At 66.4% G+C, this 461,373-nt stretch carries 395 protein-coding genes, 4 tRNA genes, 1 other RNA gene and 1 riboswitch (2 of these 401 cut by a window edge); of the genes, 167 read left to right on the top strand and 233 right to left on the bottom strand.

The window, feature by feature from the left end; all coding sequences use genetic code 11:
- A protein-coding gene (locus FHW81_RS10525; RefSeq protein WP_003095515.1) for a heavy metal response regulator transcription factor crosses the window boundary here: on the top strand, positions 1–655 show its 3' portion. 35 nt of this gene lie to the left of the window's left edge; 655 of the gene's 690 nt are visible here — the last part of the coding sequence; its start codon lies off the left edge, out of view; the stop codon is at positions 653–655.
- Positions 634–2,025, top strand: coding sequence for a heavy metal sensor histidine kinase (locus FHW81_RS10520; RefSeq protein WP_003095517.1), 1,392 nt, complete (start codon positions 634–636; stop codon positions 2,023–2,025). Before FHW81_RS10525 ends, FHW81_RS10520 begins: the two co-directional genes overlap by 22 nt.
- Here the strand turns inward: FHW81_RS10520 and FHW81_RS10515 are convergent.
- The 3 genes from FHW81_RS10515 to FHW81_RS10505 all read right to left on the bottom strand — a co-directional run bounded on the left by FHW81_RS10515 (position 2,016) and on the right by FHW81_RS10505 (position 5,761).
- Positions 2,016–3,332, bottom strand: a complete 1,317-nt coding sequence (locus FHW81_RS10515; RefSeq protein WP_023117901.1) for an MFS transporter — start codon at positions 3,330–3,332, stop codon at positions 2,016–2,018. The genes FHW81_RS10520 and FHW81_RS10515 overlap by 10 nt on opposite strands.
- Before the next feature lie 219 nt (positions 3,333–3,551).
- Entirely contained in the window at positions 3,552–4,664 is a 1,113-nt protein-coding gene (gene desB / locus FHW81_RS10510; RefSeq protein WP_003121132.1) for a fatty acid desaturase DesB, read from the bottom strand.
- Positions 4,661–5,761 carry a ferredoxin reductase gene (locus tag FHW81_RS10505; RefSeq protein WP_003123551.1) on the bottom strand — a complete coding sequence of 367 codons (1,101 nt, stop codon included), beginning with the start codon at positions 5,759–5,761 and terminating at the stop codon, positions 4,661–4,663. Before FHW81_RS10505 ends, desB begins: the two co-directional genes overlap by 4 nt.
- Before the next feature lie 158 nt (positions 5,762–5,919).
- Here FHW81_RS10505 and desT point away from each other — a divergent pair, with 158 nt between their 5' ends.
- The 5 genes from desT (at position 5,920) to FHW81_RS10480 (ending at position 9,177) form a co-directional block, all read left to right on the top strand.
- Positions 5,920–6,549, top strand: a complete 630-nt coding sequence (gene desT, locus FHW81_RS10500; RefSeq protein ID WP_003107570.1) for a TetR family transcriptional regulator DesT — start codon at positions 5,920–5,922, stop codon at positions 6,547–6,549.
- Between the two features lie 229 nt (positions 6,550–6,778).
- Complete coding sequence (gene ureE / locus FHW81_RS10495) at positions 6,779–7,282, top strand: urease accessory protein UreE (RefSeq protein WP_003095526.1); 504 nt, start codon at positions 6,779–6,781, stop codon at positions 7,280–7,282.
- Positions 7,279–7,950 (top strand): urease accessory protein UreF, encoded by a 672-nt coding sequence (locus FHW81_RS10490; protein ID WP_003095528.1) that lies wholly within the window; start codon positions 7,279–7,281, stop codon positions 7,948–7,950. The genes ureE and FHW81_RS10490 overlap by 4 nt, the downstream gene beginning before the upstream one ends.
- A gap of 10 nt (positions 7,951–7,960) precedes the next feature.
- Positions 7,961–8,575, top strand: coding sequence for an urease accessory protein UreG (ureG, locus tag FHW81_RS10485; RefSeq protein ID WP_003095530.1), 615 nt, complete (start codon positions 7,961–7,963; stop codon positions 8,573–8,575).
- A 29-nt stretch (positions 8,576–8,604) separates the two neighbouring features.
- The gene (locus FHW81_RS10480; RefSeq protein ID WP_003116120.1) at positions 8,605–9,177 is read left to right on the top strand and encodes a HupE/UreJ family protein; all 573 of its coding nucleotides are present in this window, start codon (positions 8,605–8,607) and stop codon (positions 9,175–9,177) included.
- A gap of 16 nt (positions 9,178–9,193) precedes the next feature.
- On the opposite strand, the gene FHW81_RS10475 is transcribed toward FHW81_RS10480, so the two are convergent.
- Together FHW81_RS10475 and FHW81_RS10470 are read right to left on the bottom strand one after the other, a co-directional pair.
- Positions 9,194–10,216 carry a FecR family protein gene (locus FHW81_RS10475; RefSeq protein WP_003112303.1) on the bottom strand — a complete coding sequence of 341 codons (1,023 nt, stop codon included), beginning with the start codon at positions 10,214–10,216 and terminating at the stop codon, positions 9,194–9,196.
- Positions 10,209–10,745 carry a sigma-70 family RNA polymerase sigma factor gene (locus tag FHW81_RS10470; protein WP_003112302.1) on the bottom strand — a complete coding sequence of 179 codons (537 nt, stop codon included), beginning with the start codon at positions 10,743–10,745 and terminating at the stop codon, positions 10,209–10,211. The genes FHW81_RS10475 and FHW81_RS10470 overlap by 8 nt, the downstream gene beginning before the upstream one ends.
- 197 nt (positions 10,746–10,942) lie before the next feature.
- Between FHW81_RS10470 and FHW81_RS10465 the strand changes: the two genes are divergently transcribed.
- Positions 10,943–13,879, top strand: coding sequence for a TonB-dependent receptor (locus FHW81_RS10465; RefSeq protein WP_277608245.1), 2,937 nt, complete (start codon positions 10,943–10,945; stop codon positions 13,877–13,879).
- Positions 13,880–14,023: 144 nt separating this feature from the next.
- Here the strand turns inward: FHW81_RS10465 and FHW81_RS10460 are convergent, their stop codons facing one another.
- The 4 genes from FHW81_RS10460 to mdlC all read right to left on the bottom strand — a co-directional run bounded on the left by FHW81_RS10460 (position 14,024) and on the right by mdlC (position 19,890).
- Positions 14,024–15,277 (bottom strand): OprD family porin, encoded by a 1,254-nt coding sequence (locus tag FHW81_RS10460; protein WP_003162666.1) that lies wholly within the window; start codon positions 15,275–15,277, stop codon positions 14,024–14,026.
- A 107-nt stretch (positions 15,278–15,384) separates the two neighbouring features.
- Positions 15,385–16,854 (bottom strand): aldehyde dehydrogenase family protein, encoded by a 1,470-nt coding sequence (locus tag FHW81_RS10455; protein WP_171893912.1) that lies wholly within the window; start codon positions 16,852–16,854, stop codon positions 15,385–15,387.
- Positions 16,855–16,876: 22 nt separating this feature from the next.
- Positions 16,877–18,217, bottom strand: a complete 1,341-nt coding sequence (locus FHW81_RS10450) for an MFS transporter (protein WP_003112299.1) — start codon at positions 18,215–18,217, stop codon at positions 16,877–16,879.
- Positions 18,218–18,303: 86 nt separating this feature from the next.
- The gene (mdlC, locus tag FHW81_RS10445) at positions 18,304–19,890 is read right to left on the bottom strand and encodes a benzoylformate decarboxylase (RefSeq protein ID WP_034016892.1); all 1,587 of its coding nucleotides are present in this window, start codon (positions 19,888–19,890) and stop codon (positions 18,304–18,306) included.
- 100 nt (positions 19,891–19,990) lie between these two features.
- Between mdlC and FHW81_RS10440 the strand changes: the two genes are divergently transcribed.
- The gene (locus FHW81_RS10440; RefSeq protein WP_003095545.1) at positions 19,991–20,887 is read left to right on the top strand and encodes a LysR family transcriptional regulator; all 897 of its coding nucleotides are present in this window, start codon (positions 19,991–19,993) and stop codon (positions 20,885–20,887) included.
- Between the two features lie 14 nt (positions 20,888–20,901).
- Here the strand turns inward: FHW81_RS10440 and FHW81_RS10435 are convergent, their stop codons facing one another.
- A complete protein-coding gene (locus FHW81_RS10435) occupies positions 20,902–22,236 on the bottom strand; it encodes an MFS transporter (protein WP_016264112.1) in 1,335 nt (444 codons plus the stop codon).
- Positions 22,237–22,614: 378 nt separating this feature from the next.
- Here FHW81_RS10435 and FHW81_RS10430 point away from each other — a divergent pair, with 378 nt between their 5' ends.
- Together FHW81_RS10430 and FHW81_RS10425 are read left to right on the top strand one after the other, a co-directional pair.
- Complete coding sequence (locus FHW81_RS10430; protein WP_034054484.1) at positions 22,615–23,670, top strand: aromatic ring-hydroxylating oxygenase subunit alpha; 1,056 nt, start codon at positions 22,615–22,617, stop codon at positions 23,668–23,670.
- A 14-nt stretch (positions 23,671–23,684) separates the two neighbouring features.
- Positions 23,685–24,638 (top strand): PDR/VanB family oxidoreductase, encoded by a 954-nt coding sequence (locus FHW81_RS10425; protein ID WP_004347710.1) that lies wholly within the window; start codon positions 23,685–23,687, stop codon positions 24,636–24,638.
- Here FHW81_RS10425 and FHW81_RS10420 read toward each other — a convergent pair.
- The 8 genes from FHW81_RS10420 to FHW81_RS10385 form a co-directional block, all read right to left on the bottom strand.
- On the bottom strand, positions 24,635–25,348 hold the full coding sequence (locus tag FHW81_RS10420) for a GntR family transcriptional regulator (RefSeq protein ID WP_003109450.1): 714 nt from the start codon (positions 25,346–25,348) through the stop codon (positions 24,635–24,637). The genes FHW81_RS10425 and FHW81_RS10420 overlap by 4 nt on opposite strands.
- A gap of 63 nt (positions 25,349–25,411) precedes the next feature.
- Entirely contained in the window at positions 25,412–26,173 is a 762-nt protein-coding gene (locus FHW81_RS10415; RefSeq protein ID WP_003095557.1) for an SDR family oxidoreductase, read from the bottom strand.
- A gap of 256 nt (positions 26,174–26,429) precedes the next feature.
- Entirely contained in the window at positions 26,430–27,332 is a 903-nt protein-coding gene (locus tag FHW81_RS10410; RefSeq protein ID WP_060774299.1) for an ornithine cyclodeaminase family protein, read from the bottom strand.
- A 70-nt stretch (positions 27,333–27,402) separates the two neighbouring features.
- Positions 27,403–28,119 (bottom strand): ABC transporter ATP-binding protein, encoded by a 717-nt coding sequence (locus tag FHW81_RS10405; RefSeq protein WP_060774300.1) that lies wholly within the window; start codon positions 28,117–28,119, stop codon positions 27,403–27,405.
- The gene (locus tag FHW81_RS10400) at positions 28,116–28,988 is read right to left on the bottom strand and encodes an ATP-binding cassette domain-containing protein (protein WP_003095566.1); all 873 of its coding nucleotides are present in this window, start codon (positions 28,986–28,988) and stop codon (positions 28,116–28,118) included. Before FHW81_RS10400 ends, FHW81_RS10405 begins: the two co-directional genes overlap by 4 nt.
- Complete coding sequence (gene livM / locus FHW81_RS10395; protein ID WP_003123558.1) at positions 28,985–30,262, bottom strand: high-affinity branched-chain amino acid ABC transporter permease LivM; 1,278 nt, start codon at positions 30,260–30,262, stop codon at positions 28,985–28,987. The genes FHW81_RS10400 and livM overlap by 4 nt, the downstream gene beginning before the upstream one ends.
- A 10-nt stretch (positions 30,263–30,272) precedes the next feature.
- Positions 30,273–31,187: an ABC transporter permease subunit gene (locus FHW81_RS10390; protein WP_034054482.1), complete on the bottom strand. Its 915-nt coding sequence runs from the start codon at positions 31,185–31,187 to the stop codon at positions 30,273–30,275.
- A gap of 234 nt (positions 31,188–31,421) precedes the next feature.
- Positions 31,422–32,546, bottom strand: coding sequence for a branched-chain amino acid ABC transporter substrate-binding protein (locus FHW81_RS10385; protein WP_003099985.1), 1,125 nt, complete (start codon positions 32,544–32,546; stop codon positions 31,422–31,424).
- 619 nt (positions 32,547–33,165) lie between these two features.
- Here FHW81_RS10385 and FHW81_RS10380 point away from each other — a divergent pair.
- Entirely contained in the window at positions 33,166–34,104 is a 939-nt protein-coding gene (locus FHW81_RS10380; protein ID WP_012614609.1) for a LysR substrate-binding domain-containing protein, read from the top strand.
- A 56-nt stretch (positions 34,105–34,160) separates the two neighbouring features.
- On the top strand, positions 34,161–35,786 hold the full coding sequence (locus FHW81_RS10375; RefSeq protein WP_017148625.1) for a methyl-accepting chemotaxis protein: 1,626 nt from the start codon (positions 34,161–34,163) through the stop codon (positions 35,784–35,786).
- Between the two features lie 46 nt (positions 35,787–35,832).
- On the opposite strand, the gene FHW81_RS10370 is transcribed toward FHW81_RS10375, so the two are convergent.
- Together FHW81_RS10370 and FHW81_RS10365 are read right to left on the bottom strand one after the other, a co-directional pair.
- Entirely contained in the window at positions 35,833–36,528 is a 696-nt protein-coding gene (locus FHW81_RS10370; protein WP_003095579.1) for an NUDIX domain-containing protein, read from the bottom strand.
- Between the two features lie 14 nt (positions 36,529–36,542).
- On the bottom strand, positions 36,543–37,145 hold the full coding sequence (locus FHW81_RS10365; protein WP_003125444.1) for an adenylyltransferase/cytidyltransferase family protein: 603 nt from the start codon (positions 37,143–37,145) through the stop codon (positions 36,543–36,545).
- A gap of 109 nt (positions 37,146–37,254) precedes the next feature.
- Here FHW81_RS10365 and FHW81_RS10360 point away from each other — a divergent pair, with 109 nt between their 5' ends.
- The 4 genes from FHW81_RS10360 (at position 37,255) to choE (ending at position 41,029) form a co-directional block, all read left to right on the top strand.
- Positions 37,255–37,914: a nicotinamidase gene (locus FHW81_RS10360; RefSeq protein ID WP_003095584.1), complete on the top strand. Its 660-nt coding sequence runs from the start codon at positions 37,255–37,257 to the stop codon at positions 37,912–37,914.
- A gap of 2 nt (positions 37,915–37,916) precedes the next feature.
- Entirely contained in the window at positions 37,917–39,116 is a 1,200-nt protein-coding gene (gene pncB / locus FHW81_RS10355) for a nicotinate phosphoribosyltransferase (protein ID WP_003099996.1), read from the top strand.
- Between the two features lie 28 nt (positions 39,117–39,144).
- A complete protein-coding gene (nadE, locus tag FHW81_RS10350; protein ID WP_003099998.1) occupies positions 39,145–39,972 on the top strand; it encodes an ammonia-dependent NAD(+) synthetase in 828 nt (275 codons plus the stop codon).
- A gap of 133 nt (positions 39,973–40,105) precedes the next feature.
- Positions 40,106–41,029: a cholinesterase ChoE gene (gene choE, locus FHW81_RS10345; RefSeq protein ID WP_003116174.1), complete on the top strand. Its 924-nt coding sequence runs from the start codon at positions 40,106–40,108 to the stop codon at positions 41,027–41,029.
- Positions 41,030–41,097: 68 nt separating this feature from the next.
- On the opposite strand, the gene azu is transcribed toward choE, so the two are convergent.
- A complete protein-coding gene (azu, locus tag FHW81_RS10340; RefSeq protein ID WP_003095591.1) occupies positions 41,098–41,544 on the bottom strand; it encodes an azurin in 447 nt (148 codons plus the stop codon).
- A 275-nt stretch (positions 41,545–41,819) separates the two neighbouring features.
- Here azu and FHW81_RS10335 point away from each other — a divergent pair, with 275 nt between their 5' ends.
- Positions 41,820–42,407, top strand: a complete 588-nt coding sequence (locus FHW81_RS10335; RefSeq protein ID WP_003109460.1) for a TIGR00730 family Rossman fold protein — start codon at positions 41,820–41,822, stop codon at positions 42,405–42,407.
- Between the two features lie 12 nt (positions 42,408–42,419).
- Here FHW81_RS10335 and FHW81_RS10330 read toward each other — a convergent pair whose 3' ends face one another.
- From FHW81_RS10330 to FHW81_RS10310, 5 genes are all read right to left on the bottom strand, one after another.
- Positions 42,420–43,115 (bottom strand): peptidoglycan DD-metalloendopeptidase family protein, encoded by a 696-nt coding sequence (locus tag FHW81_RS10330; RefSeq protein WP_003095596.1) that lies wholly within the window; start codon positions 43,113–43,115, stop codon positions 42,420–42,422.
- A gap of 186 nt (positions 43,116–43,301) precedes the next feature.
- Positions 43,302–44,153 carry a mechanosensitive ion channel family protein gene (locus FHW81_RS10325; RefSeq protein ID WP_003095599.1) on the bottom strand — a complete coding sequence of 284 codons (852 nt, stop codon included), beginning with the start codon at positions 44,151–44,153 and terminating at the stop codon, positions 43,302–43,304.
- A gap of 250 nt (positions 44,154–44,403) precedes the next feature.
- Positions 44,404–45,339, bottom strand: coding sequence for a transglutaminase family protein (locus FHW81_RS10320; protein ID WP_023129158.1), 936 nt, complete (start codon positions 45,337–45,339; stop codon positions 44,404–44,406).
- A complete protein-coding gene (locus FHW81_RS10315; protein WP_034054479.1) occupies positions 45,339–47,837 on the bottom strand; it encodes a circularly permuted type 2 ATP-grasp protein in 2,499 nt (832 codons plus the stop codon). The genes FHW81_RS10320 and FHW81_RS10315 overlap by 1 nt, the downstream gene beginning before the upstream one ends.
- A gap of 261 nt (positions 47,838–48,098) precedes the next feature.
- Positions 48,099–50,342: a YgiQ family radical SAM protein gene (locus FHW81_RS10310; protein ID WP_003100007.1), complete on the bottom strand. Its 2,244-nt coding sequence runs from the start codon at positions 50,340–50,342 to the stop codon at positions 48,099–48,101.
- A 213-nt stretch (positions 50,343–50,555) separates the two neighbouring features.
- Between FHW81_RS10310 and FHW81_RS10305 the strand changes: the two genes are divergently transcribed.
- Positions 50,556–52,457: a diguanylate cyclase gene (locus tag FHW81_RS10305; protein WP_003112285.1), complete on the top strand. Its 1,902-nt coding sequence runs from the start codon at positions 50,556–50,558 to the stop codon at positions 52,455–52,457.
- Between the two features lies 1 nt (position 52,458).
- Here the strand turns inward: FHW81_RS10305 and alr are convergent, their stop codons facing one another.
- The 8 genes from alr to rnr form a co-directional block, all read right to left on the bottom strand.
- On the bottom strand, positions 52,459–53,535 hold the full coding sequence (gene alr / locus FHW81_RS10300) for an alanine racemase (RefSeq protein ID WP_003100010.1): 1,077 nt from the start codon (positions 53,533–53,535) through the stop codon (positions 52,459–52,461).
- Positions 53,536–53,603: 68 nt separating this feature from the next.
- On the bottom strand, positions 53,604–54,998 hold the full coding sequence (gene dnaB, locus FHW81_RS10295; RefSeq protein ID WP_003100012.1) for a replicative DNA helicase: 1,395 nt from the start codon (positions 54,996–54,998) through the stop codon (positions 53,604–53,606).
- 128 nt (positions 54,999–55,126) lie between these two features.
- The gene (gene rplI, locus FHW81_RS10290) at positions 55,127–55,573 is read right to left on the bottom strand and encodes a 50S ribosomal protein L9 (protein ID WP_003095627.1); all 447 of its coding nucleotides are present in this window, start codon (positions 55,571–55,573) and stop codon (positions 55,127–55,129) included.
- 21 nt (positions 55,574–55,594) lie between these two features.
- Positions 55,595–56,464 (bottom strand): hypothetical protein, encoded by an 870-nt coding sequence (locus FHW81_RS10285; protein WP_003095630.1) that lies wholly within the window; start codon positions 56,462–56,464, stop codon positions 55,595–55,597.
- Positions 56,465–56,500: 36 nt separating this feature from the next.
- A complete protein-coding gene (gene rpsR / locus FHW81_RS10280; protein WP_003095634.1) occupies positions 56,501–56,731 on the bottom strand; it encodes a 30S ribosomal protein S18 in 231 nt (76 codons plus the stop codon).
- 29 nt (positions 56,732–56,760) lie between these two features.
- Entirely contained in the window at positions 56,761–57,180 is a 420-nt protein-coding gene (rpsF, locus tag FHW81_RS10275; protein ID WP_003095636.1) for a 30S ribosomal protein S6, read from the bottom strand.
- Between the two features lie 214 nt (positions 57,181–57,394).
- Positions 57,395–58,141, bottom strand: a complete 747-nt coding sequence (gene rlmB, locus FHW81_RS10270) for a 23S rRNA (guanosine(2251)-2'-O)-methyltransferase RlmB (RefSeq protein WP_003095638.1) — start codon at positions 58,139–58,141, stop codon at positions 57,395–57,397.
- Complete coding sequence (rnr, locus tag FHW81_RS10265) at positions 58,138–60,852, bottom strand: ribonuclease R (RefSeq protein WP_012614611.1); 2,715 nt, start codon at positions 60,850–60,852, stop codon at positions 58,138–58,140. Before rnr ends, rlmB begins: the two co-directional genes overlap by 4 nt.
- Positions 60,853–61,056: 204 nt before the next feature.
- Here rnr and FHW81_RS10260 point away from each other — a divergent pair.
- Positions 61,057–61,143 (top strand) — tRNA-Leu (locus tag FHW81_RS10260).
- Between the two features lie 129 nt (positions 61,144–61,272).
- Positions 61,273–61,359 (top strand) — tRNA-Leu (locus FHW81_RS10255).
- A 155-nt stretch (positions 61,360–61,514) separates the two neighbouring features.
- On the opposite strand, the gene FHW81_RS10250 is transcribed toward FHW81_RS10255, so the two are convergent.
- The 12 genes from FHW81_RS10250 to FHW81_RS10195 form a co-directional block, all read right to left on the bottom strand.
- A complete protein-coding gene (locus FHW81_RS10250) occupies positions 61,515–62,807 on the bottom strand; it encodes an adenylosuccinate synthase (RefSeq protein WP_003095642.1) in 1,293 nt (430 codons plus the stop codon).
- A 51-nt stretch (positions 62,808–62,858) separates the two neighbouring features.
- Positions 62,859–64,043 carry an ATP phosphoribosyltransferase regulatory subunit gene (locus FHW81_RS10245; RefSeq protein ID WP_003095644.1) on the bottom strand — a complete coding sequence of 395 codons (1,185 nt, stop codon included), beginning with the start codon at positions 64,041–64,043 and terminating at the stop codon, positions 62,859–62,861.
- A gap of 34 nt (positions 64,044–64,077) precedes the next feature.
- Entirely contained in the window at positions 64,078–64,263 is a 186-nt protein-coding gene (locus FHW81_RS10240; RefSeq protein ID WP_019396782.1) for a DUF2065 domain-containing protein, read from the bottom strand.
- A gap of 95 nt (positions 64,264–64,358) precedes the next feature.
- Positions 64,359–65,228, bottom strand: a complete 870-nt coding sequence (gene hflC, locus FHW81_RS10235) for a protease modulator HflC (RefSeq protein ID WP_003106429.1) — start codon at positions 65,226–65,228, stop codon at positions 64,359–64,361.
- On the bottom strand, positions 65,228–66,430 hold the full coding sequence (hflK, locus tag FHW81_RS10230) for an FtsH protease activity modulator HflK (protein WP_003106427.1): 1,203 nt from the start codon (positions 66,428–66,430) through the stop codon (positions 65,228–65,230). Before hflK ends, hflC begins: the two co-directional genes overlap by 1 nt.
- A gap of 94 nt (positions 66,431–66,524) precedes the next feature.
- A complete protein-coding gene (gene hflX, locus FHW81_RS10225; RefSeq protein WP_003113930.1) occupies positions 66,525–67,826 on the bottom strand; it encodes a ribosome rescue GTPase HflX in 1,302 nt (433 codons plus the stop codon).
- A 12-nt stretch (positions 67,827–67,838) separates the two neighbouring features.
- On the bottom strand, positions 67,839–68,087 hold the full coding sequence (gene hfq, locus FHW81_RS10220; RefSeq protein WP_003095657.1) for an RNA chaperone Hfq: 249 nt from the start codon (positions 68,085–68,087) through the stop codon (positions 67,839–67,841).
- 105 nt (positions 68,088–68,192) lie between these two features.
- Entirely contained in the window at positions 68,193–69,164 is a 972-nt protein-coding gene (miaA, locus tag FHW81_RS10215; RefSeq protein ID WP_060774301.1) for a tRNA (adenosine(37)-N6)-dimethylallyltransferase MiaA, read from the bottom strand.
- A gap of 57 nt (positions 69,165–69,221) precedes the next feature.
- Positions 69,222–71,123 carry a DNA mismatch repair endonuclease MutL gene (gene mutL / locus FHW81_RS10210; RefSeq protein WP_003106411.1) on the bottom strand — a complete coding sequence of 634 codons (1,902 nt, stop codon included), beginning with the start codon at positions 71,121–71,123 and terminating at the stop codon, positions 69,222–69,224.
- Positions 71,123–72,550, bottom strand: coding sequence for an N-acetylmuramoyl-L-alanine amidase AmiB (gene amiB / locus FHW81_RS10205; RefSeq protein ID WP_003123571.1), 1,428 nt, complete (start codon positions 72,548–72,550; stop codon positions 71,123–71,125). Before amiB ends, mutL begins: the two co-directional genes overlap by 1 nt.
- 8 nt (positions 72,551–72,558) lie before the next feature.
- Entirely contained in the window at positions 72,559–73,026 is a 468-nt protein-coding gene (gene tsaE / locus FHW81_RS10200; RefSeq protein WP_003106408.1) for a tRNA (adenosine(37)-N6)-threonylcarbamoyltransferase complex ATPase subunit type 1 TsaE, read from the bottom strand.
- The gene (locus FHW81_RS10195) at positions 73,014–74,522 is read right to left on the bottom strand and encodes an NAD(P)H-hydrate dehydratase (protein ID WP_106120545.1); all 1,509 of its coding nucleotides are present in this window, start codon (positions 74,520–74,522) and stop codon (positions 73,014–73,016) included. The genes tsaE and FHW81_RS10195 overlap by 13 nt, the downstream gene beginning before the upstream one ends.
- An 81-nt stretch (positions 74,523–74,603) precedes the next feature.
- Here FHW81_RS10195 and queG point away from each other — a divergent pair, with 81 nt between their 5' ends.
- Positions 74,604–75,689, top strand: coding sequence for a tRNA epoxyqueuosine(34) reductase QueG (gene queG, locus FHW81_RS10190; RefSeq protein WP_023090911.1), 1,086 nt, complete (start codon positions 74,604–74,606; stop codon positions 75,687–75,689).
- A 33-nt stretch (positions 75,690–75,722) separates the two neighbouring features.
- Here queG and orn read toward each other — a convergent pair whose 3' ends face one another.
- On the bottom strand, positions 75,723–76,265 hold the full coding sequence (gene orn, locus FHW81_RS10185) for an oligoribonuclease (RefSeq protein WP_003095671.1): 543 nt from the start codon (positions 76,263–76,265) through the stop codon (positions 75,723–75,725).
- 111 nt (positions 76,266–76,376) lie between these two features.
- Here orn and rsgA point away from each other — a divergent pair, with 111 nt between their 5' ends.
- Positions 76,377–77,396, top strand: coding sequence for a small ribosomal subunit biogenesis GTPase RsgA (gene rsgA, locus FHW81_RS10180; protein ID WP_003102042.1), 1,020 nt, complete (start codon positions 76,377–76,379; stop codon positions 77,394–77,396).
- A 3-nt stretch (positions 77,397–77,399) separates the two neighbouring features.
- On the opposite strand, the gene motB is transcribed toward rsgA, so the two are convergent.
- Both motB and motA read right to left on the bottom strand, forming a co-directional pair.
- Positions 77,400–78,443 (bottom strand): flagellar motor protein MotB, encoded by a 1,044-nt coding sequence (gene motB / locus FHW81_RS10175; RefSeq protein WP_003095673.1) that lies wholly within the window; start codon positions 78,441–78,443, stop codon positions 77,400–77,402.
- A 19-nt stretch (positions 78,444–78,462) separates the two neighbouring features.
- The gene (motA, locus tag FHW81_RS10170) at positions 78,463–79,314 is read right to left on the bottom strand and encodes a flagellar motor stator protein MotA (protein WP_003102044.1); all 852 of its coding nucleotides are present in this window, start codon (positions 79,312–79,314) and stop codon (positions 78,463–78,465) included.
- A gap of 140 nt (positions 79,315–79,454) precedes the next feature.
- On the opposite strand from motA, the gene FHW81_RS10165 reads away from it, so the two are divergent.
- The 5 genes from FHW81_RS10165 to fimX all read left to right on the top strand — a co-directional run bounded on the left by FHW81_RS10165 (position 79,455) and on the right by fimX (position 87,011).
- The gene (locus tag FHW81_RS10165) at positions 79,455–80,966 is read left to right on the top strand and encodes an HDOD domain-containing protein (protein WP_003102046.1); all 1,512 of its coding nucleotides are present in this window, start codon (positions 79,455–79,457) and stop codon (positions 80,964–80,966) included.
- A 74-nt stretch (positions 80,967–81,040) separates the two neighbouring features.
- Positions 81,041–81,856 (top strand): thiosulfate sulfurtransferase, encoded by an 816-nt coding sequence (gene rhdA, locus FHW81_RS10160; RefSeq protein WP_003102047.1) that lies wholly within the window; start codon positions 81,041–81,043, stop codon positions 81,854–81,856.
- Positions 81,857–81,859: 3 nt separating this feature from the next.
- Complete coding sequence (gene asd, locus FHW81_RS10155; RefSeq protein ID WP_003095677.1) at positions 81,860–82,729, top strand: archaetidylserine decarboxylase; 870 nt, start codon at positions 81,860–81,862, stop codon at positions 82,727–82,729.
- A 318-nt stretch (positions 82,730–83,047) separates the two neighbouring features.
- Positions 83,048–84,871 (top strand): cyclic-di-GMP receptor FimW, encoded by a 1,824-nt coding sequence (gene fimW / locus FHW81_RS10150; RefSeq protein ID WP_023090912.1) that lies wholly within the window; start codon positions 83,048–83,050, stop codon positions 84,869–84,871.
- A 64-nt stretch (positions 84,872–84,935) separates the two neighbouring features.
- Positions 84,936–87,011 (top strand): cyclic di-GMP-binding protein FimX, encoded by a 2,076-nt coding sequence (gene fimX / locus FHW81_RS10145; protein WP_003095680.1) that lies wholly within the window; start codon positions 84,936–84,938, stop codon positions 87,009–87,011.
- An 86-nt stretch (positions 87,012–87,097) separates the two neighbouring features.
- Here the strand turns inward: fimX and serB are convergent, their stop codons facing one another.
- Complete coding sequence (gene serB, locus FHW81_RS10140; protein WP_003095681.1) at positions 87,098–88,312, bottom strand: phosphoserine phosphatase SerB; 1,215 nt, start codon at positions 88,310–88,312, stop codon at positions 87,098–87,100.
- Between the two features lie 220 nt (positions 88,313–88,532).
- Between serB and FHW81_RS10135 the strand changes: the two genes are divergently transcribed.
- Both FHW81_RS10135 and FHW81_RS10130 read left to right on the top strand, forming a co-directional pair.
- Complete coding sequence (locus tag FHW81_RS10135) at positions 88,533–90,071, top strand: AhpA/YtjB family protein (RefSeq protein ID WP_003102052.1); 1,539 nt, start codon at positions 88,533–88,535, stop codon at positions 90,069–90,071.
- A complete protein-coding gene (locus FHW81_RS10130) occupies positions 90,068–90,604 on the top strand; it encodes a metal-dependent hydrolase (protein WP_003095684.1) in 537 nt (178 codons plus the stop codon). The genes FHW81_RS10135 and FHW81_RS10130 overlap by 4 nt, the downstream gene beginning before the upstream one ends.
- A gap of 57 nt (positions 90,605–90,661) precedes the next feature.
- Here FHW81_RS10130 and FHW81_RS10125 read toward each other — a convergent pair whose 3' ends face one another.
- From FHW81_RS10125 to FHW81_RS10085, 9 genes are all read right to left on the bottom strand, one after another.
- On the bottom strand, positions 90,662–91,372 hold the full coding sequence (locus FHW81_RS10125; RefSeq protein WP_003113920.1) for a PqiC family protein: 711 nt from the start codon (positions 91,370–91,372) through the stop codon (positions 90,662–90,664).
- A 292-nt stretch (positions 91,373–91,664) separates the two neighbouring features.
- Positions 91,665–93,929, bottom strand: a complete 2,265-nt coding sequence (gene parC, locus FHW81_RS10120; protein ID WP_003095687.1) for a DNA topoisomerase IV subunit A — start codon at positions 93,927–93,929, stop codon at positions 91,665–91,667.
- 7 nt (positions 93,930–93,936) lie between these two features.
- Entirely contained in the window at positions 93,937–94,461 is a 525-nt protein-coding gene (locus tag FHW81_RS10115) for a retropepsin-like aspartic protease family protein (protein WP_003141732.1), read from the bottom strand.
- The gene (locus FHW81_RS10110; protein WP_017002003.1) at positions 94,458–95,471 is read right to left on the bottom strand and encodes an esterase-like activity of phytase family protein; all 1,014 of its coding nucleotides are present in this window, start codon (positions 95,469–95,471) and stop codon (positions 94,458–94,460) included. Before FHW81_RS10110 ends, FHW81_RS10115 begins: the two co-directional genes overlap by 4 nt.
- Positions 95,471–97,360 (bottom strand): DNA topoisomerase IV subunit B, encoded by a 1,890-nt coding sequence (gene parE / locus FHW81_RS10105; RefSeq protein ID WP_003102062.1) that lies wholly within the window; start codon positions 97,358–97,360, stop codon positions 95,471–95,473. Before parE ends, FHW81_RS10110 begins: the two co-directional genes overlap by 1 nt.
- Positions 97,361–97,371: 11 nt before the next feature.
- Complete coding sequence (locus FHW81_RS10100; RefSeq protein ID WP_003102064.1) at positions 97,372–97,992, bottom strand: YqiA/YcfP family alpha/beta fold hydrolase; 621 nt, start codon at positions 97,990–97,992, stop codon at positions 97,372–97,374.
- 131 nt (positions 97,993–98,123) lie between these two features.
- Complete coding sequence (cpdA, locus tag FHW81_RS10095; RefSeq protein ID WP_003102066.1) at positions 98,124–98,942, bottom strand: 3',5'-cyclic-AMP phosphodiesterase; 819 nt, start codon at positions 98,940–98,942, stop codon at positions 98,124–98,126.
- A 153-nt stretch (positions 98,943–99,095) separates the two neighbouring features.
- Positions 99,096–99,554 (bottom strand): DUF1249 domain-containing protein, encoded by a 459-nt coding sequence (locus tag FHW81_RS10090; protein WP_003102067.1) that lies wholly within the window; start codon positions 99,552–99,554, stop codon positions 99,096–99,098.
- Complete coding sequence (locus FHW81_RS10085; RefSeq protein ID WP_003095694.1) at positions 99,545–100,162, bottom strand: NUDIX domain-containing protein; 618 nt, start codon at positions 100,160–100,162, stop codon at positions 99,545–99,547. The genes FHW81_RS10090 and FHW81_RS10085 overlap by 10 nt, the downstream gene beginning before the upstream one ends.
- Before the next feature lie 242 nt (positions 100,163–100,404).
- Here FHW81_RS10085 and FHW81_RS10080 point away from each other — a divergent pair, with 242 nt between their 5' ends.
- Positions 100,405–101,151, top strand: a complete 747-nt coding sequence (locus tag FHW81_RS10080; protein ID WP_003102069.1) for an RsiV family protein — start codon at positions 100,405–100,407, stop codon at positions 101,149–101,151.
- Between the two features lie 53 nt (positions 101,152–101,204).
- Here FHW81_RS10080 and thiC read toward each other — a convergent pair whose 3' ends face one another.
- The gene (gene thiC, locus FHW81_RS10075) at positions 101,205–103,088 is read right to left on the bottom strand and encodes a phosphomethylpyrimidine synthase ThiC (RefSeq protein ID WP_003095696.1); all 1,884 of its coding nucleotides are present in this window, start codon (positions 103,086–103,088) and stop codon (positions 101,205–101,207) included.
- A gap of 89 nt (positions 103,089–103,177) precedes the next feature.
- A riboswitch (TPP riboswitch) is annotated at positions 103,178–103,314 on the bottom strand.
- Positions 103,315–103,543: 229 nt separating this feature from the next.
- On the opposite strand from thiC, the gene opmH reads away from it, so the two are divergent.
- Positions 103,544–104,992 (top strand): efflux transporter outer membrane subunit OpmH, encoded by a 1,449-nt coding sequence (opmH, locus tag FHW81_RS10070; RefSeq protein ID WP_003095699.1) that lies wholly within the window; start codon positions 103,544–103,546, stop codon positions 104,990–104,992.
- 65 nt (positions 104,993–105,057) lie between these two features.
- On the opposite strand, the gene FHW81_RS10065 is transcribed toward opmH, so the two are convergent.
- The 12 genes from FHW81_RS10065 to FHW81_RS10010 form a co-directional block, all read right to left on the bottom strand.
- A complete protein-coding gene (locus FHW81_RS10065) occupies positions 105,058–105,762 on the bottom strand; it encodes an NAD(P)H-dependent oxidoreductase (protein ID WP_060774302.1) in 705 nt (234 codons plus the stop codon).
- 50 nt (positions 105,763–105,812) lie between these two features.
- Entirely contained in the window at positions 105,813–106,994 is a 1,182-nt protein-coding gene (gene aruH, locus FHW81_RS10060) for an arginine--pyruvate transaminase AruH (protein WP_003102073.1), read from the bottom strand.
- A gap of 22 nt (positions 106,995–107,016) precedes the next feature.
- Positions 107,017–108,696: a 5-guanidino-2-oxopentanoate decarboxylase gene (locus FHW81_RS10055; RefSeq protein WP_079760261.1), complete on the bottom strand. Its 1,680-nt coding sequence runs from the start codon at positions 108,694–108,696 to the stop codon at positions 107,017–107,019.
- Positions 108,697–108,738: 42 nt separating this feature from the next.
- Positions 108,739–110,829 (bottom strand): acetate--CoA ligase family protein, encoded by a 2,091-nt coding sequence (locus tag FHW81_RS10050; RefSeq protein ID WP_060774304.1) that lies wholly within the window; start codon positions 110,827–110,829, stop codon positions 108,739–108,741.
- 66 nt (positions 110,830–110,895) lie between these two features.
- Positions 110,896–112,056 (bottom strand): acyl-CoA dehydrogenase family protein, encoded by a 1,161-nt coding sequence (locus tag FHW81_RS10045; RefSeq protein ID WP_003095708.1) that lies wholly within the window; start codon positions 112,054–112,056, stop codon positions 110,896–110,898.
- Positions 112,057–112,076: 20 nt separating this feature from the next.
- Positions 112,077–112,868, bottom strand: coding sequence for an enoyl-CoA hydratase/isomerase family protein (locus FHW81_RS10040; protein WP_003116159.1), 792 nt, complete (start codon positions 112,866–112,868; stop codon positions 112,077–112,079).
- Between the two features lie 258 nt (positions 112,869–113,126).
- Positions 113,127–114,539, bottom strand: a complete 1,413-nt coding sequence (locus FHW81_RS10035; RefSeq protein WP_003116157.1) for an amino acid permease — start codon at positions 114,537–114,539, stop codon at positions 113,127–113,129.
- A 183-nt stretch (positions 114,540–114,722) separates the two neighbouring features.
- Positions 114,723–116,975, bottom strand: coding sequence for an ATP-binding protein (locus tag FHW81_RS10030; protein WP_034054475.1), 2,253 nt, complete (start codon positions 116,973–116,975; stop codon positions 114,723–114,725).
- Entirely contained in the window at positions 116,972–117,748 is a 777-nt protein-coding gene (locus FHW81_RS10025; RefSeq protein WP_106120544.1) for a substrate-binding periplasmic protein, read from the bottom strand. The genes FHW81_RS10030 and FHW81_RS10025 overlap by 4 nt, the downstream gene beginning before the upstream one ends.
- Positions 117,749–117,751: 3 nt before the next feature.
- Positions 117,752–118,486, bottom strand: coding sequence for a two-component system response regulator AruR (aruR, locus tag FHW81_RS10020; RefSeq protein ID WP_016264096.1), 735 nt, complete (start codon positions 118,484–118,486; stop codon positions 117,752–117,754).
- Between the two features lie 117 nt (positions 118,487–118,603).
- Positions 118,604–119,251: a TetR family transcriptional regulator C-terminal domain-containing protein gene (locus FHW81_RS10015; RefSeq protein WP_016264095.1), complete on the bottom strand. Its 648-nt coding sequence runs from the start codon at positions 119,249–119,251 to the stop codon at positions 118,604–118,606.
- Between the two features lie 76 nt (positions 119,252–119,327).
- Complete coding sequence (locus FHW81_RS10010; RefSeq protein WP_003095722.1) at positions 119,328–120,419, bottom strand: ABC transporter substrate-binding protein; 1,092 nt, start codon at positions 120,417–120,419, stop codon at positions 119,328–119,330.
- 173 nt (positions 120,420–120,592) lie between these two features.
- Between FHW81_RS10010 and FHW81_RS10005 the strand changes: the two genes are divergently transcribed.
- Together FHW81_RS10005 and FHW81_RS10000 are read left to right on the top strand one after the other, a co-directional pair.
- Positions 120,593–122,539, top strand: coding sequence for an FAD-dependent oxidoreductase (locus FHW81_RS10005; RefSeq protein ID WP_003146337.1), 1,947 nt, complete (start codon positions 120,593–120,595; stop codon positions 122,537–122,539).
- 77 nt (positions 122,540–122,616) lie between these two features.
- Positions 122,617–123,216 (top strand): helix-turn-helix domain-containing protein, encoded by a 600-nt coding sequence (locus FHW81_RS10000; protein WP_003095727.1) that lies wholly within the window; start codon positions 122,617–122,619, stop codon positions 123,214–123,216.
- Positions 123,217–123,264: 48 nt separating this feature from the next.
- On the opposite strand, the gene waaA is transcribed toward FHW81_RS10000, so the two are convergent.
- Complete coding sequence (gene waaA, locus FHW81_RS09995) at positions 123,265–124,542, bottom strand: lipid IV(A) 3-deoxy-D-manno-octulosonic acid transferase (RefSeq protein WP_003114538.1); 1,278 nt, start codon at positions 124,540–124,542, stop codon at positions 123,265–123,267.
- A 35-nt stretch (positions 124,543–124,577) separates the two neighbouring features.
- Entirely contained in the window at positions 124,578–125,462 is an 885-nt protein-coding gene (locus FHW81_RS09990; protein ID WP_003114539.1) for a LysR family transcriptional regulator, read from the bottom strand.
- Positions 125,463–125,546: 84 nt separating this feature from the next.
- Here FHW81_RS09990 and FHW81_RS09985 point away from each other — a divergent pair, with 84 nt between their 5' ends.
- The 4 genes from FHW81_RS09985 (at position 125,547) to FHW81_RS09970 (ending at position 129,013) form a co-directional block, all read left to right on the top strand.
- Positions 125,547–125,879, top strand: coding sequence for a DMT family transporter (locus tag FHW81_RS09985; protein ID WP_003095735.1), 333 nt, complete (start codon positions 125,547–125,549; stop codon positions 125,877–125,879).
- Between the two features lie 60 nt (positions 125,880–125,939).
- Entirely contained in the window at positions 125,940–127,115 is a 1,176-nt protein-coding gene (locus FHW81_RS09980; RefSeq protein ID WP_023090918.1) for an NAD(P)/FAD-dependent oxidoreductase, read from the top strand.
- Positions 127,112–127,924, top strand: a complete 813-nt coding sequence (locus tag FHW81_RS09975) for an aldo/keto reductase (protein WP_003114541.1) — start codon at positions 127,112–127,114, stop codon at positions 127,922–127,924. The genes FHW81_RS09980 and FHW81_RS09975 overlap by 4 nt, the downstream gene beginning before the upstream one ends.
- A gap of 168 nt (positions 127,925–128,092) precedes the next feature.
- Complete coding sequence (locus FHW81_RS09970; RefSeq protein ID WP_003114542.1) at positions 128,093–129,013, top strand: hypothetical protein; 921 nt, start codon at positions 128,093–128,095, stop codon at positions 129,011–129,013.
- A gap of 24 nt (positions 129,014–129,037) precedes the next feature.
- On the opposite strand, the gene FHW81_RS09965 is transcribed toward FHW81_RS09970, so the two are convergent.
- Positions 129,038–130,246, bottom strand: coding sequence for an acyl-CoA dehydrogenase family protein (locus FHW81_RS09965; RefSeq protein WP_003095742.1), 1,209 nt, complete (start codon positions 130,244–130,246; stop codon positions 129,038–129,040).
- 48 nt (positions 130,247–130,294) lie between these two features.
- Positions 130,295–131,584 carry an acyl-CoA dehydrogenase family protein gene (locus tag FHW81_RS09960; protein WP_073663768.1) on the bottom strand — a complete coding sequence of 430 codons (1,290 nt, stop codon included), beginning with the start codon at positions 131,582–131,584 and terminating at the stop codon, positions 130,295–130,297.
- A gap of 469 nt (positions 131,585–132,053) precedes the next feature.
- Between FHW81_RS09960 and asnB the strand changes: the two genes are divergently transcribed.
- Positions 132,054–134,000: an asparagine synthase (glutamine-hydrolyzing) gene (asnB, locus tag FHW81_RS09955; protein ID WP_016253977.1), complete on the top strand. Its 1,947-nt coding sequence runs from the start codon at positions 132,054–132,056 to the stop codon at positions 133,998–134,000.
- Between the two features lie 54 nt (positions 134,001–134,054).
- Here asnB and hldE read toward each other — a convergent pair whose 3' ends face one another.
- Entirely contained in the window at positions 134,055–135,476 is a 1,422-nt protein-coding gene (hldE, locus tag FHW81_RS09950) for a bifunctional D-glycero-beta-D-manno-heptose-7-phosphate kinase/D-glycero-beta-D-manno-heptose 1-phosphate adenylyltransferase HldE (protein WP_003123589.1), read from the bottom strand.
- Positions 135,477–135,516: 40 nt separating this feature from the next.
- Complete coding sequence (gene msbA, locus FHW81_RS09945) at positions 135,517–137,328, bottom strand: lipid A export permease/ATP-binding protein MsbA (protein WP_023090920.1); 1,812 nt, start codon at positions 137,326–137,328, stop codon at positions 135,517–135,519.
- 107 nt (positions 137,329–137,435) lie between these two features.
- On the opposite strand from msbA, the gene FHW81_RS09940 reads away from it, so the two are divergent.
- On the top strand, positions 137,436–138,086 hold the full coding sequence (locus tag FHW81_RS09940; protein ID WP_003123591.1) for a hypothetical protein: 651 nt from the start codon (positions 137,436–137,438) through the stop codon (positions 138,084–138,086).
- Positions 138,087–138,093: 7 nt separating this feature from the next.
- Positions 138,094–139,299, top strand: coding sequence for an O-antigen ligase WaaL (gene waaL, locus FHW81_RS09935; RefSeq protein ID WP_003457495.1), 1,206 nt, complete (start codon positions 138,094–138,096; stop codon positions 139,297–139,299).
- A gap of 18 nt (positions 139,300–139,317) precedes the next feature.
- On the opposite strand, the gene wapR is transcribed toward waaL, so the two are convergent.
- The 15 genes from wapR to glnE form a co-directional block, all read right to left on the bottom strand.
- Entirely contained in the window at positions 139,318–140,202 is an 885-nt protein-coding gene (gene wapR / locus FHW81_RS09930; RefSeq protein ID WP_003095756.1) for an alpha-1,3-rhamnosyltransferase, read from the bottom strand.
- A gap of 160 nt (positions 140,203–140,362) precedes the next feature.
- Complete coding sequence (locus tag FHW81_RS09925; protein WP_003114548.1) at positions 140,363–141,319, bottom strand: glycosyltransferase; 957 nt, start codon at positions 141,317–141,319, stop codon at positions 140,363–140,365.
- A 72-nt stretch (positions 141,320–141,391) separates the two neighbouring features.
- Positions 141,392–142,810, bottom strand: coding sequence for a PIG-L deacetylase family protein (locus FHW81_RS09920; RefSeq protein WP_003121179.1), 1,419 nt, complete (start codon positions 142,808–142,810; stop codon positions 141,392–141,394).
- Positions 142,811–142,813: 3 nt separating this feature from the next.
- Positions 142,814–143,710, bottom strand: a complete 897-nt coding sequence (locus FHW81_RS09915) for an antimicrobial resistance protein Mig-14 (protein WP_003146348.1) — start codon at positions 143,708–143,710, stop codon at positions 142,814–142,816.
- Positions 143,704–144,840, bottom strand: a complete 1,137-nt coding sequence (locus FHW81_RS09910) for a glycosyltransferase (RefSeq protein ID WP_003123596.1) — start codon at positions 144,838–144,840, stop codon at positions 143,704–143,706. Before FHW81_RS09910 ends, FHW81_RS09915 begins: the two co-directional genes overlap by 7 nt.
- Positions 144,824–146,581, bottom strand: a complete 1,758-nt coding sequence (locus tag FHW81_RS09905; protein WP_003095766.1) for a carbamoyltransferase family protein — start codon at positions 146,579–146,581, stop codon at positions 144,824–144,826. Before FHW81_RS09905 ends, FHW81_RS09910 begins: the two co-directional genes overlap by 17 nt.
- Positions 146,582–146,684: 103 nt before the next feature.
- Positions 146,685–148,163 (bottom strand): lipopolysaccharide kinase InaA family protein, encoded by a 1,479-nt coding sequence (locus FHW81_RS09900; protein ID WP_034019626.1) that lies wholly within the window; start codon positions 148,161–148,163, stop codon positions 146,685–146,687.
- The gene (locus FHW81_RS09895; protein WP_003095770.1) at positions 148,160–148,918 is read right to left on the bottom strand and encodes a lipopolysaccharide kinase InaA family protein; all 759 of its coding nucleotides are present in this window, start codon (positions 148,916–148,918) and stop codon (positions 148,160–148,162) included. Before FHW81_RS09895 ends, FHW81_RS09900 begins: the two co-directional genes overlap by 4 nt.
- Positions 148,915–149,649: a lipopolysaccharide kinase InaA family protein gene (locus FHW81_RS09890; RefSeq protein WP_003095773.1), complete on the bottom strand. Its 735-nt coding sequence runs from the start codon at positions 149,647–149,649 to the stop codon at positions 148,915–148,917. The genes FHW81_RS09895 and FHW81_RS09890 overlap by 4 nt, the downstream gene beginning before the upstream one ends.
- Positions 149,649–150,455, bottom strand: a complete 807-nt coding sequence (rfaP, locus tag FHW81_RS09885) for a lipopolysaccharide core heptose(I) kinase RfaP (protein WP_003114553.1) — start codon at positions 150,453–150,455, stop codon at positions 149,649–149,651. Before rfaP ends, FHW81_RS09890 begins: the two co-directional genes overlap by 1 nt.
- Positions 150,452–151,573, bottom strand: a complete 1,122-nt coding sequence (locus tag FHW81_RS09880; RefSeq protein ID WP_003116148.1) for a glycosyltransferase family 4 protein — start codon at positions 151,571–151,573, stop codon at positions 150,452–150,454. The genes rfaP and FHW81_RS09880 overlap by 4 nt, the downstream gene beginning before the upstream one ends.
- Positions 151,570–152,637, bottom strand: a complete 1,068-nt coding sequence (gene waaC / locus FHW81_RS09875) for a lipopolysaccharide heptosyltransferase I (protein ID WP_003116147.1) — start codon at positions 152,635–152,637, stop codon at positions 151,570–151,572. The genes FHW81_RS09880 and waaC overlap by 4 nt, the downstream gene beginning before the upstream one ends.
- On the bottom strand, positions 152,634–153,671 hold the full coding sequence (gene waaF / locus FHW81_RS09870; protein WP_003109905.1) for a lipopolysaccharide heptosyltransferase II: 1,038 nt from the start codon (positions 153,669–153,671) through the stop codon (positions 152,634–152,636). Before waaF ends, waaC begins: the two co-directional genes overlap by 4 nt.
- 59 nt (positions 153,672–153,730) lie before the next feature.
- Entirely contained in the window at positions 153,731–154,654 is a 924-nt protein-coding gene (ilvE, locus tag FHW81_RS09865) for a branched-chain-amino-acid transaminase (RefSeq protein WP_003095783.1), read from the bottom strand.
- Between the two features lie 55 nt (positions 154,655–154,709).
- On the bottom strand, positions 154,710–157,658 hold the full coding sequence (glnE, locus tag FHW81_RS09860) for a bifunctional [glutamate--ammonia ligase]-adenylyl-L-tyrosine phosphorylase/[glutamate--ammonia-ligase] adenylyltransferase (RefSeq protein WP_171893911.1): 2,949 nt from the start codon (positions 157,656–157,658) through the stop codon (positions 154,710–154,712).
- 278 nt (positions 157,659–157,936) lie between these two features.
- Between glnE and aceE the strand changes: the two genes are divergently transcribed.
- The 4 genes from aceE to msrA all read left to right on the top strand — a co-directional run bounded on the left by aceE (position 157,937) and on the right by msrA (position 166,231).
- The gene (gene aceE / locus FHW81_RS09855) at positions 157,937–160,585 is read left to right on the top strand and encodes a pyruvate dehydrogenase (acetyl-transferring), homodimeric type (protein ID WP_003114556.1); all 2,649 of its coding nucleotides are present in this window, start codon (positions 157,937–157,939) and stop codon (positions 160,583–160,585) included.
- Between the two features lie 144 nt (positions 160,586–160,729).
- Entirely contained in the window at positions 160,730–162,373 is a 1,644-nt protein-coding gene (gene aceF, locus FHW81_RS09850; protein ID WP_003115359.1) for a dihydrolipoyllysine-residue acetyltransferase, read from the top strand.
- Between the two features lie 417 nt (positions 162,374–162,790).
- A complete protein-coding gene (gene dipA / locus FHW81_RS09845; protein ID WP_003106476.1) occupies positions 162,791–165,490 on the top strand; it encodes a phosphodiesterase DipA in 2,700 nt (899 codons plus the stop codon).
- Between the two features lie 93 nt (positions 165,491–165,583).
- Entirely contained in the window at positions 165,584–166,231 is a 648-nt protein-coding gene (gene msrA, locus FHW81_RS09840; protein ID WP_019726979.1) for a peptide-methionine (S)-S-oxide reductase MsrA, read from the top strand.
- 3 nt (positions 166,232–166,234) lie between these two features.
- Here the strand turns inward: msrA and FHW81_RS09835 are convergent, their stop codons facing one another.
- Positions 166,235–167,071, bottom strand: coding sequence for a 23S rRNA (adenine(2030)-N(6))-methyltransferase RlmJ (locus FHW81_RS09835; RefSeq protein WP_003095790.1), 837 nt, complete (start codon positions 167,069–167,071; stop codon positions 166,235–166,237).
- A 301-nt stretch (positions 167,072–167,372) separates the two neighbouring features.
- On the opposite strand from FHW81_RS09835, the gene FHW81_RS09830 reads away from it, so the two are divergent.
- From FHW81_RS09830 to FHW81_RS09795, 8 genes are all read left to right on the top strand, one after another.
- Positions 167,373–169,175: an acyl-CoA dehydrogenase gene (locus FHW81_RS09830; protein ID WP_003114561.1), complete on the top strand. Its 1,803-nt coding sequence runs from the start codon at positions 167,373–167,375 to the stop codon at positions 169,173–169,175.
- A gap of 292 nt (positions 169,176–169,467) precedes the next feature.
- Positions 169,468–171,210, top strand: a complete 1,743-nt coding sequence (locus FHW81_RS09825) for a potassium/proton antiporter (RefSeq protein ID WP_003114562.1) — start codon at positions 169,468–169,470, stop codon at positions 171,208–171,210.
- Positions 171,211–171,301: 91 nt separating this feature from the next.
- Positions 171,302–174,658, top strand: coding sequence for a mechanosensitive channel MscK (gene mscK, locus FHW81_RS09820; protein ID WP_023089697.1), 3,357 nt, complete (start codon positions 171,302–171,304; stop codon positions 174,656–174,658).
- A gap of 66 nt (positions 174,659–174,724) precedes the next feature.
- Positions 174,725–176,185, top strand: coding sequence for a protein adenylyltransferase SelO (selO, locus tag FHW81_RS09815; protein ID WP_003116144.1), 1,461 nt, complete (start codon positions 174,725–174,727; stop codon positions 176,183–176,185).
- Between the two features lie 150 nt (positions 176,186–176,335).
- Positions 176,336–177,310: a sulfite exporter TauE/SafE family protein gene (locus FHW81_RS09810; RefSeq protein ID WP_003095804.1), complete on the top strand. Its 975-nt coding sequence runs from the start codon at positions 176,336–176,338 to the stop codon at positions 177,308–177,310.
- A 120-nt stretch (positions 177,311–177,430) separates the two neighbouring features.
- Positions 177,431–178,708, top strand: coding sequence for a bifunctional O-acetylhomoserine aminocarboxypropyltransferase/cysteine synthase (locus tag FHW81_RS09805; protein WP_003457518.1), 1,278 nt, complete (start codon positions 177,431–177,433; stop codon positions 178,706–178,708).
- A gap of 90 nt (positions 178,709–178,798) precedes the next feature.
- A complete protein-coding gene (locus tag FHW81_RS09800) occupies positions 178,799–179,251 on the top strand; it encodes a YiiD C-terminal domain-containing protein (protein WP_003116142.1) in 453 nt (150 codons plus the stop codon).
- Between the two features lie 112 nt (positions 179,252–179,363).
- The gene (locus FHW81_RS09795) at positions 179,364–180,179 is read left to right on the top strand and encodes a universal stress protein (protein WP_003095811.1); all 816 of its coding nucleotides are present in this window, start codon (positions 179,364–179,366) and stop codon (positions 180,177–180,179) included.
- A gap of 21 nt (positions 180,180–180,200) precedes the next feature.
- Here the strand turns inward: FHW81_RS09795 and FHW81_RS09790 are convergent, their stop codons facing one another.
- Both FHW81_RS09790 and FHW81_RS09785 read right to left on the bottom strand, forming a co-directional pair.
- Positions 180,201–180,968 carry a ParA family protein gene (locus tag FHW81_RS09790; RefSeq protein ID WP_003103688.1) on the bottom strand — a complete coding sequence of 256 codons (768 nt, stop codon included), beginning with the start codon at positions 180,966–180,968 and terminating at the stop codon, positions 180,201–180,203.
- Between the two features lie 90 nt (positions 180,969–181,058).
- Positions 181,059–181,964 carry a LysR family transcriptional regulator gene (locus FHW81_RS09785; RefSeq protein WP_003095817.1) on the bottom strand — a complete coding sequence of 302 codons (906 nt, stop codon included), beginning with the start codon at positions 181,962–181,964 and terminating at the stop codon, positions 181,059–181,061.
- A 175-nt stretch (positions 181,965–182,139) separates the two neighbouring features.
- On the opposite strand from FHW81_RS09785, the gene FHW81_RS09780 reads away from it, so the two are divergent.
- On the top strand, positions 182,140–183,456 hold the full coding sequence (locus tag FHW81_RS09780) for an MFS transporter (protein ID WP_003103690.1): 1,317 nt from the start codon (positions 182,140–182,142) through the stop codon (positions 183,454–183,456).
- A gap of 27 nt (positions 183,457–183,483) precedes the next feature.
- On the opposite strand, the gene FHW81_RS09775 is transcribed toward FHW81_RS09780, so the two are convergent.
- Complete coding sequence (locus FHW81_RS09775) at positions 183,484–184,413, bottom strand: oxidoreductase (RefSeq protein ID WP_023090923.1); 930 nt, start codon at positions 184,411–184,413, stop codon at positions 183,484–183,486.
- 111 nt (positions 184,414–184,524) lie between these two features.
- Between FHW81_RS09775 and FHW81_RS09770 the strand changes: the two genes are divergently transcribed.
- Complete coding sequence (locus FHW81_RS09770; protein ID WP_003103694.1) at positions 184,525–185,598, top strand: AraC family transcriptional regulator; 1,074 nt, start codon at positions 184,525–184,527, stop codon at positions 185,596–185,598.
- Positions 185,599–185,671: 73 nt separating this feature from the next.
- Positions 185,672–186,652: a hypothetical protein gene (locus tag FHW81_RS09765; RefSeq protein WP_003103696.1), complete on the top strand. Its 981-nt coding sequence runs from the start codon at positions 185,672–185,674 to the stop codon at positions 186,650–186,652.
- Between the two features lie 120 nt (positions 186,653–186,772).
- On the opposite strand, the gene hemE is transcribed toward FHW81_RS09765, so the two are convergent.
- The 11 genes from hemE to pilM all read right to left on the bottom strand — a co-directional run bounded on the left by hemE (position 186,773) and on the right by pilM (position 202,430).
- Positions 186,773–187,840: a uroporphyrinogen decarboxylase gene (gene hemE / locus FHW81_RS09760; RefSeq protein ID WP_003103698.1), complete on the bottom strand. Its 1,068-nt coding sequence runs from the start codon at positions 187,838–187,840 to the stop codon at positions 186,773–186,775.
- 176 nt (positions 187,841–188,016) lie between these two features.
- Complete coding sequence (locus tag FHW81_RS09755) at positions 188,017–189,450, bottom strand: FAD-dependent oxidoreductase (protein WP_003095829.1); 1,434 nt, start codon at positions 189,448–189,450, stop codon at positions 188,017–188,019.
- 28 nt (positions 189,451–189,478) lie between these two features.
- Positions 189,479–193,924: a glutamate synthase large subunit gene (gene gltB / locus FHW81_RS09750; RefSeq protein ID WP_003103700.1), complete on the bottom strand. Its 4,446-nt coding sequence runs from the start codon at positions 193,922–193,924 to the stop codon at positions 189,479–189,481.
- Positions 193,925–194,148: 224 nt separating this feature from the next.
- Complete coding sequence (locus FHW81_RS09745) at positions 194,149–195,738, bottom strand: AAA family ATPase (protein WP_126676566.1); 1,590 nt, start codon at positions 195,736–195,738, stop codon at positions 194,149–194,151.
- 6 nt (positions 195,739–195,744) lie between these two features.
- Positions 195,745–196,851 carry a 3-dehydroquinate synthase gene (gene aroB, locus FHW81_RS09740; RefSeq protein WP_003107839.1) on the bottom strand — a complete coding sequence of 369 codons (1,107 nt, stop codon included), beginning with the start codon at positions 196,849–196,851 and terminating at the stop codon, positions 195,745–195,747.
- Between the two features lie 49 nt (positions 196,852–196,900).
- Positions 196,901–197,419 carry a shikimate kinase AroK gene (aroK, locus tag FHW81_RS09735; RefSeq protein WP_003095833.1) on the bottom strand — a complete coding sequence of 173 codons (519 nt, stop codon included), beginning with the start codon at positions 197,417–197,419 and terminating at the stop codon, positions 196,901–196,903.
- 11 nt (positions 197,420–197,430) lie between these two features.
- Positions 197,431–199,575 carry a type 4a pilus secretin PilQ gene (gene pilQ, locus FHW81_RS09730; protein ID WP_003146401.1) on the bottom strand — a complete coding sequence of 715 codons (2,145 nt, stop codon included), beginning with the start codon at positions 199,573–199,575 and terminating at the stop codon, positions 197,431–197,433.
- A 53-nt stretch (positions 199,576–199,628) separates the two neighbouring features.
- Positions 199,629–200,153, bottom strand: coding sequence for a type 4a pilus biogenesis lipoprotein PilP (pilP, locus tag FHW81_RS09725; RefSeq protein WP_003095836.1), 525 nt, complete (start codon positions 200,151–200,153; stop codon positions 199,629–199,631).
- Complete coding sequence (gene pilO / locus FHW81_RS09720) at positions 200,150–200,773, bottom strand: type 4a pilus biogenesis protein PilO (protein ID WP_003103268.1); 624 nt, start codon at positions 200,771–200,773, stop codon at positions 200,150–200,152. Before pilO ends, pilP begins: the two co-directional genes overlap by 4 nt.
- Entirely contained in the window at positions 200,770–201,366 is a 597-nt protein-coding gene (pilN, locus tag FHW81_RS09715; RefSeq protein ID WP_003095839.1) for a type 4a pilus biogenesis protein PilN, read from the bottom strand. Before pilN ends, pilO begins: the two co-directional genes overlap by 4 nt.
- Entirely contained in the window at positions 201,366–202,430 is a 1,065-nt protein-coding gene (gene pilM, locus FHW81_RS09710; protein ID WP_003110888.1) for a type IV pilus assembly protein PilM, read from the bottom strand. The genes pilN and pilM overlap by 1 nt, the downstream gene beginning before the upstream one ends.
- A 184-nt stretch (positions 202,431–202,614) precedes the next feature.
- Between pilM and FHW81_RS09705 the strand changes: the two genes are divergently transcribed.
- A complete protein-coding gene (locus FHW81_RS09705) occupies positions 202,615–205,086 on the top strand; it encodes a penicillin-binding protein 1A (protein WP_003095841.1) in 2,472 nt (823 codons plus the stop codon).
- A 104-nt stretch (positions 205,087–205,190) separates the two neighbouring features.
- On the opposite strand, the gene FHW81_RS09700 is transcribed toward FHW81_RS09705, so the two are convergent.
- The 4 genes from FHW81_RS09700 to rpmE form a co-directional block, all read right to left on the bottom strand.
- The gene (locus FHW81_RS09700; protein ID WP_003103278.1) at positions 205,191–206,459 is read right to left on the bottom strand and encodes a malic enzyme; all 1,269 of its coding nucleotides are present in this window, start codon (positions 206,457–206,459) and stop codon (positions 205,191–205,193) included.
- A 102-nt stretch (positions 206,460–206,561) separates the two neighbouring features.
- Positions 206,562–208,001, bottom strand: a complete 1,440-nt coding sequence (locus FHW81_RS09695; protein WP_003095844.1) for a M48 family metalloprotease — start codon at positions 207,999–208,001, stop codon at positions 206,562–206,564.
- Positions 207,998–208,765, bottom strand: coding sequence for a thermonuclease family protein (locus FHW81_RS09690; RefSeq protein ID WP_003103280.1), 768 nt, complete (start codon positions 208,763–208,765; stop codon positions 207,998–208,000). Before FHW81_RS09690 ends, FHW81_RS09695 begins: the two co-directional genes overlap by 4 nt.
- A 59-nt stretch (positions 208,766–208,824) precedes the next feature.
- Positions 208,825–209,040 (bottom strand): 50S ribosomal protein L31, encoded by a 216-nt coding sequence (gene rpmE / locus FHW81_RS09685; protein WP_003095846.1) that lies wholly within the window; start codon positions 209,038–209,040, stop codon positions 208,825–208,827.
- 175 nt (positions 209,041–209,215) lie between these two features.
- Between rpmE and FHW81_RS09680 the strand changes: the two genes are divergently transcribed.
- From FHW81_RS09680 to FHW81_RS09635, 10 genes are all read left to right on the top strand, one after another.
- The gene (locus FHW81_RS09680; protein ID WP_003103282.1) at positions 209,216–211,435 is read left to right on the top strand and encodes a primosomal protein N'; all 2,220 of its coding nucleotides are present in this window, start codon (positions 209,216–209,218) and stop codon (positions 211,433–211,435) included.
- A 249-nt stretch (positions 211,436–211,684) separates the two neighbouring features.
- Positions 211,685–213,448 (top strand): arginine--tRNA ligase, encoded by a 1,764-nt coding sequence (argS, locus tag FHW81_RS09675; protein ID WP_003135774.1) that lies wholly within the window; start codon positions 211,685–211,687, stop codon positions 213,446–213,448.
- Between the two features lie 34 nt (positions 213,449–213,482).
- A complete protein-coding gene (locus FHW81_RS09670) occupies positions 213,483–214,178 on the top strand; it encodes an SPOR domain-containing protein (protein WP_003095850.1) in 696 nt (231 codons plus the stop codon).
- Positions 214,179–214,296: 118 nt separating this feature from the next.
- On the top strand, positions 214,297–214,830 hold the full coding sequence (gene hslV, locus FHW81_RS09665) for an ATP-dependent protease subunit HslV (RefSeq protein ID WP_003095852.1): 534 nt from the start codon (positions 214,297–214,299) through the stop codon (positions 214,828–214,830).
- A 28-nt stretch (positions 214,831–214,858) separates the two neighbouring features.
- Positions 214,859–216,202, top strand: a complete 1,344-nt coding sequence (hslU, locus tag FHW81_RS09660) for an ATP-dependent protease ATPase subunit HslU (protein WP_003095854.1) — start codon at positions 214,859–214,861, stop codon at positions 216,200–216,202.
- Positions 216,203–216,296: 94 nt separating this feature from the next.
- A complete protein-coding gene (locus tag FHW81_RS09655; RefSeq protein WP_003095857.1) occupies positions 216,297–216,668 on the top strand; it encodes a gamma-butyrobetaine hydroxylase-like domain-containing protein in 372 nt (123 codons plus the stop codon).
- 418 nt (positions 216,669–217,086) lie between these two features.
- A complete protein-coding gene (gene phaC / locus FHW81_RS09650) occupies positions 217,087–218,766 on the top strand; it encodes a class II poly(R)-hydroxyalkanoic acid synthase (RefSeq protein WP_003161244.1) in 1,680 nt (559 codons plus the stop codon).
- Positions 218,767–218,918: 152 nt separating this feature from the next.
- Positions 218,919–219,776, top strand: coding sequence for a poly(3-hydroxyalkanoate) depolymerase (phaZ, locus tag FHW81_RS09645; protein WP_009877202.1), 858 nt, complete (start codon positions 218,919–218,921; stop codon positions 219,774–219,776).
- Positions 219,777–220,079: 303 nt separating this feature from the next.
- Complete coding sequence (phaC, locus tag FHW81_RS09640) at positions 220,080–221,762, top strand: class II poly(R)-hydroxyalkanoic acid synthase (protein ID WP_003103289.1); 1,683 nt, start codon at positions 220,080–220,082, stop codon at positions 221,760–221,762.
- Between the two features lie 55 nt (positions 221,763–221,817).
- Complete coding sequence (locus FHW81_RS09635; RefSeq protein ID WP_003103292.1) at positions 221,818–222,435, top strand: TetR/AcrR family transcriptional regulator; 618 nt, start codon at positions 221,818–221,820, stop codon at positions 222,433–222,435.
- Between the two features lie 43 nt (positions 222,436–222,478).
- On the opposite strand, the gene FHW81_RS09630 is transcribed toward FHW81_RS09635, so the two are convergent.
- The 3 genes from FHW81_RS09630 to FHW81_RS09620 all read right to left on the bottom strand — a co-directional run bounded on the left by FHW81_RS09630 (position 222,479) and on the right by FHW81_RS09620 (position 224,254).
- A complete protein-coding gene (locus FHW81_RS09630) occupies positions 222,479–223,408 on the bottom strand; it encodes a phasin family protein (RefSeq protein WP_003146415.1) in 930 nt (309 codons plus the stop codon).
- Between the two features lie 10 nt (positions 223,409–223,418).
- Positions 223,419–223,835, bottom strand: coding sequence for a phasin family protein (locus tag FHW81_RS09625; RefSeq protein WP_003103463.1), 417 nt, complete (start codon positions 223,833–223,835; stop codon positions 223,419–223,421).
- Between the two features lie 143 nt (positions 223,836–223,978).
- Positions 223,979–224,254 (bottom strand): polyhydroxyalkanoic acid system family protein, encoded by a 276-nt coding sequence (locus tag FHW81_RS09620; protein ID WP_003095874.1) that lies wholly within the window; start codon positions 224,252–224,254, stop codon positions 223,979–223,981.
- 135 nt (positions 224,255–224,389) lie between these two features.
- On the opposite strand from FHW81_RS09620, the gene ubiE reads away from it, so the two are divergent.
- The 11 genes from ubiE (at position 224,390) to FHW81_RS09565 (ending at position 233,190) form a co-directional block, all read left to right on the top strand.
- Positions 224,390–225,160 carry a bifunctional demethylmenaquinone methyltransferase/2-methoxy-6-polyprenyl-1,4-benzoquinol methylase UbiE gene (ubiE, locus tag FHW81_RS09615; protein WP_003103462.1) on the top strand — a complete coding sequence of 257 codons (771 nt, stop codon included), beginning with the start codon at positions 224,390–224,392 and terminating at the stop codon, positions 225,158–225,160.
- A 14-nt stretch (positions 225,161–225,174) separates the two neighbouring features.
- On the top strand, positions 225,175–225,801 hold the full coding sequence (locus FHW81_RS09610; RefSeq protein ID WP_003103460.1) for a ubiquinone biosynthesis accessory factor UbiJ: 627 nt from the start codon (positions 225,175–225,177) through the stop codon (positions 225,799–225,801).
- On the top strand, positions 225,798–227,399 hold the full coding sequence (gene ubiB, locus FHW81_RS09605; RefSeq protein ID WP_003095885.1) for a ubiquinone biosynthesis regulatory protein kinase UbiB: 1,602 nt from the start codon (positions 225,798–225,800) through the stop codon (positions 227,397–227,399). The genes FHW81_RS09610 and ubiB overlap by 4 nt, the downstream gene beginning before the upstream one ends.
- A 115-nt stretch (positions 227,400–227,514) precedes the next feature.
- A complete protein-coding gene (gene hisI, locus FHW81_RS09600; protein ID WP_003095888.1) occupies positions 227,515–227,919 on the top strand; it encodes a phosphoribosyl-AMP cyclohydrolase in 405 nt (134 codons plus the stop codon).
- Positions 227,912–228,247, top strand: coding sequence for a phosphoribosyl-ATP diphosphatase (locus tag FHW81_RS09595; RefSeq protein WP_003103458.1), 336 nt, complete (start codon positions 227,912–227,914; stop codon positions 228,245–228,247). Before hisI ends, FHW81_RS09595 begins: the two co-directional genes overlap by 8 nt.
- Before the next feature lie 25 nt (positions 228,248–228,272).
- The gene (locus FHW81_RS09590) at positions 228,273–228,521 is read left to right on the top strand and encodes a twin-arginine translocase TatA/TatE family subunit (RefSeq protein WP_003095893.1); all 249 of its coding nucleotides are present in this window, start codon (positions 228,273–228,275) and stop codon (positions 228,519–228,521) included.
- Positions 228,522–228,534: 13 nt separating this feature from the next.
- On the top strand, positions 228,535–228,960 hold the full coding sequence (gene tatB / locus FHW81_RS09585; RefSeq protein ID WP_003115042.1) for a Sec-independent protein translocase protein TatB: 426 nt from the start codon (positions 228,535–228,537) through the stop codon (positions 228,958–228,960).
- Complete coding sequence (gene tatC / locus FHW81_RS09580; protein WP_106120543.1) at positions 228,957–229,760, top strand: twin-arginine translocase subunit TatC; 804 nt, start codon at positions 228,957–228,959, stop codon at positions 229,758–229,760. The genes tatB and tatC overlap by 4 nt, the downstream gene beginning before the upstream one ends.
- A complete protein-coding gene (locus FHW81_RS09575; RefSeq protein WP_003095898.1) occupies positions 229,757–230,464 on the top strand; it encodes a 16S rRNA (uracil(1498)-N(3))-methyltransferase in 708 nt (235 codons plus the stop codon). Before tatC ends, FHW81_RS09575 begins: the two co-directional genes overlap by 4 nt.
- 211 nt (positions 230,465–230,675) lie before the next feature.
- Positions 230,676–232,619: a methyl-accepting chemotaxis protein gene (locus FHW81_RS09570; protein WP_023119870.1), complete on the top strand. Its 1,944-nt coding sequence runs from the start codon at positions 230,676–230,678 to the stop codon at positions 232,617–232,619.
- Between the two features lie 109 nt (positions 232,620–232,728).
- A complete protein-coding gene (locus tag FHW81_RS09565) occupies positions 232,729–233,190 on the top strand; it encodes a UPF0158 family protein (RefSeq protein WP_003095904.1) in 462 nt (153 codons plus the stop codon).
- Positions 233,191–233,197: 7 nt separating this feature from the next.
- On the opposite strand, the gene FHW81_RS09560 is transcribed toward FHW81_RS09565, so the two are convergent.
- The 7 genes from FHW81_RS09560 to pip form a co-directional block, all read right to left on the bottom strand.
- On the bottom strand, positions 233,198–233,932 hold the full coding sequence (locus tag FHW81_RS09560; protein WP_003095906.1) for an amino acid ABC transporter ATP-binding protein: 735 nt from the start codon (positions 233,930–233,932) through the stop codon (positions 233,198–233,200).
- The gene (locus FHW81_RS09555) at positions 233,925–234,887 is read right to left on the bottom strand and encodes an amino acid ABC transporter permease (protein ID WP_003103450.1); all 963 of its coding nucleotides are present in this window, start codon (positions 234,885–234,887) and stop codon (positions 233,925–233,927) included. Before FHW81_RS09555 ends, FHW81_RS09560 begins: the two co-directional genes overlap by 8 nt.
- Positions 234,888–234,952: 65 nt before the next feature.
- The gene (locus tag FHW81_RS09550) at positions 234,953–235,753 is read right to left on the bottom strand and encodes a transporter substrate-binding domain-containing protein (RefSeq protein WP_003095910.1); all 801 of its coding nucleotides are present in this window, start codon (positions 235,751–235,753) and stop codon (positions 234,953–234,955) included.
- 237 nt (positions 235,754–235,990) lie between these two features.
- Positions 235,991–238,576 (bottom strand): glucans biosynthesis glucosyltransferase MdoH, encoded by a 2,586-nt coding sequence (gene mdoH / locus FHW81_RS09545; protein ID WP_023089706.1) that lies wholly within the window; start codon positions 238,574–238,576, stop codon positions 235,991–235,993.
- Entirely contained in the window at positions 238,569–240,146 is a 1,578-nt protein-coding gene (locus FHW81_RS09540) for a glucan biosynthesis protein G (RefSeq protein WP_003095915.1), read from the bottom strand. The genes mdoH and FHW81_RS09540 overlap by 8 nt, the downstream gene beginning before the upstream one ends.
- Before the next feature lie 456 nt (positions 240,147–240,602).
- Positions 240,603–241,040 (bottom strand): D-aminoacyl-tRNA deacylase, encoded by a 438-nt coding sequence (dtd, locus tag FHW81_RS09535; protein WP_003103447.1) that lies wholly within the window; start codon positions 241,038–241,040, stop codon positions 240,603–240,605.
- Positions 241,037–242,008: a prolyl aminopeptidase gene (pip, locus tag FHW81_RS09530; protein WP_003095918.1), complete on the bottom strand. Its 972-nt coding sequence runs from the start codon at positions 242,006–242,008 to the stop codon at positions 241,037–241,039. Before pip ends, dtd begins: the two co-directional genes overlap by 4 nt.
- 181 nt (positions 242,009–242,189) lie before the next feature.
- Here pip and FHW81_RS09525 point away from each other — a divergent pair, with 181 nt between their 5' ends.
- Positions 242,190–242,666, top strand: coding sequence for an NUDIX domain-containing protein (locus tag FHW81_RS09525; RefSeq protein ID WP_003095920.1), 477 nt, complete (start codon positions 242,190–242,192; stop codon positions 242,664–242,666).
- Between the two features lie 4 nt (positions 242,667–242,670).
- Here the strand turns inward: FHW81_RS09525 and FHW81_RS09520 are convergent, their stop codons facing one another.
- The 3 genes from FHW81_RS09520 to FHW81_RS09510 are packed head-to-tail and all read right to left on the bottom strand — an operon-like array spanning position 242,671 to position 245,239.
- Complete coding sequence (locus FHW81_RS09520; protein ID WP_003103446.1) at positions 242,671–243,570, bottom strand: transporter substrate-binding domain-containing protein; 900 nt, start codon at positions 243,568–243,570, stop codon at positions 242,671–242,673.
- 42 nt (positions 243,571–243,612) lie between these two features.
- Positions 243,613–243,963 (bottom strand): RidA family protein, encoded by a 351-nt coding sequence (locus tag FHW81_RS09515; RefSeq protein WP_003095925.1) that lies wholly within the window; start codon positions 243,961–243,963, stop codon positions 243,613–243,615.
- A gap of 25 nt (positions 243,964–243,988) precedes the next feature.
- A complete protein-coding gene (locus FHW81_RS09510) occupies positions 243,989–245,239 on the bottom strand; it encodes a D-amino acid dehydrogenase (protein WP_003103445.1) in 1,251 nt (416 codons plus the stop codon).
- Between the two features lie 64 nt (positions 245,240–245,303).
- Between FHW81_RS09510 and FHW81_RS09505 the strand changes: the two genes are divergently transcribed.
- Positions 245,304–246,260 (top strand): LysR family transcriptional regulator, encoded by a 957-nt coding sequence (locus FHW81_RS09505; RefSeq protein ID WP_003121218.1) that lies wholly within the window; start codon positions 245,304–245,306, stop codon positions 246,258–246,260.
- 62 nt (positions 246,261–246,322) lie between these two features.
- Here the strand turns inward: FHW81_RS09505 and FHW81_RS09500 are convergent, their stop codons facing one another.
- The 19 genes from FHW81_RS09500 to hutC form a co-directional block, all read right to left on the bottom strand.
- On the bottom strand, positions 246,323–247,192 hold the full coding sequence (locus tag FHW81_RS09500; protein ID WP_073658739.1) for a tetratricopeptide repeat protein: 870 nt from the start codon (positions 247,190–247,192) through the stop codon (positions 246,323–246,325).
- Positions 247,193–247,200: 8 nt separating this feature from the next.
- Complete coding sequence (locus FHW81_RS09495) at positions 247,201–248,076, bottom strand: tetratricopeptide repeat protein (RefSeq protein ID WP_106120542.1); 876 nt, start codon at positions 248,074–248,076, stop codon at positions 247,201–247,203.
- Between the two features lie 3 nt (positions 248,077–248,079).
- Positions 248,080–250,317, bottom strand: coding sequence for a type VI secrection system-dependent phospholipase D effector PldB (gene pldB, locus FHW81_RS09490; protein WP_057392909.1), 2,238 nt, complete (start codon positions 250,315–250,317; stop codon positions 248,080–248,082).
- Positions 250,314–252,686 carry a type VI secretion system tip protein VgrG gene (locus FHW81_RS09485; RefSeq protein ID WP_106120541.1) on the bottom strand — a complete coding sequence of 791 codons (2,373 nt, stop codon included), beginning with the start codon at positions 252,684–252,686 and terminating at the stop codon, positions 250,314–250,316. Before FHW81_RS09485 ends, pldB begins: the two co-directional genes overlap by 4 nt.
- Positions 252,687–252,956: 270 nt before the next feature.
- A complete protein-coding gene (hutG, locus tag FHW81_RS09480) occupies positions 252,957–253,757 on the bottom strand; it encodes an N-formylglutamate deformylase (protein ID WP_003095940.1) in 801 nt (266 codons plus the stop codon).
- Positions 253,750–254,958 (bottom strand): imidazolonepropionase, encoded by a 1,209-nt coding sequence (gene hutI, locus FHW81_RS09475; protein ID WP_003114456.1) that lies wholly within the window; start codon positions 254,956–254,958, stop codon positions 253,750–253,752. Before hutI ends, hutG begins: the two co-directional genes overlap by 8 nt.
- Positions 254,955–256,487: an HAL/PAL/TAL family ammonia-lyase gene (locus FHW81_RS09470; RefSeq protein WP_003101754.1), complete on the bottom strand. Its 1,533-nt coding sequence runs from the start codon at positions 256,485–256,487 to the stop codon at positions 254,955–254,957. Before FHW81_RS09470 ends, hutI begins: the two co-directional genes overlap by 4 nt.
- A complete protein-coding gene (locus tag FHW81_RS09465) occupies positions 256,484–257,314 on the bottom strand; it encodes a quaternary amine ABC transporter ATP-binding protein (RefSeq protein WP_016264079.1) in 831 nt (276 codons plus the stop codon). Before FHW81_RS09465 ends, FHW81_RS09470 begins: the two co-directional genes overlap by 4 nt.
- Positions 257,311–258,162 carry an ABC transporter permease gene (locus tag FHW81_RS09460; protein ID WP_003095946.1) on the bottom strand — a complete coding sequence of 284 codons (852 nt, stop codon included), beginning with the start codon at positions 258,160–258,162 and terminating at the stop codon, positions 257,311–257,313. Before FHW81_RS09460 ends, FHW81_RS09465 begins: the two co-directional genes overlap by 4 nt.
- A gap of 24 nt (positions 258,163–258,186) precedes the next feature.
- Positions 258,187–259,155, bottom strand: coding sequence for an ABC transporter substrate-binding protein (locus FHW81_RS09455; RefSeq protein ID WP_096067540.1), 969 nt, complete (start codon positions 259,153–259,155; stop codon positions 258,187–258,189).
- A 117-nt stretch (positions 259,156–259,272) separates the two neighbouring features.
- Complete coding sequence (locus tag FHW81_RS09450) at positions 259,273–260,676, bottom strand: amino acid permease (RefSeq protein WP_003114460.1); 1,404 nt, start codon at positions 260,674–260,676, stop codon at positions 259,273–259,275.
- Positions 260,677–260,738: 62 nt separating this feature from the next.
- The gene (gene hutH, locus FHW81_RS09445; protein ID WP_003114461.1) at positions 260,739–262,268 is read right to left on the bottom strand and encodes a histidine ammonia-lyase; all 1,530 of its coding nucleotides are present in this window, start codon (positions 262,266–262,268) and stop codon (positions 260,739–260,741) included.
- A 96-nt stretch (positions 262,269–262,364) separates the two neighbouring features.
- Entirely contained in the window at positions 262,365–263,807 is a 1,443-nt protein-coding gene (locus FHW81_RS09440) for a purine-cytosine permease family protein (RefSeq protein WP_023089713.1), read from the bottom strand.
- Between the two features lie 107 nt (positions 263,808–263,914).
- Positions 263,915–265,594 (bottom strand): urocanate hydratase, encoded by a 1,680-nt coding sequence (hutU, locus tag FHW81_RS09435; RefSeq protein WP_023089714.1) that lies wholly within the window; start codon positions 265,592–265,594, stop codon positions 263,915–263,917.
- A 325-nt stretch (positions 265,595–265,919) separates the two neighbouring features.
- A complete protein-coding gene (locus FHW81_RS09430) occupies positions 265,920–266,717 on the bottom strand; it encodes a phosphate/phosphite/phosphonate ABC transporter substrate-binding protein (protein WP_003114463.1) in 798 nt (265 codons plus the stop codon).
- Between the two features lie 18 nt (positions 266,718–266,735).
- Positions 266,736–267,674 (bottom strand): fatty acid desaturase, encoded by a 939-nt coding sequence (locus FHW81_RS09425; RefSeq protein WP_003101765.1) that lies wholly within the window; start codon positions 267,672–267,674, stop codon positions 266,736–266,738.
- A gap of 15 nt (positions 267,675–267,689) precedes the next feature.
- Positions 267,690–268,712: an ABC transporter substrate-binding protein gene (locus tag FHW81_RS09420; RefSeq protein ID WP_003101766.1), complete on the bottom strand. Its 1,023-nt coding sequence runs from the start codon at positions 268,710–268,712 to the stop codon at positions 267,690–267,692.
- A 141-nt stretch (positions 268,713–268,853) separates the two neighbouring features.
- Positions 268,854–269,444: a HutD/Ves family protein gene (locus FHW81_RS09415; protein ID WP_106120540.1), complete on the bottom strand. Its 591-nt coding sequence runs from the start codon at positions 269,442–269,444 to the stop codon at positions 268,854–268,856.
- A complete protein-coding gene (hutC, locus tag FHW81_RS09410) occupies positions 269,441–270,193 on the bottom strand; it encodes a histidine utilization repressor (protein WP_003095970.1) in 753 nt (250 codons plus the stop codon). Before hutC ends, FHW81_RS09415 begins: the two co-directional genes overlap by 4 nt.
- Before the next feature lie 100 nt (positions 270,194–270,293).
- Here hutC and FHW81_RS09405 point away from each other — a divergent pair, with 100 nt between their 5' ends.
- Positions 270,294–271,655: a formimidoylglutamate deiminase gene (locus FHW81_RS09405; RefSeq protein WP_014603386.1), complete on the top strand. Its 1,362-nt coding sequence runs from the start codon at positions 270,294–270,296 to the stop codon at positions 271,653–271,655.
- A 142-nt stretch (positions 271,656–271,797) separates the two neighbouring features.
- On the opposite strand, the gene FHW81_RS09400 is transcribed toward FHW81_RS09405, so the two are convergent.
- The 9 genes from FHW81_RS09400 to FHW81_RS09360 all read right to left on the bottom strand — a co-directional run bounded on the left by FHW81_RS09400 (position 271,798) and on the right by FHW81_RS09360 (position 282,906).
- Positions 271,798–272,367, bottom strand: a complete 570-nt coding sequence (locus FHW81_RS09400; RefSeq protein ID WP_003095980.1) for a lipocalin family protein — start codon at positions 272,365–272,367, stop codon at positions 271,798–271,800.
- Positions 272,364–272,621: an outer membrane protein assembly factor BamE domain-containing protein gene (gene bamE, locus FHW81_RS09395; RefSeq protein WP_003095983.1), complete on the bottom strand. Its 258-nt coding sequence runs from the start codon at positions 272,619–272,621 to the stop codon at positions 272,364–272,366. The genes FHW81_RS09400 and bamE overlap by 4 nt, the downstream gene beginning before the upstream one ends.
- A gap of 72 nt (positions 272,622–272,693) precedes the next feature.
- A complete protein-coding gene (locus FHW81_RS09390; RefSeq protein ID WP_003101790.1) occupies positions 272,694–273,296 on the bottom strand; it encodes a DUF924 family protein in 603 nt (200 codons plus the stop codon).
- A 4-nt stretch (positions 273,297–273,300) separates the two neighbouring features.
- Positions 273,301–274,311, bottom strand: a complete 1,011-nt coding sequence (locus tag FHW81_RS09385) for a class 1 fructose-bisphosphatase (protein ID WP_003095990.1) — start codon at positions 274,309–274,311, stop codon at positions 273,301–273,303.
- Between the two features lie 139 nt (positions 274,312–274,450).
- The gene (gene gloA / locus FHW81_RS09380; protein ID WP_003101793.1) at positions 274,451–274,981 is read right to left on the bottom strand and encodes a lactoylglutathione lyase; all 531 of its coding nucleotides are present in this window, start codon (positions 274,979–274,981) and stop codon (positions 274,451–274,453) included.
- 156 nt (positions 274,982–275,137) lie between these two features.
- Complete coding sequence (estA, locus tag FHW81_RS09375) at positions 275,138–277,078, bottom strand: esterase EstA (protein ID WP_004347504.1); 1,941 nt, start codon at positions 277,076–277,078, stop codon at positions 275,138–275,140.
- A 108-nt stretch (positions 277,079–277,186) separates the two neighbouring features.
- Positions 277,187–278,581 carry a DUF3999 domain-containing protein gene (locus tag FHW81_RS09370; protein ID WP_023089716.1) on the bottom strand — a complete coding sequence of 465 codons (1,395 nt, stop codon included), beginning with the start codon at positions 278,579–278,581 and terminating at the stop codon, positions 277,187–277,189.
- A complete protein-coding gene (locus tag FHW81_RS09365) occupies positions 278,578–282,183 on the bottom strand; it encodes a DUF2339 domain-containing protein (protein WP_096067541.1) in 3,606 nt (1,201 codons plus the stop codon). The genes FHW81_RS09370 and FHW81_RS09365 overlap by 4 nt, the downstream gene beginning before the upstream one ends.
- A gap of 138 nt (positions 282,184–282,321) precedes the next feature.
- On the bottom strand, positions 282,322–282,906 hold the full coding sequence (locus tag FHW81_RS09360; protein ID WP_014603390.1) for an SAM-dependent methyltransferase: 585 nt from the start codon (positions 282,904–282,906) through the stop codon (positions 282,322–282,324).
- 83 nt (positions 282,907–282,989) lie between these two features.
- Between FHW81_RS09360 and FHW81_RS09355 the strand changes: the two genes are divergently transcribed.
- The gene (locus FHW81_RS09355; RefSeq protein WP_003114472.1) at positions 282,990–283,415 is read left to right on the top strand and encodes a helix-turn-helix domain-containing protein; all 426 of its coding nucleotides are present in this window, start codon (positions 282,990–282,992) and stop codon (positions 283,413–283,415) included.
- An 83-nt stretch (positions 283,416–283,498) separates the two neighbouring features.
- On the opposite strand, the gene typA is transcribed toward FHW81_RS09355, so the two are convergent.
- The gene (gene typA / locus FHW81_RS09350) at positions 283,499–285,316 is read right to left on the bottom strand and encodes a translational GTPase TypA (protein ID WP_003096009.1); all 1,818 of its coding nucleotides are present in this window, start codon (positions 285,314–285,316) and stop codon (positions 283,499–283,501) included.
- Between the two features lie 216 nt (positions 285,317–285,532).
- A complete protein-coding gene (gene thiI / locus FHW81_RS09345; RefSeq protein WP_003096011.1) occupies positions 285,533–286,987 on the bottom strand; it encodes a tRNA uracil 4-sulfurtransferase ThiI in 1,455 nt (484 codons plus the stop codon).
- Between the two features lie 336 nt (positions 286,988–287,323).
- Between thiI and glnA the strand changes: the two genes are divergently transcribed.
- Both glnA and FHW81_RS09335 read left to right on the top strand, forming a co-directional pair.
- Positions 287,324–288,733, top strand: coding sequence for a glutamate--ammonia ligase (gene glnA / locus FHW81_RS09340; RefSeq protein WP_003096016.1), 1,410 nt, complete (start codon positions 287,324–287,326; stop codon positions 288,731–288,733).
- A gap of 147 nt (positions 288,734–288,880) precedes the next feature.
- On the top strand, positions 288,881–289,285 hold the full coding sequence (locus FHW81_RS09335) for a hypothetical protein (RefSeq protein ID WP_003104642.1): 405 nt from the start codon (positions 288,881–288,883) through the stop codon (positions 289,283–289,285).
- Here the strand turns inward: FHW81_RS09335 and FHW81_RS09330 are convergent.
- Positions 289,282–291,489, bottom strand: a complete 2,208-nt coding sequence (locus FHW81_RS09330) for a mechanosensitive ion channel family protein (RefSeq protein ID WP_003104646.1) — start codon at positions 291,487–291,489, stop codon at positions 289,282–289,284. The genes FHW81_RS09335 and FHW81_RS09330 overlap by 4 nt on opposite strands.
- A 287-nt stretch (positions 291,490–291,776) precedes the next feature.
- Here FHW81_RS09330 and FHW81_RS09325 point away from each other — a divergent pair, with 287 nt between their 5' ends.
- The 4 genes from FHW81_RS09325 (at position 291,777) to ntrC (ending at position 295,647) form a co-directional block, all read left to right on the top strand.
- Positions 291,777–292,298, top strand: a complete 522-nt coding sequence (locus tag FHW81_RS09325) for a DUF4124 domain-containing protein (protein WP_003104660.1) — start codon at positions 291,777–291,779, stop codon at positions 292,296–292,298.
- Entirely contained in the window at positions 292,295–292,867 is a 573-nt protein-coding gene (locus FHW81_RS09320) for a DUF4124 domain-containing protein (RefSeq protein WP_003114474.1), read from the top strand. Before FHW81_RS09325 ends, FHW81_RS09320 begins: the two co-directional genes overlap by 4 nt.
- Positions 292,868–293,137: 270 nt before the next feature.
- Positions 293,138–294,214 (top strand): two-component system sensor histidine kinase NtrB, encoded by a 1,077-nt coding sequence (gene ntrB / locus FHW81_RS09315; protein ID WP_003146467.1) that lies wholly within the window; start codon positions 293,138–293,140, stop codon positions 294,212–294,214.
- A gap of 2 nt (positions 294,215–294,216) precedes the next feature.
- Positions 294,217–295,647, top strand: coding sequence for a two-component system response regulator NtrC (ntrC, locus tag FHW81_RS09310; RefSeq protein ID WP_003104661.1), 1,431 nt, complete (start codon positions 294,217–294,219; stop codon positions 295,645–295,647).
- Positions 295,648–296,459: 812 nt separating this feature from the next.
- Here ntrC and FHW81_RS09305 read toward each other — a convergent pair.
- Positions 296,460–296,927, bottom strand: a complete 468-nt coding sequence (locus tag FHW81_RS09305) for a hypothetical protein (protein WP_019396203.1) — start codon at positions 296,925–296,927, stop codon at positions 296,460–296,462.
- On the opposite strand from FHW81_RS09305, the gene trmL reads away from it, so the two are divergent.
- On the top strand, positions 296,926–297,387 hold the full coding sequence (gene trmL, locus FHW81_RS09300) for a tRNA (uridine(34)/cytosine(34)/5-carboxymethylaminomethyluridine(34)-2'-O)-methyltransferase TrmL (protein ID WP_003162967.1): 462 nt from the start codon (positions 296,926–296,928) through the stop codon (positions 297,385–297,387). The genes FHW81_RS09305 and trmL overlap by 2 nt on opposite strands.
- A gap of 58 nt (positions 297,388–297,445) precedes the next feature.
- On the opposite strand, the gene secB is transcribed toward trmL, so the two are convergent.
- The 3 genes from secB to FHW81_RS09285 are packed head-to-tail and all read right to left on the bottom strand — an operon-like array spanning position 297,446 to position 298,649.
- Positions 297,446–297,937 (bottom strand): protein-export chaperone SecB, encoded by a 492-nt coding sequence (gene secB / locus FHW81_RS09295; RefSeq protein WP_003096050.1) that lies wholly within the window; start codon positions 297,935–297,937, stop codon positions 297,446–297,448.
- Between the two features lie 36 nt (positions 297,938–297,973).
- The gene (gene grxC, locus FHW81_RS09290; RefSeq protein ID WP_003096057.1) at positions 297,974–298,228 is read right to left on the bottom strand and encodes a glutaredoxin 3; all 255 of its coding nucleotides are present in this window, start codon (positions 298,226–298,228) and stop codon (positions 297,974–297,976) included.
- Position 298,229: 1 nt separating this feature from the next.
- Positions 298,230–298,649, bottom strand: a complete 420-nt coding sequence (locus FHW81_RS09285; RefSeq protein WP_003096058.1) for a rhodanese-like domain-containing protein — start codon at positions 298,647–298,649, stop codon at positions 298,230–298,232.
- Positions 298,650–298,973: 324 nt separating this feature from the next.
- Between FHW81_RS09285 and gpmM the strand changes: the two genes are divergently transcribed.
- From gpmM to FHW81_RS09255, 6 genes are all read left to right on the top strand, one after another.
- A complete protein-coding gene (gene gpmM / locus FHW81_RS09280) occupies positions 298,974–300,521 on the top strand; it encodes a 2,3-bisphosphoglycerate-independent phosphoglycerate mutase (RefSeq protein ID WP_010793679.1) in 1,548 nt (515 codons plus the stop codon).
- Positions 300,522–300,834: 313 nt separating this feature from the next.
- Positions 300,835–301,653, top strand: coding sequence for a CPBP family intramembrane glutamic endopeptidase (locus FHW81_RS09275; RefSeq protein WP_016254004.1), 819 nt, complete (start codon positions 300,835–300,837; stop codon positions 301,651–301,653).
- A 149-nt stretch (positions 301,654–301,802) separates the two neighbouring features.
- The gene (locus FHW81_RS09270; RefSeq protein ID WP_003123645.1) at positions 301,803–303,089 is read left to right on the top strand and encodes a murein hydrolase activator EnvC family protein; all 1,287 of its coding nucleotides are present in this window, start codon (positions 301,803–301,805) and stop codon (positions 303,087–303,089) included.
- 28 nt (positions 303,090–303,117) lie between these two features.
- Complete coding sequence (gene cptA / locus FHW81_RS09265; protein ID WP_003096067.1) at positions 303,118–304,428, top strand: proteolytic complex protein CptA; 1,311 nt, start codon at positions 303,118–303,120, stop codon at positions 304,426–304,428.
- Complete coding sequence (locus FHW81_RS09260) at positions 304,428–305,201, top strand: divergent polysaccharide deacetylase family protein (RefSeq protein WP_003096069.1); 774 nt, start codon at positions 304,428–304,430, stop codon at positions 305,199–305,201. The genes cptA and FHW81_RS09260 overlap by 1 nt, the downstream gene beginning before the upstream one ends.
- A 68-nt stretch (positions 305,202–305,269) precedes the next feature.
- A complete protein-coding gene (locus FHW81_RS09255; RefSeq protein WP_034082160.1) occupies positions 305,270–306,751 on the top strand; it encodes a hypothetical protein in 1,482 nt (493 codons plus the stop codon).
- Between the two features lie 36 nt (positions 306,752–306,787).
- On the opposite strand, the gene FHW81_RS09250 is transcribed toward FHW81_RS09255, so the two are convergent.
- The 8 genes from FHW81_RS09250 to hisB all read right to left on the bottom strand — a co-directional run bounded on the left by FHW81_RS09250 (position 306,788) and on the right by hisB (position 312,516).
- Positions 306,788–307,543: a substrate-binding periplasmic protein gene (locus FHW81_RS09250; protein ID WP_003096075.1), complete on the bottom strand. Its 756-nt coding sequence runs from the start codon at positions 307,541–307,543 to the stop codon at positions 306,788–306,790.
- 149 nt (positions 307,544–307,692) lie between these two features.
- Complete coding sequence (locus tag FHW81_RS09245; RefSeq protein ID WP_033867839.1) at positions 307,693–308,445, bottom strand: substrate-binding periplasmic protein; 753 nt, start codon at positions 308,443–308,445, stop codon at positions 307,693–307,695.
- Between the two features lie 90 nt (positions 308,446–308,535).
- A complete protein-coding gene (locus tag FHW81_RS09240; protein WP_003106332.1) occupies positions 308,536–309,282 on the bottom strand; it encodes a substrate-binding periplasmic protein in 747 nt (248 codons plus the stop codon).
- Positions 309,283–309,453: 171 nt separating this feature from the next.
- A complete protein-coding gene (gene hisF / locus FHW81_RS09235; RefSeq protein WP_003106334.1) occupies positions 309,454–310,224 on the bottom strand; it encodes an imidazole glycerol phosphate synthase subunit HisF in 771 nt (256 codons plus the stop codon).
- A 10-nt stretch (positions 310,225–310,234) separates the two neighbouring features.
- The gene (gene hisA, locus FHW81_RS09230; RefSeq protein WP_003106336.1) at positions 310,235–310,972 is read right to left on the bottom strand and encodes a 1-(5-phosphoribosyl)-5-[(5-phosphoribosylamino)methylideneamino]imidazole-4-carboxamide isomerase; all 738 of its coding nucleotides are present in this window, start codon (positions 310,970–310,972) and stop codon (positions 310,235–310,237) included.
- Between the two features lie 48 nt (positions 310,973–311,020).
- Entirely contained in the window at positions 311,021–311,281 is a 261-nt protein-coding gene (locus FHW81_RS09225; RefSeq protein ID WP_003112624.1) for a DUF2164 domain-containing protein, read from the bottom strand.
- 3 nt (positions 311,282–311,284) lie between these two features.
- Positions 311,285–311,923, bottom strand: a complete 639-nt coding sequence (gene hisH, locus FHW81_RS09220; RefSeq protein WP_003096087.1) for an imidazole glycerol phosphate synthase subunit HisH — start codon at positions 311,921–311,923, stop codon at positions 311,285–311,287.
- Positions 311,923–312,516, bottom strand: coding sequence for an imidazoleglycerol-phosphate dehydratase HisB (gene hisB, locus FHW81_RS09215; RefSeq protein WP_003096088.1), 594 nt, complete (start codon positions 312,514–312,516; stop codon positions 311,923–311,925). Before hisB ends, hisH begins: the two co-directional genes overlap by 1 nt.
- Positions 312,517–312,676: 160 nt before the next feature.
- Here hisB and FHW81_RS09210 point away from each other — a divergent pair, with 160 nt between their 5' ends.
- From FHW81_RS09210 to FHW81_RS09175, 8 genes are all read left to right on the top strand, one after another.
- Positions 312,677–313,075, top strand: coding sequence for an acetyl-CoA sensor PanZ family protein (locus FHW81_RS09210; RefSeq protein WP_003112623.1), 399 nt, complete (start codon positions 312,677–312,679; stop codon positions 313,073–313,075).
- Positions 313,076–313,111: 36 nt separating this feature from the next.
- Positions 313,112–313,348 (top strand): hypothetical protein, encoded by a 237-nt coding sequence (locus FHW81_RS09205; protein WP_003121252.1) that lies wholly within the window; start codon positions 313,112–313,114, stop codon positions 313,346–313,348.
- Entirely contained in the window at positions 313,345–314,451 is a 1,107-nt protein-coding gene (locus tag FHW81_RS09200; RefSeq protein WP_106120539.1) for an NAD(P)/FAD-dependent oxidoreductase, read from the top strand. The genes FHW81_RS09205 and FHW81_RS09200 overlap by 4 nt, the downstream gene beginning before the upstream one ends.
- A gap of 93 nt (positions 314,452–314,544) precedes the next feature.
- Positions 314,545–316,797 carry an AsmA family protein gene (locus tag FHW81_RS09195; protein WP_003105535.1) on the top strand — a complete coding sequence of 751 codons (2,253 nt, stop codon included), beginning with the start codon at positions 314,545–314,547 and terminating at the stop codon, positions 316,795–316,797.
- Positions 316,794–317,861, top strand: coding sequence for an A/G-specific adenine glycosylase (mutY, locus tag FHW81_RS09190; RefSeq protein ID WP_004352428.1), 1,068 nt, complete (start codon positions 316,794–316,796; stop codon positions 317,859–317,861). Before FHW81_RS09195 ends, mutY begins: the two co-directional genes overlap by 4 nt.
- Before the next feature lie 43 nt (positions 317,862–317,904).
- Positions 317,905–318,177 (top strand): oxidative damage protection protein, encoded by a 273-nt coding sequence (locus FHW81_RS09185; RefSeq protein ID WP_003096100.1) that lies wholly within the window; start codon positions 317,905–317,907, stop codon positions 318,175–318,177.
- 27 nt (positions 318,178–318,204) lie between these two features.
- Positions 318,205–319,287 carry an oxidoreductase gene (locus FHW81_RS09180; RefSeq protein ID WP_003112619.1) on the top strand — a complete coding sequence of 361 codons (1,083 nt, stop codon included), beginning with the start codon at positions 318,205–318,207 and terminating at the stop codon, positions 319,285–319,287.
- Positions 319,288–319,400: 113 nt separating this feature from the next.
- A tRNA-Phe gene (locus tag FHW81_RS09175) sits at positions 319,401–319,476 on the top strand.
- Positions 319,477–319,532: 56 nt separating this feature from the next.
- Here FHW81_RS09175 and FHW81_RS09170 read toward each other — a convergent pair.
- The gene (locus FHW81_RS09170) at positions 319,533–320,270 is read right to left on the bottom strand and encodes an SDR family NAD(P)-dependent oxidoreductase (protein WP_003096148.1); all 738 of its coding nucleotides are present in this window, start codon (positions 320,268–320,270) and stop codon (positions 319,533–319,535) included.
- A 158-nt stretch (positions 320,271–320,428) separates the two neighbouring features.
- On the opposite strand from FHW81_RS09170, the gene FHW81_RS09165 reads away from it, so the two are divergent.
- The 11 genes from FHW81_RS09165 (at position 320,429) to FHW81_RS09115 (ending at position 330,886) form a co-directional block, all read left to right on the top strand.
- On the top strand, positions 320,429–321,118 hold the full coding sequence (locus FHW81_RS09165) for a DUF502 domain-containing protein (RefSeq protein WP_429478423.1): 690 nt from the start codon (positions 320,429–320,431) through the stop codon (positions 321,116–321,118).
- A gap of 248 nt (positions 321,119–321,366) precedes the next feature.
- Entirely contained in the window at positions 321,367–322,140 is a 774-nt protein-coding gene (locus FHW81_RS09160) for an ABC transporter ATP-binding protein (RefSeq protein ID WP_003096153.1), read from the top strand.
- Positions 322,141–322,154: 14 nt separating this feature from the next.
- A complete protein-coding gene (locus FHW81_RS09155) occupies positions 322,155–322,907 on the top strand; it encodes an ABC transporter substrate-binding protein (RefSeq protein WP_003096156.1) in 753 nt (250 codons plus the stop codon).
- A 61-nt stretch (positions 322,908–322,968) separates the two neighbouring features.
- Positions 322,969–323,664, top strand: a complete 696-nt coding sequence (locus FHW81_RS09150; protein ID WP_003105543.1) for an ABC transporter permease — start codon at positions 322,969–322,971, stop codon at positions 323,662–323,664.
- The gene (locus FHW81_RS09145) at positions 323,661–324,353 is read left to right on the top strand and encodes an ABC transporter permease (protein WP_003096163.1); all 693 of its coding nucleotides are present in this window, start codon (positions 323,661–323,663) and stop codon (positions 324,351–324,353) included. The genes FHW81_RS09150 and FHW81_RS09145 overlap by 4 nt, the downstream gene beginning before the upstream one ends.
- A gap of 68 nt (positions 324,354–324,421) precedes the next feature.
- The gene (locus FHW81_RS09140; RefSeq protein ID WP_106120538.1) at positions 324,422–325,642 is read left to right on the top strand and encodes a methyltransferase; all 1,221 of its coding nucleotides are present in this window, start codon (positions 324,422–324,424) and stop codon (positions 325,640–325,642) included.
- Positions 325,643–326,045: 403 nt separating this feature from the next.
- Positions 326,046–326,516, top strand: a complete 471-nt coding sequence (locus FHW81_RS09135) for a MarR family winged helix-turn-helix transcriptional regulator (protein WP_003105547.1) — start codon at positions 326,046–326,048, stop codon at positions 326,514–326,516.
- 3 nt (positions 326,517–326,519) lie between these two features.
- A complete protein-coding gene (locus FHW81_RS09130; RefSeq protein ID WP_003158393.1) occupies positions 326,520–327,998 on the top strand; it encodes an efflux transporter outer membrane subunit in 1,479 nt (492 codons plus the stop codon).
- Between the two features lie 14 nt (positions 327,999–328,012).
- Positions 328,013–329,197, top strand: a complete 1,185-nt coding sequence (locus tag FHW81_RS09125; RefSeq protein WP_003105511.1) for an efflux RND transporter periplasmic adaptor subunit — start codon at positions 328,013–328,015, stop codon at positions 329,195–329,197.
- Positions 329,198–329,207: 10 nt separating this feature from the next.
- Complete coding sequence (locus tag FHW81_RS09120; protein WP_003096173.1) at positions 329,208–330,737, top strand: DHA2 family efflux MFS transporter permease subunit; 1,530 nt, start codon at positions 329,208–329,210, stop codon at positions 330,735–330,737.
- Positions 330,738–330,810: 73 nt separating this feature from the next.
- Positions 330,811–330,886 (top strand) — tRNA-Thr (locus tag FHW81_RS09115).
- Positions 330,887–331,030: 144 nt separating this feature from the next.
- On the opposite strand, the gene FHW81_RS09110 is transcribed toward FHW81_RS09115, so the two are convergent.
- The 3 genes from FHW81_RS09110 to FHW81_RS09100 all read right to left on the bottom strand — a co-directional run bounded on the left by FHW81_RS09110 (position 331,031) and on the right by FHW81_RS09100 (position 334,527).
- Positions 331,031–331,294 (bottom strand): hypothetical protein, encoded by a 264-nt coding sequence (locus FHW81_RS09110; protein ID WP_023090942.1) that lies wholly within the window; start codon positions 331,292–331,294, stop codon positions 331,031–331,033.
- A gap of 153 nt (positions 331,295–331,447) precedes the next feature.
- On the bottom strand, positions 331,448–332,335 hold the full coding sequence (locus FHW81_RS09105) for a hypothetical protein (RefSeq protein ID WP_023090943.1): 888 nt from the start codon (positions 332,333–332,335) through the stop codon (positions 331,448–331,450).
- Positions 332,335–334,527, bottom strand: a complete 2,193-nt coding sequence (locus FHW81_RS09100; protein ID WP_079388091.1) for an AAA family ATPase — start codon at positions 334,525–334,527, stop codon at positions 332,335–332,337. The genes FHW81_RS09105 and FHW81_RS09100 overlap by 1 nt, the downstream gene beginning before the upstream one ends.
- Positions 334,528–335,091: 564 nt before the next feature.
- On the opposite strand from FHW81_RS09100, the gene FHW81_RS09095 reads away from it, so the two are divergent.
- Together FHW81_RS09095 and FHW81_RS09090 are read left to right on the top strand one after the other, a co-directional pair.
- Positions 335,092–336,519: a DUF3987 domain-containing protein gene (locus FHW81_RS09095; RefSeq protein ID WP_160289263.1), complete on the top strand. Its 1,428-nt coding sequence runs from the start codon at positions 335,092–335,094 to the stop codon at positions 336,517–336,519.
- 473 nt (positions 336,520–336,992) lie between these two features.
- Positions 336,993–337,991 carry an Abi family protein gene (locus FHW81_RS09090; RefSeq protein WP_023090947.1) on the top strand — a complete coding sequence of 333 codons (999 nt, stop codon included), beginning with the start codon at positions 336,993–336,995 and terminating at the stop codon, positions 337,989–337,991.
- Between the two features lie 713 nt (positions 337,992–338,704).
- On the opposite strand, the gene FHW81_RS09085 is transcribed toward FHW81_RS09090, so the two are convergent.
- A complete protein-coding gene (locus tag FHW81_RS09085) occupies positions 338,705–339,928 on the bottom strand; it encodes a tyrosine-type recombinase/integrase (protein ID WP_160289262.1) in 1,224 nt (407 codons plus the stop codon).
- 640 nt (positions 339,929–340,568) lie between these two features.
- On the opposite strand from FHW81_RS09085, the gene rfbB reads away from it, so the two are divergent.
- The 14 genes from rfbB (at position 340,569) to fabY (ending at position 358,330) form a co-directional block, all read left to right on the top strand.
- Positions 340,569–341,627, top strand: a complete 1,059-nt coding sequence (gene rfbB, locus FHW81_RS09080; protein WP_003096179.1) for a dTDP-glucose 4,6-dehydratase — start codon at positions 340,569–340,571, stop codon at positions 341,625–341,627.
- Positions 341,624–342,532, top strand: a complete 909-nt coding sequence (rfbD, locus tag FHW81_RS09075; protein ID WP_023087898.1) for a dTDP-4-dehydrorhamnose reductase — start codon at positions 341,624–341,626, stop codon at positions 342,530–342,532. The genes rfbB and rfbD overlap by 4 nt, the downstream gene beginning before the upstream one ends.
- Positions 342,529–343,410, top strand: coding sequence for a glucose-1-phosphate thymidylyltransferase RfbA (rfbA, locus tag FHW81_RS09070; RefSeq protein WP_003105518.1), 882 nt, complete (start codon positions 342,529–342,531; stop codon positions 343,408–343,410). The genes rfbD and rfbA overlap by 4 nt, the downstream gene beginning before the upstream one ends.
- Positions 343,410–343,955 (top strand): dTDP-4-dehydrorhamnose 3,5-epimerase, encoded by a 546-nt coding sequence (gene rfbC, locus FHW81_RS09065; RefSeq protein WP_003096184.1) that lies wholly within the window; start codon positions 343,410–343,412, stop codon positions 343,953–343,955. Before rfbA ends, rfbC begins: the two co-directional genes overlap by 1 nt.
- A 59-nt stretch (positions 343,956–344,014) precedes the next feature.
- The gene (dctB, locus tag FHW81_RS09060) at positions 344,015–345,853 is read left to right on the top strand and encodes a two-component system sensor histidine kinase DctB (RefSeq protein WP_003123664.1); all 1,839 of its coding nucleotides are present in this window, start codon (positions 344,015–344,017) and stop codon (positions 345,851–345,853) included.
- Positions 345,850–347,238 (top strand): two-component system response regulator DctD, encoded by a 1,389-nt coding sequence (gene dctD, locus FHW81_RS09055; RefSeq protein WP_003096187.1) that lies wholly within the window; start codon positions 345,850–345,852, stop codon positions 347,236–347,238. Before dctB ends, dctD begins: the two co-directional genes overlap by 4 nt.
- Positions 347,239–347,478: 240 nt before the next feature.
- A complete protein-coding gene (gene dctP, locus FHW81_RS09050; RefSeq protein ID WP_003105525.1) occupies positions 347,479–348,474 on the top strand; it encodes a C4-dicarboxylate TRAP substrate-binding protein DctP in 996 nt (331 codons plus the stop codon).
- Positions 348,475–348,492: 18 nt separating this feature from the next.
- A complete protein-coding gene (gene dctQ, locus FHW81_RS09045; RefSeq protein WP_003105527.1) occupies positions 348,493–349,125 on the top strand; it encodes a C4-dicarboxylate TRAP transporter small permease protein DctQ in 633 nt (210 codons plus the stop codon).
- Positions 349,122–350,405 carry a C4-dicarboxylate TRAP transporter large permease protein DctM gene (dctM, locus tag FHW81_RS09040; protein ID WP_003105529.1) on the top strand — a complete coding sequence of 428 codons (1,284 nt, stop codon included), beginning with the start codon at positions 349,122–349,124 and terminating at the stop codon, positions 350,403–350,405. The genes dctQ and dctM overlap by 4 nt, the downstream gene beginning before the upstream one ends.
- Positions 350,406–351,200: 795 nt before the next feature.
- Positions 351,201–352,649 (top strand): arginine-ornithine antiporter, encoded by a 1,449-nt coding sequence (arcD, locus tag FHW81_RS09035; RefSeq protein WP_003123669.1) that lies wholly within the window; start codon positions 351,201–351,203, stop codon positions 352,647–352,649.
- Between the two features lie 21 nt (positions 352,650–352,670).
- Positions 352,671–353,927, top strand: coding sequence for an arginine deiminase (gene arcA / locus FHW81_RS09030; RefSeq protein WP_003100029.1), 1,257 nt, complete (start codon positions 352,671–352,673; stop codon positions 353,925–353,927).
- Between the two features lie 79 nt (positions 353,928–354,006).
- Positions 354,007–355,017: an ornithine carbamoyltransferase gene (locus FHW81_RS09025; protein WP_003100031.1), complete on the top strand. Its 1,011-nt coding sequence runs from the start codon at positions 354,007–354,009 to the stop codon at positions 355,015–355,017.
- A 60-nt stretch (positions 355,018–355,077) separates the two neighbouring features.
- Positions 355,078–356,010, top strand: a complete 933-nt coding sequence (arcC, locus tag FHW81_RS09020) for a carbamate kinase (RefSeq protein ID WP_003100033.1) — start codon at positions 355,078–355,080, stop codon at positions 356,008–356,010.
- 415 nt (positions 356,011–356,425) lie between these two features.
- Positions 356,426–358,330 (top strand): beta-ketoacyl-ACP synthase FabY, encoded by a 1,905-nt coding sequence (gene fabY, locus FHW81_RS09015; RefSeq protein ID WP_003114068.1) that lies wholly within the window; start codon positions 356,426–356,428, stop codon positions 358,328–358,330.
- A 46-nt stretch (positions 358,331–358,376) separates the two neighbouring features.
- Here the strand turns inward: fabY and FHW81_RS09010 are convergent, their stop codons facing one another.
- The 4 genes from FHW81_RS09010 to nudE all read right to left on the bottom strand — a co-directional run bounded on the left by FHW81_RS09010 (position 358,377) and on the right by nudE (position 361,158).
- Positions 358,377–358,607: a hypothetical protein gene (locus tag FHW81_RS09010; protein ID WP_124122796.1), complete on the bottom strand. Its 231-nt coding sequence runs from the start codon at positions 358,605–358,607 to the stop codon at positions 358,377–358,379.
- 61 nt (positions 358,608–358,668) lie between these two features.
- Positions 358,669–359,370 carry a hypothetical protein gene (locus FHW81_RS09005; protein ID WP_010793670.1) on the bottom strand — a complete coding sequence of 234 codons (702 nt, stop codon included), beginning with the start codon at positions 359,368–359,370 and terminating at the stop codon, positions 358,669–358,671.
- Between the two features lie 403 nt (positions 359,371–359,773).
- Complete coding sequence (cysQ, locus tag FHW81_RS09000; protein WP_023090950.1) at positions 359,774–360,595, bottom strand: 3'(2'),5'-bisphosphate nucleotidase CysQ; 822 nt, start codon at positions 360,593–360,595, stop codon at positions 359,774–359,776.
- On the bottom strand, positions 360,592–361,158 hold the full coding sequence (gene nudE / locus FHW81_RS08995) for an ADP compounds hydrolase NudE (RefSeq protein WP_003096206.1): 567 nt from the start codon (positions 361,156–361,158) through the stop codon (positions 360,592–360,594). Before nudE ends, cysQ begins: the two co-directional genes overlap by 4 nt.
- A gap of 125 nt (positions 361,159–361,283) precedes the next feature.
- Between nudE and yrfG the strand changes: the two genes are divergently transcribed.
- A complete protein-coding gene (yrfG, locus tag FHW81_RS08990) occupies positions 361,284–361,949 on the top strand; it encodes a GMP/IMP nucleotidase (RefSeq protein ID WP_003114065.1) in 666 nt (221 codons plus the stop codon).
- Between the two features lie 51 nt (positions 361,950–362,000).
- Here yrfG and lysM read toward each other — a convergent pair whose 3' ends face one another.
- Positions 362,001–362,438 (bottom strand): peptidoglycan-binding protein LysM, encoded by a 438-nt coding sequence (lysM, locus tag FHW81_RS08985; protein ID WP_003096210.1) that lies wholly within the window; start codon positions 362,436–362,438, stop codon positions 362,001–362,003.
- A 173-nt stretch (positions 362,439–362,611) separates the two neighbouring features.
- On the opposite strand from lysM, the gene FHW81_RS08980 reads away from it, so the two are divergent.
- From FHW81_RS08980 to FHW81_RS08960, 5 genes are all read left to right on the top strand, one after another.
- A complete protein-coding gene (locus tag FHW81_RS08980) occupies positions 362,612–363,493 on the top strand; it encodes a LysR family transcriptional regulator (RefSeq protein WP_003100042.1) in 882 nt (293 codons plus the stop codon).
- Between the two features lie 96 nt (positions 363,494–363,589).
- Positions 363,590–364,429 (top strand): formate dehydrogenase accessory sulfurtransferase FdhD, encoded by an 840-nt coding sequence (fdhD, locus tag FHW81_RS08975; RefSeq protein WP_003100044.1) that lies wholly within the window; start codon positions 363,590–363,592, stop codon positions 364,427–364,429.
- A 7-nt stretch (positions 364,430–364,436) separates the two neighbouring features.
- Positions 364,437–366,758: an FdhF/YdeP family oxidoreductase gene (locus FHW81_RS08970; RefSeq protein WP_003114064.1), complete on the top strand. Its 2,322-nt coding sequence runs from the start codon at positions 364,437–364,439 to the stop codon at positions 366,756–366,758.
- 309 nt (positions 366,759–367,067) lie between these two features.
- Complete coding sequence (locus FHW81_RS08965) at positions 367,068–367,583, top strand: hypothetical protein (protein ID WP_003100049.1); 516 nt, start codon at positions 367,068–367,070, stop codon at positions 367,581–367,583.
- Positions 367,584–367,681: 98 nt separating this feature from the next.
- Positions 367,682–368,089, top strand: a complete 408-nt coding sequence (locus FHW81_RS08960) for a glycine zipper domain-containing protein (RefSeq protein ID WP_003100051.1) — start codon at positions 367,682–367,684, stop codon at positions 368,087–368,089.
- A gap of 68 nt (positions 368,090–368,157) precedes the next feature.
- On the opposite strand, the gene FHW81_RS08955 is transcribed toward FHW81_RS08960, so the two are convergent.
- Positions 368,158–368,373 (bottom strand): carbon storage regulator, encoded by a 216-nt coding sequence (locus FHW81_RS08955; RefSeq protein WP_003096222.1) that lies wholly within the window; start codon positions 368,371–368,373, stop codon positions 368,158–368,160.
- A 224-nt stretch (positions 368,374–368,597) separates the two neighbouring features.
- On the opposite strand from FHW81_RS08955, the gene FHW81_RS08950 reads away from it, so the two are divergent.
- Complete coding sequence (locus FHW81_RS08950; protein WP_003100053.1) at positions 368,598–369,155, top strand: chorismate mutase; 558 nt, start codon at positions 368,598–368,600, stop codon at positions 369,153–369,155.
- Here the strand turns inward: FHW81_RS08950 and FHW81_RS08945 are convergent.
- Genes FHW81_RS08945 through FHW81_RS08930 form a run of 4 tightly spaced genes read right to left on the bottom strand, consistent with a single transcriptional unit; the run spans position 369,137 to position 373,820 of the window.
- Positions 369,137–369,580, bottom strand: coding sequence for an acyl-CoA thioesterase (locus tag FHW81_RS08945; RefSeq protein WP_003457751.1), 444 nt, complete (start codon positions 369,578–369,580; stop codon positions 369,137–369,139). The two genes, FHW81_RS08950 and FHW81_RS08945, sit on opposite strands and share 19 nt — an antisense overlap.
- 22 nt (positions 369,581–369,602) lie before the next feature.
- Positions 369,603–370,766, bottom strand: a complete 1,164-nt coding sequence (locus FHW81_RS08940) for an iron-containing alcohol dehydrogenase (RefSeq protein WP_003114061.1) — start codon at positions 370,764–370,766, stop codon at positions 369,603–369,605.
- Between the two features lie 26 nt (positions 370,767–370,792).
- Positions 370,793–372,583: an acyl-CoA dehydrogenase C-terminal domain-containing protein gene (locus FHW81_RS08935; protein ID WP_003118026.1), complete on the bottom strand. Its 1,791-nt coding sequence runs from the start codon at positions 372,581–372,583 to the stop codon at positions 370,793–370,795.
- Between the two features lies 1 nt (position 372,584).
- Positions 372,585–373,820, bottom strand: coding sequence for a 3-hydroxyacyl-CoA dehydrogenase (locus FHW81_RS08930; protein ID WP_023090951.1), 1,236 nt, complete (start codon positions 373,818–373,820; stop codon positions 372,585–372,587).
- A gap of 142 nt (positions 373,821–373,962) precedes the next feature.
- Between FHW81_RS08930 and FHW81_RS08925 the strand changes: the two genes are divergently transcribed.
- On the top strand, positions 373,963–374,871 hold the full coding sequence (locus FHW81_RS08925; protein ID WP_003096239.1) for a LysR family transcriptional regulator: 909 nt from the start codon (positions 373,963–373,965) through the stop codon (positions 374,869–374,871).
- Between the two features lie 14 nt (positions 374,872–374,885).
- Here the strand turns inward: FHW81_RS08925 and FHW81_RS08920 are convergent, their stop codons facing one another.
- Positions 374,886–375,488 (bottom strand): nitroreductase family protein, encoded by a 603-nt coding sequence (locus FHW81_RS08920; RefSeq protein WP_003100063.1) that lies wholly within the window; start codon positions 375,486–375,488, stop codon positions 374,886–374,888.
- 253 nt (positions 375,489–375,741) lie between these two features.
- Here FHW81_RS08920 and FHW81_RS08915 point away from each other — a divergent pair, with 253 nt between their 5' ends.
- Positions 375,742–376,098, top strand: coding sequence for a hypothetical protein (locus FHW81_RS08915; protein ID WP_003118029.1), 357 nt, complete (start codon positions 375,742–375,744; stop codon positions 376,096–376,098).
- A gap of 57 nt (positions 376,099–376,155) precedes the next feature.
- On the opposite strand, the gene FHW81_RS08910 is transcribed toward FHW81_RS08915, so the two are convergent.
- A complete protein-coding gene (locus FHW81_RS08910; RefSeq protein WP_003109982.1) occupies positions 376,156–377,697 on the bottom strand; it encodes a phosphoenolpyruvate carboxykinase in 1,542 nt (513 codons plus the stop codon).
- Between the two features lie 115 nt (positions 377,698–377,812).
- Positions 377,813–378,706 (bottom strand): Hsp33 family molecular chaperone HslO, encoded by an 894-nt coding sequence (gene hslO, locus FHW81_RS08905; RefSeq protein ID WP_003096245.1) that lies wholly within the window; start codon positions 378,704–378,706, stop codon positions 377,813–377,815.
- 112 nt (positions 378,707–378,818) lie between these two features.
- Here hslO and FHW81_RS08900 point away from each other — a divergent pair, with 112 nt between their 5' ends.
- Positions 378,819–379,622 (top strand): phosphatase PAP2 family protein, encoded by an 804-nt coding sequence (locus tag FHW81_RS08900; protein WP_003100069.1) that lies wholly within the window; start codon positions 378,819–378,821, stop codon positions 379,620–379,622.
- A 37-nt stretch (positions 379,623–379,659) separates the two neighbouring features.
- On the opposite strand, the gene FHW81_RS08895 is transcribed toward FHW81_RS08900, so the two are convergent.
- The gene (locus FHW81_RS08895) at positions 379,660–380,055 is read right to left on the bottom strand and encodes an RNA-binding S4 domain-containing protein (RefSeq protein WP_003120401.1); all 396 of its coding nucleotides are present in this window, start codon (positions 380,053–380,055) and stop codon (positions 379,660–379,662) included.
- A gap of 209 nt (positions 380,056–380,264) precedes the next feature.
- On the opposite strand from FHW81_RS08895, the gene FHW81_RS08890 reads away from it, so the two are divergent.
- From FHW81_RS08890 to FHW81_RS08880, 3 genes are all read left to right on the top strand, one after another.
- Complete coding sequence (locus FHW81_RS08890) at positions 380,265–380,699, top strand: ATP-dependent zinc protease family protein (RefSeq protein WP_003146534.1); 435 nt, start codon at positions 380,265–380,267, stop codon at positions 380,697–380,699.
- 131 nt (positions 380,700–380,830) lie between these two features.
- The gene (gene rimK, locus FHW81_RS08885; RefSeq protein ID WP_003096254.1) at positions 380,831–381,736 is read left to right on the top strand and encodes a 30S ribosomal protein S6--L-glutamate ligase; all 906 of its coding nucleotides are present in this window, start codon (positions 380,831–380,833) and stop codon (positions 381,734–381,736) included.
- A 190-nt stretch (positions 381,737–381,926) separates the two neighbouring features.
- Entirely contained in the window at positions 381,927–382,850 is a 924-nt protein-coding gene (locus tag FHW81_RS08880) for an LD-carboxypeptidase (protein ID WP_003100070.1), read from the top strand.
- A 76-nt stretch (positions 382,851–382,926) separates the two neighbouring features.
- Here the strand turns inward: FHW81_RS08880 and amgS are convergent, their stop codons facing one another.
- Together amgS and amgR are read right to left on the bottom strand one after the other, a co-directional pair.
- Positions 382,927–384,246 (bottom strand): two-component system sensor histidine kinase AmgS, encoded by a 1,320-nt coding sequence (amgS, locus tag FHW81_RS08875; protein ID WP_003096258.1) that lies wholly within the window; start codon positions 384,244–384,246, stop codon positions 382,927–382,929.
- Between the two features lie 94 nt (positions 384,247–384,340).
- On the bottom strand, positions 384,341–385,084 hold the full coding sequence (amgR, locus tag FHW81_RS08870) for a two-component system response regulator AmgR (protein WP_003096259.1): 744 nt from the start codon (positions 385,082–385,084) through the stop codon (positions 384,341–384,343).
- Positions 385,085–385,272: 188 nt separating this feature from the next.
- Between amgR and FHW81_RS08865 the strand changes: the two genes are divergently transcribed.
- From FHW81_RS08865 to gshA, 3 genes are all read left to right on the top strand, one after another.
- On the top strand, positions 385,273–387,612 hold the full coding sequence (locus FHW81_RS08865) for a Tex family protein (protein ID WP_003163050.1): 2,340 nt from the start codon (positions 385,273–385,275) through the stop codon (positions 387,610–387,612).
- A 38-nt stretch (positions 387,613–387,650) separates the two neighbouring features.
- Entirely contained in the window at positions 387,651–388,013 is a 363-nt protein-coding gene (locus FHW81_RS08860) for a PaaI family thioesterase (RefSeq protein ID WP_042115369.1), read from the top strand.
- 206 nt (positions 388,014–388,219) lie between these two features.
- Entirely contained in the window at positions 388,220–389,803 is a 1,584-nt protein-coding gene (gene gshA, locus FHW81_RS08855) for a glutamate--cysteine ligase (protein WP_003120398.1), read from the top strand.
- Positions 389,804–389,845: 42 nt separating this feature from the next.
- On the opposite strand, the gene argA is transcribed toward gshA, so the two are convergent.
- Positions 389,846–391,144, bottom strand: coding sequence for an amino-acid N-acetyltransferase (gene argA, locus FHW81_RS08850; protein WP_003096265.1), 1,299 nt, complete (start codon positions 391,142–391,144; stop codon positions 389,846–389,848).
- Positions 391,145–391,480: 336 nt separating this feature from the next.
- Between argA and FHW81_RS08845 the strand changes: the two genes are divergently transcribed.
- Positions 391,481–392,182: a MarC family NAAT transporter gene (locus FHW81_RS08845; RefSeq protein WP_003114055.1), complete on the top strand. Its 702-nt coding sequence runs from the start codon at positions 391,481–391,483 to the stop codon at positions 392,180–392,182.
- On the opposite strand, the gene argE is transcribed toward FHW81_RS08845, so the two are convergent.
- The 3 genes from argE to FHW81_RS08830 form a co-directional block, all read right to left on the bottom strand.
- Positions 392,155–393,309, bottom strand: coding sequence for an acetylornithine deacetylase (gene argE, locus FHW81_RS08840; protein WP_003100077.1), 1,155 nt, complete (start codon positions 393,307–393,309; stop codon positions 392,155–392,157). The two genes, FHW81_RS08845 and argE, sit on opposite strands and share 28 nt — an antisense overlap.
- Positions 393,310–393,408: 99 nt before the next feature.
- Complete coding sequence (locus tag FHW81_RS08835) at positions 393,409–394,677, bottom strand: inorganic phosphate transporter (RefSeq protein WP_023117945.1); 1,269 nt, start codon at positions 394,675–394,677, stop codon at positions 393,409–393,411.
- Between the two features lie 46 nt (positions 394,678–394,723).
- Complete coding sequence (locus FHW81_RS08830) at positions 394,724–395,401, bottom strand: TIGR00153 family protein (protein WP_003096272.1); 678 nt, start codon at positions 395,399–395,401, stop codon at positions 394,724–394,726.
- Positions 395,402–395,514: 113 nt separating this feature from the next.
- Between FHW81_RS08830 and FHW81_RS08825 the strand changes: the two genes are divergently transcribed.
- The 4 genes from FHW81_RS08825 (at position 395,515) to FHW81_RS08810 (ending at position 399,836) form a co-directional block, all read left to right on the top strand.
- On the top strand, positions 395,515–396,879 hold the full coding sequence (locus FHW81_RS08825) for an inorganic triphosphatase (protein WP_003120394.1): 1,365 nt from the start codon (positions 395,515–395,517) through the stop codon (positions 396,877–396,879).
- 37 nt (positions 396,880–396,916) lie between these two features.
- Positions 396,917–398,701 carry a GspE/PulE family protein gene (locus tag FHW81_RS08820; RefSeq protein WP_003096276.1) on the top strand — a complete coding sequence of 595 codons (1,785 nt, stop codon included), beginning with the start codon at positions 396,917–396,919 and terminating at the stop codon, positions 398,699–398,701.
- A gap of 221 nt (positions 398,702–398,922) precedes the next feature.
- Positions 398,923–399,375 carry an NfeD family protein gene (locus FHW81_RS08815; RefSeq protein WP_003107402.1) on the top strand — a complete coding sequence of 151 codons (453 nt, stop codon included), beginning with the start codon at positions 398,923–398,925 and terminating at the stop codon, positions 399,373–399,375.
- Positions 399,376–399,506: 131 nt separating this feature from the next.
- Positions 399,507–399,836 carry a DUF2388 domain-containing protein gene (locus FHW81_RS08810; RefSeq protein ID WP_003096280.1) on the top strand — a complete coding sequence of 110 codons (330 nt, stop codon included), beginning with the start codon at positions 399,507–399,509 and terminating at the stop codon, positions 399,834–399,836.
- A 34-nt stretch (positions 399,837–399,870) separates the two neighbouring features.
- On the opposite strand, the gene gcvP is transcribed toward FHW81_RS08810, so the two are convergent.
- The 6 genes from gcvP to FHW81_RS08780 all read right to left on the bottom strand — a co-directional run bounded on the left by gcvP (position 399,871) and on the right by FHW81_RS08780 (position 408,257).
- Positions 399,871–402,747 (bottom strand): aminomethyl-transferring glycine dehydrogenase, encoded by a 2,877-nt coding sequence (gene gcvP, locus FHW81_RS08805; RefSeq protein WP_017148668.1) that lies wholly within the window; start codon positions 402,745–402,747, stop codon positions 399,871–399,873.
- A gap of 173 nt (positions 402,748–402,920) precedes the next feature.
- Complete coding sequence (gene gcvH / locus FHW81_RS08800; RefSeq protein WP_003107397.1) at positions 402,921–403,310, bottom strand: glycine cleavage system protein GcvH; 390 nt, start codon at positions 403,308–403,310, stop codon at positions 402,921–402,923.
- A gap of 46 nt (positions 403,311–403,356) precedes the next feature.
- A complete protein-coding gene (gene gcvT / locus FHW81_RS08795) occupies positions 403,357–404,439 on the bottom strand; it encodes a glycine cleavage system aminomethyltransferase GcvT (protein WP_003114049.1) in 1,083 nt (360 codons plus the stop codon).
- Between the two features lie 150 nt (positions 404,440–404,589).
- The gene (locus FHW81_RS08790; protein WP_023085853.1) at positions 404,590–406,209 is read right to left on the bottom strand and encodes an ABC transporter permease; all 1,620 of its coding nucleotides are present in this window, start codon (positions 406,207–406,209) and stop codon (positions 404,590–404,592) included.
- A 67-nt stretch (positions 406,210–406,276) separates the two neighbouring features.
- Positions 406,277–407,275, bottom strand: coding sequence for an extracellular solute-binding protein (locus tag FHW81_RS08785; RefSeq protein WP_003096289.1), 999 nt, complete (start codon positions 407,273–407,275; stop codon positions 406,277–406,279).
- 67 nt (positions 407,276–407,342) lie between these two features.
- Positions 407,343–408,257: a LysR family transcriptional regulator gene (locus FHW81_RS08780; RefSeq protein ID WP_003099180.1), complete on the bottom strand. Its 915-nt coding sequence runs from the start codon at positions 408,255–408,257 to the stop codon at positions 407,343–407,345.
- Positions 408,258–408,353: 96 nt separating this feature from the next.
- On the opposite strand from FHW81_RS08780, the gene FHW81_RS08775 reads away from it, so the two are divergent.
- Together FHW81_RS08775 and FHW81_RS08770 are read left to right on the top strand one after the other, a co-directional pair.
- The gene (locus FHW81_RS08775; RefSeq protein ID WP_058142616.1) at positions 408,354–409,547 is read left to right on the top strand and encodes an MFS transporter; all 1,194 of its coding nucleotides are present in this window, start codon (positions 408,354–408,356) and stop codon (positions 409,545–409,547) included.
- A gap of 38 nt (positions 409,548–409,585) precedes the next feature.
- Complete coding sequence (locus tag FHW81_RS08770; protein WP_003118038.1) at positions 409,586–410,407, top strand: hypothetical protein; 822 nt, start codon at positions 409,586–409,588, stop codon at positions 410,405–410,407.
- Positions 410,408–410,443: 36 nt separating this feature from the next.
- On the opposite strand, the gene FHW81_RS08765 is transcribed toward FHW81_RS08770, so the two are convergent.
- Genes FHW81_RS08765 through FHW81_RS08745 form a run of 5 tightly spaced genes read right to left on the bottom strand, consistent with a single transcriptional unit; the run spans position 410,444 to position 415,267 of the window.
- On the bottom strand, positions 410,444–411,661 hold the full coding sequence (locus FHW81_RS08765; protein ID WP_003120388.1) for a 2-octaprenyl-3-methyl-6-methoxy-1,4-benzoquinol hydroxylase: 1,218 nt from the start codon (positions 411,659–411,661) through the stop codon (positions 410,444–410,446).
- Positions 411,662–411,689: 28 nt separating this feature from the next.
- Positions 411,690–412,172 carry a hotdog fold domain-containing protein gene (locus FHW81_RS08760; RefSeq protein WP_003099189.1) on the bottom strand — a complete coding sequence of 161 codons (483 nt, stop codon included), beginning with the start codon at positions 412,170–412,172 and terminating at the stop codon, positions 411,690–411,692.
- A gap of 4 nt (positions 412,173–412,176) precedes the next feature.
- Positions 412,177–413,361, bottom strand: a complete 1,185-nt coding sequence (ubiH, locus tag FHW81_RS08755) for a 2-octaprenyl-6-methoxyphenyl hydroxylase (protein WP_012614666.1) — start codon at positions 413,359–413,361, stop codon at positions 412,177–412,179.
- Between the two features lie 7 nt (positions 413,362–413,368).
- Positions 413,369–414,703: a Xaa-Pro aminopeptidase gene (gene pepP, locus FHW81_RS08750; protein WP_003096308.1), complete on the bottom strand. Its 1,335-nt coding sequence runs from the start codon at positions 414,701–414,703 to the stop codon at positions 413,369–413,371.
- 9 nt (positions 414,704–414,712) lie between these two features.
- A complete protein-coding gene (locus FHW81_RS08745) occupies positions 414,713–415,267 on the bottom strand; it encodes a YecA family protein (RefSeq protein ID WP_003099193.1) in 555 nt (184 codons plus the stop codon).
- 188 nt (positions 415,268–415,455) lie between these two features.
- On the opposite strand from FHW81_RS08745, the gene FHW81_RS08740 reads away from it, so the two are divergent.
- The 4 genes from FHW81_RS08740 (at position 415,456) to FHW81_RS08725 (ending at position 416,809) form a co-directional block, all read left to right on the top strand.
- Positions 415,456–415,665, top strand: a complete 210-nt coding sequence (locus FHW81_RS08740; RefSeq protein ID WP_003096314.1) for a TIGR02449 family protein — start codon at positions 415,456–415,458, stop codon at positions 415,663–415,665.
- Positions 415,662–415,976 carry a cell division protein ZapA gene (locus tag FHW81_RS08735; RefSeq protein WP_003096316.1) on the top strand — a complete coding sequence of 105 codons (315 nt, stop codon included), beginning with the start codon at positions 415,662–415,664 and terminating at the stop codon, positions 415,974–415,976. The genes FHW81_RS08740 and FHW81_RS08735 overlap by 4 nt, the downstream gene beginning before the upstream one ends.
- A gap of 33 nt (positions 415,977–416,009) precedes the next feature.
- Positions 416,010–416,188: non-coding RNA, 6S RNA (gene ssrS, locus FHW81_RS08730), on the top strand.
- Positions 416,189–416,197: 9 nt separating this feature from the next.
- Positions 416,198–416,809 (top strand): 5-formyltetrahydrofolate cyclo-ligase, encoded by a 612-nt coding sequence (locus FHW81_RS08725; protein ID WP_003096321.1) that lies wholly within the window; start codon positions 416,198–416,200, stop codon positions 416,807–416,809.
- 50 nt (positions 416,810–416,859) lie between these two features.
- Here the strand turns inward: FHW81_RS08725 and FHW81_RS08720 are convergent, their stop codons facing one another.
- Entirely contained in the window at positions 416,860–416,991 is a 132-nt protein-coding gene (locus tag FHW81_RS08720; RefSeq protein WP_003096323.1) for a hypothetical protein, read from the bottom strand.
- A 184-nt stretch (positions 416,992–417,175) separates the two neighbouring features.
- Between FHW81_RS08720 and FHW81_RS08715 the strand changes: the two genes are divergently transcribed.
- Positions 417,176–417,634 (top strand): EVE domain-containing protein, encoded by a 459-nt coding sequence (locus FHW81_RS08715; protein WP_023130406.1) that lies wholly within the window; start codon positions 417,176–417,178, stop codon positions 417,632–417,634.
- A gap of 9 nt (positions 417,635–417,643) precedes the next feature.
- On the opposite strand, the gene FHW81_RS08710 is transcribed toward FHW81_RS08715, so the two are convergent.
- From FHW81_RS08710 to FHW81_RS08695, 4 genes are all read right to left on the bottom strand, one after another.
- On the bottom strand, positions 417,644–418,768 hold the full coding sequence (locus tag FHW81_RS08710) for an ABC transporter permease (protein ID WP_003099197.1): 1,125 nt from the start codon (positions 418,766–418,768) through the stop codon (positions 417,644–417,646).
- Between the two features lie 3 nt (positions 418,769–418,771).
- Positions 418,772–421,522 (bottom strand): ribosome-associated ATPase/putative transporter RbbA, encoded by a 2,751-nt coding sequence (gene rbbA / locus FHW81_RS08705; RefSeq protein WP_003114043.1) that lies wholly within the window; start codon positions 421,520–421,522, stop codon positions 418,772–418,774.
- Positions 421,519–422,592, bottom strand: coding sequence for an HlyD family secretion protein (locus FHW81_RS08700; protein WP_003099200.1), 1,074 nt, complete (start codon positions 422,590–422,592; stop codon positions 421,519–421,521). The genes rbbA and FHW81_RS08700 overlap by 4 nt, the downstream gene beginning before the upstream one ends.
- A gap of 206 nt (positions 422,593–422,798) precedes the next feature.
- Complete coding sequence (locus FHW81_RS08695) at positions 422,799–423,218, bottom strand: flagellar basal body-associated protein FliL (RefSeq protein ID WP_003096328.1); 420 nt, start codon at positions 423,216–423,218, stop codon at positions 422,799–422,801.
- Positions 423,219–423,372: 154 nt separating this feature from the next.
- Between FHW81_RS08695 and FHW81_RS08690 the strand changes: the two genes are divergently transcribed.
- Together FHW81_RS08690 and glpT are read left to right on the top strand one after the other, a co-directional pair.
- Positions 423,373–424,350: an NADPH:quinone oxidoreductase family protein gene (locus FHW81_RS08690; protein ID WP_003114042.1), complete on the top strand. Its 978-nt coding sequence runs from the start codon at positions 423,373–423,375 to the stop codon at positions 424,348–424,350.
- A 249-nt stretch (positions 424,351–424,599) separates the two neighbouring features.
- Complete coding sequence (gene glpT / locus FHW81_RS08685; protein WP_003096330.1) at positions 424,600–425,946, top strand: glycerol-3-phosphate transporter; 1,347 nt, start codon at positions 424,600–424,602, stop codon at positions 425,944–425,946.
- A 36-nt stretch (positions 425,947–425,982) separates the two neighbouring features.
- Here the strand turns inward: glpT and FHW81_RS08680 are convergent, their stop codons facing one another.
- The 5 genes from FHW81_RS08680 to trxA form a co-directional block, all read right to left on the bottom strand.
- Positions 425,983–426,951, bottom strand: a complete 969-nt coding sequence (locus FHW81_RS08680; protein ID WP_003096331.1) for a CDP-6-deoxy-delta-3,4-glucoseen reductase — start codon at positions 426,949–426,951, stop codon at positions 425,983–425,985.
- On the bottom strand, positions 426,951–428,417 hold the full coding sequence (gene ubiD / locus FHW81_RS08675) for a 4-hydroxy-3-polyprenylbenzoate decarboxylase (protein ID WP_003096332.1): 1,467 nt from the start codon (positions 428,415–428,417) through the stop codon (positions 426,951–426,953). The genes FHW81_RS08680 and ubiD overlap by 1 nt, the downstream gene beginning before the upstream one ends.
- 78 nt (positions 428,418–428,495) lie before the next feature.
- Positions 428,496–430,484, bottom strand: coding sequence for an acyltransferase family protein (locus FHW81_RS08670; protein WP_060774311.1), 1,989 nt, complete (start codon positions 430,482–430,484; stop codon positions 428,496–428,498).
- 70 nt (positions 430,485–430,554) lie between these two features.
- The gene (rho, locus tag FHW81_RS08665) at positions 430,555–431,814 is read right to left on the bottom strand and encodes a transcription termination factor Rho (protein ID WP_003096334.1); all 1,260 of its coding nucleotides are present in this window, start codon (positions 431,812–431,814) and stop codon (positions 430,555–430,557) included.
- Positions 431,815–432,058: 244 nt separating this feature from the next.
- Positions 432,059–432,385, bottom strand: coding sequence for a thioredoxin TrxA (gene trxA, locus FHW81_RS08660; RefSeq protein WP_003096336.1), 327 nt, complete (start codon positions 432,383–432,385; stop codon positions 432,059–432,061).
- Between the two features lie 198 nt (positions 432,386–432,583).
- On the opposite strand from trxA, the gene ppx reads away from it, so the two are divergent.
- Complete coding sequence (gene ppx, locus FHW81_RS08655; protein ID WP_003114040.1) at positions 432,584–434,089, top strand: exopolyphosphatase; 1,506 nt, start codon at positions 432,584–432,586, stop codon at positions 434,087–434,089.
- Here ppx and ppk1 read toward each other — a convergent pair.
- Both ppk1 and hemB read right to left on the bottom strand, forming a co-directional pair.
- Positions 434,076–436,286 carry a polyphosphate kinase 1 gene (gene ppk1 / locus FHW81_RS08650; RefSeq protein ID WP_070698189.1) on the bottom strand — a complete coding sequence of 737 codons (2,211 nt, stop codon included), beginning with the start codon at positions 436,284–436,286 and terminating at the stop codon, positions 434,076–434,078. The two genes, ppx and ppk1, sit on opposite strands and share 14 nt — an antisense overlap.
- A gap of 17 nt (positions 436,287–436,303) precedes the next feature.
- Positions 436,304–437,317, bottom strand: coding sequence for a porphobilinogen synthase (hemB, locus tag FHW81_RS08645; RefSeq protein WP_003096352.1), 1,014 nt, complete (start codon positions 437,315–437,317; stop codon positions 436,304–436,306).
- Between the two features lie 244 nt (positions 437,318–437,561).
- On the opposite strand from hemB, the gene FHW81_RS08640 reads away from it, so the two are divergent.
- From FHW81_RS08640 to FHW81_RS08630, 3 genes are all read left to right on the top strand, one after another.
- Entirely contained in the window at positions 437,562–438,152 is a 591-nt protein-coding gene (locus FHW81_RS08640) for a DedA family protein (protein ID WP_003096354.1), read from the top strand.
- Between the two features lie 164 nt (positions 438,153–438,316).
- Positions 438,317–438,985, top strand: coding sequence for an isoprenoid biosynthesis glyoxalase ElbB (gene elbB, locus FHW81_RS08635; protein WP_003099212.1), 669 nt, complete (start codon positions 438,317–438,319; stop codon positions 438,983–438,985).
- 95 nt (positions 438,986–439,080) lie between these two features.
- Positions 439,081–439,554: a thioesterase family protein gene (locus tag FHW81_RS08630; RefSeq protein WP_070698190.1), complete on the top strand. Its 474-nt coding sequence runs from the start codon at positions 439,081–439,083 to the stop codon at positions 439,552–439,554.
- On the opposite strand, the gene FHW81_RS08625 is transcribed toward FHW81_RS08630, so the two are convergent.
- From FHW81_RS08625 to FHW81_RS08600, 6 genes are all read right to left on the bottom strand, one after another.
- On the bottom strand, positions 439,539–440,021 hold the full coding sequence (locus FHW81_RS08625) for a YaiI/YqxD family protein (RefSeq protein WP_003099218.1): 483 nt from the start codon (positions 440,019–440,021) through the stop codon (positions 439,539–439,541). The genes FHW81_RS08630 and FHW81_RS08625 overlap by 16 nt on opposite strands.
- Before the next feature lie 66 nt (positions 440,022–440,087).
- Positions 440,088–441,989 carry a cytochrome c/FTR1 family iron permease gene (locus FHW81_RS08620; RefSeq protein ID WP_171893906.1) on the bottom strand — a complete coding sequence of 634 codons (1,902 nt, stop codon included), beginning with the start codon at positions 441,987–441,989 and terminating at the stop codon, positions 440,088–440,090.
- A 104-nt stretch (positions 441,990–442,093) separates the two neighbouring features.
- Positions 442,094–442,723, bottom strand: coding sequence for a LysE family transporter (locus FHW81_RS08615; RefSeq protein WP_003096365.1), 630 nt, complete (start codon positions 442,721–442,723; stop codon positions 442,094–442,096).
- A 229-nt stretch (positions 442,724–442,952) separates the two neighbouring features.
- Positions 442,953–443,711 carry a TerC family protein gene (locus FHW81_RS08610; protein WP_003099222.1) on the bottom strand — a complete coding sequence of 253 codons (759 nt, stop codon included), beginning with the start codon at positions 443,709–443,711 and terminating at the stop codon, positions 442,953–442,955.
- A 6-nt stretch (positions 443,712–443,717) separates the two neighbouring features.
- Positions 443,718–444,296 carry a mechanosensitive ion channel family protein gene (locus tag FHW81_RS08605; RefSeq protein WP_003111256.1) on the bottom strand — a complete coding sequence of 193 codons (579 nt, stop codon included), beginning with the start codon at positions 444,294–444,296 and terminating at the stop codon, positions 443,718–443,720.
- Positions 444,296–446,212: an ATP-binding cassette domain-containing protein gene (locus FHW81_RS08600; protein WP_003161181.1), complete on the bottom strand. Its 1,917-nt coding sequence runs from the start codon at positions 446,210–446,212 to the stop codon at positions 444,296–444,298. Before FHW81_RS08600 ends, FHW81_RS08605 begins: the two co-directional genes overlap by 1 nt.
- Before the next feature lie 45 nt (positions 446,213–446,257).
- Here FHW81_RS08600 and FHW81_RS08595 point away from each other — a divergent pair, with 45 nt between their 5' ends.
- The gene (locus FHW81_RS08595) at positions 446,258–446,737 is read left to right on the top strand and encodes a TIGR02444 family protein (RefSeq protein ID WP_003099227.1); all 480 of its coding nucleotides are present in this window, start codon (positions 446,258–446,260) and stop codon (positions 446,735–446,737) included.
- Here FHW81_RS08595 and algP read toward each other — a convergent pair.
- Positions 446,734–447,816 (bottom strand): alginate regulator AlgP, encoded by a 1,083-nt coding sequence (algP, locus tag FHW81_RS08590; protein ID WP_171893905.1) that lies wholly within the window; start codon positions 447,814–447,816, stop codon positions 446,734–446,736. The two genes, FHW81_RS08595 and algP, sit on opposite strands and share 4 nt — an antisense overlap.
- Positions 447,817–447,941: 125 nt before the next feature.
- Here algP and FHW81_RS08585 point away from each other — a divergent pair, with 125 nt between their 5' ends.
- The gene (locus FHW81_RS08585) at positions 447,942–448,571 is read left to right on the top strand and encodes an FKBP-type peptidyl-prolyl cis-trans isomerase (RefSeq protein ID WP_003099229.1); all 630 of its coding nucleotides are present in this window, start codon (positions 447,942–447,944) and stop codon (positions 448,569–448,571) included.
- A 61-nt stretch (positions 448,572–448,632) separates the two neighbouring features.
- On the opposite strand, the gene rsd is transcribed toward FHW81_RS08585, so the two are convergent.
- The 8 genes from rsd to algZ form a co-directional block, all read right to left on the bottom strand.
- On the bottom strand, positions 448,633–449,115 hold the full coding sequence (rsd, locus tag FHW81_RS08580) for a sigma D regulator (protein ID WP_003120370.1): 483 nt from the start codon (positions 449,113–449,115) through the stop codon (positions 448,633–448,635).
- Between the two features lie 279 nt (positions 449,116–449,394).
- A complete protein-coding gene (locus FHW81_RS08575) occupies positions 449,395–449,886 on the bottom strand; it encodes a disulfide bond formation protein B (RefSeq protein WP_003099230.1) in 492 nt (163 codons plus the stop codon).
- Between the two features lie 179 nt (positions 449,887–450,065).
- Positions 450,066–451,304 carry a heme biosynthesis protein HemY gene (locus FHW81_RS08570; protein WP_003096390.1) on the bottom strand — a complete coding sequence of 413 codons (1,239 nt, stop codon included), beginning with the start codon at positions 451,302–451,304 and terminating at the stop codon, positions 450,066–450,068.
- Positions 451,301–452,431, bottom strand: a complete 1,131-nt coding sequence (locus tag FHW81_RS08565) for a uroporphyrinogen-III C-methyltransferase (protein ID WP_003123705.1) — start codon at positions 452,429–452,431, stop codon at positions 451,301–451,303. Before FHW81_RS08565 ends, FHW81_RS08570 begins: the two co-directional genes overlap by 4 nt.
- A gap of 26 nt (positions 452,432–452,457) precedes the next feature.
- Positions 452,458–453,213, bottom strand: coding sequence for a uroporphyrinogen-III synthase (locus FHW81_RS08560; RefSeq protein ID WP_003114032.1), 756 nt, complete (start codon positions 453,211–453,213; stop codon positions 452,458–452,460).
- Positions 453,210–454,151: a hydroxymethylbilane synthase gene (gene hemC, locus FHW81_RS08555; protein ID WP_003114031.1), complete on the bottom strand. Its 942-nt coding sequence runs from the start codon at positions 454,149–454,151 to the stop codon at positions 453,210–453,212. The genes FHW81_RS08560 and hemC overlap by 4 nt, the downstream gene beginning before the upstream one ends.
- 108 nt (positions 454,152–454,259) lie before the next feature.
- Complete coding sequence (algR, locus tag FHW81_RS08550) at positions 454,260–455,006, bottom strand: alginate biosynthesis regulator AlgR (RefSeq protein WP_003096397.1); 747 nt, start codon at positions 455,004–455,006, stop codon at positions 454,260–454,262.
- Between the two features lie 4 nt (positions 455,007–455,010).
- Complete coding sequence (gene algZ / locus FHW81_RS08545) at positions 455,011–456,087, bottom strand: alginate biosynthesis two-component system sensor histidine kinase AlgZ (RefSeq protein WP_003096404.1); 1,077 nt, start codon at positions 456,085–456,087, stop codon at positions 455,011–455,013.
- Between the two features lie 224 nt (positions 456,088–456,311).
- Between algZ and argH the strand changes: the two genes are divergently transcribed.
- Entirely contained in the window at positions 456,312–457,706 is a 1,395-nt protein-coding gene (gene argH / locus FHW81_RS08540) for an argininosuccinate lyase (RefSeq protein WP_003161177.1), read from the top strand.
- A gap of 143 nt (positions 457,707–457,849) precedes the next feature.
- Here the strand turns inward: argH and FHW81_RS08535 are convergent, their stop codons facing one another.
- Both FHW81_RS08535 and FHW81_RS08530 read right to left on the bottom strand, forming a co-directional pair.
- Complete coding sequence (locus tag FHW81_RS08535; RefSeq protein ID WP_070698193.1) at positions 457,850–458,473, bottom strand: hypothetical protein; 624 nt, start codon at positions 458,471–458,473, stop codon at positions 457,850–457,852.
- A 578-nt stretch (positions 458,474–459,051) separates the two neighbouring features.
- Positions 459,052–461,373, bottom strand: partial view of a hypothetical protein gene (locus FHW81_RS08530; protein WP_070698194.1) — the 3' portion only. 948 nt of this gene lie beyond the right edge of the window; 2,322 of the gene's 3,270 nt are visible here — the last part of the coding sequence; the start codon falls outside the window, past its right edge; the stop codon is at positions 459,052–459,054.

The following is a 461,373-nucleotide window of genomic DNA, read 5'->3' as shown; positions in this document are numbered from 1 at the left end:
CGGCGAGTACCTGAAGAAGGGCCTCGGCGAGTCGGGCTATGCGGTCGACTGGTCGCAGCACGGCGCCGACGGTCTCTACCTGGCGCTGGAGAACCGCTACGACCTGGTGGTCCTCGACGTGATGCTGCCCGGCCTGGACGGTTGGCAGATCATGGAAGTGCTGCGCAAGAAGCACGATGTGCCGGTGCTCTTCCTCACCGCCCGCGACCAGCTGCAAGACCGTATCCGCGGCCTCGAACTGGGTGCCGACGACTACCTGGTGAAACCCTTCTCCTTCACCGAGTTGCTGCTGCGCATCCGTACCCTGCTGCGCCGCGGCGTGGTCCGCGAGGCAGAGCAGGTGCAACTGGCCGACCTGCAGCTGGACGTGCTGCGGCGCAAGGTCAGCCGCCAGGGGCAGGTGATCGCCCTGACCAACAAGGAGTTCGCCCTCCTGCACCTGCTGATGCGCCGCGAGGGCGAGGTGCTGTCGCGCACCCTGATCGCCTCGGAGGTCTGGGACATGAACTTCGACAGCGACACCAACGTCGTCGACGTGGCGATCAAGCGCCTGCGCGCCAAGGTCGACAATCCCTTCCCGAACAAGCTGATCCATACCGTGCGCGGCATCGGTTACGTCTGCGAGGAGCGCCCGTGCCCGCCCGCCGCTCCCTGACCCTCTACGCGGCGCTGCTGTTCGCCGCGGTGGCGGCGCTGGTGGTCAGCGCGGTCGGCTTCTACCTGTACCGCTCGGTGGAAGAGGCGATGCTGCGGCGCAGCGACGTGATGGTCGCCGGCCGGGTCGAGCACTTCCGCAACCTGCTGCGCGACAACCTCACCCTGGCCGAGCTGAAGGCGCGCCCGCGTCTGTTCGAGAACATGCTCGGCAACGAGCAGGACATCCTGCTCCTCGGTCAGCCCGGCGAGGCGCCGATCGTCGCGGTCAACCCGCGCCACGAACGCCTGCCGTCGCTACGGGTGGTCGCCGCCGGCCAGGCGTTGAATCCGTCCGTCGTGCACGCCGCGCTGACCCACGACGGCATCCCGATGCGCGTGCTCGCCGCCGAGGTCCTGGTCGGCGGCCGCGAGCCGTTGCAGATCACCGCCGCACACCTGCTGCTGGGCGAGACGCGGATGCTCGCCCAGTACCGCGACCGGGTCATCGCCGCCGTGCTGCTGGCGTTCCTTGGCACCGCCCTGCTCGGCTGGCTGGTCCTGCGCCACGGCCTGCGCCCGCTGCGCACGCTGGCGGCGAAGGCGGCGGAGATCCATCCGACCAGCCTGGATACCCGCCTCGACGTCGCCGCCGCGCCTGCCGAGTTGCAGCAGGTGGCACAGTCGTTCAACGCCATGCTCGAACGCCTAGACGACGGCTACCAGCGTCTGCAGCAGTTCTCCGCCGACCTCGCCCATGAGATCCGCACGCCCATCGGTTCGCTGATGGGCCACGGCCAGGTGGCCCTGCGCCAGCCGCGCAGCAACGAGGAGTACCAGGCGCTGATCGCCTCCAACCAGGAAGAGCTGGAGCGCATCGCGCGGATGGTCGAGAGCATCCTGTTCCTCGCTCGCGCCGACGACGTACGGGCAGCGGTGGAGCGCAGCCGCCTGGACCTGGGCGAAGAACTGCGGCGCCAGGCGGAGTATTTCGAAGGGCTGGCCGAGGAACGTGGGCTGAGCCTCGACATCCAGGTCAGCGGCCAGCTACGCGCCGATCCGCAACTGTTCCGCCGGGCGCTGAGCAACCTGCTGGCCAACGCCATCCGCTACGCCAGCGCCGACAGCCTGATCGAAGTGCGCGGCCTGCGCCGATCGGGGGAATTCCTGCTGAGCGTGGAGAACGCCTGCGACAGGCTGCCGGCCGAACCGCTGTCGCGCCTGTTCGACCGTTTCTACCGTGGCGACGCCGCGCGCAGCGACGCCCAGTCCAGCGGTCTCGGCCTGGCCATCGTCCAGGCGATCATGCGCCTGCACGGCGGCCGCGCCGAAGCGAGTGCACCGGCTCCGGGACGCATCCGCTTCGACCTGGCGTTCCCGGCTCAGGACTGAGCGGGTTTCTCGCCGGCGTCCAGCTCGCCGTCGGAGCGGCCGATATTCGCCGGCGCCTCCACCACCAGCTCCTCCGGCACTTCCTCGACGCGCGGGTCGAGGGTGGCGGCCATCGGGCTGACCGTGTCCGGCATCGCCACGTGTTGCAGCGGCGCCTCGTCGACCCGGTGTTCGCCGGTGACGCGCTTGGGCTGCACCCAGAACACCAGCAGCACCGCGTAGCCGGACACCAGCATGTAGAACAGTCCCGGACCGAAGTGGCGCATCAGCGCGCCGGCCACCAGCGGACCGATACAGGCGCCGACCCCGTAGGTGGTCAGGAGCATCGCCGACAACGCGACCCGGCGCGGCTGCTCGACGTGGTCGTTGGCCAGCGCCACCGCCAGCGGATAAAGGGTGAACAGCAGCATGCCGGTAACGAACCCGTTGGCCAGCAGCAACCAGTACGGCAGCGTCACCAGCCCCCACATCGGGATCGAGGCCAGGCACAGCAGCACCGCATTGCCGCGGATCAGCCAACTGCGGTCGAGGCGGTCGGACAGCCAGCCCAGCGGCCACTGCGCACAGAAGCCGGCGACGATGCACATGCCGACGAAGAAACTCGATTGCGAGGCATCCAGGCCGTTGCGGTTGGCGTAGACCGGCGCCAGGCCGTAGAAGGCGCCGACCATCAGGCCGGCGATGAAGATGGTGCCCAGCGCCTGCGGCACGCGCTGCCAGAAGAAACGCACTTCCAGCGGCGCGGCGACCAGCTTGGCCGGGTGCACGCGCCGGGTCATGGCCAGCGGGATCAGGCACGAGGCGAAGCAGATGGCGACCAGCAGCAGCGGCTTGTAGTCGAGGGTCGGGCTCAGCGCCAGCAGGCCCTGGCCGAGCACCAGGCCAAGGTCGACGGCGACCATGTAGCCGGCGAACACCTTGCCGCGCTGGTGGCTCTCGGCCTGCTCGTTGAGCCAGCTCTCGATCACCATGTACTGGTTCATCATCACCGCGCCGGTGATGAAGCGCAGCAGCAGCCAGACTTCCAGCTGATCGACCAGGGCATGCAGCAGCACGGTCACGGTGGCAATCCCGGCGCAAGCCACGTAGGAGCGGATATGGCCGAAGCTGGCGATCAGCTTGTGTCCGAATTTTCCACCGCAGACCAGGCCGAAATAGTAGGACGCCATCAGCCCGCCGACCCACAGGTCGCCTGCGCCTTCCTGGGTCAGGCGCAGGCCGATGTAGGTGGTGAACAGGCCGGAGCCGGCCAGCATGAGCAGGGTGGCGGTGTAGAGCGCGGGAAAGGTGACGAGCGGGCTGAACATGACGGTTCCTGGACGGACGGGCCCCACGGCCGGCATCCGCCGAGCATTGTTAGATTCGGGAAGGATCGACGCTGCTGGCCGATCGCGGGCGCAGGCCGTCCTGCGTTCGGCGAGACTCCGACGCCACGCGGCGGCCGGAAGCCACGTCGCGGTGCACAGGGCGGCATTATCCCCGCTCCGGAGCGGCCCCGCCACGGGCGCCGCGAGCGTTCCGTCGGCTCAGCCGCGCCCCGCCGGGAGGGGCTCGCGCGGCGGCAGCCGATATACCCAGATGCGCCGCAAGACAGTGAGGAATTGCCGTCCCAGGCGTCCGCTGTTGTAGGTCTGCCCGTAGCGCCGGGCGATTTCGCGGACCTCGCGGGACAACGCGGCGTAGCGACGCGCCGGCAGGTCCGGGTAGAGGTGGTGCTCGATCTGGTGGCTGAGGTTGCCGGTCAGGATGTGGAACAGCGGCCCGCCCTCCAGGTTGCTGGAGCCGCGCAACTGGCGCAGGTACCAGTGGCCACGGGTCTCTCCCTCCAGCACCGAGGGCGGGAAGACCACCGCCTTCTCGGTGAAGTGGCCGCAGAAGATCACCGTGAAGGTCCACAGGTTGCGCAGCACGTTGGCCAGCAGGTTACCGACGAACACCGCGCCGAAGCCGCCGGCGAACAGGCCGAGAAGCGGGAACAGCAGGTAGTCCTTGGTCCACTGGCGACCCAGCTTGGCACGCAGGCGGCGTAGCAGCGGCATGAGTTCGGCTTTGTCCAGGCGCCCCTTGGCGTACTTGTCCAGGCGCAGATGCTGGATCGCCACCGCGTACTGGAACAGCAGCGCCTGCAGCGTCACCCACAGCGGTTGCCAGCGGTAGAACGGCTTCCAGCGCTGCTCCGGGAACAGGCGCACGACCCCGTAGCCGACGTCGTCGTCCTTGCCCAGCACGTTGGTGTAGGTGTGGTGGATATGGTTGTGGGTGTGCCGCCAGAAGTCGGACGGCCCGGCGATGTCCCACTCGTAGGCGCGGCCGGCGAATTCCGGATCGTTCATCCAGTCGTACTGGCCGTGCATGACGTTGTGGCCCAGCTCCATGTTCTCGAGGATCTTGCCCAGGCCGAGAAGCAGGCTGCCGAGCAGCCAGGTCGGCGGCAGCCAGCCGAACATCAGCAGCGCCCTGCCGCTCCAGCAGCAGACGCGCACCGCCGCGCGGACCCGGCGGATGTAGCGCGCGTCGTCCGCGCCGAGATCGGCCAGGGTACGCAGGCGCAGGGCATCGAGTTCGGCGCCGAAGGCCGCCAGTTGTTCCGGGGTCAGTTCGCGGTCGTCGCGCATCGCAGGGCTCGCAGGTCGGTTCACAGGTCCAGCGCCAGGTCGCCGTGGGCGGCGCTGACGCAGAGGCGGATAGGCTGGCCGGGCTCGCTGCACAGCGCGCCGCTGCGCAGGTCGCGCACGCAGCCGCTGAGCAGGACGCAGGTGCAACTGGCGCAGATGCCCTGGCGGCAACCGTGGGCCGGGCGCAGGCCGTGGGCCTCGGCCTGTTCCAGCAGGCTGGCGGCGCTGTCGCCGGAGACTTCCCGCTGCGACCGGGCGAAGCGCAGGCGCACTTCGCGCGGCGCCTCCCCGCTGCGCCAGCGCGGGACGCTGAAGGATTCCGTCTGCAAGCCGGCGAAGCGTGCCCCCAGTTGCTCGCCCACCGCCTCGACGAAAGCCGCCGGCCCGCAGGCCAGGGCCTGGCTGCGTGCCAGGTCGGCTGCCCAGCCGTCCAGGTGGCGCGGCTGGAAATGCCCCTCCAGGCAGCCATCGGCCCGCGCCCCGCGGGTCAGGCTCCAGCGCAACTCCAGGTTCGGGTGGCGCGCCGCCAGCGCCTCCAGCTCGCCGAGCCAGGCGCGCTGGCCGGGATGACGGACGTAGTGCAGCCACAGCACGGGACCGCGATAGCCGTTCTCCAGCGCCTCGCGGAGCAGGCCGAGCAAGGGCGTCAGGCCGCTGCCGGCGGCCAGCAGGCAGACCGCCTCGGCCTGCATCGGCCAGCGCAGATCGCCTTGCGCGGGTTGCAACTCGACACGCTGGCCGACCGCCAGGTGTTCGCACAACCAGGGCGAGAGCAGCCCGTCCGGGTGACGCTTGACGGCGATTTCCAGGCGCTCGCCGACCACCCGGGTCAGGCTGTAGCTGCGCCCGACCCGCACCCCGTCGCGCTCCGCCAGCAGCTGGATGTGCTGGCCCGGCCGCGCCGGCGGCCAGCCGGGGGCGGTACGCAGGGCCAGGGCGAGCATATCGTCGGCCACCCAGTAGCGTGCCTCGACCCGCGCATAGTGGCGGTTCAACGACGCCAGCGGATGGGCGTGGCGCAGCAGGCCGTCGACATCGGCCTCACGCAGCCAGCCACGGGCGGCGAGACGGCGCAGGGGTGCGAGCAAAGGGGTCAGGAGCGCGAGGGGAAGCAAGGCCATGGAAAATATTTCAGTGAACGATCGTTCACAAAACTTTGCCCGTTCCGCGCAATCGAGTCAACAAGCGTTCACTGATGTATCCTTCGACCGCTGCCGTCCCCGGTTCGACCGGGTCGCAGGGCTTTTGCTACAGTCGCCGGTCCGCCAAAGGAAGCCGTATGTCCTCACCCCGCGCCGAACAGAAACAGCAGACCCGCCACGCGCTGATGAGCGCCGCGCGCCACCTGATGGAAAGCGGGCGCGGCTTCGGCAGCCTCAGCCTGCGCGAAGTGACGCGCGCCGCCGGCATCGTCCCGGCCGGCTTCTACCGGCACTTCAGCGACATGGACCAGCTCGGCCTGGCGCTGGTCGCCGAAGTCGACGAGACCTTCCGCGCCACCCTGCGCGCGGTGCGCCGCAACGAGTTCGAACTGGGCGGGCTGATCGACGCCTCGGTGCGCATCTTCCTCGACGCGGTCGGCGCCAACCGCTCGCAGTTCCTCTTCCTCGCCCGCGAGCAATACGGCGGCTCGTTGCCGATCCGCCAGGCCATCGCCAGCCTGCGCCAGCGCATCACCGACGATCTGGCCGCCGACCTGGCGCTGCTGAACAAGATGCCGCACCTCGACGGCGCGGCCCTCGACGTGTTCGCCGACCTGGTGGTGAAGACCGTCTTCGCCACCCTTCCGGAGCTGATCGACCCACCCGCCGCCGATCTGCCGCCGCACCTGATGCCGGCCGCGAAGATCACCCACCAGCTGCGTTTCATCATGATCGGCGGCAAGCACTGGCACGGCCTGCCCGGCTGACCCCGCACCTCCCCTGCGGACCTCCGGCTCGGCGTTCGTCCGCGGACTAGACGCGCGCGCACCTTTCCGGTGCGGCAAAAAAGTCGTTGCGCACCAACCTGGCGCGCTGCAATATTTTGTTACATCCCTATGGCCCCGTTTTCCCGGTACAGGCGTCCCGCATCGACCTGGCAAGGCCCTTGCTGGTGCTTGTTGTGATCCCTTTCCTGTCGCATTGCGGAAACTGCCCATGCTGGTCATCCACCAACGCCTGCCCGCCCGCTCGCCCCGCTGGGACGAAGAACTCCACCTGACCTACGAGGCGCGCAGCAAGAGCCGCCTGCGCTGCTTCGCGGCGAGCGGCGAGGAGGTCGGCCTGTTCCTCGAGCGCGGCCAGCCGCCGCTGGCCGACGGCGACTGCCTGGAGGCCCGCGACGGTCGCCTGGTGCGGGTCGTCGCCCGCTCCGAACGTCTGCTCCACGTCACCTGCGCCAGCCCGCTGGAACTGACCCGAGCCGCCTACCACCTGGGCAACCGTCACGTCGCCCTGCAGGTCGGCGACGGCTGGCTGCGCCTGCTCGACGACTACGTGCTGAAAGCCATGCTCGAACAGCTCGGCGCAACGGTGGAGGCCATCGAGGCGCCGTTCCAGCCGGAGCACGGTGCCTACGGCGGAGGCCACCACCACTCGCACCATGGCGAGGCGGAGTTCAACTACGCGCCGCGCCTGCACCAGTTCGGCGTGCGCCGGTGAACAGCATCTGGGCGCGCCTGCGCCTGGCCAGCTCGCAGTTGCCGATCGGCGGATACAGCTATTCCCAGGGCCTGGAGGCGGCCCTCGACAATGGCTGGGTGCGCGACGCCGAGAGCGCGCGGACCTGGCTGGTCGACCAGCTGCAACTGAACCTGGCGCGCTTCGAGGCGCCGCTGCTGGCCGGCCTGCTGCGCGCCGCGCTGATCGGCGACTGGGCCGCCTGCGATGCGGCCAGCGAACGCCATAGGGCCAGCCGCGAGACCCGCGAGCTGGCCCAGGAGAGCCGGCAGATGGGCTTTTCCCTGCACCAATTGCTGGAAGCCCTGCCCGAGCTCGACGCTCCCGGCCGCGCCTGGCTGGCGCGCCAGGACCCGCCCAATCTCGCCGCCGCCTGGGCGATGGCCGCGCGCGCCTGGCGCCTGGACGCCGAGGAGGCGCTGAGTGCCTGGTTCTGGAGCTGGCTGGAAAACCAGTTGGCGGTGCTGATGAAAACCCTGCCGCTCGGCCAACTGGCCGCGCAGAAACTTGCTTCCAGCCTGCTGCCGGAACTCGACCGCGCCTGCGCCGAGGCGCTGCGGCGGCCCGCCGTCGAGGGCAGCGCCGCGTTCGGTCTGGCGCTGGCCAGCATGACCCACGAAACCCAGTACAGCCGTCTGTTCCGTTCCTAGGAGAAACCCCATGACATCCCAACCCCTGCGTGTCGGCATCGGCGGTCCGGTGGGCTCCGGCAAGACCGCCCTGACCCTGGCCCTGTGTCGCGAACTGCGCGAGCGCTACAACCTCGCGGTGGTCACCAACGACATCTATACCCAGGAAGACGCGGAGTTCCTGGTGCGCAACGAGGCCCTCGCCCCCGAGCGGATCATCGGCGTGGAAACCGGCGGCTGCCCGCACACGGCGATCCGCGAGGACGCCTCGATCAACCTGGAGGCGGTGGACCAGCTCAACCGGCGCTTCCCCGGCCTCGAACTGATCCTGGTGGAATCCGGCGGCGACAACCTGTCGGCCACCTTCAGCCCCGAGCTGTCCGACCTGACCCTCTACGTGATCGACGTTTCCGCCGGCGACAAGATCCCGCGCAAGGGCGGCCCCGGCATCTGCAAGTCGGACCTGCTGGTGATCAACAAGATCGACCTGGCGCCGCTGGTCGGCGCCTCCCTCGATGTGATGGACCGGGACGCCCGGCGCATGCGCGGCGACAAGCCGTTCGTGTTCAGCAACCAGAAGACCGGCCAGGGGCTGGACGAAATCATCGCCTTCATCGAGCGCCAGGGCCTGCTGACCGCCGCCTGACGCCACTTCGCAACGACAAGGAACCGCCAATGAAACTGCCCAAGCTGCTCGCCGCCCTCGCCCTGCTCGCCGCTCCGGCGCTGGCCTTCGCCCACCCCGGCCACGGCGAACACGGCCTGGTCGCCGGCCTCGCCCATCCGCTCACCGGCCTCGACCACCTGCTGGCGATGTTCGCCGTCGGCCTCTGGGCCGCCCAGCAACAGGGAGCCGCGCGCCTCGCCCTGCCCTGCACCTTCGTCGGCACCATGCTGGTCGGCGGGCTGCTCGGCTTCGAGGGCCTGCAACTGCCATTCATGGAAACCGGCATCGCCGCCTCGGTACTCGCCCTCGGCCTCTGCGTGGCCCTCGCCGTGCGCCCGCCGCTGCCGCTGGCGATGGCCGCCACCGCGCTGTTCGCCCTGGCCCACGGGGTCGCCCACGGCCTGGAGCTGCCGGCCCTCTCCAGCCCCTGGCTGTACGCGCTCGGTTTCGTCGCCGCCACCGCCGCGCTGCACGCCGCCGGCTACGCGCTGGTGCGCTTCCTGCCGCAGGCGGCCGCGCCCCTGGTACGTCTCGCCGGGCTGGCCTCGGCGGGCGCCGGGGTCTGGTTGCTGGCCGGCTGAGCCGCCGCGCCTCCCCTCAGCGCCTGATCAGCACCCGTCGGCCTTGGTGCACGAGGCGCAGGCCATGGGTCTGTGCCAGCATCGCCAGGGCCAGCGGCAGGTCGTCGACGGGAAAGGTGCCGGAGACACGAAGCGGGTCCAGCGACGGCTCGCACTCGATGCTCTCGCCGCCGTAGCGCATCAGTTCTCCCGCCCACTGCCGCAGCGGCATGTCGTCGGCCACCAGCAGGCCCTGGCGCCAGGCCAGCGCGGCCTCGCTGGCGGACTCGACGGGGCCGATCCGCTGGCGATCGAAGCGCACCCGCTGGCCAGCCTCGATCACCCGGCCATCCGCCGCGCTCGCGGCGCCCTCCGGACGCACCTGGACCGCGCCTTCGTACACCGCCAGCACTGTCTCTGCGCCCTCGCGTCGGACGCTGAAGGCGGTACCCAGCGCGCGCATCAGGCCCTGTTCGGTGCGCACCAGGAACGGCCGCGGCGGCTCGCGCCGATCCGCCGCGGTGCGGAGGTAGATCTCTCCGCGATACAGGCGCAGCAGGCGCTGGCCGGCGTCGTAGCGCACGTCCAGCGCGCTGTCGGTGTTCATCTCGACCTGGCTGCCGTCCTCCAGCACCAGGTCGCGCCGCTCGCCGACGGCAGTGAGGTAGTCGGCGCCGAAGCCGTCGCGCCAGACCTGCGCGCGCCATCCCCACCAGACCAGCGGTGCGCCGCCGAGCAGCAGGGCGAGGCCGCGCAGGACAGCGCGCCGGCCGCTGCCGGACGGACGCTCGAGCGCACGCCGGGCCAGCGCCGGCGGCAGCGAACCGATATTCGCCAGCAGACGCTCGGCGCGCCGCCAGGCGCGCTGGTGCTCGGGGCTGCGCGAGCGCCAGGACTCCAGCTCGGCCTGCTGCGCCGGAGCCAGCGGCCCCTCCTGCATCAGCAGCAGCCAGGAGGCGGTCTCCCTGAGCACCTGCGGGGCGATCGCCTCGGCGGCCGGCGGCCCGGAAAGCTCCGTATCGCCCGCCTGCGGCGCCCGGCGGGAAGCGCGGTCATTCATCGGGCATCAGGCTCAGGCAGGTCACGTAGGCCTGGTGGATGAACTTCTTCACCGTCGGCAGCGCGACGCCCAGCGCCTGGGCGATGTCCTTCTGCTTCATGCCGTCCAGCGTCGCCATCAGGAATGCCTGTTTCACCCGCGGGCGCAGGGTATCGAGCAGCGCGTCGATCTCGTGCAGGGTCTCGACGATCACGCTCTGTTGTTCCGGCGACGGCTGCAACGGCTCGGGCAGCGTGGCCAGGGCCTCCAGCCAGGCAAGTTCCAGCGATTGGCGACGGCGCCAACTGACCAGCACGCAGTTGGCGATACGGGTGAGATAGGCGCGCGGCTGACGGATCGCTTCACGCTGGCCGCCGTCGCGGCTGGCGAGAATGCGCAGGAAGGTGTCATGGGCCAGGTCGTCGGCCACGCCGCGTCCCCAGGAGCGGAGTCGGTAGGCCAGCCAGTTGCGCAGCCAGGCATGGTTTTCACGGTAGAGCGTGGCGACGCCGTCGCGGTCCGCGGACAGGCAGGAACTCGGCGCATTCATCGGAGGCGCATTCATCGGAATAGTCAGCTGGATTCAATCGCAAATGAAAACTATTATCACTAATTTTGCGTTGACCACAATGCCGGCGACCCTTTCCGTCCGGCCCGCCGAACCCGAAATATCCCTTTTCCGATCTCGTGCGACAGAGGGAATGAGAGCCCGCAATGCCGGGCGCCAACCCTGCGAGCGAAGAAGTCATGTCCCTACAACGCCCTATCCCCAGCCTGGCGCGCCCCTTGTCGCGCCTCTCCCCGCTCACCCTTGCCCTGCGCTGGGCCCTGCTCGGCCTGTCGGCGGCCGGCGCCGGCCTGCTCGGCGGCGGCCTGGCCCACGCGCAGAGCGTCGGCCAGCACAGCGCGGCTACCCGCCTGGACGACGCCACGCCGCGCAGCTACGACATCCCGGCGGGTTCGCTGGGCGCCTCCCTGGGCGCCTTCGCCAGCCAGTCGGGCCTGCTGCTGTCCTTCGACCCCGAGCTGACCCGCGGCCGCACGGCGCCGGCGCTCAAGGGTCGCTACAGCGTACTGGAAGGCTTGCAGCGAGTCCTGTCGAACACCGGCCTGCAGGTCGCGGCGGGAACCTCCGGCGCCTACCTGCTGGTCGAGCCGCGCATGCCCGGAGAAACCCCGGCCGACCTGTCGCCGGTGGTGGTCTCGGCCGCCGAGCTGGCCGATCCGCAGAAGGAAACCTATACCGCGCCACGCTCGTCGGTGTACCTCTCCAGCGAAGACATCGACCGCTTCGGCCGGGTTTCCGTGGGTGACCTGCTCCAGGGCATCCCGGGCGTACAGGTCGGCGACAGCCGCAACGGTGGCGCGCTGGACGTCAACATCCGCGGCATCCAGGGGCAGAGCCGGGTGGCGGTGCGGGTCGACGGCGCGGAGCAGGCGCTGGACGTCTACCGCGGCTACGCCGGCACCCAGCAGCGCAGCTACATCGATCCCGACCTGGTCAGCAGCGTGACCGTCGACAAGGGTCCCTCGACCCGCTCGGGCGCGATCGGCGGCAGCGTGGAAATGCGCACCATCGGCGTCAAGGACATCCTGGTCGACGGCAAGGACCTCGGCGTGCGCTTCACCGGCGACGTCTGGAACAACGGCGTCGCCCCGCAGCACCGCAGCGCCAGTTCGAAGACCGAGAATCTCAGCAGCGTGCCGCACGATGACCGCGGCAGCCTGTTCGGCTCCCAGGCCAAGTCCGGCAGCGCCGCCTTCGCCTACCGCAACGAGCATCTGGACCTGGTCGCCGCCTATGCGCAGCGCAACCAGGGCAACTACTTTTCCGGCAAGAAAGGCCAGGACCGCTATCGCGTCTACAACCGCTACGGTCGCGAGGAAAGCAGCGTAGCCAAGGTCTACAACGCGGGAGAGGAAGTGCTCAACTCGTCGTCGGAGACCGAGTCCTACCTGCTCAAGGCGACCTGGCGCATCGCCGACGAGCACACCCTGGACCTCGGCTATCGTCGCTACGACGGGCGCACCGGGGAGATCATGCCGTCGGACATCTTCCGTTTCGGCACCGCCGGCATCTACCAGTACCCATTGAGCGAAGTGAAGATCGACACCTACACCGCACGCTACCGTTACCTGCCCGAGAACAATCCGCTGGTGGACCTCAGCACCGGACTGTGGATGACCGAGGCGAAGAGCGACATGCTGACCTCGGTGCTGGCGCCGCGCTCCCAGGCCTATCGCTCCGATCGCAACTGGACGCGCCAGGACAACCGGCGCATCGGCGGCGACCTGAACAACGTGGCGCGCTTCGAAACCGACTTCGGCGATTTCAAGCTCGACCTCGGCGGCTCGTTCCAGGTCGAAGACATCCAGCCGCAGAAAAGCGTGGTCACCACCCTCCACGACATCAACGCCAACCGCACCCTGAGGGACGCCACCCGCCAGGAATACGGCCTCAACGGCAAGCTCGAGTTCAAGCCGGTCGAGCGCCTGACGCTATGGGGCGGCGGCCGCTACAGCCACTTCAACAGCAAGGACAACGGCATCTCCGCCTCGCCGCGGCGCGAGGATCGCGACATGCGCTTCATCACGGTGAGCAGGCCCGGCTACTACGGCTCGATGATGTGGTTCCCCGACCAGAACGGCCAGTACACCGACGCCACCGATCCGCGCCTCAACAACGGCATCGTCACCAACAACACCAACAATCCGTTCGAAGGCATTCCCTTCGACGAGTTCGGCCCGGCCAACGTGACGGTCCATCCCTCGCGGGTCACCAACGTGGTCACCGGCTACAACTACAGCAAGAAAGGCAGCAGCCGCGGCGGCGGTTTCTCGCCGGCATTCGGGATCAATTTCGAGCTGGCCCCGGATACCTTCGTCTACGCCTCCTACACCGAAGGCCTGCGTCTGCCGTCGCTGTTCGAGACCAGCCAGGGCACCCTCCAGGTCGAGCCGGGCAAGGACCTCAAGCCCGAGCGTTCGCGCAGCTGGGAGATCGGTGCCAGCGCGCTGCGCGACAGCCTGTTGGCCGACGGCGACTCGGCGGCGATCAAGCTGGCCTACTTCAACAACACCATCAAGAACTACATCACCCGCTATTACGATCCGGGCCAGATGGGCCTGATGACCTTCAGCAACACCGACAGCTACCGCACCAGCGGTCTCGAACTGCAATCGCACTACGACGCAGGGCGGGTGTTCGCCGACCTGTCGGCGACCTACTACCTGAAGACCGAGACCTGCGACGCCGCCTTCGCCGCCAGGCTGCGCGCCGGCGCCAACCGCTACCAGCGCACCGAGAACACGCCGAACTGCACGCCGGGCAGCTTCATGGGCTCCTATACCAACACGCAGAACCCGCCGCGGCTGGCGACCAACCTGACCGCCGGCCTGCGCTTCTTCGACCAGGCCCTGACCCTGGGCGGACGCATGACCTATACCTCCGGCCCCACCGCCACGGCGGACAAGCCCTGGCAGGTCGGCGCCACCACACCGCAGATCGAGTACCGCTCGGTGCAGCTGTTCGACCTGTTCCTCAAGTACAAGCTGTTCGAGCACACCGAACTGAATGCCTCGCTGCAGAACCTCACCGACCGCTATTACCTCGACCCGCTGGCACAGAGTTTCATGCCCGCGCCCGGGCGTACCCTGCGGGTGGGGATGCAGGCGAAGTTCTGAGCCGCCCTCTCCCCCTCCAGGCGTTGTCGGCGGAGCGCCGCTCCGGTAGGGCGAATAACCGCCCAGCGGCTATCCGCCGAAGCACCGGGCCTCCCGCTCCCCGTCCCTCCGGAACTGTCCGGAGGAGCGGCGAGACAGCGTCCGTCACCACGACAACGGGTAACTCACCACCACCCGCGTCTGGTCAAAGTCGCTGTTGAAGCTGCGTCGGTTGCTGGCGTGGTTGAGGCGCACGTTGAGCCGCGCCAGCGGACCGCTCTGCACGGTGTAGCCGAGTTCGACATCGCGCTCCCATTCCTTGCCGCCGCTACCGGCCTTGGTGGTGGCGTTCGAGCCATGGCCGTAGCGGACCATGCCGATCAGGCCGGGCCAGCCGAGACCGACGAAATCGTAGTCGTAGCGCACCTGCCAGGAGCGTTCGTCGGCGTTGGTGAAGTTGCCGTTGAACATGTCGTTGCCCATGCTCCGCCCACTGCTGCCGTAGACCGATTGCCAGCCGCTGTCGCCGCCGACCTTCTGCAGGCCAAGGTAGAAGGTATGCAGGCCGATGCCGGCGGAAAACAGGCCGTAGAGGGTATGGCTGTCGATCTCTCCGGCGCGCGCGGCGCCGTCGTCGCGGTCGACGAACAGGCCGAGGTTGGCGCCCAGGGTCCAGTCGCCGACACGCTGCTTGTGCAGCAGGTTGGCGTAGCTCTGCCGGTAGACGTCCTCCAGTTGCCCGTGCCACAGGCCCAGTTGGGTGCGCTCGCGGTTGAAGCGGTACTCGGCGCCGGCATAGTTGAAACCGTCCGATTTCTGCGTCGGCGCGCTCCAGGCCGATAGGTCCTGCATGTCCGCCGAATTGCGCAGGCTCACCGCGTCGAAGCGTCCGGCCTGCAGAGCCAGGCCCGGCAGCTCGCGGGAAACCACGGCGAAACCGCGGAACGTCTGCGGCAGCAGGCGTCCGTCGTCGTAGCGCAACAGCGGAATGTCCGGGAGCATCTCGCCGATCTTCAGTTCGCTGGCCGAAACGCGCAGCTTGGCGGCCACGCCGACGCGCCCATAGTTGTCCGCCGCGCGACCGTCATCGTGCAACGGAAGAAGCTCGGAATTGCTGGTGCCACGTCCGCTGTTCAGCTTCACGCCGAACAGGCCGATGGCGTCGAGGCCGACGCCGACCGTGCCCGGGGTATAGCCGGAACTGAACTTGAGGATGAAGCCCTGCGCCCACTCGTCCACCAGGCTCTTGCCGGCATCGTGGTCGCGGAAATCGCGGTTGAAGTAATAGTTGCGCAAGACCAGGTCGGTCTTCGCATCCTCCAGGAAGCCGCCCTCGGCAGCTTGCGCGGCAAGACAGGCGAGCATCGGCAGAACCGCCCCTGCATTGCGCGGGACTGCGGTTTTACGACGGATTTTCATTGTTATTGTGCTCCGTTTTTCAGGGACGACCGAGCCCCGGCAGCCTCTGCGGGCCACCTGGCGACGACGGTCGGGTCAGCAGCGGGGCGCGGGCCCCGCCGCCAGGGTCAGAACGGGTACTGGCGCGGCGCGTGCTGCACGCTGATCCAGTGGTCGGTGGTGAATTCCTCGATGGCCCAGTCGCCGTTGAAGCGGCCAAGTCCGGAGTTCTTCTCGCCGCCGAAGGGCGCGTTGGCCTCGTCGTTCACCGGAATGTCGTTGACGTGGGTCATCCCCGCGCGAAGCTGGCGGGCAAAGCGCACCGCGCGTTCCAGGTCGCGGCTGAACACCGCGCTGGACAGCCCGTATTCGCTGGCGTTGGCCAACTCCAGCGCATGCGCCTCGTCGCGCGCGCGGAGCAGGCCGACCAGCGGGCCGAAGATTTCATCGCGGGCGATCTCCATCGTCGCGGTGACCTCGCCGAATACGTGCGGAGCCAGCAACTGCCCATCGACGCCGCCCTCGTACAGCGGCTTGGCGCCTTCCTGGCGGGCCAGGCGGATCTTTTCCAGCAGGCCTTCGAGCTGGCGCGCGTTGACGATCGGCCCGACCGCGGTATCGGCGCGCTGCGGATCGCCGACCCGGAGGCCCTTGACCCGCTCGACGAAGCGCGCGGCGAAAGCGTCGTAGAGGCTGTCCTCGACGATGATGCGGTTGATCGCCATGCAGATCTGCCCCTGGTGGAGGAACTTGCCGAACACCGCGGCATTCACCGCCTGCTCCAGGTCGGCGTCGCCGAGCACCACGAACGGACTGTTGCCGCCAAGCTCCAGCGCCACGTGCTTGAGATGCGCGCCGCCGCTGGCGATGCGGCCGATGTTGCGGCCCACCGGGGTCGATCCGGTGAAGGTCACCAGGCCCGGCACCGGGTGCTCGACGAAGGCGTCGCCGATCTCGCTGCCGGGGCCGACCACCACGCTGAACAGCCCGGCCGGCAGCCCGGCCTCTTCGAAGATCCGCGCCAGCAGCAGTCCGCCGCAGACCGGCGTGTCGCTGGCCGGCTTGACCACCACCGCGTTGCCCAGCGCCAGGGCCGGGGCGATGGAACGCTGGGTCAGGTGCAGCGGGAAGTTCCACGGGCTGATCACCCCGACCACGCCGATGGCGCTGCGGTAGACCCGGCTTTCCTTGCCCGGCACGTCGGACTCGACGATGCGCCCGTGCACCCGTGCCGGGAACGACGCCGACTCCAGGGTGATCGCGCGCGCCGCGCCCCATTCGATCTCGGCCTTCAGGCGGGTGCTGCCGGACTCGCGGATGATCCAGTCGACGATCTCCTCGTGGCGGCGGTCGAACACCTCCACCGCCTTGTACAGTACCACCGCGCGTGCCGAGGGCCCGAGCGCGGCCCATGCCGGCTGGACCTCGGCGGCCTTGGCGTAGGCGGCATCGAGGTCGTCGCGGTCGGCCTGCTCGATCTCCAGCAGCAGGCTGCCGTCGAACGGGTTGCTCACCTTCAGCCGGCGGCCGGCCCGGCCGTGGCGCCACTCGCCGGCCAGGGGCTGGAGACCGAGGTCGGTATAACGGGAATCGCTCATCGCTCTTCTCCTCTTTCGAAAATCACAGGGGTTTCTTCGCCGTCGCGTCGACGGACGCTTCCGCCGGCACGCGCGGCCGCAGGTGGATGCAGGCGATCGCCAGCGCGCCGATCACGCCGGGCGCGGCGAAGGCCAGGAAGTTCTGCTGGAACGGCAGCTCCAGGGCCAGCAGGCTGCCGCCGAGCATCGGCCCGGCGATGGCGCCGAGGCGGCCGACGCCGGCGGCCCAGCCGACCCCGGTGGAGCGCACCCAGGCCGGATAGAACTGCGCGGCGTAGGCATGGATCACCGCCAGGGTGCCGATGGTGGTGGCGCCGGCCACCACCAGCAGGCCGTTGAGCAGCCAGGGGCCTGGCCCCAGGCCGAGGGCCGCCAGGGAGGCCGCGGCCAGGGCGAAGAACAGCACCAGGGTGCGGCCGGCGCCGAGGCGGTCGGCCAGCCAGCCGCCGAACAACGCACCGAGGGTCGCCCCGACATTCAGGGTGACGAGGAACGCCAGGCTCGAACCGAGGGCGTAGCCGCCGCCGGCCATCAGTTTCGGCAACCAGGTGTTGAGCCCGTAGCTCATCAGCATGCACATGGCGAAGGCCACCCACAGCAGCAGGGTGCCCACTGCCTGGCGCCCCTCGAACAACTGGGCGACCCGTCCGCTCGGCGCTTCGGCCGCGACAGCGTTCGCCCGCTCGGCGCCGGGCCGGTAGTCGGGATCGACCTTGCGCAGCAGCGCGTCCAGTTCGGCGCGGCGGCCCTTGAGTTCGAGGAACGCCGCCGACTCCGGCAACCAGCGCAACATCAGCGGCACCGCCAGCACCGGCAGCACCGCCACGTAGAACACCGATTGCCAGCCCCAGGCGGGGATCATGGCGATCGCCAGTAGCGCCGAGAGCACCGCGCCCACCGAGTAGAAGGCCGACATCACCGTGACCAGGGTGCTGCGCCGCCCGGCCGGGGCGAATTCGCTGATCAGGTTGATCGCGCTGGGCACCAGCGCGCCCAGTGCCAGGCCGGTGAAGAAGCGTCCGGCGCCCAGTTCCAGCGGGTCGCGGGCGTGCCCGGTGAGGAAGGCGGCGAGGCTCGCCAGCAGGGTGGTGGCGATCACCAGGCGGCGCCGGCCGAAACGGTCCGCCAGCGGCGCCAGCAGGGTGCCGCCGAAGAGCATGCCGAACAGCGCGCAACTGCCGAGGGTGCCGGCCTGCACCGGGCTCAGCTGCCACTCCTGCATCAGGCGTGGCACCACCGAGCCGTAGATGACCATGTCGTAGCCGTCGAACAGCATGATGAAACACCCCCAGCCGAGGATCAGCCAGTGAGTACGGTTAAAGCGGGCAGCGTCGATCACCGCCGCAGCGGATTGCCTGTTCATACCAACCTCTCTCTTGTTCTTGTTATGGGCGCACGCGGGCGTCGGTCGGCACCGCCCACTCTGGCATGGGGCGGCGCCGTGGAACATCAGGGTTCGATGGTTTGCGTCGGCACCTCGATCAAAACCGGGCGATCAGCGGCCAGGGCATGCTTCAAGGCACCTTCCAGCTCTTCGCGGGTGGCTGCGTGGAGCGCCTCGACGCCATAGCCGCGGGCGATCGCGCAGAAGTCCAGGCCGGGCACGTCGAGCCCCGGCGCATCGGGCACCTCGAGCACCCCGGCGAACCAGCGCAGGGCGCCGTAGGTACCGTTCTTGAGGATGATGAACACCGCCGGCACGCGGTATTGCGCGGCGCTCCAGAGCGCGGTGATGCCGTAGTTGGCCGAGCCGTCGCCGATGATCCCGATCACCTGCCGCCGCGGCAGCGCCAGTTGCGCGCCGACCGCCGCCGGCAGGCCGAAGCCGAGGCCGCCGGCGGCCGGGAAGAAGTAGCTGCCCGGCTCGCGCATCTCCACGCGCTGCCAGAAGGCGGTCACGGTGGAAGTCGACTCCTTGACGAAGATGGCGTCGCGCGGCGCCAGCGCATCGATCACGTCGAACACGGTTTCCGGACGCAGCGGTCCGCCCTCCTCGGCCAGCGCCGGCGGTCGCGGCAGCGCCTCGGGCAACGGCCGCGCACTGGGGCGGACCTGTTCGAGCAGTGCCTCGAGGGTCAGCGCGATGTCGCCGACCAACGCGTCGCCCATCGGCGCCCGTGCCGCTTCGCCGGGATCGCAGGTGACCTGCACCAGCTCGGCGCCGGCCGGCAGGTAATCGCCGGGGGCGAACTGGTGATAGCGGAACACCGGCGCGCCGACCACCAGGATCAGGTCGTGGCCGTCCAGCAGCCGGCTGATCCCGGCGATGGCCGCCGGCAGCACGCCGCGGAAGCAGGCATGGCGGGTGGGGAACGGACAACGCGAGGCCGACGGCGCGACCCAGGCCGGCATCCGCAGCTTCTCCGCCAGTTCCACGGCCAGGCCGTTGGCATTCGCCCCGTCGACGTCCGGACCGAGCACCAGCACCGGGTTGCGCGAGCGCGACAGGCGCTCGCCGAGTTCGGCCAGCAATGCCGGCGCGGGCAGCGCGGCGCCGCTGACCTGGCGCGCGGCCAAGTGTTCGACGCCGGCCGGCGCCGGTTGCGCCCAGTCGTCGTAGGGAATCGACAGGTACACCGGCGCCCGCGGCGGCAGGCTGGCGGTCTGGATCGCCTGGCTCAGCGCGCGCGGTACATCCTGGGCGCAGGCCGGCTCGTGGCTCCATTTCACCAGCGGCTTGGGCAGTTGTCCGGCATCGACGTTGGCGAGCATCGCCTCGACCCCGATCATCGAGCGCACCTGCTGCCCGGCGGTGATGACCAGGGGGCTATGGGAGTACCAGGCGTTGGTCAGGGCACCCATACCGTTGCCGGTGCCAGCCGCCGCATGCAGGTTGACGAAGGCCGGGCGGCCGCTGGCCAGGGCGAAGCCATCGGCCATGCCGACCACCGCGCCCTCGTGCAGGCCGAGGATGTAGCGGAAATCCTCGGGGAAGTCCTTGAGGAACGGCAGCTCGTTGGAGCCGGGGTTGCCGAAGACGGTGGTCAGGCCGTGGCGACGGAGGATCTCGTAAGACGCGGAATGGACGGTTTTCATGCAGGCCTTCAAGCTCGTTTCCTGGATTTGCGCTACTGTTGCAGCCGCTCGATAATCAATCAAATCGATACTCTTTCTATAAAAAATAGAACCGGTCTATATGAGTCCGATCGATCTCAACCTGATCCGCACTTTCGTCACCCTCTACGAAGCCGGCAGCGTGACCCTCGCCGCGGAGCGCCTGTTCGTCACCCAGCCATCGGTGAGCTACGCCCTGGCGCGCCTGCGCGAACTGTTCGACGACGCGTTGTTCACCCGCACCCGCGACGGCATCCAGCCGACCTTCGTCGCCGAGCAGCTCTACGGCACCTTCCGCGAGTCGCTGACGCGCATCGAGGGCGCGGTACAGAGCGTTCGCCACTTCGATCCGGCGACCACCGAGCGACGTTTCCGCATCGCCCTCACCGATCTCGGCGAAGTGGGTTTCCTCTCGCTGATCCTCGAACGCCTGACCCGCGACGCGCCGTTCGCCGAAGTGGAAGTGCTGCCGCTGCAGGTGGACGAGGTCGGCGCCTGGCTGAGCAGCGCCAAGGTCGACGCGGCGATCTGCCGCCAGCCGGTGCCCGGCGCGCGCAGCCAGCGGGTCCTGCACGAGCGCTACGTGTGCCTGCTCAGCGACCGCCACCCGCGGATCGGCGACAGCCTGAGCCTGGAGCAGTACCTGGCCGAGCGGCACATCGTGGTGACCCGTACCTCCGGCCACGGCATCGCCGAGGACGTGCTCGAGGCCATGCAGGTGCAGCGCCGCATCAGCCTGCGGGTGCCGCACTTCTCGGTGCTGCCGAAGATCATTCCCGGTACCGAGCTGCTGACCATCCTGCCGGCGCAGATCGCCTATCGCTTCGTCGCCGAAGGCGGCATGCGCATGCTCGAACTGCCCTTCACCCTGCCGCCGTTCGACGTCTCCCTGCACTGGCACGAGAGCAGCGAACGCTCGGCGGCGCTGAACTGGTTCCGCACCACCATCGCCGAGGCGATCATCGCCGCCCAACGCTGAAACGCCGGCGGCCCTCACGCAGCGTCTCCCAGCGTCGGCGAGCGCTCGCGACGCCGCGCACCGAGCAGCGGCAACACGGCGGCCGCGACGACGAACACCGCCGCGAACGCCCCATAGAGGGACAGCGGCTGCCAGCCGTCGTCGAGCAGGAGCCCGGCCACCAGCGGCGAGAGGATCGCCCCGCCGCGACCGACGCCGATCCCCCAGCCGACCCCGGTGGCACGCACCGAAGCGTCGTAGAGGCTCGGCGCCAGGGCATACAGGCCGGCCACGCAGGCGTTGGCGCAAAGCCCGATCAGCAGTCCCAGCGGCAAGGCCGCGCCGGGCAGCCCGGCGCTCAGCGAGAACAGCGCGAGCAGAGCGGCGGTAAGCAGCATGAACAGCGCCAGCACCCGTTCCAGGCGAAAGCGCGCGGCAAGCCCGCCGAGCAAGGCGGCACCGAAGATCCCGCCGATGCTCAGCAGGGTGCCGCCGGTGATGCCCTGGGCGGTGGACAGGCCGGCGGCGACCAGCAGCTTCGGCGTCCAGCTCATGATGAAGTAGAAGCCGAACATCACCAGGAAAAACAGCGCCCAGAGCAGCAGCGTGGTACGTCGCTGGGCAACGCAAAGCAACCGGGCGAGGCGGCTACCGTGCTCCGCTCCGCCACCGGGCGGGCTCGGCAGTTCCGCGAGCGCCGCGCGGCCCAGGCGCCGGGCCAGCGCGTTGACCCGTTGCAACGCCCGCGGCGGCCGGCGCGCCAGGAGGAAGTCCAGCGACTCCGGCAGGCACAGGCAGACCAGCGGGATCACCGCCAGGGTCAGGCCAGCGCCGAAGACGAACACCGAGCGCCAGCCCCAGGCGCCGATCAGCCATACCGCGAGCAGTCCGCCAAGGGTCGCGCCGAGCGCGTAGCCGGTGGACTGCAGGCTTACCGCCAGGCCGCGCCAGCGGCGCGAGGCGTACTCGCTGGCGATCACGTTGCTGCTGGCGAGGATGCCGCCGATACCCAGTCCGGTCAGCCCGCGCAGCAACGCCAGTTGCCAGGCCGCCTGGCTCAGCGCCGAGGCGAGCATGCCCAGGCCCGACAGCGCCAGGCAGGCGAGGATCAGCGGGCGGCGCCCCCAGCGGTCGGCCCAGGGCGCGATGAACAGCGAGCCGGCGGCCATGCCGAAGAGGCCGGCGCTGAGCAGCAGGCCGATCTCGGCGCCGCCAAGGTTCCATTCGGCGGCCACCGAGGCTGCGGTGAAGGCCATCACCAGCACGTCGAAGCCATCGATCAGGTTGAGCACGATGCACACAGCCACCGCCAGCCACTGGAACGGACGCATCGGTTCGTCGTCGAGAGCGCGGCGCAAGTCCCGGTTCATGGGCGGCCCTCCCCGAGCGGACAGGAAAGAAGCGACGGCAGGCGGGAGCGAGGCGCGGGAATGCAGGAATCCATCATCGGGAAGACCCTTCTTCTTGTTGTTGTAGGCACGGCAAGCGCAGGCACCCTGGCACCGTTGCGTCGATGCCGCAATCCTATTGGATCCATTTGTGCGACAAGAAAACGGAAGGCCAGCGGATATCCCACTGTCAGCGAAATCCGAGAAAGGCTCTGGAACGAGATAATTGAGCGATTTATTCCTGAAGTTTTTTATGTGCGACTATCGAACGGATTATTTTTTGTACAGAAGCGGTTGACTTGGAAAAGTTGTCTCGCGAATCATTGGATCCAATTACAAAAACAACGAGAGGATCCGACGATGTTTCCGAAGAACGCCTGGTACGTGGCCTGCACCCCCGACGAACTGGCCGGCAAGCCGCTCGGCCGACGCATCTGCGACGAGCCGATGGTTTTCTACCGAGGCGAGGACGGCCGCGTGGCGGCCCTCGAGGATTTCTGCCCGCACCGTGGCGCGCCGCTGTCGCTGGGCTTCGTCAAGGACGGCGTGCTGGTCTGCGGCTACCACGGCCTGGCGATGGGCGAGGACGGTCGCACCCGCGCGATGCCCGGCCAGCGGGTCCGCGGCTTCCCCTGCATCCGTCGCTTCCCGGTGCAGGAGCGGCACGGCTTCGTCTGGGTCTGGCCGGGCGCGGAAGAACAGGCCGACGCCGCGCTGATACCCCGCCTGGAATGGGCGGAAAGCCCCGATTGGGCCTATGGCGGCGGGCTGTACCACATCCACTGCGACTATCGCCTGATGATCGATAACCTGATGGACCTGACCCACGAGACCTATGTCCATGCGTCCAGCATCGGCCAGAAGGAAATCGACGAGGCCGCGCCGACCACGCGGGTGGAAGGCGACGAGGTGATCACCAGCCGCCACATGCAGAATGTCATGGCCCCGCCGTTCTGGCGCATGGCCCTGCGCGGCAACGGCCTGGCCGACGACGTGGCGGTGGACCGCTGGCAGATCTGCCGCTTCACGCCGCCCAGCCACGTGCTGATCGAGGTCGGCGTGGCCCACGCCGGCCACGGCGGCTACCAGGCGCCGGCGGAGCGCAAGGCGGCGAGCATCGTGGTCGACTTCATCACCCCGGAGAGCGCCACTTCCATCTGGTACTTCTGGGGCATGGCGCGCAACTTCCAGGCCCACGACCAGGCGCTTACCGAGAGCATTCGCGAAGGCCAGGGAAAGATCTTCGGCGAAGACCTGGAAATGCTCGAAAGCCAACAGCGCAACCTGCTGCGCCATCCACGGCGCGACCTGCTGAAACTGAACATCGACGCCGGCGGCGTGCAGGCCCGGCGCATCATCGAGCGCCTGCTGGCGGACGAGCGCCAGGCCGCCGCCCCCAACCGCGCCCAGGCCTGACGGGAGCCTTCGCCATGATCGAGGTCATCGTCGGCGCCATCCGCCTGGAGGCGCAGGATATCCACAGCTTCGAACTGTTCCGGGCCGACGGGGCGGCACTGCCGTCCTTCGAGCCGGGCGCGCACATCGACCTGCACCTGCCCAACGGCCTGGTCCGCCAGTACTCCCTCTGCGGCCCCGCCGAACGGCCGCGCCACTACCGTATCGCCGTACTCCGCTGCCGCGACTCGCGCGGCGGCTCGGCCACGCTGCACGCCGAACTGCGGGTCGGCCAGCGGCTGCGCATCGGCGAGCCGCGCAATCTCTTCCCGCTGTCGCCGGAGCCCGGTCCGCGCCTGCTGTTCGCCGGCGGCATCGGCATTACGCCGCTGCTGGCGATGGCCGAACGCCTGGCCCGCGATGGCGCCGACTTCCAGTTGCACTACTGCGCGCATTCCGCCGAGCGCGCGGCCTTCGTCGACTACCTTGGCCGGTGCGCCTTCGCCGACCGCGTGTACTGCCACTTCGACCACGGCGACAGCAGCCGCCGCGCGGACCTTCGCGCCCTGCTGGCGGCCAGTCCACGCGACGCCCAGCTATACCTTTGCGGGCCGGCGGGCTTCATGCAGTGGATCGAAGAAAGCGCCCGCGAACTGGGCTGGGAAGCAAGCCGCTTGCATCGCGAGCACTTCGCCGCCGCGCCACGGGACGCCAATGCGGACGGCACCTTCGAAGTGCAGTTGGCGAGCAACGGGGCGCTGATCCGGGTCGCCGCCGGGCAGACCGTGCTGGCGGCCCTGCGCGAAGCCGGGGTGGACCTGCCGGCCTCCTGCGAGCAGGGCATCTGCGGCACCTGTCTGACCCGCGTGCTGGACGGCGAGCCGGAGCATCGCGACCTCTACCTCAGCGAAGAGGAGCAGGCCGCCAACGATTGCTTCACGCCCTGCTGTTCGCGTTCGCGCAGCCCACGGCTGGTGCTGGATCTCTAGTCGGCGGCGACGTCGCCGTGAAGCACGGTGACGCCCTTCCGCGCCGGATCGAAGTAGTCGGCGTAGCGCAAGGTCGCGTTGGCGTGCTCGCGCATGATCGCCTCGGCGCGCGCGCCCTGGCCGTTGACCAGCGCGTCGACCACCGCGTGGTGCTGCATGTGGGCGAAGTTGAAACGGCGGAATTCCTGCTCGAGATTGTCGCGATCCACCGCCAGGGCGCTCACCGAGGCGAACGGCAGGTGGTCGTTGCGCGCCAGCGCCACGGCGATCGCCGGGTTGCCGCTGGCCTCGATGATGGTGCGGTGGAAACGCATGTTCATGCGCTGGTAGCGCTCCAGCTCCTCCAGCAGGACCTGGCCGTTGGCGAACAATCGGTCGCCCTCGGCCAGGCATTCCTCCAGGGTCGCCCGTGCCTCGGCGGACAGCCCGCGCTCGGCCGCCTGGCGTGCCGCCAGGCCTTCCAGAACGCCGCGCACCTCGACCGCGCCGGCGATATCCTCGCGGGTCACCGCGCGCACCCTGTAGCCGCGCCCGGTCTTGCACAGCAGGCCTTCCTGCTCGAGGGTACGCAGGGCGATGCGCACCGGCATGCGCGAGACCTGCAGGCGTTCGGCGGTGGGAATCTCGACGATGCGCTCGCCGGCGGCGAGTTCGCCGGAAGCGATCAGCTTGCGTAGCTCGGCCAGCACGCGTTGGCCCGGTTTGCTCATGGAATTCGCTTATTCGATCGGGACGTCCGGGGCATCATAGCGTGCCCCGGACGCCTCCGCCGGTCAGCTTTCGCGGTGGATGGCGAAGCCGGCCCAGGACTGGCTCACCGGCATGATCTCGAGGCTGTTGATGTTCAGGTGGGCGGGCTGGTTCATGATCCAGAAGATGGTCTCGGCGATGTCTTCCGGCTGGATCGGATGGGCTCCGGCGTAGGTCTTGTCGTAGCGCGCCTGGTCGCCGCCGAAGCGGACCAGGGAGAACTCGCTCTCGCACAACCCCGGCTCGAGGTTGGTCACGCGCACCCCGGTGCCCTGCAGGTCGCAACGCAGGTTCAGGGAGAATTGCTCGACGAAAGCCTTGGTGCCGCCGTAGACATGGCTACCCGGATAGGGCCACTTGCCGGCCACCGAACCCAGGTTGACGATGCTCGCCCCGGCGCCGTGGGCGATCAGCCGCGGCAGCAGCAGGCGCGTGCTGTAGAGCAGGCCCTTGATGTTGGTGTCGACCATGGTGTCCCAGTCGTCCAGGTCGCAGGACTGCGCCGGGTCGGTGCCCAGCGCCAGGCCGGCGTTGTTGATCAGGCCGCGCAGGGTGGCGAACTCTTCCGGCAGGTTGTCCACGGCCGCGCTCATCGCCGCGCGGTCGCGCACGTCCAGGGTCAGCGGCAACACCCGGGTCTTCGCCGAAAGCTCACCGGCCAGGGCTTGCAGACGCTCCTCGCGACGGCCGGTGAGCACCAGCGACCAGCCGGCCTCGGCGAAACGACGGGCGCAGGCTTCGCCGAAGCCTGAGGTGGCGCCGGTGATGAACAGGGTGGACGACATGGGCATCTCCTCGTACGGGGCGGAAAAACGATGTCCGGGGATTCTAGAGCCTCGCCGTGCCCGGTTGGCCATACAGTTGCGCACGAGTTTGCCGAGGCGTCTGCTCAAAAAACGACCAACCTCGCGGAACCCGCACCGTGCCTGGGCCGCAGCGAACAGCCACCAACTTGTCCACAGGGCGTCGCACAGTTTTCCTGAACAACTGTGGCAGCGGGATGACCACGCGTTGGGGATAAGTACCTGGCGCGAGCGCTGTTCATTTTCTGAACAGCCACGCATAACCCACCGACTTGAACAGGGTGATTTCCCCGGGATCGCCGCGCCGCCCTGCCCCGCTCAGCAAGTCGCGCAGTTCGGTGGATATCGCCTCGCGCCCGATGGCGCCTTCGGCGATCGCCTGCAACAGGTCGCCGGCCTCTTCCAGCGCGCCTGCGCGGGTATCCACCACGACCCGCGCGCGCGCCACCGCCAGGGCGTCGGTCTCGCGCATGGACGGCAGGAAGGCGCCGACCAGGTCGAGATGGACGCCCGGCTTCAGCCATGCGCCGCGCACCAGCGCTTCGCGGGAGGTGGTAACGCAACTGACGCAGTCGGCCGCCTCCACCGCCGCGCGCAACCCGTCGGCCGCTCGCGCCGGGTAGCCCTCCTCGCGCAGCCGGGCGGCCAGCGCGGCGGCCTTGGCCGGATCGCGGCCCCAGATGTCGATGTGGCGATAGTCGCGCACGCAGGCGTGGGCCCGCACCATGTGCGCAGCCAGGGTTCCGCAGCCGACCACCAGCAGGCGCCGCGCATCGTCCCGCGCCAGGTAGTCGGCGGCCAGCGCCGAGCTGCAGGCGGTACGCCGGGCGGTCAGCTCCGAAGCCTCCAGCAACGCCAGTGGGCGACCGTCTTCGCCGTCGAACAGAGCGAACACCGCGGCCACCGCCGGCAGGCCACGCGCCCCATTGCCAGGGAACACCGTCACCAGTTTCACGCCGATCCCCGCGCCGGCTTGCCACACCGGCATCTGTAGCAGCGAGGCCTGCGCCGGCAAGGCATGGCAGTTGCGCAGCGGCGCGCTGCAAGGCTTGGCCAGGCCGATGCGCAACGCCTCGATCAGTTGTGGATAAGCCAGGCGCTCGGCGACCTCGGCGTTGCTGAAAAAGCGCAGACTGTGCATAAGTCGAGTTTCCTCCGTGGCTCCAGGGCAGCGCCCGCCCCGGCGGCCAGGCAGCCGGGGCGGGGCGCGCTCAATGTCCGCCGAGATAGGCGTCGCGCACCTCCTGGTTGCCGAGCAGTTCTTCGCCGCTGCCGCTCATGCGGATTTCCCCGGTGACCATCACGTAGGCGCGGTCGGAGAGCTTCAGCGCATGGTTGGCGTTCTGCTCGACGAGGAAGATGGTCATGCCGCTCCTGGCCAGCTCGCGCAGGGTCTGGAAGATCTGCTTGACCACGATCGGCGCCAGGCCCAGGGAGGGCTCGTCGAGCAACAGCAACTTCGGCCGGCTCATCAGCGCGCGGGCGATGGCGAGCATCTGCTGCTCGCCGCCGGACATGGTCATGGCGCGCTGGTTGCGCCGCTCCTTCAGGCGCGGGAACAGCTCGAACATGCGCTGCATGTCCTCCTCGGCGTGGTCCATGCCGATGGGAATGGTACCCATCAGCAGGTTTTCCTCGACGCTCATGTCGGGGAACACCCGGCGTCCTTCCGGCGACTGCGCGATGCCGTTGGACGCCACGTAGTGCGCCGACTTCTGGCGGATGTCCTGGCCGCGATAGAGGATCTGCCCGGCCGCCGCACGCGGCTGGCCGAAGATCGACATCAACAGCGTCGACTTGCCCGCGCCGTTGGCGCCGATCAGGCTCACCGTCTCGCCCTCGTTGACCTGCAGCGAGACCTTCTTCAGCGCCTGGATCGGCCCGTAGAACACGTCCACCTCACGGAATTCCAGCAACGCCGCGCTCATGACAGCTCCTCTTCGTCGGCACCGAGATAGGCGGCGATCACCTTCTCGTCATGGCGGATCTGTTCGGGGTTGCCACGGGCGATCACGTCGCCGTGGTCGAGCACGATGATGTGGTCGGAGATGTTCATCACCATGCCCATGTCATGCTCGATCAGCAGTACGGTGATCCCGTGGTGGTCGCGCAGGTAGCGGACGATGTTGCTCAGGGCGTGGGTCTCGGCCGGGTTGAGGCCGGCGGCCGGTTCGTCCAGGCAGATGAGTTCCGGCCGCGTGCACATGGCCCGGGCGATCTCCAGGCGCCGCTGCTGGCCGTAGGACATCTCGCCGGCCAGGCGGTTGGCGCAGTCCACCAGGTCGACCACCTCCAGCCAGTAGAACGCGTGGTCCAGCGCCTCGCTCTCGGCGCGGCGATAGCCGGGAGTGTTGAGGATGCCGGCGAGCAGGTTGCGGTTGACGAACATGTGCTGCGCCACCAGCAGGTTCTCCACCACCGACATGTCCTTGAACAGGCGGATGTTCTGGAAGGTCCGCGCCAGCCCGGCGCGGTTCACCAGGTGGGTGCCGCCGAACATCTTGTAGTAGAGGCGACTGCCCAGTTGCGGCGGCTTGACGAAGTCGTCCAGCTGGAACGGCTCGCCGAGCACCTGGATGACGTCCGTGGTGCGCCCCTGGGTGTTGAGCAGGATGTTGCCGCCGGTGGCCTTGTAGAAGCCGGTGAGACAGTTGAACACGGTGGTCTTGCCGGCGCCGTTGGGGCCGATCAGCGCGGTGATCGAACCGCGCTCGACGTCGAGGTTGACGTCGTTGAGCGCCTTGATGCCGCCGAAGTGCATCATCAGGTGCTCGACGCTGAGGATCTTGTCGCTCATGGCGCCACCCCCTTGCGCGGGGCGAAGCCCACCCGGCTGATGCGGATCAGCCCGCGCGGCCGCCAGATCATCATCACCACCATGAGTATCCCGAGCAGCAGCACGCGGATGTCGGCGAAGCTGCGCAGCAGCTCCGGCGCCACGGTGAGGACGAAGGCGGCGATCACCACCCCGACCGTCGAGCCCATGCCGCCGAGCACGACGATGGCGAGGATCAGCGCCGACTCGAAGAAGTTGAACGAGGACGGGTTGACGAAGCCCTGGTAGCTGGCGAAGAACACCCCGGCCAGTCCCGCGGTGGAGGCGCCGAGCATGAACGCCGAGAGTTTCACCAGCACATGGTTGAGGCCCATCGCGCGACAGGCGATCTCGTCCTCGCGCAGCGCCTCCCAGGCGCGCCCGACCGGCATCCGGGTCAGCCGGTGCTTGATGTAGAGCACCAGCAGCACGACCAGGAACAGCACCACGTAGATGAACAGGAACTTCATGTTGGGGTTGTAGGCGATGCCGAGGAACTCGTGGATCGGCACCCCGCCATCCTTGGCCCGGCGGCCGAACTCCAGGCCGAGGAAGGTCGGCGCCGGCGCCGGCATGCCGTTCGGCCCGCCGGTGAAGGACAGCCAGTTGTTCAGTACCAGGCGGATGATCTCGCCGAAGCCCAGGGTGACGATCGCCAGGTAGTCGCCATGCATGCGCAACACCGGGAAGCCGAGGATCGCCCCGGCCACCGCGGCGGTCAGCGCGGCCAGCGGCAGGACGGTCCAGAAGCCCAGGCCGAGGTACTGGTAGCCCAGCGCCAGGCCATAGGCGCCAATGGCGTAGAAGGCCACGTAGCCGAGGTCAAGCAGCCCGGCGAGGCCGACCACGATGTTCAGGCCCAGGCCCAGCAGCACGTAGATCAGGCCGAGGATGACCACCGCCAGCAGGTACTTGCTGGCGAAGAAAGGGAAGATCACCGCGGCCATCAGGATCAGCGGCACGATCCAGCGCAAGCGGGTCTTGTAGCCCGGCGGCAGGACGTGGACGCCGCTGCCAGCCCCCTCGAAGCGCTCCAGCACGGCCCGCCCGCCGCGGGTCTGCAGGTAGAGGCTGAGCAGGAAGCGCCCGGCCATCACGATCGCGATGATCCAGCCGACCCGCTCGTAATGCAGGTTGAAGCCGTAGCCGTCGAGGACCACGCCGACGATGGGGCCGAACACCACCAGGGCGATCAACCCGGAGAGCACGGCATCGAGGACGCACTGCTTGAGATCGATGGAAGTCTCGTTGCTCATCGTCGTCCCCTTACACCTTGGCGATCTGCGGGCGGCCGAGCAGGCCCTGGGGACGGAAGATCAGGATCAGTACCAGCAACGAGAAGGCGAACACGTCCTTGTAGTCGGTGTTGACCATCCCCGAGAACTGCGCCTCGGCCACTCCCAGCACCAGGCCGCCGAGCATCGCCCCGGGCAGCGAGCCGATGCCGCCGAGCACCGCCGCGGTGAACGCCTTGATGCCGATGATGAAGCCGGCGTAAAAGTCGAAGGTGCCGTAGTTCATGGTGATCAGCACCCCGGCCAGGGCGGCCATCGCCGCGCCGATGACGAACACGTAGGAGATCACCCGGTCGGTGTTGATCCCCAGGATCGAAGCCATCTTGCGGTCCTGCTGGGTCGCCCGGCACATGCGCCCGAGCTTGGTGTAGCGGATCACGTAGGTCAGCACCGCCATGCCGATCAGCGAAGCGATCAGGATGAACAGCTTGGTGTAGGTGAGCTGGACGAAACCGTCGCCGACGTGGAATTTCAGGGCGCCGTCGAGCAGGGTCGGGATCCCCTGCTGGCGCGGTCCCTGCACCACCTGCACGTAGTTCTGCAGGATCAGCGACATGCCGATCGCCGAGATCAGCGGCGCCAGGCGCGTGGAGTTGCGCAGCGGCTTGTAGGCGATGCGCTCGATCACCCAGCCGTAGGTGCAGGTCACCAGCACGGTGAACAGCAAGGTGCCGAGGATCAGCAGCGGGAAGTTCTGCAGGCCGAAGAAGGCCAGCAGGGCAAGGGCGATGGCCGACAGGTAGGCGGAGATCATGTACACCTCGCCGTGGGCGAAGTTGATCATGCCGATGATGCCGTAGACCATGGTGTAGCCGATGGCGATGAGGCCGTAGACCGAGCCGAGAGTCAGCCCGTTGATCATTTGCTGGAGGAAGATGCCGTCCATTTTTCAGTCTCTTCAGGGCGAATCGCGACGGCCTTTGTAAGGCGCGCCGGCGCTCGCCGGTGAAAGCGGACGGGTGCTACTGAAACGGCCCCGGATCGCGGGACTCCAGACCGACCACACGCAGACGTCTTCGGTGAATCCGCACTACGGCGGCAAGCACGGGCGAGCACTTCAGCAGCTCCCGGACTTACCCATGCGCCGGACCTGTGCCCGGCGCATGGCGGTCGAGCGCGATCAGGGCAACTGGTGGTACTTGCCCTTGTCGTCCCACTCGTAGACCACGTAGTCGGAGACTTTCAGGTCGCCCTTCTTGTCCCATTCCTTCTTGCCCATCACGGTCTGCACCGGATGCGACTTCAGCCACTCGGCGGCCTTGGCCGGATCGTTGGCGCCGGCGCCGTTGAAGGCCGCCGCCAGGGACTGGATCGAGGCGTAGGAGTAGAGGGTGTAGCCTTCCGGCTCGAAACCGCCGGCACGGAACTTCTCCACCACCGCCTTGCCGTCGGGGATCAGCCGCGGGTCGGCGCCGAAGGTCATCAGCACGCCCTTGACGTACTGCGGACCGCCGGCGGTGGTCGCCAGTTCGTCGGTGACCACGCCGTCGTCGGACATGAACCTGGCGGTCAGTCCCTGTTCGCGCATCTGCCGTACCAGCGGACCGGCTTCCGGGTGCAGGCCGCCGAAGTAGACGACCTCGGCACCGGAGGCGCGGATCTTGGTGACCAGCGCGTTGAAGTCCTTCTCGCCGCGAGTCAGGCCCTCGTAGAGAACCTCTTTCACGCCGAGCTTGTTCAGTTGCGCCCTGGTGGCGTCCGCCAGGCCCTGGCCGTAGGTGTCCTTGTCATGGATCACCGCGACCTTCTTGGCCTTGAGCACGTTGACGATATAGTCGCCGGCGACCACGCCCTGCTGGTCGTCGCGGCCGCACATGCGGAACATCCCGGAGAGTCCGCGCTCGGTGACCTGCGGGTTGGTGGAACCGGGGGTGATGGCGATGATCCCGGCCTCGTCGTAGACCTCGGATGCGGGGATGGTCGAAGAAGAGCAGAAATGGCCGACCACGGCGATGGCCTTGTCCTGGTCCACCAGGCGGTTGGCCACGGCCACGGCCTGCTTCGGTTCGCAGGCGTCGTCGGCCTTGACCAGCTTGATCTTCTCGCCGTTGATCCCACCCGCCGCGTTGATGTCTTCCGCCGCCTGGGACGCGCCGCGCCAGTATTGCTCGCCGAAGGAGGCGTTGGCGCCGGTATGCGGTCCGGCCACGCCGATCACGACGTCGGCCAGCGCATGCGTGGAAAGACCCATCACGGATGAAACCGCGAGAGCCAGGATGCCTTTTCTGAACAGCTTCTTGGACATGGGGTGTTGCTCCTGAGGATGATGTTGGCGCTCGTAACTACGATGTTGTTGTTGTGTTTCGCTCAACAGGCAGAGCAAGCGGCGTGCCATTCGTTTTTTTCCTGAGTGGCCGGCCACAAGAACTTTAGCCCTCCTTTCCGTTTTTATCTTTGTTATTGGAAATCAGTCATTTAGGCATTTCTCCGAATCCCCTTCGGAGAGCTACAGCCCAGGCTTCACAAGGCCTGAACCGTTCCTAGGAATAACTCTACAACGATATTGAAGCGGTTAGAAACTGCACGTCACTGGTGCGTTCCACGCACTAATTGAGGTCCTCTTTTTCAATGAAAGTGCAGGACAGAGCGGTTTTTAAAATTAATATGAACATGAACTTCCCGGAATTCGGTACTTGGCGGAAAAAGTCGATTCGAATACGACATGAACATATCCGTTAGCGACGCCACGTTCGGCGCAAAACCCTGTGACGGATTCGTCATAAGCCAGCGAATGCTCTATCGCGAGACTTGCCGGCAGTAATAAGCGTCGCCCGGCACTCCGGCAAGCGAGCTTTCCTCCCTACGTCATTCCGTTTATTCATATAACGCGTTCCGCCCGCTCCACCCGCGCCAGGAAACCCGCCATGCTGAACAAACGCCGCCTGCCGTCGATGACCGCCCTGCAATGCTTCGAAGCGGTAGCCCGGCACCTGAGCTTCACCCGCGCCGCCGAAGAGTTGAGCCTGACCCAGAGCGCCATGAGCAAGCAGGTCGCGCAACTCGAGGAGCAACTGCAGCACGCCCTGTTCCGCCGGGTGCGCAAGCGCTTGCAACTGACCCCGGCCGGCGAGCTGTACCTGGCCGAGGTACGACGCATCCTGCAACAGGTAGAGCTGTCCACCCGCTTCCTGCTTTCCTACGGCGGCGAGACCGAAGTGCTGCGAGTGGCGACCCCGCCGACCTTCGGCGCGCGCTGGCTGATCCCGCAACTGAACGGCTGGCGCCACCGCCACCCGAACATCCACCTCGACCTGCGCCAGGAACTGGAACCGGACGACCTGCGCCAGGGCCATTGCGACCTGGCGTTCTTCTTCGGCCCCGGCACCCTGCCGGGCGCCGAGTGCATCCGCCTGTTCGGCGAACAACTGGTGGCGGTCTGCGCGCCATCCCTGTTGCCGGCCGGCGGACTGGACGAACCGACCCAACTGGCGGAGCTGGTGCTGCTGCAGAACGCCAGCCGCGCGGAGGCCTGGCACGACTGGTTCGCCAGCCTGGAGCGAAATTGCCAGGGTTGCTACCACGGTCCACGCTTCGACACCTTCTACATGTGCATCCGCGCCGCCCAGGCCGGTTGCGGGGTAGCCCTGCTACCGCGCTTCCTGGTCGAGGAGGAACTCGCCGAAGGCAAGCTGGCGATCGCCTGGCCGCACGCCCTGCCCAGCCAGGAGGCCTACTACCTGGCCTATCCCGAGCATGCCGCGGAAGTCCCCAAGGTGCGCCATTTCATCGAGTGGATGGTAGAGCGCCTGGAGCAGGAGCAACCCTCAGCGGGCCCCCGCCAGACGCGCCACGGCCCGGTTTGACGTTTCCGCTGCGCGGAACCATCTTTACTCTCACTCGGTTCACCTCGGAACGTCCCATGCTCACTGGCGTCACGGTTCGAATCCGCCTGCTGGTCCTGGCGCTGCTACCGCTGACGATGCTCGTCACGGTCATCGCGATGGCGCTGGCCAACGCCAGTCGACTCGATGCCAGCTTCCAGGACCTTTTCAACAACCGGATGAAGCCCATCAGCCAGCTCAAGATCGTCGCCGACGCCGTTGCGGTCAGCGTGGTCGACGCCCTGCACAAGTACCGTGCGGGGGTCTTCGATGAAGAGCGCCTGCAGCAGGAGTTGAGTGGGGCGCTGTCGCGCATCGAGAAGTCGTGGGCCGACTATTCCGCAGACCACCGGACTGCCGCCGAGAAGGAAATCATCGAGTCGCTGGTCCCCACCCTGGAACGGGTCAAGCGGATGACCCTGGCATACGGCGAGCAGGCCAGGGCCGGAAGCCTGCGAAACGTCGAGGCCGGCACGTTCAATCGCGAGATGTATGGTGCGTTCGATCCGCTGGGAACCGCGCTGTCGACGCTGATCGACCTGCAGCTCAGTGAAGGCGCCAAGCTCAACGAGCAGATGGAGAAACGCTACGACTCCATGCGCACCACCTTCCTGCTCATCGGCGCCGCAGCCCTGGTCCTCATCGTCGCCGCGGCCTGGTTCATCAGCCTGTCGATCATGCGCCCGCTTTCCGATCTGCGCGGGGTGATCCGCCGCGTGCAGGACTCCTCGAATCTCACGCTCCGCGCCGATGCGCGCGGGCGCGACGAAGTGTCCGATACGGCGCGCGCCTTCAATATGATGCTGGAAAGCCAGCAGGCGCTGCTTCGGCATCTCGCCGAGACAGCCAGGAAGCTCACCATCACCTCGGACGAGATGAGTGCCATCAGCAACCAGGTCAGCCATGTCGCCACGTCCCAGGGCGACCAGACCGACATGGTCGCCACGGCGGTACACCAGATGAGCATGGCGGTCCAGGACGTGGCGCGGAACGCCCAGGCCGCCGCAGCCAGCGCGGAATCGGCGAACAGCGAGGCGCACACCGGAACCGGACTCGTGCATGCGAACCTCGACGCCATCCAGGGCCTGTCGGTCATGGTCGGAGAGGCGGGAGCCGTCATCGACACGCTACGCAACAAGACCGAGGAAATCAGCACCGTTCTGGAAGTCATCCAGAACATCGCCCAGCAAACCAACCTGCTCGCCCTCAATGCCGCGATAGAAGCCGCACGGGCGGGCGAGGCCGGACGCGGGTTCGCGGTGGTCGCCGATGAAGTGCGCAGCCTGGCCACCAATACGCACAAGGCCACCGAAACCATCCGCGAGATGATCGAAGCCCTGCAGGCAGACGCCAGCAGCGCGGTCAGCGTGATGCAGCAGTCACGCGAGCAGGCCCAGGTCAGCGTCCAGCGCGCCCACGAGGCGGGAAAGGCGCTCGGTCTCATCGCCCAGGCGGTCGAAGGTATCGCCCAGAGCAACGCGCAGATATCCACGGCGACGGAAGAACAGACCGCCACCGCGAGCGAGGTCAGCCAGAACATCGACTCGCTCAATGCCAGCATCGGCGAAGTCGCCGAGGGCGCGGTGAAGACCTCCACCTCCAGTGTCGAGCTGGCGAAGCTGGCAAACGGACTGGAGCAGCAGATCCAGCGCTTCACCGTCTAGCAAGCGCGGCAGGGAGCGGCCTCACCGGCCCTGCCGCACCCGTTTGTCAGGACGCCAGCAGGCTGCGGTCGAAAACGAAGGCGCCGCCCGGCTTCGGGGTGAAATGCAGGACGTGTTGCGGGCGCCCCATGGGCGGACGCTGGCGTTCGCCGGTGTCCTCGACCCAGCCAGCTTCCTTCATCCGCTCCAGGCGCCCGCGCAGGCTGGAATGCTGGACTTCCTGGCCGATGGCGCACTCGAAGGCCTTCAGCGCCTCGGCCACGGTGAAGCGCGGCGCCAGCAGGAACAGCGGCAGGGCGCTGTACACCGACTTGCTCGCCAGGCGCTCGCAGGCCTGCTGTACCAGTTGGGCGTGGTCGAACGGCAGGGCGAAGCGCTCGCTGCGAACGTCGCGCAGCGGCACGAAGTCGAGGTCGTCGTCCTCCACCCGGGTGTCCGGACCGACCAGCACCAGGTAGAACACGCTCAGCGACCAGCCGCGCGGGTCGCGTACCGCGTTGCCGACCGTGGCCACCTGCTCGATGTAGGCCGGCTCCAGCCGCGCCTTGTCGCGCAGGGCGCGCACCGCCGCGTCGTCGAGGCTGTGGTCGGCGCTGCGGCCGTTGACCAGCACGCCGGGCAAGGCCCACTGGCCGGCGAAAGGCGCCTGGGCGCGGCGGATCAGCAACAGCTCCAGTCCGTGCCCGGGGTTCAGGCGCAACGCCACGATATCCACGCTGGCCAATACTTCCGCTGAACTCATCGTCACTCCTCTCTTCAGCCCGCCTGGCGTTCGCCGCCATAGCAGTGCAGTTCGTCCTTCACTTCCGGCAGGCACCAGGCCTCCGGTACCGCCAGCCCTTCACGCAGGCGCTGGCGGATCATCGAGCTGTGCAGCGGCAGCCGCTCCTCCGCCACCAGCCGGCCGAAGCGCCAGCACAATTCGGCGGCGCGTTCGAAGCGCGGCAGCTCCGCCTCGTTGTCGGCGCCGATCAGCAGGGCGATCCGCGGTGACGCCAGGCCGCTACGCGCGGCCAGCGCTTCCAGCAGGTCGATGCTGTAGACCGCCGGACAATCAGGCATCAATCCTGCTTCGATCGGTTCGCAATACACCCGCCGCGGATCGATCCGCCGGGCCAGCCGCGCCAGCCAGCGGCAGCGCAGCTCGAAATCGCCCATGCGCTTGCCGAAGGCGTGGCGGTGGCTCGGCACCAGGGCGACCCGTTCGGCGCAAAGCAGCGCCCGGCGGATCACCGACTCATGGCCGGGGTGCGGCGGGTCGAACGCCCCACCGTAGACCGCGAGGGCGAAGTCGGGGGCGCGTCCGCCGCTCATCCCGGCAGGCAGTCGGCGAATCCGGTAACTTATTTCATCACGCATAGAAAATACCTTCCACTGCGAAATTTTGTAGTACAAGTGCTTGACGACTTATTTCACGTGATGAATTATGTACCCACATTCAGCCCCAACCCGTCAAGCGGAGGCTTCCATGAATCGTCCCAGCAAGATCGCCAGCTTCGATGTCGACGCCCAGAAAGGCTTCACCCCGCTGTGCCCGGACGAACTGCCGGTGCCCGGCGGCGACGCCATCGGCGCCGCCCTCAACCAACTGGCCAGCCGCGCCGCGCTGCGCCTGGGCAGCAAGGACGCGCACAGCCCGAAGGCTGCCTGGGTAGTGGAAAGCGCCGAGCAGATGCTGCGGCCGCTGGCCTATCCGGATGCCGACCTGACCTGGGTGAGCCACTGCGTACCGGGTACGCCGGGTTTCGAGCTGCTCGACGAACTGCCGCGGCCGATCGACTACGACTTCTTCGTCTGGAAGGGCGTGGAGCCGGACCTGCATCCCTACGGCGCCTGCTACCACGATCTGGCGGAACGCCGCAGCACCGGGGTCATCGAATACCTGAGGCAGAATGGCGTGAGCCATGTGCTGGTGGGTGGCCTGGCGCTGGACTACTGCGTGAAGAACACCGCCCTGCAACTGCGCCGCGCCGGTTTCGAGGTGCTGCTCTACCTGCCCGCCTGCCGGGCCATCGCCGAGGACACCGCGCAGCGGGCCTGCGACGAGATGCGCGACGCCGGGGTGATCCTCTGCGCCGACCTGGAACGACTGGATAGCGCCCTCGCCGGCGCCGACAAGGAGAAGTGAACATGGCCGAAAGCGTCTTTGCCGAGCGCATCGTGCAGAACCTGCTCGATACCGATTTCTACAAGCTGACCATGATGCAGGCGGTGCTGCACAACTACCCCAACGCCGAAGTGGAGTGGGAATTCCGCTGCCGCAACGCCGAGGACCTGCGTCCGTACCTGGCGGAGATCCGCTACCAGATCGAGCGCCTCGCCGAAGTCGAGGTAACCGCCGACCAGCTCGCCTTCCTCGAACGCATCCCGTTCATGAAGCCGGACTTCATCCGCTTCCTCAGCCTGTTCCGCTTCAACCTGCGCTACGTGCACACCGGCATCGAGGATGGCCAACTGGCAATCCGCCTGCGCGGCCCATGGCTGCACGTGATCCTCTTCGAGGTGCCGCTGCTGGCCATCGTCAGCGAGGTGCGCAACCGTTATCGCTACCGCGAGGTGGTCCTGGAACAGGTCGGCGAGCAGCTCTATCGCAAGCTCGACTGGCTCTCCGCCCAGGCCAGCAGCGAGGAACTCGCGGAATTCCAGGTCGCCGACTTCGGCACCCGCCGGCGCTTCTCCTACCGCACCCAGGAGGAAGTGGTGCATATCCTCAAGCGCGACTTCCCCGGGCGCTTCGTCGGCACCAGCAACGTGCACCTGGCCCGCGAGTACGACCTCAAGCCGATCGGCACCATGGCCCACGAATGGCTGATGGCCCACCAGCAACTCGGCCCGCGGCTGGTCGACAGCCAGCAAGCGGCGCTGGACTGCTGGGTCCGCGAGTACCGCGGACAGCTCGGCATAGCCCTGACCGACTGCATTACCATGGATGCCTTCCTCGACGACTTCGACCTGTACTTCGCCAAGCTCTTCGACGGCCTGCGCCACGATTCGGGCGACCCGCTGGCCTGGGCGGAGAAAGCCATCGCCCACTACCGCCGCCTGGGTATCGACCCGCTGAGCAAGACCCTGGTGTTCTCCGACGGGCTGGACATGCCCAAGGCGTTGCAGCTGTTCCGCGCGCTACGTGGCAAGATCAACGTCAGCTTCGGCATCGGCACCAACCTGACCTGCGACATTCCGGGGGTCGAGCCGATGAACATCGTCCTGAAGATGACGGCCTGCAACGGCCATCCGGTGGCGAAGATATCCGACGCCCCGGGCAAGACCCAATGCCGCGACGAGAACTTCGTCGCCTACCTCCGCCACGTCTTCAACGTGCCGGCCTAATCCTTTCGCACCTAACGGGAGCCCGAACATGCAACAGATCCAACGCGACATCGCCCAAGCCCTGCAGGTCCAGCCGCCGTTCCAGTCGGAGGCCGACGTGCAGGCGCAGATCGCCCGGCGCATCGCCTTCATCCAGCAGTGCCTGAAGGATTCCGGGCTGAAGACCCTGGTGCTGGGGATCAGCGGCGGCGTCGACTCGCTCACCGCCGGCCTGCTGGCCCAGCGCGCCGTCGAGCAACTGCGCGAGCAGACCGGCGACCAGGCCTACCGCTTCATCGCCGTGCGCCTGCCCTACCAGGTGCAGCAGGACGAGGCCGATGCCCAGGCCTCGCTGGCGACCATCCGCGCCGACGAAGAGCAGACCGTCAACATCGGTCCGTCGGTGAAAGCCCTGGCGGAACAGCTGGAAGCCCTGGAAGGACTCGAGCCGGCGAAGAGCGACTTCGTCATCGGCAATATCAAGGCGCGCATCCGCATGGTCGCCCAGTACGCCATCGCCGGCGCCCGCGGCGGCCTGGTGATCGGCACCGACCATGCCGCCGAGGCGGTCATGGGGTTCTTCACCAAGTTCGGCGATGGCGCCTGCGACCTGGCTCCGCTCAGCGGCCTGGCCAAGCATCAGGTACGCGCCCTCGCCCGCGCCCTCGGCGCTCCGGAGAACCTGGTGGAGAAGATCCCCACCGCCGACCTCGAGGACCTGCGCCCCGGCCATCCGGACGAGGCTTCCCACGGCGTCACCTATGCCGAGATCGACGCCTTCCTGCACGGCCAGCCGCTGCGCGAGGAAGCTGCGCGGGTGATCGTCGACACCTACCACAAGACCCAGCACAAGCGCGAACTGCCGAAGGCGCCCTGAGCCTCCCGGTCCGTGCGGCAGGCCCGTCGTCGACGGGCCTTTGTCGCGGGCGGGAATGTGCCTGTCGCAACCAGGTCTTCAAGTCCGCGCGGCGGCGCGCTAGAAGGAAGCTGTATCCCTGCGAAGGCCAGCCATGCGCACCCGTCTCCCCGCCCTGCTCCTCGGTGTCCTGCTGGCCGGCCAGGCCTGCGGACACACATCCCCGCTGCTCGCGCCGGTACGGCAGATCCACGCCTTCGGCGACAGCTATTCGGACAACGGCGAAAGCCAGCGACTGACCCGCGAGATGCTCGCCAAGGGCATCGCCGGCGCCCAGGCATTGCCCGGCGAAGTCTACTGGCAGGGCCGCTGGAGCAACGGCCCGACCGCCGTCGAGGTGCTCGCCCGCCAGCTTGGTGCGCAACTGGCCGACCATGCGGTGGGCGGCGCCAAGAGCGGAGCGGACAACTACTACGGCTGGATGAGCGCCTACCGCCATACCGGCCTCGCCGGCCAGGTCGACGCCTACCTCGCCACGCTGGACGGCAAGCCGGTCGATGGCCAGGCGCTGCACTTCATCTTCGTCTCCGCCAACGATTTCTTCGAGCACGAGGATTTCGCCGGCGAGCAGCCCCTGGAACAACTGGCCGGCAGCAGCGTGGCGAACATCCGCGCCGCAGTGCAGCGTCTCGGAGAGGCCGGCGCACGACGCTTCCTGGTGGTCAGTTCGACCGACCTGAGCGTGGTCCCGGCGGTGGTCGTCGGTAACCGGGTCGAGCGGGCGCAGCGCTACCTGCAGGCAGTCAACGCCAGCCTGCCGATCCAGCTCGCCGCCCTGCGCAAGACCCGCGGCCTGGAGCTGAGCTGGTTCGACCATCTCACCTTCAGCCGCCACTTGCGGCGCAACCCGGCACGCTACGGCCTGGTGGAGCTGGACGCGCCCTGCCAGCCGACCCAGCCCAGCGTCCGCCCGGCCTGCGCCAACCCGGACCAGTACTACTTCTGGGACGAGTGGCATCCGACCCGGCGCGTGCACCAACTGGCCGGCGAGGCGATGGCGGCACGCTACGCGCGCTGAGCCCGGCGCGCGCCCATGAAAAAGCCCGGCAGCGGCCGGGCTTTTTCATGCAGCGGATCGCTCGCGCATCACTTCAGGGTCAGGGTGCCCTTCATCAGCGCGGAGTGGCCCGGGAAGGTGCAGAAGAACATGTACTGCTCGCCTTCCTTCAGCTTGGAGACGTCGAAGGTCACCGAGTCCTTCTCGCCCGAGCCGATCAGCTTGGTGTGGGCGATGACGCGGCTGTCGTCGGGCTTCAGGTAATCCTTGTCCAGGCCGGAAGCCATGCCGTCGGTGACCACGCCCTGCATGTCGGCGGCGGTGCTCAGTACCCAGTTGTGGCCCATGACGTTCTTCGGCAGGTTGCCGGGGTGGGACAGGTTGACGGTGAACTGCTTGCAGCTCTTGTCGACGGTGATGGCATTGGTGTTGAACTGCATCTGGTCGTTACCCTGGATGTCCACCGAGCACTCGGCAGCCAGCAGCGGCGCACTGAGCAGGGACAGCAGGGATACCGCAGCGAGTTTACGTAGCATGGAGCAGCCTCCTAGGCAGGTTGGGCGATGAATCCTGAAAGAGCAGACTGCCCGATCGGGCACCGAGTTCCACTGATTCAGGTCAAACCCGAACCGGACGTGGCGGGGCATCGAGCGGGATCTGCCCGGCGTTTACTACGGGGAACTCCTGTTTTAGCACAGATGTGCCGCTTCGCGCCTGCGACGCAACGTCCGGCAATGCTTCGCACGGCTTGGTCGAAGCGCTCCCAGCCGCTACCCTGTGCGCCTTTTTCCACCCCCGACAGGAGTCGATCATGACCTTGCGTTCCGTCTGCGTATTCTGTGGCGCCAGCCCCGGCGCTTCCCCGGTCTACCAGGAAGCCGCCGTGGCCCTCGGCCGGCACCTGGCCGAGCGCGGCCTGACCCTGGTCTACGGTGGCGGCGCGGTCGGTCTGATGGGCACCGTGGCGGACGCCGCATTGGCCGCCGGCGGCGAAGTGATCGGGATCATCCCGCAGAGCCTGCAGGAGGCCGAGATCGGCCACAAGGGCCTGACCCGCCTGGAAGTGGTAGACGGCATGCACGCGCGCAAGGCGCGCATGGCCGAGCTGGCCGACGCCTTCATCGCCCTGCCCGGCGGGCTCGGCACCCTGGAAGAGCTGTTCGAGGTCTGGACCTGGGGCCAACTGGGCTACCACGCCAAGCCGCTGGGCCTGCTCGAAGTGAACGGTTTCTACGATCCGCTGCTGACCTTCCTCGACCACCTGGTCGACGAACGCTTCGTCCGCGCCGAACACCGCGGCATGCTGCAGCGCGGTGCCAGCCCGGAGGCGCTGCTCGATGCCCTCGCCGCCTGGACGCCAAGCGTGGCGCCGAAGTGGGTCGACCGCACCCCGCAGTGATCCGCTCCTCTCTCAGGACGGCGGCAGCAGGCTCAGCGGGTCGAGCGGCCGGCCGTTCTGGCGGATCTCGAAGTACAGTTGCACCCGGTCGGCATCCGAGGAACCGGCCTCGGCGATCTTCTGGCCCTTGCTGACCATCTGCCCCTCCTTCACCAGCAAGCGGCTGTTGTGCGCGTAGGTGCTGGTGTACGAGGTACCGTGCTGGATGATCACCAGGTTGCCGTAGCCACGCATGTTGTTCACCGCGAACACCACCTTGCCGGCCAGCGAGGCCTGTACCGGCTGGCCCAGGGTGCCGGCGATGCGGATGCCCTTGTTGAGCTTGTCGGAACTGGAGAAGCGGCGGATCACCGGCCCCTTCATCGGCCACTGCCAGCCGCGCAGGGTCACCGACGGCGGCGGAGGCGGCGGCTTGCGCGCACGGCTGCTCGACGAGGAGCGGCTGCTGGCGACGTAGGTCGACTTGCGCCCGTCGAAGCGCACTACCTGGCCGACCTTGACCGCGTAGGGCGGGCGGATGCCGTTTGCGCGCGCCAGGTCCTTGTAGTTCCAGCCGTGCCGGGTGGCGATCGAATAGAGGGTGTCGCCGCGCTTGACGCGATACTCGCCGCGCACGACCTTCGGCACCGACGCCCCCGGGCCGGGAGCCTTGGAGCTGCACGCGGATACCGCCAGCAGGACGGCGATCAAGAGCAATCTGAAGAACACACGGAATCCTTTTCCCGATGAAACCCGGCCGGCTGCGGCGACGGTTGCAGGCCCGCACTATACCTTGTTCGCCGGGGTGCCCGTTGGACTCGCCGATGGCCCGTTTTCTCCGCGCGGCCCGCCACCCGGTCCGCGCACAAACGCCAACGCCCCGCAGGACGGGGCGTCGGTGCCGAGCGGGAAACGTCAGGCGCCGGCGGACTGCTGCACGATCACCGTCTGCGCCGGCATCGGTGCCGGGAAGTCGGCGCCGAGGGCGTCCTTGATCACCTTGTTGGTATCGAAATAGACCTGCCAGTAATGGTCGTTGTGGCAATACGGGCGCACCGCCAGCACCGGCCCGACCAGGTTGAACTCGAGGATCTCCACGTCCACCGGCGGCTCGCCGAGCACGTTGGGAATCGCCGCGACGCGCTGCTTGAGCAGGGCGATGGCCGCCTGGTAGTCGGCGGCACCGGAAAGCTGCGCCTTCAACTCGACCCGGCGGAACGGGTTGTGGGTGAAGTTCTGGATGTTGTCGCCGAATATCTTGTTGTTGCCGACCATGGTCAGCACGTTGTCCGGAGTGTTGATCGCCGTGGTGAACAGGCCGATCTCCTTGACCGTGCCGGTCACTCCGCCGGCGCAGATGAAGTCGCCGACCTTGAACGGCCGCAGGACGATGATGAAACCGCCGGCCGCCAGGTTCGCCAGCAATCCCGACCAGGCCATGCCGATGGCCAGGCCGACCGCCGCGATCAGCGCCGCCAGGCTGGTGGTCTGGATGCCGAAGAAACCGAGGATGCCCACCACCAGCAGCACGTTCAGGGTCACCGTGATGAACGAACCCACGTAGCGCAGCACGGTGGGATCGACCTTTTGCCGCTCGAGGGATTTCTGCACCATGCCGACGGCGAAGCCGATCAGCCAGCGGCCGATCACCCAGAAGGCGATGGCCGCGAGAATCTTGATGCCGAAGGCGAAGGCGTACTGGGACACCGTCGCCCAGAGCGCGTTGATCTTCTCGGTACCTACGTTGACGATCGTCGTGTCATCCATATCGCTCACCGTGCGCAAGGAAGGAGTCTGGCTCCGTACGAGAACCGCCCCTGGCACCGGAAAGGCAGGCTCCGGCCCTTGGCCCGACAACGTCCGTAGCGGATTCTGGAAAAGCTAGCACGGCGCCGCGAATTTGCCGGAGCAGCGCTTCGTTGTCCCCAAACGGCGTGGGCGAGGCTGTGGACAACCTGGGTGAAAAGGTCCGGGAGTCCCAGGCGGCAGGGCCTCCGCGGGACCGATCACTTTTTGATCAGCCGGCTGTTTCCCGTAGCGGCAGCACCGTCACCCGCACCTCCGGGTCATGGCTACCGCCACCGAGGATCACCCCGCGCAACGGCGACACATCGGAAAAATCCCGCCCCCAGGCCAGGGTGATGTGCTCCAGGTCGGGCAACAGGTCGTTGGTCGGGTCGAAATCCACCCAGCCGTTCTCCGGGCAATACAGCGAGACCCAGGCATGCGAGGCGTCGGCACCGATCAGTCGCGCCTGTCCGGGCGGCGGGCGGGTCAGCAGGTAGCCGCTGACGTAGCGCGCCGCCAGTCCGCGCGCGCGCAGGCAGGCGAGCATCAGGTGGGCGAAGTCCTGGCAGACCCCGCGACGGCGCTCCAGCACTTCGTCCAGCGGCGTCGCCACCTGGGTGGCCTGCGCATCGAAGGCGAACTCGCGGAAGATCTTCTCCATCAGTGCCGCCGCCGCCACCAGCAACGGCCGTCCGGGCGGGAAGCAGTCGGCGGCGAACTCGGCGAATCGCCGCTGGATGCGCACATAGGGCGACTCGACGCGATAGCGGCAGGCTTCCAGCTCGGCGGCGGACAGCGCCCGCCCGGAAAATGCCAGCCCGGCGGCGACGGTTTCCCATGCCGGCGACGCGGTCAGTTGCGCCGGCGCATGGGCGAACACTTCGACCTGCAGTCGCGCGCTGACCCGCAGCGCCTCGTGGGGACGCTCGAAGGCCAGCCGGCTCAGCGGATTGCCGAATGCGTCGTGGCCATCCTCGCGCCGGCTCGGCCCCGGCTCGATCAGCAGTGCCCGCTCATGACAGGCCTGCCAGGCGCATTCGCGTGGCCAGAGATGCGCCAGTTGCCGCGACAGCGAGACCGGCGTCGCATAGCGGTAATGGGTGTCGTGCAGCACCTGGTAGCGGGCGCCCGGGAGCGGAACGGAGCGAAGCGCGGGTGCGGACATCAGGTGGATACCGTTCTCTGGCTGACATCGTCGACATGGGCGAAATAGCGCAAGCCTAGCCGATCGGAGACCTGTCCGGCGCAGGCGGCGATGTCGCGCAGCAGTCGCGCCAGCCCGACGAGCACCTCGTCGAGTCCTGCCGCGCCGAACAGCGGGCTTTCCAGGGCCGCCAGATCGAAGCTGCGCAGGCGTTCGCCCAGGGTCCTGAGTTCCCGCTCGCGTGGCGCGCCGAACTCCTCGTGCAGGCGCTCCAGCGAACGCTCCAGGGCCTGCAACTGGAAGCGCAGCGAGTGCGGGTTCTGCTCGTGCAACAGGAGCAGGTCGAGCACCGGGACCAGCTGCGGCGACGCCAGGTAGCGCGAGCGGTAGGTGATGCCGCTGTTACCCAGCTCCAGCAGCCACTCCAGCGCGCCGGCGTCCCAGGCGCTACCGCCGTCGAGGAAGGCGGCGATGCTCTCGGCGAAGAAGCGCACGCGCTCGATGCGCCGGCCGATCATCAGGAAACGCCAGCCGTCGTCGCGGGTCATGTCGTCGAGGGCGAAACCGGACAACGCGGCCAGGGACATCACTAGCCGGTTGAGGAAGTCCAGCGCTTCGCCGAGGTCGGTGCGTGCCGGATCGAGCGCCTGCATGTCGCGTTGCAGCTCCAGCAAGGCCAGCCAGTTCTCCCCGGACAAGCGCCCGCGCACCTGCGCCGCCGCCCAGTGCAGGCGCCGCAGGTTGGCGCACAGGCTCGCCGGCCAGTGCTCGTCGAGCAACGCCCGCAACAGGCACCTTTCCAACGGCTCGCCATCCCCGGGCAGCAGGCCGATGCCGCCGGCCAGGGCCAGGGCGCTGCGCAGCGCCTCTTCGTCGCCATCGGCATCCACGTAGCGCGACAGCACCACCCGCAGCAGGCGCGCGTGGTCGTCGCAACGCTCGGCATAGCGGCCGTACCAGAACAGGTTTTCCACCACCCGCGACGGCAGGTAGGGATCCTCGCGGACCAGGTCGCGCACGCCGAGCCGGCGCGGCCGCCACGGCTCGCCGCCGACCGCACGCTCGGCCAGTACCCAGGTGTCCTTGCTCGCGCCGCCGCGTTGCATCGACACCACCTCGGCATCCGCCGCCGAGGCTACGCGGGTCAGGCCGCCGGGCATCACCCAGTAGCGTCCGTCGGCGGCGGCGACGGCGAACACGCGCATGCCGATGGCCCGCGACTGCAGGCCGACGCCGGCCTCGCCGTCGCGCCAGACCGGCGCCTGGGACAACTGCGCCAGGCGTTGCGCCACGTAGGCCTGCGGGCGCTCGCGCAAGCGCTCGCCGAGGGATGCCAGGCCGGCACCGTCGAGGGCGTGGCCGAACAGCGGTTCGCAGCGCTGGCCGGGAAAGGCCGGCTTGATCACCAGGTCGGGCAGTGCCGCGAGTATCGCCTCGAGGGCCTGCGGCTCGCCGCACCAGCGGGTGTCGAGCGAGGGCAGCGCCAACTCCTCGCCCAGCAGGCGGCGACAGGCCTGCGGCAGGAAGCCGAGCAGGCCGGGCGATTCCAGCACCCCGCTGCCCAACGCGTTGGCCACCAGTACGCGCCCCTGGCGTACCGCCTCGAGCAGGCCGGGAATGCCCAGCGCCGAGTCGGTACGCAATTCCAGCGGGTCGCAGAAGTCGTCATCGAGGCGCCGCAATACCGCGTGCACCCGTTTCAGGCCGCCGAGGGTCTTGAGATAGAGGGTGGCGTCGCGCACCGTCAGGTCGTGCCCCTCGACCAGCGGGAAACCGAGCTGGCGCGCCAGGTAGAGATGCTCGAAGTAGGTTTCGTTGAAACGTCCGGGAGTCAGCAGCACCACCAGCGGCGTCTCGCCGTCGCCGGCGGCCTGGCTGGCGAGGGTCTCCTGCAGGGTGCGGAAATACCCGGCGAGATGCTGCACGCGCAGGTCGCGATAGAGTTCCGGCAAGGCCCGCGAGACGATCTGCCGGTTCTCCAGCGCATAGCCCGCGCCGGACGGCGCCTGGGTGCGGTCGGCGAGGACCTGCCAGCGTCCGTCGGCATCGCGCGCCAGGTCGACGGCATAGCTGTGCAGGAAGATCCCGCCGGGCGGCCGGATGCCGAGCGCCGGCCAGAGGAAGTTCTGATGGCCGAAGACCAGTTCGCTGGGCAGCAGCCCTTCGGCGAGCAGACGCTGCTCGCCGTACAGGTCGGCCAGCAGCGCGTTGAGCAGCCGAGCACGCTGTGCCACGCCGGCGGCGATCGGCTGCCACTCGGCGGCGGACAGCAGGTTCGGCAGAAGGTCCAGCGCCCAGGGGCGGTCGGTGCCCTTGGGATCGGCGTAGACGTTGTAGGTGACGCCGTTCTCCTGGATCTGCCGTTCCACCAGGGCCTGGCGCTGGCGCAGTTGCTCAGGGCTGCTGCGCTCCAGTTGGCGGAACAGCCGCTGCCAATGGGGACGCACGCCACCCTGGCGATCGAGCAGCTCATGGTAGGCCGTATCGGTGAACGGATAGTGGGCAAGCAGCTCGGGCATCGAAGGCTCGCGGGGCTGGGGTTGCGGTCACTGTAGCGGAGTCGGCGACGCGCCGCCGGAGCGAAGCGACGAGGCGTTGCCGGGTCCGCCAGCGCGGTTCTCCGCGAAGACCGGGTTGCCCCGGAAGCGCAAGACTTGTGCCAGCGCCGCCAGCCCCGGGCGGCCAGGAGGTCGCGCCACGGCGATGCACCGCGACGGTGCGCGACCGCTGGCAGGGTTGCAGCCACGCACCCTTTGCGGGCGGCAGGGCCGCCCCGGCGATCAGCGCGGGATGTTCGGCTGGCGCGACTTCTTCTTGCCCTTGGCGAAGGCCGTCGCCTTGTTCTGCTGGCCCTTGCTCCACGGCTTGCCGCCGTCGCTGGCGCGTGGCGGCAGGCCGGTATGCTGGGTCAGCAGCTTGCCGGCCTTCTTGCTGCCGGCCGGCGTCGAGTTCTTCCGCCGGGCGCTCTGGTATTCGCCGGTATCCGGCTGGTAGGTCGGGACCAGGTGGTGCTTGCCATTGCCGATCAGGTCGGCGCGCCCCATCCGCTCCAGCGCCTCGCGCAGCAGCGGCCAGCCTTTCGGGTCGTGGTAGCGCAGGAAGGCCTTGTGCAGGCGCCGCTGCTGGTCGCTCTTGACGATGGTCACGCCATCGCTCTTGTAGGTGACCTTGCGCAGCGGGTTCTTGCCCGAGTGATACATAGCGGTGGCAGTGGCCATCGGCGAAGGATAGAACGCCTGGACCTGGTCGGCGCGGAAGCCGTTGCGCTTGAGCCACAGGGCCAGGTTCATCATGTCTTCGTCGGTGGTCCCGGGATGGGCGGCGATGAAGTACGGGATCAGGTACTGCTCCTTGCCGGCTTCCTTCGAGAACTTCTCGAACATCTGCTTGAAGCGGTCGTAGGTGCCGATCCCCGGCTTCATCATCTTGTCCAGCGGACCGCGCTCGGTGTGCTCCGGGGCGATCTTCAGGTAGCCGCCGACGTGGTGGGTCACCAGTTCCTTGACGTACTCGGGCGACTCGACGGCGAGGTCGTAGCGCAGGCCGGAGGCGATCAGGATCTTCTTCACCCCCGGCAGCGCCCGGGCCTTGCGGTACAGCTCGATCAGCGAGCTGTGGTCGGTATCGAGGTTCTCGCAGATGCCGGGGAACACGCAGGATGGCTTGCGGCAGTGCCGCTCGATGTCCGGGCTCTTGCAGGCGATGCGGTACATGTTCGCCGTCGGTCCACCAAGGTCGGAGACCACGCCGGTGAAGCCGGGCACCTTGTCGCGCATCTCCTCGATCTCGCGGATGATCGAGTCGTGCGAGCGGTTCTGGATGATCCGTCCCTCATGCTCGGTGATCGAGCAGAAGGTGCAGCCGCCGAAGCAGCCACGCATGATGTTCACCGAGAAGCGGATCATCTCGTAGGCGGGAATCTTCGCCTTGCCGTAGGCCGGGTGCGGCACGCGGGCATAGGGCATGCCGAACACGTAGTCCATTTCCTCGGTGCTCATCGGAATGGGCGGCGGGTTGAACCAGACATCCACTTCGCCGTGCTTCTGCACCAGGGCACGGGCGTTGCCCGGGTTGGTCTCCAGGTGCAGCACGCGGTTGGCGTGGGCATAGAGCACCGGGTCGTTGCGCACCTTCTCGAAAGACGGCAGGCGGATCACGGTCTTCTCCCGGGTCAGCCTGGGGTTCGCCAGCAACTGCACGACCTTGGCTTCCTGCGGGTCCTCCTGCGCGCCCTTTTCCTGCTCGATGGCGCAGGCGGCGGTGTCCTGGGTGTTCACGTAGGGATTGATGATCTTGTCGATCTTGCCCGGCCGGTCGATCCGCGTGGAATCGATCTCGAACCAGCCCTCCGGGGTGTCGCGACGGACGAAGGCGGTGCCGCGCACGTCGGTGATCGCGCTCACCAGTTCGCCCTGGGCCAGGCGCTGGGCGATTTCCACCACCGCACGCTCGGCGTTGCCGTAGAGCAGGATGTCGGCCGTGGCGTCCATCAGGATCGAGCGGCGGACCTTGTCCTGCCAGTAGTCGTAATGGGCGATGCGCCGCAACGAGGCCTCGATCCCGCCGAGGATCACCGGCACATGGCTGTAGGCCTCCTTGCAGCGCTGGCTATAGACCAGGCTGGCGCGGTCCGGGCGCTTGCCGGCCAGGCCGCCGGGGGTGTAAGCGTCGTCGGAACGGACCTTCTTGTCCGCGGTGTAGCGGTTGATCATCGAGTCCATGTTGCCGGCCGCCACGCCGAAGAACAGGTTCGGCTCGCCGAGCTTCATGAAGTCGTCCTTCGACTGCCAGTCCGGCTGGGCGATGATGCCGACGCGGAACCCCTGGGCCTCCAGCAGGCGGCCGATGATGGCCATGCCGAAGGACGGGTGGTCGACGTAGGCATCGCCGGTGACGATGATGATGTCGCAGGAGTCCCAGCCGAGCTGATCCATCTCTTCCCTACTCATAGGCAGGAAGGGCGCCGGACCGAAACACTCGGCCCAGTACTTGGGATAGTCGAACAGCGGCTTGGCGGCTTGCATCACGGGCACCAGGGGGTATCTCTAGGAATGGGGGGTCGCGAAAACGCGGGGCGCGGAATATAGCACAAAAAATGAGCAATTCCGACGTTTTCACTGGGTATTGCCTGTCGTCGGCCGGCTTCGAAAAAATGCCATCATTTAGCCATCTTGTTTCTATACTCCATTCATCGTCATCTCACCCGGCCTCTAAGGCAGGCCCCCGGGAGAGTCATCGTGCGCCATCCTCTTGCCCTGCTCGCGGTCATCTTCCTGCTACTGGCCAGCGCCGTTTCGCGCGCCGCGCCGGAGTTTCCGGCGCCTCCGGCCAGCGGCGCCTGGTTGAACGGCTCGCTGGACCTGCTCGAAGACCCCGATGGCAACCTGGCGGTGGAGGACCTCGAACAAGCGGAGCAGGCCGGCCGCTTCGTCGCCGCCGCCGGCCGCACCAGCGTCGGCCTCAGCCGCAGCGCCTGGTGGCTGCGCCTCGACCTGCCGAGACGCGAGGCGGTATCCGGCGGCTGGTGGCTGGAAGTCGCCAGCGCCAGCCTGCACGACCTGCGCCTGTACCTCCCCGACGAGCGCGGCGGGTTCCGTGAACATCGCAGCGGCGAAGCGGTGCCCTTCGCCGAGGGCCGCGACCACGCCTATCGTCATCCGCTGTTCCGGATCCCTCCCGGCGATGGGCCGTTGCGCGTCTACCTGCGCAGCTACGATCCCGGCGGCAACGCCTTTCCGCTGAGGCTCTGGAGCCACGACGAACTGCTGGAATACCGCAGCCAGGGCAACCTGCTGTTCGGCATGGCCTACGGGCTGATCCTCGCCCTGCTGCTGTACAACCTGTTCCTCTTCACCAGCCTGCGCGATCGCGCCTATTTCTGGTACGTGCTGACCGCTGCCAGCGCGCTGGTGCTGACCCTGAGCATCAGCGGCCATGGTTTCGAGTATTTCTGGCCCGAGCGGGCGGTGCCCTGGTGGCTTGACCGCCTGGCGCTGCTGGCGATCTGGGGCATCTGCGTGATCCGCTTCAGCCAGAACCTGCTGCAAAGCCGGCAGCACGCACGCTGGGCCCATCACCTGCTGAACGCCTGTTGCCTGCTGTTCCTTGCCTGCCTGGCGTTCAACGCCGCCGGCTGGCGCTGGCAGGCGGCCGGCGTGCTGGCGCTGACCCTGCTGGCCAACCTGCCGATCGCCATCGGCCTGGCAGTGCAGCGCTGGCGCCAGGGTTCGGCCACGGCGCGCCTGTACCTGGTCGGCTTCGGCCTGGTGCTCGGCAGCGTCAGCCTTGGCGTGATGCGCGCCACCGCGCTGGTCCAGCCGACCTCGGCCAACGCCATGGTCTTCCCGCTGGCGCTGACCCTGGAGGCCCTGCTGTTCTCCCTGGCGCTCGCCTCGCGCATCCAGGATCTGAAGCAGGAAAGGGCCCTGGCCCTGGACCAGGCCGACCAGGAAAAGAACGCGCGCCTGGCCCTGCTGCACAGCGCCCAGCGCGACCTGGCACGCGCCGTGGAAGTCCGTACCAACGAGTTGAGCGAGGCCAATCGCCAGTTGCAGATGCGCGAAGCGCAACTGCAGTACGCCGCCCATCACGACCCGCTGACCGGGCTTGGCAACCGCAGGCACCTGATGGAGTTCGCCGAAAGCGCCCTGGACGACGCGCGCCGCCACGGCAACAGCATGGCGCTGCTGCTGATCGACCTGGATCACTTCAAGCCGATCAACGATACCCATGGCCACGATGCCGGCGACTTCGTCCTGCAGAACGTGGCCCAGCGGCTGCGCCATTGCGTGCGCACCGAGGATTGCGTGGCGCGCCTCGGCGGCGACGAATTCGCCGTGCTGGTCGGCGGGTCGAATGCCGAGCAGCATGCCCGCGACATCGCCGAACGCCTGCTGCGAGAACTGGCGAAACCGGTGGAGTTCGCCAAGCAGTGGCTGGTGATCACACCGAGCATCGGCGTCGCCCTGTTTCCCGGCGACGCCCTGCAGTTCGGCAAACTCTACAAGGCCGCCGACCAGGCGCTGTACCGGGTCAAGGGCGCCGGGCGCGCCGGCTATGCGATGGCTGCCGACGATGAACGCGAGACCGCGCCGGCGCTCCCCTGGCCGACCGCCCTGGCACCGGAGCGTATCTCCTGAATCAGTGGCTGTAGCGTCGCGGAACCCGAGCCGTGACCTTGCTCAGAAGCTCGTAGCCAAGGGTGCCGCAGGCACGGGCGACCTCGTCCACCGACAACCCGGCGCCCCACAACTCCACCGGGTCGCCAACGCGAGCCTCCGGCAGGTCGGAGAGGTCGACCGCCAGCATGTCCATCGAGACCCGCCCGGCCAGGGTCGCGCGGCGTCCCCCGACCAGTACCGGAGTCCCGGCTGGCGCGGTACGCGGATAGCCGTCGGCGTAGCCGCAACTGACCGTGCCGATCCGCGCCGGCCGCTCGGCGATCCAGGTGGCGCCGTAGCCGACGCTCTCGCCCACGGCCACCTCGCGCAGTGAAATCAACTGCGCGCCCAGGCTCATGGCCGGCCTCAGGCCCAGTTCGGCGGCGCTCAGGTCGGCCAGCGGGGTCGACCCGTAGAGCATGATTCCCGGCCGCAGCCAGTCCATGTGGGCGGCCGGGATAGTCAGCACCGCCGCCGAATTGGCCAGGCTGCGCTGGTCGAAATCCAGGTCGAGCAGGCCGAGGAAACTCTCCAGCTGCTGCTCGGTGAGCGGATGGTTGCGTTCGTCGGCGCAGGCGAAATGGCTGATCAGGTTCAGCTCGCGCACACCAGGATGGTTGCGCAGGCGCGCATGCCAGGCGCGCAGCGCGGCAGGATCGAAGCCCAGGCGGTGCATGCCGGAGTCGAGCTTGAGCCAGACGTTGAGTGGAATATCCAGGCCAGCGGCGAGGAACGCCTCGCCCTGTTCCGCGCCCTGGATCACCAGGTCCAGGCGCAATTGCCCGGCGAGGGCGTATTCGCTCGCCTCGAAGCAGCCTTCCAGCAACAGGATGCGCGCGCTGGCGTGCAAGGCGCGGACTTCCGCGGCCTCCTCCAGGCAGGCCACGGCGAAGCCATCGGCATCGTCGTGCAACGCGGTAACCACTTCGCGCGCACCGTGGCCATAGGCGTTCGCCTTGACCACCGCGAACGCCTGGCGCTGCGGCGCGCAGCGCTTGGCCAGGGCATAGTTGTGGCGAATGGCGGAAAGGTCGACGGTGGCAACGAGGGGACGCATGGCATCGGGTCCTGCAACTGAAACGGGTGCCTATGGTAAGGCGCCCGCCGGGCAAGACCCAAGCCGGGTCATTCGTCCTCGAAGTTGTACATGCCGGCGGCAAGGTTCTCGAAGCGCGTGTATTTGCCGATGAAGGCCAGGCGCACCGTACCGATCGGACCGTTACGCTGCTTGCCGATGATGATTTCGGCGACGCCCTTGAACTCGGTCTCCGGGTGGTACACCTCGTCGCGGTAGACGAACATGATCACGTCGGCGTCCTGCTCGATCGCCCCGGATTCGCGCAAGTCGGAGTTCACCGGGCGCTTGTTGGGTCGCTGCTCCAGGGAGCGGTTGAGCTGCGACAGGGCAATCACCGGGCAGTTGAATTCCTTCGCCAGGGCCTTCAGCGAGCGGGAAATCTCGGAAATCTCGTTGGTCCGGTTGTCGCCGCTGGAGCCGGGTATCTGCATCAGTTGCAGGTAGTCGATCATGATCAGCGCCAGGTCGCCGTGCTCGCGCACCAGGCGACGGGTCCGCGCGCGCATTTCCGAGGGACTGATGCCAGCGGTATCGTCGATGAACAGCTTCTTGTCGTTGAGCAGGTTGATCGCCGAAGTCAGGCGCGGCCAGTCCTCGTCGTCGAGCTTGCCGGAACGCACCTTGGTCTGGTCGATACGCCCGAGCGACGAGAGCATACGCATCACGATCGAGTCGGAGGGCATCTCCAGGGAGTACACCAACACGGCCTTGTCGGTGCGCATCACCGCGTTCTCGACCAGGTTCATGGCGAAGGTGGTCTTACCCATCGACGGACGCCCGGCGACGATGATCAGGTCGGCCGGCTGCAGGCCGCTGGTCTTCTCGTCGAGGTCGGTGAAACCGGTGGACACCCCGGTCAGCGCCTCGGTGGTGTTGAACAGGTAGTCGATGCGGTCGATGGTCTTGACCAGGATATCGCTGATCCCTACCGGCCCGCCGGTCTTCGGTCGCGCTTCGGCGATCTCGAAGATCTTCCGCTCGGCCTCGTCGAGGATCTCGTTGGCGCCGCGCCCTTCCGGGTGGAAGGCGCTGTCGGCGATCTCGTTGCTGATGCCGATCAGTTGGCGCAGGGTGGCGCGCTCGCGGATGATCTGCGCGTAGGCCTTGATGTTGGCGACCGAGGGAATGTTCTTCGCCAGTTCGCCGAGATAGGCCAAGCCGCCGACCTGGGCCAGTTGTCCTTCCTTCTCCAACTGCTCGGAGAGGGTCACCACGTCGATCGGCTGGTTGGCCTCGGCCAGCTTGTAGATGGCGCGGAAGATCAGGCGATGGTCATGGCGGTAGAAATCGCCGTCGGACACCGAATCCGACACACGCTCCCAGGCGTTGTTGTCCAGCATCAGGCCACCCAGCACGGCCTGCTCGGCCTCGATCGAGTGCGGCGGCACCTTCAGGGCTGTGGTTTCCAGGTCGTATTGCTCGGGGCTGGTGATCTCGTTCATAGACTCGACGCAAGAAAAAGGAACAGCGGAAAAAACAACGGGCACGGTGCCGTTGCCGGTACCGTGCCCGATGTTAGCGGACTGCCGCGGACACGCATATGCCCGCCCAGCCCTACCGATCGGATCGCTTACTCAGCGACGATGATCAGCTTCAGAGTGGTTTCCACGTCGGTGTGCAGGTGCACGGCGACGTCGAACTCACCGGTGTTGCGCAGCGCGCCGTTGGGCAGGCGAACTTCGGCTTTTTCCAGCGGGTAACCGGCAGCGGAAACGGCTTCGGCGATGTCGCGGGTGCCGATCGAACCGAACAGCTTGCCTTCGTCGCCAGCGTGGGCGCCGAGGGTTACCACCAGCTCGGAGAGCTGGGCAGCACGGGCTTCGGCAGCGGCCTTCTTCTCGGCGGCAGCCTTTTCCAGCTCGGCGCGGCGTGCTTCGAACGCAGCGACGTTCTCGGCGGTGGCGACGGTGGCCTTGCCCTGCGGCAGCAGGAAGTTACGGGCGTAACCGCCCTTGATGTTCACCTTGTCGCCCAGGTTGCCCAGGTTGGCGACTTTTTCCAGCAGGATGACTTCCATTTGAGTCTTACCTCTTAACTTTTAACCTTCACCGTTCGTGGAACCCTGGCGCCGGGCCAGGCGTCCACGAAAATCAAACAGACTGTCGACAACCGCCAAAAGACAGATCAGGTTCCCCAGCAGCAATACAGCCAGGTACAGGCCCACCAGCCAACCACCCGCGAGGCGCTTCAGGGCGATCAGGCCATGCCCGAGCGCCACGCCGGCGATGATCAGCGGCACGCTGCACAACGGACCGAGCACCGCGGCCTGCACTTCCAGCGCCGGGACCACGACGGCCCCCAGCAGCAGGATCACGGCAACCGCCGGCGCCAGCCGCAAACTCCGGAATTCGCGGCCGAAGCCGCCCGGGTTGTACAGCGAAGCCTGCCAGTACCGCGCGAGCATCAGGCAGAGCAGGCAGGTCACCTGCAGCGAGGAAGCCATGACCCCGGTCAGGGTCGGCACCAGCGCCACCTGCAACTTGTCCAGCTCTTCGCCCGACAGCTGGGACTCCCCGCGAAGCTGGGTCAGGACCTTGGTGACTTCCGTCGCCAGGGCGCCGATCAGCTCGCTGGAGGTATGCCCCAGCACCAGCGCGAATACCACGCCAACTGCAACACTGCCCAGCAGCACATGGCTCCAGGACGTGCTGGCGCGCAGGATCTGCGCCAGCGTCAGGGTACCGAGCAGGACCAGAAGGATGCTCGGATCGCCCAGGTACCACCAGAACATCGCCGGTAGCACCGCCCAGGCCAGGACGCCGAAGGCGTCGCCGAATCCGCGCCGCAGCAGCACCAGGCTACCGGCGGCGGCACTCAGCCAGAACAACAGTGGAACAACCGCGGAGCCTGCCACGGCGAGCGTGGCCTGCATGCGGCCGCGCATGGTGAACTCAGCCAGTGCGCGCATGCGATCTATCCCTTACCAGCGTTCGACTGCCCGATCTCAACGGCCGTGGCTGTCGGTGTAAGGAAGCAGGGCCAGGTAGCGGGCGCGCTTGATAGCGGTCGCCAGCTGACGCTGGTACTTGGCCTTGGTGCCGGTGATACGGCTCGGAACGATCTTGCCGGTTTCGGAAACGTAGGCCTTCAGGGTGTTGAGATCCTTGTAATCGATCTCTTTCACGCCTTCGGCGGTGAAGCGGCAGAACTTACGACGACGGAAGAAACGTGCCATGTGATTGGCTCCTCAATACTGGTCCGGAATTACTCGTCAGCGTTATCGCTATCGCTGTTGTCGTCGCCATCGGCGCCTTCAGCGTTATCGTTCGGACGCTCACGACGCTCGCGACGCTCGTTGCGGCTTTCTTCAGCCTTGAGCATCTCGGACTGCTCGGTGACAGCTTCGTCGCGACGCATGACCAGGTTACGGATCACGGCATCGTTGTAACGGAAGTTGTCTTCCAGCTCAGCCAGGGCCTTGGCGCTGCACTCGACGTTCATCAGAACGTAGTGGGCCTTGTGCACGTTGTTGATGGCGTAGGCCAGCTGACGACGGCCCCAGTCTTCCAGACGGTGGATCTTGCCGCCGTCTTCTTCGATGGCCTTGGTGTAACGCTCGACCATGCCACCGACTTGTTCGCTCTGGTCCGGGTGAACCAGGAACACGATTTCGTAATGACGCATAAATGCTCCTTACGGGTTGCAGCCTGCCGCAGAACGGTCAGGCAAGGAGTGAATGTTTTCTTGGCTTGCCTGGTGGAGAGGCGAACGAACGCCTGCCCGCGCGGCAAGGGGCGACATTCTAGAGAAGGGCAACCGGCGAAGCAAGGAAGATTGGCGAATATTTGTACAGCGGATGGAATGGCGCGGGGCCGCGCCGCGGCGGCCCCGCACGCGCTCACTCCAGCGGGGTGCGCTGGCGGAGGATCTCGAACAGGCAGACACCGGTGGCGACCGAGACGTTCAGGCTGCTGACGCTGCCGGCCATCGGCAACCTGGCGAGGAAGTCGCAGTGCTCGCGGGTCAGCCGGCGCATGCCCTTGCCTTCCGCGCCCATCACCAGCACGGTCGGCCCCTTGAGGTCGAGCTGGTAGAGGGTCTTGTCCGCCTCGCCAGCGGTGCCGACCACCCACAGGCCGCGCTGCTGGAGCTTTTCCAGGGTGCGCGCGAGGTTGGTCACCGCCACCAGCGGGATCACCTCGGCGGCGCCGCAAGCGACCTTGCGCACGGTGGCGTTGAGGGTCGCGGACTTGTCCTTGGGCACGATCACCGCCTGCACCCCCGCCGCATCGGCGGTACGCAGGCAGGCGCCGAGGTTGTGCGGATCGGTGACGCCATCCAGGGCCAGCAGCAGCGGCACGCCCTCGCTCCGCTCGAGCAGTTCCTCGAGCATGTTTTCGCCCCAGACCTGGCTGGGGCTGACTTCCGCGACCACGCCCTGGTGGACGCCTTCCGCCCACTCGTCGAGTTCGCGCCGATCGCGCTGCCCTACCGGAATACGGAACCCGGCGGCCAGCTCGGTGAGCACCTGGACCCGCGGATCATGCCGCCCCTCGGCCAGCCACAACTGCTTGACCCGCTTCGGGTGATGACGCAACAACGCTTCCACGGCATGCACGCCGTAGACCTTTTCCCACTGACTCATGACTTGGCCTTACGTTTGCGCGCCCCGGTGGCGGCCGGAGCGTTGTCGGCCTTCGGCTTGGAAGGCCCCTTGCGATGCTTGGTCGGCTTGCCCGGCTTGGCGACAGCGGCGGGCTTGCCGTCCTTGGCCTTGCCCTTCGCGCTCTTGCCCGCAGGAACGACCTTGCCCTTCTTCCCGCCCTTGTCCTTGCCGCCGACACGCGCCTCGGCGAGCAGCGCCTGCTTCACCTCGCGACTCTTGCGCACGTCGGTGTTGCCGAGCATCTCCGCGGCCTGCGCCAGCAGCTCCGGCGCGACCGGCGGCAGCGCCTGCACCTTGCCGGCCTTGCGCCGCGGCACCACCGCGGCGTCGGGACTGGCCAGCGCCGGCTCCAGGTCGACCTCGGGCACGGATGCGCCCTTGCGCCCCTTCGGCGCCTTGCCGGCGTTCGTCGACTTGTCGCCGTTGCGCTTCTTGCGTCCGATCGGCGCGCTCAGCACGTTTCCGGCCAGCTCGAAATCGATCTTCCGCTCGTCCAGGTCGACCCGCGCCACTACCACTTCCGTGGTGTCGCCGAGACGGAAGCTGCGCCCGGTGCGTTCGCCGCTGAGGCGATGGTGCACGGCGTCGAAATGATAGTAGTCGCCGGGCAGCGCGGTCACATGGACCAGGCCTTCGACGAAGATGTCGGTCAGCTCGACGAACAGACCGAAACCGGTGACCGCAGTGATTACGCCAGGGAAGGTCTCGCCGACCCGCTCGCGCATGTATTCGCACTTCAGCCAGTTGGTCACGTCGCGGGTGGCCTCGTCGGCACGCCGCTCGGTCATCGAGCACTGCTCGCCCAACTGGTCCAGGCGCAATTCGTCGTACGGATAGATACGCGCCTTGGGCATGCTCGCCGCGCCGGCCCGCTGCACGTGCGGAGTCTCCGCCTTGGAGCGGATCACACTGCGGATCGCACGATGCACCAGCAGGTCCGGGTAGCGCCGGATCGGCGAGGTGAAGTGGGTGTAGGCGTCGTAGTTGAGGCCGAAGTGGCCATTGTTGTCCGGGCTGTACACCGCCTGGCTGAGCGAACGCAGCATGACCGTCTGGATCAGGCGGAAGTCGGCGCGGTCGTGGATCTTCTCCAGCAACTCCTGGTAGTCGCCCGGGGTCGGCGCGGCCTTGCCGCGGCCGAGGCTCAACCCCAGCTCGCCGAGGAACTGGCGCAGGTTGTTGAGTTTCTCCTGCGGCGGGCCGTCATGCACCCGGTACAACGCCGGGATGGCGTGCTTCTGCAGGAAGCGTGCGGTCGCCACGTTGGCGCAGAGCATGCATTCTTCGATCAGGCGGTGCGCATCGTTGCGCTGGGTCGGGCGGATTTCCGAGATCTTCCGGTCGGCGCCGAAGACGATGCGGGTTTCCTGGGTCTCGAAATCGATCGCGCCGCGGACATGGCGGCCGGCCAGCAGCGCTTTATACAACGCATACAGCTGCTGCAGGTGCGGCACCACGCCGGGCAACTGCTGGCGCAGGTTCTCGGCCTCGACGCTGTCGGGGTGCTCGAGCAACTGGCTGACCTTGGTGTAGGTCAGGCGGGCATGGGAGTGGATCACCGCTTCGTAGAACTGGTAGCCGGTCAGCTTGCCAGCCTTGGACAGGGTCATCTCGCAGACCATGGCCAGCCGGTCGACCAGCGGATTCAGCGAGCAGAGACCATTGGACAGCACCTCCGGCAGCATCGGGATCACCCGCTCGGGGAAATACACCGAGTTGCCGCGCCTGGCCGCCTCTTCGTCCAGCGCCGAACCGACCTTCACGTAGTGCGAGACATCGGCGATCGCCACGAACAGGCGCCAGCCGCCGCCGCGCTTGGCCTCGGCGTACACCGCGTCGTCGAAGTCGCGGGCATCCTCGCCGTCGATGGTGACGAAGGGCACCTGGCGCAGGTCGATACGCTTTTCCTTGTCCTTCTCCGCCACTTCCGGCTTGAGCTTGGCCGCTTCCTTCTCCACCGCGGCCGGCCAGACGTGGGGGATATCGTAGCTGCGCAGGGCGACTTCGATCTCCATCCCCGGCGCCATGTAGTCGCCGAGCACCTCGACGATCTCGCCCTGGGCCTGGCGGTGGATGCTCGGCCATTGCTCGATGCGCACCTGGACGAACTGGTTGTGCCTGGCCTTGCCGGCCTTGCCCGGCGGGATCAGGACTTCCTGCTGGATCTTCGGGTTGTCCGCGACCACCACGCCGATGCCGCTTTCCTCGAAGTAGCGGCCGACCACGATCTCGTGGGCCCGCTCGATCACCTCGACCAGCTGGCCTTCGCGGCGTCCGCGCCGGTCATGGCCGGACACCCGGGCCAGGGCGCGGTCGCCGTCGAACACCAGGCGCATCTGGGTGGGACTGAGGAACAGGTCGTCGCTGCCATCGTCGGGGATCAGGAAGCCGAAGCCGTCGCGGTGCCCGCTGATGCGGCCGCGGATCAGGTCCAGCTTGTCCACCGGCGCATAGGCGCCACGACGCGTATAGATAAGCTGCCCGTCGCGCTCCATGGCGCGCAGGCGACGACGCAAGGCCTCTTCCGGCTCCTCGCCGGCGAGCCCGAACTCGTCGAGCAACTGGGAGCGAGTCGCCGGAGCGCCCCGCTCGGATAGGTGAGCCAGGATCAGTTCCCGGCTGGGGATGGGGTTTTCGTACTTTTCCGCTTCGCGAGCGGCCTCGGGATCGAGGTTTTGCCAATCGGCCATTAGAGGTAGGTCACCTTTTCTTCTTTAGCGTTTGCTGCCATTGCTCTATTGAAGCGCGAAAACGCTTCGTCGGTCAGCTTCGGCAACAGAATAATTTTTATCGCATCAGGGGTTTACAAGCAGAATACGTACTCGTATAGTTCGCGCCCACAACGTTGCTGAGACGTTGTAACACGGAAACGATGAGCGATCATCGACTCCAGTGCCCAGGTGGCGGAATTGGTAGACGCACTAGGTTCAGGTCCTAGCGGTGGCAACACCGTGGAAGTTCGAGTCTTCTCCTGGGCACCATATTTCAGACAAAGCCGGTCATTAGACCGTTTTTGTTTCAGCAGTTCAGCCACTACCAGGCATTGAAACTGCGACAAGGTTTGCAACACCCAAGTCGATGAGCGATCATCGCACAATGCTGAAAAGCATGCCCAGGTGGCGGAATTGGTAGACGCACTAGGTTCAGGTCCTAGCGGTGGCAACACCGTGGAAGTTCGAGTCTTCTCCTGGGCACCATCTTCAAGACAAACAGCCGAGCATCGCTCGGCTTTTTGTTGTCCGCGATTTTCCCTTCGAGCCACGCCACCCTCCCCCGCTCACCGCGGCGCCGACCCCGGAAATGAAAACGGGCCGCATGCGCAGCCCGTTCCGTCATCGCCCCGCTATCCGCCTCAGGCGAATGGATGGCGCAGGATGATGGTTTCGTTGCGGTCCGGACCGGTGGAGATGATATCGATCGGCGCACCCACCAGCTCTTCCACGCGCTTGATGTAGGCGCGGGCGTTGGCCGGCAACTCTTCCAGGGTCTTCGCACCCACGGTCGACTCGCTCCAGCCGGGCATTTCCTCGTAGACCGGCTGCAGGCCGATGTAGCTGTCGGCATCGGTCGGCGCTTCCAGCACATCGCCATCGGCATTCTTGTAGCCGACGCACAGGCGCACCACATCCAGGCCATCGAGCACGTCGAGCTTGGTCAGGCACAGGCCGGAGATGCTGTTGATCTCGATGGCGCGGCGCAGGATCACGGCATCGAACCAGCCGCAGCGACGAGCGCGACCGGTGGTGGCGCCGAACTCGTGGCCGCGCTTGGCCAGGTAGGCGCCGACGTCGTCGAACAGCTCGGTCGGGAACGGACCGGAGCCGACGCGAGTGGTATAGGCCTTGGTGATACCCAGTACGTAGTCCAGGTACAGCGGGCCGAAGCCGGAACCGGTGGCGGTACCGCCAGCGGTGGTGTTGGAACTGGTCACGTAGGGATAGGTGCCATGGTCGATGTCCAGCAGCGATCCCTGGGCGCCTTCGAACATGATGTCCTTGCCGTGCTTGCGCAGGTCGTGCAGGGTCGCAGCGACATCGGCCATCATCGGCTTGAGCAGCTCGGCATACTCCATCGCCTCGTCCAGGGTCTTCTGGAAGTCGATGGCCGGCTCCTTGTAGTAGTGCTGCAGGACGAAGTTATGGTAGTCCAGCAGCTCGCCCAGCTTGGCGGCGAAGCGCTCGCGGTGGAACAGGTCGCCGACGCGCAGGCCGCGACGTGCCACCTTGTCCTCGTATGCCGGGCCGATACCGCGACCGGTGGTGCCGATCTTGGCTTCGCCGCGGGCCTTCTCGCGCGCCTGGTCGAGGGCGACGTGATAGGACAGGATCAGCGGACAGGAAGGACTGATGCGCAGGCGCTCGCGCACCGGCACGCCCTTCTCTTCCAGCTTGGTGATTTCGCGCAGCAGCGCATCCGGCGCCAGCACCACGCCATTGCCGATCAGGCACTGCACGCCTTCGCGCAGGATGCCCGATGGAATCAGGTGCAGGACGGTTTTCTCGCCATCGATCACCAGGGTGTGGCCAGCGTTGTGACCACCCTGGTAGCGAACTACGGCAGCCGCCTGCTCGGTGAGCAGGTCGACGATCTTGCCCTTGCCCTCATCACCCCATTGGGTGCCCAGGACTACGACATTCTTACCCATAACACTTGTCCCCATCGTGGAAGTTCGATGCCGGCCGCGGCCGGCGGAATCTCAGGACGCCAGCGGCGCCACCTGCCAATTGCCATCGCGCAGCGCCAGCTGCCGGTCGCAGCCCGCCTCGCGCGCAGAAGCCGCATCCTGCCCGGGCAGAGCCTGGACGACACGCTGCCCGTCGCGGCGCAGTCGTTGCACCGCCTGCCAGAGCCCGGCCCCTTCGGCCGGCGCCCAGATACCCGATACAGCCTGGTCCAACCGGGCCTGGCCGAGAGTGACCAGGCTTTTCAGATCGGTGGAGAAACCGGTGGCCGGGCGGGCGCGCCCGAAATCGGCACCGATATCATCATAGCGACCGCCCTGGGCGATGGACTGGCCAACGCCGGGCACGAAGGCCGCAAACACCACGCCGGTGTGATAGTGATAGCCACGCAGCTCGCCGAGGTCGAAATACAGCGGCAAGCCGGGGAAGCGCCCGGCCAGCGAATCGGCGATCTCGATCAGCTCGTTCAGCGCCACCTGGACATCGGCCGGCGCCGCCGCCAGACGGGCACGGCCCTGCTCCAGCGCATCGCGGCCGCCACATAGCTCGGCCAGCGCACGCAACATGCCGCGCAGCTCGGCAGGCAGGTCTGCAGTCAGCGCCTCGACCTCGTCCACCGCCTTGCGCTGCAAGGCATCGAACAACTGCTGCTCGACTTCGCCGGACAGCCCTGCCGCGCGCGCCAGGCCGCGGTAGATACCGACATGGCCGAGGTCCATGTGCACGTCCGGCACTTCCGCCATCTCGAGCATTTCCAGCATCAGGCTGATCACCTCGACATCGCTGGCAGGGCTCGGATCGCCGTACAGCTCGGCGCCCAGCTGGATCGGACTACGCGAAGTGGACAGCGCGCGCGGCTGCGCATGCAGCACACTGCCGGCATAGCACAGGCGGCTCGGTCCCTCGCGGCGCAGGCTGTGCGCATCCATCCGCGCCACTTGCGGCGTAATGTCGGCACGGAAACCCATGAGCCGGCCGGACGCCGGGTCGGTCACCTTGAAGGTGCGCAGGTCAAGATCCTGTCCCGCGCCGGTGAGCAGCGACTCCAGGTATTCGATATGCGGGGTCACGACGAACTCGTAACCCCAGCGGTGGAACAGATCCAGCACCTGACGGCGGGCTGCTTCGATGCGCGCCGCCTCCGGGGGCAGCACCTCTTCGATCCCATCTGGCAGCAGCCAGCGGTCTACCGTTGCCATTTCGCCTCTCCCCTTTCAGCCGGGCGGCACATCATCAGTGAATCCAGTAAAGAAGCAGGGTGCCGAGCAGCACGCTGCCCAGCCCCACGAGACGCAGGTGACGGTCGCTCAGCCGGCCGATGCCGGTGACCGCCTCGCGCCATTGTCGCGGACACAGGAACGGCAGGATGCCTTCCAGCACCAGCACGAGACAAAAAGCGATGCCGAATTCCTGCCACATGATTCTCGCGGACGCAAAAAAGCCGGGATTTCCCGGCTGGCTCATCATAACACGATTTCTCCGGCGGGCGCTGCCGCCCGCCGGAGAACCGAGTATTACTTGTTGGCCTTGTTCAGATAGCGGAAGAACTCGCTGCTCGGATCGAGCACCAGTACGTCGCGCTTCTCGGCGAAGCTTTCGCGATACGCCTTCAGGCTACGGTAGAAGGAATAGAACTCCGGATCCTGGTTGTAGGCCTTGGCATAGATCGCGGCAGCCTTGGAGTCGCCGTCACCGCGGGTCTCTTCCGACTCGCGGTAGGCTTCGGCAACGATTACCCGGCGCTGGCGATCGGCGTCGGCACGAATGCCTTCGGCCAGTTCGCGACCCTTGGCGCGGTGCTCGCGGGCCTCGCGCTCACGCTCGGTGCTCATCCGCTCGAAGACGCTGCGGTTGACTTCCTTCGGCAGGTCGATGGCCTTGACCCGCACGTCGATCACCTCGATACCCAGTTCCTTCTGCGCCATGCGGTTCAGCGAAGCGGTGATGTCGCCCATCAGCGCGTCGCGCTCGCCCGATACCACTTCATGCAGGGTACGCTTGCCGAACTGGTCGCGCAGACCCGCTTCGAGACGCCGCGACAGGCGTTCGTCGGCGATCTGCTTGAGGCCCGAGGTAGCGGTGTAGAAGCGCTCGGCATCCGCCACCCGCCACTTGGCATAGGCATCCACCATCACCGCTTTCTTTTCCAGGGTCAGGAAGCGCTGGGTCGGGGCATCCAGGGTCAGCAGGCGAGCGTCGAACTTGCGCACCTGGTTGACGTACGGGATCTTGAAGTGCAGGCCCGGCTTGACGTCGGACTCGACCACCCGGCCGAAGCGCAACATGACCGCGCGCTCGGTCTGCTGGACTACGTAGACGCTGTTCCACAGGACGATGGCGGCGACGACACCGACGATCAGAGCGATCAAAGACTTGTTGCCCATCAGCGGCTCTCCCTCGTACGCGCGTCTTGCTGGCGCAGATCGTTGACGATCCGCGACCCCAGGTCGGAAGCGCTGGCGCTGCCACCACCGGCGGAAGCACCGGCCCCCGTAGCGGGCGCGGCGTTACGACCATCGATCATCTTGTCCAGCGGCAGGTAGAGCAGGTTGTTCTGCCCCTGCTGACCGGTCACCAGCACCTTGCTGGTCTGGCTGAAGACTTCCTGCATGGTGTCCAGGTACAGACGCTCGCGCGTCACTTCCGGAGCCTTGCGATATTCCACCAGCAGCTTGGAGAAGCGATCCGCCTCGCCCTGGGCGCGCGAAATCACCTCGTCGCGGTAACCGTTGGCTTCTTCGATGATGCGCTGGGCCTGGCCACGTGCCTCCGGCACCACGCCGTTGGCATAGGCTTCGGCCTGGTTCTTCTCGCGCTGCTCGTCCTCGCGGGCCCGGATCACATCGTCGAACGCTTCCTGCACCTCACGCGGTGCCTGGGCGCTCTGGATGTTCACCTGGGTCACGGTGATACCGGTCCTGTAGGTATCCAGGAAGCGTTGCAGGCGCTCGCGCACCTCGGTCGCCATCTGCTCGCGGCCTTCGGTGAGGATCCGGTCCATGGTGGTGGAGCCGGCGACATGCCGCAGCGCGCTCTCGGTCGCCTGCTGCAGGCTGACCTCGGGCTGGTCGACGTTGAGCACGAAGTCCTGCAGGTTGCTGATCTTGTACTGCACGGTCAGCGGCACTTCGACGATGTTCTCGTCCTCGGTGAGCATCTGCCCCTGCTTGCTGTACGCACGCTCGCGGGTGACGTTCTCCTGGAAGCGCTTGTCGATCGGCGGGAAGTAGAAGTTCAGGCCGGGACCGACCGTCTCGTAATACTTGCCGAAGCGCAGGATGACCGCCTGCTCCTGCTCGTCCACCACATAGATGGCGTTGTACAGCCAGAGCACGGCGAGGATCGCCAGGCCGATGCCGAACAGGCCCAGGCCACCGCCCTTGCCGCCGGAACCGGAGCCGGAACCGTTGCCACTGCGTTTTTTTCCACCGAACAGCCCGTTCAGGCTGTCCTGAAGCTTGCGGAAAGCCTCATCCAGGTCGGGCGGCCCCTTGCGGTCACCACCGCCGCCACCACCACCGCGGCGGCCTCCCCACGGGTCTCGATCGTTGTTGTTCGAGTTGTCACCCGGCTCGTTCCAAGCCATAGCGCTCTCCATCTAGTAACGCGAAACGCGCCTGCGGCGCGGCCACCCATGCTACCGAATGCCCTGCCCGCTGCCAAAAGCAGCGATACGGGCTTTATTGCAAAGTGTGTTGCGCAACGAACTCCGCCGGCTGCCAGCCAGCGCGGCTCGCCAGGCGGTTCAACTCGGCCCGCGGCAGGCGCACCTGCAGCAGGGTACAACCCTCCTCATCGTGCGCCTCGGACTGCACCGCGCCCAGTTCGAACAACTGGGCGCGCAGGCGCCCGAGCCGCTGGGGCAGGCGCAAGGTTCCGACGAACAGGTCCTCGCCGAGCAGCTCGGCGATGGCCTGGCGCAACAGGTCGAGGCCTTCGCCGGTCTGCGCCGACAGCCAGACGCGCACCGGCTTGCCGGAATCGTCGCGCTGGATGTGCGGCTCGACCGAGGGTAGCAGGTCGACCTTGTTATAGACCTCGAGCATCGGCAATTCGTTGGCGCCGATCTCGCCGAGCACCGCCAGCACCTGCTCGACCTGCGCATCCCGTTCGGGCTCGTAGGCGTCGATCACGTGCAGCAGGAGGTCGGCGTTGCTCGACTCTTCCAGCGTAGCGCGGAAGGCCTCCACCAGCTTGTGCGGCAGGTGACGGATGAAGCCCACCGTGTCGGCCAGCACCACCGGCCCGAGATCGTCCAGTTGCAGGCGACGCAGGGTGGGGTCGAGGGTGGCGAACAACTGGTTGGCGGCATACACCTCGGAGGCGGTGAGCGAATTGAACAGGGTCGATTTGCCGGCGTTGGTATAGCCGACCAGGGAGACCGCCGGGATATCCGCGCGCTTGCGCCCGCGTCGAGCCTGCTCGCGCTGGCTGCGGACCTTCTCCAGGCGCTGCTTGATCTGGCGGATGCGCACGCGCAGCAGGCGTCGGTCGGTTTCCAGCTGGGTCTCGCCCGGACCGCGCAGACCGATACCGCCTTTCTGCCGTTCGAGGTGGGTCCAGCCGCGTACCAGCCGCGTGCTCATGTGCTCCAGTTGCGCCAGTTCCACCTGCAACTTGCCTTCGTGGGTACGTGCGCGCTGGGCGAAGATGTCGAGGATCAGCCCGGTCCGGTCGAGTACGCGGCACTCGAACGCACGCTCGAGGTTGCGCTCCTGGCTGGGCGTCAAGGTGTGGTTGAAAATCACCAGCTCGACGTTTTCGGCCTTGACCAGGTCGTGCAACTCCTCGACCTTGCCACTGCCGATAAGATATTTGGCGCTCGGCTGGTGGCGGGAGACGCTGACGAATGCCACCGTTTCCGCGCCGGCCGAACGCACCAGCTCCTGGAACTCCTGCGGGTCTTCACGCGCCTCGGGGTTCTGCCCTTCCAGATGCACCAGAACAGCCTGTTCCCCACCACCTGGGCGCTCAAAGAACAAAGCGGACTCCCGTCAAGCGTTGCCCGGCTCGGCCGGCTGGTCACCGCTCGGCAGACGCACCGGACGGCTCGGTACCACGGTGGAGATCGCGTGCTTGTAAACCATCTGGCTGACGGTGTTCTTCAGCAGGATGACAAACTGGTCGAAGGACTCGATCTGGCCTTGCAGCTTGATGCCGTTGACCAGATAGATGGAAACCGGGACGCGTTCTTTCCGCAGGGTATTGAGGTAAGGGTCTTGTAGCGAATGCCCTTTTGACATGTGCCGCACTCCTTTAAGGATCGTAGTTTGAAGTAGTCGAATAGGGTGACTTGGCGCCGTCCAAACTCCGGTCTCGCTCCGGAAACAGACGGACAAATTAAGGTCTCAGGCCAATATGGAGACCGTTTTCAGGTATTTCAAGGCACGCGGCAGATTGTCACCTGCTAGGCTGTCCATCCAGTGTAGATGGCTCCAGCTTCGCAGCCAGGTGAACTGGCGCTTGGCCAACTGGCGGGTAGCGATGATGCCGCGTTCGGTCATTTCAGCGTAGGACAGCTTGCCATCCAGGTAATCCCACACCTGACGGTAACCCACGGCTCTAATAGACGGTAATCCTGCATGCAAGTCACTTCTGGCATGCAGTGCTTCGACCTCGGCGATGAAACCCTGTTCCAGCATCTGGCGAAAACGCTGCGCAATCCGCGCGTGCAACACCTGGCGCTGCTCGGGAGCAATCGCCAGCTGAGCGACAGTATACGGCAATTGATTCCTGCCTGACGCGTCAAAATCCGCCTTTTCAGCGCTTTGCCGGCGACGCAGGTCGCTCATCGACACCCCGCCGAGGCGATACACCTCGAGCGCCCGCATCAGTCGCTGCGGGTCGTTGGGGTGGATGCGCGCAGCCGACTCCGGGTCGACCTCGGCGAGTTGCCGGTGCAGCGCCTCCCAACCTTCGGACAGGGCCTCGGCCTCGATCGCCGCGCGCACCTCGGGATCGGCGCCGGGCATGTCGGCCAGGCCCTCGAGCAACGCCTTGTAATAGAGCATGGTGCCCCCCACCAGCAGGGGAATCCTGCCGCGCGCGGTGGCCTTGGCCATCGCCGCCAGGGCGTCGGCGCGGAATTCCGCGGCCGAATAGCTCTCCGCCGGATCGCGGATATCGATCAGGCGGTGCGGATAGCGCGCCAGCAGCTCCCGGGAAGGCTTGGCCGTACCGATATCCATGCCGCGGTAGATCAGCGCCGAGTCGACGCTGATCAGCTCGCAGGGCAGCGCATCGGCCAGCGCCATCGCCAGGTCGGTCTTGCCGGCGGCGGTCGGCCCCATGAGAAAGATGGCGGGAGGCAGGGAAGACATCGGAACGCTCTTGGACAAAGCGCATAGCTTCGGGCTTTGCGCCCGAAGCTGCAAGGCTCAGCGTCCGCGCAGGAAGAGCTTGTCCAGCTCGTCCAGGCCCAACTGGGTCCAGGTCGGACGCCCATGGTTGCACTGGCCGCTGCGTTCGGTGATTTCCATGTCGCGCAACAGGGCGTTCATTTCCGGCAGGGTCAGGCGCCGGTTGGCGCGCACCGCGCCATGGCAGGCCATGGTGCCGAGCAACTCGTTCAGGTGTGCCTGGATACGGTCGCTGGTGCCGTACTCCAGCAGGTCGGCGATGACATCGCGCACCAACTGGGTCGCCTCCGCCTGCTTGAGCAGCGCAGGGATCTGCCGGATCGCCAGGCTTTCCGGCCCCAGGCGCTGCAGCTCGAAGCCCAGGCGCTGGAACCAGCTGGAATGCTCTTCCGCGCAATCCGCCTCGCGCTCGCTGACCGCGATCGACTCCGGCACCAGCAACGGCTGCCCACGCAAGCCTTCGCTGGCCATCGCCACCTTGAGGCGCTCGTAGGTGATCCGTTCGTGGGCCGCGTGCATGTCCACCAGCACCAGGCCGTGGGCGTTCTCGGCGAGAATGTAGATGCCCTTGAGCTGCGCCAGGGCGTAACCCAGCGGCGGGATGTCCTGGGCGCTCTCGGGCAACGCGGCTGGCGCCTCGCCCGCGGGTAACGGCGCGAAGTAGGCCTTGTAGGCGCCACCGGCCTCGGCCAGAGAGGGCGGCGCCTCCGGCCGGGTATAGGCGGAATAGCCGGAGGAGCCGCCGGAGGCCGATGAGCCGCCACTCCAGCCCACCCGTGCCGCCGGACTCTCCAGCACGCTCTCGGCCAGGCGCATCTCGCCCTGCGGGCCGAACTCGCCGGCGGCAGCGCCGGTCGGACGCGGCTCGGTCAGGCTGGTCGCCCCGGGCGGCGCGAGCTGGTCGTCGGGACGGACCTCGCCCAGCGCACGATGCAAGGTGCCATAGAGGAAGTCATGGACCATCCGGCTGTCACGGAAGCGAACTTCGTGCTTGGTCGGGTGCACGTTGACGTCCACCACCGCCGGATCGACTTCGAAGAACAGCACGAAGGTCGGATGCCGGCCGTTGTACAGCACGTCGCGATAAGCCTGGCGCACCGCGTGGGCGACCAGCTTGTCGCGCACCATGCGCCCGTTCACATAGAAGTACTGCAGGTCCGGCTGGCTGCGGGAGAAGGTCGGCAAGCCGACCCAACCCCACAGGTGCAGGCCGTTGCGCTCGACCTCGATCGGCAGCGCCTGCTCGAGGAATGCCTGGCCGCACACCGCGCCGACCCGGCGCGCGCGGGCCAGCTCGTCTCGCGCCTCGTGCAGGGCGAAGATGGTCTTGCCGTTGTGGCGCAGGTGGAAAGCCACGTCGAAACGGGCCAGCGCCAGGCGCTTGATGACTTCCTGCAGATGGTCGAACTCGGTCTTCTCGGCGCGCAGGAACTTGCGCCGCGCCGGGGTGTTGAAGAACAGGTCGCGAACCTCGACGCTGGTCCCCACCGGGTGCGCCGCCGGCTGTACCCGCGGCTGCATGTCGCGGCCCTCGGTTTCCACCTGCCAGGCTTCGCCGGCGTCGGCGGTACGCGAGGTCATGGTCAGGCGCGCTACCGAACTGATCGAGGCCAGCGCCTCGCCACGGAAGCCGAGGCTCATCACCCGCTCCAGGTCTTCCAGCTCGCGGATCTTGCTGGTGGCGTGGCGAGCCAGGGCCAGCGGCAGGTCGTCGGCGGGGATGCCGCGACCGTCGTCGCGCACTCGCAGCAACTTGATGCCGCCCTGCTCGACCTCCACATCAATGCGCCGGGAACCGGCGTCAAGGCTGTTTTCCAGGAGTTCCTTGGCCACCGAGGCGGGACGCTCGACCACCTCACCGGCGGCGATCTGGTTCGCCAGCCGCGGACTCAGCAGCTGGATACGCGGTGCTTCACTCATCACTGGGCCGCCAGGGCGGTGCTCGGGATGGACAGTGCCTGGCCGACTTTCAGGTTGTCGCTGGACAGGCTGTTGCTGCTACGCAGCGCGGCCATGCTCACTTCATAGCGCTGGGCGATCATCGCCAGGGTCTCTCCGGGCCGCACCACGTGCTCGCGCGGCCCCATGGAGAGCTTGCCCTGGGCGCGCAAAGAGGCGATGTAGGTACCGGGCGGCGGGCTCTGCTGGAAATACTGGCGGATGCCGCTGGTGATCGAACGCGCCAAGGCCTGCTGATGGCTGGCGCTGGCCAGCTTGCGCGACTCGTTGACGTTCGAGATGAAGCCGGTTTCCACCAGGATCGACGGGATATCGGGCGACTTCAGCACCATGAACCCGGCCTGCTCGACACGACGCTTGTGCAGCGAAGTGATGCGGCCGACATTGGTCAGTACCTTGTGGCCGACATCCAGGCTCGACGAGAGGGTGGCGGTCATCGACAGGTCGAGCAGCACGCCGGCGAGCATCTGGTCCTTGTCGCCGAGGCTGACGCTGCCATCGCCGCCGATCAGGTCGGAACGGTTCTCGCTGTCGGCCAGCCAGCGCGCGGTTTCCGAAGTGGCGCCGCGGTCGGACAGGGCGAACACCGAGGCACCGAAGGCGCTGCGGCTCGGCGCGGCGTCGGCATGGATCGAGACGAACAGGTCGGCGCCCTTCTTGCGGGCGATCTCGGTGCGCTTGCGCAGCGGGATGAAATAGTCGCCGGTACGGGTCAGCTCGGCCCGGTAACCGCGCACCTGGTTGATCTGGCGTTGCAGCTCGCGAGCGATCGACAGGGTGATGTTCTTCTCGTGCAACCCGCCCGGGCCAAGGGCGCCAGGGTCTTCACCGCCGTGGCCGGCGTCGATGGCGATGACGATATCGCGGGTGCCGCCCTTGGTTGGCAGCGGCAGCTTGGCCACCGGCTGGGTCGGCGTCACCGGGGTGACCGGCACGCTCGGGGTCGGCGTCGCGGGTACGTCCGGGGTCAGGTCAGCGCCCTGGTCGTAGAGATCGACCACCAGGCGGTTGCCGTATTGCTGGTTGGGCGGCAGGACGAAGCTTTTCGGGGTGACCTGCGCCGACAGGTCGAGGACCATGCGCAGGTCGTTGGGCGTGCGCTGGGCGGAGCGCACCGCGGTGATCGGGGTGTTGCCGAGCTTGAGACCGTTGAGCTGGGTCGCCAGTTGGGCGCCGCTGACGTCGATGACGATACGGTTGGGCGCGGCCAGGGTGAACAGGCTGTGCTGCACCGGACCGGAGAGATCGAAGACCAGACGGGTGTTGTCCGGAGCGCGCCAGATCCGCACGCTCTTGATTTGCGCGGCGGCCAGAACCTCGCCGACCTGGCAGGCCAGCAGAATCATCACCCCAGTCAACAACGTCCGCAGACGCAAGCCCCAACCCATCGTTTTTCTCATGCTCCCATGGTCAGGGTGGCACACCAGGCTTCGCCCCGCGCACCGTGCGGTACCAGGCGCAGTGTCCGTCCACCCGCTTGGGCAGTAATGGTAATGTCCAGATCGGCGGTTGGCAAAACGCCCGCACCGCGCTCGGGCCACTCGATCAGACAGAGTGCGCTGCCGTCGAAATAGTCGCGGATGCCGAAGAACTCCAATTCCTCCGCATCGGCGAGCCGGTACAGGTCGAAATGGTAGGCGCGCAGCTCGCCGATTTCGTAAGGCTCGACCAGGGTAAAGGTCGGGCTTTTCACCGAGCCGGCATGGCCGAGGCCGCGCAGGATGCCGCGCGAGAGGGTGGTCTTGCCGGCGCCGAGGTCGCCATGCAGGTAGATCACCCCCTGCCCCCCGCTGGCCCGGGCGATGCGCCCGCCCAGTTCGAGCATCGCGTCTTCCCCTTCGGCGGACAGGATCACTTCAGACACGGACTGCACTCCTCGAGCAACTGACGAACGGTAGGTATGAGATCGGTCGCCGCCAGCCCACGACCCTGGGCGCCGAGCCGCTCACCGGCGGCGGCATGCAGCCAGACCGCCAGGCAGGCCGCCTCGAACGCCTCCACGCGCTGGGCCAGCAAGGCACCGGTGATGCCCGACAGCACGTCACCCAGGCCGGCACCAGCCATCGCCGAATGCCCCTGGGAACAGACGGCAAGTCGTCCGTCGGGCGCGGCGACCAGGCTGCCGGCGCCCTTCAGCACCGCCACCGCCTGGTAGCGACGCGCCAGTTCCAGCGCCGCCGCCGGGCGGTCCGCCTGCACCTCGGTGGTCGAGCGACCCAACAGGCGCGCGGCCTCGCCGGGATGCGGCGTCAGAATCCATGTCCGCGGCCCTGCTCCGACCGGTTCCAGGGCCAGCAGGTTCAACGCGTCGGCATCCCAGACCTGCGGCAACGGTCGCGACCGGACAGCGCTCAGCAGGCTACGCCCCCAGGCGCGCTGGCCAAGACCGGGACCGAGCACCAGCACGCTGGCGCGTTCGGCAAGGGCCAGCAGTTGGTTCGCCGACGCCACGCCATGGGCCATGACCTCGGGACAACGGCTCAGCAACGCCGGCACATGTTCGACGCGGGTCGCCGCCGAGACCAGCCCGGCGCCGCAGCGCAGGGCGCTTTCCGCGGCCAGTAGCACTGCCCCGCCCATGCCGGTGTCGCCGCCGACCACCAGAAGGTGGCCGAACAGCCCCTTGTGCGCGGTCCGCGGCCGCGCTGCCAGACTCGGCAGGGCATTTCGTGCCAGACGGTGGGCCCGGGGCTGGAGCCCTTGCAACACGACGGCGTCGCTGCCGAGTTCGTCGAACACCAGCTCGCCGACCCGTGCCGGCGCCTCGCCAGTGAACAGCCCGATCTTCAGGCCGATGAAAGTCACTGTCAGATCCGCCCTGATCGCTTCCCCCAATACCGCACCGGTGTCGGCGCTCAAGCCGGAAGGAATATCCACCGCCAGCACCGGCAGGTCGGCGGCGTTGGCCAGGCGGATGGCCTGCGCAAAGGGCTCGCGCACGACACCTGCCAGGCCGGTGCCGAGCAATGCATCCACTACTACGCCCTCGAGCACGGCGCACTCGCTCCAGGGCTCCACCACGACCCCGGTCGCCAGCGCGGCGGCATGCGCCTGCGCCGCGTCGCCGGCAAGCCGCTGCGGCGCCGCGACCGCCAGCACCCGCACTCGCCAACCCGCACGTTGCGCCAGCGCCGCGATCAGGTAGCCGTCGCCGGCATTGTTGCCGTGCCCGGCGAGCACCGTCAGCGCCGCGGCCTCCGGCCAACGGCGGCGCAAGGCACGCCAGGCGGCGTGGGCGGCGCGCTGCATGAGTTCGAAGCCCGGCGTGCCGGCGGCGATCAGGCGCGCATCGAGGTCGCGCACCTGGGCGGCGGAATAGAGGGCGAGTGGCAGGTCGTCGTGCTGGAAGGTCATGGTCATCGGATCGATTCGGCGTCAGGCGCGCAGTCTGGCAGAATTATACCTATCCCATTTCGCTTTCCCTCGTCTTCGTTGCCTCCCATGACTCCCCAACCTCTGGCCGACAACCTTTCCCCGCCGGACCCCGCCCGCCTCGCCCAGTCCATCAAGGACTGGAGCCGCGAGCTGGGGTTCCAGCAGGTCGGTATCAGCGACGTCGAGCTGGGCGAGCACGAAGCGCACCTGCAGCGCTGGCTGGAGGCCGGCTACCACGGCGAGATGGACTACATGGCGGCGCACGGCAGCAAGCGCTCGCGACCTGCCGAGCTGGTTCCCGGCACGCTGCGGGTGATCTCCCTGCGCATGGATTACCTGCCCGGCGACACGCGCATGGCGCAGGTCCTCGCGACGCCGGAAAAAGCCTACGTCTCGCGCTACGCCCTCGGCCGCGACTACCACAAGCTGATCCGCAAGCGTCTGCAACAACTGGCCGAGCGCATCCAGGCCGAAGTCGGCCCGTTCGGTTTCCGCGCCTTCGTCGACAGCGCGCCGGTGCTGGAAAAGGCCATCGCCGAACAGGCCGGCCTCGGCTGGATCGGCAAGAACACGCTGGTGCTCAACCGCAAGGCCGGCAGTTACTTCTTCCTCGGCGAGCTGTTCGTCGACATGCCGCTACCCGTCGACCCGGCGATGGACAGCGAGCATTGCGGACGCTGCTCGGCCTGCCTGGACATCTGCCCGACCGCGGCCTTCGTCGGCCCCTACCGGCTGGACGCGCGACGCTGCATCTCCTACCTGACCATCGAGTACAAGGGCGCGATTCCGCTGGAGCTGCGACCACTGATCGGCAACCGGGTATTCGGCTGCGACGACTGCCAGATCGTCTGCCCATGGAATCGCTTCGCCCGCCCCACCGGGCAGGGCGACTTCCAGCCGCGCCACAGCCTGGACAACGCCGAACTCGCCGAACTGTTCCTCTGGAGCGAGGAGGAGTTCCTCGGCCGCACCGAGGGTTCGCCGCTGCGCCGCGCCGGCTACGAGCGCTGGTTGCGCAACCTGGCGGTGGGGCTGGGCAACGCGCCCTCGACCATCCCGGTGCTGGAGGCGCTGAAGGCGCGCCGCGGGTTCCCTTCGGAGCTGGTCCGCGAGCACGTGGAATGGGCCCTGCGGCGCCACGGGGAAACCTAGCCCGGCCGGCGCCTGCCGCCCGGTCCGGACGGATCAGAGCTTGATGAAGTGGTCGCGGTAGTGGCGCAGCTCGGCGATCGACTCGCGGATATCGTCCAGCGCCAGGTGGGTGTTGCCCTTCTTGAAGCTCTCGCGGACCTGCGGCGCCCAGCGCGCGGCCAGCTCCTTGAGGGTGGAGACGTCGAGGTTGCGGTAGTGGAAGTAGCCTTCCAGCCTGGGCATGTGCCTATAGAGGAAGCGGCGGTCCTGGCAGATGCTGTTGCCGCAGATCGGCGAGCTGCGCTTGGGCACCCACTGCTCGAGGAAGGCCAGGGTCTGCGCCTCGGCCTCGGCCATGCTCACGGTACTTTCCCGAACCCTCTGGGTCAGGCCGGACTGGCCGTGCTGGCGGGTATTCCACTCGTCCATGCCGGCGAGGATTTCCTCTGGCTGGTGGATGGCGATCACCGGTCCTTCGGCCAGGGTGTTGAGGTCACTGTCGGTGACGATGGTGGCCATCTCGATGATGACGTCCCGGTCCGGATCGAGGCCGGTCATCTCCAGGTCGATCCAGATAAGGTTCTGCGGGTTCTGCATGGGGAGTCGCTCCAGTCGCTATGCCGTGCATTCTAGCGTGGAACGCCGCCGCGCGAATGATGGCGGCGCGCCCATGTTAAACTCGCCGCCGATTTTTCATGCGGACGCATCATGGCCAAACGCCACTTGACCCGCCGGCAGAGCTGGCGCATCGAAAAGATCCAGGAAGAACGCGCGGCCCGGGCGGCCCGTCGCGAGTCGCGTGCCGTGGAAGAGCTGGAGGGCGGCGACCTGGGACCGGAGCAGACCGGCCAGGTGATCGCTCATTTCGGGGTTCAGGTAGAGGTCGAGTCCGCCGACGGCCAGGTTTCCCGCTGTCACCTGCGCGCCAACCTGCCGGCACTGGTGACTGGCGACCAGGTGGTCTGGCGCGCCGGCAACCAGGGCATCGGCGTGATCGTCGCGCAATTGCCGCGCCGCTCCGAGCTGTGCCGCCCGGACATGCGCGGGCTGCTCAAGCCGGTGGCGGCCAACGTCGACCGCATCGTCATCGTCTTCGCCCCGCGTCCCGAACCGCACGCCAACCTGATCGACCGCTACCTGATCGCCGCCGAACATGCCGGCATCCAGCCGCTGCTGCTGCTGAACAAGGCCGATCTGGTCGACGAGAGCAATGCCGAAGGCATCGATGCGCTGCTGAATGTCTACCGCACCCTGGGTTACCCGCTGATCGAGGTGTCGGCCTTCAATGGCCTGGCGATGGACGAACTGCGCGGCGCGCTGGACGCTCACGTGAGCGTCTTCGTCGGGCAGTCCGGGGTAGGCAAGTCGTCGCTGGTGAATGCCTTGTTGCCGGGTGTCGACACCCGTGTCGGCGACCTCTCCACGGTGACCGGCAAGGGCACCCATACCACCACCACCGCGCGACTGTTCCATTTTCCCGGCGGCGGCGACCTGATCGACTCGCCCGGCATCCGTGAGTTCGGCCTGGGGCACGTGTCGCGAGACGATGTCGAGGCCGGTTTCATCGAGTTCCGCGACCTGCTCGGACATTGCCGCTTCCGCGACTGCAAGCACGACCGTGAACCAGGTTGCGCCCTGCTCCAGGCCTTGGAGGACGGGCGCATCATGCCGCAACGCATGGCCAGCTACCGGCACATTCTGGCAAGCATGCCGGAAACGGACTACTGAACCTCAGTCGCCCTTGATCTGCTCCAGCTTCAGGCTGCCGCCGTCGTCGAACAGGTTGAGCTTCTTCTGCACCTCGTCCGCCGGTAGCGAAGGTTGCGCGCCCGCCGCCGGTGCCTCGGCAGCCGGCTTCGGCTGCTCGCCCGGGGCAGCCGCGGGGGCGCTGGCTTCGGGAGCGCCGGTCTCGCCTTCGATGGCCTTCTGCGCCTTGCGGGTCAGGACCACGATGTCGATCCGCCGGTTCACCGGGTTCAGCGGGTCCTTGTCGTCGAACAGGCGTGCCGAGGCATAGCCGACAACCTGGGCGATCTGCCCTTCCGGATAGCCGCCGGCGACCAGCGCACGGCGCGCGGCGTTGGCGCGATTGGCCGATAGCTCCCAGTTGCCGAAGTCGCCGTTGCCGGCATAGGGCTTGGCGTCGGTGTGGCCGCTGATGCTGATCTTGTTCGGCACCTGGCGGATGGTCTCGGCCATGGCCAGCAGGATGTCCTCGAAATACGGCTGCAGGCGCGCGCTGCCGAGGTCGAACATCGGCCGGTTGGCGGCGTCGACGATCTGGATGCGCAGGCCGTCGCGGGTGATCTCGAAGTGGATCTGGTCCTTGAAGTCCTTGAGCATCGGATTTTCGTCGACCTTGTTCTGCAACTCCTGCAGCAGCAGCGCCAGACGCTCTCGCTCAACCTGCTCGGCGAGGTTCTCGGCCTGATCGGCGTTGACCTGGTGGTCCTGCTCGGGGCTGATCCGGCTTTCGTTGGAGTCCGGCTGGGCCTGAACCTGCGGATTGAGGGTCTTGTCCGGCGCCGGCGTCGGCGTGCCGCCGAGGTCGATGACGTAGGGACTGGCGCTTTCGCTGAAACCGATGGGGTCCTGGAAGTATCCGGAAATCGCCTTCTTCTGCTCCGGGGTGGCCGAAGACAGCAGCCAGAGCACCAGGAAGAACGCCATCATCGCCGTGGCGAAGTCGGCGAAGGCGATCTTCCACGAGCCGCCGTGGTGGCCGGCGGCATAGCGCTTGACGCGCTTGACGATGATCGGCTGGTTATTGTCCATCTATCGACAGTGCCTCCACTCAGCGGCCGCGCACGGCCTGCTCGAGCTCGGCGAAGGTCGGCCGATGGGCGGGCAGCAGCACCTTGCGGCCGAACTCGACGGCCAGCGAAGGCGGCATGCCGGAAGCGGAAGCGACCAGGCAGGCCTTGATCGCCTCGAACAGGTTCAACTCTTCCTTGGCATCGTGCTCCAGGGCGCCCGCCAGCGGGCCGACGAAGCCGTAGGCGGCGAGAATCCCGAGGAAGGTGCCCACCAGGGCGGCGGCGACGTGGTGGCCGATCTCCGCCTGGCTGCCTTCGCCAAGCAACGCCATGGTGATGACGATGCCGAGTACCGCGGCGACGATACCGAAGCCCGGCAGGGCGTCGGCGACCTTGGTCACCGCGTGGGACGGATGCTCCAGGTCCTCCTTGAGACTGGACAGCTCCATGTCGAACAGGCCTTCCAGCTCGTGCGGCGCCATGTTGCCGGAGGACATGATGCGCAGGTAGTCGCAGACATAGGCGGTCATCCGCTCATCCTTCAGCACACCGGGGTACTTGCTGAAGATGGGGCTGGCCGCGGGGTCTTCGATGTCCGCCTCGATCGCCATCATCCCTTCGCGCCGGCTCTTGTTGAGGATCTCGTAGAGCATGCCCAGCACCTCGAGGTAGTAGGTCTGGGTGAAGCGGTTGCTGAACATCTTCGGCGCTTTCTTCAGCACCACCATGAACGTGCTGCCCGGGTTGGACTGGAGGAACGCCCCCAGTGCCGCGCCACCGATGATCAGGACCTCGAAGGGCTGGATGATGGCGCCGATCTTGCCGCCGGAGAGCAGGAAGCCCCCGAGGACACTGGCGAAAACGACGATGATGCCGATGATTTTTGACATGAGGACCGGACGTGCGAAATGAACAGGATAAGGAGGGGGACTGCTAGGCTCCCTCTTGTTATCGGTTGCTAGCCGCAAGACTATAGTCCGAATACTCGAAAAGCCAGTTCGCCGCCTCGCCGACACCGAGCCCGACACCCATGACAGACCGCCTCGCCGCCTGGCTCGAAGAGCTCGACCGGCAACCCCTGCCGATCCCCGCCAGCCACTATGCCGGCCTGCACGCCGCGCTGAGCGACAGCCGTCGCTCGCTGCGCGAGATCGCCGACCAGTTGCAGGGCAGCCCGACGCTGGCGTTGTCCATCCTGCGCGAGGCCAATCGCGCCGAGAGCGCCCGCGACAACCCCGCGGAAAGCCTGGAGGTGGCCCTCAGCCGCCTCGGCCTGGCACGCGCGAGCCAACTTCTGAAGACCCTGCCGAGCATCCAGGATGCGGAGATGCCCAGGGTCCTCGGGCAGATGTTGCTGATCAGCCAGCACGCCATGCAGCAGGCCAGCGGCCTGTTCGGCGCGCGCCTGGCCAGGCTCTGGCAGGAAATCCACTGGGGCAGCCTGCTGACCATGGCTCCGGTCTGGGCGCTGGCCAACGCCCGCCCGCAGCTACTGGAGCAATGGCAGCAACGCGTGCTGGTACAGGGCGAACCGACCCTGCGAGTGGAGCGCGAACTGCTCGGCATGCGCCTGCTGCCGATCTGCCTGGCGCTGGCCGAACGCTGGCGGCTACCGCAGTGGGTCATCCAGGGCTATCGCCTGCTCGCCTGCGACCGTCGCTTGCTGGTTCGAGCCCTGCGTATCGCCCGCGACCATCAGTCGCCCCTGCTCCAGCAACAGCAACTCGATGCCCAGCCCGATCTCGCCCGCTGGCTGACCCAGCCGGCCAACTGCACTCTCCTCGCCAATGGCCTGGCCATCGCCGCGCACCAGAGCTGGGACGGGCCGCACATGCTGCGCTGGCAGCGCCTGACCGGCCTGTACCTGGGCCAGCCGCTGACCGAAGTCCAGCAGCAGGTGCACATGCTCGCCGCGCAAAGCGCGCGCCTGCACGCCCGGCCGCCGCTGTGGCATCCGGCGGTGGCCTTGATCTGGCCCTGGCAGGCCAGCCGCTGGCGTGCCGAAGCGGCACCCCCGCCGCCGCCCTCGGCGGAAGCCCTGGCCGAGTGGCGGCAGCATTGCGCCGAGTTGCTCCGCGAGCCCAGCCCGTTCAGCAACGTGGTGCAGCTCACCGCCTGTGCCCGCGATGCGCTGCGCGCCTGCGGCCTGCAAAGGATGCTGCTGCTGGTGGCCGATCGCACCCAGGTACACGTGCTGGCGCAGCAGAGCGCCGGACTCGAACCGGGCCAGGAGAAATTGCAACTGGAGATTGCCAGCAGCCCGCTGCTGAAGAAACTGTTCCAGCAACCCGCCCTGCTGCGCATCGGCCCGAACAACCAGGACCAGTTGCTGCCGGCCCTCGGCGAACCCTTGCGCCAACTGTTCCCCGGGCCTCACCTGCTGCTGCGCTCGCTGGGCAACGGCTCGCGGGTGGTGATGCTGGTCCTGGCCGACCTCGGCGGCCAGCCGTTCAGCGACCTGCATGCCCAGGCCTTCGCCAAGACCGCCCAGTGCACCGAGCGCGCGATCCAGCAGTTCGGCCGCCAGCGCCGCACGGAATGAGGGACATGCCCGGCACACTGGTCGGGCGCGCTTTCCGTTAAACTGCTGCCCTTCTTCAACCCGGGGGTACTCGCATGTCCGTTTTCTCCGACCTGCCATTGGTGATCGAGCCCAGCGACCTCGCGCCGCGCCTGGGCGCGCCCGAGCTGATCCTGGTCGACCTGACCAGTGCCGCCCGCTACGCCGAAGGGCATATCCCCGGCGCGCGTTTCGTCGACCCCAAACGCACCCAGTGGGGACAACCCCCGGCACCCGGCCTGCTACCGGCGAAGGCCGACCTGGAAGCCCTGTTCGGCGAGCTGGGCCACCGCCCGGAGGCGACCTACGTGGTCTACGACGACGAAGGCGGCGGCTGGGCGGGCCGCTTCATCTGGCTGCTGGACGTGATCGGCCACCACCGCTACCACTATCTCAACGGCGGCCTGCCGGCCTGGATCGCCGACGCCCAGGCGCTCGACCGCGAGGTCCCGGCGCCTGTCGGCGGCCCGCTGCCGCTGACGTTGCACGACGAGCCCAGCGCGACCCGCGAATACCTGCAAAGCCGCCTCGGCGCCGCCGACCTGGCGGTATGGGATGCGCGCAACCCCAGCGAATACGCCGGTACCAAGGTGCTCGCCGCGAAGGCCGGGCATGTGCCCGGCGCGATCAATTTCGAATGGACCGCCGGCATGGACCCGGCTCGCGCCCTGCGCATCCGCGCGGATATCGCCGAAGTCCTGGAGGACCTCGGCATCACGCCGGACAAGGAAGTGATCACCCACTGCCAGACCCACCATCGCTCCGGCTTCACCTACCTGGTGGCCAAGGCGCTGGGCTACCCGCGGGTCAAAGGCTACGCCGGCTCCTGGTCGGAATGGGGCAACCACCCCGATACCCCTGTAGAGGTTTGAGGAATGTCGTTCAAAGATCGTCTGTTCATCTGCAGCCAGTACCTGCTGCCGCACCACCTGCTGTCCCGGCTGATCGGCTTCGCCGCCGACTGCCGGGCGACCTGGTTCAAGGACCGCCTGATCGCCTGGTTCGCCCGGCGCTACCAGGTCGATATGCGCGAAGCGCAGGTCGAGGACCTGCAGGCCTATGAACATTTCAATGCCTTCTTCACCCGCGCCCTGAAGGATGGCGCCCGCCCGCTGGCCCAGGAGCCCGGCGCGGTGCTCTGCCCGGCCGATGGCGCGATCAGCCAGCTCGGCCCGATCGAGCACGGGCGGATCTTCCAGGCCAAAGGCCACAGCTACAGCCTGGCCGAACTGCTCGGCGGCGACGCCGAACTGGCCGCGCCCTTCATGGGCGGCGACTTCGCCACCGTCTACCTGTCCCCCCGGGACTACCACCGCGTGCACATGCCGCTGGCCGGCACCCTGCGCGAGATGGTCTACGTTCCCGGCCGGCTGTTCTCGGTGAACCAGACCACCGCGGAAAACGTTCCCGAGCTGTTCGCCCGCAACGAGCGGGTGGTCTGCCTGTTCGACACCGAGCGCGGTCCGATGGCCGTGGTGCTGGTAGGCGCGATGATCGTAGCCTCCATCGAAACCGTCTGGGCCGGCCTGGTTACGCCGCCGAAGCGCGAACTGAAGACCTTCCGCTACGACGAAGCCGCCCGTGCGCCGATCCGCCTGGAAAAAGGCGCCGAGCTCGGTCGCTTCAAGCTGGGCTCCACCGCCATCGTCCTGTTCGGCCCGCAGCAGGTCGCGTTCAACGACGGCCTCGGGGCAGCGAGCCCGGTGCGCATGGGCGAATGCCTGGCCCTGCCGAAACAGTCCTGACCTCGCCGGGACGGAGCGCCCCGAGCGTCTCCGTCCCATCTCTCCCCGCCGCCGGGACCTCCCGGCGGGATCGTGGCGTCCGAAGGCTGCGGGTCCATTTCGATGCTGCTAGAGTTCGGAAAGGTCCTATCGAGCCTGTGCCGACCCCTCGGTCAGGAAAGCGGACTGCCGCACAGTTCCTGTCCTGGCCACGACGATGAACCCGCCTCCCGTGTTAAGAAAGAGGAGGCGCAGCCGCGGCGATCGGAAGTCCGGCACCTCTCCGGGGCTTCATCCCCCCCGTAGAGCCTTTTCAGTAGCGGAGCCGTCTAACCCCCCATGGAAAACCAGAGCCCCCACCTCTCGTTGCGCGTCCCCACTCCGACGCAGCAGAACCTGAGCTTCTGCGACGCCACCCCGAAGGACATCAAGTACTGGCTGGCGCACCTGCCCAAGGCCAACCTCGGGGAAACCGCGCGCCAGCTCTACCAGGGCCTGATCGAACTCAACCAGTTGGTGCTGCCCGTCGAGGCCCGCCTGCAACTGCTCGAACTGTTCCGTCCAGAGGTGCATTTCGTCTGCGCCCACCTGGAACGGCACTTCCTCAACCAGGCCATCGTCCTCGACGAACGGCCGCGCAAGATCGCCAACCTCTGCCAGGCCCTGCAGAACCACCTGGCCATCGGCTACAAGCTGATCGTGGTCCAGGAAGCGCCGCGCAACAGCCGCGACCGCGCGCAGCTGTTCGCGGTCGGCATCCAGCGGGCGATCCGCAGCCTGTGCGGGCCGCTGATCCGCGCCAGCCAGTTGTACTGCCCGGTCCCCGAGGGGCTTTGGCTGGAACTCCACCAGCTCTACCAGTTGGCCAGCCAGCGCGGCGTGCATCGTCTCGCGGTGCGCGACGAACTGGCCAAGCACACCCCCGGCCTGAGCGTCGAGCAGGCCTACCTGATTCCGCTGCTGCTCGGCTGCGCGCGCTGCAACCAGATGCGCCAGAACAACATTGCACGGCTCGCCGAGGTGCTCGAACCCTGGAGCCAGCTGCTGTCGATACAGAGCGCGACGCTGCCCGGCTCGCTGTTCATCGCCGTGCCGCAGATCGACGGCCCGCCGCGCTACCGTTCGCTGTACCCGGAGATCCAACTGGCCAGTGCCCTGGGCATCGACACCCAGCAGCTGGTCGAGCTGATCCGCGAATACCTGCTGCAGCCCGAGGCCGAACGCGCGAAAGCACGCCTGCCGCTGATCGAAGGGGTGACCCTGGACCTGCTGCAACATCTCTCCTCGGCCTGGGGTGACATCGCCGAACGTACCTTCCAGCGCACCCAGGGCCAGGGCCAGTTGACCCTGTGCATCGGCATGAGCGCCCTGCACTACTTCCTCGCCGGGCGCCGCCCGTTCAACGAGGTCCTGCAGATCCAGGAAGCGCCCGAGGCGCCTCGCTTCAAGGCCGACGTCCAGGACGCCTGGGCCGGCGCCTTCGATGCACAGAAGGTCACCGACTGGCAGCCCGGCATGCCGCTGGAGGAAATCGAGTACCGCCCGCACCAGTCGCCCCGCAGTGTGCAACCCGGGCACCCGCAGGCCCACGCACAGGCTGACGCCACCGAGGACTACCCGACCTACGCCCTGCCCATCGTCAACCACAGCCCCGGCGGCTATTGCCTGAGCTGGCCGAAGGAGGTGCCCGCCCAACTGCAGGCGGGCGAACTGGTCGGCCTGCAGGACCTTCCAGGCCAGGCGTGGAGCATCGCGGTGGTGCGCTGGATCCGCCAGGTACGCAATGGCGGCACGCAGATGGGCATCGAGATGATCGCCCCGGCGGCACAGCCCTGCGGCCTGCAACTGCTGCGCAAGACCGAGCAGAGCAGCCACTACCTGCGCGCCCTGCTGCTGCCGGCGATCGCCGCGATCTCGCGGCCGGCGACGGTGATCACCCCGCGCCTGCCGTTCCAGGAGGGCAGCCGGGTGCAGATCAACCTGCACGGCGAGGAGCGGCGCGCGGTGCTGAATCGCCGGCAGGCCTCGACCGGCAGCTTCAGCCAGTTCGAATACCGCTCGGCGGAACCGGTGAACACCCCGAGCGATAAGCCGGTCACAGCGCCAGTGGCCCGGCCGCCTGCGGGGGAGGAAGATTTTGACTCGCTCTGGAAGTCTCTGTAGATTGCCCCGACACCTCCATTCGCCGTCTTTTCGCGCCTGCCCGGACGCGGACTGAGCCCTTTCCATGGCCATCGAAAAGAAAACCATCCGCCTGCTGATTCTGGAAGACTCGCAGAACGAAGCCGAACGCCTGGTCAGTCTGTTCCGCAATGCCGGCCACGCGACCCGCGTACATCGACTGACCTCTCCCGAGGACCTCGCCGAAACCCTCCAGCAAAGCTGGGACCTGCTGATCGCCGCGCCGACCAGCGAGTGTCTCGAGCCCGGCGAGGCGCTCGCCACCTTGCGCCGCCAGTCGCGCGACATCCCGTTCATCCAGCTGGTGGCCGACAACAGCTCCGACGCCATCACCGACGCCTTGATGCTCGGCGCCCAGGACGCCCTGCCGCAAGGCGAGGACGAGCGCCTGGTGCTGGTCGCCAACCGCGAGCTGGCCGGCCTCGCCGAACGCCGCGCGCGCCGCGCCGCCGAACTCGCCCTGCGCGAGGCGGAAAAACGCTGCCAGTTGCTGCTCGACAGCTCGGTCGACGCCATCACCTACGTCCACGACGGCATGCACATCTACGCCAACCGCTCCTACATGGCGCTGTTCGGCTACGAGGACGCCGAGGAACTGGAAGGCCTGCCGGTCATCGACCTGATCGCCTCCTGCGACCAGGGCGCCTTCAAGGATTTCCTCAAGGGCTACCAGAACGACCAGCGCCAGACCGAACTGGTTTGCACCGGGGTCAAGCTCGACGGCCAGGAATTCAAGGCGCGCATCAGCCTCTCCGCCGCCACGTACGACGGCGAACCCTGCATCCAGGTGGTGATCCGCGGCGAGGTCGACAACGCCGAGCTGGAAGAAAAGCTCCGCGAAGTCAGCAGCCAGGACCCGGTCACCGGTCTCTACAACCGCAGCCACTTCCTCGACCTGATGGATGCCGCCGTGCAGCAGGCGGTGACCGCCCGCAAGCCGTCGACCCTGGCCTATATCCATCTCAACGGCTACCCCTCGCTCCAGGCCGACCACGGGCTTTCCGGGATCGACCTGCTGCTCGGCCAGTTGGCCGGACTGATGCGCGAACAGTTCGGCGAGGAAGCCGACCTGGCGCGTTTCGGCGATTCGATCTTCGCCGCCCTGTTCAAGGGCAAGACTCCCGAGCAGGCGCAAGCGGCGCTGCAACGACTGCTGAAGAAAGTCGAGAACCACCTTTTCGAGCTGAACGGCCGCAGCGCCCAGGCCACCCTCAGCATCGGCGTCGCCGGTCTCGACGAGAAGACCGCCAAGGCCCAGGACGTGATGAACCGTGCGCATCGCTGCGCCGATGACGCGGCACGCAAGGGCGGGTCGCAGATCAAGCAGTACAACCCGGCGGAAGAGCTTGCCGCCGCCGCCCAGCGCGGCGACGTCATCGCGATCCTCCAGCAGGCGCTGGAGACCAACAGCTTCCGCCTGCTGTTCCAGCCAGTCATCAGCCTGCGCGGCGACAGCCACGAGAACTACGAGGTGCTCCTGCGCCTGCTCAATCCGCAGGGCCAGGAAGTGCCGCCGGCGGAGTTCCTGCATGCCGCCAAGGAAGCCGGGCTGGCGGAGAAGATCGACCGCTGGGTGATCCTCAATTCGATCAAGCTGCTCGCCGAGCATCGCGCCAAGGGGCACCAGACCAAGCTGTTCGTCCACCTGTCCAGCGCGAGCCTGCAAGACCCCGGCCTGCTGCCCTGGCTCGGGGTGGCGCTGAAGGCCGCGCGCCTGCCGCCGGAGTCGCTGGTGTTCCAGATCAGCGAAGCCGACGCCACCAGCTATCTGAAGCAGGCCAAGCAACTGACCCAGGGCCTGGCCACCCTGCATTGCCAGGCGGCGATCAGCCAGTTCGGCTGCTCGCTGAACCCGTTCAACGCGCTGAAGCACCTGACCGTGCAGTTCATCAAGATCGATGGCTCCTTCGTCCAGGACCTCAACCAGGTGGAAAACCAGGAGATCCTCAAGGGCCTGATCGCCGAACTGCACGAACAGCAGAAGCTCAGCATCGTCCCCTTCGTCGAGAGCGCCAGCGTCCTCGCCACCCTGTGGCAAGCCGGCGCCACCTACATCCAGGGCTACTACCTGCAGGGGCCGAGCCAGGCGATGGACTACGACTTCTCCTCGGGAGACGAATGAAGAACGGGCGCCCTGGGCGCCCGTTGCTTTTCCGCTCTACCGACCTGGTTCGTGGCTGCCGGGCCGGCAAGAGACGCCCGCCGGCCTCAGGCTCGTCCTTCGCGGTCGCGGTAGCCGAGCAGGTAGAGGATGCCGTCCAGGCCCAGGGTCGAGATCGCCTGCTTGGCCGACTGCTTGACCAGCGGCTTGGCGCGGAACGCCACGCCCAGGCCGGCCAGGCCGAGCATCGGCAGGTCGTTGGCGCCGTCGCCGACGGCGATGGTCTGCTCCAGGCTCAGGCCTTCCTTCGCCGCCAGTTCGCGCAGCAGGTCGGCCTTGCGCTGGGCATCGACGATCGGCTCGACCGCCACCCCGGTGACCTTGCCGTCGACGATCTGCAACTCGTTGGCGAACACGTAGTCGATCCCCAGCTTCGCCTGCAATTGACGGGCGAAATAGGTGAAGCCGCCGGACAGGATGGCGGTCTTGTAACCCAGGCGCTTGAGTTCGGCGAACAGGGTTTCCGCACCCTCGGTCAGACGCAGCGAGGCGCCGATCTCCTCCAGCACGTCTTCCGACAGCCCCTGCAGCAGCGCCAGGCGCTCCTTGAAGCTGGCGCGGAAGTCCAGTTCACCGCGCATCGCCCGCTCGGTGATCGCGGCGACCTTCTCGCCGACGCCGGCGGCCTTGGCCAGTTCGTCGATGACTTCCGCCTCGATCAGCGTCGAATCCATGTCGAACACCGCCAGCCGGCGGTTGCGGCGGAACACGCTGTCCTGCTGGAAAGCGATGTCGACGTTCAATTCCTGGGCGACGCTGAGGAATTCCGCACGCAGCGCCGCCGGATCGGCCGGTTCGCCGCGTACCGAGAACTCGATGCAGCCCTTGCCCTGGTCGGCGGGCATGTCCAGCGGCATACGCCCGGAGAGACGGTCGATGTGGTCGATGTTCAGCGCGTACTTGGCGGTGATCGAGCTGACCCTCTGCAGTTGCTCGGCAGTCACCCGGCGGGTGAGCAGGGTCACGATGTGCCGCGCCTTGCCCTGGCCGTCGACCCATTGCCGGTAGTCCTCTTCCGAGACCGGGGTGAAGCGCACCTGCTGGTCCAGCTTGTAGGCGGTGAACAGCACGTCCTTGAGGACCGAGGAACCGGCCTCGGTATCCGGGATTTCCACCAGGATGCCGAACGACAGGGTGTCGTGGATCACCGCCTGGCCGATGTCGAGGATGTTCACCCCGCCCTGGGCCAGTACGCCGGTGATGGCAGCGGTGAGACCGGGGCGGTCTTCCCCGGTGATGTTGATCAGGACAATTTCGCGCAAGGCGTAAGCTCCGCCAGGTAAAAGACGCCATTCTACCCGCTTTCCCGCACACCCGAGAGACGCAGAGCCGGGCATTTGCCATCACCACCGGTCGGAACCGACCGGGAAAACCCGCGAAACCGCCGCGCGGCGGCCTGGAAAGCGCGTCAACGGCCCTTTGCCCCTCGGGGGGCGCTGGTTATACTGCGCGATACCTCTATTTCAGAAGACCGAGCCCCCTGTGACCCGGCCCACGTCCGTCAAGCCCGACAATTTCTTCCTCCTGCTGTTTCGTGCCTTGCGCCAGCGCCGCGTCCCGATCGCCCTGCGGCTCGCCAGCCATAGCCTGATCCTGGTGGCCCTGGCCCTGCTGATCTACGCCTGGGTCATGGGCATGCAGTTTCGCCAGGCCATGCAACAGCAGGCCGATGCCCTGGGCCAGAGCCTGATCACCCAGACCGCCGCGTCCGCCACCGAGTTGCTGGTGTCCAACGACATCCTCAGCCTCAACGTGCTGCTGAACAACCTGGTGAAGAACCCGCTGGTGGCCCATGCGGCGATCTACAGCGTTGACCAGCGCATCCTCGCCGAGGCCGGCAGCCGTCCGAAGCAGAGCCTGCTCGGCGCCACCGAAGGCCTGTACTCGACGCCGATCACCTTCCAGGAAGTGATCGCCGGGCACCTGCGCATCAGCCTGGACATGCAGCAGTTCCAGCAGCCGATGATGATCAGCCTGCAGAGCATGGGCCTGATCAGCCTGATCCTGCTGATCCTCGCCCTGTATTTCAGCCTGCGCCTGGGGCGGCAGATTTCCACACCCTTGTTGCAATTGCGTGTCTGGTTGCGCGATCCGGACAATCCGGCCCCCGGCGCCGAACTGCAGAACGAGCTGGGCGACCTGGCACGCGACCTGGAAGAGCGCCTGGTGCCGGAGAAGCCGCCGGCGCCGGAGCCGGAAGAAGCACCGCTGCCGCAGAACTTCGACGACATCCTGCTGGAAGACGACGAAGCCGACCTGCGCAGCCGCAAGGTCGAGGCCTCGGCCTTCGAGGAAGACGACATTCCGCTGGGCGACGCCCTGCTGGACGAGACCAAGCCGGTGGAATTCACCTCCATCGACGAAGACCCGCTGGACCAGGACGCCTTCGACGAGAACGGAGCCGAAGCCGGGGAACAGCCCGCAGCGCCCGCCGCTGCGCGCGAACCGCAACACAGTGCGGTGCTGGCGATCCAGCTCGGCGCCCAGGAACAGTTGCGCCGGTTGCCGCGCAGCCGCCTGGTGGATCTCCTGCAACGCTATCGCGACTGCCTGGAACAGGCCGCCCGCCAGTACAAGGGCAGCCTGCACACGCTCAGCGACGGCGGCAGCCTGATTCTCTTCCACAGCCGCGACAACCGCGCCGACTACCTGACCAACGCGCTCTGCTGCGGTGAACTGATGCGTGCGCTCGGCCATGCCCTGCAGATCGAGGTCGCCGACAGCGGCATCACCTTGCAACTGCAACTGGGCCTGAGCCTCGGCGAAGACCTCAGCGAACAGACCCAGGCCGACCTGCTGCTCAACGAAACCGTGCAGAACGCCCTCGCCCTCAACCAGCACAGCCGCAACCTGCTGCTGGTCGAACGCAGCATCGCCGACGACGCGGTGGTCCGCGAGCGCGCCCGTATCCGCGCCATCGCCAGTCCGGAAGGAGCCTGCTGCGTCGAGCGTCTGCTGGAGCCGTATCCGTCGATGCTCGAGCGCCAACTGGCGCGCATGCACGACCGCGCCCGCCCGTGACCACCCTGATCACCCACCCGCTGCCGGTCCTGGCGGTGGGACTGGCCCTTGGCAGCCGGGTGATCCCGCCACGCCTGCTGCTGGCAGGCATGCTCGCCGCCTGCCTGCCGGACTTCGACGTAGTCGCCTTCAAGCTCGGCATCGCCTATCACGATGCCTTCGGCCATCGCGGCTTCAGCCATTCGCTATTGTTCGCCGCGATCCTCGGCGCGCTCGCCGCCCTCGCCTGCCGGCCGCTGCATAGCGGACCGCTGAAAGCCGGGCTGTGGGTGGCGCTGGCCACCGCCTCGCACAGCCTGCTGGACGCGATGACCAATGGCGGGCTGGGCGTCGCCTGGTTCTGGCCCTGGAGCGACGCCCGCTACTTCATGCCGTTCCATCCGATCGCCGTGTCGCCGATCGGTCTGTCGCGCTTCCTCAGCGAACGCGGATTGCTGGTGCTGCAATCGGAGGCGCGCTGGGTCTGGCTGCCCTGCCTGCTGCTGGCGCTCGCCGGCATGGCCCTGCGCTTCCTGTTGCGCCGCTCACGCTGACGCCGAAACGAAAAAGCCCCGCTTCGGCGGGGCTTTCTCCTAGTCGGCTATCGACAATCAGAACCGATAGACCTCGGCGTCGGTGCGAATCGGCACCACCAGTGGCATTTTCGGACCTTCCTCTTCCTTGACCTTCGGCTTGGCCACCGGCTTGCGCGCGGTCGCCGGCGGCGGCGCCTCGGCCGCCACGGCGATCGGCTTGACGTCCTTGGCCAACTGCGCCGCCAGGCGCTTGAGCAGGTCGCTCTGGGCACGGATCTGGTCGCCGATGCTGCCCTGATGCTGTTCTTCCTCGTGGAACACCCGGCTGTCCTTCAGGTCGCCCTTCTGGTCCAACAGGCGCCAGCGCGCCTCGATCACTGCCGGCTGCTTGGGGCCGGAGTCGAGGCGACTGATGGTCAGCATCACCTGGACCTGGGGGGTGAAACCGGGTTTTTCCGGGAACAGCGCCAGGCGGCTGCTGCCCAGCTCGCTGGACATCTGCCGCAGCAGTTGCTGGCTGACATTGGTCTCCAGGTTGCCGGCCCAGCGCGCGTCGGTGGACAGGCTGAGAATACCGTCGGCCTGCCGCTGCACCATCACATCGCGCTTGAGATAGTCGGCCAGTTGTACCGGGCCGAGCAGGACGGCCGCACCGCCATCCTTTTTCGGTACTGCGGCGGCACCGACGTCCAACTGGTAGAGCTGGGCCGGCGGATGGACCGCACAACCCGTCAGCCCGAGCAGGCTGACGAGGGAAAGACATGCGAAGACGCGCCACGCGCTCATCGAGAACCACCGTATTTCGCCGAAGATCGGCACTACTGATGCAAGACTTGAATTCTACTGGCCACCCGCCATCGGAAACGGCGGCCGAAGGGGCGTATCATCCCCTAACCAGCGCCATAGCTCCAGAGGCAGAGCGTATTCCGAAACCGGTTTCGGACCACCTGCGTCAGGGGAAAACCCGGCGGAACCCGCCAGGGAGACGACATTCCCCCGGAAAGCCGGCCTCGGAAGAGGCCGCTTTCGCCATTCCCTTGCGGATATGCGAGAGATCGGAGACCGGTAACGGCTCATTTCAATCCTGTGGCGGAATATCCACCAGCAGGCTGTCGACGCGCTGGAAACCGCGCGGCAGCTTGTTGCCTCGCCGGCCCCGCTCCCCCTTGTAGTGTTCCAGGTCGTCGCCCTTGAGCGACAGGGTACGCTTTCCAGCCTGCAGGACCAACGTCGCCCCGGCTGGCAGAACAGCCAGGTCGGTGAGGTACTCCTCGCGGCTGGCCACGCGTTCGCCGGGGATGCCGATGATCTTGTTGCCCTTGCCCTTGCCCAGTTGAGGCAGGTCGGAGACCTTGAACAATAACAGACGGCCCTCGGTCGTCACGGCCGCCAACCAATCCTGCTCCACGTCGCGCACCGGACGCGGCGCCACCACGGCGGAGCCGTTGGGCAGGCTGAGCAGGGCCTTGCCGGCCTTGTTCTTGGCCTGCAGGTCCTCGCCCTTGACCACGAAACCATAGCCGGCGTCGGAGGCGATCACGAACAGCGCATCGTCGTCCGGCAGCAGCACGCATTCGAAGCTGGCCCCCGGCGGCGGCGTCAGCCGGCCGCTGAGTGGCTCGCCCTGGCCTCGCGCGGACGGCAGGCTGTGGGCCGGCAGCGAGTAGCTGCGCCCGGTGGAGTCGATGAACACCGCATACTGGTTCGAGCGTCCCGGCGCGGCGGCCTTGAAACCGTCGCCGGCCTTGTAGGAGAGACCGGCAGCGTCGATGTCGTGGCCCTTGGCGCAACGCACCCAGCCTTTTTCCGAGAGCACCACGGTCACCGGTTCGGTGGGCATCAGCTCGGTTTCCGACAGCGCGCGGGCCTCGGCGCGGGCGACGATCGGCGAACGGCGGTCGTCGCCGTAGGTCTCGGCGTCCTTGATCAGCTCCTCGCGCACCAGCTTCTTCAGCTTGGCCTCGCTGCCGAGCAGGGTCTGCAGGCGCTTCTGCTCCTTCAGCAACTCTTCCTGCTCGCCGCGGATCTTCATCTCTTCCAGGCGTGCCAACTGGCGCAGGCGGGTGTCGAGGATGTAGTCGGCCTGCACCTCGCTGAGTTCGAAGCGCTCCATCAGCACCGCCTTGGGCTGGTCCTCGGTGCGGATGATGTGGATCACCTCGTCGAGGTTGAGGAAGGCGATCAGCAAGCCATCCAGCAGATGCAGGCGGCGCTCGACCTTGTCCAGGCGGAACTGCAGGCGTCGACGCACGGTGCCGATGCGGAACTGCAGCCACTCCGAGAGCAACTGGCGCAGGTCCTTGACCTGCGGCTTGCCGTCGAGGCCGATGATGTTCAGGTTGACCCGGTAGCTGGTCTCCAGGTCGGTGGTGGCGAACAGATGGGTCATCAGCTCTTCGACATCGACCCGGTTCGAACGCGGGATGATGACGATGCGGGTCGGGTTCTCGTGGTCCGACTCGTCGCGCAGGTCGGCCACCATCGGCAGCTTCTTGGCCTGCATCTGCCCGGCGATCTGTTCCAGCACCTTGGAACCGGACACCTGGTGCGGCAGGGCGTGGATGACGATATCGCCGTCCTCGACGCGGTACACCGCGCGCATGCGCACCGAACCGCGGCCGGTCTCGTAGACCTTCTGCAGGTCGGCGCGCGGGGTGATGATCTCGGCTTCGGTGGGGAAGTCCGGGCCCGGCACGTGTTCGCACAATTCGGCGACCGTCGCGCCCGGCTGGTCGAGCAGGCGCACGCAGGCCGACGCGACTTCCCGCAGGTTGTGCGGCGGCACGTCGGTGGCCATGCCCACCGCGATGCCGGTGGTGCCGTTGAGCAGCAGGTTGGGCAGGCGGGCCGGCAGCACGGCCGGCTCGTCGAGGGTGCCGTCGAAGTTCGGTACCCAGTCCACGGTACCCTGGCCCAGTTCGCTGAGCAGCACCTCGGAATAGCGCGACAGGCGCGCCTCGGTATAACGCATGGCGGCGAAGGACTTGGGATCGTCCGGCGCCCCCCAGTTGCCCTGGCCGTCCACCAGCGGATAGCGATAGGAGAACGGCTGCGCCATCAGCACCATGGCCTCGTAGCAGGCCGAGTCGCCGTGCGGGTGGAACTTGCCGAGCACGTCGCCGACGGTGCGCGCCGACTTCTTGTGCTTGGAATCGGCATCCAGCCCCAGTTCGCTCATGGCGTAGACGATGCGTCGCTGCACCGGCTTCAGGCCGTCGCCGATATGCGGCAGGGCGCGGTCCATGATCACGTACATGGAATAATTCAGATAGGCCTGCTCGGTGAACTCGGCCAACGACCGGCGTTCGACCCCTTCCAGGCTCAGATCGAGGGATTCGCTCATGCGTACCTCACGGAGAAGTGTTTTGGCGCAGCACCAGGGTGCCGTCGCGCTGGGTGAATTCGAGTTGTTTCAGGGCGCTCATGCCGAGTAGCACCTCATCGCCGTCCATGCCCGGCGCAATCAGCGCCGCGACCCCGGACAGGCGGATATCGCCGAGTTGCAGCTGGTCCAGCCGCGTGCGCCAGCCCGTGGCGCGGCCGTTGGCCGTGCTCAGGGTGATCGGCGCGCCGCGCTCCAGCGCGAGTCTTGCCGCCAGGGCTTCCGGCACCGCCACCTGGGTCGCCCCGGTATCGAGCAGGAAGGTCACGCCCTGGCCGTTGATCTGCCCGTTCAGCAGGTAATGGCCCTGCCGGCTGCTGGCCAGGCGCAACTCGACGTAGCCGTCGCCATGGATCGATTGCGGCGCCTGGTTCGGGTTGCGCTGTCGATCTTCCCAGACGCCGAAATAGCGCGTCGCCAGCGCCAGCCCGGCGATCCAGGCCAGCACCAGCATGATCCGTCCCAGCCGCTGACCGGGCGCCTGTTGCGTCACTTGTCCCCCAACCAGCCGCCGGCGGGCGCGGCGAAGCGCAGGACGAAGGGCCGCACATCGCCATCGGCGCGCGCATGGTCGCCATTGTCGATGCCCAGCCAGGCGCCCTTGTCGTCCAGCGACAGGGCTTCCGCGACGCCATAAGGCAGCTCGTAGCGACGCTCCGGCGCCAGGACCGCCGAGGCGAACGACCAGCAGCGCTCGACCTTGGCCTGGGCCAGGTCGCGGCGGCAGATCTGATGCGCCAGGCGCTCCAGGGTGAACAGCTTGCCGCGGTAGAAGGCGAGGTCGGAGAAATCCTTCGGCAGCTTGCGCGCGCTGCCCAGTTCCGGCGGCGGCTCGATCTTGCCGCCCTCGGCGAGCAGTACGCAGCTGCCCTCGCAGCGCCAGGCACTGTTGTCGCGGTGGGCCACCAGCAGGCCGCGGCGCTCGCGCTCGGCAGCCAGCCAGAGGCGCTTGCCCTCGGGGTCGACGGCGATCCCTTCGAACAACGCGTTGAAATTCATCAGCATGCCGCTGGCCCGCGCTTGCGGCAGCAGGCCGGGCGGCAGGCGCAGCCAGTTCGGCTTGCCGCTCACCGGCAGTTGCAGGACCGCCGCGTGCGCCTCGCTGACCAGGTAGCGATTGCCGGCGGCATCGCAGGCGATGCCTTCGAAGTCGAGGTTGCCGCCGCGCACCAGGCCACTGAGCCAGACCCGCGTGCTCATGCCCCAGGGCAACCCGCTGTCCGGCGGGGTCGGAGCGATGAAACTCTCGGCCTCGGCCTGCCAGGGCTGGTCGGAGCCTTCGGCCGAGGGTTGCAGGCGATACAGGCGGTCATCGTCGCGGTCGGAAACCGTCCACAGCGCGCCACCACACCAGGCCAGCCCGGAGAGGTTGCCGCCGCGCATGCCCTCCACCGCATGTTCGGAGATGAAGCTCAAGGCTGCCGGAACCGGTGGCTCTGGCGGCGCCTCGGCCGCCTGGACCAGGCCCCCGAACAGGCCGAGGATGGCCAGCAGGCGGCGCATCAGACCAGCACCTCGGCCAGGTTGCCCTTGCTTTCCAGCCAGGACTTGCGGTCACCGGCGCGCTTCTTGGCCAGCAGCATGTCCATGATCTCCAGGGTACCGGTGGCGTCCTCCAGGGTGAGCTGGACCAGCCGCCGGGTATTCGGATCCATGGTGGTCTCGCGCAGTTGCAACGGATTCATTTCGCCAAGGCCCTTGAAGCGGGTGACCTGCGGCTTGCCGCGCTTCTTCTCTGCGGCCAGGCGCTCGAGGATGCCGTCGCGCTCGGCTTCGTCGAGGGCGTAGTAGATGTCCTTGCCGAGGTCGATGCGGTACAGCGGCGGCATCGCCACGTAGACGTGGCCGGCTTCCACCAGCGGGCGGAAATGGCGGACGAACAGCGCGCAGAGCAGCGTGGCGATGTGCAGCCCGTCGGAGTCGGCATCCGCGAGGATACAGATCTTGCCGTAGCGCAGCTGAGCCAGGTCGCTGGCGCCCGGATCGACGCCGATGGCTACCGCGATGTCGTGGACCTCCTGGCTGGCGAGCACCTCGCCGCCGTCCACTTCCCAGGTGTTCAGGATCTTTCCGCGCAGCGGCATGATCGCCTGGAATTCCTTGTCCCGCGCCTGCTTCGCCGAGCCGCCGGCGGAGTCGCCCTCGACCAGGAACAGTTCCGCGCGCATCGGTTCCTGTCCGGCGCAGTCGGCCAGTTTGCCGGGCAGCGCCGGCCCCTGGGTGATCTTCTTGCGCTCGACCTTCTTGCCCGCCTTGAGGCGACGCCCGGCGTTGCTGATCGCCAGTTCCGCCAGTTGCAGGCCGATCTCGGCGTGCTCGTTGAGCCACAGGCTGAAGGCGTCCTTCACCACGCCCGAGACGAACGCCGCCGCCTCGCGGGACGACAGGCGCTCCTTGGTCTGCCCGGAGAACTGCGGCTCCTGCATCTTCATCGAGAGGACGAAGGCGATCCGCTCCCAGACGTCCTCGGGCGCCAGCTTGACGCCGCGCGGCAACAGGTTGCGGAACTCGCAGAACTCGCGCATGGCGTCGAGCAGGCCCTGGCGCAGGCCGTTCACATGGGTGCCGCCCTGGGCCGTGGGAATCAGGTTGACGTAGCTTTCCTGCACCGACTCACCGCCCTCGGGCAGCCACAGCAGGGCCCAGCTCACCGCTTCCTTGGAACCTTCGAGGTTGCCGCAGAAGGGTTCATCGGGCAGGCGCGGCAGCTCGGCGACCGCGTCGGTCAGGTAGGAGCGCAGGCCGTCCTCGAAGTGCCACTCGACGCGCTCGCCGGTGTTCTTGTCCTCGAACACCACGCTCAGGCCCGGGCACAGCACCGCCTTGGCCTTGAGCACATGCTTGAGGCGGCTGACCGAGAACTTCGCCGAATCGAAATACTTCGGATCCGGCCAGAAATGCACGCTGGTACCGGTATTGCGCTTGCCGACCGTGCCGATGACTTCCAGATCGCTGTCCTTGAAGCCGTCGGCGAAGGTCATCCGGTACTCGTTGGCGTCACGCTTGACGCGTACCTCGACCCGGGTCGAGAGCGCGTTCACCACCGAGATGCCGACCCCGTGCAAGCCGCCGGAGAACTGGTAGTTCTTGTTCGAGAACTTGCCGCCGGCATGCAGCTTGGTAAGGATCAGCTCGACGCCCGGCACGCCCTCTTCCGGGTGGATGTCCACCGGCATGCCGCGGCCATCGTCTATGACTTCCAGCGAGTTGTCCTGGTGCAGGATCACCTGCACGCTCTTCGCGTGGCCGGCCAGGGCTTCGTCGACGCTGTTGTCGATGACTTCCTGGGCCAGGTGGTTGGGGCGGGTGGTGTCGGTGTACATCCCCGGGCGCTTGCGCACCGGGTCGAGGCCGGAAAGGACTTCGATGGCGTCTGCGTTGTAAGTAGCCATGGGGTCTCTATTCAGTCAAAAGTCGAAAAGTCGGTGTCGCGCCACAGCGCCGACGGGTAGCCGGCGAACGCCAGCAGCGCCGGCAGGTGCCGGGCGAAGCCCTGGAAACCGTGGTCGCCGCCGGCCTGGATACGTAGCGCGCAGGCTCGGTAGAAGGCCTGCGCGACGCGATAATCGAGGGTTTCGTCGGCGGTCTGCAGCCATACCTGGTAGCGTTCGGGACGTTGCAGGTGCGTGACTTCCAGTTCGGCCAACGCCGCCACGTGGTCCTCGGTGAGTTCCCAGGTCTCGCCGCTGTAGTGGTTGGTCTGCGCGCCCAGGTAGCCGTCGAAGGAGCGATGCGGGGCGACCGCCGGATTGACCAGGATCGCCGCCAGGCCATGGCGCTCCGCCAAATGGGTCGCATAGTAGCCACCCAGGGAGCTGCCGACCAGCACCGGTCGCCCGAGCTCGGCAATGGCCCGCTCCAACTGGGCGATAGCCTGCCGTGGGTGATGGTGCAGGGCCGGGACGCGCAGGCCTTCGGCCAGGCCCAAGTGGCCGAAGGCCGCCTGCAGCTGACGCGCCTTGTGCGATTCGGGCGAACTGTTGAAGCCGTGGATATACAGCAGGGATGGGCTGGTCGCGGTCATCGGGAACGGGCTAATGGGCTTCAACTCGGTAGGGAAAGCCGAACGGTAACAGCTTCCAGGCTTCATCTTCCAGCCTGCGCGCCGATCGGCAACGACGCACGTGGCCGCGGTATCCCGCGACCGGGGGCATGTCAGTATCCGGCGGTGTCGTAGTCCACTTCGAAGACGACGTCGTCGACCCGCGAGATCCCCGTTTCCAGGCGCCCGTCGTCGTGCAGGCGCAACCAGCGGTAGCCCGGCGCCAGGCGGTCGAGGGTGAAGTCGCTGCTACCGGGGGCGAACTGTACGCAGGTGGACGGCGAAGCCAGCAGGCGCAGCGGGCCGCGCTGGCGGTCGAACTCCTGGTGAATGTGCCCCCACAGCAGGCAGCGTACCTGCGGATAGGGCGCCAGCAGGTCGAACAGCGCCTGCGGGTTGCGCAGGCCGATGGGATCCATCCAGTCGCTGCCGATCGGCACCGGGTGGTGATGGAAGGAAACCAGCAGGAAGCGTTCGCCGGCGCTGTCGATGGCGCGCCGCAGCAGCTCCAGCTGATCCTCCTCGAGATAGCCCGGCACCGCGCCGGGAATGCTCGAGTCGAGCAACACCACGCGCCAGTTGCCGACGTCGACGACCTGCTCCAGCAGGTCGCTGCCCTCGGTCGCCCTTTGCATCGGCTCGCGTTCGTCGTGGTTACCGGCGAACCAGCGCAACGGCGCGTCCAGGGGGGCGCTCAACCTGCGGAAGCGTGTGTAGGAATCGAGGCTGCCGTCCTGGGAGACGTCGCCGGTGGCGAGAATCAGGTCGATCCGCGGCTGCTCCCGGGCGACCCGCTCGACCACCTTCTCCAGGCTATGGGCGGTATCCATGCCAAGCAGGCGCGCGCCATCCTCGGCGAACAGGTGGCTGTCCGAGAGCTGCACCAGCAGTACGGAGGCGTCGGTGGCGGGAGTGTTCGAATGGCGTGACAAGGGGCCGTCTCCTGAAGGCGAGGCGTCCGCGGTGAAAGGGATGATTATGGTGACCGACGAAAGTGGCGGCAAACCCGGAAAGCGGAACAGATCACAGTTGCGAGGACTACTTTTGGCTTGATGTCATTCAACTGGCCTTTTGCCTGCAACCGCTCAGCGCTGGGCCACCGGCTCCATTTCGTGGCCGCAGGCCAGGCAATGGGCGAGCCACTCGCCGAGGAACAGGTTGAGCTGGTTCTTCTCGTCGGGCTGGTGCATCGCCTGGTTCGGGTAGGGATAGATCGCCATCAGCCGCCGCGCCTGTTCGGCGCCGATCACCTCGGCCATCCGTGCATCGTGGTAGACCCGCACTTCCAGCCGCGGCGCCGGCAACCAGGGCAGGCCCAGTTCCTGGCGCACCTGAAGGGTGGTGGTGTAGGGGCAGGCCTCGGTCACTTCCAGCGCAAGTACGCCGAGCAGCCGCTCCCCTTCGCTCAGCGCGACCCGGCGCGAGGCCTGCGCCTCGCGCATGTCCGGGAGCAGGCGCATGAGCCGCGCGTAGTTCGCTTCGCAGGTCGCCTGCAGGCTGGCCAGGTCGACCCGGTAGCGCTCGCGCAGCAGGTTCAGGCCCATAGCCCACGCACCTCGGCCCGGTTCAGGGCCAGCCACTGCAGGGCGATGATGCTCGCCGCGTTGTTGATCCGCCCGTCGCGCACGGCCTGCAGCGCATCTTCCAACGGCCAGACGTGGACGCGGATGTCCTCGCCCTCCTCCGGCAAGCCATGCACGCCGCCGACGCCTTCGCTGTCGCAACGGCCGACGAACAGGTGCACCACTTCGTCGGTGCCGCCCGGCGACGGCAGGTACTGGGTTATCGGCCAGAGCGCACCGAGAGTCAGCCCGGCCTCCTCCATCGCCTCGCGATGGGCCACTTCCTCCGGTTGCTCGTCCTTGTCGATCAGGCCGGCGACCAGCTCCAGCAGCCAGGGGTTGGCGAGCTTCTGCATCGCCCCGACGCGGAATTGCTCGATGAGCACCACGCAATCGCGCTGCGGGTCGTAGGGCAGCACGCAGACCGCGTCATGGCGGACGAACAGTTCCCGACTGATTTCCCGGCCCATGCTGCCGTCGAACTGGCGATGCCGCAGGCGCAGGCGATCGAGACGATAGAAGCCGCGGAAGCATTCCTCGCGCTGCACGAGCTCGACGTCACCGGGGGCGGGTTTGAAGGTTTCGGACATCCTCGACTCACTTCACTCGGGTATGTGGGTTTCGCGCCATCCTATCGCGGCCCGGCGCAGGGCGCAGCCACTTTCAGGACAGCTCGGGAAAACTTCGTGGCGCTCGCCGCACGGGCGTGTTTCCCGGCCACGGCTAGGCCATACTTGGGGTTTGCGCGGGCCGAACTCAAGCGCGACGCCAGGGTCGAAACGGACTGGTCGACGCTTCGAGCCCGCCCATCCACCGTCGCAAAAGGAATCCCATGCGCCTTCTGAAATTCGCCGCCCTCGGCAGCCTGGTCGTTCTGCTGAGCGCCTGCCAGAGCCTCTTCAAGCCCGGCCTCGACGACCCGCTGCCCACCGAGCGCCTCGCCAGCGAGCACCTGAAGCCCGGCTGTCAGGGCGAACAGTGTCCCTTGGTAAACATCGACACCTTGAAGTTCCCCGACGAACCGCAGTTGGACCCGATCGTCGAGCGTGCCCTGCTGGAAATGACCCGGGAAAACAACGAAACGCCCCTGCCGGCATCGCTGGCGGCCTACGAGCGGCAGTTCCTGGACAGCGCCGAGCCGGGCTGGAGCAGCTACCTGCAAGCCAAGGTGCGCGAACAACATGACGGTCTGGTGATCATCGAGCTTTCCAGCTACCTGTTCACCGGCGGCGCCCACGGCATGCCCGGTCGCGGCTTCATCAACTACGACCGCAGGCAGCACAAGGTGCTGAGCCTGCAGGACATGCTGGTTCCCGGCCAGGAAGAAGCCTTCTGGAAACAGGCCGAGCTGGCGCACAAGGCCTGGCTGCTGGCCAACAAGCTCGACCAGGACGCCGATTTCCAGAAGACCTGGCCGTTCCAGCGCACCCCGCACGTGGCATTGACCTTCGGCGCGGTGACGCTGAAGTACGACGCCTACTCCATCGCGCCGTATTCCTATGCCCACCCCGAACTGAAGATCCCGTATCCGCGCCTGAACGGCATCGTCAAGCCGAACCTGTTCCCCGGCCGCGGCTGACGCTTCCGACGCTCCGCAGCCCCTCGTCACGGCGAGGGGCCCCGTGGCGCGGCCTAGACCTGCCTGTAGATCACCGATCCTTCGTCCTTGAAGCGCGCCGCCTGCTCCTGGAAGCCGGCCTCGATGGCCTTGCTCTCGTCGGACAGGCCGTTCTCCTTGGCGTAGTCGCGGACTTCCTGGGTGATCTTCATCGAGCAGAACTTCGGTCCGCACATGGAGCAGAAGTGCGCGACCTTGGCCGAGTCCTTCGGCAGGGTCTCGTCATGGAACGCCCGCGCGGTGTCCGGGTCCAGGCCAAGGTTGAACTGGTCCTCCCAACGGAACTCGAAGCGCGCCTTGGACAGCGCGTTGTCGCGGATCTGCGCGCCCGGGTGGCCCTTGGCGAGGTCGGCGGCATGGGCGGCGATCTTGTAGGTGATGATCCCGGTCTTCACATCATCCTTGTTCGGCAGACCCAGGTGCTCCTTGGGCGTGACGTAGCAGAGCATGGCGCAGCCGAACCAGCCGATCATCGCCGCGCCGATGCCGGAGGTGATGTGGTCGTAGCCGGGGGCGATGTCGGTGGTCAGCGGGCCGAGGGTGTAGAACGGCGCCTCGTCACAGCACTCCAGCTGCTTGTCCATGTTTTCCTTGATCAATTGCATCGGCACGTGGCCGGGACCTTCGATCATCACCTGCACGTCGTGCTTCCAGGCGATCTTGGTCAGCTCGCCGAGGGTTTCCAGCTCGCCGAACTGGGCGGCGTCGTTGGCGTCGGCCACCGAGCCCGGACGCAGGCCATCGCCCAGCGAGAAGCTGACGTCGTAGGCCTTCATGATTTCGCAGATCTCTTCGAAATGCGTGTAGAGGAAGTTCTCCTGGTGGTGCGCCAGGCACCACTTGGCCATGATCGAGCCGCCGCGGGAAACGATGCCGGTGACCCGCTTGGCGGTCAGCGGCACATAGCGCAGCAGCACGCCGGCGTGGATGGTGAAGTAGTCGACGCCCTGCTCGGCCTGTTCGATCAGGGTGTCGCGGAAGATTTCCCAGGTCAGGTCCTCGGCGACGCCGTTGACCTTCTCCAGCGCCTGGTAGATCGGTACGGTGCCGATCGGTACCGGGCTGTTGCGCAGGATCCACTCGCGGGTTTCATGGATGTGCTTGCCGGTGGACAGGTCCATCACCGTGTCGGCGCCCCAGCGGATGCCCCAGGTGAGCTTCTCCACCTCTTCCTCGATCGACGAGCCCAGCGCGCTGTTGCCGATGTTGCCGTTGATCTTCACCAGGAAATTGCGGCCGATGATCATCGGCTCAAGCTCGGTGTGGTTGATGTTCGCCGGAATGATCGCGCGGCCGCGGGCGACTTCCTCGCGGACGAACTCGGGGGTGATTTCCTTCGGGATGTTGGCGCCGAAGCTGTGCCCCGGGTGCTGCTGGTCGAGCAGGCCGGCGGCCCGGGCTTCCTGCAGCTTCATGTTCTCGCGGATGGCGATGTATTCCATCTCCGGGGTGATGATGCCTTTCTTCGCGTAGTGCATCTGCGAGACGTTGGCGCCCGGCTTGGCCCGGCGCGGCGTGCGCACGTGGGCGAAGCGCAGGGCGTCGAGGCTGGCGTCGGCCAGGCGGGCCTGGCCGAACTCGGAGGTCAGGCCGGGGAGGATCTCGGTGTCGCCGCGCTCGTCGATCCAGCGCGAACGCACGTCAGGCAGGCCCTTGCGCAGATCGATGCGGACCTCGGGGTCGGTATACGGGCCGGAGGTGTCGTAGACGAACACCGGCGGGTTCTTTTCGCCGCCGAAGGCGGTGGGGGTGTCGGCGAGGGAGATTTCCCGCACCGGGACGCGGATGTCCGGGCGCGAGCCGGTCAGGTAGACCTTGCGCGAGTTCGGGAAAGGCTGCGTCGACTGGCGGTCGAGCTGCTCAAGGCGGGTGATGTTGTTCTTCTGCGTTGCGCTCATCGATGGCTCTCCTGGGTGATTGTCGGGAGAACCTGGCACGCGGGGCCACCGGGACTGGTGGCGAGAAGGACGCGCCGGCAAGGCAGGCATGGCGCGGACATCTTGTTCCCTACGCGGGTTGCTGCGGTCCGCGCGAGGCGGAACCGGACGCTAGCCCGATCAGGTTCAACGGGATCCGGAACTATCCGATCTCAGCCCCTCGTATAGGGCACCCCGACAAGAACCCCGGCAGTCTAATCAACACCGGCGGGATACGCCAACGGGAAAACGCCCCGCCCGACCGGCAGTCATGGTCCGGTCCGGCGCCCTCTCGCCAGGGAAGACGCAGATCCCCGCACGTTCGCCGGCACATCGATCCGGACTGGCTCTTCGATCAGTTGCCGCGCAGGTGCCTTGACCGCCACCGGTAGCGACCTTAGCCTTGCCCCACCTCGCATCTTTTCCAGGACGAACGAATGCTGCGCAGACTCTCCCTGGCGGCCGCCGTGGCCGCTGCTACCGGTGTCGCCTGGGCCGCCCAGCCGACCCCGCTGCCGACCAAGACCGACCTGATCAGCGTCTACAAGGAAGCCGTCGACAACAACGCCGACCTCGCCGCCGCCCAGGCCGACTACCTGGCGCGCAAGGAAGTGGTGCCCCAGGCCCGCGCCGGCCTGCTGCCGCAACTCGGCGCCGGCGCCCGCGTCGGAGACACCCGGATCGCATTCGACGAGCGTCCGGCGACCGTCAAGCGCAACAGCCAGGTCGTCCAGGCCACCCTCAGCCAGCCGTTGTTCCGCGCCGACCGCTGGTTCCAGTGGCAGGCCGCCAAGGAAACCAGCGACCAGGCCCGGCTGGAATTCTCCGCGACCCAGCAGGACCTGATCCTGCGCAGCGCCGAGACCTACTTCACGGTGCTCCGCGCCCAGGACAACCTGGCCACCAGCAAGGCCGAGGAAGCCGCCTTCAAGCGCCAGCTGGACCAGGCCAACGAGCGCTTCGACGTGGGCCTTTCCGACAAGACCGACGTGCTCGAGGCCCAGGCCAGCTACGACACCGCCCGCGCCAACCGGTTGATCGCCGAACAGCGCGTGGACGATGCCTTCCAGGCCCTGGTGACCCTGACCAACCGCGACTACAGCGCCATCGAGGGCATGCGCCACACCCTGCCGGTGGTGCCGCCGGCGCCGAACGACGCCAAGGCCTGGGTCGACACCGCGGTGCAGCAGAACCTGCGCCTGCTGGCCAGCAACTACGCGGTCAACGCCGCCGAGGAAACCCTCCGCCAGCGCAAGGCCGGGCACCTGCCGACCCTCGATGCCGTGGCCCAGTACCAGAAGGGCGACAACGACGCCCTCGGCTTCGCCAACAGCGCCGCCAATCCGCTGGTGCACTATGGCAAGTATGTCGACGAGCGCAGCATTGGCCTGGAACTGAACATCCCGATCTACAGCGGCGGCCTGACCTCCTCCCAGGTCCGCGAGTCCTACCAGCGCCTCAACCAGAGCGAGCAATCCCGCGAAGGCCAGCGCCGCCAGGTGGTGCAGGACACCCGCAACCTGCACCGCGCGGTGAATACCGACGTCGAGCAGGTCCAGGCGCGGCGCCAGGCGATCATCTCCAACCAGAGTTCGCTGGAAGCCACCGAGATCGGCTACCAGGTCGGCACCCGCAACATCGTCGACGTGCTCAACGCCCAGCGCCAGCTGTACGCCGCCGTGCGCGACTACAACAACAGCCGCTACGACTACATCCTCGATACCCTGCGCCTGAAGCAGGCGGCCGGCACCCTCAGCCCGGCCGACCTGGAGGCGCTCAGCGCCTACCTGAAGCAGGATTACGATCCGGACAAGGACTTCCTCCCGCCGGACCTGGCCAAGGCCGCCGCCGAGCAGTTACAGAGCAAGCCGCGCCAGCAGTACTAGCACGAGCGAAGACGCCCCCGGTCGGGGGCGTCTTCGCTTGACTGGCCTGGCGCGCGTCGCCCGGGTCAGCGCGCCAGCGGCTGGAGCAGCGCGTCGAACTGCTCCAGCCGCGGGAACCGCAGGGGTACATCCTGCTCGAGATTTTCCAGCCGCGTCCGGTAGGCGCGCAGGAAGTTGCCGCGCGCTTCCTCGCTGATGTATGGCACGTGCCAGGCGACGAAGGGCTCCAGCACCTGCATGCCGACATAGGCCAGGGTGCCGCGCAGGATCGGCCGCAGCATGTCCTCCAGCGGTCCGTGGATGGCACCCTCGCCGAACATGTGCTGGCGCCCGCCCAGGGTCAGGCTGACCAGCGCCTTCTTGCCGGCCAGGCCACCCTGGTCGTAGAAGCGCTTGCCGCCATAGCAGACCCCGGACACCAGTACCCGGTCGAACCACCCCTTGAGGATCGCCGGCACCGAGAACCAGTAGATCGGAAAGTTGAGGATCAGCAGGTCGGCCCACAGCAGCTTGTCCAGCTCGGCCTGGATGTCGGCGGCCAGGCTCTGGCGCTTGACGCTCTCGCGCTGCTCCAGGGCGTACACCAGGTAGTCGGGATCGGCGCGCTCGGCGAAGTCGGCGGCACTGGCCACCGGATTCCAGTTCATCGCGTAGAGATCCGAGACCTGCACCGCGTGGCCCTGGCCTGCCAGGGTCTCGCATGCCTGGTCACAGAGCGCGCGGGTGAAGGATTGCGGTTCGTTGTGGGCGTGGACGATCAGTACGTTCATCGTGGTTTCCGAATCGTGGTGACCGGCCGCATCGCTCGCGGCCGAGGGGTTCAGGCCTGGCCGAGCAACTCGGCGGCGCACAGCGCAATGCGCCGACAGGCTTCGCGCAGCGGTTCGGCGCCCAACACCAGGCCGAGGCGGATGTGACCGGCGGCGCTCGGGCCGAAGGCTTCGCCGGCGAGCACCGATACGCCATGGCGGTCCAGCAGGCGGTCGGCGAAGGCCTGGGCGGAAAGTCCGGTGGGACGGATGTCGACCATCACGAACATGCCGCCGTCCGGGCGCAGTGGACGCAGGCCGGGGCTGTCGGCCAGGCACTCGATTACCAGGTCGCGGCGGCGGCGGTAGGCCTCGCGCATCGCCTCCAACTCCGGCAGCGGCGCTTCCAGCGCGGTGCAGGCGGCATCCTGGATGAATTCCGGCGAGCCATAGAGCATGCACAGGGCGAGGTTCTCCAGGTGCGCGCAGAGTGCTGCGGGACCGACCACCCAGCCGACCCGCCAGCCGGTCATGGCGTGGGATTTCGACAGGCTGTTGAGGGTCGCGGTACGGTCGGCCATCCCCGGCAGGCTGGCCGGGCTGACATGCTCGCCGTCGAACAGCAGTTCGCTGTAGACCTCGTCGGAGATCATCCACAGGTCATGGGCCATGCACAGCTCGGCCAGGGCTTCCCAGGTGGCCCGCGGCAGGCTGGCGCCGGACGGGTTGTGCGGGCTGTTCAGCGCCATCGCGCGCGTGCGCGGGGTGATCAGTGCGGCGACCTCCTCGGCCTGCACGCGGAAGCCATTCTCGGAGCGCACCGGCACCGGCACCACCCGCGCGCCACAGGCGCCGAACACCGCTTCGTAGGTGACGTACATCGGCTCGGCGACTATCACCTCGTCGCCCGGATTCAGCAGGCACTGCACCACCGCGTACAGCGCGCATTGGGCACCTGCCAGCACCACCACCTGCTCCGCGTCCACCGCCTGGCCGCTGCGCCGCCGGTGGCGCTCGGCGATGCGCTGGCGCAGGGCGCGCTTGCCGCGCACGTCGGCGTAGTGGGTGTTGCCGGCCAGCAGGCTGTCGATGGCCGCCTGGACGATGGGCGCCGGGGTATCGAAGTCGGGGTCGCCGACCGACAGCAGGAGGATTTCCTCGCCCTGCTCGACCCGCGCCAGCGCGCGATAGTGGATGTCCCAGGCAGCGGCGCCGTCGCCGGCGATACGTTGAGTGAAGTCGGAATAGCGCATGGATGCTCTCCTTGTCCGGCGGTCAGCGCGCACAGGCGTGCCGCAGTTCGATCAGGGTCACGCCGGGCTGCCCGAAGCCGGCGCGCAGGTCGCGCTCCAGTTCGTTCAGGTCCTGCGGCTGGCGCACCGCGCAACCGTAGGCGCGGCCCAGCAGGGCGAAGTCGGGGTTGCGCGGCAGCACGCCGACCGGCTCGATGTCCAGGCCGAGCATGTCGTCGCGGATCTGGCCGAGCGCGTCGTTGTTCCACAGTAGCACCACCAGCGGACTGTCCAGTTCCTCGCTGGCGGTGGCCAGTTCCTGCGCGGTGTAGAGGAAGCCGCCATCGCCGACCAGCACCAGGCCCGGGCGCTGCGGGGCGCCGAGCTTGGCGCCGATGCCGGCCGGCAGGCCGTAGCCGAGGGTGCCGTAGCCGGTGGGATGCAGCCAGCTGCGCGGCGCTCGGCTGGCGAACGCGTAGTTGCCGGTATAGGCCAGTTGGGTCATGTCGGTGCTGACGAAAGCATCGGCCGGCAGCGCGGCGGCGATCCGGTCGAGGATCGCCTGGTGCAGCGCCTGCAGCGGCGCGTGTGCCGCGCGGATCTCCGCGCGCAGGCGCGCCACCCTCGCGGCGGCCGGCGCGGCGTCGCGGGCCTCCTGCGGCAGGCGCGCCAGCAGCGCCTCAAGGGTCTGCCGGGCATCGCCCCTGAGCGCTACGGCAGAGGGATAGAAGTCGTTGAACTTGCGCGGGTCGATATCGACGCGGATCAGTTCGCCGGACAGCGGCAGGCGTTCGCGCCAGAAGTCGGTGTCGGCCATCTCGGTGCCCACCGCCAGCACCAGATCGGCCTCGGCGATCATCTCCCAGCCCGGCGCTACGCACAGGCTGGCCCCGGCGTTGAGCCGCGCGTCCGGCGGCAGCAGGCCCTTGCCGGCGACGCTGGTGAACAGCGGCGCGGCCAGGCGCTCGCTCAGCGCGGCAAGCGCATCGCCGGCCGCCAGCGCGCCGCCGCCGGCGATGAGCATTGGTCGCCGGGCCGCAGCCAGGCGCTCCGCCGCCGCCCGCAATGCCTCGGTGCACGGCACGCCACGACCAGGGCGGCGCGCCACGGCAGCGCTCCAGTCATGGGCCACCGGCGCGGCGAGCACGTCGAGCGGGATCGAGATATGCACCGGGCGCGGACGCTCGCTGTCGAACACCGCGTAGGCCCGGGCGATCAGTTCGGGCAGCTGTTCCGGGCTCAAGGCCAGGGCGGAGAAGGCAGTGATCGGCGCGGTCATGGCACGCTGGTCCTGGGTCTCGTGCAGGCAGCCCCAGCCCTTGCCCAGGCTGGCGCTGTGGTTGACGCTGGAAATCACCAGCAGCGGCACCGAGTCGGCGTAGGCCTGGCCGATGGCGGTGGCGACGTTGGTCACGCCCGGCCCGGTGATGACGAAGCACACTCCCGGCTTGCCGCTGACCCGCGCATAACCGTCGGCCATGAAGCCGGCGCCCTGCTCGTGGCGGGTCAGCACGTGGCGGATGCCGCTGCCCGGAAGTCCGCGGTACAGCTCCAGGGTATGCACGCCGGGGATGCCGAAAACGGTATCCACGCCGTAGTTGGCCAGCAAGCGGACCAGGGCCTGGCCGGCGGTGAGGGTCTTCTGTGGTTGCATGGGCAATATCCTCGTCCAGTTCGGCGACCATCGGAGTCGCCGTTCGCGCCGCAGCGCTCTTGCTCCCATTCCCACAAGCGGGAGGGGGAGCCGTCGTGTCCCCCCCGGCCTTCAGCCATTGGCCAGCCGGATCAACGCATCCACCGCCAGCGCTCCCTCGGCATCCGCCAGCAACGGATTGACGTCCAGCTCCAGCAAGCGCTCGGCATGTTCGCAGGCGAATTCGGCGACCGCGCGGATCGCCGCCACCAGGGCCTCCATGCACACTGCCGGGCGACCGCGGAAGCCGCTGAGCAACGGCGCGCTGCGCAGGCTCAGCAGGGCATCGCGGATCGCCGCGTCGGTGGTTGGCAGGAGCAGGCTGCGACTGTCACGCAGCAGCTCCACGAGTATCCCGCCGGCACCGATCACCAATGCCAGGCCGAAGCCCTCCTCGCGCTTGACCCCGACGATCAGCTCGGCCAGCGGCGCGCCAGCCATGCGCTCCAATAACACACGCTCGAAGACCAGTTGCGGCGCGTGCCGGGCCAGGCTTTCGCGCATGTCGAACAATGCCGCCTCCAACGCCGCCTCGTTGCGTAGGCCGAGCGCCACGCCACCGGCCTCGGTCTTGTGCGGCAGTGCGGCGCTGACCGCCTTGAGCACCAGCGGGAAGCCGAGGTCGAGGGCCGCTTCGCGGGCCTGGCCGGGGGTGCTCAGCACCCCCTGGGGCAGTGGCAGGCCGAAGGGTTTCAGCGCCTGCTTGGATTGCCACTCGTCGAGCAGGTAGCCGTCGCCCGCCAGCGGCCCTGGGCAGATCGGCACCAACGCCGCCTCACCGCGCTCCAGCAGCGCCGCGCGGCGCTGGCGGTAGCGGGCGATCCGTCCCCAGGCGGCGAGACCATCCTCGACGCCCTGCAGCGCGGCGACGCCCTCGCCGTGCAACAGCTCGCGGGCCCGGGCCGGCAGCAATTCCGGGAACGCCGAGGCGATGAAGCCGACTTTTCCGTGGCGCTTCAGCGCGGCGCAGTAGCGTTGCAGAAGCAGGTCGCACTGCGGCCGCTCGCCGGTTTCCTCGCCCGGATAGTCGAGCACCAGCAGGGCGGCGTCGGCAGGGCTGCGCAAAGCGCTGTCGAGCATTTCCTCCAGGGCCGCGGCATCGCCCCAGATGGCGGTGGTGAAGTCCAGCGGGTTGGCGATGTTGGCGTAGTCGGGCAGCACCCCGGCCAGTTCGTCGCGCTGTTCGGCGTCGAAAGACGGCAACCCCAGGCCGTTGCGCTCGGCGTAATCGGCGATCAACCCGGCGTCGCCGCCGGAACAGGCCAGCGCGACCAGGCTCGGCCCGCCAGGCAGGTGGCCGCAGGCGGCGGCCTTGAGGGTTTCGACGAAGCTCACCGGGCCGCTCACGCGGATCACCCCGAGGCGCTCGAACAGGCTGTCGTAGAGCGCGTCGGAACCGGCCAGGGAACTGGTGTGGCTGAGCGCGAGGGCCGCGCCGATCTCCGACACCCCGGTCTTCAGGGCGATCACCGGCACGCCTTTCTGCAACGCCTTGTAGGCTGCGCGGGCGAACCCCGGGACGTTCTTCAGCCCTTCCAGATGCAGGCCGATGGCAGTCACCCGCGGCTCGTCGAGCAGCACGTCCATCAGCTCGGCGATGCCCAGCTGCGCCTGGTTGCCCACCGATGCCATATAGGCCACCGGCAGCGAACGGTCGCTCATCGACAGGTTGTAGGCGAAGTTGCCACTCTGCGTCAGCACCGCGACGCCCCGCTCCACCTGCCGACCGCCATGTGCCACCGGCCATAGCGTGGCGCCGTGCAGGTAGTCGAGCAAGCCGTAGCAGTTCGGGCCGAGCAGCGCCATTTCGCCGGCGGCGGCCAGCAGCCGGCGTTGCACGGCCAGGCCCTGTTCGCCGGTTTCGGCGAAGCCGGAGGCATAGCAGATCGCCCCGCCGGCGCCTTTGGCGGCGAGCGCGGCGACCGCGTCGAGGGTCAGTTCGCGGTTGGTGGCGACGAACGCCGCGTCCGGGCCGCACGGCAGGTCGGCGACGCTGGCCACGCAGGGTACGCCTTCGAGTTCGGCGTGCTGCGGATTGACCAGCCACAACTGGCCGGCGAAACCGCCTTCGGCACAGCGTTTCAGGGCACGCGCCATGCCACGGCCGCCAATGAAGGCGAGATGCCTGGGTGCCAGCAGGCGCTTGAGGTTTTCACGATTCATGTCGGTTCTCGATTCGGAACATGGCAGCCTTCCCCTCTCCCCTGGAGGAAGAGGGGAGCCAGGACTTCAACGCAGCAACGGCCGCAGCAGTTCGCGGGAAACGATGTGCCGCTGGATTTCCGAAGTGCCCTCCCAGATCCGTTCGATCCGCGCGTTGCGCCAGATGCGCTCGACCGGTCCTTCATCCATCAGGCCCATGCCGCCGAAGATCTGCACCGCTTCGTCGGCGACCTTGCCGAGGGTCTCGCTGGCGAACAGCTTGGCCATGCCGGCCTCGCCGTCGGTCATGGTGCCCTGGTCCATCTTCCAGGCGGTGTGCAGGGTCATCAGCTCGGCGGCACGGATCTGCGTGGCCATGTCGGCGAGCTTGAAGGAAACGCCCTGGTAGCTGCCGATCGGCTGGCCGAACTGCTTGCGATCGGCCGCCCAGCGCAGCGACAGGTCGAGGGCGCGCTGGGCCTGGCCGACGCAGTTGGCGGCGACCATCACCCGTCCGGCGGTGAGCCAGGCGTTGGCCACTTCCCAGCCCTTGCCGACCTCGCCGAGCACCTTGGAGGCCGGCACCCGGCAATCGTCGAAGAAGATCTCGTAGGTGTGGTAGCCACGGTTGCTCACGCATTTCGGCCCGCGGCGCACGGTCATCCCGGGCGTGCCCTTGTCCACCAGGAAGGCGGTCACCGCGTTGCGCTTGCGGCCGTTGTGCTCGTAGCTGTCGGTGACGGCGAAGACGATGGCGAAGTCGGCGTGCCCGGCGTGGCTGATGAAGTGCTTGCTACCGTTGATCACGAAGGCGTCGCCGTCGCGCACCGCGCGGGTCTTGATCGAATTGGCGTCGGAGCCGGCGCCCGGCTCGGTGAGGGCGAAGCAATCGGTCTTTTCGCCCTGCACGCAGGGCAACAGGTAGTCGCCGAGCTGTTCTCCGGTGCAGGCCATGAGGATCTTCGAGGGCCGCGCGACGAATACGTGGAGGGCCCAGGAGACCTTCGACAGCTCGCGTTCGACCAGCGCCTGGGACAGGTAGTCGAGGCCGCCGCCGCCCACTTCCTCGGGCATGTTGAAGGCATAGAAACCGGCGGCGAGGGCCTTGCCGCGAATCTGTGCGGCCAGCTCCGGCGACACCGCGTCGGCGCGGTCGACATCGTCCTCGTGGGGCAGCAGTTCCTTCTCGACGAAGCTGCGCACCGCCTCGACCAGCATGTCCTGTTCCTGGGTCAGCCTGAAATCCATGGGAATCACCTGCTCGGCGCCTAGCGCCCGCTGAATTGAGGGGAACGTTTCTCGGCCACGGCGCGCAGCGCCTCGGCGGCATCCTCGCTGCGCCCGCAGAGCAGCCCGGCGGCCTGCTCGGCACGCAACTGCTCGGCCAGCGAGCGCCCGGCGCCGTCGCGCAGCAGGCGCTTGGTCTGGGCGAAGGCGAAGGTCGGGCCGCTGGCGAGACGCGCAGCGAAGGCGCCGACCGTCTCAACCAGGCGCTCGTCGGCGACCACCTCGCCGACCAGTCCGGCGCCCAGGGCGCGCTCCGCGCTCCAGGCTTCGTCGAGGAACAGCAGGCGCTTGGCCGCCTCGCTGCCAAGCAGCCGTGGCAGATGCCAACTGGCGCCGGCGTCCGGGCAGTAGGCCATGCCGGTATAGCCGGCCTTGAAGCGCGCCGAGGCGGCGGCGATGCGGAAATCGCAGCACAGCGCCAGGTCCATGCCAGCGCCCACGGCGCTGCCGTTGACGGCGGCGACTGTGGGTTTGTCGAGGGCGTGCAGGCGCCCCATCAGGGCGTGGGCGGCCTCGGTCCAGCCATAGCTTTCCAGCTCGCCACGGGCTTCAGCCGCCGCCCATTCGGCGAGATCGGCCCCGGCGCAGAAGCTGCGTCCGCTGCCGCCGAGGACCACGGCGCGCACTGCCGGGTCGCGCTCGCAGGCATCGAGTCGGACGTGCAGGGCCTCCAGGGTGGGGATATCCAGTGCATTGCGCTGTTGCGGACGATTCAGGACGAGCCAGGCGATCCCGGCTTCGACCCGCGTCTGCAATGGGGAAAGGTCAGTCATGCGGCCCTCGTTCTTATTGTTGGTTGATGGCGATCGCGGCTTTCAGGCAATACTAAACACTCGTTCAACAAGACCACAATCCACCCATTCGGGTGTATGTAACGGCCCTGCGGCAGGCGCAAAGCCACACGCCATGCGATCCGCCGAAAAGCGGCGAAGGCCCGCGCGAGCCGGCTGTTACAACTTCGAACAAACCAACCAGGCGAAAACGAAAACGCCCGCCGGATGCGGCGGGCGTCGGGTCCTGCGAATGGCCGTTCAGCCGGCCCGTCCCAGGGCGGGGTCGCCCAGTCCCTGCGGCTGCCGGCGACGAACCACGTAATAGGCCAGGTAGCAGGCGGCGATGAAGCCGAAGCCCCAGTACAAGGACGGCCGCTGGGTGGGATCGAGGGCGAGGAAGACGAACAGCGAGCAGCACACGGCGATGCAGGCCAGCGGCACCAGCGGGAACAGCGGCGCGGCATATTTCAGCTCGGCGACCGTGCCGCCGCTGGCCATGTACTCGCGGCGGAAGCGGTATTGGGCGTAGGCGATGACGATCCAGGTGACGGTGCCGGACATCCCGCTCACCGCCATCAGCACCATGAACAGGGTGTCGGCGGCGACCACGCTGGTCAGCAACGAGAGCAGGGCGAAGCACAGGGTGATCAGCAACGCGTAGAGCGGCACGCCGCGCGCGCTGAGCTTCGACAGGCCGCGCGGGGCCATGCCGGTCCTGGACATCGCCCAGAGGATCCGCGTCGAGGCGTACAGGCCCGAGTTGCCTACCGAGAGGATGGCGGTGAGGATGACGAAGTTCATCAGGTCCGCCGCGTAGGGAATCCCGACCATGTCGAACACCTGCACGAACGGGCTTTCCATCAGCCCGGCCTGTTGCCAGGGAATGATGGCGGAAAGCACGACGATGGCCAGCACGTAGAAGATCAGTACGCGGAACACCACGTTGCGCACCGCCCGCGGGATGCTCTTCTCCGGTCGCTCGGTCTCGCCGGCGGCGACGCCCATGATCTCGCAACCCTGGAAGGCATAGACCACCGTCATCATCACCGCGAACACCGCCGACAGGCCGTTGGGGAACAGCCGCTCGCCGACCAGGTTGGAGAACATCGGCGCCGGCGCACCGCTCTTCAGTTCGATACCGCCGAAGATCACCAGCCCCCCGACCACGATGAACACCAGGATCGCCGCCACCTTGATCCCGGCGAACCAGTACTCGGCCTCGCCGAAGGCGCGGGTCGCCAGGGCATTGAGGGAGAACAGCACGACCACGAAGAAACCCGACCATAGCCACACGGGCACCTCCGGGAACCAGCGGGTCATGAGCATCCCGGCCGCGGTGAATTCCAGGCCTACCGTGGAGGCCCAGCTCATCCAGTAGACCCAGCCGATCATGAAGCCAGTCGCCGGGCCGATGAAACGCGTCGCGTGGGCCTGGAACGAACCGGAGACCGGCATCTGCACCGACAGCTCGCCGAGGCAGACCATCACCAGGTACATCAGCACCCCGGCCACCAGGTAGGCCAGCACCGCGCCGGCCGGGCCGCCCTGGTTGATGGTCACGCCGGAGCCCATGAACAGCCCGGTGCCGATCACCCCGCCGAGGGACAGCATGAAGATGTGGCGGCTCGCCAGGGCCCGGGTGAGTTGCAGCCTTTCCTTGCCGTCAGCCATGGCGCACCTCCGGATGAGGGTACGCACAGGGGTCTTCGAGATGGCTCATTATTCTTGTCTCCACTCTGTCAGAGGCCGTGTCTTGCGCACGGATGAGCGGATTATTGGCGGCGGATGTAAGACGCCGTTGAACGCGCGGATCGAAGATGTAAAAAGCTGTAAGGAAGTTGTTCGCCGCGCCGCTCAACCGGCCGCTGAGTCGGCTTCGCCGAGGAAGCCGGCGCGGCGCAGGGCTTCGGCGCCGTCGCGGCGCAGGCTACCCAGGCGTGCGCCCCAGGCTCGCGGGTCGACCCCGGCCGCGCCCAGGGCCTCGCGCTCCAGCTCGCCCAGGCCGGCGCCGAGCGCCACCAGGCCCATGGAGTGGCAGCTTCCGGACAGGCGATGGGCGATGTTCGCCGCCTCGGCCAGGTCCGCCTGGTCCAGGGCTTCGGCCAGCAGCGGCAACTGCTCGTCCAGGCTTCCCAGCAGGTTGCCCAGCAGTCCGGCGAGCTTGTGCCGCCCCAGCAGGCGGCGGTGGGTCTCGAGCATTTGCCGGTCCAGCGCGGCGTCCACCGCAAGCGCAGGCACGCTGGTGCCGACCTCGCCCAGCGCGCGGCGCAGCTCGTCCATCCGCAGGGGCTTGCCGAGCACGCCCTGCATACCCGCGGCGAAGTACCGGCGCACCATGTCCGGCTGGATGCTGGCGGTGAAGGCGAAGATCGGCGTGGCGCGGTTCAGGCCGTCGAGCTGCCGGCGAATCCCGGCGCAAAGCTCGAGGCCAGCCATCCCCGGCAGGTGCATGTCCAGCAGGATCAGGTCGAAGCGCCGCTGCCGGCACAACGCCAGGGCCGGCCCCGCGTCCTCGGCCAGCATCACCCAGTGGCCGTCCCGCTCGAGCAGGCCCTGGGCCACCTCGCGGTTGAGCGCCACGTCCTCCACCAGCAGCACCTCCAGCGCAGACACCGATGCCGCCGGCGGCGTCGCGCCGGACAAGCTCGCCAGCGCCAGCTCGATCTCGAACCAGAACGTGCTGCCCTGGCCGACCCGGCTTTCCACGCCGATCCGCCCGCCCAGCGCTTCCACCAGCCGCTTGCTGATCGCCAGGCCCAGGCCGGTTCCGCCGTAACGGCGGGTCACGGCGTCGCCGCCCTGGGTGAAGCGTTCGAAGATGCGTTCGCGCATTTCCTCGGGAATGCCGATTCCATCGTCCGCGACGCTCAGCCGCAGTCGCTCGCTTCCTGCGCTGCGCACCAGCCGCTCGACGCGAACGCGCACCTCCCCGGCCTCGGTGAACTTCACCGCGTTGCCCAACAGGTTGGTCAACACCTGGCGCAGGAACTGCTCGGCGCCGCGATGGCCGTCATGAACCTGCGGGTCCAGCCACAGGTCCAGCCGCGTGGCGTTCTCCCGCGCCCGCGGTTCGAGCAGGGTGAGGACGTCCTCGAGCAGGCTTCGCAAGGAAAAGTCCACCGCTTCCGGCACATCCGGCGCTTCCTCCAGCCGGGCGAAGTGGAGGACCTCGTTGAGGATCGCCAGCAGTCCCTCCCCCGCTGTCGCCAGTGCCCGCAGGCGCTGGCGGTCACGCTCGCCGAGCGATGCCTCGCGCAGCAGCTCGGCCATGCCCAGGATGCCGTTCAACGGGGTACGGATCTCATGGCTCATGGTCGCGAGGAAACGGCTCTTCGCCCGGTCGGCGGCTTCCGCCTGGTCCTTCGCCCGGCGCAGGCTGGCGGTGCGTCGCTCGACCTGTCGGCGCAACTCGTCGCGATCGGCATCGCGCCGGCGGCGGTCGGTGCGCAGGGCCTGGCGCATGTCTTCCAGGGCGGCGGCGACGGCGTCGATCTCATCGCGCTCACGGTCCACCTTGTCCAGTCGCAGCGGCTGTTGCAGGTCGCCTTCGGCGATATGCCCGGCGAACTCGGACATGCGCCACAGATGGCGAGTGACCAGGCTGTGGAACAGCCAACTGAGGGCCACCGCCAGGCCGCAAAGGAAACTGCCCATCCACAAGAGGCTGGCCAGGCCGCCGGAAACCAGCCGGCGATAGACCGCCGCCAGGTCGATGGCGATCTCCAGCTCGCCCAGTTGCCGACGCTCGCCCCCCGGCGGCTGGTAGCTCAAGGGAAAGCGCTCGACCCGCAGCATGCCGCGTGGACGCTGGTCGCCCTGCAACAGGTTGAAGTCGGCGCTTTGCAGGCTGACACGGGCGATGTCGGGGAAATCCCCGAGGCCGCGCAACTGCACGTTCAACTGCTCCTGGTTGAGATCCCACAGGCTGCGCTCGAAGCTGGCCAGGTAGCCGCTGCGGATCAGTTCCAGGCGCGCCTCGATCTCGCGCATTTCGCGGCGGTATTCGAAGAACAGCTGCACGGCGCCGGCGAGGACGGTGAAACACAGGCTGAACAGCAACACCCGCCACAGCAGGCGCCGCGCCAACACTCCGCCGTGGCCGCTCACCAGGCGTCCGCGCGGTTGCCGGCAAGGCGCCGATAGTCGCGCACGCTGTCGTCCAGCCAACGCTGGATGCTGCCGTCGTCGCGATAGCCACGCAGGGCCCGGTCGATCTCGTCCATCTTCGCCGCCAGCGGCGAGTGCCGCGAGACCGCCACCCGCAGGTAGTCCACCGTCAGCGGTTCGGGCAGCGCACGGATGTTCTCGCCGCCGGCCAGGCGCTCGGCGAACAGCGTGCCGGTGCGCCGTTCGTGGGCGATGTAGTCGATGCGCTGGCGCACCAGCTTGCCGAAGTTCTGTCGGCTGTCGGAAACCCATTCGACGTTGCCGTGGCGGCCGACGAAGCGGTCGAAGTCCGCCCCGTAGCTTTCGCCGAACAACAGCCCGCCGCGATAGCCGGCGAGGTCGCCGAGGGATTGGATGCGCACCGGCCGCTGGCGGTTGTAGAAGATCGCCACGTCCTCGCGCAGCACCGGCTCGGCGGAAAACGCCAGGTCGCGATCGCGCGCGGGCGTGCGGTAGGCCAGTATCAGGTCGACCCGTCCGGCGGCGGCGTCGAGCAGGCAGCGCCGCCAGTTGCCCAGCAGCACCACCTCGACCCGGTAGCCCAGCGCGCCGAACAGCCGCTTCACCAGCTCCGGCGCCAGCCCCCGGACCTGCTGGCCGTCGCTCCAGGAGATCGGCGGGTATACCGGATAGTCGCAATAGCGGATGGTCTCCGCAGCCTGTGCCAGGCCGCCCAGCAGCCATCCGCAGAGCGCCAGCCAGCAGGCCTGCATGGCTCAGGCGTCGCTGGCCGCGGCGGTGAACAGGTAGCCGGCGCCGTGGATGGTGATGATCAGTTGCGGTTCGGCCGGGTCGTCGCGCAGCTTGCGACGCAGGCGGCCGACCAGCACGTCGATGGAGCGATCGCTGGGCAGCCACTCGCGGTTGCGGATCTGGTCCATCAACTGGTCGCGGCTCAGGGTATGCCTGCTGTTGCGCAGGAAAGCGCCGAGCAGTTGGAATTCGCCATGGGTGAGCAGGGTTTCGTTGCCCGCGTGGTCGATCAGGCGGCGCCGGTCGGCGTCCAGCAGCCAGTCGCCGAACTGCCTGAGGGCCTGCCGGGCGGGGCCGGCGCTGGCCTGGGCATGGCGCACCCGGCGGATCAGGTTCTTCGCCCGCGACACCAGTTCGCGCGGGTTCAGCGGCTTGATCACGTAATCGTCGGCGCCGCACTCCAGGCCGACGATGCGATCGATCTCGTCGTTGCGCCCGGTGATCAGGATGATCCCCACTTCGGAGCGCACCCGCAGCTCGCGGGTCAGGGTCAGGCCGTCCTTGCCGGGCAGGCGGATGTCCAGCAGCACCAGCTCGACCGGCTGGCCGAGATGGGCGCACTCGGCAAGGCAGGCTTCCGCCTGCTCGGCGTTGCCGGCGCAGAGGACGTCATAGCCCTCCTCGCCGAGATAGGCCTGGAGAAGCTCACGAATCACCGGGTCGTCGTCGACCACCAATACGCGCGGAACCATCGCCATCACCTTGCGCCTCCGGCGGGCCGGGGCGTTTCTTGTTCTGGGTTGTCGGACGGTGGGCGGAAGGCGCCGGGGCGCCTTCCGCTGCCAGCAGCAGCCTATCCACTACTGAACGGACGATCAACAAGCTTCCATCGTACGCCGGAAGCGGCGATGGGCGCCCGCCTCCAGGCCATCCACCCAGGCCTCGCAAATCTGCACGCCCTGCCGCGGCGTGAAGGTCGCGGGATTCAGCCCAGACTCCAGCCACAGCCCGTCGAGCAGGGCGCTGAGGCTGATGGCCGCCAGTTCCGCGTCGAAGTCCGCCCAGCCGCCCTCCTCCGCCAGTTGCCGCAGCACGCCGACCAGCAGCGCCCGGTACTCGCCATAGGAATGGTCGTGGACCCGCCCGATCGCTTCGATGCTGCCCACCGCACCCCAGAACGCCAGCCAGGCGTCGAGCAATTGCGGATCGAGCAGCTCGGCGGAGAAGGATGCCTCGAAGAACGCCGAGAGCCGCGGGCGGGCGCCGCCCGGCGCGGTGTCGATGGCACCGCGGAGCAGGCGCATGACGCGTCCGGTGACCGCCAGGTAGGCCTCGGCCACCAGCGCGTCCTTGCCATCGTAGTGGTGATTGATCAGGCCCACCGATACCCCGGCCTCGGCGCAGATCTTGCGCACCGAGGCGCCCTGGAAGCCATGCCGCTTCAGGCAGGCCAGGGTCGCCTCGATCAGCAGCGCCTTGCGCTGCTCTGGCTCCAGACGGGAAAAGCGCACTTCCTGGTTCATCCTTTCGCGGCTCCTGCTCGTCGCCCGCGACCACCGGCGGGCAGCCCCGATGATCGCAGGTTACGTAGCGCCCGTCTCACTGGCTGGCCCAGGCGTTGAAGCGCTCCTCCAGCTCCTCGCCGTGCTCGACCCAGAATTCGTCGTCCATCGCCAGGCCCTGCTCCAGGTTCGCCGGCGCGGTCGGCACCCAGCTCGCCAGTTGCGCGGGCAGGCGCTGGGCGGCCTGGCGGTTGGTCGGCCCGTAGGGAATGTTCTCGACGTAGCGCACCTGGGCATCCGGGGCATTGGCGAAGGCGATGAAGCGACGCGCCTCGGCGCCGCGCTTCGAACCCTTGACCACCGCCCAGTAGTCCATGCCGTACAGGCTGCCCGGCCATACCAGGGCCAGGTTGCGCCCCGCGCGGTGGGCGTCGGCGATGCGCCCGGTGTAGGTGGACGTCATCACCACGTCGCCGGCGGCCAGCCACTGCGCCGGCTGCGCTCCCGCCTCCCACCACTGGATGTAGGGCTTGAGCTGGCCCAGCTTGGCGAAGGCACGGTCGGCACCGGCGCGGGTCGCCAGCAGCGGATAGACCTGCTCGCGTGGCACGCCGTCGGCGAGCAGGGCGAACTCCAGGTTGTAGATCGCCCGCTTGCGCAGGCCGCGCTTACCGGGGAAGCGCTGGACGTCCCAGAAGTCGGCCCAGGACGCCGGCGGCTGTTGCAGCCGGTCGGCGTCGTAGCCGATCGCCACGCCCCAGACCAGCGCGGCGGAACCGCATTCCTGGGCGGCATTGGCGATCAACTGCTGCTTGCCGCCGATGGCCTGCCAGTCCAGACGCTCGAACAGGCCGTCGTCGCAACCGCGCGCCAGGTCCGGCCCCTCGACCTGGACCAGGTCCCAGTCGGCGTGACCGGTGTCGGCCATCACCTTGATCCGGGCCATCTCGCCGTTGTACTCGCTCTGCACCACGGGAATCCCGGTCTGCTGCGTGAAGGGCTGGAAGAACGCCACCTCCTGGGCCTTCTGTCCGGCGCCGCCGTAGCCGACCACCACCAGGCCATCATCGGCCTGGACCGGCGCGAGGCCGCCGAACGCCAGCAGGACGGCGCCGAGCAGGACGCGGCAAGGAAAAACCGGGTGCGGACGGGCGCTGGCCGCGCGGCGCAACGGAAAGGAACGGTTCATGTGCGTCTCCTCTTGTTCTTGTTGTGGAGTGGATCGCAGCGAGCCGCCGGGAAGCGGCCACGGGACAGAAACTATCCAGTCGATTTTAAAAAAACAAGTTGATTTTTTACTGATGGTAAATTCATATCCTGTTTCTGAAGCGCGCCGCGAGAACAACAAGAAGGACGCCAACCGTGAATTTCCCGCACCTGTTCAGCCCCCTGGAAATCCGGGGCAAACGCCTGAAAAACCGCATCATGTCGAGCGGCCACGACACGTCGATGCCTACCGACAACCTGGTCAACGAGCCACTCGTCGCCTATCACCGCGCCCGGGCCCGCGGCGGCGCCGGACTGATCGTCATGCAGGTGGCGGGGGTCCACGACAGCGCGCGCTACACCTCGCACGTGCTGATGGCCACCGACGATGCCTGCATCCCCGGCTACCGGCGGGTCGCCGAGGCCTGCCACGCCGAAGGCTGCGTGGTGCTGTCGCAGATCTTCCATCCCGGGCGCGAGATCATGGAGTCCGCCGACGGCCTGCTGGCGGTGGCCTATTCCGCCTCGGCCTCGCCCAACGAACGGTTCCGGGTGATGCCACGCGAACTCGACCAGCCGCTGATCGACGAGATCGTCGCCGGCTACGCCGCCGCCGCGCGCCGCCTGCACGAGGCAGGACTGGACGGGGTGGAGGTGGTCGCCAGCCACGGCTACCTGCCGGCGCAATTCCTCAACCCGCGGGTGAACCGCCGCAAGGATGGCTACAACGGCGACCTCGATGCCCGCCTGCGTTTCCTCCGCGAAGTGCTGGCAGCGGTGCGCGCGGCCACCTCCGAGGACTTCATCGTCGGCCTGCGCCTGTCCGCCGACGAGCGCGACCCCGAGGGTCTCAGCGAAAGCGAGTCGCTGCAGGCGGCCGAGGCGGTCCAGGGCGAGCTGGACTACCTGCACATCGTCGCCGGCACTTCGGCCTCCCTCGGCGGCGCCATCCATATCGTCCCGCCGATGGCCATCGAGCCGGCCTACCTGGCCCGCGAAGCCGGTACCTTCAAGGCGCGCCTGGCGATCCCGCTGTTCGTCACCGGGCGCATCAACCAGCCCCAGGAGGCCGAGGCCATCCTCGCCCGAGGCCAGGCCGACGTCTGCGGCATGACCCGCGCGCTGATCTGCGACCCGCAGATGCCGAATAAGGCCGAGGCCGGGCGCAGCGACGACGTGCGCGCCTGCATCGCCTGCAACCAGGCCTGCATCGGACATTTCCACCGAGGCTATCCGATCTCCTGCATCCAGCACCCGGAAACCGGCCGCGAGCTGACCTACGCAACGCCCAATCCGGCCTCGCGGCGCAAGCGCGTGCTGGTCGCCGGCGGCGGCCCGGCGGGGATGAAGGCGGCGGCGGTGGCGGCACAGCGCGGACACGAGGTAGTGCTCTGCGAGGCCGGCGCCCAGCTCGGCGGCCAGGTCAACCTGGCGCAACTGCTGCCGCGCCGCGCGGAATTCGGCGGCGCCTCCACCAACCTGCAACGGGAGATGCAACTGGCCGGCGTCGAGGTACGCCGCAACACGCCGGTCGACCGCGCGCTGGTGGAGCGCGAACGGCCGGACCTGGTGATCGTCGCTACCGGCGCCGAACCCTATTGGCCGCCTTTCGAGCGCGGCGGCGAGCTGCAGGTGGTGGATGCCTGGCAGGTGCTGCGCGGCGAGGTGCGGGTCGGTCGTTCGGTGCTGGTCACCGACTGGCGGGGCGACTGGATCGGCCCCGGTATCGCGGAAAAGCTTGTACGCGAGGGCCACCAGGTGCGCCTGGCGGTGAACGGCACCCACTGCGGCGAGAGCCTGCCGCTGTATGTGCGCGACCAGTTGGCCGGCGAGCTGCACCGCCTGGGTATCCCGGTCACGCCCTACGCCCGCCTGTACGGCTGCGACGATACCACGGTGTACATGCAGCACAGCGCCAGCGGCGAGGCGATGCTGTTCGAGGAGGTCGATACCCTGGTGCTATGCCAGGGCCACCAGCCGGTGGACCGCCTGGCCGACAGCCTGCACGGCCTGGCGGAGGTGTTGCGGATCGGCGACTGCCTGGCCCCCCGCACCGCCGAGGAGGCGATCTACGAAGGGCTCAAGGCCGCCTGGAGCATCTGAGCGGCGCGGCCGCGGCTCCCTCGACGGGTCCCGGCCCAGCCCCTAGAATGCCGCAAACGCAGCCAGGACCCCGCCGCATGCCCCGCCCGTCACCGCCGGACGCCACCGACACGCCGCGCAGCGAAACGCACTTCCTCGGCACCCGCATCCGCGGCCTGCGCAAGCGCCGCGGCCTGACCCTGGCCGAGCTGGCCGCACAGAGCGAACTCACCGCCGGCTACATCAGCCAGTTGGAACGCAACCTGGCGTATCCGTCGATTCCGGCGCTGTTCAACATCGCCCGCAGCCTCGGCGTGACCATCCAGTGGTTCTTCGCCAGCGAGGCCGCGGTGGACCCGGCGGACGCCGGCTACGTGGTGCGGCGCAACACGCGCATGAGCGTGCATTACGAAGACGGCATCATCGACGAACTGCTCACCCCGCAGCCCAGCCGCCAGTTGGAGATCCTCCACTCGCGTTTCCCGCCGGGCACCTACAGCCAGCAGAGCTACAGCCATGAGGGCGAGGAAGCCGGCTACATCCTCAGCGGAATCTTCGAACTCTGGGTCGGCGACCGCCATTTCCAGCTCCGCGAGGGCGACAGCTTCAGCTACTCCAGCCAGGAACCGCATCGCTACGGCAACCCGGGCGACAGCGATACCCTGGTGCTCTGGGTGATCACCCCGCCGACGTTCTGAAACGCCCTGTCGCGATGCAGGGCCAGGGGAGGGCCGACGGGGCGAGCGCTACCCGCCGCGCCCGAGCAACCGCGCCAACCCCGCCAGCAGCCGCTCCAGGGCGCCCTGGTTGTTGCGCAGCACCTTCTCTCCGGCAGTGGCCATGGCCGTCGCGACCTCCGGCTGCGCCCACAGGCGCGCGAGGCCGTCGCACAGCTCGCCGGCATCCGTCACCTCGAGCAGCGCCCCGGCGTCGCGCAATTGCGCGGCGATGTCGAGGAAGTTGAACAGGTGCGGACCGGCGAACACCGGCTTGCCCAGGGCCGCCGGCTCCAGCAGGTTGTGCCCGCCGTTGGGCACCAGGCTGCCGCCGACGAAAGCGATGTCGGCCAGGGCATAGAGGAACAGCAGCTCGCCCATGGTATCGCCGAGCAGCACCTGGGTCGCGCGTGCCACCGGCTCGCCGCCGGAGCGCCGGACCGTGGCGAAGCCTTCGCGGCGGCATAGCTCGTGGACGCCGGCGAAGCGTTCCGGATGGCGCGGCACCAGGATCAGCAACGCGTCGGGACGCGTTTCCAGCAGGCGCCGGTGGGCTGCCAGGACGATCTCGTCCTCGCCGGCATGGGTGCTGGCGGCGATCCACAGCGGTCGCGCCGTCGCGTCCCATTCCTCGCGCAGGGCAGCAGCGGCCAGCGGCAGCTGCGGGTCGATGCGCAGGTCGAACTTGATCGAGCCGGTCACGCTGACGCACTCAGGACGCGCGCCGAGACGACGGAAGCGCTCGGCCTCGGCCTCGGTCTGCACGGCGATCCAGGACAGCTCGGCGAGCATCGGCCGGGTCAGCCCGGCGAAGCGCGCGTAGCCACGCGCCGAGCGCTCGGACAGGCGCGCATTGGCCAGCGCCACCGGGATCCCGCGCACGGCGCAGGCATGGATATGGTTGGGCCACAGCTCGGTTTCCATGATCACCGCCAGGCGCGGCCGCACCCGGTCGAGGAAGCGCGCCGCCGCCCAGGGCAGGTCGTAGGGCAGGTAGCAGTGCCGGACCTGCTCGCCGAACAATGCGCGGATGCGCTCCGAGCCGGTCGGGGTCATGCAGGTGACGGTGACCGGCAGCTGCGGATGGCGCTCCAGCAGCGCCCGCACCATCGGCGCGGCGGCGATGCTCTCGCCCACCGAGACAGCGTGCACCCAGATGCCGCCGGGCGGCACCTCGGGCAAGGACAGGGAAAAACGCTCGCCGATGCGCTTGGCATAGGCCGGTGCCTGGCGCGCGCGCCACCACAGGCGCAACGCCACCAGCGGCAAGCCGAGGTGGAACAGCAGGGTATAGAGGGTACGGTTCATGGGCGCGCAGCTTAGCAAAACTCCCGCCGACCGGCTCAGCCGATGGCGCGCAGGTGGCGGGTGAAGGTTTCGCCGAGCCAGGCCGCCGCCGGGCCGAGCACCTCGTTGCGCCGCCAGACCAGTTCGACCACCAGCGCCGGCGGCGTCCAGTCGCTGGTCAGCTCCACCATCAGCCGGTCGTAGGTGGGGTACTGCACCACGTGCCGCGGTAGCCAGGCCCAGCCGAGGTTGCGCATCAGCAGCTCGGCCATGGAATAGAAGCTGTCCAGCCGCCAGACCTGCGGGCTGATCTGCTCGCCGCCCGGATAGCCGCTCTGCTGGGGCACGATCAAAAGTTGCCGGTGCTGTGCCAGCTCGCGGCGACTGACCCGTTGCAGCCCGGCCAGCGGGTGGCCGGCACCGCACACCGTGACCATCTCGACGCTGCCGAGGCGCCGCCGCTCCAGCGACTCAGGCATGCGCTCATGGTGGAACAGCAGGCCGAGGTCAGCCTGCTCCTCGAGCAAACGACGGGTGACGTCACCCTGGCCGCCGCTGGACACCTGCACCTCCAGACTGGGAAAGCGCTGCGCCAGCGCTTCCAGGCTGTCCAGCACCGGCTGGTAGGGCATCGCCTCGTCCTGGGCCAGGCGCAGCCGCGGCTCCTCGCCGCGCGCCAGCCCCAGCGCGCGCCCCTGCAGGCGCTCGCACTGGCGCAGCACCTCGCGCGCCTCCGCCAGCAGCACCCGGCCCTCGTCGGTCAGGCGCGGCTGGCGTCCGCTGCTGCGTTCGAACAGGGTGACGCCGAGGTCCGCCTCCAGCAGCGCGATGCCGTTGCTCACCGCCGATTGCACCCGCTTCAGTTCGCGGGCGGCGGCAGAGAACGACTGGCGCTCGGCGACGCTGACGAACAGGCGGATCTGCTCCAGGTTCCACTGCATAACCTATCTCCAATAAAGATAGGTAACGACTTTATCCCATCCGCCGGCTCCCTAGAATGGCCGCAGTTTCCGGAGGACCCCGCCATGACCAACTATCTCTACCTCGCCATCGCCATCGCCGCCGAAGTGGTCGCCACCACCTCGCTGAAAGCCGTCGCCGGATTCAGCAAGCCACTGCCGCTGCTGCTGGTGGTGGGCGGCTACGTGCTCGCCTTCAGCATGCTCGTGCTGGTCATGCGCACCCTGCCGGTCGGCGTGGTCTACGCCATCTGGTCCGGACTGGGCATCGTCCTGGTCAGCCTGGTGGCGATGTTCGTCTACGGCCAGCGCCTGGACCCCGCCGCCCTCCTCGGCATCGGCCTGATCATCGCCGGCGTGCTGGTGATCCAGTTGTTCTCCCGCGCTTCGGGGCACTGAACGACCGTCGCGGGCGCAGGTTGTATACTGCGCCCTTTCCGTTCCCGATAAGGCAGCCCCATGCCCCAAGCCCTTTCCACCGACATCCTCATCGTTGGCGGCGGTATCGCCGGCCTCTGGCTGAACGCCCGCTTGCGCCGGGCCGGCTACGCCACCGTGCTGGTGGAAAGCGCCAGCCTCGGCGGCGGACAGAGCGTGAAGTCGCAGGGGATCATCCACGGCGGCGCCAAGTACGCCCTGCATGGTGCCCTGACCGGCGCCTCCGAAGCCATCGCCGACATGCCGCGGCGCTGGCGCGCCTGTCTCGGCAGCGACGGCGAACTCGACCTGCGGGGCGTGCGCCTGCTTTCCGAGGCGCACTACCTGTGGTCGCCGGGCGGCCTGGCCGGCAGCCTTACCAGCTTCTTCGCCAGCAAGGCGGTGCGCAGCCGGGTCGAGCAGGCCAAGGGCGAGGATTTGCCTCCGGCGCTGCGCGACAAGGGGTTCAAGGGCAAGGCCTACCGCCTCACGGAAATCGTCTTCGACGTCCCCGACCTGATTCGCCGCCTGGCGGAACTGGCCGGCGACAGCCTGCTCGCCGGCGAACGCATCGAACCGCTGCGCGAAGGCCGGGAACTGGCCGGCCTGTGCGTCGACGGCCGGGAGATCCGTGCCCAGCGCGTGGTGCTCAGTGCCGGTGCCGGCAACGAGGCGCTGCTCCGCGAACTGGGCCTGGAACAACCGGCCATGCAGCGGCGGCCGCTGCACATGGTGATGGTCAAGGCGGCGACCCTGAAACCGCTGTACGCCCACTGCCTGGGGGCAGGGCCGAAGCCACGGATCACCGTGACCACCCATCCGACCCGCGACGGCCAGTCGGTCTGGTACCTCGGCGGCGACATCGCCGAAGCCGATGGCGTGGCCCGCGACGAAGCCGCGCAGATCGCCGAAGCGCGTCGCGAACTGGCAAAGCTGCTGCCCTGGATCGACCTCGGCCAGGCGCAGTGGGCCACCTTGCGGGTGGATCGCGCCGAGCCGGCACAGTCCAACCTGTTGCGCCCGGACAACGCCTTCCTCGCCGAACAGGGACGCCTGCTGGTCGGCTGGCCGACCAAGCTGGCGCTGGCCCCTGACTTCGCCGACCGGGTCTGCGCCCGCCTGGAAGAAGACGGCATCCGCCCCAGCGAACATGCCGCGCTGCCGCGACTGCCGCGTCCGCCGCTCGCCGAACCGGCCTGGGAGGTGGCCTTCGCATGATCAGGGATACCCTCCACGACCTGCACCGCCCGCTGGGCGACACCGGCCTGGCCGTTTCGCCGCTGGGCCTGGGCACCGTCAAGTTCGGCCGCGACCAGGGAGTGAAGTACCCTTCCGGCTTCACCATCCCCGACGACCGCGAAGCCGCCGACCTGCTGGCCCTGGCCCGCGACCTCGGCATCAACCTGATCGACACCGCCCCGGCCTACGGCCGCAGCGAGGAACGCCTCGGCCCGCTGCTGCGCGGCCAACGCGAACATTGGGTGATCGTCAGCAAGGTCGGCGAAGAGTTCGTCGACGGCCAGTCAGTCTTCGACTTCTCCGCCGCGCATACCCGGCGCTCCGTCGAGCGCAGCCTGAAGCGCCTGGAGACTGACCGGATCGAGCTGGTGCTGGTGCATTCCGATGGCAACGACCTGGATATCCTCGAGAACAGCGAGGTCTACCCGACTCTCGCCGCGCTCAAGCGCGAGGGCCTGATCGGCGCCTACGGACTCTCCGGCAAGACCGTCGAAGGTGGCCTGCGCGCCCTGCGCGAGGGCGATTGCGCGATGGTCACCTACAACCTGAACGAGCGCGCCGAGCGCCCGGTCATCGAGTACGCCGCGGCCCATGCCAAGGGCATCCTGGTGAAGAAGGCGCTGGCCAGCGGGCATGCCTGCCTGGGCGCCGGACAGGACCCGGTGCGTGCCAGCTTCGAACTGGTCTTCGACCAGCCGGGCGTCGCCGCCGCCATCGTCGGCACCATCAATCCGCTGCACCTGGCCCATAATGTCGCGATGGCCGCGCAAGCCCTGAAAAAGGCCTGAACCATACATCGGCTGCAACATCCGCGGGTTGACACCCGCGGTGCATTCCGCTGCCATGTTCCTCCCGAACGAGCCGTATCCTGCCTGCCGCCCTCGCCTCCGGTGGCCGGTGCATCGAACGTGAGCCTCCGTCCCGCCCCGGCGCGATGACCCGACAAGGAGCCCCGTATGCCCCGTATGCTCGCCCGCAAGGATCCGTCCGCCTTCAAGACCCTGCCGCTGCTGGTAGAGGCCTCCCCGGACGGGCTGGTCTACCAGGCCCTCGGCCTGCCGCTGAACTTCCAGCAGATGCTCGTACGCCGCCGCCGCATGGAGGTAGCCGACCCGCAGCGCTTCGTCGCCGAGCTGGCCAACCTGGGGGTCTCGGTGCGCTTGACCCTGAACTGGCAGGGCCGCGACTACTGGGTGCTGGTCCGTCAGCGCCGGCTGGACCGCGGCGATACCGTGCTCAAGCTGATCTCCGGCTACGTACCGGCCCACGAACTGAACCTGCCGTTGCTCACGGCGATCCAGGAAGTCGCCGAGGAATGCCTGGTGGAGACCGCCGGCGGCTGGCTCGGCGGGCGCTTCGGCGACACCTGGCTGCCGACGCCCTACCAGGGTTCGCTGCGCTACCGGGAGAACAGCCACTTCGTCCTCACCCCGCTGTCCGGCGCCGCCCGTCCGGTGCAAGCCGGCAGCCTGCGCTTGCTGGAGCGCCCGCGCGCCTACGTACACCTGCCCACGGCCTCGCTGCAACTGGTCTACGACATGCGCCTGGAGCTGCCGCGCGATGCGCGCGAGCCGAGCCTCTACCATGTCGACGAGCGGCTCGAGAGCGGTCCGCTGGTGGCGCGCCTGGACCGTCGGCGCCCCGATCTCTACCTGCTGCCGCTGGACCAGGGGCGCCCCACCGGCGACCTGTTCACCCTGCGCAAGGGCCAGTTACGCCCTGCGGCCACCCGCGGCCTGTGGTTGGCCGAGAGCTTTGCCGTACAGGACGGCTGGCTGGTGCATGAGGAACGCATCCGTTTCCGCGACTGGCTGGCACTGTGGCCATCCAGCAACGGCGACCAGGCCGGCGGTGGACGCGACCGCGCCAGCGCCTGAACCGGGCGGGCTTTGCCGCCCTTTCTACTTCAACTGGCTGGAAGACTTGCCGAGCAGGCGGCGGGCGACGATGAGCAGCTGGATCTGCTGGGTGCCCTCGAAGATGTCGAGGATCTTCGAGTCCCGCGCCCACTTCTCCAACAGCTCATCCTCGGCGTAGCCGAGGGCGCCGGCCAGCTCCACGCACTTCAGGGTGATCTCGTTGGCCACCCGTCCAGCCTTGGCCTTGGCGATGGACGCTTCCTTCGAGTTGGGCAGCTTGTTGTCGGCCATCCATGCCGCCTTCAGGGTCAACAGGCGCGCTGCCTCCCACTCCGCCTCCAGGCGATAGAGAGTGGCCTCGGCGTGGCTGACGGTCAGCAGCGGCTTCCTGTAGTCGAACTTGCAGCCAGCCTTCTTCAGCAATTCGCGGGTCCGGTCCAGCGCCGCCTTGGCCACCCCGACAGCCATGCCGGCCACCAGCGGGCGGGTATTGTCGAAGGTCTCCATGACCCCGGCGAAACCCTTCTGCACGTCGACCTCGGCGTTGCCCAGCAGGTTCGCGGCCGGCACCCGGCAATCATTGAAACTGATCGAAGCGGTATCCGAAGCCTTGATCCCGAGCTTCTTCTCCAGGCGCGTCACGGTCATCCCCGGCGTGCCCTTCTCGACCACGAAGGACTTGATCGCCGCCCGCCCCAGGTTGCGGTTCAGGGTGGCCCAGACCACCACGGCATCGGCCCGCTCGCCGGAAGTGACGAAAATCTTCTCGCCGTTCAGTACATAGTGGTCGCCATCCTGGGTCGCGGTGGTGCGGATCGCCGCCGAGTCCGAGCCGCAGCCCGGCTCGGTGATCGCCATTGCCGCCCAGGTGCCGCCGAAGCGCTGCAACTGCTCCTCGTTGGCCACCGCGGCGATCGCCGCATTGCCCAGCCCCTGGCGCGGCATGGCCAGGAGCAGGCCGACGTCGCCCCAGCACAGTTCCATCACGCCGAGCAACGCCGACAGGTTGCCGCCGTTCTTGATGCCCTCCTCTACCTGCTTGCCGGCGCGCTTGCTCGCCGAGGTCGCACCGACAGCCTCGGGCGAGCCGCTGTTCATGCCGTCCAGCAAGGCCGCGAGCAGGTCCAGCTCCTTCGGATAGGCGTGTTCGGCCTTGTCGTACTTGCGCGAGATCGGCCGGAAATAGTTTTCCGCGACCTGATGCGCCTGGTTGGCCAGGCTGCGGAATTTCTTCGGGGTTTCCAGGTACATGTCGATTCCTCGTTCACTCGTCGCGGCGGACCGCGCACTCGCTCGGGTTCACAGGTGCAGGCCGCCGGCCATCAGCGCTACCGCGCGCAGGTCGCGGTACCAGCGCTCGGCTGGATGCTCCTTGGTGAAGCCGTGGCCACCGAGCAGCTGCACCGCGTCGGTGCCGATCTTCATCGCCTTCTCGGCGCACAGCAGCCGCGCCAGGTAAGCCTCGCGCTGGAACGGCTGGCCGCGCTCGGCCAGGGCGCAGGCGCGCCAGACCATCAGGCGCATGGCGTCCAGTTCGATGGCGATGTCGGCGACCATGAAGGCGACCCCCTGGCGATGGCTGATCGGCTCGCCGAAGGCCTCACGCTCGTTGCAGTAGGCGATCACGTAGTCCAGCGCCGCCTGTCCGGTGCCCAGCGCCAGGGCACACCAGGCCAGGGACGCGTGATCGAGGAAGGCCCGGTAGTCGAAATGCTTGGCGGCCAGGCGGTTGTCCGCCGGCACCTTGACGCTCTTCAGGCGCAACCGGGCGGTGCCGCCGGCCTTCAGTCCCATCGCCGGCTCGGCACGTCGCTCGACGCCCTTGGCGGAGGCTTCCACCAGGAACAGCGCAGGCCCCTCGTCGGTCTTCGCCGCGACGATCAGGCGGCTGGCCTCCAGGCCGCGCAGGACCAGGCATTTCTCTCCGGAAAGCAGGTAGTGACTGCCCTTGCGCCGGGCGCGGGTCGCCAGTTTCTGCGGGTCGAACAGCAGACTCGGCTCGTTGACCGCGATGGCGGTGAGCGGCGCCCCCTCTTCGCTGACGAACGCCGGCAGCCACTGCGCCTGCTGCGAGGGGCTGCCCCAGCGGCGGATGCAGTTGGCCGCCGACAACGGCACCAGCAGGGCCGCCGCCAGCGTCAGGTCGCCCTTGGCCAGGGCCTCGGCGATAAGGGCAGTGGTCACCGTGGTGCGCTCACCGGCCATGCCGCCGTGCACCTCGCCGACCCCATAGTGGGTCAGGCCCAGCTCCAGCGCCTGGTTGAGCAGTTCCGCCGGCAGGCTGGCCTCGGCATCCGCGTCATGAGCCAGCGGACGCAACACCTCCAGGGCGAAGCCTTCGAGCATGTCCACCAGCATCTGCTGGTCGTCGGAGAACGACAGGTCGAACAACCCGTCCGGATCGGCCTTGCGCGGTCCCTTCGCCTGCTTCGCCGAACGCTCGCTGGCCAGGCGGAAGCCGGTACGGCTGCCGCTGTAGAGCAGTTTCTCGAAGGGTTTGCGAAGATTGAAGCGATCCGGCCAGTCGGCCTGGGCGACACGGTTCAGTACAGCCAGGGCACGGCCCTGTACATCGGTGCTCATGGGCATCTTGCTCCACGCAGGATGGGATGCCCGGATCATGCGCCGCCGCATGGGCAGCGCCTATGACCGTCTCGCCGGGAAAACTTGTCAGACCAGCCAGTCACCTGCCCGGATAGGTCGGCATTCTGCCGGAAGCCATCCCTCAGAACAGCGGATTCTAGCCGTGGAAACTCAGGGAAAGCAGAAAGGCGCGCGCTGACTTTACACTTCTTAACACTCTTTAAAGCTTTGAAGATGACTTGCCCGACGACCACGGCATTTAATTCTCAGATTGGGCAAGGATAATCACGAATATCGGTCACCTGAGGTATCCCACCCGCCGAAACCAAAACCAATCGGTAGGAATTTTCTTTAAAAGCATGAAATTACTGCAGGCTTATCCTCTTCCCTAAGTAAAACCTTTAAATACAATCCCACTTCTTGCCATCCCCCTCCCGCGTCATCCCCAAGCCATTCCCGTCGACGAGTAAAGAAAATGTGCGGTATCAGTGGATTTATCCAAAGACACACTGAAAAGACCCAAATGGTACAGATCATTGGCCAGATGACGGACAAGATCATTCATCGTGGCCCCGATGACAAAGGATATTGGTTGGATCATTCCATCGGCCTGGCGCTCGGCCACCGCCGCCTGGCCATACAGGACCTGTCGACGGCCGGACATCAGCCCATGCCGTCTGCATGCGGACGGTACGTCATAGTCTTCAATGGGGAGATCTACAATCATCTGGCACTCCGTGCCCTGCTCGGACCACATCCCTGGAGGGGGCATTCCGACACCGAGACGCTGCTTGCCTGCTTCTCCGTCTGGGGTATGGAGAAAACCCTATCCAATATCACTGGCATGTTTTCCCTCGCACTTTTCGATAAAGAAACGAGTAAAATCTTCCTCATTCGTGACCGGCTAGGAGAAAAACCTTTATATTATGGGTGGCAGGGAAACTGCTTCCTGTTTTCCTCCGAGTTAAAGTCCCTGACCGTACACCCAGAGTTCCAAAAAGAGATCGACAGAGACAGCCTTGCAGCATTTCTACGTTTTGGATATTGCCCCACTCCCAACAGCATCTACAAAGGTATAAAAAAACTTCCGCCCGGGCATTACATTCAATTGAACCTGGCTAATGCTACGCCAGGTGAACTCATGGATCCGCTCCCCTACTGGTCTCTGAGCAAGGTCATCGCACAAGGGATCCATCAGCCATTCCAGGGAAGTGACTCAGAGGCCGTGGATGCCCTGCACCGGCAACTGTCCGCCAGCGTTACTTCGCAAATGCTCAGTGACGTACCTCTTGGCGCCTTCCTTAGCGGTGGCGTCGACAGCAGCACAATCGTGGCCCTTATGCAGGCTCGGCATTCCCGGCCCGTACAGACGTTCACCATTGGCTTCGACGAGCCCGGCTACAACGAAGCGGAACACGCCAAGGCTGTCGCCCAGCATCTCGGCACCCAGCACACCGAGCTTTACGTCAGGGCCGAAGACGCACTCGCGGTGGTGCCGTGTCTTCCCGGCATCTACTGCGAGCCCTTCGCCGATAGCTCACAGATACCGACCTACCTGATCAGTCGCCTGGCCAAGCAATCCGTAACGGTCGCTCTCACCGGCGATGGTGGCGATGAACTGTTTGCCGGCTACAATCGCTATCTCACGGCATGCCAGGCATGGAACAGGTTGCAACAGCTTCCACTGGTTGCCAGGATGACGCTCGCAAAACTGCTGAGCGCTCTGCCACCGGCGATGTGGGACAGCCTGTTCTCTCTCGCAAGCCCCTTGCTACCCTCGAAGTACCGTTTGCGCACACCAGGAGACAAGCTTCAGAAGCTCGCCGGTCTCATGGCGTTTTCCAGTGAAGAGGACTTCTACAAGGATCTGGTCAGCCACTGGAAGAAGCCTACGAACCTCGTCATCGGCAGCGAGGAATCGGCTTCCGTCTTTTGGAATCTTGACAGCCTCCCCGAGATGGAAAGCTTCGAACAATGGATGATGGCCATGGATACCCGGACCTACCTGGCCGATGACATACTGGCGAAGGTCGACCGCGCCGCAATGGCCACTAGCCTGGAAACCCGCGTCCCGCTCCTCGATCATCGCGTGGTCGAACTCGCCTGGAAAATGCCACTGAACCTGAAGATCAGAAATAACGACGGCAAGTGGTTGCTGCGCCAGGTTCTTTACCAGCACGTTCCCCGGGAACTGATCGAGCGTCCCAAGATGGGATTCGCCATCCCTCTGGACACCTGGCTGCGGGGACCGTTGCGGGAGTGGGCCGAAAGCCTCCTGGCTGAGGAACGCTTGAGACGCGAGGGCTACCTGCGCCCGGAGCCGATTCGGCGAGCCTGGCAGGAGCATCTCAGCGGAAAAAGAAACTGGCAAGGCCCGCTCTGGAATGTATTGATGTTCCAGGCTTGGCTGGAACATCAATAATCCAGCCACAGGGCCAGGGGTCGGCGTGAAGCGGGAAGAACCTGCTAACGGGAATCAGCGCTGGCGGATCTTCTCGACGATGGCGGTGGTGGAGCTGTTCTCCACCAGGCCGAGCACCCGTACCTCGCCGCCGTAGGCCTTGACGATCTGCGCGCCGACCACCTGCTCGACGCCGTAATCGCCGCCCTTGACCAGCACGTCCGGACGCACCTGCTCGAGCAGGCGCTCGGGAGTGTCTTCGGCGAAGCTCACCACCCAGTCCACCGCGCCGAGCCCGGCGAGTACCGCCATGCGCCGGTCCACCGAGTTGATCGGCCGGCCAACGCCCTTCAGGCGAGTGACCGAGGCGTCGTCGTTGACCCCGACGATCAGGCGGTCGCCCTGGGCGCGCGCCTGTTCGAGGTAGGTCACGTGGCCGGCGTGAAGGATGTCGAAGCAGCCATTGGTGAAGACGATCTTCTCGCCGTGGGCGCGGGCGTCTTCGATTGCCAGCAGCAATTGCTCCAGGCCCAGCACGCCACGCTCGGAACCCTGCTCGCGCTGCACCGCGCGACGCAGTTCGGGCGCGCTGATCGCCGCGGTACCCAGCTTGCCGACCACGATGCCGGCGGCCAGGTTGGCCAGGCCCACCGCGGACGGCAGCTCCTCGCCGGCGGCAAGCGCCGCGGCCAGGGTGGAGATGACCGTATCGCCGGCACCGGTGACGTCGAACACTTCCCGCGCCCGCGCCGGCAGGTGCAGGGCCGGCTGGCCATGGCGGAGCAGGGTCATGCCATGCTCGCCGCGGGTCACCAGCAAGGCACCGAGGTCGAGTTCGCTCATCAGCGCCTGGCCCTTGGCGACCAGTTCGGCTTCGTCGGCGCAACGGCCGACGATGGTCTCGAATTCGGACAGGTTCGGGGTGATCAGGCTGGCGCCGCGATAGATGGCGAAGTCCTTGCCCTTGGGATCGGCCAGTACCGGAATGTTGCGCGCCCGCGCCGCCTGGATCAGCACCTGGTGGTTCTGTAGCGCGCCCTTGCCGTAGTCGGACAGCACCAGCACCTTGACCTTGGCCAGCAGCGACTCGACGTCCACGGCCAGGGCCGCCGCGTCGGTGCGGAACGGTTCCTCGAAGTCGACCCGCAGCAGTTGCTGGTGGCGACTCATGACCCGCAGCTTGACGATGGTCGGCTGGCTATCGATGCGCTGGAAGCGCGCGTCCACTCCAGCGGCCTTGAGGCTGTTGGCCAGGCTGTCGGCGGCCTCGTCGCGGCCGGTGACGCCGACCAGCAAGGCCTGCGCGCCCAGCGCGGCGATGTTCAGCGCGACGTTGGCGGCGCCGCCGGGGCGGTCCTCGTGCTGTTCGACGCGGACCACCGGCACCGGGGCCTCCGGCGAAATGCGCGAAGTCGCGCCATGCCAGTAGCGGTCGAGCATCACATCACCGACCACCAACACCGGGGCCTGGTCGAAACGGGGCATGGACAACTTCATGGGAACTCCAAACAACCTCTCGGGGCAGACGCCCAGTTTATCAGCCGACAGGCGCCGGCGCCTGCTCATCCAGTCCCATCGCGTGCAGCCGCGCATAATGGCCGTTCTGCGCCAGCAGCTCGGCGTGGCTGCCGCGCTCGACGATCTGCCCCTGGTCCATCACCAGGATCAGGTCGGCCTTCTCGATGGTCGACAGGCGGTGGGCGATCACCAGGGTGGTGCGCCCCTTCATCACTTCGTCCAGCGCCGCCTGGATATGCCGCTCCGACTCGGTGTCCAGCGCCGAGGTCGCCTCGTCGAGGATCAGCAGGGGCGCGTCCTTGAGCAGCGCCCGGGCGATCGCCAGACGCTGGCGCTGGCCGCCGGAAAGCAGCACGCCATTCTCGCCGACCTCGGTGTCGAAGCCTTGCGGCAGGTTGTCGATGAACTCCTTGGCGTTGGCAGCCTTCGCCGCCCGCTCGATTTCCTCGCGCGGCGCGCCAGCCAGGTCGCCGTAGGCGATGTTGTTGGCCACGCTGTCGTTGAACAGCGTGACCTGCTGGGTCACCAGGGCGATGTGGCGGCGCAGGTTGCGCAGGCGATAATCCTCGACTTCAACGCCATCAAGGAGGATCTTGCCGTCATTGTGCTGGTAAAAGCGCGGAACCAGGTTGGCCAGGGTCGATTTGCCGCTACCGGAACGGCCGACCAGGGCGATCATCTGCCCGGGCTCGGCGATGAAACTGATGTCATCCAGCACCTGCTTGTCGGTTCCGGGATAACGGAAGCTCAGGTTGCGCACTTCCAGGCGCCCGCTGACCCGCTCCTTCTCGACGGTGCCATGATCTTCCTCCGCCGCTTCGTCGAGCTGCTCGAAGATGCTCTCGGCGCCGGCGACGCCGCGCTGGACCGTGGAACTGACCTCGGAAAGCTGGCGGATCGGCTTGGGCAACAGGCCCGCCGCGGTGATATAGGCCACCAGGTCGCCGGCCGAGGCGTCCCCGCGCAGCCACAGCACGAGGAACATCAGTATCGCCATGGCGACGTAGATCACCAATTGCAGCATCGGCGTGTAGACCGCGCCGGTCTTGGTCATCCGCAACTGCTTGTCGGTATTGCTCTGGCTGGCGTCGAGGAAGCGCTTCTCTTCATAGGCTTCGCCGCCGAAGCTGCGCACCACCCGGTAGCCCTGGATGGTTTCCGAGGCGACGTGGGTGACGTCGCCCATGGCCACCTGGATCTTCTTGCTCTGCTTGCGGAACTTGCGGCTGGCGGTAGTCACCATCACCGCGATGACCGGCAGGATCGCCAGCATCACCAGGGTCAGCTTCCAGTTCATCCACAGCAGGTAGAGGAACAGGAAGACCACGGTCAGGCCCTCACGGATCACCACCTTGATGGCATCCGTGGCCGCTCCGGTGACCATGGTCACGTTGAAGGTGATGCGCGAGATCAGGTGGCCGGAGCTGTGCGTGTCGAAATAGCGGTTCGGCAGCACCAGCAGCTTGTTGAACAGGGCGACCCGCAGGTCATGCACCAGCCCCAGGGAAACCTTGGCGAGGAAGAAGTTGCCGAGGAACGAGCCCAGCCCCTGCCAGGCAGCGATCAGGATGATCAGCAACGGCACCGCGTAGACCAGGTGCAGGTCGCGCAACCAGGGCCACTGCACATTCGGAAACAATGCCGCGTCAGGATTGGAGAGGCCGTCGACGAAATACTTGAGGATGCCCGCCAGCATCGGCTGGGTCGAGGCGAAGATCAGGAAACCGACGATGCTGAGTAGGAACATTCCGATGTAGGGCTTCACGTAACCCAACAGGCGGAAATAGATCTTGAGACTGGAAGGTCCGGGATTCTGAGGACTATCGCTCATGGTTTCTTACATGCTGAAAAGGTCCCGGAGTGTAGCACAGGACCTCCATCACTCTGCCTGGAAGGCGTGTTGGGGTAAGATGGCGGGCCGTTCGTTCAGGAGCTCGCATGCGAGTCATAGACTACCCCTCCTACTTGCAGTTGCGTGACAACGCAGAAGTGCTGGAAGCCGATGGTCATGGGGACAAGGTACTGCGTCTGCGCGACGGGTCCTTCCTCAAGCTGTTTCGCCGCAAGCGCCTGATTTCCTCCGCAGCCCTGTTCCCCTATGCGGAGCGCTTCGCCCGCAATGCCAGCGAACTGGCGCGGCGCGGCATCGTCTGCCCGAAGGTGCTGGACGTACTGCGGATCCCACATATCCAGCGCGACGCGGTGCACTACGAGCCGCTACCGGGGCAGACCCTCCGCCAACTCGACCGCAACGACCCGGAGTGCGGCGACGCAGTCCGGACGCAACTGGGCGAGCTGATCGCAGCGCTGCACGCCAAGGGGGTGTACTTCCGCTCGCTGCACCTGGGCAACGTGGTGCGCACGCCGGAAGGCCGGATGGGCCTGATCGACATCGCCGACCTGCGGGTCCAGCGCTCGGCGCTCAGCGCCGCCCAGCGCATTCGCAATTTCAAGCACCTGCTGCGCTACGAACAGGATCGAACCTGGTTCCTCGACGACAGCGAGCACCTGGTGCTCAAGTCCTATCTCCGCAGCAGCCAGGTCCACTGGACACTCGAGCAGCTCCTCAAGCAACTGCAACTGGATTGAGCAAGGAATGTTCGCAGCTACCCGACTGACCCGTCTTCGCCACGATACCAGCCGCATCCTCAGCCACTGGATCCTGCCGCTGGGCTGGCTGGCCCTGCTCACCGGAATGTTCTGGGTCGGCGACCGCTCCGACTACCATCGCCTCTTCTACATCCTGCTTGCAGCCCCGACGCTGCTGTACGTGATACTGCAACCGCGTCTGCTTCGCCCGCTAACGGGCTCGCCGCTGTTCATCGCCTTCCTCGCCTTCAGCAGCTACATGATGCTGAGCCTGTCCTGGTCGGCCCCCGAGAACTCCACCGGCTCGCTGCTCAAGCGCCCCCTGTACATCGCCCTCCTGTTCTTCTGCGCCGCCATCCTGGCGCTCGAAGCTCCCCTCCGCCTCAAGACCGCGACCTGGCTGGCTGCCCTTGGCGCGGTGATCTCCGCGGCAGCCACCTTGCTGCAATACTACTGGGACGCCAACCCGCTGCGCCTTACCGGTTATGGCGCTCTCTATAACCCATTACTGAGCGCCCATGTCTATGGCGCCTTCACGGCACTCTGGCTGGCCTATTGGATGCAATCCCGCCCCATCCTGGCCCCCTTGCCACTGATATCTCTGGCGCTGCTCGGTGGCCTTCTCATCGCGACCGGTTCACGTACTCCCCTGGTAGGGCTCACAGCGGCCCTTATGTGGCTGGTCCTGGCCGGAGACAGGAAAAAAGCCCTCATCGCCCTGGCACTCGCCCTGGCTGGAGCGCTACTGGGCTACATCCTGTACCCGGAAGTGATCACCCAGAGAGGGGCATCGTTCCGCCCGGAAATCTGGGCCGACGCCCTACGCCAGATCAGCGAGCATCCATGGCTCGGACACGGCTACGATCATCCGATGCGAATCGTCCTGAGCAACGGCATGCTGCTCGCCGACCCGCACAACATCGAACTGGGTGTGCTTTTCGCTGGAGGGATCATCGGGCTCCTGCTGTGGGTGGCGATCTACGCACTGGCCTTCGGCTTCTCCTGGAAAAACCGGAAGTCTCCAGCCGTTCTGCTAGCCTCGACCTGGCTGGTGTTCGGCCTGGCAGCCGGACTCACGGAGGGCAACGCCTTCCTGCCCCGTCCCAAGGAACACTGGTTCCTGATCTGGATTCCCATGGCGCTGCTGTATGCGCTGTGGATCCAGCAAAGGTTCGCCGCCAGCAGGCGCGGTGAGGATATCGCCGCGCCTTGAGTGCGGCGATATCAGCGATCAGGAGAAAAACAGCCGCGCAATGCCGCGGAAGGTCTTCTCGTTCCAGTACTTCAGCGGCAAGCCGGAGAGCAGCTCCCGGGCCAGTACCTTGTCCCGGTTCGAGCACTTGAGGAACATCGAATTGCGGAAGCGCATGATCACCTGCTCGTAATCGGGGTGATCGCTGAACTGGCTGTACGTCTTGAATACGTTGTCCACCATGAAACGGGCGTTCTTGTACGTATTGGTGGGATGCTTGCGGTACTGGGCGAGGACCTCGCCAAGAATGTCGATGACGTAGCCAGCCTTGGTCACCGCCAGTTCGATATAGACATCTTCCAGGCGTATGTCCGGATCGAAACCGCCGACCTTCTCCAGGGCTTCCCGCCGGAACATCAGGGTGGGCGCCATCGGGCCCGGCTTGCGGTCCAGGAACAGGTCATCGAAGTCGAGACGGCGGAAAGGCAGGTCGCGTTTGCGCTGCTCCTTTCCCGGCATGACCCGGCCATTGGAGTCGATGATCTCGATATTGCCCGCGCAGATACCTACCTCGGGCTTGTCCCACATGTGTGCCACCTGTTTCTCCAGGCGTTGCGGCAACATGATGTCGTCCGAACCGAAAGGCACGATGAGATTTCCCCGGGCCCTGGCGATCGCCTCGTTGAGCGTTTTCGACAGTCCCTGGTTCTGCTGGACCCTGAGGTCGAAGCCGTACTTCGCCTGGAGCCCGCGCAAAAGCTCGACGCTGCCATCGCTGGAACCATCGTCCACCACCAGCAGTTCCACGTTGCGGTATGTCTGCGCAGCCACGCTGGCGATGCTCGCTTCTATGTACTTTTCGTGGTTATAGGAAGCGATGATCACGGAAACCAATGGCTGCGAACCATCATCGACGAGCGCCATAACTACAACCTTACCTGTCCTTCACGTCCCCATTCAAAGCGCCAGACATGCATGAGCGATCCTGCGATCTTCATCGGTCCTACACCTCCCCCCAGCCCGGAAAAACAAGCTGAACAATAGCAAACACGCCTGAAGCCCCAGCTCTTTTCGGCTGCTACTCTCAGGTAAAAATACGTCGCCAGGTCTTCTCCAGCCATCCGGGACGCTCCGGCTCGCGCAACGCGGGCCGCATGGCCTCGACGATACTCTGACCGACAGCGGCGAAGCTGAATCGTTCGATGGCCAGCGCCTGGCCGCTTCGCGCGATCCGCTCGGCGAGAGCCGTATCGAGGCGCAGGATCGCGAGCTTTTCCTGGATGTCCGCCACCGAGCGATACAGCACGATATTCTCCATGTCCCGGAAACCCAAGGCCTCGTTTTCCCGCTCGCCCTGGTCGTAGGCCAGCAGCACGCAACCGCAGGCCATCGCCTCGAAATTCTTGATCATGTATTCGCCCATGCCGACATCCGCGCTGACGAAGAAACGGATGCGGTTGAGCGTGCGCAGGTACTCCTCGCCGGACTTGGTCTTGGTCACCAGCAGGTTCTCCACTCCGCCCAACTCGTCGAGCAACGCCTTGCGTCCACTGTAGGCCACGCTGCCGGTACTGCCGACGAAGCCCAGCTCGATATCGCGCGCCAGGCCCAGGTCATGCAACAGGGTCTGGTCGTAGCCCTTGGGCACGAATACCGCGTCGAATCCCTCCTGGCGCAGGCGTTCGCTGACCGTATGGCCCGAACTGATCACCCGTGCCCAGGGCAGGCGCCGGTAATGGGCGCTGAACTTGCCGGTGTACTTGCAGGGAATGTAGTTCTGGTAGGCATCGTGCTCGAGGATCACCAGGTTGGGCACGCTGCGGATGAAGCGGACCTGGCGCATTTCCTTCTTGAAACGGAGGAAGAACAGGATGCGGTCGTAGCGCGAGACATCCACGTGCTTGCGGAAGTAGCCGCGCAGGTCGGCCTGCTCCTCGCTGCTCAGCCAGCGGGTATCGCACTCGCAATGGGCGGCGATGCCGTCGTACAGGCGATCCAGGATCGCGCGCTGCTCTTTCTGGACCAGAAACAGAACTTTCATCAGACCTTCATCCTCGCGGCTTCTCCGAAGCAGCATGGCGGCTCGAACCTTGCCGAACGCTCGACCCAAGCATCACGCCTCCCCATCCAGCGACTCCACCCAGAACAACTCGTGCCGACGCACCGCCTTGCGCATGAACTCGTCCTCGCCGTATGCCGGCCAGCGACGCCCGGCGAGCCAGCCCTGCAGACGGCGGCGCAGACGGCGCTTGAACGGCGGCCTGGGTTGCAGGTCGTGCATCATGCCCAAGGCCATGGCCTTGTCCACCTGGCGCGTGCGCTCCAGCGCCAGCGTCCATGGCAGCAGCGGCGAGCATTCTTCGGTCAGCGGTGGCAGGCTGACCCCCATGTGCGCATCGCCCATCGGCCAGCGATCGTTGTCGTGCAGGTGATTGGCATAGTGCAACAATGCCTGCGGCTGCCAGTCCAGGCCCTGGAGCGCCTCGCGCACAGCCTCCTGGGCGCGGACATGGTCCGGGTGCGGATCGAAATGCGGATGAGGCAGGACGATGACCTCGGGACGTGCCAGCAGGATCAGCTCGCGGAGATCGGACAGCAGATTGTTCCAGGTCGACAGGCCGTCGGCATCGCTGGCCAGGCGCAGGCGGTTGAACTGGCGGAACGGACGGATATCGGCGAGATCGGCCTCACGGGACGGCACCACCTCGCCCGGGTTCGCCTGCATGGCAGGCAATTGCAGGCAGAAATAACCCAGTTGCACGCAGCGCTCGGCCGGCACCCCACCCCACGTCGGCACGGCCTGGCTATCCCAGGCGCGCAGGCGGCCCTTCAGGCGCGCCGCAGCTATTCCGTCGAGGCCCATGCGGCGGTAATGCTCGGTTTCGATCTCGCCGGCGGTCAGGGTCACGATCCAGGCCTCGCGAGCCTGGCTGTAGAGGCCGAAGGCGGCCAGCTCGGCGTCGTCGGCATGCGGAGCGATGACCATCACCCGCCGATCACGGTAGTCGGGATGGCGCGCACGCCACAGGGTCGGTTCGCCGACCAGCCGGCAATGCCGGCCGCGCAGGCGAATCCGGCCCTCGCCCAGCGGCCCGGCCAGTCCCGTCAGGTTCAGGTAGCGCAAGCCGTTCACCCCACGTTCGAAAGCCTGGGCATCGGCCTCCGCGCCACCTTCCAGCAGCACCGAGGGTTCGAGGAAGCGCCCCAGCCAGCCAGCGCGCACGCCGATGCCAAGCACCAGCGTATCGCCTTCGCGCAGCTCACCGTCGACTCGCAGACGGCCATCCGCCAGGCGTACCGGCAGCGACTCGACCCCTTCCGCGAAACGGTAGCGGTAGTCCTCGCCCGGCGAATAGAACAGGTGATCAGCGAACCAGGCTTCGTGGGCGACCCACAGGGCCACGAGGAGGATCGGCAACAACCAGGGGCTGACCAGCAGACCGACGGCCAGCAATGCCAGCAGCGCAACCAGTAGGCCGATCCGCTTGTTGCGTCGATGACGCTTGAGCAACTGCTGCTTGCGTGCGCTCATGCTTCAGACCTGGAAGACCGGAGAAGGATGGCACCAGCGATCCTTGTATTCGCGGTCGGCGCGACCGAACGAATAGCGCAGGGGTTTGCCCAGCGCTCGCGCATCCTCCCAGGCGGCCTGGGTGTTCAGGTAACTGAGCACGCTGCCAGGGCTGAACTCGCGGGTCTGCGGATCGACGCCGCCGTTGATGTACTCGACGCTGAGCCAGCCCGGCGCTTCGGCGCGATACAGTACCTGGACCGCGATGGGCTGGTCGTTGAGCAGCAGGACCGAGCCGCGCAGCAATTCGCGCAGCCGTTCGAAGACCTCGGCCATGCGCTCCGCGCCGGTGGCCGGGAAACCCCAGCGACGCTGGAACAGTTCAAGATAGATGGCAGCGAACTCGGCCGGGGCGAAGCTGTCTGCCTGGCGCACCTGGCCACCAGCCTCCTCCACCAGGCGCACTTCGCGCCGCTGGTTATAGCGGAACTTCTTGGAGAAATCCTCGGGAGCACGAGCGAAAGCCAGTTGCTCGGTCTGAGGGCGCAGCGTGACGATGTTCCGCTCATGCAGCGCCGACAGGTAGCGTCCCGCATGGCGGAGGGCGATGCGGGCATCGTCGGCCACCGGCAGGATCAGTTCGGCGTTGCCCAGGTCGTACAGGCCCTTCTTGCCGCGCCGCTTGAGCACGTCCTTGGACAACGCCAGGTGGCGGCCCCAGGTCGGGATCGCCGCAACCAGTTCGCCAGCGCTCTCCCAACCCAGGTAACGCACCGGGATTCCAGCCATTTCGGCGAGTTGCTCGACCACCAGCGGGTGGGTCGCGACGCTGCCGCCGAAACGCTGCCAGGCCTGGGCGTAGGTCGGCGCGTCCACTTCGCGCCAACCGCGTTCGCGGAAGGCGCGCAACCTGTTCAGCATGCAGACTCCGAAGCGAAGCCGGCAATCGTCGGCAGGCGCCAGAATTCGCGGCGCACCGCAGCGTCGGAGAAGCGTGTCTCCAGGCGCTCGAGCATGAGCCGCGCACAGGCCTCGCGCTGGCGGCGGTCAAGCGCCGCCAGGTGGGTCAGGCCCTCGGCCAGGGCCGCCTCGTCGCCCAGCGGGAAGAGGATGCCGACCCCTTCCACCACTTCGCGGGCGCCGCCACAGGCGGTGGCGATCAGAGGTACACCGGCGACCATGGCCTCCAGCAGGACCATGCCGAACGGCTCGTGGTCGGAACTCAGGGCGAAGGCGTCGAACGCCTTGAAGTAGCGCCGTGCCTCTTCGACCTGGCCGAGGAACAGCACGCGCTCGCCGATACCCAGTTCGCAGGCCAGGTCCTTGAGCTGCTCTTCCAGGCGGCCGCTGCCGAGGATCGCCAGCAGGCTGTTCTGCGGCAGGCGCGGCAGCGCGGCGGCAAAGCCGCGCAGCAGGGTAGCCTGGTCCTTGTCCGGATGCAGGCGGCCGACGTTGCCGACCACCCAGGCCTCGTCGGGCAGGCGCAGTTGCCGGCGCGCACTCAGGCGCTCGACCTGCTCGGCCTGCAGCGCAGCGACGTCGATGCGGTTGTAGAGCGTCTCGATCCGCTCCGCCGGCCACTTCGGCAGGCAACGGCGGATATCGTCGCGCACCGCGTCGGACACCGCCAGCAGGCTCAGGCGCTTGCTCATCAGGCCGGCGAAGACCTTGCGCGACAACCGCTGGTAATCGCCGAAGGCGTGGTGCACGCCAACGATCGGCAGACGAGTGGCCAGGCTGGCGATCCAGATCGGCTTGAAGCGGTGCGCGATGCAGAAGCGGAAGTCGCGCGAACGGGCGATCTCGCGCAAGTCGCGGATCGCCTTCAGCTTGAGGCCACGGATGTCCCTGGAGCCGTACTCGAGGAACAGTACCTCGTCGGAGGCGCAACGCGCCGCCACCTCAGGATCGGAACGCCCGGTGAGGAACACCGTGGTGACCTTGTACGGGGTTCCGGCGAACAGGCTGGCGTACTGACGGGCACAGTCGAGGAAAGGCCCGTCGTAGCCGTGACAGAACTGCAGGACGCGAGGTTCAGCCGACCGAGTCATACCAGTCCACGCCCTCCTTCACGACCAGGATGTCCTCCATGATCAGGTACTGCAGATCGGAGCCGAAGAACATGTTCAGGGCGTCGGTCGGCGAGCAGATCATCGGTTCGCCACGGCGATTGAGCGAAGTGTTCAGGGCCACGCCGTTGCCGGTGAGGTTCTCCAGTTCCTTCATCAGGTCGTAGTAGCGCGGGTTGTACTCGCGCTTCAGCACCTGGGCGCGGGAGGTGCCGTCTTCGTGCACCACTTCCGGCACTCGCTCCTTCCACTCTTCGTTGACTTCGAAGGTGAAGGTCATGAACGGGGCCGGGTGGTCGATCTTGAACATCTGCGGGCCGACGGTATCCAGCATCGACGGGCAGAAGGGCCGCCAGCGCTCGCGGAACTTGATCTGCGCATTGATCCGGTCGGCCACGCCCGGCACGCTCGGGCAGCCGAGAATGGAGCGGCCACCGAGGGCACGCGGACCGAACTCCATGCGTCCCTGGAACCAGGCCACCGGGTTGCCGTCGGCAAGGATCCTGCCGATACGCCGGCTGCGGTTGTCGATCTTCTGCCACTGCGGCCTGGCCTCGTGACGGGCGCAGGCGGCGATGACGTCCTCGTTGGAATACTCCGGGCCGAGGTAGACGTGCTCCATCTTCTCCACCGGCACGCCGCGCTGGTGCGACACGTAGGCCGCCGCGCCGACCGCGGTGCCGGCGTCGCTGGCCGCCGGCTGGACGAACAGCTCCTTCACTTCGGGGCGCGAGATGATCTTCTGGTTGAGCTTGACGTTCAGCGCGCAGCCGCCGGCGAAAGCGACCTTGCCGGTCTCGCGGATGATATCGCCGAGGTAGTAGTCCATCATCTCCAGCGCGAGCTTCTCGAACAACGCCTGGATGCTCGCGGCGTAATGGATGTAGGGATCGTCGGCGATGTCGCCTTCGCGCTTGGGCCCCAGCCACTCGATCAGCTTGGGCGAGAAGTAGTAGCCCTTGCCTTTCTCCTTGTAGCGGCGGAAGCCGATGACGTTGGCATAGTCGGTGTTGATCACCAGTTCGCCGTTCTCGAACTTGGCGAGACGGGAGAAATCGTACTTGCTGGCGTCACCGTAGGGCGCCATGCCCATGACCTTGAACTCGCCGTCGAGCATGTCGAAGCCGAGGTACTCGGTGATCGCGCCGTACAGGCCGCCCAGCGAATCCGGATCGTAGAACTCCTTGATCTTGTGGATCCGACCGTTCTCGCCCCAGCCGAAGAAAGTGGTGGCGTACTCACCCTTGCCGTCGATGCCGAGGATCGCGGTCTTTTCCTTGAACCCCGAGCAATGGTAGGCGCTGGAGGCGTGGGCAAGGTGGTGCTCGACCGGCTGGATCTTGATTTTCTTCAGGTCGAAGCCGAGTTGCTGCAGGCACCACTCGATGCGCTTGTAGTAACGCTTGTAGCGGCGGTTGCCGAGCAGGATCGCATCCAGCGCGCGATCCGGCGCGTAGGCGTAGCGCTTGGCGTAGTGCCAGCGGGCCTTTTCCATGATGCTGATGGGAGCGAAGGGAATCGCCACCACGTCGACATCGGCCGGCTCGATCCCTGCCTGCTCCAGGCAGAACTTCGCCGATTCGTAGGGCATGCGGTTCTTCGCGTGCTTGTCGCGCACGAAGCGCTCTTCCTCGACGGCCGCGACCAGCTTGCCGTCGATGTACAGGGCGGCGGACGGGTCATGGCTTACGGCGCCAGACAGGCCTAGGACGGTCAATGCCACGGTAGAACCTCTTCAAAGCAGCTCGCGGTTGCGGAGTGGGACCGACAACCGCGGCTTTCGTTTAACTCGTCGACCGCCGCAGGCGGTGGTCGTCGCTTGTCGTTCAAGCCCCGGCGGCGTCGCCGAGGCGGGGAATCCGTTGCTCCAGCAGCCGGTAGAGGCCGCTGTCCTGCGGCCAGTTGCGCAGGAAGCGCGCGCGGTCGCGGGCGTAGGCGCGGGCAAAGGACACCTGGCTGTGATGCTTGCGCATCGCGTCCAGGTCGATCAGCGCCCATTCGCCGCCTTGTTCATGGGCCTGCCAGAACAGGTTGTGTCCCTTCAGGTCGCCGTGGCTGATGCGTTCGCGGATCAGCGTCGAAAACAGCCGATCCAGTGCCGCCAACTCGGCTTCCGGTGGCGAAACGGCGCCATCGGGCATGTCCAGGCAAGGCTTAAAACGAGCGATTATATCCTGACCGCCGAGATAATCGGTAATCAGGTAGGCGCGCCCGCGCAGCCAGCACCAGCGCCGCTCCAGCATCGCCAGCGGACGGGCGGTGGCGATGCCGAGGAATTCCAGGCGGTTGCCTTCGCGCCAGGAGGCCCAGGCCCGGCTCGGCCGCCAGAAGCGCTTCAGCCAATGGACCCAGCCCTTGATGTTGTAGCGCTTGATGATCAGCGTGCGGCCGTTCGCTTCGACCCGGGCGACGGTGGCCGCGCCGCCGTCCTTGTAGACGTGGCCGGCGGCGATCAGGCGGTCCGCGTCCGCCAGCAGGGGCGCCATCGTCTCGGCCTCGCTGCGGCGGGCGGCGAACAGGCGGAACGGACCGCGCACGACGCTGAACAGGCTACAGTCGCGACCGACCTTCCTCAGCAGGTCGCGCACCCGCCAGCGGCGAACCTTGGCGATTTCCTTCTGCAAGGCTTCGAGCGGCAGCGCATGCTCGCCGTTGGCCAGCAGGTAATGCACCAGCAACTCCTCCAGGAAAGGATCGAGGAGCGCCGGCAACTGGGCGAAGAACACCCCGAGGTTTTCCAGCACTTTCTGTCGCGACAGCGGCTGGCCGGGAGTTTCCGCACGCACGCCGCCACCGTCGATGAGATACAGGCGGCCGGCGTGGCGCAACAGGTTGTCCAGGTGCAGGTCGTCCTGCCAGAGGCCCTTTGCATGCAGCTCGCCAATGGCTGCCAGGGCTTCGCCGAGCACCGCTTGCTGGGCATCGCCCAGCGGCGCCTGTGCCTCCACCGCACGCCAGGCGTCACCGAGGCTCTGCGCCGCGTCGAGGTAGTCGAACAGCAACCAGCCGCCCTCGCCCTGCTGCAGCCCGTCGGCCAGCAGCGCCGGGGTGGTCAGCCCCTGGGCCGCGAGCAGACGCGCCCCTTCCAGTTCGCGCTGGAAATGCCGTGCGGCCTTGCCGCCCACCAGCAGCTTGGCCAGCACCTTGCGCCCACGCCATTCGCCGGCACCGACGTAGCGCTGCCCGGGCAGCACCCGCAGCAGACTGTCCAGGCGCAGTTCGGCAGCGCCAGCGCCATCCGCCAGAGTCACCCGCAATGGCAGTTGCGGGTGGCGCCCGGCGGCTTGCAGTTCGGCCAGTCTCATCGGCGCGACTCCTTGCGCCGGCGGCGCTGGTCGAGAAGGCGATACCACTGCTCGACCTCGGCCGAGTCGAGGGGTTCGTCGACATAGGCGGAGATGAATTCGTGCACGTCCGCTTCGCTCCAGTCCGGGGCACGGCGCAGCATCGGCTCCAGGTCCTTGACCTGGTCGCGGCGGCCGAACCAGATCGGGCGGGTCTTCTCCAGGTCGATCAGGCAGGCCTCGAAGACACCATCGGCCCCCTCGCGGAGGAATACATGCTTGGGATAGAAGCAACCATGCATCTGTCCGGCCGCGTGCAGCTGGCGCGCCAGCCTGCCAACCGCCCGGAGAATCGCCCGGCGCCGCTCTTCGGCCAGGTCGTGCCAGGACGCCAGCCAGGTGTCCAGGTCCTGCCAACCGTCCAGGGCACGGGTCAGGAGGATTGCCTGGCGCTCTCCGCCGACCGCCTGCTGGGCGAAGAACGCCGCCTGCAGGGCGGGAATGCCCAGCGCCCGGTAGCGCTCGATGTTGCGGAACTCGCGGGCGAAGGTCGGCTCGCCCAGCGGATGGCGCAGGCTGCGGGTCAGGTGGTTGCTCTGGCGCTTCAGGTAGTAGGCGGAGTCGCCCAGGTCGAGGCGATAGACGCTGCTCCAGCCACCCCGCTCGGTATTCGGTTCGTCCACGGCGTCCAGCTGCAAGGCCCACAGGGCGTCGAAGCTGTCCAGACGGTTGCGCTGGAGCAGGTCGTGGTCCTGCGCGGCGATGAAAACGCTCATTCGCGCCCCTCGAAGAAAGCCACCACCTGGCGAATACGCTTCTTGTCGGATTCGTTCAGGTGCCGGCGACGGCGATATTGCAGGTAGAAGCGCAGGCGCTGGGTGCGCGACAGGTGGTACTTGGCCACCTTGTCCAGGCAGGCCAGGTCCTTGGTGATCCGATAGCGCAGCATGAAGCTCCACCAGAACGCGCCGTTCGGGCAGTCGATGAAATACACCAGCGGCTGGTCGTCCACCAGCAGGTTGCGCCACTTCAGGTCGTTATGGGTGAAATGCTGGTCATGCATCAGGCGCGTAGCCTTGGCGATCTGCCGGCTGACGCCGTCCACCCAGCGCGGGTCCTTCAGGCGCGGATCCCGGTTGCAGGCGAGCACCGACAAGTCCTCGGTGCCCGGCAGCTCGCGGGTGATCATGGCGCCGCGCTGGAAGGCGCCGGCCTTGCGCTCCAGCCCCCAGGCGACCACTTCGGCGGTGGGAATGCCCCACTTCTCGAAGCGCTTGAGGTTCTGCCACTCGGCCTTGATCCGCGGTCGCGCCAGGTAGCGGCGCAGGCCCTTGCCGGCGCTGCGGTAGCGCTTGACGTAGTAACGCACGCCGTCGCGCTCGATGCGGATGACTTCGGACAACGGGTCGCGGGTCAGGCGCTCGCCCTCCAGGGCGAACACGCTATCGAGGCTACCGAAGTCGGCGGCCAGGTGACGGTAATCGGGTTCGAGGGTCCACCCCGCCATCAGAGCAGGTCTCCGTAACGCTGCTTGCGTTCGTAGAGTTTTTCCGCCTTGCGTTCCATCCAGGCCAGCAGGCCGGCCTCGTCGCGCAGTATCTCGCGCAACGGCCGGCGGAAATAGGTGCGCAGGAAGCGTAGCTTGTCGCGACGCGTCAGTCCGATGTCCAGCGCAGAGAAATACAATGCCGCCAGATCCTTGTTACGCCAGCGTTTCGGCGTGGCGTCGCGGGTCTGGGCACGGTGCAGATCGATCACCGAGAGGCGGAAATCGTCCGCGCTCACCGGCTTGTCGGTGTGCAACAGGAAATGACAGATGTAGCAGTCGCGATGGTTGACTCCGGCACGGTGCATGTCGCCGACCATCCGCGCCACCGCCTCGACCAGCGCGCGCTTGAGCCGCGGCGGTGGAGGACGTTCGCGCCAGTCCTGGGAGAACACCTCGAGGTCCACGGTCGGCGCCAGTTCCTCGGTGACGATGAAGGAATGCTGCCGCGCCGGATCGCTGCCGCGCTCGCCGTAGGCGACCGCGGTCATGGTCGCTACGCCGGCCTCGTGCAGGCGCCGGATGGCCTGCCACTCCTGGCGCGCGCCGAGCACCGGGAGCTTGGCGGTGAGCAGGTTCTTGGCGATCTCGCCCCAGCCGATGCCACGGTGGATCTTGACGAAGTAGCCACGCCCGTCGACCTCGGTGCGCAGGGTGCGGCGCCCTTCCAGTTCGCGGTAGACCTTGCCTTGCAGCGCCTCCACCGCCTCGAACGGGTCGCGCCCGTTCCACAGGCGCTTGAACGGCTCTTCCAGCACCAGCCTCATGAGGCCTCCCCGAGGATCAGGTCGGCGGCGCGCTGCGGCATGCTGTAGAGGTCGGCGTGATCGGCGTAGGCCAGGCCATTGCGCGACCAGGCGGCGCGCGCCGGAGCGTCCTCCAGCATTTCCGCGAGCAGGCGGTTGAGACTGTCCTGCTCGAAGGGACTCGGCAGCACCCGCCCGGCGTCGGCCTCGGCGATGTAGTGGGCATAGCCGCAGACATCGGTCACCAACACCGGCAGGCCGGAGACCAGCGCCTCCAGCAGCACCGTACCGGTGTTCTCGTTGTAGGCCGGGTGGATCAGCAGGTCGGCGCCGAGCAGGAAGCGCGGGATATCGCTGCGCCCCTTGAGGATCTGTACCTGGTCGTTGAGACCGAGGGCGGCGATCTGTAGCAGGAACGGCTTGGGATCGTCCTGGCCGATGGCGATCAGCCGGGTACGCCTGCGCAACGCCTTGGGCAGCGCGGCCAGCGCCTTCAGGCTGCGATCCAGGCCCTTGGTCTTGAAGCCGGAACCGATCTGCACCAGCAGCAGGTCGTCCTCCTCCAGGCCGAACTCGCGGCGGAATTCCGCACGCACGTCCGCGGCGTTGGCCGGCGCCCGGCGATCCTGGCTGATCCCCGGCGGCAGCAGATGGAAACGCTCGGCCTGGGTGCCGTAGTGCTTGACGAAGAGCGGCTGCTGCACCTCGGAGATCATCAGGATCTCGGTCTTCGAGGCCGGGTCGAACACTGCCCGTTCGTAGCCGGCGAAGTGGCGGTAGCGGCCCCACTGGCGGTACAGCGGGTTGCGCAAGGTCTGGGCCTTTTCCTCGAAACAGGCGTCGGCGGCGTAGTAGACATCCAGTCCGGGCATCTTGTTGAAGCCGATCACCCGCTGCACCGGGCGCCTGTCCAGGTCGGCGCGGACCCACGCGGTGAACTTCTCGTTGCGCCGGTGGTTGAAGATCGAGCGCACCGGGGCCACCAGCACTTCGAAGCCGTCCGGCACGTCGCCCTCCCAGATCAGCGTATAGACGCGGATGTCGTGCCCGCGCCGCTGGCATTCCAGGGCGATGCGCATGAAGTCACGCTGCAGGCCGCCGAAGGGGAAGTATTTGTAGAGGATGAACGCCAGGGTCATCGGAGGGTCTCCGGGGCCAGCAGCATGGCCTCCAGCTGGGTGGCCACGCGCTGGGGATTCAGCCGGGTGAAGCACAGCGGCTGCTCACGCTTGAGATCGAACAGTTTGCGATCCTCTTCGGTCGGCTGGTAGGTACAGGTCTTCTTCAGGCACGGCGCACAGGGGAAGTCGCTGCCCAGGTGGACCTGGGAACGCCCGTAGGCGCCGGTGAAGCCAGGATTGGTCGGGCCGAACAGCGACAGCGTCGGCACGTCCAGCGCCGCCGCCAGGTGACCGAGGCCGGTATCCACCGCCACGCAGGCGCGCGCGCCGGCAAGCACCTTGGCCATGCCGGCCAGGGATAATCTGGGGAGTACCGCGGCATTTTCCAACCCCGCCGCCAGGCGCCCGGCCCGCTCCCGCTCGGCGGCGCTGCCCCAGGGCAGGCGCACCGACCAGCCGCGCTCGCACATGCGCTCGGCCAGTTCGCGCCAGTAGGCTTCCGGCCAATGCTTGGTGTCCCAGGTAGTACCGTGCAGGAACACCAGATACGGCGCGCCAGGGTCGGCGTCGGCCAACTGCTCGCGGTCCAGGCCATAGTCACCGACCGACTCGGGCAACGGGTAGTCCAGCGCCTGGGCGAACAACTGGCGCGTGCGCTCCACCGCATGCTGTCCCCAGGCGACCGGATAGGCACGGCGATAGAAGCGGCTGGCGAGCGGCTCGCGCGCCGAGTCGCGATCGAGACCGGCGACCGGCGTCTTGCCCACGTAGCGGGTCAGCCAGGCACTCTTCAGCAGCCCCTGGGCGTCGATCACCAGGTCATAGTCGACTTCCTTCAGGCGCTGCTTGAAGCGCCGCCATTCGCCGTTGCGCAGGGTCTGCCAGAGGTTCTTGCGCCAGCGCCGGATCGCCACCGGGATCACCCGCGCCACCGCCGGATGCCAGGCGGGAATCTCGGCGAAACCTTCCTCCACCACCCAGTCGAACTGGATGCCGGGAATCGCCCGGGCGGCGTCGGTAAGCGCCGGCAGGGTGTGGATCACGTCGCCGAGGGACGAGGTCTTGACCAGCAGTACCCTCATCCGGCGACCTCGGCAGGGTCGCCGACCAGCCGCTCCAGGGCTTGCAATACCAGGCCAGGCGGCAGCTCGCGGAGGCAATTGTAGTGGCCGAAGCGACAGGTGCGCTCGAAGCACGGGCTGCACTCGAGACCGAGGCGGACGATCTCCACCCGGTCCGCCAGCGGCGGGGTGAACTGCGGCGAGGTGGAGCCATAGACGCCCACCAGCGGGCGATCCAGCGCGGCCGCCACGTGCATCAGGCCGGAATCGTTGGACACCACCGCGCCAGCGCAGGACATCAGGTCGATGGCCTCGGCCAGCGAAGTCTCCCCGGCAAGATTGAAGGACTCCTCGCGCAACCCCGGAATCAGGCGCTGGCGAATCTCCTCTCCACCGGGATGGTCGTTCTTCGAGCCGAACAGCCAGACCTGCCAGCCGGCACGGATCTTCGCCTCGGCGACCGCGGCGTAGTGTTCCGCCGGCCAGCGCTTGGCCTCGCCGAACTCGGCGCCGGGACAGAGCGCCAGCACCGGGCGGTCCAGGCTCAGGGCGAACTTGTCGAGCGCCGCCTGGCGGCTGCCGTCGTCGATCCGCAGGCGCGGCTGCGGATAGGGCTTCGGCAACTCCACGCCCGGCTCGAAGGCCAGGGCCATGAAGCGTTCGATCATCAGCGGATAGCGCTGCTTGTCGAGCTTGCGGATGTCATTGAGCAGCCCGTAGCGCATCTCGCCGCGCCAGCCGGTGCGCTTCGGTATTCCGGCGAACCAGGGCACCAGCGCCGACTTCAGCGAGTTGGGCAGCAGGATCGCCTGCTCGTACTGACCGCGCAGGCCGCGTCCGATCCGGCGCCGTGTGGCGACGTCCATCACCCCGTGGCCGAGCGGGAAGCTCAGGGCCTGGCGCACCTCGGGCATGCGCTCGAGGATCGGTCGGCTCCACTCGGGCGCCAGCACGTCGATCACGCACTCGGGATGCCGCTGGCGCAGACACTGGAACAGGGTCTGCGCCATCACCATGTCCCCCACCCAGGAGGGACCTACGATCAGAATTCTCATTCAGGCTCCGGAAATGATCAGGGAGGCTTTCGCCTCCCTGTCACACCCTTCTTCGGTGCTTACTTGACCAGGGTACGCCACTCGGCGTGGGCCTCGGTCTTGCCGCTGACCAGGTCGAAATAGGCTTTCTGCAGCTTTTCGGTGACCGGGCCACGGCGGCCGGCGCCGATCTTGCGACCGTCCACTTCGCGGATCGGCGTGACTTCCGCGGCAGTGCCAGTGAAGAAGGCCTCGTCGGCGATGTACACCTCGTCGCGGGTGATGCGCTTCTCGACCAGTTTAAAACCGTGTTCGGCGGCCAGGGTCAGGATAGTGTTACGAGTGATGCCGTTCAGGCAGGCGGTGACTTCCGGGGTGTAGATCACGCCATCCTTGATGATGAAGATGTTCTCGCCGGAGCCTTCGGCCACGTAGCCTTCCGGATCGAGCATCATGGCCTCGTCGGCGCCGCCGGAGATCGCTTCCTGGAGGGCCAGCATCGAGTTGATGTAGGCGCCGTTGGACTTGGCGCGGGTCATCGAGATGTTGACGTGGTGGCGGGTGAAGGAACTGGTGCGCACCTTGATGCCTTGCTGCAGGGCTTCCTCGCCCATGTAGGCGCCCCAGCTCCAGGCGGCGATGATCACATGGACCTTCAGGCCGCTGGCGCGCAGGCCCATGCCTTCGCTTCCGTAGAACACCATCGGGCGGATATAGGCGCTTTCCAGGTTGTTCTCGCGCACGGCGGCGCGGGTCGCCTCGTTGATCTCGTCGCGGCTGTACGGGATCTGCATGTTCATGATGTGCGCGGAGTCGAACAGCCGGTCGGTATGCGCCTGCAGGCGGAAGATCGCCGTGCCCTGCGGGGTGTCGTAGGCGCGCACGCCCTCGAACACGCCCATTCCATAGTGCAGGGTATGGGTCAGCACGTGCGTGGTCGCGTCGCGCCACTGCACCAGTTCACCGTCATACCAGATCACGCCATCACGATCGGCCATCGACATAGTTGCCAGCTCCTTCAGATATTCGTTACGTACTTGCGTTACGTGCCTGAGTGGATCAGCCGAGCCGCAGCTCGCGCCAGATCCTGATCACTTCTCGCCGCTCCGTCTGGAAGTGCTCGCCGCTCACGACCCCGGCCTCCTTCTGTAGTGCCAGGCGGTGTGCGGCTGCGCGATAGGCCTTGTAGGCCTCCTGCAGGAGACGGACGTCCTCGCTGGCGATCAGGCCAGCCCGTTCCAGTCCTTCCAGAATGCGGATGTTATCGGTGAATTCGAGCAGCGCCGGGTGTTCTCCGGACCAAGCTAGAACCGCATATTGCACCATAAATTCGATATCGACGATACCACCGGCATCGTGCTTGAGATCGAAGGCTGCCGTGGCCTCGAAGGCATTCGAGGCGGTACCGGCGGCGGTCGCGCGGGTTCCCAGGTTGTCGCGCATCTTGGCGCGCATTTCGCTGACTTCGGTGCGCAACGCGTCGAGATCGCGCGGCCTCGCCAGCACCTCGGCACGTACCGCCTCGAAGCTCGCCTGCACCCGCCGGCAACCGGCCAGCACCCGGGCGCGGACCAACGCCTGGTGCTCCCAGGTCCAGGCCTCCTGCTCCTGGTAGCGCTGGAAGGCGCCCAGCGAACTCACCAGCAGGCCGGCCGCGCCGCTCGGACGCAGGCGCATGTCGACCTCGTAGAGGGTGCCGGATGGCGTCTGCGCGGTGAGGAAATGGATGATCTTCTGCCCCAGGCGGGTAAAGAACTGCGCGCCATCGATGGATTTGCCGCCATCGGTCTCGCACTGGGGGTCGCCGTCATGGATGAACACCAGGTCGAGGTCCGAGCCATGGCCGAACTCCAGCCCGCCGACCTTGCCGTAGCCGACGATGACGAAGTCCGGATCGCACGGCGTGCCGTCGGCGCGCAACGGCCGGCCATGACGCTGCACCAACTGCCGCCAGGCCAGTTCGAGGACCTCGACGAGGATCGCCTCGGCCAGCCAGGTCAGGTAGTCGCTGACCTTCATCAACGGCAGCGTGCCGGCGATCTCCGAGGCCGCCACCCGCAGCCCGTGGGCCAGCTTGAAGTGACGAAGGGTCTCCATTTGCTGCTCGAGGTCGTCCTCGGGAATCCGCATCAGCCGTTCGCGCAGCTCGGCGGCCAGCTCGGCGGCCTGTGGAGGACGGAACAGGCGCCCCTCGTTGAGCAGCTCGTCGAGCAGGATCGGGAACCGCGCGATCTGCTCGGCAACCATCGGGCTGGCCGCGCAGAGGGTCAGCAGGCGCTCCAGCGCGCCGGGGTTCTCGGTCAGCAACACCAGGTAGGCGGAACGCCGCGCCACCGCTTCCACCAGCGGCAGGACCCGCTCCAGCACCAGGTCCGGTTGGGGGTTTTCCACGGTCATCGCCAGCAGGCGCGGAACGAAGGCATCCAGGCGCTCCCGGCCGAGACGCTGCATCGCTCGTACCTGGGGGCCGTGGCGCAGATCGCTGAGATGCTTCCAGGCCGCCTCGGCATCGACGAAACCAGCGTCGGCCAGTTGCCGGCTGGCCGACTCCTCGTCCAGCGCCTCCTCCCACAGCGGGATCCACTCGGCGCCGACGCTGCCGCAGGCCGCCTCGCCGCTTTCGTCCTCGTCCGGGTCGGCGATCACCTGGCGGAAGTGCCAGTCGATGCGCGCCCGCCAGTGGCTCAGGCGCTCGTGGAATGCGGCCCAACTGGCGAAACCCATGATGAAGGCCACGCGGATGCGGTCGTATTCGTCGCTGGGCAGCATTTGCGTCTGCCGGTCGGCCAGCGCCTGGATGGCATGCTCGGCGTAGCGCAGGAACTCGTAGCCGCCGCGCAGCTCCTCGACCACCGCCGGCGGCAGGTAGCCCTGCCCCTCCAGGGTCGCCAGCACCTTCAGCAGCGGCCGTTGCTGCAAGCTCAGGTCGCGCCCGCCATGGATCAACTGGAAGGCCTGGGCGATGAACTCCACCTCGCGGATACCGCCTTCGCCCAGCTTGATGTTTTCCGACATCCCCTTGCGCCGGACCTCCTGCTGGATCAGCTGCTTCATGGTGCGCAGCGCCTCGATGGCGGAAAAGTCCAGGTAGCGCCGATAGACGAACGGCCGCAGCATGCCGAGCAGTTGCTCGCCTGCCTGCTGGTCGCCGCCGACCACCCGCGCCTTGATCATCGCGTAGCGCTCCCAGTCGCGCCCCTGGTCCTGGTAGTACTGCTCCAGCGCGGCGAAGCTGTAGACCAGCGGTCCGCTGGAGCCGTAGGGACGCAGGCGCATGTCGACGCGGAAGACGAAGCCGTCGACGGTGATCGCATCCAGCGCCTTGATCAGCTTCTGCCCCAGGCGGGTGAAGAACTCCTGGTTGTCCAGCGAACGCTTCGCCCCCTCGGTCTCGCCGCCCTCCGGGTAACCGAAGATCAGGTCGATGTCCGACGACAGGTTGAGTTCCACCGCGCCCAGCTTGCCCATGCCGAGGACCACCATCCGCTGCGGTTCGCCGGAGCGCCGGCCGATCGGCGTGCCGAACTGCTCGCACTGGCGCCGATGGAGCCACTCGCAAGCCAGGTCGATGCAGGCGTCGGCCAGGGCCGACAGGTCGCGACAGGTTTCCGCCAGCGCGGCGCGGCGGGTCAGGTCGCGCCAGATGATGCGCAGTTGCTGGCGTGTGCGGAAACGTCGCAGGCGCCGACCGAGTTCGTCCTCGTCGGCGCAATCCTCCAGCCGCGCCTGCAACTGACTGCGCAGTTCGCCGGGCGCCTGGGGGTTCTCCAGCTCGCCGCGTTCGGCCAGTTCCAGCAGCATCGCCGGGTCGCGCACTGCCTGCTCGGCGACGAAATCGCTGGCCGCGGCGACCCGTCGGAAATCCTCCAGGCGCTCCTCGGGCCAGGCCTCCAGGCGGGCCAGGGCGGCGGCATCGAGGGCGGCGACAGCGGAGCGGAGGGCAGTCCCGGCGCGTTCGGCGGCGGGCAGCAGGGTGGCCGGCAGATTCGCCAGCGAAGGCAGGCTCATGGTCTATCCTGTTTGGGCTTCCGACCGAAGACAGGCTCGACGCACAACGTCGAAAAGGCTCTACATCGGGCCTTATAGCCTGACAGCGACAATCGAAATGTAGTTTTACTACTAAAAATTGTATCCAGAGGGCTGTTTCTCAGACTGATCTGTAGTAAAACTACAAGTCGCCGGGTACACCCCCGGAGAACATCCAAGAATTAGCTGCGGTCGCCCACGAGGCCGGCCGCTCACCTATGGCATCCGATTCTGGAAGCCTTTCCGCCCTGGAGCAAGCCATGCAAGACCTCGATCCCGTCGAAACCCAGGAATGGCTGGACGCCCTGGAGTCCGTACTCGACCGCGAAGGTGAAGACCGCGCTCATTACCTGATGACCCGCATGGGCGAGCTGGCCAGCCGTAGCGGCACCCAACTGCCCTACGCGATCACCACGCCCTATCGCAACACCATTCCGGTAACCCACGAAGCACGCATGCCCGGCGACCTGTTCATGGAGCGCCGGATCCGCTCCCTGGTGCGCTGGAACGCCCTGGCGATGGTGATGCGGGCGAACAAGCACGACCCGGACCTGGGCGGCCACATCTCCACCTTCGCCTCCTCGGCGACCCTCTACGACATCGGCTTCAACTATTTCTTCCAGGCTCCCACCGACGAACACGGCGGCGACCTGGTGTTCTTCCAGGGCCACGCGTCCCCCGGCGTCTACGCCCGGGCCTTCCTCGAAGGCCGCATCAGCGAGGAACAACTGGAGAACTTCCGCCAGGAAGTGGACGGCAACGGCCTGTCCTCCTATCCGCACCCCTGGCTGATGCCAGACTTCTGGCAGTTCCCCACCGTATCCATGGGCCTTGGCCCGATCCAGGCGATCTACCAGGCACGCTTCATGAAGTACCTGGAAAGCCGCGGCTTCATCCCCGCCGGCAAGCAGAAGGTCTGGTGCTTCATGGGCGACGGCGAGTGCGACGAGCCGGAATCCCTCGGCGCGATCTCCCTGGCCGGCCGCGAGAAACTCGACAACCTGATCTTCGTCATCAACTGCAACCTGCAGCGCCTCGACGGCCCGGTCCGCGGCAACGCCAAGATCATCCAGGAACTGGAAGGCGTGTTCCGCGGCGCCGAGTGGAACGTCAACAAGGTCATCTGGGGTCGCTTCTGGGACCCGCTGTTCGCCAAGGACACCGCCGGCCTGCTGCAGCAGCGCATGGACGAGGTCATCGACGGCGAATACCAGAACTACAAGGCGAAAGACGGCGCCTACGTGCGCGAGCACTTCTTCGGCGCGCGTCCGGAACTGCTGGAAATGGTCAAGGACCTTTCCGACGAGGAAATCTGGAAGCTCAACCGCGGCGGCCACGACCCCTACAAGGTCTATGCGGCCTACCACCAGGCGGTCAACCACAAGGGCCAGCCGACCGTCATCCTGGCCAAGACCATCAAGGGCTACGGCACCGGCAGCGGCGAAGCGAAGAACATCGCGCACAACGTGAAGAAGGTCGACGTCGACAGCCTGCGCGCGTTCCGCGACAAGTTCGACATCCCGGTCAAGGACGCCGACCTGGAGAAGCTGCCGTTCTACAAGCCTGAAGAAGGCAGCGCCGAGGCCAAGTACCTGGCCGAGCGCCGCGCCGCGCTGGGCGGCTTCATGCCGGTGCGCCGGCAGAAGAGCATGAGCGTGCCGGTTCCGCCGCTGGAAACCCTGAAGGCCATGCTCGACGGCTCCGGCGATCGCGAGATCTCCACCACCATGGCCTTCGTGCGGATCATCTCGCAGCTGGTCAAGGACAAGGAACTCGGCCCGCGCATCGTCCCGATCGTCCCGGACGAGGCCCGTACCTTCGGCATGGAAGGCATGTTCCGCCAGCTCGGCATCTACTCCTCGGTCGGCCAGCTCTACGAGCCGGTGGACAAGGACCAGGTGATGTTCTACCGCGAGGACAAGAAGGGCCAGATCCTCGAGGAAGGCATCAACGAGGCCGGCGCCATGTCCAGCTGGATTGCCGCCGGTACCTCCTACAGCACCCACAACCAGCCGATGCTGCCGTTCTACATCTTCTATTCGATGTTCGGCTTCCAGCGCATCGGCGACCTGGCCTGGGCCGCCGGCGACAGCCGCGCGCACGGCTTCCTGATCGGCGGCACCGCCGGTCGCACCACGCTGAACGGCGAAGGCCTGCAGCACGAGGACGGCCACAGCCACCTGCTGGCCTCGACCATCCCGAACTGCCGCACCTACGATCCGACCTACGCCTACGAACTGGCGGTGATCATCCGCGAAGGCTCGCGGCAGATGATCGAAGAGCAGCAGGACATCTTCTACTACATCACCGTGATGAACGAGAACTACGTCCAGCCGGCCATGCCGAAGGGCGCAGAGGAAGGCATCATCAAGGGCATGTACCTCCTCGAGGAGGACAAGAAGGAAGCCGCTCACCACGTGCAACTGCTGGGCTCCGGCACCATCCTGCGCGAAGTCGAGGAAGCGGCCAAGCTGCTGCGCAACGACTTCGGCATCGGCGCCGACGTCTGGAGCGTGCCGAGCTTCAACGAGCTGCGTCGCGACGGCCTTGCCGTCGAGCGCTGGAACCGCCTGCATCCGGGCCAGAAGCCGAAGCAGAGCTACGTCGAGGAGTGCCTGGGCGGCCGTCGCGGCCCGGTGATCGCCTCCACCGACTACATGAAGCTCTACGCCGAGCAGATCCGCCAGTGGGTTCCCTCCAAGGAGTACAAGGTGCTCGGCACCGACGGCTTCGGCCGCAGCGACAGCCGCAAGAAGCTGCGCAACTTCTTCGAAGTGGATCGTCACTGGGTGGTGCTGGCCGCGCTCGAAGCGCTGGCCGATCGCGGCGATATCGAGCCGAAAGTGGTGGCCGAGGCCATCGCCAAGTACGGTATCGATCCGGAGAAGCGCAACCCGCTGGATTGCTAATTCGCTCCATACTCCCCTCGGCAGCGAGGGGTTTCGAGCACGCCGGCGCCGCCAACGGGCGGCGCCGGCTCACAACGAACCAAGGACCAAAAGTCTTTGTTTTGCGCGCCGCACAGCGGTGGTGGCACGTAAAAGGAGAGGAATGTGAGCGAACTCATTCGCGTACCCGACATCGGCAACGGTGAGGGTGAAGTCATCGAGCTGCTGGTCAAGCCCGGCGACAAGGTCGAGGCCGATCAGAGCCTGCTGACCCTGGAATCCGACAAGGCCAGCATGGAAATCCCCAGTCCCAAGGCCGGGGTAGTGAAAAGCATCAAGGCGAAGGTCGGCGACACCTTGAAAGAAGGTGACGAAATCCTCGAGCTGGAAGTGGAAGGCGGCGAACAGCCTGCCGAAGCCAAGGCCGAGGCAGCGCCCGCCCAACCGGAAGCGCCGAAAGCCGAAGCGCCTGCTCCCGCCCCGAGCGAGAGCAAGCCGGCCGCCCCCGCCGCGGCCAGCGTCCAGGACATCAAGGTCCCGGACATCGGCTCGGCCGGCAAGGCCAACGTCATCGAAGTGATGGTCAAGGCCGGCGACACGGTCGAGGCCGACCAGTCGCTGATCACCCTGGAATCCGACAAGGCCAGCATGGAGATTCCCTCGCCGGCCTCCGGGGTGGTGGAAAGCGTCTCGATCAAGGTCGGTGACGAAGTCGGCACCGGCGACCTGATCCTCAAGCTGAAGGTGGAAGGCGCCGCTCCGGCAGCCGAAGAGCAACCGGCAGCCGCTCCGGCCCAGGCCGCGGCGCCCGCCGCCGAGCAGAAGCCCGCCGCGGCGGCCCCTGCGCCAGCCAAGGCCGATACCCCGGCTCCGGTCGGCGCACCCAGCCGCGACGGCGCCAAGGTCCACGCCGGCCCGGCGGTGCGCATGCTGGCGCGCGAGTTCGGCGTCGAGCTGAGCGAAGTGAAAGCCAGCGGTCCCAAGGGTCGCATCCTCAAGGAAGACGTCCAGGTCTTCGTCAAGGAGCAACTGCAGCGCGCCAAGTCCGGCGGTGCCGGCGCCACCGGCGGAGCCGGCATCCCGCCGATCCCGGAAGTCGACTTCAGCAAGTTCGGCGAAGTGGAAGAAGTGGCGATGACCCGCCTGATGCAGGTCGGCGCCGCCAACCTGCATCGCAGCTGGCTGAACGTGCCGCACGTGACCCAGTTCGACCAGTCGGACATCACCGACATGGAAGCCTTCCGCGTTGCCCAGAAGGCCGCGGCGGAGAAGGCCGGGGTCAAGCTGACCGTACTGCCGATCCTGCTCAAGGCCTGCGCCCACCTGCTCAAGGAACTGCCGGACTTCAACAGTTCGCTGGCCCCCAGCGGCAAGGCGCTGATCCGCAAGAAGTACGTACACATCGGCTTCGCCGTGGACACTCCGGACGGCCTGCTGGTCCCGGTGATCCGCGATGTCGACCGGAAGAGCCTCCTGCAACTGGCCGCCGAGGCCGCCGACCTGGCCGACAAGGCCCGCAACAAGAAGCTCTCGGCCGATGCCATGCAGGGCGCCTGCTTCACCATCTCCAGTCTCGGCCACATCGGCGGCACCGGCTTCACGCCGATCGTCAACGCGCCGGAAGTGGCGATCCTCGGTGTGTCCAAGGCGACCATGCAGCCGGTATGGGACGGCAAGGCCTTCCAGCCGCGCCTGATGCTGCCGCTGTCGCTGTCCTACGACCATCGCGTGATCAACGGTGCCGCCGCGGCGCGCTTCACCAAGCGCCTGGGCGAGCTGCTGGCGGACATCCGCACCCTGCTCCTGTAATACCTGCGCCGCTCCCCACGGAGCGGCCAGCCCCTCTCGCGAGCATGCCACGCTCGTCTCTCGGCCCCACCGGATGGTGGGGCTTTTTTTGCCCGCCTGACGGCTCGGCGAAACTGCGTCCCGTCGTACCGCCAGCGAATGCCACAGGACCCGCAGGCGCGAGTTCGGCGCGCACGATGACAGGCGCTCGACGCCAACCCTCCCGGCGAAGCCAACCCTACGAAAAACAGGGCTTTTCCAGCGGCACCGCAGACCTCCGACCGTCCAGCGGTTTTTTCCCGGATACGCTTAACTTGGGCCCTGCCGGGCCGATACAGAGTTACTTGTCAGACCAATCGGCATAATGCACCCTTTGCCTGCACCCCATCGAAACGGGTCGAGGCCTCCCCCTCGCTCAGTACCTGGAATCAGCCTCGCATGAAAAGTCATCCCGATGCCGCCAGCCGTTCGGCGGCCGAGGTTGTCACGCAGCTACCCGTGCCGTCGCGGCTCGGGCTGCTGCGTTTCGAGCGGCTGAACGAGCCGAGCTGGGCACTGCTGTTCCTCGATCCTGCCTGCGAGCGCCAGCTCGGGCTGCCGGCGACTACCCTCTGCGCACTGCTCGATGCGCCTTACGCCAGCCTGATGGAACCCGAGGCCCGCCACCGCCTGCACGAGCAGATCCAGCAGCAACTGGTGAAGCGCCCGCACTACCAGGTGAGCTACAAGCTGCACACACCCAACGGCGTGCTGACCATGCTGGAGTTCGGCGAAGCCTTCCAGCAGCATGGCCGCCAGTTGCTGCACGGCTACCTGATGGTCGAGGAGCGAGCGGAGAGCGCCGAGCGCAGCGAACAGTTGCTCGACCTGGAATCGCAGAACCTGCGCCTGAAGGCGTCCCTGGACCTCTACCAGCGCTCCCAGGACGACCACCTGCAACACCTGCTGCGCTCGCGCACCCAGCAGAACCTGATCGTCCGCCTGGCCCGCCATCGCTACCTGTCCAGCGACCCGCTGCTGGAGGCTGCGCAACTGATCACCCAGGCCGCCTGCGAAGCCTACGGCACCGCGCGAGCCGGCATCTGGCGGCTGCTCGACGACCAGCGCCTGGAAGCGGTGACCGTCTACCGCCGCGACCTCGACCAGTACGAGAAGCCCCAGAGCATCGACGCCAGCCGCTACCCCGCCTACCTCGAGGCGGTACACAGCGGGCGCGCCATCGACGCCCACAACGCCCAGCGCGACCCACGCACCCAGGAACTCTACAAGGACTACCTGAAGCCGCTGGGCGTCAACGCCCTGCTCGACGCCACCATCCGCATCGGCGGCGAGGTGGTCGGCGTGCTGTGCCTGGAACACGCCGGCGAGAACCGCATGTGGCAGAGCGACGAGATCGCCTTCGCCGGGGAACTCGCCGACCAGTACGCGCAGGTCCTGATGAACCACGAGCGACGCAATGTCTCCAGCGCCCTGCACCTGTTCCAGCGCGCGGTGGAACAGAGCGCCAGCGCCTTCCTGCTGATCGACCGCGACGGCGTGGTGGAATACGTCAATCCGAGCTTCACCTCGATCACCCAGTACAGCGCCGACGAAGTGCGTAACCGACGCCTGTCCGAGCTACCGGCGCTGGAGAACCTCAGCGAGCTGCTGTTCGACGCGCGTTCCGCGCTGACCCAGCAGAACAGCTGGCAGGGCGAGTTCCGCAGCCGCCGCAAGAACCACGAGCCTTACTGGGGCCAGTTGTCGCTGTCGAAGGTCTACGACGATCTCGGCGAGCTGACCCACTACATCGGCATCTACGAAGACATCACGCAGAACAAGCTGGCCCAGCAGCACATCGAGAAACTCGCCTACCGCGACAACCTCACCGGCCTGGCCAACCGGCACTATTTCATCGGCGCCCTCGAGGAACGCCTGGAAAGCAGCGGCGACCGCCCGCTCAGCCTGCTGCTGGTGGACATCGACAACTTCAAGCGGATCAATGACAGCCTCGGCCACCAGACCGGCGACAAGCTGCTGGTCAGCCTGGCCCGGCGCTTGCGCAGTTGCCTCGGCGACGGCGCCACCCTGGCGCGCTTCGCCAGCAACGAGTTCGCCGTGCTGCTCGACGACACCGCGGTGGAAAAGGGCGAAAGCATTGCCGCGCAGGTCCTGCACATGCTCGACAAGCCGCTGTTCGTCGACAACCAGTTGATCAACATCACCGGCTCCATCGGCCTGGCCAGCGCCCCGCAGCACGGCTGCGACCCGCAGACCCTGATGAAGTACGCCGGCCTGGCGCTGCACAAGGCCAAGGCCAACGGCAAGCACCAGGTCCAGGTGTTCACCGAGGCGCTGACCGCCGAGGCCAGCTACAAGCTGTTCGTCGAGAGCAACCTGCGCCGCGCCCTGGCGCAGAACGAACTGGCGGTGCACTACCAGCCCAAGCTGTGCCTGCGCAGCGGCCAGTTGCTCGGCCTGGAAGCCCTGCTGCGCTGGCAGCATCCGGAAAAAGGCATGATCCGCCCGGACCGCTTCATCAGCGTGGCCGAGGAAACCGGGCTGATCGTGCCGATCGGCAAGTGGGTGATCCGCGAAGCCTGTCGCCAGGCCCGCGAGCTGGCCGAGGCCGGGCTGGGCGAGCTGCAGATCGCCATCAACCTGTCGCCCAAGCAGTTCACCGACCCGGACCTGGTCGGCTCGATCGCGGCGATCCTCCACGAAGAGAACATTCCGGCCAGCCAACTGGAACTGGAGCTCACCGAAAGCCTGCTGCTGGACGCCACCGACGATACCCGCCAGCAACTCGAACGCCTGAAGAGCCTCGGCCTGACCCTGGCGATGGACGACTTCGGCACCGGCTACTCGTCACTGAGCTACCTGAAGAAATTCCCCATCGACGTGATCAAGATCGACCGCAGCTTCATCAAGGACATTCCGGACAGCCAGGACGACATGGAAATCACCTCGGCGGTGATCGCCATGGCCCACAACCTCAAGCTCAAGGTAGTCGCCGAAGGCGTGGAGAGCGCCGAGCAACTGGCCTTCCTCCGGCGCAACCGCTGCGACATCGGCCAGGGCTACCTGTTCGACCGGCCGATCCCCAGCGACCTGCTCAATACCAGTCTGCTGCGCTATCCCTGCCGCACCCTGCACTGATCGCCCAGGCCTCCCCCGCCGGCGCGGAAAGGCTGTACTCTCTGTGCTCATCCGCGAGTCATTCGCCTACCCCCTGAGCAGGAGACGAGAGCCATGGTTCTGCGTTCTGAAATCCTCACCAAGAAAAGCGAGCTGCCCACGCCGGACCAGGCCCTGCCGGGTCGCGAAAGCGCCATGCCGGTGCCCGAAGCGCACTTCGTCAACGGCCGCCCGCTGACCGCGCCGTTCCCCGCCGGCCTGCAACAGGTGCTGTTCGGCATGGGCTGCTTCTGGGGCGCCGAGCGTCGCCTCTGGCAGCAACCGGGTGTCTGGGTGACCGCGGTGGGTTATGCCGGCGGCTACACGCCGAACCCGACCTACGACGAAGTCTGCTCCGGCCTGACCGGCCACAGCGAGGTCGTGCTGGTGGTCTACAACCCGCAGGAGACCAGCTTCGAACAGCTGCTCAAGGTATTCTGGGAAGCCCACGACCCGACCCAGGGCATGCGCCAGGGCGGCGACATCGGCACCCAGTACCGCTCGGTGATCTACACCTTCGACGCGGCCCAGAAGGCCGCGGCCTTGGCCAGCCGGGAGAACTTCCAGGCCGAACTGGCGAAAGCCGGCTACGACCGCATCACCACCGAGATCGCCGACGTCCCGCCCTTCTACTACGCCGAGGCCTACCACCAGCAGTACCTGGCGAAGAACCCCAACGGCTACTGCGGCCTGGGCGGCACCGGGGTGTGCCTGCCGGCCTGACGACTATTCCGCCACCAGCCAGTCGAGACGCCAGCCGCCCTGGCTCTGGGCCATGACCTCGGCCAGCCAGGGCAGCAGGTCGCGCAGTTCGTCTTCCAGCGGCCACGGCGGATTGACGATGGCCAGCCCGGAGCCGTTGAAACGCTCGGCGTCGTCGATCGGATGCACGTGCAGCTCGGCACGCAGCAGCTTCGGCGCGACGCTACGTTCCAGGGCCTGGTAGAAACGCTTGAGCTGGCGCTCGTCCTTGATCGGATACCAGATCACCACCACCGTCTGGCGCATCCGCCCGATCGCCTCGTCGAGCGCAGCGACACAACGCTGCAATTCGTCGGCCTGCTCGAACGGGGGATCGATCAGCAGCACCGCGCGCTTTTCCGGCGCCGGCAGGAACGCCCGCGGCAGCAGCCAACCGTCGCCCTGGTGCACGGCGACCCGCCGTTCGCCAGCCATGTTGGCCTTGAGCAGGCGGCCGTCCTCGGGATGCAATTCGTTGAGCAGCACGCGGTCCTGGGCGCGGGTCAGGCGCCGCGCCAGTTCCGGCGAGCCCGGGTAGTAGCGCAGGGAGCCGTCCGGATTCAGGTGACGGATCACGTCCAGGTAATCGTCCAGTTGCTCGGGCAGGCCTTCGCGCTCCCACAGGCGGGCGATGCCCTGCTCCCACTCGCCGGTGCGGCTGGCCTCGTCACCCTGCAGGTCGTAGAGGCCGACCCCGGAATGGCTGTCCAGGTAGGCGTACGGCGTGTCCTTGCGCCCCAGCAGGGCGAAGATCCGCGCCAGCACCAGGTGCTTGAAGACATCGGCATGGTTGCCGGCGTGGTAAGCGTGACGATAGTTCATGATGACTGCTCCTTGGACAGCGCCAGGCAGCGCTGCTAGCCGGACCGCCCGGCCCCGGCGGATTCGCGCCGACCCCGCGTCGGCACAGGCCCTCGCCCATGGGCGAGGGGCGCGGATTCTACCAGCCTCCCGAGGCTTCGGCAGCGGTCTCGCCGTCGCAGGTTTGGCCCTTGTATCACGCATATCGATGTTGGTTGGCGACCTTCATTCACCAGCCTAGACTCGCTGGCACCCTGGCACCGCCTGCGACGGTCGATGCCTTCGCCGCGCCGCCCCACGATCCCCTTTCGCCGAGGTCGTCATGTCCGAAACCCTGCTCAGTTCCCGCAACCTGGCGTTCGAGCTGTACGAAGTCCTCGATGCCGAAGCCCTGACCCAGCGCCCGCGCTTCGCCGAACATAGCCGCGAAACCTTCGATGCCGCCCTCGGCACCGCGCGGAGCCTGGCGGAAAAGCTGTTCGCCCCGCACAACCGCAAGGGCGACGAACACGAGCCGCTCTATGAGAATGGCTCAGCCACGCTGATTCCGGAAGTGAAGCCGGCAGTGGATGCCTTCCTCGACGCCGGCTTCCTCAACGCCACCCGCAGCTTCGAGCAAGGCGGCATGCAGTTGCCGACCCTGCTGTCGCAGGCCTGCTTCGCCCACTTCCAGGCGGCCAACGTCGGTAGCTCGGCCTATCCGTTCCTGACCATGGGTGCCGCCAACCTGATCGAGAGCTTCGGCAGCGAGGAGCAGAAGCAGCGCTTCCTGCAACCGATGATCGAGGGCCGCTTCTTCGGCACCATGGCCCTCACCGAACCGCACGCCGGCTCCTCCCTCTCCGACATCCGCACCCGCGCCGAACCGGCCGCCGACGGCAGCTATCGGATCAAGGGCAACAAGATCTTCATCTCCGGCGGCGACCACCCGCTCTCCGAGAACATCGTGCATATGGTCCTGGCCAAGCTGCCGGATGCACCGCCGGGGGTGAAAGGCATCTCGCTGTTCATCGTGCCGAAGTTCCTGGTCAACGCCGACGGCAGCCTCGGGCCGCGCAACGACGTGATCCTCGCCGGCCTGTTCCACAAGATGGGTTATCGCGGCACCACCTCCACCGCGCTGAACTTCGGCGACAACGGCGCCTGCGTCGGCTACCTGGTGGGCAAGCCGCACCACGGCCTGGCCTACATGTTCCAGATGATGAACGAGGCGCGCATCGGCGTCGGCATGGGCGCGGTGATGCTTGGCTATGCCGGTTACCTCTATTCGCTGGAGTACGCCCGCGAACGCCCGCAGGGCCGCCTGCCGGACGGCAAGGACCCGAGCGCGCCACAGGTGGCGATCATCCGCCACGCCGACGTGCGGCGCATGCTGCTGACCCAGAAGGCCTATGTCGAAGGCGCCTTCGACCTGGGCCTGTACGCCGCGCGCCTGTTCGACGACAGCCAGACCCTGGAAGACGACGAACAGCGCCGCCAGGCCCACGACCTGCTCGACCTGCTGACCCCGATCGTCAAGTCCTGGCCCTCGGAGTTCTGCCTGAAGGCCAACGAGCTGGCGATCCAGATCCTCGGCGGCCACGGCTACACCCGCGAATACCCGGTGGAACAGTACTACCGCGACAATCGCCTGAACCCGATCCACGAAGGCACCCACGGCATCCAGTCCCTCGACCTGCTGGGACGCAAGGTCGGGCAGAACAATGGCGCCGGCCTGCGCCAGCTGACCCGCCTGATCCAGGACGCCTGCCGGCGCGCCGAAGCCCACCCATCCCTGGTCGCCCTGCGCCAGCCGCTGGAACGGCTGGTGGCGCGGCTGTCCGAGGTGACCCTGGCACTGCTCGGCGACCTGATGCAGGGCCAGGTCAACCAGGGCCTGGCCAACTCGGCGCTGTACCTGAAAGTGTTCGGCCATGCGGTGATCGGCTGGCGCTGGCTGGAGCAGGCGATCCGCGCCGAGGAAGGGCTGGCTCGCGGCGACTGCGCCGACGCCGACTTCTATCGCGGCAAGTTGCAGGCCGCACGCTACTTCCTGACCTGGGAAGTGCCTGGCTGCCACCACGAACTGGCGCTGCTGGAGGCCCGCGACGACGTGTGTTCGAGCATGCAGGAAGAATGGTTCTGATCCTGCCTGCCCTTTCCCGCCCCGGTCACGTCCGGGGCTTTTTTATGTCCGGGCATGGACGCCGGGTTGCCGTTGCCTGGCGGCCACGCCGGCGAGTCCGCGCGCACTCGCCCGGACAACGCGAAAGCCTTGGAATTCCTTCGAAAAAAACCGCAGCCGCCCCTTTACAGTCCGCCAAATCCGCAGGTTAGAATCACTTGGCATGCGGCCTGCATCCTGTCTACGTAATTCCCCTACGTAAAACCGACCCGTAGCGTCGCCTTCCCCCTGTCCCGCCGCGAGGAGGCCGACCTTGGACGCCGTCACCGTCAATAATTTCTTCCTGATCGGGGCGGTGCTGGTCGGCATGAGCATCCTCGTCAGCTCGCTGTCCTCCCGCCTGGGCATCCCGATCCTGGTGATCTTCCTCGCCGTCGGCATGATCGCCGGCAACGACGGGGTCGGCGGCATCGTCTTCGACAACTATCCGATGGCCTACCTGGTGGGCAACCTGGCGCTCGCCGTGATCCTCCTCGACGGCGGCCTGCGCACCCGCGTCTCCAGCTTCCGCGTGGCGCTCTGGCCGGCATTGTCGCTGGCCACCCTGGGCGTGCTGGTGACCACCGGCCTGACCGGCATCGCGGCAGCCTGGCTGTTCGACCTGCACTGGATGGAAGGCCTGCTGATCGGCGCCATCGTCGGCTCCACCGATGCCGCCGCGGTGTTCTCCCTGCTCGGCGGCAAAGGTCTCAACGAGCGGGTCACCGCGACCCTGGAAATCGAATCGGGCAGCAACGACCCAATGGCGGTGTTCCTCACCGTGACCCTGATCGAGATGCTCGCCAGCGGCCAGACCGGCCTCAGCTGGGGCTTCGCCCTGCACCTGGTGCAGCAGTTCGGTCTCGGCGCCCTGCTCGGTCTTGGCGGCGGCTGGTTGCTGCTGCAACTGATCAACCGCATGCACCTGGCCGGCGGCCTCTACCCGTTGCTGGTGATCAGCGGTGGCCTGCTGGTGTTCGCCCTGGCCAACGCCGTCGGCGGCAGCGGCATCCTCGCCATCTACCTGTGCGGCCTGCTCCTCGGCAACCGCCCGATCCGCAGCCGCCACGGCATCCTGCACATGCTCGACGGCATGGCCTGGCTGGCGCAGATCGGCATGTTCCTGGTCCTCGGCCTGCTGGTCACACCCCACGACCTGTGGCCGATCGCCCTGCCGGCACTGGCCCTGGCGCTGTGGATGATCCTGGTGGCACGACCGCTGTCGGTACTGATCGGACTGATCCCGTTCCGCGCCTTCCACGACCGCGAGAAAGCCTTCATCGCCTGGGTCGGCCTGCGCGGCGCGGTGCCGATCATCCTCGCGGTGTTCCCGCTGATGGCCGGCCTGCCGAACGCCCAGCTGTTCTTCAACGTGGCCTTCTTCATCGTCCTGGTCTCACTGCTGGTGCAGGGCACCAGCCTGCCCTGGGCGGCCAGGCTGCTGCGGGTGGTGGTGCCGCCGGACCCGGCACCGATATCCCGCGCCGGCCTGGAGATCCACCCGACCAGCGAGTGGGAGCTGTTCGTCTACCACCTGAACAAGGAAAAGTGGTGCATCGGCGCCGCCCTGCGCGAGCTGAAGATGCCCGGCGGGACCCGGATCGCCGCGCTGTTCCGCGGCACCGAACTGCTCCACCCGTCGGGCAGCACCATCCTCGAGGCCGACGACATTCTCTGCGTGATCGGCCACGAACACGACCTGCCGGCCCTCGGCAAGCTGTTCAGCCAGGCGCCCGACCGGGGCCTCGGCGCGCGCTTCTTCGGCGACTTCGTGCTGGAAGGCGATGCCCAGCTGTCGGCGGTGGCCTCGCTCTACGGCCTGAAGCTCGACGGCATCGACGGCGAGCAAGCGCTGGGCCGCTTCATCGCCCACGAGATCGGCGGCGAAGCGGTGATCGGCGACCAGGTGGAGTGGAACGGCCTGACCTGGACCGTGGCCGCCCTGGAAGGCAACCGTATCCGCAAGGTCGGCGTGAAGTTTCCGGAAGGCCGCCCAGGGCCCGGACTTTTCCTCTGATTTCCTGTCGAATTCCCGTTCCGAGGCGCCTTGCGGCGCCTCGGAGCCACCACTAACCTGCATTCACCCTTCTTCGAGTCTCTTCTCGACCATGCCTGCCCTCCGCTCCCTGATCGCTATTCTTTTCCTCGGCCTCTGCCTTGCCAGTCCGCCGCTCCTCGCCCAGTCCGAGCCGCCCTCGGCCGAGACCGTCCAGCAAAGCCTCGACAAGCTGGCCGAGCGCAAGCTCGCCGAAGCCGACCAGAAGGTCGCCAAGGCCAGCCTCGAACAGACCCTCAAGTTCCTCGCCGCGCGCGACGAAGCGCTGCAGAGCCTGGAGGACCTGAAAAAGCGCCTGAGCGACGCGCCCCGGCAGATCGAGGAAAACCAGCGCGAACTGGAGCGCCTGAAGAAGACCAAAGAACGTCCGGTCAGCGAACGCTACAGCGGCGAGAGCGCGGCCCGCCTGGAAATGCTGCTCAACGACCGCACCACCCAGCAGGCCGAGTGGCAGAAGGCCCTGGGCGAGGCCAACAGCCTGTCGATCACCGCCGAGACCCGTCCGGAACGAGCCCAGGCCGGCATCAGCAGCATGCAGGCACGGATCCTGGAAATCGGCTCGCTGCTCAAGGCCGGCAAGGAAAGCAGCAAGACGATCAACGCCGACCGTCGCGGTGAGCTGCTCGCCGAGCAGGCCGCATTGACCGTGCAGAGCCAGCTGTTGCGCCAGGAGCTGGCCGGCAACAACCTGCTGCAGGACCTCGGCAAGAGCCAGCACGATCTGCTCACCGAGAAGATCTCGCGCCTGGAAAAGGAAACCCTCGACCTGCAGGCGCTGATCAGCGAGAAGCGCCGCGAGCAGTCGGAAAAGACCGTCGCCGAGCTGTCCAAGGAAGGCGCCCAGGGGGCCGGCACCGACAGCCTGCTGAGCCAGGAGAACGCCAAGAACCTGCGTCTCTCCGACTACCTCCTGCGTGCCACCGACCGCCTCAACGTGCTCACCCGGCGCAACCTCGAGACCAAGCAGCAACTGGACAACCTGACCCAGTCCAACCAGGCCCTCGAGGAACAGATCAACGTCCTGCGCGGCAGCCTGCTGCTGTCGCGCATCCTCTACAAGCAGAAACAGGCGCTGCCCAAGATCAAGGCCGACCAGAGCCTGGCCGACGAGATCGCCGACCTGCGCCTCGGCCAGTTCGAACTGAACCAGGAACGCGACAAGCTGGCGACCCCGCAGCAATACCTGGACGACCTGCTCGCCCAGCAGCCCAGCGAGCAGGTCACGCCGGAACTGCGCAAGGATCTCGACACCCTGTTGGCAACCCGTTCCGAGTTGCTCGAACGGCTCAACCACGAACTCAACGCGCTGCTCAACGAAGCGATCACCTTGCAGTTGAACCAGAAACAGTTGCTTTCCACCAGCGAGAGCCTGCGCACCACCCTCGACGAGCAGATGTTCTGGATTCCCAGCAACCAGCCGCTCGACCTGTCCTGGTTCAAGATGACCCCGACCCTGCTGAAGAACCAGCTCACCGAGATCCCCTGGGGCTCCGGGGTGCGTGAACTGGGCGAAGGCCTGGTCGATCGGCCGCTGCTGTTCCTGCCGCTGTTCCTGCTGATCGCCGCGCTGCTGTGGAAACGCCGCTACCTGTACGACAAGCTGGCGGAGCTGAACGACGACATCGGCCACTTCAAGCGCGACAGCCAGCTGCATACCCCGCTGGCGATCCTGATCACCATCCTCCTCGCCCTGCCCGGCACCCTGACCTTCGCCGTCGCCGGGCTGGCCCTGCTGCTGGACGCCCGCGGCCAGAACGCCACCCTTGGCAGCGCCCTGCTGGAAATGGCCCAGGTCTGGCTGCTGTTCTACACCGCCCATCGCATCCTCACCCCGGGCGGCATCGCCGAGCGGCATTTCCACTGGAGCCGCGAACAGGTCGGCTTCCTCGACCGGCACCTGGTCCGCCTCGGCGTTGTGGTCCTGGCGCTGGTCGGCGTGGTGACGGTGGCCGAGCACCAGCCGGCGAGTCTGGCCGACGACGTGATCGGCATCGCCGTGGTCCTGCTCGGCTACGCGGCCATGGCCTGGCTGCTCAGCCGCCTGCTGTTCAGCAGCCCCGGCGACGAACGTCCGTCGCTGATCAAGATGATCGTCGGCATCCTCTTCACCGCGCTGCCGCTGGTGCTCTTCGTCGCGGTCTGCTTCGGCTACTACTACACCTCGCTGAAGCTCACCGACCGTCTCATCGATACCCTTTACCTGCTGCTGCTCTGGTTCGTCATCGAAGCCGCCTTCGTCCGCGGCCTGGGCGTGGCGGCCCGGCGCCTGGCCTACGCCCGGGCCCTGGCGAAACGGCAGAACGCGGCGAAGGAAGGCGTCGACGGCGAGACCAACGTCGAGGAGCCGACCCTCGGCATCGAGCAGATCAACCAGCAATCGCTGCGGCTGATCCGCCTGGCCCTGCTGATCGGCTTCATCGTCTGCCTGTACTGGGTCTGGGCCGACCTGATCAGCGTGATCTCCTACCTCGACAACGTCACCCTGTACCAGTACACCGCCGGCACCGGCGAAGCGGCCACCAGCGTGCCGATCAGCCTGCGCGACTTCCTCGCGGCGCTGGCCATCGCGGTGGTCACCGTGGCCTTGGCGCGCAACCTGCCCGGCCTGCTGGAAGTCCTGGTACTGCAGCGCCTGACCCTGGCCCAGGGCAGCGCCTACGCCACCACCACCCTGCTTTCCTACGCCATCAGCGGCATCGGCATCGTCAGCGCCCTGTCTACCCTCGGGGTCAGCTGGGACAAGCTGCAATGGCTGGTGGCGGCGCTCTCGGTAGGCCTCGGTTTCGGCCTGCAGGCGATCTTCTCCAACTTCGTCTCCGGCCTGATCATCCTCTTCGAGCGTCCGGTACGAATCGGCGACGTGGTGACCATCGGCAACCTGTCCGGCACGGTCAGCCGGATCCGCATCCGCGCCACCACCATCACCGATTTCGACCGCAAGGAGATCATCGTCCCGAACCAGACCTTCATCACCGGGCAACTGGTGAACTGGTCGCTGAGCGATACCGTGACCCGGGTCACCATCAAGATCGGCCTGGCCTACGAGACCGACCTGCCGCTGGCGCGCAAGCTGATGATGCAGGCGGTCAAGGAAAACCCGCGGGTACTGCGCGACCCGGAGCCGCTGCTGTACTTCCTGACCATCAGCGCCAGTACCTTCGACTACGAGCTGCGCTTCCACGTCCGCGAACTGGGCGACCGCAATCCCTCTACCGACGAGATCCTGACGAAGATCGCCACCAGCTTCCGCGAACACAAGATCGACATGGCTTTCAACCAGGTCGATGTGTTCGTCAAGAACCTCCAGGGCCAGCAGGTCCAGCTGTTCGTCGGCGAGCCGCAGCACAGCGGCGTCGGCAATCCGCCCGCGCTCAAGGGCCAGGACGGTCCCGCCGAACCGACCCGCTGAACCTCCGGGCCTGGACGCCCTCCGGCAATTCCCAGCACAATGCTCGGGAATTGCCGGAGGCCTCTCTTGAAATCACTCGACGACCTCGACTTCGACAACCGCTTCGCCCGCCTGGGCGACGCCTTCTCCACCGAAGTCCTGCCCGACCCCATCGCCGAGCCGCGCCTGGTGGTAGCCAGCCCCGCCGCCCTGGCGCTGCTCGACCTGCCAGCGGAAACCAGCGACGAAGCGCTGTTCGCCGAACTGTTCGGCGGGCACAAGCTGTGGTCGGAAGCCGAGCCGCGGGCGATGGTGTATTCCGGCCACCAATTCGGCTCCTATAACCCGCGCCTGGGCGACGGCCGCGGCCTGCTGCTCGGCGAGGTGATCAACCAGGCCGGCGAGCACTGGGACCTGCACCTCAAGGGCGCCGGCCAGACCCCCTACTCGCGGATGGGCGACGGGCGCGCCGTGCTGCGCTCGTCGATCCGCGAGTTCCTCGCCTCCGAAGCCCTTCCGGCACTGGGCATTCCCAGCAGCCGGGCGCTCTGCGTGATCGGTTCGAGCACGCCGGTCTGGCGCGAGAAGAAGGAAAGCGCGGCGACGCTGCTGCGCCTGGCGCCCAGCCACGTGCGCTTCGGTCACTTCGAATACTTCTACTACACCCGCCAGCACGACCAGTTGAAACAGTTGGCGGCGTTCGTTCTGGAACACCACTTCGCCGACTGCAACGCAGCCGAGCGGCCATACGCGGCGATGTTCCGCCAGGTCGTCGAGCGCAACGCCGAACTCATCGCCCGCTGGCAGGCCTATGGCTTCTGCCACGGGGTGATGAACACCGACAACATGTCGATCCTCGGCATTACCTTCGACTACGGGCCCTACGCCTTCCTCGACGATTTCGACGCCAATCACATCTGCAACCACTCCGACGACGCCGGCCGCTACTCCTTCAGCAACCAGGTACCGATCGCCCATTGGAACCTGGCCGCCCTGGCCCAGGCGCTGACGCCACTGGTGGAAGTGGACGAACTGCGCGCCAGCCTCGACCTGTTCCTGCCCCTCTACCAGGCCCACTACCTCGACCTGATGCGCCGGCGCCTGGGCCTGGGCGTCGCCGCGGAGAACGACCAGGCCCTGGTCCAGGAACTGTTGCAGCGCATGCAGGGCAGCGCGGTGGATTACTCGCTGTTCTTCCGCCGACTCGGCGAAGAAACTCCGGAGCGGGCGCTGGCCAGCCTGCGCGACGACTTCGTCGACCGCGAGGCCTTCGACCGCTGGGCCGAGGCCTACCGCCGGCGCGTCGAGGAAGAAGGCGGAGACCAGGAGTCGCGGCGCCGGCGCATGCACGCGGTCAATCCGCTCTATGTGCTGCGCAACTACCTGGCACAGCAGGCCATCGAAGCGGCCGAGCAGGGCGACTACACGGAAGTCCGCTTGCTGCACCAGGTGCTGAGTCGCCCGTTCGAGGAACAGCCGGGCATGGAGCGCTTCACCCGGCGCCCGCCGGACTGGGGGCGGCACCTGGAAATCAGTTGCTCCTCCTGACGGGATGCCCTGACAGAACGGCGGCCGATAATGCCGAAATGGAATAAATACCTTCGGAAAACTTCTTAGACGCACTAAGAAAAGCCGATTATCTTCGCCGCCACACTTATTCCAGCCTGTTCTACCACCTCCTGTCAGGCGCCTTGCCGCATGAAGATACGCGACCTCGATCTCAGCCAGAGTTCGATCAACACCGAACACCAGGCGCTAGGTCTGCCTCCTGTCGAAGATTTCGTCACCCATCCGGACGACCACCCGGTACTGCGCGCCGCCATGTGGGCGGCGGTGCTGATCCTGGTCGGCCTGCTCGCCTTCCTGGCCTGGCGCCTGTTCTTCGACAACGGCGGCAGCAACGGCTTCGAGATCATCGAGCAGGCCCTGACCAGCCGGGGTTTCTGGAGCGCGGTGGCGGTGGGCTTCTTCGCCCAGGTGATCGACGGTGCGCTGGGCATGGCCTATGGCATCACCGCGACTACCTTCCTGCTCAGCGCTGGTGCCACGCCGGCCGCTGCCAGCGCCAGCGTGCACATCGCCGAAGTGTTCACCACCGGCTTTTCCGGGATTTCCCACGTCAAGCTCGGCAACGTCAACAAGTCACTCTTCCTCCGCCTGCTGCTGCCGGGAATGATCGGCGCGGTGCTCGGCGCCGTGCTGATCACCCGCTTCGACGGCCACCAGCTCAAGCCCTTCATCTCCGCCTACCTGCTGCTGATGGGCCTGTACATCCTGAGCAAGGCCTACCGCCACGTGATCAAGCGCCGGGCACCGCGCCACGTGGCCAAGCTGGCACTCTTCGGCGGCTTCGTCGATGCTGCCGGCGGCGGCGGCTGGGGCCCGGTGGTCACCAGCAGCCTGATCGGCTCGGGTAGCGACCCGCGCACCACCATCGGCTCGGTGAACTTCGCCGAGTTCTTCCTGACCATCGCCAGCGCCACCTCCTTCATCCTCCTCGCTGGCCAGCCGGACACCTGGAAGATGGTCGCCGGGCTGGTCTTCGGCGGCCTGTTCGCCGCACCGTTCGCCGCCCTGCTGTGCAAGAAGCTTTCGCCGCGCACCCTGCTGGTCATCGTCGGCACCCTGATCACCCTGATCAGCGCCTACAACATCTACATCGGCCTGCGCTGACAGGCATAAGCGGCGAACACAACAGTCTAACCAGGCACGCTTTTCCTTGCCCGGGCGCATTGACCCGCCCGGCGCGCTTTCCCATGCTGCGTCCTTCCAATCTGCCCGAAGGAACGCTGCATGAAACTGGAAACCCTGGCCGTCCACGCCGGCTACAGCCCTGACCCGACCACCCGCGCGGTGGCGGTGCCGATCTACCAGACCACCTCCTACGCTTTCGACGACACCCAGCATGGCGCCGACCTGTTCGACCTGAAGGTACCGGGCAACATCTACACACGGATCATGAACCCCACCAACGACGTACTGGAACAGCGCGTCGCGGCGCTGGAAGGCGGGGTCGGGGCGCTGGCGGTGGCCTCGGGGATGGCGGCCATCACCTACGCGATCCAGACCGTCGCCGAGGCCGGCGACAACATCGTCTCGGTGGCCAAGCTCTACGGCGGCACCTACAACCTGCTGGCCCACACCCTGCCACGCATCGGCATCCAGGCGCGCTTCGCCGCCCACGACGACATCGCCGCCCTGGAAGCGCTGATCGACAAGCGGACCAAGGCCGTGTTCTGCGAAACCATCGGCAACCCGGCGGGCAACATCATCGACCTGCAGGCACTGGCCGACGCCGCTCACCGCCACGGCGTGCCGCTGATCGTCGACAACACGGTAGCCACCCCGGTGCTCTGCCGGCCGTTCGAGCACGGCGCCGACATCGTCGTGCACTCGCTGACCAAGTACATGGGCGGCCACGGCACCAGCATCGGCGGGATCGTGGTCGACTCCGGCAGATTCGACTGGGCGGCGAACAAGTCGCGCTTCCCGCTGCTGAACACGCCCGATCCGTCCTACCACGGCGTCACCTACACCGAGGCCTTCGGACCCGCCGCCTTCATCGGCCGCTGCCGGGTAGTACCGCTGCGCAACATGGGCGCGGCGCTCTCGCCGTTCAACGCCTTCCTCATCCTCCAAGGCCTGGAGACCCTGGCGCTGCGCATGGAGCGCCACTGCGACAACGCCCTCGCCGTAGCCCGCTACCTGCAACAACATCCGCAGGTGGCCTGGGTGAAATACGCCGGCCTCGCCGACAACCCCGAGCACGCCCTGGCCCGGCGCTACCTGGGGGGCCGCCCGGCGGCGATCCTGTCCTTCGGCATCCAGGGCGGCAGCGCCGCCGGCGCGCGCTTCATCGACGCCTTGAAGCTGGTGGTGCGGCTGGTCAACATCGGCGACGCCAAGTCCCTGGCCTGCCACCCGGCGAGCACCACCCACCGCCAGTTGAACGCGGAGGAACTGGCCCGCGCCGGAGTCTCCGACGACATGGTGCGGCTGTCGATCGGCATCGAGCACATCGACGACATCCTCGCCGACCTCGACCAGGCCCTGGCCGCCGCCGCACGCTGAGCGGATCGGTCAGTCCGGGCGAGCGTTTCGGTCCTTGCCCGGCCTGGCCGGCCGGCTAGTCTGGCTGGGATCCCCGACATGGAGAGCGCCATGCCACTGCCCACCGAACTCGCCAGGCACCTGACCGAAGAAAAGATCGCCTTCGTCCAGCGCAGCGGACTCAGGGCGGAAGTCCTCGAACCCGGCTACGTGCGCCTGCGCATGCCGGGCGCCGGCAACGAGAACCACATCGGCAGCATGTACGCCGGGGCGCTCTTCACCCTCGCCGAAATTCCCGGTGGCGCGCTGTTCCTGACCAGCTTCGACAGCGCCCGCTTCTATCCCATCGTCAAGGAGATGACCTTGCGCTTCCGCCGCCCGGCCAAGGGCGACATACGCGTCGAGGCACGCCTGGATGCCGAGCGCATCCGCCAACTGGAAACCGAGGCTGGAGAGCGCGGCAAGGCCGAATACAGCCTCGAACTGCAACTCACCGACGAGCAGGGGGAGGTGGTGGCGGAAAGCACCGCGTTGTACCAGCTACGCAGCCACGCGCGGCCCTGACTGGCAGATTTCGCAGGGCACGGCGAAGGTTTTTTCTGCCATGGATCAAGGTCCGTAGCGAGCTGCGGCGCGACAGTGGAGAAGCCAGCGTAGCCATCCCACGGAGTCCGCCATGATCCGCCACCTCCTGGTCGCCCACGACCTCACCCCGGAAGCCGACGTCGCCCTCGCCCGCGCCGCCCAACTGGCCCGCCAGCACGATGCGCGGGTCAGCCTGCTGCACGTGTACGACCCGGGGCTATCGGCGTCGGCGGTGAAGACCGTCAGCGCCATGCTGCAGCTCAAGCGCAAGGAGGCCGGCCTCGACGAGGACAGCGCCATCCACCTGTTCAGGGGCCAGCCGATCGACGGCATCCTGCAGCAGACCCGGGCGCTCGAACCGGACCTGCTGCTGATGGGCGCACACCACCAGAAGACCTTCGAACGCTTCGGCAACACCACCCTCGACCAGGTGGTGCGGCGCAGCCGGGTGCCGGTGCTGCTCGCCGTGCGCGAGGCGGACGAACCCTACCGCCAGGCGCTCAGCGCCCTGGACTTTTCCCAGTGCGCCTGTACCGCGCTGCGCCAGGCCTACCGCCTGCTGCCGGTGGAAGCCGACCTGCACGCCCTGCACGTGTTCGAGTCCCCCGACGACGGCGTGCTCGGCCTGCCCAGGCAGAATGCCGCGCACCTGGCCACCCAGGCCGGGCTGATCGAACAATTGCTGAGCGACGAGCAGGAGCGCCTGCCGGGCGTCGGGCCGCAGCTGAGCCACGAAGTGGTTCCCGGCGTGCTGCCGTACAGCCTGGACGCCGCGTTGAAGCAGCGCCAGCCGGAGCTGCTCGCCCTCGGCCGGCACAGCCGCAACGCGCTGATGCAGGCGCTGCTCGGCAACCTGGCGCAACGTTACCTGCGCCAGCCGAGCTGCGACGTCCTGGTTACCTCGTAGAAGCGCTGCCGCAGAGGCTGCTCAGCTTTCGAGCAGCCCGTGCAACTCGACGAACTGCTGGGTCAACTTGTGCCGCGGTTCGAGGAAGATCAGCGGGGTACAAGCCTGGTGCGACTCGCGCATCTTCACCGAACTCATCAGGTACACCGGCAGCACCGGCAGTTCCTCCGCCACCAGCTCGTCGAGCAGTTGCTGCGGCAGGCTGGCGCGCGGCTGGAACTGGTTGACCACGATGCCCTCGACCTGCAGGTCTTCGTTGTGGTCGTCACGCAGTTCCTCGATCTCCTGGAGAAGGCCATACAGCGCCTGGCGGGAGAAGCTGTCGCAATCGAAGGGAATCAGGCAGCGATCGGCAGCGATCAGCGCAGATACCGTGTAGAAATTCAGTGCCGGCGGGGTATCCAGGTAGATCCGGTCGTAGTCTTCGTCCAGTTCGTCCAGCAGTTTGCGCAGCTTGTTGATCTTGTGCTTCGACTCCAGCTTCGGCTGCAGGTCGGCCAGTTCGGGGCTGGAGGTGACGATGTGCAGGTTGTCGAACGGCGTCTCGTAGATCTCGACCCTGCCCTTCTTGCTGAAGGGCCCGGAAGACAAGGTCTGCTTGAAGAAGTCGGCGATCCCCACCGGCAGGTCCTCGCCGGTCAGTCCGGTCAGGTAGTGCGTGGAGTTGGCCTGGGCGTCCAGGTCCACCAGCAGGGTGCGATAGCCCTCCGCCGCGCTGACCGCCGCCAGGTTGCAGGCGATGCTGGACTTGCCTACCCCGCCTTTCTGATTGAACACCACGCGCCGCATGGGAAATCTCCGTGAGCCGAGCCTGATCCCGGATGATAGGCAAAGCCGCGGGCAAGCGCGAGCGCCGTCTCGGTCCTGACGTAGAGCGGTTCAGCGTCGGCGCAGGCTGGCCGCCTCACGGGTCACCAGGTCGATGAAGGACAGCGCCAGCGGCGAGCCCTCGTTCTGCCGACGGACCAGCCATACCGCAGTCGTCGCCTCGGGATCGCTCAGGGTGCGGTAGACCACGCCGTCGACCCGGGTGCGGCGGAACGACGCCGGCAGGATCGACACCCCCAGTCCAGCCGAGACCAGGCCGATGATGGTCATCGCCTCGCTGGCCTCCTGGGCGATGCGCGGGCTGAAGCCGGCCTGTCGGGTCAGGGCGATGACCTGGTCGTAGAGCCCGGTGCCGTAGCTGCGCGGGAAGAACACGAAGGGCTCCTCGGCCAGGGCGGCGATGGCCAGGCCATCCTCGCTGCCGGCCGCCAGCGGATGGTCGGCCCGCAGCACCGCCACCAGCGGTTCGCGGAACAACTCCACCCAATGCACCGCATCCGGCAGCGCCAGCGGGCGGATCACGCCCACCTGCAGGCTTTCCTCGAGCAGCGCCTTGAGTACCTGGCGGCTGCTCATTTCCTGCAGGTCGAGGTGTACGTCCGGATAGGCCTTGCGGAAGGCATGGATGCTGCTGGGTATGGTCGAGGTGAAGGGTGCCGAGGAAGTGAAACCGATCTTCAGCTCGCCCAGTTCCCCCAGGTGGGCCCGACGCGCCAGCAGCACCGCCTTGTCTACCTGGGCCAGCACCTGGCGGGACTCGTCGAGGAACAGCCGGCCGGCGTCGGTGAGTTCGACGCGGCGGTTGGTGCGCTCGAACAGGCGCGCACCGATTTCCTCCTCCAGCGCCTGGATCTGCTGGCTCAACGGCGGCTGGGAGATCCCCAGACGCTCGGCGGCGCGGCCGAAGTGCAGCTCCTCGGCGACGGCGATGAAATAGCGCAGGTGCCTGAGTTCCAAGCGGCCCCTCCTATTAGGTCTTTTTACATATCAATCGTGTCGATCAATATATTGGAAATCATATAAACCTATCTATATCCTTTGCCACATAACCTCCAACAACGACCCCTTGTCCCTGAAATCCAGGTGGCGCGGCCTCGTTGTGCCTGCTCGCCACCGTCCCCAGAGGTGCCCCGTGAGCAATCCGCAAGTCCGGCCACAGGCCGAAGAAGAACCCGCGTTAATCGAGGCGGCCCGCGAAGCAGCCAACGAGGTGCTGGAAGCCGCCACCGAAGTCGAACGCTATATCGAGAAAGGCACCCCGCAGTTCATGCGCACCTCCCTAGCGCTGTTCTCCGGCGGTTTCGCCACCTTTGCCCTGCTCTACTGCATCCAGCCGATGATGCCGGTGCTGTCCAAGGCGTTTTCCATCAGCGCCGCGGAAAGCAGCCTGGCATTGTCCGTCGCCACCGCCATGCTCGCCCTTGGCCTGCTGGTCACCGGCCCGATCTCCGACGCGATCGGTCGCAAGCCGGTGATGGTCGTCTCGCTGCTGGCCGCCGCGCTGTTCACCCTCGGCAGCGCGGTGATGCCCACCTGGCATGGCGTGCTGCTGATGCGCGCGCTGGTCGGGCTGTCCTTGAGCGGCCTGGCCGCGGTGGCGATGACCTATCTCAGCGAAGAGATCCATCCGCAGCACATCGGCCTGTCGATGGGCCTGTACATCGGCGGCAACGCCATCGGCGGGATGAGCGGACGCCTGATCAGCGGCGTCCTGGTCGATTTCATCTCCTGGCATGCCGCACTGGCGGTCCTCGGCGGCCTGGCCCTGGTCGCCGCGCTGGTGTTCTGGCGCGTGCTGCCCGAATCGAAACACTTCCGGCCGGCACCGCTGAAGCCGGCGACCCTGCTCAACGGCTACCGCCTGCACTTCCGCGACGCCGGACTGCCCTGGCTGTTCCTGATCGGCTTCCTGCTGATGGGCAGCTTCGTCACCCTGTTCAACTACATCGGCTACCGCCTGCTGGCCGAGCCCTACCACATGAGCCAGGCGGTGGTCGGAGTGCTCTCGGTGGTTTACCTCTCGGGCATCTACAGCTCGGCCTGGGTCGGTTCGCTGGCCGACAAGCTGGGGCGACGCAAGGTGCTCTGGGCGGTCATCCTGCTGATGCTCGGCGGCCTGCTGCTGACCCTGTTCGAGCCGATCCCGCTGATGCTCGCCGGCCTGCTGCTATTCACCTTCGGCTTCTTCGGCGCGCACTCGGTGGCGAGCAGCTGGATCGGGCGCCGCGCCCTGCGCGCCAAGGGCCAGGCCTCGTCGCTCTACCTGTTCAGCTACTACGTCGGCTCAAGCCTGGCCGGCACCCTCGGCGGGGTGTTCTGGCATTACTACGGCTGGAATGGCATCGGACTGTTCATCGGCTCGCTGCTGGTGGTCGCGGTATTGGTCTCGCTGCACCTGGCGCGCCTGCCGGCCCTGCCTGGCAACACCCTGGCGCAGGCCGCCCACTGAGTTCGAGGCGCCGGTCTCCCGGCGCCTTCACTCCGACCAGAAGCGTACTCCGGTCAGTTCTTCCGATAGCGCCCACAGCCGCGCGGCCAGCCCCAGGTCGCGCGCATTCCGCGGAATCCGCGCCGCCGCCGGATAACCGCGGGTTTCCAGCCAGCGATCCGGGCCGACATAGGCGCCGCCATACCAGCGCTGTTCGGTCAGCGCGGAAAGTGCCGGCAACGCCCCCATCTCCGGCGATTGCGCGAACGCTCCGTTGGCCACCTTCATCGCCCAGCGTCCCAGGCGCGAACCGGACATCGCCGGTGCCGCGTACTGCAGGTTGGTCGCCGCGTAGCCCGGATGCGCCGCCAGGCTCTGCAGAAGCACGCCCCGCTGGCCGGCGCGGCGCTGCAACTCCAGGCTGAACAGCAGATTGGCCTGCTTGCTGTGGCAATAGGCAAGATAGCGGTTGTAGCCGCGCTCGGCGTTGAGGTCGTCGAGCGGCAGCCGGCCGAACTGGTTGAAACCGCTGGTCATGCCCACCACCCTGGGCCGTGGAGCGGCCAGCAACGAGTCCAGCAGCAGTCCCGTAAGGGCGAAGTGGCCGAGGTGATTGGTGCCCATCTGCATCTCGAAACCGTCGCGGGTACGCCGCAGGGGCAGGAACATCACTCCGGCGTTGTTGAACAAGAGATCGAGGCGTTCGTGGCGCTGACGGAAACCGGCGGCGCAGGCGCGGATCGAGGCGAGGTCGGCCAGGTCGAGATCGGCCAGCTCCAGGCGTGCCTGGGGATACTCGTCGAGGATCGCCCGCCGCGCCCGCTCCGCCTGTTCGCGATTGCGGCAGGCCATCACCACGGTCGCCCCTTTGCCGGCCAGCGTGCGCGCCGCCTGCCAACCCAGGCCGCTGTTGGCGCCGGTGACCAGCGCCAGGCGCCCGGCCAGTTGTGGAATGTTGCGTCGTGCCCAGGGATGCATCGCTCGTTCTCCGCTTGACTGCGTTGCCGGGCAGTATCGCGGCACCAGCCAATGCAGCGGCAGACGCGCTCGCGCCAGACTGCCGATCATTTCGGGCCAGGACACGCCAGCATGAGCCGCCGCACGGACTCCGACGCACCGACCATCACCGCTGCCTATCCGCGCCTGCTGCTCGGCCTGCTGGAGGAACGCGGCCTGGACGGACGCGCGCTGCTGCGGGAAATCGGTCTGTCGACGCTGCGACTGGAAGAGCCGGAAGCACGCGTCACATCGCAGCAGTACCAGGCGATCGCCGCCACGGCGCTCGCGCTGAGCGGCGACCCCGGCCTCGGCGCACAGCTCGCCTTGCGCACGCCTCCCACCGCCCATGGCAGCCTGGGCTACGCGATGATGGCCTCGGCGACGCTCGGCGATGCCTTGTGCCTGGCGCTGCGCTACATGCCGCTGCTGCAGGGCAACGTCGAAATCAGCCTGCTGCGCGAGGACGAGCAGGTGATCCTGCGCCTGCTGCCAGGCCCTGCGCTCCCGCCGGCGCTGCACCGGTACTTCAGCGAAGCCCTGCTGATCGGCCTGTATCGCTCCGGCGCCTGGCTGCTCGGCGAACCGGCCCTGGTCGGCAGGCTCGACTTCGACTACCCCGAACCTGCCGTGCCTGTGCCGCTGCCGCAGTGCCGCTACGACCAGGCCCACGTCCAGCTGGTGTTCCCCGCCATCCTGCTCGCCCGCTCGCTACCGATGGCCGATCCGGCTGCGTTGCGCCGCGCCCGCGAACACTGCGAGCGCGAACTGGCGCTGCTCGATGCCGGCCGCCGGGACATCTGCGCCCGCGTGCGGCTGGAGCTGGAACGCCAGGAACAGCGCTTCCCCAACCTGGAGGAAGTAGCCGCGCGCCTGCACCTGTCCAGCCGCAGCCTCAAGCGGCATCTGCATGACGCCGGCACCAGCTTTCGCCAGTTGCTCGGTCAGGCTCGCCAGCGCCAGGCCTTGCGATTGCTGCGGCGTCCCGAGGTGTCGTTGCAGCGTATCGCCCTGTACCTGGGTTACAGCGATCCAACCAACTTCACCCGCGCCTTCAAGCGCTGGACCGGCGAGCCGCCGAGCGACACCCGCGCCCGCCTGCTGGGCGGGCAACCAGTTTCACGAACAAATGCCAAGCGCTCGACAAATCCCTCGCGTTTCCCTTGAGCGCAGCAAGCGCTGTTCTATGCTGCTGCGGCCGGCATCCGGCCGGCCTCGACAGCGATATGAAAGGGACTTTATGAAACCAGCGATCAAGCGCGCCTGCCTGCTCGGCACGGCACTGTTCTCCCTCTGCGCCAGCGCAGCCCAGGCGGCCGGCGTTCTGGTAGGAACCTGGGACCTGCGGGGCAACGGCCAGCTCGCCGCGGTCTACCGCGACGGCGCCAACCTGCAGGTGGTGGAAGGCGGCAGCACCCGCAACTACAGCTTCGGCAACGTGGTCTGGTCGGTCTTCGGCGCCACCGATACCGACGGCCAGCCCGGCGCGGAAATCCTGGTCAAGGCCGGTCCCGACCTGGTGATCGTTTCCCACGCCAGCACCACCCAGCGCAAGTACCCGGTAGGCAACGTCTCCTGGGCGATCATGCGCGCCACCGACGTCGACAACGTCGCCGGCGACGAAGTCATCCTCAGCATCGGCAACGGCGTGCGCACCGTATTCGATCGCACCCGTACGCAACGCGACGCCACCTTCAGCTACAACGGCACCTGGGGCCTGTTCGACGTCGCCGACGTGGACGGCGCGCCGGGCAAGGAACTGGTGCTGAACATGGGCAACGGCGTCAAGGTCATCGACCCGCGCACCAGTGGCGCCAAGGACTTCACCTTCAGCGGCTACCACGCGCTCGCACAGATCGCCGACCTCGACGGCCAGCCCGGCGCGGAGATCATCGGCCGCACCAGCACCGGCATCTACGTGATCAGCAACGCCAGTTCCCGCAAGGAATACAACATCGGCGCCAGCGCCTGGGCACTCTATGGCGGCACCGCGGACACCGACGGCAAGCCGGGCAACGAGCTGATCGTGGTGATGCAGGGCAAGGTGCGGGTCATCCACCACGCCAGCGGCGCCAGCAGCGACTACCGCATCGGCGACGTCAACTACAGCATCGATTCGGTGGCCGATATGGATGGCCAGCCGGGCGCGGAAATCCTCGTGCGCGACGCCAACGGCAAGCTGTTCGTGATCAACGACCGCACCGGCAAGGTAAGCAGTTGAGCCGGGCGGGTTGCGTAGGGCGGGTACGCCACCGGCGCGTCCCCGCCAGCCAACGCGCCGGAGGGCCGTCGGCCCGCGCATGAAAAAGGGGAGCCTCGGCTCCCCTTCTTTCGTTCCGGCTCAGCCGTGGTACTGCGCCGACAGCTCGTGCACCGCCTCGAAGAAGGCGCCGGCATGGGCCGGGTCGACTTCCGGGGTGATGCCGTGGCCAAGATTGAACACATGCCCCGTACCCTTGCCGTAGGCCGCCAGGATCCGCGCGACTTCGGCGCGGATCGCCGCCGGATTGGCGTAGAGCACCGAGGGATCCATGTTGCCTTGCAGGGCTACGCGCTCACCGACACGGGCCCGGGCGCTGCCGATGTCGCAGGTCCAGTCCAGGCCCAGCGCCTCGGCGCCGACCTCGGCCATCGACTCCAGCCACAGGCCGCCTCCCTTGGTGAAGAGGATCACCGGCACCCGGCGTCCGTCGTGCTCGCGGATCAATCCATCGACGATCTTGCGCATGTAGGTCAGGGAGAACTCCTGGTAGGCCGCCGCCGACAGGCTGCCGCCCCATGAGTCGAAGATCTGCACCGCCTGGGCGCCGGCGTGGATCTGCCCGTTGAGGTAGCTGGTCACCGATTGCGCCAGCTTGTCCAGCAGAGCGTGCATGGCCTGAGGGTTGTCGTAGAGCATCGCCTTGGACTTGCGGAAGTCCTTGCTCGAGCCGCCCTCGACCATGTAGGTGGCGAGGGTCCAGGGGCTGCCGGAGAAGCCGATCAGCGGTACGCGGCCGTTCAGCTCGCGGCGGATGGTGCGCACGGCGTCCATCACATAGCCCAGGTCCTGTTCCGGATCGGGAACCGGCAGCGCCTCGATGTCGGCCAGCGACGAGACCACCTTGCGGAAGCGCGGGCCTTCGCCGGTCTCGAAGTACAGGCCCTGGCCCATGGCATCGGGAATGGTCAGGATATCGGAGAAGAGGATCGCGGCGTCCAGCTGCGGGTAACGGTCCAGCGGCTGCAGGGTCACTTCGCAGGCCAGCTCCGGGTTCATGCACAGGCTCATGAAATCGCCGGCCTTGGCACGGGTGGCACGGTATTCCGGCAGGTAACGACCGGCCTGGCGCATCATCCAGACGGGGGTGACATCGACGGGCTGCTTGAGCAGGGCGCGGAGGAAGCGGTCGTTCTTCAGGGCAGTCATAACGGCATCCGATCAAAGGCTGCTGGCTTCACGCGGGCGCGTGCGGAAGGGGGTTATCCACAGGCCGGCGGGCGAAAAGGGCCGCTATTGTCGCAAAGCACAAAACAAAAGGCACGGCGGGGGCCGTGCCTTTTGTCTATCGCGGTGATTTGTCGCAGCGCCGGTGGCGCCGCGGGTCAGACGCCAAGGTAGTCGAGGATGCCTTCGGCCGCGGTACGTCCTTCGAAGATCGCCGTCACCACCAGGTCGGAACCACGGACCATGTCGCCACCGGCGAAGATCTTCGGGTTGCTGGTCTGGTGCTTGAACTGCGCCTGCGCCGGAGCCACCACGCGGCCCTGGCTGTCGGTGGCGATCTCGAAGCGCTCGAACCACGGCGCCGGACTCGGCCGGAAGCCGAAGGCGATCAGCACGGCTTCCGCCGGGATGATCTCCTCGGAACCGGGGATCGGTTCGGGGCTGCGGCGGCCGCGGGCGTCCGGCTCGCCGAGACGGGTCTCGACCACCTTCACGCCTTCCACCCGGTCCTCGCCGACGATGGCGATGGGCTGGCGGTTGAAGAGGAACTTCACGCCCTCTTCCTTGGCGTTCTTCACTTCCTTGCGCGAGCCCGGCATGTTTTCTTCGTCACGGCGATAGGCACAGGTCACCGACTTGGCGCCCTGGCGGATCGAAGTGCGGTTGCAGTCCATCGCGGTGTCGCCGCCGCCCAGGACCACCACGCGCTTGCCCTTCATGTCGACGAAGTCCTCGGCCGACTTCTCGAAGCCGAGGTTGCGGTTCACGTTGGCGATCAGGAAGTCCAGGGCGTCGTGTACGCCCGGCAGGTCCTCGCCGGGGAAACCGCCCTTCATGTAGGTGTAGGTGCCCATCCCCATGAACACGGCATCGTACTCATCGAGCAACTGCTCCATGGTCACGTCCTTGCCGATCTCGGTGTTCAGGCGGAACTCGATGCCCATGCCGGTGAACACCTCGCGGCGACGGCTGAGGACGTGCTTCTCCAGCTTGAACTCGGGAATGCCGAAGGTCAGCAGGCCGCCGATCTCCGGGTTGCGGTCGAACACCACCGGGGTCACGCCGTTGCGCACCAGCACGTCGGCGCAGCCGAGGCCGGCCGGGCCGGCGCCGATCACCGCGACGCGCCTACCGGTCGGCTTGACCTTGGACAGGTCCGGACGCCAGCCCATGGCGAAGGCCGTATCGGTGATGTACTTCTCCACCGAGCCGATGGTCACCGCGCCAAAACCGTCGTTGAGGGTGCAGGCGCCCTCGCAGAGGCGATCCTGCGGGCAGACCCGGCCGCAGACTTCCGGCAGGGTGTTGGTCTGGTGCGACAGTTCGGCGGCGGCCAGGATGTTGCCTTCGGAAACCAGCTTCAGCCAGTTAGGGATGAAGTTGTGCACCGGGCATTTCCACTCGCAGTACGGGTTGCCGCAGCCCAGGCAGCGGTGGGCCTGGTCGGCGGCCTGCTGCGGCTTGAACAGGTCGTGGATCTCCACGAACTCGCGCTTGCGCTGGCGCAGCAGCTTCTTCTTCGGGTCCTTGCGCCCGACTTCGATGAACTGGAAGTCGTTGTTCAGGCGGTCGGAATTCAGACGTTCAGACATATCGAAACCTCATCACAACTTCGGGCGCTTATTGCGGGTTGGCACGGGTGCTGGTCAGCAGCGAACCGAGGCTGGCCGCCTTCGGTTTCACCAGCCAGAACCGACGCAGGTAGTCATCCAGGTTTTCCAGGATGTTCGCGCCCCACTCGCTTGCCGTTTCGTTCACGTACTCGACCAGGACCTTGCGCAGGTGGCTGCGATAGGCCTCCATCGCCTCGCCGCTGATCCGCTGGATTTCCACCAGCTCGTGGTTCACGCGGTCGACGAAAGTGTTGTCCATGTCGAGGACGTAGGCGAAGCCCCCGGTCATGCCGGAGCCGAAGTTGTAGCCGGTCTTGCCCAGCACGCAGACGAAACCGCCGGTCATGTATTCGCAGCAGTGGTCGCCGGTACCTTCCACCACCGCATGGGAACCGGAGTTGCGCACGGCGAAGCGCTCGCCGGCGGTTCCGGCGGCGAACAGCTTGCCGCCGGTGGCGCCGTACAGGCAGGTGTTGCCGACGATGGCAGATTCCTGGGTCTTGAACGGACTGCCCTTGGGCGGGGTGATCACCAGCTTGCCGCCGGTCATGCCCTTGCCTACGTAGTCGTTGGCGTCGCCTTCCAGGTACAGGTGCAGGCCACCGGCGTTCCACACGCCGAAGCTCTGTCCCGCGGTGCCCTTGAAACGGAACACCACCGGTGCCTTGGCCATGCCCTGGTTGCCGTGCAGGCGGGCGATCTCGCCGGATACCCGCGCGCCGATGGATCGGTCGCAGTTGCAGATGTCCAGCTCGTACTCGCCGCCGCTCAGGCCTTCGATGGCGGCCTTCGACAGCTCGACCATCTTCTCGGCCAGCAGGCCCTGGTCGAACGGCGGGTTTTTCTCCACCTCGCAGAACTGCGGCTTGTCGGCCGGGATCAGCTCACTGCCCAGCAACGGAGCGAGATCCAGATTCTGCTGCTTGGCGGTCTCGCCGGGGAGGATCTCCAGCAGGTCGGTGCGGCCGATCAGCTCGCCCAGGCTGCGCACGCCGAGGCGCGCCAGCCACTCGCGGGTTTCCGTGGCGATGAAGGTGAAGAAGTTGATCACCATCGCGGTGGTGCCGATGAAGTGGTCCTTGCGCAACTTGTCGTTCTGCGTCGCCACGCCGGTGGCGCAGTTGTTCAGGTGGCAGATGCGCAGGTACTTGCAGCCCAGGGCGATCATCGGCGCGGTGCCGAAGCCGAAGCTCTCGGCGCCGAGAATGGCCGCCTTGATCACGTCCAGGCCGGTCTTCAGGCCGCCATCGGTCTGCACCCGGACCTTGCCGCGCAGGTCGTTGCCGCGCAGGGTCTGGTGGGTTTCCGCCAGGCCCAGTTCCCAGGGCGAGCCGGCGTACTTGATCGAGGTGATCGGCGAGGCACCGGTACCGCCGTCGTAGCCGGAGATGGTGATCAGGTCCGCATAGGCCTTGGCCACGCCGGCGGCGATGGTGCCGACGCCCGGCTCGGATACCAGCTTCACCGATACCAGCGCCTGCGGGTTGACCTGCTTGAGGTCGAAGATCAGCTGCGCCAGGTCTTCGATGGAGTAGATGTCGTGGTGCGGCGGCGGCGAGATCAGGGTCACGCCGGGCACCGCATAGCGCAGGCGGGCGATCAGGCCGTTGACCTTGCCGCCCGGCAACTGGCCGCCCTCGCCGGGCTTGGCGCCCTGGGCCACCTTGATCTGCAGGACCTCGGCGTTGACCAGGTATTCCGGGGTCACGCCGAAGCGGCCGGTAGCCACCTGCTTGATCTTCGAACTCTTCAGCGTGCCGTAGCGCGCCGGGTCCTCGCCGCCCTCGCCGGAGTTGGAGCGACCGCCCAGGGTGTTCATCGCCTCGGCCAGCGCCTCGTGGGCCTCCGGCGACAGCGCGCCGAGGGAAATCCCGGCGGCATCGAAGCGCTTGAAGATGGCTTCCAGCGGCTCCACCTCGTCGAGCGCCAGCGGCTGCGCGGCGGTCTTCACCTGCAACAGGTCGCGGATCATCGACACTGGGCGCTGGTCCACCAGCGCGGTGTATTCCTTGAACTTCTCGTAGTCGCCCTGCTGCACGGCAGCCTGCAGGGTATTCACCACATCCGGGTTGTAGGCGTGGTATTCGCCGCCATAGACGAACTTCAGCAAGCCGCCCTGCTGGATCGGCTTGCGGTTGCTCCAGGCCTCGGCGGCCAGGAGCTTCTGCTCGTTCTCGATATCGACGAAGCGCGCGCCCTGGATGCGGCTGGCGACTCCGGTGAAGCACAGGTCGGTGACCTCGTCGGACAGGCCCACCGCCTCGAACAGCTGCGCGCCACGGTAGGACGCGACGGTGGAGATGCCCATCTTCGAGAGAATCTTCATCAGGCCCTTGGAGATCCCCTTGCGGTAGTACTTGAACACCTCGTAGAGGTCGCCCAGCACTTCACCGGTGCGGATCAGGTCGGCCAGCACCTCGTAGGCGAGGAACGGATAGACCGCCGAGGCGCCGAAGCCGATCAGCACCGCGAAATGGTGCGGATCGCGGGCGGTGGCGGTCTCCACCAGGATGTTGGAGTCGCAGCGCAGCCCGGTCTGCACCAGGCGGTGATGCACCGCACCGACGGCCAGGGCAGCATGCACCGGCAGTTTGCCGGGAGCGATATGGCGGTCGCTGAGGATCAGCAGCACCTTGCCGCCGCGCACGGCTTCCTCGGCCTGGTCGGCGATGTTGCGCACCGCGGCCTCCAGGCCCATCGACTCGTCGTAGTTGAGGTCGATGAAGTGGCGGTCGAAGCCCGGGCGGTCCAGGGTCATGATGGTCCGCCACTTCGCCGGCGAGATCACCGGAGTGGTGAGGATCGCCTGGTTGGCATGGTGCGGGGCTTCCTCGAAGATGTTCTGCTCGACGCCCAGGCAGGTTTCCAGGGACATCACGATGGCTTCGCGCAGCGGGTCGATCGGCGGGTTGGTGACCTGGGCGAATTGCTGGCGGAAGTAATCGTACGGAGAGCGGATGCGCCGGGAGAGGATCGCCATCGGCGTATCGTCGCCCATGGAGCCCACCGCTTCCTGGCCCTGCTCGCCGAGCGGACGCAGCACCTGGTCACGCTCCTCGAAGGTGACCTGGAACATCTTCATGAATTGCTTGAGCTGGTCGGCGTCGTAGCTGGCCACGCCATGGTCGTCGTCCAGGGTCGCCTGGATGCGCAGGGCATTCTGCCGCAGCCACTGCTTGTAGGGATGGCGCGACTTCAGGCGGTTGTCGATGTCGTCGCTGTGCAGGACCTGGCCGGTCTCGGTGTCCACCGCGAGGATCTGCCCCGGGCCGACGCGACCCTTGGCGATGACGTCCTCGGGCTTGTAGTCCCAGACGCCGATTTCCGAAGCCAGGGTGATGTAGCCGTTCTTCGTGGTGACCCAGCGCGACGGGCGCAGGCCATTGCGGTCGAGCAGGCAGACGGCATAGCGACCGTCGGTCAGCACGACGCCGGCGGGGCCATCCCAGGGCTCCATGTGCAGCGAGTTGTACTCGTAGAACGCGCGCAGGTCGGCGTCCATGGTTTCGACGTTCTGCCAGGCCGGCGGGATGATCATGCGCAGGCCGCGGAACAGGTCCATGCCGCCGGTGACCATCAGTTCGAGCATGTTGTCCATGCTCGACGAGTCGGAGCCGACGCGGTTCACCAGCGGGCCGAGCTCTTCCAGGTCGGGGATCAGTTCGTTGGTGAACTTGGTCCGCCGCGCCTGGGCCCAGTTGCGGTTGCCGGTGATGGTGTTGATCTCGCCGTTGTGGGCGAGGAAGCGGAACGGCTGCGCCAGCGGCCATTTCGGCAGGGTGTTGGTGGAGAAGCGCTGGTGGAATACGCAGATCGCGGTCTGCAGGCGCTCGTCGCCAAGGTCCGGATAGAAGGCGGCCAGGTCGGCCGGCATCATCAGGCCCTTGTAGATGATGGTCTTGTGCGAAAAGCTGCAGATGTAGTGGTCGCTGTCGGCGGCGTTGGCCACCGACGAGCGGCGCCGTGCGCTGAACAGCTTGATGGCGAAGTCCTGGTCGCTCAGGCCGGCGCCGCCGATGAACACCTGTTCGATCTGCGGCAGGCGCTCCAGCGCCAGGCGGCCGAGAACGCTGGTATCGATCGGCACCTTGCGCCAGCCGACCAGCTCCAGTCCGGCGGCGACGATCTCGCGATTCATGTTCTCGCGTGCCGCCTCGGCTTTCACCGGGTCCTGGTTGAAGAACACCATGCCCACCGCGTATTGCTCGGGCAGGTCGACAGAAAAGGCTTCCCTGGCGACGGCACGCAGGAACAGGTCGGGCTTCTGGATCAGCAGCCCGCAGCCGTCCCCGGTCTTGCCATCGGCATTGATCCCACCGCGGTGGGTCATGCAGGTCAGTGCTTCGATTGCGGTTTGCAGAAGTTGATGGCTCGGCTCGCCCTGCATATGGGCGATCAGGCCAAATCCGCAGTTATCCTTGAACGTTTCAGGATGGTACAGACCTGCTTTCATAAGGAACTCTCACCGGCAAAACTTTTTTAGTCATCTACTTCGCCTGTCACCCGCTCATGCGGCGAGTTTTCGACAGGCAAAGGGAGGCCATTGTACATAGGTGCACAAGGCCTCACAAATTTTGCGGCGAGAAAATGAAATTCAATGTCGCCAAAATGAAAGACGAAACCCGCCGGTCATGCTAACGACTAGCGAGTTTCGTCAAGAGGCGACGGCAGGTCGGATCAATGCGCCTGGCCGATCTCCTGCTGGATGCTGGCGAAGGTACGCGGCCACGGCTTGCCGGCCTGCACCTTGGACGGCAGTTTTTTCACTGCGGCCAGGGCGGCGGCACGGTTCGGGAAGCTGCCATAGGTGACGACGTAGAACGGCTTGCCTTGCAGGGTTTTCTTGAAGTAGCGGAAATCGCCGCCGCCCTGCTGGCGAATGAACGCCTGGGCATTGGCTTCGGAGCCGGTACCGAGGATCTGCAGGGCGAAGTTACCACCAGACTGGTTGCGATACCACTGACTTCCCGCACCGCCACCGCTGGCCGGCTTGGCGGCCGGAGCCGGGGCCGGCTTGCTGGCCGGGGCGCTGGCGACCGGCGCGGCCGGTGCCGGGGTCTGCGCCGGAGTCGGGGTCGCCGCAGGCGCGGTCGGTTCGGTCGGCGCCGGCGGCACCGGATGCATCGGCGTGACGCCGTTGTTGGCCAGCGGCGTCACCGGAGGAGCCGAGCTGGAAACGGTAGGCGGCACCGCGGCGGACGGCAGGCCGCCTTCGTCGTCGCCACCTTGCCCGGCGGCCTGGGCCAGCGGCTCGCGAATGACCGGCTGCGACTCGCCGACCAACGGTAGCGGCAACGGCTGGCTGGAGCCGTTGAACTCCACGGCCGGGCCGCTGCCCGGCTGCTGGGCCTGGGCCGGCGTACCACCATTCATGGACAATTCGGTAGAGGCGGTCTGCGGCGCCTCCGGCTTGCTCTTGCCTTGCATGAACCAGGCGGCGATCACGCCGATGGCCACGACCGCAAGAATCACCAGATGCTTCTTGGGCAAGTTGAAAGACCCTCCGGTTGCCTTGCGCGCTGCGCCACGATTGGCCAGCATCGCTTCGATCAGGGCATCGCGGGCGACCTGGTTGATCGCTCCCGGCCAGCCTTCCGACTGCTCGTGGATGTCCACCAGCAGGTCGTTGGAAATCAGCTCGATGCCCTGCCCGGCGCCCTCGAGACGCTGGGCCAGGTAGTCGCGGGTTTCCTCTTCGCTGTATGGCTGCAATTCGATGGCATGGAAGCGCTCCTCACCCTCGGAAAACACCTCCAGGCGCGGCAGCAACGACGGCTCACCGAACAGGAATACATGCAGGCGTCCCTCGTTGGTGCCGGAAGCCAGCAGCAACAGCACTTCCAGCGCGCTGTCCTGGAGCTGTTCGGCATCGTCCACCATCAGGTAGACGTCCTGCCCGGTGATCGCCAGCTGCGCCACCTTGGTCAGGATCGCCTCCAGGCTCGCCTGGTTGATGCTCAGGCCCTGCGCCACCTGGCGCAGCAACGAAGTCTCGTCGGCGGCGGTGCGCGCCGAGATCACCACGCTGAGGACCGCATCCTTGTTGGTGCTGGCCACCAGCGCCTGGCGCAGCAGGGTCTTGCCGCTGCCCAGGGGCCCGGTGACCAGCAGCAGGAGCTGGCTGTAGCGGGCCAGATGGTGCAACTGGCCGAGCACCGGCTTGCGCTGCGCCGGGAAGAACTTGAAACCCGGAACGCGCGGCGCGAACGGGTCGTGACTGAATTGGTAGTGGCCCAGGAAGGCCTCATCGGCATGCAAGCTGGTCATGGGACCTCATTCATCTCCAAGCTGGTCGGCCAAGGCCCGATAGTCGGTGCGCAGGGTCGCGTCCAAGATCTCACGGGGAAAATCGCCGGTGACCACGGCATTCCCCAGTCCTTGCAGCAAAACCAGACGCAGGCGGCCATCGAGCACTTTCTTGTCGACGGCCATGTGTTCCATAAAATCTTCCGCCGTCATCTCGGCCGGCGGTACCACGGGCAGGCCAGCCCGGCGCAGCAGGCGGATACCGCGATCGCGCTCGGCGGCGCTCAGCCAACCCAACCGATGCGACATCTCGAGTGCCATCACGGTTCCCGCCCCTACCGCTTCGCCGTGCAACCAGACGCCGTAACCCTGCTGGGTCTCGATCGCGTGACCGAAGGTATGGCCGAGGTTCAGCGTGGCGCGCACGCCCGACTCGCGCTCGTCGGCGCCCACCACGCGGGCCTTCGCCGCGCAAGAGCGCTCGATGGCCTCGGTGACAACGGTCGGCTCCAGTGCCAGCAAGGCATCCATGTGCTCTTCCAGCCAGGTGATGAACGGTTCGTCGCAAATGAAACCGTACTTGATCACCTCCGCCAGCCCGGCGGACAGCTCGCGGGACGGCAGCGTCTTCAGCGACGCGGTGTCGATGACCACCGCCTGGGGCTGGTAGAACGCACCGATCATATTCTTGCCCAACGGATGGTTGATCCCGGTCTTGCCGCCCACCGAGGAGTCGACCTGGGACAACAGGGTGGTCGGCACCTGGATGAAGTTGACCCCACGCTGGTAGCAGGCCGCGGCGAAACCGGCCATGTCACCGATGACGCCGCCGCCCAGGGCGATCAGGGTAGTCTTGCGGTCATGCCGCTCCTTCAGCAGGGCATCGAAGATCAGTTGCAGGGTTTCCCACTGCTTGTAGGCCTCGCCGTCGGGCAGCACCACAGGGGTGACCTCATGGCCTTGCAGTGCCTTGAGCAGGGTTTCCAGATAGAGAGGAGCGACCGTTTCGTTGCTGATCACCGCGACCCGGCGACCGACGATATGCGGCGCGAACCAGCGGGCGTCGCCCAGCAGGTTTTCACCGATGTAAATGGGATAGCTACGCTCGCCTAGATCGACGTGAAGTGTGCGCATGAGGCCCCCAGACAGGAAAGGGCAATAGGATAACGCAATTCGCCGCGCCTCAGCGGGGCGGCAACTTGCGCAGGCGTTCGAGAATTTCCTGGACGACCAGGCGCGGCGGCCTTTCGTCGGTCTCCACCACCACATCGGCGATTTCGCGGTAGAGCGGATCGCGCAGCGCCATCAGGTCGCGGAGGATCTGTCCCGGGTTGGGCTTCTGCAACAAGGGGCGGTTGCGGTCCCGCGCCGTGCGCGCGATCTGGTGCTCGACCGAGGCATGCAGGTACACAACCCGGCCACCGGCGCGCAGCACCTGGCGGTTACCGTCGCGCATCACCGCCCCGCCGCCGGTGGCGATCACCATGCCGTCGGCGGCGCAGAGTTCGGTGAGCATGGCCTGCTCGCGCTCGCGGAAACCGACCTCGCCCTCGACATCGAAGATCCATGGGATATTCGCGCCGCACCGCTGTTCGATCTCCTTGTCGGAGTCCTTGAACGCGAGATGCAGCTCCTTGGCGAGCAGGCGCCCGATGGTGCTCTTTCCAGCACCCATCGGGCCGACGAGGATCAGGTTGACCACGTTGTTCGATATCAGCGACCGATTGCGATGGCCTGATTATTCATGATCCGCGGTGTCAGGAAAACCAGAAGTTCGTTTTTCACGTCCGAGACCGTATCGCGCCGGAACAGCCGCCCCAGGTAAGGCAGGTCGCCGAGGAACGGCACCTTGTCCACCGACTTGCTCTGGGTGTTGCTGAACACGCCGCCGATGACGATGGTCTCGCCGTCGTTGACCAGGATCTTGGCGTTGACCTCGTTCTTGTTGATCGGCGGTACGCCGTTCAGTGCGCGATCGAAGTCCGGCGCATCCTTGGTCACCTTCACTTCGACGATGATCCGGTTGTCCGGGGTGATCTGCGGGGTCACCTCGAGGGACAGCGCGGCTTCCTTGAACGAGGTGCTGGTAGCGCCACTGGAGCTGGCCTCCTGGTAGGGTACTTCCTGGCCCTTGAGGATCTTCGCGGTTTCCTTGTCCGAGGTCACGACCTTGGGCTGGGAGACGATCTCGCCGTTGCCGGTCTTTTCCATCGCCGACAGTTGCAGGTCGAGGATGATGTTGTCGGTGATGAAGCCGATGCCGATCCCGGAGGTGGCATCCTTGGCACCGATGTCGACGAACGGCGACGGCGACTTGCTGGTTCCCGTGGTGGGGAAAGTACAGTTGCCGGCGATCGGGCCGCAGTTCATGCCGTCCTCGTCCTTGATCCCGATATTGCCGTCCTTGCCGTAGCCGTTCCAGTTACCCTTGTGATAAGCGCCGCCCCAGCGCACACCGAGGCTCTTGTCGTAACCGACGTTGGCCTCGACGATGCGTGCCTCGATCATCACCTGGCGCACCGGAATATCCAGCTGCGAAACGATCCGCCGCAGTTCGTCCAGTCGCTCCTGGGGCTGATAGGCGATGATGCTGTTGGTGCGGTCGTCGACGGTGATCGAGCCGCGCCCGCCTTCCTTGCCTTCCTGGCCACCATCGCTGGTCACCGACTGGAACAGCTTGGCGATGTCCGCGGCCTTGGCGTAGTTCACCTGGATCAGTTCCCGACGCAGTGGCGCCAACTCGGCGATCTGCTTCTGCGCTTCCAGCTCCTGGCGCTCACGGGCGGCGATCTCGTCGGCCGGGGCCACCAGGAGCACGTTGCCGAGCTTGCGCTTGTCCAGGCCCTTGGTCTTCAGCACCAGGTCCAGCGCCTGGTCCCACGGCACGTTCTGCAGGCGCAGGGTGATATTGCCCTGCACGGTATCCGAGGCCACCAGGTTCAGGTCGGTGAAGTCGGCGATCAGCTGCAGTACCGAACGCACGTCGATGTCCTGGAAGTTCAGCGACAGTTTCTCACCGGTATAGGCGAAATTGTCCTTCTTGCGCCGCTCGGCGTCTTCCGTGGTCATCGGCTTGATGCTGACGGTCAGGCGATTGTCGGTCTGGTAGACCAGGTAGTCGTAGAGCCCGCTCGGCTCGATGGTGATGCTGGTACGGTCGGATTGCGCGCTGGCGTTGACGAACTGCACCGGCGTGGCGAAGTCCTTGACGTCCAGGCGAACCCGCAGCGCATCCGGCAGTTGGGTCTTGGCGAAGTCCAGGCGGATCTTGCCACCCTGCTCCTGGATATCCGGGCTCAAGGTCGGGTCGGACAGGTCGATGACCACGTTGCCCTCGCCCTTTTCGCCACGCTGGAAATCGATGTTGCGAATGGCACGACCCGCCGGCACGTACGGCTTGGGCTTGATCGGCTGGGCATAGCTGGCCGGAGCCGGGCTAGCCTTGACCGGAGCGGTGGAAGCGACGCTGGCGCCGGCCGGCGAATTGCCGACCACCACGAAGAGGTTGTTGCCTTCCACCCGGGTGGTGTAGGACGACAACGTGGTCAGGTTGATGATCAACCGTGTGCGATCCTTCGCCTCGACCACCGTGACGCTGCGCGTATTGCCCACGCTCAGCTCGCGGTTCTTGGTGCCGAGCTTGTTCTGTACCCCCGGCAGATCGAGGGCGATTCGCGCCGGCTGCTCGATGGTATAGCCACGCGGCGCGGCGACGGGCTCGTCGAACTGCAGCTTTAGCTCGACCCGGTCGCCAGGCAATGCCGCCACGTCGAGTTTCTCCAGGTCCGCGGCGAGCAATGCCGGCGCGAACATGGCGGCCAGCAAAGCGATCCCGAGGCGCGAGAGGCCACTGTTCATCGTCCGACTCCGTTGTACAGACTGCTGTTGGTTATGCATGTTTTTCCCCGCCCTCAGGAGCGTTCCTTGAGAGTCAGGCTGCGCGGACGCTCCAGCCAGTTCCCCTCTCCGTCAGGAACGATTTCGATCACGTCTATTTTTCCTTCGCTGATGCCGACGACCTTGCCGTCGTTGCGCCCCAGGTAGTCCCCGACCCTCACCCGGTGCACGCCACCCGCGCCCTTCACCAGGGCGAAGGTGCCCTGGGCGTTGGACAGGGTGCCGACCATCTCGAAGGTCTCGATGTTGAAGCCTTCCAGGAACTGCTTGACCCGCGTCTCGTCGGGCTTGATCACCTTGTTGCCCTTCTGCCGCACGGTCAGGTCGATCTTCACCGGCGGCTGGAACGGGCTGCGTAGCGACGCGGCGCTATAGGTGAAGGCCTCGTACGGCTGGAACTTCGGCAACGGCTCGATGGTGCCCTTGGGTCGGGCCCGAACCTCGTCCATGTAGGACTGCAGATCGGCGAAATCGGAACCGCCGCCGCATCCGGCCAGGCTGGCGAGCAGCAGGCTGCTCAGAATCAGGCGGGCTCTCATTTCTTCAGCCCCTTGTCGTTGTAGCGATAGGTCTTGGCCAGGATGCTCATGCGCAGCTTGGACGTGCTGCCGGGCGCGACCGGCTTGATCTCGAAGTCATGCAGGGTGACGATCCGCGGCAGGCTGGACACGCCGCTGACGAAGGTCGCCAGGTCGTGGTAGCCGCCGACCACGCTGATCTGGATCGGCAGCTCGATGTAGAACTGCTGGGCAACCTCGGGAAGCAGCTTGATTTCCTCGAACTCCAGGCCGCTGCCCAGGCCGGTACGAGTGATGTCCTCGAGCAGCCCGGGTACCTCGGTGTCGCTGGGCAACTGCCGCAGCAAGGCGCCAAAGGACTCTTCCATCTCCTTCATCTGTGCCTTGTAGGCTTCCAGGTTCGCGGCCTGGAAGGCCTTGGTGGAGAACTGCTGCTTGAGCGTCTCCTCTTCCGCGGCCTGCTGTTCGAGCTGAGCCTGCATGTCACTCAGATGGAAGTTGTAGCCCAGCGCCAGGACCGCCGCGGTCAGCAGCACGCAGACGATGACCTTGACCGCCGCCGGCCAGGAACCGATGTTGTTCAGGTCGAGATCGTTGATATCGATCTTGCGCAGACTTTCCAGGGAACTGGCCAGACTCATTTCTTGGCTCCTTGCGCAACCCCATGCTTCGCCTTGGCGTCTTCTTCGCCGGGCTGCGTCTGCTGCACGGTCAGTTGGAACACGTTGGCCTGGTCCACCGCGCCCTGGGTCACCGCCTTGACCTCGTTCAGGGTCGGGGCGGTCAGCCACTCGGACGCGTCCATGTTGCGCATGAGATTGGAAACGCGGTTGTTGGACTCGGCCGCGCCGGCGATGGCGATGTTCTTGCCGGTCATCTTCAGGTCGGTGAAATACACGCCGTCGGGCAAGGTCCGCACGAGCTGGTCGAACACCCGTCCGATGATGGGACGGTTGCCCTGCAGGTCCTGGATGATCTTCATCCGCTCGAGCAATTGCTGGCGCCGCGACTTCAGTTCGCTGATTTCCTTGATCCGGGCGTCGAGTACGACGATTTCCTTGCGCAGGAAGTCGTTGCGGGCGTTCTGGTTCTCGATGGCCGCGGTGAAGTACTGGTCGCCAAGGAATACCAGCGCAGCCGATGCCACCAGGACGCCGCCAAGAATCACCAGGAACTGCTGCTTGCGCTGCTCGCGCAGCTCTTCGCGCCAGGGTAGAAGGTTGATCCGTGCCATCAGTCGAAACTCCTCAACGCCAGGCCGCAGGCGATCATCAACGCCGGAGCGTCGCTGGCCAGGGCGCCGGCATTCACCTTGCCGTTCAGCGCCATGTCGGCGAACGGGTTGGCGACCAGGGTCGGGGTGCCGATCTTCTGCTGGATCAACCGATCGAGATCCTGGATAGACGCCGTACCGCCCGCCAGGACGATGTAGTCGACGTCGTTGAACTGTCCGGCGGCGAAGAAGAACTGCAGCGAGCGGGAAACCTGCTGCACCACGGCGTCCTTGAACGGACGCAGAACTTCGCTGTCGTAGTCATCCGGAAGACCGCCCTGCTTCTTGGCGAGACCGGCTTCCTCCACCGAGAGTCCGTAACGCCGCTGGATCTCCTCGGTGAGCTGGCGACCGCCGAACAGCTGTTCGCGGGTATAGATGGTGCGTCCGTTGTGCAGGACGCTCAGGGTGGTCATGGTCGCGCCGATGTCCACTACCGCCACGGTCAACTGGTCGGTGTCGGCACCCAGCTGGCTGCTCAGCAGCGCATAGGAGCGCTCCAGCGCGTAGGCCTCGACGTCGACCACCTTGGCGGTCAGGCCGGCCAGCGCCAGGGCCGCTTCGCGAACCTCGACGTTTTCTTTCCGACAGGCGGCCAGGAGTACGTCCACGCGCTCGGGATTGCGCGCGGAGAGCCCCTGGACCTCGAAGTCGATGGCGACTTCCTCCAGCGGATAGGGGATGTACTGGTCGGCCTCGATCTTCAGCTGGTTTTCCAGTTCATCCTCGGAAAGCCCGGCCTCCATCTCGATGGTCTTGGTGATCACCGCCGAACCGGCGACGGCGACCACGGCCGACTTCAGGTTGGTTTTCGCCTTGACCAGCACCCGTGACAACGCCTGGCCGACCCCTTCCAGCTCGACGATGTTCTTTTCCACGACTGCATTCGGCGGAAGCGGCTCGACGGCATAGGCCTCCACTTTGTAGCGGCCTCCGGAGCGGCTCAACTCAAGGAGCTTTACCGAGGTCGAGCTGATGTCGATCCCCAGCAAGGTGTTCGCTTTCTTCTTTATGAGCCCTAGCACGACCAATTCCCTATTAGCGTTCAATACTTACGAACGATTCTTCTTTTTTCACATTAGATACCAGAGCCGAAGGCCAGGCAAATGGCTAGGTCACAGAAAAATTGCTTATAATGTGAACAGCTTTTGCCTTTTTCCTGTCCTATTCGCTTAACTCTTTCTTTTTCCTGGAAATCCGAATCTACCCATGCGCCTGCTGAAGTTCCTGTGGTGGACTTGCGTCACCCTGATTTGTGGAGTGCTGCTCAGTTTCAGCGGCGCCTATCTCTATCTGAGTCCCAGCCTGCCCTCGGTGGAAGCTCTGCGTAACGTCCAGCTGCAGATCCCCCTCAAGGTCTACAGCGAGGACGGCAAGCTGATCTCCGAGTTCGGCGAGATGCGCCGGACGCCGATCCGCTTCGCCGACATCCCGCAGGACTTCATCCATGCCCTGCTGTCCGCCGAGGACGACAATTTCGCCAACCATTATGGCGTCGATGTGAAAAGCCTAATGCGCGCCGCCGCGCAATTATTGAAAAGCGGTCACATCCAGACTGGCGGCAGCACCATCACCATGCAGGTAGCGAAGAACTACTTCCTTACCAATGAAAGAAGCTTCTCGCGAAAGATCAATGAAATCCTCCTGGCCCTGCAGATCGAGCGACAGCTGACCAAGGACGAGATCCTCGAGCTCTACGTCAACAAGATCTACCTGGGCAACCGTGCCTATGGCATCGAGGCTGCCGCACAGGTCTATTACGGCAAGCCGATCAAAGACTTGAGCCTGGCCGAGATGGCGATGATCGCCGGCCTGCCGAAAGCGCCCTCGCGCTACAACCCGCTGGTCAACCCGACCCGCAGTACGGAGCGGCGCAACTGGATCCTCGAGCGCATGCTCAAGCTCGGCTTCATCGACCAGCAACGCTACCAGGCCGCCGTCGAGGAGCCGATCAACGCCTCCTACCACGTGCAGACCCCCGAACTGAATGCGCCCTACATCGCCGAGATGGCCCGTGCCGAGATGGTCGGCCGCTACGGCAGCGAGGCCTATACCGAGGGCTACAAGGTCATCACCACGGTCCGCAGCGACCTGCAGAACGCCGCCAGCCAATCGGTCCGCGACGGCCTCATCGACTATGACCAGCGCCACGGCTACCGCGGCCCGGAGACCCGCCTGCCGGGCCAGACCCGCGACGCCTGGCTCAAGCACCTGGGCCAGCAGCGCAGCATCGGCGGCCTGGAGCCGGCGATCGTCACCCAGGTGGAAAAGAGCGGGATCATGGTGATGACCCGCGACGGCAAGGAAGAAGCCGTGACCTGGGACAGCATGAAATGGGCACGCCCCTTCCTCAGCAACAACAGCATGGGCCCGATGCCGCGCCAGCCCGCCGACGTGGCCCAGGCCGGCGACCAGATCCGCGTGCAGCGCCAGGAAGACGGCACCCTGCGCTTCGTACAGATTCCCGCCGCACAGAGCGCGCTGATCTCCCTCGACCCGAAGGACGGGGCGATCCGCTCGCTGGTCGGCGGCTTCTCCTTCGAGCAGAGCAACTACAACCGCGCGATCCAGGCCAAGCGCCAGCCGGGCTCCAGTTTCAAGCCGTTCATCTACAGCGCGGCCCTGGACAACGGCTTCACCGCCGCCAGCCTGGTCAACGATGCGCCGATCGTGTTCGTCGACGAGTACCTGGACAAGGTCTGGCGACCGAAGAACGACACCAATACCTTCCTCGGCCCGATCCCGCTGCGCGAAGCCCTGTACAAGTCCCGCAACATGGTCTCGATCCGCGTCCTGCAGGGCCTGGGCATCGAGCGGGCGATCAGCTACATCACCAAGTTCGGCTTCCAGCGCGACGAACTGCCGCGCAACTTCTCCCTGGCCCTGGGTACCGCGACAGTCACACCGATGGAAATCGCCGGCGCCTGGAGCGTATTCGCCAACGGCGGCTACAAGGTCAATCCGTACGTCATCGAACGCATCGAGAGCCGCGACGGACAGGTGCTGTACCAGGCCAATCCGCCCCGCGTGCCGGTGGAAGAACAGGTCGCTGCGCCGGATGCGGAAGACGCCGGGAATCCTGGTGACCCCGAGCATCCGGAGAGCGCCGAAGGCGAAGGTTCGATCGAAGCCCAGCAAGTCGCCGCCAAGGCCCAGACCACCTTCGAGCCGACCCCGGCCGAGCGGATCATCGATGCCCGTACCGCCTATATCATGACCAGCATGCTGCAGGACGTGATCAAGCGCGGTACCGGGCGTCGCGCCCTGGCGCTGAAGCGCACCGACCTGGCCGGCAAGACCGGCACCACCAACGATTCCAAGGATGGCTGGTTCTCCGGCTACAACTCCGACTACGTGACCAGCGTCTGGGTCGGCTTCGACCAGCCGGAGACCCTGGGTCGCCGCGAGTACGGCGGTACCGTCGCGCTGCCGATCTGGATCAGGTACATGGGCTTCGCCCTCAAGGACAAGCCGATGCACACCATGGCCGAGCCGCCAGGCATCGTCAGCCTGCGCATCGACCCGGTGACCGGCCGTTCGGCCGCGCCGGGCACTCCCGGCGCCTATTTCGAGATGTTCAAGAACGAGGATACCCCGCCCTCGGTCAATGAACTGCCGCCAGGCAGCTTCCCTGGCAGCCCGCTGCCGGATGACGAAGGCGCGCCGATCGACCTGTTCTGAACCGGCCGGCGCCTGCGCTTCGTTGGCGACGACGGGAGTGCGAGGCGCAGGCAAAAAGAAACCCCGCCAAGGCGGGGTTTCTTTTTATCCGGCGGATCGATCGATCAGCCGTTGAAGACGTCGTCCACCGATTTCAGCGGATAGTTCTTCGGATACGGCAGGGTAGCCACGCCGGTCTCGATGGCAGCCTTGGCCACGGCATCGGAGACCACGGTGATCAGGCGCTTGTCCATCGGCTTCGGAATGATGTACTCGCGGCCGAATTCCAGCTTGTCCACGCCATAGGCGGCGCAGACGTCCTCCGGGACCGGCTGCTTGGCCAGGTCGCGCAGGGCCAGGGCGGCGGCGATCTTCATCTCTTCGTTGATGCGCGTGGCACGTACGTCCAGGGCACCGCGGAAGATGAAGGGGAAACCGAGCACGTTGTTGACCTGGTTCGGATAGTCGGAACGTCCGGTAGCCATGATCACGTCGTTGCGGGTGGCATGGGCCAGTTCCGGCTTGATCTCCGGGTCCGGGTTCGAGCAGGCGAACACGATCGGGTTCGGCGCCATGCGCTTGAGGTCTTCCGGCTCCAGCAGGTTGGCGCCGGACAGGCCGACGAACACGTCGGCGCCCTCCAGGGCGTCGGCCAGGGTACGCTTGTCGGTCTCGGTGGCGAACACCGACTTGTACTGGTTCAGATCGTCGCGACCGGCGTGGATCACGCCCTTGCGGTCGATCATGTAGATGTTCTCGACCTTGGCGCCCATGCTCACCAGCAGCTTCATGCAGGAGATGGCGGCAGCGCCGGCGCCGAGGCAGACGATCTTCGCTTCTTCCAGCTTCTTCCCGGCCAGTTCCAGCGCGTTGAGCATGCCCGCCGCGGTAACGATGGCGGTGCCGTGCTGGTCATCGTGGAACACCGGGATGTCGCACTGTTCGATCAGCGCGCGCTCGATCTCGAAACACTCGGGAGCCTTGATGTCCTCGAGGTTGATACCGCCGAAGGTGATGGAAATACGCTTGACGGTATCGATGAAAGCCTGCGGGCTCTCGGCGTCGACCTCGATGTCGAACACGTCGATGCCGGCGAAGCGCTTGAACAGCACACCCTTGCCTTCCATCACCGGCTTGGAGGCCAGCGGGCCGAGGTTACCCAGGCCGAGAATCGCGGTGCCGTCGGAAATCACTGCCACCAGGTTGCCCTTGCCGGTGTACTGATAGGCCAGTTCGGCATCGCGGGCGATTTCACGCACCGGCTCGGCGACACCCGGGCTGTAGGCCAGGGACAGGTCCCGGGCGGTAGCGGTGGGTTTGGTCAGCTCGACACTCAGTTTTCCCGGACGGGGTTGTGCGTGATATTCGAGGGCAGCGGTTTTAAGATCGGACATTTGGGCACTTCCGCTTTATTGCTTGTTGGACAGACGGGGCGACCGAGCATACGCAAGAAGACGACGCCCCACAAGATCGTCAGGACCCGGCTGTCAAGACCTCTAGCGTACGACTTTAAGCCAATCGCCCGGACGGGGTTCACCGCTCGGATAAAGGTCATTCAGCAGACGCAGACGAGCCACGGAGTCACTCAATGACCCCTCGCCGCCAGCCGCCAATTGCTCCAGCGTCTGCCCCGCCTTGACCTGCACCAGATGCAGGCGTCGCGGCTGCGCCAGGGCCCGCTCCTTGTCGCGCAGCGGACGGAAGCTGCGGATCACGCTGAGGAAGCGGTCGTCCTGGGTCTCCAGGGAACCGACCTTGACCACGCCGACGAACAGGTAGGCGCGGTCGCCCTGGTAGATCACAGCAACCCGTCGCGCCGGGTTGCCTGGCACCACCGCCGTGTAGCCGTTCAGCCCGGCCTGCTTCAGCGACTCTTCCTGGGCCAGCCGTTGCCCGGCGTTCTTGCGCAGGAACTCCGCGGGCGTCAGGCGGGAATCATGGGGCACCAGCTTCATGCCGATGAACGACTGCTCGTCCGCCGGATAGCCAAGCAGGGCACTGGGCTGGTTGAGGATCTTCCAGCCCGCCGGATAGCTCAGGGTGAAGTCCAGCTCGGCATGGTAGAAGTTCTGCCCGCGACGCACCCCGGCCGATGCCGAGTCGCCGAACGGCATGCCTTCCAGATGGCGAAGAAAGACCTCGCGCCCCACTTCCTGCTGTCCGTTGGCCAGTTGCCGGGCCGGGCCGACCACTTCCTGCAGACGCCGGTCGTTGTCCGGATGGGTATCGAACAACCCGTGGTAGCCGCCGGCCTGTACCGCCTGGCCATTGCGCGCAGCCTCTTCGCGAGCGAAGTCCTCCTGGTTCTTCAGCACCCGCACCACCTGGATCATCGCCGTCGGATCGTAGCCGGCGCGGGCCAGGTACTGAGCGCCGAGACCATCGGCTTCCAGTTCCATGTCACGCCCGTAGCCGCGGACGAAGGCCGTGCCGAGCACGTTGGCCAGGTCGCCGGCGGCACCGACCCCGGTGCCGATCGCCACCGCCTGGCCAAGGATGTTCCAGGCGCTGGCCTGGCTCTGCTGGCGCACGCTGTGGCGCGCCGTGACGTGGCCGACCTCATGACCGAGCACCGCGGCCAGTTCGGCCTCGGAGCCAAGGTAGGCGATCAGTCCGCGATGGATATAGATGTAGCCGCCCGGCAGGGCGAAGGCGTTGATGTCCGGCGAATCGATGACGGTGAAATGATATTGCAGATTGCTGCGGTGGCTGCTGCGGGCGACCCGCTCGCCTACCCGTTGCACGTAGGCCTGGAGCTTTTCATCGTTGTAGCGGGGGAACTGCTTGAGGATTTCCTGGTTGTAGCGAGCGCCCATGCCTAGTTCCTGCTGCTCGCTCATCATCACGAAATCGCTCTTGCCGGTGGCCGGGTTCACCGCGCAGCCGCCCAGCGCGCCGACTCCCAGCAACAGCAGCAGGAGCCAGGCGGTCTTCATGGCAACCATTCCAGCATCGCCGGATCGGTCACCGACATCTGCCAGCGCGCCTTGCCGGCCGGCACAGCGCCACGGCGGGAACGATCGACCACCCAGCCACGCACTTCCAGCGAACGTCCCGCCATCTGCATCACCCGTTTCGCATCGAACGCCTTGAGCACCTTCGGCTCGATCCGCAGGACCAGCGGACCGTCCATCTCCAGCCAGATACCGCCCCGGTTGCGTTCGACCTCGAGCACCCGCCCGCGGACCACGGCGAAGCCGCTCTGCGCCAGTCGATCGAGCGAAAGCACCGGCGAACGCTTCCATACACCCAGATTAGCCGAACGCGCTGCACGTTCCGCCGCTTGCTGACAGGCCGTCAGCTCGGTGTTCGGCGCGACCGCCACCAGGTAGCCCAGGCCCTCGCCGAGCAGGCGCGCCTCGAGGTTGGCGCCGCTGGCATCGAACAGGTGCGCCAGGGTCCGCCCGTAGTGATCGCGGGCCTGGCGGCCCGGCTGCAGGGCGAGACGCCCGTCGCTGGCCGATACCAGCGCCTGCAGTCGCTGCTTCGCGGCTTCGGCGAAGGGCTCGGTGGTGCGACCGTTGTGCGCCAGCTCAGGCGCGTTGATACCGATCAGCCGCACGCTGCGGCCATCGCGCAGGCGCACGGTATCGCCGTCCACCACCCGCGCCACCTCGACGTTCTGCAAGGCGCCGGTAGGCCGGCAGGCCTCCGCCGCACCGGCGAAGGCGGAAACCACGGACATGAAAAAGGCGCCCACCAGGGACGCCTTTCTCGGTACAGCGACAAGTAGCATTGCGCGCGTTCGCGGCAAGCGGCTTACTTGGTGGCGCCGAATACGCCGAAACGCTGCTTGAAGCGGTCGATACGGCCGCCGGTGTCCAGCACCTTCTGCTTGCCGGTGTAGAACGGGTGGCATTCGGAGCACACGTCCAGGTGGATCGGCTTGCACAGGGTGGAACGGGTCTTGATGACGTTACCGCAGCTGCAGGTAGCTTCGATAGCTTCGTAAGTCGGATGGATGTCCGCTTTCATGATTCAATCCTCGAGGCGTTGTGTGCCGCCACCCAGCGCGTTTACCAGGCACCGCACGTAATTAAGGGCGTGGATCATACCAGACCGATTCATCTATGCAAGCGACCCCGCCCGCCGGTCGTCTGCTAACATCGCCGGCCCAGTCCTCGTTTCCTTCATCCCCGGAAGCCGCTGAGTGTCAGACCTGATCCTACGCCTAGCCCTGCCTTCGCCACTCCGCCGCCTGTTCGACTACCGCGCGCCCCGCGGCATTCCGCGCAGCGCCCTACAGCCGGGGATTCGCCTGCTGCTGCCGTTCGGGCGCCGGGAGCTGGTTGGCGTTCTGATAGAGGTGACGGACCGTTCCGAAGTACCCGAAGACAAGCTCAAGCCTGCCCTCAGGGTACTCGACGCCAAGCCGCCGATGCCGGCGCACCTGCTCGAACTCTGTCGCTGGACCGCCCAGTACTACCAGCACAGCCTCGGCGACACCCTGTCCTGGGCGCTGCCCAACCTGTTGCGCCAGGGCGAGCCGGCCGAGGCGCGCCAGCAGCGCTTCTGGCATGCCACCGCGCAATCCAGCCTCGACGATCCGCGCCTGGCCCGGGCGCCGCGCCAGCGCCAGGCCCTGGCGATTCTCAAGCAGCATCCGCACGGGGTGTCCCATGAGTTGCTGAACCAGTTGCAGATAAACAAGGACAGCCTCGACCTGCTCAAGGAAAAAGGCTTGGTCGAACTGGAGGTGCGGCGCCACAGCACCCCGCCGCGCGAAGGCGGCTGGCTGGCCCAGGCGGAGTTGCCGCTGAACCCCGAGCAGCGCGCCGCCTTCGAGGCGGTTCGCGCCAGCCACGGCGGTTTCCATTGCTTCCTGCTGGCCGGGGTCACCGGCAGCGGCAAGACCGAGGTCTACCTGCAACTGATCCGCGAAACCCTGGCCGCAGGCCGCCAGGCCCTGGTGCTGATTCCCGAGATCAACCTGGGGCCGCAGACCCTGGCGCGTTTCGAACGCCGCTTCAACGCGCGCATCGCCCTGCTGCATTCGGCCCTGACCGACCGCGAGCGCCTCGACGCCTGGCTCGCCGCCCGGGATGGCGAGGCCGACATCGTCATCGGCACCCGCTCGGCACTGTTCACGCCGCTGAAGCGGCCGGGACTGATCATCGTCGACGAGGAACACGACGCCTCCTATAAACAGCAGGACGGACTGCGCTACCACGCCCGCGACCTGGCACTGGTACGCGCACGCCTGGAGAACGTGCCGATCCTGCTCGGTTCGGCCACGCCCGCCCTGGAAAGCCTGCACAACGCCCAGGCCGGCCGCTACGGCCTGCTGCGCCTGACCCAGCGCGCCGGTGGCGCGCACCCGCCGAAGTTCATCCGCCTCGACGTGAAGAGCATGCCGCTCGACGCCGGCCTTTCCCGCCCGCTGCAACAGGCCATCGGCGATACCCTGGCGGCCGGCCAGCAGGTCCTGGTGTTCCTCAACCGCCGCGGCTTCGCTCCGACCCTGCTTTGCCACGACTGCGGCTGGATCAGCCAATGCCCGCGCTGCGACGCGCGGATGACCGTGCACCAGGGCAGCGGCGAGTTGCGCTGCCACCACTGCGACCACCGCCAGCGGCCGCCGATGAACTGCCCGCAGTGCGGCAAGCTCGACCTGCGTCCGGTAGGCGCCGGCACCGAGCGCGCCGAGGAACGCCTGCGGATTCTCTTCCCGAACCATCCGGTGCTGCGCATCGACCGCGACAGCACCTCGCGCAAGCACGCCATGCGCGACCTCTTCGCCACCATCAACAGCGGTGAGCCATGCATCCTGGTCGGCACCCAGATGCTCGCCAAGGGGCACCACTTCCCACGGGTCACCCTGGTGGCGATCCTCGATGCCGATGGCGGCCTGTTTTCCGCCGACTTCCGCGCCAGCGAACGCATGGCCCAGCAGATCGTCCAGGTCGCCGGCCGCGCAGGACGCGCCGAGGAGCCCGGACGGGTACTGATCCAGACCCACCTGGCCGATCACCCGCTGCTGGTCCAGCTCACCGAGGACGGCTACTTCGCCTTTGCCGAACAGGCCCTCAGCGAACGCCGCGCCGCCGGCCTGCCGCCCTTCGCCCACCTCGCCCTGCTGCGCGCCGAAGCGCACAAGCCGGGCCAGGCGGAAGCCTTCCTCGACAGCGCCTGCAGTGCCGCCGAGCAATTGCTCGAGCAGATGGGCGGACCGGAGGTGGAACTGCTCGGGCCGGTGCCCGCGCCCATGGAGCGGCGTGCCGGCAAGCACCGCGCGCAACTGCTGCTGCAGTGCATGAGCCGGGCGCCGCTGCATCGCCTGCTGACGCCCTGGCTGCAGAGCCTCGAACAGTTGCCCGGCGGGCGCCAGGTGCGCTGGTCGCTCGATATCGATCCGATCGACCTGTTCTGAGCGCCTTCCAGGAAGACGCCCCGCTTGACTGGGGTCAGCCGGAATCCGCGATGTCCGGCGCAAACTGTCGGCTAATCGCCGCAACGGTTGGCAACGCCTGTCCGCCCACGGATAATGCGCGGTTCTGAGCCTCGACCGGCCACCCCGCGCACATCGCGGGGAGTGAACTTCGGAGCGCCGCATCCGCCGGCCCTTCCCCTGCCCGACCGTCGCGCGCCGCCCCTCTGCCCGCGAGCACGGAGAAAAACGATGAAAGACACGATTCGCCAGCTGATCCAGCAAGCCCTCGACCAACTGACCGCGGACGGCACCCTGCCCGCCGGCCTGACCCCGGACATCCAGGTGGAGAACACCAAGGACCGTAGCCACGGCGATTTCGCCAGCAACATCGCCATGATGCTGGCCAAGCCGGCCGGGATGAAGCCGCGCGACCTGGCCGCCAGGCTGGTCGAGGCAATCCCCGCCCACGAGCAACTGGCCAAGGTGGAGATCGCCGGCCCCGGCTTCCTCAACTTCTTCCAGGATCACGTCTGGCTCGCCGCCAGCCTCGACCGCGCACTCGCCGACGAACGTCTCGGCGTGCGCAAGGCAGGCCCGGCGCAGCGCGTGGTGATCGACCTGTCCTCGCCGAACCTGGCCAAGGAGATGCACGTCGGCCACCTGCGTTCGACCATCATCGGCGACGCCGTCGCGCGCGTCCTCGAGTTCCTCGGCGACACGGTGATCCGGCAGAACCATGTCGGCGACTGGGGCACCCAGTTCGGCATGCTGCTCGCCTACCTGGAAGAGCAACCGGTCGACGCCGAGGCCGAGCTGCACGACCTGGAGGTCTTCTACCGCGCGGCGAAGAAACGCTTCGACGAGTCTCCCGAATTCGCCGACCGCGCCCGCGAACTGGTAGTCAAGCTGCAGGCCGGCGACCCCGACTGCCTGCGCCTGTGGACCCGCTTCAACGAGATTTCCCTGTCGCACTGCCAGAAGGTCTACGACCGTCTCGGCGTGAAGCTGAGCATGGCCGACGTCATGGGCGAGAGCGCCTACAACGACGACCTCGCCCAGGTGGTCGCCGACCTGACCGCCAAGGGCCTGCTCACCGAAGACAACGGCGCGTTGTGCGTCTTCCTCGAAGAGTTCAGGAACGCCGAGGGCAATCCGCTCCCGGTGATCGTGCAGAAGGCCGGCGGCGGCTACCTCTACGCCACCACCGACCTCGCCGCCATGCGTTATCGGCACAACGTGCTGCACGCCGACCGCGTGCTGTACTTCGTCGACCAGCGCCAGGCCCTGCACTTCCAGCAGGTCTTCGAAGTGGCGCGGCGCGCCGGTTTCGTTCCGGCCGGCATGGAGCTGGAGCATATGGGCTTCGGCACCATGAACGGCGCCGACGGCCGTCCGTTCAAGACCCGCGACGGCGGTACGGTGAAGCTGATCGACCTGCTGGAAGAGGCCGAGAGCCGCGCCTATGCGCTGGTCAAGGAACGCAACGAGCAGCGCGCCGAGCGTGGCGAGGAGCCGTTCGACGAGGTCCAGCTGCGCGAGATCGGCCGGGTGGTGGGGATCGACTCGGTGAAGTACGCCGACCTGTCCAAGCACCGCACCAGCGACTACAGCTTCAACTTCGAACTGATGCTGAGCTTCGAAGGCAACACCGCACCCTACCTGCTCTACGCCTGCACCCGCGTGGCCAGCGTCTTCCGCAAGCTCGGCCAGGGCCGCGAGCAACTGGGCGGGAAGATCGTCCTCGAGCAGCCCCAGGAGCTGGCCCTGGCCGCACAGCTGGCGCAGTTCGGCGACCTGATCAACAACGTCGCGCTCAAGGGCGTGCCGCACCTGCTCTGCGCCTACCTGTACGAGTTGGCCGGGCTGTTCTCCAGCTTCTACGAGCATTGCCCGATCCTCACCGCCGAGGACCCGGCGCAGAAGGACAGCCGCCTGCGTCTCGCCGCGCTGACCGGCCGTACCCTGGAACAGGGCCTGGAGCTGCTCGGTCTGAAGACTCTGGAACGCATGTAATCGAACCCGCCCGAACAGGAGTCCGGGAACCCCCATGGCAAAGAAGAAACCCGCCCCCAAGCGCGGCGCCAGCCGCTACCAGGCGCCCGCCGCGAAGAACGGCGTTCCCGGCTGGGTCTGGCTGGTCGCCGGCCTGGCCATCGGCGGCTTCATCATGTTCCTGATGAAGCTCGAACCCGGGCGCAAGGACGTCCAGCGCGAACGCCCGGACGCCCAGCGCCCGGCCGCCGTGCAGGGCAAGCAGCCGCAGCAGAACGGCCAGGCCCAGCAGCCCGCGCAAACGCAGACGCCGGCCCAGGCCAAGCCGAAGTACGAGTTCTACACCCTGCTGCCGGAGTCCGAGGTCGTGGTGCCGCCGGAAGCGGTACCGGAGAAGGCCCCGCCGCCGCCCACCCCCGCCGAACTGGCCAAGGCCGACGAAGCGCGGGCCAAGGCCGCACTCGCCGGGCAGGTGCCACCGCCGCTGCCGAAAGCGGTGGTCGCCGCCAGCACGCAGTTCTTCCTGCAGGCCGGCTCGTTCCGCAAGCAGTCCGACGCCGACCGCGTGCGCGCGCAGATCATCCTGCTCGGGCAGTCGGTGAACGTCGAGGCCGGCAACGTCCGCGACGAGACCTGGTACCGGGTGATGGTCGGCCCGTTCAACAGCCGCGACCAGTTGTCCCAGGCGCAGAAGACACTGTCCTCCAACGGCTTCAGCAACCTGCTGTTACAGCAACGCAAGGCCCGCTGAACGCGGGCCACGCCGTGCGTTCCGACGCACGGCGGTGCGTGCGGTTGAAAAGCCGCGGATCGCCCCTATATCTCCCAGCATTCCGGGCATTCGGCCCCGCAGTGTGGAGATTTCCCCCTTGACCACCATCGTATCTGTCCGCCGCAACGGCAAAGTCGTCATGGGCGGCGACGGCCAGGTTTCCCTGGGCAACACCGTGATGAAAGGCAACGCCAAGAAGGTCCGGCGCCTGTATCACGGTCAGGTACTGGCCGGTTTCGCCGGCGCCACCGCCGATGCCTTCACCCTGTTCGAGCGCTTCGAGCAGCAACTGGAGAAACACCAGGGGCACCTGGTCCGCGCCGCCGTCGAACTGGCCAAGGACTGGCGCACCGACCGCTCCCTGAGCCGCCTCGAAGCCATGCTCGCGGTCGCCAACAAGGATGCCTCGCTGATCATCACCGGCAACGGCGACGTGGTCGAACCCGAACACGGCCTGATCGCCATGGGCTCCGGCGGCGGCTTCGCCCAGGCCGCGGCCCTGGCCCTACTGCAGCACAACGCCGAGCTGAGCGCTCGGGAAGTCGCCGAGACCGCGCTGAACATCGCCGGCTCGATCTGCGTCTTCACCAACCAGAACCTGACCATCGAGGAGCTGGACAGCGCCGTCTGAAGCGCTCGTCCCCCGCTGGAGTAAACGAATGTCCATGACGCCCCGCGAGATCGTCCACGAACTCAACCGCCACATCATCGGCCAGGACGACGCCAAGCGCGCCGTCGCCATCGCCCTGCGCAACCGCTGGCGACGCATGCAACTGCCGGCCGAGCTGCGCGCCGAGGTAACACCGAAGAACATCCTCATGATCGGCCCCACCGGCGTCGGCAAGACCGAGATCGCCCGCCGCCTGGCGCGCCTGGCGAACGCGCCGTTCATCAAGGTCGAGGCGACCAAGTTCACCGAGGTCGGCTATGTCGGACGCGACGTCGAATCGATCATCCGCGATCTCGCCGACGCCGCGGTGAAGATGCTCCGCGAACAGGAGATCCAGAAGGTCAAGTATCGCGCCGAGGACGCCGCCGAAGAGCGCATCCTCGATGCCCTGCTGCCGGCCGCGCGTCCCGCCATGGGCTTCGGCGACGAGCCGGCACGCGAGGACAGCAACACCCGCCAGCTGTTCCGCAAGCGCCTGCGCGAAGGCCAGCTGGACGACAAGGAAATCGACATCGAGGTGGCCGACAACCCGGCCGGCGTGGAGATCATGGCCCCGCCCGGCATGGAGGAGATGACCAACCAGTTGCAGAACCTGTTCTCCGGCATGAGCAAGGGCAAGAAGAAGACCCGCAAGCTGAAGGTCGCCGAGGCCCTGAAGCTGATCCGCGACGAAGAGGCGGTGCGCCTGGTCAACGAGGAAGAGCTCAAGGCACGCGCCCTGGAGGCGGTCGAGCAGCACGGCATCGTCTTCATCGACGAGATCGACAAGATCGCCAAGCGCGCCAACGCCGGCGGCGCCGACGTCTCCCGCGAGGGCGTACAGCGCGACCTGCTGCCGCTGATCGAGGGCTGCACGGTGAACACCAAGCTGGGCATGGTCAAGACCGACCACATCCTGTTCATCGCCTCCGGCGCCTTCCACCTGAGCAAGCCGAGCGACCTGGTTCCCGAGCTGCAGGGCCGCCTGCCGATCCGCGTGGAGCTCAAGGCCCTCAGTCCGAACGATTTCGAGCGCATCCTCACCGAGCCGCATGCCTCGCTCACCGAGCAGTACCGCGAGCTGCTGAAGACCGAGGGGCTGGCCATCGAGTTCGCCGAGGACGGCATCAAGCGCCTTGCCGAGATCGCCTGGCAGGTCAACGAGAAGACCGAGAACATCGGTGCCCGCCGCCTGCATACGCTGCTCGAGCGGCTGCTGGAAGAGGTCTCGTTCAGCGCCGCCGACCTGGCCAGCGAGCATAGCGACAAGCCGATCCTGATCGATGCCGGCTACGTCAACAGCCACCTCGGCGAGCTGGCCGAGGACGAGGACCTGTCCCGCTACATCCTTTGACCACCGCCGCCGCCACGGCCAACACCGTGGCGGCGGGCCGCGCGGTCCCGAACCGGGGTATCCTTGTACTCCGCCCTTCCGCGAGTCCGATGCGATGCGTATCCCTTCCGCCATCCAGCTGCACAAAGCCTCGAAGACCCTGACCCTGCGCTACGGCGAGGATAGCTACGACCTGCCTGCCGAGTTCCTCCGCGTGCATTCGCCCTCGGCCGAGGTCCAGGGCCACGGCAACCCGGTATTGCAGTACGGCAAGCTGAACGTCGGCCTGGTCGGCGTCGAACCCGCCGGCCAGTACGCACTTAAGCTGAGCTTCGACGACGGCCACGACAGCGGCCTGTTCACCTGGGACTACCTGTACGAGCTGGCGACCCGCAAGGACCAGCTATGGGCCGACTACCTGGCGGAGCTGGCCAGCGCCGGCAAGTCGCGCGACCCCGACGAGTCGGTCGTCAAGCTGATGCTCTGAAGCGCCGGGCCGAGTGCCCCTTCGCGGCACACGGCATCCAGGCGATTTTTCCCCGCTGCCCCGAACGAGGGCACGTCATTTGCAACATTCGCCCCGCAGACTGCCAGACCAGACATCCGGTCGGCGCGGTCGCCACGGCGAATGTCCTACCCTGCACGGCAGCAACGCTCTAGTCCGCAGGTCGGCCGCTCGCCGGGCCAGCCACGCCGGCCACCGATGCTTCTGCCAGCTTGCACGCCAGCGGAAACTCGCGTAACCAAGACGGTGCAGCCCCTTGTCCGGGTTCCCTTCCCTGACGTGCGTCCGCCCCGCCCTGAAACGTGCGGGTGGGCTGGTAGTCGAGCAGTAGCCGGCCGGACACCTGGTCCCCGGTTTCGTTGCGGTCCCCTGTTTCGCCTCGAACAATGGAGCGTTGCCGATGAGTCAGAAGAACAATAACGAGCTTCCCAAGCAAGCCGCGGAAAACACGCTGAACCTGAATCCGGTGATCGGCATCCGGGGCAAGGACCTGCTCACCTCCGCGCGCATGGTCCTGCTCCAGGCGGTGCGCCAGCCGCTGCACAGCGCCAGGCACGTGGCGCATTTCAGCCTGGAGCTGAAGAACGTCCTGCTCGGCCAGTCGGAGCTACGCCCAGGCGATGACGACCGACGCTTTTCCGATCCGGCCTGGAGCCAGAATCCACTGTACAAGCGCTACATGCAGACCTACCTGGCCTGGCGCAAGGAGCTGCACAGCTGGATCAGCCACAGCGACCTGTCGCCGCAGGACATCAGTCGTGGCCAGTTCGTCATCAACCTGCTGACCGAGGCGATGTCGCCGACCAACAGCCTGAGCAACCCGGCGGCGGTCAAGCGCTTCTTCGAGACCGGCGGCAAGAGCCTGCTGGACGGCCTCGGCCACCTGGCCAAGGACCTGGTGAACAACGGCGGGATGCCGAGCCAGGTGGACATGGACGCCTTCGAGGTGGGCAAGAACCTGGCCACCACCGAGGGCGCCGTGGTGTTCCGCAACGACGTGCTGGAACTGATCCAGTACCGGCCGATCACCGAGTCGGTGCACGAACGCCCGCTGCTGGTGGTGCCGCCGCAGATCAACAAGTTCTACGTCTTCGACCTGTCGCCGGACAAGAGCCTGGCGCGCTTCTGCCTGCGCAACGGCGTGCAGACCTTCATCGTCAGCTGGCGCAACCCGACCAAGTCGCAGCGCGAATGGGGCCTGACCACCTATATCGAGGCGCTCAAGGAGGCCATCGAGGTAGTCCTGTCGATCACCGGCAGCAAGGACCTCAACCTCCTCGGCGCCTGCTCCGGCGGGATCACCACCGCGACCCTGGTCGGCCACTACGTGGCCAGCGGCGAGAAGAAGGTCAACGCCTTCACCCAACTGGTCAGCGTGCTCGACTTCGAACTGAATACCCAGGTCGCGCTGTTCGCCGACGAGAAGACTCTGGAGGCCGCCAAGCGTCGTTCCTACCAGTCCGGCGTGCTGGAGGGCAAGGACATGGCCAAGGTGTTCGCCTGGATGCGCCCCAACGACCTGATCTGGAACTACTGGGTCAACAACTACCTGCTCGGCAACCAGCCGCCGGCGTTCGACATCCTCTACTGGAACAACGACACCACGCGCCTGCCCGCCGCGCTGCACGGCGAGTTCGTCGAACTGTTCAAGAGCAACCCGCTGAACCGCCCCGGCGCCCTGGAGGTCTCCGGCACGCCCATCGACCTGAAGCAGGTGACTTGCGACTTCTACTGTGTCGCCGGTCTGAACGACCACATCACCCCCTGGGAGTCGTGCTACAAGTCGGCCAGGCTGCTGGGTGGCAAGTGCGAGTTCATCCTCTCCAACAGCGGTCACATCCAGAGCATCCTCAACCCACCGGGTAACCCCAAGGCACGCTTCATGACCAATCCGGAACTGCCCGCCGAGCCCAAGGCCTGGCTGGAACAGGCCGGCAAGCACGCCGACTCGTGGTGGTTGCACTGGCAGCAATGGCTGGCCGAACGCTCCGGCAAGACCCGCAAGGCGCCCGCCAACCTGGGCAACAAGACCTATCCGGCCGGCGAAGCCGCGCCCGGAACCTACGTGCATGAACGATGAAAAGCGACCAGCCTGAAGAACAGCCGCAGGAGCGATCCGCGGCCTCCGCCGACGAAACCCCGCCAGCGCCTCCGGCGCGGCCCCGTGCCGCGCGGAAGCCGGCCAGGCCCCGTATCGCCGAGCCCGCGGCCGCGCCGCCGAGGACCCCGAGCATGCCCCAGCCCTTCGTCTTCCGGACCATCGACCTCGACGGCCAGACCATCCGCACCGCAGTGCGGCCGGGCAAGGAAGGAAGCACTCCGCTGCTGATCTTCAACGGCATAGGCGCCAACCTGGAACTGGTGTTCCCCTTCGTCCAGGCGCTCGACCCGGAACTGGAGGTGATCGCCTTCGACGTTCCCGGCGTCGGCGGTTCCTCGACGCCCAGCGTGCCCTACCGCTTTCCCGGCCTGGCCAAGCTGGCGGCGCGGATGCTCGACTACCTGGACTACGGCCAGGTCAACGCGATCGGCGTGTCCTGGGGCGGCGCGCTGGCCCAGCAGTTCGCCCACGACTATCCGGAACGCTGCAAGAAGCTGATCCTCGCCGCCACTTCGGCTGGCGCGGTGATGGTGCCAGGCAAGCCGAAGGTACTGATGCGCATGGCCAGCCCGCGGCGCTACATCCAGCCCTCCTATGGCGTACACATCGCCCCGGACATCTACGGCGGGGCCTTCCGCCGCGACCCCAAGCTGGCCATGGCGCATGCCAGCAAGGTGCGTTCGTCGGGCAAGCTGGGCTACTACTGGCAACTGTTCGCCGGGCTCGGCTGGACCAGCATCCACTGGCTGCATAGGATCCGCCAGCCGACCCTGGTGCTGGCCGGCGACGACGACCCGATCATCCCGCTGATCAACATGCGTGTGCTGGCCTGGCGCATTCCCAACGCCGAACTGCACGTGATCGACGACGGCCACCTGTTCCTGGTGACCCGCGCCGAATCGGTGGCGCCGATCATCATGAAGTTCCTCGCCGAGGAGCGCCGTCGCGCCATCATGCACCCTCGTCCGTTCCTGCCCAAGACCGGCTGAACTGCTGCACGGGCAACACCAGGGCAGCAGACACTGCTTCGTCATGGTGCAGGTGCATAGTCAATGTTCCGCAACGGCGCATGGCGCCTGGCTTCGCCGCGACAGCGCAAGCTCTGCGACGCCCCTCCCGGCGTTGTGGTACAGCGCTTGCTGCCCCACTGTCGGGCGGCATCCTCCCTGTTCAGGCAGGTGTGCGGTTCTGCCCCGGGTGAAACGGAATTCACAGGCTATAACTGAGTATTCCGAGCCAGGGGACGATCGCCCGTGGCATCCAGACTGTGGTCCTACGACGGAGTGTGGTCCATGCGAGAAAAGCAGGAATCGGGTAGCGTGCCGGTGCCCGCCGAGTTCATGAGTGCACAGAGCGCCATCGTCGGCCTGCGCGGCAAGGACCTGCTGACGACGGTCCGCAGCCTGGCTGTCCACGGCCTGCGCCAGCCGCTGCACAGTGCGCGGCACCTGGTCGCCTTCGGAGGCCAGTTGGGCAAGGTGCTGCTGGGCGACACCCTGCACCAGCCGAACCCACAGGACGCCCGCTTCCAGGATCCATCCTGGCGCCTCAATCCCTTCTACCGGCGCACCCTGCAGGCCTACCTGGCGTGGCAGAAGCAACTGCTCGCCTGGATCGACGAAAGCAACCTGGACTGCGACGATCGCGCCCGCGCCCGCTTCCTCGTCGCCTTGCTCTCCGACGCCGTGGCACCCAGCAACAGCCTGATCAATCCACTGGCGGTAAAGGAACTGTTCAATACCGGCGGGATCAGCCTGCTCAATGGCGTCCGCCACCTGCTCGAAGACCTGGTGCACAACGGCGGCATGCCCAGCCAGGTGAACAAGACCGCCTTCGAGATCGGTCGCAACCTCGCCACCACGCAAGGCGCGGTGGTGTTCCGCAACGAGGTGCTGGAGCTGATCCAGTACAAGCCGCTGGGCGAGCGCCAGTACGCCAAGCCCCTGCTGATCGTGCCGCCGCAGATCAACAAGTACTACATCTTCGACCTGTCGCCGGAAAAGAGCTTCGTCCAGTACGCCCTGAAGAACAACCTGCAGGTCTTCGTCATCAGTTGGCGCAACCCCGACGCCCAGCACCGCGAATGGGGCCTGAGCACCTATGTCGAGGCCCTCGACCAGGCCATCGAGGTCAGCCGCGAGATCACCGGCAGCCGCAGCGTGAACCTGGCCGGCGCCTGCGCCGGCGGGCTCACCGTGGCCGCCTTGCTCGGCCACCTGCAGGTGCGCCGGCAACTGCGCAAGGTCAGTAGCGTCACCTACCTGGTCAGCCTGCTCGACAGCCAGATGGAAAGCCCGGCGATGCTCTTCGCCGACGAGCAGACCCTGGAGAGCAGCAAGCGCCGCTCCTACCAGCATGGCGTGCTGGACGGGCGCGACATGGCCAAGGTGTTCGCCTGGATGCGCCCCAACGACCTGATCTGGAACTACTGGGTCAACAACTACCTGCTCGGCAGGCAGCCGCCGGCGTTCGACATCCTCTACTGGAACAACGACAACACGCGGCTGCCCGCGGCGTTCCACGGCGAACTGCTCGACCTGTTCAAGCACAACCCGCTGACCCGCCCGGGCGCGCTGGAGGTCAGCGGGACCGCGGTGGACCTGGGCAAGGTGGCGATCGACAGCTTCCACGTCGCCGGCATCACCGACCACATCACGCCCTGGGACGCGGTCTATCGCTCGGCCCTCCTGCTGGGCGGCCAGCGCCGCTTCATCCTGTCCAACAGCGGGCACATCCAGAGCATCCTCAACCCTCCCGGAAACCCCAAGGCCTGCTACTTCGAGAACGACAAGCTGAGCAGCGATCCACGCGCCTGGTACTACGACGCCAAGCGCGAAGAGGGCAGCTGGTGGCCGGTCTGGCTGGGCTGGCTGCAGGAGCGCTCGGGCGAGCTGGGCAACCCTGACTTCAACCTTGGCAGCGCCGCGCATCCGCCCCTCGAAGCGGCCCCGGGCACCTACGTGCATATACGCTGAAAGATCCGGCCCGGGCGCCTGGAGCCGGGCACCTCCATCCCCAGAAGAAGTCCGGATGAAGACACGCGACCGAATCCTCGAATGCTCGCTGTTGCTGTTCAACGAACAGGGCGAGCCCAACGTCTCGACACTGGAGATCGCCAACGAACTGGGCATCAGCCCGGGCAATCTCTACTACCACTTCCATGGCAAGGAACCGCTGGTGATGGCGCTGTTCGAGCGGTTCCAGGCCGAGTTGGCGCCGCTGCTCGATCCGCCCGAGGAGGTGCGCCTGGGCGCGGAGGACTACTGGCTGTTCCTGCACCTGATCGTCGAGCGCCTCGCCCACTACCGCTTCCTGTTCCAGGACCTGTCCAACCTGACCGGGCGCCTGCCACGGCTGGCTCGCGGCATCCGTACCTGGCTCGGCGCGCTGAAGCGGACCCTGGCCACCCTGCTGGCCCGCCTCAAGGCCGACCGGCAGTTGCGCAGCGACGCGCCGGCACTCGGGCAACTGGTCGAACAGATCACCCTGACCCTGCTGTTCTCCCTGGATTACCAGCGGGTACTGGGCAGCAAGGGCGAGGTGCGCACGGTGGTCTACCAGATCATGATGCTGGTCGCCCCGCATCTGCGCAGCGAGGCCCAACGCTCGGCGGAAAGCCTGGCGCAGCGCTACCTGGGACCGGAATGAAAAACGCCCGGCGAGTGCCGGGCGTGTGCCTTGCCGCCAGGACTCAGCCCTGGCTGCTCGGCGTCGCCGGAGCGTTCGCTGCCGGAGCGCTGGCAGCCGGTGTGGCGGCGGGGGCAGCGGGCGCGCTCGAAGACGCGGCGGGAGCGGCCGGTTTCGCCGCGGCGGGCTTGGCTGCCGGCTTCTTCGCCGCAGGCTTTTTCGCAGCCGGCTTGGCGGCAGGTTTCGCCGCGGGCTTGGCGGCGGTCGCAGCGGCCGGCTTGGCTGCCGGCTTCGCGGCAGGCTTGGCTGCGGCAGGTTTCGCAGCAGGCTTCGCCGCGGCCTTGGCTGCCGGCTTGGTCGCCGGTTTCGCTGCGGCCTTCGCAGTCGGTTTGGCGGCGGGCTTGGCTGCCGGCTTGGCGGCCGCGGTTTTCGCCGCGGTTTTTTTCGCCGCGGGTTTCGCCGCAGGCTTGGCGGCGGCCTTGGCTGCCGGTTTAGCTGCCGGCTTGGCCGCTGCGGTTTTCGCCGCGGGCTTGGCAGCCGGTTTCGCCGCAGGCTTGGCCGCTGCCTTCGCCGCCGGCTTGACGCTGACGCCGGTGAGTTTCTCGATCTGCTTGGTCAGCGTATCGACCTTGCTGTGCAGCTCCTTCACCTCGTTGCGGCTCGGCACGCCGAGACGCGAGATGGCGCTGTTCAGGCGCTTGTCGAAAGCTTCCTCGAGCTCGCTCCACTTGCCGAGCGCACGGTCCCGAACCTCGTCGACCTTGCTCTTCGCAGAGCGGGCGGAAGCCTTCGCCGCACCGACCTGCGCGTCCACATCGGACTTCGCTTCTTTTTCAGCCTTCTCGCCGTCTTTCACCAAGGTCTCGAACAGCTTGCTGCCGTCCTTGCTGACCTTCGAGTAGGCCCCCAGACCAGCCAGCCAGATCTGCCGCGAGTATTTCTCGATCTCGCCGATCCAACTGGACTCTTTTTCGCTCTTCTTCTTGCCAGCCATCCTGCTCTCCTTATTGGGTTCTCGCGACACGCTCGAGCACTGCGCTCAGCTCATCCAGCTTAGCAGAGAGTGCTTCGACATCGTTCCGGGAAGGTATGCCTATCCGGTTCAACGTGCTAGCGACACGGCTGTCGAATGCCTGCTCGATCCTGTCGAGCTGGTCTTCGACTTTTCCCTTCACCGAAGAGAGGCCGGTCTTGACACTGTCATTGGCCGAATCGACCTGACTTGTGACCAGCGATTTGCCTTTTTTCTCCAGGGCTTCGCCAGCTTTCACCAATTCCTTGAAGTAGTCGCTGCCTTCGGTGCCCAGGCGGGAATACGCACCCAGGCCGGCAAGCCAGATCTGGCGGGCATAGTGGCGGATCTCGGAGACCAGGGAAGTGGATTCGGAAACGGTCTTTTTCTTCAGGGCAATCTTGGCCATGGGGCACCTCACGCTCGTTGGGTTGAAGAAACCGCAGGCGCCGCCGGAACGCTGGCAGCGTGAGAGCAAGGTATCGGGGAAAATTAGAAACCGCATACTAAGCGGAAGATGGGCGCCGCCAGGACGGCGAACGCCCGGCGGGATCAGGCCAGCGCCTTGTCCAGCGCCTTCTCGATCTCGCCCTTGAGCAGGCCGCTCATGGCCGACAGCATCAGGCCGAGCTTGACGTCCACCGCGACCTTGTCCGCCCCCACCGCGATCCTGCCGTCGACGCCACTGCGTTTGAAGGTCAGCTCGTCGCCCTGCCATTCGCACTGCACGCCGTGCTCCTTCGCCAGACGTTCGGCCAGTTTCTCCGCCTTGGCCCGTGCGGCGTCCAGCCCCAGGCTGTGCGGACGTTCGATGTGGATACGCGACATGGATCGACTCCTGATTGCAGATCGGAAAACTATACGCGGCCAGACAAAACACCGCACCCGCGCCGTCGGACGGCGGCACAGCACTTTCCCCACATCCTGTTAGAATGCCCGGCATTCTTTCCAGGTGAGAACGTCATGAACGATCCCCGCAAAGGCGCCGACGCCGAACCCACCACCCACTTCGGCTACCAGAACGTTCCGGAAAGCCAGAAGGCGAAGAAGGTCGCCGAGGTATTTCACTCGGTGGCAGCCAAGTACGACCTGATGAACGACCTGATGTCCGGTGGCATCCATCGCCTGTGGAAGCGCTTCACCATCGAGCTGTCCGGCGTGCGCAGCGGGAACCGCGTGCTCGACATCGCCGGCGGCACCGGCGACCTGACCCGGCAGTTCTCGCGCCTGGTCGGCCCGACCGGCGAGGTGGTGCTGGCCGACATCAACGCCTCGATGCTCAAGGTCGGCCGCGACAAGCTGCTCGACAAGGGCGTCTCCGGCAACGTCAGCTTCGTCCAGGCGGACGCCGAGAAGCTGCCCTTCCCGGACAACCACTTCGACTGCGTGACCATCGCCTTCGGCCTGCGCAACGTCACCCACAAGGACGAAGCGATCCGCTCCATGCTGCGCGTGCTCAAGCCCGGTGGCCGCCTGCTGGTGCTGGAGTTCTCCAAGCCGAGCAGCAACCTGCTGTCCAAGGCCTACGACGCCTATTCGTTCAGCCTGCTGCCGCTGATGGGCAAGCTGGTCACCAACGACTCCGAGAGCTATCGCTACCTGGCCGAGTCGATCCGCATGCACCCCGACCAGGAAACCCTGAAGGCGATGATGGTGGAAGCCGGCTTCGACCGCGTGACCTACCACAACATGACCGGCGGCATCGTCGCCCTGCACCGCGGTATCAAGCCTTAACCGAGGGCGCGCCGATGAGCTCGCTGCTGATCCAGGCCGTGCTGGCCGCCGCCGAAACCGGCATCAATCGCGTCCTGCGCCTCGACGGGACAGCGCTGCCGCGCCTGCGCAGGCTTTCCGCCAAGGTCATCGAGGTCGACTGCCTGAGCCCGCCGCTGCGGATCTTCATCCTGCCCGCCGGCGACGGCCTGCACTTCGCCGCGCAGCATGAGGCGGAGGTCGACTGCACCCTGCGTGCGCCGGCCGGCAACCTCCTGCACCTGGCCCTGGCGCGCGACAAGACCCGCGTCCTGCACAGCCCGGAAGTCAGCATGGACGGCGACAGCGCGGCCCTGCTGGAACTGGCCGGCATCCTGCAGAGCCTGGAGCTGGACTGGGAGTACGAACTGTCGCGCTGGCTCGGCCCGCTCGCCACCCAGGTGCTCGGCAGCGGCCTGCGCGACGCTTCGCGCTGGAGCGCGCAGAGCCTGCACAGCCTGCGCCTGAACCTGGCCGACTACCTTGCCGAGGAAAGCCGTACGCTGGTCGGCCAGCACGAAGCCGAAGCACGCTTCGCCGAACTGGACCAGCTGAAGCTGGCCCTCGATCGTCTCGACGCGCGCGTCGGACGCCTCAGCCAAAAGACCAAGCCCGACGCATGAAGCTCCTCGCTGTCCGCCGCCTCCTGCGCATCCAGCGCGTCGTCATCCGCTACCGCCTGGACGACCTGATCCTCGAACTGCCGATGCTGCCCTGGTGGCTGCGCCTGCTCGGTGCCACCCTGCCCTGGCGCTGGCTGCCGCGGCGCAAGCTGGAACTGACCCGCGGCGCGCGCCTGCGCCTGGCACTGCAGGACCTCGGACCGATCTTCATCAAGTTCGGCCAGATTCTCTCCACCCGCCGCGACCTGCTGCCCGACGACATCGCCAACGAACTGGCCTGGCTGCAGGACAAGGTGCCGCCCTTCCCGCCGGAGCTGGCGGTCAAGCGCATCGAGGAACAGCTGGGCGCGAAGATCGAACAGGTCTTCGCCCGCTTCGAACGCGAACCGCTGGCCTCCGCCTCGGTGGCCCAGGTCCACGCCGCGCGCCTGAAGAGCGGCGAGGAAGTGGTGGTGAAGGTGATCCGGCCGAACCTGGAACCGGTGATCCGCTCCGACATCGCCTGGCTGTTCATCCTCGCCCGCCTCGCCGAGCGGGTCTCCAGCGAGGCGCGGCGCCTGCACCCGGTGGAAGTGGTCAGCGACTACGAGAAGACCATCGTCGACGAACTCGACCTGCTCCGCGAGGCGGCCAACGCCTCGCAGCTGCGACGCAACTTCGAAGGCTCGCCGCTGCTCTACGTGCCACAGGTCTACTGGGACTGGTGCCGGCCCAAGGTGCTGGTGATGGAGCGCATCTACGGCATCCCGGTGACCGACCTGGAAACCCTGCGCGACCAGCGCACCGACTTCAAGGCACTGGCCGAGCGCGGCGTGGAGATCTTCTTCACCCAGGTGTTCCGCGACAGCTTTTTCCATGCCGACATGCACCCCGGCAACATCTTCGTCAGCACCCGCGCGCCCTGGAGCCCGCAATACATCGCGGTGGACTGCGGCATCGTCGGCAGCCTGACCGACGAGGACCAGGACTACCTGGCGCGCAACCTGATCGCCTTCTTCAAGCGCGACTACCGCAAGGTCGCCCAACTGCATATCGACTCCGGCTGGGTACCGGCGGAAACCAAGGTCAACGACTTCGAGGCGGCGATCCGCACCGTCTGCGAACCGATCTTCGAGAAGCCGCTGAAGGACATCTCCTTCGGCCAGGTCCTGCTGCGCCTGTTCCAGACCGCGCGTCGTTTCAACATGGAGATCCAGCCGCAACTGGTGCTGCTGCAGAAGACCCTGCTGAACATCGAAGGCCTCGGCCGCCAGCTCTACCCGGAACTCGACCTGTGGGCCACCGCCCAGCCGTTCCTGGAGCGCTGGATGCGCGAACGGGTCAGCCCGAAGCAGTTGCTGCGCAATTTCCAGCAACAGGTCGAGCAGGTGCCGCACCTATCGCAAATGGCCCGCGACACCCTCGAACGCCTGTCACAACCGCACGCCCACAATGCGCCGCCGCCGGAGTGGAAAGGTTCCCGCCACGACTGGCTCGGGCGCCTGGTGGGCGCGGTGCTGCTGGTCGGCGCCGCCGAGGTCGGCCTGGGCCAGCAGCTGGAAGCCTGGCCGGCGTGGGTGATGCTGGCCGGCGGGGTGTTCCTGATCCTGCGCCGCTAGCGCCGCGCACGGCCACTAGGCCCGCGCCGATAGCCAGTCGCGCTCCCGGCTGGCACACTACTCCCATTTCCGCCGGAAACGCGCGCAACGTACCGGCAACGAACGTGGAAAGACCATGAAAGACTGGCTGGATGAGATTCACTGGAACGCCGACGGCCTGGTCCCGGCGATCGCCCAGGATCACGAGACCGGGCGCGTGCTGATGATGGCCTGGATGAACCGCGAGGCGCTGGCCCTGACCGCCAGCGAGAACCGTGCAATCTATTGGTCGCGTTCGCGTGGCAAGCTGTGGCGCAAGGGCGAGGAGTCCGGGCACGTGCAGAAGCTGCACGAACTGCGTCTGGACTGCGACGCCGACGTGGTCATCCTGATGGTCGAGCAGGTCGGCGGGATCGCCTGCCATACCGGCCGGGAAAGCTGTTTCTACCGCGTCTTCGAGAACGGCGCCTGGAAGACCGTCGATCCGGTGCTGAAGGACCCGGACGCTATCTACGAACACGCAGGACACCACCATGAGTGACACCCTGACCCGCCTGGCGGCGGTGCTCGAGGAGCGCAAGAACGCCGCGCCCGACAGCTCCTATGTGGCCAGTCTGTACCACAAGGGCCTGAACAAGATCCTGGAGAAGGTCGGCGAGGAGTCGGTGGAAACCATCATCGCCGCCAAGGATGCCGCGGCCAGCGGCGACTGCCAGGACCTGATCTACGAAACCGCCGACCTCTGGTTCCACTCGCTGGTGATGCTCTCGGCCCTCGGCCAGCATCCGCAAGCCGTGCTGGACGAACTGGAGCGCCGCTTCGGCCTTTCCGGCCACGCCGAGAAAGCCGCCCGCCAACCATCGGCCTGAACCTACACATTGCGAGGAATACGACATGGGCATTTTTGACTGGAAACACTGGATCGTCATCCTGATCGTCGTGGTACTGGTGTTCGGCACCAAGCGCCTGAAGAACCTCGGTTCCGACGTCGGCGAAGCGATCAAGGGCTTCCGCAAGGCGGTGAACACCGAGGAAGACGACAAGAAGGACCAGCCCGCCGCCCAGCCGGCCCAACCGCTGAACCAGCCGCACACCATCGACGCCCAGGCGCAGAAGGTCGAAGAGCCGGCGCGCAAGGACTGACGGGTAGCCATCGATGTTCGGAATCAGCTTCAGCGAACTGTTGCTGGTCGGGTTGGTCGCCCTGCTGGTGCTCGGCCCCGAGCGCCTGCCGGGCGCCGCACGTACCGCCGGCCTGTGGATCGGCCGCCTGAAGCGCAGTTTCAATACCATCAAGCAGGAAGTGGAACGGGAAATCGGCGCGGACGAGATCCGCCGGCAACTGCACAACGAGCACATCCTCTCGATGGAGCGCGAAGCGCAGAAGCTGCTGGCCCCGCTGACCGGTCAGAATCCCCCGCAGGAAACCCCGCCGCCGGCGGCCGAGAGCCCGGCGCCGAGCGTACCCACGCCGCCGCCGACCAGCACGCCTGCGGTTCCGCCCGCGGACGCCGCGGCACCGCCGGCAGTCGCTGCCTCCACTCCCCCTTCGCCACCGTCCGAGACGCCGCGTAATCCATGAGCGCCGATAAACCCGAGCAGCCCGAGCACGACCAGGAAATGCCCCTGGTCTCGCACCTGACCGAACTGCGTACGCGCCTGCTGCGCAGCGTGGCGGCGATCTTCCTGATCTTCGCCGGCCTGTTCTACTTCTCGCAGAAGATCTACACCCTGGTCTCCGAGCCGTTGCGCCGCTTCCTTCCGGAAGGCACCAGCATGATCGCCACCGACGTCGCCTCGCCGTTCCTCGCGCCGTTCAAGCTGACCATGGTGGTGGCGCTGTTCCTCGCCATGCCGGTGATCCTCGCGCAGGTCTGGGGCTTCATCGCGCCCGGCCTGTACAAGCACGAGAAACGCGTGGCGCTGCCGCTGCTGGTGTCCAGCATCATCCTGTTCTACGCCGGGATGGCCTTCGCCTACTTCCTGGTGTTCCCGATGATCTTCCACTTCTTCGCCAGCGTGACGCCCGAGGGCGTGGCGATGATGACGGACATCAACAGCTACCTGGACTTCGTCCTGACTCTGTTCTTCGCCTTCGGCGTCGCCTTCGAGATCCCGGTGGCCACGGTGCTGCTGATCTGGATCGGAGTGGTCGACGTCGAGTACCTGAAGAAGATCCGCCCGTACGTGATCATCGGCTGTTTCGTGGTCGGCATGGTCCTGACCCCGCCGGACATCTTCTCCCAGACCATGCTCGCGGTGCCGATGTGGCTGCTGTTCGAGATCGGCCTGCTGTTCGGCCGCCTGGTACGCAAGCGCGGCGAGCATCCGGACGACCAATCGGCCAGCGACGGCGACCAGCCTCCGGCCACCCGCCAGTGAACCTGCTGCTCCTCGACGACGCCGACTTCGTGTCGGCGGATCGTGCGGTCCTGCACGATCGCCGCCTCAAGCACCTGCACGAAGTGCACCGCGCCGAGAACGGCGACACCCTGCGGGTCGGCCGCCTCGGCGGCTGGATGGGCGAAGGTCGCCTGCTGAAGCTCGACGCCAGCGAGGCGACCCTGGAAGTGCGCTTCGACCAGCCGCCGCCGGCCAAGCTGCCGATCACCCTGCTGCTGGCCTTGCCGCGACCGAAGATGCTCCGCCGGGTGTTGCAGACCATCGCCGCGATGGGCGTACCGAAGCTGGTGCTGCTGAACAGCTACCGCGTGGAAAAGAGCTTCTGGCAGACCCCGTTCCTCGACCCGGCGGCGATCCGCGAGAACCTGGTCCTCGGCCTAGAGCAGGCCCGCGATACGGTGCTGCCGGAAATCATCGTCGAGAAGCGCTTCAAACCCTTCGTCGAAGACCGCCTGCCGGCCCTGGCCGCCGGCAGCCTCGGCCTGGTCGGCCATCCCGGTCCCTGGCCGGCCTGTCCGCGCGCGGTGGAGAAGCCGGTGACCCTGGCGATCGGCCCGGAAGGCGGCTGGATTCCCTACGAGGTCGACAAGCTGCGCGAAGCCGGACTGCATCCGGTGCAGCTCGGCGAACGCATCCTGCGCGTGGAAACCGCGGTCAGCGCCCTGCTTGCGCGGTTGTTCTGAAAAAACTCCGGTAAAAGACTGAAGGTTTTCCCCGCCCGGCCGACATCCTCTGTCGCGCAGGGCTCCGCACGACAACCATAAGACCTCGCCCGCCGGCCACGTACCGGCCCTCCGCGCCCGCACGCCGGACGCGACGACGCTGAGCCATTACCTGTTCCGCCACGCCATGGGGCTGCCAACCCAGGGTGTCGCACTGCCTGGAGTAATGACGATGTACGATTGGTGGGTTCTCCAACTGGCCAAGCTGAGCGTCAGCCGCAAGCTGATGGTCGGTTTCGGTGTCCTCCTCGCGCTGCTTCTGCTGGTGGTGATCAGCAGCAACCGCACCCTCACGCACCAGACCGCCCTCAGCGAGCAGCTCGCCGAAGTCGCCAGCCTGATGGAACAGACCCAGCAAGCCGAACAAGGCCGCCTGGCATTCGAAGCCGGCAGCGACCCGCGCCAGGCCGAGCAGGTCCGCCAGACCCTGGCCGGGATGCTCCAGCGCCTGCAGGCGCTGCGCGACAGCGAGCTCGACCCGGCCGCCCTGGCCCACCAGACCGAAGCCATCGAAGCCTACCGCAAGGCTTTCGACGACCTCGCCGCAGCCGATCAGCAACGCAGCGCCGCCCGTGGTGTGCTGGTGGGCACTGCACAGCAGGCGCTGGACAGCTTCGCCCGCCTCGAGGAACTGATGGACGCCAGCCTCGCGCAGCAGGCCGGCGACCCGCAGGCGTTGCAACGTAGCCGTGCGGTGGCCGACCTGCACCAACAGTTGCTCATGGTGCGTTACCAGGTGCGCGGCTACGTCTTCGAACGCAGCGACAAGGCCGAGCAGGCCGCGTTCGCCGCGTTCGACGCCCTCCGCCAGGCCGCCACGGCGCTGCGTGGCCAGTTGCCCGGCGAGGCCGATGCGGCGCTGGAACAGGCCATGGGTAGCCTCCAGGGCTATCGTGGCGGGATCGAGCAGTTCCGTGCCGGCGTCATCCGCACGCGCCAGGCGCAGCAAGCGATGCAAAGCAGCACCCAGGATATGGCCCGGGCCGGCCGGACCCTCACCGAAGCCGGTCGCCAATTGCGCGAGAGCACCGCCAGCCGCGACCGCGCCAGCCTCTGGCTGATCGCCGCGCTGGCCCTGGCCTTCGGCTGCGTCGCCGGCTGGGCGATCAACCGGCAGATCGTCCGGCCGCTGGACGAAGCCCTCGCGCAGGCCGAGGCCATCGCCGCCGGCGACCTCGGCAAGCGTCCGCAGAATCCCCTGACCCTCCAGCGCCGCGACGAACTGGGCCAGTTGCAGCGAGTCATGCAGCGCATGGGCGACAGCCTGCGCGAGCTGGTCGGGCGGATCGGCGACGGCGTCAGCCAGTTGGCCAGCTCCGCCGAGGAACTCTCGGCGGTCACCGAGCAGACCCGCGCCGGGGTCAACAGCCAGAAAGTGGAGACCGACCAGGTCGCCACCGCCATGCACGAGATGGCCGCCACCGTGCAGGACGTCGCGCGCAACGCCGAACTGGCTTCCCAGGCCGCTCGCCAGGCCGACGAAGAGGCGCGCCAGGGCGACGCGGTGGTCGACCAGGCGGTGACCCGCATCGAGCGCCTGGCTAGCGAAATGGACGTTTCCAGCGAAGCCATGGCGCGCCTGAAGAACGAGAGCGAGCAGATCGGCAGCGTCCTCGACGTGATCAAGTCGGTGGCCGAGCAAACCAACCTGCTGGCGCTCAACGCAGCCATCGAAGCGGCACGCGCCGGCGACGCCGGACGCGGCTTCGCGGTGGTCGCCGACGAGGTCCGCGGCCTGGCCCAGCGCACCCAGCAGTCCACCGCCGAGATCGAGGGCCTGATCCAGCGTCTCCAGCAGGGCGCCGGCGAAGCCGCCGAACGCCTGGAGAACAGCCGCTCGCTGACCGCCAGCACGGTGGAACTGGCGCGCCGCGCGGGCGCCGCGCTGGACAGCATCACCCGCACCGTCTCCGACATCCAGAACATGAACCTGCAGATCGCCACTGCCGCGGAGCAACAGAGCACGGTGGCCGAGGAGATCAACCGCAGCGTCCTCAGCGTACGCGACGTCGCCGAGCAGTCGGCCGCCGCCAGCGAGCAGACCGCCGCCTCCAGCGGCGAGCTGGCGCGCCTGGGCACGCAGTTGCAGGCACAGGTGGGACGCTTCCGCCTGTAACATCCCGAGAGGATCCTCCTTGCATCGGCAGCCCCTCCCGTCCATCGAAAGCGGACAGGAGGGGCACCTTTGCGTAGGATCAGGCTTTCGCCTTTTGGGAGATGACGCCATGCGCCCGATGACCATCGATATCGACGAACTGGCCTTCGCCCTGGATACCCCGGGAATCGACCACTACCTCGACCTGTACAGCGGCAAGGTGCTGCTGATCTCCGCCGAGGCGCCCGATCCCGAACTGGACGCATTGCTGGAAAACGAGCCGGAACGCCTGCTGCTGATCGACCCGCTGAGCACCACCCAGTCGCTGGGACTGATGCAGGATTTCCTCCGCGAGGTGGAAGAGCCGCACGCCTATGCGACGCTCGCCAACGCGCTGCAGAGCCGCAAGCCGTTCAAGGCCTTCAAGCACTCTCTGATGGAGTACCCGGAACTGTTGCAGGACTGGTACCGCTACCAGAACGAGCGCCTGCGCGAATGGGCGCTGGACTGGCTGGAGGACAACGATATCCAGCCGGCCGCGCGGCAGAGTCCGACGTCGCTCCTGCCGCCGCCGGGCAAGCCGTTCGCCTAGCGCGGTACTAGAGGACCTGGCGGAGGAAGGCCTGGGCCCGCGGGTCCTGCGGATTGTCGAAGAACTGCGCCGGCGGCGCGTCCTCCAGCAGCTTGCCGTGGTCGAAGAACAGCACGCGGTCGGCCACTTCGCGGGCAAAGCCCATCTCGTGGGTCACGCAGACCATGGTCATGCCTTCCACGGCCAGGGTCTTCATGACGTCGAGGACTTCGCCGACCATCTCCGGATCGAGCGCCGAGGTCGGTTCGTCGAACAGCATCACCTTGGGGTCCATGCACAACGCGCGAGCGATCGCCACGCGCTGCTGCTGGCCGCCGGACAGGCGCGAGGGATATTCGTCGGCCTTCTGCCCGATGCCGACCTTGGCCAGCAGCGCCCGCGCCTTGGCCTCGCGCTCGGCCTTGCCGCGCTTGCGCACCACGCGTTGGGCCAGGCAGAGGTTCTCGAGCACGGTCATGTGCGGGAACAGGTTGAAATGCTGGAACACCATGCCGACTTCGCGGCGGTAGGCATTGATGTCGGTCCTCGGGTCGGCCAGGTCGACGCCGTCGATGCTCACCGAGCCTTCGTCGAACTCCTCCAGGCCGTTCAGGCAGCGCAGGAAGGTCGACTTGCCGGAACCGGACGGACCGATCACCACCAGTACCTCGCCCCTGGCCACGCGGGTACTCACGTCGTCCACCGCGCGCACTACCTGGCCGCGGGTATCGAAGACCTTCAGCAGGTTGCGTACTTCAATCACTTTGTCCGAGCCTCCGCTCCAGTCGGGATGCCATGTGCGAAAGGGGCAGGTTCAACAGCAGGTACAACGCGGCGACGCAGAACCAGATCTCGAAGGTGGAGAACGAGGTGGTGATCGCCTCGCGGCCGCTCTTGGTCAGTTCGGTGATGGCGATCACCGAGACCAGCGAGGTGTCCTTGACCAGGCTGATGAACTGCCCGGCCAGCGGCGGCAGCACGCGCTTGAAGGCCTGCGGCAGGATCACGTAGCGCATCGACTGGCCGGCGTTCAAGCCCAGGGAGCGGGCGGCCTCGTTCTGTCCGCGGGCGATGGACTGCACGCCGGCCCGGATGATCTCGGCCACGTAGGCGCCGGTGAACAGCGCCAGCGCCGCAACCCCGGCGAACTCGCGGGACAGGTTGAGCACGGTGCCGATGAAGAAGTAGAAGATGAAGATCTGCACCAGCAACGGCGTGCCGCGCACCAGTTCGACGTAGATCGTCGACAGGTCGTGCAGGGTCGGGTTCTTCGACAGCCGGCAGAGGCCGGCGACCAGGCCGATAGCCAGACCGATGGCACCGGACACCAGCGATAGCCAGAGGGTGGTCCACAGACCCCAGAGCAGTGGGCCGGCGGCCCAGTGGCGGGTCACCCCGACCGCGTCGCCCTCGGCCACGTCGTCGCCTTCGGAGAATTGCAGGCTGTCCTGGGCGACGGTCACGACCTGCTTCTCGCCGCTCTCGCCAAGCAGCGTGACGCGCGCGTCCCTGCCCTGTTCCTCGATAGCCTCGACCCGGCCGATCTCGTTGGCCCGTAAAGGCTCCTCGGCCTGGTAGGCGAAGTACTGCGGAACGCGGTTCCAGCGCCATTCATAGGAAATCAGCGAGGTGGAGAACCACAGCGCCCAGGCCAGGACCAGCAGGATCAGCCCGGTCAGCAGGTGCCAGGGCCAGACGGAACGTTTCTTCTTGGTCACGGAAACTCTCTCGAACGATGGAATGCGCAGGTACGACGGCCCCCTTCGCGGGGGCCGTCAGCGGTTCATTCCATTTCCTTCAGCCACTCGGTGTTCTTGAACCACTTGTCGTGGATGCGCTGATAGGTGCCGTCTTCGCGGATCTGATGGAGGAAGTTGTTGATGAAATTGATGCTGTCGTAGTCGCCTTTCTTCAGGCCGAACGCCAGCGGCTCGTAGGTGAACGGCTGGTCGAGGTAGACCAGCTTGCCGGCGCCGAACTTGCTCACCGCCACCACGTTGTAGGGCGAGTCGTAGATGAAGGCGTCAGCCTTGCCGTTGACCACGTCCATCACCGCTTCCGGCTCGTTGTCGAAGCCGTGGTACTTGGCCTTGCTGATCAGCTTGCGGGCAACGATCTCACCGGTGGTGCCGATCTTCGAGGTGATGCTGTACTGCGGATCGTTCAGGTCCTTGTAGGACTTGATCTTGCCTTCCAGTTCCTTGCGCACCAGCAGGGTCTGGCCGACCACGATGAAGGGCTCGGAGAAGTTCAGGCGCAGGTTGCGCTCCTGGGTCAGGGTCATGCCCGAGCCGATCATGTCGAACTTGTCGGTCAGCAGCGCCGGGATGATGCCGTCGTAGCTGGTGGAGACCAGCTCCAGCTTGACGCCCATGGACTTGGCCATGGCCTTGAGCAGGTCGACTTCGAAGCCAATGATCTGGCCACGCTTGTTGGTCATCTCGAACGGCATGTAGGTCGGGTCCATGCCGACCCGCAGGGTGCCGCGCTTGACCGCGTCCTCCACCGCGCCGGCCGCCTGGACCGAAGCCACGCCCACCAGGGCGCAGACGCCCAGAACCAATGAAGCAAGATACTTTTTCATTCCCCAATCCCCAGCAGTCTTAGAAACACAGTCGTCGAACGGATGCTCTCGTCGTGTCGCCGTCCCGGGCGGGCAGCAGGCCATGACCGGCTGCGCAAAAGGCGGCCGATAGTACCTCAGCTGGCGAACGATACGAGACTTTCTGGATTGCCGGCGCAGGGTAACAGCAGCGCCGCACGGGGAAAACAGGCAAGAAACAGACCATGCCCCCGGCGGCGTTCCGCCGGGGGCATGGGATCAGGACTGGGCGGCGGGCAGCAAGCCGGCGTCGCCGGGCACTACCTGGGCCAGCGGTACGCTGGCGGCGTGGGGGTCGTCCGCCTCGGCCTTGCGCCAGCGGCCGAGCCAGTCGTCGCGGTCCTCTTCCCAGACCCGCGTATGCAGGCGCGAAAGTGCTACCGGGTCACTCAACAGAGCCAGGCGCGTGGCGCCGTCGAGCTGTTCCGGGCCCTTATCGATGGCCTTGCCGATACGCTCGCCGCGCACCGTCTCGATGGCTTGCGCACGGTTGTGGCGAGCCGTGCCCATGGCGCAGGCCAGGGCGTTGAGCAACGGATCGACGGCGGCCTTGAGGAAGCCATCCTTGAGCGCATGCCAGCGGTTCTCGTAGGTGTACTCGTCGGTGGCGCGCAGCTCGCGCGGCGTGTCGTACTCCTCCGGGATCAGGAACAGCTTTTCGTCGCGGGCGCGCAGGCCCAGCTTCACCCGGCTGGAGATCACCGATACCGGGATCGACAGGATCAGCGAACCGACGATCGGCGACAGCCACCACAGGAAGCGCGGGTTGAGCCAGGCCACCAGCAGGGTCCAGGCGATACCCAGTAGAGTCTGCATGCCGTGCCGGCGGATCGCCTCGCTCCAGGGCGTGGCGTCGTCGTCGCGCTGCGGCGAGTTCCACTGCACCGACCAGCCGAGGAAGGCGGCAAGCACGAAGCGGGTGTGGAAGAGCATGCGCACCGGCGCCAGCAGCACCGAGAAGAACATCTCCAGGAGCATGCTCAGGGTCACCCGGATCACCCCGCCGAAACCCTTGGCGCCCTTGGCCCAGATCAGCATTACGCTGAGCAGCTTGGGCAGGAACAACAGGGTCAGGGTGGTGGAGAACAACGCGATGGCCTTCTCCGGATGCCACTGCGGCCAGATCGGGAACAGCTGCCGCGGTTCCAGGAAGTACTGCGGCTCCATCAGTTGGTGCACCGCCAGCAGCGCGGTGGAAAGCACCAGGAAGAAGAACCACAACGGCGCCGACAGGTAGGACATGACCCCGGTGAGGAACACCGCGCGGTGCACCGGGTGCATGCCCTTGACCAGGAACAGGCGGAAGTTCATCAGGTTGCCATGGCACCAGCGGCGGTCGCGCTTGAGTTCGTCGAGCAGGTTCGGCGGCAGTTCTTCGTAGCTGCCGTCGAGGTCGTAGGCGATCCACACGCCCCAGCCGGCACGGCGCATCAACGCAGCCTCGACGAAGTCGTGGGACAGGATCGCGCCGGCGAACGAGCCCTTGCCCGGCAACGGCGCCAGGGCGCAGTGGTCGATGAAGGGCTGCATGCGGATGATCGCGTTGTGGCCCCAGTAGTGCGACTCGCCGAGTTGCCAGAAGTGCAGGCCGGCGGTGAACAGCGGGCCGTAGACGCGGGTGGCGAACTGCTGCATGCGCGCATACAGGGTGTCCATGCCGGACGCCTTCGGCGCGGTCTGGATGATCCCCGCCTCAGGATTGGCCTCCATCAGGCGTACCAGCTTGGCCAGGCAGTCGCCGCTCATCACGCTGTCGGCGTCCATCACCACCATGTAGCGGTAGTCGCCGCCCCAGCGCCGGCAGAAGTCGTCGATGTTGCCGCTCTTGCGCTTCACCCGACGCCGGCGGCGACGGTAGAAGATCTTGCCGAAGCCTTTGGTCTCGCGGCACAGCTCGAGCCAGGCCTGCTGCTCGGCGACGGCGATATCCGGGTCGTTGGTGTCGCTGAGGACGAAGAAGTCGAAGCGCTCCATCTCGCCGGTGGCGGCCATCGACTCGACGGTCGCCCGCAGGCCGGCGAATACCCGCGGCACGTCTTCGTTGCAGATCGGCATGACGATCGCCGTGCGGGCGTCGGCGGCGATCGGCTCGCTGCCGGCGCTGCTGCCGGAGATCCGGTAGCGGTCACGCCCGGTGAGCAGCTCCCAGAAGCCCATCAGCGCGGTCCAGAAGCCGGCCGAGACCCAGCAGAAGAGGATCGCGAAGAGCGTCAGGATGCCGAACTGGATGACATAGGGCAGCACCTGCTGGACGGTATCCAGCAGGCTCTGCTGGGCCAGCTCCTCCAGGTCGACGAAGGCCCAGCCCTGGTAGGGCAGGATGCCTTTCATGTAGTAGGTGGCGACCGAGGTCTGCGCCAGCATCAACAACAGCAGGATGAACCGGCGCAGCGAGCCGACCCGCTGCCAGCGGGCCCGCGGCAGGGCACGCTTGGGCTTGGGCGGGTTGCTGCGTCCGGTCAGCCGACGCCAGCCGCGCACCAGGATGTTGGTGCGCCAGGGCTCGGGAATCACCTTGGTACGGCGGATCGGCGGGGAAATCTTGAGGAAGGTGCGACCCTGGGCGTCGACGCCGAACATCTCGGCGTCGTCCAGCTCAGGGGTGCCCAGCTGCAGGCGGGCGCGTACCGAGGCCAGGGCGGGATCGCCCCCGGCATCGGCAGCGGCGCCTTCCGCTCCCGCCAGGCGAGCGTGCAGCTCGGAGAAGGAAGCGGACTCGCCAAGCCGCTCCCGCTCCTCTTCCGCCAGGGGAAGATGAGCGAGGTAGTCGGCCAGCGGTGCTTTCGTAGTGGATGGGTTATTCATCGGCAGGCAGCTGATAGCTCCAGGTTTCGCTCAGTGGCTTCTGCGCCTCGTCGACCAGCGCCGCGCGCATTTCCACCGGCTTCTTCGGATCCTTGACCTTGATCCGCAGCGTCAGGCGCCAGCCTTTCAGGACCGGGTTGTAACGCAGGCTGTTCTCCACCACCTCGGCGTTGCTGTCGGTGCTGACCTGGGTGGTCACCGGCGCGTCCGGCGCCAGGTCCTTCAGGGCCGGCCCTTCGAAGTCGACGACCAGGGCGGTGCTGCCGTCCTGCTGGCGGATCAGGTTCTTCTGCTTCACGTCGCCGACCGAGCGCATGGTCTGCTTGACCCAGGAGGATTTCGGGTCGTGCAGCTCGTCTTCATCCATGGTCCAGTGCAGGCGGTAGGCGAAGTCCAGCGGCTTTCCGACCTCAGGCTGGGTCTCGGGGTTCCAGAACGCGACGATATTGTCGTTGGTTTCGTCCGGGGTCGGGATTTCCACCAGTTCCACGGTGCCCTTGCCCCAGTCGCCCTTCGGCTCGATCCAGGCACTCGGACGCAGGTCGTAGCGGTCATCCAGGTCTTCGTAGCGGGAGAACTCGCGGCCGCGCTGGAGCAGGCCGAAGCCTTTCGGGTTCTCCACGCTGAAGGTGCTCACCGACAGGTGCTTCGGATTGTTCAGCGGACGCCACAGCCACTCGCCGTTGCCGGCATGGATCTGCAGGCCGCTGGAGTCATGCAGCTCGGGCCGGAAGTTGTGCTGCTCGGACGGCTGGTTGGAGCCGAACAGGTACATGCTGGTCAGCGGCGCCAGGCCCAGCTTGCTGACCTTGTCGCGGAGGAACACGCGGGCCTGGACATCCATCACCGCATCCTTGCCCGGACGCAGCACGAAGCGGTAGGCGCCGGTGGCCCGCGGCGAGTCGAGCAGGGCGTAGATCACCAGTTGCTTGTCCTGCGCCTTCGGCCGCTCGATCCAGAATTCGCGGAAGCGCGGGAACTCTTCGCCCGAAGGCAGCGCGGTATCGATCGCCAGGCCGCGCGCCGACAGACCGTAGACCTGGCCCTTGCCGACCACGCGGAAGTAGCTCGCGCCAAGGAAGGTGGCGATCTCGTCCTGCTTGTCGGCCTTGTTGATCGGATAGAGCACGCGGAAACCGGCATAGCCGAGATCCTTGGTGGCATTCTCGTCGAACTTCAGGGATCCGAAATCGAACTTGGTGCGATCGTACTTGATCGGCTTGACCGTGGTAGCGGTCACCTCGTTGATCTTCACCGGCGTGTCGAAGTGCATGCCCTGGTGATAGAAGCTCAGCTTGAACGGCGTCTTCAGCTTGCCCCAGTAGGCGCGCTCGTTGATGAAACGGATCTGCTGGTAATCGGCGAATTTCATTTCGCTGAATTCCGATGGCAGGTTGCTGGTCGGCGCGGAATACTTGTCGCCGGCCAGGTCCTTGGCCTTGCTCGCCACGTCGTCGATGCTGAACGCCCATACCGGGGCGGCGACGAATGCCAGCGCGGTCGAGCCGGCAAGCAGCAGGGTGCGCACGCGGGCGCGGAAATCGGTGTTTGAAACGGAACGGAAAATCACGAGGCCCCCTCGTCCGTGAACATGAATTACTGAAGACGCCCTGACCGTTCAGGGGTCTCCGACGGCACCGGAGTGCCGGTCGAACATGGTTTCGCCACATTCGCTGCCAAACCCGATAGATAGCCAGATTTGGCGCGATCTGACAAAAAGAATGCCTGTTTCCAGTCATTCGCGTTACGTGCACCGGGCCTGGAAGACCAGGGGGCATGCCGCTCGTCGGCTAGCGACCCCAGAGGTTCCGACCCTGCCCGGGCGGAATGATTCCCGTCCATTGGGTTGCAGGACGCCCCGCCCGGCATCGGGATGCCGGCCGGCCTGTCCTGTACAGCATGAAATCGGCGTGCGGATGATGCACCGAGGTTGTGACAAAAGGCCATGTATCTGTCACAAAAATTCACCGTTCCGGCCCCGCCATCCCTCCCTGAAGCACCTTGGGGAAAATCCCCTCGACGCCGATCAACTCTCCAGCAGGAAGGTCACCGGCCCGTCGTTGACCAGGTGCACCTGCATGTCGGCGCCGAAACGCCCGGTCGCCACCTGCGGATAGGCCTCCCGCGCCAGTTTCACCAGGTGCTCGAACACCGCCTCTCCTTGCGCCGGCGGCGCCGCGCTGGAGAAGCTCGGACGCAGTCCGCTGCGGGTGTTCGCCGCCAGGGTGAATTGCGAGACCAGCAGCAAGCCGCCCTGCACGTCCAGCAAGGACCGGTTCATCTTGCCCTCGTCGTCGCCGAACACCCTGTAGTTGAGCAGCTTGTGCAGCATCTTCGCCGCGCAACGCTCGCCATCCTCGGGCTCGACCCCGACCAGCACCAGCAGGCCGCGATCGATGGAGCCGACGATTTCGCCGCCAACCTCCACCCGCGCCGCGCCGACGCGCTGCAGCAATGCCTTCATTCGGCCTCCGGCGGCAGGTCGAGCAGTCGCCGGCCGATCTCGTTGGTGGCGCGCACCAGCGCATCGACTATCCCCGGCTCGCTGGCGGTATGCCCGGCGTCGCGGATGATCTGCAGTTCGCTGTTCGGCCAGGCCTGGTGCAAGGCCCAGGCATTGTCCAGGGGACAGATGGCGTCGTAGCGGCCATGCACGATCACGCCAGGCAGATGGGCGATGCGGTGCATGTCCTCGAGCAACTGGTTGGGCCTGAGGAAGCCCTGGTTGACGAAGAAGTGGTTCTCGATGCGCGAGATCGACAGCGCCCTGCCCGGCTCGGTGAAGCGGTCCACCACCATGGGGTTGGGGCGCAGCGTGGCGGTGCGGCCCTCCCAGGTCGACCAGGCCTTGGCAGCGTGCATCTGGGCGATCTGGTCGCTACCGGTCAGGCGCTTGTGGAAGGCCGCCAGCAGGTCGCCGCGCTCTTCCGGCGGGATCGGCGCGACATAGTCTTCCCAATAGTCGGGGAACAGGCGGCTGGCGCCTTCCTGGTAGAACCAGTGGATGTCCTGCGGACGGCAGAGGAAGATGCCGCGCAGGATCAGCGCATGGACCCGCTCGGGATGGGTCTGCGCGTAGGCCAGCGACAGGGTCGAGCCCCAGGAACCGCCGAACAGCACCCACTTCTCGATACCCAGGTGCTCGCGCAGGCGCTCCATGTCCGCCACCAGCTCCCAGGTGCTGTTCTTCTCCAGGCTGGCGTGGGGCGTGGAACGGCCGCAACCGCGCTGGTCGAAGGTGACGATACGGTAGAGGTTGGGATCGAAGAAGCGACGCGACAGGGCATCGCAACCGGAGCCGGGGCCGCCGTGGACGAAGACGACCGGCAGTCCGTCCGGCGAACCGCTTTCGTCGGCATACAGCACATGCGGTTCGTCGACGGCCAGCTCGTGGCGAGCGTAGGGTTTAATTTCCGGATACAGAACTAGCATGATGCGCTCCCGAGGCGATGTGTTCGGCCCCCGGCGCAAACGTCGACAGCGGGGCCCGTCCTTTGCTCTGCCGCGCATGATACTTCGGCGCCGGGAAAAAAACCGAGCGGCTTTCATGTCCGCCCCGGTAGAGGGGAAACCATCAATCCAAGCAACGGCGCCTGGCGCCGGGAGAACGAGCATGGCCGAGGCCTTGCGACACCGTATCCGCGCCGCCGGCCTGCTGGTGGTGGAGCAACGCATCCTGCTGGTCCGCCACGAGGTCGGCGGCGACATCTACTGGATTCCGCCCGGCGGCGGCTTCGAGTCGGAATGCGACGAATCGACGAAGGATACCGTCCGGCGCGAGTTTTTCGAGGAGACCGGCCTGCGGGTGGACGTCGGCCCGCTGGTCTACGTGCGCGAATTCGCCGAACCCGCCGCCGGGCGCTTCCACATGGAGCTGTTCTACCGCATCGACGCCTGGCGTGGCGAGCCGACCCTGGCCAACCTGAAGGGCCTGGGCGGCGACGAGTTCGATATCCGCGAGGTCGGCTGGATCGCCCGCGACGAACTGCCTGGCCTGCCGTCGTTCTATCCGGCCGAACTGGCCGACGACGTCTGGTCGCGCCTGGACGCGCCGACGCCGTCGATCCGCCACCTCGGCCTGCAGCGCTAGACGCTCACTGCACCGGATCGCTGGTGGGGTTCTCGAGGATCGCCTTCAGCTCCGCGGTCATGGGAAACTCCAGGTTCAACCCCTTGGGCGGGATCGGCTGCTGGAACCAGCGCTGGTAGATGCCCTGTATCTCGCCCGAGCGATACAGCCCGGCCAGGGTCTCGTTGACCAGGGCAAGGAACTGCGGGTCGTCCTTGCGCACCATGCAGCTGTAGATCTCCCGCGATTGCGGCTCGCCGACCACCACCCAGTCGTGCGGCTGGCGCGCCTTGGCGCGTTCGCCGTAGAGCAGCGCATCGTCCATGTAGAAGGCCACCGCGCGACCCGATTGCAGCATCTGGAAGGCTTCGCCGTGGTCCTTGGCGCTGACCACGTTCATCCCCAGCTTGTGTTCGGCGTTGTAGTTCTTCAGGTAGCGCTCGTTGGTGGTGCCGGCGGTGGTCACCACGTTCTTGCCCTTGAGGTCGTCGAAGTGGGCGATGCCGCTGTCCTTGCGGGTCAGCAACTGGCCCTTGACGTAGATGAAGCCGTAGGAGAACGCCACCTGTTTCTGCCGCTCGGCGGTGACCCCGGTGGAGCCGCACTCCAGGTCGACGGTGCCATTCTGCACCAGAGGGATACGGGTCTGCGAAGTGACCAGGTTGTACTTCACCTTGAGTTCCGGCTTGCCGAGGGTGCTTTTGAGCCGCTCCACCACCTTGTCGGCCAGTTCCACCGAATAGCCCATGGGCTGGCCGCTGTTATCGCCAAGGTAGGAGAAAGGCACCGAGGCATCGCGATAACCCAGGGTTATCGTGCCGTTGTCGGCAACCTTCTTCAGGGTGCCGCTGAGTTCCTCGGCCTGCGCGGCGCCGATGGCGAGCGACAGGGAGAGTGCGAGAGTGCTGGATACAAGGATTTTCATCGGAGGTTCTGCCTCTTTTTTCTTATGGCTATGGAAAGTAAGTCAGCCCCTGGCCGCCACCACGGTGATCTCCACCAGCACCGACGGACGCGCCAGCTCCGCCTGGACGGTGGTCCGGCTGGGCGCCTGGCCGGTCGGCAACCACTGGGTCCAGACCTCGTTCAGGGCGGCGAAATCGCGGGCGATGTCCTTCAGGTAGATGGTCGCGCTGAGGATACGCTCCTTGCGCGACCCGGCCTCGGCCAGCAGCGCGTCGATCTTCGCCAGCACCTCGCGGGTCTGGCCATGGATATCCTCGGCCTGGCCCGGCACCTGGCCGGAAAGAAATACCAGGGCGTCGAAGCAGACCGCGGCGGACAGGCGGTCGTTGGTGGCGATACGGGTCGGTTCCATGGGAGTGCTCCAGGTCGAGGGGAATTCAGCCAGCCAGCGCGCCGCGCGGAAGCAGGCCAGAGGTATCGATGCTCGGCGGGCGGCGGCCGATCTGCTCGGCCAGCAGGCGCCCGCTGCCGCAGGCCAGGGTGAAGCCGAGCGCGCCGTGGCCGAGGTTGAGCCAGAGGTTGCGGTAGCCGCCGTTGCCCACCAGCGGTACCCCGGTGGGCGTGGCCGGGCGCATGCCGGCCCATTCGACGGCGGCGTCGAAATCGCCGCCCTGCGGGAACGTGTCTCGCGCCTGCTGGCGCAGCAGTGCCAGGCGCGCGGGCTCGAGGCCGGGGTCGAAGCCGACGATGTCGACCATCGCGGCGATCCGCAGCCGCTCGCCGATTCGCGCGTAGACGATCTTGCGGTCGTAATCGGTGATGCTGGTATCCGGCGCGCGGTGCTGCGCGCCGACCGGCAGGGTCAGGCTATAGCCCTTGAGCGGGTATAGCGGCAGGCGCAGGCCCGGCAGCATCAATTCGGCGCTGCGGTAGCCGGCGGCCAGCACCACATGATCGGCCTCGATGAGATCGCCGCCGACCTCGACGCCACGCACCGCCGCGCCGCCCTCGACGATCTTCGTCACCCTGCGGCCATGCAGTTGCCGGCAATGTCCGGAAGCCTGCAAGCGCTCGGCAAGTTGCACGCAGAAGGCATGGCAGTCGGCGACCTCCTCGTCCGGCGTGTGGATGCCGCCGACGAAGGGCGCGTCGGACAGGGCCGGCTCCAACTCGCGGCACTCGGCGGCGGACAGGACGAATTGCGCCGAGGGATCGGCCAGGCCCTGGCGGGCCCGCGCAAAGCTGGCCGGTTGGCGAAACGCCACCAGCTTGCCGTTGCGCCGCCAGTCGAAGCCATCGAGGCCATCCTCCTCGCGCCAGTCCTGCAGGGTGCGCTGGCTGAGCAATGCCAGGCGCAGCAGGTGCGCGGCATTGCGGCGGTTCAGCGAGCCGCGGCAGGCCGCGAGGAAGCCCAGCAGCCAGCGCCACTGCGCCGGATCAAGACGCGGCCGCAGGCGCAACGGCGCATCGTTGCGCAGCAGCCAGCCGAGCGCCTGGGCCGGCACGCCGCTGTCGGCCAATGGCGCCACGTAGCGATAGGACAACTGCCCGCCATTGGCGTAGCTGGTTTCCAGCCCGCCCCGCTCGCGCGCTTCCACCAGGGTCACGTCGAATCCTTCGCGAACCAGGGCGTAGGCCGTGGCCAGGCCGACCACGCCGGCGCCGATGATGCAAACCCGCTGAGCCATGACAATCGTTATCCAGGTGTTTTCCAGGGCTTCGACGATAGGCGCGGATGACAGCGGTAGGACAATGAATAAAGATGGCCAGGGTATAAATCCAGGTTATGGGATCGCGCCGATGAAGCTCCGCCATATCGAAGTGTTCCAGGCGATCCGCCAGGCTGGCTCGGTCAGCGGCGCCGCACAGTTGCTGCATGTGTCCCAACCGGCGGTGAGCAAGGTCCTGCAGCACGCCGAGCAGCAACTGGGCTTCCCGCTGTTCTTGCGAGTGCGCGGCAAGCTGCTGGCGACTCCGGAAGCGCTGGAACTGGAGCGCGAAGTGGCCAAGCTCAGCGATAGCCTGCAGGCGGTGCGGCGCCTGGCGCAGAACCTGCGGCGCCAGCCGGGCCACAGCCTGCGCATCGGCGCCACCCCGGCCCTGGCGCTGTCGCTGCTGCCGCGGGCGATCGGCGAATGGAGCGCGCGCTATCCGCAGAGCGGCTGCGAACTGGCCACCTTGCATTCGCGCGAGCTGGTGCAGGGCCTGCTGATGCGCGAACTGGACCTGGCCCTGAGCCTGAAGCAGCCGGAACACCCCGGCCTGCGCGGCGAAGCCATCGCCAGCGGCGTATTGGTGGCCCTGGCGCCGCGCGAACACTGGCCCGAAGCGGAACGCCGGCAGCCGCTGAGCCTGGCCGGGCTGGCCGGCGAAGCGCTGATCGGGCTGTCCACCGCCGACCCGCTGTTCGCCCGCCTGGAGGATTACCTCAGCGCCGTGGAGCCACCGCCGCAGGTGAAGATCGCCGTGCAGACCTACGCCCTCGCCCGCGCCCTGGTGGAGGCTGGGGCGGGCCTGGCGCTGGTCGATCCCTTCACCGCCCTCGGCGCCGACCCGCACAGCACCGCGATCCGCCCATTGAGCCCGGCCTTCCCGGTCACCCTCTACGCCATCACCCGCGCCGACGAAACCCCGCCGCACACCCTCGCTCCGCTGCTGCGGATGCTCGCCCGCCAGGCCGAGGAGCGTTTGCGGGCCGTGCAGATGTAGCATTTGCCGCCTGGCCTGCCGCTGGAAACCTTGGACGTCGTTCTGGCCCACGCCTCGCGTACTTACCGCTCCGGCTTCCAGTCTGGGTGGTCCGCGTCGTAGCCCTGGGTGGGGTGAGGAGGCAGAGGATGGTCTTCTATCAGATGGGGGAAACGTAAGTCAGGGTCGGCCTCAAGCTTTTTGTAGATTGAATAATACGCTTCTTGCAACTTTTCGTCGGGGGCGTACCACATTGCACTTGCAGGAGGAGTCTCACTTCCGAAGACTCGTGATAGGAAAAAAGCCGCGCTCTTGCCCCCCTGAGAGACTGACGCCTGATAATAAACCAGTGCCTTTGGGAAATTGTGCTCCACTATCTTGTAATACGCTCCCAACTCATAATTAGCCGGCGCATAGCCCTGGCTAGCAGCACAGTGAGTATACGCCAACCCCAAATCCTTTTTTTTGGCCACATATATATAAAGCTTACCTAGTTCGGTTAGCGCCGGCGGATTTCCTAGGCTAGCAGCCTTATCAAGAAAAGTAAGTCCGTCAGTTGCAGGATTCTTGACCCCGGCACGATTACCGATCATTGCCCCCATATTATAGAAACCTTGAGGAATCTTCAGATCGATCATTTTCTGGTAAAGGTCTAGAGCTTTCTGAGTGTCCTTCTCCACACCTCCCGGCCAACCGGTACGATAGAGGTTCGCCAAGTTATGCATGGCCTTCCAGTGGCCACGCTCCACTGCCTTGCTGTAAAGCTCGACGATACGGCCCCAGGGCCGCAGAGTATCGGGCTTGGCCAAGGCGGCTGCTTCGCGGTACCAGACATCGGCTTGCGAATCCAACGGCGGCAGATGGCCTTTTTCATTAACGCAGACAAACGATTTGCTGTTGGCCATCACGGGGACGGCTGCAAGACACAGCACGGCCCAAAGTCCAATAGCCATCAGCCGCATCACTGCTCCGGTTTCCAGTCAGGCCGATCTGCGTCGTAGCCCTGAGTGGGATGAGGTGGTAACGGATGCTCCTTCATCAGGTTGGGAAAACGTAAATCAGGATCAGCTTCAAGCTTTTTATAGATTGAATAATATTCCTTGTGTAGTTTTTCATCGGGGGAGTACCACATTCTGTCAACATCGGGACTGGTCTTATCAAAAACTCCGGACATGAAGAGGGCAGCATCATCATTTCCTTGACTGGCAGCAAGAAGATAATATCTTGCTGCTTTTGGAAAGTTGTGTTCAACGAGTTCGTAGTAACTCCCCAACTCATAGTTTGCCGGAGCATAACCCTGACTCGCAGCACATTGGGTATATGCCAAACCCAACTCTCTGTTTTTGGCCACATAAATATAAAGCTTACCCAGTTCGGTTAGCGCCGGCGGATTTCCTAGGCTAGCAGCCTTATCAAGAAAAGTAAGACCATCAGTTGCAGGATTATTGACCCCGGCACGATTACCGATCATTGCCCCCATATTATAGAAACCTTGAGGAATCTTCAGATCGATCATTTTCTGGTAAAGGTCTAGAGCTTTCTGAGTGTCCTTCTCCACACCTCCCGGCCAACCGGTACGATAGAGGTTCGCCAAGTTATGCATGGCCTTCCAGTGGCCACGCTCCACTGCCTTGCTGTAAAGCTCGACGATACGGCCCCAGGGCCGCAGAGTATCGGGCTTGGCCAAGGCGGCTGCTTCGCGGTACCAAGCATCGGCTTGCGAATCCAACGGAGGAAGATGGTCTTTTTCATTAACGCAGACGAATGATTTGCTGTCGGCCATAACGGAAACTCCGAAACTCAGCAGGAAAGTGAACAGACAAATAGAGATACGCATCGCTCAGTCCACCGTAAAATTGGGACTATAGGGTGTGGTGACATCCCAGAACCGCAATAAATGGGTCGTTAGAGATTCACCATTTCGCTGCTGCTTCCAGTTCTTATCCATCTTCTGATTCCACAGCTTGAAGTTTTCTTCGGTCGTTTCGGCCAACTTATAAGCATGTGCCCCCCACAACTCCTCCCGCATCGCCCTCGCCAAATCCGGATTGGGTTGGGCAACCCCCAATTCGCTGTCGCTATGCATGCTGCGGACATTGATATTGGCCGAGCTGAGCAGGGTATAGAGGTCGTCCACCAGCAGCAGCTTGGAGTGCACGTAGATGTGCTTGTAGCGCGCCTTCAGCGGCGGCGCCCCGAGGGCGGCCTCGGCTTCGGCGGACATGCGTACTGGCGGCGGGCTGCCGGGGGCGGGGTCGCTGGTGGCCAGGGTGGCGATGACCACCTTGAGGCCGGGCACGTCGGCGAGCTGGTAGGGCTTGTCGTCCTCGCCGGTGTTCTTCGCCAGTTCGGGAATGTCCTGCGCGCCGAGACCGCCGAGGCGTTGCTCGACTTCCGGCGTCACGCCTTTCTCTTCGAGCGCCTCGATCTTGCGTTGCAGCCGTTCGATGTTGTTTTCCTGGCCGCGCCGGACATAGGGATCGGGGTGCGGGTTTTCCCTGAGCTGCTTCAACTGCTCGCGCTTTTCCCGCAGGTCATGCGCCAGGTCGCGCTGCACTTGCGGCATCAGCTGCTCCTGGCCCACGCCTTTCATCATGTCGTAGGTGGTCTTCGAGGCGTCGCTGGAGTCGGGGGTGTTGGTCACGACGAACAGGTACAGGTCGCCGGGCACGCCCCGGGCCTTGCGGGCCTGCGCGGTCTTCCGCAGGCGCTCGGCGAAGCCGGCATAACGGAAGTACTGGTTTTCCATGTAGACGTAGTCGGTGGCATTGCCCAGGGCCTTGAGATAGTGCTCCAGGATCGAGCGCTCGCCGTCCTGTGGCTGGGTCCGGCAAATCTGCGCAACGCTGTTGCTGGCGGGCGTGGCGATCTTCGGCAGCGGCAAGGCGTCGCGCTCGGCGGTCAGCGATGGCGTCGAGAACCAGCGCTTGTACCACGGCGTCTCGAGGTCCCAGGCCTCGCTGAAGTTGCGGCTGAGGTCGGCCAGCACCGGTCCCTGGACCTGCATGGAGATATCCTGCCAGGGCCCGAACCCGGGATCGCGACCGGCGGCGCGGTCGTCGAACAGGTGGGCACTGGTGTCCCAGTAGTTGCGGTGCATGTTGTGACCCATGACGAAGCCGATGGCCTGCGGGCTACCATAGTCGACCAGGACCATCTTCTGGTGATGGCTGGCGAACTGGGTGAGTACCAGCAACTGGCCGATGCCCAGGTCGTCGATGCCATCGGCGCGCAACAGGTGGATCAGGCTTTGCAGCCGCCCGTTGACGAGGCGTACCTGCTCGCCGTTCATCACCGGCCTGGCCGTCTGCTCGAAGTCGCGGGTACGGAACTCGACGTTCTGCAACCCACCGCCGCGTACCGCCTTGAACCAGTCGCGGGTGAATATCTGCCCCCAGGGATCCTGGCGGGTGCCGCCGGAACCGCGCTTGCCGCCGTAGCCCTGGGCCTCGCTGCTGTCGAGAGTGCGCTGGATCTCGGCGTTCTCCGCCTCCAGCTCGGCGATGCGCGCCCGCGCGTGGGCGGCGCCCCGCGGGTCGAAGCTCGGCAGCCTGCCTTCGCGGTGCAGCCGTTCCGAGCGTTCCAGGGCTTCCTGCTGCCGCGCGATGAGGTTGAGGTTATGCTGGCGCCGCTGCTCCAGCCGCAGCACCTCGTTGTCCACCGCACTGCCGCTGGCGACGCCCGAGCCCACCCAGGTGCCGCCGGAACCGCCGACGCCGGCCCCGGGGATGGTGTTTTCCTTGAGCCTGGCGAGCTGGTTGCTCCAGACCAGCACCCGCGCCTGCACTCCTTCGCGGCCCTTCGTCTGCAGCAATTCGCCGATTCGCGGTCCGTCGGGGCGCTTGAAGCGCATGGCCGGGTCGAAGCCCCAGGTGATGATGTCGATGCTGTGCCGGGCCGCTTCCATCGCCGCATGCACCGCGTCGAAGGCCGCCTGGCCATTGATCAGCGGCTTGATGTGCACACCCGCGCGCGGTGGGTAGAAGGCCTTGTTGGCGAACCAGTCGAGGGTCAGCCGGACGCTGCCGGCCTGTTGCGCGTACAGCTTGAGGGTCTGCGGTTTGTACAGGTCGCTCATGGCGTGGGCTCATCCTTGTCGGCGGCGCCGGGCCGCGAGGCGTCGCGCCGGTAGGCGTCCGGGGCGGAACGCGGCTTGTGCTGGGGCATTTCCGCCCGGTAGTCGCGGAACCCCTGTTGGGCGAGCCGATCGTCGACCTGCAGTGCGTCCGGCCGGTCGACCATCTCCACTTCGTAGGCGTGGCCATTGGCCGTCTCGATACGATAGGTGCGTTCGCCCGGAAGCGGTTCGAAGCTGATTGCGCCGCCTTCGTCGGCGATGCCCTCCTCCTTGAGGGCACCGTTGGCGTAGAGCCGATACGGTTGCCTGGCCGCCGATGCCACGCCGGGCAACGGACTGAGTTCGAAACGTAGGAGTTTCTGCGGCGCTTCGCCGATCTTCTGGGCGATGGCTCCCAACAAGGCGCCTCCCGCCGCCGCGGCGTCGGCCGCGAGCGGTTGCAGCGGCGACAGCGCACGAACGCCGCTACCGATGCCGGGGCTGCCGCCGCTGTTGATCATCACCTGGGCGCCGTCGAGGGTGACACCGCCCGGGTCGAGCCTGGCGAAGCTGCCACCGCCCTTTAGGGTCAGCTCCATGCCTGCCTCGATCACTACCTTGTCGCCGGCCTTGAAATGGATCTCGTCGCCCGCCTCGACGAACTGGCCGGTGCCGATCCTCAGGTGCAACGCGTCGGCGACGCTGAGGTGGTCGGCCGCCTTCAGTTCGACCTTGCGGTCGGCATGGACCGTGCGCTGTTCCTCGGCCCTGAACTCGCTGTAGCTATCACCCTCGACCGTGTCGTGGCGCTCGTGGCCGACGCGGATCCTCTGGTCGTGCTCGATGTTCTCGTCCCAGTCGCGCTGGGCGTGGACGAAGATCTGTTCCTGGCCCTTGCGGTCCTCGATGCGCAGTTCGTTGAAACCGCCGCCGCCGGGGTAGCTGTCGGTCTTGAAAACGCTGCGGGTCTTGTTCTGCGGCAGCTCGTAGGGCACCCGGTTTTCGCTGTGGTAGAGGCAGCCGGTGACCAGCGGCTGATCCGGATCGCCCTCCAGGAAACCCACCAGGACTTCCATGCCCACCCGCGGGATGGCGACGCCGCCATAGCGCTTGCCCGCCCAGTTGGAGGCGACGCGCAACCAGCAACTGGTGTTGTCGTCGGCCTGGCCGAGGCGATCCCAGAAGAACTGCACCTTGACCCGGCCGTATTGGTCGCAGTGGATGGTCTCGCCGGCGGGGCCGGTCACGACCGCTGTCTGGCAGCCCAGCACGCGTGGCCTGGGATGCTCCAGCGGGGGGCGGAAATGCGCGCTCCAGGGAGTGGCGACGAAATGGTTGCGATAGCCCTGGCGGAAATCGCCCTGGCCCTGCGCGACGTCGCTGTCGATCGACTCTTCCAGTACCTGCGGCTGCCGCCCTTCGTGGAGAACCTCGGTAAGCAGCCAGAGATCGTTCCATTCGCCGCGGGGATGCGCGGACAGCGTCAGGAAGTGTCCGCTGAGCAGCGCCGGTTCGTCGCTTTCGCCCCTGGCCTGTAGGTAGTCGGCGCGATGCCGTTCCAGCGCGCGACGGCTCAGGTGCTTGCCGCGCTCGCGGTGGGTGAAGCGGCCGGGATAGTCGTAGTCCTCCAGGTCCGGTTGCTGCGCCCCGGGCTGCGGGCCATGGGCGGCCTGCATCTGCAACGCGGGTTGCTCGAAGTCGTAGTCGCGCCGGGTAACCCGGCTGGCACGGGTGTCGAAGCGCACGCCGAAGCGCTTGACCACCGGCTGGTCGGCGACCAGCCCGGCGTCCTGCACGTAGGCGACGGGGCGTTGCAGCCGCGGAAAGGAGGTCTGGTCGTCGCCGAAGACCAGCACATGGCCCTGGGCAGAAAACTCATGGTGGTAATGGATGCCCTCCTCCTCGCAGAGCCTGCTGAGGAACGCCAGGTCGGTTTCGTCGTACTGCGTGCAGTATTCGCGGGCCGGGTACGGCGTCGGACCCAGCTGGAAGCGGTAGGCGTCGGCGAGAATGCCGTGGCCCTCCAGCACCCGACCGATGATTTCCGGCACGCTGAGGCGCTGGAAGATGCGTTGGTCGCTGCACAGCCCCAGGTAGGCCAGGCGCGGCTCCAGGGTCGCGCGATAGCCGGTCAGGCGCTTGCCGGAGTCCCCCTGGGCGATGCTGGTGAGCTGTCCGTGGACCCCTTGCCCGCTCGGCGAGAGGATCAGGAAGGCCGGCTGGTGCAGCAGCGCGTCGAGGTCCAGGTCGGATCGCTCGCTGACCAGTTCCAGGTCGAAGCGAAAGGGCTGGCTGATGGCTTCGCGACCGCGGAAGGCGAGTACCTGGAAGTCGTGCCGGAGGTTTTCGATGCGAAGGCTGAAGTGCGTCTGGTTGGCGGGGGCGAACATTCACTGTCCTCTTGGAAACGCAGCCGTGCGTTCCTGGCGTATTCGGTTCCGGGCGCGACGCGCGTGCGCCCGCGCGATGGAAATGCTGGCCGAGAGGATAGAGGAGAACAGCTGTGCAACTCTTTGCGCACTCGGCCTCCCGGCCGCATCAACGCTGACCTCAATAAATTTGTAACAGAAAATTTCCAGAATGCCGACACGGACGCCCCACCCCATCCGCGGCATTCACGTCCGCCAGGACGGGCCAGGCGTCCGCCGCCTCCGAGCACCTCAGGCGTAGCGCTCGCGACCCCAGGCGAGGAGGCTTTCCAGCAGTTCGCGGATGACTGCGCGGGTCGCTTCGGCGAGGTCCGCGCGGTAAGCGAACGGGGCCTGCTCGTCCATGTAGGTGCACTGCGCCAGCTCCAGCTGGACGGCATGGACGTGCTGCTCCGGCTGGCCGTAGTGGCGGGTGATGTGGCCGCCCTTGAAGCGCCCGTTGAGCACATGGCTGTAGCCTTCGGCGGCAGCGCAGACCGCCTCCAGGCGGGCCGCCAGCGCTGGATCGCAACTGGCGCCGGCGTTGGTGCCGAGATTGAAGTCGGGCAGTCGGCCGTCGAACAGGTGCGGCACGTGGGAACGGATCGAGTGGGCGTCCCAGAGCAGCGCGTAGCCGAACTCGGCCTTCAGCCGCGCCAGTTCCTCGGCGATGGTCCGGTGGTAAGGCGTCCACACTTCGGCCAGGTAGCGCATGCGTTCCTCGGCGGACGGCGCCATGCCTTCGCGGTAGAGCGGCCGGCCGTCGAACAGGGTGTCCGGATACAGGCCGGTAGTGGCGGTGCTGTACAGCGGCTTGTCGTCGGAAGGGCGGTTGAGATCGACTACATAGCGCGAATAGTGGGCAGCCAGGGTGCTGGCGCCCAGTTCCTCGGCGAAATCGTAGAGCCGGGGAATGTGCCAGTCGGTATCGGTCAGCGCCCGCGCCTCCTCCACCAGGCCGGCGTCCACCGCCGGGGTCAGGCGCGTGCCGGGGTGCGGCATGCTGATCAGTAGCGGCACGCGGCCGCGCTTGAAACTCAGGACTTCATCCACGGTATACCTCCTCGGCGTGGCGAATGACGCGTTTCGGCAGATCGCCGCCCAGCCAGTAGGCCAGCTCCGCCGGACGCTCGATGTCCCAGGCGACGAAGTCGGCCAGCTTGCCGACCTCCAGGCTGCCGTGGCTGGCTTCCAGCCCCAGCGCCCGGGCGGCGTGCAGGGTGACACCGGCCAGCGTCTCCTCCGGGGTCAGGCGGAACAGGGTACAGGCCATGTTCAGCATCAGGCGCAACGACAGCGCCGGCGAGGTGCCGGGATTGAGATCGCTGGCAATGGCCATGGCCACGCCGTGCCGGCGCAGGGCATCGATCGGCGGCAGCTGGGTCTCGCGCAGCAGGTAGAAGGCGCCCGGCAGCAGCACCGCGACGGTACCCGCCTCGCCCATGGCGCGGGCGTCGTCCTCGGTCATGTACTCCAGGTGGTCGGCCGACAAAGCCCGGTAGCGCGCCGCCAGGCTGGAACCGTGCAGCGAGGATAGCTGCTCGGCGTGCAGCTTCACCGGCAGGCCCAGCTCGCGGGCGGCGATGAATACCCGCTCGACCTGCGCCGGGGAAAACGCCAGGTGCTCGCAGAAGGCGTCCACCGCGTCCACCAGTCCCTCCCCGGCCAGCGCGGGGAGCATCGTCGAGCAGATATGCTCGATGTAGTCGTCGGCGCGCCCGGCGTATTCCGGCGGTAGCGCATGGGCAGCCAGGCAGGTGCTGCGCACGGTCGCCGGCAGGCGTTCGCCGAGGCGGCGGATGACCCGCAGCATCTTGCGTTCGCTGGCCAGGTCGAGACCGTAGCCGGACTTGATCTCCAGCGCCGTCACGCCGTCGCGCAGCAAGGGCTCCAGGCGCTTGCGCGCGCTGGCCAGCAATTCTTCCTCGCTGGCCTCGCGGGTGGCGCGTACGGTGCTGGCGATACCGCCGCCGGCGGCGGCGATCTCGGCGTAGCTGACGCCCTCCAGGCGCTGCTCGAATTCGCCGCTGCGGTTGCCGCCGAACACCGCGTGGGTGTGGCAGTCGATCAACCCCGGGGTCAGCCAGGCGCCACCGAGGTCGATGCGTTCGGCGTAGTCGCCGGGCGGCAGTTCGGCGCGCGGGCCGATCCAGTGGATCAGCGGACCGTCGGTGACCAGGGCGGCGTCCTCGACGATCGAGTACTTGCCGCCCTTGAGGGTGGCGGCATGGCAATGCTGCCAGAGTCGTTTCATTGCAGGTCTCCTATGCTCGCGGCCAGCCGGGCGAGACTCTTCCGCTCGCCTAGGATGGCCGCCGCGCTGGCGATGTCGGGAGCCAGCCAGCGGTCGGTGTCGTACGCGGGCACGCGCTCGCGCAGGATGCCCCAGGCCGCCGCGGTGCCCTGGCCGAAGCGTTGCGGGGCGAGGAATTCGAAGGCCTGGGCGGCCAGCAGGTACTCGATGGCGAGGATCCGCCGGAGGTTCTCCAGGGCCCTGCCAAGCTTGAGCGCGGCACTGGTGCCGAGGCTCAGGTGGTCCTCCTGGAGCGCCGAGGTGACGAAGTTGTCGACCACCGCCGGCTGCGCCAGCTGGCGGTTCTCGCCAGCCAGGGAGGCGGCGACGTACTGGGTGATCATCATCCCCGAGTTGACTCCCGGCTTGCCCACCAGGAACGCCGGCAGGCCGCTGACCAGCGGGTTGACCAGGCGATCCAGGCGCCGCTCGGCGACCCCGCCCAGCTCGGCCACGGCGATCGCCAGCAGGTCGGCGGCCATCGCCACCGATTCGCCGTGGGGATTGGCCTGGGATACCACCCGATAGGCTTCCGGCGTACCCAGCAGCAGCGGGTTGTCGGTGGCCGAGTTGAGTTCGGTCTCTATCTGCCGCGCCGCGTGGGCCAACTGGTCACGGCAGGCGCCATGGATCTGCGGTATCGAGCGGATGCTCAGGGCATCCTGGGTGCGGATGCCGCGGGCGTTCTCCAGTACCTGGCTGCCAGCCAGCAAGGCTCGCAGATTGGCGGCGACCCGCTGCATCCCGGGATGCGGCTTGAGCGCAACGATCTCGGCGTCGAACGCCGCCAGTTGGCCGCGCAGGGCCTCGAAGCTCATCGCCCCGATCACGTCGGCCCACTGCGCCAGGCGCTGCGCGTCGTCCAGGGCCAGGCAGGCGAGGCCGGTCATGCACGGCGTGCCGTTGACCAGGCAGAGCCCGTCCTTGGCTCCCAGGCGCACCGTCGCCAGGCCTTCCGCCGCCAACGCGGCGGCGGCCGGCACGACGCTGCCGCGGTAGCTGACCTCGCCGATGCCGAGCAGGGCGATGCCGACGTGCGCCATGTGGGTCAGGTAGCCCACCGAGCCCTGGGCCGGCACCTGCGGGGTAATGCCGTGGTTGAGCAGCGCCAGCAGCCCTTCCACCAGCGAACGGTCGAGCCCGGACTTGCCCTGGCTGTAGTTGGCGACGGCGGCACAGATGATCGCCCGGGTCTGTTCGTCGCGCAGCGGCTCGCCGACCCCGCAGGCATGGCTGAGCAAGGTGTTGCGCGACAGCTCGGCGAGCTGCTCGCCTTCCAGCAGGACGTCGCACAGCGCGCCGAGGCCGGTACTGATGCCGTAGGCACGCTCGCCGTTGGCGACGATACGGCAGACGATGGCGCGGGCGTTGTCGATCCGTGCCCAGGCCGCCGCCGACAGTTCCAGGCGCGCACCGTGCCGGGCCACCGCGACCAGTTCCTGCCAACGCAGCGGACCGTCGCCGAACACGACGCTCGGTAGGTCGCTCATAGGTTCGCCACCCGCCGCTGGACGAAGCGGTCGACGTAGTCGTCGGCCGGCTGGTGGAGGATTTCCCGTGGTGTGCCGACCTGGATCAGTTGGCCGTCCTTGAGGATCGCGATGCGGTTGCCGATGCGTACCGCCTCGTCGAGGTCATGGGTGATGAAGACGATGGTCTTGTGCAGGGTTTTCTGCAGTTCCAGCAACTGGTCCTGCATGTCCGCGCGGATCAACGGGTCGAGGGCGCTGAAGGCCTCGTCCATGAGAATGATCTCGGTGTCGGCGGCCAGCGCGCGGGCCAGGCCGACACGCTGGCGCATGCCGCCGGAAAGCTGGTGCGGATAGGACTTCTCGTAGCCCTTCAGGCCCACCGTGGCGATCCAGTGCAGGGCCCGCTCTTGGCACTGCGCCCGGCTTTCGCCGCGAACCTTCAGGCCGTAGGCGACATTGTCGAGCACGCTCTTGTGCGGCAGCAGGCCGAAACTCTGGAACACCATGCTGATCTTGCGCCGGCGGAATTGCCGGAGGGCTTCCATGTCGTAGCGCAGGATGTCCTCGCCATCCACCAGGATCTCGCCGCTGGTGGGGTCGATCAGGCGGTTGAAGTGGCGCACCAGGGTCGACTTGCCGGAACCCGACAGGCCCATGATCACGAAGATCTCGCCAGCGCCGATGGACAGCGACAGGTCGTTGACGCCGACCACGCAGCCGGTCTGCGCCAGCACTTCGGCCTTGCTGCGTCCCTGGCGGATCAGCGCCAGCGCGGCATCGGCGCGCGGGCCGAAGATCTTGAACACGTTCTTCACTTCGATCTTGTTCATCTGCGCACCGCTCATTTGCTCGTCTCGTGCCGGGAACGGCCATAGGCCTGGGTGATGCGGTCGATCACCACCGCGAGGATGACGATCGCCAGGCCGGCTTCCAGGCCCTTGCCCACGTTCAGCGTCTGGATGCCCACCAGTACGTCTTCGCCGAGGCCGCGGGCGCCGATCATCGAAGCGATCACCACCATCGACAGGGCCATCATGGTGGTCTGGTTGATCCCCGCCATGATGCTCGGCAGGGCCAGCGGCAACTGCACGCCGAACAGTTGCTGCCAGCGGTTGGCGCCGAAGGCGTTGACCGCCTCCATCACCTCGCTGTCGACCTGGCGGATGCCCAGGTCGGTGAGGCGGATCAACGGCGGCGCGGCATAGATCACGGTGGCGAAGATCGCCGGCACCTTGCCCAGGCCGAACAACATCAGCACCGGGATCAGGTACACGAAGCTGGGCATGGTCTGCATGATGTCCAGCAGTGGCATCAGCACCGCGCGCAGGCGGTTGCTGCGCGCGGCGAGGATGCCCAGGGGGATGCCGATCAGCACCGAGATGAAGGTCGCCACCAGCATCAGCGCGAGGGTCTGCATCAGCTTGTCCCAGAGGCCGACGGCGCCGACCAGGAACAGCAGGCCGGTGATCACCAGGGTCGGCAGCAGGCGCCGGGTGGCGTGCCAGGCGATCGCCGCGACGATCGCCAGCAATAGCCACCAGGGCGTGGCGCGGAGCAGCCCTTCGAGGTTGACGATGGCCCACAGCAGGGTGTCGGAGATCTTGCGGAACAGGTCGCCGTAGTTGGTCACCAGGGCGTCGACCCAAGCGTTGACCCAGTCGGCGATGGAAAATGTCAGGCGTTCGGGAAACATGGTCTGCTCTCGTCGGTCGTGGGTTCAGAGTGCCGCTTCGATCTTCTTCGCCGCGTCCTCGTCGACCCAGGCGTGCCAGACCTCGGGGTGCTCCTTGAGGAACTCGCGCGCCAGGCGCGCCGCATCGATCCGGTCCTTGGCCATCCGCGCCAGGTCGCTGTTCAGCAGCTCCGCCGGCAGGTTGACCTTCTCCAGCACCGCCACCAGCTCCGGCGCCTGGTCGTGGAAGGTCCGCGACAGGCCGACCTGGATCCTGATGCGCTTGTCGACGCCGGGCCTTTCCTCCAGGCGCACCAGGTCGGCGCGGCCCATCAGCGGCGTCGGCGACCAGTAGTAGAACAGGATAGGCTCGCCGCGCCGATAGCTCGACAGCACCGCCGCGTCCAGTGCCGGGCCGGTGCCCGGACGGAAATTGGTGAACGTCTCCTCCAGGCCGTAGCTTTTCAGCATCTCGCTGTTCTCCAGCTCGCAGGTCCAGCCGGCCGGGCAATTGTAGAAGCGCCCCTTGCCCGGTTCTTCCGGGTCGCGGAAGACCTCGGCGTACTGCGCCAGGTCGGCGATAGAGCGCAGCTTCGGCGCCTTCGCCTCGAGCTTGCGCTGCGGGTCGCCCTCGATCACGTAGCGCGGCACGTACCAGCCCTCCACCGCGCCGACGATGGGTTCGCCGACGCCGACCACCTTGCCGGCCGCGGCGGCCTTGTTCCAGGCGTCGCTGCGGCCGATCCACTCCTCGGCGAAGACCTGGATGTCATTGGTGCTCAGCGCCTGCTCCATGGTGATCGAGTTGCCCGGCAGGCTGTCGGTGGTACAGCCGTAGCCCTTGGCCAGGACGAACTGCATCAGTTCGGTGAGCAGCGTCCCGCTCTCCCAGTTCAGCCCGGCGAATTTCACCGCCTTGCCGGACTCGCACCAGCCTTCCGCCTGGGCGCCCGCCGCGGCGGCGAGCAGGCCGAGGGCACAGAGAACACTCAACATCGTCTTCTTGTATCGCATGGTTCGACGCTCCAGATGCACGATTGGGAAAGGCAGTTGGAAAACCTGCGGGCCGCGCCCGGGGGAACGGCCTCGATCATTGTTATTGGCCGGCGGCTCAGGCCGCCGTCGGTTCCGTCACAGCCCTCCCTGGGCCTGAAGCACGCCATGCGCGGCATCGCCCTTCGGCCTGACCCAGCGCCGGTAGGCGATCACCAGCAAGGCGATCCAGATAGCCCCGACCCACAGGGCCGGGCGGGTGTCCGGGAAATAGCCGAGCACCACGAAGATGAACAGCATGAAGACGATCGCCGCCGCCGGCGCGAATGGCCACAGCGGCACCGGGAACTTCAGCGCGGCGACCTGGCGCGGCCCCATGCGCCGGCGCATGCCGACCTGGGCCAGGAGGATCATCAGCCAGACCCACACGGTGGCGAAGGTGGCGATGGAAGCGATCAACAGGAATACGCTCTGCGGGATCAGGTAGTTCAGCGCCACGCCGAGCAGCAGGGCCACCGCCATCAGCAGCACGGTCATCCACGGCACGCCGTGCCGCGACACCCGCGAGAAGCCGACCGGCGCCTGGCCCTGGCGGGCCATGCCGTAGAGCATGCGACCGGCGCCGAAGATGTCGCTGTTGATCGCCGAAATCGCCGCGGTGATCACCACGACATTGAGGATCGCCGCGGCCGACTCGATCCCCAGGCCGTCGAAGATCTGCACGAAGGGACTGCCGTTGCTGCCGATCTGCTGCCAGGGGAAGATCGCCATCAGCACGAACAGGGTCAGCACGTAGAACAGCAGGATGCGCAGCGGCACCGCATTGATCGCCCGCGGGATCACCCGCTGCGGGTCCTGCGCCTCGCCGGCGGTGATGCCGATGATCTCGATGCCGCCGAAGGCGAATACCACCACCGACAGCGAGGCGACCAGCCCGGCCCAGCCGTTGGGCAGGAAGCCGCCGTGCTGCCACAGGTTGTGCACGCCGGTGGCGGACGTCGCCGCGCCGCCCAGGCTGAAGCCGAAGAACATGATGCCGAGCCCGGCGAGAATCATCGCGACGATGGCGCCGACCTTGACCAGCGACAGCCAGAACTCCAGCTCGCCGAAGACCTTGACATGACAGAGGTTCAGCCCGCCGATGAACAGCACGATGGACAGTACCCAGATCCAGCGCGGCACGTCGGGAAACCAGAACCCCATGTAGATGCCGAACGCGGTGACATCGGCGAGGCAGACGATGATCATCTCGAAAGCGTAGGTCCAGCCGGTGACGAACCCGGCCAGGGGGCCGAGATAGCTGCTGGCGTAATGGCCGAACGAGCCGGACACCGGCTCGTGCACTGCCATCTCGCCGAGCGCGCGCATCACCATGTACACCGCCGCACCGGCGACCAGGTAGGCCAGCAGCACCGCCGGCCCGGCCATCTGGATGGCCGATGCGGAACCGTAGAACAGGCCGGTGCCGATCGCCGACCCCAGTGCCATGAAACGAATATGACGGGCGTTCAGTCCGCGCCGAAGCCCCGTGTCGTGCGTCATCCCTCGGCTCTCCTCTTGTTGTTCTTGCTGGAGCGCCCCGGCCGAGCGGCCGGGGGCGGGTATCAAAGACTCGGCAACAGCCGGGCCGGCAGCAGCGCGTTCAGGCAACCGCTGGCGAGCAACTGGCTGGCGGCCTCGATATCAGGGGCGAAGAAGCGATCCTCCTGGTAGTACGGCACCTTGTCGCGCAGCAGGCGGCGAGCCTGCTCCAGCTTCGGCGAACTCTTCAGGCCCTCGCGGAAGTCCAGGCCCTGGCAGGCGCCCAGCCACTCCACGGCGAGAATCCCGCGGACGTTCTCGGCCATCGCCCAGAGCCGTTTGCCGGCGTTCGGCGCCATCGACACATGGTCTTCCTGGTTGGCCGAGGTCGGCAGGCTGTCGACGCTGGCCGGATGGGCCAGGGCCTTGTTGTCGCTGGCCAGCGCGGCGGCGGTGACCTGGGCGATCATGAAGCCGGAGTTGACCCCGCCGTTGGCCACCAGGAACGGCGGCAACTGCGACATGTGCATGTCCATCATCAGCGAGATGCGCCGTTCCGACAGCGAACCGATCTCGGCCAACGCCAGGGCCAGGTTGTCGGCGGCCATCGCCACCGGTTCGGCGTGGAAGTTGCCGCCGGAGATCACGTCGCCCTCGGCGGCGAATACCAGCGGGTTGTCGGACACCGCGTTGGCTTCGATCTCCAGCACCTCGGCGGCCTGGCGCATCTGGGTCAGGCAGGCGCCCATCACCTGCGGCTGGCAACGCAGCGAATAGGGGTCCTGGACCTTGTCGCACTTCTCATGGGAGCGCGCCACCTCGCTGCTGGCGGTGAGCAGGTCGCGATAGGCCGCGGCCACGTCGATCTGCCCACGCTGGCCGCGCGCGGCATGGATGCGCGCATCGAACGGCGCCCGCGAACCGAGCATGGCCTCGACGCTGAGCCCGCCGCAGACGGTGGCGGCGGCGAACAGATCCTCGGCCTCGAACAACCCGCGCAGCGCGTAGGCGGTGGACACCTGGGTGCCATTGAGCAGGGCCAGGCCTTCCTTCGCCGCCAGGGTCAGCGGCTCCAGCCCGGCCACCGCCAGCGCTTCGGCGGCCGGCAGCCACTCACCGCGATGGCGCGCCCGGCTTTCGCCGATCAGCACCAGCGACATGTGCGCCAGCGGCGCCAGGTCGCCGGACGCACCCACCGAGCCTTTCAGCGGGATGTGCGGATAGACCTCGGCGTTGATCAGCGCGATCAGCGCGTCGATCACCTTGCGGCGGATGCCGGAGAACCCGCGCGCCAGGCTGTTCACCTTGAGCAGCATGACCAGCCGCACCATGGCGTCGTCCAGCGCCTCGCCGACGCCGGCGGCATGGGACAGGACGATGGAACGCTGGAGCTTCTCCAGGTCGGCCGGGGAAATCCGCGTCGAGGCCAGCAGGCCGAAGCCGGTGTTGATGCCGTAGGCGGTGCGGCCCTCGGCGATGATGTTCTCGACACAGGCGACGCTGGCGGCGATCGGCGCGTCGGCGCTGGGATCCAGGCTCAGGCGCACGGGGGCCAGGTAGGCTTGGCGCAGGTCGGCCAGGGTCAACTGGCCGGGTTTCAGATGCAGGCTCATCGAAGGCTCCTTGTTCGGTTCGGCGGGCTCGGCAGCGCCGTCCGCCGGCGGCGTTTCATGGGATTGAAGGCGGCCGCGCCGCCCTGGAAATTCGTCTCAGGCCCCGTGCGCGGGATGTTCGAAGGCGCCGGGATCGGCCGGCAGGATCATTCGCGCCGGGGCCTGGCGCGTGGCCTTGCGCCGCGCCACCAGGTAGTAGAGGACCGCCGGCACCAGCAAGCCGATGATCCAGGAGATATCCACGCCGCCGAGGTGCTCGACCATCGGTCCGGTGTACAGCGTGGTCGCCAGGAACGGCATCTGCACCAGCACGCCGAGGGTATAGACGGCGATTCCCGGCAGGTTCCAGCGACCGTAGCGGCCGTCGGGGTCGGCCAGCGCGGGCACGTCATAGCGCTCGCGGGTGATGAAGTAGTAGTCGACCAGGTTCACCGCGCTCCACGGGGTGAAGAAGGTCAGCAGGAACAGGATGAAGGACTTGAACGCAGCGAGGAACGAGTGCTGGCCGAGCAGCGCGATGAGCGTCGAGGCGCCGACGATCGCGAGGACGAAGAACAGGCGTTGCACGCGGGTGATCTCCAGTTGGCCGCGTACGCTGCTGATGATGGTCGCGATGCACATGAAGCTGCCGTAGGAGTTCAGCGTGGAAATGGTCACCTTGCCGAAGGCGATGCTGAAGTAGAGCAGCGCGGCGACGGTCCCGCTGCTGCCCAGGCCGACGATGTAGGCCACCTCGCGGCCGGCGAACTGGCCGTTGGCCAGGGCTGCGGAGAACACCCCGAGGACCATCGAGGCCTGGGCGCCGAGCACCGAGCCGAGGCCGACGGCGAGGAAGGTCTTCCACGACGAGGTGGACGCCGGCAGGTAGCGTGAATAGTCGGCCACGTAGGGGCCGAAGGCGATCTGCCAGGACGCCGCCAGCGACACCGCGAGGAGGAACGAGGCCCAGCTGAAGTGGCGGATGGCGAGCAGATCGCCGATGTCGCTGAGCAGCATCAGGCGGCTGAACAGGTAGACGAAGGCGATGATGCCGAGGACGCTGGCGATCCGCCCGATGATGTGGATGACGCGATAGCCGAGCACCGTCACCAGGACGATGAAGGCGGCGAAGATGAAGATCCCGGCGCTGTCGCTGAGCCCGGTGAGCTGGCCGATGGCCTGGCCGGAAAGCACCGTGCCGGTGGCGGTGAAGCCCAGGTACATCAGGCACACCAGGGCGATCGGGATGCAGGCGCCGTAGACGCCGAACTGCACCCGGCTGGAAATCATCTGCGGCAGCCCCAGGCGCGGCCCCTGCGCGGCGTGCAGGGCCATCACCGCACCGCCGAGGAGCTGGCCGATGAGCAGGCCGACCAGCGACCAGAACACGTCGCCGCCGAGGACCACGGCGAGGGCGCCGGTGACGATGGCGGTGATTTGTAGATTAGCCCCCAGCCAGAGGGTGAACTGGCTGTAGAGGCGACCGTGACGCTCGTTCGCCGGGATGTAGTCGATCGAGCGCCGTTCGATCAGTGGCTTGCTGTCGCTGCCCTGGGTCATGCTGCTGTACTCCGCTGCGGCTCGCGCGCCGCCATTCTTGTTGTGGCCTGGTCGGGACAGTGGGCGGCCGCCCCCACGCCCCGCCGGCGTGGAGGCGGTTTCCGAGGTCAGCGCTGGGCGGTGATCATCGGCAGGTTCAGGCCCTGCTCCTTCGCGCAATCGATGGCGACCTGGTAGCCGGCGTCGGCGTGCCGCATCACCCCGGTCCCCGGGTCGTTGGTCAGCACGCGGGCGATGCGTTCGGCGGCCTCGTCGCTACCGTCGCAGACGATCACCATCCCGGAGTGCTGGGAGAAGCCCATGCCCACGCCGCCGCCGTGGTGCAGCGAGACCCAGGTGGCGCCGCTGGCGGTATTCAGCAGGGCGTTCAGCAGCGGCCAGTCGGACACCGCGTCGGAGCCGTCCTGCATGGCCTCGGTCTCGCGGTTGGGGCTGGCCACCGAGCCGGAGTCGAGGTGGTCGCGGCCGATGACGATCGGCGCGGACAGCTCGCCGCTGCGCACCATCTCGTTGAAGGCCAGGCCGAGCTTGGCGCGCAGCCCCAGGCCAACCCAGCAGATGCGCGCCGGCAGGCCCTGGAAGCTGATGCGCTCGCGGGCCATGTCCAGCCAACGGTGCAGGTGGGCATCGTCGGGGATCAGTTGCTTGACCTTGGCGTCGGTCTTGTAGATGTCCTGCGGGTCGCCCGACAGCGCGGCCCAGCGGAACGGACCGATGCCGCGACAGAACAGCGGGCGGATGTAGGCCGGGACGAAGCCGGGGAAATCGAAGGCATTGGCCACCCCCTCTTCCTTGGCCATCTGGCGGATGTTGTTGCCATAGTCGAAGGTCGGCACGCCCTGCTGCTGGAGCGCCAGCATGGCCCGCACGTGTACCGCCATGGACTGCTTGGCGGCCTTGACCACGGCGGCCGGGTCGGTCTGCGCGCGGTCGCGGTACTCTTCCCAGCTCCAGCCGGCCGGCAGGTAGCCGTTGAGCGGATCGTGGGCGCTGGTCTGGTCGGTGACCATGTCCGGGCGTACGCCGCGGCGAACCAGTTCCGGAAGGATCTCGGCGGCATTGCCCAGCAGGGCGATGGAGATGGCCTTGCCTTCGGCGGTGTAGCGCTGGATCCGCGCCAGGGCGTCGTCCAGGTCCTTGGCCTGCTCGTCGACGTAGCGACTGCGCAGGCGGAAGTCGATGCGGCTCTGCTGGCACTCGATGTTCAGCGAACAGGCGCCGGCCAGGGTCGCCGCCAGCGGCTGGGCGCCGCCCATGCCGCCAAGGCCGGCGGTAAGCACCCAGCGGCCCTTGAGGTTGCCGTCGTAATGCTGGCGGCCAGCCTCGACGAAGGTTTCGTAGGTGCCCTGGACGATGCCCTGGCTGCCGATGTAGATCCACGAACCGGCGGTCATCTGGCCATACATCGCCAGGCCCTTGGCGTCCAGTTCGTTGAAGTGTTCCCAGGTCGCCCAGTGCGGCACCAGGTTGGAGTTGGCGATCAGCACCCGCGGCGCGTTGGCGTGGGTCTTGAACACGCCGACCGGCTTGCCGGACTGTACCAGCAGGGTCTCGTCGTCGTTCAGTTGCTTGAGGGTCTCGACGATCCTGTCGTAGCACTCCCAGTTGCGCGCGGCGCGGCCGATGCCGCCGTAAACCACCAGTTCCCTGGGGTTCTCCGCGACCTCCGGGTCGAGGTTGTTCATCAGCATGCGCAACGGCGCTTCGGTCAGCCAGCTCTTGGCGGTCAGCGTAGTGCCGCGCGGGGCGCGGATTTCAATATCGCGGAATTTGCTCGGGGTGGTCACGGCAGGCTCCTGGGCGTGGCGTTCAACGGGCGGCGCCCCGCGAGGGTGCGCCTGAATTCGGGGACGAAGCAGAGGTCGGGCTGGGTCTACCGAACACATCTATGCTTGTACATACAAGTATAAGCAAAGGAAGGGCCAATTCTGCCGTCACGCCCTCCGGCGATATCTGCACACCCCCGTGAATCTCATTCAACACGTTGATTTTTCTGGAGTTAAGAATTAGCGAAGGTAGCCTCTCCCCCGGGAGAAGGAGCCTGCCGGAACGGCCCTGGATGCACGTGGTCGAAGCGTGCGCGCACCGGTTTGGGGCCTTCGGTAACACCGTTCAGCGCAATTGCGGGTAACCCCAGCCCTGCGCCTGACGCTCGTAGTCGAGGAGAATCCGGTAATGCTCCTCGCCGGCCGGGAGGAAGCTTTTCAGCGCCAGTGTCGCGGCCAGGTGCGGGCACTCGATCAGCGTCAGGTTCAGCGCTTCGAACAGCTCGCGGCGTTGCGCCGCACTCCAGTGCAGCGAGGTGATCAGCGGCAAGGCCGGGCTCGGCGCGCTGCGCCCGAGCACGCGCAGGCCGTCCAGGCGCTCCGGTGCGTGGCGTTGCAGGTAGCCGAAGGTCACTGCATCCACCGAGGTCAGCTCGACCTCACCCGCGGCCACCATCGCCAGGCTGCGCAGGTGGCCGCCGCTGATGTGCACCTCGGCGAAGAACGCCGAGTCTCGCCCCAGCGGCGCCAGCGCATGGCGCAGCAGGTTCATGCCGCTGTTGGAGTCGTGGTCGTTGAGCGCCAGGCGGGTATTGCGGAAGTCGCCGAGGCGCTGGCGCGCCTGTCCTTCGGCGGCGACGAACAGGCTGCAATGCTCGCCGGGAGCACAATCGGGCAAGTCGTAGCTGGGCACCGCGAGCACCGCCACCTGGCCGCGCAACTGGGTCATCAGCGGATAGCCGCAGGTCTGCGCGAACAACAGGTTAGGCTGTCGCCACTGCACCGCCAGATCGGTGGCGGCCGACGCGTAACGGCGCACGCCCAGGCGCCGGCAGACCTCGCCGATGAAGGTTGCGCCGGCCTGCCTGACGCAGTCCGGCTCGACATACATGTCCAGCGCCGCCACCACCGGGGTATCGATCATGCTCTCGTCCGCCTGCCTTCAATGCTCGGGATGCACCGGCGCATCCACTGGCCGCCAACCGTGGCGCCGCCATAGACGACCATAGCCGGGCAGGTGGAAATCGCCACTGCGTCGCCGGTAGGCACGGCGGCTTGCGCTATACACGCGCGGCAGCAGGTACCAGGGCAGGCCCGGCAGATCGTGGTGGACCAGATGCAAGTTGTTGTTGAGGAACAGCAGCCGCCACGGCCACCCCGCGTCGACCAGCACGCTGCGCTGCGCCGGCTCGCGGGCCGGACGGTGCTCGTAGAAAGAGCGCAGCATGCTCAGGCCGAGGGCCGGATAGGCCACCGCCGGCAGGTACAGCCAGGGCGGGATGCCCGCCCAGCGCCAAAGCCCGGCCAGCAACCCGCCCAGCAGCACGGCATGCAGGCCCCACAGGCGCCAGGCGGCACCCTCTCCCCGGCGCAACCGCGAACCTTCCAGGCGCGCCATCGCCGCCAGGGCCAGCAGCGGGCCGAGGGTGGCGCGACCGAGCAGGGTCTTGTCCAGGCAGAGCCAGCGCCGCCGCCAGGAGCCCAGGCGCGGCCACTCGGACAGACTGACGTAGCGACTCTCGGGGTCCAGCCCCGGGTAGGTCAGTTGCTCGTCGAGGTGGTGCCGCAAGTGGCTGTCACGGTACAGCGGATAGGGATACCAGACGGCCAGTGGCAGGTAGCCGAGCATGGCGTTGAACCTCGGCCAGCGGGTCGGGTGGCCATGGATCAGCTCATGCTGCAACGACATGTAGAGGGAGGCGAACGGCACCAGTCCCGCCAGTACCGGCCAACCCCAGCGCTCATACTGGCTGGCGAGCAGTGCCCAACCGCCGTACAGGCAGGCGATCAGCAGCCAGGTCGGCCATTCGCTGCGCGCCTGGAAGGTATCCTGGAGCCGCCGCACCAGGGTGCGCTGACGCCCGCTCAGGTAGTGCGCCATGAAGGCTGGCGAGGCTTACTTCAGGGAGGTATCGAGGCGCGCGGCGACTTCGGCCGGCACCCAGTGGCTCCAGATTTCGCGATGCTGGCGAAGAAACTGCGCACGCACCTCGCCGACCTCGCGATGATTCTGCGCCATGTCGGCGAGCAGCTCGTTGAACAGCGGCAAGGGGATCTCGACCTTGCGGAACAGCTCGACCAACGCCGGCGCCTTGTCATGGAAATCGCGGGAAACGCCAATGGTGATCTTCGCCGGCAACGAGCGGGAACCGATGGGGTCGGGGTTCTTCGGATCGGACAGGGTGGCCCAGGCCTTCTCGCTGAACGGCGGCTCTTCCAGTTGCACCAGCTTGAAACGGCCCATCAACGGAGTCGGCGACCAATAGTAGAAAAGCACCGGCTCGCCGCGCCGGAAGGCCGCACTGATCGCCGCATCCAGCGCCGGGCCGGTGCCGGTGCGGAAGTTCGTGTAGCTGTCCTGCAACCTGTAGGCCTTGAGCTTCTGGCTGTTGACGATCTCGCAGGTCCAGCCGGTCGGGCAGTTGTAGAAACGCCCCTTGGCGGGCTCCTCGGGATCGCGGAACAGCGCCTTGTAGCGCGGCAGGTCGGCGACCGACCTCAACTCCGGCGCCTTCGCCTCGATGCCTCGTTGCGGGTCGCCCTTGACCAGGTACTCCGGCACCCACCAGCCCTCGGTGGCGCCCTTCACCGTCTCGCCGACGGAGAACACCTCGCCCGCCTCCTCCGCCGCGCGCCACACCGGGCTACGCCCGGCCCATTGCTCCCCGGTGACCTGGATATCGTTCTGGCGCAGGGCGTTTTCCATGGTCACGGTATTGCCCGGCAGCGCGTCGGTCTCGCAGCCGTAGCCTTTTTCCAGTACGTAGCGCAACAGGTCGGTGGTGAACATGCCGCTTTCCCAGTTCAGCCCGGCGAACACCACTTTGCCCGGGTACGGGCATTCCGCCGCGACGGCGGTCTGGCTGGCGAGGCTGGCGCCCAGGGCGAGGACGGCGAGGATCTGGCGAAGCGGGGGCATGCGGGTCTCCCGGTTGGAGTCGGACGGCATGCGGAACTATATAGGCATTAAAAATATTGGATTAATAACGTTTGATTCTTTGGATAGACAAAAGCGCCTACCCTTTCGGTGTAGACGCTTTTTCCTGGCGGCGCCGGCGAATCACAGCGAATCGAGTTCCACCGCACAGACCCACGCCGGCTCGTGGGCCGTCAGGCGCCAATGCTGCAAGCCCTGCAGCCCCTCGGCGCACAGGCAGTCGTGGGCAGCCAGTTGCCCGCGAGGTTGCCCTTGCAAGGAAATCGCTACCCCGTCCTGCTGGGCGAACAGCAGCAGCGTGCTCGCCGTGCCGTGCCAGTCCAGCTCGCCCTCGACCCGCAGCCATTGCAGGCGCGCGCGATGGCGCTGGGGCGCATAGATCAGGTTGAAGTCGCGGATAGCTCCATCGAGCAGGGTGCAGTGCACCTCGCTGTCGCCGGAAAAAGCGAAGGCCTGCCGGGCGCGTAGCGGCGCGGATTCCGCGCCATCCACCCGCAGGCGTATGCCGCCGCCCTCCAGCACGCTGATGATCCGCTGGTAACCGGCGAAGCGGGAGAAGCCGCCGGACTCGCCGACATCGGCGATCGACAGGCGCCAGCCGAAGCCGTCCAGGCCGTCGCCGCCGTCGCGGGCGATCTCCTCGGTGGAGCCGGCGCCGTTCTTCCACGGCATTCTCGGGTAGTCGACGGCGCGCAGGATGCGGAGTTCGCTCATGAGCTGAAACGTCCTTCCAGACGGTGGCGGGAACCCGGGTGCAGCAGCCGCGCGGCGGTCACCGCGACACGCCCGGACCATGTGCGGCGGCGGATCAGCAGGCACGGCTCGCCGCGTTCGATCTGCAACAGCTTGCACTCGGCCGGCTCGGCGAGGATCGCCTCGACCACATGCTCGCCCTCGGTGAGCGGCGCCACCTGGGTCAGGTAGGCATAGGGCGTTTGCCGGGTGAAATCCTGCTTGAGGTAGTCCGGCGCCACCGCGGCGTTCACGTAGCGGTCCTCGATCTGCACCGGGATATCGTTCTCGTAGTGCACGATCAGCGAGTGGAACACCCGCTGGCCTTCGCGCACGTCCAGTGCCAGGGCGCGCTCGGGGCCGGCGACCTCCTCGCCGAGGGTGATCACCTGGCAACGATGGCGATGCCCGCGGGCCGCGATCTCGTCGGCGATGTTGTGCACCTCGAACAGCGCCGACTGGCCCTTGGGCTCGGCGACGAAGGTTCCTACCCCCTGCATGCGCACCAGCAGGCCGTCGCTGGTCAGTTCGCGCAGGGCGCGATTGATGGTCATGCGACTGAAGCCGAGCTGGCTGACCAGTTCGCTCTCGGACGGCACCCGGTGGTGCGGCGGCCAGGCGCCCGACTGGATCTGGCTGACGATCATCTGCTTGACCCGCGCGTAGAGCGGCGCCGGTACCTCGCCGAGTTGCGAGGCCAGCGGGGAACGATCGGAGGAAGAGGACGTCACGGAGAGACTCCTTGTCGAGGCGTCGATGAAGTGAGTTTACGCACCGCTTAATCGTCTGTATATGTATATACAAATAAAACAGACTGCGTGTGAGCTGATTATGTCCGCAATTTTCGCTGAACGTGCGTTGCTGCCGGAAGGCTGGGCGCGAAATGTCCGTTTCGAGATTTCCGCGGACGGAGTCCTCGCCGGGATTCGTCCCGACGCCAACGCCGACGGCGCCGAACGCCTCGGCGGCGCCGTGCTGCCGGGGATGCCCAACCTCCATTCGCACGCGTTCCAGCGCGCCATGGCCGGGCTCGCCGAAGTCGCCGGCAATCCCAACGACAGTTTCTGGACCTGGCGCGAGCTGATGTACCGGATGGTCGCTCGACTGTCGCCGGAACAGATCGAGGTCATCGCCTGCCAGCTCTACATCGAGATGCTCAAGGCCGGCTACACCGCGGTGGCGGAATTCCACTACGTCCATCACGACCTCGACGGCCGCTCCTACGCCGACCCCGCCGAACTTTCCCTGCGCATCTCCCGCGCCGCCAGCGCCGCAGGTATCGGCCTGACCCTGCTGCCCGTGCTTTACAGTCACGCAGGCTTCGGCGGCCAGCCGGCCAGCGAGGGCCAGCGGCGCTTCATCAATGGCAGCGAGGCCTACCTGGAACTGCTCCAGCGCCTGCGCGCGCCGCTGGAGGCGGCAGGCCACTCCCTGGGCCTGTGCTTCCACTCCCTGCGCGCGGTGACTCCGCAGCAGATCGCCACGGTCCTCGCCGCCGGCCACGACGACCTGCCGGTCCACATCCATATCGCCGAACAGCAGAAGGAAGTCGACGACTGCCAGGCCTGGAGCGGACGCCGGCCGTTGCAATGGCTGTACGAGAACGTCGCGGTCGACCAGCGCTGGTGCCTGGTCCATGCGACCCACGCCGACCCCGCCGAGGTGGCGGCGATGGCGCGTAGCGGCGCGGTGGCCGGCCTGTGCCTGAGCACCGAGGCCAACCTCGGCGACGGCATCTTCCCGGCGACGGACTTCCTCGCCCAGGGCGGGCGCCTGGGCATCGGCTCGGACAGCCACGTCTCGCTCAGCGTGGTCGAGGAACTCCGCTGGCTGGAATACGGCCAGCGCCTGCGCGACCGGAAACGCAACCGGCTGTACCGCGACGACCAGCCGATGATCGGCCGCACGCTCTACGACGCTGCTCTGGCTGGCGGCGCCCAGGCCCTTGGGCAGCCGATCGGTAGTCTCGCCGTGGGCCGTCGCGCCGACCTGCTGGTGCTCGACGGCAACGACCCCTACCTGGCCAGCGCCGAGGGCGACGCCCTGCTCAACCGCTGGCTGTTCGCCGGCGGCGACCGCCAGGTGCGCGACGTGATGGTGGCCGGCAGATGGGTGGTGCGCGACGGCCGGCATGCAGGGGAAGAGCGCAGCGCACGGGCATTCGTCCAGGTGCTGGGGGAACTGCTCGACTGACCCTGCACAGCGGCGGACAACCGCGTTGCGCTTATCCGCCCCACTCGTTCGAGCCGTCGGGCGCTAAACGCCGATACTTCCCACGCCAGCCGCCAGGCGTGAACGGCGCTGGAAAGAAAAAACGCCCCGGCGGGGCGTTCCTTCACTGGCTCCGCTTCAACTGGCCGTCGGGTACCCGCCAGATCAGCTCGTCCACCGCGTAACCGCGGCTGCGCGCTTCTTCCAGCAGACGCTCGCGGGTCTGCTGCGAAACCTGCGGGGTACGCGACAGCAGCCACAGGTATTCACGGTTCGGATTGCCCACCAGCGCGGTACGGTAGTCGTCGTCCACCGCCAGCACCCAATAGTCGCCGCGCGCCACGTTGGGGAAGAGATTGGCGAACCAGTTGTCGAAGCGCACCCACAACTTGTCGGTGCGACCCGGCTGCTGGGCGACTGCCCGCCCCTCCACCTGCTCCCAGTCGCCATCCAGGGTCAGGCAGCGATTGATCACCTGGATGCTCTGGTCTTCCTGCAAGCGGTAATGCGCCTCCGATTGCGCGCAGTTGCGCTGGAAGAACATCGGCAAGCGCGCCAGTTCGTACCAGGTGCCCTGGTAGCGCTGGAGGTCGACCTGCTCGGTGGCCGGCGGATTCTTCGGCGAGCCCGCGCAACCGACCAGCAGCAAGCCCAGCCACAGGGTGCAGAGCACCCGGATCGGCAGACCGATCACTTGAGCCCCTGGCCGGAGAAGAGCAGCGCCTTGTCGGCCGCGTACTGCACGCTGATGAAAGCCTTCTCGTCGCCCCAGGTGCAACTGGACATGCCCAGCGCGCCGGAGCACTCGGTGGGCTTGCCGAGGATCGCCTCGACCTCGGCCTTGCTCATGCCGGCCTTGAGCTTGGAATAGTTTTCCTGGTTGATCTTGCTGCAGGCGGCCAGGACGACGCAGAAAGCGACCACGGCCAGGGTACGGAACGACGCCATGAGGAACTCCTTGTTCGGGGGAAGCGCTGCCCTACAGCTTGGCACACGCGGGGGAAATCCGGAGCCTTGGAGTCAGAAACGCGAACCGGGTTCCCTGAGGAACGCCGTCTCCTCCTCGCTGGAGGGGCGGCCGAGAATGGCGTTGCGATGGGGAAAGCGACCGAAGCGGGCGACTACCGCATGATGCCGCTCGGCATAGTCGTAGAAATCGTCGAAGGGCTTGCGCACGCTGCCACCGACCTGATCGCGCAGGTCGCGGAAGCAGGCTACCGCCCGCTCCTGGCTGGGCAGGTCCTCGGCGTGCTCCAGGACCAGGTAGGCGAACACCCGGCGCACCGGCGGCAACTGGCGGTCGAAGCCTTTTTCCAGGCCCTCGCGCACCACCCGTTGCGCCCGGGCGTCGCCGGCGTAGGCGCGCGGCGTGTCGCGGTAGATCATCCGCGGCAACTGGTCGAGCAACAGGATCAGCGCCAGCCAGCCATCGGCCTCGGCCGTCCACTCCTGCAAGCCGCCGTCCAGCGCCTGGTTCACCAGGTCGCCGAAACGGCCGCCGGCATCGGCGTCCTGGCAGACGTTCTTGCCGAACCACAGGCCGTTGCGCTGGGCAACCACCTCGGCGGCATCGCTGGAGGTGCCGAACCACCAGTCGAGCAAGGTCTCCCAGGGCGCGCTCATCGGCCTACTCCGCGTGGTAGCCGGTGATGCGCTCGACTTCCTGCTTCGAGCCGAGGAACACCGCGACACGCTGGTGCAGGTTCTCCGGCTTGATGTCGAGGATGCGCTGGGTGCCGTTGGTGGCGGCGCCGCCGGCCTGCTCGATGATGAACGACATCGGGTTGGCTTCGTACATCAGGCGCAGCTTGCCGGGCTTCTCCGGCTCGCGGGCGTCGCGCGGGTACATGAAGACGCCGCCACGGGTCAGGATGCGGTGGACGTCGGCGACCATCGAGGCGATCCAGCGCATGTTGTAGTTCTTGCCCAGCGGGCCTTCCTTGCCGGCCAGCAGTTCTTCCACGTAGCGTTTCACCGGCGCTTCCCAGTGGCGCTGGTTGGACATGTTGATGGCGAACTCGGCGGTGCTTTCCGGCACGCTGATGTTGTCGTGGGTGAGGACGAAGCTGCCCAGCTCGCGATCCAGGGTGAAGCCCTTGACGCCATTGCCGAGGGTCAGCATCAGCATGGTCTGCGGGCCGTAGATGGCGTAGCCGGCGGCGACCTGGGTGGTGCCCGGCTGGAGGAAGGCTTCCTCGCGCAGGGTATCGTTCTGGTTCAGGTACTCGTTGGGGCAGCGCAGCACCGAGAAGATGGTGCCGACCGAGACGTTGACGTCGATGTTGCTGGAGCCGTCCAGCGGGTCGAAGACCAACAGGTAGGCGCCTTTCGGATAGCGCCCCGGAATCTGGTAGGGGTGGTCCATCTCCTCGGAGGCCATGCCGGCCAGGTTGCCGGCCCATTCGTTGGCTTCCAGCAGGATCTCGTTGGACATCACGTCCAGCTTCTTCTGCACCTCGCCCTGCACGTTCTCGGTGCCCATGCTGCCGAGCACGCCGCCCAGCGCGCCCTTGGACACCGCATGGCTGATTTCCTTGCAGGCACGCGCCACGACCTCGATGAGGAAGCGCAGGTCGGCCGGGGTGTTGTGGCTGCGGGTCTGCTCGATCAGATAGCGGCTCAGGGTAACGCGGGACATGGATGGCTCCGGAGAGAGGAAAAAACCCGCGCAGTTTAACGCGGAATTGGCGGTCACGCTTGACTCCGCGCAACCGCCGGTTGGAGATCGGCGGCGGCGGCGCGGTTCATTTCCGCGGCGCGCAACCGATCGACGGTCGTCAGCCGCGCCCCATCTCGCCGTTCAGGCTGGCCTGGACGATTTCCACCCAGTAGCCGTCGGGATCGCTGATGAAGGCCACGTTCTTCATGCCTCGGTCCAGCGGCTTGACGAAGTTCACCCCGAGCGTTTCGAAACGCTCGCAAGCCGCCACCAGGTCGGGCACCGAGAAACAGATATGGCCGAACCCGCGCGGGTCCTGGTTGCCGTTGTGGTACTGGCTGTCGTCGCTCTCGCTGCCCCAGTTGTGGGTCAGCTCGAGGACCGACTGGCGCCCGAAGGTATATCGCTGGCGCTCGTCGACCGCATCAGGCACTTCTTCGCCACGGGTCATGGCGAGGAAATACAGGGAGAAGCGGCCTTCCTCGAAATCCAGGCGACGCAGCAGGCGCATGCCGAGCACCCGCGAGTAGAAGTCGAGCGAGCGCTTCGGATCCTTGACCCGCAACATGGTGTGGTTGAACACGTATTCCTGGGTGATGGCGTCCGGCTCCATGCAGATGCCGGGCTGTACTTCGGTGTTGAAACTCATCGGGCGATTCCCTCGAACGAAACGGATCGGCAGTGTATGGCGGTCGACCGGGCGGCGAGTAACAGCGGGGTACTACTCTCTTGATGCCGGCGCGCGCCGTTCGTTCCGTCGGCGAGAAACGCGACCGGCGCCGCCCGGGCGCCGGTCGCCGCCACCTCAGAAGTCCAGGCTCAGCGCCAGGCTGACGCTCTGCTGGGTATCGTCCTCGCCCTTGCGCCAGTTGTAGCCGCCGCGCAGCGACAGCTCCGGTGCCAGCTTCTGGCTGAAGCCGAGGGAGACGCGGTTGAGGTGGTCCTGCGGGGTGTAGCCTTCGAGGGTGAAGCGATTGCCCGGCAGGCTGTTGAGGGACATGGTCAGGTCCTGGGTGTCGTCCTCGTACTCGCGTTCGTGGGCGTACTCGGCGAACAGCTGGGTATCGCTGCCGAACGCGTACTTGCCTTGCAGGCCGGCGCCCAGGCGCTTCGAGCTGCGCTTCTGGTCGTCGTAGTCGAGCGCGCTGGCGCTGGCGCCCTTCTCGGAATAGCCGTCGACCTCGACCCGTGCATAGTCGGCGCTGACGAACGGCGACAGGTGCCAGGGACTGTCGGCCTGCTGGGCGATGTCGTAGCCCAGGCGCGCGCTGAACGCCCACAGGTGGCCGTTGGTGTCGCCTTTCTCGCTGCGCTCGCCGCCGCCCAGGGCGAACTTGCGCTTCAGGTCGTCGTAGTCGAGGTAGCCGCCGGTCAACGCCGCGTCGGCCCACCAGCGGTTTTCCTGGTACTGCACGAAGGCGCTGGCCATGTAGCTGTTCATCCGGTAGTCGGAATCCTTGGCGCCGGCTTCCAGCTTCTGCCGGTAGAAACCGGCGGCGACCCCGGCGCGCCAGGCCTCGTCGATGCGGTAGCTGCCGCCAAGGGTCAGGTTGTAGCCATTGCCGTCGCCGCTGGCGGCGCTGTCCTGGGAGTCGAAGTCCAGGCGCTGGCCACCGCCGCCGACGAAGCCGCGCCACTGGCCGACGTTCTGCCAGTTCTCCCAGTCCGCCTGCCACTGGCTGCGCAGTTCGTCCTGGTAGGCACGCAGGGTGCCGTGGGCCATTTCCGGCAGCAGGGTCAACTCCCAGGGCGCCGACAGCAGCGAATAGGTGTAGTCGGCGATCAGGCGCTGGCCGGTGATGGTCGGGTGCACGCTGTCATTGAACAGCAGTTTGCTCGGATCGGGCGTGCTGCCGTTGATCCCGTAGGTCGGGTTCATGGTACAGCCGTTGCCGCTGAAACAGGTGCCGATCAGGTTCTGGTCGGCGGCCAGGCCGAAGGAAGCCGGGTTGGCCATGCCTTCCTTGAGCAGCAGCGGGATGTTCAACGGAATGACGTTGGCGCCGGCCTGGCTCAACTGGGCGGTCAGCTCGGCGTTGAACGTGCCGCTGAGTTGGCTGGCGAAAGGCTGCAAGGGACCACCGAAGGTAGCCGGGGTCAGGCCCAGGTCGGGCAACAGCCAGACCACGATGTAGCGCGCGCCGGCCTGCTGCAGGGCCTGCACGCTATCCACCAGGCGACCGGCGGCCTGTTGTGCCTGGACGTCGTTGAGGATGCGCCCCTGGAGGAAGTCGTTGCCGCCGCCGGTGATGTAGTACAACGCGTTCGGATCAGCACCCAGGCCCTGGCGGGCACGGTCCACCAGGTAGCCATCTCGGCTGCGCAGGAGGGTATTGTCGCGCTCGATCAGCGAGCCGTTGGCCGCGGTGATCGAGTCGTAGATCTGGTCGGTCCGGTAGCCGCCCACCGCCCAGTTGTTGCCGTCGGCGATGCCCTGCTGGGCGTTGACCGGCGAGGTCGAGGCAGCCAGGTCGCCCGGGGCGATGCCGAGCTGATTGCCGAGCAGCATGGGCGCGGTCGGTCCGAAGATCTCGCCGCTGCCGTTCTGGTAGGTCGGGCCGACCCGGTTGGTGAAACGCGAGGTGCTTCCGGCGGGGCCGGCAGGATCGGGGAACTGCCCGGCATCGCTGAGGCTGTCGCCGAACACCACCAGCGTCGAATAGGGCGAAGGAGCAGCCTGCGGGGCGGTGGACAGCGAAGCCAGCAGGCAGGCCGCTACCAGTGGCTTGAGCGCCATTCTGATCATTCTCTTACTCCGTGATTTGTTTTTATTGTCGGGCCGCCGCGTCGTCGGCATGCGCCCCGGGGCCCGTCATAAAGCCTCCTCAGCCGAACAGCATAGCGCGGAACCGGCTCATGGCTTGTTCGGCGAGGAACGCAGCAGGCTCATTGCCATTATTACCAACAGAGCGACCCCCAGCAGAAGTACCGCCCACAGGCCGATCTTCTTCCAGTCGCTACCCGGTGCCGGCGCCGCGACCGCCATGGCCACCTCCAGCGGTTCGCCCAGGCTGGCGCTACCCAGGGTGGCGCGCTTGCTCTCGGTATAGCCGGGAATCAGTACGCCGAGCGGCAGCGCCGCCGACTGCGCGCCGGGCTTGCCGAACGCCAGCCGGTACGGCGGGCTGCCGCGCACCAGGAACACCAGTTCGCTGGCCGGCAGGCCGACACTCAGGGACGGGACCTCCAGGCCCAGGCCGGTACCTCGTTGGTCCACCTGCAGACGCAGCTCGCGCACCGCCCAGCCCGGCAGTTCCAGCTCATTCTGCTGTACGTTGCGGCCGTCGATCGGCAGCCGGTAGAGAACCCCGCGTGCCAGGCTGCTCCAGGCGGCCTCCCGGCGCGGCGAAGCGTTCTCCGTACGATCACGGCCGGACAGTTCCACCGGGACGATGGTGTGGGTCAGCGCCTGCTCCAGGGACACCCGCACCCGCTGCAACGGCAACGCCAGCGGCAACTGCCAGCGGTACTCGCCGTCCCCCGCCTGGCGCCCGGCCAGCGGCTCGGACCAGATCATCGGCGCCGGCTCGGTGCTCCGCGTGCTGCCTTGCAGGCGGGCGCCTTGGAGGTCTGCCGCGGTTGCCCCGGCCGGCCAGGCCAGACGCAGGTAGCGGGCCTGGCGGCCGGGAAGCTTGACCTCGCTGACGTCGATGCGTTCGCCGTTGAAGGTCAAGCGGGCGATCTGTCCGTCACCCCAGGCCTGCCAATGCTCGAGGTCGTCGCTGGCTTCCACGGAGAAGCGCTGGAAGCCCTCCTCCGGGCTGCTCCAGTCCAGCCGCAGGCGCTCCAGGGGAAACGTCACCGCGCTCGCGTCGATCAGCCAGCCGCGCAAAGTCTCGGCAGCCGGCCCGGCGTTTTCCGGCAGCACCTCGACTATGGTGCCGCTGGTGTTGCGCTGCACCCGCAGGTTCGGTTGCGTCGCATCGGCGGCGGACGTGCCTCGCAACGGGAACAGCCGCACCTCGGCCTCATGCGGCGTGCTGGCCTGGCGCTCGCTGCCGGCCACCAGGGCGTAGGGCAAGGCCTCGCCTTCGGCATCGAAGACCCGCAGGTCGCGCAGGTCGGCATGGGCAGCCGACAACTGCACGCTCATCGGGATGCTCAGGCGATACCAGGGACCTTCGCCCTGCAGCGACAGCGCCACCTGGCGGCTGAAACCTTCGGCAGACTCCTTCGCCGACAGCGGCAGGGACAAGCAGGCGCCCAGCAGGAGCAGGCCGGCGGTTCTGAACGAAAAGGAGCGCGTCATGGCTGCTCGGCCTCCGATGCGACCTCGGCGCGACGCGGAGGCAAGGGTGAGAAGTAGCCGACGACCAGCAACAGGACGCCGACCCCGATGAAGGAGATGATTCGCTCCAGGCTGCCACTGTTGCCCAGCTCGACGAAGAACAGCTTGACCACCACGACGCCGACCAGCGCCGCGCCGACCATCCACAGGTCGCGCCGGCCGAGACGGGTACCGGCGATGGTCAGGCCCAGCGCACAGAGCGTCCAGACCAGCGAAAGCCCCGCCTGCACCAGCATCGACGCGGTCAGCGCCTCGGCCTGGAACGGTACGCCGGCCAGGTGGTGCGCGGCGCGGCACACCGCCAGGGTCAGCAGGGCGAACAGCGAGGCGCCGGCCAACGCCTGGCGCCCCAGGCGCGCGCTGGCATTGCCATCGACGAGCGAGGCCAGGCTGGCGTCGCTCCAACGGTAGAGGGCGAACAGCACGATCAGCAGCCCCAGTTCCAGCGGGTTGGCCAGCGGCAGGTAAGGCAGCGGCTCGGCAGCGCCGTCGCTGAGCAGGTTGGCGCTCCAGAACCAGCCGAGCAGCAACAGCGCCACCGGCGCAGCGGCGAGCAGCCGATACTCCCGCGGGAAGTCGCGCAGCGGCCAGGGCAGGCTCCGCCCGCCAGCCACCAGCAGCAGGTAGGCGCTCGGGACCAACGCCCAGCCCAGCCAACGCCAGGCGTTGTACTGTTCGGCGAGCAGGGCGAACAGGTAGCGCAGCTCCAGCGCCAGCACCCCTAGCAACAGCCAGCAACCGAGCACATGGGCAACGCTCAGGGCCTTCGCCGGCAGCAACGGGGCAAGGCGTCGCAGCGACAGCAGGTGCGTGGCGAACAGCAGCGGCCAGGCCAGCCAGCCGAATTCGCCGAACGGCTGGTAATCGAAACGCCAGGCACTGGCCAGGGCCAACAGCGCCACCGGGACCAGCGCCAGGCACAGCAGGGCCAGTTCGCGCCAGCGCTCGCGCAGCGCCAGCAGCATCCACGACGCCACTGTCGCCGCGGCCACCAGCAGCAACGCATGCTCGCGCAGGCCATAAGGCACGAAGCGGACGGTTTCGTACAGCGCGGTCAGCGCCCACCAGCCGGCTCCCCAGAGCAGCAGCAAGTGCGACAGCTCGGCCAGGCCGAGGGTACCGATACCCAGCGCCCGCTCGCGCTCGCCGGCGCGGCGCAGCCGCCAGGCGCCGACCAGCGCCGCCAGGGCCAGCACTGCCGGCGTCCAGAACCCGGAATGGGCCAGGGGCCGCAGGCCTTCGCCGCTCAGCGAGCCGAACAGCGACGGCCCGGCGAGGAGGAACGCCAGGCCGCCCACTACCTGCAAGGCGAGGCCGAAGTAGAAGCTCAGGCGCTGGCGCAGCACCAGGCTCAGCCAGATGATCAGCAGCCCGCTACCGGCCCATACCGCGCTGGCGCTGCGCCAAGGCAGGACGAACAGCACTGCCAGGTTGACGAACGCCAGACCGGCCAGCAGCACCAGGCTCAAGCCCATGAGCAGCCGACTGTCGTCCTTCACCAGCGGGTCGCGCGCCGCCAGCAGCATGCCGCCGATCAGCGCCAGGCCAATCAGCGAGGCGGTCATCAAGCCACGCCAGCCCGAGTCGAATACCCCACCCTGGCCATCGCCGCCCTGCAAATGCAGGAGGAACAGCGCACCGCCCAGCAGTTGCACGGCGAAGGCGCAGAACAGGAAGGTACGCGAGCCCAGGCGCAAGCCGGCGAACAAGCTCGCCAGGCCGGCCACGGCCCAGGCGATGGCGGTGCCGTCGACGGCCAGGCAGAGCGGTGCGACCAGGTAGAGGAAGGCCAGGCCGGCGGCCGCCAGCAACGGCCGGCAGGCGGGCTCCCAGTCGGCCAGCGCTTTCGCCGGCGCGCGACGCAGCTGCCAGAAGCTGAACAGCGCCGCCGCACCGAGCATCAGCGCGCCCAGCGGCGAACCCTCCAGCAACGTCGTCTCACCCGGGCGCACGCCATTCAGGTAGGCCAACGCCGCACCGCCCTGCAACAGCAGGGCGAAGAGCCGCGCCAGGCGGCGTTGCTGGTGCAGGCCGAGCCAGTAGATGCCGGCGCCCTCGACGGCCCAGGCGGCCGAGGTCCAGCGCGCGTCCAGGCCGAGCGGAATGGCCAAGGTGCCGAAGACCACCCCCAGCGCCAGGCAGATTTCCACCAGCAGGCTGGTGCGTCCGGCCGAAGCATGGCCGCGCAGCACCCGCGCCAGGACCATGTAGAAGAGCCCCAGGGCCAGGGCGCTGAAGGCCATGCCGAAGTCGATGTGGCCGATCACCGCGCATTGCAGGCCGAACCCCACCAGTGGCGGGCCGAACAGCACGGTGGCGTCGATGTAGTCGGCCTGTCGCGCCGACCAGCGCAGCAGTTCGCCGCGCTCGGCAGGCGCCTGCGCGGCCTCCAGCAGCTTACGGCGGGCGAAGAGCAGGCCGATCCCGACGTACATCAGGAAGAACAGGGCCAGGAACGGCTCGGTGCTGGCGAACAGCTCCGGTGTATAGGAGCGCAGTCCCCAGGCGAAGCCGATGCCGAAGGTGCCGACGAAGCCGACCAGGTTGAGCGGCCGCCAGGCGCGGAACCAGGCGATGGCGAAGATGCCGGCGTTGAGCAGGGCGAAGTAGCTGAACAGCGCTACATGGTTGCCGCTGCCGGTGGAGGTCAGGATCGGCGCGGCGAAGCCGCCGAGCGCCGCCACTACCGCCAGGCCCATGGCGTTCTGCAGCACGGCGAGGATCGCCGAGCAGATCGTCACCACCACCAGCAGGGCCAGCGCCGCGCCGGGAGAGATCAGCGGATGCAGGCGCATGGCGGCGAAGATGGTCAGGTACAGCACCGCGATACCGGTGCCTTGCAGGATCAGGCCGTAGGCGGCGCGCCGCTCGCGCAGCCACCAGCCGACGCCGAGCAGCGCCATCGCTGCCAGCGCCACCCCGGCGTAGCGGTACTCCACCGGCACCGCCACCCGTTCCGAGGCATAGCGCAGGAGGAAGGCCAGGCCGATGAACAGCAGCACCACGCCGATGCGCAATACCGTGTTGCCGCCGAACAGCCAGCCCTTGGCCGCGGCGAAGCCACGCTCGACCAGCGAGGGTTCGCGTGGAGGCGCTGGAGGGGCGGCACGGCGCGGCGCTGGCAGGGCGTCAGGCTGGAACGCCGGCTGACGCTCGATGGGCTGGACGGGTTCGGGGGGACGAGGCGGAGGCGGCGCAGCCTCGACGGCCGGTAGCTCGATGTCCCAGTCCAGCGGCGGGGCAACCTCGGCGGGAGGAGCGGGAGGCGTGTCTGCGAGCGGCTGGTCGATGCCGGCGGCCGGCTCGGGAACGCTTTCGGGAAGGTCCTGCGCCTGGCGCTCCACGCGCAGCAAGCGCTGGTGGATGACCTCGGTGCCGCGCTCGAAGCGTTCGGCGAATTCGCTCATCTGCTTGCGCAGGCGCTCGTTCTGTTGCGCCAGGTTCTGCAGCGAGACGGCCTGTCCCAGGGCCAGGCCGGAAAGGCCGCCGAGGAGGGCGCCGACCAGCGATTCCCCGGCGAAGCCGCCGAGGATCAGGCCCACCAGCATGAAAATCCATTGCATGCGTCGAATCCTTGATCAAGAGGTACCACGATCCACTGATACCTGCCCTGGCCATCCTGCCAGAGCGGAACCCGCGCCGGGAGTATACAGCCCGCATTCCAGAGATTCGACGCATTCCGACGCCCGCCCCGTGGCGAGCTACCTCTTCCTGGCGATGAACTGGACCACGCAGGCCGCGCCGGTGTGGAAACGGCCCTCGACCACCTCGCGCTCGATTTCCCGCGCCAGCAGCACCTCGCACTCCGGCAGCTCCGCCTCCAGCGCCGCGCGGCTCACCAGCATGTCGACGTCCGCCGGGCCGCCGGTGCCGCGGCCGAGCTGTTCCGGCCGATAGGCCTCCAGCAGGAAGAGACCGCCCGGTCGCAGCGAACGCTCCAGCAGGCAGTTGAGTCTGCCGCGCACGCGACTGGGCAGGTGCGCGAAGATCGACACCACCGCGCCGAACGCCGCTGCCGGCGGTTCGTAGTCCGCCAGGTCGACCACCAGGGTGTCGATCGACACGCCTTTCGCCTCGGCCAGCCGGCGCGCCTTGGCCAGGCCGACGGCGGAGCCGTCCACGCCAAGCACCTCCAGCCCCAGCGAAGCGAGGAACACCGCGTTGCGCCCCTCGCCCTCGGCGACGCTCAGCACCGGCCCGGCCAGCCGCTGCGCATGTTCCTTCAGGAAAGCGTTGGGTTCGGTTCCGTAGACATACTCTTCGGCGGCATAGCGTTCGTCCCACATGAGGTTCACCTCGTCTGTATTTCGTCACGGCCCAGGTGCCGAAACGCTAGTCTTCCACTTCAAGTCGACTTGAGGTCAAGGGCATGCGGCAACTGGACATAGGCGAGGTCGCGCGACGATCCGGGGTACCGGCCTCGACCCTGCGCTACTACGAGGAAAAGGGACTGATCGCCTCCAGCGGCCGGCACGGCCTGCGCCGGCTGTTCGATGCAGGCGTGCTGGAGCGGCTGGCGCTGATCGGGCTGGGCCGCGCCGCCGGGTTGTCGCTGGACGAGATTGCCGGCATGGGCGCAGCCGACGGCGCGTTGCGGATCGACCGCGCGGCGCTGGCGGCCAAGGCCGACGAACTGGACCGGACGATCCGCCGCCTCGCCGCCATGCGCGACGGCCTGCGGCATGCCGCGGCCTGTCCGGCGCGCGAACACATGGACTGCCCGACGTTCCGCCGCCTGCTGCGGGCCGCTGCCGCGGGGGCCATCAAGCCACGCCGGAAAGCGCCCGGCGCATAGCAAAACGGCCGGCAGGCCGGGCACCCCTGCCCTGCCTGCCGGCCGCGAGGCACGCCGTTGCGGCGCGCCGGTACGGCAACGGTTTAGACCTTGCTGCGCTCGTAGCGCTTGCGGTCGTTCTCGTTGAGCATCTTCTTGCGCAGGCGGATCGACTTCGGCGTCACTTCCACCAGCTCGTCGTCGGCGATGAACTCCAGCGCCTGCTCGAGGGTGAAGCGGATCGGCGGAACCAGGGCGATGACTTCGTCCTTGCCGGAAGCGCGCATGTTGTCGAGCTTCTTGCCCTTGGTCGGGTTGATCACCAGGTCGTTGTCACGGCTGTTGATGCCGGCCAACTGGCCTTCGTAGATTTCGTCGCCCGGGCCGAGGAACAGCTTGCCGCGGCTCTGCAGGGTCTCCAGCGAGTAGGTCAGCGCGGTGCCGGTGGCCATGGAGACCAGTACGCCGTTCTGGCGGTTGCTGACTTCGCCGGCCTTGATCGGACCGTAGTGGCTGAAGGTCGAGGTCAGGATGCCGGTGCCCGAGGTCAGGGTCAGGAAGTTGTTGCGGAAGCCGATCAGGCCGCGCGCCGGAATGGTGTACTCCAGGCGCACGCGGCCCTTGCCGTCGGGAATCATGTTGCTCAGGTCGCCCTTGCGCAGGCCCATCTGCTCCATCACCGAGCCCTGGTGCTGCTCCTCGATGTCGATGGTGACGTTCTCGTAGGGCTCCTGCTTCTCGCCGTCCTTCTCGATGATCACCACTTCCGGGCGGCCCACGGCCAGCTCGAAGCCTTCGCGGCGCATGGTCTCGATCAGTACCGACAGGTGCAGTTCGCCACGGCCGGAAACCTTGAACTTCTCCGGGCTGTCGCCCGGCTCGACGCGCAGCGCCACGTTATGCAGCAGTTCCTTCTCCAGGCGCTCCTTGATGTTGCGGCTGGTGACGAACTTGCCTTCGCGGCCGGCGAACGGCGAATCGTTGACCTGGAAGGTCATGCTCACGGTCGGCTGGTCGACGGTCAGCGGCGGCAGCGCCTCGACGTTCTGCGGGTCGCACAGGGTATCGGAGATGAACAGCTCCTCCATGCCGCTGACGCAGACGATGTCGCCGGCTTCCGCCTCGGCCACCTCGACGCGCTGCAGGCCGTGGTGGCCCATGATCTTCAGGATGCGGCCGTTGCGCTTGCTGCCGTCGTCGCTGATGGCCACCACCGGGGTGTTGGACTTGACCTTGCCGCGGGTGATGCGGCCGATACCGATCACGCCGAGGAAGCTGTTGTAGTCCAGCTGCGAGATCTGCATCTGGAACGGACCCTCGGTGTCCACCACCGGAGCCGGGACGTGGTCGATGATCGCCTGGAACAGCGCGTCCATGTTGTCGTCCATCTTCTCGTGGTCGAGACCGGCGATGCCGTTCAGGGCGCTGGCGTAGACGATCGGGAAGTCGAGTTGCTCGTCGGTGGCGCCGAGGTTGTCGAACAGGTCGAAGATCTGGTCGATGACCCAGTCCGGACGCGCGCCCGGGCGGTCGATCTTGTTCACCACCACGATCGGACGCAGGCCGGCCTTGAAGGCCTTCTGGGTCACGAAGCGGGTCTGCGGCATGGGGCCGTCCTGGGCGTCGACCACCAGCAGCACGGAGTCGACCATCGACATCACGCGCTCCACCTCGCCGCCGAAGTCGGCGTGACCGGGGGTGTCGACGATGTTGATGTTGTAGCCGTTCCACTTGATCGCGGTGTTCTTCGCCAGGATGGTGATGCCACGCTCTTTTTCCTGGTCGTTGGAGTCCATCACCCGCTCGCTTTCCGCTTCTTTGCGGTCGAGGGTGCCGGACAGCTTCAGCAGCTTGTCCACCAGGGTGGTCTTGCCATGGTCGACGTGGGCGATGATGGCGATGTTGCGCAGATTTTCGATCACAAGTCTTGTCTCGTTTAACGCCCGAAGCGCGGCTTCGCGGCGGTGGTGGGGTCGGACAGGGCGGCGCCCGACACGACAGGCTTCTTCAATTAAGGGGCGGGCAGCAGGCGGACGCTGCCCCGGTCCGGCCGGCACGCCGAAGGGCGGGCATCGGCCTAGGCGGCGGACGTGTCGGGAGGACGGTGGCGGATGCTGCCGCCGAACAAGCCCGGCTGCTTAAGCCGGACGATAAACACGCACATTGGTGTGCCCCTCGTTGAGCAGGTGATGGGCATGCAGGCGGCTCATCACCCCTTTGTCGCAATACAGGAGGTACTGGCGGTTGGCGTCCAGTTCCTTGAAGCGGCTGTTGATCGCGTAGAACGGCAGCGCCTGGACTTCGACGCCTTCCAGGGCCAGGGGTTCGTCTTCCTGGGCATCAGGATGGCGGATATCGATGACAATCTGACCGGGCAGCACCTCGCCGACCTCTTCCACCTGCAGGTCCTGGCCGAGTTCGTCGATCACCCGGTCGACGGTGCGCTGGGTGGCTCGCTCCAGGGCGCGCTCGAGCACCGCCATGTCGAATTTCGACTCTTCGTGCTCGACGCGGTAGGGCTTGGCCTGGGTGGTCGGGTTCACCGAGATCACCCCGCAGTATTCCGGCATGTGCCGGGCGAACTCGGCGGTGCCGATCTGCCGGGCGGTGTCGATGATGTCCTGCTTGTGGCTGACGATCAGCGGGCGCAGCACCAGGGTGTCGGTAACCCGGTCGATCACCGAGAGGTTCGGCAGGGTCTGGCTGGACACCTGGGAGATCGCCTCGCCGGTCACCAGCGCGTCCAGCTCCAGGCGCTCGGCCACGCGGCTGGCGGCGCGCAGCATCATGCGCTTGAGGGTCACGCCCATATAGCTGTCGTCGACCTTGGTGAGGATCTCGCCGACCACTTCCTCGAACGGCACGCTGACGAACAGCACGCGCTGCGAGCGGCCGTACTTCTCCCACAGGTAGTGGGCGACTTCCATCACCCCCAGTTCGTGGGCGCGCCCGCCGAGGTTGAAGAACACGAAGTGGCTGATCATCCCGCGGCGCATCATCTGGTAGGCCGCCACGGTCGAGTCGAAGCCGCCGGACATCAGCACCAGCACCTGTTCCAGCGCGCCCAGCGGATAGCCGCCCAGGCCCGGATGCTGGCGATGGATGACGAACAGGCGGTCGAGGCGGATTTCCATCCGCACCTCGACTTCCGGCTGCTTCAGGTCGATCCCGGCAGCCCCGCATTCGCGGCGCAGGCCGCTGCCGACGTAACGCTCCACCTCCATCGAGGTGAACGCGTGCTTGCCGGCGCGCTTGCAGCGCACGGCGAAGGTCTTGCCGGCCAACTGGTCGCCGAAATGCGCCTTGCACTTGGCGAGGATGTCGTCGAAATCGCCCAGCGGATACTCGTGGACCTCGAGGAAATGACCGATGCCCGGGGTGCAGGTCAGGCGCTCGATCATCTCGCGCCTGGCCTTGGCGTCGACCACGGCGGTCTCTACCTCCAGGTTGTCCCACTCGCCCTCGACCTTCAGCTCCGGGTCCAGGTCGCGCAGCACCGCGCGGATGTTCTTCGCCAACTGCCGGATGAAGCGCTTGCGCACCGGCCGGCTCTTGATGGTGATTTCCTGGAAGGTCTTGACGATGAGTTTCATGCGAGGGACGCGAACGCGCGGGGCGACGGAAAAAAAGGGGCGGAATTATATCTGAAATTGCTCACGTATTGAGCAGAAATATGCACAGTTATTTTTGCTGCACCAAAATGGAATGATGCACCAACATGGAGCACCATAACGGTGCACCCGAAGGCCGCCCAGCTACCCTGAAGAAGACCTGGCCCCGCCAAACATGGGGCCCTGCCCGATTCCGGGCACTGGCACGCAACTTGCTCACTTGTGAGGCAGGTTGCCCTGGCGGAGTATTCCGGCCGGCATCACCCGATACTGGGGCACAGAAAAAGCTCCCAGCTCTAATCCCTCCTGGAGGACAGCATGTCGTACAAGTCGCACCAACTGATCAAAGACCATGACGTGAAGTGGGTAGACCTGCGCTTCACCGATACCAAGGGCAAGCAGCAACACGTCACCATGCCGGCTCGCGACGCGCTGGACGATGAGTTCTTCGAAGCCGGCAAGATGTTCGACGGCTCCTCCATCGCCGGCTGGAAAGGCATCGAAGCCTCCGACATGATCCTGATGCCGGACGACAGCACCGCCGTCCTCGATCCGTTCACCGAAGAGCCGACCCTGATCCTGGTCTGCGACATCATCGAGCCGAGCACCATGCAAGGCTACGAGCGCGACCCGCGCAACATCGCCAAGCGCGCCGAGGAGTACCTGAAGTCCACCGGCATCGGCGACACCGTGTTCGTCGGCCCGGAGCCGGAGTTCTTCATCTTCGACGAAGTGAAGTTCAAGTCCGACATCTCCGGCTCGATGTTCAAGATCTTCTCCGAGCAGGCTTCCTGGAACACCGACGCCGACATCGAGTCCGGCAACAAGGGCCATCGCCCGGGCGTGAAGGGCGGCTACTTCCCGGTACCGCCGGTCGACCACGACCATGAAATCCGCACCGCCATGTGCAACGCCCTGGAAGAAATGGGCCTGGTGGTCGAAGTCCACCACCACGAAGTGGCAACCGCCGGCCAGAACGAGATCGGCGTGAAGTTCAACACCCTGGTCGCCAAGGCCGACGAAGTGCAGACCCTGAAGTACTGCGTGCACAACGTCGCCGACGCCTACGGCAAGACCGTGACCTTCATGCCGAAGCCGCTGTACGGCGACAACGGTTCGGGCATGCACGTGCACATGTCGATCTCCAAGGACGGCAAGAACACCTTCGCCGGCGAAGGCTATGCCGGCCTGTCCGAGACCGCCCTGTACTTCATCGGCGGCATCATCAAGCACGGCAAGGCCCTGAACGGCTTCACCAACCCCTCGACCAACTCCTACAAGCGCCTGGTCCCGGGCTTCGAAGCTCCGGTGATGCTGGCCTACTCGGCGCGCAACCGTTCCGCCTCGATCCGTATCCCCTACGTATCCAGCCCGAAGGCCCGCCGTATCGAAGCGCGCTTCCCGGACCCGGCAGCCAACCCCTACCTGGCCTTCGCCGCGCTGCTGATGGCCGGCCTGGACGGCATCCAGAACAAGATCCACCCCGGCGATGCCGCCGACAAGAACCTGTACGACCTGCCGCCGGAAGAGGCGAAGGAAATCCCGCAGGTTTGCGGCAGCCTGAAAGAGGCGCTGGAAGAACTCGACAAGGGCCGCGCGTTCCTGACCAAGGGCGGCGTGTTCACCGACGAGTTCATCGATGCCTACATCGAGCTGAAGAGCGAAGAAGAGATCAAGGTGCGCACCTTCGTGCACCCGCTGGAATACGACCTGTACTACAGCGTCTGATCCACCCTTTCCTATAACAACGAGTCACCCTCTTGAGGCCTCCTTCGGGAGGCCTTTTTTATGGGCCGGACCATGGAGAAACGCAAAGTTCGCCGCGCCGTTCGGTTAGACTTGCCGCGCTCCCCGCCCCAAGGATAAGGACCGTCCATGCGTCACTCTCTCTGGCTCCTGCTCGCCGCCATCCTCAGCCTGCCCGCCCAGGCCGGCACCGAATGCCGCGATATCCACGACCGCGACCTGCGGCGCATGTGCAACGCACTGGAACGCGGCGACAGCGGGGATTGCGGCGACATCGACAGCCGCGACCTGCGGCGTTACTGCGGCGCGCTGCTGGCGCCGGGACAGCGCTACGACTGCGACGACATCCGCGACGGCGACACGCGCCGCCAGTGCCGCGCCATCGTCCGCGGCGACCGCAAGCGCTGCGACGACATCGACAGCCGCGACATGCGCCGCCAGTGCCGGGCCGTGGTATCGCGTGCGCCGTGGCAGTGCGACGGCATCGACGACCGCGACATGCGCCGCATCTGCCGGGTCATCCTGTCGCGCTAGATGCCGCCGTCCGCCGGCGTGCCCGGCTCGTCCGGTTCCGCGGATTTCGCCTTGGGCGCCCGGCTCAACTGTACGTTGAGACGCGGCATGGACAGTTCGAGGCCGGCCTGGTCGAGGCGCCGACGCAGGCGCAGGTTGAACGCCCGCTGGACCTCCCACTGCTTGATCGGCGCGGTCTTGAAGCGGAAGCGCAGGATCGCCTGGCCGTTGTCGAAACTCTCCACGCCCTGCAATTCCATCGGCGACCACAGGTTGCGGTAGACCGCCGGGTCGCTGCGCAGCTCCATCGCGACCTCGCGCACCAGCGCCACCGCGTCGTCGATCGGCATGCTCGCCGGCACCGGCCAGCGGAACATCGCGTAGCCGAACTGGCGCGAGTAGTTCTTGATGCTCTTGATCTCGCTGAACGGGATGGTATGCACCACGCCGTCCAGGTCGCGCAGGCGCACGGTACGGATGGTCAGGCCCTCGACCGTGCCAAGGTGGCCGCCGACGTCGACGTAGTCGTCGATCGACAGCGAGTCCTCGATGATGATGAACAGGCCGGTGATCAGGTCCGCCACCAGCGACTGCGCGCCGAAGCCGATGGCCAGGCCGATCACGCCGGCACCGGCCAGCAACGGGGTGACGTTCATGCCCATGTTGGCCAGGGCGACGATCAGGGCGATCACCGCGATGGTGGCGAACAGTACGTTGCGGATCAGCGGCAGCATGGTCAGCGCGCGGGTGTTCGGCCGGCTCTTGCCGCCCAGGCCGAGGCTGTGCTGGATCGCGGTATCGGTGAGGATCCAGATCAGCCAGGCGACCAGCAGGGTGGTGCCGAAGCTGACTACCTTCATGCTGATCTGCTCGCCCTCGCCTTCCGCATAGCGAATCAGCGACATGCCCCAGACGCGCAAGGCGACCTCGATGAAGAACAGCACCACGAAGATGTGCAGCAGGGTGTAGCCGAAGCTTTGCAACTGCTCGATGTACGGCGCGCTGCGGCGCGGGCCGGCGCCGACCCGACTGGAACGGCGGCGGATCAGCCCGATCACGGTCATCGCCACCACCGCCAGCACCGCGCAGACCAGCGCCCGGCGCAACGCCGAACTGCTGTCGCCGGCGGAAACGAAGGTGGCGAATAGGGAAATCCCCACCAGCACCAGCACCGGCACGAACCACAGCGAGCCGACCAGTTGCACCAGGTCGTGCAGGCTACGGCGCTTGAGGCGGCGCTCCAGCGGCTGGTTGCGGATCAGGTGGGCGATCGGCCGGCGGAAACGCATCACGAACAGCGCGGTGAACAGCGCGGCGCTGGCGTTGGCCAGGGTACTCAGGCAGATCGAGGTGTGCTCGCCGAGGCCGGCGATCAGCCGCGGATCGTGGGCGACCTCGCCCAGCGCGGCGAGGCTGCCGATCAGCCACAACGGGCGGAACGCCTGGCGCCGCAGGATATCCAGGGCGCGCTGGCGGTGCGGGCCGCTGAGCAGCGAGAGGGAAATCACGCACAGCGCGGAGAACAGCGTGCCGCAGACCAGCACATAGGCCATGACCATCGCCAGGGTCTTGCTCAGGGAGTCCGGCAGCACCACCGACAGGTACAGGGTGATGAGGAAGGCCACCAGCCAGGGGCCCAGCTTGCGCAGGGAAAACAGCAGCAGGTCGCGGGTCTTCGGATGCTGCGGCAACTCCGCCGACAGGCCGAAGCGCTCGCGCATGCGCCGGCTGAGCCAGAGCAGCGCGCTAGCCAGGCAGGCCCAGAGGAGGATCACCACCGAAAAATCGAAGACCATCGCCGGCAGGTCGCGCCAGCTGGGAAAGCGCTCCTCGAGTTCGGCACGCGCCAGCTGGAACTGGTTGCCCCATAACGCGACCGGGCTGTTCGCGCCCTGGAACTGCTTTTCCAGGCTGGTCAGGGTATCGCCGATCAGCCCCAGCACCCCACCCTCGCTTTCCTTGCCTTTCTTGGTCACGTCCCGCAGCTGTTTCAGCTTTTTCAGCAGGTCGGCGCGTTGCCTGTCGTTCTCCAGGGTCTGGATGACCTGGTTCAGCGATTGTTCCAACTGCGCATCGCTGACCTTCTCGCCACCGGAGGAACTCCCCGCCAACGGGTTCGGCAGCGCCGCGGCGCCCGGCGGCGAGTAGAACAGGGCGGCGCAGAGGCACAGCAGCAGGGCCGCCAGGACGCGGGAGCGAAGGGTGAAGCGGGCGATGATCGGCACGAGAAAGGCAGTCCCCAAGGTGAGAAACCGAAACAGCCGCATCATACAAGCCGGACACCCGCCGTTTCGAACGGGGCCGCCGGCCGGCGGCGCAAGCACAGACACTCTGGCGCAACGAGGGTTCGCCCCGCCAGTGCCGGCTGAGACGAACGCAGCCGCGCGGCGGGGCACAGCGACCGCCAACGTGCCCCAGCGCACACCTTCGAATACCCGCATGCCGCACAATGCACGGCTTGCCAGCGCGCCGATGCGGTGCAACGCTTGGCAGGTTCACCCGGAGACCGTCCATGCGCCTGATCACCAGCTGCCTGCTCCTGGCCGCCGCCCTGCCGGCCATGGCGCAGATCTACCAATACACCGACGCCAACGGCAACAAGGTATTCACCAACCAGCCGCCAGACGGGGTGCAGGCGCAGACCGTCGAACTGCAGCCGACCAATACCGTAGGAATCGACACGCCGGAAAAGTCCTCCGCGGGCAATGCCCCGGCCGCCGATAGCGAGGCCGCCGCCTACGAGATCCTTGCCCTCAGCGACCTCCCCACGGAAGAGGCGCTGCGCGCCAATAACGGCACCTTCAACGTCAGCGTCAGCATCCGCCCGGCCCTGCACAGCGGCCACCAGTTGCAACTGGTGCTGGACGGCAAACCCTACGGCACGCCCAGCAGCGGCACCCGCTTCACCCTGCACGAGATCGACCGCGGCGACCACAGCCTCGCGGTACAGGTACTCAACGGCGAACGGGTGCTGCAATCCAGCCCGCCGGTGACCTTCACCGTGCAGCGCGTGCACCTCGGGAAGAAGCGATGATCCCGCGCATTCTCGGCGCCCTCCTGCTGTGCCTGGCCTGCGCCGCGCAAGCGGGGGTCTACACCTACATCGACGCCGAGGGCAACCGCGTCTACACCGACCAGCCGCCCAGCGGGCGCAAGGCCCAACGCGTCGAACTGGCGCCGGGCAACAGCGTGGCGCCGCCGGGCATACGCTATCGTCCGCCCGCCGCGCCGCTGGAGGTGAAGCCGCCGGCCTACCAGCTACTGCGCATCCTCTTCCCCGAACCGGACGCAACCCTGCGCGCCAACAGCGGCGACGTCATCGTCACCGTCACCAGCGAGCCGGCGCTGCTGCCCGGCCATCGCTATCGCCTGCTGCTCGACGGCAAGCCTGCCGGAGTGCCGGGACGCAGCCCGGTGTTCCCGTTGAAGAACCTCGATCGCGGCACCCACCAGGTCGCAGTGGAAATCATCGATGGCGACGGCATGACCGTCGAAAGCACCCCGAGCCAGCCCTTCCACCTGCATCGAGTGAGCATCGCCGGGCAACCCCTGCCGGAGGTCGATACGCCGCTGGTCAGCGCGATAGAGCCAAGCGAGCGCTAGCCGAACTTCCCCTGCCCACTCCGCCGTGGGCGGGATTTTCCGGTTTTTTTCCCGAATCTCCTGGCGAAAACGCCGCCGGCCACGCCAACGCACCAGATTGGTGCGATTACCCGCACCACTTTCTATACTGTCCCCATTTCGGGTCACCGCTCGTCGCCGAAAACCTTCCCGGCGCACCTCTAGCCAGCGCCTCGGCAGAAAAAACGCGCCTTTTCGGCGCCTGGTTTGCTTTTTGCATTTTCCTGCCCAACCTTGGAACAGCTGCCCGCCATGCCGACCGATACCCTGCACCGACTGTTGCTCGACAACCTGACCACCGCGGTGATCCTGCTCGACGGCGAACTGCGCCTGGAGTACATGAACCCGGCGGCGGAGATGCTCCTGGCCGTGAGCGGCCAGCGCAGCCACGGGCAATTCATCAGCGAGCTGTTCACCGAATCGCCGGAAGCCTTGAACTCGCTGCGCCAGGCGGTGGAACAGGCACATCCGTTCACCAAGCGCGAAGCGACCCTGACCTCGATCACCGGCGTCAGCATCACGGTCGACTATGCGGTGACGCCCATCCTCAACCGCAACGAGACGCTGCTGCTGCTCGAGGTCCATCCGCGCGATCGGCTGATGCGGATCACCCGCGAAGAAGCGCAGTTGTCCAAGCAGGAGACCACCAAGCTGCTGGTGCGCGGGCTCGCCCACGAGATCAAGAACCCGCTCGGCGGCATCCGCGGCGCAGCGCAACTGCTATCCCGCGAGCTGCCGGAAGAGTCGCTGAAGGACTACACCAACGTCATCATCGAAGAAGCCGACCGGTTGCGGAACCTGGTGGACCGCATGCTCGGCTCGAACAAACTGCCGAACCTGGCGCCGACCAACATCCATGAAGTGCTGGAGCGGGTCAGCAGCCTGGTGGAAGCGGAGAGCCAGGGCAGCATCACCCTGGTCCGCGACTACGACCCGAGCATCCCCGACCTGCTGCTCGACCGCGAGCAAATGATCCAGGCCGTGCTCAACATGGTACGCAACGCCATGCAGGCGATCGCCGGGCAGAACGACCTGCGCCTCGGTCGCATCACCCTGCGCAGCCGTACCCTGCGCCAGTTCACCATCGGCCACACGCGTCACCGCCTGGTGTGCAAGGTGGAGATCATCGACAACGGCCCGGGCATTCCGGCCGAGCTCCAGGAAACCATCTTCTACCCCATGGTCAGCGGCCGTCCGGACGGTACCGGACTCGGCCTGGCCATCGCCCAGAACATCATCAGCCAGCACCAGGGGCTGATTGAATGCGAGAGCCACCCCGGCCATACCGTGTTCAGTCTGTTCCTGCCCCTGGAACAAGGAGTGCATTGACCATGAGCCGATCAGAGACCGTCTGGATCGTCGACGACGACCGCTCCATCCGCTGGGTACTGGAAAAAGCCCTGCAACAGGAAGGCATGACCACGGTGAGCTTCGACAGCGCCGACAGCGTGATCGGCCGCCTCGGCCGGCAGCAGCCGGACGTGATCATCTCCGATATCCGCATGCCCGGCGCCAGCGGCCTCGACCTGCTGGCGCAGATCCGCGAACTGCATCCGCGCCTGCCGGTGATCATCATGACCGCGCATTCCGACCTCGACAGCGCGGTGGCCTCCTACCAGGGCGGCGCCTTCGAATACCTGCCCAAGCCGTTCGACGTCGACGAGGCGGTCTCCCTGGTCAAGCGCGCCAACCAACACGCCCAGGAGCAGCAGGGCCTGGAGCTGCCGGCGAACCAGGCGCGCACGCCGGAGATCATCGGCGAGGCGCCGGCGATGCAGGAGGTATTCCGCGCCATCGGCCGCCTCAGCCATTCCAACATCACCGTGCTGATCAACGGCGAATCGGGTACCGGCAAGGAGCTGGTCGCCCATGCCCTGCATCGCCACAGCCCGCGCGCAGCCTCGCCATTCATCGCGCTGAACATGGCGGCGATCCCCAAGGACCTGATGGAATCCGAGCTGTTCGGCCATGAGAAGGGCGCCTTCACCGGGGCCGCCGCCCAGCGCCGCGGACGCTTCGAGCAAGCCGATGGCGGCACCCTGTTCCTCGACGAGATCGGCGACATGCCGGCCGACACCCAGACCCGCCTGCTGCGCGTCCTGGCCGACGGCGAGTTCTACCGGGTCGGCGGGCACACGCCGGTGAAGGTCGACGTGCGGATCATCGCCGCCACCCACCAGAACCTGGAAAGCCTGGTGCGCGACGGCAAGTTCCGCGAGGACCTGTTCCATCGCCTGAACGTGATCCGCATCCACATCCCGCGGCTGGCCGACCGCCGCGAGGACATCCCGGCGCTGGCCCGGCACTTCCTCAGCCGCGCCGCCCAGGAGCTGGCGGTGGAACCCAAGCTGCTGAAGGCGGAAACCGAGGAGTACCTGAAGAACCTCGGCTGGCCGGGCAACGTCCGCCAACTGGAGAACACCTGTCGCTGGATCACCGTGATGGCCTCCGGCCGCGAGGTGCACATCGACGACCTGCCGCCGGAGCTGCTGACCCAGCCGCAGGACAGCGCGCCGGCGGCGAACTGGGAACAGGCCCTTCGCCAGTGGGCCGACCAGGCGCTGGGCCGCGGCCAGTCGAACCTGCTGGACAGCGCCGTGCCGGCCTTCGAACGGATCATGATAGAAACCGCCCTCAAGCACACCGCCGGCCGCCGCCGCGATGCCGCCGTGCTGCTCGGCTGGGGCCGCAATACCCTGACCCGCAAGATCAAGGAGCTGGGGATGAACGTCGATGGAGCCGACGACGAAGGCGACGACTGAAGCGCCACTGCTCCCATGAGCGACCCAACGGGGCCTTCGGGCCCCGTTTTTCATGGTCCGTCGCGCGCCCGTACCAAGCGAGACGCCGCCCCAGCCTCGGCAGGGCGCCCGCCCGGAACCACCGGTCAAATCGTAGCGTAGGGCGAATAACCGCATCGCGGTTATCCGCCGATTGTGCAGGGCCGCGGCGGATAATGCCTATGGCGTTATTCGCCCTACCGTCCGCAGCACAGCCCCAGCCTCGGCAGGGCGCCCGCCCGGCACCACCGGTCAAACCATGGCGTAGGGCGAATAACCGCATCGCGGTTATCCGCCGGCTGTGCAGGGCAGCGGCCCTTGCCCGGATTTTGGGCAGCGTGCACCAGCAGGCGACAAATCGGCATCAATCGCTGGCGGAAAAGCCCGCTCCGTCATTTTTCCGCAATCGACTTCCCACAAACCCCTGGGATGCCGCCAAGCCCTTGATCCACGGGCTTCCAGAGGCATTCATCACCAGCTCGCCCACAGACTTATCCACAATCCTTCAGGAAAGCGAGCGCGCCGCCAGCGCGCTCATGAGAATTGGCACAGCCCCTGCATTGGAGCAGATAACGAAGATTTCGGGGGCCTCGGTACAGGCAGGCTGGGGAATCCCCTCTTTTACACCCGGCGGCAGACGCAGCATCCGCGCGCAACCGCCACACCCGTTTCGGGGACCTCGGTACAGGCAGGCTGAGAACTCCCCTCTTTTATGCCCGGCGGTAGCGCAGCGATCCGCGCCTCCGCCCTCCCGTTTGGGGACCTCGGTACAGGCAGGCTGAGAATTCCCCCTTTTATTCCCGGCCGTCGCGCTCCTGCAGTTCGACGACGAGGCGCCAGCCCTCGCCATCCTCCGACCACTGCCAGCGCCCCTGCAAGGGGCGGGTCGAGACCAGGCTCAACAGCAGCGCCTTTCCCTCCTCGCGGAGGCGCCAGCGCAACGGCTGGCCCAGCCATCGCCCGTCTCCCTGCTGCGCCGCGCCCCGGGCGACGATGCGCAACGTCAGGGCACCCTCCACCCGTGCCGCCGTAACCGCAGCCTGGCGATCGAAGCGCAGGACCAGGCCCTGCTCGCTCTCCCCGACCGCCAGCAGTTGCGGCGCAGACGTCGGCAGCGAAGCGGGACCGAACAACCTGCCGAGCATCAGCCCGAACAACAACCCGGCAAGCACCAGCGCACCCCAGACTTTCCAGCGCTGGCGCCGCAGATCGTCGATGGCGGAGGTAGAATGCCGCCCGTTATCTGCTCCGGAGCCCTGCATGTTCCACGTCATCCTGTTTCAACCGGAGATACCTCCGAATACCGGCAACATTATCAGGCTCTGCGCCAACGCCGGATGCAGTCTGCACCTGATCGAGCCGCTCGGTTTCGAACTGGACGACAAGCGCTTGCGCCGTGCCGGCCTCGACTACCACGAATACGCCAGCGTACGCCGCTACCCGGATCTGCAGAGCTGCCTCGAGGCCCTCGGCCAGCCACGCCTGTTCGCCTTCACCACCAAGGGGTCGCGGGCCTTCCACGAAGTGGCCTACCAGCGCGACGATGCCTTCCTCTTCGGCCCGGAAAGCCGCGGACTGCCGGAGAACGTGCGCAACGCCCTGCCAACCGATCGGCGCCTGCGCCTGCCGATGCGCGAAGGCTGCCGTAGCCTGAACCTGTCCAACACGGTGGCGGTGACCGTCTACGAAGCCTGGCGCCAGCTCGGCTTCGCCATGGACTGAGCCGGCTGACAGGCATGAAAAAGCCCGCGCAAGGCGGGCTTCTTCGCAAGCGCTGGGCTTACTGGACCGACGGCGTCGGGATCTCGCCGGAGGCCTGCATGCGGGCGATTTCCTGGGCGTAGAGGGCGTCGAAGTTCACCGGCGACAGCATCAGCGCCGGGAACGAACCGCGTACCACCAGGTTGTCCAGGGCTTCGCGAGCGTACGGGAAGAGGATGTTCGGGCAGAACGCGCCAAGGGTATGGCTCATGCTCGACGGATCGAGGTTCTTGATCAGGAAGATGCCGGCCTGCTGCACTTCGGCGATGAAGGCAGTGGTGTCCTCGCCGTTCTTCACGGTCACCGATACGGTCAGGACCACTTCGTAGAAGTCGCCGTCCAGCTGCTTCTGGCGAGTGTTCAGGTCCAGGCTGATGGACGGGTTCCATTCCTGGCGGAAGATTTCCGGTGACTTCGGCGACTCGAACGACAGGTCGCGCAGGTAGATGCGCTGCAGGGAGAACTGGGGTTGCTGCTCGTCGGCAGCGCCGTTGGTAGCTTGCTCGGTCATTTTCGGGCCTTCCCTTGGGTCAATTCATGAATGGTTTCAGGCAGACAGCAGCGCGTCCAGCTTGCCGGCGCGCTCCAGTGCATGAAGGTCGTCGCAGCCGCCGACATGGGTCTCGCCGATCCAGATCTGCGGCACGGTGGTCGATCCCGCCTTGCGTGCCAGCTCGGCGCGCAGTTCGGGCTTGCCGTCGCAGGCGATCTCCTGGAAGTCCACGCCCTTGCGTTGCAGCAACTGCTTGGCGCGGATGCAGTACGGACACCAGGCGGTGGTGTAGATCACGACGGGCGGCATGTCACTTCACCAGCGGCAGGTTGTCGCCGCGCCAGCTGCCGATCCCGCCGGACAGCTTGGCGGCGTTGAAGCCGGCCTTCTTCAGGACGCCGCCCCAGGTACCGGAGTGCTGGCCCATGGCGTCGACCAGGATGATGGTCTTGCCCTTGTACTTTTCCAGTTCGGTCATGCGGCTGTTCAGCTTGTCGGCCGGGATGTTCAGCGCGTCGACGATGTGCCCGCTGGCGAACTCCTTGGCCGGACGGATATCCAGGACCACCGCCTGGTCGGCATTGACCAGCGCGGTCAGCTCGCGGGTCGACAGGCTCTTGCCGCCCTTGCGCAGCTCGTGCAGCAACAGCAGGACCAGCAGGACCAGCAGCGCCGCGACCAGCAGGTAGTGGTTGGTGGCGAACTCGATCAGACGGGAAACGAATTGCATGGTGACGGATATCCAGGGCGTAAAAATGCCGGCCAGTATACAGACCGCGCCGGCCAGGGGGGAACCCGCCGGGCGGCGCCCCGCTCGGCTCCAGGAAATGGCGTCGCGGGAAACTTCACGGTTAGAATGCCGGTCCTTTTCTGTGAAGCTGGCCAGTTCCGGCCCGGGCACGGTTCGGGCGGGACAGAGGGAGCGAGGATAGCGGCATTCGGTTGCGGATCGGCGTCATCGGTTTAATCAATCAGCCTCTTCCTACGTCTTGAACGACAATGTTCCCACTAAATTTGGTCAGTTTCTGAACCCCGCGGAAATAGAGCCGGACATATGACTGCCACGCCCAAACCCCTGGTCCTGATCATCCTGGACGGCTTCGGCCACAGCGAAAGCCCTGACTACAACGCCATCTACGCCGCGAAGAAGCCGGTCTGGGATCGCCTCCTGGCAACCCAGCCGCACGGCCTGATCTCCGGCTCCGGCATGGACGTCGGCCTGCCCGACGGCCAGATGGGCAATTCCGAGGTCGGCCACATGAACCTCGGCGCAGGCCGCGTGGTGTACCAGGACTTCACCCGCGTCACCAAGGCCATCCGCGACGGCGAATTCTTCGAAAACCCGGTGATCGCCGCGGCGGTCGACAAGGCCGTCGCCGCCGACAAGGCGGTGCACATCCTCGGCCTGCTCTCCCCGGGCGGCGTACACAGCCATGAAGACCACCTGGTGGCAATGGCGCAGATGGCCGCCAGGCGCGGCGCCGGCAAGATCTACCTGCATGCCTTCCTGGATGGCCGCGATACCCCGCCGAAAAGCGCGCAACCGTCGCTGGAGCGTCTCGACGCCACCTTCGCCGGGCTCGGCAAGGGCCGCATCGCCTCGATCATCGGCCGCTATTTCGCGATGGACCGCGACAACCGCTGGGACCGCGTCCAGGCCGCCTATGAACTGATCGTCGACGGCAAGGCCGAGTTCACCGCCGACTCCTCGGTGGCAGCCCTCGAGGCCGCCTACGCCCGCGGCGAGAGCGACGAATTCGTCAAGGCCACCGCGGTGGTCCCGGCCGGCGCCGAAGCGGTGCGGGTCGAGGATGGCGACGCGGTGATCTTCATGAACTTCCGCGCCGACCGCGCCCGCGAGCTGAGCCGCGCCTTCGTCGAGCCGGCATTCAATGAGTTCCCCCGCGAACGAGCCCCGCAGCTGGCAGGTTTCGTCATGCTGACCCAGTACGCGGCGAGCATCCCGGCGCCCTGCGCCTTCCCGCCGGAGCCGCTGACCAACGTCCTCGGCGAGTACCTGGCCAAGCATGGCAAGACCCAGCTGCGCATCGCCGAGACCGAGAAGTACGCCCATGTGACCTTCTTCTTCTCCGGCGGCCGCGAGGAACCCTACGAGGGCGAGGAGCGCATCCTGATCCCCTCGCCGAAGGTCGCCACCTACGACCTGCAACCCGAGATGAGCGCGCCGGAAGTCACCGACCGTATCGTCGAGGCCATCGAGCAACAGCGCTACGACGTGATCGTGGTCAACTACGCCAACGGCGACATGGTCGGCCACACCGGGGTGTTCGAGGCCGCGGTCAAGGCCGTGGAGTGCCTGGACACCTGCATGGGCCGTATCGTCGAGGCGCTGGACAAGGTCGGCGGCGAAGCCCTGATCACCGCCGACCACGGCAATGTCGAGCAGATGGAAGACGAGTCCACCGGCCAGGCGCACACCGCGCACACCTGCGAACCGGTGCCCTTCGTCTACGTCGGCAAGCGCAAGCTGAGCATCCGCGAAGGCGGCGTGCTGGCCGACGTGGCGCCGACCATGCTGACCCTCATGGGGCTGGAGCAGCCGGCGGAAATGACCGGTCGCAGCATCGTCACCCTCGGCTGATCCGCGAACGACGAACTCCCGCGCAGGGCGGATAACCGCGTCGCGGTTATCCGCCGCTTCTGCATGCCATCGACGGATAACGCCTGCGACGTTATCCGCCGTAGCGGGCCGGGCGCCGCGCCCTGTTTCCACGACGCCACCTTCCCCGCTTTAACGCTGCCGATCGGCCGACAGGCCTGGCCACGCGGCGTCGAGACGTGTGCCGCGGTTTTCATTTTCCGCGTCTCCCCCCCTGCGTCCCGCTACGTCGCCGAGGCCCGTGCTAGCCTTGCCCGCGCTGTCTTTTCCATCTGCCCTACAAGGATTTCCGCCGATGTGGTTCCTCCTCGCCACCTCGCTCCTCGCCCTGTCCTTCCAGCGCCTGCTGGCCCTCGTCTTGCTGCTCGCGACCTGCTGCCTCGCCTTCTACGACGGGGTTCTCGCTCCGCCTGCGGTCGCCGCCCTGGCTGCACTGGGCGTCCTCGCCCTGTTACGCCGGCGCCTGGCGGCACGCCGCGCCTGGGCCCTGGGCCTGGAGCTGCTGCTGGTCGCCGGCGCGGTGGGCCTGTTCCTGCACCTGCTACCCGGCTTCGCCAACCCCAGGGTCCTGGACAAGGCGGTGGTCGGCCCGCAGAGCCTGCCGTTCACCATGTACTTCAACTTCGACAAGGCACTGGTGCCGTTCCTGCTACTGGCCTGCCTGCCGAGCCTGTTCCGCGACGAAGCCCGAGCTCCCGGCCGCCCCTGGCACTGGCTGCTGCTCGTGGCGGCGGTGCCGGCGCTGCTTCTACTGGCTGTCGGCGTCGGCCTGCTGCGGCCGGAACTCCACGCGCCGGCCTGGCTCTGGCAGTTCGTCCTGGCCAACCTGTTCTTCGTTTCCCTTGCCGAGGAAGCGCTGTTCCGCGGCTACCTGCAGCAACGCCTGGGCCAATGGCTGGGCCCCTGGCCCGCCCTGGCGCTGGCCTCGGCGCTGTTCGGCCTGGCGCACTTCGCCGGCGGCCCGCTGCTGATGCTGTTCGCCGGCCTCGCCGGGCTGATCTACGGGTTGGCCTGGCTGTGGAGCGGCCGCCTGTGGGTGGCGACGCTGTTCCACTTCGGGCTGAACCTGACGCATCTGCTGCTGTTCACCTACCCGCTCTACAGACCCGCCTGATGCCCGTGGCCTTCGTCGTCGACGACATCCGCCGCTGCCATCCGGCTGAAATACGTGGAAGCGCCCCACAGCGCGCGGTGCGGGGCGTTTTTTTTAACGGCGGCCACGGGCATACTAGGCCGGTCCAATTCCCAGGTGCCCGCCACCCCATGCTCCGCCTCCTTCCTCTCCTGCTATCCCTCGCCTGTCTCGCTCCGGCCTTCGCCGACGAGCGCGCCGACACCCAACGCCAGCTGGAACAGACGCAGAAGGACATCGGCGAGCTGAAGAAGCTGCTGGACGGCATCCAGCAGGAAAAGAGCGGCGTGCAGAAGCAGCTGAAGTCCACCGAGACCGAGATGGGCGACCTGGAAAAACAGATCAAGGCCCTGCAGGACGAGCTGGACAAGAGCGAAGCCGAGCTGAAACGGCTGGATGGGGAGAAAAAAAAACTCCAGGACGCGCGCATTGAGCAGCAGCGCCTCCTCGCCATCCAGGCCCGCGCGGCCTACCAGAGTGGACGCGAGGAATACCTGAAGCTGCTGCTGAACCAGGAACACCCGGAAAAATTCAGCCGCACCCTCACCTACTACGACTACATCAACAAAGCCCGTCTCGAACAGCTCGCCAGCTTCAACGAAACCCTCCGCCAGCTGGCCAACGTCGAGCAGGACATCTCTGCGCAGAAAGCCGAACAACTGAGCAAGCAAGGCGAGCTGGACAGCCGCCGCGAGGCGCTGGCAGCGACCCGCAAGGAGCGCCAGCAAGCCCTGGCCAAGCTGAACAGCGACTACCGCGAACGCGACCAGAAGCTCAAGTCCCGCCAACAGGACCAGGCCGAGCTGGCCAAGGTACTGCGGACCATCGAGGAAACCCTGGCCCGCCAGGCCCGCGAAGCCGCCGCCGCGGCGGAGCGCGAGCGCCAGCGCGCGCTGGCCGCCGAACGCGAGCGTGCGCGCCAGCAGCAGGCCGCCCCCGGACGAGTCACCAGCCCGCCGCGCGAACCTGCGCCGGGCCCGCTGGTCTCAAGCACTGGCGCGGTCTACGGCGGCGCGTTCGGCTCGGCCCGCGGCAAGCTGCCGTGGCCGGTGAATGGCCGCGTCGTGGCGCGCTTCGGCAGCCAGCGCGGCGACGATCCGCGGGCGAAATGGGACGGCGTACTGATTTCGGCGAGCGCCGGCAGCACCGTCCGCGCGGTGCACGGCGGACGCGTGGTATTCGCCGACTGGTTGCGCGGAGCCGGCCTGTTGGTCATCCTCGACCACGGTGGCGGCTACCTCAGCCTTTATGGCCATAATCAAAGCCTGCTGAAAGACGCCGGCGACACCGTGAAGGCCGGAGACCCGATCGCCACCGTTGGAACCAGCGGCGGCCAGAGTAGCCCGGCCGTGTACTTCGCCATTCGCCATCAGGGCCGCCCGGCGGACCCTACTACCTGGTGCCGCGCACAGGGATAGGCGCCGAACTCGTGATTAGGAGCTGAACATGCTGCATTGCTTCCGTCCCACCACCCTGGCGCTGGCCCTGCTGCTCGGCGCGGGCGCGGCCCAGGCTGCCGACGCCCCGGCCGACGCCGCGCCACTGGCCAACGGTAGCAGTGCCCCGCTGCCCCTCGACGAGCTGCGTACCTTCGCCGAGGTTCTCGACCGGGTGAAGGCCGCCTATGTCGAGCCAGTGGACGACAAGACCCTGCTGGAGAACGCCATCAAGGGCATGCTCAGCAACCTCGACCCGCACTCCGCCTACCTCGGCCCGGAGGACTTCGCCGAGCTGCAGGAAAGCACCAGCGGCGAGTTCGGCGGCCTGGGCATCGAGGTCGGCAGCGAAGACGGCTTCATCAAGGTGGTCTCGCCGATCGACGACACCCCCGCGGCCCGCGCCGGCATCCAGCCCGGCGACCTGATCGTGCAGATCGACGGCAAGCCGACCAAGGGCCAGTCGATGACCGAAGCGGTCGACAGCATGCGCGGCAAGGCCGGCTCCCCGATCACCCTGACCATCGTCCGCGATGGCGGCAGACCGTTCGACGTCGAACTCAAGCGCGCCATCATCAAGGTCAAGAGTGTCAAGAGCCAGGTCCTCGAACCCGGCTACGCCTACCTGCGCATCACCCAGTTCCAGGTCAACACCGGCGAGGAAGTGGTCAAGGCGCTGAACCAGCTGCGCAAGGACAACAAGGGCCGTCTCAAGGGCCTGGTCCTGGACCTGCGCAACAACCCCGGCGGCGTGCTGCAGTCCGCCGTCGAGGTAGCCGACGCCTTCCTCACCAAGGGCCTGATCGTCTACACCAAGGGCCGCATCGCCAACTCCGAGCTGCGCTTCAGCGCCGACCCGGCCGATCCCAGCGACAAGGTTCCGCTGGTGGTGCTGATCAACGGTGGCAGCGCCTCGGCGGCGGAAATCGTCGCCGGTGCCCTGCAGGACCAGAAGCGCGCGATCCTGATGGGCACCGACAGCTTCGGCAAGGGCTCGGTGCAGACCGTGCTGCCGCTGAACAACGACCGCGCCCTGAAGCTCACCACCGCGCTCTACTACACCCCCAACGGGCGCTCCATCCAGGCCCAGGGCATCGTTCCGGACATCGAGGTCGGACGCGCCAAGGTGACCCAGGAGCGGAGCAGCTTCGAGGGCTTCAAGGAAGCCGACCTGCAGGGCCACCTGGCCAACGGCAACGGCGGCGCCGACCGCCCCACCGGCAAGCGTGCCGCGCCGAGCGAGCGCCCGCAGGATTCCGACTACCAGCTCAGCCAGGCCCTTAGCCTGCTGAAAGGCCTGAGCGTCACCCGCGGCAACTGATGTCGGCGTTCCGCGTTGCCCTGCTGGGCCTGTGCCTGCTGTTCAACCAGGCCCAGGCCCGCCAGGACCCCGTCCCCTACCAGCGCCCGCCGCTGCTGACCGTGGTCATCGATGACCTCGGGCAGAACCTGGCACGCGACCGCCGGGTTCTCGACCTGCCCCCCGGCGTAACCCTGGCGATCATCCCGGAAACCCCGCATGCCGCCGAACTGGCCCGCGAGGCGCACCAGCGCGGGCGCACGGTGATCCTGCACATGCCGATGGACCCGGCCGGCGGTCCCTACGCCTGGCGGCCGGAGCTGACCCAGGAAGAGCGTGCGCGGCGGCTGGACGCGGCGCTGGCCAAGGTGCCGTTCGTGCAAGGCCTGAACAACCACGAGGGCAGCCGCATGACCGCGGTGCGCCCGGCGATGGCCTGGCTCGCCGAGGAACTCCAGCGTCGCGGCCTGTACCTGGTCGACAGCCGCACCAGCGCCGCCACCGTGGCCGCCAGCGAGGCGCAGCGGATCGGCCTGGCGAGCGTCTCGCGCGATGTGTTCCTCGACAACGAAGCCACACCGGAAGCGGTCTCCGCACAACTGCAGGCCGGCGTCGCCCTGGCCCGCAAGCAGGGTTCGGCGTTGCTCATCGGCCACCCGCACAAGGCCACCCTCGACGTGCTGGCGCGGGAGCTGCCGAAGCTGCGCGCCCAGGGCATCGAGCTGGTACCGCCGCAGATGCTCATCGGCGAGCGCGGCAACCGCAACGTCAACCCACGCCAGGCGCCGCACTGAAGCCGGGTTTACCGGCGTCGCGGCAGCGGTTAAGGTGACGTCCTCGTCATTCCTGCACGGACGCACCGATGGCCCGCCCTTCCCCTCCCATGCCCCTGCTCGCCGCCGCCCTGCTGGTCGCAGGCGCGATTCCCCTCGGTTTCATCTGGATCCTCACCAGCGCCAAGTTCGAGATAGGCGGCGCCAGCCCCGGCGAGAGCACCGTCGGCAAGGTCGAGAACATCGACCAGCGCGCCATGGAGCAATTCTGCACCGGCGTGCGGGCGACGCCCGCCGGCACCTGGCTGGTAGGCCGGCGCGAGGTCGGCCGCGACGAGCAGGCTCTGCCCGAGGGCGTCATCGACCTGGACCTGGTGGCGGCCGCCCAGCCCAGGGAAAAAGAGTCCGAACCCCACCTCTTCAACTTCCTCAACGGCATGCTGCTATCCGGCGGCGATCCGGAAACCACCTATGTCTCGCGCCTGGGCGCGGACGGCGTGTTCCACGAAGTGGCGCGGCTCGGCGAGACCGCCTGCCTGGAAGTCACGCCGGACGGTTCCAGCGTCTTCCTGCTCACCGGCCTGCGGCGCCCGGGCAAGGACAACGGTCAGCGCGAGCAGACAGTGGTGCTGCGCAGCGACGACCAGGGCAAGAGCTGGCGGCGGCTCGAGGAAGGCTTCATGGCCGAGGCGAATCGACTGGGCTGGGCTCTCGCACCGCGCTTCCACGGCAAGGACGAAGTCTGGGTCTGGGGTGATTTCGAATACGGCGGTGCCGATGGCGGCCAGGAACCCGGCCAGCCGAGCGGGCTGTTCTATTCGCCCGACCGCGGCGCCAGTGTCGAGTCGATCGCCACCTCCGCGCCGCTGCTGGTCGACCTCGCCTACGCCCGCGAGTTGGCGCCGAACGGCGTCAGCTGGGGCGACTACAACGGCAAGCACGGGCAGATCAAGGCACACGTCGCCCAACTGGACGCGGAGCGCGCCGCGATCTGGGTAAGCCAGACCTTCCGCTATGGCCCACCCGAGGGGCGCTACCTGACCAGCTCGATATTGGTCACCACCCAGGCCGAACTGCGCCGCGAGGGCGGACGCTGGCAGATGGGCGCGATCCGGCGCACCGACGGCGTGGCCGTCGAGCGCCTGGAACAGAACATGGACGGTCGGGTGATCGCAGTGCTCGACCACCCCGACGAATCGCGCTCGCTGATCGCCGAGCTCGATCGCGACGCGCTCGAATGGAAGATCACCGGCAAGCTGCCCAGCCCGTTCTGGCCCCTGCCGTCCAGTTCCGGGCTGCGCGGGTTCTACATGGGCAGGAATGTGCTGCTGGCCAACACCATGAGCCACTACGAAGTGCCGCTGTGGCTGTATCCCGACGAAGAGCCGGCGAGCGTCTCCGCCAACGCGGTGTACTACTCGGACGACTGGGGCTCATCCTGGCGCCGCCTGGACATCGCCGGCTACCTCGGCGTGCTCGGCTTCGACGAGGCGCACGACCGGGTGTTCTGGGCCCGCGGCAACTGGTACGACAGCCGCGACCTCGGCGTCCAGGCCTACGACCTAGACTGAGCCCCCTCGCCGCGCCGGCGGAGGGGCGCCCGCCAGTCAGAGGTAGTTGGCGACGGCTTCGTCGACGAAGCCTTCCTGGCGCATCTGCTCCAGGGCCTTTTGCAGGCGCTCCACCACCTCGTCCGGAGTGTCCTTGTTCAACGCCAGGTAGAGCTTGGCCTCGTTGAAACGCAGCACCGTCTGCAGGCCGGACACGCCTTCCTGCTTGGCCAGGTAGCGACCGACCGGATCGGTGGTGGCCCACAGGTCGATCTGCCCGCCGGTAAGCTTCTTCACGTTTTCCTGGTCGCGCAGGGCGTTGATCACCGGGATGCCCTGGGCCTCCAGGTGCTGGCTGACCGCGTCGTTCTTGTAGGCGCCGAGCTTGTAGCGGGCGGCGTCCTTGAGATTCTTCACGGCGATCTTGCTGCCGGCCGGCGCCAGCAACACCCAACTGGTGTCGGCCAGCGGGCCGACCCATTTGAACTGCGGCACCCGCTCGGGGGTGTAGGTCATGGAGAACAGCCCGTAGCCGGGCTTGTCCAGGGTCAACCGGTACAGGCGGTCCCAGGGGAAGCGCAGGCTCAGGGAATAGCCGATGCCGGCGCGCCTGAACATCTCCCGGACGATGTCGGCACTGATGCCGTCGATGCCATCGTCGCGGGCGAAGTTCTTGTCGTCCACCGCCATGTTGAAGGGCGGGAAGTTCTCGGTCAGCAGCACCACCTTGTAGTCGGCGGGCAATTCGGCACGGGCCGCGGAGGCCCCCAGCAACACCCCCAGGATCAGGGTCTGGATCAGGACTTTCAGCATGGTCACACCGCTCGCTTGGTTATCGTTATTGGCTAGCGGCATCCCTGCGTCAGGACGAAATACCTGGCTCGTCGGCCTTCCATGGCATTGCCGGCGGGGCCGGCAAAGGCGTTTCCCCGCCCGGCCCCCTGTTGGCCGGACGGAGCGAATCAGAGATAGCTGTTGAGGATGTCCTCGACGAAGCCTTCCTTGCGCATGCCGTCCAGGGCTGCCTGGAGCTTCTGCACCACTTCGTCGGGAGTCTCGCGGTTGAGCGCCAGGTACAGCTGGTCGCTGTTGAAGCGCAGCACCGTCTTCAGGCCGGTCACGCCTTCCTGCTTGGCCAGGTAGCGCCCGGCGGGATCGCCGCTGGCCCAGAGGTCGATCTGGCCCTTGACCAGCTTCTGCGCGTTTTCCTGGTCGCGTAGCGCCAGGTCGGCCTCGAAACCGTTCTTGCCGAGGAACTCGGCGATGGCATCGCCCTTGTAGGCGCCGATCCGGTATTTCTTCGCCTCGTCCAGGCTGCCCAGGGTGATCGGGCTGTCGCCCTTGGCCAGCAGCACCCAGTCGTCCGGGCCGATCGGACCGACCCACTTGAACTTGCCCTCGCGCTCGGCCAGGCGGGCGGTGACGAACACCCCGTAGCCGGGCTTCTCCAGCGCCAGCTTGTAGATGCGGTCCCAGGGGAAACGCAGGGTCAGGCTGTACTTGATGCCGGCGCGCTTGAACATCTCGCGGACGATATCCACGGCGATGCCGTCGATGTTGTCTTCCTGGGCGAAGTTCTTGCCGTTGATCGCCATGTTGTACGGCGGGAAGTTCTCCGTGAGCAGGACCATGCTGTAGTCGGGATCGGTTTCGGCGCGCGCGCCGCCGACCAGCAGCAGGGTTGCGAGCAGCGCGAAGAGCAGGCTTCTTTGCATTGTTGTCATCCTGTCAGGGGCCTGGAGCGAGGCAGAATAACCAGCGCCGCGCCGCCAGGCCAGCCTTTTGCCAGCATCGCCGGCGAGGCGTCAGTAGCGCTCGCGGATCTGCTTCAACAAGCCTTCGCTGCGCAGCGCGTCGACCGCCGTTTGCAACTTCTGCACCAGCTCGTCCGGGGTGTCCTTGTTCAGCGCCAGGAACAGCTCGGCGGTATGGAAACGCTGGACCACTTTCACTTCCTTGAGGCCCTCGCGCTGGGCGACGTAGCGCCCGCTCGGATCGGCGGTGACCCAGAGATCGATCTGCCCGCTGGCCAGCTTGTCGACGTTCTCGTTGTCGCGCAGCGCCAGTTGCACCTGCAGGCCGCGGTCGACCAGGTGCTGGCTGATGGCGTCGTTCTTGTAGCCGCCGATCCGGTAGCGCGCGGCGTCTTCCAGGCTGTTCAGGTGGATGCTGCTGTCGCCGCGGGCCATCAGTACCCAGTCGTTGACCGCCAGCGGGCCGACCCACTTGAACTTGTCCTCGCGCTCCGGCGTACGGGCGGTGGAAAACACGCCATAGCCGGGCTCGCTCAGCGCCTGCTGGTAGACCCGGTCCCAGGGGAAGCGCAGGATCAGCTGGCACTCGATCTGCGCGCGCTCGCAGGCGGCGCGCACGGTATCGGTGCTGATGCCGCTGATGCCATCGTCCTTGGCGTAGTTGCCGCCGTTCACCGCCATGTTGAACGGCACCAGGTTCTCGGTCAGCAGGACCAGGGTTTCGGCGCGCGCCAGGGCGCTAGCGCATAGCAGGGCCAGGCTGCCGACGCAGCCGAGAGCCAGACGGAAGATGGACATGGAGGACTCCCTGTCGGTCGCAATGTTTGTCGTTATGGCAGGGCATCGGCGCTCTAGCGGCACCTGATGCGGGGGGCGTGACTGTACCTGAAAGAAAGCCGCGCGAGTGTCGACTCGCGCTCAGGAATGGCTAGCCGATCACCGGCCCTGTGCGCTGCGGCGCAACGCGCCTCAGCGCACCACGATACCGCGGCTGGCCAGGTAGGCCTTGGCTTCCGGCACGGTGTACTCGCCGAAGTGGAAGATGCTCGCCGCGAGCACCGCGTCGGCCTTGCCCTCGAGGATGCCGGCGGCCAGGTGCTCCAGGTTGCCGACGCCGCCGGAAGCGATCACCGGCACGTTCACCGCCTCGCTGATGGCGCGGGTCACGCCCAGGTCGTAACCGCTCTTCACGCCGTCCTGGTCCATGCTGGTCAGGAGAATCTCGCCAGCGCCCAGGTCTTCCATCTTCTTCGCCCAGAGCACGGCATCCAGCCCGGTGGGCTTGCGCCCGCCATGGGTGAAGATTTCCCAGCGCGGCGCCTCGCCCGGGGCGGAAACCTTCTTCGCGTCGATGGCGACCACGATGCACTGCGAGCCGAAGCGGTCGGCGGCCTCACCGACGAACTCGGGGTTGAACACCGCGGCGGTGTTGATCGAGACCTTGTCCGCGCCGGCATTCAACAGGTTGCGGATGTCCTGCACGCTGCGTACGCCGCCGCCCACGGTCAGCGGAATGAACACCTGGCTAGCCATGCGCTCGACGGTATGCAGGGTGGTGTCGCGCCCGTCGACGCTGGCGGTGATATCGAGGAAGGTGATCTCGTCGGCACCCTGCTCGTCGTAACGGCGGGCGATCTCGACCGGGTCGCCGGCGTCGCGGATGTTCTCGAACTTGACGCCCTTGACCACTCGGCCGTTGTCCACGTCGAGGCAGGGGATGATGCGTTTTGCCAGTGCCATGCGGTTCGCCTCAGGCCTTGAAGTTGTCGCACAGCGCCTGGGCTTCGGCCACGTCCAGGGTGCCTTCGTAGATCGCCCGGCCGGTGATGGCGCCGATGATCCCCGGGGTGCGGGCGTCCAGCAGCTTCTGGATGTCGCCGAGATTGTGGATGCCGCCGGAGGCGATCACCGGGATCCGCGTGGCATTGGCCAGCGCGGCGGTAGCCTCGACGTTGCAGCCCTGCATCATGCCGTCCTTGGAAATATCCGTGTAGACGATGGCGGACACCCCGTCGGCCTCGAAGCGACGAGCCAGGTCGATCACCTGGACTTCGCTGACCTCGGCCCAGCCGTCGGTGGCGACGAAACCGTCCTTGGCATCCAGGCCGACGATGACCTTGCCCGGGAAGGCGCGGCAGGCCTCGCCGACGAACTCAGGCTGCTTGACCGCCTTGGTGCCGATGATGACGTAGCTGACGCCGGCGCGAACGTAATGCTCGATGGTTTCCAGCGAGCGGATGCCGCCGCCGATCTGGATCGGCAGGTCCGGGTAGCGACGGGCGATGGCGGTGACCACCTCGCCGTTGACCGGCTTGCCTTCGAAAGCGCCGTTCAGGTCCACCAGGTGCAGGCGGCGGCAACCGCCATCGACCCATTTGGCGGCCATCGCCACCGGATCGTCGGAGAAGACCGTGGCGTCTTCCATCAGGCCCTGGCGCAGACGCACGCAGGCGCCGTCTTTCAAGTCGATCGCGGGAATGATCAGCATCGGTGAACCCTGTTCAAGTCTGTATTCGGTGGACAGGCGCGCGGAAACTCAACTCTTTTCCAGCGCCCAGACATCGCTCTCGATGCTTTCGAACCGTTCCTTCAGGTACGACTGCACGTCGAGGATGGCCTTGTTGTAGAAGTACGGGGCGAACTCGCGGGCGAAGAAATCGAGCAGTTCCTCGGCTTCGAAGGAACCCAGCTCCAGTTCGAAGCGGTCCTCCATGAAGCGCTTGATCGCCAGTACCGCGTCCTGAGTCTGCGCGGCGTCCAGCTGGAGGATCGGCGTATTGCTCTTCGCCCTGGCCATGACCTACCAGCGCCCGTCCCAGGCCACGAAGTTCTGCAGCAGTTGCAGGCCGTGGGTATGGCTCTTTTCCGGGTGGAACTGCACGGCGAAACGCGAGCCTTCGGCCAGCGCGGCGGCGAAATCGACGCCGTAGTGCCCGTGCCCCACCACCTGGCGCGGGTTACCGGCCTCGATGTAATAGCTGTGCACGAAGTAGAAGCGCGCCTGGTCGGGAATCTCGTGCCACAACGGGTGCTCCACCGCCTGGCTCACCTGGTTCCAGCCCATGTGCGGCACCTTCAGGTGCTCGCCGGCTTCGTGCAGGTCCTTGCCGAAGAAGCGCACCTGGCCGGGGAACAGACCGATGCAGTCGACCCCGTCGTTCTCCTCGCTGCGCTCCAGCAATGCCTGCATGCCGACGCAGATGCCGAGGAACGGGCGGTCCTGGCTGACCTCGCGGACCAGGGCGTCGAAGCCCAGGCGGCGGATCTCGGCCATGCAGTCGCGGATCGCGCCAACCCCGGGGAACACCACCCGGTCGGCCTCGCGGATCACCGCCGCGTCGCTGCTAACCAGCACCCGGCCGGCACCGACGTGCTCAAGGGCCTTGGCCACCGAGTGCAGGTTGCCCATGCCGTAGTCGATCACGGCTACCGTCTGCATCACAGGCACCCTTTGGTCGACGGCATCTGCCCGGCCATCCGCTCGTCCAGCTCGATGGCCATGCGCAGCGCGCGGCCGAAGGCCTTGAACACGGTCTCGATCTGGTGGTGGGTGTTGTGCCCGCGCAGGTTGTCGATGTGCAGGGTCACCTGGGCGTGGTTGACGAAGCCCTGGAAGAATTCCATGAACAGGTCGACGTCGAAGCCGCCGACGCTGGCACGGGTAAAGGGAACGTGCATCTGCAGGCCGGGCCGCCCGGAGAAGTCGATGACCACCCGCGACAGCGCCTCGTCGAGGGGCACGTAGGCGTGGCCGTAGCGGCGGATGCCCTTCTTGTCGCCGATGGCCTTGGCGAAGGCCTGGCCGAGGGTGATGCCGATGTCCTCGACGGTGTGGTGATCGTCGATATGCAGGTCGCCCTTGCACTCGATGTCCAGGTCGATCAGGCCGTGGCGGGCGATCTGGTCCATCATGTGGTCAAGGAAGGGAACCCCGGTATCGAACCGGGCCTTGCCGGTCCCATCCAGGTCGATGGAGACCTTGATCTGGGTCTCCAGGGTGTCGCGCGCGACGGATGCCTTGCGTTCGGCCATCACCAGCTCCACAGCTAACACTGCACGTAATTATAAGAGGGCCAGCATTATAGGCAGGCCCGGGCTGGCGCTGCCAGCCGCGACCGTCGGCGCGAATCGCCCCACGGGCGGCGGGCCAGGCCTTACACTGCGCTCCTTTCTTCCCGCCGCGGAGAGCCGCATGCCCGTGATCGTCGAAACCCTCGCCCAACCCAGCGCCCAGGATCGCCTGGACCTGGCGAAGATCTACGCCGACGCGCCGGACTGGCTGTTCGCCCCGCATGCCGACGGCGCGGCGCTGGTCGCGGCCGGGCTGGCCGCCGGCGAGCTGATCGCCGGGCGCTTCAACGACCGCCTGCTGGGTGCCGCCCTGCTGCGGCGCGGCGACGACGCCTGGCAGCTGTCGCACCTTTGCGTGCGCGGCATCACCCGCGGCCGCGGGGTCGGCCGACGCCTCCTCGACGAGGCCCGGCGCCTGGCTGCCGAAGCCGGCAAGCCGCTGCGCCTGGTCGCCCCGGACGGGCACCTGGAGGCCCGTGCCCTCGCGGCACGCCACGGGCTGCCGCTGGACAGCCTCTGATATGCTCGGTGGCGGTCCCCGCCACGGAGCTTCGCCATGTCCTTTTCCTCCGCCGAACGCGCCGCCCTGCTTGCCCTCAAGGGGGTCGGCCCGACCGTGCTGCAACGCCTGGAGCAGATGGGCCTGGACAGCTTCGTCCGGCTGCGCGACTGCGACGCCGCGAGTATCCTCGCCCAGGGCGCGGCCCTGACCGGCTCCAGTTGCTGGAAGAACAGCCCGCAGGCGCGGGCAGCGATCATCGCCGTGCTGCAGCGCGCAGCCAGCGACGCATGAACGACGTCGACGTACTGGTAGTCGGCGCCGGCGCCCTCGGCCTGGCCTGCGCCGCGCGCCTGGCCGAAGCCGGCCACGGCGTACTGGTGGCGGAGCGCGAACGGCTGGTCGGTAGCCACACCTCCAGTCGCAATTCCGAAGTGATCCACGCCGGCCTCTACTACCCGCCCGGCTCGCTCAAGGCCGATCTCTGCCTGGAAGGCCGCGAACGCCTGTACGCCTGGTGCGCCCGCCACGGCGTCGGCCACCGGCGCATCGGCAAGCTGCTGGTGGCGGTGGAGGAAAACGAGCGCGAGAGGCTCCAGGCCCTGGCGGCCAACGCACGCGCCTGCGGGGTCGACGACCTGATGCCGCTGGACGGCACCACGCTGCGCGCGCTGGAGCCCCAGGTCCGCGGGGTCGCCGCCCTGCTCTCGCCGAGCACGGGAATCATCGACAGCCACGCCTACCTGCAATCGCTGCAGGCCGTCGCCGAACGCCACGGCGCACAACTGGCGCTGGACACCCGGGTCGACCGCCTGGAGCGCCACGCCGGCGGCTGGCGCGCCGAAGGACAGAGCGTCGGCGAAGCGTTCCGGTTGCGCGCGGGCTGGGTGGTCAATGCCGGCGGCCTGTTCGCCCAGGCGCTGGCGCAACGCACCGAAGGCCTCGATCCGCGCCTGGTGCCGGCGCTGCACCTGTGCCAGGGGCGCTATTTCTCCTACAGCGGCCGCTCGCCGTTCCGCCACCTGGTCTACCCGATGCCCGAGGCGCGCACCGCCGGGCTCGGCATCCACGCCACCCTCGACCTCGGCGGCCAGTTGCGCTTCGGTCCCGACGTGAATTACGTGGACAACCTCGACTACCGCGTCGACGAATCCCTCTGCCCCGCCTTCGCCCAGGCCATCTCGCGCTACTTCCCCGGCATCGATCCTCGGCGCCTGGCCGCCGGCTACGCCGGCATCCGGCCCAAGCTCGGCGGGCCGGGGGAACCCGCCGCCGACTTCATCATCCAAACCCCTGCCGAACACGGCCTGCCCGGCCTGGTCAACCTGTTCGGCATCGAGTCGCCCGGCCTCACCGCCAGCCTGGCGCTCGCCGAACGGGTCGCCCGCGCACTCTGAGACGAGGTTTCGCCGCGCGCAGGGTCGGCCTGGCAAAACGGCGTTGTTATACTCGCCCGCACATTCACCGCTGCCAGCACAAAGGATTCGTCCATGAAAGCATTCGGCAAGGTCCTGGGGCTGTTCTTCCTGGGACTCTTACTGCTCGTCGTGGCCCTGGGCTTCGCCCTGACCCACCTGTTCGATCCCAATGACTACAAGGACGAAATCCGCCAGATCGCCCGCGACAAGGCCAACCTGGAGCTGGACCTGAAGGGCGACATCGGCTGGAGCCTGTTCCCCTGGCTGGGCCTGGAACTGCACGACACCAGCATCGCCAGCGCCGCCACGCCGACCAAGCCGTTCGCCGACCTGCAGATGCTCGGCCTGTCGGTGCGGGTCCTGCCGCTGCTGCGCAAGGACGTGCAGATGAGCGCGATCCGCGTCGAAGGCCTGAGCCTGGACCTGGTCCGCGACAAGCAGGGCAAGGGCAACTGGGAAAACATCGGCAAGCCGGCCCAGCCCCAGGCCCCGGCCGCTCCTTCCGCCACCCCGCCGGCAGCGGACGGCAAGGGCGCCCAGGCGCAGGCACCGGAGCAGGCGCCGCAGAACGACAGCCCGCGCACCCCGATCAAGCTCGACATCGACAGCCTCAACGTCAACAACGCCCGCGTCACCTATACCGACGAAGCCAGCGGCAAGCAGTACAACGTCGAGGGCATCGAGCTGAGCACCGGCGCCATTCGCGAAGGCAGCAGCATTCCGCTGAAGCTCAACGCCTACCTCGGCACCAACCAGCCGGTGGTACGGGTCAAGACCGAGCTGACCGGCAACCTGCGCTTCGACACCGCGCTCAGGCGCTACCAACTGGAAGACGCCAGGCTCTCCGGCGAAGCCTCGGGCGAGCCGCTGCAAGGCAAGACCGCCACCTTCTCCGCCCAGGGCCAGTTGCTGCTCGACCAGTCGGCGCAGATCGCCGAGTGGAACGGCCTGAAGCTGAGCGTCAACCAGTTGCGCGCCCTCGGCGAACTGAAGGCCCGCGAGCTGGACAAGGACACCAAGTTCAGCGGCGGCCTGTCGATCGCGCCGATGAACCTGCGCGAGTTCCTCGCCGGCATCGGTGTGACCCTGCCGGCCATGGCCGATGCCAACACCCTCGGCAAGTTCGAGCTGAACACCCGCCTGGCCGGCAGCCGCAACAGCCTGAATCTCGAAGACCTCAAGCTGGGTCTGGACGACACTGCCTTCAGCGGCCGCTTCGGCATCGCCGATTTCGCCAGGCAATCGCTGCGCGCCCAGCTCAAGGGCGACAAGCTCGACCTCGACCGCTACCTGCCGGCCAAGGCCAAGCAAGCCCAGGATGCCGCCAGCGCCACGCGCAAGGCGGAAGTCGACGCCACCGTGGCCAGTGCCGCCCAGGGCAACACGCCGCTACCGGAAAAACCGACCAGGCAGGCCTGGAGCGACGCGCCGCTGCTGCCCATCGCGACCCTGCGCAAGCTCGACCTGGACGTGGCGCTGAACTTCGGCCGGCTGACCGTCGAGAAGCTGCCGATCGACGACGCCAGCCTGAAGCTGCGCGGCCAGGGCGGCGTGATCAGCCTCGACGACATGCGCGGCGGGCTGTACAACGGCCGCTTCAACGCCAAGGCCAACCTCGATGTACGCCAGGACAGCGCCGTGCTGACCGCCACCAAGCACATCGCCAACGTGCCGGTGGAGCGCCTGCTCGAAGCCCAGGGCAAGAAACCGCCGGTGAAGGGGCTGCTCGACCTCGATGCCGACATCCGCACCAGCGGCAACAGCGAGAAATCCTGGATCGACCATCTCAACGGCAACGCACGCTTCAGCCTGATCAACGGCGTGCTGCCCGACGCCAACCTGGAGCAACAGCTCTGCCAGGGCATCGCTACCCTCAACCGCAAGGCCCTTGCCGGTACTCACGGCGGCAAGGACACGCCTTTCCGCGAGCTCAAGGGCAGCCTGAACTTCACCAACGGCGTGGCCAGCAACCCTGACCTGAAAGTGGCCATTCCCGGCCTGGCGGTCAGCGGCCACGGCGATATCGACCTGCGCGTGCTGGGCATGGACTATCGCATCGGCGTGGAGATCCAGGGCGACAAGAGCGACATGCCGGACCCGGCCTGCCAGGTCAACCAGCGCTACGCCGGCATCGAATGGCCGCTGCTCTGCCGCGGCCCGCTGGAACTCGGCGCCAAGGCCTGCCGCCTGGACAAGGAAGGCATGGGTAAGGTCGCCGCGAAACTGGCCGGCAATCGCCTCAACGAAAAACTCGAAGAGAAGCTCGGCGACAAGGTCAGTCCGGAGCTGAAAGACGCACTCAAAGGGCTGTTCAACCGCAAATGACACCTGAAGGCTTCAACGGCGCGGTCCTCGACTGGTACGACCGTCACGGTCGCAAGGATCTGCCCTGGCAGCAGGGCATCACCCCCTACCGGGTGTGGGTCTCGGAAATCATGCTGCAGCAGACCCAGGTCAGCACCGTGCTCGGTTACTTCGACCGTTTCATGGCAGCGTTGCCCGACGTCGAGGCACTGGCCGCGGCGGCCGAGGACGAAGTCCTGCACCTGTGGACCGGGCTCGGCTACTACAGCCGTGCGCGCAACCTGCACAAGACCGCGCAGATCGTGGTCGAGCGGCATGCGGGGGAGTTCCCCCGCGACGTCGAGCAACTCGCCGAACTGCCCGGCATCGGCCGCTCCACCGCTGGAGCCATCGCCAGCCTGTCGATGGGCCTGCGCGCACCGATCCTCGACGGCAACGTCAAGCGCGTACTGGCGCGCTACCTGGCGCAGGACGGCTATCCCGGCGAACCGAAGGTGGCCAGGGCGCTGTGGGAAGCCGCCGAACGCTTCACCCCGCACGCACGGGTCAACCACTACACCCAGGCGATGATGGACCTCGGCGCCACCCTCTGCACGCGCAGCAAGCCCAGTTGCCTGCTTTGCCCGCTGGTCTCGGGCTGCCGCGCGCACCTGCTCGGCCGCGAAGCCGATTATCCGCAGCCCAAGCCGCGCAAGGCGTTGCCGCAGAAGCGCACGCTGATGCCGATCCTGGCCAACCGCGACGGCGCCATACTGCTCTACCGGCGGCCTTCCAGCGGACTCTGGGGCGGGCTCTGGAGCCTCCCCGAACTGGACGACCTCGACGGCCTCGAACCGCTCGCCGCGCGCCATTCCCTGGCCCTCGGCGAGCGCCGCGAACTGAGCGGCCTGACCCATACCTTCAGTCATTTCCAGCTCGCCATCGAGCCCTGGCTGGTGGCGGTGGAAAGCGCTCCGCGCGCCGTGGCCGAGGGCGACTGGCTCTGGTATAACCTCGCCACCCCGCCGCGCCTGGGCCTCGCCGCTCCGGTGAAGAAGCTGCTCAAGCGCGCAGAACAGGAACTCGGACGCGGCACGGCCGCGTGAATGCCGGGCCCGCGGGCCCGGCGGCAACTGCAGGAGAACGACCATGAGCCGCACCGTGATGTGCCGCAAATACCACGAAGAGCTGCCCGGCCTCGACCGCCCGCCGTATCCTGGCGCGAAGGGCGAGGACATCTACAACAACGTGTCGCGCAAGGCCTGGGACGAGTGGCAGAAGCACCAGACCATGCTGATCAACGAGCGTCGCCTGAACATGATGAACGCCGAGGACCGCAAGTTCCTCCAGCAGGAGATGGACAAGTTCCTCTCCGGCGAGGACTACGCCAAGGCCGACGGCTACGTGCCGCCATCCGCCTGACCCCCACCCCGCCCGACGGAGGCCGCCATGACCCCATCCCTCTCTGGCCTGCCTCCGATCCGCACCGCGCTGATCGGCTACGGCTTCGCCGGCAAGACCTTCCACGCCCCGCTGATCCGCGCGGTACCGGCGTTGTGCCTGGAGCACGTGGTCTCCCGCGACCCTGGGCGGGTGCACGCCGACCTGCCCGAAGCCCGGGTCAGCGCCGATCCGGATGAGGCCATCGAGGCCGCCGACATCGACCTGGTGGTCATCGCCTCGCCCAATGCCACCCACGCCAGCCTCGCCGAACGGGCCTTGCGCGCCGGCAAGCACGTGGTGGTGGACAAGCCGTTCACCGTCACCCTGGCCGAAGCCCGGCGCCTCGCCGACCTCGCCCGTGAACGGCCTGGGCAGGTCCTCTCGGTGTTCCAGAACCGGCGCTTCGACAGCGACTTCCTCGCCGTGGAGGCCGCCCTGCAGGCCGGCAGCATCGGCCCGGTGCGCTACTTCGAGTCGGCCATCGAGCGCTTCCGTCCGCAGGTCCGCGACCGCTGGCGCGAACACGACCTGCCCGGCTCCGGGCTGTGGTTCGACCTCGGCCCGCACCTGCTCGACCAGGCACTGTGCCTGTTCGGCGTACCGCAGCGTGTGCACGGACACCTGCGCCGGCTGCGCGAGGGCGCGCTGACCGACGACTGGTTCGAGGTCCTGCTCGATTATCCGCACTGCCAGGTAGCGCTGCGCGCCAGCATGCTCGCCGCCAATCCGGCGCCACGCTTCAATGTGCACGGCGACCACGGCAGCCTGCTCAAGGCCGGCGCCGACATCCAGGAAGCGCAACTGCTCCAGGGACTGCACCCCGGTTCCGCCGGCTGGGGCCGCGATCCCGACCTGCTGCAGCACATCGATGGCCAGGGCCTGCGCCAGTCGCTGGTCACCCCGGCAGGCGACCAGAGCCGCTACTACCAGGCGCTGGCCGCCGCCATCCGCGGCCAGTCGCGCAACCCGGTGTCGGCGCAACAGGCCTGCGCGCTGATGGCCCTGCTGGAGTTGGCACGACGCTCCGCCGAGGAAGGCCGGAGCCTGCCGGTGGAGCTGCGCGACGAGGAACGCCAGGCCTGGAACTGAGGCCCGGCAGTCCGGCAGAAACCGCGAGGGGATCGTAAGGCGTTAAAAAACAAAAAAAATTTCTTCGCCGGTGTTGACACTGCCGCGCTAAACCCGTTTAATTGCGCCCCGTTGCCCAGGTAGCTCAGTTGGTAGAGCAGGGGATTGAAAATCCCCGTGTCGGCGGTTCGATTCCGTCCCTGGGCACCATGAATACGACGAAAAGGCTCACCTCCGGGTGGGCCTTTTTGCTTTCCGCCGTTCGCCTAGACGTGCTGCCCGCCGTTGACGTGGATTTCCGCGCCATTCACGTAGGATGCGCCGCTGGTGCAGAGGAAGTAGATCAGCGAAGCGATCTCCTCCGGCCGGCCGAGGCGGTGCAGCGGGATACTGCGCTCGACGATCTCCTCGGTGCCCGGCGACAGGATCGAGGTGTCGATCTCCCCCGGCGCGATGGCGTTCACCCGCACCCCATGCGGGCCGAAGTCGTGGGCCATCTCGCGGGTCAGCGCGGACAACGCCGCCTTGGAAGTGGCGTAGGCCACCCCGGCGAACGGATGCACCTTCGAGCCGGCGATGGAGGTCACGTTGATCACCGTTCCCTGCGCCGCCTTCAGCTCGGCGAACAGGCCGCGCGCCAGCAGCGCGGTGGAGAACAGGTTGACGTTGAACACCCGCAGCCAGGTGGCGTAGTCGGTTTCCAGCACACCGAGGCGCTCGCCGCCTTCGCCCTTGGGCGAGATGCCGGCATTGTCCACCAGCGCGTGGAGCCGGCCGTCGCCAAGCTTCTCGCGGATCAGTTCCAGGCTGGCCTCGACGCCGGGAATGTCCTCCAGGTCCAGATGGATGTGGTTTTCCTCGCCGTCCGCCCAGGGACATTCGCTGGCCCAGCTCTGCCGCGACGCGGTGAACACCCGCCAACCCGCGGCATTGAAGTACTTCACCGTGGCATGCCCGATACCGCGGCTCGCCCCGGTCAGCAACAGGGTCTTTCTCTCCGCCATACGCCCTCCGTGAAGGCCTGCTGGAATGAACGCGACTCGCACAGCCTACAAGGAATGACGAATCGCCGCGGCGGATCTTTCGCCCATCCCGGCGAACGGCCGAGCGTGAGCCAGGCAGTGCCGATAGACTAGGCGGACCTTGTCCGGACCCCCGATCGATGCTGAAGAAAAACTTCAACTCCCTGCTCACCACCTGGCTCGCCGGCCTGCTGGTGATGCTGCCGCTGGTACTCACCCTAGCCTTGCTGGCCTGGGTGGTCAGCTTGCTGAACCGCTTCGTCGGTCCATCCAGCCTGATCGGTCGCGGCTTCGCCGCCATCGGCCAGCCGCTCGCCGGCGATTCGCCACTGGCCTACCTGCTCGGTACCGCGCTATTGCTGGTAGCCATCTACCTGCTTGGCCTCGGCGTACAGCTAGGCCTGAAGCGGCCGCTGGCCAACCTGTTCGACCTGACCCTGCGGCGCACCCCGCTGATCGGCAACCTGTACAACCTGGCCGACCGTTTCGTCGGCCTGCTGGACAAGAAGCAGGACGCCGACATCGCCGCGATGAGTCCGGTGTGGTGTTTCTTCGGCGGCGACGGCGCCGCCGTGCTGGCGCTGATGCCCAACCCCGAAGCGGTGGAACTGGACGGCCGCGCGCACTACGCGATCCTGGTGCCGACCGCGCCGATCCCGGTGGGCGGCGGCCTGCTCTACGTTCCGGTGGAATGGGTGAAACCGGCACAGATCGGCATGGACACCTTCACCAGCATCTATGTGTCGATGGGCATCACCCCACCGCCGCCGCTGGCCGCCGCCAAGGTGCTGGCGGAGCCGCGCGCGGAGCAGCCGCCGGCGGCTCCATAGGCGGTCCCGCATGCCCGGGAACGGGGCGCGCACCGACCTCCAGGCTCTGCTTCAGGTCAGGGTTCGCCAGGAGTTTTCTTCGAAAGCCGACAGTTTTGTTCCTACGCGACAGCGCACTGCAGCGATGCGACAAGATGCCGCCAACCCCGCTCCAGAGGCACGCCGCCTGCTTGGCTCCGGTTGAAGCGCTGTGCTAGCTTGCCTTCGCCAGGAAGGCCCTTCCAATCCGAATAACAAGAGGAAAATCCATGGCCGAGGCCACCCCCGCACTGGAAATCCGTAACCTGCACAAGCGCTACGGCGACCTCGAAGTGCTCAAGGGCATCTCCCTCACCGCCCGCGACGGCGACGTGATCTCCATCCTCGGATCGTCCGGCTCGGGCAAATCCACCTTCCTGCGCTGCATCAACCTGCTGGAGAACCCGCACCAGGGCCAGATCCTGGTCTCCGGCGAAGAGCTGCGCCTGAAGAAGAGCAAGAACGGCGACCTGGTCGCCGCCGACAGCCAGCAGATCAACCGGCTGCGCAGCGAACTCGGTTTCGTCTTCCAGAATTTCAACCTGTGGCCGCACATGAGCATCCTCGACAACGTGATCGAGGCGCCACGTCGCGTACTGGGCAAGAGCAAGGCCGAAGCGATCGAGATCGCCGAGGGCCTGCTGGCCAAGGTCGGCATCGCCGACAAGCGCCACAGCTATCCCGCGCAACTTTCCGGCGGCCAGCAGCAGCGCGCGGCCATCGCCCGGACCCTGGCCATGCAACCCAAGGTGATCCTGTTCGACGAGCCCACCTCGGCGCTCGACCCGGAAATGGTACAGGAAGTGCTTAACGTGATCCGTGCGCTCGCCGAAGAGGGCCGGACCATGCTGCTGGTCACCCACGAAATGAGCTTCGCCCGCCAGGTTTCCAGCGAGGTGGTATTCCTCCACCAGGGCCTGGTAGAAGAGCAGGGAACGCCGCAACAGGTTTTCGAAAACCCCCAGTCGGCGCGCTGCAAACAGTTCATGTCCAGCCACCGCTAACGGAGCAACACCGCATGAAGAACTATAAGAAGATCCTGCTGGCCGCCGCTGCAACCCTGGCCTTCGCCCTCGACGCCAGCGCCGCCGACAAGCTGCGCATCGGCACCGAAGGCGCCTACCCGCCCTTCAACGGCATCGATGCCAGCGGCCAGGCGGTCGGCTTCGACCTCGACATCGGCAAGGCGCTGTGCGCCAAGATGAAGACCGAGTGCGAGGTGGTGACCTCCGACTGGGACGGCATCATCCCGGCGTTGAACGCCAAGAAGTTCGACTTCATCGTCGCGTCCATGTCGATCACCGACGAGCGCAAGCAGGCAGTCGACTTCACCGATCCCTACTACACCAACAAGCTGCAGTTCGTCGCGCCGAAGAGCGTCGACTTCAAGACCGACAAGGACTCCCTGAAGGGCAAGGTGATCGGCGCCCAGCGCGCCACCATCGCCGGCACCTGGCTGGAAGACAACATGGCCGACGTGGTCACCATCAAGCTCTACGACACCCAGGAGAACGCCTACCTCGACCTCTCCTCGGGGCGCCTGGACGGCGTGCTGGCCGACAAGTTCGTGCAGTACGACTGGCTGAAGAGCGACGCCGGCAAGGAGTTCGAGTTCAAGGGCGAACCGGTGTTCGACAACGACAAGATCGGTATCGCCGTGCGCAAGGGCGACCCGCTGCGCGAGAAGCTCAACGCCGCGCTGAAGGAAATCGTCGCCGACGGTACCTACAAGAAGATCAACGACAAGTACTTCCCCTTCAGCATCTATTGATGCCAAGCCAGGCCACCGCCGGGCGCGTCCCGGCGGTGGCCGCCTTCAGGCCTGACTTCTCATGATTCTCGACCTGCATGGGTTCGGCGAGCAACTGCTCGCCGGTACCTGGATGACCCTCAAGCTGTCGCTGGCGGCGGTCTGCGTGGGGCTGTTGCTCGGCCTCCTCGGCGCCATCGCGAAGACTTCGAAGTACGCGGCCCTGCGTTTCCTCGGCGGCACCTACACCACCATCGTCCGTGGCGTGCCGGAAACGCTCTGGGTACTGATGATCTATTTCGGCACGGTGAGCGGCCTGAACGCCCTCGGCGACCTTTTCGGCAAGCCGGACCTGGCGCTCTCGCCGTTCGCCGCCGGCACCCTGGCCCTCGGCCTGTGCTTCGGCGCCTACGCCACCGAGGTGTTCCGCGGCGCGCTGTTGTCCATTCCGCGCGGCCATCGCGAGGCCGGCCAGGCGCTCGGCCTGTCGCCCGGTCGGATATTCTGGCGCATCGTCCTGCCGCAGATCTGGCGGGTCGCCCTGCCCGGCCTCGGCAACTTGTACCTGATCCTGCTGAAGGACACCGCGCTGGTGTCGCTGATCACCCTCGACGAGATCATGCGCAAGGCGCAGGTCGCCTCCAACGCGACCAAGGAACCCTTCACCTTCTACATGACCGCGGCCGCCATCTACCTGAGCCTCACGGTCGTCATCATGGTCGCCCTGCACTTCCTCGAACGTCGCGCCGGCCGTGGTTTCGTGAGGAACGAGCTATGAGCGAGTGGGAGCTGATCCTCAAGTGGATGCCGAAGATGCTCCAGGGCGCGGCGCTGACCCTGGAGCTGCTGGCGATCGCGGTGGTCGCCGGGCTCGCCCTGGCCCTGCCGCTGGGCATCGCCCGCGCCTCGCGGCACTGGTACGTGCGCGCGGTGCCGTACGCCTACATCTTCTTCTTCCGCGGCACGCCGCTGCTGCTGCAACTGTTCATCGTCTACTACGGCCTGGCGCAGTTCGAGGAAGTGCGCAAGAGCGCCTTCTGGCCCTACCTGCGCGATCCGTACTGGTGCGCGCTGCTGACCATGACCCTGCACACCGCCGCCTATATCGCCGAGATCCTCCGCGGCGCGATCCACTCGGTGCCGGTCGGCGAGGTGGAGGCCGCCCGCGCCCTCGGCATGTCGCGGCGCCAGGCGCTCTGGCACATCATCCTGCCGCGCGCGGTGCGCATCGGCCTGCCGGCCTACAGCAACGAAGTGATCCTGATGCTCAAGGCCAGCGCGGTGGTCTACACCGTGACCCTGTTCGACATCATGGGCATGGCCCGGACCATCATCGCCCGCACCTACGAATCGATGCTGTTCTTCTGCCTAGCCGGCGCGCTGTACCTGGTGATCACCATCGTGCTGACGCGGATCTTCCGCCTGATCGAACGCTGGTTGCGGGTCGACGCCACCCAGGGCCGCTGAGCGGGCGCTTTCCGATGCCTGCGGGGCGGCTATAATCGCCGCCCCGTTTTCCCGCTGCCGCTCGCATCGTGTCCGAAACCTTCCCGTTCCTCACTGGCGACGCCCTGTCGCAGCGCTTCCTCGCGCTGGACGCGTTCCTCCTCGAACACCAGCGGCTCTGGCGACCCCGCCCGTTCAGCGAACCGACCCTGGCGTGGGAAGCCGAACACGCCGAGCTGGCGTCCTGGCTGCGCGAGCGCAGCCTCGAACAGGCCGACGCGGAGCACAACCAGCCCACCCGCCTGGCCGCGCCCGCGCCTTATCCGCAGCTCGCCGCCCAAGCCGCGGCGCTGGGCGCGGTCGGCGAACTGCCATTGGCGGAACGCCCGCAGGCACCGAACCGCTTCAACGTCGACGTACCGGGACGCAAGTGGCAGCAGATCGGCCTGTTCGCCGGGCGCCTGCAGTTCGCCCGGCCGGTCGTCCACTGGCTCGACTGGTGCTCCGGCAAGGGCCATCTGGGCCGCCTGCTGGCCCATGCGGGGCAACCGCTGACCTGCCTCGAACACGATCCCGCGCTGGTCGCCGACGGACAGCGCCTGAGCGACCGCCTGGGGCTCTCCGCCCACCACCTCCGCCAGGATGTGCTGGCCGCGGACTGCGCCGAGCGCCTGCTTCCCGGGCATACGCCAGTGGCCCTGCACGCTTGCGGCGAACTACACCTGCGCCTGCTGCGCCTGGCCAGCCAGGCCGGCTGTCGCCAACTGGCGGTGGCGCCATGCTGCTACAACCGCATTCCGGGGCCTTTCTACCAGCCGCTCTCGCAAGCGGCAGGCCGATCGCTGCTCGCGCTATCGCTTGACGACCTGCGCCTACCCCTGAGCGAGACAGTCACCGCCAGCCAACGGGTCCGTCGCCAGCGCGACCAGTCGATGGCCCGGCGCCTGGGTTTCGACCTGCTGCAGCGCGAGCTACGCGGAATCGACCAGTACCTGAGCGTGCCTTCCCTTCCGGTGGCCTGGCTGGAACGTCCATACGCCGACTACTGTCGCGAACTCGCCGTCCTCAAGGGACTTCCCGAACCGGCCGCGCGCGACTGGCAGGCGCTGGAAGCGGCCGGCTGGAAGCGCCTGGCGATGGTTCGCAACCTGGAACTGGTGCGCGCCCTGTTCCGCCGCCCGCTGGAACTCTGGCTGCTGCTGGACCGCTGCCTGTATCTGGTCGAACAGGGCTATAGCGTCCGCCTGGGCGAGTTCTGTCCGACCTCCCTGTCTCCGCGAAACCTGCTGATCCTTGCGGAGCGCAGCTGATACGGGTGTTCCGGATGGTTGCCCACACAACCTGTGGATAAGTCTGGTGACAAGTTCTGGGAAACATCTGCAGAGGGGCCCGTATCCAGGGGCGGCCAATGCTGTTCAAAAAATGAACAGAAAAAATAAAATCCATATAAAACAATATCTTGTTAACAACCGAAATAACCGCAGCGACTCTTAGAGCGTTTCCTTCCTATCCCTTGCCCACTTGTGCATAAGCCTGGCTTTCCGGTTAATCCGAAAGTGGACTTCAGCACCGACAATAGTTGCAAAACGGCATCGTATGACGTTCGAAGGAACGGATTGTTCTTTTATTGCAACGGTTGACCTCTTGTTAATCGCTGCCTAGGCAGTATTATTTTGAAACACTTTCCCTGCCTAGACAGCGATCCCCTCCACCATGGGTCACTACAGCGCCTCCGACTTTCCCTTCAAGGGCTCCATTGGCCAGCTCATCGGCGTCAGTGCCGCGACCAAGGACCGCATCCTCGAGAAGCACCTCGCCGCGCTGGACATAACCGCCGCCCAGTTCAAGGTGCTGATCTTCGTCGGTCTCAACCGTGCCAACAGTCCGGTCGAACTGTGTCGCGAGCTGTCGGTGGACAGCGGCTCGATGACGCGCATGCTGACGCGCCTGGAGAAAAAAGGGCTGCTGCTGCGCGGCCGCTGTCCCGAAGACCGCCGTTGCCTGCGCCTGGATCTCAGCGAAGCGGGACGGAAGGTCCAGGAGCAGCTTCCGCTGATCGCCTCGGCGGCGATGAACGAGCTGGTCGCCTGCCTGAGCACGGAAGAATTGCAGACGCTGACCCATCTGCTGACCAAGGTTCTGCTACACGCCGGCTGCCCGCGGGCCAGCCTGCAGGAGTCCTGATCCATGCCCTTCCCTCCTCTCCATCTCTGGCCGCAGCGATTGGCGCTGGCCTCGGCGATACTGCTGGCCGCCGGCTGCGTCACTTCCGAAGGCCTGGAACCGAACGCCCGACTGCAACCGGCAGGCGCCCTCCAGGCGGGCAGGAGCCTGGACGGCGTAGCCCTTTCGCCAGCGGCCTGGCCGCGCCAGGACTGGTGGACCGGGCTCGGCGACCGGCAGCTCGACCAACTGATCGGCGAAGCCCTGCAAGGCACCCCCGACCTGCAGATCGCCGAGGCGCGTGCGCGCCAGGCGGCGGCAACGGCCCAGGCGCAAGATGCCGCGCGCCAGCCGACGCTGGACGCCAAGGCCAGCTACTCCGGCATCCGCGCGCCGACCAGCGTGGCCCCGGCACCGCTCGGCGGCCGCTATTCGGCGATCAAGTACCTGTCGCTCGGCTTCAACTACGACTTCGACCTCTGGGGCGGCGAGCGCGCCGCCTGGGAAGCCGCCCTCGGCCAGGCCAATGCCGCCCGGATCGACAGCCAGGCCGCGCGCATCGGCCTCTCGGCGAGCATCGCCCGCGCCTACAGCGACCTCGCCCACGCCTTTACCGTGCGCGATCTCGCCGAGGAAGAACTGAAGCGCTCGCAGCGCATGACCGAGCTGAGCCAGAAGCGCATGAGCGCCGGGCTCGACAGCAAGGTCCAGCTGCAACAGACGCAGACCCAGCTGGCCACCGCCCGCCAGCAGCTCAGCGCCGCCGAGCAGGACATCGCTAGCGCCCGCATCGCCCTCGCCGTGCTGCTGGGCAAGGGGCCCGATCGCGGTCTCGAACTGCAGCGCCCGCAACCGCTGAACCCGGCCAGCCTGAGCCTGCCCTCGGTACTCCCGGCGGAACTGCTCGGCCGCCGCGCCGACATCGTTGCCGCGCGCTGGCGGGTCGAGGCGGCGCGCCGCAACATCGACTCGGCGAAGACCGAGTTCTATCCCAACCTCAATCTCGGCGCGATGGCCGGCCTCGCCGCCCTGCACACCAGCGACGTGTTGCAGGCGCCGAGCCGCTTCTTCCAGGTGGCGCCGGCGATCTCCCTGCCGATCTTCGACGGTGGCCGCCGCCGCGCCAACCTGGCCGAACGCGACGCCGACTACGACCTGGCCGTCGGCCAGTACAACAAGACGCTGGTCCAGGCCCTCGGCGAGGTCAGCGATAACCTCGGCAAGTTGCGCTCCCTGGAGCAGCAGGTGATCGACCAGCGCCAGGCCCGCGATATCGCCAGGTCCAACTTCGACCTGGCCATGCGTCGCTACGGCGAAGGCGTCGGCAGCTACCTCGACGCCCTCAGCGTGCAACAGCAACTGCTGGTCACCGAACGCCAGCTGGCCAGCCTGGAGAGCCAGCAGATCGATCTTTCCGTCCAGCTGGTCCAGGCCCTGGGCGGCGGTTTCCAACCCGATTCCCGCTCCGCTGCGCTCGCTACCGCGAAAGCGCCGGCAGAATGAACGAGGCACCCACCATGACTACCGCCAACAGCGAAACCCCCGCCGGCAACCCGAAGCGCAAGCGCTGGTTGCTGATCCTGCTCGCCGTGATCGTCCTCGCCACCCTGGCCAGCGTGGCCTGGGAGTTCTTCTACGGCCGCTGGCACGAGGACACCGACGACGCCTACATCAACGGCAACGTGGTACAGATCACCCCGCAGATCGTCGGCACCGTGGTCAGCATCGGCGCCGACGACGGCGACCTGGTGCGCAAGGGCCAGGAACTGGTCAGGTTCGATCCCAGCGACGCCGACATCGCCCTCCAACGCGCCGAGGCCAACCTGGCCCACACCGTACGCCAGGTGCGCGGGCTGTTCAGCAACGTCGACGGCTATCGCGCCGAGGTCGCCACCCGCAAGGTCGCGCTGGCCAAGGCCGAGGCCGACTACAAGCGGCGCAAGAACCTCGCCGACGACGGCGCCATTTCCCAGGAGGAACTGGCCCACGCCCGCGACGCCCTGGACAGCGCGAAAGCCTCGCTGACCAGCTCGGAACAGCAGTTGAACACCAATCGCGCGCTGGTCGACGACACCCAGATCACCTCCCATCCGGACGTCAAGGCCGCCGCCGCGCAACTGCGCCAGGCCTACCTGGACGACGCCCGCTCGACCATCGTCGCGCCGGTCACCGGCTACGTCGCCAAGCGCAGCGTACAGGTCGGCCAGCGCGTGCAACCGGGCACTGCGCTGATGGCCGTGGTCCCGCTGGACCAGATCTGGATCGACGCCAACTTCAAGGAAACCCAGCTCAAGCACATGCGTATCGGCCAGCCGGTGGAGATCCGCTCCGACCTCTACGGCAGCGACGTGCGCTACAGCGGCACCGTCGACAGCCTCGGCGTGGGAACCGGCAGCGCGTTCTCCCTGCTGCCGGCGCAGAACGCCACCGGCAACTGGATCAAGATCGTCCAGCGGGTGCCGGTGCGCATCCATATCGATCCGCAAGAATTGCAGAAGCATCCGCTGCGCATCGGCCTGTCGATGGACGTCAAGGTCGACCTGCACGACCAGAGCGGCCCGGCCCTGGCCCAGCAGCCACCGCGCGAAGCGCTGTTCTCCACCGATGTCTACCAGCAGCAACTGGCCTCGGCCGACAAGCTGATCGAACGCCTGATCGAAGCCAACCTCGCCGAAGACCACGGCAAGACCGCCCAGCGTTGAGCCCGCCAGCATGAGCGAAAGCAGCAGCTTCTCCCCGCCCAGCCTGGTGATGGCGACCATCGGCCTGTCCCTGGCGACTTTCATGCAGGTGCTCGACACCACCATCGCCAACGTCGCCCTGCCGACCATCTCCGGTAACCTCGGGGTGAGTTCGGAACAGGGCACCTGGGTGATCACCTCGTTCGCCGTGAGCAACGCCATCGCCCTGCCGCTGACCGGCTGGCTGGCCCGGCGGGTCGGCGAGGTGCGCCTGTTCATCGCCGCCGCGCTGCTGTTCGTACTCGCCTCGTTCCTCTGCGGCATCGCCCAGTCGATGCCTTCTCTGGTCGGCTTCCGCGCCTTGCAGGGCTTCGTCGCCGGGCCGCTGTATCCGATCACCCAGACCCTGCTGATCTCCATCTACCCACCGGCGAAGCGCGGCATGGCCCTGGCCCTGCTGGCGATGGTCACGGTGGTGGCGCCGATCGCCGGGCCGATCCTCGGCGGCTGGATCACCGACGACTACAGCTGGCCGTGGATCTTCTTCATCAACGTGCCGGTCGGCCTGTTCGCCGCCTTCGTCGTCTACCAGCAACTGAAGGCACGCCCGGTGGTGATCAAGAAGGCGCCGATGGACTACGTCGGCCTGATCGCCCTGGTGATCGGCGTCGGCGCCCTGCAGATCGTCCTCGACAAGGGCAACGACCTGGACTGGTTCGAGTCGAACTTCATCGTCGGCGGCGCGCTGATCGCGGCGATCGCCCTGGCCTTCTTCATCATCTGGGAATTCACCGACCGCCATCCGATCGTCAACCTGCGCCTGTTCGCCCACCGCAACTTCGCCGCCGGCACCCTGGCGCTGGTGCTGGGCTATGCCGCGTTCTTCGGCATCAACCTGCTGCTCCCGCAATGGCTACAGACCCAGATGGGCTACACCGCCACCTGGGCCGGGCTGGCCGCCGCGCCAATCGGCATCCTCCCGGTGTTCCTCTCGCCGCTGGTCGGCCGCTACGCCAACCATTTCGACCTGCGCATGCTCGCCGGCCTGTCGTTCCTGGCGATGGCCATCACCTGCTTCATGCGCGCCAACTTCACCACCGAGGTCGACTACCAGCACATCGCCATCGTGCAGTTGATCATGGGGCTCGGCGTGGCGTTCTTCTTCATGCCGATCCTGAGCATCCTGCTCTCCGACCTGCCCCCCGACCAGATCGCCGACGGCTCCGGCCTGGCCACCTTCCTGCGCACCCTCGGCGGCAGCTTCGCCGCCTCGCTGACCACCTGGATCTGGAACCGCCGCGCCACGCAACACCACGCCTACCTCAGCGAAAACATCAGCCTCTACGACCCGGCCACCCACGAAACCCTCGCCCAGCTCGGCGGCAACACCCAGGCGAACGCGGCGCTGCTCGACCGGATGGTGCAGAGCCAGGCCTACATGATGTCCACCATCGACTACTTCACCATGCTCGGCTGGCTGTTCCTCGCCCTGCTGGTGATCATCTGGCTGGCCCGCCCGCCGTTCGGCGCCAAGCCCGGCGCGGCCGCCTCCGGGCACTGAGGACGAACGGCATTCGGGCAGGAAAATCAGTGGTTTACTCCTGGCGGCGGCTGGCTATAATGTCGCCCTCTTCGCCGGTATAGCTCAGCTGGTAGAGCAACTGACTTGTAATCAGTAGGTCCCGGGTTCGACTCCTGGTGCCGGCACCATCAAATACAAGCACTTAGGCCCGCCTCGCAGCGGGCCTTCGTGTTTCTGCTCAACGCATTGCTCAACGAGCGCAGATTGCTACCCTCTGAAGGCGCTCCAGCGGGAGCCGTCATCGTCCCGCCGCATCCTCTACCCAACCAGGGTCAGAGGTCCACAAACCACCGGTAAAAACGCTGCCCTGCGTAGATCGCAATCCCCACCGTCGCGAGGGACAGCAGCGGATATTTGTCCTCGAAGCCGAGCCACCACTGGAGCTTGAACAGGAAGGCCTGGACCAGAACGTAAGTCAGCCCTCCTAATCCGAGCCCCGTCAGGTAGAGCAGCCGATCACCTAGCGTCGGGGCGTTGCCATGCCAGTTTTCGCTAAGACAGAAGGGGCAGTGATTAGTCGTAGGTGCGTAATCCATGAAGCGACGACGATAAGTTGTGCGAGGAACCATAGAACGACCGCAGCACCGGCAGACTGAAGTGGAATGGCGCATCTCGTTTACCCCAAGCTCTATGTTTATCTCAGGGTACCTAAACAAGATCGAACCCCAACTCCAACCAAGTCAAACGTTCTACGGAACTCCCATCCAGCTCTTCAGATGCCTCAGACAGGCTGCAATTGAACGAGATCGTGCCATAGACTCTTCAGTTAGCAGCCCAGCCTGATCCAAAACTACGCTAAGACTTCCGCCAGGCTTTTTGCGCTGCCCTTCAATACAAAGAGTTGCCTTAAGCCTTTTTGCGGCAGTAGCACTAACATTTTTTGGATTCTGAGGCTCACTCGGCTCCCAAGAGAATCGCCGATCGAGGAACTCCTGAGTCGACTGAACAGTACCGCTACCCTCAAAGCACTCTATAAGAATATCTTCTAACGTCCCTCCATCTTCCTCCCATTTCCGCCAAATGTGCGCAGAAACCTCTCCAAACGCTGTGCTCTGAGTATAAAACCTTCCTCCGTCGGAATCCTGCCAAGCTTGAGAAACCCAGTCTTGCTCGCAAATTAATGCAAAGTCACGGCTTATTTCAGAAAGCGCTACACTTGTCCCATCAGAGTCAGCATCCACAAAAATAGAGCACCGAACACTAGGTACAGTACGGCCACCCTCCCCACCACCAAAAGTACTTCCAACAGACAAGAGGTCAAAGATGCTCTCAAGAAATGGAAGCATTGATTCGACGCGGCGATTTTTGCCTCCAGAGTTGAATATCAAAATAAGCTTTTCGCCCCGCGCATGCACAAAATCTGGCAAAAAGAATTTCTTAGCCAAATCGAGTCTAAGATCCTCAGCAGCACGACTCTCCATACTCTTCTTAATAATATTTGAGAATGGATAGGGCAAATCCGACACGACAAGATTTTGCCTATCTACCCCAAGAGCCTTGCGCAATAGAAGTGACAAAAAAGCTGAATCATGCGGCCCCTCACAAAAGAACAAGAACACTTCCGAAAAAGAGGCCATTAAATTGCACTCCGAAGATCTATATCACCAGCATCAAGGAGGCGCTTAAATCGCACACCAGTAAAATCACGGCTACGTATACCGTCTGGCGTATTAACAATAGCATGGCAGGACAACTCAGACTTTGCATCCACCTCAAACAAAAACGCATCAATGCATTCTTTACTGTGGCTAGTTATAAAAACTTGCACATTAAATTCTCTGGCCATCTGATGAACAAATCTAGAGAATGGAGCAAGCAGCTTATAATGCAGGGCATTCTCAAATTCATCTATCAGCAATACACCATGCTGCGCTGATGCAAAAAGCAGCGATAGTAGAAACATCCGCTGAATTCCCTCCCCATAAGAGGAGAGATCCACACCTTCCGCAAAATTGCTATCAATTACTACAAATCGCTGACGCTCATCTGTTAGCCGAATATCCTCGAGAGAGGGGAGCATATTAGCGCGCAAGAATTCAAATATCGCAGGCAAAGCCTTAGACTGGACACTTTTATGGTAGTATCCGGAGTAACGATGCGGTTCGTTGTAGAAGAACGGGCTACTAAAAATAACCGGGCACAACGAGCGGATACCGTCTGCGTGCGTTTCGCGATCCTGCCCTTTGTACACTCTGTTTGTGGAACTGAGCTTACTGGCACCAAAGAAAGAGTCCATCTCAACAGACCCAAGATAGCGGGTCCGGTCCAAGCTTGAGTCTTCTTCTTGGCGAGACTGAATTTTTACCCCAGCCTTTAAATCATCAAAAATTCCGCCAGCCAATAGCGGACGATCACCAATTTGCTCAAGCATCCATTCAGGATCAAGTTGATCTGTAGAAACCTTACCCCGACGCCTCATTACCTCTATCAGACCATCAATATCGTTTTGCTTAATCAGTAGATAAATCGCTTCCAGCAGCGAGGTTTTACCAGAGTTATTTATTCCCGCAATCAAATTAATTCGAGAAAGATTAGACATAGTCAGCCCGACTATTCTTCGATAGCTCTCGACCTCAATCTTGCCAAAATGAGAATCTACACGATCGCGAAAAACCTGTCTTTGATCGACCCCCGACAGCCCCGATATCTTCGCCCGATCAATTATGGTTTGCAGCCTCCCTCGAATCCCCTCCAGCTCAGGAATATTTTCTGGACGTATACTCAGCTGACTCAGGGAGATTATCTCCGAAGCAACAGAATTTATTGTTGACTCTTGTCGCTCACGAAATATCACATCACTACTACGATAGGCACCATTAAGGTCGCGCGTCTTCTTCAAATACTCCAGAGCGCGATCATCCGAAACAACCTTACCTAGTAGATCTATATCATCTCGCTTGATTACCGCAGGCTCTAGGTATTTATCCCCAAAGCCGATAGAGCCATCATCCTCTGGCTCCTCAAGCGGTTCGCGGGAAAGCAATGAAAAGAAGAAGTCACGATTTTTAGTATTTTTGCTTTTTCGATCATCATCATCCCATTGCAGCCAGTCCTTTAGCGCAGCATTTCGCACTGCATGGCGAAATATAGGGAACATCGTCTCCACAAATTGATCCCCATAATCAGAAGACTGATACTCAGCAACCATCGACAATGCCCGCAGGCTGCGCCGAAGCTCAACTGTACTGATACCAATCCGACTACGAATTTCGCTCTCACTCAGCCCGTGAGTGGTATAGAGCATTTCCAGAAGCTTCGCCTGATTCCACTCCCCCCACTTCTTATTTCCACTGATGTGTTTAAGAGCCATAAGAGTGAGGTGGTGAACCTCATCCGCATCAGAATAGATGACCACCGGAATTTGGCTGAAAAATTCCGGGTCAAGCTCACCCAAATCAACCGCCTTACTCTCATACTCTTGAAATAAAAATTTCAAGGCAGCCACACGACGATTTCCCTCAACCACTACATACCCGGAGCCAGGCAACTCGCGAACCTGTATCTGGTCAACTGGCAAATATCCGTTCGCCTTAAAGCTTTCTATCAAATCCTGAATATTCTGATTTCGCTCACCGGCCAAAAGTCGCATTGTGCGCTGAGCAATGTTTCGCTCCTTCACCTGCTCATCGGGGACTGACTTCTGATCCGGTTCATGGATAAGCCTAAAGTTATTTGGGTCCAAATAAAGATTGCGAAGGCTAACCCTCCGCAAATTGGCTGTCGCCTTAGAGCCAGACGGCTCCAACTCTTCCCGCTCTGAATCAGACATCTCTAAATTCCTTGGATTTTGATATCAGCAAACCTTGACAACTATAGCCTGAATCCTGCCACTCCATTCTTTCACTCATAAGGAGAGCCAGCCCCTAGCCCTCCGAACGCCATAACTTCGGCAAGCCACCATAAACTTCTGAAATCGCTCACCATGCTTAACTAATTTTAGAGCCGATACGTAAGAACCCAGTGGCTCACTGATTGGCTAGCGCTTTTCGACCAAAATACGTCTGAAAAAACCAGCAACGACCTCATCTCAGCACAGAGCATGGTTACTCCAACCTCATTGGAGTGCAAACATGCCAACCGACCTCGTCACCATTCGTCAACTCTGCCACATGCTCCAGATCAGCAGCGCGACATTATGGCGCCGGCGCCAAGAGCCTGGCTTCCCTCCTCCCTACAGGATCGGCCGCTTGGTGCGCTTCAGTCTCTCCGAGGTGGCCCTCCACCTCCGCAGCTGACCTCCCCACCTAACACTCGTCACCTCGTCACCTCGTCACCTCGTCGCCTACAGCCGCTCTCGAACATGAGGGCGGCATACCCTGGAACATCAGAACTCATGAGCAGCACACCCAACCAGGATGCTCTGGACGCGCCATTGCCGCTCCTAACGGCTAGCTCCTCCGCTTCGCCTTACCCAATCAACTGCCTCCCACCACTGCTGCGTGACGCCACAACTGCGATAGCCAAGCACGTGCAAGCCTCCACGGCCATTGCAGGCCAGTGTCTGCTGGGAGCCGCCACGCACCTGCTTCAAGCTCGCTTGAACGCACCATCCATTAATAATCCAGCGGGCATGCCCTGCAGCCTCTTCCTGCTTTCGCTCGGCAGCTCCGGTGATCGCAAAAGCGCCTGTCGTGACCTGGCGTTCACACCGATCGATCGACATGAACACGCGGCATACACCCGCTACCAGGCAACGACGAAGAGCGCGCGCCAGAACAAGCCAAACAACTCCCTGGATAAGGGAGAGAATGTTCCCCCAGCACTGCAGGATCCACGCGCGCAGCTCACGGATGCGACCTTTGAAGGCGTTGTGGGCGAATTCATCCGCGGGAAGTCAGCCTACACCTGGGACACGGATGAGGGGAGTCAGCTGCTCAGTGGCGCCTCTCTGAAATCCGATCATGCAAGCTCGATCATTGGCGGCTTATGCCGAGCCTTCGACAAGGGGAGCTTCGACAGGCTCCGCTCGAAGAACAACTCGGAAACCTCTGGCACTGCCTACAACAGGAGGTTGAGCATCCATCTACTCGCCCAACCGGAAGCACTTTTGGCCGCACTCTCTCAACCATTGCTTATCACCCAAGGATTCCTCCCACGCTTCCTGTTCACAGCTCCGGAAAGCCTGGCAGGCACGCGTTTGCTCACCGAGCAGATGCTTGAGCGGCCACCTCACGTCATCGCAGCCCTACAGGCATTCTGGGGGCGTTGCGAAGAACTACTGGAAACACCGACTTTCGCCCACCCAGATACTGCGGAGATAAATCCCCCAGTGCTCGACCTGACGAGACCGGCCCAAGACGTATGGCTCGATTTCTACAACGACGTGGAGGCCCAGATGGGCAACGCCGGCCAGTACGCTCTAATCCGGCCGTTTGCTGCACGGGCTGGAGAGCAGGCACGCAGGGTAGCCACTGTCCTGGCCGGGTTTGCAGGGGCAAATCGTATTGACGAGACAGCCATGGAGCAAGCATGTCGCCTGGTAGAACACTCCGTGACTGAATGGCATCGCCATTCCACGGCGCGGACTGCTGATCCGCAGCTTGTCGCTGCCAAAGATCTTCTCGACTGGCTCAAAGCCAAAGGGTGGAACGACTTCCATCGCGACAAGCTGGGGAAGTCGGGGCCAAGCTATGCCCGCAAGGCCAAGGCGCGCGACGGATTGCTGGAGGTGCTGATCGAGCACCGGCAGTTACTCAGCGTCGACAACAAGGTTTTCCACCTGAATCCGCTTGCGGAAGTCGAGGATGTTGCGGAGACCTAGACACTCTGGGCTTCGCAGCATGACTAAGCGTCGAGGAGAGTATGCGGACCTGTATTGGATCCGCAGAAATCCGCAGCCACGCGCGGCCTGATGGCCCCTGAACTCAGGGGAGCTTCCGCAAGCTCCTCTGAATCCGCAGGAACGATACCTGGCGACGCCCCCGCCGGCGGAGCCAGCTCCTCCCCCACCAAGCTCTAGAATGCGGCCAACTCGGCCCTAGCCGCCGCCTAACGGATCGAGATCGGTCAGCCTGCATATTGCGATCAGAAACGGGTAGCGAAATGGCTTCCGGCCTTTTTTCACCGCCTCGCCCACTCATCCGTACAGTGCCAAATACCCCGCAAAAAGGTGCCAAATTCCTTGCAAAACTATGCAGCACTGCATAACCTTCCGCGCAACACACCCGCCATGCCTATGGTTGCCTCGGCAGCTACGCACAAATTGAGCGGGTTTTTTATGCCTGGTCGTTTTGCATGAAGCCCTTCCAAAAACCTGCCATCGACATTCCTGCGCAGCTGGCTCTGCTCAAGCAACGGGGCCTGAGCATTCAGGATGAAGCCAAGGCGCATTGCTTTCTCGAGGCGGTCAGTTTCTTTCGCCTGACGCCCTACATGCGCCCTTTCCAGATTCCGGAAGATGCTGACCACGCTTTCAAAGCCGGCACCCGGCTACGCGACCTCACACGTTTGTACGACTTCGACAGGCGCTTGCGCCTGCTAGTCATCGATGCCATTGAGCGCATCGAAGTCGCCGCACGCGCCGCAATCAGCAACCACATGGGACCGACCCACGGTGCTCACTGGTATCTCCAGCGCCAATTGTTTCAAGGCAGCTATCGACATCAGGAACTGCTGGACAGCATTCGCAACAAGCAGGACAGGGCGCGCCAGGATCATCAGCGCGAGTGTCGGCGCATCGATGCATCTAGGGCATCCACAGAGCGCAAAGAGCAGCTGAAAAACCTACGCGCCAAGGAAAGCTACGCTCGCCACTATGCGCTGACCTATGACGCCCCAGACCTGATGCCCGCCTGGGCCGCCATGGAAGAAATCACCCTAGGGGACCTCTCGCACTTGTTCAAAGGCCTGGCGCGAGACGCTGACAGGAAAGCTATTGCCCGCCGCCTGGATCTACCCGGCCCGCTGCTGCAGTCCTGGCTCCATACCCTGACCACCATCCGCAACATCTGCGCGCACCATGCGCGGATGTGGAACCGCGAATTGGGCATTCGGCCTGAGCTGCCAAAGACAGTCACCTTCCTCTGGCCGCAGCATCTGCAAGAGCCCGGGCAACACACACGGGTGTTTACCGTATTGTGCATTCTCAACCTGTTGATGCGCCGGGTCAGCCCACACACCAGCTGGGATAGGCGATTGCACGAGCTACTGGCGGACTTTCCAGAAACCAACCTGCGAGCGATGGGCTTTCCCCCCGACTGGCAGCAGGACCCATTCTGGCAATTGTCCAACTGACGCCCGTATCTGCTGAGCCCTACCTGGATCAGTTGGGGAGCCACAGAGGGGCTCATCCTCCACCGCCTGAACGCTGTCCCAGCTATCCGACCGGCTATCAGGCCATCCAGCTAGCTAATCAGTCACCGCTGCGCGAAACGTTCAGTTAGATGCCGGACTTCCATCCCTTATCTATGGAAGTCCCGCCTTTCAGTTCGCATAGAAAATGCCCTGCGAAAGCGCAAATCCAAGTTGAAGGCTGAAAGGGAGGCTGAAACCCGCATGGAACCTGGGTTCCAGCCACATCTAGGGTGCTGTGGAACATTTCTGTTTCAGCCTCTGCGAATCGGAGGCTGAAACGAAGGCTGAAACATAGGCTGAATCCAGCGGATTATCAGGGTTTCAGCTATTCCGGAGCATCCGTGGAACATATTCTGATTCAGCCTCCACAAATTGGAGGCTGAAACATAGGCTGAACCCAGCAGAATTACTGGGCTCAGCCATCTCAGGCTACCCGTGGAACAATTTCGGATGTTAGGCCTGAGCGTGACACCCCAGAATCATGCACGGAGCGCTCATCGGCAGATCGCGAGTTGCCCCAGATTCCCAACCAGGGCGTCACTTGCGGTTGCGAGCCTTGTGTCTCTGGATGTAGTGGTCAGCCACAAGGGCCGCGACGCCCATCACGATTGCAAAGGCCGTCACCGAAAGCACCCCAATACCAAGCGGACTCATCAACCTTTTCTCCCAAGTGAATCAGCAACTCTAACCTCATCAAGATAGCGCCCGAGCAACTCCAGATCCTCACGCTTCTCGCGCAGGTAATGGTAGCGATCATAGTGCCGGGCCTGCACACCGTTGCGACCGTGAGACAGAAGCCAGGCGCGGCGCTGCTCATCCACGCCTAGCTGCGCCAGATGAGTCTCGATGCTGGCCCGCACCATGCGCCAGGTGAACTTACGCGCAAGCCCCTTCCCAGCCAGTTCAGCGCCCAGCTCCGAAAAGAGCTGCAGCGCCGTGTCGCGGGCCACTTGTCGACCTGTCCTCACGGAAAACAGCGGATCCGAAACTGATCCTGCGGATGCTTGTAGCAAGGGTTTCAGGTACTCCTGCAATCTCGGAGTCAGCGGAAGGAGATGATCCCTTGGCATTGCTCCTTTGCCGCCCTTCCGCTCAGTGAGGGCAAGGACCGAGCCATAGCCATCCACCTCAATGATGCTTCCCCTGGTGGCCCGCACCAGCATCGCCACGCGCTGGCCACCGAGGTAAACCATACAGCGGGCAATGGCACGCTGCGGCTCATCCATCGCATCGATGCCTAGCAGCAGGTGCCGCAGCTCATCTTTAGTCAGCGAATCGGTATTGGCTCTCTCCGCTCCGTCAATCGTCGGAAGCATCGCAGCGGGATTTTGCGTCAGTCCAAATTGGATCGAGTCACCTGCTCGCAATGGATCAAGATCGTGCTTCAGGCCGTAGGCGTAGGCAGCGCGCAGGTATGACCGCAGCCTGTTGGCCATTGTCCGCTTGCCATTCACGGCGTTAGCGACCGTCTTCCTGACTCCCCGCCCTTTCAGCGCTGGTTGGCGGTGAATGCAGAGCCGTAGTACATCCGACAGCTCAGCTGCCGAGATGTCCTTGGCCCTCCTCTGAGCCAAGTCTGGGAAGGCCTGGAGCACATTCAACTCAAGGGAGCGACCTACGTCCTTGGCGCTCGATTTCTCGCGCCGCTTCAAATTGTCGACATATGCCTTGAGCAACTGCTCAAGACTGCCCTGTTGGGCCTCCAACGACACCTGGCGCTCAGATTGCGACTGGTCCAGCCGCCGCCGCTCCTCATAAGCGGCAAGATTGGAGAATGGCCGAGCCTGGGCGGAGATTTGTGCGGCCTCCCGCCGCCAGAAAGCCAGCCCTCTTACATGTCCATCTGCCCCTAAGGCGCCAAAGACGCCCAGCTTCATTCGCTCCTGGCCGCCATTTCGGCGCCAAGAGAGATACACCTCGATGCTCCCATTAGTCCGGCGCTCCAAGAGCATAGACCCCGCCCCACGCTCCCCCAGGGGCTCGGAGTGAGTCTTCGTCCGCTTGGGACCATCCCCCTTCTTAAGCATGCCACTCTGCGCCCAGGCTCGTGCCTGCGTGTCTGTCAGCCTTCCACTCACTACGTCGTTCCTCGTCATCTGAGTCTGCGTTTCGCTCAACGGACCGTTGAAGCTCCGAGCAGTACTGTGAAAGACTCTGAACGGCTCCCAAGCCTTTATTCCGCACGTTTCCGGTCGAAAAGAGCTCAGGTGAAATCTGCTGAAAGCTGGTATGCTTTGACTTGTAATCAGTAGGTCCCGGGTTCGACTCCTGGTGCCGGCACCACGAATCCCCGAAAAGCCCCGCCTCGCGCGGGGCTTTTTGTTTTACCCTGCTTCCTTTTACCCAGTGATGGCACTTCGAATAGAATGCCGGGTCAGATGCACCTACCAGATCTGGGGTTGGCAGGATCGCCATTTTTCCCGTACTAATCGTCGTCTTCACGATCGATTGGTACACCTTGGCGGGACGTGTCGAAGCAGCCCTACGGACAACCACTGCTTGAACAAGGTATGACTCATGACGATTCTCGTGACCGGCAGCGCCGGCTTCATCGGCGCCAATTTCGTGCTCGACTGGCTGGCCCTGCATGACGAGCCGGTGGTCAGCCTCGACAAGCTCACCTACGCCGGCAACCGGCAGAACCTCGCCAGCCTCGACGGCGACGCCCGGCACACCTTCGTCGCCGGCGATATCGGCGATAGCCAGCTGGTAGCCCGCCTGCTCGCCGAGCACCAGCCGCGGGCGATCCTCAACTTCGCCGCGGAATCCCATGTGGACCGCTCGATCCACGGCCCCGAGGACTTCATCCAGACCAACATCGTCGGCACCTTCCGCCTGCTGGAAGAAGTGCGCGCCTACTGGGGCGCGCTGGAGCCGGAAGCGAAGGCGGCATTCCGCTTCCTCCACGTCTCCACCGACGAAGTCTATGGCTCGCTGGCACCGAGCGATCCGGCCTTCACCGAGAACAACCGCTACGAGCCGAACAGTCCCTACTCGGCGTCCAAGGCGGCCTCCGACCACCTGGTGCGGGCCTATCACCACACCTATGGGCTGCCGGTGCTGACCACCAACTGCTCGAACAACTACGGCCCGTACCACTTCCCGGAAAAGCTCATCCCACTGGTGATCCACAACGCCCTGGCCGGCAAGCCGCTGCCGATCTACGGCGACGGCCAGCAGATCCGCGACTGGCTCTACGTCAAGGACCATTGCAGCGCCATCCGCCGGGTCCTCGAAGCCGGGCAACTGGGCGAGACCTACAATGTCGGCGGCTGGAACGAAAAGGCCAACCTCGACGTGGTCGAGACCCTCTGCGCCATCCTCGACCAGGAGCAGCCGCGCGCCGACGGCCGCAGCTATCGCGAGCAGATCACCTTCGTCAAGGATCGTCCGGGCCATGATCGCCGCTACGCCATCGATGCCACGCGCCTGGAGCGCGAGCTGGGCTGGAAGCCGGCGGAAACCTTCGAGACCGGTATCCGCAAGACCGTGCGCTGGTACCTGGACAACCAGGACTGGGTGGCCAACGTAACCAGCGGTGCCTACCGCGAGTGGGTGGGTAAGCAGTACGCATGAACCGGATCCTTCTCCTCGGCGCCAACGGCCAGGTCGGCTGGGAGCTGCAGCGCGCCCTGGCGCCGCTGGGCGAACTGCTGGTCTGCGACCGCCGGCGCGCCGATCTCGCCGACCCCGAAGGCCTGGCGCGACTGGTTCGCGCCGAGCGGCCGCAGTTCATCGTCAACGCCGGCGCCTACACCGCGGTGGACAAGGCCGAGAGCGATGCCGACAACGCCCGCCTGATCAATGCCCGCGCCGTCGCGGTACTGGCCGAGGAGGCCGCGGGCTGCGGCGCCTGGCTGGTGCATTACTCCACCGACTATGTGTTCGACGGCGCGGGCAACGCGCCTTTCGCCGAGGACGCGCCGACCGGCCCGCTGAGCGTCTACGGGCAGACCAAGCTGGAAGGCGAGCAGGCCATCCGCGCCAGCGGCTGCCGCCACCTGATCTTCCGCACCAGCTGGGTCTACGCCGCGCGCGGCGGGAACTTCGCCAAGACCATGCTGCGCCTGGCCGGGCAACGCGACGAACTCAAGGTCGTGGCCGACCAGTTCGGCGCGCCGACCAGCGCCGAGCTGATCGCCGACGTCACCGCCCAGGCCCTGCAGCGCCTGCGCTGGGACGCCGAGCTGGCAGCACGGGCCAGCGGCACCTACCACCTGGTCGCCAGCGGCGAGACGTCCTGGCACCTCTATGCGCGCTTCGTCATCGAACAGGCGCTGGAGCGGGGCTGGGAGTTGCAGGCGACGCCGCAGCGGGTCCTGCCGATCGCCACCGAGGACTACCCGGTGCCGGCGAAGCGTCCGGCCAATTCGCGCCTCGACAACCGCAAGCTGCAACAGGTCTTCGGCCTGGTACTGCCAGACTGGCGCTACCATGCCGGACGCATGATCCAGGAACTGAGCGAGCAGGGACCACTATGAAACGCAAGGGCATCATCCTCGCCGGAGGCTCGGGCACCCGCCTGCACCCGGCAACGCTGGCCATCTCCAAGCAGTTGCTGCCGGTGTACGACAAGCCGATGATCTACTACCCGCTCAGTACCCTGATGCTGGCGGGCATCCGCGAGATACTGATCATCTCGACCCCACAGGACACCCCACGCTTCCAGCAGTTGCTGGGCGACGGTTCGAACTGGGGCCTGGACCTGCAATATGCCGTGCAACCGTCGCCGGACGGCCTGGCCCAGGCCTTCCTGATCGGCGAGTCGTTCATCGGCAACGACCTCAGCGCGCTGGTCCTGGGCGACAACCTCTATTACGGCCACGACTTCCACGAGTTGCTCGGCAGCGCTTCGCAGCGCCAGACCGGCGCCAGCGTCTTCGCCTACCACGTGCTGGACCCGGAGCGCTACGGCGTGGTCGAGTTCGACCAGGGCGGCAAGGCCATCAGCCTGGAAGAGAAGCCACTGGAGCCGAAGTCGAACTACGCGGTCACCGGCCTGTATTTCTACGACCAGCAGGTGGTGGACATCGCCAGGGACCTGAAGCCTTCGCCGCGCGGCGAGCTGGAGATCACCGACGTCAACCGCGCCTATCTGGAGCGCGGCCAGCTCAGCGTGGAGATCATGGGCCGCGGCTACGCCTGGCTGGATACCGGCACCCACGATTCGCTGCTCGAGGCCGGCCAGTTCATCGCCACCCTGGAGAACCGCCAGGGTCTCAAGGTGGCCTGCCCGGAAGAGATCGCCTACCGGCAGAAGTGGATCGACGCCGCGCAACTGGAAAAACTCGCCGCGCCGCTGGCCAAGAACGGCTACGGCCAATACCTCAAGCGCCTGCTGACCGAGACCGTGTACTGATGAAAGCGACCCGCCTGGCAATCCCCGACGTCATCCTCTTCGAACCCCGGGTGTTCGGCGACGATCGCGGATTCTTCTTCGAAAGCTACAACCAGCGCGCCTTCGAGGAGGCCTGCGGTCATCCGGTCAGCTTCGTCCAGGACAACCATTCGCGTTCCGCCCGTGGCGTCCTCCGCGGCCTGCACTACCAGATCCGGCAAGCCCAGGGAAAACTGGTGCGCGCCACTCTCGGCGAGGTATTCGACGTGGCCGTCGACCTGCGTCGCGGCTCGCCGACCTTCGGCCAGTGGGTAGGCGAACGCCTGAGCGCGGAGAACAAGCGCCAGATGTGGATTCCGGCCGGCTTCGCGCACGGCTTCGTGGTGCTCAGCGAATACGCCGAGTTCCTCTACAAGACCACCGACTTCTGGGCGCCGGAACACGAACGCTGCATCGTCTGGAACGATCCCGAGCTGAAGATCGACTGGCCGCTGCAGGATGCCCCCCTGCTTTCGGAGAAGGACCGCCAGGGCAAGGCATTCGCCGACGCCGACTGCTTCCCCTGAACGGCAGGGAGCGACCGGACTCGGCGCAAGGCGTGATAATTTAGGGCATCCCGTCCGGGATGCCCCGGATACTCGCAGCCACGGCAGGTTCGTTCGTCTTGAAAGCCTATTTCCATCGCTGGCGCTCGCTGGTCATCCTCGCCCTGCTTCTCGCGCCGCTGCTCTGGCCCCTGCAATATTTCGCCGAGCGCTACTACAGCGAGCAGTTGGCCGAGCAGAACCGCCAGACGCTCGACCTCTACGTCGCCAACCTGCTCGGCACGCTGCGCCGCTACGAAGAACTGCCGCAGATCCTCGGCGGCCTGCCGGTGCTGCGCCAGGCCCTGCAACAACCTGGCGACCCGCTGCTGCAGAAGATCGCCAACGAGGCGCTGGCCGACATCCGCCGACGCACCGGCGCCGACGTGATCTACCTGCTGCAACCGGACGGCACTACCCAGGTCGCCTCCAACTGGGCCCAGGCGGACAGTTTCGTCCACCGCAACTTCGCCTTCCGCCCCTATTATCGCGAGGCCATGCAGGGCCGCCTGGCGCGCTTCTTCGGCCTGGGCACCACCTCGATCAAGCGCGGCTACTACTTCGCCAGTGCGGTGAAGGAAGGCTCGCGGATCATCGGCGTGCTGGTGGTGAAGGTCGATCTCGAACACATCGAACGGCTCTGGGGCAATTCCCCGGAGCAACTGCTGGTGATAGACAACTACGGCGTGGTGATCCTCTCCTCCCGCGAGGATTGGCGCTTCCATGCCAGTCGGCCGCTGAGCGCGGCGGAGCGCGACGAGATCCACGCCAACATCCCCTACCCGGTGCAGGACCCGAAGCCCCTGCGCCTGCAACAGAGCGCCTGGCTCAGCCAGAGCCGGACGCTACCGGAAACCGGCTGGACGGTGAGCATCTACGCCCCCCGCACCCTCATCGAACGGCCGGTGCGCAGCGTCCTGCTGATCGGCGGCGCGACCCTGCTCGCCCTGCTCCTGCTGCTTACCCTGCTGACCCTCAGCCGCCGTCACTACCTGGACCGCATCGCTCTCGAGGCCGAGGCCAAGCGCCAGTTGGAAGAGCGCGTACTGGAACGCACCCGCGAGCTGGAGAACGCCAACGCGCAGTTGCAGCAGGAAGTCCACGAACGCGAGCAGGCCCAGCGCGAGCTGATGCGCGCCCAGGACGAAGTGGTCCAGGCCGGCAAGCTCACGGCCCTCGGCACCATGTCGGCGAGCATCAGCCACGAACTCAACCAGCCGCTGGCGGCGATCCGCAGCTACGCCGACAACGCCCGGGTGCTGCTCGACCACCAGCGCACCGAGGACGCCCGCGGCAATCTCGAGCAGATCAGCGACCTCACCACCCGCATGGCCTCGATCATCGCCCACCTCAAGGCCTATGCCCGCGGTGCGCGCCGGGCGCCGGAGAACGTGCAGTTGCAGCCGGCGATCGAGGACGCCCTGTCGATGGTGGCCAGCCGGCGGCGGGCGATGAACGTCGAACTGCTGCGCGACGTGCCGGACGCCCCGCTGTGGGTCCAGGCCGGCGAGACCCGCTTGCGGCAGATCCTCGGCAACCTGCTCACCAATGCCCTCGACGCGCTCGCCGAGAAAGCTCCGCCGCGGCGCCTGTGGGTGATCGCCAGCCAGGACCAGCACGGCGTGACCCTGACTCTGCGCGACAACGGCCCGGGGTTTTCCGAGGACGCCCTGGCCCACGCCCACGAACCCTTCTTCACCACCAAGACCACCGCCAAAGGGCTCGGCCTCGGCCTGGCCATCTGCGATAACCTATTGCGCGCCCTCGGCGGCCGCCTGGAAATGGGCAACCATCTCGAAGGCGGCGCCGTGGTGCGCCTGCACTTGCTGCCGGGAGTTCCCGGCGTCGCCGCCATGCCCCAGGAGGAAACCCGCGCATGAGTCCCTTCGCGCCATTCGATGCCCAGACCCAGGTCCTGCTGATCGACGACGATCCGCACCTGCGCCAGGCCCTGCGCCAGACGCTCGACCTCGCCGGGCTCAAGGTCGCGACCCTGGACGACGCGCGCCAGCTGGATACCGCGCAGTGCAAGGACTGGCCCGGGGTGGTGGTCAGCGACATCCGCATGCCCGGCATCGATGGCATGGAACTGCTCCGCCAATTGCACGAACAGGACGCCGACCTGCCGGTGATCCTGATCACCGGCCACGGCGACGTGCCGCTGGCGGTCCAGGCCATGCGCGGCGGCGCCTATGACTTCCTGGAAAAGCCCTTCCCCAGCGACGCCCTGCTCGACAGCGTGCGCCGCGCCCTGGAGGTGCGCCGGCTGGTCCTGGAGAACCGCACCCTGCGCCTGGCCCTGGCCGAACGCCACGAGCTGCATGGGCGCCTGATCGGACGCTCGGCCGGCATGCAGCGCCTGCGCGAGCAGGTCGGCTCGCTGGCGGCGATCCAGGCCGACGTGCTGGTCCTTGGCGAAACCGGCGCCGGCAAGGAGGTGGTCGCGCGGGCCCTGCATGACCTGTCGAGCCGACGCGACGGACCGTTCGTCGCGATCAACGCCGGCGCCCTCGCCGAATCGGTGGTGGAAAGCGAACTGTTCGGTCACGAGGCCGGCGCCTTCACCGGCGCGCAGAAGCGCCGCATCGGCAAGTTCGAGTACGCCAATGGCGGCACCCTGTTCCTCGACGAGATCGAGAGCATGAGCCTGGACGTGCAGGTCAAGCTGTTGCGCCTGCTGCAGGAACGGGTAGTCGAGCGGCTCGGCTCCAACCAGTTGATCCCGCTGGATATCCGCATCATCGCGGCAACCAAGGAAGACCTGCGCCAGGCCGCCGACCAGGGCCGCTTCCGCGCCGACCTCTATTACCGCCTCAACGTCGCCAGCCTGCGCATTCCACCGCTGCGCGAGCGCGGCGAAGACATCCCGCTGCTGTTCCGCCATTTCGCCGAAGCCGGCGCCATGCGTCATGGCCTGACGCCACGCGAACTGGACGCCGGCCAGTCGGCGCGGCTGCTGGCCTACGACTGGCCGGGCAACGTGCGCGAATTGCAGAACGCCGCCGAGCGCTTCGCCCTGGGTCTCGGCCTGAGCCTGGACGACGGAGTCCTGCCCGACGCCGCCGACGAGCCGCACAACCTCAGCGCCAAGGTCGAGGCCTTCGAGCGCTCGCTGATCGCTGCCGAACTGGAACGCCCGCACAATTCGCTGCGCAGCGTCGCCGAGGCCCTCGGTATCCCGCGCAAGACCCTGCACGACAAGCTGCGCAAGCACGGCCTGCCGTTCAACACGCCTGGCGAAAATCCGCCAGATGATGGCGAATGAATGGCGGATTACCGCCAACCGTTCGCCATCCGCGCCCGCAGCATCTCCCCTGCGTACCCTTGCCCGACTGGCACAGGGCTTGCTCACGGCTTCCCGAGCGTTCCAACAAGCAGAAGACCAGGCGCTTTTCCGATTCACGCAGCATCTGCCGCTGCGCTGCCTAGACTTCCCTTGTTCGGCCACGCCGAGAGGACACCCGTCCTCTTCATAAAAGACAGACAAGAACAAAGAGGAAGTCTCATGCTCAAGCACACCGCGAAGGCGCTCGTCTGCGCACTTTCCCTGACCGTCGCCGGAATCGTCCAGGCAGCCGACCCGATCGTCATCAAGTTCTCCCACGTCGTCGCCGAGCACACGCCCAAGGGCCAGGGCGCGCTGCTGTTCAAGAAACTGGTGGAGGAACGCCTGCCGGGCAAGGTCAAGGTGGAGGTCTACCCGAACTCGTCGCTGTTCGGCGACGGCAAGGAGATGGAAGCCCTGCTGCTGGGCGACGTGCAGATCATCGCGCCGTCGCTGGCCAAGTTCGAGCAGTACACCAAGAAATTGCAGATCTTCGACCTGCCGTTCCTGTTCGACAACATCCAGGCGGTCGACCGCTTCCAGCAGAGCCCGCAGGGCAAGGAGCTGCTGACCTCGATGCAGGACAAGGGCATCACTGGCCTCGGCTACTGGCACAACGGGATGAAGCAGTTGTCCGCCAACAAGCCCCTGCGCGAGCCGAAGGACGCCCGCGGCCTGAAGTTCCGCGTGCAGGCCTCCAAGGTGCTCGAGGAACAGTTCAAGGCGGTGCGCGCCAACCCGCGCAAGATGAGCTTCGCCGAGGTCTATCAGGGCCTGCAGACCGGCGTGGTCAACGGTACCGAGAACCCCTGGTCGAACATCTACTCGCAGAAGATGCACGAAGTGCAGAAGTACATCACCGAGTCCGACCACGGCGTGCTGGACTACATGGTGATCACCAACACCAAGTTCTGGAACGGCCTGCCGGAAGACGTGCGCGGCGTGCTGGCCAAGACCATGGACGAGGTCACCGTGGAGGTGAACAAGCAGGCCGAGGCGCTCAACCAGGGCGACAAGCAGCGCATCGTCGAGGCCAAGACCAGCGAGATCATCGAACTCACTCCCGAACAGCGGGCCGAATGGCGCAAGGCCATGCAGCCGGTGTGGAAGAAGTTCGAAGGCGAGATCGGCGCCGACCTGATCAAGGCCGCCGAAGCCGCCAACCAGGCCCAATAAGAAGAAGAGGGAAAGCCCATGCACGCGCTCGCGCGCGTCTGGGCGCGCCTGGAGGAAGGCCTGATCGCCTTCCTCCTCGCCGCCATGACGCTGGTTACCTTCGTTTATGTAGTCCTCAATAACCTCTATACGCTGCTCTACGATCTCGCCGATCTCTGGGAGGGCGGCAACGAGACGCTGCTCGCCATCGGCGATGGGGTCCTCACCCTGGCCCAGGAGATGACCTGGAGCAACGCCCTGACCAAGGCCCTGTTCGCCTGGCTGATCTTCCTCGGCATCGCCTACGGCGTACGCACCGCCGGGCACCTCGGTGTGGACGTGCTGGTGAAGCTGGCCTCGCGACCGGTACAGCGAGTGCTCGGCGTGATCGCCTGCCTGGCCTGCCTCGGCTACGCCGGCCTGCTCTGCGTGGCCAGCTACGACTGGGTGAAGACCCTGTTCATCGCCGGCATCGGCGCCGAGGACCTCGACCACTTCGGCATCCGCCAATGGCACATCGGCCTGATCGTGCCGGTCGGCTTCGCCCTGGTGTTCATCCGTTTCGCCGAGATCCTCGTGCGCATCCTGCGCAACCGCCAGACCGGACTGGGACTGGCCGACGAGGCTGCCGACGCGCTGAAGCTGACCGAGCACGAGGAGCCCAAGGCATGACCATTCTGTTCCTCTTCCTGCTGCTCTTCCTGCTGATGTTCATCGGCGTGCCGATCGCCGTCTCCCTGGGTCTCTCCGGCGCACTGACGATCCTCCTGTTCAGCCCGGACTCGGTACGCTCGCTGGCGATCAAGCTGTTCGAGACCTCCGAGCACTACACCCTGCTGGCGATCCCGTTCTTCCTGCTCTCCGGCGCGTTCATGACCACCGGTGGCGTGGCGCGGCGCCTGATCGACTTCGCCAACGCCTGCGTCGGACACATCCGTGGCGGCCTGGCGATCGCCGCGGTGCTCGCCTGCATGCTCTTCGCCGCGCTATCCGGCTCGTCTCCGGCAACGGTGGCGGCAGTGGGTTCGATCGCCATCGCCGGCATGGTCCGCTCGGGTTATCCACAGGCGTTCGGCGCTGGGATCGTCTGCAACGCCGGCACCCTCGGCATCCTCATCCCGCCATCGATCGTGATGGTGGTCTACGCCGCCGCCACCGAGACCTCGGTGGGCAAGCTGTTCATCGCCGGCGTGGTTCCGGGGCTGCTGCTGGGACTGATCCTGATGGTGGTGATCTACATCGTCGCCCGGGTCAAGAAGCTGCCCGCCATGCCAAGGGTCAGTCTGCGCGAATGGCTGGCCAGCGCGCGCAAGGCGCTGTGGGGTCTGCTGCTGATGGTGATCATCCTCGGCGGCATCTATTCCGGCGCCTTCACCCCCACCGAGGCCGCCGCCGTCGCCGCGGTGTACTCGGCCTTCGTCGCACTGTTCGTCTACCGCGACATGCGCCTGAGCGAATGCCCGAAGGTGCTGCTGGAGTCCGGCAAGCTGACCATCATGCTGATGTTCATCATCGCCAACGCCATGCTCTTCGCCCACGTGCTGACCACCGAGCAGATACCGCAGAGCATCGCCAGCTGGGTCACGGAACTGGGACTTTCGCCATGGATGTTCCTGCTGGTGGTGAACATCGTGCTGCTGATCGCCGGCAACTTCATGGAGCCTTCGGCGATCATCCTGATCCTGGCGCCGATCTTCTTCCCCATCGCCATGGAGCTGGGCATCGATCCGATCCACCTCGGCATCATCATGGTGGTGAACATGGAGATCGGCCTGATCACGCCGCCGGTCGGGCTCAACCTGTTCGTCACCTCGGCGGTCACCGGCATGCCGCTGGGCGCGACCATCCGCGCAGCGCTGCCGTGGCTGATGATCCTGCTGGTGTTCCTGATCATCGTGACCTACATCCCGGCGGTATCCCTGGCATTGCCGAACTGGCTGGGGATGAGCTGACGGAACGGTAACGACGGCGGAAAACCCCGCCCTGCGCTCGGGCCTTCGGCAAAAATCCGCTCATGCCGCAGGCCCGTGCCCCGCAGTTGACGGGCCGGGCCACCTGTCGATGGCTGGCACGCCGCTTGCTCAATCGCTCGCAGTGCCCCTGGCACCGGCTTTCGGTTCGCCCAGCGAACCGCGCCCTTCGGCCACGAACCGGATGGCGGCCCCTTCCCCTGTGCCGACGTGCGCCAGCACGCGCGGCGGGTGGGCGGCGATCCCGTCCCCCCAGCGGTCTTCACACCCTGAAGCCCAAATGAAGAGCCCGGCGAACGCCGGGCTTCTTCATTTCTTTCCTTGTGCTTTTTCGTTCTTTGATAAGAGCGGAAAATTATTTTTACTTATAAATAAAAAATACTCCTCTCGAAATACTGCAACACTTCCCTGGAAAGTCGCGGCGGTTTTTCGACGGACCGTCAACAAGCCGGCGACCACCCACCTGAAAGTCAGAATACCGTCTCGCGAAATTCATTGATCGGCATCAACGATCCGGCTTGATCCGCGGGTTATAGCCCGATTTCGAGCAATTTCAAGCTTTCCCCGTAGCGGATGGCAAGTCTTCCCCTAACACATGAAAAAACCGCCCTATTCCGGGCAGGTCTTAGATTCCTCTTCTATCTTTGGCACTCGCGACTTACAGGAATGCGTCATCTAATTACTTTGAGTAGGAAGCTATTGACGTGGATCAGCATTCAACAATAGCCGCTGCCGCCTAATGTCTTCACTCTCAATTCCTATAGGGAGATTCCGAAAATGTCCCAAGAATCCAGCCAAAAACTCCGACTAGGAGCGCTAACGGCTCTGGTTGTCGGCTCGATGATCGGAGGGGGCATCTTCTCCCTCCCGCAAAACATGGCAGCCAGCGCCGATGTCGGCGCCGTCCTGATCGGATGGGCGATCACCGCCGTCGGCATGCTCACCCTCGCTTTCGTCTTCCAGACCCTCGCCAACCGCAAGCCCGAACTCGACGGCGGCGTGTACGCCTACGCCAAGGCCGGCTTCGGCGACTACATGGGTTTCTCCTCGGCCTGGGGCTACTGGATCAGCGCCTGGCTGGGCAACGTCGGCTACTTCGTCCTGTTGTTCAGCACCCTCGGCTACTTCTTCCCGATCTTCGGCAAGGGCGACACCGTCGCGGCGATCGTCTGCGCCTCGGTCCTGCTCTGGGCCCTGCACTTCCTGGTGCTGCGCGGAATCAAGGAGGCGGCGTTCATCAACACCGTCACCACCGTGGCCAAGGTCGTGCCGCTGTTCCTGTTCATCCTGATCTGCCTGTTCGCCTTCAAGCTGGACATCTTCACCGCCGACATCTGGGGCAAGAGCAACCCGGACCTAGGCAGCGTGATGAACCAGGTGCGCAACATGATGCTGGTCACCGTCTGGGTGTTCATCGGCATCGAGGGCGCGAGCATCTTCTCCTCCCGCGCGGAAAAACGTTCCGACGTCGGCAAGGCCACCGTGATCGGCTTCATCACCGTCCTGCTCCTGCTGGTGCTGGTCAACGTGCTGTCCATGGGCGTGATGACCCAGCCGGAACTGGCCAAGCTGCAGAACCCGTCGATGGCGCTGGTACTCGAGCATGTGGTCGGCCACTGGGGCGCCGTGCTGATCAGCGTCGGCCTGCTGATCTCGCTGCTGGGCGCGCTGCTCTCCTGGGTGCTGCTGTGCGCCGAGATCATGTTCGCCGCCGCCAAGGACCACACCATGCCGGAGTTCCTGCGCCGCGAGAACGCCAACCAGGTGCCGGCCAACGCCCTGTGGCTGACCAACATCTGCGTACAGGTGTTCCTGGTGGTGGTGTTCTTCACCTCGGGCGACCCGGACGGCATGGACCCGTACACCAAGATGCTGCTCCTGGCCACCTCGATGATCCTGATCCCGTACTTCTGGTCCGCCGCCTATGGCCTGCTGCTGACCCTGAAGGGCGAGACCTACGAGAACGATGCCCGCGAACGCAGCAAGGACCTGGTCATCGCCGGCATCGCCGTGGCCTACGCGGTCTGGCTGCTCTACGCCGGGGGCCTGAAGTACCTGCTGCTGTCCGCCCTGCTGTATGCGCCCGGCGCGATCCTTTTCGCCAAGGCCAAGCACGAGGTCGGCCAGCCGATCTTCACCGGAATCGAAAAACTGATCTTCGCCGCAGTCGTCATTGGCGCCCTGGTGGCTGCCTACGGCCTCTACGACGGTTTCCTCACCCTCTGATTACTCCACTGGAGACGTGAAATGAGCACGGAAAAAACCAAACTTGGCGTCCACTCCGAAGCCGGCAAACTGCGCAAAGTGATGGTCTGCTCGCCCGGACTCGCCCACCAGCGCCTGACCCCGAGCAACTGCGACGAGTTGCTGTTCGACGACGTGATCTGGGTGAACCAGGCCAAGCGCGACCACTTCGACTTCGTCACCAAGATGCGCGAGCGCGGCATCGACGTCCTCGAGATGCACAATCTGCTGACCGAGACCATCCAGAACCCGGAAGCGCTGAAGTGGATCCTCGATCGCAAGATCACCGCCGACAGCGTCGGCCTGGGCCTGACCAGCGAGCTGCGCTCCTGGCTGGAGAGCCTGGAGCCGCGCAAGCTGGCCGAGTACCTGATCGGCGGCGTCGCCGCTGACGACCTGCCCGCCAGCGAAGGCGCCGACATCCTCAAGATGTACCGCGAGTACCTGGGCCATTCCAGCTTCCTGCTGCCGCCGTTGCCGAACACCCAGTTCACCCGCGACACCACGTGCTGGATCTACGGCGGCGTGACCCTGAACCCGATGTACTGGCCGGCGCGACGACAGGAAACCCTGCTGACCACCGCCATCTACAAGTTCCATCCCGAGTTCGCCAACGCCGAATTCGAGATCTGGTACGGCGACCCGGACAAGGACCACGGCTCCTCGACCCTGGAAGGCGGCGACGTGATGCCGATCGGCAACGGCGTGGTCCTGATCGGCATGGGCGAGCGCTCCTCGCGCCAGGCCATCGGTCAGGTCGCCCAGTCGCTGTTCGCCAAGGGCGCCGCCGAGCGGGTGATCGTCGCCGGCCTGCCGAAGTCCCGCGCCGCGATGCACCTGGACACCGTGTTCAGCTTCTGCGACCGCGACCTGGTCACGGTCTTCCCGGAAGTGGTCAAGGAAATCGTGCCCTTCAGCCTGCGCCCCGATCCGAGCAGCCCCTACGGCATGAACATCCGCCGCGAGGAGAAAACCTTCCTCGAAGTGGTCGCCGAATCCCTCGGCCTGAAGAAACTGCGCGTGGTCGAGACCGGCGGCAACAGCTTCGCCGCCGAGCGCGAGCAATGGGACGACGGTAACAACGTGGTCTGCCTGGAGCCGGGCGTGGTGGTCGGCTATGACCGCAACACCTACACCAACACCCTGCTGCGCAAGGCCGGCGTCGAGGTCATCACCATCAGCGCCAGCGAACTGGGTCGCGGTCGCGGCGGCGGCCACTGCATGACCTGCCCGATCATCCGCGACCCGATCGACTACTGACAGACAACCCGCTCTCGAGCTGAACGGCGGCGTCCCCAGGAGGGGCGCCGCCCACCGACTTCCCACAAGGAGATCAATCATGGCTTTCAACATGCACAACCGTAACCTGCTCAGCCTGATGCACCACAGCACCCGCGAGCTGCGTTACCTGCTCGACCTGTCCCGCGACCTCAAGCGCGCCAAGTACACCGGCACCGAGCAGCAGCACCTGAAGCGCAAGAACATTGCCCTGATCTTCGAGAAAACCTCCACTCGCACCCGCTGCGCCTTCGAGGTGGCCGCCTACGACCAGGGCGCCAACGTCACCTACATCGACCCGAACTCCTCGCAGATCGGCCACAAGGAGAGCATGAAGGACACCGCGCGGGTTCTCGGCCGGATGTACGACGCCATCGAGTACCGCGGCTTCAAGCAGGAAATCGTCGAGGAACTCGCGAAGTTCGCCGGCGTTCCGGTGTTCAACGGCCTGACCGACGAATACCACCCGACCCAGATGCTCGCCGACGTGCTGACCATGCGCGAGCACAGCGACAAGCCGCTGCACGACATCAGCTACGCCTACCTGGGCGACGCGCGCAACAACATGGGTAACTCCCTGCTGCTGATCGGCGCCAAGCTCGGCATGGACGTACGCATCGCCGCGCCGAAGGCGCTCTGGCCGCACGATGAGTTCGTCGCCCAGTGCAAGAAGTTCGCCGAGGAAAGCGGCGCCAAGCTGACCCTCACCGAGGATCCGAAGGAAGCCGTGAAAGGCGTGGACTTCGTCCACACCGACGTCTGGGTGTCGATGGGCGAGCCGGTGGAAGCCTGGGGCGAGCGGATCAAGGAACTGCTGCCCTACCAGGTCAACATGGAGATCATGAAGGCCACCGGCAACCCGCGGGCCAAGTTCATGCACTGCCTGCCGGCGTTCCACAACAGCGAGACCAAGGTCGGCAAGCAGATCGCCGAGCAGTATCCGAACCTTGCCAACGGCATCGAGGTGACCGAGGACGTCTTCGAGTCGCCCTACAACATCGCCTTCGAGCAGGCCGAGAACCGCATGCATACCATCAAGGCGATCCTCGTCTCGACCCTCGCCGACATCTGACCGCGCTCCTGCGCCCCGGCCCACGCGGCCGGGCGCAGCCGCCTTCCGGAGGTAACCGATATGCGTATCGTCGTCGCATTGGGCGGTAATGCCCTGCTACGCCGTGGCGAACCCATGACCGCGGACAACCAGCGGGAAAACGTGCGGATCGCCGCCGAACAGATCGCCAAGGTGGCGCCCGGCAACGAGCTGGTGATCGCCCACGGCAACGGCCCCCAGGTCGGCCTGCTGGCCCTCCAGGGTGCCGCCTACGACAAGGTCTCGCCCTACCCGCTGGACGTCCTCGGCGCGGAAACCGAGGGCATGATCGGCTACATGATCGAACAGGAAATGGGCAACCTGCTGCCGTTCGAAGTGCCGTTCGCCACCATCCTCACCCAGGTCGAGGTGGACGGTAAGGATCCGGCGTTCCAGAACCCGACCAAGCCGATCGGCCCGGTCTACTCCAGGGAAGAAGCCGAGCGCCTGGCCGCCGAGAAGGGCTGGAGCATCGCCCCGGACGGCGACAAGTTCCGCCGCGTGGTGCCCAGCCCGCGGCCGAAGCGGATCTTCGAGATCCGCCCGGTGAAGTGGCTGCTGGAGAAAGGCACCATCGTCATCTGCGCTGGCGGCGGCGGTATCCCGACCATGTACGACGAGGCCGGGAAGAAGCTCAGCGGCGTCGAGGCGGTGATCGACAAGGACCTCTGCTCCTCGCTGCTGGCCCAGGAGCTGGTGGCCGACATCCTGATCATCGCCACCGACGTCGACGCGGCCTACGTCGACTGGGGCAAGCCGACCCAGAAGGCCATCGCCCAGGCCCACCCGGACGAACTGGAGCGCCTCGGCTTCGCCGCCGGCTCCATGGGTCCGAAGGTCCAGGCCGCCATCGAGTTCGCCCGCGCCACCGGCAAGGACGCGGTGATCGGTTCGCTCGCGGACATCGTCGCAATCACCGAGGGCAAGGCGGGAACACGGGTCAGCACGCGCAAGGCGGGCATCGAGTACCGCTGATACACCACCCCCAGGGCCGCTTCGCGGCCCTTCTTCATTCTCCTCTGCCGGCATCGGGCGAAAGGTGGATAGCGCCACGCCTCTGCGCGCGGACTTTCAAGCAAGTCCCGCAACACTCGCCTACGCCCCACCTCTGCCAACAGCCCGGCCATGGGCGTCAATCCCCCCACGGCAGACCGCCAGCACTTGTGGAAAGCCCACGCAACGCGGTATTCAGTAGGAAAATACGTGACTCGATAGTCATGATTCACGTCAGCATAGTCACCCTGATCATTTCAACGGCCACTGGCTCGTGCCCGGGTCCGTGAAGCTCGCCTCGCCGACGGGAAAGGCCGCCATCGCCGCCACGCGCTTCCCGCTCCGGACCAGGCAGCAGCCCGGCACGCGAACGACTATTCGAAGGAGTTTCTGAGTGATGTCTCGACTACCGGTCATTGTTGGTTTCGGTGGCTACAACGCAGCAGGCCGTAGTTCCTTCCACCACGGCTTCCGCCGCATGGTCATCGAATCGATGGACCCGCAGGCGCGCCAGGAAACCCTAGCCGGCCTGGCGGTCATGATGAAACTGGTCAAGGCCGAAGGCGGCCGCTACCTGGCCGAAGACGGCACGCCGCTGTCCCCGGAGGACATCGAGCGGCGCTACGCCGAACGCATCTTCGCCTCTACCCTGGTGCGACGCATCGAACCGCAGTACCTCGACCCGGATGCAGTCCACTGGCACAAGGTCCTCGAGCTGTCCCCTGCCGAAGGCCAGGCGCTGACCTTCAAGGCCTCGCCCAAGCAACTGCCCGAGCCGCTGCCGGCCAACTGGTCGATCGCTCCCGCGGAGGACGGCGAGGTGCTGGTGAGCATCCACGAGCGCTGCGAGTTCAAGGTGGACAGCTACCGTGCGCTGACGGTGAAGTCCGCCGGCCAGTTGCCCACCGGTTTCGAACCGGGCGAGCTGTACAACTCGCGCTTCCACCCGCGCGGCCTGCAGATGTCGGTGGTCGCCGCGACCGACGCGATCCGCTCCACCGGCATCGACTGGAAGACCATCGTCGACAACGTCCAGCCCGACGAGATCGCGGTATTCTCCGGCAGCATCATGAGCCAGCTCGACGACAACGGTTTCGGCGGCCTGATGCAATCCCGCCTGAAGGGCCACCGGGTCTCGGCCAAGCAACTGCCGCTGGGCTTCAACAGCATGCCCACCGATTTCATCAATGCCTACGTGCTCGGCAGCGTCGGCATGACCGGCAGCATCACAGGCGCCTGCGCCACCTTCCTCTACAACCTGCAGAAGGGTATCGACGTCATCACCAGCGGCCAGGCCCGGGTGGTCATCGTCGGCAACAGCGAGGCGCCGATCCTGCCGGAGTGCATCGAGGGCTACAGTGCCATGGGCGCACTGGCCACCGAAGAAGGCCTGCGCCTGATCGAAGGCCGCGACGACGTGGACTTCCGCCGCGCCAGCCGGCCGTTCGGCGAGAACTGCGGCTTCACCCTGGCCGAGTCCAGCCAATACGTAGTGCTGATGGACGACGAACTGGCCCTGCGCCTGGGCGCGGATATCCACGGCGCGGTAACCGACGTGTTCATCAACGCCGACGGTTTCAAGAAGTCCATCTCCGCCCCCGGCCCGGGCAACTACCTGACGGTAGCCAAGGCGGTGGCCAGCGCGGTGCAGATCGTCGGCCTGGACACCGTGCGCCACGCCAGCTTCGTCCACGCCCACGGCTCCAGCACGCCGGCCAACCGGGTCACCGAATCGGAAATCCTCGACCGCGTGGCCAGCGCCTTCGGCATCGACGGCTGGCCGGTCACCGCGGTGAAGGCCTACGTCGGCCACTCCCTGGCCACCGCCAGCGCCGATCAACTGATTTCCGCCCTGGGCACCTTCAAGTACGGCATCCTCCCTGGGATCAAGACCATCGACAAGGTCGCCGACGACGTCCACCAGCAGCGCCTGAGCATCTCCAATCGCGACATGCGCCAGGACAAGCCGCTGGAGGTGTGCTTCATCAACTCCAAGGGCTTCGGCGGCAACAACGCCAGCGGCGTGGTGCTGTCGCCGCGAATCGCCGAGAAGATGCTGCGCAAGCGCCATGGCCAAGCGGCCTTCGCCGCCTACGTCGAGAAGCGCGAGCAGACCCGCGCCGCCGCCCGCGCCTACGACCAGCGCGCGCTGCAGGGCGACCTGGAGATCATCTACAACTTCGGCCAGGACCTGATCGACGAACACGCCATCGAGGTCAGCGCCGAACAGGTGACGGTGCCCGGCTTCAGCCAGCCGCTGGTATACAAGAAGGACGCGCGTTTCAGTGACATGCTCGACTGAGCGCCACCACAACGGAAAAGGCCCGGCTAGACCGGGCCTTTTCGTTTCAGTGCAGCGCGCGCGCCAGTTGGATCAGCTCGCTGCGCCACTCGGCGAGCCTATCTGGATGCGCTGGATCAGGTGATGGCCAGTTCCAGCGTTTCACCGACAGCCGCTGGAAGTTCACGGGTACGATGCCGATCTGGACTTCCAGCGTCTCATGGAGGAACAAACAGCGACGAGGTTCCTGGCGGAACTGAAAAAGCACCGATCGGCCAATTTTGACATCAAGCTCCACGGTGAAGCTCCCATTGAGTTATCAGGCACTGGATATCCGTTCTGATAGCCCCTCGAAACACCTATTTATTGACAGGTGTTTTCTCATCGCTGGAGGAAAGCACATAGTAAAAAAATACGAACCCCAGCCATAGGGGAAGCATTGCCTCATAATCCCCACTGAAAAAAGAGCAGGCAAACCCTACCAGCCAAACCGCAAGAAGAATTCCACTCAACACCTGTGTGGTCTTACTGCGAAATATCAGTCCTCCAGAGGTACTACGCCAACCTATAATCAGCAACGGCAGGAGCATAAAACAGACGGCAAAAGCGACCGCGCAAGAGACAAACCAGGCAACTACTATATTGTCCCTCCACGTTGGATACAGCATTCTATCCAGACTTAAAGAGGTTGCTAAAACTTCTGAAAGCACAATGGAAACTGGAGTCGCCAAATAGAGAAAAACCAAAAGCACACGACTTCTCCTCACGACTACCGGAGATGGCAGAAAGAATATAGCGAGCGCCAAAATAAGCGCACAAATCGAATACCGCTCCAGATAGATCTTATCGGTAAGCTGCCGGAACAACTCGTCTTGAAATTTCTCTTCAGCGGTCAGTCTTGAAGCATAGTCATTCATATTCTCAGGATAGATATCTGCCAACACCTCAGAGCTTTTCAAAACATCCATACCCAGCGAAGCTGAGAATAGATAAATCGATACGCTCGCCATCACAGCCGCAGCTAAAACACGAAAACGATAGATCGATGGATATGTTGGCATAGCGCCCTCCCGCAAACGCGAGAACTCTACGCTCTACATGCTCTCCCCGTGTGCGATTACGATGGAGTTTTCATGGAGCCCATGATCCTCCCCAGGCTTCGGAAAAAATCACACAGGAACTTACTCAGGCGCCACCCCTATCGGCACCGGCCGACAGCTCAACGAAAAGCCCCGCTCATACGGTCATGCCGTTCACCAAAGTGAATATTTGATGAGCCACTACCGAATCCCGCTGTCAGTCATCTGCTGCGGGCTATTTGCATGTTTTCTGTCAGCCCGAGCGGGCAAAACATCGTAATCTCCCATAGAGACCAGAAAACAGATCAGAAAAACGCCGCGCCCCCATTGGGGTGCGGCGTTTTTCTTAAGTAAACAGCATTAGGGTTCGACCAGCTCTTCCGTTTCAGTGCAGCGCGCGCGCCAGTTGGATCAGCTCGCTGCGCCACTCGGCAGCGCGCGGCAGGGCCAGGAAGGAGCCGTTGAGGTAGTCCTCGCGCGGCTCGTAGGTGAATGGCGCGCCATGCAGGTCGAGCACCTCGCCGCCGGCGCCTTCCAGCACACCCTGGGCGGCGGCCGTGTCCCATTGCGAGGTTGGCGTCAGGCGCGGATAGCAGTCGGCAGCGCCCTCGGCCAGCAGGCAGAACTTCAGCGAACTGCCGATGCTGGCTCGCCGCAGGTCGCCGAAGCGCTCGCTCAAGCCATCCAGCAGGCGCTCCTGGGCCGGGCTGCCATGGCGCTTGCTGGCCACCACGGTGAAGGCCTCCTCGGGCTCCAGGCGCACACTGATCGGTTGCGCGCGGCCATCGGCCTCCTCGCGCCAGGCACCGAGACCGGCGCCACCGTAGTAGCAGCGGCCGCTCACCGGCACGCCGACCAGGCCGAACAGCACCCGGCCATCCTCGACCAGGGCCACGTTGACGGTGAACTCCTCGCTACCGGAGATGAACTCCTTGGTGCCGTCCAGCGGGTCCACCAGCCACCAGCGCCGCCAGTGGCCGCGCTCGCTCAGCGGTATCTCGCAATCCTCTTCGGAAAGCACCGGAATGTCCGGCGCCAGCGCCCGCAACCCCGCCTCCAATATATGGTGCGCGGCAAGGTCGGCGGCGGTAACCGGCGATTCGTCGGCCTTCGAGCGCACCGCCACGTCGGCGCGCCAGTGCGGCAGGATCGCCTCGCCGGCGCGCCGCACCAGCACCACCAACTCGCCCCAGGGCACCGGTCTCATGCCTGGTACTCGCCGCGCTGAGTGAGCAGGTCGCGTACCAGGTACAGCGCAGCCAGGGCGCGGCCTTCGCTGAACTGGGCGTGCTGGGCCAGGCTCGACAGTTCGCGCAGGCTGATGCGATCGACGCCCATCGGCTCCGGCTCGTCGCCCGGCAGGCGCTCCTCGTAGAGGTCGCGCGCCAGCACCACCTGGATGCGCTGGCTCATGTAGCCCGGCGACAGCGACAGTTCGGTGATGTGCTCCAGTTGCCGGGCACCGTAGCCCGCTTCCTCCTTGAGCTCGCGGTTGGCCGCCGCGAGGATGTCCTCGCCCGGCTCGACCAGGCCCTTGGGCAGCGACAACTGGTATTCGTCGACCCCGGCGCAATATTCCTCCACCAGCACCGCGTGCTCGGCATCGAGCATGGCCACCACCATCACCGCACCGTAGCCCTGGCCCTTGCCGACCAGACGCTCGTAGGTGCGCTCGACGCCATTGCTGAAGCGCAGTTGCAACTCCTCGACAGCGAACAGTCGGCTCTTCGCGACGATCTCGCTGGCGAGTACGGTGGGTTTCTGACGCATGTGGATAACTCCTTGGCGAAGCCGGCGGGTTATCATACCCCGGCTTTTCCGATTATCCCTGTCGGAGATTGATGGGAAGCGACAGATTTCCGCATCGATCGCGACGAACCGCGACAAGAGCCGCCATGCCCACCCTGCCCTGGTCCGCCATCGACACCGTGCTGCTCGACATGGACGGCACCCTGCTCGACCTGCACTTCGACAACCACTTCTGGCTGGAACACCTGCCCCAGCGCTATGCCGAACGCAACGGCCTGAGTCGCACCGAAGCCGACGCCGTGCTCGAGCCGCTGTTCCGCGAACACGCCGGCCAGCTCAACTGGTACTGCCTGGATTTCTGGAGCCGGGAACTGGACCTGTCGATCCGCGAACTCAAGCACGAGGTGGCGCACCTGATCTCGCTGCGTCCGCACGCCGATACCTTCCTCGCCGCCCTGCGCCGGGCCGGCAAGCGCGTGGCGCTGATCACCAACGCGCACCGCGACTCGCTGTCGCTGAAGCTGGAACGGATCGAACTGGCGCCCTATTTCGACCGACTGATCAGCTCCCACGACTACGGCTACCCGAAGGAGGACGCGCGCTTCTGGAGCGCCCTGCAAGCCGATTTCGGCTTCGACCCGCAGCGCAGCCTGTTCATCGACGACAGCCTGCCGATCCTGCGCAGCGCCCGCGCCTATGGTGTCGCCCACCTGTTGGCGGTACGCCACCCGGACAGCCGTGGCCAGGTCCGGGACACCGAGGAGTTCGCTGCCCAGGAGGACTACCGGCGGCTGCTCGAAGGACTGCCGTAGCCACGGAAACGAAAACCCCGCCACGCGGGCGGGGTTGGCGAAACGCCGGGATCACTCGGGAATGCGCAGGACCTGGCCGGGGTAGATCTTGTCCGGATGGCTGAGCATCGGCTTGTTGGCCTCGAAGATCTTCATGTAGGCGTTGGCATTGCCGTATTCGGCCTTGGCGATGGCGCTCAGGGTGTCGCCTTTCTTCACGGTGACGAAGCGCGCCTCCGGAGCGGCCTGGGCCACGGTGATCTTGTCTTCCACCGAGGAGACGCCGGCGACGTTGCCCAGCGCCAGCAGGATCTTCTCTTTCTCCTCCTGGCTGGCCACCTCGCCCGAGGCGATGACCTTGTCGCCTTCCACCGAAACCTGGATGTTCGGGTTGCCCAGGCCGACCTTGGCGACGTGCTCCTTCAGCGACTCGGCCGCCTGTGCCTCATGCCCCGTCAGCGTATCCCACAGCTTTTCACCGGCTTCCTTCACGAACGCGAAAATACCCATCTTTGGTTCTCCCTTTACGGTTACGGTTGCAAGCGGCCGGCGCAATCCCGATCCGCGACTAGCCAAGTCTAGACTGCAAAAACCGGCGAAATATCCCCAGGCTCCTTCGTCACCCCATAACACTGCGCCCATTCGCGTTAAGATTCGGCGACACCCCCGCCACGGAAGCGCCGATGGACATCAAGCAACTGAAATTCCTCTGCGCCCTCGACGAAACCCGCCACTTCGGCCAGGCCGCCGCGCGCTGCCACGTCACCCAGCCGACCCTGTCCATGCGCCTGCGCAGCCTGGAGGAAGAACTCGGCCTGGAACTGGTGCGACGCAGCCAGCGCTTCGAAGGCTTCACCGAGGCCGGCGAGCGCGTACTGGCCTGGGCACGCAGCCTGCTGGCGGCCCAGGAAGGGCTGTACGCGGAAGCCGCCGCCTGCCGCGGGCAACTGGTCGGGACCCTGCGCCTGGGCGTGGTGCCGCTGGCCAGCTTCGACCCGATGCGCCTGGTCCAGCACATGGCCGGGCGCCACCCGGAGTTGCGTTTCCAGCTCTATTCCCTGAGTTCGGAACAGGTACTCGAAGGCCTGGCGCGCAACCAGTTCGATCTCGGCGTCTCTTATCTGGACCGTCTGGACCGCAGCCATTTCGAGGGCATCGAACTGGCGGAGACCCGCATGGGCCTGCTCCATCACCCCAGCCATTTCCCGCTCGACGCCGCGCTGCTGAACTGGGAAGCGCTGGCTGGCCTGCCGCTAGGCCTGCTCTCGGCGGGCATGCACTTCCGCCAATCCATCGACCACAACTTCCGCAGCCGCGGGTTGAGCCCCATCGCGCGCCTGGAAACCGACTCGGTACAGCAACTGCTGCAGGCGGTGCAGCGCGGCTTGTGCTGCGCGATCATGCCGCTGGGCAGCGAAGTCGACGGCGAGTTGCGCCTGATCCCCATCGAGGACGCCCATACCCTGGCAGCGCTCGGTCTGATCATCCGCAGCGGACAGCCGCGCTCGGCGCTGGCCGAAGCCTGTTTCGAGGAAGCCCGGAACTGGTTGGCGCCGCAGTCTTGATAGATCACGTCGATCAGCGCATCGGCACAACCGATTAGACGCTGCCCCGCGTCAGGCCTAGGCTGGTGCCACACCTAGAACGATAGGGCCCAGCCCATGCCTTGCCAGCCTGCATGCCCGGTATCCGCGGATACCTGGGCGCCTTCCGCCGTTCCCGACGATTACCGCTACGCCGACCTGCACCTGCCGCAGCAGGTCGGCCAGGCCTCCCTTGCCGCCGAGTGTGCCGTGGCGATCAGCTACAACGGACTGAACCAGGCGGTGATGATGGCCTCGCCCGAGGACATCGAGGATTTCGTCCGCGGTTTCAGCCTCAGCAGCGGCTTCGTGGAGTCCATCGACGACATCTATGAAATCCGCGTCAGCGGCCAGGGCGAATCCCTCCACGCCGAGGTCGAAATCAGCAGCCGCGCGTTCTGGAACCTCAAGCGCCAACGCCGGCAACTGGCCGGCACTTCCGGATGCGGCCTGTGCGGCGTCGAAGCCCTGGAGCAGGCCCTGCCGCAACTGCCGGAACGGTCGCCGCAGGCGCTGCCTCCCGCCGCCCATCTCGGCGCCCTGCGCCAGCGTATCGAGCAGGCCCAGCGACTGGCGCGCCATAGCGGCGCCCTGCATGCCGCGCTGTATTTCGACGGGCATGGCGAGCTGCGCCTGTGTCGCGAGGACATCGGCCGCCACAACGCCCTCGACAAGCTGATCGGCGCCCTGCACCGCCAAGGCCTCGACGCCGCGCGCGGTTTCGCCGTGGTCACCAGCCGCTGCAGCCTGGAGCTTATCCACAAGGCCGTACGTGCCGGGATCGGCACCCTGGTCAGCCTCTCCGCCCCCACCGCCCTGACCGTGCAATGGGCGCGCCGCCACCAACTGAACCTGATCCACCAGCCCCATCACAACGCCCCGCGGGTCTACAGCCCGGCGCCGGCCGCAACCGAGTGAGTCCGCCATGAGCCTGCAACCTCTCCAACCCCGCTACAAGCCCTATGCCGGCGCCGCCGCCGGCTGGGGCGCGCTGCGCAGCGTGGCGCACTTCTGGCTGGACAGCAAACAGCCGTTCAAGAACCTCCGCGCCCTGCTCAAGACCAACCAGAACGGCGGTTTCGACTGCCCCGGCTGCGCCTGGGGCGACTCGCCGGAAGACGGCCGGGTGAAGTTCTGCGAGAACGGTGCCAAGGCAGTCAACTGGGAAGCCACCAAGCGCCGCGTCGACGCGGCGTTCTTCGCCCGCTACAGCGTCAGCGCCCTGCGCGAACAGAGCGACTACTGGCTGGAATACCAGGGCCGCCTCACCGGACCGATGCGCTACGACCCGCTCAGCGACCACTACCAGCCGATCACCTGGGACGCCGCCTTCGCCCTGGTCGCCGAGCACCTGCGACGCCTGGATAGCCCCGACCAGGCGGAGTTCTATACCTCCGGGCGGGCCAGCAACGAGGCGGCCTACCTCTACCAGTTGTTCGTCCGCGCGTTCGGCACAAACAACTTCCCCGACTGCTCGAACATGTGCCACGAAGCCAGCGGCGTGGCACTGGGTCGCAGCGTCGGGGTCGGCAAGGGCAGCGTGACCTTCGACGACTTCGAACACGCCGACGCGATCTTCATCCTTGGGCAGAACCCCGGCACCAACCACCCGCGCATGCTCGAGCCGCTGCGCGAGGCAGTGAAGCGCGGTGCCCAGGTGGTCTGCTTCAACCCTCTCAAGGAGCGCGGCCTGGAGCGCTTCCAGCATCCGCAGAACGCGCTGGAAATGCTGACCAACGGGTCCTCGCCGCTGAACACCGCGTTCTTCCGTCCGGCACTGGGCGGCGACATGGCGGCGATCCGCGGGATCGCCAAGTTCCTCCTCGCCTGGGAGCGCGAAGCCCAGGCCGAGGGTAGCGAGCCGGTATTCGACCACGCCTTCATCGCCGAGCACACCGACGGCCTCGAGGCCTACCTGGCCGAACTGGATGCCACCCCCTGGGAACACCTGGAGCGCCAGTCCGGGCTGAGCCTGGCGGAAATCGAGCAGGCTGCGCGGATGTACCGGCGGGCGAACAGGGTCATCGTCTGCTGGGCGATGGGCATCACCCAGCACCACCATTCGGTGGCGATCATCCAGGAAATCGTCAACCTGCAACTCCTGCGCGGCAACCTGGGCCGCCCGGGCGCCGGTCTCTGCCCGGTCCGCGGCCACAGCAACGTTCAGGGTGACCGCACCATGGGCATCAACGAGCGGCCGCCGGCGGCGCTGCTCGACGCACTGGAACGGCGCTTCGGCTTCGAAGTGCCACGCCACAACGGGCACAACGCCGTCGAGGCGATCGCCGCGATGCTCGCCGGCAAGTCGAAGGTCTTCATCGGCCTGGGCGGCAATTTCGCCCAGGCCACCCCGGACAGTCCGCGCACCCACGCCGCCCTGGCGTCATGCGACCTGACCGTGCACATCAGCACCAAGCTCAACCGCAGCCACCTGACCACCGGCCGCGACGCACTGATCCTGCCCTGCCTGGGGCGCACCGACATCGACCGCCAGGCCGAAGGCCCGCAGGCGGTCACGGTGGAAGACTCGTTCAGCATGATCCACGCATCCTACGGGCAACTGGAGCCGCTCTCGCAGCAGATGCGTTCGGAGCCGGCGATCATCGCCGGCATCGCCAAGGCAACCCTGGGCAACCATCCGGTGGACTGGGACGCGCTGATCGCCAACTACGAGCGCATCCGCGAGCTGATCGCCGACACCATCCCCGGTTTCGCCGACTTCAACCGCCGCGTCCGCCATCCCGGTGGCTTCTACCTCGGCAACTCCGCCGGCGAACGACGCTGGAACACCGCCAGCGGCAAGGCCAACTTCGTCGCCAACCCGCTGCCCCGCGACCTGTTGCCGGCACAGGTGCGCGACAGCGGCCTCGAACCCGACCTGATCCTGCAGACCCTGCGCTCCCATGACCAGTACAACACCACCATCTACGGCCTGGACGATCGCTATCGCGGAGTGAAGGGCCAGCGCGAAGTGGTATTCGCCAACGAGGCGGATATCCGCCGCCTGGGCTACCAGCCGGGCGACAAGGTCGACCTGGTCTCGCTGTGGAGCGATGGCATCGAACGCCGGGTACGCCGCTTCACCCTGCTCGCCTTCGACATCCCGGCCGGCCAGGCAGCCGCCTACTACCCGGAAACCAATCCCCTGGTGCCGCTGGAGAGCGTCGGCGTCGGCAGCCATACGCCGACTTCGAAGTTCATCGCGGTACGCCTGGAAAAGGCCACGGGCGACGGGCGCATTATCTGAAGCCCACGAAAAACGCCGCCTCCTGCAACAGGAGGCGGCGTCTTAAGGAAAAAGTCGATGAAAGGCCTTGAAGGCAGGCCGCTCGTCGGCGTTAGAATGGCCAGCATCCCGCCAGCAAAAATACCGATTTCGACCCTGAAATCGCGCTTCACATTCGGTCTACGACCGCCTCTACTTAAGAAAGTTCCCCATACAAAACAAGTACTTGGAATATTTCGAATTTGCTCTACCAATCGTCGGCTGGCGCTTGTCAGCGGTTTGGGCCAACCCCAGCATCGCAGCCGTCATCCCCACAGAGAGAAACTCTCTATGAAGTATTCCTCGATACTCCTGTTGTCCCTGAGTCTGGTCGGTAGTACCGCCTTCGCAGGCGACGACACCCGCGCGGCCATCGGCGGCGCCTTGGGCGGGGTGTTGGGTTCGGTCGTCGGCGATGCGGTCGGCGGCAGCACTGGCGCCGCGATCGGTAGTGGCATCGGTGGCGCTGCGGGCGGTGCAGTCGGCGCCGGACGCGGCAACAAGACCGAAGCGGCGATCGGCGGCGGCCTCGGTGCCGCAGGCGGCAACGTCATCGGCCGGCAGATCGGTGGCAGCACCGGTGGCCTGATCGGCGCGGCCCTCGGCGGCGCCGGCGGCGGCGCGCTGGGCAACCATTATGGCGACGGCAACCGCCGCTACGACGACGATGACGACTACCGCGACCGTCGCTACTACCGCCGCGCCGGCTATCGCGATGGCTATTACCGGCATGACAACGGCCATCACTATGGCCAGTACAAGAAGTGGAAGCGCCACAAGCATCATCGTCGCTACTACGACGACTGAACCCGCCGCTCCCTACGAGGCAAAGGCCGGGCCGGATGGTCCGGCCTTTGTGCGAACGACCGTATTTCCCTCCCGATTGAAACGATGAGGCACGCACGATGCGTAAATCTCTCCTGGTAATCGCGTTCGGCCTGCTGAGCGCACAAGCCGCGCTCGCCGGCGACTCCACCAAGACCGCGGTGGGCGGCGGCGTAGGCGGTGCCCTGGGCAACGTCGTGGGCGGCGCCATCGGCGGTAGCACCGGTGCCGCCATAGGCGCCGGCCTGGGTGGCGCGGCCGGCGGCGCGATGACCGCCAAGGACGGGCGCAAGACCGAAGCCGCCCTGGGTGGCGGGCTAGGCGCGGCCGGCGGTTCGGTGATCGGCAACAAGCTGGGCGGCAGCACCGGCGCGACCATAGGTGCAGGCCTCGGCGGCGCAGCGGGTGGCGCGGTCGGTAACAACCTGGGCAAGGACAACGACAGCGGTCACCGCGGCAAGAAACACCGCAAGCACAAGCATCGTTGATCGGCATGCTTGCCGAAGCTGATGTGTAAAAGCCCCGCGAACGCGGGGCTTTTACTTTCTACCGTTCGTCAGCCTTTCGGTGCCGTTTTCAACTCGTCGCGAACGATCAGGACGCCACGCGGCGCCTCGATCCCGACCCGGGCCTGGTTGCCGATGATATCGGTGACCAGGATCCGGATGCCGCCTTCGCGCAATTGCCGAATCAGTTCCTCCGCCGGGTAGTCGGCCTTGAGGGACAGGGTGATGCCTTCGCCTTCTCGGCGGGAGAGTATCAGGAAACCCATGTTCCGCGTCCTTGCCAGTCATAGCAGGGGCAAACCGGCCCCTTTGGTGAATGAAATGGTGTGGAGGGATGGTCACAGAACATTGCTCCAGCGTCGAGACTGCAAACGTTCAATCAGAAATGTCCCATCCAGCGCTTCCTGTTCGCCTCACGCCATGTCATGGATTGTCGCACCGGGCTCGCTTTGCTAGCGTGCCGGACATCAATTCCATCCGAGATTTCCAGATGCGCCCGTCGTTCGCCAGTTGGGGCCTGCTTGCCCTCCTGCTCCTGCAAGGCCCGTTGCTCCAGGCCCAGCCGCTGTCACCGGCTCTCCAGCAACTGTTGAGCCTGAGCAGCCAGCGTTTGCAACTAGCCGATCAGGTAGCCCAGAGCAAGGCCCAGTCGGGCAAGGCGGTACAGGACAGCCCGCGGGAAGAACAACAGTTGCAGATGCTCGCCGGACAAGCCGGGAGCCACGGGGTCGGCGCCGAGCAGGTGCGCCTGCTGTTCGCCGCGCAGATCGAGGCGAACAAGCTGGTCCAGTACCGCCTGCTCAGCCGGCCGCTACCGGACGCTGGCCAGGCGGTCGACCTGGAGCGCATCCGCAGCCGCCTCAATCAGCTCAACCTGGAGCTGCTGCGCGGCTACGCCCCGGCGCTCGCCGAACTGCGCCTCGACGACTGCCGGCCGAGGCTCAACCAGGCGCTGCAACGGCAGGTACGCGACGATCGCCTGGACGAGCTGCACGCCATCGCCCTGTCACGGGCGGCGGGCGATCTCTGTCACTGGGCCGCGCTCTGAAGCGCGGCCAGCGCATCGCGTAGTTCCTGCGGAATGGCCACCGGGCGGCTGCTTCGGCGCTCCACGAAGACATGCACAAAACGCCCGGCCGCGCAGGCCTCCCGCTGCCCTTCGAGGAACAAGGCCAGTTCGTACTGCACCGAGCTGCTGCCCAGGCGCGCCACCCGCAGGCCCATCTCGATCCGCTGGGGGAAGGCCACCGGCGCGAAATAGTCGCAGCTGGAACTGACCACCAGGCCGATCACTTCGCCGCCCTGGATATCCAGGCCGCCGCGCTCGATCAGGTAGGTATTCACCGCCGTGTCGAAGAACGCATAGTAGGTCACGTTGTTCACGTGTCCGTAGATGTCGTTGTCGTGCCAGCGCGTGGTGATCGGCTGGAAATGAAGGTACTGCTCGCGCAGCGGTCGCAGGGCGGTCGCCATGCCCGGTCCTCGTAGAAGGGATTCAGTATGCCGCGCGATAGATCGCCAGGGCATCCGCCTCGCCGACCTCGCGCGGGTTGTTGACCAGCAGACGCTGCTGGAGCATCGCGTCGGCGGCCAGGCGCGGCAGCATCGCCTCGTCCACCCCGGCGTCGCGCAAGCGGCTCGGCAGGCCGTTGCGCGGACTGAGCTGGGCCAGTTCGTCGATCAGCTGCACGGTAAGCGCGTCGCGATCGCCCGGACGCAAGCGGTCGCCCAGCAGCAGCGGCGCCAGCTCGGCATAGAGTCCAGCGGCAGCGGGAGCGTTGAAACGGATCACCTCCGGTAGCACCAGCGCATTGCTCAGGCCGTGGGGAATGTGGAAATGCCCTCCCAGCGGATAGGCCAGGGCATGCACCGCCGCCACCGGCGCATTGGCGAAGGCCTGCCCGGCCAGGCAGGCGCCCAGCAGCATGGCCTGGCGCGCCTCGCGGTCGCCGCCGTCGCCTACCGCGCGTTCCAGGTTGGCCGCCAGCAGGCGCAACGCCTCCCGCGCCAGCAGGTCGGACAGCGGGTTCTTCTTCAGTTTGCTGGTATAGCTCTCGATCGCATGCACCATCGCGTCGATACCGGTCGCCGCGGTGACCGCCGGCGGCAAGCCGAGGGTCAGGTCGGCGTCGAGCAGCGCCAGGTCGGGCAGCAAGTGGGGCGAGACCACGCCCATCTTGGTGGTCTCGCCGGTGGTGACGATGGCGATCGGCGTCACCTCGGAGCCGGTCCCGGCGGTGGTCGGCACCTGGATCAGCGGCAGGCGCGGCCCGCGTGCGTTGCCGACCCCGAAGACCTCGCCGAGCCCCTGCCCTGCTTCTGGGTGGGCGAGCAGCGCGACCAGCTTGGCTACGTCCATGGAGCTGCCGCCGCCGAAACCGACCACCAGCTCGGCAGCCATGCCCCGCGCCCGCCCGAGCGCGGCCTCGACCACCGACTCGGGCGGATCGGCGAGCACCTGGTCGTACACCTCGACGGCCAGGCCCAGGCGCGGGAAGCCGGGCAGGATCGCATCCAGCAAGCCGAGCCGGGTGATCCCCGGGTCGGTCACGATCAACACGCGGCGCGCCCTTCGCTCGCGGCAGAGTTCCGCCAGGCGGATGGCGGAGCCGGCCTCGCAGAGGATCTGCGCGGTAGTGGCGAAACTGAAAGCTTGCATATCGGTCTCCTTGGGCGAGACGCCCGTCAGAACGAGAAATGCTCCTCGGGCAGGGCCATCAGGCAGTCGGCGCCACCGAGCAAGGCTTCGCGGTGCATGCTCGCCCGCGGCAGGATGCGCCGCAGGTAGAAATCGGCGCTGCGCAGCTTGGCCCGATAGAAATCGCCCTCGCCGGAGCCGCCGTCCAGCGCTTCCTGGGCTCGTGCCGCGGCTTGCAACCAGAGGGCCGCGAGCAATACGTAGGCGCTGTACTGGAGGAAGTCCACCGAAGTGGCGCCGATCTCCTGGGGATCGCGGGCGCAGGCCTCGAGTACCTGGCCGGTGAGCTGCCGCCACTCCTCCAGGCGTTGCAGCACCGGCTCAGCCAGTGGCGCCAGCGCAGCACGCCCTTGCAGCGCCTCGCTGGCCACCGCCAGTTCGCCTTGCAGCGCCAGCAGTTCGCCGCCCTGGTCGCCGAGCAGCTTGCGGCGGACCAGATCGAGCGCCTGGATGCCATTGGTGCCTTCGTATATCTGGGTGATGCGACTGTCGCGCATCAACTGCTCCATGCCCCATTCGCGGATGAAACCGTGACCGCCATAGACCTGTACGCCGAGGCTGGCGACTTCCTGGCCGACATCGGTAAGGAAGGCCTTGACGATGGGGATCAGCAGCGCTGCACGGCGCGTCGCCGCGCGCCGGCCGTCGGCATCCGGATGGCCGTGTTCCAGGTCGAGCTGGCGTGCGCAGCAGGCCGCCAGCATGCGGCAGCCTTCGACCAGGGTCTTCTGGGTCAGCAGCATGCGCCGCACGTCGGGGTGCACGATGATCGGGTCGGCGACCTTGTCCGGTGCCTGCGGGCCGACCAGGGCGCGCGACTGCAGGCGTTCGCGGGCGTAGCCGAGGGCGCCCTGGAAGGCCCGTTCGGCGATACCCAGGCCCTGCAGGCCGACCTGGAAGCGCGCGTCGTTCATCATCGTGAACATGCAGGCCAGGCCCTGGTTCGCCTGGCCCAGCAGCCAGCCCCTGGCGCCGTCGAAGTTCATCACGCAGGTGGAGGCGCCCTTGATCCCCATCTTGTGCTCGATGGCGCCGCACCCTAGGCTGTTGCGCTCGCCCAGGGAGCCATCGGGATTGGCGACGAACTTCGGCACCAGGAACAGACTGATGCCCTTCACCCCGGCCGGCGCGTCCGCCAGGCGCGCCAGCACCAGGTGGACGATGTTCTCGGTGAGGTCCTGCTCGCCACCGCTGATGAAGATCTTGCTGCCGCTGATCGCGTAGCTGCCGTCGGCCTGCGCCTCGGCGCGGGTGCGCAGGAGGGCGAGGTCGGTGCCGGCCTGGGGTTCGGTCAGGCACATGGTGCCGGCCCATTCGCCGCTCACCAGCTTGCCCAGGTAGTCGCGCCGCAACGCCTCGTCGCCATGCTTGTACAGGGCCAGCACGGCGCCCTCGGTCAGCCCCGAATAGACGCGGAAGGACAGGCTGGCGGCCATCAGCATCTCGTGGAAGCACGCGGAGACCATCTGCGGGAAGCCCTGGCCGCCGTACTCGGTGGGTCCGGTCATGCTCGCCCAGCCGTTCTCGCTGTACTGCCGGTAGGCTTCGCGAAAGCCGGTGGGGGTGGTCACCACGCCGTCCTTCAGCTTCGCGCCTTCCTCGTCGCTGTTGCGATTGAGCGGCGCCACCACCTGGCCGGTGTAGCGCGCGCCTTCCTCGAGCACGCCGTCGATCAGTTCGCGATCGATGCCGTTGCCCAGCAGTTCGCAATGCGCGCCGACATCGAACAGTTCATGGAGAACGAAGCGCATGTCGCGCAAGGGGGCCTGGTAATCCATCTCAGCGCACCTCCTGCAGGTCGGCGAAGGCTCCGCCCTCGGCGGCCAGGCGCTCGACCAGGGACGCCGGCTTCCAGCGCGCGCCGTGGCGCTGTTCGAGGAAACGCAAGCGTTGCAGCAGCTCGGCCGCGCCGAGGCGATCGGCCCAGGCCATGGGACCGCCCTCCGCGGCGGGGAAGCCGTAGCCGTTCAGGTAGACAGTGTCGATGTCGGCACTACGGGCGGCGATACCCTCGTCGAGGATCTTCGCGCCCTCGTTGACCAGCGCCAGCAGGCAACGCTCGAGGATTTCCTCGTCGGCGAAATCGCGCCGCGGGTAGCCCAGCGTCTCGGCAACCCGGAGCACCAGGGCATCCACCTCGGTATCGTGCTCCGCCTGGCGACTGCCCGGCGCGTAGCGGTAGTAGCCGGCACCGCTCTTCTGGCCGAAGCGGCCCATCTCGCAAAGGCGGTTGTCCACCTGCACGGCCGGCTGGTCCTGGCCGACCCCGGCCAACTCGCGGGCGCGCCACTCCAGGTCGATACCGACCACGTCGTACATGCGGAACGGCCCCATGGCGAAACCGAACGCCTGGAGAGCCCGGTCCACCTGGTACGGCAGGGCGCCTTCCAGCAGCATCAGGCGGGCCTCGGTGGCGTAGGGTTCGAGCATGCGGTTGCCGATGAAGCCGTGGCAGTTGCCGGCCACCACGCTGACCTTGCCCATCCGCTCGCCCAGCGCCAGGGCCGCCTCCAGCACCGCCGGCGCGGTCTGCGCGCCGCGCACGATCTCCAGCAGCCGCATGATGTGCGCCGGGCTGAAGAAGTGCAGGCCGAGCACCTGACGCGGACGCGCGGTGACCGCGGCGATGGCGTCGATGTCCAGGTAGGAGGTATTGCTGGCCAGCACCGCGGAGGGCTTCAGCGCCGCGTCCAGCTCGCGGAAGATCGATTGCTTGAGTTCCAGGTTCTCGTAGACCGCCTCGATCACCAGGTCCGCCTCGCGCATCGCGGCGAGGTGCTGGACCGGCGTGATGCGGGCGCGGCGCGCGGCCGCTTCCTCTTCGCCGATGCGCCCCTGGCGCACGTGGTGCGCGTAGGTGTCGGCCACGGCGCCGAGCGCCTGGTTGAGCATCTGCGGGTTGCTGTCCAGCCACTGCACGTCGAGACCGGCGTTGGCCAGGCACATGACGATACCGCGACCCATGGTGCCGGCGCCGATCACCGCGGCCTGGCGGAAGGAAAAGTTCTGGCTCATGGTCTTGTCCTCGTTGTAGCGAGCGCAGGAGGAACGGTGGACGAAACCTGGGGCAGTCCGACCGCACAAAAAGCGACCACTACCTTAGGGGAAGGTCGTACTATTTTTGAAATTTAGTCTTGTGATAGCTGGAATTCAGGCAGTGAATATCCAAACCTTCGACCTCAACCTGCTACGCGTCCTTGACGCGCTGCTGCGCGAACGCAACGTCTCGCGCGCGGCGGAGCGCCTGGCGCTGAGCCAGCCGGCAGTAAGCAATGCGCTGAACCGCCTGCGCGAGCTGCTCGACGACCCGCTGCTGGTCCGCGCCGGTCGTGCGATGCAGCCGACGCCCCGGGCGCTGGCGCTGGAAGCGCCGATCCGCGCGGCGCTGCGGCAGATCGAACAGAGCCTGGGCGACGGCGAGGGCTTCGATCCGGGGCGCAGCCGGCAGCGCTTCACCGTAGCGGTGACCGACTACGTCGAACTGATCTGCATGCCCGCCCTGATGCGCCGCCTGAGTGAGCGGGCGCCGGGAATCTCCATCGCCATCCAGCACCTGACCCCGACCTTGCCGGCCGAGGCGCTGGACAAAGGCGAACTGGACCTGGTGCTAGGCCGCTTCGAAAACGTCCCGGCGCGCTTCCAGCGCCGCCATTGGGCCAGCGAGACCCTGCAACTGGTCGCCCGGCGTCAGCACCCGCTGCTGGCGCAGGCTCCCGACCTGGCCACCTTCCTGGAGCTGCAGCACCTGTGGGTGCACGGCGGGCAGACCAAGGGGATGGTCGACCAGTGGCTGGGCAGCCAGGGGCTCAAGCGGCAAGTGGCCTACACCACGCCGAACTACCTGCAGGCAGCGCACATCGCCGCGTACAGCGACCTGGTCGGCGTCCTGCCGCGACAACTGGCGCACTACTTCGAACGATTGCTGCCCCTGCAATCGTTCGACCTGCCGTTCGACCTCGGCCCGTTCCACCTGGAACTGGTGTTTCTGGCCCAGCGCGAACGCGACATCGCCCTGCAATGGCTGGTCGAACAGATCCGCCAGGTCGGGGCCGCCGGACCGGACTAGGGGAATCCGGGCAGTCAGAAGCGGTCGCGAATGACCAGTTCTTCCCGCGGCAGCTTGCCGCTGCGCGGCCAGGGTTCAACGGCCTTTTTCCCGACCGCGACCATCAGGCCGATCACATGGTTGTCCGGCAGGTTGATCAGCCGGGCCACGGCATCGAAGTCGAAACCATCCATCGGACACGAATCCAGGCCCTGGCCGCGGGCGACCAGCATCAGGGTCTGCGCCAGCAGGCCGCAGCTGCGCATGGCTTCGTCGCGCTGTACCTGGGGCTTGCCGCGGTAGTAGGTGTCGATGGCGCCTGCCATGAACGCCTGTACCGCCTCGGGAGCACCGTCCCAGACCCGCTGCGCGTTGCGCTCCCAACTGTCGAGCTGGGCGCACACCACCACCAGCATCGCCGCGTCGGTGACCTGCGCCTGGTCCCAGGCCACTTCACGCAACTGCACGCGCAATTGCGGATCGCTAACCTCGACCAGCCGCACGTGTTGCAGGTTGAAGGCGGAAGGCGCATGCAGCGCCAGGTCCAGGAGATGGTCCTTCTCTTCGCGAGTCAGGCTGAAGGATGAGTCGTAGCCCTTGATGGCACGGCGACTACGAACGGCGTCTTCGATATGCATGGGGGAAATCCACTGCGAGGGAACAAAGGGGCGCCCACTCTAGGGCATTGGCGAGAAGATAAACCAGACTTCAATAAATCCGACGCAGACCCACAGCAGCTACTTACAGAATTAGGACTAGGACTATTCCTAGGAAGGAATTTTCCTAAGGAATTGTCCTATATTCCACTCCAATGCCAGCGCCTGGGAGAGGGCCCCTCCCGGGACGCACGAACGCAGAAAAATAAGGATGAACTCACGTAGGAGTAAGCTCATGAACAGGATGGGTCAACTGGCTTTGTTCGGTCTTCTTGTAGGAACTTCCAGCAACCTGTTCGCCGCCCCCGGCAGCATCAGCGGCGTCATCCGCTTCACCGGCGCCATTGTCGAGCCACCATGCTCGATGAGCGCTCCCCGCCAAGACGAAAGCAAGGGCAGTTTCCACCTCAGTGGCTGTCCCATGCAGGCGCGCACCGCGGATGTCAGCATCCGTTCGATGAAGACCGGCGAGGTGCGCCACTTGCAACCCAGCGATACGGTCATCGGTGAACGGGATTTCTCGGCGCACTATGAGCTGGCCGGAAGCGATCGCCGCTCCGGCAACTACCTGATCACCGTCACCTACCCCTGACGTTCGCCCATGAAAAAACCGCCCGAAGGCGGTTTTTTCATGGTGCCGAAACGTGGCTTACAGCTGCGGGCCGGCGGCCTTGATCGCATCGGAAACCTCGAATTTCTTGAAGTTTTCGATGAACTGCTTGGCCAGGCCCTTCGCCGCCTCGTCGTAGGCAGCCTTGTCAGCCCAGGTGTTGCGCGGGTTGAGCAGATTGGTCTCGACGCCCGGAACGGCCTTCGGCACGTCCAGGTTGATGATGTCCAGGTGCTCGGTTTCCGCGCCGATCAGCGCGCCGCTCTGGATCGCCGCGATCACGCCACGGGTGGTCGGGATGTTGAAGCGCTTGCCGACGCCGTAGCCACCGCCGGTCCAGCCAGTGTTGACCAGGTAGACCTTGGAGCCGAAGGCCTTGATGCGCTTGATCAGCAGCTCGGCATAGACGCCGGCCGGACGCGGGAAGAAAGGAGCACCGAAGCAGGTGGAGAAGGTCGACTTGATACCGCCGCCGGAACCCATCTCGGTGGAGCCGACCAGCGCGGTGTAGCCGGACAGGAAGTGGTAGGCCGCCTGCTCATTGTTCAGGATCGATACCGGCGGCAGTACGCCGGTCAGGTCGCAGGTCAGGAAGATCACCGCGTTGGGCTCGCCGCCGAGGTTCTTCTCCGAACGCTTCTCGACGTGCTCCAGCGGGTAGGCGGCGCGGCTGTTCTGGGTCAGGCTGTCATCGGCGTAGTTGGGTACGCGCTCTTCGTCGAGAACCACGTTCTCCAGCACGGCGCCGAACTTGATGGCTTTCCAGATGACCGGCTCGTTCTTCTCGGACAGGTCGATGCACTTGGCATAGCAACCGCCTTCGACGTTGAACACCACGCCCTCGCCCCAGCCGTGCTCGTCGTCACCGATCAGGTAACGGCTTTCATCGGCGGACAGGGTGGTCTTGCCGGTGCCGGACAGGCCGAAGAACAGGGTCACATCGCCCGCTTCGCCGATGTTGGCAGCGCAGTGCATCGGCAGCACGTCGCGCTCGGGCAGCAGGAAGTTCTGCACGGAGAACATGGCTTTCTTCATCTCGCCGGCATAGCGCATGCCTGCGATCAGCACTTTCTTCTGGGCGAAATTGAGGATCACGCAACCATCGGAGTTGGTGCCGTCGCGCTCGGGCACGCATTCGAAGTTGGCGACATTGAGGACCTGCCACTCGTCCTTGCCGGCCGGGTTGTACTGCTCCGGCTCGATGAACAGGCAACGGCCGAACAGATTCTGCCAGGCGGTAGCGGTGGTCATCTTCACCGGCAGGTAGTAAGCCTCGGCGGAACCTACATGAACATGGGAAACGAAATGGTCCTGGGCGTTGTTGAACGCTTCCACGCGGGCCCACAGCGCATCGAACTTGTCGGCCGGGAACGGACGGTTGATGTTGCCCCAGGCGATCGCGTCCTTGGTGCTCGGCTCTTCGACGATGAAACGGTCGACCGGCGAACGGCCGGTGCGATGGCCGGTACGTACGACCAGCGAGCCGTTGGCGGCCAGTTCGCCCTCACCGCGGCGAATGGCTTCTTCTACCAGTTGGGCGGCGCTGATATCGGTGTACACGGCGTTGTTGGCTTGCGTCATGTGGTTCCCCGTCGGCCAGAGGCCGAGTCCTCCAAACTTCGTAGCGCTTCAAAAAACTCACTACAGGAAAAAAGTGGCGGGATTATGCCAGAAAAGCCCGCTGGATGAAAAATCGTCAGTGGCGGGTCTCGGAAGGCCCCTGGCTGCCAGCGCCAGCGAACAACTGGGCGACGTCGGAGGCGTCGAACAGGTAGCGCTGGTTGCAGAACTGGCAGTCGATGCTGATCGAGCCTTCTTCCTCCTCGAGCAGCCGCTCGCAGTCGGCCTGCCCGAGACTGACCAGGGCGTTGGCCGAACGTTCCCGCGAGCAACTGCAATGGAAGACCAGCGGTTGCGGCTCGAATAGGCGCACGGTTTCCTCGTGGTAGAGGCGGTGCAGGACGGTCTCGTTGTCCAGCGCCAGCAGCTCTTCGGCGGTCAGCGTGTCGGCCAGGGTGGTCAGGTGCTGCCAACTGGCCTCGCGGGCCTCGGGGTCCTTCAGGCGGTCGGCGGGAAGCTGCTGCAGCAGCAGGCCGCGGGCACGGCGGCCGTTGGCGTTGAGCCAGAAACGGGTCGGCAGCTGTTCCGAGCTGGCGAAGTAGTTGGACAGGCATTCCGCCAGGTTCACCCCCTCCAGGGCGACGATCCCCTGGTAGCGCTGGCCCTTGACCGGGTCCACGGTGAGGGTCAGCACGCCTTCGGGCATCAGTTCCTGCATGCCGGCGTCGGCGCCGATGGACTCCGCCGAATAGCGGGCCAGGCCACGCACCTGGCGGTCGCTGGAACACTCCACCATCAACAGCGGAACCGCGCCGCTGGAGCGCGCCTGCAATACCAGCAGGCCGTCGAACTTGAGCGTGCCGCAGAGCAGCGAGGCCGCCGCGAGCATCTCCCCGAGCAGCTGCGCGACCGGTTCCGGATAGGGATGTTTGGCCAGCACTTCGCTGTAGCTGCGCTCGAGATCGACCATCTCGCCGCGCACGTCGGTATCGTCGAAAAGGAAACGCTGGCTCTGATCTGAATGGGACATGCGGGACACAACGCTACGAATGAGGGAATGACAAGTGAGTGACAAAGGCCTATAAAAGCGCGCTTCGTGACAGTCGTACGCCGACCCGGCGCCGATAGGGGGAAACGATTTTATGGATAATGCCTCTCCGTTCCAAGCGGCCTGGCAATGGCGCAAGTTCGCCATCTGTCATCTTCTGGCGCTCCTGCTGCTGATCCTGTGGCTCTGGGGCCCCACCCGCGAGCTGATGAACGGCTTCGACTTCTGGCTCTTCGACAAGCTCAACGGCTCCCTCGCCCTCAACGAAACCTGGCTGAAACTCTGGGGCCTGCTCAGTACCCGACCGTTCGACGCGGTGGTCGGGGTGATCCTGCTCTGCCTGCTGATTCGCGGCGACTGGCTGCTGCCGGCGAACCAGGTACGGCGGCTGACCTTCGGCTTCATCGTGACCCTGCTGATCCTGGTGGTGATCCGCGTGCTCTACGCGAAGATCGCCCACCACCTGCACTGGCAGCACGCCAGCCTGTCGATGCTGATGGACAAGGCCATCCACCTCAGCGACCACTTCCCGGACTGGGAACGCGTGTGGGAAATCAAGGACCGCTCCAAGCGCAGCTTCCCCGGCGACCACGCCTCGGTGCTGCTGGTCTGGGCGCTGTTCATGTCGCTGTTCGCTCGCCGCGCCGGGCAGTTCCTGCTGATCTGGACCCTGGCCGTGCTGTTCATGATGCCGCGCCTGGTAGCCGGCGCGCACTGGGGCCAGGACGACTACATCGGCGGCCTGCAGATGGCCCTGCTGGCCCTCGCCTGGGGCTGCTACACACCGCTGGCGGCGAAGGCCAGCGGCTGGCTGGTGCAGGTGACCGAACCGCTGTTCCGCCTGCTGGCGAAATTGCCGCTGATCGGCCGCCTCGGCGTGGTCCGCGACTCGGCCTGAGGCCATCCCGGTCTCCCCTGCGGGAGACCGGCGCTTCTCAGTCCTGGCCGCCGCGCAACTGGTGGATCTGCCGCCGCTGCTTCTTGCTCGGCCGCCCCTCTGTCTGTACGCCCAGCGCCCCGGCCTTGCGCATGGCCGCCGCGCGCTCGCGGCTTGCCACGCTGTCCGCGGTTTCCTCGTAGAGAGCCTGGGCCTCCGGCGCGCCACGCCGGACTACGGAAAGCGCGCGAATGGTCACGGTTCGCTCGTCGAAGCCCGTACGAATGGTCAACTCCTCCCCTACCCTGGGTTCCTTGCTCGGCTTGCACCGCTCGCCCCGGCAATGCACCTTGCCGCCCTCTATCGCGGCCTTGGCCAGCGCCCGGGTCTTGAAGAAGCGCGCCGCCCAGAGCCACTTGTCCAGGCGCACCTTGTCGTCGTCTTTCTCGCTCACTGGCATTTCCCGTATTCGTTCCGCCGCTGTCTCGCGACTGTCATCGACAGCCGCTAGGTTCGTCTTCGGCATCCTCGGGCAGCCGTCTGGCGGCCGCCCATAGCCCTGCTAGAATGCCGGCAAAACGCCTGGAATGCCTACCCGTGAAGACATTCGACCAGCTTTCCGTCATCGGTCTGCGCGAGTGGATCGCCTTTCCCGAACTGGGCATGGTCGGGCTGCGCGCGAAGATCGACACCGGCGCCAGCACCTCCAGCCTGCATGCCTCGGACATCGTTCCCTTCGAGCGCGACGGCGAGAAGTGGGTGCGCTTCACCGCCCACCTCGGCACGCTGGTGCAGCGCCGGCACCGTTGCGAAGCGCCGATGGTCGCGCGCAAGAGCATTCGCAGCTCCAACGGCCAGGCCCAGACCCGCTACGTGATCCGCACCACCCTGGCGCTGGGCGATCGCATGTGGCCGGTAGAGTTCACCCTGGCCTGCCGCAAGTCCATGCGCTATCGCGTGCTGCTCGGCTCCAAGGCGCTGATCGCCGGGCAACTGGTGGTCAACCCGGCCCTGGCCTACGTCCAGGATCGTCCCGAGTCGCCGGCCGCCCTGCCCGCGGCGACGAGCATCGACCTGCTCGACGGGAGCCCGGTTTGAGCCATTCGCCGGCAGCACCTGTCCAACCTCCATCCATTCCCGAAACGGCCGGTCCGATGCCTGCCGCGACGACAACCCACAGCCTCGCCGCCGCTGCCCGCCAGCCGGTCCAACCCATCCACAGGTGCTGAATGAAAATCGCCGTGCTGTCGCGCAATCCCCGGCTCTACTCGACCCGTCGCCTGGTGGAGGCCGGGCGGGAGCGCGGCCATGAAATGGTGGTCATCGATACGCTGCGCGCCTACATGAACATCGCCAGCCACAAGCCGCAGATCCACTACCGGGGACAACCGCTGGAGGGCTTCGACGCGGTGATCCCGCGCATCGGCGCCTCGGTGACCTTCTACGGCTGCGCGGTATTGCGCCAGTTCGAGATGATGGGCGTGTTCCCGCTCAACGAGTCGGTCGCCATCGCTCGCTCGCGGGACAAGCTGCGCTCGCTGCAACTGCTGTCGCGCAAGGGCATCGGCCTGCCGGTGACCGGCTTCGCTCATTCCCCGGACGACGTCCCGGACCTGATCGAGATGGTCGGAGGCGCACCGCTGGTGATCAAGCTGCTGGAGGGCACCCAGGGCATCGGCGTGGTCCTCTGCGAAACCGAGAAGGCCGCCGAATCGGTGCTCGAGGCTTTCATGGGGCTCAAGCACAACATCATGGTCCAGGAGTACATAAAGGAAGCCGGCGGCGCCGACATCCGCTGCTTCGTGGTCGGCGACAAGGTGATCGCCTCGATGAAGCGCCAGGCAGCGCCCGGCGAGTTCCGCTCCAACCTGCACCGAGGCGGCAGCGCCAGCCTGATCAAGATCACCCCGGAAGAACGCATGACCGCCATCCGCGCCGCCCGCGTGATGGGCCTGAACGTCGCCGGGGTGGACATCCTGCGCTCCAACCATGGTCCGCTGGTAATGGAGGTGAACTCCTCGCCGGGCCTGGAAGGTATCGAATCCACCACCGGCAAGGACATCGCCGGGATCATCATCCAGTACCTGGAAAAGAACGGCGGCCCCCACCTGGCCAGGACGAAGGGAAAGGGGTGAGCCGGACCAGACAACGCATGCGTTGTCCCGGCCCATCGGACGCACCGCGTTACGCTGGCGATCCCGGCCTCGACAGAAGGTCCATGCCACGCTTGAATGAAGCATCGCCGCAACCGATGCCGGAAACCCCGCCGAACCCTGGGCTATTCCGGCACTCGAATCCTTTCCTGACGCTTCACGGAATCGCCGCATGACCTCTCGTCCTTCCTCCGACCAGACCTGGCAGCCCATCGACGGCCGGGTGGCGCTGATCGCGCCAGCCTCGGCCATCGCCACCGACGTGCTGGAGGCGACCCTGCGGCAACTGGAAGTGCACGGCGTGGACTACCATCTCGGCCGCCACGTCGAAGCCCGCTACCGCTACCTCGCCGGGACGGTCGAGCAGCGCCTGGAAGACCTGCACAACGCCTTCGACATGCCGGACATCACCGCGGTCTGGTGCCTGCGCGGCGGCTACGGCTGCGGCCAGTTGCTGCCGGGCCTGGACTGGGGGCGCCTGCAGGCGGCCTCTCCGCGGCCACTGATCGGTTTCTCCGACATCTCGGTGTTGCTCAGCGCTTTCCACCGCCACGGCCTGCCTGCGATCCACGGCCCGGTGGCCACCGGACTCGGTCTGTCGCCGCTGAGCGCCCCCCGCGAGCAGCAGGAGCGGCTAGCCTCTCTGGCCTCGGTCAGCCGCTTGCTGGCCGGAATCGACCATGAACTCCCGGTGCAGCACCTCGGCGGACACAAGCAACGCGTCGAAGGCGCGCTGATCGGCGGCAACCTCACCGCCCTGGCCTGCATGGCCGGCACACTCGGCGGCCTGCACGCCCCGGCGGGGTCGATCCTGGTCCTGGAGGACGTCGGCGAACCCTACTACCGCCTGGAGCGCAGCCTCTGGCAATTGCTCGAAAGCATCGACGCGCGCCAGCTCGGCGCGATCTGCCTGGGCTCGTTCACCGATTGCCCGCGCAAGGAAGTCGCCCACAGCCTGGAGCGGATCTTCGGCGAATACGCCGCCGCCATCGAGGTGCCGCTCTACCACCACCTGCCCAGCGGGCATGGTGCGCAGAACCGAGCCTGGCCTTACGGGAAGACCGCGGTGCTCGAGGGAAACCGGTTGCGCTGGTAGGGACGGGGCGCGCCCTTCTCCGTAAGCGCGAGAGGGGGCGGGAAGTGCCGCTGGAACGGCACAAACCCGTCGGGTATCAGGCCGCGCCGCGCGGCAGCAGCAACCCCAGCGGCAGGCAGACCCGCGCTTCCAGGCCGCCGCCATCGCGGTTGCGCAGTTCGACGCTGCCGCCGTGCTGGGCGGCGATGCGCTTGACGATCGCCAGGCCGAGGCCGGTGCCCTTGCCGCCACGCGCCTTGTCGCCACGGATGAAGGGATTGAAGATGCTGTCCACTTCCGCGGGATCGATGCCCTGGCCGCGATCGAGCACGCTCAGCACCACGTAGGGCGCCGCGCTTTCGCCGGCCACGTAGCTGGCCACCTCCACCGAACCGCCGCCGTGGTTCAGGGCATTGTCGATCAGGTTGCCCAGCAGTCGCTTCATCGACACACGCCGCAACGGCATCGCCGGTACCGGTTGCAAGGCCATGCGCACCTGCTCGCGAGTCTGGTTGAACGGCGCCACGACCTCGCGCACCAGGTCGGTCAGGTCGCCCTCCTCCACCGGCTCGTCGCGGCCGTCGCGGATGAAAGCGAGGAACTGGTCGAGGATCGCGTCCATGTCCTCGATGTCGCGGATCATGTCCTCGACCATCTCCCGTTCGCTCTCCGGCAGCAACTCCAGCGACAGGCGCAGGCGCGTCAGCGGGGTGCGCAGGTCGTGGGAGACACCGGCCAACATCAATTCGCGTTCGCGCCCGCCCTGCTCGATGTCCTCGGCCATCTGGTTGAAGGCGCGATACACCTCGGCCATTTCACTCGGCGTCTCCGGTCCCAGCGGCAGGCGCACGCTGCGCCCCTGGCCGAACTGGCGTGCGGCGACCACCAGGCGCTTGAGCGGCTGGCTGAGCTGGCGGACGAAGATCCAGGCGGCGGCGGTGGAGAGCAGGCCGATGCCGAGGAACCAGCCGAGCACGCTCCAGATCCGTTGGCCACGCAAGGGATGCGGATACAGCGGCACCGCCAGCCAGCCTTCGCCGAGGCTCGGTGCGCGCACCCAGAGCTGCGACGGCTGGTGGATACGCAGGCGGGTCTCGGTATCCGGCCCCAGCTCCATCTGCATCTGCCGCTGGAAGATTTCCGTGTACGGCCAGTGCTGCTCGCCGGGCTGGTCGGCGCTGCTCGGCACCCAGCGCAGGCCGGAAGCCTTGGCGATGGCCGCGCGCGACTCCTCGTCGGCAGCCCAGAACGCGCGGATGGTCAGCGCCGCGCCGTGGCTGTACTGGCGGTCGACGATCACGTCCTCGTTCATCAGCAGGTAGACCAGGGTCAGCGCCTTGGAGAACAGCACGACGATCAGCACCAGCCAAAGGGTGCGGGCGAAGAAGCTTTGCGGGAACCAGAGCGGCGTTTTCATCGATCGGACCGGTTGCGCGCCGGCGGACGGGGCCGACGCCTGTTGCGGGTAAGACGACGCGGCCGGTGCATCGCTGCACCGGCCGCGCGGAGACTCAGGCCTTGCGCGCGTTGCCGTCCGGCACGAACACGTAGCCGACGCCCCAGACCGTCTGGATATAGCGCGGCTTGGACGGATCCGGCTCGATCAGCCGGCGCAGGCGCGAGATCTGCACGTCGATGGAACGCTCCAGGGCATCCCACTCGCGGCCACGGGCGAGGTTCATCAGCTTGTCCCGGGTCAGCGGTTCGCGGGCGTGCTGCACCAGGGCCTTGAGCACGGCGAACTCGCCGGTGGTCAGCATGTGTACCTCGTCGCCCTTCTTCAGTTCGCGGGTGGCGAGGAACAGCTGGTAGTCGCCGAAGGTCACCACCTCGTCGGCACCGGCAGGCGCGCCGGGCACCAGCGGCGCCTGGCGGCGCAGCACGGCCTTGATCCGCGCCAGCAGTTCGCGCGGGTTGAACGGCTTGGCCAGGTAGTCGTCGGCGCCCAGTTCCAGGCCCTGGATGCGGCTGCCCTCGTCGCCCTTGGCGGTGAGCATGATGATCGGCACCTGGTTGTTCTGTTCGCGCAGGCGGCGGCAGGCAGTGAGGCCGTCCTCGCCGGGAAGCATCAGGTCGAGCACAACCAGCTGGAACAGTTCGCGGGATAGAAGGCGATCCATCTGCTCGGTGTTCTCCACCGCGCGGACGCGGTAGCCCTGCTCGTCGAGGAAACGTTCGAGCAGGCGGCGCAGGCGGGCGTCGTCGTCGACGACGAGGATCTTTTCACCTTCGGCCAGGGCGGCAGGGTTCGACATAGAAACTCCCAGAATGAGTCAGGCGGGCATTATCGCCCAGGTAGCGGCTGGGCCGGACTGTCCATTGTTAGCAGATTTTTCCCCGACCAGCCGCCCTCCAAGGCGAAACTTGGCAGGTATAATGCGGCGCTTTTGCGGCGGGGCGTTGTCTACACGGCCCGTTTTCGTTCGTTTTACCAGGTGGATCAATGGACAGCATCAACACCCGTATCGCCGAAGAGCTCTCCGCACTGCCCTCCGGCCGCGTTCAACCGCAGCAAGTCGCCGCTGCCGTCGCCCTGCTCGACGAAGGCTCCACCGTTCCTTTCATCGCCCGTTACCGCAAAGAGGTCACCGGCAGCCTCGACGATACCCAGTTGCGCATGCTGGAAGAGCGCCTGCGCTACCTGCGCGAACTGGAAGAACGCCGCGGCGCGATCCTCGCCAGCATCGAGGAACAGGGCAAGCTGACCCCCGAACTGGCCCGCGACATCAAGCTCGCCGACACCAAGACCCGTCTCGAAGACCTCTACCTGCCTTATAAGCAGAAGCGCCGCACCAAGGGCCAGATCGCCCTGGAAGCCGGCCTCGGCGCGCTGGCCGACGCACTGTTCGACAACCCGACCCTGGTCCCGGAAAGCGAGGCCGCGCGTTTCGTCGACGCCGAGAAAGGCTTCGCCGACGTCAAGGCGGTGCTGGAAGGCGCCAAGTACATCCTCATGGAGCGCTTCGCCGAAGACGCCACGCTGCTCGACAAGCTGCGCGTGTTCATGAAGAACGAAGCGACCCTGACCGCCCGCGTGGTCCCCGGCAAGGAACAGGAAGGCGCCAAGTTCAGCGACTACTTCGAACACGACGAGCCGCTGAAAAGCGCCCCGTCGCACCGCGCCCTGGCGATCTTCCGCGGACGCAACGAAGGCGTCCTCAGCGCCTCGCTGAAGGTCGGCGAGGAAGCGCCGGGCACCCTGCACCCATGCGAGGTCATGATCGCCGAGCGCTTCGGCCTGTCCAACCAGGGCCGCGCCGCCGACAAGTGGCTGGCCGAGGTGGTGCGGTGGACCTGGAAGGTCAAGCTCTATACCCACCTGGAAACCGACCTGTTCGGCGAGCTCCGCGACGGCGCCGAGGACGAGGCGATCAGCGTGTTCGCGCGCAACCTGCACGACCTGCTGCTGGCCGCCCCGGCCGGCCCGCGCGCCACCCTCGGCCTCGACCCGGGCCTGCGCACCGGGGTCAAGGTCGCGGTGGTCGACGCCACCGGCAAGCTGCTGGACACCGCCACCGTCTACCCACATGCGCCGAAGAACCAGTGGGACCAGACCCTCGCCGTGCTCGCCGCGCTGTGCGCCAAGCACCAGGTCGAGCTGATCGCCATCGGCAACGGCACCGCCAGCCGCGAGACCGACAAGCTGGCCGGCGAACTGATCAAGAAGTATCCGGGCATGAAGCTGACCAAGATCATGGTCAGCGAAGCCGGCGCATCGGTGTATTCCGCCTCCGAACTGGCGGCGAAGGAGTTCCCCGAGCTGGACGTGTCCCTGCGCGGCGCCGTATCCATCGCCCGTCGCCTGCAGGACCCGCTGGCGGAGCTGGTGAAGATCGAGCCCAAGTCGATCGGCGTCGGCCAGTACCAGCACGACGTGTCCCAGCTGAAGCTGGCGCGTAGCCTGGACGCGGTGGTCGAGGATTGCGTGAACGCCGTCGGCGTCGACGTCAACACCGCCTCCGCCGCCCTGCTGGCACGCATCTCCGGCCTCAACTCGACGCTGGCGCAGAACATCGTCGCGCACCGCGACGCCAACGGAGCGTTCCGCACCCGCGACGAGCTGAAGAAAGTCAGCCGCCTGGGCGAAAAGACCTTCGAGCAAGCCGCCGGCTTCCTCCGCGTGATGAACGGCGACAACCCGCTGGACGCCTCGGCGGTGCACCCGGAGACCTATCCGCTGGTGCAGCGCATCGCCGCCGACACCGAGCGCGACATCCGCTCGCTGATCGGCGACTCGGCGTTCCTCAAGCGCCTCGACCCGAAGAAGTTCACCGACGAGACCTTCGGCCTGCCGACCGTCACCGACATCCTCAAGGAACTCGACAAGCCCGGCCGCGACCCGCGTCCGGAGTTCAAGACCGCAGAATTCCAGGAAGGCGTCGAGAGCCTCAAGGACCTCAAGCCGGGCATGGTCCTGGAGGGCGTGGTGACCAACGTCACCAACTTCGGCGCGTTCGTCGACATCGGCGTCCACCAGGACGGCCTGGTGCACATCTCGGCGCTGTCCGAGAAGTTCGTCAAGGATCCGTACGAAGTGGTCAAGGCCGGCGACATCGTCAAGGTCAAGGTCATGGAAGTGGACATCCCGCGCAACCGTGTCGGCCTGTCCATGCGCATGAGCGACACCCCCGGCGAGAAGGTCGAAGGCCAGCGCGGCGGGCGTCCCACCGGCAGCGGCCAGCCGCGCCAGGAGCGTGGCGCCCCGCGCGGACAGAGCGCGCCGCCGGCGAACAACGCCATGGCCGCGCTGTTCGCCAACGCCAAGCAACTGAAGAAGAAGTGACGGAGCCGTCCATGAGCGAGATGCCCGCCCGCGAGCAGATGATCAGCGCCTACAGCGAACTGGTCGGCCTGGACCCGGTCAGCCTCGGCGACGGCGTCGCCGAGGTACGCCTGCCGATGGCCGCGCACCTGCGCAACCGCGGCGGGGTCATGCACGGCGGCGCGCTGTTCTCGCTGATGGACGTGACCATGGGGCTGGCCTGCTCCAGTTCCCATGGTTTCGACCGCCAGAGCGTCACCCTGGAATGCAAGATCAACTACATCCGCGCCGTCGCCGACGGCGAGGTGCGCTGCGTCGCCCGCGTCCTCCATGCCGGGCGCCGCAGCCTGGTTGTGGAAGCCGAGGTGCGGCAAGGCGACAAACTGGTCGCGAAAGGACAAGGTACCTTCGCCCAGTTGTAAACCGGCGCGGCCGCCATGCGGCAGAATGGCGCGCAACGGCGATCCCGATCCGTGCCGGGCGCCCGCCTCGACGGCTCCCGCCGAAGTCGCGGCGACCGGCCCCAGGACGAAGCGAAAACGCATTTACGTCCTCCCTCTTGTAGACCGCTCGGTCCACCCTCATATTGGGGCGACCGATCTGGGACGCGATCACAAGGAATCCCGACTTGAGCGATCTTCTCTCCCGCCGCCTGGCTCTGCTCGGCGCCGCAGCCAACCTGCCCCTGCTGACCGAGTGCCTGCATGGCATCGAGCGCGAATGCCTGCGAGTCGATAGCGACGGCAAGCTGGCGCTCACCCCCCACCCCCGGGCCCTGGGTTCGACCCTGACCCATCCGCAGATCACTACCGACTACTCCGAGGCCTTGCTGGAGTTCATCACGCCCACGGAAACCGACGTCGCCGACACTCTGGGCGATCTCGAGCGCATCCACCGCTTCGCCAGTTCGAAACTGGACGGCGAATACCTGTGGAGCCCATCGATGCCCTGCGAGCTGCCGGACGAGGAGAGCATCCCGATCGCCCGCTACGGCAGCTCGATGATCGGCCGCCTGAAGTACGTCTACCGCAAGGGCCTGGCGCTGCGCTACGGCAAGACCATGCAGTGCATCGCCGGCATCCACTACAACTTCTCCCTGCCGGAGAGGCTCTGGCCGCTGCTGCGCCAGGCCGAAGGCAGCGAGCTGTCGGAACGCGACTACCAGTCCGCCGCCTACATCGCCCTGATTCGCAATTTCCGCCGCTACAGCTGGCTGCTGATGTACCTGTTCGGCGCCTCGCCGGCCCTCGACGCCGGCTTCCTGCGTGGCCGCCCGAGCCAGTTGGAGCGCCTCGACGAACACACGCTCTACCTGCCCTACGCCACCAGCCTGCGGATGAGCGACCTGGGCTACCAGAACAACGCCCAGGCCGGCCTGACGCCCTGCTACAACGACCTGCAGAGCTACATCGACAGCCTGCGCCAGGCGGTCAGCACGCCCTACCCGCCCTACGAGAAGGTCGGCACCAAGCAGGATGGCGAATGGGTGCAGCTGAACACCAACATCCTGCAGATCGAGAACGAGTACTACTCGAGCATCCGGCCAAAGCGCGTCACCTACACCGGCGAGCGTCCGGTGCAGGCCCTGGCCGCTCGCGGCGTGCAGTACGTGGAAGTGCGCTGCCTGGACATCAACCCGTTCCTGCCGCTGGGCATCGACCTGGACGAGGCGCGCTTCCTCGACGCCTTCCTGCTGTTCTGCGCGTTCAGCGACAGCCCGCTGCTGAATGGCGAGTGCAGCGACGCCACCGACAACTTCCTCGCCGTGGTCAAGGAAGGCAGGCGGCCGGGCCTGCAATTGCAACGTCGCGGCCAGCCGGTGGAATTGAAGGTCTGGGCGAACGAGCTGCTCGAACGAATCGCCGACACCGCGGCGCTGCTCGACCGCGCACGCGGCGGCGAAGCCCACGCGGCGGCGCTGGCAGCGCAGCGGGCGAAGGTGGCCGATGCCGAACTGACGCCTTCGGCGCAGGTGCTGAAGGTCATGCGCGAGCGCGGCGAGAGCTTCGAAGCGTTCTCCCTGCGCCAGAGCCGCGAACACGCGGAGTATTTCCGCCAGCATCCGCTGGCCGCCGAAGAGCAGGCACGCTTCGAGAAGATGGCCAGCGACTCCCTGGCCGAACAGACGGAGCTGGAACGCGACCAGGATGGCGACTTCGATACCTTCGTCGCCGCCTACCAGGCGAGCATCCTCGGCCTGATCAGCAACTGAGCGAAGCCGGCGCGCCCCTGCGCCCAGGGACGCGCCGGCGGATCACAGGCTCTTCTCGAATACCTGCGAATTGCGCTGGAAGTTGTACAGCGAGGCCCGCGCCGCCGGTAGCCGTTCGACGCTGCTGGGCTGGAAGCCGCGCTCGCGGAACCAGTGCGCGGTCCGCGTGGTGAGCACGAACAGGGTCTTCAGGCCGAGTCCGCGCGCGCGCTCCTCGATCCGCTCCAACAGTTCGTCGCCACGCCCGCCGTGGCGGTACTCCGGGTTGACCGCCAGACAGGCCAGCTCGCCCGCCTCGGAATCGGCGATCGGGTAGAGCGCGGCGCAGGCGATGATCAGCCCTTCGCGCTCGACGATGCTGAACTGTTCAATCTCGCGTTCCAGCACCTCGCGGGAACGGCGTACCAGGATGCCCTGCTCTTCCAGCGGGCGGATCAGCTCGATCAGCCCGCCAACGTCCTCAATGCCCGCCTCGCGCAACTGTTCGAACTGCTCCTGGGCGACCAGGGTGCCGTTGCCGGTGCGGGTGAACAGCTCGCTGAGCAGCGCGCCGTCCTCGGTGTAGCTGACGATATGGCTGCGCTTGACCCCGGCCCGGCAGGCCTGCGCCGCGGCGTCCAGCAGCTCGGCCTGGTAGCTGTTGCCCAGCCGTTGCAGGTGCGCGGGCACCTGCTGCGGGCGCAGTTCGCGGACCAGCTTGCCGGATGCGTCCAGCAGGCCCTGTTCGGCGCCGTAGAGAATCAGCTTTTCCGCTTCTAGGTCGATGGCGGCGCGCATGGCCACGTCTTCGCAGGCCAGGTTGAAGATTTCCCCGGTCGGCGAGTAGCCCAGCGGCGAGAGCAGGACGATGCTGCGCTCGTCGAGAAGGCGGCCAATGCCCTTGCGGTCGATGCGACGGACCTCGCCGGTATGGTGGTAGTCGACACCCTCGACCACGCCGATCGGCCGCGCGGTGACCAGGTTGCCGCCAGCGACCCGCAGGCGCGCGCCCTGCATCGGCGAGGCGGCCATGTCCATCGACAGCCGCGCCTCGATGGCGATGCGCAGACTACCCACGGCGTCGATGACGCACTCCAGGGTCGGTGCATCGGTCACTCGCAGGTCGCGGTGATAGCGCGGAGCCAGGCCGCGCGCGGCCAGGCGCGCCTCGATCTGCGGACGCGAACCGTGCACCAGCACCAGGCGCGCACCGAGGCTGTGGAGAAGGACCAGGTCGTGGACGATATTGCCGAAATTGGGATGCTCCACCCCTTCGCCGGGGAGCATGACCACGAAGGTGCGGTCCCGGTGCGAGTTGATGTAGGGCGAAGCGTGACGTAACCAGTTGACGTAGTCGGGCATGGTGGGGAAAGCCTGTCATTTCGTGAGCGAGAGCAAAGCGTGAGCGGCCGGGACGGCCCGAAGGGCGCCGTTATCGTCGTCGCAGCAACATCGACAGGCTTCTCCTCACTTTCTGGTTAACGAGACGGATGGATCATGCGCGAGTTTAAACCCTCGGCGGCCCCCCGGCCGCGGGATTCGACCATGGTACGGGGCCTGGGGCCGGAACGAACCGTTTTACCACTATTTTTGAAAAAAACTATCCGAAAACCCCGGTTAACTCGCACAGCGCTTTTTCGCTAGGCTGCCTCGTTCGCCGTGCCGTCCGGCGCGCAACCACGCGAACGAGGAAAATCCATGAGCGAATACTTCCATCACGTCCTGATCGGACTGCTCGCCGTGCTTCCGGTGGCCAACCCGCTGACCAGCGTCTCGCTACTGCTCGGCCTCGGCGGCAGCCTGCCGCCGGCGGAGCGCAACCGGCAGATATTCAAGGCCAGCCTCTACGTGGCGCTGATCATGCTGGTCAGCTTCTACGGCGGCAGCCTGGTGATGCAGGTGTTCGGCATCTCCATTCCCGGCCTGCGCATCGCCGGCGGGCTGATCGTCGCCTATATCGGTTTCACCATGCTGTTCCCCGCCACCACGCCGGACGAAACCGAAGTCCAGCACGACCTGCTGTCGGACGAGGAAAAGATCACCCCGCACTTCCGCGACCTGTCCTTCGTTCCGCTGGCCCTGCCGGGTACCGCGGGGCCGGGGACCATCGCCCTGGTGGTCAGCTCGGCGTCGACGCTGCAATCCACCTACGGAAGCATTCCGCTGTTCATCCACCTCGCGGCGATCACCGTCACCCTGCTCACCGCGCTGATCTTCTGGATCGCCCTGCAAAGCTCCGGGCGCATCATGAAGTTCCTCGGCGAATCCGGGATCGACGCCATCTCGCGAGTGGTCGGCTTCCTGCTGGTGGCGATGGGCGTGCAGTTCGTCATCAACGGCGGCTTCGAGCTGGTCGCCGGCCACGCCGCGCTTCAGTCGGCGGCGGGCGTCAGGCAGTAATGCTGGATCAGCCGGCGCAGCACGCCGACCATCGGTTCGATACGCGCCAGTTCGAGGTGCTCGTCGGGCTGGTGGGCACAGGCGATGTCGCCGGCACCGAGGACCAGGGTCTCGCTGCCCAGGCGCTGGAAGTACGGCGCCTCGGTACCGAACGCCACGGCCTCGGCGCGATGCCCGGTCAGGCGTTCGGCGACGCGTACCAGTTCGCTGTCCTGCGCCTGTTCGAACGGCGGCACGGCAGGGAACAGCGGCTGGTAGTCGATGCTCACCTGGTGCCGTTCGGCCAGCGGCCGCAGGCGCTGGCGGATCGCCTCGCGCAACTGCTCAGGCTGCATGCCGGGTAGCGGGCGCAGGTCGAATTCCAGCGAACACTGGCCGCAGATGCGGTTGGGATTGTCGCCGCCGTGGATGCAACCGAAGTTCAGGGTCGGCTGGGGCACGCTGAACTGCGGGTTGTTCCAGGCCCGCTGCCATTCCCCGCGCAGCGCCATCAGCTCGCCGATGGTCGCGTGCATGGCCTCCAGGGCGCTACGGCCGAGGTTCGGATCGGACGAATGGCCGCTCTGCCCGAGAATCTCGATGCGCTCCATCATCACCCCCTTGTGCAGGCGGATCGGCCGCAGGTTGGTCGGCTCGCCGATCACCGTGGCGCGACCCAGCGGTCGCCCGCTTTCGGCGAGGGCACGGGCGCCGGCCATCGAGCTTTCCTCGTCGCAGGTGGCGAGGATCATCAGCGGCTGGCGGAACGGCTGGTCGAGCAGCGGCAGCAAGGCCTCGATGGCCAGCGGGAAGAAGCCCTTCATGTCGCAACTGCCGAGGCCGTACCAGCGGCCGTCGCGCTCGTCCAGGCGCAGCGGATCGCTGCTCCACAGCGCTTCGTCGTAGGGCACGGTATCGGTGTGGCCGGCCAGCACCAGCCCGCCGGGACCGCTGCCGTAGCTGGCCAGCAGGTTGAACTTGCCCGGCGAGACTTCCCGGATCTCGCAGCGGAAGCCTAGATCGCCCAGCCAGGAGGCCAGCAGGTCGACCACCGGGCGGTTGGTCTGGTCCAGCTCGGGCTGGGTGCAACTGACGGAAGACGCGGCGATCAGCGCGCCGAACTGGTCTTTCAGAGACGGCAACGGCATGGGACTCTCCACACGGATCGAGCCCCATCATGGCCTATCGCGGCAGTGGATAAAACCGTCCGTTCCGGTTCCGCCTGCGCCAGCCGACGAAGATCGCGCTCAGGCGCCGAACAGCGCGCGCAGGACCAGGAAGAACAGGATCGCCAGCACCGCGCCGGCCGGCAGGGTCACTACCCAGGACAGGAAGATCGAGCCGATCACCCGCAGGTTGAGCGCGCCGATGCCGCGCGCCATGCCGATGCCGAGCACCGCGCCGACCAGGGTATGGGTGGTGGATACCGGCAGGCCGATGGCCGAGGCGCCAACCACCGTGGAGGCGGTCGCCAGCTCGGCGGCGAAGCCGCGGCTGGGGGTCAGCTCGGTGATCTCCCGGCCGATGGTGGCGATCACCCGGTAGCCATAGGTAGCCAGGCCGATGACGATGCCCACCGCGCCCAGCAGCAGTACCCAGGACGGCACCGGCGAACGGCTCACCAGATCCAGGTCGCCGCCGGCCTGGACCACCGCGACGACCGCCGCCACCGGGCCGATGGCGTTGGCCACGTCGTTGGCACCATGGGCGAAAGCCATGGAGCAGGCGGTGAAGATCATCAGCACCGCGAAGACCCGCTCGACGCTGGCGAAGCCGCCACGCGGATCGGCTCCGCCAGTGGGTCGGATACGCAACAGCAGGACGATACCCAGGCCCATCACCAGGCCGCCGGCGAGCAACGCCAGACCCAGCGTCTGGAGGCCGGAAAGCTCCAGGCCGACATGCTTCAGGCCCTTGCCGACGGTCATCAGCGCGACCATGAAGCCCGCCAGGAACATGTACAGCGGCACGTAGCGGCGCGCGCTGCGGAACGGGTCCTCGGCATGCAGTACCAGCCACTGCACGCTCCTGAACAGGGCGAAGGCGAGCAGCCCGGACAGCACCGGCGTCACCACCCAACTGGCGACGATCGGGCCGATCGCGCTCCAGTGCACCGCGTGCACCGAGACACCGACCGAGGCGAAGCCGATGATCGCGCCGACGATGGAGTGGGTGGTCGACACCGGCCAGCCCTTGATCGTCGCCAGCAACAGCCAGACCCCGGCGGCCAGCAAGGCCGAGAGCATGCCGAAGACCAGCAGGTCGGGGGTCATGTACTGCGGATCGACGATGCCGCTCCTGATCGTTTCGGTGACCTCGCCGCCGGCGAAGTAGGCACCGCAGAACTCGAAGACCATCGCCACCAGGATCGCCTGGCGGATGGTCAGCGCCCGTGAGCCCACCGAGGTGCCCATGGCGTTGGCGACGTCGTTGGCGCCGACGCCCCAGGCCATGAAGAAACCGAACAGGCAGGCGAGTACAAGGAAGGCGAAGCCGTGGTCGGCGATCAAGGACATGGGCGGGGATCCGTATGCGGGCAGAAGGCGGAAAGAAACCTGGCGCTCAACGCGCCAGCAATTGCTCCAGGCGGTTGCCGACCCGCTGGGCGCGGTCGGCGACATCGCCGATCCATTCGATGATCTGGTAGAGGAACATCACGTCCACCGGCGGCAGCTCGCTTTCCAGACGGAACAGCTCGCGGCGTACCTCGACCTGGATGCGGTCGGTATCGTTCTCGATCGCCTCGAGTTCCTCCACCATGCTCTCCACCAGACTGGTCTCGCGCCCGCCGAAGCCGGTCTCGAGCAGTTCGTTGAGTTCGTTGACCACCCGCAACGCCTGGGCGCTGGCGTCCACCGAGCGCTGCACGTAGGCGAGCATCTGGCCCTGCAGCGGCAGCGGGATGCGCATGCGCCGGCCCAGCATCAGCCCGGCGATGTCCTTGGCGCGATTGGCGACTTTGTCCTGTACACTGAGCAGCTCCAACAGATCGGAGCGCGGCACCGGAAGGAACAGGCTCTTGGGCAGGTGCATCCGGACGTTCTTCTTCAGCCGATCGGCTTCCTGCTCCAGTCGCACCATGTCCTGCTGAACCTGTTCGACCTGCGCCCAGTCCTCGGCGATCACCGCGCGGAAGAACGGCAACAGGCCGGCCGCGCATTCGTGGGCCTTGGCGATGTGCTGCTGCATCGGCCCGATCGGCGAACGGCCGAACAGGCTGATGAACGGATTGGTCGGCATGGAACGCCTCCCTGGTGGAAATGCCGAAAAGTATAGGCCACCCACCCCGCGCGCCTTTGATCTGGAACACCTTCACCCGCGGACGCCTGGCGTCCCGAGCCGGACATCGCCCCATGCAGAAAGAAACCGAAATCAAACTCCGCGTCAGCCGCGCCACCCTGGAAGCCTTGCAGGAGCACCCGTTGCTGAAGAAACGCAACAAATCGGGCTGGGAGCGCCGCGAACTGTACAACCAGTACTACGACACCCCCGGCCGCGAGCTGGCCCGGGCCAAGGTCGCGCTGCGCATGCGCCGCGACGGCGAGCAGTACATCCAGACGCTGAAGAGCCGCGGGCAGAGCGTGGCCGGGTTGTCCGAACGCAACGAGTGGGACTGGTACCTGGAAAAGAACAAGCTCGACCTAAAGAAACTCGACGACAAGTGCTGGCCGGCGGCCCTCAAGGACCTCGACAAGAAGCAGCTCAAGCCGATCTTCAGCACCGACTTCGTCCGCCAGCGCGCCGAGATCGCCTGGGGCCGCGGCAAGGCCAGGGTAGTCGTGGAGGCGGCGCTCGACCTGGGCAAGGTGGTCGCCGGCGACAACCAGGAGGAAATCTGCGAACTGGAGCTGGAACTGCGCCAGGGCGATGCCGCCGCGCTGCTCGAGCTGGCCGCGGAACTGGCCGCCGACCTGCCGCTGATGCCCTGCGACATCAGCAAGGCCGAGCGCGGCTACCGCCTGTTCGACCCGAACAGCTACGAGGTCGATCCCCCGGCCCAGAAACTGCTGGCGGAAACCCCGCTGGACGGTGCCTTCGCCGCCATCGCCTGGTACCTGCTCGGCAGCAGCCAGCGACTGGCCGAACAGTATCGTTTCAACGGCCACTGGCGCCTGCTGGAGGACTGGCTGCAACACCTGCAGGACCTGCGTACCCTGCTCGGCAGCCTCGGCCAGGCGGTGCCACGCGCCAGCAGTCGCGAGCTGCGCGAAGCGCTGGACGCTCTCCTCGCCGACTGGGCGCCGCGCATCGAGCGCGGCCGTGACGACGAGACGCTACGCCAGCAGGCGCCGCAACTGTTCCGCGGCGAACTCGACGAGACCCGCTGGGGTCTGTTCTCCCTGAATGCCTCGCGCTGGCTGCTGGCCAAGGCCTGGACCGAGTCGCGCAACGAGCGCGGCAACCGCCAGGGCGCCGCCGCGCTGGGCAAATGGCTGCTGCGCAGCCTTGCCGAAGAAGCCCAGGCCACGCCGCTGGCGCGCGCCCACCAGCATCCCGAGCTGCTCCCCGACCAAGCGCCGCGCCTGCAGCGCATGCTTACCTGGTTGCGCCTGGCGCGCGGCGTGCTCGACCTGCCGGAAGCCGACCGCCTCTACGGCGAACTGGCCAAGTTGCTGGAGCTGCTGCGGCAACCTGTCGATGTCGAGCGCCTGGCTGCCCGCGCCACGCAGGCCCATACTGTGCTGACGCTCAAACCCTGGAAGGCGCTGATGAAATAAGCTTCGCCGCTACCGCCATCATCCGAAGGGAGTCTGCATGTCCGTGTTCGCCACCGCCGCCCAGGACCGCCTGCTGGACCTCGGCGACCTGCTCCGCGAGCTGGTCGCCCAGGGCCGGGTCGGGCAGGAGCAGGCCGAACAGTGCCTGGCGATCCGCCGCAGCGCGGTGCGCAACCAGCAGCATCCGCTGGAGTTCCTCGCCGCGCAGCAGGTCGAGGATCTCAAGCGCCCCGGACGCAAGCTCGACCTGGAGACCCTCACCCAGTGGCTGGCCGAGTACGCCGGCCAGCCCTACCTGCGCATCGACCCGCTGAAGATCGACGTCGCCGCGGTGACTCCGCTGATGTCCTACGCCTTCGCCCAGCGCCATGGCATCCTCGCCGTCGCGCTGAGTCCGGAGGAAGTCACCATCGCCAGCGCCCAGCCCTTCGTACAGGGCTGGGAAAGCAACCTGGTGCATGTGCTCAAGCGACCGATCAAGCGGGTGGTGGCGAACCCGGCGGACATCCAGCGCTACACCGTCGAGTTCTTCCGCCTGGCCCGCTCGGTCAGCGGCGCCACCTCGCCGGACCAGAAGATCAGCGGCGTCGGCAACTTCGAACAGTTGCTCAACCTCGGCGCCGCCGACCAGGAGCCGGACGCCAACGACGCGCACATCGTCACCATCGTCGACTGGCTGTTCCAGTACGCCTTCCAGCAGCGCGCCAGCGACATCCACATCGAGCCGCGCCGCGAGCAGGGCACCGTGCGCTTCCGTATCGACGGCGTGCTGCACAACGTCTACCAGTTCCCGCCGCAGGTGACCATGGCGGTGGTCAGCCGCCTGAAGTCACTGGGACGGATGAACGTGGCGGAGAAACGCAAGCCGCAGGACGGCCGGGTCAAGACCAAGACCCCGGACGGCGCCGAGGTGGAGCTGCGCCTGTCGACCCTGCCCACCGCCTTCGGCGAGAAGATGGTGATGCGCATCTTCGACCCCGAGGTGCTGCTCAAGAGCTTCGACCAGCTCGGCTTCTCCGCCGACGACCTGCGCCGCTGGCAGAGCATGACCAGCCAGCCCAACGGCATCATCCTGGTCACCGGCCCCACCGGCTCGGGCAAGACCACCACGCTCTACACCACGCTCAAGCAACTGGCCACCGATGAGGTGAACGTCTGCACCATCGAGGACCCGATCGAGATGATCGAGCCCTCGTTCAACCAGATGCAGGTCCAGCACAACATCGACCTGACCTTCGCCAGCGGCGTACGCGCCCTGCTGCGGCAGGACCCGGACATCATCATGGTCGGCGAGATCCGCGACCTGGAGACCGCCGAGATGGCGATCCAGGCGGCGCTCACCGGGCACCTGGTGCTCTCCACCCTGCACACCAACGACTCCCCCACGGCGATCACCCGCCTGCTCGAACTGGGCGTACCCTACTACCTGATCCGCGCCACGGTGCTAGGGGTCATGGCCCAGCGCCTGGTGCGCACGCTCTGCCCGCACTGCAAGGCGCCGATGCAACTGGCGGACAGCGACTGGCACGAACTGACCCGCCCCTGGAGCGCCCCGCCGCCCAGCGGCGCGCACCAGGCCGTGGGTTGCCTGGAGTGCCGCGACACCGGCTATCGCGGGCGCGCCGGCGTCTATGAAATCATGCTGCTCAGCGATAGCCTGAAAGAACTGATCACCGCCGACACCGACCTGGTCGCCCTGCGCCGCCAGGCGTACAAGGAAGGCACCCGCAGCCTGCGCCTGTCCGGCGCGCAGAAGGTCGCCGCAGGTATCAGTACGCTGGAGGAAGTACTGCGGGTGACCCCGCAGAGCGAACAGAAGTAGCGGCACATCCCGTCGGCGGAGTTCCGACGGTTGCACGGCACAACGCCGGACGGGCCTGCCAGGCCCACAGACAAGGATGTAGACGATGACGAGCGTTCCCCCCGCCGTCCCCGCGCCGACGCTCCCCAGCCGCGGCGCACCGCACCTGCGGCGAGCCGCGAGCGGCGTCCCTGGCTCGATGTGGCTCGGCCGGCCGCCGAGCCGGCGCTGAGGGCCGGCCGATGGAAATCCTGCTGCTACGCCTGGACTTCTGGGACTGGCTGGCCTTCGGTACCGTCCTCCTGCTCCTGGAAATCTTCGGTGCCGGCGGCTATCTGCTGCGGGTCGGCCTCACCGCCGCTTGTGTCGGTGCGCTCGGCGCGCTCCTGCCGGGACTGGCCTGGCCTTGGCAGGTAGGGCTGTTCGTCCTGCTCTCCGGGCTGGTCGCCGCCTTGCATCGACGCCGTCGCCGCAAGGCCGGTAGCGTCGAGGAAACGCCAGGGTTGCAGCGACGCGGCGACGACCTGTTCGGCCGCACCTTTCCCTTGCACCGGGCGATCGTCGGCGGGCTCGGCGAGCTGCGCGTCGAGGACGCGTCGTGGCTGGTCAGCGGTCCCGACCTGCCGCGCGGCGCCCTGGTCCGGGTCACCGGCCAGGACGGCGCCCTGCTGCACGTCGAGCCTGCTGCGCCTTGAATCGCTGTAGCTCCCGGCCGGCGGGGGCTGTACGGCAGCGGAAAAAGCGACCGGACGGTCATCCCCACTGGAACTCCGGGACGGCAAACGCGATCTGATGTAACACGCAGCCCCCTATCAGGAGTTCCCCCATGCGTTCCGTCAAACTCGCCGCCGCCACCCTGGTCATCGCCGCCCTGCCGCTGGGCTCGGCCATGGCCGATACCTTCTGGCGCAACATCATTTCCTCGGGTGCCACCACGGCCTCCACCTACCTGACCTTCCGCCACGACCACAAGCTGATCGTCGCCGCGCAGGACGACGCCGGCAGCTACATCGCCAGCGACGGCGCGATCCGCGGGCCGTACCTGGAAGCCGCCCTGCAAAAGCTGCGCAACGACAACCCGGACCTGCAGGCCAGCGACATGGAACTGGCCAGCGCGATCCTCGCCGGCGGCGAGCAGTCCGCCGTCCAGCAGTAGGCCACGGCGACCTCGCCTCCGCCCGGAGGCGAGGTCACTCGCGGTAGTCGTCCAGCGGCACGCAGGCGCAGAACAGGTTGCGGTCGCCGTAGACGTTGTCCACCCGGTTAACCGCCGGCCAGTACTTGAACGCCCGCGCATGTTCGCTCGGGGTCACCGCCTCGGCGATCTCGTAGGGTCTCTGCCAGATCCCGGTGACGTCGGCCAGGGTATGCGGCGCCCGTTTCAGCGGGTTGTCCTCCGCCGGCCAGGCGCCGCTCTCCACCTTGCCGATCTCGGCCCTGATGCTCAGCATCGCCTCGACGAAGCGATCCAGCTCCGCCTTCGACTCGCTCTCGGTCGGCTCCACCATCAGCGTGCCCGGCACCGGGAAGGACATGGTCGGGGCGTGGAAGCCGTAGTCCATCAGGCGCTTGGCCACGTCTTCCTCGGTTATCCCGGTCTGCGCCTTGAGCGGTCGCAGGTCGAGGATGCATTCGTGGGCGACGCGCTCGTTGCGCCCGCGGTAGAGCACCGGGAACGCCCCGTCCAGGCGGTTCGCCAGGTAGTTGGCGGAGAGGATCGCCACCTCGCTGGCGTCGGCCAGCTGCGGGCCCATCATGGCGATGTACATCCAACTGATCGGCAGGATGCTGGCGCTGCCCCATGGCGCCGCGCTGACCGCGTCGTTCAGCGGGTTCGGCCCTTCGACGCGGATCACCGGATGGTTGGCGACGAACGGCGCCAGGTGCCGCTTGACCCCGATCGGCCCCATGCCCGGCCCGCCACCACCATGGGGGATGCAGAAGGTCTTGTGCAGGTTCATGTGCGAGACGTCCGCGCCGATGTCCGCCGGTCGCGCCAGGCCGACCTGGGCGTTGAGGTTGGCGCCGTCCATGTAGACCTGGCCGCCGTGGCGGTGGACCACTTCGCAGATCTCGCCTATCCCCTCCTCGTAGACGCCGTGGGTCGAGGGATAGGTGATCATCAGGCAGGACAGCCGGTCGCCCGCCTCGGCCGCCTTGAGGCGCAGGTCGTCGAGGTCGACGTTGCCGCGGGGATCGCACTCAACGATCACCACCCGCATGCTGGCCATGATCGCCGAGGCCGGGTTGGTGCCATGCGCCGATGCGGGGATCAGGCAGATGTCGCGCTGGCTATCGCCGCGGCTCTGGTGGTAGCGGCGGATCGCCAGCAACCCGGCATATTCGCCCTGTGCTCCCGAGTTCGGCTGCATGCAGATGGCGTCGAAGCCGGTGATCGCCCGCAGCCAGGCTTCCAGTTCGTCGATCATCCGGCGATAGCCCTCGGCCTGCTCGCGCGGCACGAACGGATGCAGTTCGGCGAATTCCGGCCAGGTGATGGGGATCATTTCGCTGCTGGCGTTGAGCTTCATGGTGCAGGAGCCGAGCGGGATCATCGCCTGGTTCAGCGCCAGGTCCTTGCCTTCCAGCTGGCGCAGGTAGCGAAGCATCTCGGTCTCGCTGTGGTGGGCGTTGAACACCGGATGCTGCAGGTAGGCCGAAGTGCGTTGCAGGACTGCCGGGATGCCGTCGGCCACCGCCCCGCCATCCAGGTGCGCGACATCCAGCCCGTGGCCGGCGCCGAGGAAGATCTCGAACAGGGTCGCCAGGGTCGCCGCGTCACAGGTTTCGTCGAGGCTCAGGGCCAGCCGCCGGTCGTCGACCACGCGCAGGTTGACCCGTGCCGCCCGCGCCCGTTCGAGGATCGCCGCCTGACGCTCGCCGACCTCGTAGGTCAGGGTGTCGAAGAAGTGCCGGTTGAGCCGCCGCAGTCCCTTGCTTTCCAGGCCCGCCGCCAGCAGCGCGGTCAGGCGCTGGACGCGTTGGGCGATGCGTTTCAGCTCCTGTGGCCCATGGTAGACGGCATACAGCGAAGCAATGTTGGCCAGCAGCACCTGGGCGGTGCAGATGTTCGAGTTGGCCTTTTCCCGACGGATGTGCTGCTCGCGGGTTTGCAGGGCCATGCGCAACGCCGGGTTGCCGCGGGCGTCGCGGGAAACGCCGATGATCCGCCCCGGCATTGCCCGCTTGTACCCTTCGCGGGTGGCGAAGAACGCCGCGTGCGGCCCGCCGTAGCCCATCGGTACGCCAAAGCGCTGGGCGCTGCCGAGCACCACGTCGGCACCGAGTTCCCCCGGCGGGGTCAGCAACAACAGGGCGAGCAGGTCGCTGGCGACGCAAGCCAGCGCCTGTTGGCCGTGCAACGCCTCGATAAGCGGGCGCAGGTCGCGGATCTCGCCGCGACTGTCCGGGTATTGCAGCAAGGCGCCGAACACCGCGTGGGCGGCAAGATTGTCCGGCTCGTCGACGACCAGCTCGAAACCGAACGCCTCGGCGCGGGTACGCAACACCGAAACGGTCTGCGGATGGCAATGCGCATCGACGAAGAACCGGTTGCTCCTGGCCTTTGCCACCCGCCTGGCCAGGGCCATGGCCTCGGCGGCGGCGGTGGCTTCGTCGAGCAGCGAGGCGCTGGCCAGGTCGAGTCCGGTGAGGTCGATGGTCAGTTGCTGGAAATTCAGCAGCGCTTCCAGGCGGCCCTGGGCGATTTCCGGCTGGTAGGGCGTATAGGCGGTGTACCAGCCGGGATTCTCCAGCACGTTGCGGAGGATCACCGGCGGCGTCACTGTGCCGTAGTAGCCCATGCCGATCAGGCTGGTCCAGCGCTGGTTGAGCCCGGCGTAGCCGCGCAGGCGCGCCAGGGCGGCCTGTTCGTCGAGCGCGGCGGGCAGTTCCAGCGGCCGGTTGAGGCGGATCGCCGGCGGCACCGTCTGCACGATCAGTTCGGCGCGAGTGGAAACTCCGAGGAAGTCCAGCATGGCCTGCTGTTCCGCTGGATCGGGGCCGAGGTGGCGGCGCAGGAAGGCATCGGCGGGCTGGAGCTGGGCGAGGGACGGCGTCTGCGACATGGCTTCGGTCTCGTTGGGGGCGGCATCGCCCTGCCAGCGATCGTCGCCGAACGGATATCGAATGAGAAAGCAACGACGGCGAAAACGCATTTCGCCGCTGCAAAAAGAACAAAGCCTCGAATGATCGAGGCCTTGTCCAAGGATAGCGGGTTTTGTCGCGACTACGCGGCGGCTCAGCCTTCCGCGTCGACGGCGGCCTGGTAGCCAGCGGCGTCGAGCAGCTTGTCCAGCTCGGCCGGATTGCTCGGCTTGAGCTTGAAGAACCAGGACGCGTACGGGTCGTTGTTGACGTCTTCCGGGGTGTCGGCCAGGGCTTCGTTGATGGCGATGACTTCGCCGCCGATCGGCGAATAGATGTCGGAGGCGGCCTTCACCGACTCGACCACGCCCGCTTCCTGCCCGGCGGCGAGGGTCTTGCCCAGCTCCGGCAGCTCGATGAAGACCACATCGCCAAGGGCTTCCTGGGCATGGTCGGAAATGCCCACGGTAACGCTGCCGTCGGCTTCCAGGCGAGCCCATTCGTGGCTCTGGGCGTAACGCAGTTCGGCGGGAATATTGCTCATCTTGTTTTCCTCGAAGTCGGGGGCGACGGCGGTCGCCATTGCCAGGTTAGATCAGGGGCTTGCCGTGACGCACGAAACTGGGCTGGACCACCCGTACCGGGTACCACTTGCCGCGGATTTCCACCTCGGCGCGGTCGCCGGTGGCGGCCGGCACGCGGGCCAGCGCGATGGACTTGTTCAGGGTAGGCGAAAAGCTGCCGCTGGTGATCTCCCCCTCACCAATGCCAGCTACCCGCACCACCTGGTGGGCGCGCAGCACGCCGCGCTCCTCCAGAACCAGGCCGACCAGCTTCGGCTGGTCGCCGGCGGCCTTCTGCGCTTCCAGCGCGCGGCGGCCGACGAAGTCCCGCGCAACCGGCTCCCAGGCTACGGTCCAGCCCATGTTGGCGGCAAGCGGGGAAACGCTTTCGTCCATGTCCTGGCCGTAGAGATTGAGCCCGGCCTCCAGGCGCAGCGTATCGCGCGCACCCAGGCCCGCCGGGGAGATCCCGGCGCCAACCAGCTCGTTGAGGAAACCCGGCGCCTCGGCGGCCGGCAGCATGATTTCCAGGCCGTCCTCGCCGGTGTAGCCGGTGCGGGCGATGAACCAGTCGCCCTCGGCACGGCCCTGGAACGGCTTGAGTTCGCGTATCAGCGCGGCGCGTGCCGGGGATACCAGTTCGGAGCTGTGCACGCGGGCGTTGGGGCCCTGGATGGCGAGCATCGCCAGGTCGCCGCGTTCCTGCAGGTCGACCTTGAAGCCGGCGGCCTGCGCCTGCATCCAGGCGATGTCCTTGTCGCGGGTGGAAGCATTGACCACCACCCGGTAGCCGTGCTCGGTCAGGTAGACGATCAGGTCGTCGACCACCCCGCCCTCTTCGTTGAGCATCGCGCTGTAGAGCGCCTTGCCGGTTTCGCCGAGACGCGCCACGTCGTTCGCCAGGAGATGCTGCAGATAGGCCGTGGCCTGCTCGCCGGCGACGTCGACCACGGTCATGTGGGACACGTCGAAGACGCCGCAGTCACGCCGGACCTGATGGTGCTCCTCGACCTGCGAACCGTAGTGCAGCGGCATGTCCCAACCGCCGAAATCGACCATCTTGGCGCCGAGCGCGACGTGCAGCTCGTAAAGCGGGGTGCGCAATCCCATGGGTATTCTCCTTCCGGGCGTAGCGGGTGCCGTCGGCAGGGACCGCCGGCACGAAATCGCGCGCATTGTAGCCGCAAGCCCCGGAGCAGGACACCATGGAAGCGTGCCGCGATCCGTGCATAGACCCTACGACCTGCATGGATACTGGGCTCAGCGATCTGAATGATGGGCAGAACGACGAATCAACCCGACCACCGGTAGCAGGCCGACCAGCACCAGGGTCAGGGCCGGCAGCGAGGCGCGCGCCCATTCGCCCTCGCTGGTCATCTCGAAGATCCGTACGGCCAGGGTGTCCCAACCGAAGGGACGCATCAGCAGGGTCGCCGGCATCTCCTTGAGCACGTCGACGAAGACCAGCAGCGCGGCGCTCAGCGAGGCCGGCAGCAACAGCGGCAGGTAGACCCGCAGGAACAGCAGCGGGCCGCCCACGCCGAGGCTGCGCGAAGCTTCCGGCAGCGACGGGCGGATCCGCGCCAGCCCGCTTTCCAGCGGCCCGTAGGCCACCGCCATGAAACGGATCAGGTAGGCCAGCAGCAGGGCGAACAGACTGCCCAGCAGCAGCGGCTTGCCGGCGCCGCCGAGGGCGCTGGAAAGCGGGATCACCCAGTGATTGTCCAGCCAGCTGAAGGCCAGCATGATCGAAACCGCCAGGACCGAGCCCGGCAGCGCATAACCGAGGTTGCCCAGGCCCACCGCGCCGCGGATAGCGCGGGTCGGCGCCAGGCGCACGGCGAAGGCCAGCAGCAGGGCCACGGCGACCGTCGCCAGCGCGGCGATGCCGCCCAGCGTCAGGGTATGGCCGATCAGGTCCCAGTAGCGCTCGTCGAGGTCGAAACGGCCCTGGCGCCAGAACCAGACAACCAGTTGCGCCACGGGAATCACGAAGGCGCAGAGGAACACCAGCCCGCACCAGGCGCTCGCCGCCAGCGCCCTGGCGCCGCGCAGGCGGTACAGCGGCGCGCCGCGCGGACGCTCGCTGGCGGCCTTGGCTCGGCCTCGCGTGTGGCGCTCGCCGAGCAGCACCAGGCATACCCCGAGCAACAACAGGCTGGCCAGCTGGGCGGCGCTGGAGAGGCTGTAGAAGCCGTACCAGGTCTTGTAGATGGCGGTGGTGAAGGTGTCGAAGTTGAACACCGATACCGCGCCGAAGTCGGCCAGGGTTTCCATCACCGCCAGCGCCAGGCCGGCGCCGATCGCCGGCCGCGCCATCGGCAGGGCGACCCGCAGGAACGCCTGCCAGGGCGACAGGCCGAGAACCCGCGCGGCTTCCATCAGGCCCTTGCCCTGGGCGATGAAGGCGCTGCGCGCGAGCAGGTAGACATAGGGATAGAACACCAGCACCAGGACCAGGATCACCCCGCCGGTGGAGCGTACGCGCGGCAACCGCAGGCCGCTGCCGAGCCACTCGCGCAGCAGGCTCTGCACCGGTCCGGCGAAATCCAGCAGGCCGACGAAGACGAACGCCAGGACGTAGGCCGGGATCGCGAACGGCAACATCAGCGCCCAGTCCAGCCAGCGCCGCCCGGGGAATTCGCAGAGGCTGGTGAGCCAGGCCAGGCTGACCCCGAGCAGAGTCACGCCGATGCCGACGCCGAGCACCAGGGTCAGGGTGTTGCCGAGCAGGCGCGGCAACTGGGTATCCCACAGGTGGCTCCAGATTTCCCGGTCGATCTCCAGCCAGCTCAGCAGCAGCACGCTGAGCGGCAGCAGCACCAGCGCGGCAACGGTGAAGGTGATGGGGTACCAGCGGCGGGGAGCGGGATGGGCCACGAAATCCTCGGTGCGGAACGAACGACGCCCCGCTCGGACGAGCCGGGGCGTCGAGTATAACCGGCGGTCAGTTCCAGCCGGCGCGGTCCATCAGGCGAATCGCCTCGGCCTGGCGCTTGCCGGCAACTTCCACCGGGATGCTGTCGGCCTTGAAGCTGCCCCAGCTGGCGACTTCGGCTGACGGCGCGACCTGCGGGTTAGCCGGGAATTCCTGGTTGATCCCGGCGAACAGCGCCTGGGCGTCGGGCCCGGTCATCCATTCCACCAGCGCCTTGGCTGCCTCGGGATGCGGCGCGTGGCGAGTCAGGCCGATGCCCGACAGGTTGACGTGGACGCCGCGGTCGGCCTGGTTCGGCCAGAACAGCTTGACCCGCAGGTTCGGGTTCTGCTTGTGCAGGCGCCCGTAGTAGTAGGTATTGACGATGCCGACGTCGCACTGGCCGGCGTCCACCGCCTGGATCACCGCGTTATCGTCGGCGAATACGTCGGTGGCCAGGTTGTTCACCCAGCCCTGGAGGATTTCCTCGGTCTTCTGCGCCCCGTGGGTCTCGATCAGGGTCCCGGTCAGCGACTGGTTGTAGACCTTCTTCGCCGTGCGCAGGCACAGGCGGCCTTCCCATTGCTTGTCGGCCAGGGCTTCGTAGGTGCTCAGCTCTTCCGGCTTGACCCGCTCGGTGGAGTAGACGATGGTCCGCGCGCGCAGCGACAGTCCGGTCCAGCTATCGGTGCTGGAACGATACTGCGAGGGAATGTTCCGTTCGATGGTGGCCGACTTGAACGGTTGCAGCAGGCCCATCTGCTCGGCCTGCCAGAGGTTGCCGGCGTCCACGGTGAGCAGCAGGTCGGCCGGGGTGTTAGCGCCTTCGGCCTTGATCCGCGCCATCAGCGGCGCTTCCTTGTCGGTGATGAACTTGACCTTCACGCCGGTCTTGCTGGTGTAGGCATCGAACACCGGCTTGATCAGTTCGTCGATGCGCGAGGAATACACCACCACTTCGTCGGCGGCCTGGGCCAGGCCGGTGATGCCCAGGGCCAGGGCGGCGAGTAGAGCTTTGCTTGCCTGCATGAAGAACAGCCTCGTCAGCGGAACGTAGGCACGAATGATAAGAAATCTCGCTTGCGAACCCGCGCGACTAAATGTGTCGGGGTGTTTCGCCTGCGTCCAGGCCACCGAGGATGGCGAGGAACGCCTCCACCGCGGCGCTGCGGCCATGGCGGCGGGTGAAGACGAGGAAATCGGCCAGCGCCTCGGGCTCGGCCAGCGGGCGATAGACGACTCCGGCCCGGGCCAGCGCGGTGCTGCAACGCGGCACCAGGGCAACGCCCTGGCCGGCCGCGACCAGGGCGATGATCGAGGTGATCTGGCGTCCGGCCGGTCCCCTCGTCAGCGCCAGCCCGGCCTTCCGGTAGAGGCGCTCGATCAGTTCGTTGAGGCCGGAGCCGTAGTCCAGTGGAAACAGGATCAGCGGCCGATCACGCAGATCGTACAGGTCGATCCGCTCTTGCCGCGCCAGCGGATCGCCGTTGGGCACGGCCACCACCAGCGGCTCGCCGCCCAGGGCCAGCACCTCGATGCCGACCTGGCCTTCCGGCGGCGGCAGGCGCCCCAGCCCCACATCGATGCCGCCTTCGGCGATCTGCGCCCATTGCGCCGCCGAAGCGCCTTCGAGCAGCTCCAGTTGCACCTCCGGATGGCGCTCGCGGAACAGTCGGATCGCCTCGGTGAACAGGTCCGACAGGGCGATGGAGCTGGCGTAGCCGAGGGTCAGGTGGCCGGCCAGCCCCTGCGCCAGCTTGCGGGCGAAGCCGGCGGTGCGCTCCAGTTGGTCCAGCAGGGCGCGTGCGTAAGGCAGGAACAGGCTGCCCTCGGCGGTGAGGGTCACCGCCCGGCTGGAGCGGTCGAACAGGCGAAAGCCCAGCTCTTCCTCCAGCGCGGATATCTGCCGGGTCAAGGGCGGCTGCGCCATGTGCAGGCGCTGGGCGGCGCGGCCGAAATGCAGGGTTTCGGCAACGGCTGCGAAGCAGCGCAGGCGGCGTAGGTCGAGCATGCGGTTCCTCGGTATCGATCGGTCCTGAATCGGTATTGGCCAGCCCGTCGGGAGCGCCCCTATAACAGGGGGTTTCTCGTCCAGGCAGAGCGTTCCATGAATTCGTCCCAGGGTTTCCCCCGCCTCGCGCTGTTTCTCTGCGGTTGCGCTGCGTTCCTCAATCTCTATACCACCCAGGGCATCTTCGACGAACTGGCGGCGAGCTTCCACATCAGCGCCCATCAATCGAACTGGAGCATCACCGCCACCACCCTGGCGGTGGCTCTCGCCGCGCCCTTCGTCGGCCGACTCAGCGGCGGCCGCGAGCGCAGCCGGGTGATCGCCTTCGCCGCCAGCCTGCTCTGCGTGCCCATGCTGCTGGCCGCCCATGCCGGCAGCTTCGCCGCCTTCCTGCTCTGGCGCTTCGCCGAAGGGATACTGATTCCCCTGCTGTTCGCCAGCAGCGTGGCCTACATCGGCGAGCGCTGGAGCGGCGGCGCGGTCATCGAGCTGACCAGCCTCTATGTCGCCGGGACCATCCTCGGCGGCTTCGCCGGACGCTTCCTCACCGGCCTGCTGACCGAGGAGTGGGATTGGCGCGTCGCCTTCCGGATCCTCGCCGGGCTGACCCTGCTCATCGCTGTCGCCATCCGTGCGCTGCTCCCTGCCAATTCTGGCAGGCACGCGCCCGCACCGGGGAAACGCCCCTTAGTATCCCGTGAACTGTTCCGGGCTCCGCTGCTGTCGTCCTACGCGGTGGGGTTCTGTGTCCTCTTTTCCCAGGTCGCCATGTTCACCTATATCGGCATCCATCTCAGCCGTCCGCCGTACAGCCTGGACACCGCTCAGCTCGGCTCGATCTACGCGGTGTTCCTCCTCGCCCTGCTGGTGATTCCCGCCAGCGGCCGCCTGGCCCGCACCCGCCCGCACCGCCAGTTGCTGCTGGGCGCATCGCTGCTGGGCGTGTGCGGCTCGCTGCTGACCCTGGCGCCGGGCCTGCCGACGATTCTCGTCGGCCTGGCCCTCAGCGCCACCGGCGTGTTCCTCGCACAGTCCACGGTCAACGCCTTCACCGCCAGCAATGCCGGGACCGACAAGGCCGGTGCCGTCGGCCTCTACCTGACCTGCTACTACGCCGGCGGCAGCCTCGGCGCGGTACTGCCGGCGCCATTCTGGGAGCGCTGGGGCTGGCCGGGCTGCCTGGGCCTGATCCTCCTGGCCCAGTTGCTGCCGTTGCTTCTGACCCGCTACGGCTGGTCCGCACCACAGGCCGAACGCGCGGCCCTGCGCGCGTCGCAAGGAAGACCGTAACCATCGCAAGAACAACAAGAACCGACAGGAGGTTAGCCATGAACCATGTCATCACCCCCCACAGCAAGCTGCTCGGCGTCATCGAGCCGGTCCTCAACGACATGCCCGCCGGAACCCTGCGCCACGCACTGTTCCGGGCCTTCTGGGACGAGACGGCGTCGTTGCTGGACATCGAGGACGCCTTCGCCCGGGTCACCGCCCGGCGCCAGGCGGTCGAGCCGCTGCGCAAGTTCTTCGCCAGTTGGTCGAAGACCAACAACTCGGCGGCCAGCGTTTCCGGACTGGCCAATCGCCTGACCCTGCTGGCCCGTTCGGAACAGGGTTCGGCAGCGGCAGACCAGCTCTATCGAGCCTGCGGCAGCCTGCAACGGATCACCGACGAAGACCTCGGCGCCCTCGGCAACACCGTGCATGCCGATCTTTTCTACACCATGGCCACCACCCTTTGCGGCGACGACCGCTGGCTGCTGCGCGAGAACTGCCTGCCTTCGGCGCAGGCGTTCAAGGACTGGACCGACCGCCAGCGCCTGCGCGAGCGCGACCTGATGCAGGGACTGCTGACCACGCTGGTACACGAGGTCTATACCCACGGCGAGGTGGAGTACATCCACCCGCTGTACAAGGAATGGTTCAGCCGCGACATGGGCGTACCCGCCGAACGCGCCCGCGCCACCGTGGCCTGGGTAACGGTGCACACCGGCGGCACCGAGAGCAATCACTTCGCCCACGCCACGGCGGCGGTGAACGCCTTCGTCGAGGCGATGGAAATCGAGGTGAACGAAGAAGCCGCGCGCAACCTGTTCGGGCTCTACCTGCGCAACAAGGCGCAGGTCATGCGTGACTGCGCGGCGCTGTTCTGAGGACTGGCGGCCCTCCCGTCAGGGGGGCCGCCCCGCTCAGACTCGTGCCAGCGACGGCAGGTCGCCGCTGAGGCCAAGCGCCTGGCGGACGAACAGCGCCTTCGCCTCGTGATGGCCGTCGACCAGGCGCAGGCCGGCGTTGCGCAGCCAGCGCAGCGGCAACCGGTCGGCCTGGAACAGGCGCTCGAAGCCTTCCATCGCCGTCATCATGCCCAGGTTGTGCGGCATCCGCCGCCGCTCGAAGCGACTCAGCACGCGTTCGTCGGCAAGCCGTTCGCCGCGCTCCAGGGCGTGCAACAGGACCTCGGACAGCACCGCCGCATCGAGGAAGCCCAGGTTCACGCCCTGTCCGGCCAGCGGGTGGATGGTGTGCGCAGCGTCGCCGACCAGCGCCAGGCCCGGCTCGACGTAACGCTTGGCGTGCCGCTGGCGCAGCGGGATGCACAGGCGCCGGTCGGCATGCAGGATGGCGCCCAGGCGCTGTTCGAAGGCTTCGCCGAGGGCGGCGCGGAAGCCATCCTCGTCCAACGCCATCAGGCGTTCTGCCTGTTCCGGGGTGGTCGACCAGACGATCGAGCACCAGTGCTCGTCGCCGCGGTCCGGCAGGGGCAGGAAGGCCAGCGGACCGTCGTCGGTGAAGCGCTGCCAGGCGGTTGCGCGGTGCGCGTTCTCGCAGCGCACGCTGGTGACGATGGCGTGGTGCAGGTAATCCCATTCGCGGGTGGCGCAGCCGGCCAGGCGGCGTACCGCCGAGTTGGCGCCGTCGGCGGCGACCACCAGCGGCGCACGCAGCTGGCGACCGTCGGCCAGGGTCAGCAGCCAGTCGTCGCCGGAGTGGCGCATCTGTTCCAGGCGCGCATTGGCCAGCAGGCCGGTGGTGGAATCGTGCAGGCGTTCCAGCAGGGCGTCCTGCACCACCCGGTTCTCGACGATATGGCCGAGTACCTCGGCGTGCACGCTGGCGGCGCTGAAGCCGATCCGCCCGGTGCCGGAGCCATCCCACACCTGCATCTCGCGATAGGGCTCGGCGCGGCGCGCGACGATGCCGTCCCAGGCATGCAGGCGCTGGAGAATCCGCCGGCTGGCTTCGGACAGCGCGCTGACCCGCGGCTCGTAGGGCGCCTCCGGCTTGAACGGCGCCACGTCGAGCGAGCCGCCGTCCACCAGCAGCACCTCCAGGCCGCTGCCCTCCAGGGCCAGGGCCAGGGCGCTACCGACCATGCCGGCGCCGACGATGACCAGATCCGCGTGCATATCCTCGTTCTCCACTCGTGGGCCCTCTTCAGGCCGCGTTCCGCAGGCGCGGCTTGAGCCGCACGTACAGGGTTTTCTGAACCCGCGCCACCAGGGTGCCGGCGTCGTCGCGCACTTCGGCGTGCAGCCGGGGCAGGTACTTCTCGCCGCCGGCGGTCCGCTCGCGGACCTCGTCGAGCAGCTTCTGGTCGATGCTGAAATGCGCATGCACCGGGCCCTTGCCCGGGCTGACGAACTCGATGTTGGCCGCCTTGTCCCAGACCACGTAGTCGCGGCCCAGGTTCTCCATCAGCATCAGCATGAAGAACGGGTCGGTCATCGCGTAGAGGCTGCCGCCGAACTGGGTGCCTACATAGTTGCGATTGAGCCGGTTCAGGCCCATGCGCACCCGAACCTCGCGGAAATCGCCAGCGATGTGCCGCACACGGATGCCCGCCCCCAGGAAGGGCGGGTAGAGATTCATGGCGAAGCGCAGCAGGCGGGCCTTGCGCGCCCTCGACCAGACCGGCATGGCGCTACAGCGGCCGCGCGCCGAGGCCCATGGCCTGGCGGGCGAACCAGCGCTTGGCCGGCGGCAGCAGGTCGAGCCCGAGCAGGCCGAGGTTGCGCCCGGCGCCGAGCAGCGCGCGGTCGTTGGAGAACAGCCGGGTCACCCGGTCGGAGAAGCCGACGGTCATCTGCTGGTCCAGGCGCTGCCCATCGAGGTAGCGCTGCAGCACGGCGAACTCGCCCAGCGGCGCGTCGTCGTGGAGCAGGGCGTCGACCAGCGCCAGGGTGTCGCGCAACGACAGGTTGAAGCCCTGGCCGGCGATGGGGTGCAGACTGTGCGCAGCGTTGCCCAGCACCACCAGGTGCGGACGCACCTGCTCGCAGGCCTCGACCAGGTGCAAGGGGTAGCAGTGCCGTGCGCCGACCTGGCGGAAGGCGCCGAGGCGGTAGCCGAAGGCAGCCTGCAGCTCGCCGAGGAAGGCCGCGTCATCGAGGCCACGCAGGCGTTCGGCGTCCTTGCCTGGGCGGGTCCAGATCAGCGCGCAACGGTTATCCGGCAACGGCAGGAGGGCCATCGGACCGCTGGGGGTGAAGCGCTCGAAGGCCTGCCCGAGGTGCGCCTCGGAGGGCGATACGTTGGCGATCAGCGCAGTCTGCCGGTACGGCGTCTGCTCCACGGCGATGCCAAGTTGTTCGCGCAGCCCGGAACGACCGCCATCGGCGAGGATCGCCAGCTCGCAATCGAGTTGCGTCTCGTCGTCGAGGGTAAGCCGGTAACCGCCCTCCCGGGCTTCCAGGGTCTTCACTTCGGCCGGGCAGTGCCAGCGCACCACCTCGGGGTCGAGCGCCTTCCACAGGCACTGGCCGAGCCAGGCGTTCTCCACCACGTAGCCCAGCGCCGGCACGCCTTCCTCGATGGCGGTCAGGCGGGTGGCGCCGAAGCGGCCGCGGTCGGAAACATGGATATGCAGGATCGGCTCGGCCCGCTCGGCGATCGCCGGCCACAGGCCGAGTCGCTCGTAGATCTGCCGGCTGCCGTAGGACAGCGCCGAAGAGCGGGCGTCGTAGCTGGGCTGGTAGGCGTTGCCGGGGGCGAAGGGTTCGATCAGCACGATCGACCAGCCGCGCTCCCGAGCGCCGGCCTGCAGGGCCAGCGCCAGCGAGGCGCCGACCAGGCCCCCGCCGATGATCGCCAGGTTGACCTTGCTCATCGTCACCTCAGGCTGCCTCGCTCTTGGCCGCGGCCATCAGCGCCTCGATCTCGGCGACGGTCTTCGGCACGCCGTTGGTCAGCACTTCGCAGCCATTGCGGGTGACCACCACGTCGTCCTCGATGCGTACGCCGATACCGCGCCACTTCTTCGCCACCGAGGTATTGTCCGGGGCGATGTAGATGCCCGGCTCGACGGTCATCGCCATGCCCGGTTCGAGCACCCGCCATTCGCCGCCGACGCGGTACTCGCCGACGTCGTGCACGTCCATCCCCAGCCAGTGGCCGGCGCGGTGCATGTAGAAAGCCTTGTAGGCCTCGTGGGCGATCAGCTCGTCGACGTCGCCCTCCAGCAGGCCCAGGCGCACCAGCCCGGCGGTGATGACCCGTACGGTGGCCTCATGGGCCTCGTTCCAGTGGCGACCGGGGGCGATGTAGTCGAACGCCGCCATGTTGGCTTCCAGCACCAGTTCGTAGATCGCCTTCTGCTCGGGACTGAAGCGGCCATTGGCGGGGAAGGTACGGGTGATGTCGCTGGCGTAGCAGTCGATCTCGCAGCCGGCATCGATCAGGATCAGGTCGCCGTCCTTGATCGCCGCATCGTTCTCGCGGTAGTGCAGGATGCAGGCGTTGCGTCCGGCGGCGACGATCGAACCGTAGGCCGGCATCTTCGCCCCGCCCTTGCGGAACTCGTATTCCAGTTCGGCTTCCAGGTGGTACTCGAACAGCCCCGGCCGGCACACCTCCATCGCCCGGATGTGCGCCCGGGCGGAGACCTCGGCGGCGTAGCGCATGACCTTCACTTCGTTGGCGCTCTTGTACAGCCGCTGGTCGTGCAGCAGGTGGTCGAGGGCAACGAACTCGTTCGGCGGCTGCGCGCCCTGGCGGGCCTTGGAGCGGATCACGTTGATCCAGTCCATCAGCCGGCGGTCGAAGTCGGGATTGGCGCCAAGGGCGTAGTAGACCCGGTCGCGGCCTTCGATCAGGCCGGGCAGGATGTCGTCGATATCGCCGATGGGAAAGGCGTCGTCGGCGCCGTACTGGCCGATCGCACCGTCCTGGCCGGCGCGCAGGCCGTCCCACAGTTCACGCTCCGGATCCCGCTCGCGGCAGAACAGCACGTATTCGCCGTGAGCACGGCCGGGAATCAGCGCCATCACCGCCTCCGGCTCGGGGAAGCCGGTGAGGTACTGGAAGTCGCTGTCCTGGCGGTAGACATGCTCGACGTCGCGATTGCGGATGTACATCGGCGCCGCCGGCAGGATGGCGATGCTGTTGGGTTCCATCTGCGCCATCAGCGCCTTGCGCCGACGGGCGTACTCCGACTTGGGGATACGGATCATGCAGAAACCTCAGTGCAGTGAAGGCTTGGGAGCGGGCTCCAGCGGCTTGCCGCACTCGGCGAACAGCAGCAGCGGAGCGACCCGCAGGTATTCCATGACTTCCATATAGTCCGTCTCGCCGTCCTCGCTGTCTTCCAGCTGGCCCTGGACCTGGGCGATGGCGGCCATGTCCTGCAGCACTTCCTCGGCTTCGCCGGTCAGGCTGCCTTCGCGGGCGGTGAGGCCGAAACCGGCGAGGAAACCCTGGCACCATTGGCCGAGCGCCTCGGTGCGCTGGGCGAGCGGGGTTTCGTCGTCGGGCAGGAGCATGACGACGGCGACCTCGCCGGCGGAAAAGTCCTGCCGGACCATGCCGAGCAGGCCGGACAACGCGGCCTTGAGTCGTTCGCCCGGCGCGCCGCCGAGCAGTTCGGCGGCAGCGTGTTGCCAGGCGGCCTCGTCGAAGCCGGCGCCGGCGCAGACCCGACCCAGCAGATGGCCGTGCAGTTCGGCCGGCGAGACCGGCATGGCCGCCTCGGCGAGAAGGGAGGAAAAGGCGCTGTAGGCGGAATTCTGAGTGGACATCTCGGGACCCTGACGGCTGGGCGCCATTGGGGCGCTACACGTGAAATGAAGATGGTTATCCTAGCACCGCCCGCCCCGGCAAGACCATGCGACCGGTTGCCGGCGCGCCGGCCCAGCCGGGGCATTGGCCCCGACCGGGGACGATCCTATATAGTTGTCCAATCACCCCAATTCCCAAGCGAGAGCCCATGGAAGACGCCGATCTGCAATTGTTGACGGCCAAGTTCGACCAGCTGCTCCAGAAGCTGGAACAGCTCAAGGCGGAGAACCGGCTGCTGCGGGCGAACGAAAAGTCCTGGCGCGAGGAGCGCGCTCATCTGATCGAAAAGAACGAAATGGCGAGACACAAGGTCGAAGCGATGATTTTGCGTCTGAAAGCCTTGGAGCAGGACACATGAGCCAGTCGAATACCCTCACCGTGCAGATTCTCGACAAGGAATACTGCATCAATTGCCCGGACGACGAGCGCGCCAACCTGGAAAGCGCCGCCCGTTACCTGGACGGCAAGATGCGCGAGATCCGCTCCAGCGGCAAAGTCATCGGCGCCGACCGGGTTGCCGTGATGGCCGCCCTCAACATCACCCACGACCTGCTGCACCGCAAGGAGCGCCTGGACCAGGAAAGCAGCTCGACCCGCGAGCGCGTGCGCGAACTGCTCGATCGCGTCGACCGCGCCCTGGCGAATCCGGCCGATGCCGGCGAAGCCTGACCCGGGCGCGGCCAATTCGGGTATACTGGCCTCCGCTCCCTGGTGTGTTGGCCAGTCGGTGATGTCCCTGAGCCGATAACTGCAACAACGGAGGTTGCCAGTTGGACCGGTGTGCATGTCCGCACGACGGAAAGCCTTAAGGTCTACTGCAACCGCCACCTTGAACTTTCGGGTTCAAGGGCTAACCCGACAGCGGCACGACCGGGGAGCTACCTTTCCACATGATCGAATCGCAAGACCTCAGCCGCCCGGCCCTGCGCCGCAAGCTCCGCCAGGCGCGCCGCGCGCTCTCCCCCCTGCAGCAACGCCTCGCCGCCCGCGCCCTCTATCGACAACTGGCGCAGCATCCCCTTTTCCGCCGTGCCCGCCATATCGCCCTGTACCTGCCCAACGACGGCGAGATCGACCCGCGTCCGCTGCTGCGTGCGGCGCAGAAGCGCGGCAAGGCCACCTACCTGCCGGTGCTGGCGCCCTGGCCGCGGACGCGCATGGTATTCCAGCGGGTCGGCAGCGGCGAACGCTGGACCCGCAACCGCTTCCGCATCAGCGAACCGCTGGCCGACGCCGGCCGCCAGCGCAAGGCCTGGGCGCTGGACCTGGTACTGCTGCCGCTGGTGGGGTTCGACGAACAGGGCGGGCGCCTGGGCATGGGCGGCGGCTTCTACGACCGCAGCCTGGCCTACCTGGCGAGGCGCAAAAATGGTCACAAACCGACGCTGATCGGCCTGGCCCATGAATGTCAGAAGGTGGATCGACTGGCGCTGGCCAGCTGGGACATTCCCCTGGCGGGAACGGTGACCGATGCGGGCTGGTACGTGGCAGGGAAACGCTAGGAAGGAGGGAGAACCCTGGGTACCGCGTTCCATGCGATACCCGGCGAGTCTTACGGCTGTTGCGTCACCTGGGCGGGCGTACTGGCCTGTCGTTCCCAGAGGCTCTGGGTATAACCGGTGGTGACGACCCCAAGTCCGAAGATGATGACCAAAACCCACAGCAAGTCTGGCTTGCGCTTCATCGATTGCCTCCCCCTTCCAGGCAATTTTCGAGGCCGGTCCTTGCGATTATCTTATCGCCTGAGCACCCTGCCCCGCTGAAAAACGGCATTTTCCGATAAGCTGAAGTCATACGCAATTACACCGGCGACCGGTGGTCACGCGCAGACGTTTCCTACGTATATCTACGAAAGAGGAGCAAAGTTCATGCCTGCCTACTGGCTGATGAAATCCGAGCCGGACGAACTCTCGATCCGCGACCTGCAACGCCTCGGAACCGCCCGCTGGGATGGCGTGCGCAACTATCAGGCGCGCAACTTCATCCGCAGCATGAAGCCCGGCGACCTGTTCTTCTTCTACCACTCCAGTTGCCCGCAGCCCGGCATCGCCGGTATCGCCCGCATCGAAGGCGAAGCCTACCCCGATCCCACGGCCCTGGATCCCGCCAGCCCCTACCACGACCCCAAGGCCAGCGCCGGGAAGAACCCCTGGAGCGCCCGCGACGTCAGCTTCGTCGAAGCCTTCGCCGAGGTCGTTCCACTGGCCCGGCTGAAGGCCCAGGACGCCCTGGCCAACCTCGCCCTGGTGCAGAAGGGCAGCCGCCTCTCGGTAATGCCAGTCAGCGCCGAGGAATGGCAGGCGATCCTGCCGCTGGCGAAACGCTGAAGCCATCGCTCAGGCCATCTGCGAGATGGTCCGGCGGAAACGCCAGAGCGCGCCGAAGAAGAACGCCGAACCGATCACCACGATACCGGCGAACTGCGGCCAGACGATGTCGAAACCGGCGCCGCGGAACAGGATCGCCTGGGCCAGGCTGACGAAATGCGTGGTCGGCGCCGCCAGCATGATGTTCTGCACCAGTTCCGGCATGCTTTCCCGTGGCGTGGTGCCGCCCGAAAGAATGTTCAGCGGCAGCAGCACGAGGATGGTCAACAGTCCGAGCTGCGGCATCGAACGCGCCACCGTGCCGAGGAATATGCCCATGGAGGTGGTGGCGAACAGATGCAATCCGGCGCCGAGCAGGAACAGTCCCACCGAGCCGCTGATCGGCACGTCCAGCCAGCCACGCACCACCCACTGCAACGAGAGCCCCGCCGCCACCAGCACCACCAACCCCATCGACCAGACCTTGGCCATCATGATCTCGAAGGCCGACAGCGGCATCACCAGCAGGTGCTCGACGGTGCCGTGCTCGCGCTCGCGGATCAGCGCGGCGCCGGTGAGGATGATCGACAGCATAGTGATCTGGTTGATCACTTCCATCACCCCACCGAACCAGGCCTGGGTCAGGTTCGGGTTGAATTCCATGCGCACCTCGATCTGCGCCGGCATGCTCGGCTCCGCGCGGTAGCGGCTGACGAATTCGCGCACCTCGGTGGCGACGATGTTCTGGATGTAGCCCGCGCCAGAGAAGGCCTGCCCGGTCTGGGTCGCGTCGACGTTGACCTGGATCGAGGGCTTGCGCCCGGCGAGCACGTCGCGCTGGAAGTCCGGCGGGATATCGAGGGTGAAGGTATACAGGCCGACGTCCATGCCGCGATCCATCTCGGCATGTCCGATCATTTCCGGCGGCCGGAAGTATGGGGGCTGGAAGGCATTGACGATACGCGACGAGAGCTGCGAGCGGTCCTCGTCGACCACCGCGATCGGCGCGTGATGCAAGGTTTCCGGAATACCGGTGGCGGAACTGTAGACGCCCAGGGTGAAGGCCCAGACGATCAGTGCCAGCATCGCGTAGTCGCGGCCGAGACTGCGGAACTCCTTGATGCCCAGGTTGAAGATGTTGGCCAGGCTGCGCATCGCTCAGTCCTCCTGCTTCTTCAGGCAGGCCACGCTGAGCAGGGTCAGCACCACGATGGAAGCGGCAAGCGGCAGGTAGTAGGCCCAGAGATCGGACAGACCCAGCGATTTGGAAAAGGCGCCGCGGCTGACCACCAGGAAATGCGAGGTCGGATAGAGCTTGCCGATCCAGGCCGCCGCACCCTCCAGCGAGGACACCGGGTGGATCAGCCCGGAGAACTGGATCGCCGGGATCATGGTGGCGATCGCCACGCCGAATACAGCGGCGATCTGGCTGCGCATGAACGTCGAGAGGAACAGCCCTAGGCCAGTGCTGGTGACCACATAGAGGAAAGCGCCGATGGTCAACGCCAGGAAGCTGCCCTTGAGCGGCACGCGAAATACCACGATGGCCAGGACCAGCATCAGCAGGAAGTTGATCATGCCCATGGCGACGTAGGGCAGCTGCTTGCCGACCAGGAACTCCAGGCGCGTCACCGGGGTGACATAGAGGTTGGTGATCGAACCCAGTTCCTTTTCGCGCACCACGCCGAGGGCGGTGAGCATGGCCGGGATCATGATCAGCAGCAGCGGGATCACCGCCGGCACCATCGCCTTCAGGCTTTCCACGTCGGGGTTGTAGCGATAGCGCACCTCGGTGCTGGCCGCCGCGCTGGCCTCGGCCCCACCCGCCTGCCGCGAGAGGTCCGCCAGGTAGCTGGTGTGCAGACCCTGCACGTAGCCGAGCACGGTGTTGGCACGGGTCGGCATCGCTCCGTCGATCCACACGCCGATGGCCGGATCAGAGCCACGCTTGAGATCGCGCCCGAAGTTCGGCGGAATCTCCACCGCCAGGCTCAGCTCGCCGCTGCGCAGGCGCCGGTCGAGGTCGTCCGGGTCGGTGATCGGCGCATGTTCGACGAAATAGCGCGAGCCGGCGATGTTCAGCGCGTAGGCCTGGCTGGTGGTGGTCTGGTCACGGTCGAGGACCGCCCAGGAGAGGTCCTCGACGTCCATGTTGATGCCATAGCCGATGATGAACATCAGCAGCGCGGTGCCGAGCAGGGCCAGGGTCAGGCGGATCGGGTCGCGGCGCAGCTCCATGGCTTCGCGGCGCGCATAGCTGAACAGCCGCAGGGGGCTGAAGCGTTCGCGTTGCGCCTGGCGCTCCTGGCCATCGCCGGGCTGCTCCGCGACGGCCGGCGCCTCGGCCGGTTGCGCTGGCGCGGCGGCACCCGCGGCTTCCTCCAGGTAAGCGATGAAGGTCGCTTCCAGGGTCGGCAGACCACGCTGGCGCACCAGCTCATCGGGAGTATCGCTGGCCAGTACCTTGCCGGCATGCATCAGCGAGATGCGATCGCAGCGCTGAGCCTCGTTCATGAAGTGGGTGGAAATGAAGATGGTCACCCCGTCGCGGCGCGACAGCTCGACCATCAGCTCCCAGAAGCCGTCGCGAGCCACCGGGTCGACCCCCGAAGTGGGCTCGTCGAGGATCAGGATTTCCGGCTTGTGGATCACCGCCACCGCCAGCGACAGACGCTGGCGAATGCCCAGCGGCAGGTCGTTGGGCAGCTCGTCGGCCACCTTCTCCAGGTCGAAGCGCCGGAGCATTTCGCCGACCCGTGCCGGGATGCCATCCGCCGGCAGGTGGAACAGCCGGGCGTGCAACACCAGGTTCTGCCGCACGCTCAGCTCGGCATACAGGGAAAAGGCCTGGGACATGTAGCCGACCCGGCGACGGGTCGCCATGTCGCTGGCGTCCACCGGCTGGCCGAACAGCGCGCACGTGCCTTCGCTGGCCGGCAGCAGGCCGGTGAGCATCTTCATGGTGGTGGACTTGCCGCAGCCGTTGGAGCCGAGGAAGCCGAAGATCTCCCCACGCTCGATACGGAAGCTGACGTGATCGACCGCGACGAAGTCGCCGAAACGACAGGTCAGGCCCTCGGCCTCGATGGCGATCCGCGGCGCGCCTTCGCTCTGCGGTCGCGGCGGGATCACCAATCGATGGTGGCCGGCGCGCTTGCTTTCCGGCAGCAGGGCGATGAACGCCGACTCGAGGCTCTGCGTCCCGGTACGCTCGCGCAACTCCTGCGGCGTACCGGTGGCCAGGACCTTTCCGTCGTCCATCGCCACCAGCCAGTCGAAGCGCTCGGCTTCCTCCATGTAAGCGGTGGCGACCAGCACGCTCATGCCTTCGCGGCCCGCGCGGATACGGCCGATCAGCTCCCAGAACTGGTTGCGCGACAGCGGGTCGACGCCGGTGGTCGGCTCGTCGAGGATCAGCAGGTCGGGATCGTGGATCAGCGCGCAGCACAGCCCGAGCTTCTGCTTCATGCCGCCGGACAGCTTGCCCGCAGGACGCTCGGCGAACGGCGCCAGCCCGGTGCTCTGCAGCAGGTCGGCGATGCGCCGCTCGCGCTCGGCCTTGTCGTGGCCGAACAGCCGACCGAAGAAGTCGACGTTCTCGAACACCGAGAGCGTCGGGTAGAGGTTCTTGCCCAACCCCTGGGGCATGTAGGCGATGCGCGGGCAGACCGCCCGGCGGTGGCGGCGGTCGCGCATGTCGCCATCGAGCACGCGGATCTCGCCATCCTGCATCTTCCGTGCGCCGGCCAGCAGCGCCAGCAGGCTGGACTTGCCGACCCCGTCCGGACCGATCAGGCCGACCATGCGGTTGGCCGGGATCTCCAGGCTGACGTCGTCAACCGCACGCGTCTCGCCGTAGCGCAGCGAAACGCCCCGGAGGCTCGCCACGCCGCTCCCGCCAGCGGTCATTGCGGAACCTTGATCTGCAGGTTGGCCGGCCACTCGACCTCAGGGTCCAGTCGCAGGTAGGCCATTCCGGGCACGCCGGTCTTGACGTAGGTGATGTATTTTTCCAGCAGCGCCGGATCGAGCCGCGCCTTGACCCGGAACATCAGCTTCTCCCGCTCGTTGGCGGTTTCCACCGTTTTCGGGGTGAACTGGGCGACACTGGCGACATAGGAAACCTTGGCCGGGATCACGTAGTCCGGCACCGCGTCGATCACCAAGCGCACTTCCTGGCCCAGTCCGACCCTACCGGCCTGCATGGATGGCAGGAAGAAAGTCATGTAGACGTCGGCCAGGTCGACCATGTTGAGGAGCTTGCCACCGGCCGGCAGCACTTCCCCCGGCTGTGCCACGCGGTACTGCACGCGGCCGTTGCGCGGCGCCTTGAGCAGGCTGTCGTCGATATCCGCCTGGAGCCGGGCGACGCTGGCCTTGGCCGCCTCGATGGCCGACTGCGCCTCGATTACCTGGGAACGCCCGGCCTCGATCGCCGCCTGCGCCGAAATCACTTGCGAGCGTGCCGCGGACAACGCCGCCTGGGCGCTCTGCAGGGTCGCCCGATCGTCATCGAGTTGCTGTTGCGGCAGGGCATTGCGCTTGACCAGCGCCTCGGTACGGGTGAAGCGCTTCTGCGCCGCTGTCAGCTCGGCCTGGCGCTGCGCCACCACGGCCTGGGCAGTGCTCTTCTCGCTCTCGCGCTGGGCCACCAGCGAGGTCGCGGTGAGCTTGGCGTTCTCCGCCTGGCGCACCTGGGCCTGGGCCTGGGCCAACTGCGCCTCGAGCACCTGGGTATCCATCCGCGCGACGATTTCGCCGGCCTTGACGAAGTCGCCCTCGTCGACCTTGATCTCGGCGACCCGCCCGGGAAGCTTGGCCGCCACGTCCACCTCGGTGGCCTCGATGCGTCCGTTGCCGCTGGCGAATCCCTCGCCCAGGCCAGTCGGTCGCGATACCTGCCAGACCAGCACGCCTACGCCGAGCAGCGCCGCCACGATCAAGGCACGGCTCAGCCACCGTTTGCTTTCCTGTTTCATCCCTTCTCCTCGCACGTCCGGCCAGGCCGCGGCGATGGCGCTCACGCTGGAAAGCGCGGCCGCCGCGGACTTCACTGGCTCGATTGTCCCTCCAGGGCGGCGCGCGGGTGTTGATGCACGTCAGACGCGCCCGACCGAATCTCACAGGAAAGCAGAATCGCCGGTGCCTCGCATCCGGGAGCGCGGGACAGAACGGATAGTTGACCTCAGGGCTGGACGATGAGGTTGTTGAACAGCAGGTCGGTCACCAGCGGCTTGCCCTCTTCCTGCTCGAGGGTCTGCTGGACCTGCTTCAGCGCCTCCTGGCGCAGGCTTTCCTTGGCCTCGACCGTACCCAGGCTCTGGTCGGTCTGCTGGGCGAACAGCATGATCAACTGGTTGCGGATCAAGGGCTCGTGATGCTCGACCTTGGTCGCCGCGTCCTTGTCGGCCACCTGCAGGGCGATGTCGGCCTTGTAGTACTGCAGGCGCGGCCCGCTGCCGTAGTTGCCGACCAGCGCCGGGGTCAGGTCGACGTAGACCGGCTTGTTCGCGCCCTCGCCTTCCGGCGCGGCCTCCTCGGCCGAGGCGAACGACGGGAACAGACTCAGGCACAGGGCCAGCGACAGGGCAATGGGGGTTCTCACGGGCGCATCTCCTCGACGAATGCCGGCAAGCATAGCCAGACTCTCGGCCGGGCCCAAGCCCGGGGTTTATGGACAACCATCAGTTGCGGCGATGCTGATTGACCCCCGGCGTCTCCCTCCTACACTGGCCGGACCGCAAACTGGAGCGTCCCCGATGAAAGCCGTCCTCTGCAAAGCCTTCGGCCCGGCCAGCAGCCTGGTCCTGGAAGAAATCGCCAGCCCGAGCCCGGCGAAGAACGAAATCCTCCTCGATGTGCACGCCGCAGGGGTCAACTTCCCAGACACCCTGATCATCGAAGGCAAGTACCAGTTCAAGCCGCCCTTCCCCTTCTCCCCGGGCGGCGAGGCGGCCGGGGTGGTCGCCGCGGTCGGCGAAAAGGTCGCCCACGTCAGGCCCGGCGACCGGGTCATGGCCCTGACCGGCTGGGGCAGCTTCGCCGAGCAGGTCAAGGTGCCCGGCTATAACGTGATGCCGATTCCCGAAGGCATGGACTTCGCCAGCGCCGCCGCCTTCGGCATGACCTACGGCACCTCGATGCACGCCCTGAAACAGCGCGCCAACCTGCAACCCGGCGAGACCCTGCTGGTGCTCGGCGCTTCCGGCGGGGTCGGGCTGGCTGCCGTGGAGATCGGCAAGGCCATGGGCGCCCGGGTGATCGCTGCCGCCAGTACCCCCGACAAGCTCGCCGTGGCCAAGGCCGCCGGCGCCGACGAACTGATCAACTACAGCGAAGGTAGCCTGCGCGAGCAGCTCAAGGCCTTGACCGGCGGCCAGGGCGTCGATGTGATCTACGATCCGGTGGGCGGCGAACTGTTCGAGGAGGCCTTCCGCAGCATCGCCTGGAACGGACGGATGCTGGTGGTCGGCTTCGCCAGCGGCAGCATCCCTTCGCTGCCGGCCAACCTGACCCTGCTCAAGGGCGCCTCGCTGGTCGGCGTGTTCTGGGGATCGTTCGCCCAACGCCAGCCGCAGGACAACGCTGACAACTTCCGCCAGCTGTTCGCCTGGCACGCCGAAGGCAAACTGAAGCCGCTGGTGTCGCAGCGCTTCCCGCTGGAACGGGCCGGCGACGCTATCGACGCCCTCGGCCAGCGCAGGGCGGTCGGCAAGGTGGTGGTGGAGGTTCGCTGAGCCACGAAGGCGGCGAGTATTGCCTCCCGCCCGTGCGGAGAAAGGCATGGCGGGCCGGAGCGATACACCGGCCGAGGCCCACGCTGTCAGATGTTTTTCCCCTATGAAGGCCCCGGTTTCCGACCGGGGCTTTCTTATTTCCGACCAATGCACTCAACCTGTAACATTTCCGCTATTTTTTCATTTACGAAAAATGTAGTGTTCGCAACCGCGTAAAAAGGCGCGACACAACAACAAGCGGAGCTCGCGATGTTCGGAATCTTTCGTCCCGCGCCACACCAGGCGCCACTGCCCGATGCCGAGGTGGACAGCACCTACCGGCGCCTGCGCTGGCAGATCTTCGCCGGTATCTTCATCGGCTACGCGGGTTACTACCTGCTGCGCAAGAACTTCTCCCTGGCCATGCCCTACCTCATCGAGGACGGCTACAGCCGCGGTCAACTGGGCGTCGCGATGTCGGCCATCGCCATCGCCTACGGCCTGTCGAAATTCATCATGGGCCTGGTCTCGGATCGTTCCAACCCACGGGTCTTCCTGCCGTTCGGCCTGTTGGTGTCGGCGGCGGTGATGTTCATTTTCGGATTCGCGCACTGGGCTACCTCCAGCGTCGCCATCATGTTCGTCCTGCTCTTCATCAACGGCTGGGCCCAGGGCATGGGCTGGCCGCCGAGCGGACGGACCATGGTCCACTGGTGGTCGCAGAAGGAGCGCGGCAGCGTGGTCTCGGTGTGGAACGTCGCCCACAACGTCGGCGGCGGCCTGATCGGCCCGCTGTTCCTGCTCGGCCTGGCGCTGTTCGGCGACTGGCGCTCGGCCTTCTACGTGCCGGCCATCGTCGCCGTGGGCGTAGCCGTATTCGCCTATTTCGCCATGCGCGACACCCCGCAATCCTGCGGCCTGCCGCCGATCGAGAAGCACAAGGACGACTACCCCGAAGGCTACGACGAACACCACGAGCGCGAGCTGTCGACCAAGGAGATCTTCGTCACCTACGTGCTGCGCAACAAGCTGCTCTGGTACATCGCCCTGGCCAACGTGTTCGTCTACCTGCTGCGCTACGGTGTGCTCGACTGGGCGCCGACCTACCTCAAGGAGGCCAAGCACTTCAACGTCGACAAGTCGTCCTGGGCGTACTTCTTCTACGAATGGGCGGGGATTCCCGGCACCCTGCTCTGCGGCTGGCTGTCGGACAAGCTGTTCAAGGGCAATCGCGGCGCCACCGGCGTGGTGTTCATGATCCTGGTGACCGTCGGCACCCTGATCTACTGGCTGAACCCGGCCGGCAACCCGGCGATCGACATGGCCGCGCTGATCATGATCGGCTTCCTGATCTACGGCCCGGTGATGCTGATCGGCTTGCAGGCCCTGGAGCTGGCGCCGAAGAAAGCGGCCGGCACCGCCGCCGGCTTCACCGGTCTGTTCGGCTACCTCGGCGGCTCGGTGGCGGCCAACGCCCTGGTCGGCTACACGGTGGATCACTTCGGCTGGGACGGTGGCTTCAAGCTGCTGATCGGCGCCTGCCTGCTGGCCATCCTGTTCCTCTGCCTGACCCTGCGCAAACCCGCGGTCCAGGCCGCGCCGCAGCAAGCCGGCTGATGACGCGGCGGCTCCGGCGCCAGGCCGGAGCCGCGTTCAGTCCCGCGGCGCGTAGGCGAACACGTCGGCGCGCATCTGGTGCGCGTCCATCCCTGCTTCGACCAGGGCATCCAGGGTCGCGTAGACCATCGCCGGCGAGCCGCTGGCATACACATGCAGGCTCGACAGGTCGGCGAAATCCTCGCGCACCGCCTCGTGCAGCAAGCCGCAGCGCCCCTCCCAGCCACAGAGGTCGCTGACCACCCGGTGCAGGAACAGGTTCGGCAGGCCTTCCCACTCCGTCCAGTGCGGCAGTCGGTAGAAATCCTCCGGACGCCGAACGCCCCAGTAGAGATGTACAGGATGGGCGAAGCCGGCGGCGCGGCAGTGCTCGATCAGGCTGTGCATCTGCGACATGCCGGTTCCCGCGGCGATCAGCACCAGCGGACCGTCGGGCAGTTCCGCCAGGTGCGCGTCGCCGAACGGCAGCTGGATCCGTGCCAGGCGCTCGCGCTGCAACTGCGCGATCAGCGCGACGGCACTGTCTTCCTTGGCCAGGATGTGCAACTCCAGGTCGCGTCCCGCATGCGGTGCGGAGGCCAGGGAAAACGCCGCGCTGTCGCCGCCGTCACGCTCCAGCAACAGGTACTGCCCGGCGTGATAGCGTGGCGGCTTGCCGGCCGGCGCGCGCAGGCCGACCCGGTAGACGTCGCCGCCGACCTCTTCGCAGAAGCTCAACTGGCAGGTCAGCTTGCGCAGAGGCAGTTCACCCGGCGCCAGCACCCCGTCCCAATGCAGCACGCAGTCTTCCAGCGGCTCGGCGAGGCAGGTGAAGAGTTCGCCATGATCGCGTACCTCGCCGTTCTGGCGTACCCGCCCCTCCACCAGCAGCGCCGCGCAGATATGGCAGTTGCCGTTGCGGCAGCTCTGCGGACAGTCGTAGCCAAGCCGCCGGGCGCCATCGAGGATGCGTTCCCCCGGCAGCAGCTCGAGGCAGGCGCCGGACGGTTGCAGGACGATACGCATCAGTCGATCCCGAGGCTCGACCAGAGCGCGTCGATGCGCCGTGTCACCGCTTCGTCCTTGACGATGGCGCGCCCCCATTCGCGGCTGGTCTCGCCCGGCCACTTGTGGGTGGCATCAAGCCCCATCTTCGAGCCGAGGCCGGAAACCGGCGAGGCGAAGTCGAGGTAGTCGATGGGCGTGTTGTCGATCATCACCGTGTCGCGCTTGGGGTCCATCCGCGTGGTGATGGCCCAGATCACATCGTTCCAGTCGCGCGCATCGATGTCATCGTCGGTGACGATGACGAACTTGGTGTACATGAACTGCCGCAGGAACGACCAGACCCCGAGCATCACGCGCTTGGCGTGCCCTGGGTACTGCTTCTTCATGGTCACCACCGCCATCCGGTAGGAACAACCTTCCGGCGGCAGGTAGAAATCGACGATTTCCGGGAACTGCTTCTGCAGGATCGGCACGAACACTTCGTTCAGCGCCACCCCGAGGATCGCCGGCTCGTCCGGCGGACGCCCGGTGTAGGTGCTGTGGTAGATCGGTTTCTGCCGGCGGGTGACGCGCTCGACGGTGAACACCGGGAAGCGATCGACCTCGTTGTAGTAGCCGGTGTGATCGCCATAGGGACCTTCGTCGGCCATCTCGCCGGGGTGGATCACCCCTTCGAGGACGATCTCGGCGCTGGCCGGCACCTGCAAGTCGCTCCCGCGACACTTGACCAGCTCGGTACGATGCCCGCGCAACAGGCCGGCGAAAGCGTATTCGGAAAGGGTGTCCGGCACCGGCGTCACCGCACCGAGGATGGTCGCCGGATCGGCGCCCAGCGCCACGGCTACCGGATAGGGCTGGCCCGGATGCTTCTGGCACCACTCGCGGTAGTCCAGTGCGCCGCCGCGATGGCTGAGCCAGCGCATGATCACCTTGTTGCGGCCGATCACCTGCTGGCGGTAGATGCCCAGGTTCTGCCGTTCCTTGTTCGGCCCGCGGGTAACGGTCAGGCCCCAGGTGATCAGCGGCCCGACATCGCCCGGCCAGCAGGTCTGGACCGGCAGCCGGCCGAGGTCGACGTCCTCGCCCTCCTCGACCACTTCCTGGCAGGGGGCGTCCTTGAGCACCTTCGGCGCCATGGACAGGACCTTCCTGTACATCGGCAGCTTGGCCCAGGCGTCCTTGAGGCCCTTCGGCGGCTCGGGCTCCTTGAGTTGCGCCAGCAGCTTGCCGATCTCGCGCAGCGCGCCGACGTCCTCGGCGCCCATGCCCAGCGCCACGCGCTCCGGCGTACCGAACAGGTTGCCGAGCACCGGCATGTCGAAGCCGGTCGGCTTTTCGAACAGCAATGCCGGGCCCTTGGCGCGCAACGTGCGGTCGCACACCTCGGTCATCTCGAGCACGGGGGAAATCGGCACCTGGATGCGCTTCAACGCACCGCGCTGCTCCAGCTGGGCGATGAAATCGCGGAGATCCTTGAACGTCATTGGCCTAACCATTCACTGCAAGACCCCACATCCTACCTGCTCCCGGCCCATCCGGCAGCAGGCAAACGCGGCATTCGGTCACTGCTGGCTGGCGATCCTCGAGTCGTCGAGGCTCTGTAGCATCGGCTCGAACAAAGGCCCGAGTTCATGGGCCCCCTGGGTCGAAAGGTGGTTGTTATCCATGTACAGCGACCAGCCATCACGTTCGGCGAAACAATCCAGGCCATCGCAGAGCACGCTGGAGGGGTCGAGCACGCTCACCCGCGGGTTGCCTTCGGCCAGCGCATCGAACAGCGCATTCACGTAGGCGACGCGCGCGGCGTGCTCAGCGAAGGGAAAACGTGCGCGCCCGACATCCTCCCCGCTCAGACTCAGCCGCACCAGCCGCGCCGGTGCCTTGAATGGCAGCAGCGGTACGTCCTTGACCAGCCAGACATGTACGTCGGCCGCGTTCAGCCTTTCGATCATCCCGCTCAGGCGTTGCCGCAGCAGCGCCTCGGCGATCGAGCTGTCCGGCGTGTCGTCCGGCTCGCGGAGAATGTTGCGGGTACCATCCTGCGAGTCGCCGTATATATACATGTCCCAGCGCCCGGCGAGGATCACCCCGCCCGGCCGCTGCTGTTCGACGAACTCGAGCATCTGCTGGTTGAAACGCAGGCAATTGTCCTTTTCCAGCATCCCCAGCAACGGCGGACAGCCCGCCAGCGAAGCCTGCCAGATCGGCAGTCGGCGACTGGTAGCCAGTTCGCGCAGCAGCGGGCTCAACGCCGCGGAATGGCTGTCGCCCCAACTGACCAGCAGCGGTCGTTCGGCAGCCAGTTCCGCCGGGAAGCGGCAGATGCTTTCCTGACTGAGCGCCTTCTTGTCGAACATGCAGTCGGTCTGCCCATCGCGCCACTTGGACGCCTTGGCATAACGCAAGGCTTCCTCGGAAAGACGCGACGGCACGCCGTCGTAATGCCGCACCAACTGGCCGACGACTCCCAGCAGCAGCAAGCTGCACAGCGCCGCGCCAAGCATCTGCCGGCGCCCGGCGAACAGCTTGCGCTCGCGGAACGGTGCCTCGACGTAGTACAGCGACAGTGCCGCCAGGCCGATGCTCGCCGCCAGCAACCCCAGGCGTGCCGGCAGGCCCAGGGTCTCCAGTGCGTGGTACTGGACGAAGACGTACAACGGCCAGTGCCAGAGGTACAGCGAATAGGAGATCAGACCGAACCAGACCAGCGGTTGCCAGCCCAGCAGGCGGCGAGCCCAGGTGTCGCCGGCGCCGTTGGCCCAGATCAGCAGGGCGGTGCCAAGCACCGCCGGCAGCGCCGCGAGGCCGGGGAAAGGAGTGTCGCTGTCGTAGAAGAACACCGGCAGGAGAATCGCCGCTATCCCGAGGGTGGCCGCCAGTTGCAGGGACCACTGCGAATGACCGCGGCTACCGCCCGGCAGCAATGCCAGCGCGGCACCCGCCAGGAGTTCCCAGGCGCGCATCGGCAGGAGGAAGAATGCACTGCCAGGTCGCTGGTTCACCGCCCAGACGCTGGCCGCCAGCGATAGCGCCAGGACCGCGAGGAGGATGGCGAGCCGCCAGCGCAGCAGACGCCCGGAGACCGCGGCCAGCAGTAGAGGGAAGAGAATGTAGAACTGCTCTTCCACCGACAACGACCAGGTATGCAATAGCGGCTTGAATTCGGACGCGGCGTCGAAATAGCCATCCTGCTTCCAGAACAGGATATTCGAGGCGAACATCGTCTGGTAACGCACCGCACGACCCAGTTGCTCGTAGTCCCGCGGCTCCATCAGGAACCAGCCGGCCGCCAGGCTGACGGCCATCATAACGAACAAAGCGGGGAGGATGCGTCGCGCCCGGCGAGCCCAGAAATCGACGAAGCTGAAACGCCCGGCCTGCCGATCGCGCCGGATGATCGAAGTGATCAGGTAGCCGGAAATCACCAGAAAGACATCGACGCCGACATACCCGCCGGTGAAACCGCCCAAGCCCAAGTGATAGAACACCACCGGCAAGATGGCCAGTGCGCGCAATCCATCGATATCTCTTCGATAAGGCAGGCTCGACATCTATTTTTCTCCAGGCATGAAAAAAGGCGCTCCGGTCAAACCGGAGCGCCTTCTTCAATTCCCTGGAAGACTACTTCCGTTTCATCGAATCGAAGAACTCATCGTTGGTCTTGGTCTGCTTGAGCTTGTCGATGAGGAATTCGATCGCGGAGATCTCGTCCATCGGGTGCAGGATCTTGCGCAGGATCCACATGCGCTGGAGCTCGTCCTCGCTGGTCAGCAGCTCTTCGCGGCGGGTACCCGAACGGTTGATGTTGATGGCCGGGAACACGCGCTTCTCGGCGATCTTGCGATCCAATGGGAGTTCCATGTTGCCGGTACCCTTGAATTCCTCGTAGATCACCTCGTCCATCTTCGAGCCGGTTTCCACCAACGCCGTGGCGAGAATCGTAAGAGAACCGCCCTCTTCGATGTTCCGCGCGGCGCCGAAGAAGCGCTTCGGCTTCTCCAGGGCATGGGCGTCGACACCGCCGGTGAGCACCTTGCCGGAGCTGGGGATCACGGTGTTGTAGGCCCGCGCCAGACGGGTGATGGAGTCGAGCAGGATGACCACGTCCTTCTTGTGCTCGACCAGGCGCTTGGCCTTCTCGATCACCATCTCGGCGACCTGTACGTGACGGGTCGGCGGTTCGTCAAAGGTCGAGGCGACCACTTCGCCGCGCACGGTGCGCTGCATTTCGGTCACTTCCTCAGGGCGCTCGTCGATCAGCAGTACGATCAGGTGGCATTCGGGGTTGTTGCGGGTGATGTTGCTGGCGATGTTCTGCAGCATGATGGTCTTGCCCGCCTTCGGCGGCGCCACGATCAGGCCGCGCTGGCCCTTGCCAATCGGCGCGCAGAGATCGATGACGCGGCCGGTCAGGTCTTCGGTGGAGCCGTTGCCGGCTTCCATCTTCATCCGCTCGTTGGGGAACAGCGGCGTCAGGTTCTCGAAGAGAATCTTGTTCTTCGCATTCTCCGGACGATCGAAGTTGATCGAGTCGACCTTGAGCAGGGCGAAGTAACGCTCGCCCTCTTTCGGCGGCCGGATCTTGCCGATGATGGTGTCGCCCGTGCGCAGGTTGAAGCGCCGGATCTGGCTCGGCGAGACATAGATGTCGTCGGGGCCGGCCAGGTAGGAAGAGTCGGCGGAGCGCAGGAAGCCGAAGCCGTCCTGAAGAATCTCCAGCACGCCATCGCCGGAGATCTCTTCACCACTTTTCGCGTGCTTCTTCAGCAGGGCGAAGATGATGTCCTGCTTGCGCGAACGGGCCATGTTTTCCAGGCCCATGGCATCGGACATTTCCAGCAGTTCGGCAATCGGCTTTTGCTTGAGTTCGGTCAGATTCATAGGAAAGAGATAGGTACGCAGAAAGAGGAATTGGAGAAAGCGTCGAGCTTGGGAAAGCCGTGTCGCAAGGGGGCGACAGGAGCGCTAGAAAGTTCGAGTAGGAAGTGCGTCCGGGACGGCATGCAGAAGGCGACGGAAAAAACGTCGCGAACCCGAATTTAACACCGTGGCCGCGTGGCGTCTATAGAAACGCAAAAAAAAGCCCCGCGAATCGCGGGGCTTTCCAGCGAGGCCTGGGCCCGGCTCAGATATTGGCGTCGAGGAAGGCCGCCAGCTGCGACTTGGACAGTGCGCCGACCTTGGTCGCCTCGACATTGCCGTCCTTGAACAGCATCAGGGTAGGGATGCCACGCACGCCGTATTTCGGCGGGGTATCCTGGTTCTCGTCGATGTTCAGCTTGCAGACCTTCAGCTTGCCCTGATAGTCCCTGGCGACTTCGTCCAGCACCGGCGCGATCATCTTGCACGGACCGCACCACTCGGCCCAGTAGTCCACCAGCACAGGGCCGTCGGCCTTCAGCACGTCCTGCTCGAAGCTGGCATCAGTAACGTTGACGATATGTTCGCTCATGAAATCTCTCCGTAGTCGGACGCGAATTGAAACGCGAAAGTGCCGACCATCATATCCCGCCTTGACCCTCGCCGGAAGGCGCAGCCGATTGAGAGTCTCTATCGTTGGTCGGCTGATTCCCGATTGATCGGCTGCCGCATTGGCGACCCTCGCCCTATCGTGGCAGGATGGCGCAGTTTTCCAATGGACTTGCAAAGCATGCCGCAAAAACCTGCCGAGGCATTCCCGCTGATTGCCGCCCTGGACCTGGGCTCCAACAGTTTCCACCTCTGTCTGGCCAAGGCCAATATCCACGGCGAAGTCCGCATCCTCGAACGGCTGGGCGAGAAGGTCCAACTGGCCGCCGGCCTCGACGAGGAGCGCAATCTCAGCGAAGAGGCCACCCAGCGCGGCCTCGACTGCCTGCGCCGCTTCGCCCAGTTCATCAGCGGCATGCCCCAGGGTTCCGTACGCGTGGTCGCGACCAACGCCTTGCGCGAGGCGCGCAACCGCAGCGATTTCATCCGTCGTGCGGAAGAGGTTCTCGGCCATCCCGTGGAAGTCATCTCCGGCCGCGAGGAAGCCCGCCTGATCTACCTCGGCGTCGCCAACAGCATGCCCGACAGCGGCGGTCGCCGGCTGGTCAGCGACATCGGCGGCGGCAGCACCGAGTTCATCATCGGCCAGGGTTTCGAGTCCGAGCTGCGGGAAAGCCTGCAGATGGGTTGCGTCAGCTACACCCAACGCTACTTCCGCGACGGCAAGATCACCCCGGCCCGCTACGCCCAGGCGTACACTGCTGCACGCCTGGAACTGATGGGCATCGAGAACAGCCTGCGGCGCCTCGGCTGGCAACAGGCGGTCGGCGCCTCCGGCACCATCCGCGCAGTGGCGCTGGCGATCAAGGCCGGCGGCCACGGCAACGGCGAGATCAGCCCGGACGGACTGGCCTGGCTGAAGCGCAAGGTGCTCAAGCTCGGCGACGTGGAGAAGCTCGATCTGGAAGGGATCAAGCCGGACCGCCGGACCATCTTCCCGGCCGGACTGGCCATTCTCGAAGCGATCTTCGACGCGCTGGAACTGGAACAGATGGTTCACTCCGAGGGCGCCCTGCGCGAAGGCGTTCTCTACGACCTGGTCGGCCGTCACCAGCACGAGGACGTGCGCGAACGCACCATCAGCTCGCTGATGCAGCGCTACCACGTCGATCCGGAGCAGGCTTCGCGGGTGGAGGCCAAGGCCCTCAAGGTGCTTGCCGAAGTCGGCGACGCCTGGGAGCTGAACGGCGAACTGCACCGCGACCTGCTGAGCTGGGGCGCACGGGTCCACGAGATCGGCCTGGACATCGCCCATTACCACTACCACAAGCACGGCGCCTACCTGATCGAGCACTCCGACCTGGCTGGCTTCTCGCGCCAGGACCAGCAGATGCTGTCGCTACTGGTACGCGGCCACCGCCGCAACATTCCGGCGGACAAGCTGGCGGAGTTCGCCGAGGAAGGCGACAAGCTGGTACGCCTGTGCATCGTGCTGCGCTTCGCGATCCTCTTCCACCACATTCGCGGCACCCAGGAAATGCCCTCGGTGCGTCTGAAGGCAGAGCCCAAGAGCCTTTCGGTGACCTTCCCCGAGGGCTGGCTGGAAGCCAACCCGCTGACCCAGGCCGACTTCGCCCAGGAAGCCGAATGGCTCAAGCGGGTCGGCTACAGCCTCAACGTGCGGTAAGCACCGGCGCGGCCAGCTTCTCCAGCAGGGTCGCCTGGGTATTGCGGGGGTTCTGGTTACCGGTGGGACTGAGCCGCTGGTAGCTACCGTCGGCCTGCAACACCCAGGCCTGGGTGTTGTCGGTCAGGTACGTTTCCAGTTCCTTCTTAACCCGCTGCACCAGCTTCTTGCCTTCCACCGGGAAGCAGGTCTCGACGCGCATGTCGAGGTTGCGCTCCATCCAGTCGGCGCTGGAGAGATAGAGCTTCTCGTCGCCGCCGTTGAGGAAGTAGTAGATGCGGCTGTGCTCGAGGAAGCGCCCGATAATCGAGCGCACGTGGATATTGTGCGAGACCCCCGGGATGCCCGGCCGCAGGCAGCACATGCCACGCACCACTAGGTCGATCCTGACCCCGGCCTGGCTGGCCTTGTACAGGGCGCGGATGACCTTCGGATCGGTCAGCGAGTTGACCTTGGCCATGATGTGCGCAGGCTGGCCGAGCGCCGCCTGGGCCGCCTCGCGGTTGATCATTTCCAGCAGGTTCTTCTTCAGGGTGAACGGCGCATGCAACAGCTTCTTCATGCGCAGCGTCTTGCCCATCCCGATCAGTTGGTTGAACAGCTTGTGCAGGTCCTCGCAGAGCGCCACGTCGGCGGTCAGCAGGCTGTAGTCGGTGTACAGGCGAGCGTTGCCGGCATGGTAGTTGCCGGTGCCCAGGTGCGCGTAGCGGCGCAGTTCGCCGTCCTCGCGACGGAGGATCAGCATCATCTTGGCGTGGGTCTTGAAGCCGACCACGCCGTAGATCACCACCGCGCCGGCCTGTTGCAGGCGGCTGGCCAGTTGCAGGTTGGACTCTTCGTCGAAGCGGGCGCGCAGCTCGATCACCGCGGTGACCTCCTTGCCGTTGCGTGCCGCCTCGACCAGGGCGTCGACGATCTCAGAGTTGGCACCGCTGCGGTACAGGGTCTGCTTGATCGCCAGCACGTTCGGATCCTTGGCGGCCTGGCGCAGCAGGTCGATCACCGGGGTGAAGGATTCGAACGGGTGCATCAGCAACACGTCGAGCTTGCTGAGGACGTTGAAGAGGTTTTCCTTCTTCTGCAAAAGACGCGGGATCGCCGGGGTGAAGGGCGGGTACTGCAGCTCCGGATGGCTTTCCAGGCCGGTGACGCTGAACAGGCGGGTCAGGTTGACCGGGCCGCTGACCTTGTACAACTCGCTTTCGGACAGGCCGAACTGCTTGAGCAGGTAGTTGGTCAGGTTCTGCGGGCAGGTATCCACCACCTCCAGGCGTACCGCATCCCCGTAGCGACGCGAGAACAGCTCGCCGCGCAGCGCGCGGGCCAGGTCCTCGACATCCTCGGTGTCCACCGACAGGTCGGCGTTGCGGGTCAGGCGGAACTGGTAGCAGCCCTTCACCTTCATGCCGGGGAACAGGTCGTCGGCGTGGGCGTGGATCATCGACGACAGGAACACGTAGTTGTCGCCATCGCCGCCAACGTCTTCCGGCAGCCTGATGATCCGTGGCAGCAGGCGCGGCGCCGGGATGATCGCCAGGCCGGAGTCGCGGCCGAAGGCATCCATCCCCTCCAGCTCGACGATGAAGTTGAGGCTCTTGTTCACCAGCAGCGGGAACGGGTGGGTCGGGTCGAGGCCGATCGGGGTGATGATCGGCGCGATCTCGTCGCGGAAGAAGCGCCGCACCCAGGTCTTGATCTTCAGCGTCCAGTGACGCCGGCGGATGAAGCGGATCTGGTGCTTGGCCAGCTCCGGCAACAGGGTCTCGTTGAGGATCCGGTACTGCCGCGACACCTGCTCGTGGACCAGCTCGCTGATCCGCGCCAGTGCCTGGTGCGGCAGCAGGCCGTCGGCGCCGGCCTGCTCGCGGGCGAAGGTGATCTGCTTCTTCAGGCCGGCGATGCGGATCTCGAAGAATTCGTCGAGGTTGCTCGAGAAGATGAGGAGGAACTTCAGCCGCTCCAGGAGCGGGTAGGACTCGTCCAGCGCCTGCTCCAGCACGCGGATGTTGAACTGCAACTGGGAGAGCTCGCGATGAATGTACAGGCTGCTGTCATCCACGCTGGGAACCACCGCAGGTGGCGTTTCCACCGGGATCGTTTCGGCCATCTTCACTTCTGCTTCGCTTTCCACGTTCGCCACTACGGTTTCGTCGGCGGCGATACGTTCGATCTCATCAAGTCCTTGCTGCGTATTCATTCATCTTCCCGAGGGGGTCAACGCCCCCGTCTTAATTGTTCTGCGGCCTGCTTGGCGAAGTAGGTCAGAATGCCATCAGCGCCGGCACGTTTGAAGGCGGTAAGGGACTCGAGGATCACCGATTCGGCCAGCCAGCCGTTCTGGATGGCGCCCATGTGCATCGCATACTCGCCGCTGACCTGGTAGACAAAGGTCGGGGCGCGGAATTCATCCTTCACCCGACGCACGATGTCGAGGTAGGGCATGCCCGGCTTGACCATCACCATGTCGGCGCCTTCGGCCAGGTCGGCGGCCACTTCGTGAAGTGCCTCGTCGCTGTTCGCCGGATCCATCTGGTAGGTGGCCTTGTTGCCCTTGCCGAGGTTCGAAGCCGAGCCGACCGCATCGCGGAACGGACCGTAGTAGGCGCTGGCGTACTTGGCCGAGTAGGCCATGATCCGCACATTGGTGTGGCCGGCAGACTCCAGGGCCTCGCGGATCGCACCGATGCGACCGTCCATCATGTCCGAGGGCGCTACCACCTGGGCGCCTGCCTCGGCGTGGGACAGCGCCTGCCGTACCAGCACGTCGATGCTGACGTCGTTGAGGACGTAGCCATCGTCATCCAGGATGCCGTCCTGGCCATGGGTGGTGAACGGGTCGAGCGCCACGTCGGTGATGATGCCCAGCTCCGGAAAGCGCTCGCGCAGGGCGCGGGTGGCGCGCTGGGCGATGCCTTCCGGGTTGTATGCCTCGGCGGCGTCCAGGGACTTCTTCTCCACCGGGGTCACCGGGAACAGCGCCAGCGCCGGAATGCCCAGGGCCACCCACTCTTCCGCCTCGATCAGCAACTGGTCGATGGACAGGCGCTCGACGCCGGGCATCGACGGAATGCTTTCACGCTGGTTGACCCCATCGAGGACGAACACCGGCAGGATCAGGTCGTCGACGGTGAGGACATTCTCGCGGACCAGGCGGCGGGAGAAGTCATCGCGGCGATTGCGCCGCAGGCGGGTGTAGGGATAGGCGCGGTTGGCGGGAGTGAAGCTCACGGTTTTACTCCAGGGCCCAGATAACGGGCACAGTGTGACAGTTATAGTCCCTGATTATGACGGATTGGCAACAAGCGACGACAGTGACTCAAGGTCGCGGCATCCTGCCGCACCGCCAATCATCGCAAAAAGCCAGCGGCAAAGGCCATTCATTGCACAATCAATGACCTGGGCCGTGACGATCGCGCTTTCCCCACGCCCTCAACCGAGTTAGGCTGCGCGTTCATTTCGCTTCGCTGCCCCGATGATGCTCCAACAATTCCTGCAGGACTTCGGCTATTTCGCCCTTTTTCTCGGTACTTTCTTCGAGGGCGAAACCATTCTCGTGCTGGCCGGGTTCCTTGCCTTCCGCGGCTACATGCAGCTGGATACCGTGATTCTCACCGCCTTCCTCGGCAGCTACGCCGGTGACCAACTCTGGTACTTCCTCGGCCGCCGCCACGGCCGCCGGTTGCTGGCGCGCAAGCCGCGCTGGCAGAAGCTCGGCGACAAGGCGCTGGACCATGTGCGCCGCCATCCCGACCTGTGGGTGCTGAGTTTCCGCTTCGTCTATGGCCTGCGTACGGTGATGCCGGTGGCCATCGGCCTGTCCGGCTATCCACCGGCCCGCTATCTTCTTCTCAACGGCATCGGCGCCATCGTCTGGGCCGCCGCGCTGGGCTCCGCCGCCTACTATTTCGGCAGCGTACTGGAAGGCATGCTCGGCAACATCAAGAAATACGAACTCATGGTCCTCGGCGGCCTGATCGTGCTGGGCCTGCTGCTCTGGCTATGGCGGCGTTTCAAGACACCGCGCGGCAACGGCGCGGGCGGCAACGCCGACAAATCCGAGTGAACCCGCGCCGGCGCGACTGAACAGCCGGCCCCTTCGCACACTCCAACTGCTTGTACCCTCCGCTCCGGCTGGCCGCCGGGGCCGGCGGCTCGCTATGCTTGCGCGATACCGACCCCGGCCAGGCCCGTCCGGTCCGGATCCTGCGTTCCCAAGGAGTAAGCCTCATGCACAAGAAAGTTGCCGTCATCCTCTCCGGTTGTGGCGTCTACGATGGCGCGGAAATCCACGAAAGCGTGATCACCCTGCTCCGCCTCAGCCAGCGCGGCGCCGAGGCACAATGCTTCGCGCCGAACATCGCCCAGCACCATGTGGTCAACCACCTGACCGGCGAGGAAATGCCGGAAAGCCGCAATGTCCTGGTCGAGTCCGCGCGTATCGCCCGCGGCGAAGTCAAGGACCTGCGCGAAGCCCGCGCCGAGGACTACGACGCGCTGATCGTGCCCGGTGGCTTCGGCGCTGCGAAGAACCTCAGCGACTTTGCCATCAACGGCGCGCAATGCCAGGTGCAGCCGGACGTGCTGGCGCTGGCCAAGGCTTTCGCCGAAGCCGGCAAGCCAGTCGGGCTGATCTGCATCGCTCCGGCGATGGCGGCGAAGATCTACGGCGCCGGCGTCCAATGCACCATCGGCAACGACGCCGACACCGCCGACGCGCTGAAGCAGATGGGTGCCGAGCACATCGACGCGCCGGTGGACGAGATCGTCGAAGACAGCGCGCGCAAGCTGGTGACCACCCCGGCCTACATGCTCGCCCAGTCGATCGCCGAAGCCGCTTCCGGGATCAACAAGCTGGTCGACCGGGTGCTCGAACTGGTGGACCAGGACAAGGCCTGATCGGCCAAGCACGAGGGCGGTCGCGCCGCCGCCCTTTTCAAATCCGTGCCGCTACGCCAGCGTGCGTCTCGAAACCATCGAATCGAGACGCCGCGATGAGCGAAACGCCCTCCTCCGCCCTGCCTGACGACGTCCACCAACTGGTGGCGGATTTCTTCCAGCGCATCCCCTTCAACCGCATGCTCGGCATCCGCGTGGTGAGCCTCGGCCGCGAGCGGGTAGTCCTCGACCTGCCGATGAAGGACGAACTGATCGGCAACTTCGTTCAGGGCATTCTCCACGGCGGGGTGATCTCCAGCCTGCTCGACGTCACCGGCGGAGCGATGGCCCTGATCGGCGCCCTCGAACGGCATCGCGAACTGCCAGGCCACGAGCGCATGGCGCGGCTGTCGAAGCTCGGCACCATCGACTTGCGCGTCGACTACCTGCGCCCGGGACGCGGCCGGACGTTCACCGCCCATGCGGTGCCGCTTCTCTCGGGCAACAAGGTCGCAGTGGTGCGCTCGGAACTGCATAGCGACGACGGCACGCTGGTCGCCGTCGGTACCGGTACCTATCTGTGCGGCTGACTCGCGCGTAGATCGGCTTCCCGCTGCAGGCGGGTAAGCAAGCGGTCCAGGGCGTTGGCGAACGCCTGGCGGTCACGCTCACCGTAGGGCGCCTGGCCGCCGCCCATCTGCCCCTGGTCACGCAGGTCGGCCATCAGGTTGCGCATGGCCAGCTTATCGCCCATGTTCCGCGCGTCGAACTCGCGGCCGCGAGGATCGAGGGCGGCAACCTGTTTCTTGATCAGCCGATCGGCCAGCGGTACGTCGCTGCAGATCGCCAGGTCGCCCGGCTCGGCCTGCTCCACCAGGTAATCGTCAGCCGCATCCATCCCGCTTTCCACCACCACCAGACGCACGCAGGCGAACGGCGGCTTGACCTGCGGCTGGCCGGCGACCATCCAGACTTCCAGCTTGCGCTTGAGGGCGAACTTGCAGACCAGTTCCTTGGCCGCCTTGGGGCAGGCGTCGGCATCGATCCAGATACGCATGAACGGACTTCCGTAGAAATGACGACGGCCAGTATCGCACTGGCCGTCGTGGTTGCGCGAACCCGCTCAGTCGGCGGCGTTGGCCGCCGCACGCCGGCGCTCGACGATCCGGCTACGTCCGTAGAGCAGCGCGATGGCCACCATTGCCATGGCCTGGGCCGACAGCGAATAGGCGTCAGCCTTGATCCCCAGCCAGTCGAAGTCGAAGAACGGCACCGGACGGGTGCCGATCACCCCGGCTTCCTGCAAGGCGATGACGCCATGTCCGGCGAACACCACCGAGAGCGCACAGAGCAACGCCGCGTTGATGCTGAAGAACAACCCCAGCGGCAGTTTCGCCGAACCACGCAGGATCACCCAGGCCAGGCCGATCAGCAGGACCACGGCGGTCGCCGCGCCGCCGATCACGGCATTGTGCCCGGCCGGTCCGGCCTGCAACCAGAGGGTTTCGTAGAACAGGATGACCTCGAACAACTCGCGGTAGACCGAGAAGAACGCCAGCACTGCGAAGCCGAAGCGTCCGCCACCGCCCACCAGGCTGCTGCGGATGTAGTCCTGCCAGGCTGCCGCGTGGCGGCGGTCGTGCATCCAGACGCCGAGCCAGAGCACCATCATGCAGGCGAACAGAGAGGTGAAGCCCTCCATCAGCTCGCGCTGGGCACCGCCGATATCGATCACATAGGCGGCCAACGCCCAGGTGGCGAAGCCGGCGACGAAGGCCAGCCCCCAGCCGACGTGCACGCCACGCACGGCACTTTCCTGCCCGGTATTGCGCAGGAAGGCGAGGATGGCGGCAAGCACCAGGATTGCCTCTACCCCTTCGCGCAACAGGATCAACAAGGCGGAAACGAAACTGATGGAGAAACTCAGCGAGTCGCCGCCAAGCTGCTTGGCGGCCTCTGCCAGCTTGCCCTTGGCCAGCTCCAGCTGTTGCGCCACCTGGATTTCCGGGAGGCCATCGCGCAACGCCTGGCGGTAGGCCATCAGCTGCTTCTCGGTGGAGCGGCGCAAATCGGCGTCGACGTTGTCCAGCGAGCTTTCCACCAGCTCGAAGCCTTCCAGGTAGGCCGCCACCGACAGGTCGTAGGCCTGGTCGCGGTCGCCTTCGCGATAGACCGCGAAGCTCTTGTCCAGGGTGGCGGCGGTATAGTCGATCAACTGCCCAGGACCGCGCTGCTCCAGCGGCGGATGCGCACGCAGGGCGCGGAAGCTCTCCGCAGCGGCCTCGCCGTCGTACTCGGCGACTTCGGCCGGAGTCTGCGTGGCCAGGGTCGCCAGCGGGTAGGCATGGGCCTTGTCCGGCTGCGCACTGCCGGCGCTCAGGCCGGCCACATAGCTGGCCAGGTCCCAGCGCTGGCGTTCGTCGAGCTGGTCGGCGAACGCCGGCATGTCGGTGCCGGCCACGCCCAGGCCGATGACGTTACGCAGGTCGTAGAGGCTCAGGTGGTTGAGGCGCTGGCGATCGGTGAGGTTCGCTGGCGGCGGTTCCAGGCCGATGCCGGCGGGGCCGTCGCCCTTGCCCGCATCGCCATGGCAGATCGCGCACTGCTGGGCATAGATCGGCGCCGCGCGGCTCGGGTCGGGGGTGATCGCGGGGGTCTGCACCACCTGGTAGATATCCGCCACCCGTGCCTCGAGGTTGCGCGCCTGGAGGGCCACGTCCCTTCCCGGCAAGCGCTGCTCGATGGCCTGGCGCAGGCTGGCGACGCCCCTCTCCAGCTCGGCGCGCTCGGGGCGCATCGGCAGGGTCAGGACCAATGCCTGCAGGTTGCCGACGAACTCCACCTGTTCCTGGTATTCGCTGGGGTCGACGATCTTGCCGTCAGCCACGGTCGGCGGATAGTCGGCCGCCAGGTAACTCAACAGATGCAAGGCTTGGGAGGGGTCGACGGCCGTGTCGGCTAGAGCTCCAAGGCTGAACGCGCAGACCAGCGGCAGCAGCCACAGCAGGATTTTCGGAGGGTGCATAGCGAAGACGAAGTGAGAATGGAAGAGATTAAATTGTCCCTTCGCCTTCCCGCCCATGCAAGAAATACTCTGTAACAATCACGCCCATCAGCGTGTCGGGCGGCTCAGAGCGGCGCTCGGCGTACCGTCGCCAGCAGCCCCGCGGCACCGACGAACAGGCTGGCGAAGGTACGGTTCACCAGCTTCTGCTGGCGCGGCGAACGCAGTACGCGTAGCACGCGCGCAGCCAGCCCGGTGTAGCCGGCCATGACGATCAGGTCGACGACGATCATGGTGCCGCCCATGATCAGGTATTGCGCCAGCAGCGGCTGGTGCGGGTCAATGAACTGCGGCAGCACCGCGAGCATGAAGATCACCGCCTTGGGATTGCTGGCGTTGACCAGGAAACCACGCAGCACCAGGGTCAACGGTCGCCCCAGAGGCCGTTCGCCATCGGTGCTCAAGGCCTGTGGCGGCGCCTGCCACTGGCGCACCGCCAGGTACACCAGGTAGGCCACGCCGAACCACTTGATCAGGCTGAAAGCCAGTGCCGAGGTCGCCAGCAACGCACCGACGCCGGCGGCGACGATGGCGATCTGCAGGGCCAGGCCGATCTGCAGGCCCAGCGCGTTCCAGTAGCCTCGCGCAAAGCCGTACTGCAACCCGCAGGACATCGAGGCGATGGCTCCGGCGCCCGGCGACAGGCTGATGGCCCAGCAGGCGAGGAAGAAGGCGAACCAGGTACTGACGAGCATTGCACACCTCGGAAAGCGAACGCGGCTGGCGGCGGGAACGAAAAAGCCAGTGTGCACCAAGGCGGAGCAGCCGCACAGGTTTTCCGACCACGCGCCTCGCCCAACCTTTGCGGGCGCAACCTGGCGGACAGAAAAAACCCGGCAGATGCCGGGCTTTCCCGAGGATACGCGCTCAGCCATGTTGGGCGGACCACCGCGATGCGGCTATTCGCCCTGGCTCCGAACGCTCTCAGTCCGGCGAACCCTTGCGCAGCTTCACTGGCTCCTCGCCGCGCTTGCGCGCCAGGGCTCCGCGCAAGCGGATGTTCAGCGCCTCCACCGCCAGGGAGAAGGCCATGGCGAAGTAGACGTAGCCTTTCGGCACGTGCACTTCGAAGGACTCGGCCACCAGCACGGTGCCGACCACGATGAGGAACGACAGGGCGAGCATCTTCAGCGAGGGGTGTTTCTCGATGAAGTCGCTGATGGTGCCTGCCGCCAGCATCATCACACCGACCGAGATGACGATCGCCGCGACCATCACCGGCACGTTCTGCACCAGACCGACGGCGGTGATCACCGAGTCCAGGGAGAAGATGATGTCGATGATCGCGATCTGGACGATGATGCCCATGAAGCCGTGGACCTTGCCGCCGCTCTTCTGCTCTTCTTCCGCGCCTTCCAGGCTGTGGTAGATCTCCATGGTGCTCTTGAACAGCAGGAACAGGCCGCCGAAGAAGAGGATCAGGTCACGCCCGGAGATGCCCTGGCCGAACAGGTGGAACAGGTCGGTGGTCAGGCGCATGACCCAGGTGATCGAGAGCAACAGCAGGATCCGCGTGCCCATGGCCAGGGCCAGGCCGAAGAAGCGCGCCTTCGGTTGCTGGGCCGGCGGCAGGCGCCCGACCAGGATCGAGATGAAGATGATGTTGTCGATGCCGAGGACGATTTCCAGGGCGGTCAGGGTCAGGAACGCGACCCAGATTTCAGGACTGGCGAGCCATTCCATAGATGGTTATTTCCCGTTTTTTGTTGGAGTTGAAAAACCTGGCCCACGCCAGCGACGCACGGCTTTCTGGAAGAACAGGCTGTTGGGAACCTGCAGCAGCGGGCCCGGCGAGCCATCCTCGAGGGTTTCTTCCAGTGTCGTATACAAGAGATTGATGGCAACCACGCGTCCGGTGACGCCCGGTTTGTCGGCGCTATCGATCAGCTCCACGCGGTCGCCGATGCGGAACGGCCCGACGGTGAAGATCAGCAACGCACAGAACAGGTTGGAGAGCACGCTCCAGATGGCGAAGAAGGCTACCGCCGCCACCGCGGCGAAACCGGTCAGCGCGGTCCACAGCACTTCGGCCGACACGCCCAGGCGCTCCAGCACCATGATCAGTGCGCTGACCATGATCAGCCAGCGCAGGCCCCCACGCAGCGGCAGGAGCAGCTCCGGCGGCACCGGATAACGCTCGCCGATACGGGTCACCGTGCGTCGGACCAGGCGCTGTAGCAGCCAGGCGACCAGCAGGATGAGCAGGATCTGCAGCGCCACCACCAGCGGCCCGCTCCAGGTCTGCGTCAACACCTGCAAGTCTTCCATCACTCACTGGCCTCTAGTTCTTTCTGCAGGGCTTCGAGGGTTTCCAGGGCCTCCAGCCAACGTTCCTCCAGCTCGCCTTCGCGAACCTTCAGGCTCGATTGTTCGGACAGCAACTCGCGCAATTCGTCCTTTCGCGATACGTCGTACAGGGCGCTGTCGCCCAGCCGCGCCTCGATAGCGGCTAGCTTTTCGTGCAGGCCGCCGAGTTCGCGCTCCAGCTTGTCGGCCTCGCGCTTGTGCGGCGCCAGCTGCTGGCGCAGCGCGGCCGCTGCCTGGCGCTGGGCGCGCTTGTCGGTGCGTTCGGTCGGCGCACCCGGCGCGGTCTCGGCCTGCGGCGCCTTGCGCGCGCGATAGTCGACCAGCCAACGGGCGTAATCGTCGAGATCGCCATCGAACGGCACCACGCGCCCATCGGCGACCAGGAGGAATTCATCGGTGGTGCTTTTGAGCAGGTGCCGGTCGTGGGAAACTACCAGGACCGCCCCGGAAAACTCCTGTAGAGCCATGGTCAAGGCCAGGCGCATTTCCAGGTCGAGGTGGTTGGTCGGCTCGTCGAGCAGCAGCAGGTTGGGCTTCTGCCAGGCGATCAGCGCCAGGGCCAGGCGCGCTTTCTCGCCACCGGAGAAGTTCAATACCGGCTCGTCCACCCGAACGCCGCGGAAGTCGAAGCCGCCGAGGAAGTCCTTGAGGGTCTGTTCGCGCTCGCCGGGGGCGATACGCTGCAGATGTAGCAACGGGCTGGCCTGTGGATCCAGCGAATCGAGCTGGTGCTGGGCGAAGTACCCGATGGCCAGGTTCTCGCCGCGCAGCAGGCGGCCGCCCAGCTCGGGCAGGTCCCCGGCCAGGGTCTTGATCAGCGTCGACTTGCCGGCGCCGTTGGGACCGAGCAGGCCGATCCGCGCACCGGGCACCAGTTGCAGCTTGACCTTCTCCAGCACCGCCTTGTCGCCATAGCCGAGACGGCCTTCGCCGAGATCCAGCAACGGCCGGGAGATCTTGTCCGACTCGCGGAAACTGAAATTGAACGGCGAATCGACATGTGCCGGCGCCAGTTCCTCTAGACGCTCCAGCGCCTTGATCCGGCTCTGCGCCTGGCGCGCCTTGGTGGCCTTGGCCTTGAAGCGGGCGATGAAGCTTTCCATGTGCGCACGCTGCGCCTGCTGTTTCTCGTAGGCCTGCTGTTGCTGAGCCAGCCGCTCGGCGCGGGTCCGCTCGAAAGCGGAATAGCCGCCGCGGTAGAGGATCAGCTTGCGGTTTTCCAGATGCACCACGTGGTCCACCACCGCATCGAGGAAGTCGCGGTCGTGGGAGATCAGCACCAGAGTGCCGGGATAACCCTTGAGCCACTCTTCCAGCCAGAGGATGGCGTCCAGGTCGAGGTGGTTGGTCGGTTCGTCGAGCAACAGCAGGTCGGACGGGCACATCAGCGCCTGCGCCAGGTTCAGGCGCATCCTCCAACCACCGGAGAAATCACCGACCCGGCGCTCCATCTGCTCGCTGCTGAAGCCGAGCCCGGCCAGCAGCTTGCGCGCCCGTGCATCGACGGTATAACCGTCGGCGTTGTCCAGCTCGGTATGCAGGCGCGCCAGGGCAGAACCGTCGTGCGCCGCTTCGGCGACGGCCAGCGCCGCCTGGATCTCGCGCAGGCGACTGTCGCCGTCGAGCACGTAATCCACCGCCAGGCGATCCAGGGTATCGACCTCCTGGCGCATGTGCGCGATGCGCCAGTCGGCGGGCAACAGGCAGTCGCCGGCATCCTGCCCGAGCTGGCCGCGCAACAGCGCGAACAAGCTGGACTTGCCAGCGCCATTGGCCCCGATGAGACCGGCTTTCTGGCCGGCGTGCAGGGTCAGTTCAGCAGCTTCCAGGAGGCGCTGCGGCCCGCGCTGTAGCGTAAGATTGAGGAGTCGGATCATGGCGGCGGAGTTTATCAGTTTCGCCCTTGCGGAGCGTGAGGCTGTATGACTGGAAATGTCTGGAAATTCGCGGTGGACGTCTATGCCCGGCCGGGCGTGGAAACGGCTTGCCTCGCGCTTCAGGAGCAAGGTGCGGACGTCTGCCTGTTGCTGGTCGCCGCCTGGCTTGGCAGGCGCGGTGTGAGCTGCTCGAAAGAACGCGCCCAGATCCTGGAGAACGCCGCGCGTCCCTGGCGCGAAACGGTCATCGAACCCCTGCGCAGATTGCGTTGCGCCTGGCGCGAAGCGGCAACCCACGACGCCTGCCTGGCCGAACTCCGCGAGGAAATGAAGGCCCAGGAACTACGAGCGGAACGGGAACACCTGCAACGCCTGGCCGACCTGGCCACAGCCTGGCTGGAGGGCCAGGAAGCGAATCGCAGTGCGGATGCCTGGCTGCAAGCCTGCAGCCGGGACATCTGCACGGAAGCAGAGCGCCGGGCTTTGCTGGTGCTTGGCTCGGCGGCTTTGCAGACAGCGCCTTAGGAGGCGCTGGTCGGGGCGGCGCCGTTGCTGCCCGCGGCAGGCGTTGCCGAAGCAGCGCTGGAGGCGGCTGCCGGGGCGCTGGGAGTCGCCGCAGGCTTCGCAGCAGGAGCGGTGGCGGGCTTGGCTGCGGCAGGTTTCGCGGCTACGGGTTTCGCCGCAGGCTTGGCCGCCGGTTTCGCCGCAGGCTTCGCAGCCGGCTTGGCTGCAGGCTTCGCGGCCGCGGGTTTCGCCACAGGCTTGGCCGCCGGTTTCGCCGCAGGCTTCGCAGCTGGCTTGGCTGCGGGCTTCGCGGCTGCGGTTTTCGCCGCGGGCTTGGCCGTCGGTTTCGCGACAGGCTTCGCCGCCGGCTTGGCGGCGGGCTTCGCGGCTGCGGTTTTCGCCGCAGGCTTGGCCGCCGGTTTCGCCACAGGCTTCGCCGCCGGCTTGGCTGCGGGCTTCGCGGCTGCGGTTTTCGCCGCGGGCTTGGCCGCCGGTTTCGCAGCAGGCTTCGCCGTCGGCTTGGCTGCGGGCTTCGCTGCCGCGGTTTTCGCCGCAGGCTTGGCCGCCGGTTTCGCAGCAGGCTTCGCAGCAGGCTTCGCAGCAGGCTTCGCAGCCGGCTTGGCCGCAGGCTTCGCCGCTACGGTTTTCACCGCAGGCTTGGCTGCCGCCTTCGCAGCAGGTTTGGTCGCGGGTTTCGCCTTGCGGCTCTCCAGAGCCTTGCCAGCGGCTTCCTTCACCTTGCCGACACCCTGCGCCAGCTTGAGGCTTTCCTGTACGTCACGCTTGAGGCCGACGATGTAGGTACGGGTGTCCGCCTGCCGGGCCTTCAGGGTATCCAACGCCTCTTCCAGGTCGCTGATGGTCTCGCGCGCCTTGGCCTGTGCCTTGGTCTTGCCGGCCTTGGCAGCATCCTGCAGCTTGGTGCGAGCCTTGTGCAGTTTTTCCTGGGCTTTGCCACGTTGCTTTTCAAGTTTGGCCAGGAGCTTTTCCGAATCGACCAGCGCTTGTTTGCACGCACCTTCCAGGTGCTCGACAAGGCTGTGGGAAAGTTGCTGCAACAGGTGCAAGGGGGTGGTGACGGGCTTCTTGTTGGCCGACATGACGTGCCTCCAGGCGGACGTGGTTGCGCCCATACTAGACCCGCACACCCCCTCTCGCCAACGGGTTCGATGTGCTACAAGCGACGTGCGCCAGGATTGCCCGCCGATTCGTTTGGAGAAACCGCATGCCGCGCCGCCTTTTCATCGGTCTTTTTCTACTGCCGCTGCCGCTTTTCGCCGCGCCTCCCAAGGACGAACTGGCCTATGCCGTAGGCGCCCGCCTGGGCATGCGCCTACAGCAGGAAATGCCCGGCCTAGAGCTATCCGAGCTACTTCTCGGACTGCGCCAGGCCTATCGCGGCGAGGCACTTGAAATCCCCCCCGAACGCATCGAACAACTTCTGCTGCAACACGAGAACGCCACGACGGAAACACCGCGGACCACACCCGCCGAGGCCCGCTTCCTGGCCAACGAAAAAGCCCGCTTCGGCGTCCGCGAATTGACCGGCGGCGTCCTCGTCAGCGAATTACGTCGTGGCCAAGGTAACGGCATCGGCGCGGCAACCCAGGTACACGTCCGTTACCGCGGCCTGCTTGCCGACGGTCAAGTGTTCGACCAGAGCGAAAGCGCCGAGTGGTTCGCCCTGGACAGTGTGATAGAGGGATGGCGCACAGCGTTGCGAGCGATGCCTGTCGGCGCGCGCTGGCGAGTGGTGATTCCTTCGGCGCAAGCCTATGGCCACGAAGGCGCTGGCGACCTGATCCCGCCCGACGCTCCGCTGGTCTTCGAGATCGACCTGCTGGGCTTCCGCTGAAATGCAAAAACGGCGCTCTCCCGCATGGAGACGCGCCGTTTCGTAACGACTCGCCGGTGAATCAGACCGGTACTGCCGAACCCTCTGCGCCGCTCTGGCTGTGGGCGTTGTGCAGGACTTCGATGAGGCAGTCCTCCAGCTCGAAGCGTTCGTGCAACTGTTGCCGCAGGACCTTCAGCTCCGCGATGAGGCAGGCTCCTTCACGGCAATCGCCGTTGTCGCAGCGGTCGTTGAAGTTCAGCGCGGATTCGGTGATGGCTTCCAGCCGGGGGAAGATCTGCTTGGCCAGCTCCAGGCCACGCTGATCGCCGAAGGCCTTGCCTTCCGCCGTCAGTTGCTCGTAGACCTCGAAGTGTCCGGCAGATACGTAGTCCAGCAGCAATTGGCAGAAATGCTGGAGTTCTTCGGCGTTGGGCGCCGGTGCCTGAATACCGCTCAGGGCATCGAAGGCCTGCACCAGTTGCTGGCGCTCATGCAGCCAGCGATCGATCAGTTGGTGCACACCCCCCCACCGCTCTTGGGCATTACGGCAGCTTTCGAGCATGTTGTCCTCGCTTCCCTCTTCGGACGTCCCGGAGAATCATCGTCCGCTCCGAGACGCATTGCTGACGCACTCTCTGCGCTCTGTGGGAGAACGCCTGTGCAAGGGGCGGACTCCGGCGCTATGGAAAGCCAGATTATGCCCCCGGGATGACCCCATCAAGACGCCCGTACAGAAAAATTCATACGGATGTTTGATCGGTATCCCGCATCCGCTCTGGTTTTCGCCAAATCGATACGGCCGACGCTCGAGAGCTGACGAAAGACCACGCGACAGCCCGCATCAGGCACGTCGGAGGAACTGCACGATGGAGAAGCCGAGATAGGCAACGAACGCCAGCAGGCTCCATTCCGGAATGCTCAGGGTGAATAACGTCCAGCTCACCTGGGCACAATCCGCGGTGCCATGCAGGACCAGGCGGATCACTTCCTGGAAGGGAAGCGCCTGCATCATGTAGTCGAGGCTGGGCAGGCAGGCCGGCAGTTGGTCCAGCGGAACGGTCTGCAACCATACCTGGCGGGCGGCCGTGGCCCCGCCGCCGAGAGCGAGCAGGAACACCAGCACGGAGTAGATACGCCGCCCACGCAGGCCGGGCCCCTGGATCGCGCCAGCAAGGCAGGTCAGGCCGATCAGGATGAAGAAGATCCGCTGCACGACGCACAGCGGGCAGGCCTCCAGGCCAACCACATGTTCCAGGTACAGCGCCCCGCCCATGATGGCGACGCAGGCCAGGAACGCGAGAAGGAAAAGCTGACGGGGGCTGGCCAGGGGCATGGCGGATCCACAGGTACACAGGGGAAAGGCCGCCTACGGTAGTGGAAAGCCTCCGGCCGTTTCAAGCCGCAAGGCAGCTCTGCGGCAAGGCATCCCGAATCATGCCGGGCGCCCGCGACAAGCCGCCACAGTCCTGCCGATGGAGCCGAACGGGGAACGCCGGGTGGCGTTCCCCATGCTCAAATCCCCGCCACCACCACGGGCAGCCCCGGAGTACGCCGATCGAGCAGGACCAGGCCCTCCTGGAACAACTGGTTGCTGCGCTCGACCTCGCCGAGCTGCGCCAGCAGGCGTCCCAGCTCGGCGCAGGTCTCGGCACTGCGCTGGAAGCTCAGGCTGGCCTCCAGGTATTCCCGGGCCTTGCCCCAGAGCTTGTTGATCAGGCACAGGCGCCCCAGGGTCAGCAGCAGGCCGGGATCGTTCGGATGTTCCTTGAGCCAACCTTCCGCGGCCTGCAATTGCTTGCCCGGATCGCGCCCGCGCACCTGCCCGTAGAGTTGCACCAGGGTCGCGTCGAAGCCTTGCTTGAGCGCATGGCGGAGGACTTCTTCAGCCTCTTCCTCGGCGCCCAGGCGAAGCAGTTGGGCGGCATAGCCCGCGACGATCGCCGGGTCTGCACGCAGCGCCGAAGGCACGTTCTGCCAGCGCTGGGTCAGCGGCTGCAACGCCGTCTCGCCCTCGTTCAGTCCACGCTCGCCGGCTTCCTGCAAGGAAGCCACCCAGGCACGGCGTTCGAGGTCGCGCAGTTCGGAATCCTTCAGCACACGCTCCTTGCGCAGCTCCGGCAGCAGGACGCAAAGGGCCTGCCAGTCGTGCTGGGTGACGTACAGCTGCTGCATCAGCCGCAATACCGTGCGGTGCTGCGGCTGGAGCCCGTGCAGCTCTTCGAGGGTATTGCGTGCCTGCGGGTAGTCGCCGCGATTGATCAGCAGTTGCGCACGGGTCAGGCCGACCAGCAATTGGGCATCCGGCTCGCGCTCGCGAGCCCGGTTCAGCAGGTCGTCGGCCTCGTCGTAGCGCTCGAGTTCGTTGGCGGCCCGCGCCGCTCCGAGGTAATGCATCAGCGGCCGCTCGCCCATCTCCGCAGCCCGCCGCAAATGACGCAGCGCCTGCGGCCAGTTGCCTTCGCCGAGATCGCGCAGGCCGCTGTGCTCGGCCATCTGCACGCGACGCCGGCGGTTGTAGCGCGACCAGGGGTTGACCACCCGCCCCGAGCTGCCGAGCAGGCGCAGGACCAGGCGCACCAGCACCACCAGCAGCCAGACCACCGCCAGCAGGGCGAGGAACGACCACAGGCTGGATTCGTAACGGAAGCTCTTGTAGGCGATCAGCACATAGCCGGCCTGCTCGGAGATCGCCAGCCCAACCAGCGTGGCGACCAGCACCACCGCCAGAACCAGGAGGTAGATGCGTCTCATGGACGGCCCTCCGTGGCCGGAGCCGCCTGCGCCTCGGGCACCAGGTTGCCGGCGGCCTCGCGGCGCGACACGTAGGACTGCAAGGCGCTCAGGGCCGGTGCGAGGTCAGGGACCTGCACGGTGACCGGCTGCTTCGCCAACTCATCGATACGCAACTTCAACGCGCGGCTGTCGGCCAGCTCTACGTTGAAATAGCCGTCCAGCACGTCCTGGGCCTGCTTCAGCGCCTGCTCGTAGACTTCCTGCTTGCCATTCAGCGCCGCCCACTGGGCTTGCTCCAGGGCCAGGCCGATGGTCAGGCGCACCTGCGCCAATTGCTCGCCGGCCAGCAGCGGACGAATGTCCTGGCCGGCATTGAAGTCGATGCGGATGTAGCGCGAGATCTTCTCCCACCACAGCTCCCAGGTGCTGTTGCCGTCGCCCCAGGCGACATTGCTGGCACCGCTTTCGCCTTCCTTGAAGGTCGGCGTGAGCGGTTGTAACTGGTTGACCTGCTCGCGCAACGCCGCCAGTTGCACGAAAAGCCCGGTACGGTCCGGCTCCGGCAACGCACGCAGGGCCTCGAGGCTGGCCGCCAGCTTGGCGCGGGCGGCATAGGCGCCGGGATCGTTCTGCGCGCGCAGGATGTCATCGGCGCCCTGCACCAGCTCGGTGGCGCTACCCACGTCCTGCAAGGCGGACAGGCGCAGGCTGGCCAGGCGCAGCAGGTGTTCGGCCTCGGCCAGTCGCCATTGCTGGCGGCTCTGGCCGAGGACCTTCTTCAGTTGCTCGCTGAGATGCTGCTGGTCGCCCTGCAGCTCCACCACAAGGCGTCGCCGGGCCTCCAGTTCGTCCGCGGTAGGCAAAGCGTCCAGGCGGGCAGCCAGTTGCTGGTTACGCTGGGCCAGGGATTCGGTCTTGCCACGGGCATCTTCCAGCTGCGCCAGCTGGTCGCGCTCGGTGCCCTGCAACTGCTGGACCTGCCAGAAGCTCCAGCCACCCGCGCCGAGTCCCGCCACGCCAACCAGCAGGGCGAGCAACGCCAGGCCGGTGGCGGTACCGGAACGCCTGGATGCATCGGGTGCAACGGGAGAAGGGGTGGAAGTGGAAGTTCTTGCGTCGTCTTGGGGAGTGACTGCTTCGCTCACAGGTCCATCCTTTGGTCAAGAAAGTTCTAGGCGGCGCTCGTCAGGGCCGCCAGCAAGGCCGGCGCGCTCGCGCCCCGGCAATCAATCACCCGTTGCGCACCCAGTTCGCGCGCCATCTCGGCGACCCGCGGGCTGGGTACGAACAGCGGCAACCGGCCTATCTCGGGCCAATCGGCTGCCGCCAACTGATACAGATTTTGCAAACCCTGTCCACTGCTGACCACCAGGCCGTTCAGGCGTTCCGCCCGCACCCTTGCCAGCAGCTCTCCGGCCGGATAGTCCGGAGCCCGGCGCCGGTAGAGTGGCAGGTAGTCCACCTGCACGCCTTGGCCGCGCAGGCGCTCGGCGAGGAATTCTCGGCCACCTTCGCCGCGCATGATCAGCACTTTCGGATCGTGCACGCGCAGGGAATCCTGGAACGCCGGCAGCGCCAGCAACGCTTCGCTGTCGTCGCCCTGTTCAGGGTAGGTTACGTCGAGGCCGTAGGCCTCGAGGATCGCCGCGGTCGCCGCGCCGACGCTGCACCAGGTCTGCTGCGGCGGCTGCGGCCAGTAGCGGTCGAGCCGCTCCAGCCCCAGGCGCGCCGCCGGCTTGCTGACCACCACCACCGCGCAGTAGCGGTCCAGGTCGAGCATCAGCGTACGCTGCTCCGGGGTTTCTTCCAGCGGATCGATCGCCAACAGCGGCAGGCTGCTGCTATGGACGCCCGCCTCGCCGAGGCTGGCGGCCAGGGCCGCGCACTCCTCGTCGGGGCGCGTCAGCAGGAGCCGCCAGCCGCTCACGGATGTCCGGCCTCGCCGTAGACGGCTTCGAGAATCGCTTCGGCGCCCTGCTCCAGCAGGTCCTCGGCCACCCGCACGCCCAGCGCCTCGGCTTCCGCCAGTGGCGCCCGCCCCTCGGCGCGCAGCAACTGGGTGCCATCAGGCTGGCCGACCAGGCCGCGCAGCCACAGCTGGTCGCCCTCGCGGATGGCGTAGCAGGCGATCGGCACCTGGCAACCGCCGTTGAGCCGCTTGTTCAGCGCGCGCTCGGCAGTGACCCGCAGAGCCGTGTCGGTATGGTGCAAGGGTTCCAGCAAGGCATGCAGGTCGCTGTCGGCCGTACGGCATTCGATGCCGACGGCGCCTTGTCCGCCGGCGGGCAGGCTGTCGTCGACACTGATCGAGGAGCGGATGCGCGACTCGAAGCCGAGGCGGATCAGGCCGGCGGCGGCGAGGATGATCGCGTCGTATTCGCCGGCATCCAGCTTGGCCAGGCGGGTATTGACGTTGCCTCGCAGGAAACGGATCTGCAGGTCCGGCCGGCGCGCCAGCAGCTGCGCCTGGCGGCGCAGGCTGGAGGTGCCGACCACGCTCCCGGCTGGCAGTTGCTCGAGGCTGGCGTAGGTGTTCGAGACGAAAGCGTCACGCGGGTCTTCGCGCTCGCAGATGGTGTAGAGGCCGAGCCCCTCGGGAAAGTCCATCGGCACGTCCTTCATCGAATGCACCGCGATGTCGGCGGCGCCTTCGAGCAGGGCGGTTTCCAGTTCCTTGACGAACAGGCCCTTGCCGCCGATCTTCGCCAGCGGTGCGTCGAGCAGCTTGTCGCCGCGACTGGTCATCGGCAGCAGGGTGACGGTCAAGCCGGGATGCGCCTGTTCCAGGCGCGCCTTGACGTATTCGGCCTGCCACAAGGCGAGGGCGCTCTGGCGAGTGGCGATGCGGATTTCGCGGGACGACATGGGATATTCCGTGCACAGGGATGCGCCCATGATAACAGTTCGAACCCGAGTGCGCGGACGCTGGGCCCGATAGCCGCACCCGGGTCGCTGGCGAACCGCCGACCGCCGTCAGAGCTGATGCATCAGACGCCTGACCCCGGCCACGTGCCGCCGGCTGACGGTCAGCGCATCGCCGTCGAGGCCTTTCAGGTAGAGCTGGAAATGCCCCAGCGGCGTACGCTGCAGGCGTTCGATCCGTTCGCGGGCGACCAGCGCGTTGCGGTGGATGCGCACGAAGCGCTCGCCGAACTCGTCTTCCAGCGCCTTCAACGGCTCGTCCAGCAGCACCTCGCCCTGCGCATGGCGCAAGGTCACGTACTTGTGGTCGGCAATGAAGAAGATCACCTCTTCCAGCGGGATCAGCTCGATCCCCTTGCGGGTCCGTGCACTGATGTGGCTGCGCGGACCGCTGCCGCCGGAGGCCGGGGGCTTGGTCAGCGCGGCCAGTTGCACGCGGTTCGGTCGCGAGGCTTTCTTCAACGCCTCGGCCAGGTCTTCGCTGCGCACCGGCTTGACCAGGTAGCCCACGGCGCTGACCTGGAAGGCTTCCAGGGCGAATTCGTCATGGGCCGTGCAGAAGATCACAGCCGGCGGCGCTTCCCGCTCGCAGAGTCTGGCCGCGACCTGGAGGCCGTCCAGACCGGGCATGCGGATATCCAGCAGGACGATATCGGGCTTGAGGCTGTCGATCAGCGTCAGCGCTTCTTCGCCATTGCTGGCCGAGGGCTCGAGGACGCGATAGCCGTCCAGCTGCCCTACCAATCGGGCCAGGCGCTCTCGCGCCAGAGGTTCGTCATCGACAATCAGGACATTCATAAGCTCAGGCTTCCTGCATGAGTCGCGCACATGGATAGCGTAGACAGGTGTAGTGCCGTCCGTCACGGCGCTCGACGCTGAGACTCGCTTTAGGCCCGAAAAGTGCCCCAAGTCGTGCATCGATATTGTGTAACGCCTGTCGCGTGCCTTTCGACGGGGGCGACTCGAGCGCCTCGTCGTAGGGGTTGCTCACACATAGCTGGAACACTCCTTCACGATAAACCGCCTCGACCTGCACCAGGCCACCTTCGACCCGCGGCTGGATGCCATAGATAAGCGCATTTTCCAGCAGCGGCTGCAAGGTCAGTTGGGGGATCGGCAGGTTGGCCGGCACCCCGTGCACCTGCCAGTCCAGTTGCAGGCGATCGCCAAGACGATACTGCTCAATGGAAAGATAGCGCCTTGCCAGCGCCAGTTCCTCCTCCCAGGAAACTAAAGTGCCGGGCTTCGCCAGGCTGGCCCGGAACAGGTCGGACAGGTCCAGCACCGCATGCTCGGCCTTCAGCGGGTCCAGCTCGATCAGGCTGGCGATGCTGTTCAGGCTGTTGAACAGGAAGTGCGGGCGAATCCGCGCCTGCAGCGATTCCAGGCGCGCCTGCAACTCGGCCTGCTGCTGCCGGCGCCACTGGCTCTGCAGGTAAAAGTAGCGCAGCACCAGGGCGGACATGATCAGCGCGATCAGCGCGTGCCGCAGATACAGATTGACCTCGCCGGCACGCGTCAGTTCTCCGCCCAGCTGATAGTGCTCGGCGACCGCCGTGCAGCCCAGGGTGAGGGCCACCACCAACAGGCAGCAGGCACTCCCCGCCAGCGCCACCGGCAGGCGTGCGAGCAATGGCCGCAGGCGGCAGAACAGCGCCGCCGAGAGCAGTACGATCCACTGCACGAACAGCGACGCCAGGGCCAGGCGCACCCAGTTGAAGCTCGGCGTCATCGGCTCCGCCAGCACCAGCACGAGCACCAGCAGCTCCGCCAGCAGCACCAGGGTGAACAGGGCTTCGGCTTCGCAGAGCTCGGGAATGAAGAAGTCGTCTTGGACGGCCGGCCGGGTCGAGCGGCCGGGCTTGAATCGGATAGGCATCGACAGAGTTTCCGCAAGGCCCGTGGCGCCCGCAAGACAGCCGCGGGCGTACGGGCGAAATAAAGCACCGAAATGCCATCTGCCGCAAAAAACCGCGAAACAGCGCTCGTTCCGGCTTCGTCGACGAGCCGCCGGTTTTTCCTCCCGGCCTGCTATCATCGTCGCACTTTGCCCGTCACGCAGGCCGCGCGGCCTGTCCGTTTCTTGTTGCAGCGAGAGATACCATGAGCGTAGAGAAGACCAACCAGTCCTGGGGCGGCCGCTTCAGCGAGCCCGTCGACGCCTTCGTCGCCCGTTTCACCGCCTCCGTCGACTTCGACAAGCGTCTCTACCGCCACGACATCATGGGTTCCATCGCCCACGCCACGATGCTGGCCAAGGTCGGCGTGCTGAGCGACGCCGAGCGCGATGCGATCATCGACGGCCTGCAACAGATCCAGGCGGAAATCGAAGCCGGCAGCTTCGACTGGCGCGTCGACCTGGAAGACGTGCACATGAACATCGAGGCGCGCCTGACCGACCGCATCGGCGTCACCGGCAAGAAGCTCCACACCGGCCGCTCGCGCAACGACCAGGTGGCCACCGACATCCGCCTCTGGCTACGCGACGAGATCGACACCATCCTCGCCGAGATCACCCGCCTGCAGGAGGGCCTGCTGGGCCTGGCCGAAGCGGAAGCCGACACCATCATGCCCGGTTTCACCCACCTGCAGACCGCCCAGCCGGTGACCTTCGGCCACCACCTGCTGGCCTGGTTCGAGATGCTCAGCCGCGACTACGAGCGCCTGGTCGACTGCCGCAAGCGGGTCAACCGCATGCCGCTCGGCTCGGCGGCCCTGGCCGGCACCACCTACCCGATCCAGCGCGAGATCACCTGCCAGTTGCTGGGCTTCGACGCGGTTGGCGGCAACTCCCTGGACGGCGTCTCCGACCGCGACTTCGCCATCGAATTCTGCGCCACCGCCAGCCTGGCGATGATGCACCTGTCGCGCTTCTCGGAAGAGCTGGTGCTGTGGACCAGCGCGCAGTTCCAGTTCATCGACCTGCCCGACCGCTTCTGCACCGGCTCCTCGATCATGCCGCAGAAGAAGAACCCCGACGTGCCGGAGCTGGTACGCGGCAAGTCCGGCCGGGTGTTCGGCGCCCTCACCGGCTTGCTGACCCTGATGAAGGGCCAACCGCTGGCCTACAACAAGGACAACCAGGAAGACAAGGAACCGCTGTTCGACGCCGCCGACACCCTGCGCGACAGCCTGCGCGCCTTCGCCGACATGGTCCCGGCGATCCGGCCCCGGCGCGAGATCATGCGCGAGGCGGCACGCCGCGGTTTCTCCACCGCCACCGACCTGGCCGACTACCTGGTGCGCAAGGGCCTGCCGTTCCGCGACTGCCACGAGATCGTCGGCCACGCAGTGAAGTACGGCGTAGACAGCGGCAAGGACCTCGCCGAGATGAGCCTCGACGAACTGCGCCGCTTCAGCGAGCAGATCGACGCCGACGTCTTCGACGTGCTGACCCTGGAAGGCTCGGTCAACGCCCGCGACCATATCGGCGGCACCGCGCCGAACCAGGTCCGTGCCGCCGTCGCCCGCGGCAGAAAACTGCTGGCACAGCGCTGAAGTCGCGCCCAGTGCCCGGCAGACCTCCCTGTCCTACCCGAGACTTGATCGCACGGCGGGACAGGAACGCCCTTGGAGGTCGACAGCCACTCTAGTGAAAGTCCTTCTTCGCTAACCGGTCGCAATGGCGGAATAACTCAGCATCAGTGCTCATCATTGAAATCATCGGCCCTGGGCGTGGCAAAAATGCCCTTGGCTTCCTGGCGCCGGTAATAGGCTTCGATGCTTAGCCCGGGATCGATGCGCGCCCTGACGATGCAGGGCTGCTGTTGCCAGGGATACCCTTGCAGGCGTCGGTCCAGCTCCTTGCGCTCCTTGGCTGGCCAGCCCTGGTAGGTGCGCTTGCGCCAGTAATGGGGATCGCGTCCGGTATGCCGATCATGCTCGGCGGTGACCGGATCCAAGGGGCGGCTCGGCTCCAGGACCGGCAGGTCGGGCAACGGCTGGGTCACGTCCATGTAGCGTTGCAGGCAGTCCCAGAAGGCCAGGGCATTGACCTTGTCGAGACCGAGGGAGTGGACGCGGGTGGCCAGACAGACCTTGTTGTCGGTATAGCGGTGATGCAACCAGAGCGCATAGTCGTGGCTGCCGTAGCCACTGGGCAGCAATTGCAGCACCGGATCGAACTCGTCGAAGGGAGCGACGAACAGGCGGCGGAAGCGACGCTTGAAGCGGAGCATGCCGTCCAGGCGATTGAATTCACTGCCATCTTGCTTGAAGACTTTGCTGTAGAGCCAAAGGATGGCGCTGAAGCCGACTGCACCCATAAAATAAGTAGCTACGCCTATCCAAATTGCTATTTGCAAACCATTGGTTCCAAATATTGTTCCATACTGGTACAAAGCCAATGGGATTGAAAATAAAAAACCCGACATCTGAATAACGTGAAGATATTTTTTATTCGAAAGAAAGGCCACCATGGATATTACTGAAACAGCCACCACAAAGAATGAGCAAACCAAGGTGTAGAGTTGCTGCATGTCCCTCCTCCACTCTCCGGTGGCTTCTCCCATTATGCCAATTCCCAAAGCAATCCATACAAAAAAATAGCACAGCATCCTAAGCGTGAATATTATATAAGGAATTCTGCTAGAGTTCTGGAACTGCCAACGCATAGAGTTGCAATATGCCTCAGCACCTCCAACCTCTGACTTATCCTCAGCCCCGATCGAAAGCTGCCCTACAATCTCCATTTCAGGATCTAGATTGGCATAGTTCCCAAAGGCAAGATGGGTGTCAAAAATACCATTACGGTTAGACTCCTCCTTCCACCTTGGCGGCGGTAAAGAGTCGTTGACTTCACTGCGATAAGCACTGGCTGAGTACGTGGCATCCATGTGTACAGTCATACGTTGAACTCACTGTTCTCTATCAACCAATAAGGTGGCGCAGCATGGGGGCCCAAGTCGTCCGGGGGAAGGTACCGATTAGCGGATGTGAATGCACTCCAACTCTTCGGGCTGGGTTGAGGCAGGACAAGCCGCTGCTCAGGCTGGTCGGCATTGAGTTCGAACTGTGCGCTGATCTTCAAACCCTGGGTCATGCGCATGCTATAGCGGGCCCGAGGAGACAACTGCGGAATCGGCAGGCTGGCCGGCAGCACATAGAGCACGCTGGCAGCATCCAACGGCAAGGCTTCGAGCTTGGCGGGGCCCGCGGGGACCCGATGGTAGCGCTTGACGCCGAACAGGGTGCCCGGATCGATCGGCAAGCTGCTGAGAAACTCCTGGGCCACCAGGCGGAACGCCTTCTGGCCATTCTCGAACATGGCCAGGAGCGGGGAACTCAGCACCACGGCCCAATCGTTTGCCTCCAGCGCCTGCAACTTGGGGTCGATGCAGGATAGCGCAGTGCGGCTGACCGCTTGGCGACCCCGTTCCGCTTCCTGCAAGACAGATCGATGCGCCGCCGGCGCCAATTTGCGCCAGTCTTCCAGGCGATGGACAAAGACCCGCGGATGGCCGAGGACTCCCAGCAATTGGCGATAGGCCGTTTGCGGGTCTTTCAGATGGGCGAAGCGCTGGTCCTGGCCCATCAGCGAATCGAGCAGGCCAGCCTCGGCGAATTGCCGGCCGAAGGGGCCTTTCTTGACGATGGTTTCCGCATCGCTGTCAGTCAGTAGATTAGCGACCACAGTGCCTCCGATCGCCAAAACCGCACCAGCCAGCAAAGCATAAGGGTTTACTATCCATCCTAGGACGTAGGCACCCCAAAGGCCCCCACCCACTGCGGCCACACCGTAGGCCGCAGCCGCATCGCTATCTCCCTGCCTCAAAGCTCGGTAGCCATCCCATACACTGATGCCTGCACCGAATAGTGTGGCTGCGCCACCAAGCCCACGTAGCAACCCTAACTTAGGGCTGCCTGTTTGAACTTCTAGATTCCTGGCCCATCGAGGGGATATTTGGGCTACCGATATACGTGGGGTTTCTAGATACTTTGCAATAGATGGTCCGAAAAGCAGCTTTGCATGGCTTCCTCCAGCGGCTGTTAAATCGATTACTGCACCGACAGCCCCGATCGTCCCTCTGTGCTTTTCTCCACTGTCTACAAAGCCACTGTATGCCTGCACCTGCACATTCAAGTTATAAATCGCAAACCCCAGCATCATCGTCGGCACGATGCGAGTGTTCTCCATCACCTGGGTCAACGTGCCTAACTGCGTACGGAATTTCGTGTAGGCAAGCAGGTCCGGGTGATCCTTGGGTACCGCCACCACCATGACGTTGCGCAGGTTGGCGCGACTCATGCCGGTGTCGCGGGGACTGGTGCCGGCCAGGGGATTGCCGGCACCGTCCTGAACGATGGCGCGCCGATAGCTCTTGCGCCTCAGCTCCTGGCGCTCGACCTCGGTCAGACCGTTGCGCAGGCCGGCTCCGCGCACGCCGACGACAACCATGTCGAGCGGCACCTGACTGTCGGGCAGCAGGCGGATACCTTTCATCTTCACCGAGAGGGCGCTCAGAGTATTGAAGGTCGGTGCGAACAAGCGGTCGAGCTGGATCTGGGTGGCGCCCTGGGACAGCCGGCCGAGTTGCTCGACTACGCTGGCGCCGAACACGTCCAGCAGGTCGCCGAGGAAGTAGGCGAGGCTCTTGCCGGCGCTGGGCTGGTCGACCTCGCCCAGCAGACTGGCTCCCAGCATCAGCGTGCTGAGGCCCATTGCATCGGGGTCCGGCGTCCGCGGGCTATCGCGCAGCGCCTGCAGGCGCCGAACCGGCTCGGGAAGTTGTCCTTCGTCCTTGGCCAGGAGCATGGCGCCAAGCGGGTGGCTTGCCTGCAGAACCGTGCTGACCACCCGCTCGACATGTGCCGCCAGCGCCCGGTAGGCGGTACCGCTGTACAGTGCGTCGCAGCGGTCGGGAAGCTGGTTCAGCGCAGCCAGTGCCTCGCTCATCAGGCTGTAGGGCTCCAGCAGGGCTTCGTCGCACTGGTGGGTCCAGTCCTGCAACACCGGGTGCAAGGGGCCTTCCAGCAGGGCAACCAGATGCTCGACCTGCTGCGTCAGGTGGATTCGGCAAGACTGTCGCTCCTCGGCGAAGATCGCCTCGTCCAGTTCGGCCTGATCGACCTCGCCCCTGAGCTTGGCGAGCGGGCCGTCGAGCATGTTGCTCAGCACCTGTGCATAGCGTCCGTTGGGACGGTGCGGCAGCAGTGCATTGAGGCT

It is taken from the genome of Pseudomonas sp. RC10-4-2 (genome assembly GCF_050433085.1).
GTDB classification, from domain to species: Bacteria; Pseudomonadota; Gammaproteobacteria; order Pseudomonadales; family Pseudomonadaceae; genus Pseudomonas; species Pseudomonas aeruginosa.
Note: the sequence above shows the minus strand (reverse complement) of the source record. Positions and strands in the feature narration are given on the sequence as shown.

Bases quoted from the DNA above. Each gene is read 5' to 3' on its own strand.
- FHW81_RS10515 (WP_023117901.1), bottom strand. From the start codon at position 3,332: ATGTTCAGCCCGCTCGTCACCTTTCCCGCGCTCTACACCGCCACCCTG.
- FHW81_RS10505 (WP_003123551.1), bottom strand. From the start codon at position 5,761: ATGGCCTTGCTTCCCCTCGCGCTCCTGACCCCTTTGCTCGCACCCCTG.
- desT (WP_003107570.1), top strand. From the start codon at position 5,920: ATGTCCTCACCCCGCGCCGAACAGAAACAGCAGACCCGCCACGCGCTG.
- ureE (WP_003095526.1), top strand. From the start codon at position 6,779: ATGCTGGTCATCCACCAACGCCTGCCCGCCCGCTCGCCCCGCTGGGAC.
- ureG (WP_003095530.1), top strand. From the start codon at position 7,961: ATGACATCCCAACCCCTGCGTGTCGGCATCGGCGGTCCGGTGGGCTCC.
- FHW81_RS10480 (WP_003116120.1), top strand. From the start codon at position 8,605: ATGAAACTGCCCAAGCTGCTCGCCGCCCTCGCCCTGCTCGCCGCTCCG.
- FHW81_RS10475 (WP_003112303.1), bottom strand. From the start codon at position 10,216: ATGAATGACCGCGCTTCCCGCCGGGCGCCGCAGGCGGGCGATACGGAG.
- FHW81_RS10470 (WP_003112302.1), bottom strand. From the start codon at position 10,745: ATGAATGCGCCGAGTTCCTGCCTGTCCGCGGACCGCGACGGCGTCGCC.
- FHW81_RS10465 (WP_277608245.1), top strand. From the start codon at position 10,943: ATGTCCCTACAACGCCCTATCCCCAGCCTGGCGCGCCCCTTGTCGCGC.
- FHW81_RS10460 (WP_003162666.1), bottom strand. From the start codon at position 15,277: ATGAAAATCCGTCGTAAAACCGCAGTCCCGCGCAATGCAGGGGCGGTT.
- FHW81_RS10455 (WP_171893912.1), bottom strand. From the start codon at position 16,854: ATGAGCGATTCCCGTTATACCGACCTCGGTCTCCAGCCCCTGGCCGGC.
- FHW81_RS10450 (WP_003112299.1), bottom strand. From the start codon at position 18,217: ATGAACAGGCAATCCGCTGCGGCGGTGATCGACGCTGCCCGCTTTAAC.
- mdlC (WP_034016892.1), bottom strand. From the start codon at position 19,890: ATGAAAACCGTCCATTCCGCGTCTTACGAGATCCTCCGTCGCCACGGC.
- FHW81_RS10440 (WP_003095545.1), top strand. From the start codon at position 19,991: ATGAGTCCGATCGATCTCAACCTGATCCGCACTTTCGTCACCCTCTAC.
- FHW81_RS10435 (WP_016264112.1), bottom strand. From the start codon at position 22,236: ATGAACCGGGACTTGCGCCGCGCTCTCGACGACGAACCGATGCGTCCG.
- FHW81_RS10430 (WP_034054484.1), top strand. From the start codon at position 22,615: ATGTTTCCGAAGAACGCCTGGTACGTGGCCTGCACCCCCGACGAACTG.
- FHW81_RS10425 (WP_004347710.1), top strand. From the start codon at position 23,685: ATGATCGAGGTCATCGTCGGCGCCATCCGCCTGGAGGCGCAGGATATC.
- FHW81_RS10420 (WP_003109450.1), bottom strand. From the start codon at position 25,348: ATGAGCAAACCGGGCCAACGCGTGCTGGCCGAGCTACGCAAGCTGATC.
- FHW81_RS10415 (WP_003095557.1), bottom strand. From the start codon at position 26,173: ATGTCGTCCACCCTGTTCATCACCGGCGCCACCTCAGGCTTCGGCGAA.
- FHW81_RS10410 (WP_060774299.1), bottom strand. From the start codon at position 27,332: ATGCACAGTCTGCGCTTTTTCAGCAACGCCGAGGTCGCCGAGCGCCTG.
- FHW81_RS10405 (WP_060774300.1), bottom strand. From the start codon at position 28,119: ATGAGCGCGGCGTTGCTGGAATTCCGTGAGGTGGACGTGTTCTACGGG.
- FHW81_RS10400 (WP_003095566.1), bottom strand. From the start codon at position 28,988: ATGAGCGACAAGATCCTCAGCGTCGAGCACCTGATGATGCACTTCGGC.
- livM (WP_003123558.1), bottom strand. From the start codon at position 30,262: ATGAGCAACGAGACTTCCATCGATCTCAAGCAGTGCGTCCTCGATGCC.
- FHW81_RS10390 (WP_034054482.1), bottom strand. From the start codon at position 31,187: ATGGACGGCATCTTCCTCCAGCAAATGATCAACGGGCTGACTCTCGGC.
- FHW81_RS10385 (WP_003099985.1), bottom strand. From the start codon at position 32,546: ATGTCCAAGAAGCTGTTCAGAAAAGGCATCCTGGCTCTCGCGGTTTCA.
- FHW81_RS10380 (WP_012614609.1), top strand. From the start codon at position 33,166: ATGCTGAACAAACGCCGCCTGCCGTCGATGACCGCCCTGCAATGCTTC.
- FHW81_RS10375 (WP_017148625.1), top strand. From the start codon at position 34,161: ATGCTCACTGGCGTCACGGTTCGAATCCGCCTGCTGGTCCTGGCGCTG.
- FHW81_RS10370 (WP_003095579.1), bottom strand. From the start codon at position 36,528: ATGAGTTCAGCGGAAGTATTGGCCAGCGTGGATATCGTGGCGTTGCGC.
- FHW81_RS10365 (WP_003125444.1), bottom strand. From the start codon at position 37,145: ATGCGTGATGAAATAAGTTACCGGATTCGCCGACTGCCTGCCGGGATG.
- FHW81_RS10360 (WP_003095584.1), top strand. From the start codon at position 37,255: ATGAATCGTCCCAGCAAGATCGCCAGCTTCGATGTCGACGCCCAGAAA.
- pncB (WP_003099996.1), top strand. From the start codon at position 37,917: ATGGCCGAAAGCGTCTTTGCCGAGCGCATCGTGCAGAACCTGCTCGAT.
- nadE (WP_003099998.1), top strand. From the start codon at position 39,145: ATGCAACAGATCCAACGCGACATCGCCCAAGCCCTGCAGGTCCAGCCG.
- choE (WP_003116174.1), top strand. From the start codon at position 40,106: ATGCGCACCCGTCTCCCCGCCCTGCTCCTCGGTGTCCTGCTGGCCGGC.
- azu (WP_003095591.1), bottom strand. From the start codon at position 41,544: ATGCTACGTAAACTCGCTGCGGTATCCCTGCTGTCCCTGCTCAGTGCG.
- FHW81_RS10335 (WP_003109460.1), top strand. From the start codon at position 41,820: ATGACCTTGCGTTCCGTCTGCGTATTCTGTGGCGCCAGCCCCGGCGCT.
- FHW81_RS10325 (WP_003095599.1), bottom strand. From the start codon at position 44,153: ATGGATGACACGACGATCGTCAACGTAGGTACCGAGAAGATCAACGCG.
- FHW81_RS10320 (WP_023129158.1), bottom strand. From the start codon at position 45,339: ATGTCCGCACCCGCGCTTCGCTCCGTTCCGCTCCCGGGCGCCCGCTAC.
- FHW81_RS10315 (WP_034054479.1), bottom strand. From the start codon at position 47,837: ATGCCCGAGCTGCTTGCCCACTATCCGTTCACCGATACGGCCTACCAT.
- FHW81_RS10310 (WP_003100007.1), bottom strand. From the start codon at position 50,342: ATGCAAGCCGCCAAGCCGCTGTTCGACTATCCCAAGTACTGGGCCGAG.
- alr (WP_003100010.1), bottom strand. From the start codon at position 53,535: ATGCGTCCCCTCGTTGCCACCGTCGACCTTTCCGCCATTCGCCACAAC.
- dnaB (WP_003100012.1), bottom strand. From the start codon at position 54,998: ATGAACGAGATCACCAGCCCCGAGCAATACGACCTGGAAACCACAGCC.
- rplI (WP_003095627.1), bottom strand. From the start codon at position 55,573: ATGGAAGTCATCCTGCTGGAAAAAGTCGCCAACCTGGGCAACCTGGGC.
- FHW81_RS10285 (WP_003095630.1), bottom strand. From the start codon at position 56,464: ATGCGCGCACTGGCTGAGTTCACCATGCGCGGCCGCATGCAGGCCACG.
- rpsR (WP_003095634.1), bottom strand. From the start codon at position 56,731: ATGGCACGTTTCTTCCGTCGTCGTAAGTTCTGCCGCTTCACCGCCGAA.
- rpsF (WP_003095636.1), bottom strand. From the start codon at position 57,180: ATGCGTCATTACGAAATCGTGTTCCTGGTTCACCCGGACCAGAGCGAA.
- rlmB (WP_003095638.1), bottom strand. From the start codon at position 58,141: ATGAGTCAGTGGGAAAAGGTCTACGGCGTGCATGCCGTGGAAGCGTTG.
- rnr (WP_012614611.1), bottom strand. From the start codon at position 60,852: ATGGCCGATTGGCAAAACCTCGATCCCGAGGCCGCTCGCGAAGCGGAA.
- FHW81_RS10250 (WP_003095642.1), bottom strand. From the start codon at position 62,807: ATGGGTAAGAATGTCGTAGTCCTGGGCACCCAATGGGGTGATGAGGGC.
- FHW81_RS10245 (WP_003095644.1), bottom strand. From the start codon at position 64,043: ATGGCAACGGTAGACCGCTGGCTGCTGCCAGATGGGATCGAAGAGGTG.
- FHW81_RS10240 (WP_019396782.1), bottom strand. From the start codon at position 64,263: ATGTGGCAGGAATTCGGCATCGCTTTTTGTCTCGTGCTGGTGCTGGAA.
- hflC (WP_003106429.1), bottom strand. From the start codon at position 65,228: ATGGGCAACAAGTCTTTGATCGCTCTGATCGTCGGTGTCGTCGCCGCC.
- hflK (WP_003106427.1), bottom strand. From the start codon at position 66,430: ATGGCTTGGAACGAGCCGGGTGACAACTCGAACAACAACGATCGAGAC.
- hfq (WP_003095657.1), bottom strand. From the start codon at position 68,087: ATGTCAAAAGGGCATTCGCTACAAGACCCTTACCTCAATACCCTGCGG.
- miaA (WP_060774301.1), bottom strand. From the start codon at position 69,164: ATGTCTTCCCTGCCTCCCGCCATCTTTCTCATGGGGCCGACCGCCGCC.
- mutL (WP_003106411.1), bottom strand. From the start codon at position 71,123: ATGAGTGAAGCACCGCGTATCCAGCTGCTGAGTCCGCGGCTGGCGAAC.
- amiB (WP_003123571.1), bottom strand. From the start codon at position 72,550: ATGGGTTGGGGCTTGCGTCTGCGGACGTTGTTGACTGGGGTGATGATT.
- FHW81_RS10195 (WP_106120545.1), bottom strand. From the start codon at position 74,522: ATGACCATGACCTTCCAGCACGACGACCTGCCACTCGCCCTCTATTCC.
- queG (WP_023090911.1), top strand. From the start codon at position 74,604: ATGACTCCCCAACCTCTGGCCGACAACCTTTCCCCGCCGGACCCCGCC.
- orn (WP_003095671.1), bottom strand. From the start codon at position 76,265: ATGCAGAACCCGCAGAACCTTATCTGGATCGACCTGGAGATGACCGGC.
- rsgA (WP_003102042.1), top strand. From the start codon at position 76,377: ATGGCCAAACGCCACTTGACCCGCCGGCAGAGCTGGCGCATCGAAAAG.
- motB (WP_003095673.1), bottom strand. From the start codon at position 78,443: ATGGACAATAACCAGCCGATCATCGTCAAGCGCGTCAAGCGCTATGCC.
- motA (WP_003102044.1), bottom strand. From the start codon at position 79,314: ATGTCAAAAATCATCGGCATCATCGTCGTTTTCGCCAGTGTCCTCGGG.
- FHW81_RS10165 (WP_003102046.1), top strand. From the start codon at position 79,455: ATGACAGACCGCCTCGCCGCCTGGCTCGAAGAGCTCGACCGGCAACCC.
- rhdA (WP_003102047.1), top strand. From the start codon at position 81,041: ATGTCCGTTTTCTCCGACCTGCCATTGGTGATCGAGCCCAGCGACCTC.
- asd (WP_003095677.1), top strand. From the start codon at position 81,860: ATGTCGTTCAAAGATCGTCTGTTCATCTGCAGCCAGTACCTGCTGCCG.
- fimW (WP_023090912.1), top strand. From the start codon at position 83,048: ATGGAAAACCAGAGCCCCCACCTCTCGTTGCGCGTCCCCACTCCGACG.
- fimX (WP_003095680.1), top strand. From the start codon at position 84,936: ATGGCCATCGAAAAGAAAACCATCCGCCTGCTGATTCTGGAAGACTCG.
- FHW81_RS10125 (WP_003113920.1), bottom strand. From the start codon at position 91,372: ATGAGCGCGTGGCGCGTCTTCGCATGTCTTTCCCTCGTCAGCCTGCTC.
- parC (WP_003095687.1), bottom strand. From the start codon at position 93,929: ATGAGCGAATCCCTCGATCTGAGCCTGGAAGGGGTCGAACGCCGGTCG.
- FHW81_RS10110 (WP_017002003.1), bottom strand. From the start codon at position 95,471: ATGCGCCGCCTGCTGGCCATCCTCGGCCTGTTCGGGGGCCTGGTCCAG.
- parE (WP_003102062.1), bottom strand. From the start codon at position 97,360: ATGGCTACTTACAACGCAGACGCCATCGAAGTCCTTTCCGGCCTCGAC.
- FHW81_RS10100 (WP_003102064.1), bottom strand. From the start codon at position 97,992: ATGACCGCGACCAGCCCATCCCTGCTGTATATCCACGGCTTCAACAGT.
- FHW81_RS10090 (WP_003102067.1), bottom strand. From the start codon at position 99,554: ATGGGCCTGAACCTGCTGCGCGAGCGCTACCGGGTCGACCTGGCCAGC.
- FHW81_RS10085 (WP_003095694.1), bottom strand. From the start codon at position 100,162: ATGTCCGAAACCTTCAAACCCGCCCCCGGTGACGTCGAGCTCGTGCAG.
- FHW81_RS10080 (WP_003102069.1), top strand. From the start codon at position 100,405: ATGCGCCTTCTGAAATTCGCCGCCCTCGGCAGCCTGGTCGTTCTGCTG.
- thiC (WP_003095696.1), bottom strand. From the start codon at position 103,088: ATGAGCGCAACGCAGAAGAACAACATCACCCGCCTTGAGCAGCTCGAC.
- opmH (WP_003095699.1), top strand. From the start codon at position 103,544: ATGCTGCGCAGACTCTCCCTGGCGGCCGCCGTGGCCGCTGCTACCGGT.
- FHW81_RS10065 (WP_060774302.1), bottom strand. From the start codon at position 105,762: ATGAACGTACTGATCGTCCACGCCCACAACGAACCGCAATCCTTCACC.
- aruH (WP_003102073.1), bottom strand. From the start codon at position 106,994: ATGCGCTATTCCGACTTCACTCAACGTATCGCCGGCGACGGCGCCGCT.
- FHW81_RS10055 (WP_079760261.1), bottom strand. From the start codon at position 108,696: ATGGGAGCAAGAGCGCTGCGGCGCGAACGGCGACTCCGATGGTCGCCG.
- FHW81_RS10050 (WP_060774304.1), bottom strand. From the start codon at position 110,829: ATGAATCGTGAAAACCTCAAGCGCCTGCTGGCACCCAGGCATCTCGCC.
- FHW81_RS10045 (WP_003095708.1), bottom strand. From the start codon at position 112,056: ATGGATTTCAGGCTGACCCAGGAACAGGACATGCTGGTCGAGGCGGTG.
- FHW81_RS10040 (WP_003116159.1), bottom strand. From the start codon at position 112,868: ATGACTGACCTTTCCCCATTGCAGACGCGGGTCGAAGCCGGGATCGCC.
- FHW81_RS10035 (WP_003116157.1), bottom strand. From the start codon at position 114,539: ATGGCTGACGGCAAGGAAAGGCTGCAACTCACCCGGGCCCTGGCGAGC.
- FHW81_RS10025 (WP_106120544.1), bottom strand. From the start codon at position 117,748: ATGCAGGCCTGCTGGCTGGCGCTCTGCGGATGGCTGCTGGGCGGCCTG.
- aruR (WP_016264096.1), bottom strand. From the start codon at position 118,486: ATGGCGATGGTTCCGCGCGTATTGGTGGTCGACGACGACCCGGTGATT.
- FHW81_RS10015 (WP_016264095.1), bottom strand. From the start codon at position 119,251: ATGAACCAGGAAGTGCGCTTTTCCCGTCTGGAGCCAGAGCAGCGCAAG.
- FHW81_RS10010 (WP_003095722.1), bottom strand. From the start codon at position 120,419: ATGAACCGTTCCTTTCCGTTGCGCCGCGCGGCCAGCGCCCGTCCGCAC.
- FHW81_RS10000 (WP_003095727.1), top strand. From the start codon at position 122,617: ATGCCCCGCCCGTCACCGCCGGACGCCACCGACACGCCGCGCAGCGAA.
- waaA (WP_003114538.1), bottom strand. From the start codon at position 124,542: ATGAACCGTACCCTCTATACCCTGCTGTTCCACCTCGGCTTGCCGCTG.
- FHW81_RS09990 (WP_003114539.1), bottom strand. From the start codon at position 125,462: ATGCAGTGGAACCTGGAGCAGATCCGCCTGTTCGTCAGCGTCGCCGAG.
- FHW81_RS09985 (WP_003095735.1), top strand. From the start codon at position 125,547: ATGACCAACTATCTCTACCTCGCCATCGCCATCGCCGCCGAAGTGGTC.
- FHW81_RS09980 (WP_023090918.1), top strand. From the start codon at position 125,940: ATGCCCCAAGCCCTTTCCACCGACATCCTCATCGTTGGCGGCGGTATC.
- FHW81_RS09975 (WP_003114541.1), top strand. From the start codon at position 127,112: ATGATCAGGGATACCCTCCACGACCTGCACCGCCCGCTGGGCGACACC.
- FHW81_RS09970 (WP_003114542.1), top strand. From the start codon at position 128,093: ATGCCCCGTATGCTCGCCCGCAAGGATCCGTCCGCCTTCAAGACCCTG.
- FHW81_RS09965 (WP_003095742.1), bottom strand. From the start codon at position 130,246: ATGTACCTGGAAACCCCGAAGAAATTCCGCAGCCTGGCCAACCAGGCG.
- FHW81_RS09960 (WP_073663768.1), bottom strand. From the start codon at position 131,584: ATGCCCATGAGCACCGATGTACAGGGCCGTGCCCTGGCTGTACTGAAC.
- asnB (WP_016253977.1), top strand. From the start codon at position 132,054: ATGTGCGGTATCAGTGGATTTATCCAAAGACACACTGAAAAGACCCAA.
- hldE (WP_003123589.1), bottom strand. From the start codon at position 135,476: ATGAAGTTGTCCATGCCCCGTTTCGACCAGGCCCCGGTGTTGGTGGTC.
- msbA (WP_023090920.1), bottom strand. From the start codon at position 137,328: ATGAGCGATAGTCCTCAGAATCCCGGACCTTCCAGTCTCAAGATCTAT.
- FHW81_RS09940 (WP_003123591.1), top strand. From the start codon at position 137,436: ATGCGAGTCATAGACTACCCCTCCTACTTGCAGTTGCGTGACAACGCA.
- waaL (WP_003457495.1), top strand. From the start codon at position 138,094: ATGTTCGCAGCTACCCGACTGACCCGTCTTCGCCACGATACCAGCCGC.
- wapR (WP_003095756.1), bottom strand. From the start codon at position 140,202: ATGGCGCTCGTCGATGATGGTTCGCAGCCATTGGTTTCCGTGATCATC.
- FHW81_RS09925 (WP_003114548.1), bottom strand. From the start codon at position 141,319: ATGAAAGTTCTGTTTCTGGTCCAGAAAGAGCAGCGCGCGATCCTGGAT.
- FHW81_RS09920 (WP_003121179.1), bottom strand. From the start codon at position 142,810: ATGAGCGCACGCAAGCAGCAGTTGCTCAAGCGTCATCGACGCAACAAG.
- FHW81_RS09915 (WP_003146348.1), bottom strand. From the start codon at position 143,710: ATGCTGAACAGGTTGCGCGCCTTCCGCGAACGCGGTTGGCGCGAAGTG.
- FHW81_RS09910 (WP_003123596.1), bottom strand. From the start codon at position 144,840: ATGACTCGGTCGGCTGAACCTCGCGTCCTGCAGTTCTGTCACGGCTAC.
- FHW81_RS09900 (WP_034019626.1), bottom strand. From the start codon at position 148,163: ATGAGACTGGCCGAACTGCAAGCCGCCGGGCGCCACCCGCAACTGCCA.
- FHW81_RS09895 (WP_003095770.1), bottom strand. From the start codon at position 148,918: ATGAGCGTTTTCATCGCCGCGCAGGACCACGACCTGCTCCAGCGCAAC.
- FHW81_RS09890 (WP_003095773.1), bottom strand. From the start codon at position 149,649: ATGGCGGGGTGGACCCTCGAACCCGATTACCGTCACCTGGCCGCCGAC.
- rfaP (WP_003114553.1), bottom strand. From the start codon at position 150,455: ATGAGGCTGGTGCTGGAAGAGCCGTTCAAGCGCCTGTGGAACGGGCGC.
- FHW81_RS09880 (WP_003116148.1), bottom strand. From the start codon at position 151,573: ATGACCCTGGCGTTCATCCTCTACAAATACTTCCCCTTCGGCGGCCTG.
- waaC (WP_003116147.1), bottom strand. From the start codon at position 152,637: ATGAGGGTACTGCTGGTCAAGACCTCGTCCCTCGGCGACGTGATCCAC.
- waaF (WP_003109905.1), bottom strand. From the start codon at position 153,671: ATGAGAATTCTGATCGTAGGTCCCTCCTGGGTGGGGGACATGGTGATG.
- ilvE (WP_003095783.1), bottom strand. From the start codon at position 154,654: ATGTCGATGGCCGATCGTGATGGCGTGATCTGGTATGACGGTGAACTG.
- glnE (WP_171893911.1), bottom strand. From the start codon at position 157,658: ATGAGCCTGCCTTCGCTGGCGAATCTGCCGGCCACCCTGCTGCCCGCC.
- aceE (WP_003114556.1), top strand. From the start codon at position 157,937: ATGCAAGACCTCGATCCCGTCGAAACCCAGGAATGGCTGGACGCCCTG.
- dipA (WP_003106476.1), top strand. From the start codon at position 162,791: ATGAAAAGTCATCCCGATGCCGCCAGCCGTTCGGCGGCCGAGGTTGTC.
- msrA (WP_019726979.1), top strand. From the start codon at position 165,584: ATGGTTCTGCGTTCTGAAATCCTCACCAAGAAAAGCGAGCTGCCCACG.
- FHW81_RS09835 (WP_003095790.1), bottom strand. From the start codon at position 167,071: ATGAACTATCGTCACGCTTACCACGCCGGCAACCATGCCGATGTCTTC.
- FHW81_RS09830 (WP_003114561.1), top strand. From the start codon at position 167,373: ATGTCCGAAACCCTGCTCAGTTCCCGCAACCTGGCGTTCGAGCTGTAC.
- mscK (WP_023089697.1), top strand. From the start codon at position 171,302: ATGCCTGCCCTCCGCTCCCTGATCGCTATTCTTTTCCTCGGCCTCTGC.
- FHW81_RS09810 (WP_003095804.1), top strand. From the start codon at position 176,336: ATGAAGATACGCGACCTCGATCTCAGCCAGAGTTCGATCAACACCGAA.
- FHW81_RS09805 (WP_003457518.1), top strand. From the start codon at position 177,431: ATGAAACTGGAAACCCTGGCCGTCCACGCCGGCTACAGCCCTGACCCG.
- FHW81_RS09800 (WP_003116142.1), top strand. From the start codon at position 178,799: ATGCCACTGCCCACCGAACTCGCCAGGCACCTGACCGAAGAAAAGATC.
- FHW81_RS09795 (WP_003095811.1), top strand. From the start codon at position 179,364: ATGATCCGCCACCTCCTGGTCGCCCACGACCTCACCCCGGAAGCCGAC.
- FHW81_RS09790 (WP_003103688.1), bottom strand. From the start codon at position 180,968: ATGCGGCGCGTGGTGTTCAATCAGAAAGGCGGGGTAGGCAAGTCCAGC.
- FHW81_RS09775 (WP_023090923.1), bottom strand. From the start codon at position 184,413: ATGCATCCCTGGGCACGACGCAACATTCCACAACTGGCCGGGCGCCTG.
- FHW81_RS09770 (WP_003103694.1), top strand. From the start codon at position 184,525: ATGAGCCGCCGCACGGACTCCGACGCACCGACCATCACCGCTGCCTAT.
- FHW81_RS09765 (WP_003103696.1), top strand. From the start codon at position 185,672: ATGAAACCAGCGATCAAGCGCGCCTGCCTGCTCGGCACGGCACTGTTC.
- hemE (WP_003103698.1), bottom strand. From the start codon at position 187,840: ATGACTGCCCTGAAGAACGACCGCTTCCTCCGCGCCCTGCTCAAGCAG.
- FHW81_RS09755 (WP_003095829.1), bottom strand. From the start codon at position 189,450: ATGTCTGAACGTCTGAATTCCGACCGCCTGAACAACGACTTCCAGTTC.
- gltB (WP_003103700.1), bottom strand. From the start codon at position 193,924: ATGAAAGCAGGTCTGTACCATCCTGAAACGTTCAAGGATAACTGCGGA.
- FHW81_RS09745 (WP_126676566.1), bottom strand. From the start codon at position 195,738: ATGACCAGCTTGCATGCCGATGAGGCCTTCCTGGGCCACTACCAATTC.
- aroB (WP_003107839.1), bottom strand. From the start codon at position 196,851: ATGCGCACACTTCACGTCGATCTAGGCGAGCGTAGCTATCCCATTTAC.
- pilQ (WP_003146401.1), bottom strand. From the start codon at position 199,575: ATGAACAGTGGCCTCTCGCGCCTCGGGATCGCTTTGCTGGCCGCCATG.
- pilP (WP_003095836.1), bottom strand. From the start codon at position 200,153: ATGAGAGCCCGCCTGATTCTGAGCAGCCTGCTGCTCGCCAGCCTGGCC.
- pilO (WP_003103268.1), bottom strand. From the start codon at position 200,773: ATGAGTCTGGCCAGTTCCCTGGAAAGTCTGCGCAAGATCGATATCAAC.
- pilN (WP_003095839.1), bottom strand. From the start codon at position 201,366: ATGGCACGGATCAACCTTCTACCCTGGCGCGAAGAGCTGCGCGAGCAG.
- FHW81_RS09705 (WP_003095841.1), top strand. From the start codon at position 202,615: ATGCGCCTGCTGAAGTTCCTGTGGTGGACTTGCGTCACCCTGATTTGT.
- FHW81_RS09700 (WP_003103278.1), bottom strand. From the start codon at position 206,459: ATGTCCGATCTTAAAACCGCTGCCCTCGAATATCACGCACAACCCCGT.
- FHW81_RS09695 (WP_003095844.1), bottom strand. From the start codon at position 208,001: ATGAAGACCGCCTGGCTCCTGCTGCTGTTGCTGGGAGTCGGCGCGCTG.
- rpmE (WP_003095846.1), bottom strand. From the start codon at position 209,040: ATGAAAGCGGACATCCATCCGACTTACGAAGCTATCGAAGCTACCTGC.
- argS (WP_003135774.1), top strand. From the start codon at position 211,685: ATGAAAGACACGATTCGCCAGCTGATCCAGCAAGCCCTCGACCAACTG.
- FHW81_RS09670 (WP_003095850.1), top strand. From the start codon at position 213,483: ATGGCAAAGAAGAAACCCGCCCCCAAGCGCGGCGCCAGCCGCTACCAG.
- hslU (WP_003095854.1), top strand. From the start codon at position 214,859: ATGTCCATGACGCCCCGCGAGATCGTCCACGAACTCAACCGCCACATC.
- FHW81_RS09655 (WP_003095857.1), top strand. From the start codon at position 216,297: ATGCGTATCCCTTCCGCCATCCAGCTGCACAAAGCCTCGAAGACCCTG.
- phaC (WP_003161244.1), top strand. From the start codon at position 217,087: ATGAGTCAGAAGAACAATAACGAGCTTCCCAAGCAAGCCGCGGAAAAC.
- phaZ (WP_009877202.1), top strand. From the start codon at position 218,919: ATGCCCCAGCCCTTCGTCTTCCGGACCATCGACCTCGACGGCCAGACC.
- phaC (WP_003103289.1), top strand. From the start codon at position 220,080: ATGCGAGAAAAGCAGGAATCGGGTAGCGTGCCGGTGCCCGCCGAGTTC.
- FHW81_RS09635 (WP_003103292.1), top strand. From the start codon at position 221,818: ATGAAGACACGCGACCGAATCCTCGAATGCTCGCTGTTGCTGTTCAAC.
- FHW81_RS09630 (WP_003146415.1), bottom strand. From the start codon at position 223,408: ATGGCTGGCAAGAAGAAGAGCGAAAAAGAGTCCAGTTGGATCGGCGAG.
- FHW81_RS09625 (WP_003103463.1), bottom strand. From the start codon at position 223,835: ATGGCCAAGATTGCCCTGAAGAAAAAGACCGTTTCCGAATCCACTTCC.
- FHW81_RS09620 (WP_003095874.1), bottom strand. From the start codon at position 224,254: ATGTCGCGTATCCACATCGAACGTCCGCACAGCCTGGGGCTGGACGCC.
- ubiE (WP_003103462.1), top strand. From the start codon at position 224,390: ATGAACGATCCCCGCAAAGGCGCCGACGCCGAACCCACCACCCACTTC.
- FHW81_RS09610 (WP_003103460.1), top strand. From the start codon at position 225,175: ATGAGCTCGCTGCTGATCCAGGCCGTGCTGGCCGCCGCCGAAACCGGC.
- ubiB (WP_003095885.1), top strand. From the start codon at position 225,798: ATGAAGCTCCTCGCTGTCCGCCGCCTCCTGCGCATCCAGCGCGTCGTC.
- hisI (WP_003095888.1), top strand. From the start codon at position 227,515: ATGAAAGACTGGCTGGATGAGATTCACTGGAACGCCGACGGCCTGGTC.
- FHW81_RS09595 (WP_003103458.1), top strand. From the start codon at position 227,912: ATGAGTGACACCCTGACCCGCCTGGCGGCGGTGCTCGAGGAGCGCAAG.
- FHW81_RS09590 (WP_003095893.1), top strand. From the start codon at position 228,273: ATGGGCATTTTTGACTGGAAACACTGGATCGTCATCCTGATCGTCGTG.
- tatB (WP_003115042.1), top strand. From the start codon at position 228,535: ATGTTCGGAATCAGCTTCAGCGAACTGTTGCTGGTCGGGTTGGTCGCC.
- tatC (WP_106120543.1), top strand. From the start codon at position 228,957: ATGAGCGCCGATAAACCCGAGCAGCCCGAGCACGACCAGGAAATGCCC.
- FHW81_RS09570 (WP_023119870.1), top strand. From the start codon at position 230,676: ATGTACGATTGGTGGGTTCTCCAACTGGCCAAGCTGAGCGTCAGCCGC.
- FHW81_RS09565 (WP_003095904.1), top strand. From the start codon at position 232,729: ATGCGCCCGATGACCATCGATATCGACGAACTGGCCTTCGCCCTGGAT.
- FHW81_RS09550 (WP_003095910.1), bottom strand. From the start codon at position 235,753: ATGAAAAAGTATCTTGCTTCATTGGTTCTGGGCGTCTGCGCCCTGGTG.
- mdoH (WP_023089706.1), bottom strand. From the start codon at position 238,576: ATGAATAACCCATCCACTACGAAAGCACCGCTGGCCGACTACCTCGCT.
- dtd (WP_003103447.1), bottom strand. From the start codon at position 241,040: ATGAAGGCATTGCTGCAGCGCGTCGGCGCGGCGCGGGTGGAGGTTGGC.
- pip (WP_003095918.1), bottom strand. From the start codon at position 242,008: ATGCTAGTTCTGTATCCGGAAATTAAACCCTACGCTCGCCACGAGCTG.
- FHW81_RS09525 (WP_003095920.1), top strand. From the start codon at position 242,190: ATGGCCGAGGCCTTGCGACACCGTATCCGCGCCGCCGGCCTGCTGGTG.
- FHW81_RS09520 (WP_003103446.1), bottom strand. From the start codon at position 243,570: ATGAAAATCCTTGTATCCAGCACTCTCGCACTCTCCCTGTCGCTCGCC.
- FHW81_RS09515 (WP_003095925.1), bottom strand. From the start codon at position 243,963: ATGGAACCGACCCGTATCGCCACCAACGACCGCCTGTCCGCCGCGGTC.
- FHW81_RS09510 (WP_003103445.1), bottom strand. From the start codon at position 245,239: ATGGCTCAGCGGGTTTGCATCATCGGCGCCGGCGTGGTCGGCCTGGCC.
- FHW81_RS09505 (WP_003121218.1), top strand. From the start codon at position 245,304: ATGAATAAAGATGGCCAGGGTATAAATCCAGGTTATGGGATCGCGCCG.
- FHW81_RS09500 (WP_073658739.1), bottom strand. From the start codon at position 247,192: ATGGCTATTGGACTTTGGGCCGTGCTGTGTCTTGCAGCCGTCCCCGTG.
- FHW81_RS09495 (WP_106120542.1), bottom strand. From the start codon at position 248,076: ATGCGTATCTCTATTTGTCTGTTCACTTTCCTGCTGAGTTTCGGAGTT.
- pldB (WP_057392909.1), bottom strand. From the start codon at position 250,317: ATGAGCGACCTGTACAAACCGCAGACCCTCAAGCTGTACGCGCAACAG.
- FHW81_RS09485 (WP_106120541.1), bottom strand. From the start codon at position 252,686: ATGTTCGCCCCCGCCAACCAGACGCACTTCAGCCTTCGCATCGAAAAC.
- hutI (WP_003114456.1), bottom strand. From the start codon at position 254,958: ATGAAACGACTCTGGCAGCATTGCCATGCCGCCACCCTCAAGGGCGGC.
- FHW81_RS09470 (WP_003101754.1), bottom strand. From the start codon at position 256,487: ATGAGCGACCTACCGAGCGTCGTGTTCGGCGACGGTCCGCTGCGTTGG.
- FHW81_RS09465 (WP_016264079.1), bottom strand. From the start codon at position 257,314: ATGAGCGGTGCGCAGATGAACAAGATCGAAGTGAAGAACGTGTTCAAG.
- FHW81_RS09460 (WP_003095946.1), bottom strand. From the start codon at position 258,162: ATGTTTCCCGAACGCCTGACATTTTCCATCGCCGACTGGGTCAACGCT.
- FHW81_RS09455 (WP_096067540.1), bottom strand. From the start codon at position 259,155: ATGCGATACAAGAAGACGATGTTGAGTGTTCTCTGTGCCCTCGGCCTG.
- FHW81_RS09450 (WP_003114460.1), bottom strand. From the start codon at position 260,676: ATGACGCACGACACGGGGCTTCGGCGCGGACTGAACGCCCGTCATATT.
- hutH (WP_003114461.1), bottom strand. From the start codon at position 262,268: ATGAGCCTGCATCTGAAACCCGGCCAGTTGACCCTGGCCGACCTGCGC.
- FHW81_RS09440 (WP_023089713.1), bottom strand. From the start codon at position 263,807: ATGACCCAGGGCAGCGACAGCAAGCCACTGATCGAACGGCGCTCGATC.
- FHW81_RS09430 (WP_003114463.1), bottom strand. From the start codon at position 266,717: ATGATCGATACCCCGGTGGTGGCGGCGCTGGACATGTATGTCGAGCCG.
- FHW81_RS09425 (WP_003101765.1), bottom strand. From the start codon at position 267,674: ATGGCGCACTACCTGAGCGGGCGTCAGCGCACCCTGGTGCGGCGGCTC.
- FHW81_RS09420 (WP_003101766.1), bottom strand. From the start codon at position 268,712: ATGCCCCCGCTTCGCCAGATCCTCGCCGTCCTCGCCCTGGGCGCCAGC.
- FHW81_RS09415 (WP_106120540.1), bottom strand. From the start codon at position 269,444: ATGAGCGAACTCCGCATCCTGCGCGCCGTCGACTACCCGAGAATGCCG.
- FHW81_RS09405 (WP_014603386.1), top strand. From the start codon at position 270,294: ATGTCCGCAATTTTCGCTGAACGTGCGTTGCTGCCGGAAGGCTGGGCG.
- bamE (WP_003095983.1), bottom strand. From the start codon at position 272,621: ATGGCGTCGTTCCGTACCCTGGCCGTGGTCGCTTTCTGCGTCGTCCTG.
- FHW81_RS09390 (WP_003101790.1), bottom strand. From the start codon at position 273,296: ATGAGCGCGCCCTGGGAGACCTTGCTCGACTGGTGGTTCGGCACCTCC.
- FHW81_RS09385 (WP_003095990.1), bottom strand. From the start codon at position 274,311: ATGTCCCGCGTTACCCTGAGCCGCTATCTGATCGAGCAGACCCGCAGC.
- gloA (WP_003101793.1), bottom strand. From the start codon at position 274,981: ATGAGTTTCAACACCGAAGTACAGCCCGGCATCTGCATGGAGCCGGAC.
- estA (WP_004347504.1), bottom strand. From the start codon at position 277,078: ATGATCAGAATGGCGCTCAAGCCACTGGTAGCGGCCTGCCTGCTGGCT.
- FHW81_RS09370 (WP_023089716.1), bottom strand. From the start codon at position 278,581: ATGACGCGCTCCTTTTCGTTCAGAACCGCCGGCCTGCTCCTGCTGGGC.
- FHW81_RS09365 (WP_096067541.1), bottom strand. From the start codon at position 282,183: ATGCAATGGATTTTCATGCTGGTGGGCCTGATCCTCGGCGGCTTCGCC.
- FHW81_RS09360 (WP_014603390.1), bottom strand. From the start codon at position 282,906: ATGTGGGACGAACGCTATGCCGCCGAAGAGTATGTCTACGGAACCGAA.
- FHW81_RS09355 (WP_003114472.1), top strand. From the start codon at position 282,990: ATGCGGCAACTGGACATAGGCGAGGTCGCGCGACGATCCGGGGTACCG.
- thiI (WP_003096011.1), bottom strand. From the start codon at position 286,987: ATGAAACTCATCGTCAAGACCTTCCAGGAAATCACCATCAAGAGCCGG.
- glnA (WP_003096016.1), top strand. From the start codon at position 287,324: ATGTCGTACAAGTCGCACCAACTGATCAAAGACCATGACGTGAAGTGG.
- FHW81_RS09335 (WP_003104642.1), top strand. From the start codon at position 288,881: ATGCGTCACTCTCTCTGGCTCCTGCTCGCCGCCATCCTCAGCCTGCCC.
- FHW81_RS09325 (WP_003104660.1), top strand. From the start codon at position 291,777: ATGCGCCTGATCACCAGCTGCCTGCTCCTGGCCGCCGCCCTGCCGGCC.
- FHW81_RS09320 (WP_003114474.1), top strand. From the start codon at position 292,295: ATGATCCCGCGCATTCTCGGCGCCCTCCTGCTGTGCCTGGCCTGCGCC.
- ntrB (WP_003146467.1), top strand. From the start codon at position 293,138: ATGCCGACCGATACCCTGCACCGACTGTTGCTCGACAACCTGACCACC.
- ntrC (WP_003104661.1), top strand. From the start codon at position 294,217: ATGAGCCGATCAGAGACCGTCTGGATCGTCGACGACGACCGCTCCATC.
- trmL (WP_003162967.1), top strand. From the start codon at position 296,926: ATGTTCCACGTCATCCTGTTTCAACCGGAGATACCTCCGAATACCGGC.
- FHW81_RS09305 (WP_019396203.1), bottom strand. From the start codon at position 296,927: ATGCAGGGCTCCGGAGCAGATAACGGGCGGCATTCTACCTCCGCCATC.
- secB (WP_003096050.1), bottom strand. From the start codon at position 297,937: ATGACCGAGCAAGCTACCAACGGCGCTGCCGACGAGCAGCAACCCCAG.
- grxC (WP_003096057.1), bottom strand. From the start codon at position 298,228: ATGCCGCCCGTCGTGATCTACACCACCGCCTGGTGTCCGTACTGCATC.
- FHW81_RS09285 (WP_003096058.1), bottom strand. From the start codon at position 298,649: ATGCAATTCGTTTCCCGTCTGATCGAGTTCGCCACCAACCACTACCTG.
- gpmM (WP_010793679.1), top strand. From the start codon at position 298,974: ATGACTGCCACGCCCAAACCCCTGGTCCTGATCATCCTGGACGGCTTC.
- FHW81_RS09275 (WP_016254004.1), top strand. From the start codon at position 300,835: ATGTGGTTCCTCCTCGCCACCTCGCTCCTCGCCCTGTCCTTCCAGCGC.
- FHW81_RS09270 (WP_003123645.1), top strand. From the start codon at position 301,803: ATGCTCCGCCTCCTTCCTCTCCTGCTATCCCTCGCCTGTCTCGCTCCG.
- cptA (WP_003096067.1), top strand. From the start codon at position 303,118: ATGCTGCATTGCTTCCGTCCCACCACCCTGGCGCTGGCCCTGCTGCTC.
- FHW81_RS09260 (WP_003096069.1), top strand. From the start codon at position 304,428: ATGTCGGCGTTCCGCGTTGCCCTGCTGGGCCTGTGCCTGCTGTTCAAC.
- FHW81_RS09255 (WP_034082160.1), top strand. From the start codon at position 305,270: ATGGCCCGCCCTTCCCCTCCCATGCCCCTGCTCGCCGCCGCCCTGCTG.
- FHW81_RS09250 (WP_003096075.1), bottom strand. From the start codon at position 307,543: ATGCTGAAAGTCCTGATCCAGACCCTGATCCTGGGGGTGTTGCTGGGG.
- FHW81_RS09245 (WP_033867839.1), bottom strand. From the start codon at position 308,445: ATGCAAAGAAGCCTGCTCTTCGCGCTGCTCGCAACCCTGCTGCTGGTC.
- FHW81_RS09240 (WP_003106332.1), bottom strand. From the start codon at position 309,282: ATGTCCATCTTCCGTCTGGCTCTCGGCTGCGTCGGCAGCCTGGCCCTG.
- hisF (WP_003106334.1), bottom strand. From the start codon at position 310,224: ATGGCACTGGCAAAACGCATCATCCCCTGCCTCGACGTGGACAACGGC.
- hisA (WP_003106336.1), bottom strand. From the start codon at position 310,972: ATGCTGATCATTCCCGCGATCGACTTGAAAGACGGCGCCTGCGTGCGT.
- FHW81_RS09225 (WP_003112624.1), bottom strand. From the start codon at position 311,281: ATGGCCAGGGCGAAGAGCAATACGCCGATCCTCCAGCTGGACGCCGCG.
- hisH (WP_003096087.1), bottom strand. From the start codon at position 311,923: ATGCAGACGGTAGCCGTGATCGACTACGGCATGGGCAACCTGCACTCG.
- hisB (WP_003096088.1), bottom strand. From the start codon at position 312,516: ATGGCCGAACGCAAGGCATCCGTCGCGCGCGACACCCTGGAGACCCAG.
- FHW81_RS09210 (WP_003112623.1), top strand. From the start codon at position 312,677: ATGCCCGTGATCGTCGAAACCCTCGCCCAACCCAGCGCCCAGGATCGC.
- FHW81_RS09205 (WP_003121252.1), top strand. From the start codon at position 313,112: ATGTCCTTTTCCTCCGCCGAACGCGCCGCCCTGCTTGCCCTCAAGGGG.
- FHW81_RS09200 (WP_106120539.1), top strand. From the start codon at position 313,345: ATGAACGACGTCGACGTACTGGTAGTCGGCGCCGGCGCCCTCGGCCTG.
- FHW81_RS09195 (WP_003105535.1), top strand. From the start codon at position 314,545: ATGAAAGCATTCGGCAAGGTCCTGGGGCTGTTCTTCCTGGGACTCTTA.
- mutY (WP_004352428.1), top strand. From the start codon at position 316,794: ATGACACCTGAAGGCTTCAACGGCGCGGTCCTCGACTGGTACGACCGT.
- FHW81_RS09185 (WP_003096100.1), top strand. From the start codon at position 317,905: ATGAGCCGCACCGTGATGTGCCGCAAATACCACGAAGAGCTGCCCGGC.
- FHW81_RS09180 (WP_003112619.1), top strand. From the start codon at position 318,205: ATGACCCCATCCCTCTCTGGCCTGCCTCCGATCCGCACCGCGCTGATC.
- FHW81_RS09170 (WP_003096148.1), bottom strand. From the start codon at position 320,270: ATGGCGGAGAGAAAGACCCTGTTGCTGACCGGGGCGAGCCGCGGTATC.
- FHW81_RS09165 (WP_429478423.1), top strand. From the start codon at position 320,429: ATGCTGAAGAAAAACTTCAACTCCCTGCTCACCACCTGGCTCGCCGGC.
- FHW81_RS09160 (WP_003096153.1), top strand. From the start codon at position 321,367: ATGGCCGAGGCCACCCCCGCACTGGAAATCCGTAACCTGCACAAGCGC.
- FHW81_RS09155 (WP_003096156.1), top strand. From the start codon at position 322,155: ATGAAGAACTATAAGAAGATCCTGCTGGCCGCCGCTGCAACCCTGGCC.
- FHW81_RS09150 (WP_003105543.1), top strand. From the start codon at position 322,969: ATGATTCTCGACCTGCATGGGTTCGGCGAGCAACTGCTCGCCGGTACC.
- FHW81_RS09145 (WP_003096163.1), top strand. From the start codon at position 323,661: ATGAGCGAGTGGGAGCTGATCCTCAAGTGGATGCCGAAGATGCTCCAG.
- FHW81_RS09135 (WP_003105547.1), top strand. From the start codon at position 326,046: ATGGGTCACTACAGCGCCTCCGACTTTCCCTTCAAGGGCTCCATTGGC.
- FHW81_RS09130 (WP_003158393.1), top strand. From the start codon at position 326,520: ATGCCCTTCCCTCCTCTCCATCTCTGGCCGCAGCGATTGGCGCTGGCC.
- FHW81_RS09125 (WP_003105511.1), top strand. From the start codon at position 328,013: ATGACTACCGCCAACAGCGAAACCCCCGCCGGCAACCCGAAGCGCAAG.
- FHW81_RS09120 (WP_003096173.1), top strand. From the start codon at position 329,208: ATGAGCGAAAGCAGCAGCTTCTCCCCGCCCAGCCTGGTGATGGCGACC.
- FHW81_RS09110 (WP_023090942.1), bottom strand. From the start codon at position 331,294: ATGGATTACGCACCTACGACTAATCACTGCCCCTTCTGTCTTAGCGAA.
- FHW81_RS09105 (WP_023090943.1), bottom strand. From the start codon at position 332,335: ATGGCCTCTTTTTCGGAAGTGTTCTTGTTCTTTTGTGAGGGGCCGCAT.
- FHW81_RS09100 (WP_079388091.1), bottom strand. From the start codon at position 334,527: ATGTCTGATTCAGAGCGGGAAGAGTTGGAGCCGTCTGGCTCTAAGGCG.
- FHW81_RS09095 (WP_160289263.1), top strand. From the start codon at position 335,092: ATGAGCAGCACACCCAACCAGGATGCTCTGGACGCGCCATTGCCGCTC.
- FHW81_RS09090 (WP_023090947.1), top strand. From the start codon at position 336,993: ATGAAGCCCTTCCAAAAACCTGCCATCGACATTCCTGCGCAGCTGGCT.
- FHW81_RS09085 (WP_160289262.1), bottom strand. From the start codon at position 339,928: ATGAAGCTGGGCGTCTTTGGCGCCTTAGGGGCAGATGGACATGTAAGA.
- rfbB (WP_003096179.1), top strand. From the start codon at position 340,569: ATGACGATTCTCGTGACCGGCAGCGCCGGCTTCATCGGCGCCAATTTC.
- rfbD (WP_023087898.1), top strand. From the start codon at position 341,624: ATGAACCGGATCCTTCTCCTCGGCGCCAACGGCCAGGTCGGCTGGGAG.
- rfbA (WP_003105518.1), top strand. From the start codon at position 342,529: ATGAAACGCAAGGGCATCATCCTCGCCGGAGGCTCGGGCACCCGCCTG.
- rfbC (WP_003096184.1), top strand. From the start codon at position 343,410: ATGAAAGCGACCCGCCTGGCAATCCCCGACGTCATCCTCTTCGAACCC.
- dctB (WP_003123664.1), top strand. From the start codon at position 344,015: ATGCCCCGGATACTCGCAGCCACGGCAGGTTCGTTCGTCTTGAAAGCC.
- dctD (WP_003096187.1), top strand. From the start codon at position 345,850: ATGAGTCCCTTCGCGCCATTCGATGCCCAGACCCAGGTCCTGCTGATC.
- dctP (WP_003105525.1), top strand. From the start codon at position 347,479: ATGCTCAAGCACACCGCGAAGGCGCTCGTCTGCGCACTTTCCCTGACC.
- dctQ (WP_003105527.1), top strand. From the start codon at position 348,493: ATGCACGCGCTCGCGCGCGTCTGGGCGCGCCTGGAGGAAGGCCTGATC.
- dctM (WP_003105529.1), top strand. From the start codon at position 349,122: ATGACCATTCTGTTCCTCTTCCTGCTGCTCTTCCTGCTGATGTTCATC.
- arcD (WP_003123669.1), top strand. From the start codon at position 351,201: ATGTCCCAAGAATCCAGCCAAAAACTCCGACTAGGAGCGCTAACGGCT.
- arcA (WP_003100029.1), top strand. From the start codon at position 352,671: ATGAGCACGGAAAAAACCAAACTTGGCGTCCACTCCGAAGCCGGCAAA.
- FHW81_RS09025 (WP_003100031.1), top strand. From the start codon at position 354,007: ATGGCTTTCAACATGCACAACCGTAACCTGCTCAGCCTGATGCACCAC.
- arcC (WP_003100033.1), top strand. From the start codon at position 355,078: ATGCGTATCGTCGTCGCATTGGGCGGTAATGCCCTGCTACGCCGTGGC.
- fabY (WP_003114068.1), top strand. From the start codon at position 356,426: ATGTCTCGACTACCGGTCATTGTTGGTTTCGGTGGCTACAACGCAGCA.
- FHW81_RS09005 (WP_010793670.1), bottom strand. From the start codon at position 359,370: ATGCCAACATATCCATCGATCTATCGTTTTCGTGTTTTAGCTGCGGCT.
- cysQ (WP_023090950.1), bottom strand. From the start codon at position 360,595: ATGAGACCGGTGCCCTGGGGCGAGTTGGTGGTGCTGGTGCGGCGCGCC.
- nudE (WP_003096206.1), bottom strand. From the start codon at position 361,158: ATGCGTCAGAAACCCACCGTACTCGCCAGCGAGATCGTCGCGAAGAGC.
- yrfG (WP_003114065.1), top strand. From the start codon at position 361,284: ATGCCCACCCTGCCCTGGTCCGCCATCGACACCGTGCTGCTCGACATG.
- lysM (WP_003096210.1), bottom strand. From the start codon at position 362,438: ATGGGTATTTTCGCGTTCGTGAAGGAAGCCGGTGAAAAGCTGTGGGAT.
- FHW81_RS08980 (WP_003100042.1), top strand. From the start codon at position 362,612: ATGGACATCAAGCAACTGAAATTCCTCTGCGCCCTCGACGAAACCCGC.
- fdhD (WP_003100044.1), top strand. From the start codon at position 363,590: ATGCCTTGCCAGCCTGCATGCCCGGTATCCGCGGATACCTGGGCGCCT.
- FHW81_RS08970 (WP_003114064.1), top strand. From the start codon at position 364,437: ATGAGCCTGCAACCTCTCCAACCCCGCTACAAGCCCTATGCCGGCGCC.
- FHW81_RS08965 (WP_003100049.1), top strand. From the start codon at position 367,068: ATGAAGTATTCCTCGATACTCCTGTTGTCCCTGAGTCTGGTCGGTAGT.
- FHW81_RS08960 (WP_003100051.1), top strand. From the start codon at position 367,682: ATGCGTAAATCTCTCCTGGTAATCGCGTTCGGCCTGCTGAGCGCACAA.
- FHW81_RS08955 (WP_003096222.1), bottom strand. From the start codon at position 368,373: ATGGGTTTCCTGATACTCTCCCGCCGAGAAGGCGAAGGCATCACCCTG.
- FHW81_RS08950 (WP_003100053.1), top strand. From the start codon at position 368,598: ATGCGCCCGTCGTTCGCCAGTTGGGGCCTGCTTGCCCTCCTGCTCCTG.
- FHW81_RS08945 (WP_003457751.1), bottom strand. From the start codon at position 369,580: ATGGCGACCGCCCTGCGACCGCTGCGCGAGCAGTACCTTCATTTCCAG.
- FHW81_RS08940 (WP_003114061.1), bottom strand. From the start codon at position 370,766: ATGCAAGCTTTCAGTTTCGCCACTACCGCGCAGATCCTCTGCGAGGCC.
- FHW81_RS08935 (WP_003118026.1), bottom strand. From the start codon at position 372,583: ATGGATTACCAGGCCCCCTTGCGCGACATGCGCTTCGTTCTCCATGAA.
- FHW81_RS08930 (WP_023090951.1), bottom strand. From the start codon at position 373,820: ATGAGCCAGAACTTTTCCTTCCGCCAGGCCGCGGTGATCGGCGCCGGC.
- FHW81_RS08920 (WP_003100063.1), bottom strand. From the start codon at position 375,488: ATGCATATCGAAGACGCCGTTCGTAGTCGCCGTGCCATCAAGGGCTAC.
- FHW81_RS08915 (WP_003118029.1), top strand. From the start codon at position 375,742: ATGAACAGGATGGGTCAACTGGCTTTGTTCGGTCTTCTTGTAGGAACT.
- FHW81_RS08910 (WP_003109982.1), bottom strand. From the start codon at position 377,697: ATGACGCAAGCCAACAACGCCGTGTACACCGATATCAGCGCCGCCCAA.
- hslO (WP_003096245.1), bottom strand. From the start codon at position 378,706: ATGTCCCATTCAGATCAGAGCCAGCGTTTCCTTTTCGACGATACCGAC.
- FHW81_RS08900 (WP_003100069.1), top strand. From the start codon at position 378,819: ATGGATAATGCCTCTCCGTTCCAAGCGGCCTGGCAATGGCGCAAGTTC.
- FHW81_RS08890 (WP_003146534.1), top strand. From the start codon at position 380,265: ATGGTCGGGCTGCGCGCGAAGATCGACACCGGCGCCAGCACCTCCAGC.
- rimK (WP_003096254.1), top strand. From the start codon at position 380,831: ATGAAAATCGCCGTGCTGTCGCGCAATCCCCGGCTCTACTCGACCCGT.
- FHW81_RS08880 (WP_003100070.1), top strand. From the start codon at position 381,927: ATGACCTCTCGTCCTTCCTCCGACCAGACCTGGCAGCCCATCGACGGC.
- amgS (WP_003096258.1), bottom strand. From the start codon at position 384,246: ATGAAAACGCCGCTCTGGTTCCCGCAAAGCTTCTTCGCCCGCACCCTT.
- amgR (WP_003096259.1), bottom strand. From the start codon at position 385,084: ATGTCGAACCCTGCCGCCCTGGCCGAAGGTGAAAAGATCCTCGTCGTC.
- FHW81_RS08865 (WP_003163050.1), top strand. From the start codon at position 385,273: ATGGACAGCATCAACACCCGTATCGCCGAAGAGCTCTCCGCACTGCCC.
- FHW81_RS08860 (WP_042115369.1), top strand. From the start codon at position 387,651: ATGATCAGCGCCTACAGCGAACTGGTCGGCCTGGACCCGGTCAGCCTC.
- argA (WP_003096265.1), bottom strand. From the start codon at position 391,144: ATGCCCGACTACGTCAACTGGTTACGTCACGCTTCGCCCTACATCAAC.
- FHW81_RS08845 (WP_003114055.1), top strand. From the start codon at position 391,481: ATGAGCGAATACTTCCATCACGTCCTGATCGGACTGCTCGCCGTGCTT.
- argE (WP_003100077.1), bottom strand. From the start codon at position 393,309: ATGCCGTTGCCGTCTCTGAAAGACCAGTTCGGCGCGCTGATCGCCGCG.
- FHW81_RS08835 (WP_023117945.1), bottom strand. From the start codon at position 394,677: ATGTCCTTGATCGCCGACCACGGCTTCGCCTTCCTTGTACTCGCCTGC.
- FHW81_RS08830 (WP_003096272.1), bottom strand. From the start codon at position 395,401: ATGCCGACCAATCCGTTCATCAGCCTGTTCGGCCGTTCGCCGATCGGG.
- FHW81_RS08825 (WP_003120394.1), top strand. From the start codon at position 395,515: ATGCAGAAAGAAACCGAAATCAAACTCCGCGTCAGCCGCGCCACCCTG.
- FHW81_RS08820 (WP_003096276.1), top strand. From the start codon at position 396,917: ATGTCCGTGTTCGCCACCGCCGCCCAGGACCGCCTGCTGGACCTCGGC.
- FHW81_RS08815 (WP_003107402.1), top strand. From the start codon at position 398,923: ATGGAAATCCTGCTGCTACGCCTGGACTTCTGGGACTGGCTGGCCTTC.
- FHW81_RS08810 (WP_003096280.1), top strand. From the start codon at position 399,507: ATGCGTTCCGTCAAACTCGCCGCCGCCACCCTGGTCATCGCCGCCCTG.
- gcvP (WP_017148668.1), bottom strand. From the start codon at position 402,747: ATGTCGCAGACGCCGTCCCTCGCCCAGCTCCAGCCCGCCGATGCCTTC.
- gcvH (WP_003107397.1), bottom strand. From the start codon at position 403,310: ATGAGCAATATTCCCGCCGAACTGCGTTACGCCCAGAGCCACGAATGG.
- gcvT (WP_003114049.1), bottom strand. From the start codon at position 404,439: ATGGGATTGCGCACCCCGCTTTACGAGCTGCACGTCGCGCTCGGCGCC.
- FHW81_RS08785 (WP_003096289.1), bottom strand. From the start codon at position 407,275: ATGCAGGCAAGCAAAGCTCTACTCGCCGCCCTGGCCCTGGGCATCACC.
- FHW81_RS08780 (WP_003099180.1), bottom strand. From the start codon at position 408,257: ATGCTCGACCTACGCCGCCTGCGCTGCTTCGCAGCCGTTGCCGAAACC.
- FHW81_RS08775 (WP_058142616.1), top strand. From the start codon at position 408,354: ATGAATTCGTCCCAGGGTTTCCCCCGCCTCGCGCTGTTTCTCTGCGGT.
- FHW81_RS08770 (WP_003118038.1), top strand. From the start codon at position 409,586: ATGAACCATGTCATCACCCCCCACAGCAAGCTGCTCGGCGTCATCGAG.
- FHW81_RS08765 (WP_003120388.1), bottom strand. From the start codon at position 411,661: ATGCACGCGGATCTGGTCATCGTCGGCGCCGGCATGGTCGGTAGCGCC.
- FHW81_RS08760 (WP_003099189.1), bottom strand. From the start codon at position 412,172: ATGCCGGTCTGGTCGAGGGCGCGCAAGGCCCGCCTGCTGCGCTTCGCC.
- ubiH (WP_012614666.1), bottom strand. From the start codon at position 413,361: ATGAGCAAGGTCAACCTGGCGATCATCGGCGGGGGCCTGGTCGGCGCC.
- pepP (WP_003096308.1), bottom strand. From the start codon at position 414,703: ATGATCCGTATCCCCAAGTCGGAGTACGCCCGTCGGCGCAAGGCGCTG.
- FHW81_RS08745 (WP_003099193.1), bottom strand. From the start codon at position 415,267: ATGTCCACTCAGAATTCCGCCTACAGCGCCTTTTCCTCCCTTCTCGCC.
- FHW81_RS08740 (WP_003096314.1), top strand. From the start codon at position 415,456: ATGGAAGACGCCGATCTGCAATTGTTGACGGCCAAGTTCGACCAGCTG.
- FHW81_RS08735 (WP_003096316.1), top strand. From the start codon at position 415,662: ATGAGCCAGTCGAATACCCTCACCGTGCAGATTCTCGACAAGGAATAC.
- FHW81_RS08725 (WP_003096321.1), top strand. From the start codon at position 416,198: ATGATCGAATCGCAAGACCTCAGCCGCCCGGCCCTGCGCCGCAAGCTC.
- FHW81_RS08720 (WP_003096323.1), bottom strand. From the start codon at position 416,991: ATGAAGCGCAAGCCAGACTTGCTGTGGGTTTTGGTCATCATCTTCGGA.
- FHW81_RS08715 (WP_023130406.1), top strand. From the start codon at position 417,176: ATGCCTGCCTACTGGCTGATGAAATCCGAGCCGGACGAACTCTCGATC.
- FHW81_RS08710 (WP_003099197.1), bottom strand. From the start codon at position 418,768: ATGCGCAGCCTGGCCAACATCTTCAACCTGGGCATCAAGGAGTTCCGC.
- rbbA (WP_003114043.1), bottom strand. From the start codon at position 421,522: ATGACCGCTGGCGGGAGCGGCGTGGCGAGCCTCCGGGGCGTTTCGCTG.
- FHW81_RS08700 (WP_003099200.1), bottom strand. From the start codon at position 422,592: ATGAAACAGGAAAGCAAACGGTGGCTGAGCCGTGCCTTGATCGTGGCG.
- FHW81_RS08690 (WP_003114042.1), top strand. From the start codon at position 423,373: ATGAAAGCCGTCCTCTGCAAAGCCTTCGGCCCGGCCAGCAGCCTGGTC.
- glpT (WP_003096330.1), top strand. From the start codon at position 424,600: ATGTTCGGAATCTTTCGTCCCGCGCCACACCAGGCGCCACTGCCCGAT.
- FHW81_RS08680 (WP_003096331.1), bottom strand. From the start codon at position 426,951: ATGCGTATCGTCCTGCAACCGTCCGGCGCCTGCCTCGAGCTGCTGCCG.
- ubiD (WP_003096332.1), bottom strand. From the start codon at position 428,417: ATGACGTTCAAGGATCTCCGCGATTTCATCGCCCAGCTGGAGCAGCGC.
- FHW81_RS08670 (WP_060774311.1), bottom strand. From the start codon at position 430,484: ATGTCGAGCCTGCCTTATCGAAGAGATATCGATGGATTGCGCGCACTG.
- rho (WP_003096334.1), bottom strand. From the start codon at position 431,814: ATGAATCTGACCGAACTCAAGCAAAAGCCGATTGCCGAACTGCTGGAA.
- trxA (WP_003096336.1), bottom strand. From the start codon at position 432,385: ATGAGCGAACATATCGTCAACGTTACTGATGCCAGCTTCGAGCAGGAC.
- ppx (WP_003114040.1), top strand. From the start codon at position 432,584: ATGCCGCAAAAACCTGCCGAGGCATTCCCGCTGATTGCCGCCCTGGAC.
- ppk1 (WP_070698189.1), bottom strand. From the start codon at position 436,286: ATGAATACGCAGCAAGGACTTGATGAGATCGAACGTATCGCCGCCGAC.
- FHW81_RS08640 (WP_003096354.1), top strand. From the start codon at position 437,562: ATGATGCTCCAACAATTCCTGCAGGACTTCGGCTATTTCGCCCTTTTT.
- elbB (WP_003099212.1), top strand. From the start codon at position 438,317: ATGCACAAGAAAGTTGCCGTCATCCTCTCCGGTTGTGGCGTCTACGAT.
- FHW81_RS08630 (WP_070698190.1), top strand. From the start codon at position 439,081: ATGAGCGAAACGCCCTCCTCCGCCCTGCCTGACGACGTCCACCAACTG.
- FHW81_RS08625 (WP_003099218.1), bottom strand. From the start codon at position 440,021: ATGCGTATCTGGATCGATGCCGACGCCTGCCCCAAGGCGGCCAAGGAA.
- FHW81_RS08620 (WP_171893906.1), bottom strand. From the start codon at position 441,989: ATGCACCCTCCGAAAATCCTGCTGTGGCTGCTGCCGCTGGTCTGCGCG.
- FHW81_RS08615 (WP_003096365.1), bottom strand. From the start codon at position 442,723: ATGCTCGTCAGTACCTGGTTCGCCTTCTTCCTCGCCTGCTGGGCCATC.
- FHW81_RS08610 (WP_003099222.1), bottom strand. From the start codon at position 443,711: ATGGAATGGCTCGCCAGTCCTGAAATCTGGGTCGCGTTCCTGACCCTG.
- FHW81_RS08605 (WP_003111256.1), bottom strand. From the start codon at position 444,296: ATGGAAGACTTGCAGGTGTTGACGCAGACCTGGAGCGGGCCGCTGGTG.
- FHW81_RS08600 (WP_003161181.1), bottom strand. From the start codon at position 446,212: ATGATCCGACTCCTCAATCTTACGCTACAGCGCGGGCCGCAGCGCCTC.
- FHW81_RS08595 (WP_003099227.1), top strand. From the start codon at position 446,258: ATGACTGGAAATGTCTGGAAATTCGCGGTGGACGTCTATGCCCGGCCG.
- algP (WP_171893905.1), bottom strand. From the start codon at position 447,816: ATGTCGGCCAACAAGAAGCCCGTCACCACCCCCTTGCACCTGTTGCAG.
- FHW81_RS08585 (WP_003099229.1), top strand. From the start codon at position 447,942: ATGCCGCGCCGCCTTTTCATCGGTCTTTTTCTACTGCCGCTGCCGCTT.
- rsd (WP_003120370.1), bottom strand. From the start codon at position 449,115: ATGCTCGAAAGCTGCCGTAATGCCCAAGAGCGGTGGGGGGGTGTGCAC.
- FHW81_RS08575 (WP_003099230.1), bottom strand. From the start codon at position 449,886: ATGCCCCTGGCCAGCCCCCGTCAGCTTTTCCTTCTCGCGTTCCTGGCC.
- FHW81_RS08570 (WP_003096390.1), bottom strand. From the start codon at position 451,304: ATGAGACGCATCTACCTCCTGGTTCTGGCGGTGGTGCTGGTCGCCACG.
- hemC (WP_003114031.1), bottom strand. From the start codon at position 454,151: ATGTCGTCCCGCGAAATCCGCATCGCCACTCGCCAGAGCGCCCTCGCC.
- algR (WP_003096397.1), bottom strand. From the start codon at position 455,006: ATGAATGTCCTGATTGTCGATGACGAACCTCTGGCGCGAGAGCGCCTG.
- algZ (WP_003096404.1), bottom strand. From the start codon at position 456,087: ATGCCTATCCGATTCAAGCCCGGCCGCTCGACCCGGCCGGCCGTCCAA.
- argH (WP_003161177.1), top strand. From the start codon at position 456,312: ATGAGCGTAGAGAAGACCAACCAGTCCTGGGGCGGCCGCTTCAGCGAG.
- FHW81_RS08535 (WP_070698193.1), bottom strand. From the start codon at position 458,473: ATGGGTGCAGTCGGCTTCAGCGCCATCCTTTGGCTCTACAGCAAAGTC.